The 461,373-nt window shown below is 54.7% G+C and carries 389 protein-coding genes, 10 tRNA genes, 1 other RNA gene, 9 pseudogenes, 2 riboswitches and 1 other annotated feature (2 of these 412 running past the window's edge); of the genes and pseudogenes, 254 read left to right on the top strand and 155 right to left on the bottom strand.

The annotated features are described in order from the left end of the window. From AC4PCC_RS19530 to AC4PCC_RS19515, 4 genes are all read right to left on the bottom strand, one after another. On the bottom strand, positions 1-1,850 hold the 5' portion of the coding sequence (locus AC4PCC_RS19530) for a peptidase domain-containing ABC transporter (protein WP_492125625.1). 277 nt of this gene lie to the left of the window's left edge; only the first 1,850 of its 2,127 coding nucleotides appear in the window; its start codon is at positions 1,848-1,850; its stop codon lies off the left edge, out of view. A 41-nt stretch (positions 1,851-1,891) separates the two neighbouring features. Continuing rightward, positions 1,892-2,947: an HlyD family secretion protein gene (locus AC4PCC_RS19525; protein ID WP_492125624.1), complete on the bottom strand. Its 1,056-nt coding sequence runs from the start codon at positions 2,945-2,947 to the stop codon at positions 1,892-1,894. 224 nt (positions 2,948-3,171) lie between these two features. After that, positions 3,172-4,401: a TolC family outer membrane protein gene (locus tag AC4PCC_RS19520; protein ID WP_492125623.1), complete on the bottom strand. Its 1,230-nt coding sequence runs from the start codon at positions 4,399-4,401 to the stop codon at positions 3,172-3,174. 91 nt (positions 4,402-4,492) lie between these two features. Beyond that, positions 4,493-5,149 (bottom strand): helix-turn-helix transcriptional regulator, encoded by a 657-nt coding sequence (locus tag AC4PCC_RS19515; RefSeq protein ID WP_492125622.1) that lies wholly within the window; start codon positions 5,147-5,149, stop codon positions 4,493-4,495. 727 nt (positions 5,150-5,876) lie between these two features. Here AC4PCC_RS19515 and AC4PCC_RS19510 point away from each other — a divergent pair. Further along, positions 5,877-6,626 carry a helix-turn-helix domain-containing protein gene (locus AC4PCC_RS19510; protein WP_492125621.1) on the top strand — a complete coding sequence of 250 codons (750 nt, stop codon included), beginning with the start codon at positions 5,877-5,879 and terminating at the stop codon, positions 6,624-6,626. Positions 6,627-6,730: 104 nt separating this feature from the next. On the opposite strand, the gene AC4PCC_RS19505 is transcribed toward AC4PCC_RS19510, so the two are convergent. Beyond that, entirely contained in the window at positions 6,731-7,699 is a 969-nt protein-coding gene (locus AC4PCC_RS19505) for a magnesium and cobalt transport protein CorA (RefSeq protein ID WP_492125620.1), read from the bottom strand. 192 nt (positions 7,700-7,891) lie between these two features. Between AC4PCC_RS19505 and AC4PCC_RS19500 the strand changes: the two genes are divergently transcribed. Then, positions 7,892-9,103 carry a diguanylate phosphodiesterase gene (locus AC4PCC_RS19500; protein ID WP_492125619.1) on the top strand — a complete coding sequence of 404 codons (1,212 nt, stop codon included), beginning with the start codon at positions 7,892-7,894 and terminating at the stop codon, positions 9,101-9,103. A gap of 31 nt (positions 9,104-9,134) precedes the next feature. Here the strand turns inward: AC4PCC_RS19500 and AC4PCC_RS19495 are convergent, their stop codons facing one another. The 13 genes from AC4PCC_RS19495 to aspA form a co-directional block, all read right to left on the bottom strand. Then, positions 9,135-9,827 carry an amino acid ABC transporter permease gene (locus tag AC4PCC_RS19495; protein WP_492125618.1) on the bottom strand — a complete coding sequence of 231 codons (693 nt, stop codon included), beginning with the start codon at positions 9,825-9,827 and terminating at the stop codon, positions 9,135-9,137. Positions 9,828-9,845: 18 nt separating this feature from the next. Next, positions 9,846-10,538, bottom strand: coding sequence for an amino acid ABC transporter permease (locus tag AC4PCC_RS19490; RefSeq protein ID WP_492127574.1), 693 nt, complete (start codon positions 10,536-10,538; stop codon positions 9,846-9,848). A gap of 84 nt (positions 10,539-10,622) precedes the next feature. Next, on the bottom strand, positions 10,623-11,441 hold the full coding sequence (locus tag AC4PCC_RS19485; RefSeq protein ID WP_492125617.1) for a transporter substrate-binding domain-containing protein: 819 nt from the start codon (positions 11,439-11,441) through the stop codon (positions 10,623-10,625). 18 nt (positions 11,442-11,459) lie between these two features. Further along, complete coding sequence (locus tag AC4PCC_RS19480; RefSeq protein ID WP_067704309.1) at positions 11,460-12,197, bottom strand: amino acid ABC transporter ATP-binding protein; 738 nt, start codon at positions 12,195-12,197, stop codon at positions 11,460-11,462. Between the two features lie 21 nt (positions 12,198-12,218). Beyond that, a complete protein-coding gene (locus AC4PCC_RS19475) occupies positions 12,219-12,782 on the bottom strand; it encodes a peroxidase-related enzyme (RefSeq protein WP_492125616.1) in 564 nt (187 codons plus the stop codon). After that, positions 12,779-13,261 (bottom strand): CMD domain-containing protein, encoded by a 483-nt coding sequence (locus AC4PCC_RS19470; RefSeq protein WP_492125615.1) that lies wholly within the window; start codon positions 13,259-13,261, stop codon positions 12,779-12,781. Before AC4PCC_RS19470 ends, AC4PCC_RS19475 begins: the two co-directional genes overlap by 4 nt. Further along, positions 13,258-14,727 (bottom strand): NAD(P)-binding domain-containing protein, encoded by a 1,470-nt coding sequence (locus tag AC4PCC_RS19465; RefSeq protein WP_492125614.1) that lies wholly within the window; start codon positions 14,725-14,727, stop codon positions 13,258-13,260. Before AC4PCC_RS19465 ends, AC4PCC_RS19470 begins: the two co-directional genes overlap by 4 nt. A gap of 329 nt (positions 14,728-15,056) precedes the next feature. Further along, positions 15,057-16,016, bottom strand: a complete 960-nt coding sequence (locus tag AC4PCC_RS19460) for a LysR family transcriptional regulator (protein ID WP_492125613.1) — start codon at positions 16,014-16,016, stop codon at positions 15,057-15,059. A gap of 197 nt (positions 16,017-16,213) precedes the next feature. Continuing rightward, positions 16,214-16,289: transfer RNA gene (locus tag AC4PCC_RS19455), tRNA-Phe, on the bottom strand. Between the two features lie 110 nt (positions 16,290-16,399). Then, positions 16,400-16,978 carry a transcriptional regulator gene (locus AC4PCC_RS19450; protein WP_067704289.1) on the bottom strand — a complete coding sequence of 193 codons (579 nt, stop codon included), beginning with the start codon at positions 16,976-16,978 and terminating at the stop codon, positions 16,400-16,402. A gap of 60 nt (positions 16,979-17,038) precedes the next feature. Next, positions 17,039-18,880, bottom strand: coding sequence for a protein-disulfide reductase DsbD (locus tag AC4PCC_RS19445; RefSeq protein ID WP_492125612.1), 1,842 nt, complete (start codon positions 18,878-18,880; stop codon positions 17,039-17,041). Between the two features lie 191 nt (positions 18,881-19,071). Then, complete coding sequence (locus tag AC4PCC_RS19440; RefSeq protein ID WP_345830090.1) at positions 19,072-20,373, bottom strand: anaerobic C4-dicarboxylate transporter; 1,302 nt, start codon at positions 20,371-20,373, stop codon at positions 19,072-19,074. Positions 20,374-20,376: 3 nt separating this feature from the next. Then, a complete protein-coding gene (gene aspA, locus AC4PCC_RS19435; protein ID WP_492125611.1) occupies positions 20,377-21,813 on the bottom strand; it encodes an aspartate ammonia-lyase in 1,437 nt (478 codons plus the stop codon). 364 nt (positions 21,814-22,177) lie between these two features. On the opposite strand from aspA, the gene AC4PCC_RS19430 reads away from it, so the two are divergent. The 4 genes from AC4PCC_RS19430 to AC4PCC_RS19415 all read left to right on the top strand — a co-directional run bounded on the left by AC4PCC_RS19430 (position 22,178) and on the right by AC4PCC_RS19415 (position 25,381). After that, positions 22,178-22,645 (top strand): FxsA family protein, encoded by a 468-nt coding sequence (locus tag AC4PCC_RS19430; protein WP_492125610.1) that lies wholly within the window; start codon positions 22,178-22,180, stop codon positions 22,643-22,645. 203 nt (positions 22,646-22,848) lie between these two features. Further along, a complete protein-coding gene (locus AC4PCC_RS19425; protein ID WP_067704283.1) occupies positions 22,849-23,142 on the top strand; it encodes a co-chaperone GroES in 294 nt (97 codons plus the stop codon). A gap of 47 nt (positions 23,143-23,189) precedes the next feature. Beyond that, complete coding sequence (gene groL, locus AC4PCC_RS19420; RefSeq protein ID WP_345830096.1) at positions 23,190-24,836, top strand: chaperonin GroEL; 1,647 nt, start codon at positions 23,190-23,192, stop codon at positions 24,834-24,836. Between the two features lie 197 nt (positions 24,837-25,033). Next, positions 25,034-25,381, top strand: a complete 348-nt coding sequence (locus AC4PCC_RS19415; protein WP_345830098.1) for a DUF4156 domain-containing protein — start codon at positions 25,034-25,036, stop codon at positions 25,379-25,381. Between the two features lie 176 nt (positions 25,382-25,557). On the opposite strand, the gene epmB is transcribed toward AC4PCC_RS19415, so the two are convergent. Then, on the bottom strand, positions 25,558-26,586 hold the full coding sequence (gene epmB, locus AC4PCC_RS19410) for an EF-P beta-lysylation protein EpmB (RefSeq protein WP_067704281.1): 1,029 nt from the start codon (positions 26,584-26,586) through the stop codon (positions 25,558-25,560). 41 nt (positions 26,587-26,627) lie between these two features. On the opposite strand from epmB, the gene efp reads away from it, so the two are divergent. The 3 genes from efp (at position 26,628) to AC4PCC_RS19395 (ending at position 27,629) form a co-directional block, all read left to right on the top strand. Continuing rightward, the gene (efp, locus tag AC4PCC_RS19405; protein ID WP_067704280.1) at positions 26,628-27,194 is read left to right on the top strand and encodes an elongation factor P; all 567 of its coding nucleotides are present in this window, start codon (positions 26,628-26,630) and stop codon (positions 27,192-27,194) included. A 60-nt stretch (positions 27,195-27,254) separates the two neighbouring features. Next, positions 27,255-27,386, top strand: a complete 132-nt coding sequence (locus tag AC4PCC_RS19400) for an entericidin A/B family lipoprotein (RefSeq protein WP_067704643.1) — start codon at positions 27,255-27,257, stop codon at positions 27,384-27,386. 108 nt (positions 27,387-27,494) lie between these two features. Next, entirely contained in the window at positions 27,495-27,629 is a 135-nt protein-coding gene (locus tag AC4PCC_RS19395; RefSeq protein WP_492125609.1) for an entericidin A/B family lipoprotein, read from the top strand. A 38-nt stretch (positions 27,630-27,667) separates the two neighbouring features. Here the strand turns inward: AC4PCC_RS19395 and AC4PCC_RS19390 are convergent, their stop codons facing one another. The 5 genes from AC4PCC_RS19390 to frdA form a co-directional block, all read right to left on the bottom strand. Then, positions 27,668-28,192: a lipocalin family protein gene (locus AC4PCC_RS19390; protein WP_492125608.1), complete on the bottom strand. Its 525-nt coding sequence runs from the start codon at positions 28,190-28,192 to the stop codon at positions 27,668-27,670. Between the two features lie 145 nt (positions 28,193-28,337). Next, the gene (gene frdD / locus AC4PCC_RS19385; protein WP_492125607.1) at positions 28,338-28,694 is read right to left on the bottom strand and encodes a fumarate reductase subunit FrdD; all 357 of its coding nucleotides are present in this window, start codon (positions 28,692-28,694) and stop codon (positions 28,338-28,340) included. A gap of 11 nt (positions 28,695-28,705) precedes the next feature. Next, on the bottom strand, positions 28,706-29,101 hold the full coding sequence (frdC, locus tag AC4PCC_RS19380) for a fumarate reductase subunit FrdC (RefSeq protein ID WP_067704269.1): 396 nt from the start codon (positions 29,099-29,101) through the stop codon (positions 28,706-28,708). A gap of 9 nt (positions 29,102-29,110) precedes the next feature. Next, a complete protein-coding gene (locus AC4PCC_RS19375) occupies positions 29,111-29,845 on the bottom strand; it encodes a succinate dehydrogenase/fumarate reductase iron-sulfur subunit (RefSeq protein ID WP_067704266.1) in 735 nt (244 codons plus the stop codon). Beyond that, positions 29,842-31,620 carry a fumarate reductase (quinol) flavoprotein subunit gene (gene frdA, locus AC4PCC_RS19370; RefSeq protein WP_492125606.1) on the bottom strand — a complete coding sequence of 593 codons (1,779 nt, stop codon included), beginning with the start codon at positions 31,618-31,620 and terminating at the stop codon, positions 29,842-29,844. Before frdA ends, AC4PCC_RS19375 begins: the two co-directional genes overlap by 4 nt. Positions 31,621-31,898: 278 nt before the next feature. Here frdA and epmA point away from each other — a divergent pair, with 278 nt between their 5' ends. Continuing rightward, positions 31,899-32,876, top strand: a complete 978-nt coding sequence (gene epmA / locus AC4PCC_RS19365; RefSeq protein ID WP_492125605.1) for an elongation factor P--(R)-beta-lysine ligase — start codon at positions 31,899-31,901, stop codon at positions 32,874-32,876. Between the two features lie 76 nt (positions 32,877-32,952). Here epmA and mscM read toward each other — a convergent pair whose 3' ends face one another. The 3 genes from mscM to rsgA form a co-directional block, all read right to left on the bottom strand. After that, positions 32,953-36,291: a miniconductance mechanosensitive channel MscM gene (gene mscM / locus AC4PCC_RS19360; RefSeq protein WP_492125604.1), complete on the bottom strand. Its 3,339-nt coding sequence runs from the start codon at positions 36,289-36,291 to the stop codon at positions 32,953-32,955. A gap of 9 nt (positions 36,292-36,300) precedes the next feature. Continuing rightward, complete coding sequence (asd, locus tag AC4PCC_RS19355) at positions 36,301-37,200, bottom strand: archaetidylserine decarboxylase (protein WP_492125603.1); 900 nt, start codon at positions 37,198-37,200, stop codon at positions 36,301-36,303. 107 nt (positions 37,201-37,307) lie between these two features. After that, the gene (rsgA, locus tag AC4PCC_RS19350; RefSeq protein WP_492125602.1) at positions 37,308-38,369 is read right to left on the bottom strand and encodes a small ribosomal subunit biogenesis GTPase RsgA; all 1,062 of its coding nucleotides are present in this window, start codon (positions 38,367-38,369) and stop codon (positions 37,308-37,310) included. A gap of 96 nt (positions 38,370-38,465) precedes the next feature. Here rsgA and orn point away from each other — a divergent pair, with 96 nt between their 5' ends. The 5 genes from orn (at position 38,466) to AC4PCC_RS19325 (ending at position 39,602) form a co-directional block, all read left to right on the top strand. Further along, the gene (orn, locus tag AC4PCC_RS19345) at positions 38,466-39,011 is read left to right on the top strand and encodes an oligoribonuclease (RefSeq protein ID WP_492125601.1); all 546 of its coding nucleotides are present in this window, start codon (positions 38,466-38,468) and stop codon (positions 39,009-39,011) included. A gap of 200 nt (positions 39,012-39,211) precedes the next feature. Further along, a tRNA-Gly gene (locus tag AC4PCC_RS19340) sits at positions 39,212-39,287 on the top strand. A gap of 29 nt (positions 39,288-39,316) precedes the next feature. Next, positions 39,317-39,392: transfer RNA gene (locus AC4PCC_RS19335), tRNA-Gly, on the top strand. A gap of 29 nt (positions 39,393-39,421) precedes the next feature. Beyond that, positions 39,422-39,497: transfer RNA gene (locus tag AC4PCC_RS19330), tRNA-Gly, on the top strand. Positions 39,498-39,526: 29 nt separating this feature from the next. After that, positions 39,527-39,602 (top strand) — tRNA-Gly (locus AC4PCC_RS19325). Positions 39,603-39,907: 305 nt separating this feature from the next. Here the strand turns inward: AC4PCC_RS19325 and AC4PCC_RS19320 are convergent. Further along, on the bottom strand, positions 39,908-40,384 hold the full coding sequence (locus AC4PCC_RS19320) for a winged helix-turn-helix domain-containing protein (RefSeq protein WP_492125600.1): 477 nt from the start codon (positions 40,382-40,384) through the stop codon (positions 39,908-39,910). 699 nt (positions 40,385-41,083) lie between these two features. On the opposite strand from AC4PCC_RS19320, the gene AC4PCC_RS19315 reads away from it, so the two are divergent. The 15 genes from AC4PCC_RS19315 to AC4PCC_RS19245 all read left to right on the top strand — a co-directional run bounded on the left by AC4PCC_RS19315 (position 41,084) and on the right by AC4PCC_RS19245 (position 55,098). Then, a complete protein-coding gene (locus tag AC4PCC_RS19315; protein ID WP_492125599.1) occupies positions 41,084-42,871 on the top strand; it encodes a glycosyl hydrolase family 18 protein in 1,788 nt (595 codons plus the stop codon). 106 nt (positions 42,872-42,977) lie between these two features. Then, positions 42,978-43,505 (top strand): type II secretion system protein N, encoded by a 528-nt coding sequence (locus AC4PCC_RS19310; protein WP_492125598.1) that lies wholly within the window; start codon positions 42,978-42,980, stop codon positions 43,503-43,505. A gap of 81 nt (positions 43,506-43,586) precedes the next feature. Continuing rightward, the gene (gspD, locus tag AC4PCC_RS19305) at positions 43,587-45,521 is read left to right on the top strand and encodes a type II secretion system secretin GspD (protein ID WP_492127573.1); all 1,935 of its coding nucleotides are present in this window, start codon (positions 43,587-43,589) and stop codon (positions 45,519-45,521) included. Next, on the top strand, positions 45,521-46,993 hold the full coding sequence (gspE, locus tag AC4PCC_RS19300; protein ID WP_492125597.1) for a type II secretion system ATPase GspE: 1,473 nt from the start codon (positions 45,521-45,523) through the stop codon (positions 46,991-46,993). The genes gspD and gspE (AC4PCC_RS19300) overlap by 1 nt, the downstream gene beginning before the upstream one ends. 1 nt (position 46,994) lies before the next feature. Next, positions 46,995-48,191: a type II secretion system inner membrane protein GspF gene (gene gspF, locus AC4PCC_RS19295; RefSeq protein ID WP_492125596.1), complete on the top strand. Its 1,197-nt coding sequence runs from the start codon at positions 46,995-46,997 to the stop codon at positions 48,189-48,191. 8 nt (positions 48,192-48,199) lie between these two features. Then, entirely contained in the window at positions 48,200-48,658 is a 459-nt protein-coding gene (gene gspG, locus AC4PCC_RS19290) for a type II secretion system major pseudopilin GspG (protein ID WP_492125595.1), read from the top strand. Between the two features lie 5 nt (positions 48,659-48,663). Beyond that, complete coding sequence (gspH, locus tag AC4PCC_RS19285) at positions 48,664-49,347, top strand: type II secretion system minor pseudopilin GspH (protein WP_492127572.1); 684 nt, start codon at positions 48,664-48,666, stop codon at positions 49,345-49,347. Continuing rightward, positions 49,235-49,606: a type II secretion system minor pseudopilin GspI gene (gene gspI / locus AC4PCC_RS19280; RefSeq protein ID WP_492125594.1), complete on the top strand. Its 372-nt coding sequence runs from the start codon at positions 49,235-49,237 to the stop codon at positions 49,604-49,606. Before gspH ends, gspI begins: the two co-directional genes overlap by 113 nt. Beyond that, on the top strand, positions 49,593-50,189 hold the full coding sequence (gene gspJ / locus AC4PCC_RS19275) for a type II secretion system minor pseudopilin GspJ (protein WP_492125593.1): 597 nt from the start codon (positions 49,593-49,595) through the stop codon (positions 50,187-50,189). The genes gspI and gspJ overlap by 14 nt, the downstream gene beginning before the upstream one ends. 9 nt (positions 50,190-50,198) lie before the next feature. Then, positions 50,199-51,296 carry a type II secretion system minor pseudopilin GspK gene (gspK, locus tag AC4PCC_RS19270; RefSeq protein ID WP_492125592.1) on the top strand — a complete coding sequence of 366 codons (1,098 nt, stop codon included), beginning with the start codon at positions 50,199-50,201 and terminating at the stop codon, positions 51,294-51,296. Positions 51,297-51,306: 10 nt separating this feature from the next. Continuing rightward, entirely contained in the window at positions 51,307-52,512 is a 1,206-nt protein-coding gene (gene gspL / locus AC4PCC_RS19265) for a type II secretion system protein GspL (protein WP_492125591.1), read from the top strand. Beyond that, positions 52,509-52,997: a type II secretion system protein M gene (locus AC4PCC_RS19260; RefSeq protein WP_492125590.1), complete on the top strand. Its 489-nt coding sequence runs from the start codon at positions 52,509-52,511 to the stop codon at positions 52,995-52,997. The genes gspL and AC4PCC_RS19260 overlap by 4 nt, the downstream gene beginning before the upstream one ends. 48 nt (positions 52,998-53,045) lie before the next feature. Then, positions 53,046-53,909, top strand: a complete 864-nt coding sequence (locus AC4PCC_RS19255) for a prepilin peptidase (protein WP_492125589.1) — start codon at positions 53,046-53,048, stop codon at positions 53,907-53,909. Between the two features lie 46 nt (positions 53,910-53,955). After that, entirely contained in the window at positions 53,956-54,354 is a 399-nt protein-coding gene (gene gspS / locus AC4PCC_RS19250; RefSeq protein WP_492125588.1) for a type II secretion system pilot lipoprotein GspS, read from the top strand. A 668-nt stretch (positions 54,355-55,022) separates the two neighbouring features. Beyond that, a tRNA-Gly gene (locus tag AC4PCC_RS19245) sits at positions 55,023-55,098 on the top strand. Positions 55,099-55,412: 314 nt separating this feature from the next. Here the strand turns inward: AC4PCC_RS19245 and queG are convergent. Next, entirely contained in the window at positions 55,413-56,552 is a 1,140-nt protein-coding gene (gene queG / locus AC4PCC_RS19240; protein WP_492125587.1) for a tRNA epoxyqueuosine(34) reductase QueG, read from the bottom strand. On the opposite strand from queG, the gene nnr reads away from it, so the two are divergent. The 14 genes from nnr to AC4PCC_RS19170 all read left to right on the top strand — a co-directional run bounded on the left by nnr (position 56,551) and on the right by AC4PCC_RS19170 (position 74,550). Next, positions 56,551-58,068 carry a bifunctional ADP-dependent NAD(P)H-hydrate dehydratase/NAD(P)H-hydrate epimerase gene (gene nnr / locus AC4PCC_RS19235; protein WP_492125586.1) on the top strand — a complete coding sequence of 506 codons (1,518 nt, stop codon included), beginning with the start codon at positions 56,551-56,553 and terminating at the stop codon, positions 58,066-58,068. The two genes, queG and nnr, sit on opposite strands and share 2 nt — an antisense overlap. 2 nt (positions 58,069-58,070) lie before the next feature. Then, positions 58,071-58,544 carry a tRNA (adenosine(37)-N6)-threonylcarbamoyltransferase complex ATPase subunit type 1 TsaE gene (gene tsaE / locus AC4PCC_RS19230; protein ID WP_492125585.1) on the top strand — a complete coding sequence of 158 codons (474 nt, stop codon included), beginning with the start codon at positions 58,071-58,073 and terminating at the stop codon, positions 58,542-58,544. After that, positions 58,544-60,217, top strand: coding sequence for an N-acetylmuramoyl-L-alanine amidase AmiB (amiB, locus tag AC4PCC_RS19225; protein WP_492125584.1), 1,674 nt, complete (start codon positions 58,544-58,546; stop codon positions 60,215-60,217). Before tsaE ends, amiB begins: the two co-directional genes overlap by 1 nt. 17 nt (positions 60,218-60,234) lie before the next feature. Beyond that, a complete protein-coding gene (gene mutL / locus AC4PCC_RS19220) occupies positions 60,235-62,289 on the top strand; it encodes a DNA mismatch repair endonuclease MutL (RefSeq protein WP_492125583.1) in 2,055 nt (684 codons plus the stop codon). Beyond that, positions 62,282-63,232 (top strand): tRNA (adenosine(37)-N6)-dimethylallyltransferase MiaA, encoded by a 951-nt coding sequence (miaA, locus tag AC4PCC_RS19215; RefSeq protein ID WP_492125582.1) that lies wholly within the window; start codon positions 62,282-62,284, stop codon positions 63,230-63,232. The genes mutL and miaA overlap by 8 nt, the downstream gene beginning before the upstream one ends. A gap of 103 nt (positions 63,233-63,335) precedes the next feature. Continuing rightward, the gene (gene hfq / locus AC4PCC_RS19210; RefSeq protein WP_067704169.1) at positions 63,336-63,647 is read left to right on the top strand and encodes an RNA chaperone Hfq; all 312 of its coding nucleotides are present in this window, start codon (positions 63,336-63,338) and stop codon (positions 63,645-63,647) included. 206 nt (positions 63,648-63,853) lie between these two features. After that, a complete protein-coding gene (hflX, locus tag AC4PCC_RS19205; protein WP_492125581.1) occupies positions 63,854-65,134 on the top strand; it encodes a ribosome rescue GTPase HflX in 1,281 nt (426 codons plus the stop codon). A gap of 69 nt (positions 65,135-65,203) precedes the next feature. Next, the gene (gene hflK, locus AC4PCC_RS19200) at positions 65,204-66,454 is read left to right on the top strand and encodes an FtsH protease activity modulator HflK (RefSeq protein ID WP_492125580.1); all 1,251 of its coding nucleotides are present in this window, start codon (positions 65,204-65,206) and stop codon (positions 66,452-66,454) included. A 3-nt stretch (positions 66,455-66,457) separates the two neighbouring features. Beyond that, a complete protein-coding gene (hflC, locus tag AC4PCC_RS19195; protein WP_067704160.1) occupies positions 66,458-67,462 on the top strand; it encodes a protease modulator HflC in 1,005 nt (334 codons plus the stop codon). 65 nt (positions 67,463-67,527) lie between these two features. Beyond that, entirely contained in the window at positions 67,528-67,734 is a 207-nt protein-coding gene (locus AC4PCC_RS19190) for a DUF2065 domain-containing protein (RefSeq protein WP_067704156.1), read from the top strand. Between the two features lie 193 nt (positions 67,735-67,927). Further along, the gene (locus AC4PCC_RS19185; protein ID WP_067704153.1) at positions 67,928-69,226 is read left to right on the top strand and encodes an adenylosuccinate synthase; all 1,299 of its coding nucleotides are present in this window, start codon (positions 67,928-67,930) and stop codon (positions 69,224-69,226) included. Between the two features lie 325 nt (positions 69,227-69,551). Continuing rightward, entirely contained in the window at positions 69,552-72,008 is a 2,457-nt protein-coding gene (gene rnr, locus AC4PCC_RS19180) for a ribonuclease R (RefSeq protein WP_067704150.1), read from the top strand. Positions 72,009-72,078: 70 nt separating this feature from the next. Beyond that, positions 72,079-72,816: a 23S rRNA (guanosine(2251)-2'-O)-methyltransferase RlmB gene (gene rlmB / locus AC4PCC_RS19175; RefSeq protein ID WP_492125579.1), complete on the top strand. Its 738-nt coding sequence runs from the start codon at positions 72,079-72,081 to the stop codon at positions 72,814-72,816. Positions 72,817-72,918: 102 nt separating this feature from the next. After that, positions 72,919-74,550, top strand: a complete 1,632-nt coding sequence (locus AC4PCC_RS19170; protein ID WP_492125578.1) for an isovaleryl-CoA dehydrogenase — start codon at positions 72,919-72,921, stop codon at positions 74,548-74,550. Here the strand turns inward: AC4PCC_RS19170 and bsmA are convergent. Continuing rightward, a complete protein-coding gene (gene bsmA, locus AC4PCC_RS19165) occupies positions 74,521-74,850 on the bottom strand; it encodes a biofilm peroxide resistance protein BsmA (RefSeq protein WP_492125577.1) in 330 nt (109 codons plus the stop codon). The two genes, AC4PCC_RS19170 and bsmA, sit on opposite strands and share 30 nt — an antisense overlap. A gap of 569 nt (positions 74,851-75,419) precedes the next feature. Further along, a complete protein-coding gene (locus AC4PCC_RS19160) occupies positions 75,420-77,354 on the bottom strand; it encodes a methyl-accepting chemotaxis protein (protein ID WP_492125576.1) in 1,935 nt (644 codons plus the stop codon). A gap of 176 nt (positions 77,355-77,530) precedes the next feature. Here AC4PCC_RS19160 and yjfP point away from each other — a divergent pair, with 176 nt between their 5' ends. From yjfP to rplI, 5 genes are all read left to right on the top strand, one after another. Beyond that, positions 77,531-78,280, top strand: coding sequence for an esterase (gene yjfP, locus AC4PCC_RS19155; protein WP_492125575.1), 750 nt, complete (start codon positions 77,531-77,533; stop codon positions 78,278-78,280). A 286-nt stretch (positions 78,281-78,566) separates the two neighbouring features. After that, positions 78,567-78,962: a 30S ribosomal protein S6 gene (gene rpsF, locus AC4PCC_RS19150; protein ID WP_067704133.1), complete on the top strand. Its 396-nt coding sequence runs from the start codon at positions 78,567-78,569 to the stop codon at positions 78,960-78,962. Positions 78,963-78,968: 6 nt separating this feature from the next. Further along, on the top strand, positions 78,969-79,286 hold the full coding sequence (gene priB, locus AC4PCC_RS19145) for a primosomal replication protein N (RefSeq protein WP_067704130.1): 318 nt from the start codon (positions 78,969-78,971) through the stop codon (positions 79,284-79,286). 4 nt (positions 79,287-79,290) lie between these two features. After that, the gene (gene rpsR, locus AC4PCC_RS19140) at positions 79,291-79,518 is read left to right on the top strand and encodes a 30S ribosomal protein S18 (protein ID WP_002210155.1); all 228 of its coding nucleotides are present in this window, start codon (positions 79,291-79,293) and stop codon (positions 79,516-79,518) included. Positions 79,519-79,556: 38 nt separating this feature from the next. Continuing rightward, positions 79,557-80,009, top strand: a complete 453-nt coding sequence (gene rplI, locus AC4PCC_RS19135) for a 50S ribosomal protein L9 (RefSeq protein WP_067704128.1) — start codon at positions 79,557-79,559, stop codon at positions 80,007-80,009. Between the two features lie 76 nt (positions 80,010-80,085). Here the strand turns inward: rplI and AC4PCC_RS19130 are convergent, their stop codons facing one another. Next, the gene (locus tag AC4PCC_RS19130) at positions 80,086-80,646 is read right to left on the bottom strand and encodes an OapA family protein (protein ID WP_492125574.1); all 561 of its coding nucleotides are present in this window, start codon (positions 80,644-80,646) and stop codon (positions 80,086-80,088) included. A 299-nt stretch (positions 80,647-80,945) separates the two neighbouring features. Between AC4PCC_RS19130 and bamJ the strand changes: the two genes are divergently transcribed. After that, on the top strand, positions 80,946-81,566 hold the full coding sequence (bamJ, locus tag AC4PCC_RS19125; RefSeq protein ID WP_067704123.1) for a BamJ family beta-barrel-assembly machinery protein: 621 nt from the start codon (positions 80,946-80,948) through the stop codon (positions 81,564-81,566). Between the two features lie 230 nt (positions 81,567-81,796). Further along, entirely contained in the window at positions 81,797-82,039 is a 243-nt protein-coding gene (locus tag AC4PCC_RS19120) for a hypothetical protein (RefSeq protein ID WP_492125573.1), read from the top strand. Positions 82,040-82,158: 119 nt separating this feature from the next. Here the strand turns inward: AC4PCC_RS19120 and AC4PCC_RS19115 are convergent, their stop codons facing one another. Next, on the bottom strand, positions 82,159-84,099 hold the full coding sequence (locus AC4PCC_RS19115) for a bifunctional 2',3'-cyclic-nucleotide 2'-phosphodiesterase/3'-nucleotidase (protein ID WP_492125572.1): 1,941 nt from the start codon (positions 84,097-84,099) through the stop codon (positions 82,159-82,161). 246 nt (positions 84,100-84,345) lie between these two features. On the opposite strand from AC4PCC_RS19115, the gene cysQ reads away from it, so the two are divergent. Further along, positions 84,346-85,086 carry a 3'(2'),5'-bisphosphate nucleotidase CysQ gene (gene cysQ, locus AC4PCC_RS19110; RefSeq protein WP_492125571.1) on the top strand — a complete coding sequence of 247 codons (741 nt, stop codon included), beginning with the start codon at positions 84,346-84,348 and terminating at the stop codon, positions 85,084-85,086. Between the two features lie 89 nt (positions 85,087-85,175). Here cysQ and AC4PCC_RS19105 read toward each other — a convergent pair whose 3' ends face one another. Beyond that, entirely contained in the window at positions 85,176-85,733 is a 558-nt protein-coding gene (locus AC4PCC_RS19105; RefSeq protein WP_492125570.1) for a YtfJ family protein, read from the bottom strand. 312 nt (positions 85,734-86,045) lie between these two features. On the opposite strand from AC4PCC_RS19105, the gene AC4PCC_RS19100 reads away from it, so the two are divergent. Continuing rightward, positions 86,046-86,252: a DUF1107 domain-containing protein gene (locus AC4PCC_RS19100; RefSeq protein ID WP_067704109.1), complete on the top strand. Its 207-nt coding sequence runs from the start codon at positions 86,046-86,048 to the stop codon at positions 86,250-86,252. 156 nt (positions 86,253-86,408) lie between these two features. Here the strand turns inward: AC4PCC_RS19100 and paeA are convergent, their stop codons facing one another. After that, the gene (gene paeA / locus AC4PCC_RS19095) at positions 86,409-87,734 is read right to left on the bottom strand and encodes a polyamine export protein PaeA (RefSeq protein WP_067704106.1); all 1,326 of its coding nucleotides are present in this window, start codon (positions 87,732-87,734) and stop codon (positions 86,409-86,411) included. 585 nt (positions 87,735-88,319) lie between these two features. On the opposite strand from paeA, the gene tamA reads away from it, so the two are divergent. From tamA to AC4PCC_RS19080, 3 genes are read left to right on the top strand one after another with little or no spacing between them, the layout of a single operon-like run. Further along, positions 88,320-90,035, top strand: coding sequence for an autotransporter assembly complex protein TamA (gene tamA / locus AC4PCC_RS19090; protein ID WP_197473306.1), 1,716 nt, complete (start codon positions 88,320-88,322; stop codon positions 90,033-90,035). Further along, the gene (gene tamB / locus AC4PCC_RS19085; protein WP_492125569.1) at positions 90,032-93,802 is read left to right on the top strand and encodes an autotransporter assembly complex protein TamB; all 3,771 of its coding nucleotides are present in this window, start codon (positions 90,032-90,034) and stop codon (positions 93,800-93,802) included. The genes tamA and tamB overlap by 4 nt, the downstream gene beginning before the upstream one ends. Positions 93,803-93,804: 2 nt before the next feature. Further along, positions 93,805-94,158 carry a gamma-glutamylcyclotransferase family protein gene (locus AC4PCC_RS19080; RefSeq protein ID WP_067704098.1) on the top strand — a complete coding sequence of 118 codons (354 nt, stop codon included), beginning with the start codon at positions 93,805-93,807 and terminating at the stop codon, positions 94,156-94,158. Between the two features lie 58 nt (positions 94,159-94,216). Here the strand turns inward: AC4PCC_RS19080 and ppa are convergent, their stop codons facing one another. Then, complete coding sequence (gene ppa / locus AC4PCC_RS19075; RefSeq protein WP_345830176.1) at positions 94,217-94,747, bottom strand: inorganic diphosphatase; 531 nt, start codon at positions 94,745-94,747, stop codon at positions 94,217-94,219. Between the two features lie 675 nt (positions 94,748-95,422). Between ppa and AC4PCC_RS19070 the strand changes: the two genes are divergently transcribed. Further along, positions 95,423-96,985: a methyl-accepting chemotaxis protein gene (locus tag AC4PCC_RS19070; protein WP_492125568.1), complete on the top strand. Its 1,563-nt coding sequence runs from the start codon at positions 95,423-95,425 to the stop codon at positions 96,983-96,985. Between the two features lie 271 nt (positions 96,986-97,256). Here the strand turns inward: AC4PCC_RS19070 and fbp are convergent, their stop codons facing one another. After that, positions 97,257-98,255: a class 1 fructose-bisphosphatase gene (fbp, locus tag AC4PCC_RS19065; protein ID WP_492125567.1), complete on the bottom strand. Its 999-nt coding sequence runs from the start codon at positions 98,253-98,255 to the stop codon at positions 97,257-97,259. Positions 98,256-98,423: 168 nt separating this feature from the next. Here fbp and mpl point away from each other — a divergent pair, with 168 nt between their 5' ends. Then, positions 98,424-99,779 carry a UDP-N-acetylmuramate:L-alanyl-gamma-D-glutamyl-meso-diaminopimelate ligase gene (gene mpl / locus AC4PCC_RS19060; protein WP_067704088.1) on the top strand — a complete coding sequence of 452 codons (1,356 nt, stop codon included), beginning with the start codon at positions 98,424-98,426 and terminating at the stop codon, positions 99,777-99,779. A gap of 141 nt (positions 99,780-99,920) precedes the next feature. Here mpl and yjgA read toward each other — a convergent pair whose 3' ends face one another. Further along, the gene (gene yjgA, locus AC4PCC_RS19055) at positions 99,921-100,466 is read right to left on the bottom strand and encodes a ribosome biogenesis factor YjgA (protein ID WP_492125566.1); all 546 of its coding nucleotides are present in this window, start codon (positions 100,464-100,466) and stop codon (positions 99,921-99,923) included. 163 nt (positions 100,467-100,629) lie between these two features. On the opposite strand from yjgA, the gene pmbA reads away from it, so the two are divergent. The 11 genes from pmbA (at position 100,630) to AC4PCC_RS19000 (ending at position 111,584) form a co-directional block, all read left to right on the top strand. Further along, entirely contained in the window at positions 100,630-101,970 is a 1,341-nt protein-coding gene (gene pmbA, locus AC4PCC_RS19050; RefSeq protein ID WP_492125565.1) for a metalloprotease PmbA, read from the top strand. 843 nt (positions 101,971-102,813) lie between these two features. Then, positions 102,814-103,089 (top strand): glycine dehydrogenase, encoded by a 276-nt coding sequence (locus tag AC4PCC_RS19045; RefSeq protein ID WP_231877596.1) that lies wholly within the window; start codon positions 102,814-102,816, stop codon positions 103,087-103,089. Positions 103,090-103,200: 111 nt separating this feature from the next. Further along, entirely contained in the window at positions 103,201-103,563 is a 363-nt protein-coding gene (locus AC4PCC_RS19040) for an SFCGS family glycine-rich protein (RefSeq protein WP_067704073.1), read from the top strand. 3 nt (positions 103,564-103,566) lie between these two features. Next, positions 103,567-103,863, top strand: a complete 297-nt coding sequence (locus AC4PCC_RS19035) for a DUF4312 family protein (protein ID WP_067704070.1) — start codon at positions 103,567-103,569, stop codon at positions 103,861-103,863. Positions 103,864-103,931: 68 nt separating this feature from the next. Then, positions 103,932-104,708: a DUF4311 domain-containing protein gene (locus AC4PCC_RS19030; RefSeq protein WP_067704067.1), complete on the top strand. Its 777-nt coding sequence runs from the start codon at positions 103,932-103,934 to the stop codon at positions 104,706-104,708. A 13-nt stretch (positions 104,709-104,721) separates the two neighbouring features. After that, positions 104,722-105,366: a DUF4310 family protein gene (locus tag AC4PCC_RS19025; protein ID WP_067704064.1), complete on the top strand. Its 645-nt coding sequence runs from the start codon at positions 104,722-104,724 to the stop codon at positions 105,364-105,366. A gap of 74 nt (positions 105,367-105,440) precedes the next feature. After that, a complete protein-coding gene (locus AC4PCC_RS19020) occupies positions 105,441-106,574 on the top strand; it encodes an amidohydrolase/deacetylase family metallohydrolase (RefSeq protein WP_492125564.1) in 1,134 nt (377 codons plus the stop codon). After that, positions 106,558-107,679: a DgaE family pyridoxal phosphate-dependent ammonia lyase gene (locus AC4PCC_RS19015; protein ID WP_492125563.1), complete on the top strand. Its 1,122-nt coding sequence runs from the start codon at positions 106,558-106,560 to the stop codon at positions 107,677-107,679. Before AC4PCC_RS19020 ends, AC4PCC_RS19015 begins: the two co-directional genes overlap by 17 nt. Beyond that, complete coding sequence (gene dagF, locus AC4PCC_RS19010) at positions 107,676-108,416, top strand: 2-dehydro-3-deoxy-phosphogluconate aldolase (RefSeq protein ID WP_492125562.1); 741 nt, start codon at positions 107,676-107,678, stop codon at positions 108,414-108,416. The genes AC4PCC_RS19015 and dagF overlap by 4 nt, the downstream gene beginning before the upstream one ends. Positions 108,417-108,475: 59 nt before the next feature. Further along, positions 108,476-109,618 carry a lactonase family protein gene (locus AC4PCC_RS19005; RefSeq protein WP_492125561.1) on the top strand — a complete coding sequence of 381 codons (1,143 nt, stop codon included), beginning with the start codon at positions 108,476-108,478 and terminating at the stop codon, positions 109,616-109,618. Between the two features lie 55 nt (positions 109,619-109,673). Next, complete coding sequence (locus tag AC4PCC_RS19000; protein ID WP_492125560.1) at positions 109,674-111,584, top strand: BglG family transcription antiterminator; 1,911 nt, start codon at positions 109,674-109,676, stop codon at positions 111,582-111,584. Positions 111,585-111,638: 54 nt separating this feature from the next. Here AC4PCC_RS19000 and dolP read toward each other — a convergent pair whose 3' ends face one another. From dolP to AC4PCC_RS18980, 4 genes are read right to left on the bottom strand one after another with little or no spacing between them, the layout of a single operon-like run. Further along, complete coding sequence (gene dolP / locus AC4PCC_RS18995) at positions 111,639-112,211, bottom strand: division/outer membrane stress-associated lipid-binding lipoprotein (protein WP_345830193.1); 573 nt, start codon at positions 112,209-112,211, stop codon at positions 111,639-111,641. A 10-nt stretch (positions 112,212-112,221) separates the two neighbouring features. Continuing rightward, positions 112,222-112,812 carry a DnaA initiator-associating protein DiaA gene (gene diaA / locus AC4PCC_RS18990; RefSeq protein ID WP_067704043.1) on the bottom strand — a complete coding sequence of 197 codons (591 nt, stop codon included), beginning with the start codon at positions 112,810-112,812 and terminating at the stop codon, positions 112,222-112,224. Between the two features lie 30 nt (positions 112,813-112,842). Next, the gene (locus AC4PCC_RS18985) at positions 112,843-113,235 is read right to left on the bottom strand and encodes a YraN family protein (protein WP_067704041.1); all 393 of its coding nucleotides are present in this window, start codon (positions 113,233-113,235) and stop codon (positions 112,843-112,845) included. Next, positions 113,193-115,313: a penicillin-binding protein activator gene (locus tag AC4PCC_RS18980; RefSeq protein ID WP_492125559.1), complete on the bottom strand. Its 2,121-nt coding sequence runs from the start codon at positions 115,311-115,313 to the stop codon at positions 113,193-113,195. Before AC4PCC_RS18980 ends, AC4PCC_RS18985 begins: the two co-directional genes overlap by 43 nt. A gap of 62 nt (positions 115,314-115,375) precedes the next feature. Here AC4PCC_RS18980 and rsmI point away from each other — a divergent pair, with 62 nt between their 5' ends. Together rsmI and rnpB are read left to right on the top strand one after the other, a co-directional pair. Beyond that, positions 115,376-116,239, top strand: coding sequence for a 16S rRNA (cytidine(1402)-2'-O)-methyltransferase (rsmI, locus tag AC4PCC_RS18975; protein WP_492125558.1), 864 nt, complete (start codon positions 115,376-115,378; stop codon positions 116,237-116,239). 32 nt (positions 116,240-116,271) lie between these two features. Further along, an RNA gene (rnpB, locus tag AC4PCC_RS18970) (RNase P RNA component class A) lies at positions 116,272-116,700 on the top strand. Positions 116,701-117,218: 518 nt separating this feature from the next. On the opposite strand, the gene cspE is transcribed toward rnpB, so the two are convergent. Then, positions 117,219-117,431: a transcription antiterminator/RNA stability regulator CspE gene (gene cspE, locus AC4PCC_RS18965; protein WP_067704033.1), complete on the bottom strand. Its 213-nt coding sequence runs from the start codon at positions 117,429-117,431 to the stop codon at positions 117,219-117,221. A 989-nt stretch (positions 117,432-118,420) separates the two neighbouring features. On the opposite strand from cspE, the gene AC4PCC_RS18960 reads away from it, so the two are divergent. After that, positions 118,421-118,582: a hypothetical protein gene (locus AC4PCC_RS18960; RefSeq protein ID WP_492125557.1), complete on the top strand. Its 162-nt coding sequence runs from the start codon at positions 118,421-118,423 to the stop codon at positions 118,580-118,582. A 152-nt stretch (positions 118,583-118,734) separates the two neighbouring features. Continuing rightward, on the top strand, positions 118,735-119,310 hold the full coding sequence (locus AC4PCC_RS18955; RefSeq protein ID WP_492125556.1) for a YecA/YgfB family protein: 576 nt from the start codon (positions 118,735-118,737) through the stop codon (positions 119,308-119,310). Positions 119,311-119,339: 29 nt separating this feature from the next. On the opposite strand, the gene AC4PCC_RS18950 is transcribed toward AC4PCC_RS18955, so the two are convergent. Further along, positions 119,340-120,044 carry a pirin family protein gene (locus tag AC4PCC_RS18950; protein ID WP_492125555.1) on the bottom strand — a complete coding sequence of 235 codons (705 nt, stop codon included), beginning with the start codon at positions 120,042-120,044 and terminating at the stop codon, positions 119,340-119,342. Between the two features lie 121 nt (positions 120,045-120,165). Here AC4PCC_RS18950 and AC4PCC_RS18945 point away from each other — a divergent pair, with 121 nt between their 5' ends. Continuing rightward, positions 120,166-121,068: a LysR family transcriptional regulator gene (locus tag AC4PCC_RS18945; protein ID WP_492125554.1), complete on the top strand. Its 903-nt coding sequence runs from the start codon at positions 120,166-120,168 to the stop codon at positions 121,066-121,068. A gap of 29 nt (positions 121,069-121,097) precedes the next feature. Here AC4PCC_RS18945 and AC4PCC_RS18940 read toward each other — a convergent pair whose 3' ends face one another. The 10 genes from AC4PCC_RS18940 to AC4PCC_RS18895 form a co-directional block, all read right to left on the bottom strand. Further along, positions 121,098-122,084, bottom strand: coding sequence for a glutathione S-transferase family protein (locus tag AC4PCC_RS18940; protein ID WP_492125553.1), 987 nt, complete (start codon positions 122,082-122,084; stop codon positions 121,098-121,100). Positions 122,085-122,186: 102 nt separating this feature from the next. Then, entirely contained in the window at positions 122,187-122,579 is a 393-nt protein-coding gene (locus tag AC4PCC_RS18935; RefSeq protein WP_492125552.1) for a DoxX family protein, read from the bottom strand. Between the two features lie 237 nt (positions 122,580-122,816). Beyond that, a complete protein-coding gene (locus AC4PCC_RS18930) occupies positions 122,817-123,104 on the bottom strand; it encodes a YqjK-like family protein (protein ID WP_067704012.1) in 288 nt (95 codons plus the stop codon). Then, positions 123,101-123,496, bottom strand: a complete 396-nt coding sequence (locus AC4PCC_RS18925; protein ID WP_067704009.1) for a phage holin family protein — start codon at positions 123,494-123,496, stop codon at positions 123,101-123,103. The genes AC4PCC_RS18930 and AC4PCC_RS18925 overlap by 4 nt, the downstream gene beginning before the upstream one ends. 1 nt (position 123,497) lies before the next feature. Beyond that, complete coding sequence (locus AC4PCC_RS18920) at positions 123,498-123,803, bottom strand: ElaB/YgaM/YqjD family protein (RefSeq protein WP_067704006.1); 306 nt, start codon at positions 123,801-123,803, stop codon at positions 123,498-123,500. A 41-nt stretch (positions 123,804-123,844) separates the two neighbouring features. Then, complete coding sequence (locus AC4PCC_RS18915) at positions 123,845-124,219, bottom strand: DUF1090 domain-containing protein (protein ID WP_067704003.1); 375 nt, start codon at positions 124,217-124,219, stop codon at positions 123,845-123,847. A 172-nt stretch (positions 124,220-124,391) separates the two neighbouring features. Next, on the bottom strand, positions 124,392-124,778 hold the full coding sequence (gene mzrA / locus AC4PCC_RS18910) for an EnvZ/OmpR regulon moderator MzrA (protein ID WP_492125551.1): 387 nt from the start codon (positions 124,776-124,778) through the stop codon (positions 124,392-124,394). A gap of 5 nt (positions 124,779-124,783) precedes the next feature. Then, complete coding sequence (locus tag AC4PCC_RS18905; protein ID WP_492125550.1) at positions 124,784-125,455, bottom strand: DedA family protein; 672 nt, start codon at positions 125,453-125,455, stop codon at positions 124,784-124,786. A 357-nt stretch (positions 125,456-125,812) separates the two neighbouring features. After that, positions 125,813-127,048: a serine/threonine transporter SstT gene (gene sstT, locus AC4PCC_RS18900; RefSeq protein ID WP_492127571.1), complete on the bottom strand. Its 1,236-nt coding sequence runs from the start codon at positions 127,046-127,048 to the stop codon at positions 125,813-125,815. A gap of 150 nt (positions 127,049-127,198) precedes the next feature. Beyond that, positions 127,199-128,164, bottom strand: a complete 966-nt coding sequence (locus tag AC4PCC_RS18895) for a TerC family protein (protein ID WP_492125549.1) — start codon at positions 128,162-128,164, stop codon at positions 127,199-127,201. A 366-nt stretch (positions 128,165-128,530) separates the two neighbouring features. Here AC4PCC_RS18895 and AC4PCC_RS18890 point away from each other — a divergent pair, with 366 nt between their 5' ends. Together AC4PCC_RS18890 and AC4PCC_RS18885 are read left to right on the top strand one after the other, a co-directional pair. Beyond that, positions 128,531-130,246: a chloride channel protein gene (locus tag AC4PCC_RS18890; RefSeq protein WP_492125548.1), complete on the top strand. Its 1,716-nt coding sequence runs from the start codon at positions 128,531-128,533 to the stop codon at positions 130,244-130,246. 247 nt (positions 130,247-130,493) lie between these two features. Beyond that, positions 130,494-131,267: a YdcF family protein gene (locus AC4PCC_RS18885; protein WP_492125547.1), complete on the top strand. Its 774-nt coding sequence runs from the start codon at positions 130,494-130,496 to the stop codon at positions 131,265-131,267. A gap of 110 nt (positions 131,268-131,377) precedes the next feature. Here AC4PCC_RS18885 and AC4PCC_RS18880 read toward each other — a convergent pair whose 3' ends face one another. Beyond that, a complete protein-coding gene (locus AC4PCC_RS18880) occupies positions 131,378-131,884 on the bottom strand; it encodes a ferritin-like domain-containing protein (RefSeq protein WP_345830218.1) in 507 nt (168 codons plus the stop codon). A gap of 538 nt (positions 131,885-132,422) precedes the next feature. Between AC4PCC_RS18880 and AC4PCC_RS18875 the strand changes: the two genes are divergently transcribed. Continuing rightward, positions 132,423-133,286, top strand: a complete 864-nt coding sequence (locus tag AC4PCC_RS18875; protein WP_492125546.1) for a glucose 1-dehydrogenase — start codon at positions 132,423-132,425, stop codon at positions 133,284-133,286. A 369-nt stretch (positions 133,287-133,655) separates the two neighbouring features. Here AC4PCC_RS18875 and AC4PCC_RS18870 read toward each other — a convergent pair whose 3' ends face one another. From AC4PCC_RS18870 to AC4PCC_RS18860, 3 genes are all read right to left on the bottom strand, one after another. Then, positions 133,656-134,504: a YsnF/AvaK domain-containing protein gene (locus AC4PCC_RS18870; protein WP_492125545.1), complete on the bottom strand. Its 849-nt coding sequence runs from the start codon at positions 134,502-134,504 to the stop codon at positions 133,656-133,658. A gap of 26 nt (positions 134,505-134,530) precedes the next feature. After that, complete coding sequence (locus AC4PCC_RS18865) at positions 134,531-134,938, bottom strand: YsnF/AvaK domain-containing protein (protein WP_492125544.1); 408 nt, start codon at positions 134,936-134,938, stop codon at positions 134,531-134,533. A gap of 578 nt (positions 134,939-135,516) precedes the next feature. Further along, positions 135,517-136,017 (bottom strand): M48 metallopeptidase family protein, encoded by a 501-nt coding sequence (locus AC4PCC_RS18860; protein ID WP_492125543.1) that lies wholly within the window; start codon positions 136,015-136,017, stop codon positions 135,517-135,519. Positions 136,018-136,098: 81 nt separating this feature from the next. Here AC4PCC_RS18860 and rlmG point away from each other — a divergent pair, with 81 nt between their 5' ends. Beyond that, positions 136,099-137,226 carry a 23S rRNA (guanine(1835)-N(2))-methyltransferase RlmG gene (rlmG, locus tag AC4PCC_RS18855; RefSeq protein WP_492125542.1) on the top strand — a complete coding sequence of 376 codons (1,128 nt, stop codon included), beginning with the start codon at positions 136,099-136,101 and terminating at the stop codon, positions 137,224-137,226. Here the strand turns inward: rlmG and AC4PCC_RS18850 are convergent. Further along, entirely contained in the window at positions 137,213-137,959 is a 747-nt protein-coding gene (locus AC4PCC_RS18850) for a purine nucleoside phosphorylase YfiH/LACC1 family protein (RefSeq protein ID WP_492125541.1), read from the bottom strand. The two genes, rlmG and AC4PCC_RS18850, sit on opposite strands and share 14 nt — an antisense overlap. Positions 137,960-138,082: 123 nt before the next feature. On the opposite strand from AC4PCC_RS18850, the gene AC4PCC_RS18845 reads away from it, so the two are divergent. Next, positions 138,083-138,895, top strand: a complete 813-nt coding sequence (locus AC4PCC_RS18845) for a 5'-nucleotidase, lipoprotein e(P4) family (RefSeq protein ID WP_492125540.1) — start codon at positions 138,083-138,085, stop codon at positions 138,893-138,895. Positions 138,896-138,978: 83 nt separating this feature from the next. Here the strand turns inward: AC4PCC_RS18845 and AC4PCC_RS18840 are convergent, their stop codons facing one another. After that, entirely contained in the window at positions 138,979-140,988 is a 2,010-nt protein-coding gene (locus tag AC4PCC_RS18840) for an oxidoreductase (RefSeq protein ID WP_492125539.1), read from the bottom strand. Between the two features lie 177 nt (positions 140,989-141,165). Between AC4PCC_RS18840 and AC4PCC_RS18835 the strand changes: the two genes are divergently transcribed. Further along, complete coding sequence (locus AC4PCC_RS18835) at positions 141,166-142,485, top strand: gluconate:H+ symporter (RefSeq protein ID WP_492125538.1); 1,320 nt, start codon at positions 141,166-141,168, stop codon at positions 142,483-142,485. A gap of 50 nt (positions 142,486-142,535) precedes the next feature. After that, on the top strand, positions 142,536-142,712 hold the full coding sequence (locus AC4PCC_RS18830; protein WP_492125537.1) for a hypothetical protein: 177 nt from the start codon (positions 142,536-142,538) through the stop codon (positions 142,710-142,712). Here the strand turns inward: AC4PCC_RS18830 and AC4PCC_RS18825 are convergent. From AC4PCC_RS18825 to galB, 8 genes are read right to left on the bottom strand one after another with little or no spacing between them, the layout of a single operon-like run. Then, the gene (locus AC4PCC_RS18825; RefSeq protein ID WP_492127570.1) at positions 142,690-143,988 is read right to left on the bottom strand and encodes a c-type cytochrome; all 1,299 of its coding nucleotides are present in this window, start codon (positions 143,986-143,988) and stop codon (positions 142,690-142,692) included. The two genes, AC4PCC_RS18830 and AC4PCC_RS18825, sit on opposite strands and share 23 nt — an antisense overlap. Before the next feature lie 23 nt (positions 143,989-144,011). Beyond that, positions 144,012-145,625 carry a GMC family oxidoreductase gene (locus AC4PCC_RS18820; RefSeq protein WP_492125536.1) on the bottom strand — a complete coding sequence of 538 codons (1,614 nt, stop codon included), beginning with the start codon at positions 145,623-145,625 and terminating at the stop codon, positions 144,012-144,014. Further along, on the bottom strand, positions 145,618-146,229 hold the full coding sequence (locus AC4PCC_RS18815) for a sugar dehydrogenase complex small subunit (RefSeq protein ID WP_492125535.1): 612 nt from the start codon (positions 146,227-146,229) through the stop codon (positions 145,618-145,620). Before AC4PCC_RS18815 ends, AC4PCC_RS18820 begins: the two co-directional genes overlap by 8 nt. A gap of 31 nt (positions 146,230-146,260) precedes the next feature. Then, on the bottom strand, positions 146,261-146,719 hold the full coding sequence (locus AC4PCC_RS18810) for a GlcG/HbpS family heme-binding protein (RefSeq protein ID WP_492125534.1): 459 nt from the start codon (positions 146,717-146,719) through the stop codon (positions 146,261-146,263). Between the two features lies 1 nt (position 146,720). After that, entirely contained in the window at positions 146,721-147,629 is a 909-nt protein-coding gene (locus AC4PCC_RS18805; RefSeq protein ID WP_492127569.1) for an NAD(P)-dependent oxidoreductase, read from the bottom strand. Beyond that, entirely contained in the window at positions 147,629-148,729 is a 1,101-nt protein-coding gene (locus AC4PCC_RS18800; RefSeq protein ID WP_492125533.1) for a 4-oxalomesaconate tautomerase, read from the bottom strand. The genes AC4PCC_RS18805 and AC4PCC_RS18800 overlap by 1 nt, the downstream gene beginning before the upstream one ends. Position 148,730: 1 nt before the next feature. Continuing rightward, positions 148,731-149,444, bottom strand: coding sequence for a 4-carboxy-4-hydroxy-2-oxoadipate aldolase/oxaloacetate decarboxylase (locus AC4PCC_RS18795; protein WP_492125532.1), 714 nt, complete (start codon positions 149,442-149,444; stop codon positions 148,731-148,733). After that, positions 149,441-150,181: a 4-oxalmesaconate hydratase gene (gene galB / locus AC4PCC_RS18790; RefSeq protein ID WP_345831540.1), complete on the bottom strand. Its 741-nt coding sequence runs from the start codon at positions 150,179-150,181 to the stop codon at positions 149,441-149,443. The genes AC4PCC_RS18795 and galB overlap by 4 nt, the downstream gene beginning before the upstream one ends. A gap of 127 nt (positions 150,182-150,308) precedes the next feature. Between galB and AC4PCC_RS18785 the strand changes: the two genes are divergently transcribed. Beyond that, the gene (locus AC4PCC_RS18785) at positions 150,309-151,544 is read left to right on the top strand and encodes a LysR family transcriptional regulator (protein ID WP_067703939.1); all 1,236 of its coding nucleotides are present in this window, start codon (positions 150,309-150,311) and stop codon (positions 151,542-151,544) included. A gap of 61 nt (positions 151,545-151,605) precedes the next feature. Here AC4PCC_RS18785 and aroQ read toward each other — a convergent pair whose 3' ends face one another. The 4 genes from aroQ to AC4PCC_RS18765 are packed head-to-tail and all read right to left on the bottom strand — an operon-like array spanning position 151,606 to position 155,533. Further along, complete coding sequence (aroQ, locus tag AC4PCC_RS18780; protein ID WP_067703936.1) at positions 151,606-152,040, bottom strand: type II 3-dehydroquinate dehydratase; 435 nt, start codon at positions 152,038-152,040, stop codon at positions 151,606-151,608. Positions 152,041-152,050: 10 nt separating this feature from the next. Further along, positions 152,051-152,875 (bottom strand): amidohydrolase family protein, encoded by an 825-nt coding sequence (locus tag AC4PCC_RS18775; RefSeq protein ID WP_067704629.1) that lies wholly within the window; start codon positions 152,873-152,875, stop codon positions 152,051-152,053. Next, positions 152,875-154,134 carry a gallate dioxygenase gene (locus tag AC4PCC_RS18770; protein WP_492125531.1) on the bottom strand — a complete coding sequence of 420 codons (1,260 nt, stop codon included), beginning with the start codon at positions 154,132-154,134 and terminating at the stop codon, positions 152,875-152,877. Before AC4PCC_RS18770 ends, AC4PCC_RS18775 begins: the two co-directional genes overlap by 1 nt. 19 nt (positions 154,135-154,153) lie before the next feature. After that, positions 154,154-155,533 (bottom strand): MFS transporter, encoded by a 1,380-nt coding sequence (locus AC4PCC_RS18765; protein WP_492125530.1) that lies wholly within the window; start codon positions 155,531-155,533, stop codon positions 154,154-154,156. 1,221 nt (positions 155,534-156,754) lie between these two features. Between AC4PCC_RS18765 and AC4PCC_RS18760 the strand changes: the two genes are divergently transcribed. Continuing rightward, positions 156,755-157,381 (top strand): carbonic anhydrase, encoded by a 627-nt coding sequence (locus AC4PCC_RS18760; RefSeq protein ID WP_492125529.1) that lies wholly within the window; start codon positions 156,755-156,757, stop codon positions 157,379-157,381. Next, on the top strand, positions 157,378-158,856 hold the full coding sequence (locus AC4PCC_RS18755; protein WP_492125528.1) for a SulP family inorganic anion transporter: 1,479 nt from the start codon (positions 157,378-157,380) through the stop codon (positions 158,854-158,856). The genes AC4PCC_RS18760 and AC4PCC_RS18755 overlap by 4 nt, the downstream gene beginning before the upstream one ends. A 154-nt stretch (positions 158,857-159,010) precedes the next feature. Here the strand turns inward: AC4PCC_RS18755 and AC4PCC_RS18750 are convergent, their stop codons facing one another. From AC4PCC_RS18750 to treR, 4 genes are all read right to left on the bottom strand, one after another. Beyond that, the gene (locus AC4PCC_RS18750; RefSeq protein WP_492125527.1) at positions 159,011-160,300 is read right to left on the bottom strand and encodes a maltoporin; all 1,290 of its coding nucleotides are present in this window, start codon (positions 160,298-160,300) and stop codon (positions 159,011-159,013) included. Positions 160,301-160,302: 2 nt separating this feature from the next. Beyond that, positions 160,303-161,961: an alpha,alpha-phosphotrehalase gene (locus tag AC4PCC_RS18745; protein ID WP_492125526.1), complete on the bottom strand. Its 1,659-nt coding sequence runs from the start codon at positions 161,959-161,961 to the stop codon at positions 160,303-160,305. Positions 161,962-161,997: 36 nt separating this feature from the next. After that, entirely contained in the window at positions 161,998-163,440 is a 1,443-nt protein-coding gene (gene treB, locus AC4PCC_RS18740) for a PTS trehalose transporter subunit IIBC (RefSeq protein WP_492125525.1), read from the bottom strand. Positions 163,441-163,618: 178 nt separating this feature from the next. Further along, positions 163,619-164,584, bottom strand: a complete 966-nt coding sequence (gene treR / locus AC4PCC_RS18735; protein ID WP_492125524.1) for a trehalose operon repressor TreR — start codon at positions 164,582-164,584, stop codon at positions 163,619-163,621. A gap of 135 nt (positions 164,585-164,719) precedes the next feature. On the opposite strand from treR, the gene AC4PCC_RS18730 reads away from it, so the two are divergent. Further along, entirely contained in the window at positions 164,720-165,844 is a 1,125-nt protein-coding gene (locus AC4PCC_RS18730; protein ID WP_345830253.1) for an AI-2E family transporter, read from the top strand. Between the two features lie 85 nt (positions 165,845-165,929). Here the strand turns inward: AC4PCC_RS18730 and AC4PCC_RS18725 are convergent, their stop codons facing one another. The 3 genes from AC4PCC_RS18725 to AC4PCC_RS18715 all read right to left on the bottom strand — a co-directional run bounded on the left by AC4PCC_RS18725 (position 165,930) and on the right by AC4PCC_RS18715 (position 168,120). Then, positions 165,930-166,907, bottom strand: a complete 978-nt coding sequence (locus tag AC4PCC_RS18725) for an alpha/beta hydrolase (RefSeq protein WP_492127568.1) — start codon at positions 166,905-166,907, stop codon at positions 165,930-165,932. Positions 166,908-167,297: 390 nt separating this feature from the next. Beyond that, positions 167,298-167,738 (bottom strand): hypothetical protein, encoded by a 441-nt coding sequence (locus AC4PCC_RS18720; protein ID WP_492125523.1) that lies wholly within the window; start codon positions 167,736-167,738, stop codon positions 167,298-167,300. Between the two features lie 238 nt (positions 167,739-167,976). Further along, positions 167,977-168,120, bottom strand: a complete 144-nt coding sequence (locus AC4PCC_RS18715; RefSeq protein ID WP_197473298.1) for a hypothetical protein — start codon at positions 168,118-168,120, stop codon at positions 167,977-167,979. Between the two features lie 116 nt (positions 168,121-168,236). Between AC4PCC_RS18715 and AC4PCC_RS18710 the strand changes: the two genes are divergently transcribed. The 5 genes and pseudogenes from AC4PCC_RS18710 to AC4PCC_RS18690 all read left to right on the top strand — a co-directional run bounded on the left by AC4PCC_RS18710 (position 168,237) and on the right by AC4PCC_RS18690 (position 171,347). Further along, positions 168,237-168,449 carry a DUF1493 family protein gene (locus AC4PCC_RS18710; RefSeq protein WP_492125522.1) on the top strand — a complete coding sequence of 71 codons (213 nt, stop codon included), beginning with the start codon at positions 168,237-168,239 and terminating at the stop codon, positions 168,447-168,449. Between the two features lie 359 nt (positions 168,450-168,808). Next, positions 168,809-169,624 (top strand): RNase A-like domain-containing protein, encoded by an 816-nt coding sequence (locus AC4PCC_RS18705; RefSeq protein WP_492125521.1) that lies wholly within the window; start codon positions 168,809-168,811, stop codon positions 169,622-169,624. A gap of 9 nt (positions 169,625-169,633) precedes the next feature. Next, positions 169,634-169,972 (top strand): contact-dependent growth inhibition system immunity protein, encoded by a 339-nt coding sequence (locus AC4PCC_RS18700; protein WP_492125520.1) that lies wholly within the window; start codon positions 169,634-169,636, stop codon positions 169,970-169,972. A gap of 37 nt (positions 169,973-170,009) precedes the next feature. Then, a pseudogene (locus tag AC4PCC_RS18695) lies at positions 170,010-170,728 on the top strand (tyrosine-type recombinase/integrase); the annotation flags it as partial. 4 nt (positions 170,729-170,732) lie between these two features. Beyond that, a complete protein-coding gene (locus AC4PCC_RS18690; protein ID WP_492125519.1) occupies positions 170,733-171,347 on the top strand; it encodes a Fic/DOC family protein in 615 nt (204 codons plus the stop codon). Here AC4PCC_RS18690 and AC4PCC_RS18685 read toward each other — a convergent pair. After that, positions 171,344-171,502 carry a hypothetical protein gene (locus tag AC4PCC_RS18685; RefSeq protein WP_492125518.1) on the bottom strand — a complete coding sequence of 53 codons (159 nt, stop codon included), beginning with the start codon at positions 171,500-171,502 and terminating at the stop codon, positions 171,344-171,346. The genes AC4PCC_RS18690 and AC4PCC_RS18685 overlap by 4 nt on opposite strands. A gap of 138 nt (positions 171,503-171,640) precedes the next feature. Then, a pseudogene (locus AC4PCC_RS18680) lies at positions 171,641-171,838 on the bottom strand (integrase core domain-containing protein); the annotation flags it as partial. Positions 171,839-171,975: 137 nt separating this feature from the next. Between AC4PCC_RS18680 and AC4PCC_RS18675 the strand changes: the two are divergent. The 3 genes and pseudogenes from AC4PCC_RS18675 to AC4PCC_RS18665 all read left to right on the top strand — a co-directional run bounded on the left by AC4PCC_RS18675 (position 171,976) and on the right by AC4PCC_RS18665 (position 172,891). Then, positions 171,976-172,265 (top strand): annotated as a pseudogene (locus AC4PCC_RS18675) (STM2901 family protein). After that, entirely contained in the window at positions 172,259-172,585 is a 327-nt protein-coding gene (locus AC4PCC_RS18670; RefSeq protein ID WP_492125517.1) for a DUF1493 family protein, read from the top strand. Before AC4PCC_RS18675 ends, AC4PCC_RS18670 begins: the two are co-directional and overlap by 7 nt. 114 nt (positions 172,586-172,699) lie before the next feature. Continuing rightward, positions 172,700-172,891, top strand: coding sequence for a hypothetical protein (locus AC4PCC_RS18665; protein ID WP_067703886.1), 192 nt, complete (start codon positions 172,700-172,702; stop codon positions 172,889-172,891). A 196-nt stretch (positions 172,892-173,087) separates the two neighbouring features. Here the strand turns inward: AC4PCC_RS18665 and AC4PCC_RS18660 are convergent, their stop codons facing one another. Then, complete coding sequence (locus AC4PCC_RS18660) at positions 173,088-173,798, bottom strand: hypothetical protein (RefSeq protein WP_067703883.1); 711 nt, start codon at positions 173,796-173,798, stop codon at positions 173,088-173,090. 707 nt (positions 173,799-174,505) lie between these two features. Here AC4PCC_RS18660 and AC4PCC_RS18655 point away from each other — a divergent pair. Both AC4PCC_RS18655 and AC4PCC_RS18650 read left to right on the top strand, forming a co-directional pair. After that, positions 174,506-174,955: an STM2901 family protein gene (locus AC4PCC_RS18655; RefSeq protein WP_492125516.1), complete on the top strand. Its 450-nt coding sequence runs from the start codon at positions 174,506-174,508 to the stop codon at positions 174,953-174,955. Beyond that, positions 174,946-175,293, top strand: coding sequence for a DUF1493 family protein (locus tag AC4PCC_RS18650; RefSeq protein ID WP_067703879.1), 348 nt, complete (start codon positions 174,946-174,948; stop codon positions 175,291-175,293). Before AC4PCC_RS18655 ends, AC4PCC_RS18650 begins: the two co-directional genes overlap by 10 nt. Positions 175,294-175,329: 36 nt before the next feature. Here AC4PCC_RS18650 and AC4PCC_RS18645 read toward each other — a convergent pair whose 3' ends face one another. After that, positions 175,330-175,674, bottom strand: a complete 345-nt coding sequence (locus AC4PCC_RS18645; protein ID WP_492127611.1) for a hypothetical protein — start codon at positions 175,672-175,674, stop codon at positions 175,330-175,332. A gap of 9 nt (positions 175,675-175,683) precedes the next feature. Here AC4PCC_RS18645 and AC4PCC_RS18640 point away from each other — a divergent pair, with 9 nt between their 5' ends. Genes AC4PCC_RS18640 through AC4PCC_RS18630 form a run of 3 tightly spaced genes read left to right on the top strand, consistent with a single transcriptional unit; the run spans position 175,684 to position 178,224 of the window. After that, positions 175,684-176,031, top strand: coding sequence for a hypothetical protein (locus AC4PCC_RS18640; RefSeq protein ID WP_067703872.1), 348 nt, complete (start codon positions 175,684-175,686; stop codon positions 176,029-176,031). A 25-nt stretch (positions 176,032-176,056) separates the two neighbouring features. Continuing rightward, complete coding sequence (locus tag AC4PCC_RS18635) at positions 176,057-176,542, top strand: baseplate complex protein (protein ID WP_492125515.1); 486 nt, start codon at positions 176,057-176,059, stop codon at positions 176,540-176,542. Between the two features lie 2 nt (positions 176,543-176,544). After that, entirely contained in the window at positions 176,545-178,224 is a 1,680-nt protein-coding gene (locus AC4PCC_RS18630; RefSeq protein ID WP_492125514.1) for a hypothetical protein, read from the top strand. A gap of 875 nt (positions 178,225-179,099) precedes the next feature. Here the strand turns inward: AC4PCC_RS18630 and AC4PCC_RS18625 are convergent. Further along, the gene (locus tag AC4PCC_RS18625) at positions 179,100-179,462 is read right to left on the bottom strand and encodes a hypothetical protein (RefSeq protein ID WP_492125513.1); all 363 of its coding nucleotides are present in this window, start codon (positions 179,460-179,462) and stop codon (positions 179,100-179,102) included. Positions 179,463-179,851: 389 nt separating this feature from the next. On the opposite strand from AC4PCC_RS18625, the gene AC4PCC_RS18620 reads away from it, so the two are divergent. Continuing rightward, positions 179,852-180,163 carry a hypothetical protein gene (locus AC4PCC_RS18620; RefSeq protein WP_492125512.1) on the top strand — a complete coding sequence of 104 codons (312 nt, stop codon included), beginning with the start codon at positions 179,852-179,854 and terminating at the stop codon, positions 180,161-180,163. A 151-nt stretch (positions 180,164-180,314) separates the two neighbouring features. On the opposite strand, the gene AC4PCC_RS18615 is transcribed toward AC4PCC_RS18620, so the two are convergent. After that, positions 180,315-180,391: transfer RNA gene (locus AC4PCC_RS18615), tRNA-Ile, on the bottom strand. A gap of 150 nt (positions 180,392-180,541) precedes the next feature. Beyond that, positions 180,542-180,691 (bottom strand): hypothetical protein, encoded by a 150-nt coding sequence (locus AC4PCC_RS18610; protein ID WP_345830266.1) that lies wholly within the window; start codon positions 180,689-180,691, stop codon positions 180,542-180,544. A 46-nt stretch (positions 180,692-180,737) separates the two neighbouring features. Between AC4PCC_RS18610 and AC4PCC_RS18605 the strand changes: the two genes are divergently transcribed. The 4 genes from AC4PCC_RS18605 to AC4PCC_RS18590 all read left to right on the top strand — a co-directional run bounded on the left by AC4PCC_RS18605 (position 180,738) and on the right by AC4PCC_RS18590 (position 185,108). Continuing rightward, positions 180,738-181,001 carry a LysR substrate-binding domain-containing protein gene (locus AC4PCC_RS18605; protein ID WP_492125511.1) on the top strand — a complete coding sequence of 88 codons (264 nt, stop codon included), beginning with the start codon at positions 180,738-180,740 and terminating at the stop codon, positions 180,999-181,001. Between the two features lie 628 nt (positions 181,002-181,629). After that, entirely contained in the window at positions 181,630-183,024 is a 1,395-nt protein-coding gene (locus AC4PCC_RS18600) for an MFS transporter (protein ID WP_067703861.1), read from the top strand. Between the two features lie 57 nt (positions 183,025-183,081). Beyond that, on the top strand, positions 183,082-184,134 hold the full coding sequence (locus AC4PCC_RS18595) for a LacI family DNA-binding transcriptional regulator (protein ID WP_067703858.1): 1,053 nt from the start codon (positions 183,082-183,084) through the stop codon (positions 184,132-184,134). After that, positions 184,131-185,108: a nucleoside hydrolase gene (locus AC4PCC_RS18590; RefSeq protein WP_492125510.1), complete on the top strand. Its 978-nt coding sequence runs from the start codon at positions 184,131-184,133 to the stop codon at positions 185,106-185,108. Before AC4PCC_RS18595 ends, AC4PCC_RS18590 begins: the two co-directional genes overlap by 4 nt. A 114-nt stretch (positions 185,109-185,222) precedes the next feature. Here the strand turns inward: AC4PCC_RS18590 and AC4PCC_RS18585 are convergent, their stop codons facing one another. Both AC4PCC_RS18585 and AC4PCC_RS18580 read right to left on the bottom strand, forming a co-directional pair. Further along, the gene (locus AC4PCC_RS18585) at positions 185,223-186,800 is read right to left on the bottom strand and encodes a PepSY-associated TM helix domain-containing protein (protein ID WP_492125509.1); all 1,578 of its coding nucleotides are present in this window, start codon (positions 186,798-186,800) and stop codon (positions 185,223-185,225) included. A 71-nt stretch (positions 186,801-186,871) separates the two neighbouring features. Then, positions 186,872-187,522, bottom strand: coding sequence for a DUF2946 domain-containing protein (locus AC4PCC_RS18580; protein WP_492125508.1), 651 nt, complete (start codon positions 187,520-187,522; stop codon positions 186,872-186,874). A gap of 324 nt (positions 187,523-187,846) precedes the next feature. Between AC4PCC_RS18580 and AC4PCC_RS18575 the strand changes: the two genes are divergently transcribed. Then, positions 187,847-189,079, top strand: coding sequence for an MFS transporter (locus AC4PCC_RS18575; RefSeq protein ID WP_492125507.1), 1,233 nt, complete (start codon positions 187,847-187,849; stop codon positions 189,077-189,079). 2,375 nt (positions 189,080-191,454) lie between these two features. Here AC4PCC_RS18575 and fhuF read toward each other — a convergent pair. Both fhuF and AC4PCC_RS18565 read right to left on the bottom strand, forming a co-directional pair. After that, positions 191,455-192,249, bottom strand: coding sequence for a siderophore-iron reductase FhuF (gene fhuF, locus AC4PCC_RS18570; RefSeq protein ID WP_492125506.1), 795 nt, complete (start codon positions 192,247-192,249; stop codon positions 191,455-191,457). Between the two features lie 499 nt (positions 192,250-192,748). Further along, positions 192,749-193,849, bottom strand: a complete 1,101-nt coding sequence (locus tag AC4PCC_RS18565) for a GGDEF domain-containing protein (protein ID WP_492125505.1) — start codon at positions 193,847-193,849, stop codon at positions 192,749-192,751. Positions 193,850-194,113: 264 nt separating this feature from the next. Here AC4PCC_RS18565 and AC4PCC_RS18560 point away from each other — a divergent pair, with 264 nt between their 5' ends. Beyond that, positions 194,114-194,398 carry a DUF1435 domain-containing protein gene (locus AC4PCC_RS18560; RefSeq protein WP_492125504.1) on the top strand — a complete coding sequence of 95 codons (285 nt, stop codon included), beginning with the start codon at positions 194,114-194,116 and terminating at the stop codon, positions 194,396-194,398. A gap of 42 nt (positions 194,399-194,440) precedes the next feature. Here AC4PCC_RS18560 and AC4PCC_RS18555 read toward each other — a convergent pair. The 4 genes from AC4PCC_RS18555 to rsmC form a co-directional block, all read right to left on the bottom strand. Then, positions 194,441-194,527, bottom strand: a tRNA-Leu gene (locus AC4PCC_RS18555). Between the two features lie 37 nt (positions 194,528-194,564). After that, positions 194,565-194,651, bottom strand: a tRNA-Leu gene (locus tag AC4PCC_RS18550). A gap of 31 nt (positions 194,652-194,682) precedes the next feature. Continuing rightward, a tRNA-Leu gene (locus tag AC4PCC_RS18545) sits at positions 194,683-194,769 on the bottom strand. Between the two features lie 184 nt (positions 194,770-194,953). After that, on the bottom strand, positions 194,954-195,988 hold the full coding sequence (gene rsmC, locus AC4PCC_RS18540; protein ID WP_492125503.1) for a 16S rRNA (guanine(1207)-N(2))-methyltransferase RsmC: 1,035 nt from the start codon (positions 195,986-195,988) through the stop codon (positions 194,954-194,956). Positions 195,989-196,119: 131 nt separating this feature from the next. On the opposite strand from rsmC, the gene AC4PCC_RS18535 reads away from it, so the two are divergent. The 41 genes from AC4PCC_RS18535 (at position 196,120) to AC4PCC_RS18335 (ending at position 243,524) form a co-directional block, all read left to right on the top strand. Further along, positions 196,120-196,539, top strand: coding sequence for a DNA polymerase III subunit psi (locus AC4PCC_RS18535; RefSeq protein ID WP_492127567.1), 420 nt, complete (start codon positions 196,120-196,122; stop codon positions 196,537-196,539). Then, positions 196,502-196,942, top strand: a complete 441-nt coding sequence (gene rimI / locus AC4PCC_RS18530; protein ID WP_492125502.1) for a ribosomal protein S18-alanine N-acetyltransferase — start codon at positions 196,502-196,504, stop codon at positions 196,940-196,942. Before AC4PCC_RS18535 ends, rimI begins: the two co-directional genes overlap by 38 nt. Positions 196,943-196,988: 46 nt before the next feature. Beyond that, entirely contained in the window at positions 196,989-197,669 is a 681-nt protein-coding gene (gene yjjG / locus AC4PCC_RS18525) for a pyrimidine 5'-nucleotidase (protein WP_492125501.1), read from the top strand. Positions 197,670-198,548: 879 nt separating this feature from the next. After that, the gene (locus AC4PCC_RS18520; RefSeq protein WP_067704611.1) at positions 198,549-199,046 is read left to right on the top strand and encodes a hypothetical protein; all 498 of its coding nucleotides are present in this window, start codon (positions 198,549-198,551) and stop codon (positions 199,044-199,046) included. 24 nt (positions 199,047-199,070) lie between these two features. Then, positions 199,071-199,577, top strand: a complete 507-nt coding sequence (tssJ, locus tag AC4PCC_RS18515) for a type VI secretion system lipoprotein TssJ (RefSeq protein ID WP_492125500.1) — start codon at positions 199,071-199,073, stop codon at positions 199,575-199,577. Between the two features lie 25 nt (positions 199,578-199,602). Further along, complete coding sequence (gene tssK / locus AC4PCC_RS18510; protein WP_492125499.1) at positions 199,603-200,946, top strand: type VI secretion system baseplate subunit TssK; 1,344 nt, start codon at positions 199,603-199,605, stop codon at positions 200,944-200,946. 17 nt (positions 200,947-200,963) lie between these two features. Beyond that, on the top strand, positions 200,964-202,202 hold the full coding sequence (locus AC4PCC_RS18505; protein ID WP_492125498.1) for a DotU family type VI secretion system protein: 1,239 nt from the start codon (positions 200,964-200,966) through the stop codon (positions 202,200-202,202). A 3-nt stretch (positions 202,203-202,205) separates the two neighbouring features. Beyond that, on the top strand, positions 202,206-205,823 hold the full coding sequence (gene tssM, locus AC4PCC_RS18500; RefSeq protein ID WP_492125497.1) for a type VI secretion system membrane subunit TssM: 3,618 nt from the start codon (positions 202,206-202,208) through the stop codon (positions 205,821-205,823). Between the two features lie 16 nt (positions 205,824-205,839). Further along, on the top strand, positions 205,840-206,550 hold the full coding sequence (tagF, locus tag AC4PCC_RS18495; RefSeq protein WP_067703818.1) for a type VI secretion system-associated protein TagF: 711 nt from the start codon (positions 205,840-205,842) through the stop codon (positions 206,548-206,550). A 16-nt stretch (positions 206,551-206,566) separates the two neighbouring features. Further along, the gene (gene tssA / locus AC4PCC_RS18490; RefSeq protein ID WP_492125496.1) at positions 206,567-207,586 is read left to right on the top strand and encodes a type VI secretion system protein TssA; all 1,020 of its coding nucleotides are present in this window, start codon (positions 206,567-206,569) and stop codon (positions 207,584-207,586) included. Between the two features lie 48 nt (positions 207,587-207,634). After that, entirely contained in the window at positions 207,635-208,165 is a 531-nt protein-coding gene (tssB, locus tag AC4PCC_RS18485; RefSeq protein WP_067703812.1) for a type VI secretion system contractile sheath small subunit, read from the top strand. Positions 208,166-208,168: 3 nt separating this feature from the next. Continuing rightward, positions 208,169-209,668 (top strand): type VI secretion system contractile sheath large subunit, encoded by a 1,500-nt coding sequence (tssC, locus tag AC4PCC_RS18480; protein ID WP_067703809.1) that lies wholly within the window; start codon positions 208,169-208,171, stop codon positions 209,666-209,668. 82 nt (positions 209,669-209,750) lie between these two features. After that, positions 209,751-209,975 carry a hypothetical protein gene (locus AC4PCC_RS18475; RefSeq protein WP_067703806.1) on the top strand — a complete coding sequence of 75 codons (225 nt, stop codon included), beginning with the start codon at positions 209,751-209,753 and terminating at the stop codon, positions 209,973-209,975. A 157-nt stretch (positions 209,976-210,132) separates the two neighbouring features. Next, entirely contained in the window at positions 210,133-210,615 is a 483-nt protein-coding gene (locus AC4PCC_RS18470; protein ID WP_416249622.1) for an Hcp family type VI secretion system effector, read from the top strand. A gap of 108 nt (positions 210,616-210,723) precedes the next feature. Beyond that, positions 210,724-211,593, top strand: a complete 870-nt coding sequence (locus AC4PCC_RS18465; protein ID WP_492125495.1) for a DUF8812 domain-containing protein — start codon at positions 210,724-210,726, stop codon at positions 211,591-211,593. Further along, the gene (locus tag AC4PCC_RS18460; protein WP_492125494.1) at positions 211,565-212,011 is read left to right on the top strand and encodes a lysozyme inhibitor LprI family protein; all 447 of its coding nucleotides are present in this window, start codon (positions 211,565-211,567) and stop codon (positions 212,009-212,011) included. Before AC4PCC_RS18465 ends, AC4PCC_RS18460 begins: the two co-directional genes overlap by 29 nt. 39 nt (positions 212,012-212,050) lie before the next feature. Continuing rightward, the gene (locus AC4PCC_RS18455; RefSeq protein WP_492125493.1) at positions 212,051-213,049 is read left to right on the top strand and encodes a hypothetical protein; all 999 of its coding nucleotides are present in this window, start codon (positions 212,051-212,053) and stop codon (positions 213,047-213,049) included. Then, positions 213,046-213,462 carry a hypothetical protein gene (locus tag AC4PCC_RS18450; RefSeq protein ID WP_067703786.1) on the top strand — a complete coding sequence of 139 codons (417 nt, stop codon included), beginning with the start codon at positions 213,046-213,048 and terminating at the stop codon, positions 213,460-213,462. Before AC4PCC_RS18455 ends, AC4PCC_RS18450 begins: the two co-directional genes overlap by 4 nt. Before the next feature lie 295 nt (positions 213,463-213,757). After that, positions 213,758-214,441: a lysozyme inhibitor LprI family protein gene (locus AC4PCC_RS18445; RefSeq protein WP_492125492.1), complete on the top strand. Its 684-nt coding sequence runs from the start codon at positions 213,758-213,760 to the stop codon at positions 214,439-214,441. A 62-nt stretch (positions 214,442-214,503) separates the two neighbouring features. Further along, the gene (locus AC4PCC_RS18440) at positions 214,504-215,058 is read left to right on the top strand and encodes a hypothetical protein (protein ID WP_492125491.1); all 555 of its coding nucleotides are present in this window, start codon (positions 214,504-214,506) and stop codon (positions 215,056-215,058) included. Between the two features lie 278 nt (positions 215,059-215,336). Continuing rightward, positions 215,337-216,161, top strand: coding sequence for a lysozyme inhibitor LprI family protein (locus AC4PCC_RS18435; protein WP_492125490.1), 825 nt, complete (start codon positions 215,337-215,339; stop codon positions 216,159-216,161). 68 nt (positions 216,162-216,229) lie between these two features. Then, positions 216,230-217,072: a hypothetical protein gene (locus AC4PCC_RS18430; RefSeq protein WP_492125489.1), complete on the top strand. Its 843-nt coding sequence runs from the start codon at positions 216,230-216,232 to the stop codon at positions 217,070-217,072. A gap of 211 nt (positions 217,073-217,283) precedes the next feature. Next, positions 217,284-219,341, top strand: a complete 2,058-nt coding sequence (gene tagH, locus AC4PCC_RS18425) for a type VI secretion system-associated FHA domain protein TagH (protein ID WP_492125488.1) — start codon at positions 217,284-217,286, stop codon at positions 219,339-219,341. After that, positions 219,341-220,135 carry a PP2C family protein-serine/threonine phosphatase gene (locus AC4PCC_RS18420; RefSeq protein WP_067704601.1) on the top strand — a complete coding sequence of 265 codons (795 nt, stop codon included), beginning with the start codon at positions 219,341-219,343 and terminating at the stop codon, positions 220,133-220,135. The genes tagH and AC4PCC_RS18420 overlap by 1 nt, the downstream gene beginning before the upstream one ends. A 22-nt stretch (positions 220,136-220,157) precedes the next feature. Beyond that, positions 220,158-221,279 carry a hypothetical protein gene (locus AC4PCC_RS18415; protein WP_492125487.1) on the top strand — a complete coding sequence of 374 codons (1,122 nt, stop codon included), beginning with the start codon at positions 220,158-220,160 and terminating at the stop codon, positions 221,277-221,279. A 24-nt stretch (positions 221,280-221,303) separates the two neighbouring features. Then, on the top strand, positions 221,304-222,131 hold the full coding sequence (locus AC4PCC_RS18410) for a type VI secretion system accessory protein TagJ (RefSeq protein ID WP_345830320.1): 828 nt from the start codon (positions 221,304-221,306) through the stop codon (positions 222,129-222,131). Next, entirely contained in the window at positions 222,128-222,706 is a 579-nt protein-coding gene (gene tssE, locus AC4PCC_RS18405) for a type VI secretion system baseplate subunit TssE (protein ID WP_067703759.1), read from the top strand. The genes AC4PCC_RS18410 and tssE overlap by 4 nt, the downstream gene beginning before the upstream one ends. 2 nt (positions 222,707-222,708) lie before the next feature. After that, a complete protein-coding gene (gene tssF, locus AC4PCC_RS18400) occupies positions 222,709-224,586 on the top strand; it encodes a type VI secretion system baseplate subunit TssF (protein ID WP_492125486.1) in 1,878 nt (625 codons plus the stop codon). Beyond that, positions 224,583-225,617: a type VI secretion system baseplate subunit TssG gene (tssG, locus tag AC4PCC_RS18395; protein WP_067703754.1), complete on the top strand. Its 1,035-nt coding sequence runs from the start codon at positions 224,583-224,585 to the stop codon at positions 225,615-225,617. Before tssF ends, tssG begins: the two co-directional genes overlap by 4 nt. A gap of 62 nt (positions 225,618-225,679) precedes the next feature. Further along, positions 225,680-228,295, top strand: coding sequence for a type VI secretion system ATPase TssH (gene tssH / locus AC4PCC_RS18390; protein WP_492125485.1), 2,616 nt, complete (start codon positions 225,680-225,682; stop codon positions 228,293-228,295). Positions 228,296-228,324: 29 nt separating this feature from the next. Next, positions 228,325-229,785 (top strand): serine/threonine protein kinase, encoded by a 1,461-nt coding sequence (locus tag AC4PCC_RS18385; RefSeq protein WP_492125484.1) that lies wholly within the window; start codon positions 228,325-228,327, stop codon positions 229,783-229,785. Between the two features lie 53 nt (positions 229,786-229,838). Further along, a complete protein-coding gene (locus AC4PCC_RS18380) occupies positions 229,839-231,803 on the top strand; it encodes a type VI secretion system Vgr family protein (protein WP_492125483.1) in 1,965 nt (654 codons plus the stop codon). Positions 231,804-231,828: 25 nt separating this feature from the next. Further along, positions 231,829-232,890, top strand: a complete 1,062-nt coding sequence (locus AC4PCC_RS18375) for a PAAR domain-containing protein (RefSeq protein ID WP_492125482.1) — start codon at positions 231,829-231,831, stop codon at positions 232,888-232,890. Between the two features lie 26 nt (positions 232,891-232,916). After that, complete coding sequence (locus AC4PCC_RS18370) at positions 232,917-233,351, top strand: hypothetical protein (RefSeq protein WP_492125481.1); 435 nt, start codon at positions 232,917-232,919, stop codon at positions 233,349-233,351. A gap of 23 nt (positions 233,352-233,374) precedes the next feature. After that, entirely contained in the window at positions 233,375-234,442 is a 1,068-nt protein-coding gene (locus AC4PCC_RS18365) for a hypothetical protein (protein ID WP_492125480.1), read from the top strand. A gap of 190 nt (positions 234,443-234,632) precedes the next feature. After that, complete coding sequence (locus AC4PCC_RS18360; RefSeq protein ID WP_492125479.1) at positions 234,633-236,558, top strand: type VI secretion system Vgr family protein; 1,926 nt, start codon at positions 234,633-234,635, stop codon at positions 236,556-236,558. Beyond that, positions 236,555-236,989, top strand: coding sequence for a DcrB-related protein (locus AC4PCC_RS18355; RefSeq protein ID WP_492125478.1), 435 nt, complete (start codon positions 236,555-236,557; stop codon positions 236,987-236,989). Before AC4PCC_RS18360 ends, AC4PCC_RS18355 begins: the two co-directional genes overlap by 4 nt. A gap of 3 nt (positions 236,990-236,992) precedes the next feature. Beyond that, a complete protein-coding gene (locus AC4PCC_RS18350; RefSeq protein ID WP_492125477.1) occupies positions 236,993-241,537 on the top strand; it encodes an RHS repeat-associated core domain-containing protein in 4,545 nt (1,514 codons plus the stop codon). Positions 241,538-241,550: 13 nt separating this feature from the next. Then, positions 241,551-242,171, top strand: a complete 621-nt coding sequence (locus AC4PCC_RS18345) for a DUF6707 family protein (protein ID WP_492125476.1) — start codon at positions 241,551-241,553, stop codon at positions 242,169-242,171. Positions 242,172-242,484: 313 nt separating this feature from the next. Continuing rightward, the gene (locus tag AC4PCC_RS18340) at positions 242,485-243,318 is read left to right on the top strand and encodes a pyocin-S2/colicin E7-DNase domain-containing protein (RefSeq protein WP_492125475.1); all 834 of its coding nucleotides are present in this window, start codon (positions 242,485-242,487) and stop codon (positions 243,316-243,318) included. A gap of 8 nt (positions 243,319-243,326) precedes the next feature. Further along, entirely contained in the window at positions 243,327-243,524 is a 198-nt protein-coding gene (locus AC4PCC_RS18335) for a hypothetical protein (RefSeq protein ID WP_067710477.1), read from the top strand. A gap of 46 nt (positions 243,525-243,570) precedes the next feature. On the opposite strand, the gene AC4PCC_RS18330 is transcribed toward AC4PCC_RS18335, so the two are convergent. Together AC4PCC_RS18330 and AC4PCC_RS18325 are read right to left on the bottom strand one after the other, a co-directional pair. Continuing rightward, the gene (locus AC4PCC_RS18330; RefSeq protein ID WP_492125474.1) at positions 243,571-243,825 is read right to left on the bottom strand and encodes a SymE family type I addiction module toxin; all 255 of its coding nucleotides are present in this window, start codon (positions 243,823-243,825) and stop codon (positions 243,571-243,573) included. A 100-nt stretch (positions 243,826-243,925) separates the two neighbouring features. After that, positions 243,926-244,966, bottom strand: a pseudogene (locus tag AC4PCC_RS18325) (IS630 family transposase). A gap of 365 nt (positions 244,967-245,331) precedes the next feature. On the opposite strand from AC4PCC_RS18325, the gene AC4PCC_RS18320 reads away from it, so the two are divergent. The 9 genes from AC4PCC_RS18320 to AC4PCC_RS18280 all read left to right on the top strand — a co-directional run bounded on the left by AC4PCC_RS18320 (position 245,332) and on the right by AC4PCC_RS18280 (position 259,557). Continuing rightward, the gene (locus AC4PCC_RS18320) at positions 245,332-246,321 is read left to right on the top strand and encodes an RHS repeat-associated core domain-containing protein (RefSeq protein WP_492125473.1); all 990 of its coding nucleotides are present in this window, start codon (positions 245,332-245,334) and stop codon (positions 246,319-246,321) included. Positions 246,322-246,325: 4 nt separating this feature from the next. Next, positions 246,326-246,871 (top strand): hypothetical protein, encoded by a 546-nt coding sequence (locus AC4PCC_RS18315; protein ID WP_492125472.1) that lies wholly within the window; start codon positions 246,326-246,328, stop codon positions 246,869-246,871. Between the two features lie 2,390 nt (positions 246,872-249,261). Beyond that, the gene (locus AC4PCC_RS18310; RefSeq protein ID WP_492125471.1) at positions 249,262-249,897 is read left to right on the top strand and encodes a DUF2726 domain-containing protein; all 636 of its coding nucleotides are present in this window, start codon (positions 249,262-249,264) and stop codon (positions 249,895-249,897) included. A gap of 137 nt (positions 249,898-250,034) precedes the next feature. Further along, entirely contained in the window at positions 250,035-252,584 is a 2,550-nt protein-coding gene (locus AC4PCC_RS18305; RefSeq protein WP_492125470.1) for a type VI secretion system Vgr family protein, read from the top strand. Continuing rightward, on the top strand, positions 252,559-253,077 hold the full coding sequence (locus tag AC4PCC_RS18300) for a hypothetical protein (RefSeq protein WP_492125469.1): 519 nt from the start codon (positions 252,559-252,561) through the stop codon (positions 253,075-253,077). Before AC4PCC_RS18305 ends, AC4PCC_RS18300 begins: the two co-directional genes overlap by 26 nt. Positions 253,078-253,256: 179 nt before the next feature. Next, positions 253,257-253,637: a VgrG-related protein gene (locus tag AC4PCC_RS18295; RefSeq protein ID WP_492127566.1), complete on the top strand. Its 381-nt coding sequence runs from the start codon at positions 253,257-253,259 to the stop codon at positions 253,635-253,637. A gap of 809 nt (positions 253,638-254,446) precedes the next feature. Next, a complete protein-coding gene (locus AC4PCC_RS18290; RefSeq protein ID WP_067710485.1) occupies positions 254,447-254,890 on the top strand; it encodes a DcrB-related protein in 444 nt (147 codons plus the stop codon). A gap of 3 nt (positions 254,891-254,893) precedes the next feature. Next, entirely contained in the window at positions 254,894-259,267 is a 4,374-nt protein-coding gene (locus AC4PCC_RS18285) for an RHS repeat-associated core domain-containing protein (protein ID WP_492125468.1), read from the top strand. Positions 259,268-259,269: 2 nt separating this feature from the next. Continuing rightward, positions 259,270-259,557: a hypothetical protein gene (locus AC4PCC_RS18280; protein ID WP_067710481.1), complete on the top strand. Its 288-nt coding sequence runs from the start codon at positions 259,270-259,272 to the stop codon at positions 259,555-259,557. A 45-nt stretch (positions 259,558-259,602) separates the two neighbouring features. Here AC4PCC_RS18280 and AC4PCC_RS18275 read toward each other — a convergent pair whose 3' ends face one another. Then, a complete protein-coding gene (locus AC4PCC_RS18275; protein ID WP_082804232.1) occupies positions 259,603-259,896 on the bottom strand; it encodes a SymE family type I addiction module toxin in 294 nt (97 codons plus the stop codon). A 327-nt stretch (positions 259,897-260,223) separates the two neighbouring features. Here AC4PCC_RS18275 and AC4PCC_RS18270 point away from each other — a divergent pair, with 327 nt between their 5' ends. Next, a complete protein-coding gene (locus AC4PCC_RS18270) occupies positions 260,224-260,421 on the top strand; it encodes a hypothetical protein (RefSeq protein WP_492125467.1) in 198 nt (65 codons plus the stop codon). Between the two features lie 118 nt (positions 260,422-260,539). Here the strand turns inward: AC4PCC_RS18270 and AC4PCC_RS18265 are convergent, their stop codons facing one another. After that, positions 260,540-260,620 carry a hypothetical protein gene (locus AC4PCC_RS18265; protein WP_231877699.1) on the bottom strand — a complete coding sequence of 27 codons (81 nt, stop codon included), beginning with the start codon at positions 260,618-260,620 and terminating at the stop codon, positions 260,540-260,542. On the opposite strand from AC4PCC_RS18265, the gene AC4PCC_RS18260 reads away from it, so the two are divergent. The 9 genes from AC4PCC_RS18260 to AC4PCC_RS18220 all read left to right on the top strand — a co-directional run bounded on the left by AC4PCC_RS18260 (position 260,589) and on the right by AC4PCC_RS18220 (position 273,809). Further along, complete coding sequence (locus AC4PCC_RS18260) at positions 260,589-261,503, top strand: RHS repeat domain-containing protein (RefSeq protein WP_492127565.1); 915 nt, start codon at positions 260,589-260,591, stop codon at positions 261,501-261,503. The genes AC4PCC_RS18265 and AC4PCC_RS18260 overlap by 32 nt on opposite strands. A gap of 147 nt (positions 261,504-261,650) precedes the next feature. Beyond that, positions 261,651-262,286: a DUF2726 domain-containing protein gene (locus AC4PCC_RS18255; RefSeq protein WP_492125466.1), complete on the top strand. Its 636-nt coding sequence runs from the start codon at positions 261,651-261,653 to the stop codon at positions 262,284-262,286. Positions 262,287-262,423: 137 nt separating this feature from the next. Next, positions 262,424-264,565 (top strand): type VI secretion system Vgr family protein, encoded by a 2,142-nt coding sequence (locus tag AC4PCC_RS18250; RefSeq protein ID WP_492125465.1) that lies wholly within the window; start codon positions 262,424-262,426, stop codon positions 264,563-264,565. 2 nt (positions 264,566-264,567) lie between these two features. Next, positions 264,568-265,722 carry a DUF2169 family type VI secretion system accessory protein gene (locus tag AC4PCC_RS18245; RefSeq protein WP_492125464.1) on the top strand — a complete coding sequence of 385 codons (1,155 nt, stop codon included), beginning with the start codon at positions 264,568-264,570 and terminating at the stop codon, positions 265,720-265,722. Then, a complete protein-coding gene (locus tag AC4PCC_RS18240) occupies positions 265,715-266,980 on the top strand; it encodes a DUF4150 domain-containing protein (RefSeq protein WP_067706878.1) in 1,266 nt (421 codons plus the stop codon). Before AC4PCC_RS18245 ends, AC4PCC_RS18240 begins: the two co-directional genes overlap by 8 nt. 8 nt (positions 266,981-266,988) lie before the next feature. Beyond that, a complete protein-coding gene (locus AC4PCC_RS18235) occupies positions 266,989-267,765 on the top strand; it encodes an ankyrin repeat domain-containing protein (protein ID WP_492125463.1) in 777 nt (258 codons plus the stop codon). Positions 267,766-268,575: 810 nt separating this feature from the next. After that, a complete protein-coding gene (locus AC4PCC_RS18230; protein ID WP_492125462.1) occupies positions 268,576-269,340 on the top strand; it encodes an ankyrin repeat domain-containing protein in 765 nt (254 codons plus the stop codon). Between the two features lie 387 nt (positions 269,341-269,727). Then, positions 269,728-273,582 (top strand): RHS repeat-associated core domain-containing protein, encoded by a 3,855-nt coding sequence (locus AC4PCC_RS18225; protein WP_492125461.1) that lies wholly within the window; start codon positions 269,728-269,730, stop codon positions 273,580-273,582. 14 nt (positions 273,583-273,596) lie between these two features. Then, positions 273,597-273,809: a hypothetical protein gene (locus AC4PCC_RS18220; RefSeq protein ID WP_492125460.1), complete on the top strand. Its 213-nt coding sequence runs from the start codon at positions 273,597-273,599 to the stop codon at positions 273,807-273,809. 46 nt (positions 273,810-273,855) lie between these two features. Here AC4PCC_RS18220 and AC4PCC_RS18215 read toward each other — a convergent pair. Next, positions 273,856-275,102: pseudogene (locus AC4PCC_RS18215) on the bottom strand (IS3 family transposase); the annotation flags it as partial. A gap of 127 nt (positions 275,103-275,229) precedes the next feature. Between AC4PCC_RS18215 and AC4PCC_RS18210 the strand changes: the two are divergent. From AC4PCC_RS18210 to AC4PCC_RS18195, 4 genes and pseudogenes are all read left to right on the top strand, one after another. Further along, positions 275,230-275,426: pseudogene (locus AC4PCC_RS18210) on the top strand (DUF4158 domain-containing protein); the annotation flags it as partial. A 118-nt stretch (positions 275,427-275,544) separates the two neighbouring features. Then, positions 275,545-277,539, top strand: coding sequence for a hypothetical protein (locus tag AC4PCC_RS18205; protein WP_492125459.1), 1,995 nt, complete (start codon positions 275,545-275,547; stop codon positions 277,537-277,539). A gap of 57 nt (positions 277,540-277,596) precedes the next feature. Continuing rightward, complete coding sequence (locus tag AC4PCC_RS18200) at positions 277,597-278,820, top strand: hypothetical protein (RefSeq protein ID WP_492125458.1); 1,224 nt, start codon at positions 277,597-277,599, stop codon at positions 278,818-278,820. A gap of 327 nt (positions 278,821-279,147) precedes the next feature. Beyond that, a pseudogene (locus AC4PCC_RS18195) lies at positions 279,148-279,267 on the top strand (oxidoreductase); the annotation flags it as partial. 78 nt (positions 279,268-279,345) lie between these two features. On the opposite strand, the gene yghU reads toward AC4PCC_RS18195, so the two are convergent. Beyond that, entirely contained in the window at positions 279,346-280,212 is an 867-nt protein-coding gene (gene yghU / locus AC4PCC_RS18190) for a glutathione-dependent disulfide-bond oxidoreductase (protein ID WP_492125457.1), read from the bottom strand. Between the two features lie 205 nt (positions 280,213-280,417). Between yghU and AC4PCC_RS18185 the strand changes: the two genes are divergently transcribed. The 11 genes from AC4PCC_RS18185 (at position 280,418) to deoD (ending at position 292,236) form a co-directional block, all read left to right on the top strand. After that, the gene (locus AC4PCC_RS18185; RefSeq protein WP_345830381.1) at positions 280,418-281,065 is read left to right on the top strand and encodes a DNA-3-methyladenine glycosylase I; all 648 of its coding nucleotides are present in this window, start codon (positions 280,418-280,420) and stop codon (positions 281,063-281,065) included. A gap of 131 nt (positions 281,066-281,196) precedes the next feature. Next, positions 281,197-282,786 (top strand): peptide chain release factor 3, encoded by a 1,590-nt coding sequence (gene prfC / locus AC4PCC_RS18180; RefSeq protein WP_067706855.1) that lies wholly within the window; start codon positions 281,197-281,199, stop codon positions 282,784-282,786. A 305-nt stretch (positions 282,787-283,091) separates the two neighbouring features. Beyond that, entirely contained in the window at positions 283,092-283,688 is a 597-nt protein-coding gene (gene osmY / locus AC4PCC_RS18175) for a molecular chaperone OsmY (RefSeq protein ID WP_067706851.1), read from the top strand. A gap of 133 nt (positions 283,689-283,821) precedes the next feature. After that, on the top strand, positions 283,822-283,983 hold the full coding sequence (locus AC4PCC_RS18170) for a DUF1328 domain-containing protein (protein ID WP_071995405.1): 162 nt from the start codon (positions 283,822-283,824) through the stop codon (positions 283,981-283,983). 155 nt (positions 283,984-284,138) lie between these two features. Next, positions 284,139-285,191, top strand: a complete 1,053-nt coding sequence (locus AC4PCC_RS18165; RefSeq protein WP_492125456.1) for a patatin-like phospholipase family protein — start codon at positions 284,139-284,141, stop codon at positions 285,189-285,191. A gap of 52 nt (positions 285,192-285,243) precedes the next feature. Continuing rightward, positions 285,244-286,017 carry a TatD family hydrolase gene (locus AC4PCC_RS18160; RefSeq protein ID WP_492125455.1) on the top strand — a complete coding sequence of 258 codons (774 nt, stop codon included), beginning with the start codon at positions 285,244-285,246 and terminating at the stop codon, positions 286,015-286,017. 1,026 nt (positions 286,018-287,043) lie between these two features. Next, complete coding sequence (locus AC4PCC_RS18155) at positions 287,044-287,277, top strand: hypothetical protein (RefSeq protein ID WP_492125454.1); 234 nt, start codon at positions 287,044-287,046, stop codon at positions 287,275-287,277. Positions 287,278-287,846: 569 nt separating this feature from the next. Further along, positions 287,847-288,626 carry a deoxyribose-phosphate aldolase gene (deoC, locus tag AC4PCC_RS18150; protein ID WP_067710393.1) on the top strand — a complete coding sequence of 260 codons (780 nt, stop codon included), beginning with the start codon at positions 287,847-287,849 and terminating at the stop codon, positions 288,624-288,626. Positions 288,627-288,845: 219 nt separating this feature from the next. Next, positions 288,846-290,168 (top strand): thymidine phosphorylase, encoded by a 1,323-nt coding sequence (gene deoA, locus AC4PCC_RS18145; RefSeq protein ID WP_492125453.1) that lies wholly within the window; start codon positions 288,846-288,848, stop codon positions 290,166-290,168. 62 nt (positions 290,169-290,230) lie between these two features. Further along, a complete protein-coding gene (deoB, locus tag AC4PCC_RS18140) occupies positions 290,231-291,454 on the top strand; it encodes a phosphopentomutase (protein WP_067710397.1) in 1,224 nt (407 codons plus the stop codon). Between the two features lie 62 nt (positions 291,455-291,516). Beyond that, positions 291,517-292,236, top strand: a complete 720-nt coding sequence (deoD, locus tag AC4PCC_RS18135; RefSeq protein ID WP_067710399.1) for a purine-nucleoside phosphorylase — start codon at positions 291,517-291,519, stop codon at positions 292,234-292,236. A 134-nt stretch (positions 292,237-292,370) separates the two neighbouring features. Here deoD and AC4PCC_RS18130 read toward each other — a convergent pair whose 3' ends face one another. The 5 genes from AC4PCC_RS18130 to AC4PCC_RS18110 all read right to left on the bottom strand — a co-directional run bounded on the left by AC4PCC_RS18130 (position 292,371) and on the right by AC4PCC_RS18110 (position 296,410). After that, positions 292,371-293,303 carry an ABC transporter substrate-binding protein gene (locus AC4PCC_RS18130; protein ID WP_492125452.1) on the bottom strand — a complete coding sequence of 311 codons (933 nt, stop codon included), beginning with the start codon at positions 293,301-293,303 and terminating at the stop codon, positions 292,371-292,373. Between the two features lie 17 nt (positions 293,304-293,320). Then, positions 293,321-294,055 (bottom strand): ABC transporter permease, encoded by a 735-nt coding sequence (locus AC4PCC_RS18125; RefSeq protein WP_492125451.1) that lies wholly within the window; start codon positions 294,053-294,055, stop codon positions 293,321-293,323. Beyond that, positions 294,052-294,789, bottom strand: coding sequence for an ABC transporter ATP-binding protein (locus AC4PCC_RS18120; RefSeq protein ID WP_492125450.1), 738 nt, complete (start codon positions 294,787-294,789; stop codon positions 294,052-294,054). The genes AC4PCC_RS18125 and AC4PCC_RS18120 overlap by 4 nt, the downstream gene beginning before the upstream one ends. Continuing rightward, on the bottom strand, positions 294,786-295,469 hold the full coding sequence (locus tag AC4PCC_RS18115) for a TenA family protein (protein ID WP_492127564.1): 684 nt from the start codon (positions 295,467-295,469) through the stop codon (positions 294,786-294,788). Before AC4PCC_RS18115 ends, AC4PCC_RS18120 begins: the two co-directional genes overlap by 4 nt. Before the next feature lie 69 nt (positions 295,470-295,538). Then, positions 295,539-295,641: riboswitch (TPP riboswitch) on the bottom strand. Between the two features lie 97 nt (positions 295,642-295,738). Beyond that, positions 295,739-296,410: a YtjB family periplasmic protein gene (locus AC4PCC_RS18110; RefSeq protein ID WP_492125449.1), complete on the bottom strand. Its 672-nt coding sequence runs from the start codon at positions 296,408-296,410 to the stop codon at positions 295,739-295,741. A gap of 115 nt (positions 296,411-296,525) precedes the next feature. Between AC4PCC_RS18110 and serB the strand changes: the two genes are divergently transcribed. The 3 genes from serB to nadR all read left to right on the top strand — a co-directional run bounded on the left by serB (position 296,526) and on the right by nadR (position 300,292). Beyond that, on the top strand, positions 296,526-297,503 hold the full coding sequence (serB, locus tag AC4PCC_RS18105; RefSeq protein WP_492125448.1) for a phosphoserine phosphatase: 978 nt from the start codon (positions 296,526-296,528) through the stop codon (positions 297,501-297,503). Between the two features lie 9 nt (positions 297,504-297,512). Then, positions 297,513-298,892 carry a DNA repair protein RadA gene (radA, locus tag AC4PCC_RS18100; RefSeq protein WP_492125447.1) on the top strand — a complete coding sequence of 460 codons (1,380 nt, stop codon included), beginning with the start codon at positions 297,513-297,515 and terminating at the stop codon, positions 298,890-298,892. 173 nt (positions 298,893-299,065) lie between these two features. Next, positions 299,066-300,292, top strand: coding sequence for a multifunctional transcriptional regulator/nicotinamide-nucleotide adenylyltransferase/ribosylnicotinamide kinase NadR (gene nadR, locus AC4PCC_RS18095; RefSeq protein WP_492125446.1), 1,227 nt, complete (start codon positions 299,066-299,068; stop codon positions 300,290-300,292). 75 nt (positions 300,293-300,367) lie between these two features. On the opposite strand, the gene AC4PCC_RS18090 is transcribed toward nadR, so the two are convergent. The 3 genes from AC4PCC_RS18090 to AC4PCC_RS18080 form a co-directional block, all read right to left on the bottom strand. Further along, positions 300,368-301,648, bottom strand: a complete 1,281-nt coding sequence (locus AC4PCC_RS18090; RefSeq protein ID WP_492125445.1) for an MFS transporter — start codon at positions 301,646-301,648, stop codon at positions 300,368-300,370. Beyond that, a complete protein-coding gene (locus tag AC4PCC_RS18085) occupies positions 301,641-302,795 on the bottom strand; it encodes a mandelate racemase/muconate lactonizing enzyme family protein (protein ID WP_492125444.1) in 1,155 nt (384 codons plus the stop codon). Before AC4PCC_RS18085 ends, AC4PCC_RS18090 begins: the two co-directional genes overlap by 8 nt. Before the next feature lie 319 nt (positions 302,796-303,114). Beyond that, positions 303,115-304,116 (bottom strand): zinc-binding alcohol dehydrogenase family protein, encoded by a 1,002-nt coding sequence (locus AC4PCC_RS18080; protein WP_492125443.1) that lies wholly within the window; start codon positions 304,114-304,116, stop codon positions 303,115-303,117. Between the two features lie 97 nt (positions 304,117-304,213). On the opposite strand from AC4PCC_RS18080, the gene AC4PCC_RS18075 reads away from it, so the two are divergent. Further along, a complete protein-coding gene (locus tag AC4PCC_RS18075; RefSeq protein WP_492127563.1) occupies positions 304,214-305,110 on the top strand; it encodes a LysR family transcriptional regulator in 897 nt (298 codons plus the stop codon). A gap of 2,537 nt (positions 305,111-307,647) precedes the next feature. On the opposite strand, the gene ettA is transcribed toward AC4PCC_RS18075, so the two are convergent. After that, a complete protein-coding gene (ettA, locus tag AC4PCC_RS18070) occupies positions 307,648-309,315 on the bottom strand; it encodes an energy-dependent translational throttle protein EttA (protein ID WP_073981043.1) in 1,668 nt (555 codons plus the stop codon). Positions 309,316-309,423: 108 nt separating this feature from the next. Next, positions 309,424-310,197: a DNA-binding transcriptional repressor DeoR gene (gene deoR, locus AC4PCC_RS18065; protein ID WP_492127562.1), complete on the bottom strand. Its 774-nt coding sequence runs from the start codon at positions 310,195-310,197 to the stop codon at positions 309,424-309,426. A gap of 472 nt (positions 310,198-310,669) precedes the next feature. Here deoR and rbsK point away from each other — a divergent pair, with 472 nt between their 5' ends. The 3 genes from rbsK to AC4PCC_RS18050 are packed head-to-tail and all read left to right on the top strand — an operon-like array spanning position 310,670 to position 313,978. Continuing rightward, the gene (gene rbsK, locus AC4PCC_RS18060; RefSeq protein WP_492127561.1) at positions 310,670-311,584 is read left to right on the top strand and encodes a ribokinase; all 915 of its coding nucleotides are present in this window, start codon (positions 310,670-310,672) and stop codon (positions 311,582-311,584) included. A gap of 13 nt (positions 311,585-311,597) precedes the next feature. Further along, the gene (gene fucP / locus AC4PCC_RS18055; RefSeq protein WP_492125442.1) at positions 311,598-312,923 is read left to right on the top strand and encodes an L-fucose:H+ symporter permease; all 1,326 of its coding nucleotides are present in this window, start codon (positions 311,598-311,600) and stop codon (positions 312,921-312,923) included. Continuing rightward, positions 312,920-313,978 carry an aldose 1-epimerase family protein gene (locus tag AC4PCC_RS18050; RefSeq protein ID WP_492125441.1) on the top strand — a complete coding sequence of 353 codons (1,059 nt, stop codon included), beginning with the start codon at positions 312,920-312,922 and terminating at the stop codon, positions 313,976-313,978. Before fucP ends, AC4PCC_RS18050 begins: the two co-directional genes overlap by 4 nt. An 8-nt stretch (positions 313,979-313,986) precedes the next feature. Here AC4PCC_RS18050 and AC4PCC_RS18045 read toward each other — a convergent pair whose 3' ends face one another. Next, a complete protein-coding gene (locus AC4PCC_RS18045; RefSeq protein ID WP_492125440.1) occupies positions 313,987-317,982 on the bottom strand; it encodes a non-ribosomal peptide synthetase in 3,996 nt (1,331 codons plus the stop codon). A 554-nt stretch (positions 317,983-318,536) separates the two neighbouring features. On the opposite strand from AC4PCC_RS18045, the gene sltY reads away from it, so the two are divergent. Further along, complete coding sequence (sltY, locus tag AC4PCC_RS18040) at positions 318,537-320,462, top strand: murein transglycosylase (protein WP_492125439.1); 1,926 nt, start codon at positions 318,537-318,539, stop codon at positions 320,460-320,462. A gap of 53 nt (positions 320,463-320,515) precedes the next feature. After that, complete coding sequence (trpR, locus tag AC4PCC_RS18035) at positions 320,516-320,845, top strand: trp operon repressor (protein ID WP_492125438.1); 330 nt, start codon at positions 320,516-320,518, stop codon at positions 320,843-320,845. An 85-nt stretch (positions 320,846-320,930) separates the two neighbouring features. Here trpR and yjjX read toward each other — a convergent pair whose 3' ends face one another. Further along, a complete protein-coding gene (gene yjjX / locus AC4PCC_RS18030) occupies positions 320,931-321,482 on the bottom strand; it encodes an inosine/xanthosine triphosphatase (protein ID WP_492125437.1) in 552 nt (183 codons plus the stop codon). Between the two features lie 50 nt (positions 321,483-321,532). Between yjjX and gpmB the strand changes: the two genes are divergently transcribed. After that, the gene (gene gpmB, locus AC4PCC_RS18025; RefSeq protein ID WP_067709154.1) at positions 321,533-322,180 is read left to right on the top strand and encodes a 2,3-diphosphoglycerate-dependent phosphoglycerate mutase GpmB; all 648 of its coding nucleotides are present in this window, start codon (positions 321,533-321,535) and stop codon (positions 322,178-322,180) included. Positions 322,181-322,229: 49 nt separating this feature from the next. Here the strand turns inward: gpmB and robA are convergent, their stop codons facing one another. Then, entirely contained in the window at positions 322,230-323,120 is an 891-nt protein-coding gene (gene robA, locus AC4PCC_RS18020) for an MDR efflux pump AcrAB transcriptional activator RobA (RefSeq protein ID WP_492125436.1), read from the bottom strand. Positions 323,121-323,314: 194 nt separating this feature from the next. On the opposite strand from robA, the gene creA reads away from it, so the two are divergent. Next, positions 323,315-323,788 (top strand): protein CreA, encoded by a 474-nt coding sequence (gene creA, locus AC4PCC_RS18015; RefSeq protein WP_492125435.1) that lies wholly within the window; start codon positions 323,315-323,317, stop codon positions 323,786-323,788. 56 nt (positions 323,789-323,844) lie between these two features. Here creA and arcA read toward each other — a convergent pair whose 3' ends face one another. After that, positions 323,845-324,561: a two-component system response regulator ArcA gene (gene arcA, locus AC4PCC_RS18010; RefSeq protein WP_492125434.1), complete on the bottom strand. Its 717-nt coding sequence runs from the start codon at positions 324,559-324,561 to the stop codon at positions 323,845-323,847. 619 nt (positions 324,562-325,180) lie between these two features. Between arcA and AC4PCC_RS18005 the strand changes: the two genes are divergently transcribed. The 5 genes from AC4PCC_RS18005 to thrC all read left to right on the top strand — a co-directional run bounded on the left by AC4PCC_RS18005 (position 325,181) and on the right by thrC (position 330,908). Further along, positions 325,181-325,879 carry a tRNA/rRNA methyltransferase gene (locus AC4PCC_RS18005; protein ID WP_492127560.1) on the top strand — a complete coding sequence of 233 codons (699 nt, stop codon included), beginning with the start codon at positions 325,181-325,183 and terminating at the stop codon, positions 325,877-325,879. Positions 325,880-326,071: 192 nt separating this feature from the next. Further along, the gene (gene thrL, locus AC4PCC_RS18000; RefSeq protein WP_073981044.1) at positions 326,072-326,143 is read left to right on the top strand and encodes a thr operon leader peptide; all 72 of its coding nucleotides are present in this window, start codon (positions 326,072-326,074) and stop codon (positions 326,141-326,143) included. Further along, positions 326,079-326,200, top strand: a sequence feature (Thr leader region). Its footprint overlaps the gene before it by 65 nt. A gap of 23 nt (positions 326,201-326,223) precedes the next feature. Next, positions 326,224-328,686, top strand: coding sequence for a bifunctional aspartate kinase/homoserine dehydrogenase I (gene thrA / locus AC4PCC_RS17995; RefSeq protein WP_492125433.1), 2,463 nt, complete (start codon positions 326,224-326,226; stop codon positions 328,684-328,686). A gap of 2 nt (positions 328,687-328,688) precedes the next feature. Next, positions 328,689-329,618: a homoserine kinase gene (thrB, locus tag AC4PCC_RS17990; RefSeq protein WP_492125432.1), complete on the top strand. Its 930-nt coding sequence runs from the start codon at positions 328,689-328,691 to the stop codon at positions 329,616-329,618. Positions 329,619-329,621: 3 nt separating this feature from the next. Then, positions 329,622-330,908 (top strand): threonine synthase, encoded by a 1,287-nt coding sequence (gene thrC / locus AC4PCC_RS17985; protein ID WP_492125431.1) that lies wholly within the window; start codon positions 329,622-329,624, stop codon positions 330,906-330,908. A gap of 189 nt (positions 330,909-331,097) precedes the next feature. Here the strand turns inward: thrC and AC4PCC_RS17980 are convergent, their stop codons facing one another. The 3 genes from AC4PCC_RS17980 to yaaA all read right to left on the bottom strand — a co-directional run bounded on the left by AC4PCC_RS17980 (position 331,098) and on the right by yaaA (position 334,588). Continuing rightward, positions 331,098-332,630 carry a hypothetical protein gene (locus AC4PCC_RS17980; RefSeq protein WP_492125430.1) on the bottom strand — a complete coding sequence of 511 codons (1,533 nt, stop codon included), beginning with the start codon at positions 332,628-332,630 and terminating at the stop codon, positions 331,098-331,100. Positions 332,631-332,646: 16 nt separating this feature from the next. Next, on the bottom strand, positions 332,647-333,645 hold the full coding sequence (locus AC4PCC_RS17975) for a type III secretion system chaperone (protein WP_492125429.1): 999 nt from the start codon (positions 333,643-333,645) through the stop codon (positions 332,647-332,649). 166 nt (positions 333,646-333,811) lie between these two features. Beyond that, a complete protein-coding gene (yaaA, locus tag AC4PCC_RS17970) occupies positions 333,812-334,588 on the bottom strand; it encodes a peroxide stress protein YaaA (RefSeq protein ID WP_492125428.1) in 777 nt (258 codons plus the stop codon). A gap of 244 nt (positions 334,589-334,832) precedes the next feature. Here yaaA and tal point away from each other — a divergent pair, with 244 nt between their 5' ends. The 3 genes from tal to AC4PCC_RS17955 all read left to right on the top strand — a co-directional run bounded on the left by tal (position 334,833) and on the right by AC4PCC_RS17955 (position 337,939). Further along, positions 334,833-335,786, top strand: a complete 954-nt coding sequence (gene tal, locus AC4PCC_RS17965) for a transaldolase (protein ID WP_067709128.1) — start codon at positions 334,833-334,835, stop codon at positions 335,784-335,786. A gap of 135 nt (positions 335,787-335,921) precedes the next feature. Next, complete coding sequence (mog, locus tag AC4PCC_RS17960) at positions 335,922-336,509, top strand: molybdopterin adenylyltransferase (RefSeq protein WP_492125427.1); 588 nt, start codon at positions 335,922-335,924, stop codon at positions 336,507-336,509. A gap of 128 nt (positions 336,510-336,637) precedes the next feature. After that, complete coding sequence (locus AC4PCC_RS17955) at positions 336,638-337,939, top strand: MFS transporter (RefSeq protein ID WP_492125426.1); 1,302 nt, start codon at positions 336,638-336,640, stop codon at positions 337,937-337,939. Between the two features lie 1,083 nt (positions 337,940-339,022). Here AC4PCC_RS17955 and satP read toward each other — a convergent pair. Further along, positions 339,023-339,625, bottom strand: coding sequence for an acetate uptake transporter (gene satP / locus AC4PCC_RS17950; protein WP_492125425.1), 603 nt, complete (start codon positions 339,623-339,625; stop codon positions 339,023-339,025). A gap of 33 nt (positions 339,626-339,658) precedes the next feature. Here satP and AC4PCC_RS17945 point away from each other — a divergent pair, with 33 nt between their 5' ends. The 5 genes from AC4PCC_RS17945 (at position 339,659) to AC4PCC_RS17925 (ending at position 346,095) form a co-directional block, all read left to right on the top strand. Continuing rightward, positions 339,659-339,889 carry a hypothetical protein gene (locus AC4PCC_RS17945; protein ID WP_492125424.1) on the top strand — a complete coding sequence of 77 codons (231 nt, stop codon included), beginning with the start codon at positions 339,659-339,661 and terminating at the stop codon, positions 339,887-339,889. A gap of 56 nt (positions 339,890-339,945) precedes the next feature. Beyond that, positions 339,946-341,862 carry a molecular chaperone DnaK gene (gene dnaK / locus AC4PCC_RS17940; protein ID WP_067709118.1) on the top strand — a complete coding sequence of 639 codons (1,917 nt, stop codon included), beginning with the start codon at positions 339,946-339,948 and terminating at the stop codon, positions 341,860-341,862. Positions 341,863-341,987: 125 nt separating this feature from the next. Then, complete coding sequence (gene dnaJ, locus AC4PCC_RS17935) at positions 341,988-343,127, top strand: molecular chaperone DnaJ (RefSeq protein WP_492125423.1); 1,140 nt, start codon at positions 341,988-341,990, stop codon at positions 343,125-343,127. A 151-nt stretch (positions 343,128-343,278) separates the two neighbouring features. Next, positions 343,279-344,439 carry a Na+/H+ antiporter NhaA gene (gene nhaA / locus AC4PCC_RS17930; RefSeq protein ID WP_492125422.1) on the top strand — a complete coding sequence of 387 codons (1,161 nt, stop codon included), beginning with the start codon at positions 343,279-343,281 and terminating at the stop codon, positions 344,437-344,439. Positions 344,440-344,739: 300 nt separating this feature from the next. Continuing rightward, positions 344,740-346,095 carry a ferredoxin reductase domain-containing protein gene (locus AC4PCC_RS17925; RefSeq protein ID WP_492125421.1) on the top strand — a complete coding sequence of 452 codons (1,356 nt, stop codon included), beginning with the start codon at positions 344,740-344,742 and terminating at the stop codon, positions 346,093-346,095. 76 nt (positions 346,096-346,171) lie between these two features. Here the strand turns inward: AC4PCC_RS17925 and rpsT are convergent, their stop codons facing one another. Next, positions 346,172-346,435: a 30S ribosomal protein S20 gene (gene rpsT / locus AC4PCC_RS17920; protein WP_067709112.1), complete on the bottom strand. Its 264-nt coding sequence runs from the start codon at positions 346,433-346,435 to the stop codon at positions 346,172-346,174. A 315-nt stretch (positions 346,436-346,750) separates the two neighbouring features. On the opposite strand from rpsT, the gene ribF reads away from it, so the two are divergent. From ribF to carB, 9 genes are all read left to right on the top strand, one after another. Continuing rightward, positions 346,751-347,689: a bifunctional riboflavin kinase/FAD synthetase gene (ribF, locus tag AC4PCC_RS17915; protein WP_067709111.1), complete on the top strand. Its 939-nt coding sequence runs from the start codon at positions 346,751-346,753 to the stop codon at positions 347,687-347,689. 30 nt (positions 347,690-347,719) lie between these two features. Beyond that, positions 347,720-350,536 carry an isoleucine--tRNA ligase gene (gene ileS, locus AC4PCC_RS17910; RefSeq protein ID WP_492125420.1) on the top strand — a complete coding sequence of 939 codons (2,817 nt, stop codon included), beginning with the start codon at positions 347,720-347,722 and terminating at the stop codon, positions 350,534-350,536. Beyond that, complete coding sequence (gene lspA / locus AC4PCC_RS17905) at positions 350,536-351,036, top strand: signal peptidase II (RefSeq protein WP_492125419.1); 501 nt, start codon at positions 350,536-350,538, stop codon at positions 351,034-351,036. The genes ileS and lspA overlap by 1 nt, the downstream gene beginning before the upstream one ends. 9 nt (positions 351,037-351,045) lie before the next feature. After that, complete coding sequence (gene fkpB / locus AC4PCC_RS17900) at positions 351,046-351,516, top strand: FKBP-type peptidyl-prolyl cis-trans isomerase (protein ID WP_067709107.1); 471 nt, start codon at positions 351,046-351,048, stop codon at positions 351,514-351,516. After that, positions 351,497-352,450 (top strand): 4-hydroxy-3-methylbut-2-enyl diphosphate reductase, encoded by a 954-nt coding sequence (gene ispH / locus AC4PCC_RS17895; protein WP_067709104.1) that lies wholly within the window; start codon positions 351,497-351,499, stop codon positions 352,448-352,450. Before fkpB ends, ispH begins: the two co-directional genes overlap by 20 nt. A 366-nt stretch (positions 352,451-352,816) precedes the next feature. Further along, complete coding sequence (locus tag AC4PCC_RS17890) at positions 352,817-353,095, top strand: hypothetical protein (RefSeq protein ID WP_492125418.1); 279 nt, start codon at positions 352,817-352,819, stop codon at positions 353,093-353,095. A gap of 240 nt (positions 353,096-353,335) precedes the next feature. Then, positions 353,336-354,154, top strand: a complete 819-nt coding sequence (gene dapB, locus AC4PCC_RS17885) for a 4-hydroxy-tetrahydrodipicolinate reductase (protein WP_492125417.1) — start codon at positions 353,336-353,338, stop codon at positions 354,152-354,154. A gap of 462 nt (positions 354,155-354,616) precedes the next feature. Further along, positions 354,617-355,762 carry a glutamine-hydrolyzing carbamoyl-phosphate synthase small subunit gene (gene carA / locus AC4PCC_RS17880; RefSeq protein ID WP_492125416.1) on the top strand — a complete coding sequence of 382 codons (1,146 nt, stop codon included), beginning with the start codon at positions 354,617-354,619 and terminating at the stop codon, positions 355,760-355,762. 14 nt (positions 355,763-355,776) lie between these two features. After that, positions 355,777-359,010, top strand: coding sequence for a carbamoyl-phosphate synthase large subunit (carB, locus tag AC4PCC_RS17875; protein WP_492125415.1), 3,234 nt, complete (start codon positions 355,777-355,779; stop codon positions 359,008-359,010). 78 nt (positions 359,011-359,088) lie between these two features. Here the strand turns inward: carB and AC4PCC_RS17870 are convergent, their stop codons facing one another. Together AC4PCC_RS17870 and AC4PCC_RS17865 are read right to left on the bottom strand one after the other, a co-directional pair. Beyond that, a complete protein-coding gene (locus AC4PCC_RS17870; protein WP_492125414.1) occupies positions 359,089-363,390 on the bottom strand; it encodes a SpvB/TcaC N-terminal domain-containing protein in 4,302 nt (1,433 codons plus the stop codon). A gap of 51 nt (positions 363,391-363,441) precedes the next feature. Then, a complete protein-coding gene (locus tag AC4PCC_RS17865) occupies positions 363,442-370,944 on the bottom strand; it encodes a Tc toxin subunit A-related protein (RefSeq protein WP_492125413.1) in 7,503 nt (2,500 codons plus the stop codon). A gap of 559 nt (positions 370,945-371,503) precedes the next feature. On the opposite strand from AC4PCC_RS17865, the gene AC4PCC_RS17860 reads away from it, so the two are divergent. Further along, positions 371,504-372,250: an acid phosphatase gene (locus tag AC4PCC_RS17860; protein ID WP_492125412.1), complete on the top strand. Its 747-nt coding sequence runs from the start codon at positions 371,504-371,506 to the stop codon at positions 372,248-372,250. Here AC4PCC_RS17860 and AC4PCC_RS17855 read toward each other — a convergent pair. Beyond that, positions 372,231-372,845, bottom strand: a complete 615-nt coding sequence (locus AC4PCC_RS17855; protein ID WP_492125411.1) for a LysE family translocator — start codon at positions 372,843-372,845, stop codon at positions 372,231-372,233. The two genes, AC4PCC_RS17860 and AC4PCC_RS17855, sit on opposite strands and share 20 nt — an antisense overlap. Before the next feature lie 187 nt (positions 372,846-373,032). Between AC4PCC_RS17855 and folA the strand changes: the two genes are divergently transcribed. Next, the gene (gene folA, locus AC4PCC_RS17850) at positions 373,033-373,512 is read left to right on the top strand and encodes a type 3 dihydrofolate reductase (protein WP_492125410.1); all 480 of its coding nucleotides are present in this window, start codon (positions 373,033-373,035) and stop codon (positions 373,510-373,512) included. 109 nt (positions 373,513-373,621) lie between these two features. Here folA and apaH read toward each other — a convergent pair whose 3' ends face one another. Next, positions 373,622-374,452 (bottom strand): bis(5'-nucleosyl)-tetraphosphatase (symmetrical) ApaH, encoded by an 831-nt coding sequence (gene apaH / locus AC4PCC_RS17845; protein ID WP_492125409.1) that lies wholly within the window; start codon positions 374,450-374,452, stop codon positions 373,622-373,624. Positions 374,453-374,497: 45 nt separating this feature from the next. On the opposite strand from apaH, the pseudogene AC4PCC_RS17840 reads away from it, so the two are divergent. Next, positions 374,498-374,557, top strand: a pseudogene (locus tag AC4PCC_RS17840) (hypothetical protein); the annotation flags it as partial. Here the strand turns inward: AC4PCC_RS17840 and apaG are convergent. From apaG to lptD, 5 genes are read right to left on the bottom strand one after another with little or no spacing between them, the layout of a single operon-like run. Further along, complete coding sequence (apaG, locus tag AC4PCC_RS17835) at positions 374,535-374,912, bottom strand: Co2+/Mg2+ efflux protein ApaG (protein ID WP_492125408.1); 378 nt, start codon at positions 374,910-374,912, stop codon at positions 374,535-374,537. The pseudogene AC4PCC_RS17840 and the gene apaG overlap by 23 nt on opposite strands. Positions 374,913-374,916: 4 nt before the next feature. After that, complete coding sequence (gene rsmA / locus AC4PCC_RS17830; RefSeq protein ID WP_067709082.1) at positions 374,917-375,741, bottom strand: 16S rRNA (adenine(1518)-N(6)/adenine(1519)-N(6))-dimethyltransferase RsmA; 825 nt, start codon at positions 375,739-375,741, stop codon at positions 374,917-374,919. Then, a complete protein-coding gene (pdxA, locus tag AC4PCC_RS17825) occupies positions 375,734-376,723 on the bottom strand; it encodes a 4-hydroxythreonine-4-phosphate dehydrogenase PdxA (protein ID WP_492125407.1) in 990 nt (329 codons plus the stop codon). The genes rsmA and pdxA overlap by 8 nt, the downstream gene beginning before the upstream one ends. Next, entirely contained in the window at positions 376,713-378,008 is a 1,296-nt protein-coding gene (gene surA / locus AC4PCC_RS17820; protein WP_345830467.1) for a peptidylprolyl isomerase SurA, read from the bottom strand. Before surA ends, pdxA begins: the two co-directional genes overlap by 11 nt. Before the next feature lie 54 nt (positions 378,009-378,062). Beyond that, positions 378,063-380,423 (bottom strand): LPS assembly protein LptD, encoded by a 2,361-nt coding sequence (gene lptD / locus AC4PCC_RS17815; RefSeq protein ID WP_492125406.1) that lies wholly within the window; start codon positions 380,421-380,423, stop codon positions 378,063-378,065. A 183-nt stretch (positions 380,424-380,606) separates the two neighbouring features. On the opposite strand from lptD, the gene djlA reads away from it, so the two are divergent. Beyond that, the gene (gene djlA, locus AC4PCC_RS17810) at positions 380,607-381,434 is read left to right on the top strand and encodes a co-chaperone DjlA (RefSeq protein WP_067709073.1); all 828 of its coding nucleotides are present in this window, start codon (positions 380,607-380,609) and stop codon (positions 381,432-381,434) included. Positions 381,435-381,465: 31 nt separating this feature from the next. Here djlA and rluA read toward each other — a convergent pair whose 3' ends face one another. The 3 genes from rluA to polB all read right to left on the bottom strand — a co-directional run bounded on the left by rluA (position 381,466) and on the right by polB (position 387,562). Continuing rightward, positions 381,466-382,119, bottom strand: a complete 654-nt coding sequence (gene rluA, locus AC4PCC_RS17805) for a bifunctional tRNA pseudouridine(32) synthase/23S rRNA pseudouridine(746) synthase RluA (protein WP_067709071.1) — start codon at positions 382,117-382,119, stop codon at positions 381,466-381,468. Positions 382,120-382,161: 42 nt separating this feature from the next. Beyond that, on the bottom strand, positions 382,162-385,068 hold the full coding sequence (gene rapA, locus AC4PCC_RS17800) for an RNA polymerase-associated protein RapA (RefSeq protein WP_492125405.1): 2,907 nt from the start codon (positions 385,066-385,068) through the stop codon (positions 382,162-382,164). Between the two features lie 133 nt (positions 385,069-385,201). Then, positions 385,202-387,562: a DNA polymerase II gene (gene polB, locus AC4PCC_RS17795; protein ID WP_492125404.1), complete on the bottom strand. Its 2,361-nt coding sequence runs from the start codon at positions 387,560-387,562 to the stop codon at positions 385,202-385,204. Positions 387,563-387,794: 232 nt separating this feature from the next. Between polB and AC4PCC_RS17790 the strand changes: the two genes are divergently transcribed. Both AC4PCC_RS17790 and AC4PCC_RS17785 read left to right on the top strand, forming a co-directional pair. After that, complete coding sequence (locus AC4PCC_RS17790) at positions 387,795-388,817, top strand: hypothetical protein (protein WP_492125403.1); 1,023 nt, start codon at positions 387,795-387,797, stop codon at positions 388,815-388,817. Between the two features lie 140 nt (positions 388,818-388,957). Further along, positions 388,958-389,725 carry a DedA family protein gene (locus tag AC4PCC_RS17785; RefSeq protein ID WP_492125402.1) on the top strand — a complete coding sequence of 256 codons (768 nt, stop codon included), beginning with the start codon at positions 388,958-388,960 and terminating at the stop codon, positions 389,723-389,725. Between the two features lie 65 nt (positions 389,726-389,790). Here the strand turns inward: AC4PCC_RS17785 and thiQ are convergent, their stop codons facing one another. From thiQ to sgrR, 4 genes are all read right to left on the bottom strand, one after another. Next, a complete protein-coding gene (gene thiQ / locus AC4PCC_RS17780; protein WP_492125401.1) occupies positions 389,791-390,492 on the bottom strand; it encodes a thiamine ABC transporter ATP-binding protein ThiQ in 702 nt (233 codons plus the stop codon). After that, positions 390,476-392,086: a thiamine/thiamine pyrophosphate ABC transporter permease ThiP gene (thiP, locus tag AC4PCC_RS17775; protein ID WP_492125400.1), complete on the bottom strand. Its 1,611-nt coding sequence runs from the start codon at positions 392,084-392,086 to the stop codon at positions 390,476-390,478. Before thiP ends, thiQ begins: the two co-directional genes overlap by 17 nt. Next, on the bottom strand, positions 392,062-393,048 hold the full coding sequence (thiB, locus tag AC4PCC_RS17770) for a thiamine ABC transporter substrate binding subunit (protein ID WP_067709056.1): 987 nt from the start codon (positions 393,046-393,048) through the stop codon (positions 392,062-392,064). Before thiB ends, thiP begins: the two co-directional genes overlap by 25 nt. Before the next feature lie 42 nt (positions 393,049-393,090). Then, a riboswitch (TPP riboswitch) is annotated at positions 393,091-393,220 on the bottom strand. A gap of 35 nt (positions 393,221-393,255) precedes the next feature. Then, on the bottom strand, positions 393,256-394,917 hold the full coding sequence (gene sgrR, locus AC4PCC_RS17765) for an HTH-type transcriptional regulator SgrR (protein WP_492125399.1): 1,662 nt from the start codon (positions 394,915-394,917) through the stop codon (positions 393,256-393,258). Positions 394,918-395,175: 258 nt separating this feature from the next. On the opposite strand from sgrR, the gene AC4PCC_RS17760 reads away from it, so the two are divergent. After that, on the top strand, positions 395,176-396,354 hold the full coding sequence (locus tag AC4PCC_RS17760) for a sugar efflux transporter (protein ID WP_492125398.1): 1,179 nt from the start codon (positions 395,176-395,178) through the stop codon (positions 396,352-396,354). Between the two features lie 58 nt (positions 396,355-396,412). Here AC4PCC_RS17760 and leuD read toward each other — a convergent pair whose 3' ends face one another. The 5 genes from leuD to AC4PCC_RS17735 all read right to left on the bottom strand — a co-directional run bounded on the left by leuD (position 396,413) and on the right by AC4PCC_RS17735 (position 401,889). Then, positions 396,413-397,018, bottom strand: a complete 606-nt coding sequence (gene leuD, locus AC4PCC_RS17755) for a 3-isopropylmalate dehydratase small subunit (protein ID WP_067709050.1) — start codon at positions 397,016-397,018, stop codon at positions 396,413-396,415. Between the two features lie 11 nt (positions 397,019-397,029). Continuing rightward, a complete protein-coding gene (gene leuC / locus AC4PCC_RS17750; protein ID WP_492125397.1) occupies positions 397,030-398,469 on the bottom strand; it encodes a 3-isopropylmalate dehydratase large subunit in 1,440 nt (479 codons plus the stop codon). Positions 398,470-398,471: 2 nt separating this feature from the next. Next, positions 398,472-399,560, bottom strand: coding sequence for a 3-isopropylmalate dehydrogenase (leuB, locus tag AC4PCC_RS17745; RefSeq protein WP_492125396.1), 1,089 nt, complete (start codon positions 399,558-399,560; stop codon positions 398,472-398,474). Beyond that, positions 399,560-401,128, bottom strand: coding sequence for a 2-isopropylmalate synthase (gene leuA, locus AC4PCC_RS17740; protein ID WP_067709044.1), 1,569 nt, complete (start codon positions 401,126-401,128; stop codon positions 399,560-399,562). The genes leuB and leuA overlap by 1 nt, the downstream gene beginning before the upstream one ends. A 434-nt stretch (positions 401,129-401,562) precedes the next feature. Continuing rightward, positions 401,563-401,889: a hypothetical protein gene (locus AC4PCC_RS17735; protein WP_492125395.1), complete on the bottom strand. Its 327-nt coding sequence runs from the start codon at positions 401,887-401,889 to the stop codon at positions 401,563-401,565. A 930-nt stretch (positions 401,890-402,819) separates the two neighbouring features. Here AC4PCC_RS17735 and ilvI point away from each other — a divergent pair. From ilvI to lpxC, 19 genes are all read left to right on the top strand, one after another. Next, complete coding sequence (gene ilvI / locus AC4PCC_RS17730) at positions 402,820-404,544, top strand: acetolactate synthase 3 large subunit (RefSeq protein WP_345830493.1); 1,725 nt, start codon at positions 402,820-402,822, stop codon at positions 404,542-404,544. Between the two features lie 2 nt (positions 404,545-404,546). Next, positions 404,547-405,038, top strand: coding sequence for an acetolactate synthase small subunit (ilvN, locus tag AC4PCC_RS17725; protein WP_067706835.1), 492 nt, complete (start codon positions 404,547-404,549; stop codon positions 405,036-405,038). A gap of 196 nt (positions 405,039-405,234) precedes the next feature. Next, positions 405,235-406,245, top strand: a complete 1,011-nt coding sequence (gene cra / locus AC4PCC_RS17720) for a catabolite repressor/activator (RefSeq protein ID WP_067706831.1) — start codon at positions 405,235-405,237, stop codon at positions 406,243-406,245. A gap of 545 nt (positions 406,246-406,790) precedes the next feature. Continuing rightward, positions 406,791-407,249: a division/cell wall cluster transcriptional repressor MraZ gene (gene mraZ / locus AC4PCC_RS17715; RefSeq protein ID WP_067706826.1), complete on the top strand. Its 459-nt coding sequence runs from the start codon at positions 406,791-406,793 to the stop codon at positions 407,247-407,249. Positions 407,250-407,251: 2 nt separating this feature from the next. After that, on the top strand, positions 407,252-408,193 hold the full coding sequence (rsmH, locus tag AC4PCC_RS17710) for a 16S rRNA (cytosine(1402)-N(4))-methyltransferase RsmH (RefSeq protein ID WP_492125394.1): 942 nt from the start codon (positions 407,252-407,254) through the stop codon (positions 408,191-408,193). Beyond that, the gene (ftsL, locus tag AC4PCC_RS17705; protein ID WP_067706819.1) at positions 408,190-408,510 is read left to right on the top strand and encodes a cell division protein FtsL; all 321 of its coding nucleotides are present in this window, start codon (positions 408,190-408,192) and stop codon (positions 408,508-408,510) included. The genes rsmH and ftsL overlap by 4 nt, the downstream gene beginning before the upstream one ends. 8 nt (positions 408,511-408,518) lie before the next feature. Further along, positions 408,519-410,294 carry a peptidoglycan glycosyltransferase FtsI gene (locus AC4PCC_RS17700; protein ID WP_492125393.1) on the top strand — a complete coding sequence of 592 codons (1,776 nt, stop codon included), beginning with the start codon at positions 408,519-408,521 and terminating at the stop codon, positions 410,292-410,294. Next, the gene (murE, locus tag AC4PCC_RS17695) at positions 410,281-411,768 is read left to right on the top strand and encodes a UDP-N-acetylmuramoyl-L-alanyl-D-glutamate--2,6-diaminopimelate ligase (protein ID WP_492125392.1); all 1,488 of its coding nucleotides are present in this window, start codon (positions 410,281-410,283) and stop codon (positions 411,766-411,768) included. The genes AC4PCC_RS17700 and murE overlap by 14 nt, the downstream gene beginning before the upstream one ends. Then, on the top strand, positions 411,765-413,126 hold the full coding sequence (gene murF, locus AC4PCC_RS17690; protein ID WP_492125391.1) for a UDP-N-acetylmuramoyl-tripeptide--D-alanyl-D-alanine ligase: 1,362 nt from the start codon (positions 411,765-411,767) through the stop codon (positions 413,124-413,126). Before murE ends, murF begins: the two co-directional genes overlap by 4 nt. After that, positions 413,120-414,202, top strand: coding sequence for a phospho-N-acetylmuramoyl-pentapeptide-transferase (gene mraY, locus AC4PCC_RS17685; RefSeq protein ID WP_067706809.1), 1,083 nt, complete (start codon positions 413,120-413,122; stop codon positions 414,200-414,202). The genes murF and mraY overlap by 7 nt, the downstream gene beginning before the upstream one ends. Positions 414,203-414,205: 3 nt before the next feature. Next, complete coding sequence (gene murD / locus AC4PCC_RS17680; protein ID WP_492125390.1) at positions 414,206-415,519, top strand: UDP-N-acetylmuramoyl-L-alanine--D-glutamate ligase; 1,314 nt, start codon at positions 414,206-414,208, stop codon at positions 415,517-415,519. Continuing rightward, a complete protein-coding gene (gene ftsW, locus AC4PCC_RS17675; protein ID WP_067706803.1) occupies positions 415,519-416,733 on the top strand; it encodes a cell division protein FtsW in 1,215 nt (404 codons plus the stop codon). Before murD ends, ftsW begins: the two co-directional genes overlap by 1 nt. After that, the gene (gene murG, locus AC4PCC_RS17670; RefSeq protein ID WP_492125389.1) at positions 416,730-417,788 is read left to right on the top strand and encodes an undecaprenyldiphospho-muramoylpentapeptide beta-N-acetylglucosaminyltransferase; all 1,059 of its coding nucleotides are present in this window, start codon (positions 416,730-416,732) and stop codon (positions 417,786-417,788) included. The genes ftsW and murG overlap by 4 nt, the downstream gene beginning before the upstream one ends. Positions 417,789-417,860: 72 nt before the next feature. Beyond that, a complete protein-coding gene (murC, locus tag AC4PCC_RS17665; protein WP_492125388.1) occupies positions 417,861-419,336 on the top strand; it encodes a UDP-N-acetylmuramate--L-alanine ligase in 1,476 nt (491 codons plus the stop codon). Then, complete coding sequence (locus AC4PCC_RS17660; RefSeq protein ID WP_492125387.1) at positions 419,329-420,249, top strand: D-alanine--D-alanine ligase; 921 nt, start codon at positions 419,329-419,331, stop codon at positions 420,247-420,249. Before murC ends, AC4PCC_RS17660 begins: the two co-directional genes overlap by 8 nt. Before the next feature lies 1 nt (position 420,250). Beyond that, a complete protein-coding gene (gene ftsQ, locus AC4PCC_RS17655; protein ID WP_492125386.1) occupies positions 420,251-421,087 on the top strand; it encodes a cell division protein FtsQ in 837 nt (278 codons plus the stop codon). Then, positions 421,084-422,340: a cell division protein FtsA gene (gene ftsA, locus AC4PCC_RS17650; RefSeq protein WP_067706788.1), complete on the top strand. Its 1,257-nt coding sequence runs from the start codon at positions 421,084-421,086 to the stop codon at positions 422,338-422,340. Before ftsQ ends, ftsA begins: the two co-directional genes overlap by 4 nt. 71 nt (positions 422,341-422,411) lie before the next feature. Further along, positions 422,412-423,569, top strand: a complete 1,158-nt coding sequence (gene ftsZ, locus AC4PCC_RS17645; protein WP_067706783.1) for a cell division protein FtsZ — start codon at positions 422,412-422,414, stop codon at positions 423,567-423,569. 102 nt (positions 423,570-423,671) lie between these two features. Further along, entirely contained in the window at positions 423,672-424,589 is a 918-nt protein-coding gene (gene lpxC, locus AC4PCC_RS17640) for a UDP-3-O-acyl-N-acetylglucosamine deacetylase (protein WP_067706779.1), read from the top strand. 7 nt (positions 424,590-424,596) lie between these two features. Here the strand turns inward: lpxC and AC4PCC_RS17635 are convergent, their stop codons facing one another. Next, positions 424,597-425,112 carry a DUF721 domain-containing protein gene (locus tag AC4PCC_RS17635; RefSeq protein WP_492125385.1) on the bottom strand — a complete coding sequence of 172 codons (516 nt, stop codon included), beginning with the start codon at positions 425,110-425,112 and terminating at the stop codon, positions 424,597-424,599. Between the two features lie 21 nt (positions 425,113-425,133). Between AC4PCC_RS17635 and secM the strand changes: the two genes are divergently transcribed. Both secM and secA read left to right on the top strand, forming a co-directional pair. After that, complete coding sequence (secM, locus tag AC4PCC_RS17630; protein WP_492125384.1) at positions 425,134-425,637, top strand: secA translation cis-regulator SecM; 504 nt, start codon at positions 425,134-425,136, stop codon at positions 425,635-425,637. 76 nt (positions 425,638-425,713) lie between these two features. Continuing rightward, positions 425,714-428,419 carry a preprotein translocase subunit SecA gene (gene secA, locus AC4PCC_RS17625; RefSeq protein ID WP_492125383.1) on the top strand — a complete coding sequence of 902 codons (2,706 nt, stop codon included), beginning with the start codon at positions 425,714-425,716 and terminating at the stop codon, positions 428,417-428,419. A gap of 73 nt (positions 428,420-428,492) precedes the next feature. On the opposite strand, the gene AC4PCC_RS17620 is transcribed toward secA, so the two are convergent. After that, the gene (locus AC4PCC_RS17620) at positions 428,493-430,169 is read right to left on the bottom strand and encodes an RICIN domain-containing protein (RefSeq protein ID WP_492125382.1); all 1,677 of its coding nucleotides are present in this window, start codon (positions 430,167-430,169) and stop codon (positions 428,493-428,495) included. Between the two features lie 357 nt (positions 430,170-430,526). On the opposite strand from AC4PCC_RS17620, the gene mutT reads away from it, so the two are divergent. Beyond that, positions 430,527-430,934 (top strand): 8-oxo-dGTP diphosphatase MutT, encoded by a 408-nt coding sequence (gene mutT / locus AC4PCC_RS17615; protein WP_492125381.1) that lies wholly within the window; start codon positions 430,527-430,529, stop codon positions 430,932-430,934. Between the two features lie 49 nt (positions 430,935-430,983). On the opposite strand, the gene yacG is transcribed toward mutT, so the two are convergent. The 3 genes from yacG to coaE are packed head-to-tail and all read right to left on the bottom strand — an operon-like array spanning position 430,984 to position 432,570. Further along, positions 430,984-431,199: a DNA gyrase inhibitor YacG gene (yacG, locus tag AC4PCC_RS17610; RefSeq protein ID WP_416249760.1), complete on the bottom strand. Its 216-nt coding sequence runs from the start codon at positions 431,197-431,199 to the stop codon at positions 430,984-430,986. An 11-nt stretch (positions 431,200-431,210) separates the two neighbouring features. Continuing rightward, the gene (zapD, locus tag AC4PCC_RS17605) at positions 431,211-431,954 is read right to left on the bottom strand and encodes a cell division protein ZapD (RefSeq protein ID WP_345830522.1); all 744 of its coding nucleotides are present in this window, start codon (positions 431,952-431,954) and stop codon (positions 431,211-431,213) included. Between the two features lie 4 nt (positions 431,955-431,958). Continuing rightward, a complete protein-coding gene (gene coaE, locus AC4PCC_RS17600; RefSeq protein ID WP_492125380.1) occupies positions 431,959-432,570 on the bottom strand; it encodes a dephospho-CoA kinase in 612 nt (203 codons plus the stop codon). Between the two features lie 242 nt (positions 432,571-432,812). On the opposite strand from coaE, the gene AC4PCC_RS17595 reads away from it, so the two are divergent. Then, positions 432,813-433,853: a GMP reductase gene (locus tag AC4PCC_RS17595; protein WP_067706752.1), complete on the top strand. Its 1,041-nt coding sequence runs from the start codon at positions 432,813-432,815 to the stop codon at positions 433,851-433,853. Positions 433,854-434,113: 260 nt separating this feature from the next. Here the strand turns inward: AC4PCC_RS17595 and hofC are convergent, their stop codons facing one another. From hofC to nadC, 4 genes are all read right to left on the bottom strand, one after another. Beyond that, the gene (gene hofC / locus AC4PCC_RS17590; RefSeq protein ID WP_492125379.1) at positions 434,114-435,313 is read right to left on the bottom strand and encodes a protein transport protein HofC; all 1,200 of its coding nucleotides are present in this window, start codon (positions 435,311-435,313) and stop codon (positions 434,114-434,116) included. Then, entirely contained in the window at positions 435,306-436,709 is a 1,404-nt protein-coding gene (gene gspE / locus AC4PCC_RS17585; protein ID WP_492125378.1) for a type II secretion system protein GspE, read from the bottom strand. The genes hofC and gspE (AC4PCC_RS17585) overlap by 8 nt, the downstream gene beginning before the upstream one ends. Next, positions 436,706-437,158 carry a prepilin peptidase-dependent pilin gene (gene ppdD, locus AC4PCC_RS17580; RefSeq protein WP_492125377.1) on the bottom strand — a complete coding sequence of 151 codons (453 nt, stop codon included), beginning with the start codon at positions 437,156-437,158 and terminating at the stop codon, positions 436,706-436,708. The genes gspE (AC4PCC_RS17585) and ppdD overlap by 4 nt, the downstream gene beginning before the upstream one ends. 207 nt (positions 437,159-437,365) lie before the next feature. After that, positions 437,366-438,256: a carboxylating nicotinate-nucleotide diphosphorylase gene (gene nadC / locus AC4PCC_RS17575; RefSeq protein WP_492125376.1), complete on the bottom strand. Its 891-nt coding sequence runs from the start codon at positions 438,254-438,256 to the stop codon at positions 437,366-437,368. A 205-nt stretch (positions 438,257-438,461) separates the two neighbouring features. Here nadC and ampD point away from each other — a divergent pair, with 205 nt between their 5' ends. Together ampD and ampE are read left to right on the top strand one after the other, a co-directional pair. Next, the gene (gene ampD, locus AC4PCC_RS17570; protein ID WP_492125375.1) at positions 438,462-439,031 is read left to right on the top strand and encodes a 1,6-anhydro-N-acetylmuramyl-L-alanine amidase AmpD; all 570 of its coding nucleotides are present in this window, start codon (positions 438,462-438,464) and stop codon (positions 439,029-439,031) included. A 5-nt stretch (positions 439,032-439,036) separates the two neighbouring features. Next, the gene (gene ampE, locus AC4PCC_RS17565; protein ID WP_492125374.1) at positions 439,037-439,891 is read left to right on the top strand and encodes a beta-lactamase regulator AmpE; all 855 of its coding nucleotides are present in this window, start codon (positions 439,037-439,039) and stop codon (positions 439,889-439,891) included. Here the strand turns inward: ampE and AC4PCC_RS17560 are convergent. From AC4PCC_RS17560 to aroP, 3 genes are all read right to left on the bottom strand, one after another. After that, positions 439,865-440,839: a glycoside hydrolase family 43 protein gene (locus AC4PCC_RS17560; protein WP_492125373.1), complete on the bottom strand. Its 975-nt coding sequence runs from the start codon at positions 440,837-440,839 to the stop codon at positions 439,865-439,867. The genes ampE and AC4PCC_RS17560 overlap by 27 nt on opposite strands. Next, on the bottom strand, positions 440,839-442,248 hold the full coding sequence (locus AC4PCC_RS17555; protein WP_067706725.1) for a glycoside-pentoside-hexuronide (GPH):cation symporter: 1,410 nt from the start codon (positions 442,246-442,248) through the stop codon (positions 440,839-440,841). Before AC4PCC_RS17555 ends, AC4PCC_RS17560 begins: the two co-directional genes overlap by 1 nt. Before the next feature lie 243 nt (positions 442,249-442,491). Further along, entirely contained in the window at positions 442,492-443,850 is a 1,359-nt protein-coding gene (aroP, locus tag AC4PCC_RS17550; protein WP_492125372.1) for an aromatic amino acid transporter AroP, read from the bottom strand. Positions 443,851-444,249: 399 nt separating this feature from the next. Between aroP and pdhR the strand changes: the two genes are divergently transcribed. The 8 genes and pseudogenes from pdhR (at position 444,250) to acnB (ending at position 458,719) form a co-directional block, all read left to right on the top strand. After that, a complete protein-coding gene (gene pdhR / locus AC4PCC_RS17545; RefSeq protein WP_492127559.1) occupies positions 444,250-445,014 on the top strand; it encodes a pyruvate dehydrogenase complex transcriptional repressor PdhR in 765 nt (254 codons plus the stop codon). A gap of 120 nt (positions 445,015-445,134) precedes the next feature. After that, positions 445,135-447,798 (top strand): pyruvate dehydrogenase (acetyl-transferring), homodimeric type, encoded by a 2,664-nt coding sequence (gene aceE, locus AC4PCC_RS17540; RefSeq protein WP_345830538.1) that lies wholly within the window; start codon positions 445,135-445,137, stop codon positions 447,796-447,798. A 13-nt stretch (positions 447,799-447,811) separates the two neighbouring features. Then, complete coding sequence (gene aceF, locus AC4PCC_RS17535; protein ID WP_492125371.1) at positions 447,812-449,716, top strand: pyruvate dehydrogenase complex dihydrolipoyllysine-residue acetyltransferase; 1,905 nt, start codon at positions 447,812-447,814, stop codon at positions 449,714-449,716. A gap of 175 nt (positions 449,717-449,891) precedes the next feature. Next, complete coding sequence (lpdA, locus tag AC4PCC_RS17530) at positions 449,892-451,316, top strand: dihydrolipoyl dehydrogenase (RefSeq protein WP_492127558.1); 1,425 nt, start codon at positions 449,892-449,894, stop codon at positions 451,314-451,316. Positions 451,317-451,410: 94 nt separating this feature from the next. Continuing rightward, positions 451,411-451,905, top strand: coding sequence for a hypothetical protein (locus AC4PCC_RS17525; protein WP_492125370.1), 495 nt, complete (start codon positions 451,411-451,413; stop codon positions 451,903-451,905). Between the two features lie 359 nt (positions 451,906-452,264). Next, positions 452,265-453,401, top strand: a pseudogene (locus AC4PCC_RS17520) (IS3 family transposase). A gap of 519 nt (positions 453,402-453,920) precedes the next feature. Next, positions 453,921-455,873, top strand: a complete 1,953-nt coding sequence (locus AC4PCC_RS17515) for a metallophosphoesterase (protein WP_492125369.1) — start codon at positions 453,921-453,923, stop codon at positions 455,871-455,873. A gap of 248 nt (positions 455,874-456,121) precedes the next feature. After that, complete coding sequence (gene acnB, locus AC4PCC_RS17510) at positions 456,122-458,719, top strand: bifunctional aconitate hydratase 2/2-methylisocitrate dehydratase (protein ID WP_492125368.1); 2,598 nt, start codon at positions 456,122-456,124, stop codon at positions 458,717-458,719. 66 nt (positions 458,720-458,785) lie between these two features. Here the strand turns inward: acnB and AC4PCC_RS17505 are convergent, their stop codons facing one another. Beyond that, a complete protein-coding gene (locus tag AC4PCC_RS17505; protein ID WP_492125367.1) occupies positions 458,786-459,175 on the bottom strand; it encodes a hypothetical protein in 390 nt (129 codons plus the stop codon). 701 nt (positions 459,176-459,876) lie between these two features. Between AC4PCC_RS17505 and yacL the strand changes: the two genes are divergently transcribed. Further along, positions 459,877-460,239, top strand: a complete 363-nt coding sequence (gene yacL, locus AC4PCC_RS17500; RefSeq protein ID WP_067706924.1) for a protein YacL — start codon at positions 459,877-459,879, stop codon at positions 460,237-460,239. 138 nt (positions 460,240-460,377) lie between these two features. Here the strand turns inward: yacL and speD are convergent, their stop codons facing one another. Further along, positions 460,378-461,187 carry an adenosylmethionine decarboxylase gene (gene speD / locus AC4PCC_RS17495; protein WP_492125366.1) on the bottom strand — a complete coding sequence of 270 codons (810 nt, stop codon included), beginning with the start codon at positions 461,185-461,187 and terminating at the stop codon, positions 460,378-460,380. A gap of 27 nt (positions 461,188-461,214) precedes the next feature. Beyond that, positions 461,215-461,373, bottom strand: the end of a protein-coding gene (speE, locus tag AC4PCC_RS17490; RefSeq protein WP_492125365.1) for a polyamine aminopropyltransferase. It continues 699 nt past the right edge of the window; the window shows 159 of its 858 coding nt (coding positions 700-858); its start codon lies beyond the right edge, outside the window; it ends in the stop codon at positions 461,215-461,217.

The raw sequence follows: 461,373 nt of genomic DNA, 5'->3' as shown, positions 1-461,373 counted from the left end.
AGACTGTTATACCCCATAGGCATGGCCAGAACATCTTCATGTATTCGGGCAATGTGAGCGGCTTCTATTGCTCTGTTTTCATCATATGTCGCATCGAAGAAACAAATGTTATCCATAATGGAGCCCGCAAACAAAATGTCATCCTGCATGACACTTCCAACAAGATTACGGAAGTATTTCATGCCCAATTTTTTAATATCCATATCATTAATCACAATCTCGCCCGACTCCGGGCGAAGAAGGCCTAACATCAGTTTTGCCAGCGTACTTTTTCCCTGTCCTGAGGGGCCGATAATAGCAATGGACTCACCCGCCGCTATCGTAAAGCTGCAATTTTTCAGAATGTAAGGCTCCGTCTCCGCATAGCGAAAATCGATGTTTTTAATCGCAACCGTGCAGGGCTCATCATCTTCAGGTAGCGCAGCCAGGTTCTCAGTATTCCTCTCGGTTTCTGTCAGAACGATATCAGCCAGGCGCTCGCCGTGCAGTCTGAGCATTGAAAACTCAATAACAGCATCAACTAAACCCGTCATGCGCGAGATGAACTGATCGGAAAAGCTGATAAAAGCGACCAGCATTCCGCCAGTGAAGTTTCCTTCCAGCACCTGAATAGCGGCCAGCCAGACGAGAATAATACGGCTTATCCCCGACGTTAACCCTTGTAACACGCTGAAAAGAATGGAAAGTCTTTGAATTTTTATGCCTTTATTCGTTACCTGGACTAACTCGCTGGCATAGCTGGATACGCGGATCTCTTCTTTATTATTGAGCTTTACGGCCTGCATGCCCCGAATGGATTCCAGCAGCTGAGACTGTGCTTTTGCAGAGGCTATCAGCTGATCTTCATTGGCCTGCCTGAACGGGCGGAAGGAAACCGCTCTGAGCAGGGTATAGATAGCGACGGTAGCCAATACGATCCAGGTGAGAGTACTGTTATAGCTAAAGAGCACAAAAAGGGTCACGACGGCCATCGCGCCATCAAGAATGGAGCTGATAAAGCGGGTGGTCAGCGTATTCTGTATCGTACCTATGGAGCCAAACCTCGAAACGATATCCCCGATATGTCTTTCATGAAAATAGGACATCGGCAGACCGAGTAAGTGGGAGCAAATATTACTGGACCACTGAACGCTTAGCAGACTGGAGAACCAGGTCGTCACCCAGGAACGCAATGCAGAAATGCCGGTTTGCAAAATAATGATGCAGATAAACGCGCATCCCAGCAGCGTCAGCAGATCCCTGTCGGCGGATACCAGTACCTGGTCCATCACCCACTGCATGTAAAAAGGGGAGAGCAAGCCAAATACTTCAAGCGCAATGGACAGCACCATAATATGAAAGAAAACGGTTCCAATGCCTGTAACGTTGCTAATTAAATTCAGCATCGACAGGCGGCTCTTTTCATTTTTTTGCTCGAAATTGCAGTTTGGATAGAGCTCAAGTGCAACGCCGGTAAAGGACTCTGAAGCCTGATCAAACGTCAGTTCACATTTACCGCGCGCCGGATCGTGCAGGGTAATCTTGTTTTTAGTGACCTTTTTAAGGACGACAAAATGATTCATGTCCCAGTGAAGAATACAGGGGAGCTGTAACTTATTTAATTCCTCCAGCTCAAGCCTGAGCGCCCGACCCGACATGCCCATATTATTAGCAATAAGCATCACATCTGCCAGCGTGGCTCCTTTGAGCGATGTCGCGTGGGCGCGACGCAGGGTGATCATATCGGTATTGTGGCCATAGTAACCTGCGATCATCCCTACACAGGTCAGCCCGCACTCTGCTGCCTGGGTCTGATGAAAGACCGGCAACTTTCTCCGCCAGGAAAACTGCAAATTTCTTAAAATTTTCATATGTGATAAACCTGAATATAAGGAGAATTAATAAGGGGAAATTAAACAGAGGATCGACGTCCGAGTGCATACAGGGGTTCAAGGACCCATTCGTAAAGGCGGCGCTTATCGATGATAAAATCAGCCTCTAAAGCACTTCCTGGCTGCAGCTTTACCCGTTGCCCATAGGCATTCATATGCTGTTTATCCAGCCTGACCCGAACCTGATAAAAGGCTTCGCGAACCTGAAGGTCACCCGTGATATGCGAAACTTCCTGTGGGGAAAGTGATACGCGTGAGACATCGCTGACGGTGCCAAACTGTTGACCAAATTTCTGATAGGGAAAAGCCTGATAGCGCAGTACCACCTGCTGGCCGGGTTTGATAAAACCGATGGCCCTGCTGCTTACCATGATACGGGCGATCAGGTGGCTATCTTCGGGCAATAAGGAGGCCACGGACTGTCCCGCACTGACTATCTGACCGGGTTTTACCAGAACGGAACCCACAAGCGCATTCTGAGGCGCTTCCAGCATAACGGAGCGACGTGATTCGTTTTCCACCCGCGACTGTCTGATACTGGAAAGTTGACGTTCAATTTCATGCTGCTTATTACGAAAATTCAGCGGCTGTTCCCGTCTTTGCTGTCGGGTCAGCGTCAGCTGCTGCTCAACATCCGTTTGCAGCCTTTCTACATCAAGAAGACGAGATTGGGCGTCAAGAAGAGCGGACTGCTGTTGCTCAACCTGAGAGTTCGAGGCGTAACCGTTTTCACGCATCAGAGAGATTTTTTTGAGTTGTTTCCGGGCAAGGACCACCTGGGAAAAACGCTGTGAATGCATAGATTTGTATTGTTCAATCTGCTGCTTAAGATGGCTCTCTTTTTCATTCAATCCCTGAAGCGTTTCCTTATTTAACTTCTCAAGATTTTGGAGTTCCTTTTCCAGCCCCAGCGTCTGTTGTAACAGCTGTTCGGCGACCCTCTCCCGGGTTTGCCCATATTTCGTGGCAATTTCAGAGGATAGGGTGGCAAGGTGATCCCCCTTTTTAACCTCCTTTCCCTCAAACATATTAAGATCGACAATGGTGCCATTATTGGCCGCCATGATATTCATCATACCTTCTGAGGGTATCAGCGAACCTGTGGCAGTTTCGCGTTTCGTATAATGACCAAAGAAACAAAATAAAACGATGGTAAGGGTAACAACCGCCACCAGGGCTATGTAAACCCATCGATAAGGGGGGCAGTAAATGGCTACCCTGCCAATCGCTTTTGAACGGTTAGCCTCTAAGGCCTCATCCCTGAATAATTGACTGTTCATAAATAATTTTACGCCCTGGATTAATGACAGATATAGTTTTTCAGCATCGAATAATCTAAATCACCCGTGGCAGCTGCCAGCTGGATTTTTTGCAGTATAAAGTTATTCTCAGCTTCGGTAAGATTCTGTATCGCCTTAAACAGTTCTTTCTCAGCATTAAATTCATCAACTAGCGTTCTTAGTCCCACCTCTTTTCCATATATTGTGGAGTCCAGCTTTTTCTTAGCAGACTGCCTGGCTTTTCGTAAGGCATAAACCTTTTGCAGGTTATTATTCACGCCGAGCCAGGCAACCTGAGTATTCTGTAGTATTTTCCGTCGGGTATCCTCCAGCAGTTGTTTAGCTCTGTCGTGACGGCTCACGGCCTCAAGCGTTTGGGAAATATTCCGCCCTCCGGCAAAAATGGGCACCGCTACATTAATACCAACATAAGTGTTTGTGGTTTTAGAGGTTGTTCCGAAGAATTCATCCAGCATATTCTCATTTTCTCCTCTGCTCCAGTTACCTCCATAGTTAGCGCTAAGGGTAACGACAGGCAGATGCGTCGATGATGCCGCATAGACGTCTGAACGCGATTCCTGAAGCTGATGCGAGGCAGCAATGATATTCAGGTTTTTGGCTGTTGCACGCGCCAGAACAGTATTCAAGTTTTCACGCATCGGCTTAAAAAGACACGCCGTTTCTGCTTCACTTATTCCCTGCGCGCTCAGGCCCGTTAAGCGCTGGAAATCAATATCAGCGTGATTGAGATCGTTTTCTGCAGAGAGCATATTGGCATCAGAAGTATCATAGCTGGCCTGTGCTTCATCAACATCCAGCTGAGTTCCATCACCGACCGCCAGCGCTCGCTGGGCTTTTCTTAACTGAAGTTCGTATGCTTTTTTCTCCTGTCTTGATGTAGTGAGTTGTTTTCTGGAAAAGATAACCGCAAACCATGCCTTACTGACGTTTTGTATTAATGTCTGCTGCGACAGCAAAAAATTAGCATCAGCAACATTGGCTGTGGCATTTGATCTTTGCCAGCTGGCGAAGCGGGCAAGGTCGAAAAGAGGCTGTGTCACATTAAGTGCATAATCGTGGCGTTTAACGCCCGCAGCATAGGCCGCCTTAGGTTGATCCTGCTTTGAATAATTACCGGTTAACGTTATTTCTGGCAGGAGACCGGCAAAGCCCTGATAGCGCTTTTGCTGCTCTGCCTGATGAAGACTGACGGCGGCCAGATACTCACTGTCATAGGTCGTCGCCACCATTACCGCCTGCTGTAGCGTTAAGGCCTGAGCGTGCTCCAGCCAGAGCAGCAGAAAAAACGTGCTGAGTGATATCTTAGAAAAATTCATTTACTTATAATATCCCATTAAAATAAGCATATTTAAGCAGTTCGCCATTGGTGCTCACACTCAGCTTTTTCATGGCATTATGCTTCTGAGTTGCTACAGTACTGATTGCCCTGTTTTTCTTCGCGGCTATTTCTGACAGAGAGTGGCCCTGAACAATGAGAAAGATAACCTCCCACTCTTTCAACGTTAGCGTATCAGACAGGGCCATCCGTTTTTTGTCATCCGTTACGCTTCGTAAGGCTTTAGATATGAACACCGCTTCGCGAGAAGAGGCCAGGTGTTGCAGCGCATTTTGAAAATCTTCTACATTATCCTGCGCGCTAATCAGCGCGTCATAGCCCGATTGTATTATCTTCCCTATTAATGGAGTCTTAGTATCCTGGAGAAACATCATGATTTTGACTTGATGATTATGACACTCATCTTTGAGGTATTTGTGCTCGCCCGTACTGCATTTTTTATAAAGAAAATAATATTCTGTCAGGAGAATGTCAACTTTGCCACCTGCTATCTGACGACAAAGAAATGTATATTCGTCACAGATGCTTATCTCAACAGGTATGTTTTTGGATTCTTTTTTAATAAAATCACATATCGCTTTCTCAAAAATATTGGTATTATAAAAAATAATAATTTTTAAGGGCTGTTTTTCATTCCTCATATGCTTTTCCTTGCATTATCCTGACGGAAGGTATTTGAGATGTCCATGTCATTGTCGATCGTTAATTTTTTTTAGCATTATCGCCGGTCCATTGTCGAAGTTACTCATCTGATACGACTTTATCTCGAAATAATTCGATGTGTCGCCCTGGAAAAGTTTACTCGCGTTAAGGAAGTCGCTCTAACCGCTTTCTCCTCATGACAGATCCTTTGTTTAGGATTCGGGTTCCTGCTGGCTTCTCCATAATTAACTCAGTAACCAATACGAGTAATAGATATCTGTCATGACCGATCGCTCAGGCCTGGGTTATAGAAATGGACGTGCCATTTAAATACCCCGGACCATAGAACTGCATTCTTCCATTAAGAATTTCACTTTTCAAGTATCGTTTTACAGCGATGAAGTAGATTATTATCCTGCCTAGGTGTCAATGCTAGCAAAAAACTTCCTTGTGAGAAAAATGACAGTAGTTAATGCTGTCATTACTTAATTATCGTCAAAATACCTGTAATGTTATGAAACTTATTATGTGTTTATTTTGGGTGTTAGATTGCTAATGTGTTACTTTCTGCTGATTATTCTCTTTCTTGTATAGTTCATCATTACATGTAATACTTTTTTACCGTTAAAAATGATGCCAGATTAGGGCGTTGGTGTAGATCAATGTGAATGAGATGGACGGAGCGCCACTCTTATAAATGACATAAAATTTATTCTGAGAGAATTTATGGATAAAAGCCTCAAAGAGATGAGTACCTCGGTCATTGGCGAAGGTCAGTCTCCAAAACAAACGCAGCCATTAACCTCATTTTTTCATGTGAAATCAGTTAGAGAGGGGGGGCCAATGCGACATAGTTCTGTTAATTACGGGCAGAATTATAATAAACCCTGTCAAAGTCACCAAAAAATAATCGATTTACTGTCATCTTTCTCTGTCATTTCCGAGCATGATGAAATCTCCCGTAAAAAAAGGCGTTATCGGTTCTTAAAGAACGCATTGCCAGTCGTTTACTTACTCAGTGAAGGAGATTATTTGTTGAATACACAGGGGGGTAATAAACTGCTCAATATAGTTTCCTCTCCCTATGTTGTCGGCATGATTCACAACAATGATGACATCCCGCTCTATTTGGAACGCATAGATTACGGGAAAATTAGCCATATTCCACTGGAAACATTCTGGCATCTCATCTGTAAAAAAAATCTTCTTGATGATGCTATGTTGTTGATATGCGAACATTTCTCAGATTTAACGGAGTACATCACACTGAATAAGAGCAACGCTTATGAAGAGGTGAAGTCGCTTAGCCATTACTGGGAAAAACTTCCCGCGCATCTGCTAAAACGTTATTCGGCCATGTACCTGATCGAAAACAGTTCATGGCTCTCAAAAAGTTCAATTAGCAGAGCGTTAAAAATAATGAAGGAGCGGGGGGAAATTACCCTTGAGAAGGGGCATATGGTCCGACCCGAGTGATCCCGGGCTGGCCCCTTAATGGCGTCATAGGTAGAGGGGACATTGCACCGTCATCTGGCGCGGGGATCCACCGCAGCCCCTCGCATGGCATGAAGCCTCTCGTGTTAAAGCCAGCCTGTTCGTCTTAGCTTCCACCACAGCAGGGTACAAAGCGAGAACGTGCAGGCTACGACAGCAGGATAGCCATAGTGCGTGTGCAACTCCGGCATGTGATCAAAATTCATGCCGTACATGCTAAACATCACCGTTGGAACAATCAGTATAGCTCCCCAACCCGCCAGCTTTTTCCCAACCTCATTCTGCTGAACGCTGACCAGGGCAAGGTTCATCTGCATCGCGGTGGTTAGCATCTCGCGCATATCTTCAGCATCGCTCACCACGTGGCTGGCATGATCTTCTACATCACGGATATAGGCTTTAAGGGGTTTGGGAATCAGCTCATCATGTAACCTGACCAGCTGATTGCAGATTTCGACTACCGGCATTGCTGAATTACGGAGTGCAAGCAGGTGGCGGCGCATAACATAGACCCTTTGCACCGCACTTTTGTCGAAATCACTGCGAAACATGGCATCTTCAATATCGGTAATTCTTCCACTTAGCGACATGGTCAGCTCGGCGTAATTATCGACAATGAAATCCAGAATGCAGTAGAGCGCATAACCGGGACCCATGGCCAGCATATTGGGGTTTTCTTCCGCCCGCGTGCGGCAGGGAGAATAACGGTCGGACGCACCGTGCCTGACGGTAATCAGAAAGTTTTTACCGATAAAAATATGTGTTTCACCAAAATGGATTGTGCCGTCTTTTGCATCGCGCGCCGTTTTGACCACGATAAACACAGAGTCACCATAGTGCTCAATCTTAGTGCGCTGATGAGCCGTCAGGGCATCCTCAATGGCCAGGTCATGTAGCCCAAACTCTTTTTGAATTCGGTGCATAAATTCGGCATCGGGATGCAACAGGCCCAGCCAGATAAAGGCATCCGGTTCTTTGAGAACCTCACTGATATTATCAATGTCCACGTCCTCACCATGCTTGCCGGCGTGGTAGACCCTGCTGTTCACTATCATTTCTTTGTCCTGTTTCGAATGCTGCTGAAGCTTAGCAGGGAAATAATCAAGGGGGAAAGTCTGTCGCTCAGGGTAAATCGTCACCGTTTGTGTAAACGACAGCGCCATCACGCATTCGATAAGAAATCTCGATCGCTGGTTAAATGCTTCTGGTAATGTATGCGGTACTCACGCACAAACCCGGAACGCAGCATGTTGTCAACGATCATCTACCGGAGCCATCTTTCTGATGATGTACCGGTGAAAACGCTGGAAAAGTTAGCTATCCAGGCCAACGGCAAGAATCAGTCATTCGATGTGACAGGCATTTTGCTGTTTAACGGCACCCACTTCCTGCAGCTTTTGGAAGGCCCGGAAGAGAAGGTCTGCGCGATTTACGATCGTATCTGCGCCGATACCCGCCATCATAATCTGGTTGAGCTTATGCGCGATTTTGGCCCTTCGCGGCGTTTCGGTAAGGTCGGCATGGAGCTTTTCGATCTGCGTAAATATGGCAGAGACTCTGTTCTTCAGGCGGTTTTGGACAAAGGCACATCAAAGTACCAGCTGACTTATAACGACAGGGCGCTGCAGTTTCTTCGTACCTTTGTTGAAGCACGGGAAAGAGAAAATTATTTTGAAATTCCTTCGGCCGATCTCTGGGATTTTATCCAGGAAGAGGGGGTGGAACCGGAGACCGTGCCGCTGAATGCCGGTACTGAAGCCTGGAGCTTTGCCTTTCAGCCAATTATTGACCCTTTTGCCCGCCAGATCGTTTCGTACGAAGCGCTGATCCGCACGGTTGAGGGCGGTTCACCCGATGACTATTTTGCTCCGCTACCCCGGGAGGAAGTCTATAAGGCAGATCTCAGATCTAAGGCATCGGCGTTTGCGCTGGCAAGAAAACTCAATATCCAGCAGCAAACGCTATCTATTAATTTGTTGCCTATGTCGCTGGTCTCAGAGCCTGATGCCGTTGAGTTTTTGCTCCAGCAGATCCTTGCAAACGGTTTGGTGCCAGAGCAGGTGGTGGTTGAAGTGACAGAAAATGACGATCTCTCTCGCGTGGAAGAGTTTGAAAGGGCCATCCGGAAGTTAAAAGCCGCCGGTATCTGCTTCGCGATTGATGATTTTGGGGCGGGTTTTGCCGGGCTGTCGCTTCTGTCCAGATTCCAGCCAGACCGCGTCAAAATCAATCGCGATATTATCAGCGACGTGCATAGAAATGGCCCAAAACAGGCCATTGTGCAGGGGATCATTAAGTCCTGCTCGTCGCTGGAAATCGCCGTCATCGCGGTGGGCGTTGAAAAGCCTGAAGAGTGGATGTGGCTGGAGGCAGCCGGAATTTCTCACTTCCAGGGCTTTCTGTTTGCCAAACCGCTGATAAATGGGCTACCCGCCGTTGCCTGGCCGGAGCCGCGCTAACAGACAAACGGCCCTCACCGGGCCGTTGGTCTCAGGTGCGGACTCGCAGGGTGGACTCAATTTTATCGGCCACCTTTGTGACGACCCACGCGATAACCATATAAAACACCACCGCAATGGCAAAAGCTTCCAGATAGTAGAAGTTCAGCGCGGCCGTAAGCTGGGCCTGGGCAAAGATATCGACCACCTCTATCGCAAAAGCGAGCGACAGCGCCTTCATGATAACCATAAAGGAATTAGCCAGGTCGGGGATGGCTGACACAATAATCTGGGGAAACAGTACCCGGCGGAAAAGCTGAGGGGTGGTGTAACCTAACGAGCGTGCGGCGTCTGACTGACCCGAATCAAACGCATTCAGCGCCCCTTTTACGACCTCCGCCTGAAAGGCTGAGACGCAGGCGGTGAGCGCGACGATGATAATGACTTCGTTGGGCAGGGAGTGGGCATCAGCGTTCATCCCCAGATGGCTTGCCACGTAGTGAACCGCCGGGGGGAGGCCATAATAAGCAAGGAAGATCACCACCACCATCGGCACCCCTTTGAATATCACTTTCCAGGCAATCACCAGCTGCCGCAGCACCGGTATCCGCCGGTGTTCCACGAAGGCGAACAGGCTGCCTGCCAGCGTCGAGCACAGGAAAATGGTTACCGCCATGGCAAGCGTCAGCGGCACAGCACCCAGAATGCTCCAGAAGTCCGGCAGTAATACATCAGGATCAAACATATGTCGTTAACTCCTTTGTCAGAGGCTGGGGGTGAAGGTTTTTTTCGCCGCGACCGTTTTCGAGCTGTACTTCGCATGGCGACGCTCAAAGAAGCGTACGATGAGCCAGGCAATCAGGCATAGCAGGGAGTAAATAACCGCCAGAACCAGGTAGGTGCCAAACTGATACTGGTTATAGTCCCGCTCCATGATCAGATGTGCCGTTGCCATTACGTCGGCTGCTCCGATATACATCACCAGCGCGACGTTATGGATCAGATAAATAATCGCATTGCCGTAGCCGGGCAGGGCAATATGCCCGGCCTGCGGAGCGACGATGCGCAGCATCTTTTGCCGAAAGCTGTATCCCAAACTGTCTGCTGCATCATGCTGGCCCCGCTCAACCGCCAGAAAGGCCGGGCGCATCACCTCCGAAAGATACCCACCGTGATAGAGGCTCAACCCAACCATTGACGCCGCCGCCGCTGAGAGAGAATCACTCATATCGAACAGGCCGGCCACCAGCGGAAGCCCGTAGAAGGCCACGAAAAGCTGGAGCACCACCGGGACACTCCGGGCGTAGGAGACGTACAGGTCGGCCAGCTGGCTGAGGAGGGGTATCCGCCGCACCCGCAATGTTGTCGCCACCAGCGCCAGGCAGAAGCCTGTAATAAGGGCGACAAAAATAATCGCGAGCGTTAGCGGCAAGGCTGAAAGTAGCTCGGGAATCATGGAAGTCAGATCCACGTTGGAATGCTCCTGAATACAATGTCTGCGTTAAACCCTGACCCGAGGCCCGGATGTGAGGCGATAAACTTATTTCATGTATTTACTGACGTTTTCGCCAAACCACTTTTGGGAAAGCTTATCCAGCGTACCGTCATCCTTAAGCGCTTTGAGGGCTTTATTCACGTCCTCACTCAGCGCTTTATTTTCCTCCGACTTATGGATCATCACGTAGGTGTTGTTGACCGCGACGGGCTCGCTGGTGGCAATACTCAGTTTCTGGTTATCAATGACGGTCTGTTCACCCAGGTTTGAAGGCAGGATCAATGCATCATATTTACCGCCCTGGATTTCCTTCAGGCGGTCCGGGTAGGGAACGCCGGCGCTGGATGCGCGAATAGTGACTTTCTCGCCAGGGTGCGTCTGCTGCCACTGGGTGACAAATTTGTAGACGCCGCCGCCCGCAGTGACCGGGACGATATTCTTGCCCACCAGGTCTTTCATCTCATTAATCGGGCTCTCTTTCCGACTGTAGATCTTCATCAGGCTGGCCCCTATCGGGCTGTCCGGGATCAGGAACTGTTTGAGACGTGCGGGCGCTTTATAGTAGCCGCCTGTCGCCATATCATATTTTCCGGTCGCCAGGCCCGTCTCCTGAGCAATGTCTGCGGCACCTTCCATTTTAAATTTGTACTGGGGCAGCTTAGCGTTTATGGCTTTCAGCACGTCCGGCTCATATCCCTGGGGTTCAACGCCGATGGCGCCCCATGAAAGCGGCTTGGATTCTGCCGCCGTAGCGATTTTGATGGTTCTTACATCGTCGGCGTAGCTGGTCCCGGCCGTGGAAAGCGCGAGGGCAAGCAGCGCCGGCGTGGTCAGACGCCGTAAAGCAGAGTTGAGTGCAGGCATAGAAATGTCCCTAAATTATCAGATGGCGCGTTCAGCGTTGAGAAACTGAGCAAGTCGGGGCAGAGCAGGGCGGTCGAAAATCTCATCCGGACGGCCTTCAGCCGCGACCACGCCCTGATCCATAAATACAATGCGATTTGAGACGCTCCTGGCGAACTGCATTTCATGGGTCACCAGCAGCGATGTGATACCTGAGGAGGTGACGTCTCTGATCACTTTAAGCACTTCACCCACCAGCTCCGGATCCAGCGACGACGTGGGTTCATCAAATAGAATCACATCGGGACGCACGGCCAGCGCGCGCGCGATCCCCGTACGCTGAAGCTGACCACCAGAGAGCTGGGAAGGATAATGATCCTGCTTTGCCGTCAGGCCCACGCGCTCAAGCTCGTGGAGAGCGATAGCGCGCGCCTCCTCTTTTGATTTGCGCTGCACCACCACCAGAGGATCCATGACGTTTTCAATGACCGTCATATTCTTAAAGACGTTGAACTGCTGGAATACCATGGCGGTACGTAAGCGGATCGCCTGAATGGCCTCCTTATCGGGTGCCTGATAATCCATGTGGATCCGATCAAAGCCGATCGTCCCGGAAGAGGGTTTCGCCAGATAGTTAATGCATCTGAGCAGCGTCGTTTTTCCGGTTCCGCTCGGACCGATAATGGATACGACGTCGCCGCGCTTCACTGAAAGCGAGACGCCTTTCAGGATCGGCGTCCGTCCGTAAGAGAGCGTAATATCATTGAGTTCAAGCATTGACTTTCTCTGTCCTTCTCATTATTCGACCCGGGCATGGCCGAGGACGTGCATCAGGCGATTGGCCCAGCCGAAGATCGCGATCGCATGGATCAGATCAATGATTTCGTGCTCTTTCAATCCCACGCTTTTTAGCGCGACGATATCTTCTGTCGTGGCTTCTGATGGCGTGACGGACAGGCGACAGGCAAAGCGGTAAATGGCTGCCTCGCGTGGGTTAAGCCTTTCGGGTCGGTTAAACCAGAGTGCGCTGACCAGGCTGGTGCTCTGGGTAAGCTGCGCATGGCGGCGTGCGTGGACAACCGCACAAAATTTGCAGCCATTAACGATCGATGCACCCAGTGCGCCAAGCTCGCGATCCGGGCGATCGAGCCCTCCTCCGACATACATAATGGCGTTAAACAGCAGCGTACGGGCAACGTAGCTTTCAGGGTCGTGTGCCAGCGTGCGCACGTAGTCTGAAACCTTTTTATTTGACGGGGTAATCTTCATCGCCTCACGCTGCTCTGCCGAGGCATCAATGAGTTCAACAGGCGCGATATAAGGATGCCAGGCTAATGGCTTGAGGGTAACCTGTGGGATCATGCTGACCTCAACAGGCGTAAACCCGCGACAACGCGCGTCTGGAAGTTGACGAAGGCAATCAGCTCAGAGAGCGCGACAATCTGTGGGTTATTCAGCCCGGCCTGCTCAAGCAGGGTAATATCGTTGGCTGTCGCCAAACCGGGCGTCAGCGTGATCAGATCGACATGCCGTGCAAGCGTCGCCAGCGGTTCATCCAGCGCCGTAGAGCCCTTTGCCAGGGCCATTAGCGGGCCAGTCGGCACCCGCGCCACCAGCTGGGCTTCATAGTCGGCGACCAGTTCCCGGGCCTGGTTCAGCGCCGCCATACGGTGCGCCAGAGCAAGCCGTAATCCGGCCTCCAGACCCTGGTCATTTGCTGGCTGTAACACCGACAGGCGGCACTGCTCCGCGCCCTCGACAAATTCCGGGCGAAGCCGACGCAGGTTATAATGCTCATCGCCCGGTGAAAGGCCGGCGGCATTGTCTATTGCATCACTCACAATGCGTTCTCCTGTTTTAATAAGGGTGTTGAATCAACCCACTCATCGCCCTGAAGCTCAGGCGTGTCGTAAGCGACCAGGCTCTGGAAGTGGGTTTCGACATCTTCAGCAAATAGCGAGGCCGCAATACCGCGTACCAGACGGTCGGCACCGGCACTGACCGCCGGAATATCGCCGGAAACCTTGCCGTGAGTCAGCATGGCAGCATCGTTAAAGCAGTGGATATGCGGCAGTATCGTGCAGGCACCGGGTGATCGTTCGCGAAACTCGAAGGCCGGGCCCAGATCGGGTGCTTCCAGCATACTGGCTCGTGGCGTGCCCATCTCGGGGGTATAGCGGCCCGCCGACCAGCTGCGGATATGAGGGGCGATGGCGGAAAACTCTGGCCGACCGGTAAAGTCGTTGGTAAAGCCGGTTGCGGCAATCAGGAAGTCATAACGCCGTGCGCCCGTAGTGGTGTCAACGATCAACCCCTCTGCCTCTTCCCTGACGGCCGTGATATCGCAGTCGAGAAAGAATCGGGCACCAGGATGGCGTGAAACGCGAAGCGTTGATGAGCGGGGAGGCGGCGTCTGCGTGGCGGCCGTATAGTCGACGAATTTCCACTTCCAGGCATCGGGCAGCTGATGCACGCCGTGGACCACGCCCTGGCTGCCAATGCCGGTCATTTTGTTGATGCGCGGCATCGCTTTACGGCGGATCAGCAGGTCAACCGATCCCGCGCCGGCCTCCAGTGCCGTTGCCGCGTTATCCATCGACGAGGCTCCGGCACCGATTACTGCAAGACGCTTGCCTTTAAGCGCCTCGAAATTGATCGCGTCAGCAGAGTGCGCCCAGTATTTGCGATCGATGCCGTTAAGAAAATCGGGAACGGCCAGGCCGCCCAAACCGGATCGCCCGGTTGCCAGCACCAGACGCCGGGTGAGCACGCGGCCCGTTTCTTCACCCTTAATATCAATAGCAATCAGGTCACCGACCGGCGTGATACCGGTCATACGCACGTTATTGCGTACGGGCAGGTTGAGAACGTGGCGATACCAGACAAGGTATTCCATCCACGTTTCCCGGGGGATCTTGTCCAGGGCGTGCCAGGCCTCTGCTCCCCACTGCGCCGTATACCAGGCGCGGAAGGTTAACTGCGGCAGGCCCAGCGCCGGACCGTGCAGAGATTTTGGCGATCGCAGCGTTTCCATTCGGGCAAAGGTAACCCAGGGGCCTTCATGTCCGGCCGGTGCGGCATCGTAGGTGATAACATTATTGATGCCGGTAAGCAGCAGTTTAGCCGTGGCTGCCAGTCCGCACATGCCCGCACCGATGACCACCACGTCACGCACTGCAACGCCGTCATGGGAGCGTTCAGGGACCCAGGGCTTTGCGGGTAACTCAAGAAGTTCAAGGTCTTGCTGAAGCCGGGCTTCCAGTGCTGAGATCCCCGTGGCGACGGGCGAAGCTGCAGGACAGGTCATGATCGTATTCCTAACATTCGTCCGGTGCCGGGACGCTGAGTGGTGGTCTGGGTCGGGTTTCAATCGGCGAGGCCATACTGTCTGCCTGAGAGGGCAACAGAGTAAGAATCGCGATATCGCTGCTGACTTCTACTATCCGTTTTATGCATCTTTAATCTTTAACTATTAGATATTCAAATAGTAAAAAACGAGGTTCTGAATATCCCTTTCCACCGAAAAAGAGTCAATAAGCATGCTGGTTTATCAACCAAACGTTTTCTTCTATGCTTTGCCGGAATTGATATAAGGTGGGGTGTCGGCGCAGCGGTTTGCCGCGCCGTCAACGTAGATTAGTTCTGATTGATCAGGCGCATGACCCGCTGATGTTCAGAGGGGGCCAGCCGCTGAAAGGCAGGAAGCAGATTTTCAGCCGCGGTTTCAAGGGCAGTAACCAGCGACTGCACCGCCGCCGACAGCTGGCGACCCTGCGGTGTTATCACGCCAAAAAAGTAGGGGATCTCTTCTTCCAGCGGTCGGATGACTACGCCCTCAAGCGGCAGACCCCAGGCCGTGACGGGTTCGAGTATCGCCACGCCAAGGCCCGCGCGGACGCAGGCGAGGATATTAGCGGAGGAGTTGGTTTCAATGGTTTCATGCGGCGCGACCCTGAGCTTTTTCAGCACTTTCTCAAGGCTCCCACGCAGGCGCAGCGGATTTAGCGGCGCGATTAAACGGCGTCCCGTCAGGCAGCTAAGCGTAACCTGCTGCGCCGTGGCCAGGGGATCCCCCTGAGGCAGCGCCACCACGCACCGCGACTGACCTATCCAGTGCAGCTCGACCGCGTGATGTTCAAGCGGGAGGCTGCACAGGCCGATATCCGCCTCAGCGGCAATAATCGCGTGCGTAGTCTGCTCTGCGGACTGGCTAATAATCTGGACTTTATTCTGCAGGTCCAGCGCGGCCAGTGCCTGCGGCAGCAGGCCGGCGGCCAGCGCGGGCGTCGCGGCGATTCTGACAGGACGGTGCTGCTGGTGGCCAATTTCCTGTGCGCGGTGGCGGACCTGTTGCAGCGATACCAGCGCTCTCTGTACATACTGATGCAGCTGGAGCGCCTCTTCGGTCGGGTGGAGTCGTGGCCCGTTGCGCATAAACAGCGGATAGCCCAACGACTGCTCCAGCTCCTGTATCAGGCGTGAAACCGTAGGCTGAGAGCGTTTGAGCGCTTTCGCCGCGGCGGTGACGCTGCCAGCAGAAATTACGCAGGCAAAGGCTTCCAGCTGTTTTATATCAAGGTCAAATAGAGTGGTCATCCTGCGCACTATCCCTAACTCGCTGATAATCCCCGACAAGCGCGTGGGAAACCTTTTAATCATAGAGAGACTGAGCGGAATAAGCTATCAGGAGTGCGGGGGAAGGTCATCGGAACACGTCAGGTCACCACGGAGAAGCTGATGCGCCACAGGGGCCAGAAAGCAAAAACCCCCGCATAAGCGAGGGTTTGGAATAGTGGTGCCCGGACTCGGAATCGAACCAAGGACACGGGGATTTTCAATCCCCTGCTCTACCGACTGAGCTATCCGGGCAACGGGGCGCATTAAACCGTAAAGGCCGTCCTTCGTCAACGGCTTTGTCACAAAAATCCGTTAAAACCCGTTTGAGTGACTGCTTTTCATCCAGCCTGGCAAAATATTGCTCAGGTGAGTGCGCCATTCTTACGGCATAGCGCGAAATTCAGCACATCTTCTGCAAGCAGGCGTGCAATCTCCACTTCCTGCACCTTACGCTTTACCAGCAGGCGGCTCAGGCACCCTTCGAGGATCAGTTCCATCTGATGGGCGACCAGCGTGGGATTATCCGTTTGTAGCTCACTCAGCAGATCGTGCGTGTACTGCCAGGATGCGCGCTTTTGCTGGTCAGCGACCTGATGAATAGGGTGTTCGGGCTGGGGATAAAAGCTACACGCGGCGATAAACAGGCAGCCGGGATAACGGTTATTGTTTACGGCTTCGGCCAGCATTTCATAGCGAGCCAGCAGCTTTTGCTCGGGTTTGAGCGTCTCATCCAGCAGCAGTTTGCGCCGCCAGGTATCAACCTGCTGGCTGTGATATCGCAGGGCGTCATACAGTAATGCCTCACGGTCCGGCCAGAAACGTTTGATATCCTGCTCCTGACACGCCACGGCTTCTGCCATCATGGCAAAGGAAGTGGTGGGGGCCAGGCCATTTTGCTCGAGTACACTCAGTGCATGCTCGAGTACCTGTTCACGTTGCAAGTGACTCTCCTCTTGTATGCATTTTTCCGGCTTCAGCCGGAAATCATTTCCCAGTGTCGTTTACTGCGTCAGTTTCTGCAAATGCTGCTGGAATGCCGGGGCATCCATATAGCCCGCAATGCGGGAATGCGGGATCTCATGGCCGTTGGCATCAAAAAACAGGATAGTCGGCAGGCCGCGTACCTGTAGATGCTCAAGCAGCTCACGCTCTTTGGGGCTGTTAGCCGTGACATCGGCCTGAAGCAGCTGTAATGCGCTCAGCCGGGTCTGCACCTGTGCATCGCGGAAAGTGTATTTCTCGAACTCTTTACAGGCAACACACCAATCGGCATAGAGGTCGAGCATGGTGATGCGCCCGTTAGCCTGCTGTAAAGACGCGTCGAGATCCTTTACATCATCAAGTTGCGTGAAGCTGAGATGCGCGGCCGTCTGAGGGGCAGTACCAGGCCCGAACGCCCAGTCCTGCAAGGGGCGGGCGACGATCAGCGCCGCCGCCAGCATCGCGATTTGTCCCACTCTCAGCCAGCCATGCGAAGATTTCAGGCTGATAAATGCCCAGGCAAAGAACGCAACGCCCAGCCCGCTCCACAGTCGTAGTCCCCAGGCGTCGCCGACGATGCGTTCGAGCAGAAAAACCGGCAGGGCGAGAATAACGAAACCAAAACCCTCTTTAACGGTCTGCATCCAGATACCGCTCTTAGGCAGCAGGCGGTTACCAAACAGCGTTACGGCAATCAGCGGCAGCCCCATGCCGAGCGCATAGAGATAGAGCGTCCCGGCACCGGCCAGCATATTGCCGCTCTGGGCGATATAAAGCAGGATCGCGCTGAGCGGCGCGGTGGTGCAGGGGGAGCAAATCAGCCCTGCCAGCGCGCCCATCAAAAAGACGCCGGGCAGCGAGCCGCCCTGCTGACGGTTACTCCACAGAGTCAGACGCGTCTGCACCGATGCGGGAACTTGCAGGGTAAACAGGCCAAACATTGACAGGGCCAGCAGGGTGAACAGTACCGCCAAAGCCATCAGTACGATCGGTGACTGCAACGCAGCCTGAAAGCGCAATCCCGCTGCGGCGACGATGACGCCCATCACCGTGTAGGTCAGCGCCATACCCTGTACGTAGGCCACGGCCAGCGCAAACAGGCGCAGCAGGGAGTACCGACGACTGCCGCCGAGGATGATCCCGGAGATAAGGGGATACATCGGCAGTACGCAGGGGGTAAACGCAACGCCAATGCCGATAAGCAGCGCCCACAGGGCGGAGAAAGGCAACGCGTTGGCACCAGCAGGTGAAGAAGGATGTGCAGCAGCATTAGCGGTAACGTGTACCGCATCAGCAGGCGAAGAGGGATCCGCCGTACTGTTAGCGTTAACGTTTTTCGTATCCGCAGGTGAAGAGGCAATCGCAGACGACTTTAGCGGCGCACTGGATGCCTGCGAGGCTGAGGGAGAGCCGCTGCCAGCTGCCAGCACCGGATTCAGGGGAACGGTGCGCGTCTCCGGCGGGTAACAAAACCCTGCCGCCGCACATCCCTGGTAGGTGACGGTAATCGTGGCGCCCTTATCGGCCCGCAGCAGCTGTAGCGGTAGAGTAAGGTTCTCGGGGTAGATCTCGGTTTTACCGTAGAACTCATCCTCATGCGCTTTTCCTGCTGGCAGTACCCAGTCGCTGAGGGTCGCGCCATGTGCAGTAATGCTGATCTGCTGACGATAGAGATAGTATCCGGGCTTAATCTGCCAGCTAAGGGTTAACGTGTTTGCCTGCTGAGAGAAATCAAAGCTAAACGCCTGATTAACCGTGCCAAAAAGCGTTTTAGCCGGACTGCTGAACAGCGACGCGTTAGCGACCGGGCTAAGCAGGATCGTTAACAGCAAAAAGAGTAATGTGGTAATACGCTGGGCCATAGGATGAAACCGCTCTTTCCATGTTTAATTAAATAACAACCGGCGTCCGGGCGTGGTTGTGGGCGCACGTTGGGTAATCCGTATACGGATGCAGCGCACTATATCATGACGTCGGGTCAGGAACATTTTCAGGATGTAACGCGGTTAAGCGGGAAAAAAAGAGGGCCAGAAAGTTCCGGCCCTGAAAGGCGCTACAAAAACAGATGGCCGAAGATAAAGCCAAACAGTACGGAAAGGCAGATAGCCAGCGTACCTGGGATGATAAAGGAGTGATTAAAAACGAATTTTCCAATGCGCGTGGAGCCGGTATCGTCCATTTCCACCGCAGCCAGCAGCGTGGGATAGGTGGGCAGAATAAACAGGGCCGACACGGCAGCAAAGGATGCCACGGCGGTTACGGGGGAGACCCCCAGCAGCAGCGCCGCAGGCATCAGCGCCTTGGTTGTGGCGGCCTGTGAATAAAGCAGCGTGGAAGCAAAAAAGAGGATCACCGCCAGCATCCAGGGGAACTCAACCAGCAGATCGCCAGCGACCTGTTGAATCTCTGACAGATGCGCCTTAACAAAGGTATCGCCCAGCCACGCCACGCCCATCACGCAAATACAGGCGCTCATGCCGGACTTAAAGGTGCTGGCAGAGAGAATACGCGTTGCATCCACCTTGCAGGTCAGACAGATTAACGCGCCCGTGGTCAGCATAAAGATGACGATGGCCTCATTGCGCGGTAATACCGGATTGGCGATTAGCCCGACGGTATCGCTAATGGCGGTCGCATAGAGCACCACGGCGATAATACCGACGATAAACAGCAGCACGGAAAGTTTCGCGCCTGGCTTTTCCTCCAGCACGCTGGCCCCGCGCTGGCTCACTTCGCCTTTTGCCAGGCGCTCCTGGTATACGGGATCGTCCTTAAGCTCTTTGCCGAGGAAGTTAGTCACTAACGCCGCCAGGAAAATGGCGATCATCGTCGAGGGAACAGCCACGGACAGCAAGCCCAGATAGCTGATGCCGACAGGTTCCAGTATCCCGGCCAGAAATACCACGGCGGCCGAAATGGGTGAGGCGGTAATGGCTATCTGCGAAGCGACGACGGCTATCGACAGCGGGCGGGAAGGGCGTACGCCCTGCTCTTTCGCCACTTCCGCAATAACCGGCAGGGTTGAGAACGCGGTATGTCCCGTGCCTGCCAGCATAGTCATAAACCAGGTCACCAGCGGCGCGAGAAAGGTGATGTAACGGGGATGCCTGCGCAACAGCCGTTCGGCCAGGCTCACCAGGTAATCCATGCCCCCGGCCACCTGCATTGCCGCAATCGCGGCAATCACGCCCATAATAATTTCAATCACATCAAAGGGAATGGCACCGGGCCGGATGTGGAATCCCAGCGTAAGAACCAACATCCCCACGCCGCCCGCCAGGCCGATACCTGGCCCGCCGAGGCGTGCGCCCAGATAAATCGCCATCAGGACGACAATTAACTCCGGCACGATCATGAACTACTCCTCATTTTCATCGGTATAGCGTTTCGCTTTGTATGCCGGGAACATCAGGTTCTGGGTGGAAAAAATATCATCCAGCTCTGCCTCGGTCAGCAGGCCGCGCTCCAGCACCACCTCGCGCACGCTTTTACCCGTTTCAGCACAAATTTTGCCAACAATGTCGCCGTTATGGTGACCAATGTAGGGATTCAGGTAGGTAACAATACCGATGGAATTAAACACGTAGGCTTCGCATACGGCTTTATTGGCCGTTATGCCGTTAACGCATTTCTCCAGCAGGTTTGAACAGGCGTTGGTCAGGATATGCACAGACTCAAACATCGCCTGCCCGATGACCGGTTCCATTACATTCAGCTGCAGCTGGCCCGCTTCTGCCGCCATCGTCACGGTCATATCGTTGCCAATCACCTTAAAGCACACCTGATTAACCACCTCGGGCACCACTGGATTCACCTTGGCTGGCATGATCGATGAGCCTGCCTGCAATTCGGGCAGGTTGATTTCATTCAGGCCCGCACGGGGTCCGGAGGAGAGCAGGCGCAAATCGTTACAGATTTTGGAGAGCTTAACGGCCAGGCGTTTCAGCGCACTGTGCACCATCACGTAGGCGCCACAGTCGGAGGTGGCTTCAATCAAATCCTCTGCCGGAATGCAGGGCAGACCGCTGATTTCGGCCAGCTTTTGCACCGCCAGCTGCTGGTAACCTTCCGGGGTGTTTAATCGCGTACCGATTGCCGTGGCACCCAGGTTAACCTCCAGCAGCAGTTCGGCGGTGCGCAGAATGCTTTTGATCTCTTCATTCAGCAGCACGTTAAAGGCGTGAAACTCCTGCCCGAGCGTCATTGGCACGGCGTCCTGTAGCTGAGTGCGCCCCATTTTGAGGATGGTATTAAACTCAGTGGCCTTACGCTCAAAGCCTGCGCTGAGCTGACCGAGTGCCTCCAGCAGCGTCAGAATGGAGGTATAAACCGCAATGCGAAAACCGGTGGGGTAGGCGTCGTTAGTTGACTGGCATTTATTGACGTGGTCGTTGGGATTAAGGAACTGGTACTCGCCCTTTTGGTGGCCCATCAGTTCCAGCCCGATATTCGCCAGGACTTCGTTTGTGTTCATATTAACTGAAGTGCCTGCGCCGCCCTGATAGACGTCAACCGGGAACTGATCCAGGCATTTGCCGTCGATGAGCACTTCATCACAGGCCTGAATAATTCTGTTCGCAATGTCACGAGGCAGGGTTTTCAGCTCTTTATTCGCCATCGCGGCTGCTTTCTTGACCATGACCATACCGCGCACAAACTCAGGGATATCACTAATTTTACTGTTACTGATGTAAAAATTTTCTATCGCCCGCAGAGTATGAATGCCGTAATAAGCTTCCGCCGGCACTTCACGCATACCTAACAGGTCTTCTTCGATACGAATCTTATCAGCCATGTGAACCTTCTTAACGTTGTGCGCACCTTTCAAATGCGTGATTTTCAGGTAGTTACCCATTCAATCATCATGATTGTCTGGCTGGGAACTCTTAGGGCAATATTTTATCCGTTTGCCCTGGGCGGAGCACGATCATATTCTGTTGGCGTGTGAAAGCCTGAACGCAGATCAAAAAAAATACGTTAATTTTCAACTGAGTCAGACGCAATGTGAGCTGTATCGCATATCGTCCATAACCCTTAACCGGGTGCGTTACGGTTGAAAAGGTCGCGCACAGCCCCCATTACACTGAACTACGATCGTTACGATCTCTATTTTGCCGCCGCGCAGTACGCGGGGCGGCCCTGACAAACAGGAGACTGCGGTGCGCTGGTTACCGTTTTTAGTTTTATTTGTTCTCGCCTGGATTGAGATAAGCATTTTCATTCAGGTGGCACACGTGCTGGGCGTACTGCTGACGCTGGTGCTGGTGGTATTCAGCTCGCTGATTGGTATCTCACTGGTTAAAAATCAGGGGATGAAAAACATTGTCCTGATGCAGCAGAAACTCCAGATGGGTGAAAGCCCGGCGGCGGAGATGATCAAAAGCGTCTCGCTGATCCTGGCGGGTTTTTTACTGCTGCTGCCCGGATTTTTCACCGATTTCCTGGGATTACTGCTGCTGCTGCCACCGGTGCAGAAGCGCCTGACGCTTAAGCTGATGCCTCATCTGCGGGTGTGGCGGGGGCAGGGCGGGGCGAACGACGGCGGCGTGACCGTTGACGGCGAGTATGAGCGTAAGGGGTCTACGCTTATCGAACACGATCGCGGTGACGGTGACCGTCGTAAATGAGGTGCAAGGCGGGAAACCGCCTTTCTCTTAGGGATCTTACGCTTACAAATTGTGCAATCGTTACGCAAAAGCAAAATTTTTATTTTTTTCCCCTTGAAAGCCTCCCTGCGCGTCCCTATCTCTTCCGTCACGAGGCCGGTGCCACTGAAGCCCGGCTTTCATCCCAAAAAAGACTGATTGGACTTCTCAAAGGAGAGCTATCAATGAAAATTCGTCCTCTGCACGACCGTGTTATCGTCAAGCGTAAAGAAGTGGAATCTAAATCAGCGGGCGGCATTGTGCTGACCGGCTCCGCGGCGGGTAAATCGACCCGTGGCGAAGTGCTTGCTGTCGGTAATGGCCGACTCCTTGACAACGGCGACGTAAAAGCGCTCGACGTGAAAGTGGGTGATGTCGTCATTTTTAATGAAGGCTACGGCGCCAAAACGGAAAAAATCGACAACGAAGATGTGCTGATCATCTCTGAAAGCGACATTCTGGCGATTGTTGAAGCGTAATTTTCCGCGAACCTCACTGAACGAAACGAATTTAAGGGATATTTAAGATGGCAGCTAAAGACGTAAAATTCGGTAATGACGCACGCGTAAAAATGCTCCGTGGCGTGAACGTACTGGCAGATGCAGTAAAAGTTACCCTGGGCCCGAAAGGCCGTAACGTGGTTCTGGATAAATCTTTTGGTGCACCGACCATCACTAAAGATGGTGTTTCTGTCGCACGTGAAATCGAACTGGAAGACAAGTTCGAAAACATGGGCGCGCAGATGGTGAAAGAAGTTGCTTCTAAAGCCAATGACGCTGCGGGCGACGGCACCACAACGGCAACTGTACTGGCTCAGTCTATCGTTAACGAAGGTCTGAAAGCCGTTGCTGCGGGCATGAACCCAATGGATCTGAAGCGCGGTATCGACAAAGCCGTTATCGCCGCCGTTGCTGAACTGAAAAACCTTTCCGTACCCTGCGCCGATTCTAAAGCGATCGCTCAGGTAGGGACGATCTCCGCTAACTCTGATGAAACCGTTGGTGAGCTGATTGCTCAGGCTATGGCGAAAGTCGGCAACGATGGCGTGATCACCGTTGAAGAAGGTACTGGCCTGGAAGACGAGCTGGTTGTAGTAGAAGGGATGCAGTTCGACCGCGGTTACCTCTCTCCTTACTTCATCAACAAGCCAGAAACGGGCGCTGTTGAGCTGGAATCACCTTACATCCTGCTGGCTGATAAGAAGATCTCTAACATCCGCGAAATGCTGCCCGTGCTGGAAGCCGTTGCTAAAGCCGGTAAGCCACTGCTGATTATCGCTGAAGATGTTGAAGGTGAAGCACTGGCAACGCTGGTGGTTAACACCATGCGCGGCATCGTTAAAGTTGCTGCGGTGAAAGCGCCTGGCTTCGGCGATCGTCGTAAAGCAATGCTGCAGGATATTGCCGTACTGACCGGTGGTACCGTTATCTCCGAAGAGATTGGTATGGAACTGGAAAAAGCGGCGCTGGAAGATCTGGGTCAGGCGAAACGCGTTGTGATCAACAAAGACACCACCACCATCATTGATGGCGTGGGTGAAAGAGAGAGCATCGATCGTCGTGCAGACCAGATCCGTCAGCAGAGCGAAGAAGCGACCTCTGATTACGATCGTGAGAAGCTGCAGGAGCGTATCGCTAAACTGGCAGGCGGCGTAGCCGTACTGAAAGTGGGCGCAGCGACTGAAGTTGAAATGAAAGAGAAAAAAGCCCGCGTTGAAGATGCCCTGAACGCCACTCGCGCAGCGGTAGAAGAAGGTGTGGTTGCCGGTGGTGGCGTTGCGCTGGTGCGCGTTGCTGCGATGCTGGCTGGCCTGACGGGTCAGAACGAAGACCAGAACGTAGGTATCAAGGTTGCTCTGCGCGCCATGGAATCTCCGCTGCGTCAGATCGTCTCTAACGCCGGTGAAGAGCCATCCGTGGTGGCTAACATGGTTAAAGCGGGCGAAGGTAACTACGGTTACAACGCGCAGACCGAAGAGTACGGCAACATGATCGACTTCGGTATTCTGGATCCAACCAAAGTGACCCGTTCTGCGCTGCAGTACGCGGCTTCTGTTGCTGGCCTGATGATCACCACCGAATGTATGGTGACTGACCTGCCTAAAGGCGACGCGCCTGATTTAGGTGCTGGCGGCGGCATGGGTGGTATGGGCGGCATGGGCGGAATGATGTAATTCCCCCCTCCGTTTGAAAAGAAACCCTCTGTCTTTGACAGGGGGTTTTTCTTTTGTGGGGGAAAATAGTAAAGTCATTGGCACCAGAACTAATCCGAACAACGGTTTATGGGTTGTTGGACAACGGGTGATCAAGAGCTTCAGCCGGTTTCACGGTATGCTCTGGAAAGACTCTGATGATAATAATGGGGATTAAAATGCGGATTAATGTCTTGCTGGGACTCTCTGTCGCGGCAGTGCTGCTGACAGGCTGTAGCAGTTCACACCAGCTGAGTGCTGGAGGCGAACGTGTCACCTTCACCGACCAACAGCCCGCGAGCGGATGCCAGCTACTGGGCAACCTGACGGGCTCACAGAGCAACTGGCTGAGCGGTGCAGGCGGCGAGAGCAGCTCACTGCGCGGCGCGGCAAATGATTTACGCAATCGTGCAGCAGCAATGGGCGGCAACGTTATTTATGGTGCCACCAGCCCAACGCAAAATATCTGGTCAAGCTTTGCGCCTCTGGACAGCAAAATGACCGGTCAGGTTTATAAGTGCCCCTGAATTAGCCCTGGCACCACATCGTCGAAGGGAGGATAGCTCTATCGCCTCCCATACTTTGCCCCGTCAGGCTTTCCGCCACCTCTCATGCTCCACACCCTGGCAAGCTTAGCCACAGCCTCTCACGCTTCAGACTCAGACTCAGACTCAGACCAAGCCACGTCCCTGGCTCACACCGGTCAATACTGACGTAGCTGTAAATCCAGCGGTGTTTTACTCGGTTCGCCGCCAATTTCTCTGGCGAGTTTAGGCACCATATAGCCCGACACCAGGGTTAACAGCTGACGCATAATGGCGCGCGCCTCTTCGTCAGAGACAAAGAAGTGAGCGGCACCCTGAACCTTATCCAGCACGTGAAGATAGTAAGGCAGGATCCCGGCATCGAAGAGTGCGTTGCTCAGCGCAGCCAGCGTAACCGCGCTATCATTGATATGGCGTAGCAGTACGCTCTGGTTAAGAAGGGTAACACCCGCACGTTTAAGCTGCTGCATGGCGTCGCGCAGGTCACTGTCAATCTCACGGGCGTGGTTAATATGCGTGACGAACAGCACCTGAAGGCGTGACTGTGCCAGCCGCTGACAAAAAGCAGCGGTGATCCGCGCAGGGATAACCACCGGTAAACGGCTGTGAAATCTGAGCCGTTTAATGTGAGGGATCCGCTCCAGTTCGCCGATCAGCCAGTCCAGCTCACTGTCTTTGGCCATCAGCGGATCGCCGCCGGAGAAAATAATCTCATCCAGTTCTGGCTGCTCTCGGATATACTCCAGGGCTTGCTGCCAGTTGCGCTTGTTGCCCTGGTTATCAGCATAGGGAAAATGGCGGCGGAAGCAGTAGCGACAGTTGACGGCGCAGCCGCCTTTGACCAACAGCAGCGCACGGTTTCGATATTTATGTAACAGACCCGGCACGACACTGCTCTGCTCATCCAGCGGATCGGTACTGTAGCCCGGAGCATCAACAAACTCCTGACTGGCGGTAATGACCTGCAGCAGGAGAGGATCTTGCGGATCGCCTTTTTGCATTCTGTTGGCAAAGGCCCGGGGGACGCGCAGGGCAAAAAGACGACGTGCATCAGTGCCCGCCGTCAGCGCCGGGTGCGAATCAAGGCCTAAAAGACGCAGTAATTCATGTGGATCGGTGATTACATCCGCAAGTTGATGCAACCATTCTTCTCGCGAAGGGGGGTTTAGGGTTACAATGTGTGCCATTTTTTTGGCTAAGTACCAGTATTAAATTGTAGAGGGCCTTTATGGCGACTTATTCTAGCAACGATTTCCGTCCCGGTCTTAAAATCATGTTCGAAAGCGAACCTTATGCTATCGAATCAAGCGAGTTCGTTAAACCCGGTAAGGGCCAGGCTTTTGCACGCGTGAAAATGCGTCGTCTGCTGACCGGTACCCGCGTTGAGAAAACGTTCAAATCTACCGATTCTGCCGAAGGCGCAGACGTAGTAGATACTAACCTGAACTATTTGTACAACGATGGTGAGTTCTACCACTTTATGCACCCTGAAACTTTTGAACAGCATCCTGTTGAAGAGAAAACGGTTGGGGATGCGTCAAAATGGCTGCTGGACAACGCCGAATGTATCGTTACGCTGTGGAACGGCAAGCCGATTCAGGTACTGCCGCCAAACTTTGTTGAGCTTGAAATCGTTGATACCGATCCAGGCCTGAAAGGCGATACCGCAGGTACTGGCGGCAAGCCCGCTACGCTGTCTACCGGTGCCGTAGTGAAAGTACCTCTGTTCGTGCAGATTGGTGAAGTTATCCGTGTTGATACCCGTTCTGGCGAATACGTCTCTCGCGTAAAATAAGTCGGGATAGTGGGGGTCTGCTCTGATGCAGGCCCTTATTTTTCAGGTGGTTGGATGCAGATGATGAAGTGGATAAAACGCATTGCTGTAACATTACTGATGACCTGCGCACTCAGCGCCTGTAATACCTTCCATGGTTTCGGCGAGGACGTTCAGCATCTTGGCGGTGCTATCTCTCGCGTAGCCAGCTAACTCAATACTCCTAAAGTTTCCTTTTCGCTACGCGGCTCTGAGGCGTGTGGCTAAATTACAGCTATGCTTAAAACGCTGTACTTTACTTCTACTTAAAAGGAAATTGTCATGTTAAAGAAAAGTATTGTTGCGATATTTTCGGTGCTGGTCCTTTCTTCCGTGCTCACAGCCTGTAACACCACGCGTGGCGTGGGAGAGGACGTGTCGGCTGGCGGTCAGGCCATCCAGCGTACCGCGCAGTAATTTGTGTGCCGGTGTTCATGCACCGGCCTCATACGCATCTACTTCTGCTTAACCCAAATCAGCTTCGATACGTCAAATCCCTCACGCTGTGCTTTTGCCAGCAGTGCTTCTTTCACCGATTCGGTGAGCGTTGGCGTGCGTGACAATATCCACAGATAATTCCTGTTCGGGCCGCAGATCAGCGCATGCTGATAGTCGTCGTCGAGGGCAATAACGTTATACCCGCCATAGAAGGGGCCGAAGAAAGAGACTTTCAGCGCGCCACGACGGGGGGAACCGGTGAAATAGGCCTTGCCAATGCTCTCCTGCCAGCGCTGCTTCTGCTCATTGTATCCGCGGTTTACCACCTTAAGGCCACCGTCTTCGCGCTTGCTGTAGCTGGCGGTTACCTGCTGCAAACCACGTTCAAAGCGGTGATCCAGCCGGGCGATTTCATACCAGCTACCAAGATAGTGATCGGTATTGAAGCCTTCAACGGGCGTGACGCCTTTCGGCGGGGTGGTATTACAGGCAACAGAGAGAAGGGCGGTGCCGCCGGCGATGAGCATTTTCCACAGAGACATAGATACGTATTCCATTAGCAATGAATATCGTCACCAGTATATACCCTTCATCTTTCAATTTGCAGGCGCGTTGGCCACCCGTGCTCACCCCGGTCACTTACCTGGTGTAAGCTCCCGGGGATTCACCCGCTTGCCGCCAGCGATCTCACACCGCGATAATGCCGATAAGCGTTACCACGGTCAGGATAGCGGCGAGGCCGTAAAGCAACCATTTACCGGCCGGAAGGATGACTTTCATATCATGAAGGCTGTGGTGTATCCGGTGCAGGCTGCACCAGAGCGGCAGTACGATAGCCAGCAGCAGAAACACCCTGCCGGGCAGGGACTGAGCAACGTGGAGGACCCGCTCATAGCTGAAGGCGTGTTCAGGCCCGGCACCCAGCGGCAGCAGCAGGCCCACCACCAGGACAATCACCGGCGAAAAGAGTGCAGCCCACATTCCTCCTGCGCCAAATAGGCCCCAGAATACCGGTTCGTCGGAGCGTACAGGTTGTGCTTTCATTTCATTCCTCCTTAAGGCCACAGCACCAGAAGCAACACCGCCAGGGTAATGACGATCGTGACACTCCATAGCCCAATGATGACCGGGCGGGGCGAAAGTTTTTTATCGCCCACAACAATAACCGAGGCTTTAGGTGCCAGTTCAAACCAGGTTTTGCTGTGTAAAAGGGCTGCTGCCAGCGTAATAAGATTCAGTAGCAGCACCACCGGATGCTGTAAAAACGCGATGAAACTGGCCCAGCTCTCTGCACCGTGCCGCAGGGCAAACAGCCCGGCAATCATCTCAAGGCTGAACCACAGCGCCGGAATAGCCGTCCCTTCGCGCAGCATATAAAAGCGATAAAAACCGGATTTCATCCACCAGCCGGTCTCCATCGGGCGGTGATAAGGTTTACGTTTAGTGATCATCATCCCTCCTTAACGTGGCCTGAGTGTGGCAATCAGAAAGTCTTTTGCACTTTCAACCTTGCTTTGCTGAATAGCTGCCGCAGGATCGACATGCTTAGGGCAGACCTCCGAGCAATAACCCACAAAGGTGCAGGGCCAGACGCCATTCTCGCCATTCAGCTGTGCCATACGCTGCTTTTTGCCTTTGTCGCGATTATCGAGATTGTAGCGATGCGCCAGCGTAATGGCCGCAGGGCCGATAAACTCCGGGTTAAGGCCAAACTGCGGGCAGGCGGCATAGCAGAGCCCACAGTTGATACAGCCGGAAAACTGGTGGTAACGCGCCATCTGGGCTGGCGTTTGCTGGCCTGGCCCCTCTGATGGCTCCCTGGTGTTACCGATCACATAGGGTTTGATCGCCTCGAGACTTTCAATAAAGTGGCTCATATCGACAACCAGGTCTCGCTCCACGGGGAAGTTAGCCAGTGGCGCAACGAGCATGCCCTTTGGATATTCACGCAGGAAGGTTTTGCATGCCAGCTTCGGCACGCCATCCACCATCATGCCGCAGGAGCCGCAAATCGCCATCCGGCAGGACCAGCGAAAGGAGAGATCGCAGGCGAGATTATCTTTAATAAAACCCAGCGCATCCAGCAGAGAGGTTTGTTCATCCCAGGGGACATCAAAGCTCTCATTGCGGGGCACCCGGTCGGTCTCGGGGTTATAGCGCTGGATAACAATTTTACAGCGCTTCAAATCGCTCATGCCTTGCCTCCTTTTACTTCAGATTCACCGCCATAAACACGTTTAGCAGGCGGCAAACGGGTAATGTTTACCGAATCCCAGGCGATTTCCGGTGCGCCGTGCGGCTTGTAAAAAGCGAGAGAGTGACTGAGGAAATGCGTATCGTCCCTTTGGGTGCAACCCTCATCCAGCCGCTGGTGAGCACCGCGGGACTCTTTGCGCTGGAAGGCCGCGTGGGCCATGCATTCTGCAACGTCCAGCCCGTGCCCCAGCTCAATGCTGTAAAGCAGCTGGGTATTAAATACGCTCGACATATCGCTGATATGCACGCGTTTAAAGCGCGCTTTCAGTTCGGCCAGCTTATCAATCGTCTTCTGCATCAGCTCGGGGGTGCGGTAGATGCCGCAGCCCTCTTCCATTGCCATACCCATTTCATCGCGCAGGGTTGACCAGCACTCATTGCCCTGCTGATTCACCAGCGCGTTGAGGCGGCGTTCGCAGTCGCTGGCCTGTGCCATCAGCGCCGCCGTGGAGGTTTTTTTGCTTTGCAGGGCGCGGGCAGCAGCCTGCTCACCTGCGACGCGTCCGAAGACCACCAGTTCGGCCAGAGAATTAGAACCCAGACGGTTAGCGCCGTGCAGGCCAACTGAAGAGCATTCACCCACGGCAAACAGCCCGCGAATACGGGTTTCGCACTGGGCATTAGTTTCAATTCCGCCCATGGTGTAGTGCGCCGTTGGCCGAACGGGGATAGGGGCGGAGACGGGATCAACGCCGACATAGGCTTTGCTGAGCTCGCAGATAAAGGGCAGCCGTTCGTGCAGTTTTTTCTCGCCCAGATGGCGAAGGTCAAGATGAACCACGTCACCGCGCGGCGTGGCGATGGTCCGGCCATTCTGCCATTCGTGCCAGAATGCCTGCGACACTTTGTCGCGCGGACCCAGCTCCATATATTTATTTTCCGGGTGGCCAAGCGGTGTTTCGGGGCCCATGCCGTAGTCCTGCAGATAGCGATAGCCATCTTTATTGACCAGAATACCGCCTTCACCCCGACAGCCCTCGGTCATCAGAATGCCTGAGCCGGGCAGGCCCGTAGGATGATACTGAACAAACTCCATATCCCGCAGCGGCACGCCATGGCGCAGCGCCATACCCATGCCGTCACCGGTTACAATGCCGCCGTTGGTATTATAACGATAAACCCGTCCGGCACCGCCGGTAGCCAGCACCACAGCATTCGCCTGAATATGAACCAGCGATCCCTCCATCATGTTCATCGCCACCACGCCGCGTACTTCGCCTTCATCCACCAGCATATCGAGAACAAAATGCTCATCGTAGCGGGTGATTTGTGGGTATTTGAGCGAGGTCTGGAACAGGGTGTGAAGCATATGAAAGCCGGTTTTATCCGCGGCAAACCAGGTACGCTCGATCTTCATACCGCCGAAGCGGCGTACGTTAACCGAGCCATCATCGCGTCGGCTCCAGGGGCAACCCCAGATTTCCAGCTGAGCCATTTCTCGCGGGCAGTGCTCGACAAAATAATCCACCACGTCCTGCTCGCACAGCCAGTCGCCGCCGGAAACGGTGTCCTGAAAATGAAGATCAAAGCTGTCGTGTGCCTGGGTGACGGCAGCCGAGCCGCCTTCAGCCGCGACGGTATGGCTGCGCATGGGGTAGACTTTGGAAATCAGCGCGATGGAAAGGGTTGGGTAGGCTTCGGCCGCGGCGATGGCGGCGCGTAGACCCGCTCCACCGGCACCGACAATGACCAGATCGGCAGTAACGTGTTGCACGGTATTCTCCCTGTCAGCTTGTCATATAGGAGGATGAGAGATGCCCCTCATTTGTCCATGGGTATTATAAAACGCTCCAGCCACGCTAAACTTGATATGTTCCGGTATTCAGGCGAAAAATTAAGCGCAAAAATGCGACGCGGCTGACGTTTTTATGCAAATTTTTTTGCCAGCGGCCCGGACTATCCCGCTGATGACCGAATGCGGCGGCGCAAATTTGTTTGTCTTCGCCCGCTCGGGTAGACTGCTTCACCCTGTCAGACTGAGGAGTCGAAAAGATGAGCGATACGGCCAGCTGGCTACCAAGTGCACCCATTGCCAATTTATTAAAAAGAGCGGCGATAATGGCAGAAATTCGGCGTTTTTTCGCCGATCGTGGCGTACTGGAAGTTGAAACCCCGGCCATGAGCCAGGCAACGGTGACCGATGTCCATCTGTTTCCTTTCCAGACGCGCTTTATTGGGCCGGGCGCTGCCGGAGGGCAGGATCTCTATTTAATGACCAGCCCGGAATACCATATGAAAAGGCTGCTGGCGGCGGGGAGTGGTCCCATTTTCCAGCTCTGCCGCAGCTTTCGTAATGAAGAATCGGGCCGTCACCACAATCCTGAATTCACCATGCTGGAGTGGTATCGGCCCCACTACGACATGTATCGTCTGATGAACGAAGTGGACGATCTTTTGCAACAGGTGCTGGAGTGCGCGCCGGCGGAAACGCTCTCTTACCAGCAGGCATTTATTCGTCATCTGGAGATCGATCCGCTCTCAGCCGATAAGACACAGCTGCGTGCGGCAGCAGAAAAGCTGGGGGAGGGCGAGCTGGCGAACCGGGAAGAGGATCGGGATACGCTGCTTCAGCTGCTGTTTATGCTGGGGGTGGAACCCCACATCGGTAAGGATAAGCCAGCTTTTGTGTATCATTTCCCGGCCTCACAGGCCGCGCTGGCGCAGATCAGTACCGAGGATCATCGCGTTGCTGAACGCTTCGAGGTCTACTTTAAGGGATTGGAGCTGGCTAATGGCTTCCATGAGCTGACGGACAGCCGTGAACAGCGTCAGCGGTTCGATCAGGATAACCGCAGGCGCGCCGCGCGCGGGCTGCCTCAGCACCCCATTGATACCAACCTGCTGGATGCGCTGACGCACGGCTTGCCAGACTGTTCAGGCGTGGCCCTGGGCGTGGATCGCATCGTAATGCTGGCGCTGAAAGTGGAAACGTTAAGCGAGGTGATCGCCTTTTCCGTCGACCGCTGCTGATTTGGTCGGAGGAGTCGACCGCTGCTGATGTTGTCGGGATAAAGGGCGTCATTACCGCCCTTTATCCCCAGCGAGTCTACAGGCCGCCCGACTTATAGGTACGCGTTGTCGGGGCCGTTCCGCTGCCCGGAGGGGTTTTACGCCCCAGCGTTTCCATTCTGACCTGGAAAGGTGGGAACGGCATTTCAAGACCGTGTTCCTGATAACCGCGTAGAATGTGCTGGTGCAGCTCGTGCCGCAGCGGCATACGGTGTCCCATCTCCGCCGCGTGAATACGCAGTTCAAACAGCTGGATCCCCTGCTGTAAATCCACCAGATAGGCTTCAGGCTGCGGCATCTCCAGTACGTACTGGCAGCGGTGCGCGGCGGCTAACAGTACGCCGGTAACTTCTTCACTGTTGGCTTCTGCCGCCGCTGGAATGGTCAACACCACGCGCGTCACCGAGTCAGAAAGCGACCAGTTAACGAACTGTTCAGTAATAAAAGCCTGATTGGGAACAATAATTTCTTTTCTGTCCCAGTCGGTAATGGTGGTCGCGCGGGTATTAATGCGCGTGATACTGCCGGTTAAATCCCGTATGGTCACCGTATCGCCGATGCGAATCGGCTTCTCAAACAGAATAATCAGGCCAGAGACAAAGTTGGCGAAAATCTGCTGTAAACCGAAACCCAGTCCTACCGTCAGACCCGCAACCAGCCACTGTAGCTTCGACCAGTCGATACCAATCATTGAAAAGCCCACCAGCCCGCCAATCAGTATCAGCAGATATTTGGTCAGCGTGGTGATGGCATAGCCGGTGCCGGGCGTGAGATTAAGATGCTGTAGCAGCGCCAGCTCCAGCAGGGCGGGCATGTTACGCACCAGCTGAGTGGTGATAATCAGCACCAGAATGGCGATCAGCACCGATCCGAGCGTAATGGGCTGGAGGCTTTCCACGCCCTGCACGGTGGTGCTGGCGTCCCACAGGCGAATGTTCTCCAGGAAGCCAAACGCCGAGTGGATTTCAGACCACAGCACGATCACCGACACCAGCGCAATCAGCGTCAGAATAGAGCGGACCAGCCGCAGCGACTGCGCACTGATGGCATCAAGATCGATAACTGGCTCTTCCACGTCCAGATTCTCAGAATTAGCCTGCTGTGTGCTTAACTCTTCTTCACCTTTGGCGCGCTGAGCCAGGATATCGGCGCGGCGGTTGCGGGCGCGATCGAACGCGATACGGCGGCGCTGGATTAGCATCCAGCGGCGAACAATATGGTAGATAACCAGCAACAGAAACCAGATGGCTACCGACGTCTCCAGCCGGGCCAGCAGCGCCTGCGCGGTAGCCAGATAGCCAATGCAGGAGGCCAGTGCGGCGATCAGCGGAATACAGATCATCAGATTCCACAGAACATTATTGACGAAGTTTTCGCCATTACCCTCTTTGTCCAGGTGCAGGGGGATCCCGGCGCGTTTCAGGCTGACGGTGACCAGGCTGAGCGCGCCGCAAATCAGGATAAAGCATACCCGCCCCAGCGTGGCCGAAAACTGCCGGTCGTCCAGATTATCCAGGCCGATCAGCAGCATAATCAGCGGCACGACCAGCCAGATACTTAGCGTATAGAAGCGCATGGCGCGCGCCACGCGCACTTTCGGCCAGCGGAAATGCACAATAAACAGGCCTTCCGGGCGGGCGAAAGCGGCGCTAATCATAAAGGCCCACAGCAGCGGCACGGTTGCCGTTACGCCATCCCCTGTGGCTACCGCAATCGGGTATGGCCAGGCGTGTTGCAGCCCGAAGCCCAGCGCCATCCACAGTACCGGCAGCGGCAGGGCGACCAGAATTGACCAGAAGACGGTACGCAGGGTCAGGCTAAAATGATCCAGCGTAACCTTGCCGACCTTGCCGGAGGCGCGAGTAAGAAAATCCCGATAGTGCCGACGGGAGCTCAGGCTGAAGCCCACCAGCAGCAGGGCACCCATAATCGGTAACAGGGTTTCCCGGCTGGTAAACATCATTACCATGGCACCGCCAAGCTGCCCCAGCGTATCCAGCGAGAGCAGGCTATTCATATCGCGGACCAGATTGATGGGAAAGTTGAGGTTTATCGCGCTGACGTCTGCGGTCCAGAACAGGTAGCGGTGCGTTGCCTCTTTCACTTCATTCAGCGCGTCCTCCAGCTGTCCGTTGGCGACCTTAAGCTTGGTCACCTCCAGAATCAGATTATCGCAGCCGGAAAGCAGCGAGCCGATCAGCTCCCGCTGGGTTTTAATCTGTGCCTCAAGAATACGATGCTGTTCGCTGGTTAACGGCGTGCCGTCATCCTGCTTCTGCTTTAACAGCTGCTCCTGATGTTCAAGCAGATCCTCGTAGTGCAGCCGCTGCACCCGCAGCTCGCCCATTTCGTTATCCAGCTGCTGCGGCTTCGGCATATCGGGCAGTCGGGCAACCTGAGCGCGAAGCGCTTCGCCCAGAACGTTCGAGATGCCCAGCCACTGCGACTGTTCGCGAATGGTGCTAAGCGCCTGGCGTACCTGAAGGGTTTGATTGGCTGCGGTACGCTGCTGCGAGGCGACCAGGTCCAGCCGCTGCGCCTGTTGATTAAGCGCTGCTGACAGTTCGCGGTTGATGCGAAACTGCCTGCTGATATTCTGCGGCAGTTCGCCGCTGTTTTCCGCCAGCTGCTCGGTACGCTCCAGCGCCTGCTCGGCTTCGCGCTGACGGCGGGCGTTAAGCTGATTGCGCAGATCCTGCAAATAGGTGTCAAGCTGGGCGGCTTTACGCTGATGAAGCTCGCTGCGCATGCGCGCCAGCTCCTGACGATTGTTGGCGGAAAGCTGCGCCAGCTCCAGCTCATCAACCCTCGTCTTCTGTGCGGCGGACTCCGCCTGGCGAGCGGCAAGCTGCGCCTGAGCCAGCTGCGTCACGGCGGAAGGCTGGCCCTGGAGCCGCCTTTCGACGTCATTTAATGCCCGACGCGCCTCTGATTGCTGTTGAGGGAGCTGCGCCAGCGAGTCACTGATTTCGCGGGCGCGATCCTGCTCCTGCTGAGCCTGACGGCTCTCTTCCAGCAGCTGACTGCTGACCTGTAGGATCTCCTGATCCAGTTCGGAAGCGGTCATGGAACTGCGAACGGTCTTAGGATTATCAATCAGCGAGGCGATGGACTGACGGAGGTCGCGAGCCATCTTTGGGAAGTCGTCAATTACCTGCTGATAGCTGGTGGCGTTAGAGACAGATTTTTGCTGCTCGTCCAGCCAGTTAAGCGTGGCCTGGAGCGCATCCATCGTTTCCGCCTGATTCGGCGTATTTTTGTCCGACCTGGCCTCATCAAGCTGCTGCCTGATTTGCGCGGCATCAGGGCCACTGGCAGCGCAGGCGGGCTGGAAAAGCATCCAGGTCAGTAAAATCGTCAGAATCAGGCGTAGCATGGGCATCAACTATGGATGGTGTAAAACGTCTTCTGCAGGGGTTTTCTGCAGGGCGATGGCCAGCGTCTGGCCCAGACGCGTCTTCGTTTCCGGCGTCAGGCTTTCCGCCAGTTTGATTCTGTTGGGAGCAAACAGGTTAATCACCGTCGAGCCAAGCTTGAAGCGGCCCATTTCCTGCCCTTTAAGCAGAACCACCGCGCCATCTTCGTCTGCGCCCGGCCAGCTCCAGCGCTTAATCACACCCTCTCTGGGCGGGGTCACCGTACCGGCCCAGACCGTTTCGATGCTGCCGACGATGGTGGCACCCACCAGAATCTGCGCCATTGGGCCAAACTCCGTATCAAACAGGCAGATAACCCGCTCGTTACGCGCAAACAGGTTCGGGATATTCTGCGCGGTCAGCGGATTGACGGAGTAGAGATCCCCGGGGACATAGATCATCTCACGCAGGATGCCGTTGCAGGGCATATGCACGCGATGATAATCACGGGGTGCCAGATAGGTGGTCACAAATTCTCCCTCGCGGAACAGATCGGCCATGGTGTTGTTACCGGCCAGCAGTGCCTCGAGTGAATAGGTGTGGCCCTTGGCCTGAAAAATGCGATCGCCTTCAATGTGGCCCAGCTGGCTGATTGCGCCGTCGGCAGGCAGGACCAGCAGGTTAGGATCGGTTTCAACAGGGCGAGCATCATCGCGCAGCGGGCGGACAAAAAAGTCGTTAAAGGAGCGGTAGCTGCCGGTATCCGGGTTCTGCGCCTCTTTCATATCAACCTTGTAAAACCAGACAAACACGTCGATAACGGCTTTGGTCAGCCAGCCAGCGCGCTTACCTGCGCCCCAGCCAGCAAGTTCGGTCAGGCCTTTTTTAGGTAAAACATTATTCAGGCCGAGTTTTATACGATCCAACACGATAGCCTCCAGGCTTGATCAGATAGCAAAGTAGAATGGGGGCGGATTGTAACAGTGCCCTGGCAATTAGGCTATTCCGCCCGGCCAGTTGCGCCAGGCGGGCAGGTTCAGTTGCTGCTGTCGGAGAAGTTACGACGCGTTTTAAGCTGCATATCTGACATGCTGTCCAGAATGCGGTGATAACTGTCGAAGCGCGCCGTATCGATCTCACCCTTTTCAACGGCCTCACGGATTGCGCAGCCGGGGTCGTTGTCATGCTTGCAGTCACGGAACTTACAGTGGCCTAAATACTCACGAAATTCGACAAACCCCTGGGTGATTTGTTCCGGTTCAAGGTGCCACAAACCAAATTCGCGCACGCCGGGGGAGTCGATCACATCACCGCCGTTGGGGAAGTGATAAAGCCTGGCAGCGGTGGTGGTGTGCTGGCCGAGGCCGGAAACGTCGGAAACGTCGTTGGTGAGGATTTCGCCCGCGCCCACTTCCAGACCCAACAGGGCGTTCAGCAGGCTCGACTTCCCAACGCCAGACTGGCCAGCGAAGATGCTGACGCGCCCGGTTAACGCCGTTTCAAGCTCTTCCAGCCCGCGCTTGTGATGGCTGGACACCATCAGTACGCGATAGCCGATGCGACGATAAATCTCCATCTGCTCATCGACAAACGCGCGGCCTTCGTCATCCAGCAGGTCGGTCTTATTCAGCACCAGCAGCGGTTCAACCTCCAGCGTTTCGCTGGCGATCAGGTATCGATCAATGATATTGAGCGACAGTTCCGGCAAAATGGCAGACACAATGACGATCTGATTGATATTAGCGGCAATAGGCTTAACACCGTCGTAGAAGTCAGGACGGGTCAGGACGGAGGTCCGTTCGTGGACCGCTTCAACGATGCCCTTAACGATTGCGCTGCCTTCCTGGCCTGGACGCCATACCACGCGATCGCCGGTGACCAGAGAGCGGATGGTGCGGCGAATATTGCAGCGGTGTTGGCTTCCGTCTGCATCTTCTACATCAACGTGCATACCAAAACGGCTGATGACCACGCCATCGCGCGCTTCCCCGAACAGGCTGTCATCGGGTTCCGGCTTATCGGCACGCTGCTTCAGGCGGCGGTCATGGTTGGCACTGACGCGACGTTGCTGGCCTTTGGACAGTTTGTTTTTAGTCACTCTTCCTCACAGGGGTTGGCAGGCTTCGCCCTAACGGGGCAAAACGTCTATGATACACCCTAACGTATAACGATATAAGCTACGGTGAGAAACCCTATGACCGCAAATGCCAGTAATCTGATTTGGATCGACCTGGAAATGACCGGATTAAACCCCGAACAGGATCGTATTATTGAAATTGCCACGCTGGTGACTGACGCCGAGCTCAACATCCTGGCCGAAGGGCCGGTATTTGCGGTTCATCAGTCTGACGCACAGCTGGCGCTGATGGATGACTGGAACGTGAAAACGCATACCAACAGCGGACTGGTGCAGCGCGTCAAAGCCAGCCAGTACAACGATCGGGATGCGGAGCGGGAAACCATTGCCTTTTTGCAGCAGTGGGTGCCAGCCAACAGTTCACCCATTTGCGGCAACAGCATAGGGCAGGATCGCCGTTTCCTGTTCAAATATATGCCTGAACTGGAAGCTTACTTCCATTATCGTTATCTTGACGTGAGTACGCTGAAAGAGCTGGCCCGCCGCTGGAAGCCCGAAATCCTGCCTGGCTTTAAGAAGCAGGGCACGCACCAGGCGATGGATGACATACGCGAATCGGTGGCGGAGCTGGCGTACTATCGCGAGCATTTTATCCAGCTATAACGAGGCCTCCCCCGCTCGCGTTTTTTTGTACGGGGCCTGGGCGGCGGTTTCGCGGCGGACTGTTGCCGATTAAACCCGCATTCTGCTGTTTTAATCGGCACTCAGGCGGCAACTGAAAAAAATTGCCACGAGAGACTTGCAGCCAAAAGGAATTCTCGTATAATTCGCACCCCGTACCAGGACAGATTTTGGTACCCAGAGCGGGAATAGCTCAGTTGGTAGAGCACGACCTTGCCAAGGTCGGGGTCGCGAGTTCGAGTCTCGTTTCCCGCTCCAAATTTTTGCATCACGATACCAGCATTACTGCGGGAATAGCTCAGTTGGTAGAGCACGACCTTGCCAAGGTCGGGGTCGCGAGTTCGAGTCTCGTTTCCCGCTCCAGATTTTTGCATCACGATACCAGCATTACTGCGGGAATAGCTCAGTTGGTAGAGCACGACCTTGCCAAGGTCGGGGTCGCGAGTTCGAGTCTCGTTTCCCGCTCCAGATTTTTGCATCACGATACCAGCATTATTGCGGGAATAGCTCAGTTGGTAGAGCACGACCTTGCCAAGGTCGGGGTCGCGAGTTCGAGTCTCGTTTCCCGCTCCAAATCTCATTTGCACCCGCTCAGGGTGAAACGTCTTCTTAGTGACCTGCACCCACGACTTGCCCATCCGTGAAAACCTCAACCTAATGACAGGTTGCTCGTTACAGCTAATACATTTCCCTGCATTATGCCGCGCGCCGTACGCGATCCTGGCAGACCTTTGACGCATCCCATTTTAATTCACAGATCCTCTGTAGGTCTGTAAGCCGCTGGTTCTATTAAGACGCGGCTTACATGCAATAATAATGAGGTGGCGTACACAAAGGTTTTAGCGTTGCGGCTCGTATGACGTTTCCTGTTACTGTGCTTATACTAACAAACGTGCAAATGCTTTTAACTTTTGGGTCAGTGAGATCCAGGCTGGCACTTTGGCGGGGGGCGCTTTTTCCTCTGAATTTAGATCCACATGCTGGCCAGAAAATCCACTGGAGATGTATTCTTCAATAACGACACTTTCCTGGTGTATAACCCAACCATGTCTCGGTACTGTATTAATAATATTGATTTCAATTCCGGCTTTGCCAAGCTGCCTGCGCAACTCTGATATGGTCTGATATAAAGTATTAGGGGTGACCTGTTTCCCATGCTCTTCCCAGCCAATTTTATAGAATTGCTGATGGCTGACAATGTTGCCATGGTTAACAATTAACAAAACTAAACAGCGAGAGGCCGTACTGAAAATCACATGCTCAGTGTTATTGTTACGTGAAACAAACAGGTTTTTATGTGGTAGGAATATTACCTTTTCATTAATTAAATAGCATGTGTCGCATTGATTAGCCATGATACATCGTCCTTAATATATTGAAGATTACGACTTAACTAGCGTAACGCAGCACCGAAAATGATAAGATATTTTAATTATCAATGATTGATTTCTATCGGTGCTTTCCTCTTATTCCTGGTGATAATGAAAGCATTTAATAACAAAAATAGCAACAGGATCAAAGTGTGTGGGCGTACTTTATAACTCACAGTAGTTCTCCTGCCACATAATGGTTTAATTACTATAAGCTACGGCTGGGGCTATTACGTTAATGATAAAATATTAGATTTAATGTGTTCTAAAGTTTCCTATAATCTGGCTGGCAAGGCTTTACGTCCCACGATGCACCTGACTTAAGATGATAGATTATTTGCTGGTAGGCTTATCTTTCTGAAAAAGATGAATTTAAGGGCGGCGGCATGCATTATCAGTTAATTCTTTGCGATTCCGCCCCTTAATGTGCTTATCAATCAGTATCGTTCTGGCCGGTTAAGCAAAAAAAACAGGAAAATTATCATTTTTGTGGCTATATTGCCCTGCTTTATTTGAGTGGGCATCCTGAAGGAGGGGTGGCTGCGGCCCGAATATAATCAGAAGAGCAAATATTTTGTTAACTGAAAGTTATAGCTGGCCGGTCGAAAGTTTCTCAGAGCCATCGTCTCACATTCAGCGATGTTAACTGTACTTTATTTTACGTTTTTATAAGGAAATACATAAATGTTTAAAAAGACGGCTGTTGCCACATTACTGGGTTGTACACTACTGGCTCAAATGATGCCTGCGGCTGCGGCAGAAAATCGCTATGTCAGCTATCTGACCTCCTGGGGCTTACCCGACGTTGATGCTCTCACTACTCAGCTGAAAAAATCTGAAATTGATATTTTTATGCTCTCTTTTGGGCAGTGGGATAGCGAAGGTAATATCACTGTTTCTGATGATATGCTAACCGTGCCTAAATATAATGGTTACTGGATGCCACAGGGTTATGTGGGATGGACACAGCTTAAGCGGGCCAATCCAAACAAAAAGGTTGTTGTGGCCTTTGGCGGTCAGACCTATGAAGGGATTTGGTCTGCAATCAGTACTCCGGCACAGCGTGATAAGGTGGCCAAAAATCTGGCAGAGCTGCTCAATACACGTTTCCCTGTCTACCAAAAAGGGTTGAAGGCTAATGAGACCGTGGGCAAATGTCTGGCGACAACCTGGGATGGCAAGTGTGACTACAGTCAATATCAGCTCGCGGGATATACTTATATCGACGGCATTGATTTTGATTTTGAAAAGGCAGCTCGCCTGACGCAGCAGGAAAACGACAACCTGGTGGATCTGGTTAAGCGTCTGCGTGCGCTGGTCGGTAAAGAACCTCTGCTGAGTCTGACCACATACCACGTTGGCGCGGATCCGCAAAACTGCGAGAATCCTTCCATCACTGAAAACTGTTCTTATATCGAAAACGATCGTTCAGCCCACCACGGTGAAGTCACCCAGCTACTGAAAGACAGCAAGGACCTTTTTGATTTCTTCAACGTAATGACCTATGACGCGGGCAAAAACTTTAAATATAAAGTTGCCATGCAGAACTACGCCAATGCGGTTGGAGATAAAAGTAAAATTCTGGTTGGAGCGACTATTAACAGTCAGTGGGGACCAGAAGGCAACTTTGTCGAAAGCAAAACTAACAACATGGAGCGTGCTGCGTGGCAGGCGGAAAATGGCTATGGCGGCTTCTTCGCCTGGACATTAGGTTCTTCAACTGAACAGACATCCTTCGCCAATCAGGTTTCATACCTGAACGATATGGTTAAACTGGCGAAAGAAACGCAGCCCGTTACACCCGTTGATCCTGTCCCACCGGTCGAGCCAGAACAGCCTGAAGCACCCCAGGTAGAACTGGCTGTGCCAGACGTTTCAGCCGGTCCCCAGATACGCTACGTTGATTACAACCAGGGGGGCGAGGTTAAGCTGTTTGTCTCTGATAAAACGTTAAAAACCGCTGCTTACCAGGTCAAACTAAATGGGGAATATATCTTCTCCATTTACTACGGTAAAAATTACTACTCTTACAAATCAGACCTTGGTGGAGATGTGGTACAGCTGGTTCAAGGTGTGAATGCTAAAGATGGCGATATCATCACCCTAAATGCGACCGGCAGTTCAACTATTATTCAAAAAATTGTGGTGAAAAAGGGCACTCGTTACATTGCCGATAAAGCTATTCAGTCTGTCACTGCCGAAAATGGCAAAGTCAGCGTGACCATGAATGCTAAAGAGTTTAATCAGCCTAATCGTTATGTCGTTTATCTGAATGGTCAATACATTATGGAGTCCTATGCTGGTAAAGTCTATTACTCATCGTTAAAAAAACAGGCAGATAAAGTGACAATCAGCAAGTCATGGTCTGTTAAATCAGGTGATAAAGTTGAGGTTCGACGCTTAAGTCATAATACAGGCGTAGAATTGTCAAGAGCTAGCTTCAGCACGATTTATTCTTATGTAGTTAAATAATTCGTGGACCCTGTCGCTTATCAGGGCAGGGTGTTAACTAGCTGAAAGGAGGGAACGTCTCTCCTTTCAGCTATTACAGGTCGGTTAGTTCAGGGAGATCTTTAACTTGCAGCATTTTGAGTTTCGACGTGCTTCGCCGCTAATGATTGGGATCAACTTCATTCTGTTGAGCCTGGCAGGTTACCTGCTTGCAACGACCTTTAACGATTCAACGCTTAAGGAAAAGGAGGTTAAAAGTATTATATTATCAGCTGAAGAGGGTGGGGGGGCGGACGTTTTTAAGAAAGATAGCGCTCCTGATACCGCCAGTAAATTTGAACAGTTAATAAGAATTCGTGCGACAGACAGCGTTAGAGATGGAAAAATTGCTGTCACTCAGCCGCTGCCAGACGATGCAGTGCTTATGCAGGCACCCGTCAGTGAATTGTCCGGCCGTTTAACCGGATTGTTTAGTAGCCATCATCGACATCAGGACCTGGCTATTATTGAATTTTCGGGCCAGCAAAAAAGTTATCGCCCCGGTGACCGGCTGGAAGAAGGGGGGACGGTCGTGCGAGTTTTACCCGACAGGGTGATATTTGAATTAAAGGGTTTTTATGTCGCTAAGCTGATGTTTCCGGAGCAAGAAAAGTAAGTAAAAGGGACTCATCATTCCCTTCACGGATTAAATGGTTTAGTAGCGTTTCAAGGAGTTGTGATTATGCAGGGATGTAGAATCGCTGATTGCCGGGCGTTTAAAACGGTATTGCTTATCGTATTGGCCCTGATATTCACCGCGCCCGCCAGGGCCGATAAATACAGCGCCAGCTTTCAGGATACCGATATTCGGGAATTTATTAATACGGTTAGTCAGGCATTAAATAAAACCGTTATCATTCAGCCGGCAGTTAGCGGCTCAGTAACCGTCAGGAGTTACCAACAGCTTGATGAAGAACAGTATTATCAGTTTTTCCTGAACGTATTGGATGTTTATGGGTTTAGCGTAATTGAAATGGACAATAATGTCCTGAAAGTCGTGCCCGCGGTACTTGCAGGCAGCAATGCCGCCATTGACGAGGGGATGACTCAGGGGGGTGACATGCTCGCCACCCGCGTTGTGGCCATAAAGAATATGCCCGCGCACGAGCTGGTTCCCGCACTGGAAAAATCGAATGCGGCCAGCGGGACGCTTATCAGCAGTTTTGAGGGCTCCAATAGCCTGTTGCTTACCGGGAAAAGCAGCGTAATTAACCGGTTGCTGGACATCATTAAGCGCATCGATCGCCGCGGTGATAGCCATATTGACGTCTATCCCCTCCAGCATGCTTCAGCTGGCGAGCTTATCCGCCTCGCGGAAGAGATGCTAAATGACAGCAAAAAATCCGCACGCCCGGGCGCGATGTCGCTGCAAATGGTGGCCGATGAGCGCACTAACAGTATTCTGATAATGGGAGAGCCTGACTCACGTCGGTTAGCAAGAGATCTTTTCCAGAAGCTCGATCTGGAGTACACAGCACAGGGAAAAACCAAAGTCATCTACCTGAAATATGCGCAGGCTGCCGGGTTAGTTGAAGTCCTGACCGGCATGAGTGCCAATATGGAAAATAATGGTCAGTCGGCTTCATCGGCGGCCAGCCCCGCACTGTTAAAAGGCACCAGCATCAAAGCGGATGAGCAGACCAATTCGCTTATCATTACCACTCAGCCAGGCATGATGTCCGAACTGGAAAGCGTCATTGCTAAATTAGATATCCGTCGCGCCCAGGTGTTGGTGGAAGCGGTGATTGTGGAGTTGCAGGACGCCGAAGGGTTGAATCTGGGCGTACAGTGGTTCAATAAAAATGGCGGTGGTACAAATTTCCCATCAAACAATGCATCAGCTATCGGCATTCTTGAGAGCGGATCGCTGACGGGTGCCGTTAAGAATGTGACGGGCCTGGGCGTGGGCTTTGGTCATAACAACTGGGCGGCTTTGCTCAGCGCGATTAAAAGTAATACCAATAACGATATTTTGGCTACGCCAAGCATTGTTACGCTGGATAACGTAGAAGCGGTTTTCAGCGTCGGTCAGGAGGTGCCGGTGCTTACTGGCTCACAAACTACCAACAGCGATAACATATTTAATACCGTTGAGCGTAAGAATGTCGGTATTAAACTGAAGGTTAAACCGCAGATTAATCAGGGCGATTCTGTATTTCTGAAAATCGAGCAGGAAGTTTCGAGCGTGGCGGAGAGTTCAACGACTGGCAGCGCCGAGCTTGGCGCGACGTTTAATACCCGTACGCTGAATAATTCGGTGCTGGTGGGAAGCGGGGAAACCGTCGTCGTGGGTGGGCTACTGGATACCACCCAGTCTGATGTGGTACAGAAAGTCCCGTTGCTGGGCGATATTCCCCTTATTGGGCATCTGTTTAGCGCCACGTCTAAGAAAACTATCAAGCGCAATCTAATCCTGTTTATCCGCCCGACAATTATTCGTGATGGCGAACAGTACCATCATCTCAGCTCGCGTAAGTTCAACGATCATCAGGATCTCCAGCCTGTGCGAGATGGCATACATAAATTGCCCAGCGAGCTGATAGCGCTGAAAGACTCTGACGTTAAGCGTGATCAGTTCAAACAGGTTACCGCGCTGATCGCAGCCTTTCAGCAGCACGAAGGGGCGAAATAGTGACAGGCAGGCAACGGGATCCGGTTCCATCACTGCCTTTCTCATGGGTGAAGCAGCACGGCGCATTAGTATCAGAGGTGCGGGGAAGCCTGCGCGTGGTCTGTCGGGAGAATGTGACAATCTCTGCACTGATGGAGATACAGCGCCTCTTTCCCGCCATCCTGGAGCTGGAAAGGGTCAGTCAGTCCCACTTTGAACATACCCTTGGGGAGGTTTATCAGAATAACGCTGGCGTGATGGCGAATATTGGCAGTGAAATTGATTTTTATGCGCTGGCAGAAGAGATCCCCAACCACATCGATCTGCTGGATAGCAATGATGACGCGCCTATTATCAGACTGATTAACGCCATGCTTGGGGAAGCGATTAAAGAAGCAGCATCAGATGTGCATATAGAACCCTTTGAAAAGCGCCTGCTGATCCGTTTCCGGGTGGACGGCATTTTACATAATGTTTTGGAGCCTCAGCGTCAGCTGGCTTCATTGCTGGTTTCCCGCATCAAGGTCATGGCGAAGCTGGATATTGCCGAAAAGCGCCTTCCTCAGGATGGGCGCATTGCCTTACGTATTGCGGGGCGTGCGGTAGATGTGCGCGTTTCGACGCTTCCCACGCAGTATGGTGAACGGGTGGTGATGCGCCTGCTCGATAAAAATAATGCCAGGCTGACGCTCTCTTATTCAGGGATGTCTGCCGCCTGCCGCGAAGGGCTGACGCAGCTGGTGCATCAGCCTCACGGATTGATTCTGGTCACCGGACCCACTGGATCGGGCAAAAGCACCACGCTCTATGCGGCGTTGAATGAGATCGACAGCGGCGTACGCAACGTCATGACCGTCGAGGACCCAATTGAATATGAGCTGGACGGGATTGGCCAAACCCAGGTGAACAGCAGGGTGGAGATGACCTTTGCCCGTGGACTCAGGGCGTTACTGCGTCAGGATCCGGACGTGGTATTAGTGGGTGAAATACGCGATGCGGAGACGGCACAGGTCGCCGTACAGGCTTCCATGACCGGACATCTGGTGCTCTCCACGCTTCACACCAATACCGCCGCCGGTGCCATTACCCGACTGCAGGATATGGGGATTGAACCCTTTCTGCTCGCCAATACGCTGGCCGGGGTGATGTCCCAGCGGCTGGTGCGTACCTTGTGTACTCACTGCAGCACACAAACAGCGGCCAGCCCGGAGGAGCAGCAACTTACAGGCTGTTCGCAACCGACATTGATGCTTTCTCGTGCAGTAGGGTGTGAGCATTGTAAGCAGACCGGCTATCGGGGACGAACCGGTATTCATGAGCTGATTATTCTTGATCAGGAGGTAAGGACGGCGCTGAGCCAGGGGAAAAGTGAGCAGGAGATTGAGGCGTTGGTCCATCAACGCACGGCTACGCTGCGGCAGGACGGTATAAGCAAGGTGCTGGCCGGATTAACAACCCTGGAAGAGGTCGCCCGCGTGACGAGGGAAGTCTGATATGGAAAAGTTTAGCTATCAGGCGCTGTCATCCCAGGGAGAAAAATGCCGGGGATACCTGCTGGCAGCCAGTCTCAGCGACGCCAGACAACAGTTAAGAGAGAAGGGACTGGCGGTTATTACGCTTAAAAGATCGATGAAAGTAGCGCTTCCACGGCGTTCCTCCCTCTCTGGCAGGGAGCTGGCGCTGGCGACCCGTCAACTGGCGACGTTGATTGCGGCGCATCTGCCGGTTGATGAAGCGGTACAGGCCGTTGCTCAGCAAAGCGAAAGAAAAACCGTCGTGAATATTTTTTCCCAGCTAAGAGGCATGATCCGTGAGGGACACTCGCTGGCGGTGGCGCTGGCGACCTTCCCAACGGTCTTTAGCCGGATGTACTGTGCGATGGTGGCGGCAGGTGAGGCCTCGGGGCATCTGCCATTAGTGCTTCAGCGGCTGGCGAGTAATGAAGAACAGAGCCAAAAGCTGAAAGGCAAAATTATGCAGGCAATGATTTATCCGATAGTGCTGACGCTGGTGGCCTTTGCTGTTGTGGCTATCCTGCTAACGGCCGTGGTGCCTGAAGTGATTGAACAGTTTATCACCATGAAGCAGGCGCTGCCGTTAACAACCAGAATGCTGATCGCCTGCAGCGATTTTTTGCGCGCCTACGGGGTCATGCTGCTCGGCGGGATGGCGGCGTTAGCGGTAGCGAATCTACTGTGGCTTCGTCACCCAGCGAGGCTGATTCAGCGGCACCGACAGCATCTTCGCTGGCCGCTGATTGGCCGACTCACCCGCAGTATCAGCACCGCACGCTATGCCCGCACCCTGAGCATTCTGAATGCCAGTGCCGTACCGCTGCTTGACGCGATGCGCATCAGCGCGTCTGTGGTAATGAATGAGTATGCCCGACAACAGCTGAACGACGCTGAAGCGAAAGTCAGAGAGGGCGGGAAATTTCATCAGTCTCTGAAAGCCACCGGACTTTTTTCACCGATGATGCTGCATATGGTGGCGTCAGGGGAACAAAGCGGTAGCCTGGATGAGATGCTGGAGCGATCGGCAGAGATACAGGAAGAACAGTTATCACATCAGATTACCCTGGCCCTGGCTCTGTTTGAGCCTGCGCTGGTGGTGACGATGGCGAGCATAGTGCTTTTCATCATTCTGGCTATTTTACAGCCCATATTGCAGCTCAATGAAATGATTGGATAAGGATATACATGATGACTTATGGAGAGAGGCGCATTCGGCGGCCTGACGGGCAGGGTGGTTTTACCCTGCTTGAGATTATGGTGGTGATTGTCATTCTGGGGCTGCTTGCCAGCCTGACCATACCCAGCCTGATGGGGAATAAAGAGAAAGCAGACAGGCAAAAAGCCAGAAGCGATATCGCCACGCTGGAAAATTCGCTGGATATGTACAGACTGGATAACCATCGTTACCCCACCACAGAACAGGGTCTGGAAGCGCTGGTAGAGAAGCCTGAGCTGTCACCCATCCCCAAAAATTACCCTGAACAGGGGTATATTCGCCGTCTGCCCAGGGACCCCTGGGGCAATGATTATCAGCTGCTCAACCCTGGCGAACACAGCGTGATTGATGTCTTCTCCTTTGGGCCAGAGGGCGAAGGTGCGCGCGAGCAATATATCGGTAACTGGGACGATGAGCGCAAGAAATAGCCGTGATGACGCGTAGTCAGGGGTTCACGCTGCTGGAGATGCTTTGCGTGTTGTTTTTGCTGGGGCTGATGGGGTCGCTGGTAACCGGCGCGTTTCCCTCTCCGCACCGTGAGGTGGCCAGAGAGCATGAAAAAATCCTTCTGGCGCTGCGCACTACGGCTGAGCGGGCCCAGCTTGAAGGTCGGGTTTACGGCCTGCAAATTCGCCCGGGTGGATGGGACATCAGGGTGTTAAGCCGTGATACCGAGCCTGCTGAGCCCCGGCAGTCGGGTGCTTTAATTGACGGCTACCACTGGCGGATAGCGAAACGCGGAAGTAAAACGTTGCAGTACCGCTTACCGCCACAGGTCGTGCTGAAAATTGAGGTTAACCGCGTGTCTTACTCCTCTGTCGGGGAAAAGGGGGGCGGTGACAAACCCCAGGTACTCTTCCTGCCTGGCGGGGAAGTCACCGACTTCGTTTTATCGACGTCGATGCGACAGGCCAGTGACGACAGGGACAGGCAAGCAAACGGTGCAGCCGCAGGCGGGTTTATCACCTCCAGCGCACAATTTTTGCTATCAGAGGGTGAAAGCTGTGAAAGAAAGCGGAATGGCACTGATGGAAGTGCTGGTGGCGATGCTTATTCTGGCTATCTCAGCGACTGCGGTGTTGAGAACCAACGGACAACAGGTAAAGGCTCTCACTAGCCTGCAACAGAAACAAACTGGGGCATGGCTGGCTGACTCGAAGCTGAACGAAATCATGCTCCATCCTGCCAGCACTTCTGAGCTGTGGCAGCAGGATTCTCAGGTGATGGGAGGCACGACGTGGCATCTTCGCTGGCGGCGAGTGCCCACTACCGTCCCGGAGATCGTGGCCGTGGAGGTTGAAGTCCGTCAAAACAGGAAGCAACAACCTGTGGCATCGCTAAGAACGTGGATGAGCGTTAAGAATGAACGGGCTTAAGCGACAGGCCGGCTTTACGCTGCTGGAAATGATTGTCGCTCTGGCGTTGACTGCGACAATCAGCGTGGTGGCGCTACAGCTATTTCAGGGGGTACTGCACAGTTCGGTGCTGTTACGTGAGAAATCTACCCGGCTGATGCAACAACAGTTTGCCTTCTCGGTGATGGAAAATGATTTTTCACATGCCCTGCTAAGCGTTGCTGGTAGCGAAGATAAAAGCTTTACCCCGAACAACGACCTGCCTGCGCCCGCTTCCGGGTCTGCAGTGCAGTTTTTACGGGGTAACTGGCTTAATCCCGGCGGGATGCTGCAGCGTACGCAAATTGAGGCGGTCAGCTATCGCCTGAGGCAGGGAGAGCTGCAAAAAGTCAGTGCCGTATGGCCTGCGGATTTATCGGGTCGCAAGCCGAAGGTGACTTCATTACTGACGGGGGTAGAGGCCTTTACACTCCGCTACTACAGCGATAATCAGTGGGTTGATGATCTCAATATGCTGAGCGTGTTACCGCAGGCCGTTGAAATAACGCTGGTGCTTACTGAATCCGGGAAATTCAGCCGGGTGTTTCTGCTGGCAGAAGAGTGAGGGAAGAGGATGTCAGATCAGAAAGGAAGCGCGTTGCTGATGGTATTGCTGATGATGGCCTTAATGCTCACCATAACCGTGTTGAGTAATGAGTACTGGCAGCACGTTATGACCAGAAGCCAGCACTCGGTCTGGCGGACGCAAATGAAGTGGGCGCTGCTGGGCAACGAGAAGATTGTCAGGAACCAGCTGCAAAAAGAGCCGAAGATCCTGCCCGTCAGGCGGGTTTCGGTGCTGGACGATGTGCATATCAGCTATGAAATTCGCGATAGAAGCGATTGTTTCAATCTGAACTCGCTGGTCAGCGCGGCCTCTTCTGACAAAAGCGATTTACCGGCGAGCACGGCAGAAAAAGAGGAGGCACCGGAAAACGAACCCTCTGTGGCGGGATCTCAAATCTCACCGCTGGATGGGTCGTCTGCGGTGGACACGTCATTGACTGCTAACGATCAGGGAACGGCGCAGAAAGCCGGGCATTATCCTGCGGCGGTCTTCACTCAGCTGCTGATCAATGTCACCGGGATGAACCCCATAGCAGCAAAAAGCGTCACTCAGTCAGCAGTGGAGTGGGCAAATCGGGCAGCAGACGATTCGGTAAATAATGTGCCGGGTCAGGAGGATAAAAAAGCAGACAGACAACGGTCTGTGGAGCGGCCTGCTACCTATGCGCCGATGCTTGATAGCCGCGAGCTGCGCAGGCTAAGCGGCGTTGACCAGAACGTCTGGGAGCAGCTGAATCCCTGGGTCTGCGTGCTGCCGGATAATAATTTGAACATAAATATCAACGCGTTGAGCCCGGGGCGGGGTGCAATGCTGGCGGCGTTGTTTACGGGCAGCTTGTCTGTTAGCAAGGCCAGCCGGTTATTAAGTGAAAGACCGCCGGAGGGCTGGACAGACAGTGCTTTATTAATGGCGGCAGCAACAGAGAAGGATATCGGGTTTAAGAAAGCGATAGGGAAAACGCTGGTGCTGAAAGGCCGCTATTTCTCGCTGTCTCAGTGGGTCACGGACGATGAAAATGAGTACGTTCTTCGCTCTCTGTTAAAAGACGAAAATAAAAAACTAACTGTCATCCAACGGCGTTATGGCATGAGCGAAGCTTACTGAGTAAGAGTCAATGAATAATATTAAGAAAAAAGCAGGTAAGCGTGCGGTGCTTTTTATCCGGCCTTCGCCCTCTTCCGACCAGCGGGTTGAATGGCTTTACTCCATTGATAAAGACATTCAGGCCGCAGGTGAACTCCCAGGTATGGCCAGCATTAACAGGCTGAAGGAATATGCTGCAGCAGGTGATGTCATATTGATCCTTCCCGGCGAGTTCGCAGTATTTCACACTGTTGATATACCCGGGGCAGGAAAAGTAAGAATGAGCCGCCAGCTGCAGAAAGCTCTGCCCTATTGGCTGGAGGATAAGATCCCAGGCGAAGTCGACGCACTGGAGTGGCTGCGGGTTAATGTTGAGCCTCCCGTCAGTATGCTCGGCGTGGATAAAGAGGTGTTGCAGGCATGGATCAGTTGGTTTACCGAAGCCGAATTACCGCTGCATCGCATCGTGCCGGATACGCTTTGCCTCCCGGTTCCCTGCGACGAGGAGTGGAGCTGTGTTCAGGATGGCGAGCGATGGGTTATCCGTCAGAATACGGGGAGCGGCATGGTGCTTCATCGTCAGTGGCTCTCCGCCCTGTCTGGCGATCTCCCTGTTGCAAAGGTGTACGGCGTCAATACCGGGATGGCGCTTCCGGCAGGATGGTATCCGGTTATAGCGGGCAATACGCTTGAGTGCCTGGCAGCTCACAGTAGCAGCACGACGGTGAATTTACTCAAGCAGCCGTTGGGTGCCAAAAAAGGCGTCCTGTTTAAGGGTTGGAAATATACGTTGCTACTGGCAGCCCTGGTTTTGGCAATGCTCTGCCTGTCGCTTTTTCTTCGCGGCTATCAGTATCAGCAGGCTGCAGAACGGATGGAGATGCAATCTCAGGAATTATATCGGGAGATCACACAAAGTAAGCGAAAAGTAAGCAATCCCAAATTCCGGCTGATGCAGATAGTTAAGAATAACGAGCAAAAGCAGCAGCAGAGTGGCGTGTTGCAGTTGCTGAATGTCCTGGCCGTCGCCAGTGAGGCCGAGGCTGAGATCGTTATTCATTCGATCTGTTATGACGGCAATCAGGGCGCATTATTTATTGAGGTACCGCGTGAGAATGCCGAAAAGCTGAGTGCCGGTCTGGAAGCTCTTTCATTAGTCGTTCGCACAGCAGGGCCGGAGCTGAAAGCACATAATGATCCCCAGACGGTGTGGCTGCAAATGGACAGACAGAAATGAAAGAGAAAATAATCGAGCGCTGGAAGGCATATTCCAGCAGCGAAAAAGGCGCCTGTCTGGGGGTGATAAGCGTTGCGGTTGTGCTGCTTATCACTTTAGGTGTCGTTAGCCCGTTGAAAGAGTACGCTGACAGCGCGAATAAAAGGATGATTAAGGCTGAAGAGGATTTGCAATGGATCGCTCAGCAAAAAAACCTTTTGCTTAAGCTAAGTGGACGCCGCGCCGCAAATAAAAGTCCTGACTCTTTATTAACCTCTGTTAACCAAACTATGATGAGAAACGGCATAACGGCCATCATTGATGATCACTCTCCGCAGGAGATAAAGTTGCAAATAGCGGCTATTCATTTTAGCCATTTAATCAGATTTATGAATGAATTACAGGAAGAGTCTGGGATTGAGGTTCTCCAGCTAAATACAGTGGCGCAAAGCGATAAGGATGATGTCGTGAGCGTAACTGAGTTGGTGTTAAAACATGGCCAATGATGGGTGCTTCAGGACGTCAGCGCACCGTTGAAAGAAAGGACACGTTAAATGGATTTATTCGCAGAAATTGCGCGGCACCTGCCGGTGCTCTGGTGGGCAGGACTGGCGATAGTGGGGCTCTGTGTCGGCAGTTTTTTAAACATGCTGATCTATCGTCTGCCGCTAATGATTTCCATCGCGGAACAGAGAGCCGAAGAAAGAATAGCCCCGTACTCTTTCGCTACTCAGCTGGATACGCGGCAGGAAAGGGGAGTATTTAACCTGTTAATACCGGCGTCACACTGTACCTCATGTCGCACCCCACTGGGCTGGAGGAATAATATTCCACTCTTAAGCTGGCTGTTGATCCGGGGAAGAAGCCGCTGCTGCAATAAACCTGTTAGCATTAGCTATCCGTTGGTGGAGTTAGTCACTATGGGTGTGACGCTGTTCTGCGCCTGGCTGTTCCCTCCAGGCCTTGCGTTAGTTGGAGTACTGCTTTTCAGCTGGTTACTGCTTGCACTGGCTGTTATCGACGGCATGACCTGGCTGCTGCCGGATGCCTTAACCTGGTCCCTGCTATGGATGGGGCTACTGTTTAATCTGAACGGTCAATTTGCACCGCTGGAGGATGCAGTTATAGGCGTGGTAGTCGGCTATGGTTTGCTGTGGTTATTTAACGCGGTGACATCATCCCTGGTGAAAAAAAATTGTATGGGAAACGGGGATTTCAAACTTACAGCCGCTCTCGCTGCGTGGAGTGGCTGGCAATGCCTGCCGCAGTTGCTATTACTGGCGGCGACGTTGGGAATCATCGCTATTTTGTTCTCGCGCTTGCTGTACAAAAAATCTCTCAGCTCAGCCATTCCTTTCGGGCCTGCTCTGGCCGTAGCTGGATGGCTGCAGGTAACGGGAGTCTTAACGACGGGATAGCAGGCCAGTTAATAACGGACAATGTTGTTTAAACTTAAGGAAAAGAATGATGATTCGCAAAAAATACTTATTTAATTTCTGTGCGGCATCTTTAATGTTGCTGACGGTAACGGGGTGCCAGCAAAGCGCCAAAAAGTTAAATATTACATCAGTGGCCGAAAAGTCTGAAATTGAGCAGCAGGTCCGGCAGCTGTCGGCCATTGTGGGGGGAGGGTATTATTTGAAAGCAAAATGCCATCGCAGTGACCTGCCTTCAGGGGAGAAGATGTTGTCCAGCATCCTTGAACTGGCTAAGCAGCGCAGCTGGCCGGTGGATGCCGCAGAGTATCAGCAGCTGGCTGAAAAGAGTGAGCACATCTATCAGGCCCTGCTCACTGACAGCACTCCCACAGAGCAGCAGTGTCAATATTTCAACCAAAAAATTAGCGGGTATTTTCACGGTTAATACTTCTGAAGAACTGCACCGCCCCTGGAGCACACCCCATTAGGGAATTTTATTGGTCATTTTGACGTAAGGCAGTGCACAACGTCTTCACGTGCGTCGTATACGCTGCGTTTTTTTGCCTGCAACCTAAAGTACCGGCTACAACTCCCGCTACTGGTGCAAAGGCCCCAGCAACTAATCCTGCCACCCCGACAGGCAGTAACGGTAAGTGGCCGACAGTGACGCCACCATCCGGTTATGTTGGTGGTCCGGGCAGTTCAAGCGGTGTAGGGGTTGGCCAGCCCAAGCCTGGTTCCACGCCATCCATTAAAACCAGCACTGAAAACTGGAAAACCCTGATGGATAATAAATCGATTACGTCTTCCCCTTCAGGCGGCAATAACAAGTAACAAGTAACACTTAAGCCCGGCTCGTAGACTGAGCGAGCCGGGCTTACTTCTCAACGTGTACAACCGGTATCCTCAGGCTGGTGATGTCACTGTTTTACCTATGACATCATGCCCACCGGGATCCTCCGATCGCTAAAAAGATCTTGTCATCACCAGGCATAACGTTCATAATCCCCTCCATTCCGAAACAGGGAATAGGGAGACCGTTTAAAATCAAAGAGTTAGCGCAGAGTTACTGATTTTTTCCACGGATAGTCTCTTTCACAATCCAGATCGTATGCGGGAATAGCTCAGTTGGTAGAGCACGACCTTGCCAAGGTCGGGGTCGCGAGTTCGAGTCTCGTTTCCCGCTCCAAAAAAATGACGAAAAGCCTGACAGACAGATGATTTATCCACAGCGGTAACTCAGCTGTGCTTCGCTTTTTTTGCCATTTATAAATACATCATTCACAGAGTTATCCACAGGTTAGCCGCCGCCCTGCATAGGTTCCCGGAAAGGCATCTTTTTTACATCTTTTGATAACCGTTTGAATTAATTACTATAAATAATATTTCAATTTGTTATCACGATCCCTTGTGCTTTCTGTGACAGTTGAATGACAACGACTTTTTATTTTTACTCACAGCATGTGGAAAACTGTTCCGGTGCCCTAAGCGACACCTTCGTTGTCAGGCATCACGTGGTAGTCCTTTCTCAATCGACCTGAGCAGGCGCTTATGACGCGCCGCCGTGATTTCTACTGCATTTTGCTCCCTGCTTTCTAACTGACGCTTAACCGCCCACTCAATATGCTCATCCAGCATCGCGTTCTCGCCCCGCCTGGCGACAAGCGCGTCAAGATTCTCCTGCGCCCAGGGGGCATTGCCCAGCGCAACGGCGATGTTACGCAGCCAGCGCAGATGGCCTATGCGCCGAATGGCCGAGCCTTCCGTTATGCGCAGAAATGTTGCCTCATCCCAGGCAAAGAGTTCGGTGAGTGGAGGCGCATGCAGCACCGCTCGCGGGCTAAAGTCTTCTTCATCCGTTAACTGACCGTAGCGATTCCATGGACAAATCAGCTGGCAGTCATCGCAGCCGTAAATTCGGTTGCCAATTAACGGCCTGAACGCTTCCGGGATCACGCCCTCTAACTCAATGGTCAGGTATGAGATACAGCGGCGCGCATCGACCTTATAGGGTTCAACGATGGCGCCTGTAGGGCAGGCAGTCATACAGGCAACGCAGCGACCGCATTGATCCTGCTGGGGGCTATCTACGGGAAGGGGAAGGTCAATCAGTAACTCGCCAAGAAAAAACCACGAGCCTGCTTCCCGGTTGAGGATCAGAGAGTGTTTACCGGTCCAGCCCAGTCCGGCCCTGGCCGCCAGCGGTCTTTCCAGCACCGGCGCAGAGTCAACGAAGGGGCGAAAATGCGCGTCAGTACAGTGCTCGCGGATCAATTCTCCAAGCTTTTTCAGTCGATTGCGCAATACTTTGTGATAATCACGGCCAAGTGCATAGCGGCTGACGTAGCCAAGCTGGGGGTTTTTTAGCGTACTGGCGAACGCAGCCTTCGCCGGAAGATAATTCATGCGCACGCTGATAACCCGCAGAGTGCCGGGAAGAAGTTCGTGAGGGCGCGCGCGCATCATGCCGTGGCGTGCCATCCAGCTCATCTCGCCGTGATACTGTTTGTCCAGCCAGGCCTGGAGGCGAGGCTCTTCCAGACTTAAATCGGTATCGCAAATGCCGACCTGTTGAAAACCGAGGGTCTGCCCCCAGTGCTTGATATCCTGGGCGAGTTGAATAAGATCAAGAGGATGTGACATGAGTAACCTGAACCAGCAAGAGAACATCGCCAGTTTACCCTATTCCGTCTGGCCTGTAGAGGCGCTATCCCACCTTGAGCAGCAGGGGGCGGAGGCGCTGGGGCTGACGCTGTTTGAACTGATGCAGCGCGCGGGAGAGGCCGCCTTTGCTAAAATCCGCAGCCTGTGGCCCGATGAGCAGCACTATTTAATCCTCTGCGGTCATGGCAATAACGGCGGTGATGGCTACATCATCGCCCGGCTGGCGCAGTCAGCGGGATTAACGGTCACGCTGATCGCCTGCGATGGCAGCAAACCGTTACCGGCGGAGGCCGGACAGGCGCGCGAGGCCTGGCTGGCGGCTGGCGGCATTGTTCACGATCCCGCGGTAGCCTGGCCTGAGAACGTCGGAGTGATTGTCGATGCGCTGTTAGGCACCGGCGGTAATCGTCCCCCTAAAGCCCCTTATGATGCGCTAATCCAAAACGCTAATGCCCACCCGGCACCGGTTTTCGCCGTCGATGTGCCGTCCGGGCTGGTCGCCGCGACGGGTACGGTTCCCGGTGAGGTTATCTTCGCGGCTCACACGCTGACGTTTATTGCACTAAAGCCCGGCCTGCTGACCGGCAAGGCACGCGATGTGGTGGGCACGCTGCATTTCCATGCGCTGAGCCTGGATCCCTGGCTGAATGAGCAGCCTGCGCCCATTTCGCGCTATGACGCCAGTGCACTTTCACGCTGGCTGAAACCGAGGCGGCCCACGTCGCATAAGGGCGATCACGGCAAGCTGGTGATTATTGGTGGCGATCGCGGGACGGCAGGTGCGATCCGCATGACCGGCGAGGCCGCATTACGCGCCGGAGCCGGCCTGGTGCGAGTGCTTACTCACAAAGATAATGTTTCCCCCTTACTGACCGCCCGTCCCGAGCTGATGGTGCATGAGCTTAGCAACCAGAGCATTGACGAAGCGCTGGAATGGGCCGATGTCATTGTGATTGGACCGGGCCTCGGGCAGGGCGAATGGGGCAAAAATGCCCTGAATAAGGTAGAAAACTCTCAGAAACCCATGCTTTGGGACGCGGATGCACTTAACCTGCTGGCAATCAGTCCGGATAAACGTCAAAATCGGATTATTACCCCTCATCCCGGCGAAGCGGCACGATTGCTGAATGTGAAGACCAGCGAAATTGAGAGTGACCGCTTACATTCCGCGACGCGTCTGGCAAAACGCTACGGTGGCGTGGTAGTACTAAAAGGTGCCGGTACGCTGATTGCCAGCGAAAAGGGCGAAATGGCCATTGCCGATGTAGGCAATGCGGGGATGGCCAGCGGCGGTATGGGTGACGTACTGTCGGGTATTATTGGCGGTTTGTTAGGACAGAAGCTCTCACCGTATGAGGCGGCCTGTGCAGGATGCGTTGCGCATGGCGCAGCCGCTGAAGCCGTGTCCAGACGCTATGGTACGCGGGGAATGCTAGCGACCGATCTGTTTTCCGAGCTCTATCTGTTTGTTAATCCTGAGATGTTGAATAAATAAGAATGAAGACCTGTGTAATCACATTGCCCGATGAGGCAGCAACTCTCGCCCTTGGCGCCAGCATGGCCCGATCCTGCACGGCTGCGGCCACCCTCTATCTGTATGGCGACCTCGGCGCGGGTAAAACCACGTTTAGCCGCGGTTTCCTCCAGGCGCTGGGGCATCAGGGTAATGTGAAAAGCCCAACCTATACCCTTGTTGAACCCTATATTCTGCCGAACCGCCGGGTGTATCACTTTGATCTCTATCGCCTTGCCGATCCGGAGGAGCTGGAGTTCATGGGCATCCGTGACTACTTTACCGGCGACAGCCTCTGCCTTGTCGAATGGCCGCAGCAGGGCGCTGGCGTGCTGCCGACGCCGGACATTGAACTTCATCTTCGCTATCAGGGCGACGCGCGTGAGGCTGAGATTACCGCCTGTTCCGCAACGGGTGATGAAATTGTGCGGCAGCTTGCCGCAGAGAAGGGCTGTTAATGATGTTGCGCATTAAGATGGGTCTGATACTGGCCCTGTTATTCAGTACATTCTCCACCCTGGCCGCGAATTTGTCGGATATCAACGTCTCGAACGGCAACAGCAAGGCGACGGTGACGCTCAATTTCAGCGGGCAGCCGATTTATGCTTTTTTCCCGCTGCACAATCCTGACAGGGTGGTGCTGGATATCCGTCAGAGCGGCGTGATCAAGGGATTACCCCTGACTTTTAGCGGCGAAAATATCGTTAAGCGCATTCGCTCCAGCAAGCCGGTAGATGGTCAGAGTATCCGGCTGGTGTTTGAGCTGAATCAGAAAGGAAAAACCCGCGCGATAACCCAGCGTAGCGGCAGCAGCTACAACGTAATATTTACCATTTCAGGTACGCAGCAGGCGCCGCCAGTCGGTCAACAGGCCGCGATAAGTCACGCTTCGCGCACCGCCTCCCCGAGCCGGGCGACCGCCGCTGAAAATCCGTTTAAGTCGAAGCCTGTCACGGTCGTCAGCAGCAGTAATACCGTCCTGCGGCCCGGTGCAAGTGCTACCGCGACCAATGACGCGGTGATCGTGGCCATTGACGCCGGGCACGGCGGACAGGACCCTGGCGCTATTGGCGCAGGCGGATTAAAAGAGAAGAATGTCACCATTGCTATCGCCCGCAAGCTGAAAGTCCTGCTGAATGAGGACCGGATGTTCAAAGGCGTAATGACCCGCGATGGCGACTACTTTATTTCGGTGATGGGCCGCTCCGACGTAGCGCGCAAGCAAAACGCTAATGTGCTGGTGTCTATCCACGCCGATGCGGCCCCGAATCGCAGCGCATCCGGGGCTTCCGTCTGGGTGCTGTCTAACCGACGTGCCAACAGCGAGATGGCGGGCTGGCTGGAACAGCATGAGAAACAGTCAGAGCTGCTGGGTGGCGCAGGTGACCTGCTGGCGAACAGCCAGGCCGACCCTTATCTGAGCCAGGCGGTGCTGGATTTGCAGTTTGGGCACTCCCAGCGCGTGGGCTATGACGTGGCGGTCAAAGTGATCGCTCAGCTACAGCGTGTGGGGTCGCTGCACAAGCGCCGTCCTGAACACGCGAGCCTGGGCGTACTGCGATCGCCGGATATTCCTTCCCTGCTGGTGGAAACCGGCTTTATCAGTAATCCTTCGGAGGAGCGACTGCTTGGCAGTAGCGCATACCAGCAGAAGATTGCCGAGTCGATTTACAAAGGACTCCGCAACTACTTCCTGGCGCACCCGCTACAATCGGTCCCAAAGGAGGAAAACCGACCGCTGCAGTCCGCAGCGGCGGTTAACGTCGAACCGATACCTGCCCCGGCAAATACGCAGTATTCTGGGCCCACTCAGCGCCATGTGGTAAAACGGGGCGAAACGCTTTCCGGCATTGCCGCGCAGTATGGCGTGAGTATGGCGACGCTGCGGACCCTGAATACGCTGAAAAGAGACGTGGTATGGGTGGGACAGCGCCTTAAGGTTCCGGCGGGCAGTCAGCTTACCCGCGCCAGCAAGCCGAAAAGGGTGATGCGCCACAAAGTGGTCCGCGGCGACTCACTGACCGCGATTGCTGCACGCTACGGCGTCAGCCCGGGCATCATCATGCAGGCCAACAAAATGAAGTCGCAGAATGTGATGCTGGGTCAGACGCTCAGGATCCCGACCTCGTAATTAACCAAGGAACCTTTATGCCCATTCAGGTGTTGCCTCCCCAACTTGCTAACCAGATTGCGGCCGGTGAAGTGGTGGAGCGTCCGGCGTCGGTGGTCAAAGAACTGGTTGAAAATAGCCTGGATGCGGGTGCCACGCGCATTGATGTCGAGATTGACCGGGGCGGTGCAAAGCTGATCCGCATCCGCGATAACGGCAGCGGTATCGGCAAGGACGAACTGGCGATGGCGCTGGCCCGCCATGCCACCAGCAAAATTACGTCACTCGACGACCTGGAGGCGATTGTCAGCCTCGGTTTTCGCGGTGAGGCGCTGGCCAGCATCAGCTCGGTTTCACGTCTGACGCTGACGTCGCGGACGGAAGCACAAACCGAAGCCTGGCAGGCCTACGCGGAAGGGCGTGATATGGCGGTGACGCTGAAACCGGCGGCGCATCCGGTTGGTACAACGCTGGAAGTGCTCGATCTCTTCTACAACACGCCCGCCAGGCGTAAATTTATGCGCACCGAGAAAACGGAATTTAACCACATTGATGAAATTATTCGCCGTATTGCGCTGGCGAGATTCGATGTGGCCTTCTCGCTGACGCACAACGGCAAGCTGATGCGGCAGTATCGTGCCGTGAGCGGCAGCGGCCAGCAGGAGCGACGCCTTGGTTCGATCTGCGGCCTGCCCTTCCTGAACCATGCCCTGGCGATAGCGTGGCAGCACGGCGACCTGAGCCTGCGCGGCTGGGTGGCCGATCCTGCCGGTTCGCGCACCCTGACCGACCTTCAATACTGCTATGTGAATGGACGGATGATGCGCGATCGGCTGATCAACCACGCGATTCGCCAGGCCTATCAGGATAAGCTTGGGGACGATCACCAGCCCGCCTACGTACTTTATCTGGAAATCGATCCGCATCAGGTCGATGTCAACGTGCATCCTGCCAAGCATGAGGTGCGTTTCCACCAGTCACGCCTGGTACATGATTTTATCTATCAGGGCGTGGTGAGCGTCCTGCAGGAGAGCGCACAGCCCGTACTGCCGGGTGCGGAAGGCGCATCTCCGGCGCGCTGGCAGCCGGAAAATCGTCAGGCTGCGGGCGGTAACCACTTCTCTACGCCTGCGGCGACGACATCAGCGGGTGACGATCACCTCTCTACACCTGCCACGGGTAAAGCCGTGGGCGGGAATGCGGCGCTATCGTTGGAGGCCGGACAACCGACATCCGGTGCCGGGCGTTCCTCTCAGGCGAGTGCAGATCGCGCAACATTCCCGTCAGACAGCGATTCATCTTCACCGACGGGCGGGTCGACACATTCAGCGGGCGGCGCCTCTGCTTCGTCGCAGGGAGGTGCGACACGTCCGAGCGGTGCGGGCGGCATGCCTCCCGCCTGGCAGCGACAGGAGCCGGTTTACCACAAAAAAGAGGGGGCGGTTTACCAGCAGCTATTGAATGTTCCTGGCGCCTCCCGCATCAATGAGCAGAATCCGGCACCAAAAATTCAGGTGGCCTCGCCGCTCGGTGGTCATAGCCAGAGCTTTGGCCGCGTACTGACCATTATCGGGGAAGATTGTGCGCTGGTTGAGGGGCACAACCAGCTGGCGCTGATCCTGCTGCCGGTGGCGGAACGCTGGCTAAAACAGGCCCAGCTAGAACCAGGCGAAGAGGGGCTTCGGCCACAGCCGCTGCTTATCCCCCTCAGGATGAAAATCGACCGGCCCGAGCGTGATGCCCATGCCCGCTACGTCAGCCTGCTGAATAAGATGGGGATTGACCTGCAAACCGACGGGCATCACATCCAGCTACGGGCGGTGCCTTTACCATTGCGCCAACAAAATTTACAAATCTTGATTCCAGAACTGTTAGGCTATCTGGCCCGGCAGCAGGATGTCAGCACAACGCAAATGGCGCAGTGGTTAGCGCGCCATGCGGTTGCTGAACACCCTCACTGGAATCACTCGCAGGCGATTGCACTGCTGGCCGATCTCGAACGGTTATGCCCGCAGCTGATTAAATTGCCACCTTCTGGATTATTGCAGCACATCGATATTGAACAGGCGATGAACGCCCTGAAGCATGAGTGAAACATCCAAGGCTGGCCGGCCAAAGGCACTATTTTTGATGGGCCCGACCGCGTCGGGTAAAACGGCGCTGGCAATTGCACTACGCCAGCATCTGCCAGTTGAGTTGATTAGCGTAGATTCTGCCCTGATTTATCGCGGTATGGACATTGGCACCGCCAAGCCCTCCGCAGAGGAGCAGCGTCTTGCTCCCCATCGTTTACTGGACATCCGCGATCCGGCAGAAGCCTATTCGGCAGCCGAGTTCCGTCGTGATGCGCTGGCTGAAATGGCGGAGATCACCCGGAGCGGTCGAATTCCGTTGCTTGTTGGTGGCACCATGCTCTATTACAAGGCTTTACTGGAAGGATTATCGCCGTTGCCCCCGGCCGATCCTGAGGTACGTCAGCGTATTGAGCAGAAGGCGAGTGAGTGTGGATGGGATGCACTTCACCGTCAGTTATGTGAAATAGATCCCATTGCTGCAAATCGTATTCATCCGAATGATCCCCAGAGACTCTCGCGAGCACTGGAAGTTTTTTTTATTTCGGGTAAAACTTTAACGGAACTGACTAAAATCTCAGGTGAAGCCCTGCCCTATGACGTTGTTCAGTTTGCGATAGCCCCTCAGGCGCGCGAACTGATTCACCAGCGTATTGAGCTGCGTTTTCGACAGATGTTGGCGTCAGGATTTGAAGCGGAGGCTCGGGCGCTTTTTGCACGAGGTGATTTGCATACGGATATGCCTTCCATTCGTTGTGTCGGGTATCGCCAGATGTGGTCATTTCTGACGGGTGAGATCGATTACGATGACATGGTTTATCGGGGAATTTGCGCGACCCGGCAGTTGGCCAAGCGCCAGATGACCTGGCTTCGTGGGTGGAAGGATGTTCACTGGCTGGATAGCGAACACCCTGAAGCCGCACGGGTGAAAGTGTTACAGGTTCTTGGTGCGAAGCATGGATGATTGTGTACAATTGGTACGTTATCTTGCGCAAATTTTTTACGCAGTATTTCAGAACCGCGAGGTTCTTAAGTAGCAAACAACAAGCATATAAGGAAAAGATAGAATGGCTAAGGGGCAATCATTGCAAGATCCGTTCTTGAACGCACTGCGTCGCGAACGTGTTCCGGTTTCGATTTATTTGGTTAATGGTATCAAACTTCAGGGTCAGATCGAGTCGTTTGATCAATTTGTGATTTTATTGAAAAACACGGTAAGCCAGATGGTGTATAAACACGCTATCTCCACCGTTGTTCCGTCCCGTCCGGTCTCCCACCACAACAATAACGCGGGTGGCGGAAGCAGCAACTATCACCACAGTGGCAGTACTCAGGGGGCTTCAACTCAGCCTCAGCAAGACGGTGACGACGCAGAGTAATCACAGGTCTTATATGACGGGGGGCGTTCTTTAGGTTCCCCGTCCAGGTAGGATAATGCCAGCCTGATTTGCCCGGGCAGATAAAGCCTGGGCCAAATTACGCAAATAAACGCCGTTTTCAACCGAAAGCGCGCACTGTAAATCTGATTTTAACGCTGTATGGCCATTGCGTAACAGGTTTCACAAGGTTCTGAGAGGTTTCAAGTTTGTTTGACCGTTATGATGCCGGTGAGCAGGCCGTACTGGTACACATCTATTTCTCCCAAGACAGAGATATGGAAGATTTACAGGAGTTTGAAACTCTTGTGTCTTCTGCGGGTGTTGAAGCCCTGCGAGTCGTAACCGGTAGCCGAAAAGCGCCACATCCTAAATATTTTGTTGGCGAAGGTAAGGCCGTTGAAATTGCTGAAGCGGTCAAATCCAGCGGTGCCTCAGTGGTGCTGTTCGATCACGCCCTTAGCCCGGCTCAGGAGCGTAATCTGGAAGCCCTGTGCCAGTGCCGGGTCCTTGACCGCACGGGCCTGATCCTGGATATTTTTGCCCAGCGCGCACGTACCCATGAAGGTAAATTGCAGGTGGAGCTGGCCCAGCTCCGCCATCTCGCCACGCGTCTGGTACGCGGCTGGACTCACCTTGAACGCCAGAAAGGCGGTATTGGCCTGCGTGGGCCGGGTGAAACTCAGCTGGAAACGGACCGCCGCCTGCTGCGTAATCGCATCACGCTGATCCTTTCGCGACTGCAGAAAGTTGAAAAGCAGCGTGAGCAGGGCAGGCAGGCCCGCAATAAAGCCGACGTGCCAACGGTTTCGCTGGTGGGGTATACCAACGCCGGTAAATCGACGCTGTTTAACTGTATTACCTCCGCAGAGGTGTATGTTGCAAACCAGCTGTTTGCGACCCTGGATCCAACGCTGCGTCGTGTTGACGTGATGGATGTAGGAGAAGTGGTGCTGGCGGATACGGTTGGATTTATCCGCCATCTGCCTCATGACCTGGTGGCTGCGTTTAAAGCCACACTACAGGAAACTCGCGAGGCAACGCTGCTGCTGCACGTCATTGACGCCAGCGATGCGCGCGTGGATGAAAATATTGAGGCGGTGAATGAGGTTCTGGAAGAGATCGAATCTGATGATATTCCCGCCCTGTTAGTGATGAACAAAATCGATATGCTGGAGGACTTTGTTCCGCGAATCGATCGTAATGAAGAAAATCTGCCGATCCGCGTCTGGCTTTCTGCACAAACGGGCGAAGGGATCCCGCTCCTGTTTCAGGCGCTGACTGAACGTCTGGCGGGCGAGATCGCGCAGTATGATTTACGTCTGCCGCCGGGAACGGGACGGTTGCGCAGCCGTTTTTATCAGCTCCAGGCGATAGAAAAAGAGTGGAATGAAGACGATGGTAGCGTAGGTTTGCAGGTGCGCATGCCCATCGTTGACTGGCGTCGTCTGTGCAAGCAGGAGCCGGCACTGGTGGATTACATTGTTTGACTGATTTTGCCTGACACGCGTATCCCGGCCCTGGGATACCACCGCACACACAATTAATGGAGTATAAACATGGCGTGGAATCAGCCCGGGAATAACGGACAGGACCGCGACCCGTGGGGAAGCAGCAATAATCAAGGCGGCAACTCTGGGGGAAATAAAGGAGGGCGCGATAAGGGGCCTCCTGATTTGGATGATATTTTTCGCAAGCTAAGCAAAAAGCTTGGTGGATTTGGCGGTGGTAAAAACGATAACAGCGGTAGCCAGAATACGCCAGGACGCGGCGGCCGGCTGGTCGGCATCGTGGTTGTGGCCGCGGTAGTTATCTGGGCGGGCAGCGGTTTCTATACCATCAAAGAGGCGGAACGGGGCGTGGTAACGCGCTTTGGTAAATTCAGCCATCTGGTTGAACCCGGCCTGAACTGGAAGCCAACCTTCGTTGATCAGGTTCGTGCGGTAAACGTTGAAGCCGTGCGTGAGCTGGCGGCGTCCGGCACCATGCTGACCTCTGACGAAAACGTCGTACGGGTTGAGATGAATGTGCAGTACCGCATCACCAATCCGGAACGCTATCTGTTTGCCGTTACCAGCGCCGATGACAGCCTGCGTCAGGCCACGGACAGCGCGCTGCGCGGCGTGATTGGGCGCTCGACGATGGATCGCATTCTGACCGAAGGTCGTACCGTGGTGCGTAGCGAAACGCAGCGCGAGCTGGAAGAGACTATCCGTCCTTACGATATGGGTATTACGCTGCTGGACGTCAACTTCCAGGCTGCTCGTCCGCCTGAAGAGGTGAAAGCCGCGTTTGATGATGCCATTGCCGCGCGTGAAAACCGCGAGCAGTACGTCCGCGAAGCAGAAGCTTATGCGAATGAGGTTCAGCCACGCGCTAATGGTCAGGCTCAGCGTATTCTCGAAGAGGCACGTGCTTATAAAACACGTACCGTGCTGGAAGCCCAGGGTGAAGTTGCCCGCTTTGCAAAAATTCTGCCTGAATATAAAGCCGCGCCGCAAATTACCCGCGAGCGTCTCTATATTGAAACCATGGAACGTGTACTGAGCCACACCCGCAAGGTGCTGGTTAACGATAAAGGCAACAACCTGATGGTGCTGCCGCTGGACCAGCTGATGCGGGGCCAGGGCGGTTCGTCCTCCAACGCAACGCAGGACAGCAGCAGCAACAGCCTGCTTCGTCTGCCACCGGCTTCAGGCAGCAGCAATGAACGCGCCAGCAGCAGTTCGTCGTTCAGCCCGGACGACATCATGGATCAGCGTCGGGTTAACGCCCAGCGCAACGATACCCAGCGCGAAGGGAGAGAATAAGCGATGCGTAAGCCATTAATCGTAGTGTTGATTGTTGTGCTGGTGGTGCTGTACGCGTCACTGTTTGTAGTGCAGGAGGGGCAGCGCGGTATCGTGATGCGCTTTGGTAAAGTGCTGCGCGACAGCGAGAATAAGCCGCTGGTCTATGCGCCCGGCCTGCATTTTAAGATCCCATTCCTGGAATCGGTCAAATCGCTTGATGCGCGTATTCAGACCATGGATAACCAGGCTGACCGCTTTGTCACCAAAGAGAAGAAAGATCTGATCGTCGACTCATACATCAAGTGGCGCATCAGCGATTTCAGCCGTTACTACCTGGCAACAGGCGGCGGTGATATTTCTCAGGCCGAAGTGCTGCTGAAGCGCAAGTTCAGTGACCGCCTGCGTTCCGAAATGGGACGTCTGGATGTGAAGGATATCGTTACTGACTCCCGTGGGCGCTTGACCACGGACGTGCGGGAAGCGCTGAATACGGGTACCGCAGGGCAGGATGATGAAATTGCCACGCCTGCTGCAGACGACGCCATCGCTTCCGCGGCGGCCCGCGTTGAACGTGAAACCACCAGCAAAGAGCCGGCGGTCAACCCGAACAGCATGGCTGCTCTGGGCATTCAGGTAGTCGACGTGCGCATCAAGCAGATCAATCTGCCAACGGAAGTGTCGGATGCGATCTACAACCGTATGCGCGCAGAGCGTGAAGCCGTCGCCCGTAGCCAGCGTTCACAGGGACAGGAAGAGGCCGAGAAGCTGCGTGCCGGTGCGGATTATGAAGTGACCCGCACGCTGGCAGAAGCGCAGCGTACCGCGCTAATGACCCGTGGTGAAGGGGATGCGGATGCGGCTAAGCTGTTCGCCGATGCGTTCAGTCAGGATCCGGATTTCTACGCCTTCATTCGTAGCCTGCGGGCCTACGATAACAGCTTCAAGAGCAACCAGGATATTATGGTACTCAGCCCGGACAGCGATTTCTTCCGCTTTATGAAGTCGCCTTCTAACGCCACACGCTAAGAATCTGTTATAAAACTGGGGCCGGATTATCCGGCCCCTTTTTTTTGTCTTATGCGGGTATAATAATGAACTCAACCATTTGGATGGCACTGGCTCTGGTGCTGGTTTTAGAAGGCCTAGGGCCCGTATTGCTGCCGCGCATCTGGCGCCGAATGATCCTGTCAATGGCGAACCTCCCTGACCAGCTGCTGCGCCGTTTTGGTGGCGGGCTGGTGGTGGCAGGTGCGGTAACCTACTACATGGTGAGCATTCATAATGGTGGTCAGGGCTGACCTGCTGTGGCAAGGGAGTGCCGAATCCCCCCGCTCTCGCATCCTCTCAACCTTCGGCGTCTCTGTCTGGCGTTTTACTTTACGCTGCACCGCTGATTTAGGGTAAAAAAGTACGCAATCGTATGCTAAAAGAGCTGAAAGACGGGTTTTACGATGGTAGAATCCATTTTTAAGCAATCGGTGATTTTGAGAAATGGGTAAGAACGTCGTCGTACTGGGCACCCAATGGGGTGACGAAGGTAAAGGTAAGATTGTTGACCTCCTGACTGAACGTGCAAAATACGTTGTACGCTATCAGGGCGGCCATAACGCTGGCCATACGCTAGTCATCAACGGTGAGAAAACCGTCCTCCACTTAATCCCTTCTGGCATTCTTCGCGAAAACGTCACCAGCATCATCGGCAACGGTGTGGTGCTGTCTCCGGCTGCGCTGATGAAAGAGATGAAGGGGCTGGAGGATCGCGGCTTCCCGGTACGTGAACGTCTGTTTATTTCTGAAGCCTGTCCGCTGATCCTCGAGTATCACGTTGCGCTGGACGTGGCGCGTGAGAAAGCGCGCGGTGCTAAAGCCATCGGCACCACCGGCCGCGGTATTGGTCCAGCCTACGAAGACAAAGTCGCACGTCGTGGCCTGCGCGTCGGCGATCTGTTTAATAAAGAAACCTTCGCCGCCAAGCTTAAAGACGTGATGGAATATCACAACTTCCAGCTGGTGAACTACTACAAAGAAGAGGCCGTTGACTACGACAAAGTGCTGAGCGATGTGATGGCGATTGCCGACATCCTGACGGGCATGGTGGTTGACGTTTCCGAACTGCTGGACGGCGCACGTAAGCGTGGCGATCTGATCATGTTTGAAGGCGCGCAGGGAACCCTGCTGGATATCGATCACGGCACTTATCCGTACGTGACCTCTTCAAACACCACCGCAGGCGGCGTGGCGACCGGCTCAGGCATTGGCCCGCGCTACGTGGACTACGTGCTGGGTATCGTGAAAGCCTACTCTACGCGCGTGGGAGCGGGTCCATTCCCGACCGAACTTTTCGATGAAACCGGCGAATTCCTGTGCACTAAAGGCAACGAGTTTGGTGCCACTACCGGTCGCCGCCGTCGTACCGGCTGGCTGGACGTGGTCGCCGTGCGCCGTGCCGTGCAGATTAACTCACTTTCTGGTTTCTGCATGACCAAGCTGGACGTGCTGGATGGCCTGAAAGAGGTGAAAATCTGCGTGGCCTATCGCATGCCAGACGGTCGTGAAGTGACCACCACGCCGCTGGCAGCCGAGGGCTGGGACGGTATTGAACCCATTTATGAAAGCCTGCCAGGCTGGAGTGAAAACACGTTTGGGGTTAAAACGCTGGAAGGTCTGCCGCAGGCAGCACGCGACTACATTAAGCGCGTGGAAGAGTTAACCGGCGTACCGGTAGATATCATCTCTACCGGCCCGGATCGCAGTGAGACCATGATTCTGCGCGATCCTTTTGACGCATAAAGCCGTCTCAGGCCGGGGATCCCCCGGCCTTTGTCCTTCCGTGTCATGCCCTGCCCAGTTTTCTCTTGCCACCGCGCTTAAATAAAATGGCCCTAAGTGTAAAGGGTGGTTTATCATCATTTACAATACACTCATTTATGAGCGGAACAGGGTAGCGCTTCGGGCCTGTTGCCTGAAAAGAGCCTGTACCCTGGGAGACAGCGCTTAGCTGCATCACCCGCACGTCAGCCGCTGGCTGACCGGGTTGATAACACCCATCCGCTCTACCCATTATTGCGCCGTGAACGATCTTCACGCTGTAATGAATGACAACGGAGGAACCGCAATGTCAAAAGATCCATTTAAGGAACGGGAAGCAGAGAAATACGAAAACCCCATTCCCAGCCGCGAATTTATCCTTGCTCATCTTGATAAACGCGAAAAACCGGCCAGCCGTGAAGAGCTGGCCGATGAACTTTCTATTACGGGCGAAGAGCAGACAGAAGCGCTGCGCCGCCGCCTGCGCGCCATGGAGCGCGACGGTCAGTTAGTCTTCACTCGCCGCCAGTGCTATGCGCTGCCGGAGCGTCTGGACCTGCTGCGCGGTAAAGTTATCGGCCACCGCGATGGCTTTGGCTTTCTGCGCATTGAAGGTAGCAAAGACGATCTCTACCTCTCTGCCGAACAGATGAAAATGTGCATGCACGGTGATGTGATCCTCGCGCAGGCGATGGGCGCAGACCGCAAAGGCCGCCGGGAAGCTCGCGTGGTGCGTGTACTCGAACCGCGCAACAATCAGATCGTTGGCCGCTACTTCACCGAAGCCGGGGTCGGCTTTGTGGTGCCGGATGACAGCCGCCTGAGCTTTGATATTCTGATCCCCGCCGAAGAGCTGATGGGGGCGCGCATGGGCTTTGTGGTGGTCGTGGAGCTGATGCAGCGCCCAACCCGCCGCAGCAAGGCCGTGGGTAAGGTCGTCGAAGTGCTTGGCGATAATATGGGCACCGGGATGGCCGTGGAAATGGCGCTGCGTACCCACGATATTCCCCATAGCTGGTCGCCTGAGCTTGAGCGACAGATCGCTAAACTGAAAGAAGAAGTGCCGGAAGAGGCGAAAGCGGGCCGTGTGGATCTGCGCGATCTGCCGCTGGTCACCATTGATGGCGAAGATGCCCGCGACTTTGATGATGCCGTATTCTGCGAAAGAAAACGCGGCGGCGGCTGGCGGCTGTGGGTAGCCATCGCCGACGTCAGCTACTACGTGCGTCCCGGTACGCCGCTCGACGACGAAGCGGTTAACCGTGGCACCTCGGTTTACTTCCCGTCGCAGGTTGTTCCCATGCTGCCGGAAGTGCTGTCCAACGGACTCTGTTCGCTTAACCCGCAGGTCGATCGCCTGTGTATGGTTTGCGAGATGACCATTTCCGCTACCGGTAAGCTGACCGGTTATAAGCACTATGAAGCGGTAATGAACTCCTGGGCGCGTCTGACCTATAACAAGGTCTGGAATATCCTTCAGGGCGACCAGGAGCTGCGCGAGCAGTATCAGCCGCTGGTCAAGGATCTGGAAGAGCTGCACCGCATGTATCTGGTGCTTGAGAAATCCCGCGAGCAGCGCGGCGGCATCTCTTTTGAGACGGACGAAGCTAAATTTGTTTTCAACGCCGATCGCCGTATTGAGCGCGTTGAGCAGGTATCGCGCAATGATGCGCACAAGCTGATCGAAGAGTGCATGATTCTGGCGAATATCGCCTCCGCGCGCTATGTCGAAAAGAACAATGAACCGGCGCTGTTCCGCGATCACGACCGCCCAAGCGAAGAGAATATCAAAAGCTTCCGTTCGGTACTTAACGAGCTGGGTCTGACGCTTGGCGGCGGCAATAAGCCTCATCCGCTGGACTATGCCGAACTGTTGACGCAAATTGCCAGCCGTCCCGATCATGAAATGCTGCAAACTATGCTGCTGCGCTCGATGAAACAGGCGGTGTACGATCCGGAAAACCGGGGTCACTTCGGGCTGGCGCTGGCGTCCTACGCGCACTTTACCTCGCCTATTCGTCGTTATCCCGACCTGCTGCTGCACCGCGCCATTAAGTATCTGGTGGCGAAAGAGAACGGCACGCTGCAGGGCAACACCACGCCGACGGGCGGCTACCATTACGATCTTCAGCAGATGTTGCAGCTGGGCCAGCACTGTTCGATGGCGGAGCGCCGGGCCGATGAAGCGACGCGTGACGTTGCCGACTGGCTGAAATGTGACTTTATGCAGGATCAGGTTGGCGAAACCTTTAGCGGCGTGATTTCCAGCGTCACGGGGTTTGGCTTCTTTGTGCGTCTGACCGATCTGTTTATTGACGGGCTGGTGCATGTTTCCTCGCTGGATAACGACTACTATCGCTTTGATGCCGTTGGCCAGCGTATGGTTGGCGAGTCCGGCGGCAAATCGTATCGACTGGGTGATACGGTAGAAGTGCGCGTGGACGCGGTGCACATGGAGGAGCGTAAAATCGACTTCGCGCTGATCTCAAGCCAGCGTAAGCCGCGCGGTGAAGGCAAAACCGAACGTGACCGCGCGAAGAAAAGCCCCTCGCAAAATAGCGGCAAGCGTCGTCGCGAGCAGAGCAAGCGGAAGAACTTTGAGCCAGACAGCGCATTCCGCGCCGCGAAGCCTAAAGAAGTCAGCGTTGACGACGGTGCCAGCAAAGAGAAAAAAGCTAAAAAACCGTCGGATAAAACCCGTAGAATCTCCGCTGCGACCCGTGCCAAACGTGCCGCTAAGAAAAAACCTGACACCACGGCGTGAGCCCGTCTGGTGCTGTGGGCGGGTAAGCTGCCGCCCGCAGCATTAAAATTTCATATTGAGTAACCGATTAATGAGTGAAATTGTTTTTGGTATCCACGCCGTGCAGGCGCTGCTGGAAAGCGATCCGCAGCGCTTTCAGGAAGTCTTTATTCTTAAAGGGCGCGACGATCGTCGTCTACAGCCGCTGATTCACGGCCTGGAAGCGCAGGGGATTGTTATACAGGTTGCCAACCGCCAGTGGCTGGACAGCCAGGTAGAAGGCGGGGTGCATCAGGGTATTGTTGCGCGGGTTAAGCCGGGCCGTCAGTATCAGGAAAATGATATTCCCGCGCTGCTGGAAAAGCTGGATTCCCCTTTCCTGCTGATCCTCGATGGCGTTACCGATCCGCATAACCTCGGTGCCTGCCTGCGCAGCGCCGATGCGGCAGGCGTACATGCGGTTATTGTCCCCCGCGACCGTTCAGCGCAGTTGAATGCCACGGCAAAAAAAGTGGCCAGCGGCGCGGCGGAGCATGTTCCCCTGATCCGCGTGACCAACCTGGCGCGTACCATGCGTATGCTACAGGAGGCTAACGTCTGGATTGTTGGCACGGCAGGTGAAGCCGATCACGATCTTTTCCAGAGCAAAATGACCGGTCCGATGGCGCTGGTGATGGGTGCGGAAGGCGAAGGTATGCGCCGTCTGACCCGCGAGCACTGTGATGAGCTGATCCGCATTCCCATGTCCGGAAGCGTCTCTTCGCTGAACGTCTCGGTCGCCACGGGTGTCTGCCTGTTTGAGGCCGTGCGTCAGCGCCGCAGTAAATAATCCTTCCGGGGCGTGACCTGCGCCCCGAAATTCACTCCCCTTTCTCCTGCATTTTTGTCCGTCTCTCATACTGACGTGAGCGTTGATGACAAAGGTGCCGTGATGGACTGGAAAACCCATACCGTATTCAATCAGCCCGATCCGCTGATTAACAGCAATCTGTTTCTTTCCGACACGCCGCTGCGCGAGGCGCTGGTCCGCGAGGGGGCAGGGTGGGACAGTGATTTTCTAACCGCCCTTGGCCAGCAGTTGGGCAGCGCGGACGCATTGGAACTCGCGCGCCTGGCCAATAGCCATCCTCCTGAACTGCTTGCCTATTCGCCACGCGGCGAACGGCTGGACGACGTCCGATTTCATTCCGCCTGGCACCAACTGATGCAGGGGCTGTGTACGAGCCGGGTACATAACCTTCCCTGGCTGGCCGATGCCTCCCCTTCGGCCTTTGTGGCGCGGACGGCCCGCTTTATTCTGCACGCGCAGGTTGAAGCCGGAACGCTTTGTCCGGTAACGATGACCTTCGGCGCGATCCCGCTGCTGCAGGCGCAGCTCCCCGTGGCTTTTCGGTCCTGGCTGCCAGGCCTGCTTTCGGACGCGTACGATCCTCAATTGCAGGATGGCGCGCAGAAGCGCGGCCTGCTGATTGGGATGGGAATGACGGAGAAGCAGGGGGGCACGGACGTCATGAGTAACACCACTCGCGCTGAGCCGGTAGCCTCGCGGGGCAGCGGCGAACGCTACCGGCTGACCGGCCATAAGTGGTTCTTTTCAGTGCCGCAAAGCGATGCGCATTTAGTGCTGGCGCAGGCAAAAGGCGGACTTTCCTGCTTCTTTCTCCCCCGTTTGCTGCCCGGTGGGGAGAGGAACGCGGTGCAGATTCAGCGGCTTAAAGAGAAGCTGGGAAACCGCTCAAATGCCAGTAGCGAGGTCGAATTTTTCGCTGCCAGCGGCTGGCTTATCGGGGAAGAGGGCCAGGGGGTGAGAATCATCCTTAAAATGGGCGGGCGGACGCGCTTTGACTGCGCGCTGGGCAGCCATAGCATGATGCGTCGTGCCTTTTCGATAGCGCTGCACCACGCACAGCAGCGACAGGTGATGGGTAAAAATCTGGCCGATCAGCCGCTGATGCGTCAGGTGTTGAGTACCCAGGCGCTGACGCTTGAGGGGCAGACGGCGATGCTGTTTCGTCTGGCACGGGCCTGGTCACAGGGTGAAGAGGAGGGCGCTCGCGCCTTTAGCCGACTGTTAACCCCGGCGGCGAAATACGTTATCTGTCAGCGCGGTATACGCTTTGTGGCGGAGGCGATGGAGGTGACCGGCGGTATTGGCTATTGCGAGGAGAGCGAGCTGCCCCGGCTTTATCGTGAAATGCCGGTTAACAGTATCTGGGAAGGTGCAGGTAACGTGATGTGTCTGGACGTTCTGCGGGTGCTGGCGAAGCAGCCAAAGAGTATTGCGTTGCTCACCGCTGAGTTTGATGCGGTCAGGGGGCAGAACAGGCATTTCGATCGCCGCTGGCAGCAGCTGAAACTGCGGCTTCGTGCGCCACAGGCAGCAGAGGCGCGGCTGTTATGTGAAGAACTTTTTACGCTTACCAGCGCCGTACAGGTGATAAGTCAGTTTGAGCCTTTGCTGGCGGACGCCTGGTGCCGCCAGATGTTGGATCCGCGTGGTAGAGCAATCCTGCCAGAAGCTGTCTGTCAGCGATTATTGCTGCGCGCCGCGGGCAGACGCTGAGGGGCCATATAAGATGGCCGTGGAGTACCATATTCCCGGCATTACCGTTTCGCTAACCAGCTGAATAACATAATAGGCGGCACCCGCCTGGTTTGCTTTCACGGCGATGGCCCGCTCGGCGTCATCGGGTGAACCCCGTTCCTGGACGCTGACGGTGCCCAGCCGCGTTAACGTTGTAGTCTGGGCGCGGGTAATTTCCTGCGCGTGCGCCGTTGCAGCCGGCGGCGATTCTGGAGCGGTTTGAAAGATTGCGCAGCTGGTCAGCAGCAGGGAGGCGAGCAGGACGGTTAACCGACGCATAGTAAGTTCTCACAGGTGGGATATTACTCAGTGTATACGTTAACCCGCTTTTTTTGGGTTTAGAGAGTCAATTTGCTGACCTGGTTCGTGGTATTGCGATCAGGTTTAACTCTGCTGTCCTGGTCAGGGAATGTAGCGTGAGTCTGATGTTCCGGCTGTAATACCTGCGATCCCGGTGGGCAATCCCAGCGGTTGCCGGGCGTCCTCACGCCAGGCTCTGCCTGGTGCCTTTGGCTCCGACGCCAGGCCGGGCGGCCCGGTCGCGAGCGGGCGTCCTGCCCGCCGCTCCCTGAGTGCAGCATCCCTGCTGCCCTCGCCTGGCCCTCCGTCTGCGCCGCAGCGCTGCGGATTGCCCGTCAATCGCAGGGATTGTCCACCTCTCGGGCTTCGGAGTTGCTTCAACCCACAGCCAGCACCATGCAAAGGGACCACACGTAGGCGACACCTCCAGCTTTTGCAGCACCGGGCCCCACCCATAGGCGACATCCCATACCTGTGCAGCACCGGCCCCCACTCCTTGGCGACACCCCAGTCCTGTGCAGCGCCGGGCCCCCCAGCGGCCGGTCAGACTACGTCCTTACGGTAAACACGCTGACTAAATTGTTCAAAGCATGCCCCTTACGACTCAAATCCTGAGTTGTTTGCCCGGAAGTGGTCACCAAATCGCTATTCTGCTGCGTTGCCTGCCCAATCTGATTCATGGCCAGATTCACCTGACCTATCCCCAGCGCCTGCTCCCTGGACGCGACGTCAATCTCACCCATCAGCACATTAACCTGACCAATGCGATCGATAATCTCCTCCATCGCCCCACGGGTCTGTTCAGACAGCGCGTGCCCCTGAACGATTTTATTCAGAGAGCTATCAATAAGGCCGTCAATTTCTTTTGCCGCCTGCGCGCTGCGCTGGGCCAGCGCCCGGACCTCCGCGGCAACTACGGCAAAACCCTTACCGTGCTCACCGGCGCGGGCCGCTTCAACGGCTGCATTCAGCGCCAGAATATTGGTCTGGAAAGCAATAGACTCAATGACGTGAGTTATCGCGGAAATACTCTGCGACGCGCTGTTAATCTCAGTCATGGTCACCACCGAACGCGAAACGGTATCGCCCCCCTTACTGATGACATGCGTGGTCTCGCCCACCAGCGTCAGTGCCTGCGAAACGTTAGCGGAGTTTTGCGCCACGGTAGCACTCAGCTGCTCCAGACTGGCCGAGGTCTCCTCGACGCTGCTGGCCTGGCGTGAAATCTGTTCGCTAATATTTTCGCCGCTAACGGCGATAGCATCGCTGCTGGTACTGATCTCCTGCGCCGCCTCACGCACCTGGGATACAATGCGATCCAGCCCGTTACCGATGCCGTTAATGGCGTTAATCAGCTGCCCTACCTCATCATCGCGGTTTGTCTCCAGCGTAGCCCGCAGATTGCCCCCCGCATAGTGGCGCGCCAGATCAATAACCTGCTTTAGCGGTTTGCTGAGCCAGCGACGGGTAATAAGCAAAAAGCACAGGGTAAACAGCAGCACCAGCGTCGCACCAATCAGTAAAAACAGATTACGGGTGTGATCGATGGGGGCCAGCATCAGGCTCTTATCCACCTCGCCAATAATGACCCAGTTCCAGCCCGGCAGTCTCTGCCAGGTTATCATCCGCGTTTTCCCATCCTCAGAGGTGAACTCTGCACTGCCGCTGGTCTGGCTTAGCAGCTGTTTTTGTAGTGCCTCACTCCACGCCGGGCGTTTGCCTTCCAGCGTGGGGTGAAAGAGAAACTGGCCCTGACTTTTTCCTTCGGCGCTGTTCAAAACGTAGAAGTGTCCACTTTCCCCCAATTTTTTACCCAGTACTTTATTGCGCATCAGCGCAAAGGGTTTGGTGATCTCCACCCCGACGAAAAGTATGCCGATGACCGTGCCATCGGTGTCTCTGACGGGCTGATACTGCGTAATATAGCGTTTACCAAACAGGATGCTGACGCCTTCATAGGATCCCCCCTGTAGCGCCTGCTTCCAGGCCGGGCTGCTGTGGTCGAGCCGTGTACCCATGGCACGTTCGCCATCTTCCTTACGCAGCGAAGTGGAAATGCGCAGAAAATCGTCACCCGTACGAACAAAAATCGTAGAAATAGCCCCGGTTCGCTGCTGAAAGTCGTCGACCAGCCCCTGGTCCAGATTTAGCGTCTTTACGCCGGCCCGCAGAGTTGGAGCCTGTTCGTTGCCAATGGTTACCCGCTGATTTTCATCCCGCGAAAAGCGCTTTGGCAGATAGTTTTGAAACAGGGCGCTGTAGTTAGCGACTTCTTCAGTCAGCGTTCCTTTAAACATGGTCGCCATATCTCCCATACCGCTCACCTGGTTTTCCATATTCTCTAATGTCAGATTCTCTATTTGACGGGAAGCGTTATGCGTCAGGGAAAGCGTCAGGGCAAGAAAAAGTAGGGTGACGGTGAGTGATGCCATTACTGATAATTTTGCGCCAAGGCTCCAGCGGCGCAATGAAAAAAGGATCATGGTTTAGCCTGTTGATGTATAAGGGTGTTACAACGGTTAACGGCAAACCTTAATCAATATTTAATATTTATTATTTAATGATATAAGCAGGCATACTGACTAAATCACTTTCTTCTCGCCGCGACGCCAGGGGCGTTTTGCGCCTGCCGAGCCGTCTTAAGGTAACGGGATAGCTTATGATTGAACTCAGTACTGACACCTTCGCCGGCATCGACTGCCTGCATGCGACCCCCTCAGGCCAGCAGAAGCAGCCGTTACCCACCGTGGTTTTTTATCATGGCTTTACCTCTTCTAAAGAGGTGTACGCGTACTTTGCCGTCGCGCTGGCGCAGGCGGGTTTTCGCGTAGTGATGCCCGATGCCTGTCAACACGGCGCGCGTTATGATGGTGACGCGCAGGCGCGGCTGGGCCATTTTTGGGATATTTTGAAAACGAACATTGATGAACTGCCCGCGCTGGAAACGGCGCTGCGCGAACAGGGGCTGATTGAAAAAGATCGCTTTGCCGTGGCGGGAGCGTCAATGGGCGGAATGACGGCGATCGGAGCCATGACGCGCTACCCGCATCTCTCCTGCGTCGCCTGCCTGATGGGGTCGGGCTATTTTATGTCACTGTCTCACCATCTGTTTCCCCCGCTGGTGGCCGATACTGAGTGGCAGAAAAGCGAAGTTGAGGCGCGAATGGCCCCGCTGGCCGCCTGTGATGTCAGCCACCAGTTAGAAAAAGTCGCCGACAGACCGCTGCTGGTATGGCACGGTGAAGCTGACGATCTGGTGCCTGTTGCTGAAAGCGTCAGGCTGGCCAGCGCGCTGCGCGAAGCAAAAATAGACTGTCATCTGACATTTATTATTGAGCAGGGCGTCGGTCATCGCATCACGCCACTGGCGCTGACGGAGACCGTGGCATTTTTCCGTAGTCATTTGTAAGTTACACGGGGTTGCCGCATCCACGGAGGGGGGCATTCGCCGGCGACCGACGCCTTTTTTATCGCCTCACCGCAGGTAATTTAACCGCTGGTGGCCTTTATCCTACGAAAACTCCCCCGCCCCTGAAAATAAGTGGCGTCCGCGGCGACTTTGCCTTGAGTTTTTCGCGGGCCGCCAGTATGATTACGCGTCAATTTTTCGGCCGCACACACATACACGTTCCTTGCTTCCATGGGCCGCGGCTGACCCTGACAGGAGGCTGAATAATCCGTAAGGAGCAAATTCGATGCGTCATTACGAAATCGTATTTATGGTTCACCCTGACCAAAGCGAACAGGTTCCTGGCATGATCGAGCGTTACACCGGTGCTATCACTGGTGCAGAAGGCACGATCCACCGTCTGGAAGACTGGGGCCGTCGTCAGCTGGCTTATCCGATCAACAAACTGCATAAAGCTCACTACGTTCTGCTGAACGTGGAAGCGCCGCAGGAAGCGATCGATGAGCTGGAAACTAACTTCCGCTTCAACGACGCCGTTATCCGCAGCATGGTTATGCGCGTTAAGCACGCGGTAACTGAAGCTTCTCCGATGGTTAAAGCGAAAGACGAGCGCCGCGAGCGTCGTGAAGATTTTGCTAACGAAACCTCTGATGATGCTGATGCTGGGGATTCTGAAGAGTAATCAACCATGACGGCTAATCAGCTGACGCTGTCTGGCACCGTGTGCAAGACGCCGATGCGAAAAGTCAGCCCGTCAGGTATTCCACACTGCCAGTTCGTGCTTGAGCACCGTTCAGAGCAGGTGGAAGCCGGTTTTACCCGGCAAGCCTGGTGTCGTATGCCGGTGGTAATCAGCGGCAAAGCCCATCAGGCCATTACTCAAAGTATAACGGTCGGTACGCATATCACCGTTTCAGGTTTCATTAGCTGCCATCAAGGGCGTAATGGACTGAACAAAACGGTGCTGCATGCCGAGCAGATTGAATTGATAGATTCTGGAGACTAGCCTAATGGCACGTTATTTCCGTCGTCGCAAGTTCTGCCGTTTCACCGCGGAAGGCGTTGTAGAGATTGATTACAAAGATATCGCTACGCTGAAAAACTACATTACCGAAAGTGGTAAAATTGTCCCGAGCCGTATCACCGGTACTCGCGCAAAATACCAGCGTCAGCTGGCTCGCTGCATCAAGCGTGCTCGCTACCTGTCCCTGTTGCCATATACCGATCGTCATCAGTAATCGGCAATCGTCTATAACGACTTTAAGAGGATAAGGTAATGCAAGTTATTCTGCTTGATAAAGTAGCAAACCTGGGCACCCTGGGCGATCAGGTTAATGTTAAAGCGGGCTACGCTCGTAACTTCCTGGTTCCACAGGGCAAAGCTGTTCCAGCGACTAAGAAAAACGTAGAGTTTTTCGAAGCTCGCCGCGCAGAACTGGAAGCCAAAATGGCTGACGTTCTGACCGCAGCTAATGCACGCGCTGAGAAAATCAACGCACTGGGCACCGTTACCCTCGCGTCTAAAGCAGGCGACGAAGGTAAACTGTTTGGTTCTGTGGGTGCTCGCGACATCGCTGACGCTGTTACTGCAGCTGGCGTTGAAGTGAACAAGAGCGAAGTTCGCCTGCCGAACGGCGTTCTGCGTACCACTGGCGACCACGAAGTGCATTTCGCTGTTCACAGCGAAGTTGTCGCTAAACTGGTTGTTAACATCGTTGCTCAAGCCTGATTGGTTTAAGTAGCGAATAAAAACGCCGGCCCTGTGCCGGCGTTTTTTTTTGCCTTTTATTCAGCCAACCAGACTACTACTGTGCGCGCAGAAATGTGCCGTCCGGCTGGCGGGTAAACAGCACCTGTCCGCTGCTGCCGTCGGCGGTCAGCCCGGTGATCACGCCCTGCGTATTCAGCCGAATCTTCACCGTTTGCCCTGTCTGTAGGTTACTCAGCGGCTTATCGTTTCCTTCCACCTGCGCCATCGCGAATACGTCGTTAACCGGCAGATTATTATCGCGGAAAAGCTGCGCCAGCGTCTGGCCTGAAGCAATCTGATAGCTGCGCCACTGCCCCTGTGAGTCTGGCGAGGCGACCGGTTGCTGGGCAGCAGGGGAGCTTTGGGCTGGCCTGTCTGTGATTTCTGCCTGTAGCGGCAGATCGGTGCCGCCCGTACTGCCGGTATTTACCGGACGCTGCTGTGGCTCCGGCGTGGGGGATGGCCAAAGAAACGCCAGCAGCACTACCGCGATGACAACAATAATGCCGCGGCGATGGAAGGGAGGGAGCGGATCCATCCAGCGTACGGAATCCGGCAGATGCCACAGCTGGCTGAAAAAATGGGGTAATCGTGTTCCTGAAGACGCTTTCGGCATGGCGTCGGCCTCCTGGCGCGAATGTCGCGCAAATAGTGAGCTTCTGGCTATCCGGTTGACAAGACCGTTTAGTGAAAGCGGCTGGCTTTTCCCTTGCCTGCGGGCAGAATAACCCATGTTAACCTCGACTCAAATATAGCTGATAACGCGTTGTGCGTGCGGAGTTTATTCCGTCATTGGGATCAAAGCATTGTTTCCTTTTCAACGGCAAAAGTCACCTTAAGAAGATGGGGTTTTACGGCGGTAGTACTGGCTGTTATGCTTCGTCTTCTGTTTTATCAATGATGAAAGGAAATTCCATGACAACCCCTTCTTTTGACAGCGTAGAAGCGCAAGCAAGCTACGGTATTGGTTTACAGGTTGGCCAGCAGCTGCTGGAGTCCGGACTACAGGGCCTGCAGCCAGAAGCCCTGCTGGCTGGTCTGCGCGACGCGCTGGAAGGGAATGCCCCGGCTGTACCTGTTGATGTTGTTCACCGTGCGCTGCGTGAAGTTCATGAACGTGCCGATGCCGTTCGGACTGAACGTCAGCAGGCGATGGCGGCTGAGGGGCAAAAATTCCTCGAAGAAAATGCTCAGCGTGAAGGGGTAAGTACCACCGAATCCGGCCTGCAATTCAGCGTGCTGACCCAGGGTGAAGGCGCGATCCCTTCCCGTCAGGATCGCGTCCGTGTGCACTACACCGGTAAGCTGATTGACGGCACCGTATTTGACAGCTCCGTACAGCGCGGCGAGCCGGCTGAGTTCCCGGTCAGCGGCGTTATTCCCGGCTGGATCGAAGCGCTTACGCTGATGCCGGTTGGTTCTAAATGGCAGCTGGTTATCCCTCAGAACCTGGCCTACGGCGAACGTGGTGCCGGTGCAACCATCCCGCCACTCAGTACGCTGGTATTTGAAGTGGAGCTGTTAGAAATTCTGTAATCCACGTATTTTGTCCAGTCGATAATAGAAAAAGAGAGAATGATCACCTCATCCTCTCTTTTTTATCGCCTTAAAATGGGTTTACTCTGGCCATTTTCTTTAGATAATATTCTATTTACCATGAACGCTTCTCCTTGTCGCTTATATACGATTGACTCATTAACATTGCTGTAGTTATTATCCCTCCTGCCCCAATGGTTGGGGATTATAAATATTATGGGAGATAAATAATGCGTGAACTAAATAAAAATGAAGTCTCTGCCGTATCCGGTGGTCTGATCTTTGATCGTATTGGCGAAGCGCTGGGTAAAGCTATAGGCTCCGCAGTCAGTTCAGCTGTGACCGATGCCGCAGGTATGCTGGGTAAGGGTATTGGCTGTATTTTTGAGCTGAATGTGATCGGTGCGGTACAAAATATGAGTCAGGGTATTCGCGGTATCGTAGAGTGGGCTAAGGGGAAAACCACAAACTAAGTTAATTACTGTCGAAATAAAGGCCAGCCCTGATAGGTTAATTAGGGCTGGCTTTCATTTATCTATTTACCCGCCCGTTCAGGACGTTTCATTTTATCGAAATTATTTTACACCCCGCACTATTCTTGCAAATTTATTTGATAGATAGCGAAGCCAGTTTCGTCCGTTCCTTTTAACTCAACAGGATACTGGGCATGCTGCTGAATAAACTGCCTGGCCTTTTCATCGGGTGATGTCTCAAAACGAATATCTAAGGGCGTTGAACTCTTAATCGTAGCCAGCTTCCAGTTATTATCCGCCTGGGGTTTAACTTCCCCCTGCGCGTTAGTTTGCGCGCGGATCCAGGCGGCGAGCACGCTACGGTTTTCATCCGGTGATGCAAAGGCGATATGTGACTCACCCGTACCGGCAAATTTCCCGCTGTAGGCCCGATAGTTATTGGTCGCCACCAGGAAAGTGGCTTTAGGATCGACAGGCTTGCCCTGCCAGGTCAGATGCTGAATGCGCGAGGCTTTATCATTAATCAGCTGGCACTCGGCGTCATAACGGGCAGGCTGGGTAACGTCGATGCGGTAGTCCACTCCGTCAATCACATCAAAATTATAGGTGCGGAAATTCCAGTTAATCAGCGACTGTGGCTGGCTGCTGTGTATATCAATCTGGTTAAACTGGCCTGCTGAGCACTCCAGCCACTCTTTTACCTCTGCGCCACTCACTTTCATCACTACCAGCGTATTGGGGTAAAGATAGAGATCGGCGGCGTTACGAAAGGTCAGTTCACCCTTCTCGACGGTGACATAGCTGCTGGGATCGTTTTTACGCCCACCCGCTTTAAAGGGGGCTGCTGCCGACAGCACCGGCAGGTTGGCCAGATCCGGGTCGCCCTGGATAAAGTGCTGCACATAATCGCGCTGAGCGTTATTAACGATCTGGACGGTCGGGTCGTCCTGCACCAGCGACAGGTAGCTGTACATCACATCGGCTGATTTACCCACCGGTTTGCCAACGAAAGCGCGGGTGGCCTTATGTTCCTCCTCCAGCACCTTCACCAGCGACGTATCTTCGGCCGCCAGGGATGTCTTTGAGGTATTGTCATATACCGGGCGCGCTTCAGCTTTTGCTTCGCTAACCTGCCAGCGTCCCGAATCGTTGTTTAACACCAGATCCACGACGCCGAGATGATCGCCCCACATGCCCGGCATCACGGCCGGAACACCATTCAGCGTACCTTTGCTGATATCAGCCCCCTTGATGGTCGCGAAATCTTTTCCGGGGAAGACGGCGTGAGCGTGTCCGAAAAGGATGGCATTAATACCGGGCACCTGGCTCAGATAGTAGGCGGAGTTTTCTGCCATCGCTTTATAAGGATCGCCGGACAGGCCGGAGTGGGGGATGGCGACAATGATATCAGCGCCCTGCGCACGCATGATGGGCACCCATTTCCTGGCCGTTTCGGTAATATCATCCACTTTAATTTTGCCGCTAAGATTGGTTTTATCCCACACCATGATCTGTGGCGGGACAAAGCCAATGTAGCCGACTTTCAACGGGTGGGATTTCCCTTCCCGATCGGTCACCTGTATCTCTTTGATAAGCCAGGGCGTGAACAGGGGCTTACTGGTTTTGAGATCGATAATATTGGCGTTGATATAGGGGAACCGGGCGCCGTCGATCGCTTTATGAAGATAATCGAGTCCATAGTTAAATTCATGGTTACCCAGGTTACCCACGGTATAATCCAGCTGGTTCATCGCTTTATATACCGGGTGCACCTCCCGCTGTTTTAGCCCTCTGGCGGCAATATAGTCGCCCAGCGGGCTACCCTGGATAATGTCACCGTTATCAACCAGTACGCTATTGGTCGCCTCCTTTCGTGCGGCCTTAATAAGCGTCGCGGTACGTACCAGACCAAATTTTTCAGTTGGCGTATCTTTGTAGTAATCAAAATCCATCATATTGCTGTGCAGATCGGTCGTCTCCAGCAGGCGGAAATCTACCGTTGCCGCATGGATGGTGGTGCTGACCAGCAGTGCCGCCAGCGTCAGGCAGGGTTTTATCATCGTTCTCTCCTTGTTTATTGCCGATACCCTCTGTTTTTCGGCTATCAACATCTCAGCTTTTAAAAAGAATGTTACCTGGTGTCTCACAGATATGTGATCTCACACAAATATTTACGTCTTATGACAGTGCGGTAATCGGATTTTATTCCTCTTAAGGGAGGAAACGACCATAAACCGCAGGTTCTGAGATGAATAATAAAGTATGCTTTTGATACCGGAAATAAGACGCAAATCAAGAGGTGAAGCATGTTAGAGAAAATTTGCCAGCTGTCGCGGGAAGCGGGAGACGCCATTATGCGGGTCTATGATGGGCAGGCACCGCTTGATATTTCTCATAAGCAGGACGACTCGCCCGTCACGGCTGCGGATATCGCCGCACACCGGGTGATCTTCGCCGGGCTTTCAGCATTATCACCGGAGATCCCGGTACTCTCTGAGGAAGATCCTCCTGCCTGGGATGTCCGTCAGGCCTGGCAGCGCTACTGGCTGGTTGATCCGCTGGATGGGACGAAAGAGTTCATCAAGCGCAACGGCGAATTCACCGTAAACATCGCCCTTATTGAGAACGGCAGGCCGGTTATGGGCGTGGTTTATGCACCAGTGTTGGGCGTGATGTACTCGGCAGCAGAGGGGAAAGCCTGGAAGGAAGAGGGCGGCCACCGGGAGCAGATTCAGGTGCGCGAGGCGCGGCCGCCGCTGGTCGTTGTCAGCCGTTCGCACAGCGATACCGAACTTGAGGACTATTTGAGCCAGCTGGGCGAGCACCAGACCATCGCCATTGGCTCGTCGCTTAAGTTTTGCCTGGTGGCAGAAGGGAAAGCACAGCTTTACCCCCGCTTTGGGCCGACGAATATCTGGGATACGGGGGCGGGCCATGCCGTCGCGGTAGCTGCCGGGGCGCATGTCCATGACTGGCAGGGCCGTACGCTCGATTATGCCCCACGCGAATCTTTTCTCAATCCCGGCTTTCGCGTATCAATATTCTGACCGCCTGGGCGAGGCGGCTTGCCTGCTGTCCGGACTGGCAGCGCCGCGACGCTTCACTTGCCCGACTGTTCGGATAGCTGACCCTCTGGCTATCCGACTAAAAGACGCACCAGCGCGAGCACCTGTTTCACCTCATCCTGAGTCAGTGCGCCATCCTTTGCGAAGCGCACTTTCCCCTCTTTATCCAGCACGATAATGGCAGACCCCCCATCCTGCAGCTGCCAGGCTTTTTTTGCCACGCCCCGGTCGTCAACGATGAACTGCGACCAGGGATACTGTTTTTTATTGTTTTCGATGCTGCTGCTGACAAACATGCCGGTACCGGGAATAGCATCATCAGTATTCACCAGGGTGGTGGTCTGGTAGCGATCGTGCGGCAGCCCTGCGGCCTTCACCGCTTCTATCAGTGCCGCATTCTTTTCTTTGGCAGATGAACGCCCTGCAATGTGCTGAATGATGCGCACTTTCCCCACCAGGTGGGCGCTGTTCCATTTCGCGTAGCTGAATCTGTTCTGCTGGTAGACAAGTTCACCCTTATCCGCAATACCGATGGGTGATACGCGCGCTCCCAGGACAAAATCATGCGCGCCTGCCTGCACCTCGAACAGTAAAGCAATGGGAATCAAAAACGCGCGAATGGGCGACATAGAGGCTCCTGGGATCTGATCCGACCAGATGGTCATGTTATTGCAATAGTAAACGGAGATGATGCTTATGTCGCATTGGTATAACATCTTTGCAACACACTGCACAAATCCGTGCGCTTTGAAGGTTTATACTCTTTGCACGCGTTGATATGACAGAGCGTACTGTCAGGATATGTAATAACAGTAAGAAAGTTTGATTTTAGGAATTCAGGAAGACGATCCTGGTCTATAGTAAATCCACTTTTCGCTGCAAAGCTTCGTACCAAGCCTGGACACGACGCAGCGAGCATCATTTTCAGGAGTTGAACCACAATGAAGATCTTTCAGCGATATAACCCGCTGCAGGTTGCTAAATACGTTAAAATTCTCTTTCGTGGCAGGCTGTATATAAAAGACGTAGGCGCTTTCGAGTTCGATAAGGGGAAAATTCTTCTCCCGCGTATCAAAGACAAACAGCACTACAGCGTGATGTCAGAAGTGAACCGCCAGGTCCTGCGTATGCAGACAGAATTTAACTAATTCTCCCTCCGCCTGCGCGAGGGGAAAAAGTAAGGCGCGAATTTCGCGCCTTACTTGTTTCTGACCGGTCAGGTTTACGGCAGACTATCCCTTCCATGCAGCTCCGCGTTTCAAGCAGGCCGCTCTCCACACAGACCTGAATTTCCAACAGACTGATTATTCTTCGACAGCGTCAGGCAGTACCGGAGCCGTCGGTGGGCGCGCAACGATGCGCGTAACCAGCAGCTGATCGATACGGTAGCTGTCAATATCGACCACTTCAAACTTGTAGCCGTGAAACTTAACGAAATCGGTACGTTTCGGGATTTTTCGCAGCATAAACATCATAAAGCCGCCGATGGTTTCATAGTTGCCAGACTGAGGAAACTCGTCAATATCCAGTACGCGCATGACGTCATCTATCGGCGTACCGCCCTCGACCAGCCATGAGTTTTCATCGCGGGCAACAATTTGCTCTTCCATTCCCTGACCGACCAGATCGCCCATCAGCGTGGTCATCACGTCATTGAGGGTAATGATCCCCACCACCAGCGCATACTCATTCATAATCACCGCAAAGTCTTCCCCGGCGGTCTTAAAACTTTCCAGCGCTTCCGATAGCGTCAGGGTATCCGGCACGATGAGCGCAGAGCGGATCTGTACGCCGCTGTTAAGCGCCATGCTCTGGTGCCCCAGTACGCGCAGCAGCAGCTCTTTAGAATCCACATAGCCTACGATATGGTCGATATCCTGATTACATACGAGGAACTTGGAGTGGGGATGGTTGGCGATTTTTTTCTTCAGGCTCTCTTCGTCTTCATGCAGATCAAACCACACCACATTTTCACGCGAGGTCATCGACGAGGGAACGGTGCGTGACTCCAGTTCGAACACGTTTTCAATCAGTTCATGTTCCTGCTTACGCAGCACGCCCGCCAGCGCACCGGCTTCCACCACCGCGTAAATATCGTCAGAGGTGATGTCGTCTTTACGCACCAGCGGGATTTTAAACAGGCGAAAAATAATGTTGGCTCCGCCGTTAAAGAACCATACCAGCGGGCGGAAAATAAACAGGCACAGCCGCATTGGGTTGATGATTTTGAGGGCAATGACCTCGGGGGCAATCATGCCCAAACGCTTAGGGAACAAATCGGCAAACAGAATAAACAGGCTGGTCACCAGGGTGAAGGAGCACACAAAACTCAGCTGCTCGGCACGCTCGGGGCTCACAATGCGGAGAAAAAGCGAGCGAAAGGCCGGAGAAAAGGCAGAGTCACCGACGATACCGCCGAGGATAGCGACCGCATTCAGCCCAATCTGCACCACGGTAAAGAACATCCCCGGGGTTTCCTGCATTTTTAGCACATGCTGGGCATTCACATTGCCGTCGTTAGCCAGCAGTTTCAGTTTGATTTTGCGTGCCGCCGCCAGCGAGATTTCTGAAAGAGAGAAAAATGAACTGACCGCAATCAGCAGTAAGATGACAAGCAAGCTGTCTAACATAGAACATCCATAATATGGCACGATTCAGTAGCAATCAGAGTGAAGCGCCTGAAACCTGGCCTTGGGTTAATCACCTGTCATTTTTGGCCTGGGCAGCGCATAAGGATCTGCGAACGTGAGATCCCGTTCAGTCAGGGTCGGCTGTCCGTGCCAAAAATGTCTGCACCGGGTAATAACGCCGGGGCAGAATTGTATCGACGGTCCGCATTGCGGTCCGTGCTGGGGATTATAGCCGTGGTGGCGAGTGCTTACAATTGCGGCGCTCGACAGACCCGCTTTCGTCCCTGCCGCGATCCCGTACGGCGAGCTTTACGAAGTGAGCGCTTCTTTGGTGAGCATCTCCCTTCCATAGCCGTCCGATTTACATTCGATCACGATCATATGTTGTATCATGTCAATTCTTTACGCACAATAAGTCAAAATTTTAGCTTTATCGGTTAAATAAGGGTGAAATCAGGCAAAACTTTGCCATGATTAACACCACCCTGAACATCAGGACGAGTTACCAGAAGACGTCATGCCCATCTGGACCAGGGGACGGCTATAAAACCAGGAGTAAGCGTGCCACGAATTCATCTTTACTGCATGATCTGTCTGATCGCTGCCGCACCTGCTGTAGAGGCGGCGACCGTGCGATTGCAGGTGACAGGGTTATCCGGGGAATTACAGAAAAACGTGCGGGCGAGGCTTTCGACCATCTCCAGCGATGAAATCTCCGCCGATGGGCGTTTTCGCGCGCGCGTAAGCGAGGCGGTCAAAGAGGGCCTGAAGGCGCTGGGCTACTATGAGCCTACCATCGAGTTTAGCCTGCTCCCGCCGCCGGCAGGCGGTAAAAGACCGCTGCTGGTGGCCAACGTCAAGCCGGGCAAGCCGGTTAAGCTGGCGGGCGAAACGGTGATTATTCGCGGTGAAGGCCGCACCGACGCTGACTATCAGGCTCTGGTGCAGGGCGGCAAAAGCAAAATTGGCAGCGTGCTCAATCACGGTGAATACGACAAATTTAAAAGCTCGCTCAGCAATATGGCCCTGCGCAAAGGGTACTTCGACGGCGACTTTACCAAAAGCCAGCTTGGCGTGTCGGTCGATCGTCACGAGGCGTTCTGGGATATTGATTATGACAGCGGCCAGCGGTATCGCTTTGGCAGCGTCAGCTTTGAAGGGTCGCAGATCCGGGAAGAGTACCTGCAGAATCTGGTGCCCTTTAAGAAAGGCGACTACTACAGCTCGCGCGATCTGGCCGAACTGAACCGCAGACTTTCTGCTACCGGCTGGTTTAATTCGGTCGTGGTCGCACCTGAATTCGACAAATCCCGTAAGACCAAAGTACTGCCGCTGCAGGGCGTGGTCACCCCACGGACCGAAAATACCATTGAAACCGGCGTGGGCTATTCTACCGACGTGGGCCCGCGCGTTAAGGCGACGTGGAAAAGGCCCTGGGTTAACTCTTACGGCCATAGCTTTACCACCAGCGCAAACATCTCCGCACCCGAACAGCAGCTGGATTTCAGCTACAAGATCCCGCTGCTGAAAAGCCCGATCGAACAGTATTACCTGTTGCAGGGCGGACTCAAGCGTACCGATCTGAATGACACCAAAGCAGACTCCTCGACCCTTGCGGCATCGCGCTACTGGGAGTCTTCCTCCGGCTGGCAGCGGGCCATAAACCTGCGCTGGAGCCTGGATCACTTTACCCAGGGTAACGTCACCAATACCACCATGCTTATCTACCCCGGCGTGAGCATCAACCGTACCCGTTCGCGCGGCGGGCTGATGCCGGTCTGGGGCGATTCCCAGCGCTACTCCCTGGACGTCTCCGATACCACATGGGGTTCGGATGTTGATTTCGCCGTGGTGCAGGCGCAGAACGTCTGGATCCGTACCCTGGGAGAAAAAAACCGCTTTGTCGTGCGTGGCAACCTTGGCTGGATTGAAACCAGCGATTTTGAGCGTGTTCCGCCCGATCTGCGCTTCTTTGCCGGGGGCGATCGCAGCATCCGTGGATACAAATATAAAGGCATCTCCCCGCGCGATGACGACGGTAAGCTAACCGGTGCCTCAAAGCTGGCAACCGGATCGCTGGAGTATCAGTACAACGTCACCGGCAAGTGGTGGGGGGCGGTGTTTATTGATTCCGGTGAAGCGGTAAACGACATCAAACAGAGTAACGTGAAAACGGGCGCGGGCTTTGGCGTGCGCTGGCAGTCGCCGGTGGGGCCAATCAAGCTGGATATCGCCCGCCCGGTGGGTGATGACGAAGATCGTGACATACAGTTTTATATCGGACTGGGGCCTGAACTATGAGTCGCTGGAAAAAGGTCCTGATCGGCATTCTGATTTTCATTATGCTGCTGCTGGGCACAATCGCCTTCCTGGTGGGCACTACAACCGGCCTGCATCTGGTGCTGAACGGCGCATCGCGCTGGGTGCCGGGATTGCAGATTAAACAGATCGACGGCGGCTGGCGAAACCTGACCCTCAAAGGCGTGCAGTATCAGATGCCGGGCGTGACGGTTAACGCCGGGGAGTTTCACCTGGCCTTGCAGCTGGGCTGTCTGAGGCACAGCGCATTCTGCGTTAACGACCTCTCCCTGAAAGACGTCAACGTGGCGGTTGATAGCAAAAAAATGACGCCCGCAGCAGAGACGCAGGATAAAGATACGTCGACGGGCGATCTGAGTACGCCTTACCCGATTACGCTTCGCCGCCTGGCGCTGCACAATATCACCGTTAAGGTGGATGATACGGCAATTTCACTGGCCGACTTCACCTCGGGTATGCACTGGCAGCAACGGGCACTGACCCTGATGCCGACCCATATTCAGGGGCTGCTGATTGCGCTGCCTGAGGCCGCGCAGGTGGCCGATAAGCAGGTGGTTCAGCCAAAGGTACAGCAGCCGAAAGCGGATGAGCAGCCGCTGGGTGAGACGCTAAAGGCGATGTTTGCTAAGCCTCTGCTGCCGGAGTTGCCCGACTTCAAAATGCCGCTGGACGTCGACGTACAGCAGCTGCTGGGTGAACAGCTGCGTATTACTGGCGATACCGACATTGCCATCAACCGCCTGCTGGTGAAGGCCAAAACGCAGGATCGCCAGCTACAGCTGGAGACGCTGGCGGTGGATTCGCCTCAGGGACGCCTCAACGCACAGGGAGAGGCTACGCTGGCGGGTAACTGGCCGGTCAGCTTCAGCCTCAACAGCGCGCTGAATTTTGATCCGGTCAAAGGTGAGAAGATCAAAATGACCGTCAGCGGCGGCCTGCGCGAGCAGCTAAACCTGGCGCTCAACCTTTCCGGCCCGCTGCGGGCGCAGCTGGATGCCGGTGCCAGGCTGGCCGAGACCGGGCTGCCTCTGTCGCTTGCGCTACAAAGCGCGCAGCTGCGCTGGCCGCTGAACGGGGAAACCCAGTACCAGGCGGATAACCTGAACTTCAGCTTTAAGGGTAAGGCGACGGATTACGTGATGTCGCTCAGAACCGCCCTGAAAGGGCAGGGCATTCCCCCCGCGACGCTCACCCTGAACGGCAAAGGCGACGTTGAACACTTCTCGCTGGACAAGCTCAGGCTGGCGGCGCTGGAGGGTAATACCGATCTGACGGCGCTGGTGGACTGGAGCAAAGCTATCAGCTGGCGCAGTGAGCTGACGCTCTCCGGGATTAATACTGCGAAGCAGTATCCGGACTGGCCGGCGAAGCTGGAAGGGAAAATCACCACCCGTGGCAGCCTCTATGGCGGCAGCTGGCAGGTGCGCGTGCCTGAGCTGAAGCTGCGCGGCAACGTGAAGCAGAATGCGGTGACCGCCGACGGCTCCCTGTATGGCAACAGCTACAACCAGTGGGATATACCCGGCCTGAAGCTGGTGTTGGGGCGTAATAATCTTGATGTTAAGGGTTCCCTCGGCGACAAGCTGGCGCTGGATGCCAATATAGATGCCGCACACCTCGATAACGCGCTTCCCGGTCTGGGCGGCGTGGTGAAAGGGACGATTAAAGCGCGTGGCGATCTGAAGGCGCCGCAGCTGCTGGCCGACGTGACTGCCGCCGGGCTGCGCTGGCAGGCGCTGAGTATTGCCCGGGCGACGCTAAAAGGCGACGTTAGCTCAGGGGATGAGATTAAAGGCAAGCTGGCGCTGCGCGTCGAGCGGATCAAACAGGATGCGCTCAACCTCTCTCTGGTTACGCTGGATGCCAGCGGCGATGAGAAGCAGCATCAGCTGAAGCTTAATATCAGCGGGCAGCCGGTTTCCGGACAGCTGGCGCTAAACGGCAGTTTTGATCGTCAGGCACAGCGCTGGACCGGGACGCTGAACAATACGCGCTTCGATACGCCGGTTGGGGAATGGCGCCTGACCCGCGCCATCGCACTGGATTATCTGAACGCGAAGCAGACGGTGAGCATTGGGCCGCACTGCTGGCAAAATCCGAATGCGCAGATCTGCGTCCCGCAAACCATTGAGGCAGGCCCATCCGGCCATGCCAAAGTGGTGCTGAACCGCTTCGATCTGGCGATGGCGAAACCCTTCCTCGGCGAAGAGACCGCACTCAGTGGCGTATTCAGCGGTGATGCCGACGTCACCTGGAAAGCTGACGGCGGTCTGCCACAGGGGCGCGTGACGCTGAAAGGTAACGGGGTGAAGGTGGTGCAGGACGTGCAGGGCAATAAACTGCCCATTGCGTTCGACCAGCTAAACCTTAACGCCGGGCTGCACGACGGTCGTGCTCAGCTCGACTGGCTGATCCGCATCGCGAACAACGGCCAGCTTAACGGCAACGTGCAGATTGCCGACCCGCAGGGTAAGCGCACCCTCTCCGGCAACGTTAATATTGCCAGCCTGTCGCTGGCGATGCTGAATCCGGCACTGATGAAGGGTGAGAAGGTCGCGGGCCTGCTTAACAGCAACCTGCGACTGGGCGGAAACCTGCAACAGCCCCAGGTATTTGGTCAGCTGGGCTTGAAGGACGTCGATGTGCAGGGTAGCTTTATGCCGGTCGAACTGACCTCAGCCAGCCTGAACATGGTCTTTAACGGCATGAGCTCAACGCTGGAAGGGCTGATTAAGACCTCCCACGGACAGATTGCGCTTAACGGTGATGCCGACTGGCGGCAGCTGGACGCCTGGCGTGCACGCGTGGCGGCGAAGGGCGATAAGGTCCGGGTTACCGTGCCGCCGATGGTGCGGATGGATGTCTCACCGGACCTGGTATTTGAAGCGACGCCGCAGATGTTCAATCTTGACGGGCGCGTGGATATTCCCTGGGCGCGTATCACCGTGCAGGAGGTGCCCGAAAGTGCGGTGGGCGTATCATCAGACGAAGTGCTGCTGGATAAAGACCTGAAGCCGGTGGCCCCGAAAACCGCGGCGATCCCGATTAACAGTAATCTGGTTATTCACGTCGGAGATGACGTGCGGCTCAGCGCATTCGGCCTGAAGGCCAGCCTGAACGGTGACCTGAAGCTGGTGCAGGATAAGCGCGGTCTGGGGCTGAACGGTCAGATCAATATTCCATCCGGTCGTTTCCACGCCTATGGACAGGATCTTATCGTGCGTAAGGGCGAGCTGCAGTTTGCCGGACCGCCGGATCAGCCTTATCTGAACATCGAGGCAATCCGTAATCCGGAGGCCACGGAAGACGACGTGACCGCAGGCGTTCGCGTAACCGGGCTGGCAGATGAGCCGAAGGCCGAAGTCTTCGCTGACCCCACCATGTCACAGCAGGAAGCGCTCTCTTATCTGCTTCGCGGACAGGGACTGGATGCGAGCGGTAGCGATAGCAGTGCAATAACCTCAGCGCTGGTAGGATTGGGGCTTGCACAAAGTGGTCAGGTTGTGGGTAAAATCGGGGAGACCTTCGGCGTGAGTAATCTGGCGCTGGATACGGCTGGCGTCGGTGACAGTCAGCAGGTCCAGGTTAGCGGCTATGTACTGCCGGGTCTGCAGGTAAAATACGGTGTTGGCATATTTGATTCACTGGCGACGCTAACCCTGCGTTATCGCCTGATGCCTAAACTCTATTTGGAAGCGGTGTCTGGTATCGATCAGGCGCTGGATTTACTTTATCAGTTTGAGTTTTAGCAATGCGAATAATTGTCTACGGCAGCTTGAGACGTAAGCAAGGTAACAGTCACTGGATGACTAACGGCCAGTGGCTGGGCGATCACCAGATTAGCGGCTATGCGCTATACAATCTTGGGCACTACCCCGGCGTAGTGGTGGGAGAGGGTCAGGTGTACTGCGAAGTCTACCGCATTGATGCCTCCACGCTGGGCGAGCTGGATGCGCTACGCACCCAGGGGGGAGAGTATAAGCGGGCGCTGGTGCAGACGCCTTACGGCAGCGCCTGGCTGTACGTCTATCAGCGATCGGTGATGGGAAAACAGCGTATCGACAGCGGCGACTGGCTGCTGCGCGATGCGCAAGGGCAGGCCTGATGGGCTGATAAACAAAAACACCGCTCAGTGAGCGGTGTTTTTTTTGCCCTGAAGAGGATTACTTCTTCGCGGCGCGTTCGAAAGAGGTGATGATTTCAGCTTTTGCTGCTGCTGCATTATCCCAGCCTTCAACTTTAACCCACTTGCCTTTTTCCAGCGCTTTATACTGCTCGAAGAAGTGGGTGATCTGCGCACGCAGCAGCTCAGGAAGGTCGTTCACATCTTTGATGTGATCGTACTCTTTGGTCAGCTTGGTGTGCGGGACAGCGACCAGTTTGGCATCTTCGCCAGACTCGTCGGTCATTTTCAGGACGCCCACCGGACGGCAGCGGATCACTGAGCCAGGCTGCAATGGATGCGGCGTTGGCACCAGCACGTCAACCGGGTCGCCGTCCAGAGACAGGGTGTGGTTGATGTAGCCGTAGTTGCACGGGTAGAACATGGCGGTAGACATAAAGCGGTCAACAAACAGCGCGCCGGAGTCTTTATCAACTTCGTATTTGATTGGATCGGCATTCGCCGGGATCTCAATAACCACATAAATATCTTCTGGCAGATCTTTACCTGCTGGAACCAGGTTCAAACTCATGGTCAATTCCTTCATTCAGTCTTAAATCATGTGTCGCTCATTATAGCCAACTGAATATGAAAGTATCCCCCCTTTTTGGCCTTTCAGAATGCTCCAGTTATGGCGTGATACGTAGGCAGACGTCAGGCAAAAGGTGAGCCAGTAAAGGGCTGCCTGAATGGCCGCCGGGTCAGGCGATAATGCCGCATGCAAATCGCGAGCGCTAAGTGTTGCCGCAGCGCCAGATGCGGCATATAGCCTGTGCCGACCTCACACCTCTTTGTCTGAACGAAAGAGCGCGAGAGTGCGTGATTTTGCTTAAAGTCAAAGTTCATTTTTACTGTTATATAGGCGGATTTTTAGTGGAATTAACTGCTTAACAGGCTTAGGTCTGTGTGAAATCACTGTTAAATTGCGTCAGGAGTGAAGATTTATTCCGCTATCGGCGTGTACGGCATTCTGCGCTTACGCGCCGTCATCACCGTTGAAAACCCCTGAATCCCCTGTTAATTAACTACTTATCACGAATGGATGCCTCCTCTCTCGTCAGCGGGGGAAAAAGTGATCCCTGTCAAAGCTGACGCTCTGTTTAGGTCTCCTTTCATCATCTTTACTAAAGAATGACCACCCGGCTGCCGATACCTTAATCTCTTTTTGGCTTTCAGGCATACCGTCTAATTTAAGGTCATTCAAACCATGCTAAGAAAAATTTCAATACGCACCGGCCTGATCGTGCTGCTTGCCCTGATGACGCTAATGCTGCTTAGCGTCAGCGTGATGGGTATTTTTGCCATTAATAAAGGGAATCGTTCACTTGATGTAGTTAACCGCATTCAGGGAGTGGAACTCAACAGCCTGTTTCTGGCTAATAACAGCCTGCTGCGCGCCAGAGCGAGCGCCGCGCTGGCGACCCGGAAAATGGAAATCGGTATGTTAGACGAATCCAGCGCCATCACCCTGCTGGTAAAAAATAATGTTGCTAACTCGCACGTTGAAATCAAGCGTTTCGTCGACGCCGGGACCGTCACCACTCACGGTAAGGCGCTGGCGGATGCCCTGATTGTCCGCTACAACCAGTATCTGAGCGAAGGGATCGTCCCGATGCAGCAAGCCCTGGAGAAGCAGGATCCTGACGGCTATTACACCCTGCTTGAGGAGAAGCTGGGCGCGCTAAATATTGCCTTTGCTAAAGCGGTGGACGATTTCAGTCTCTATGCCAACCAGGTCACCCAGGCTCAGCTGATGGAGGCGAAAAAAAATGAACGCATCCTCACCGTGCTGATCCTGTTGTGCGGCGTATTGACGATCATTCTGCTGGCGGCGGCCTGGATGCTGCTACGCGCTATCCTGCTCAAACCGCTGAATACCGCCATTGCACATCTTGAGTTTGTGGCTGCGGGTGACCTGACCCGCAGGCTACCTGAAAGCGGGGAGAATGAGCTGGGACGTCTGAATGCGGCCCTGACGGCGATGCAGTCTTCGCTCCAGCTTTCGGTCAGCCGCGTACGGGATGCCAGCCTGCAAATTGACGTGGGCAGCCGCGAACTGGCCTCTGGCAACCTGAATCTCTCACAGCGTACCGAAGAGTCTGCCGCATCGCTGGAGCAGACCGCCGCCAGCATGGAGCAGCTGACCGCTACGGTGAAGCTCAATGCCGACAATGCCAGCCAGGCGCATCAGCTGGCACGCTCAGTCTCAGACAGCGCCGATCGCGGCAGCGAAGTCGTTAGCTATGTGATGGAGAAAATGCAGCAGATTACCAACAGTTCAAAGCGCATCGGCGATATTCTTGGGGTAATCGACGATATCGCCTTCCAGACGAATATTCTGGCGCTGAATGCGGCCGTAGAGGCGGCGCGGGCCGGCGAGCAGGGGCGGGGGTTTGCGGTGGTAGCCGGAGAAGTTCGCAACTTGGCGCAGCGCAGCGCGACCTCCGCCACAGAGATCCGCTCGCTAATTACTGAATCTCAAAGCCGCGTCAGTGAAGGGGCGCAGATGGCGACCAGAGCGGGGGAAACCATGGACGAGATAGCCACGGAGGTGATGCGCGTCACGGAGCTGATGAAAGAGATCTCCAGCGCGTCGCAGGAACAGAGTCGGGGAATTGAACAGGTTAATCTGGCAGTAACGCAGATGGATGAAGTCGCCCAGCAGAACGCGGCTCTGGTAGAGCAGGCGACAGCGGCAACGCAGTCACTCGAAGAGCAGTCACAGCAGCTGGTTCAGTCGATGGCGGCATTCCGGGTGAGTCCAGCCTGATATTACCCCGTTATCCCCTTTAGCCACGGTGGTAAAATCCTGCCAGCGGACAGCGGCGGGCGGTAACCACGGAATAAAAAAACAGGCCGATCGTAAGATCGCCCTGTTTTTGACAACATCCGGCAGCAATGGCCAGGTTTACTGACGCATTCTCAGCTGGCTTCTGTCACCAGGTTTACTGACGCATTCTCAGCTGGCTTCTGTCACCAGGCTAGCTGAGGCATTATCCGCTGACTGCAACCGCCGGAATTGCTGGCGTTATGCCAGGTGCTCAGGCGTCAGGATACTCGCGCAGGAAGCGTTCGGTGTCTTCAACCATATCGGTATTGCCGACAAAGAACGGCGAGCGCTGGTGCAGGGTTTCCGGCACCAGGTCCAGAATACGCTGTGCGCCATCGCTGGCTTTACCACCGGCCTGCTCGGCAAGGAACGCCATCGGATTACACTCATACAGCAGCCGCAGCTTACCTTTCGGGTGGCTGGCGGTGCTCGGATAGAGGTAAATACCGCCTTTCAGCAGGTTACGATGGAAGTCTGCAACCAGTGATCCAATATAGCGGGAGGTATATGGACGATGGGTGGGCTGATCTTCTTCCTGACAGAACTTCAGGTATTTTTTCACGCCTTTCGGGAAACGAATATAGTTTCCTTCGTTGATCGAATAGGTATAACCCGTTTCCGGGAACGCCATTTTTTCCGCACTGAGGCAGAACACACCCAGTGAGGGATCGTAGGTAAAGGCATGCACGCCACAGCCGGTGGTGTAGACCAGCATGGTAGAAGAACCATACACCACGTAGCCAGCTGCAACCTGCTGACTACCGGGCTGCAGGAAGTCCTCTTCCGTCACCGGCGTACCCGGTGGGGTGATGCGGCGATAGATAGAGAAAATCGTACCGACCGAAACGTTAACGTCAATATTCGACGAGCCGTCCAGCGGGTCCATCAGAACAACGTATTTACCGTTCTCGACGCCTTCAAAAATGACAATCTCGTCTTCTTCTTCCGAAGCAATACCGGCCACAATGCCGCGCGCCTTTAGGGCCGCTTTGAGTTTTTCATTGGCAAACAGATCGAGCTTCATCTGCTGTTCGCCCTGAATATTTTCGGCACCGCTGGCGCCCAGAATATCGACCAGTCCGGCTTTATTGATATCGCGGTGAATGATTTTTGCGCCCAGCTTGATGGCGGAAATCAGTGCCGTCAGTTCACCTGTGGCGTGAGGAAAGTCGTGTTGCTTCTCGACGATGAATTCGCCTAACGTTTTCATAACACAATCCCTGAATCTGCGGTTGAGCAGCAGCCTGATTTACAAACTGCCAACGTATGCGTACGCAGTTTAGCCGAATGAAGACGAAAGAACATAGGGCAAATCCGTTTATTCCGTACGGTGAGGGCGTTACACTGTGCGCCGAACTTTCCTGTAAACGGACCTGTTATGCGCATTCATATCCTCGGTATCTGTGGCACTTTCATGGGGGGCCTGGCGACGCTTGCCCGCGCGCTCGGGCATGAAGTGACGGGCTCAGACGCCAACGTCTATCCGCCAATGAGCACGCTTTTAGAAAAGCAAGGCATTGATTTAATTCAGGGTTATGATGTTTCCCAGCTCGATCCCGCTCCCGACCTGGTAATTATTGGCAACGCCATGACCCGGGGCAATGCCTGCGTGGAGGCGGTGCTGGAACGCAATATTCCTTACCTCTCAGGCCCGCAGTGGCTGCATGATTTTGTCCTGCGCGATCGCTGGGTGATTGCGGTGGCCGGAACGCACGGTAAAACCACCACGGCGGGCATGGCAGCGTGGATTTTACAGGCCTGCGGGCTGGAACCGGGCTTTGTTATCGGCGGCGTACCCGGAAATTTCGATGTATCCGCCACTTTAGGAAAAAGCCCATTCTTCGTCATTGAAGCGGATGAGTACGATTGCGCCTTCTTTGATAAGCGCTCTAAGTTTGTTCACTACTGTCCACGCACGCTGATTCTCAACAATCTTGAGTTCGATCACGCCGATATTTTTGACGATCTGCGCGCTATTCAGCGTCAGTTCCATCATCTGGTGCGCATCGTGCCAGGCCAGGGAAAAATCCTGCTGCCAGAGCAGGACCATAACCTGAAACAGGTGATCGCCATGGGCTGCTGGAGCGAGCAGGAGAGTCTGGGCGATGGCGGGCGCTGGCAGGCGAAAAAGCGCGTGCCTGATGCCTCTCAGTGGGAAATCTGGCTGGATGGCGAATGTGTGGGGGAGGTTAACTGGGCGCTGGTCGGCGAGCATAATATGCATAATGGGCTGATGGCGGTCGCCGCTGCGCGTCATGTTGGCATCAGGCCGGAGGATGCCGGGCGGGCGCTGAATGACTTTATCAATGCGCGTCGACGTCTTGAACTGCGCGGCGAAGCGAACGGCATTAAGGTCTACGATGATTTTGCTCATCACCCAACGGCCATTCTCGCAACGCTGACCGCGCTGCGTAGCAAGGTCGGCGGTACGGCGCGTATTCTGGCCGTACTGGAACCCCGCTCCAACACCATGAAAATGGGGGTCAGTAAGGACGACCTGGCTCCGGCGCTGGCCCGTGCTGATGAAGTCTTCCTGCTGCAGCCGCACCATATTCCCTGGCAGGTTTCAGACGTCGCTGAGGCGTGCGTGCAGCCGGCGCACTGGAGTGCGGAGGTGGATACGCTGGTGGAAATGATCGTTAAAACCGCGCAGCCCGGCGATACCATCCTGGTGATGAGTAATGGGGGATTTGGCGGAATTCATCAGAAGCTGCTGGAAAAGCTGGCGCGCTGATTCAGCGGACTGAGCCGGAGCGACCTTTCCGGTGGGCAAAGCAGTCAAAGGGCAAAGCAGTTAAAGGGCAAAGCAGTTAAAGGGCAAAGCAGTTAAAGGGCGGAGGCGACTCCGCCCTTTTTTGTATCGGTGAGCGGCTGGCTAGCGGGACTCGGCAAGCTCGCGCAGATACTGGAAGATCTGGCGGCTGGACTTTGGCGGCTTCTCAGACGCTTTCTCTTTCTGCGCATTGCGGACCATCGAACGCAGCTGCTGGCGATCGGCATGCGGATAAAGCGTCAGCACGTCGGGGATCGCTTCGTCACCCTGTTCAATCAGGCGGTCGCGCAGCATCTCCAGCTTGTGGAAAAGCGCAACCTGCTGGTTGTGGCGATTCTTCAGCTTATCCAGCGCCAGGCGGATCGGCTCTTCGTCGCGCGAGCGCAGCATCTTGCCAATCAGCTGGATCTGGCGGCGGTAGCCCTCTTTTTTGATCTTCTTCGCCAGCTCAATGGCCGCACGAAGATCTTCATCCAGCGGGATCTTATCCAGCGAGTTTTTACTTAACTCGACCAGCTCTGAGCCCAGGCGCTTTAGCTCCTCGGCGTCACGTTTAATTTCACTTTTACTGACCCAGATAATCTCGTCGTCTTCTTCTTCTTCATTATCCGGTACATCATCGAGCCAGTCGTCGGGCTGTTTAGTCATGGGAGGCTCCCTAAAAAAGAGGCTAATGCTATCAGGTTAAGCGGCTACTGCGAAATTGTTCTCCGAGTCTGTTAGACTGAAATGAACCTTAATCACCAAAGAGTCTGGAAATCTGGCGCTTTTACGCGGTCAGAAAGCCCTCTGTTAATTATATGGTAGGTCGATGAAATTACTCTCCCAAGTTGCAGAACAGCGTAAAACCCTCGAACAGGCGGTAGCGACAGCACTCGAACTGGCGAAGGCCAGCACCGATGGAGCGGAAGTCGCCGTGACCAAAACCACCGGTATTGGCGTCAGTACGCGCTACGGTGAGGTGGAAAATGTAGAATTTAACAGCGATGGTGCCCTGGGTATCACCGTCTATCAGCAGAACCGTAAAGGCAGCGCGTCATCGACCGATCTTAGCCCGGACGCGATCAAACGCACCGTGCAGGCGGCCATTGATATTGCCCGCTACACCTCGCCGGATCCTTATGCGGGCCCAGCCGATCGCGAGCTGCTGGCCTTTGATGCGCCGGATCTCGATCTTTTTCACCCTTCCGATCTCGATCCGGACCGGGCGATCGAACTGGCTGCCCGCGCTGAGCAGGCGGCGCTAAAAAGCGATACGCGCATCACCAATACCGAGGGTGGCAGTTTTAACAGCCATGTCGGCATGAAGGTGTTTGGCAACAGTCACGGTATGATCCAGGGTTACAGCTCCAGCCGCCACTCGATCTCCTGTAGCGTGATAGCAGGCGCGGGCAGCGATATGGAGCGTGACTACGCCTACACCATCGGCCGCGCGATGGAGGATTTACAGTCGCCGGAGTGGGTGGGCGAAGAGTGCGCCCGTCGCACCCTGTCGCGTCTTTCACCGCGTAAGCTGTCGACCATGAAAGCCCCGGTCATTTTTGCCGCCGAAGTGGCGACCGGCCTGTTTGGCCACCTGGTGGGGGCCATCAGCGGTGGAAGCGTTTACCGTAAATCCACCTTCCTGCTGGATTCGATGGGCCAGCAGATCCTGCCTGAGTGGCTGACCATTCAGGAGCGGCCACACCTGTTGAAAGGTCTGGCTTCCACGCCGTTTGACAGCGAAGGCGTGCAGACCCGCGATCGCGACATTATTAAGGATGGCGTTCTCCAGACCTGGCTGATGACCAACTATTCGGCCCGCAAGCTTGGCCTGAAGAGCACCGGCCACGCGGGCGGTATTCATAACTGGCGTATCAACGGCCAGGGCGACAGCTTCGATCAGCTGCTGAAGAAGATGGGCACTGGCCTGGTGGTCACCGAATTGATGGGACAGGGCGTCAGCGGTATTACCGGCGACTATTCGCGCGGTGCGGCGGGATTCTGGGTGGAAAACGGTGAAATTCAGTATCCGGTCAGTGAAGTGACCATCGCCGGAAACCTGAAGGATATGTGGCGTAATATGGTCACCGTCGGTAGCGATATCGAAACCCGCAGCAATATTCAGTGTGGTTCCGTGCTGCTGCCAGAAATGAAAATAGCCGGGCAGTAATTTTCCGGCTGCGGTAATTTCTCAGTTATTGCGTACTATTATCAGGGTGGCCTTAGGGTCACCCTTTTTGCTGTTCTCTTTAATAAAAATAATGAAGGGTCTCCGTGCCGGGCTGGAGACGCTAACCCGCCAATCGATAGCAGCATTAAACATGTTGATGCGGGCGACCTCGCGGGTGCTAAGGCGGAGGCTAAAAAATTTGCCGTCACCCGTGATGCCAATCACAAAAAATTTCGCTAAAACGGCAAGGCTTTGCGGAGCCTTTTTTAGTGGCTGTTAAAAGGGATGCTTTTTTTCGGGCCATTAATATTAATTAAATAACGCTTCTATTTTTTATTTAACCTGGCACTAAAAATAAAATCCTAAAAAATAACATTATGTTAATAGCGGAAAATGATCTTATATTTTATATTATGGTCGTTACCCCTTATCATCGTTAGCGCTTATTATTTCCATAAAACCATCTGTAACTCGAGAACGATAAGTTTTTCCTCTGGGTACATGCGTGCGATTAGCACTTAACATCCTGTTTTGAATAATAATGCACGATGTTACCAAAATTTTGTGCAGACTGTGATATTCCTCCGACTGTATCCACCGATCGTGCACGAATTAGCGCTTTTGCGTACTCGATCGTATTTCGGCAGCATATTTCCACTTCGAAACGGAAAAAGTCGTTCTACACACCAGCAGGCAGGGGCGCTATTTTACGGACATCACAAATTCACCAAATTTCCTGGCCGGGAAGAAACGGAAAAAGAGGGACGTAAATTGGACAATGCAGCGGTATCGATTAATACGGCTAATGAAGATCGGGCTATTCAGGCGCTGGCGGAGAAGGTCATGGCGCAGATAGCAGATATTTTTACCGCCAAAAATATATATCCCAACCCGGTTCAGCAGCAAATGTTGACCTCACACGTGCGGGCAATGGCATTGCGTTCGATTACCGGTGAGCCGCTGCCTGAAGTAGAAGCCGATCTGTTTGAAGATATCTCCGCTACATCAATGGCACTGGCACAGCAGGTTGTTGATCTGTTCGGTAACCTGCCCGTGGAGGAAGCCTGGATGCTGTCGGTCCATTTTGAAGTGGCGAAAGAGAATACGGGTCCGGAGTGAAACTGGGGGGAGGACGGCGTCTTGATGGACGCGCAAACCGCTGCGTGGTCGCCACCCCGTCACGCATTTTGTAATTGATAACGACATCATTCATTGAATCAAGGAGCAGACATGTCACAGGTAATCGTGGTCATTGGTGACCGTTTAGGTAAAGGCCAGAAAGTTGCGGCAGGCGTTGAGAAAGCGGGGGGGAAAGCTATCGTCATCCCCGGCGTCGCGGCCGATATGAAGCTGGGTGACGTCATGAAAGCGGAAGGGGCATCCTTTGGCATCTCGTTCTGCGGCAGCGGCGGCGCAGGGTCGATCACCGCACAGAATAAACACGGCTATAAGGCAAAGTATGGGATGCGTTCCGTCGATGAAGGCGTTACCGCTATCAACGAAGGTGCCGTCGCGCTGGGTTTTGGCTTTATGGATAAAGAAGAATTGGGCGAACGTCTGGTTCAGGCATGGACAAAAAAACACGGTGGCTGACCGATGAAGGAGCAATTCACCACGACGGTAAACGTAAGCGGCAAAGGGGACAGTAAGTCCCGCGCCTTTGCTGACGCGTTAAGCCGGGTACAGAACACGCTACTTAAATCGACCAGCAAGGTACTGCTGCGTATTGAACCTCAGGATGTCAGGGTGGTCCGTGCACAGCAGAGCGTCAGAAAGGAGAAATTTTTGTTTTTCTTTCTGGCGAGAGAACGACGGAGTTACAGCGTTGAGCTGGATATTACCGTTAGCGTGACCGTCATCGACGCCGATAAGGTCGATTTCGTCACGAAATAAAGCACTGCCCCAGAGGCAGCAATAATCATGATTTAAAAACGTTGGCGCAAGCCTGAAAGGAAAGACTGATGTTTTTAATAATCTTATTTAAGTCACTCATCATCGGCGGTCTGGTTGGTGTCGGCGTAGGCGCAGGTGCTGCGCGTATGTTCCACGCACCCACCACGCAGGGAATGGGTGCATTTCGTACACTGGGTGAACTCAACTCCTGTGAAGGCGATCCGGCCTCTCACTTCTCTTTTGGTCTGGGTTTTTTCTTTAATGCCTGGGCCTCTTCCGTGGCGGCAGGTTCCTTCACTCAGGATGTCGATCACCGCATTATCCCCCACTGGGGTGCCGCTGCGCTGATGGTGAAAAACCGTAACGTCGCTGAAACCCTCCACGATCCGAAAAAAATGGCGATTGCCTGCGGCATCATCGGCATGATCGTGGTTGCCTTCCTTAATTCAACCGCCTCCGCCGTTCCGGCTGCGCTACAGGTTACCGCCGTTAAGGTACTGGTGCCTGCTGCGAATCTGCTGGTGAATACCGTGATGCCGGTGATCTTCTGGCTGGCTGCAATTGATGCCGGTAAGAAATCGGGATTCTGGGCCACGATTTTCGGCGGTCTTGCCCAGCTTATGATGGGGAATGCCGTACCGGGTCTGGTGCTGGGCATCCTGATTGGTAAAGGCGTTGAAGAGAGCGGCTGGAATAAAGTCACTAAGGTGATGATGGCTGCCATCGTTCTGCTTTTCGTGCTCAGCGGCTTCTTCCGCGGGTTTGACATGAAAATGCTGCAATCCTTCCAGCTGGGCGTGCCGGGCTGGCTGGAAATGATCCATAACGCCATGAGCGGTAAATAAGAGGACGATGACGATGGAAGAGTCAAAAAACGGTTTCTGGTATGCAGACTGGTCCTTTCCGATTTTTGTCGGCCTGCTGTCTGCCGGAGTATTCGCCGGGACGCACATGTACTACGTCTACGGGCTGGGCGCATTCAATGAAGTCGCCTTTGTCTCCATGCTGCGGTCGGGAATGGAAACCGGCGTCTACGGCGCAGTGGCAGCCTTTGGCGCCAGCTTTCTGTTTGCCCGCATCATTGAAGGTTCACTGGTCGGTATTCTGGATATTGGCGGCGCGATTCAGACCGGTATCGGGCTGGGCGTACCGGCGCTGCTGCTGGGGGCGGGAATTATCTATCCGGTGGCGAACTTTGCGGCCTCGCTGGTGACCGGGCTGGTGCTTGGGGTTGCGGTGGGTTACGTGATTATTCTGGCGCGCAGGTTCACCATCAATAACAGCGACTCCACCTACGGTGCAGACGTGATGATGGGGGCAGGGAACACCTCTGGTCGCTTTCTGGGGCCGTTGATTATTCTCTCTGCGATGACGGCTTCAATACCGATTGGCTTAGGCTCGCTGCTGGGGTCGCTGCTGTTTTATATGTGGAATAAGCCCATTACCGGCGGAGCCATTCTGGGGGCGATGTTACTGGGGGCGATTTTCCCGGTAGCCCTCTGATGTCATGACGGTTTGCCTGGAATGGGCAAACCGCGCTTTGGATGCTGCGGCATCCGGTATTAAAGGAGTCAGTCATGTTTGATCTTGTTATCCGCCGTGCGCGTCTGCCTGATGGCAGCCTGACCGACATCGCCATAAGCGACGGTAAAATTGCTGCGCTCGGCGAGGTGCACGGGGAAGCGGCCACTGAGAGGGATCTTGCCGGGCAGTGCTGGCTTAGCGCGGGCTGGATCGATTCGCACGTCCATTGCTACCCCAAATCGCCCATCTATCATGATGAGGCCGATCGCATCGGCGTGGCAACGGGCGTCACCACCGTCGTGGATGCAGGCAGCACCGGCGCGGACGATATCGACGATTTTTATCAGATCACCCTCGAGGCAGATACGCGGGTTCATGCTCTGCTCAATATCGCCCGCACCGGGATCGTGACGCAAAACGAGCTGGCGGATATGCGTCAGATCGATAAGGTGGGCATTTACGATGCCATTAAGCGGCTGCCGGGTTTTATTCTCGGCATTAAGGCGCGAATGAGCAGCAGCGTGGTGGGCGCAAACGGCATTCATCCGCTGGTGCGAGCCAAAGAGATCCAGCAGGAAAATGGCAATCTGCCGCTGATGGTGCATATCGGTAATAATCCCCCGGACCTTGACGAAATCGCCGACCTGCTCGGCAGCGGCGATATCATTACTCACTGCTATAACGGTAAGCCTAACCGTATTCTGACGCCCGCCGGAGAGCTTCGCGCCTCGGTTAAACGGGCCCTGGATCGTGGGGTACGCCTGGATGTGGGTCACGGTAGCGCCAGCTTTAGCTTTGAGGTCGCCCGCGTGGCCATCGCACAGGGCATTCTGCCGCACACCATCAGCTCAGATATCTACTGCCGCAACCGCATTAACGGCCCGGTACATTCGCTGGCTCACGTAATGTCGAAATTCTTCAGTGTGGGTATGACGCTGCCGCAGATTATTGACTGCGTGACGCTTCACGCTGCCCAGGGCCTGCGTTTGCGCGACAGGGGACGGCTTGAAGTGGGACTTGACGCCGACCTGACCCTTTTTGATCTCAAAGAAGAACCCTGCCTGTTTATCGACTCCGAAGGGCAGTCGGTTGCCGGTGAGAAACAGCTGATACCTCTGGCCGCCGTTGTGGGTGGCGAGTGGTTTATTACCGATGAAGGGAAAAAGCATCATGTCGTCAATTTATGAAAAATATGGCCTGAAGCAGGTCATTAACGCCTCAGGCCGCATGACCATTCTGGGCGTATCGACGCCGGGTGAAGAGGTGGTTGATACGGTCAAATACGGGCTGAATCACTACTTTGAAATGAAAGACCTGGTGAACAAGACCGGTGCGTATATCGCCGGGCTGCTCGGGGCGGAAGATGCGGTAGTGGTCTCCTGCGCGTCTGCGGGTATCGCTCAGGCCGTGGCCGGGATGATTGTGAAGGATAACGACTGGCTGCTGGAAAACCTCCACGCCGCGCCGCTAACCGTGCCACACGATATTGTGGTGCCTAAAGGCCATAACGTGAATTACGGCGCGCCGGTCGGAACGATGGTTACCCTGGGCGGGGGGCGTCTGGTAGAAGCGGGTTACGCTAACGAGTGCTCAGCCGATCAGCTCTCCGCGGCTATCACGCCGCAGACCGCGGCCATTCTCTATATTAAATCGCACCACTGCGTACAGAAAAGCCACCTCAACGTTGAGCAGGCGGCCACGGTAGCCCGCAAACACGGTGTCCCGCTGATCGTGGATGCCGCCGCAGAAGAAGATCTTAAGTGCTACTACCAGTACGGCGCAGACCTGGTGATTTACAGCGGTGCCAAGGCCATTGAAGGCCCTACCAGCGGTCTGGTCATGGGACGCAGGCAGCCTGTTGAGTGGGTAAAGCGGCAGTCAATGGGTATGGGTCGCGCCATGAAAGTGGGCAAAGAGGGCATTCTGGGGCTGACCCAGGCGATTGAAAGCTATCTGACCCAGGAGAAGGTCACTGGCGTGCAGATGGTCGAAAAAATGACTCCCTTTATCAGCAACCTGAACGGCCTGAATGGCATTACCGCCCGCGTGGTGTGGGACTCGGCGGGGCGCGACATTGCGCGAGCCGAGATAAAGCTGGATGAAAAGGCAATAGGTTATACCACCGGCGATGTGGTGCAGGCGCTGAAAACCGGTGAAATCGCCATCTACTTCCGCGGCTATAAAGCTAACGAAAGTATTATTGAGGTCGACGTGCGCAGCGTGTCGGTCGGGCAGTTAGATACCATCTATGCATGTATTAACGCGTTGTTAGCAGGAGAGAAAAAAGCATGACGCTGAACCCTAAATTTTATCAAGACCGCGTGTGTCTCAACGTGCTGGCTGGCTCAAAAGAGAATGCCCGTGAGATCTGGCAGGCCGCTGAAGGCCATGTGCTGGTGGGCGTCCTGTCGAAAAACTATGATAGCGTAGCGAGCGCCGTTGCCGACATGCGTGAATACGCTGCGCTTATCGACAATGCGCTCTCCGTCGGCCTTGGCGCAGGCGACCCTAACCAGTCGGCGATGGTGAGCGCCATCTCCGCTGAAATTCAGCCGCAGCACGTTAATCAGGTCTTTACCGGCGTGGCAACCAGCCGTGCGCTGCTGGGGCAGAACCAAACCGTCGTAAACGGTCTGATTTCGCCTACCGGCACGCCCGGCCTGGTAAAAATCTCCACCGGCCCGCTGAGCTCAAGGGCGGCTGATGCCATTGTGCCGGTGGCAACCGCTATTGCTATGCTGAAAGATATGGGTGGCAGTTCGGTGAAGTATTTCCCAATGGGCGGTCTGAAAGCCATTGATGAGTTCACCGCCGTGGCGAAGGCCTGCGCGGAGCAGGACTTCTGGCTTGAGCCAACCGGTGGAATCGATCTGGAAAACTATGAGGCGATTCTGCGAATTGCGCTGGATGCTGGCGTAAGCAAAATCATCCCGCATATCTACAGCTCCATCATTGATAAAGCCTCGGGCAATACGCGCCCTGCCGATGTCAGTGCGCTGCTGGCAATGACCAAAAAATGGGTTAAATAAGCTCGCCCGACCAGCCTCAGACCGAGGCTGGTCGGCCTCTCTTCTGAATGAGGATCACCATGCGCAACGGCCCGTTAATTACCGTCCTCTCATTATCCCTGATGGCCGCCACTTCGCTGGCGGCCCATGCACAGTATGCTTATGTCGGTACTTATAATCCCAACGGTGAGGGCGTCTACCGCTTTCAGGTTAGCCCACACGATGGTGCACTGAGCGATAAAACTCTGGTAAGTCATCAGGCAAATGCGGCGCAGCTTACCCTTGATGCCAAAGGGAAAACGCTCTACGTTGCCAGTGAGAGCGAGAAAGGCACGGTGGCCGCCTATACCATTAATGGGGATGGCAGCCTGACAAAGCTGAATGAGGTCAGTTCTCAGGGGGCCGGCCCGGTATACCTTTCCCTGACCCCGGACGGCAGATATTTGCTGGTGGCTAACTACGTCAGTGGGAGTAAAGCCGTTCTGCCGGTGCAGGCCGATGGCCGCCTGGGAGAAGCCAGCGATACGCAGCAGGACAGTGGGCCAGCCGGTGCCAGCCACCCAGCGGCGGCGGTCGAAGGGAGTTTTGCGGCAAGCGACCATAACGGTCCGCATGCGCATATGATCGCCAGCGATCCCAGCGGAAAATTTGTCTTCTCGACCGATTTGGGGCTGGACCGCATCTATCAGTATCGCCTGAACAACGCGGGCCAGCTACAGCCGAATACGCCCGCATGGATCCCGGCATCTTCTGCGGGCGCAGGCCCACGGCATTTCGTTTTCCAACCGGACGGCAGCGCGCTGTATCTGATCAATGAAGAGGCTTCAACGTTAACTCGCTATCGGCTTAACGCGAAAACCGGCGTCCTGACTGAGGGGGCTACGGTTTCTGCATTGCCCGACGGCTATAAAGGCACCAGCTTTGCCGCCGGGCTGGTCATTGATAAAGCGGGTAAGAATCTCTACGTGGCGAACCGGCTGCACAATAGCATTGCGCATTTTGCTATTGGATCCAGTGGTGCGCTGAGCCATAAAGATGACGTCTGGACGCGAGGTGACTACACGCGCACCCTTACGCTCTCTCACGATGGTAAGACGCTTTACGCCATCAATCAGCGCAGCGATAACATCACGCGCTTCCGGGTGGATAGCAGCGGCGCGCTCTCTTTTACCCAGGACTATACGGCCGTTGGCGCACCCTCACAGCTGGTGCTCACGCCTTAGCATTTTGTAACCCGAGTCGGACGCGCTGACCGGCTCAATAAAGACGGGAGAAATCGTGAGATTTCCTAACCAACGCCTTGCTCAGCTGTATGACCTGCTCCAAAACGAGACGTTGCCTCAGGATGAACTGGCGCGCCGCTTCAACGTTTCGACGCGCACCGTGCGCACCGATGTGACAGCCCTCAACGGGATGCTGGTGGATCACGGCGCGCGCTTTGTACTGAATCGCGGAGAAGGCTATCAGCTTAAGATCGACGATGCCGTCCGCTATAGCCTGCTACAGCAGCAGTCTCCTTCCCATCTGCGGGTTCCGCGTACCTCTGCCGCACGGGTACACTACCTGCTGACCCGTTTTCTCACCTCTGCTTTCTCCCTTAAGCTGGAGGACCTGGCGGACGAATGGTTTGTCAGCCGCGCCACGCTACAGAGCGATATGGCTGAGGTAAGAGAGTGGCTGGGACGCTACAAACTGTCGGTCGAAACCAAGCCGCGCTATGGAATGAAGCTGTTCGGCAGTGAAGTGGCGATTCGCACCTGTCTGACCGATTTGCTCTACCAGATCGCGCTGGAAGACAGCGATAACCCGCTGCTCAATCTCGAGGCGCTAAACAGCGGTATTCTCGACCAGCTACAGCCTCTGTTACAGCAGTGCTTCAGCCGCTTCCATATTCGTATGACTGACGACAGCGAGTTTTATCTGCGCCTCTACTGTGCGGTAGCGGTAAGGCGCATCAGCGAAGGTCACCCGCTCTCTGACTTTAGCGCGGAAGATGTGGATGAAGACGTACGGGATGCGGCCCGCCACATCGTCAACCTGCTGCGGCCTGTTACCGGCAAGGATATCTCGCCCTCCGAGGAGGCTTATCTGCGGGTGAACATTGCCGCAAGGCGAATTGAGGAGATTGCTCCCAGCGCCATCAGCCCGGACGATGGTGAATCGCTGGTTAACTACATTCTTAGCTATATCAATACCCAGTACAATTTCAATCTGCAAAACGATCCACAGCTTCGTGCAGACCTGCTGACGCATATCAAAACGATGATTACGCGGATGCGCTACCAGATTAATATTCCCAATCCGCTGCTGACCAATATCAAGCAGCACTACCCGCTGGCGTACGACGTGACGCTGGCGGCAGTATCAAGCTGGGGGAAATACACCCCCTATGTGATTAGCGAAAACGAGATTGGCTTTCTGGTTTTGCATATCGGTGTGGGGCTGGAACGGCATTACAACGTGGGCTATCAGCGGCATCCGCAGGTTTTACTGGTATGCGATACGGGTAACTCGACCGTGCGGATGATCCAGGCGATGCTAATGCGGAAATATCCGCAGATCGTGGTCAGTAATATTGTTTCGCTTCGACAGTATGAGCAGCAGGGTAGCGTTGAGGAGGATTTTGTTATCTCCACCGCTCGCCTGAGCGAAAAGGACAAGCCCGTTGTGGTGATGTCGCCTTTTCCCACCGACTATCAGCTGGAGCAGATTGGCAAGCTGGTGCTGGTCGATCGCACCCGGCCTTATATGCTGGAGAAGTTTTTTGACGCCAGCCACTTCCGCATCATCGACAGACCCATGACCCAGTCCGAACTGTTCAGAACGCTCTGCGATCAGCTGGAACAGGAAGGCGTGGTGGATGCAGCGTTCTTCCCCTCAGTGGAGGAGCGTGAGGCCATCGTCAGCACCATGCTGGGCGAGGGGATCGCCCTGCCGCACGCGTTAGGACTGTCAGCAAAGAAAACGGTGGTTTACACCGTGCTGGCTCCGCAGGGAATTAGCTGGGGGGATGAAACGGCCAGCGTGATTTTTCTGCTGGCGATCAGCAAGACGGAATATGAAGAGGCGATGGCCATTTACGATCTTTTTGTGACGTTTATGCGCGAAAGGGCGATGGTGCGGCTGCGGGACAGCACGGATTTCGACAGTTTCAAGGCGGTGGCAATGGACTGTTTAAGCCGGTTATAAAGCGCAGCGGCAGCGTGGCCGCCCGTGTAAAACGCCACACGGGCGGCTGTCAGGCTATTTAAGAATTGTAAAAGCCGTCGTGACGTGTTTGACGCCGCCCACGCGGCTGGCAATATCTGCTGCCGCTTTGGCTTCACTCTCGGTTACCAGACCCAGCAGGAAAACTTCGCCATTTTCGGTGGTCACCTTAACGTTAGAAGACTTCACCTGATCGCTCGACAGCAGCTGTGAACGCACTTTGGTGGTTATCCACGTATCCGAAGAGGCGGTGCCGAAGGTGGCTTTATCGCCGGTACGGATCTCGTTATAGACCTCCGTTGCTCCGTCTACGCCCATGGCGATCTGTTTGGCCCGGCTGGCAACGTCAGCAGTGGGTGCCTGGCCGCTCAGTAGAACCTTGCCCTGGTAAGCGGTAGCGGAAATATGCGCATCGTTTTTGATCTGCTGATCTTTGGATAGCGCGTTGCTTACGCGCAACTCTAAGGTGCCGTCATCCACCTGGGTGCCAACGGTGCGGGGGTCGGTCGCGGTTTTAGTTGCAACCGCTGCGCTGCCTACTACGGCGGCCACGCAGCCCTGAAGCATCAGCGCGGTAAGAATAACGGCAAGTGCAGAGAATGCCTTCATTTAAGCTCCTTTAAACGTCCTGCTGGGGAAAAAGCGTGTTATCGATTAAATCACACAGGCAATTTACGGTTAACATGTGCATTTCCTGGATCCTCGCGCTTCTGTGCGAGGGAATACGAATTTCTACATCCTGTGGCCCCAGTAACCCGGCCAGCTCGCCGCCGTCATAGCCGGTAAGCGCCACTATTGTCATATCCCGCGTGACGGCGGCCTCTACGGCTTTCACAATATCACGGCCGTTGCCGCGCGTTGAAATAGCCAGCAGGATATCGCCAGTGTGGCCCAACGCCCGAACCTGCTTGGCGTAAACTTCATCGTGCAGACGATCGTTACCGATAGCCGTCAGCAGGATATTATCAGCACTGAGTGCAATCGCGGGCAGGCTTGGACGTTCGGTTTCGAAACGGTTAATCATGCTGGCGGCAAAGTGCTGGGCGTTTGCGCTTGAGGTGCCATTGCCGCAGCTCAAAATTTTGTTGCCATTTAACAGCGACTGAACGATAGCCATAGCCGCGTGGGAGATCGCATCCGGCAGTGCTTCTGCTGCAGCAATCTGTGTTTGAATACTCTCGGTAAAACAGACTTTTATTCTTTCCAGCACTTCTTTCACCTGGCTCGTGTTGGCGGACAGCTACGCTGCCGTAAATGCATTGGGCAACCACTCGACCTGTGTCCCGGTCATCGCCACCACGTCAAAGCGGCAGTCAGTGGTATCGAGGCTGGCTCCATGCCCGCGTAGCCACAGCGCGGCAGTGCGCAGCAGCTTTTGCTGTTTGCTTCGCGTCACGCTTGCCGCTGCGCCGCCATACAGCGCGTTGCGACGGTAGCGTACTTCCACAAAAACCCACGTATGCGCATCCCGCATGATCAGGTCAATTTCCCCGCAGCGAAAGCGAACGTTGGCTGAAACAAAGGTTAATCCTGCATTCTCCAGCAGGCGGCGGGCCTGTTGTTCAAAGCCCGCCCCTGTCTGCTGGCGACTCAGGATGCCGGAACGATTTGCCCCTGGCGATACTGGTTCCATATCAACTTCCTGTTGATCACGCAGTCCTGTGACGCGTTCAGGCTACCGGTTTCTCCTTTGATCTGGAAGCCGGGCAGCTGACGCATCTCATTAAAATGGTTAGCCAGCGTCCAGGCATCAACGCCCATGGCATACAGGCGAACCAGCGAGTAGTCATTGTTAAATGTTTTCGCTGCCTGCTGCATTAGCGCCGGATTACTGCCTGAAAGCAGTGGCGCGTCGCTAAACTGCACACCCTCCATTTCAAGACGATAGTCCGGACCGGCACCGGCCTGGTTGCTGCGTGAGCTGGCATAGAGCTGTACCATGCTGCGGCTGCTGGTGCGCATTGAAATCATCGGCTTGATCAGCGCCATCTCCCCCTGCGTCGCGACGATATATACCGAATCTACGCTGCCGCCGTCGGCAGAAGAGGGCGAAGTATCCTGCACCGGGGCAGGAATGGTCAGACCGGCAATGGTCACGCCCTGCGGCTGCTGCGGCTGAGTCGTAATCGGCGTACCGCTCAGGCGCAGGCCTGCTCCGCTGTTAATACCCTGCTTCAGTTCTCCCGTTGAACCAAACTGCTGTTGCAGAACGGTGTTCCCGCCCAGCTTCTGCCATTCAGTTGCGAAGGCTTTGCTTACGCGGTCACCCAGCGAGCTGCGTGGCACCATCAATAGCGGAGCACGTTTGCCCTGGTCCCACATATGATGGGCGGCATCGCGGGCTTCGTCTTCAGGAGAAAGCGCAAAGTAACAGAGATTCGGATGGTTCTGGACAGACTCAGGTTCGTTCAGGGCGAGAATGTTCAGTGGAGTCTGCACGTTAGCTAACTGCTCTACGTTGCTTTTCAGCAGCGGACCGACCACCAGCGTTGCGCCATCCTGCTGGGCTTTTGCCAGGACCTGGTCAATGGGCTGAGAACTGGTGTCGTAAACCTGAACCTGCGTCGCGCTGGAAGGCGGAGCGGTCTGTGCGGCAAGGCTGCTCTGCTGAGCAGGCTGGCCCTGAGCAGCAGCATTGTCTGCATTTCCGGCTGGCGTCTGAACCGACGCACCCGACGGGTTGGCGGCTGGCTGATTAGCCTGAGCGGCAGAGGTACTGACAGCAGCCTGATTGGCTGGCGCTGATGTACCTGCGGCTGTCTGTACGGCAGGGGTATTGGCTGGCGCAGAGGAGGCTGACGGTGCCGCTGGCTGCGTTGAGGATTGATCAGGTGCCTGCGACTGCGACAGTACGCCATTTTTCGCGTCGTTGAAGCCGCGCTGAATGGCATTAGCGAACACCTGTGCCTGCCCGCTTAGCGGCAGGAGCAGGGCGATTTTACCGGTCGACGACTGCTGGAAATTCTGCACCTGGCTCAGGGGCGATGGTAGCATTTTAGCCGCCGGGTTATAGGGGTAGCGCTTCTGCCAGTCGCTGATGCCCGCTTTGAGCATATCCGGGTTGCTGCCGTTAGTCCGGTAAACGCTCAGCAGATCCAACCACCCCTGAAGAATATTTTCGTTAGCATTGATCACCATGTTGCTGAGCTGTTCTGGCGTGAGCTGTACCAGCGCCTGCCAGGTTGCATCAATATTTTTTTGCCTGTCGGCATTTGTCAGCAGCGGCTCCTGCGCGATTAAGGCGCGCAGCAGATCCAGCGATGGATGCCCCTGGGCCGCGGCAATTTGCAGTTGGTAGTAGCGAACCTGTTGGTCTTTTGACAATGAGCCCGCGTCAATCTGCTTCAGCAGCGCGCTGGCGCCGTTGGCGTCCTGCTGGGTTATTTGCAGTTCTGCCTGAAGCAGCAGGCTCTCCTGACGCTGCTTATCGCTGAGCTTTTGCGGCAGCTGGCCAATCTGGTCCTTAGCCTGGGGCAGCTTCCCTTCTTTCAACAACGCCCTGATTGCGAGTAATTGCCAGTCAACCTTGTTATCATCTGAGCTTTGCTGCATCTGCTGAAGGTAGTAGTCGGACGTGCCCTGGGCGCTGCCCTGCACGTTTGCCGTCGGTGATTGCGGCGCCTGACCGGTACATCCGGCAAAAATCAGGGCGGCCAGCAGAACAGGCATGCAGCGTCCTGCTTTGTTATGAATGACTTTCGAAGGAAGCATACTGTATCCAGTGATGTTTTTTTCAAGATGCTCAATATTAAATCGGCAATTCGGATCTCACAATGAAACAACACGATCGGGCAGATATTTCTGCCAGCACGCTCTATATTGTTCCCACACCGATCGGTAACCTGGGTGACATTACCCAGCGTGCCCTGATGGTACTCGCGGGCGTCGATCTGATCGCAGCGGAAGATACACGTCATACCGGGCTGTTGCTACAACATTTCGCCATCAATGCGCGCCTGTTCGCATTGCACGATCATAATGAACAGCACAAAGCAGAATCGCTGCTGGCTAAGCTGCGGGAAGGGCAGAGCATTGCACTGGTTTCCGACGCGGGTACGCCACTCATCAACGATCCGGGTTATCACCTGGTTCGCCTGTGCCGTGAAGCAGGCATTCGTGTTGTACCCCTGCCGGGTGCCTGCGCAGCCATTACAGCATTAAGCGCGGCCGGACTTCCGTCCGATCGATTCTGTTACGAGGGGTTTCTGCCCGCCAAAAGCAAAGGGCGCTGCGATACGCTTCGTGCTCTTGAGCAGGAGCCGCGCACGCTGATTTTTTACGAATCCACCCACCGCCTGCTGGAGAGTCTACAGGATATGGTGACGGTATGGGGGATGGATCGCTATGTGGTGCTGGCCCGTGAAATTACTAAAACATGGGAAAGCATTCACGGCGCGCCGGTAGGAGAACTGCTGGCGTGGGTGCGCGAGGATGAGAACCGGCGTAAGGGCGAGATGGTGCTGATCGTGGAAGGTTTTCACGCTAAAGAGGATGCGCTGCCGCCTGAAGCGCTCCGCACGCTGGGCCTGCTACAAAAAGAGCTGCCGCTGAAAAAAGCCGCGCAGCTGACCGCCGAAATTCACGGTGTTAAAAAGAATGCGCTCTATAAGTACGCACTGGATCAGCAAGAGGGGTGACAAACCGCGCCGAATGCCCTATTATCCGCGCCGAAGCTGACCAGACAGTCGCCGCTTTGTTGCCGTCCTCCTTCGGGGGAGACAGACAGAGGGGAGGAAAGTCCGGGCTCCATAGGGCAGGGTGCCAGGTAACGCCTGGGGGGCGCAAGCCCACGACCAGTGCAACAGAGAGCAAACCGCCGATGGCCCCCCCGGCAGATTTCAGGATGCAGCAATAGCCGCAGCTTGAAAGACAAAGGGGATTATGGGATCAGGTAAGGGTGAAAGGGTGCGGTAAGAGCGCACCGCGCGGCTGGCAACAGTTCGCGGCACGGTAAACTCCACCCGGAGCAAGGCCAAATAGGGGTTCACCAGGTACGGCCCGTACTGAACCCGGGTAGGCTGCTTGAGCCAGTGAGCGATTGCTGGCCTAGATGAATGACTGTCCACGACAGAACCCGGCTTACCGGTCAGCTTCAACTCATTCAGAAACAAGGCGCTGGTGTATTTCCGTCGCTCACATTAAATGTGAGGCTGGTAACGGGATGCATCAGCGGCTGTCTTTTACTTCCGCACATCGCTTTACGTTAGCCACTTCGACTTAAGACAGCCACCTCGACTTGCGATAGCCACTTCCGCTTACGTTAGCCACCTCGACTTGCGATAGCCACCTCGGCTGGCACTCGGGGCATCACGCTTTACCCTCCAACGCTCCACCCGTTCAATACGCTTTATTCACTCGGGTTTTGCTCCCCACGCTTTGGCAAAGCCATTGAGAAAGTAACGGATAGCGTAGGCGGAGACTGGAAGAGCAGTCAACGCTGTGGATGGCTGGAGCGGGGGTGATTCAGGCGTCAGTTATGACAAATGCAGGGGAGGCGATCCTTTACTCAAATTTCAGGCAAAAAAAAACCGCACAGGGCGGTTTTTTTATCACTAAATTTCAACTGCTCAGGCAGATGCCGTCATCGCTATCGTAATTTTTAGTGTGTTTCGCGAATTATAACGCGACAACGTTTACAGCTGATGGACCTTTAGCGCCGTTCTCGATAGAGAACTCAACTTTCTGGCCTTCATCTAAGGTTTTGAAATCGCTGCTCTGGATTGCAGAGAAATGTACGAATACATCTTTGCTGCCATCTTCTGGAGAGATGAAGCCGAAACCTTTATCAGCGTTAAACCATTTTACTAAACCAGTCATTTTGTTAGACATAGATATTTCCTATCATTTTTTGAGCCACTTACTGTGGCGAAGATGGTCTGCTTAGCAGAATTAAACTTATTGGGCACTTAGGAGGAGGCTCACGATGAAGGGTATCTAAGATAACACTTGAACTGAGGACTGCTTTACTAAAACTGCTTTCATAAGGTCTGTGTACCAAACCGATGACCAGATACTAGCCCCAATCGGGTTGATTAAGCAAGTGTTAATTTTTTTATTTTTCGAGCCGGAAAGCACGTCACGGAAGGTTGCTATATAGGTAGCTATAAAGGGAGGAAAACGATCGGGTCGCGCAACGGCCGGGTCAGGTACGCCACAATGATAAAAGCCCTGACAGAAACGGTCAGGGCTTTTAAGGTACTACAGAATCAAACTTTAACATTAATGGGCTTAATTACGTTTTTACTGCTATCGGTACTACTTTAAATGCACATGTTTATTAAAGATAATATTAGGGATTAAGAAATCCAGTGGAACCTCCCATATATTTACCGGTTAATAATAGCCTGCTAACCTTTTGAACCATGAGTCACGGCAGGTTAAACAAGTACACTCCCCTCGCGATATAGACTCTTTGATGCGTGGCTGTACTTTCATTGCGAAACAGGTAACCATAAAACATTGTTCGCAAAGATATTTACTTGGTAAATCATAGCCTTACATCATCGCGCTTATTTACACCCGTTGCGATTGGTGATGCTCACTGCATGGCCTGAAAGCATTGTCCTGTGAATGAAAAAAAATTCACAGCGACTAACCCATACAACTAACTTCGTGGCCTTTATCGCAATCTATTAAAAAATCCAACTTATTAACTCTTTCAACTTAACGGGCGAGAACTTTTCTCGTGCCGTTGAAATCCACTTTACGCATTATAAAATAAGAGTCAATACTGTTTTTAATGCCATGTGAATATTATCAGTATCGCGGTGATGACGATATGCCACAATATAAGGTGCGTGATTATTCACAATTGAATTTTGCAAGCGGATGACGAAGATGCGCCCGCCAGAAGCCAGAAGCCAGAAGCCAGAAGCCAGAAGCCAGAAGCCAGAAGCCAGAAGCCAGAAGCCAGAAGCCAGACGCCAGACGCCAGACGCCAGACGCCAGACGCACGCCAGTGGGCTAACCTGTTGGCATGACACAGTCAGTCGTCGGCACGGCATCCATCCATCCATCCAGCCAGCCAGCGGGCACTGTCGCCAGCATCTGTGTTGAACCCCTGGGTTTTTCATTTTTAAACGCGCTAAGATATAGCTTGATGATTTTGCTACATGCCACAGGAGACCGCAGCATGGAAAACGGACCGCTCTCAGAAGACGATCTGGAATGGCTGGATGATATCCTGCTTAAATATGGCCATGACGACTCCGTACTGGACGTCTCTGAACTGGACGGCATGATGACGGCCCTCCTGTCCGGCCCTGATGTCATTATGCCTTCCCAATGGATGCCAACGATATGGGGCGGTAATGAACACCTTCCCGAGTGGGCGTCTGAACAGGAGTTCACGCGCTTTACCGAGCTGACTTTCCAGCATATGAACGACATTGGAGAGCGGCTGCGCCATGCGCCCGAGCAGTTCGAGCCCCTGTTTGGCTTCAATGAAATTGAGGGGAAGGAGTATCTCGTTGTCGAGGAGTGGTGTATCGGCTATCTGCGTGGAGTCGCGCTGGGTGACTGGTCCGCACTGCCTGCAAGCCTGCAACCCGCGCTGGACGCCATTGCCCTGCACGGTGAGGACGATAATCTTTCGGTACTGGAGCAGATGACGCAGGAGGCGTATGACCACAGTCAGGCTGCCATTGGTCCCGCTGCGCTTGGTCTTTTTCAATACTGGTTTGCACAGCGAACGGACACATTACACTAACCTGTTCCGTTCCGGGCCCTGTGCCCGGTTCAGACCGGTAGATCAATGACCAGCGCCCGCAGCGGCGTGGCGGCGGTAAGCGTCACGCTCCCTTCCTGATGTATAAAGGCACCATCGCCACAAACCAGGTCTTCTCTGGCCCGCGAGCCCGTATCGGCATGCAGCGCGCCGTGAATGGACTGCAAATAGGCGCGGGGACCATTAAGCCGGACGGCGTGCGTTTCACCCGGTGCCAGATCCAGATGATGTATCCAGACCTGCTGACGAAGCTGAAGACTGCCCTCAGCGCCGTCCGGTGAGGCAAGCAGCTGCGTGCAGTCACCGTCGGAGAGGCTTAGGCGCTGAATCGGCGAAATCTCCCGGGACGGGCAGGCATCCAGCCAGAGCTGCATGCGCGTCAGCGCCGCCTCTTTACTGACGTTATGTTCGCTGTAGCTGATATGAGGCTGGGTCGCGAGCAGTAAGGCTTCCCCCGCTCGCGCGCGATGATGATTCCCCTCGCTATCACGATATTCCGCTTCACCCTGTAGGATCAGGTTTAAAACATCGACTTTCGGATAGGTTCTGGGCTGAAAAGCGGCCCCGGGCGTCAGCACCTCCTGATTAAGCACGCGTAGCGATGCGTATCCCAGCAGATCAGGATCGAAGTAGTGACCAAAAGAAAAGCTGTAGCGCGCCTGTAGCCAACCGTAATCTGCTTTGCCACAGGCTTTCGCTATGCGACGGGTAATCATGTGACTCTCCTCAACAGTCGGTCAGCAGCTCCGACAATGCCACTATGGTAAGTTTCTGGACGCCGGATTGTTAGCCAGTTAATCTGCTTACTACATTCAAAATTCCTGACAGAGAATTGAGATGGCTAAAGATCGCGCTCTGACGCTGGAAGCGTTACGAGTCATGGATGCTATCGATCGCCGGGGCAGTTTTGCGGCGGCGGCGGATGAGCTGGGCCGGGTGCCTTCTGCGCTCAGCTACACCATGCAAAAGCTGGAGGAGGAACTGGACGTGGTGCTGTTTGACCGCTCCGGACACCGCACAAAATTCACCAACGTGGGCCGTATGCTGCTGGAGCGGGGGCGGGTCTTGCTGGAGGCGGCCGATAAGCTTACCACCGATGCAGAGGCGCTGGCGCGGGGGTGGGAAACGCATCTGACTATCGTCAGTGAGGCGCTGGTTCCCTGTGAATCGCTCTTTCCCCTGATCGATAAGCTCGCCGCGAAAGCGAATACCCAAATATCGCTGATAACAGAAGTGCTGGCGGGGGCCTGGGAGCGGCTGGAGCAGGGCAGGGCAGACATCGTCATCGCGCCGGATATGCACTTTCGTGCCTCGTCGGAAATTAATACCCGCAAATTGTACAGCATGATTAGCGTGATTGTTGCCAGTCCCGACCATCCTGTTCATGACGAGCCTGAACCGCTCTCTGAGGTGACGCGGGTGAAGTATCGCGGTATCGCCGTGGCGGATACTGCCCGCGAGCGTCCGGTGCTCACCGTACAGCTGCTGGACAAGCAGCAGCGGCTGACCGTCAGCTCAATTGCGGATAAACACCGGGCGCTGCTGGCCGGGCTGGGCGTGGCTTCAATGCCCTATCCCCTGGTGGAAAAGGATATTGCCGAAGGACGCCTGCGGGTGGTCAGCCCGGAATATACCCGCGAAGTGGACATTATTATGGCATGGCGTCGCGACAGCATGGGCGAAGCGAAAGCCTGGTGCCTGCGGGAAATCCCTAAGCTGCTGGCGAAGCGGCAGGGGTAATCGGTCTGGGGAGCGGCGCATGTTAGCGATTAACGAAAGCGCTCATCACGTCCGTGCGGTTCATCCCAGTCAAAGGCCGGCCCCAGTGAAATGATCCCGCTGGGGTTGATGGTCTTGTGGCTGCAATAGTAATGATGACGAATGTGCGCCAGGTCTACCGTCTCGTCCAGGCCGGGCATCTGATAGATCTCACGCAGGAACCCATTCAGATTCAGACAGTCGCTGATGCGATACTTATCGCATTTGAAGTGGGTAACGTAAACGGGATCGAAGCGCACCAGGGTGGTCCACAGGCGCAGATCGGCCTCGGTCAGGCGGTCGCCCGTCAGATAACGGTGCTGCCCCAGCATCTGTTCAAGCCTCTCGAGGGAATTAAACAGAGCCGTTACGGCTTCGTCATAGGCGTCCTGCGTGGTGGCGAAGCCAGATTTATAAACGCCATTATTGACCGTGTCGTAAATCCAGCCGTTAACCTGGTTAATTTTATCCCGCAGGTCTGCAGGATAATAGTCTCCCGCCCGTGCGCCAGCGGCGTCAAAAGCGCTGTTTAACATCCGCAGAATATCGGCTGACTCATTGCTGACCAGGGTGTTTTGCTGTTTGTCCCACAGAACCGGGACGGTGACTCGTCCGGTGTAGGATCGATCGGCCTGGAGATAAAGCTGGTAGAGATAGTCGTGCTGGTAAAGATCATCGCCCGTGGCACCCGGAAAGGACTTATCAAAGGTCCAGCCGTTCTCCAGCATCAGAGGGTGGACCACAGAGACGGAAATCAGCGACTCCAGCCCTTTCAGCTTACGCATAATCAGGGTGCGGTGCGCCCAGGGGCAGGCAAGGGAGACATAGAGATGATAGCGGCCCGCTTCGGCGCGAAACCCTCCCTTCCCGGTTGGCCCGGCGTCACCGCTGGCGGTCACCCAGTTGCGAAAGGCAGACTCAGAGCGGCGAAAACGACCGCCCGTGGATGCCGTGTCATACCAGTTATCGTGCCAGACGCCATCTATCAGTTGGCCCATCGTGTCATCCCCCTTGCTGTAAATGCCTAAGAGTATAGCGCCTTACTGCGTGTCGGATCGTTATCTGCCCCTGCACTCAGGCGTCAGAGGCAGACAACGTTTTTACCACTTTTTGTTGAGCAGACGATCGAGGCTGTACGCGCCCGGACCTGTGATAAACAGCAGCAGATAGCCGCCGGATATAGACAGGTTTTTCATAAAGTTGATAGAACTGCCCGCTACTGACGCATCGTTATGGAAAATCACCGCGGTAATAATCGCAAAGATGGCGGTAATAATTGCGGTAAAACGGGTCAGGAAACCAAACAGAATGGCCAGACCACCCCCGAACTCCAGAAGGATAGTGAGCGGCAGCAGAAAGCCGGGTACGTGCATGTGTTCCATATATTGCTGCGTGGCGGAGTAGCCGTTAATTTTGCCCCAGCCCGCCACGATAAACAGCACTGGCATCAGGATCCGTGCCAGCAGAAAGCCAAAGTCTTCTAATTTTTTCATCAATCACCCCAACAGGAATTATCTCAACGAACACCGGTTCGCCGCATTAAGTTCAGGCCAGTCAGGAGATTAGCTCTGACCCACCTTTGTCACTGAAGATAATATTCGCCAGGCGAAACTATTGTAAGCGAGATAAATTGTCGGAGTTTATCAGTAAAATTGAATGTGACGCAGGCCCAGTGAAAACTGGGCCACAGACGTCAGAACGGCAGGATGAAACAGGGTGAAAGCGCAGACTCAGCGATTAGGAAGATAATTGCGTACGACGCGCCAGGTGCTCCATAAGCCCAGGCCGCGCTTTGCCCAGCGGGTAATGCGGCGGGGATGGCGTACGGACCAGATGGCCATCAGGCCACTGCCGACTACGGCAAAGCGACGCAGGCTGACCAGCTTAAGCCAGCCACGGTCGTAGCGAGCGGTGGCTTCCAGAAACAGCTTTTTTTCAGCGCTTAAATCGAGCCGCTGTTGCTGTACCAGACGCAGCAGCTCCGCTTTATGTTCGGCACGTTCCCGGCTGCTGCTCATTTTTCTTCCTCCAGCAGCTTACGATCGGATTTCAGCTCTTTACGAGTGGCATTCAGCAGCGTCGAGCGGCGTGATTTGGCCAGCGTCCACAGGCCGAAAATAACCGCCAGTCCAAAAAGTACGCCGGTAGTGATCGCCACAGCCATCAGTCGATACTGCGGGCTCACCGCCCAGATAATGAGGATCATCAGGCTCATCAGGCCAAATGCGGTAAAAAGCATGGTCAGGCCGGTCATCAGGAGCATTTGAATGAGATTCGCTTTCTCTTCTTCAAGCTCCACGACCGCCAGCCGGACGCGCGTTTCTACGAGGCCTACCAGCGTGGTGACCAGACGCTGCCCAATGTTAATGACCCCTTTGCCGGGGCCCTGGCTTTGCTGAAGATTCGCCATCTTAACGACGCGTCAGCAGGACACCGAGTACCACACCAATTGCGGCACCGATACCCACGCTGGTCCATGGATTTTCACGCACGTAAACGTCGGCCTGGTCGGCTACTTCACGTGAGGTTTGTGCAATACGCTCGCCGGAGTCGCCAAGACGTGCACGCGTATCTTTTAGCGCGCTCTGCGCTTTGCTGCGAAGCTTATCCAGTTCGGATTTTGATTTTTCGCCAGTGTGGCTCAGGACTTCTTCCAGCGTATCCGCCAGGGTTTTCAGTTCCGCACGCAGATGCTCAGATGTGGTGTCTTTAGACATAACAAACTCCTTTAAATTTTGTTGTGAGAGTCATGCAGCGCTTAATAGCGAGCCGCCTGAACTTCCTTTAATTCGCGCTTTGCTTCTGCCAGTTTCTGTTCACGCCGGGTGATTTTTTTACGGTCATCGCCATCCGCCTTTTCCTTGTCCAGCTCTTTCTGCCGCTCTTCCACTTTCTGCTGATGTTCTTTGATCTTCTCCTGATGGAGCGATTTCAGTTTCTCATCCGTGCAGCCAGCGCGGGCTTCAGTCAGAGCCCGTTCCAGTCCGTTAACGCGACGTTGATTGTCATGCTGGCGGGCCAGATCGATCTCATGCTGAATGGCCTGCTCTTTTTGCTGGCAAAGGGAAGCAGCCGCATGGGAGAAAGTGGTCAGAGTTAACAGGCTTAAGCCGAGAATCGTGCGGTATTTCATATCAGATTTTCCTTTCTAATTTTGGGGCCGCAGGAACGACACCCATGATCCTGTCATGGCTATCCGGGTTAGTCTGGCTTACTAAGCATAGTCAGAAATCCTGAAAAGCTCAAAAAGAGAGAATATTCTTAGAGATAGCCTGCAAAAAATTGCCGGAGACAGGGCGTAAATGTTAGCCAACGGCCTGTTTATTCTGGCTGAGGCGGTGCATCCACTCAATCGTGCCTGGCGCGTCTGGTCGGCCAATACTGAAACCATAGGGTAACAGCTCATGAAGCACCTTTTCCGCAGCGTTGCTCTGCTCAACGGAGTCAAACTTTATCAATAACGCGTTGTTATCCGGGGTAATACTTTTGATATGTATGCCCTCCGCATTGAGCCGCTGATAAACGTAGAAGCCATCGGGCAGCGAGATGCCCTGCCGTGAAGCGCGAATTTGCAGCGCACTTTCGCTGTGAAACAGCGTGGGCAGAAAAAAGATCGCCACCAGCGCAGCCGCGCCCAGTAAAAGCATCGAAAATATCCGCCTGGTAGCGCAGAACCTGAGAAATTTGCGCATCCGGATTATCCCTTATTAGCGTCAGAGGTATTTTTTTTCCGCCACAGCACGTACAGCGATCCCGCCAGTCCGAAAACCAGCAGCACCAGGGGCAGCAGCATCAGACAGAACATCAGCTGATCTTCGTATTTGAGAAAAAGTGGCGTTTTGCCGAGCGCGAAGCCCATAACGGTGAGGATTAAGACCCATAGCAGCCCGCTCATCCAGTTAAATAACTGAAAGCGCGCATTGCTCAGGCCGGACAGGCCGGCAATGGTGGGCAGTAGCGTACGGACAAAGGCAATAAAGCGCCCCACCAGCAGCGCGGAAAGACCGTGCCGATGAAACAGGCTGTGCGCGCGCTGATGGTACTGAGCAGGAAGATGCGACAGCCACTTTTGTACGGTCGCCGTATTGCCCAGCCACCGGCCCTGAATATAGCTTACCCAGCACCCCAGGCTGGCGGCAGTGGTCAGAATAAACAGCGTCATGGGGAAGGTCATGGTGCCCTTGGCGATCAGCACCCCGACCAGAATCAGCAGGCTGTCGCCCGGCAGGAATGCCGCGGGGAGCAGACCATTTTCGAGGAATAAAATCATAAACAGCACAGCGTAAATCGCCCATACCAGCGTCGGATCGGCCAGGGAATCATAATCCTGCTGCCAGAGAGCCTGTATCAGTGCTTTAAAAATATCCATAAGGTATTCCTGAACATCATTGTTAGCCGTGTTCGGGCGGTGTCCGTCACAACGAGTTTATTATTATAATATTGAGTGCAGAACTGCGCTGAACAAAGGCGTTAATCTCCGAAATCTGGCAAGGGGATGAGGTGTTGCGTTCATGCCTGACGGTAAGAAAATGCCGCTAAATGTAACAAAATCCCGACAGGTGAGACAGCAGAAACTCTCTGCCAGAATGTTTTACAGGGGCGGGCGGTGAGCGGAAAGGCGCTTTACACAGACTGACACTTAAGAAGAGTCTCTTACGTGGCTGCTGCTACGTTGACGCGAAAGACGTGAAGCGGTCGGGACAGATACCCGACCGCGCTGGCGAGATTAAAGGCTCTTTTGCTGTTCCCGACGATCTTCTGCCATACAGGCGGCGGCGGTAAACAGAATATCGGCGGAGGAGTTCAGCGCCGTTTCGGCAGAATCCTGTAGCACGCCAATAATGAAGCCGACGGCCACCACCTGCATGGCGACATCATTAGGAATACCGAACATATTGCAGGCCACCGGGATCAGCAGCAGAGACCCCCCCGCCACGCCGGATGCGCCACAGGCACAAATTGACGCGACCAGGCTAAGCAGAATAGCTGTTCCGCTATCAACGTGGATCCCCAGCGTATGGACCGCTGCCAGCGTCAGCACGGTAATGGTGATGGAGGCGCCAGCCATGCTGATATTCGCCCCAATGGGAATGGAAACGGAATAGGTGTCCTCATCCAGCTGTAGCCTTTTCGCCAGGGCCATATTCACCGGAATATTGGCCGCCGAGCTGCGGGTGAAGAATGCGGTCACGCCGCTTTCGCGCAGGCAGGTAAATACCAGAGGATAAGGATTGCGGCGGATTTTCCACCAGACCAGGAGCGGATTAAACACCAGCGCCATCAGTAGCATACAGCCCAGCAGCAGCGCCAGCAGGTGGGCGTAATCCCACAGTGCGGCAAAGCCGGTCGAGGCAAGGATCGAGGCCACCAGGCCAAAAATCCCCAGCGGCGCAAAACGGATAACGATACGCACCAGCCCGGTAACCGCTTCTGACGCATCGTTAAGAAAGGCGCGCGTGGTATCGCTGCTATGACGAAAGGCAAAGCCCAGACCGATGGCCCAGACCAGAATGCCGATATAGTTGGCGTGCATCAGTGCATCAATGGGATTAGCCACCATGCTCATCAGCAGGCTGTGCAGCACGGCAAGAATGCCGGAAGGCGGGGCGATGGTCTGTCCCTGGTCAGCCAGCGTGAGCGTCTGTGGAAACAGATGGCTAAAGACGACCGCCACGACGGCGGCGAAGAGAGTGCTCAGCAGATAAAGCACAATAATGGGGCGGATATTGGTTTTTTGCCCCTGCTGATGGTTCGCAATCGAGGCGATCACCAGCACCATCACCAGGATGGGGGCGACGGCCTTGAGTGCGCTAACGAACAGCTCGCCAAACAGACCCACGGCCAGCGCATTCTCCTTCGAAAACCACGCCAGCGCCATTCCAGCGAACAGGCCAATCATAATCTGTGTAACCAGGCTTCCCTGCATCAGGCGCTGGAGTAACCCCGCGCGTTCTTTTCCCATATTCATATTCAACAACCAGCTTAGTGTGTGATCCTGATGCGCGTCAGCGTCGTCTGCGCTGAACATAGCGGCATTCTCGTGTTTGCGCTGAGGAGTATAAGGAAATGTCATGGCAGGGGAAGCGAAAAGTGATCCTGCCACTCCGGGTGATTATCCAGCTTTGCGACGGTTGCGCTGGTTAACCCAGGCGTTGATCAGCAGCGTCACCGCCAGAATCCCGCCAACCGTCGCCAGCGAGGCCGCCACCGGAATGTGGTAGAAATCGACGATCAGCATTTTGATACCGATAAATACCAGCACTACCGCCAGGCCATATTTCAGCATGGAAAAGCGCTCCGCCACGCTTGCGAGCAGGAAATACATGGCACGGAGGCCCAGAATGGCGAAAAGGTTGGAGGTCAGCACGATAAAGGGGTCGGTAGTGACCGCGAAAATGGCCGGGATGCTGTCTGCGGCGAAGATCACATCGCTAATCTCAACCATGATTAATGCCAGCAGCAGCGGTGTGGCAAACAGTAACCCATTGCGACGGATAAAGAACTTCTCGCCCTCCAGCCCCTCCGTCATGCGCAGGTGGCCACGCAGCCAGCGAATCAGCGGCTTGTCTCCCGCCGGTTTTTCGTCCTCTCCACCCGGAATAGCCATCTTAACCCCGGTAAACAGCAGGAAGATGCCGAAGAGATACAGCACCCAGCTAAACTCGGTCACCAGCCAGCTTCCGGCGAAAATCATCAGGGTGCGCAGGACGATCGCGCCAAGCACCCCGTAAATCAACACTCGCCGCTGCAGTGCGGGGGGAATGGCGAAATAGCTGAACAGCATCAGCCAGACGAAGACGTTATCCACGGCCAGCGCTTTTTCCAGCACGTAACCGGTCAGAAAAGCCAGGGTCTGGCGATGTGCCACCTCAGGTCCTGCGGTGGCCTGCAGGTAGGCCCAAAGCGCGGCGCTGAATAACAGCGACACGGTCACCCAGATAAGTGACCAGACGGCTGCCTGTTTGAAGGTCATGGTTTGTGCGCCGCGTCGGCCCTGGAGGAACAGGTCGATGGCAAGCATAATCAATACGATGGCGGCAAAGCAGCCCCAGAGAAGCGGTGTACCCGTGGTGTGCATAGCGCGGTATCCTGTACAAAATAAAATGGCCAACGTTGGACGACGTCAGCCACAGTATTTTTGCTGTATGCAAACCTCGCCTTACGGCAAGGTCTCACTTACAACACAGGATGGGATCCTGGATGCCCGGTAACCGGGTGCTTACGCACCGTATTGACGATTAGCCGGCAATGAAGTTACTCCCCTTTGCTGAGGCAGACGATAAGGAAGCGCGACCGAAAGGTCAATACTCTTCAGTCATATTTAGACATATTTACAGAGCCAACGGCGGCGCTGGCAGGCGCAGCGATCCGATGAGAGTTTGATTTTTGTCGGCACCTCTCCCACGATAAGGGCTGAAAGCGGAGCCGGGGATAAACGAGACTCATGACGACGGGCAGCAGACATGCACTTAAGACGGGCAACAGACACGCTCTGAACTGGACCAGTATTCTGGTCGCCATCCCGGTGGGTTTTGCCGCCACGCTGGTGACGCTGGGCTTCAGGCTGGTCATTGAAATCATTAACTCGCTGCTGTTTGGCAGTAAACAGGATGTCACCCAGGCGATTGCCGTGTATCCGGCTTACTTCTGGCCGCTGATTGTGGGCGGCGGCGGCCTGATAGCCGGGTTCTTCCTGCGCTACGCCACGGCCATTGAGAAAAAAGAAACGGTGCGCACCGATTACCTGGAAGTGATCAATGCCAGGCTGGATGCCGTACCCACGAAAACGTCGCTGTTCCGCGCGCTCTCCTCGATAGCCAGCATCGGCAGCGGCGCCTCCATCGGTAAAGAGGGACCGATGGTTCAGCTCTCGGCGCTTATTGGCAGCCTGATGGGGCGCTTCTGCTTTCCGCGTCTGGCGTTAAGAAACAGTGACGTTGTGGCGATGGCCGCCGCCGCTGGCCTCTCTTCGGTTTATCATGCGCCGCTGGCGTCGGCTATTTTTGTGGCGGAGATCGCGTTTGGCATCTCGGCGCTACAGCGGCTTATCCCGCTGATCATCTCCTCCGGCGTGGCGGTACTCACGCTCTGGGCGCTGGGATACCGCTCCGCCATCTATCCTTTCTCCCACGCTCAGTTTGACCTGACGCCGGGGAATATGCTGCTGACCGTCGCGGTAGGCTTGCTGGCCGGGCTGGTGGGCGGCGGGATGATATGGCTGATCCAGCAGAGTCGACAGCGCTTCAGTCGGGTGACAAGCCTGCCGCTGCGGCTGGGGCTGGGCGGGCTGATTGTTGGGGCGATGGCGATAGCCACCCCGGCCATTCTCGGTAATGGCTATGAAGTGATTGTGGGAATCATGGCCGGTGGCTTTATGATCAAGGGGCTGATGATTTTGCTGGTGCTGAAGATGCTCGCAACTGCCATATCGGTCGGGTCTAACGCCGTGGGCGGTCTGTTTACCCCGTCGCTGCTAACGGGCGCGGTGCTTGGCGTACTGGTCGCGATGCTGGCGCGTCTGGCGGGTTTTCCGGTCAGCGATCCGGTGGTCTTTGCCGCCGTCGGCATGGGGGCGGTGCTGGCCTCAGTGAGTCAGGCTCCTCTGATGGCGATGCTGATGGTGCTGGAGATGACCCTCAACAGCAGTTTGCTGTTCCCGACGATGATCGCCTGCGTGCTGGCGACCATGACGGCTTACCGATTACAGGTCAATAGCACCTACCCGGTGGTTAAAAACCACTTCAGCCGTTCGGATGCGAAGTTCGATTTCGACAACGGCATTATTTCGCAGTTTATCGTCTCCGGCGCGGCGCTAAAGCCTGGAGATTCGGTGGGCAAAGCGCTGGCAGTCAGCACGCTAAAGCGCGAACGATTTGTCTATGTTATCAATGATAACGGGCAATTTATGGGGGCCGTCTCTATTCACGATATTTCCCATAAGGTTCTGGATAAAGAGATCACGCTGGAGTCACCGGTTAGCTGCGTAGTGGATGCCAGCTTTCCCACCGTTTATGAAAACCAGACCATTACCCAGGGATGGGAGGCGTTTGCCAGAGTGACGCTGGAACGGCTGCCTGTGCTGAATAATCCCCAGGAACGGAAATACCTCGGCGCGCTGACCAAAACCAGCCTGATCCAGAAGGCTGAGGCATTTCTTTAGGCCTGCTGATAACCGGTGGGGCAGGGGATCACTGTGGGCTTTCACAGGGAATGTGGGCCCTTTTTATTGCTTAAACAATCAACAGGGTTCTCGCACATCGGTGAAACAGGCTAAACTTTGCTGAAAAGAATGATCGCGCTCTCTTTCGGGAGGTGAATTTTTATCGTTACTTCATAAACAGTTGAAGGGGTCATCACTCCTGTACGCTCCGTCGTTTCCTGCATCGCTATAAAAAGAGGCTCTTCTTATGGGCGGTTTTGATTGTGTTTATGACGGCACCCTGGCGGTTGGCTATGCCAATGCGCTTTATTCACAACGGGGATATGAACTGTGCCATTCGCCCGATTTAACAGAAATGAGAAAAAAATTCCTGCAGGAAAAAATCGGATACTGTAAAAATAAAATATCGGAAATGGAAAAGCTGTTTAATGACTTTATCGAAAATTATAATGAAATAGGCGGTCGGCAGGCAGCGCCTCGTTACGATACTATGGTGATATTAGGCACGTTAAAATCACGCCTCGACTCAAGGCTTAATACGGCCATGGAATATGCCGAAAATAATAAGTTCTCGCGGATAGTGATTACCGGTGGATTTAACGGCAGCTTTTCAGAGAGTGGCTATATGGAAGAAAAACTTCTGGAGAGAGGTATTTCACCCTCACTCATCGTCGCGGAAAGCAGGGCGAGAGATACTCTGGGCAATGCGATCTTCTCCGCAGATATCTTCGCAGACCACAGCAACTCTGTTCTGGTGGTAACCTCTTGTTATCATGCTCCGCGCGCGCACTGTCTGTTTCGTAAGGTGCTTCCTCAGCATATTGGCCTCACCACTGCCATGAGCAAAAAGCCTGAGGAGATGCGCTTTCTTGAACAAAACCGGAGGTCAGTGATCAACGATGAGATGCGCGCCCTTAACAAAGCGATTCGCAACATTGTTGGCTACACTGAGCCTGGCGGAATGACGCTGCAGCACTTCCAGCGTAAGCTGTTGAGAGAGCATGATTTATATAAAGAATAAGCCGTTCGGGCGCGTAAAGATGCTTATCCATTGCGGCAGGCTCAATGCATACGCCTGCTCTATCGAATCAGGGCCGATGCCAGGCAAAGGCCCTGCCTCCATACAGCGGCTTATTTTTTAGCTTCAACGCCCGGTGCGGCTGAGCGAACCATAAACTGTTCGGTCACGTCCGGCAGATGCTTAAGCGCCCAGTCGGCCATGGCGACTTCTTCCTCGCGAATTTGTGCAAAAATACGTGCGCCTTCGCGATCGCCAACCAGTTCGGCGGCCGCAATAAGCGAGGTATAGCTGGCTATCTCAAGGTTTTCAAAAACATAGCCGCTGATCGCGCCCTTTACCACTTCATCATCGGCCAGCATGCCGCCCATTGCCTGGCCGAGTGCCGACAGCTTCCCGACCGCATCCTTAAGCGTCGAGTGGGAGGTGTCAAAGCGATCAATAACCGACTGCACCAGCACCTGCTGCTGCCGCGTCTCCTCGATATGCTGTTTAATGCGTGCCTTTAAATCCGGGTAGTGCTCCAGTCGTCCGGCCATTTTTTCAAGCATGCTTTCTGCCTGCTTCTCCATTGCATGGGCGTCTTTAACCCAGGCCAGGTAGTTTTCCTGATGTGTCATCTTGGACCTCTTAATGTGTCATGGCGCGTCAGAACGTACGTTTGCCATAGATGCGATTTAAAAAAAACCTTTCAGAGAAAAACGACTTTAAATATCTATTTAAAGGGTAGGCCATAACTGGAGCGCGCAGGGAAGAAATAAAAATAAATGCGATATTAAGACGACTTCTGTCGGCGTGAGTCAACAACAGGGTTAACCGTGCTTCCGGATAGCGCTACAGATTTGAGCCATGTGTTAAGCAGACCGTCGCATGCGTGGCTGCACGTAGCGAGGCGAAGGGATAAATTTATACCCTGTGTGCATCGCGTGACCTCCGGTGCAACTAATTGTAAGTAAGGGTTTGAATTCTGATGAATATAAACAGGAACTGCACCGCTTCGCTATTTTTGTACTACGATCATTCTTCGCTGTGAATACAAAAAGTCCGTATGACTCCCTGAAAACAGGGGCTATTTACAGCGTGATGATGAATAAAGCGAAAATATCGCTCAGTGGTTTATTAAAGACTGGCACTATGCCGGTTGCAGAGGAGAAAAGTATGTCTGGAACAGATCGCCCTCAACCCCCTCTACCAGAACAGCAGCAGTCATGGCCTGGCAGTACAAACAAGATGCAGCCCCGGCCCGACCATGGTGAAGAGTCTTACAAAGGCTCTGGCCGCCTGGCCGGGAAGAAAGCCATCATCACCGGCGGCGACTCGGGCATCGGTCGCGCCGTGGCTATTGCCTACGCTCGTGAGGGGGCCGATGTGCTTATCTCCTATCTTGATGAGCATGAGGATGCGCAGGATACGGCCCGCCTGATTGAAGAGGCAGGGCAAAAAGCGGTACTGGTTGCCGGGGATATTACGGATGCGGATCACTGTCGTGCCATCGTTAATAAAGCCGTTGCAGATTTCGGCGAGATAAACATTGTGGTGAACAATGCCGCATTTCAGATGACGCGTCACTCACTGGATGAGATCAGTGAGGAAGAGTTTGACCGTACCATGAAGACCAATATTTACGCGATGTTCCATATTTGCAAAGCGGCTGTCCCTCATATGCCACGCGGCGGATCAATTATTAACACCGCATCCATTAATGCAGACAGCCCGAAACCTAAGCTGATTGCTTATTCGGCTACCAAGGCGGCGATCATCAACTTCTCGGGTAGCCTCGCTGCGCTGCTGGCTGACAAGGGGATCCGCGCAAACGCGGTTGCGCCAGGTCCCATCTGGACGCCTCTGATCCCCACCACGATGCCAGCCGAACAGGTTGAGAGCTTTGGCAGTGAGGTTCCGCTTAAGCGTGCCGGTCAACCCGCTGAACTGGCCGCACCGTACGTGATGCTGGCCAGTGACGAAGCCAGCTATATTTCCGGCGCGACCATTGCCGTCACCGGCGGCGTCGCCGTTATCTGATAACGATCGTCATGGGGCTTGTGCCCCATGTACCCGCCCGGTAATCCCCGACGCTTCCCTAGCACGGGAAAATTTACACTTGCCTTTGATATGCCCGGCTACGGCGATGCAAGGCATATTAAAGGCTACGACGTTAATGCTATGACAGCACATCCCGACCAGAGCATACGGGCCCTGGCGCTGGCAAAACGCATGTTGAAATTTGCTGAGGCGTTATAACGGCAGGACAGGCTGTGGGCAGGGAACGCCCGCGGAAGCAGGGAGAGTGGGAGGGGAGTAAAATGCGTAACGGTGCGCGCTCCCAGACGGAAGCTGCGCACCGCGTTCATAAGTCTTCACTTCCCCGCAACGGACGCGGGGAAAGGCTGCTTAGAACTTCTTATCAACGGGCGGGGTGTTAAGACGCGTTTCTTTATCGTGCTCAACTTCCACTTCCTGACGACGTACGCTGTCCTTAACGGTTTCGGTACGGGCAGTTTCTTCGCCGCGAAGACCGACTTCCTCTTTCACACGCGTGGTCTTCTCGATGGTTGGGATCTCATGAGACTCTTCAACCTCGATGGTTTTATCGGACCAGTCAACGTCGTTCAGATAGGCAGGTTCATCGACTGCGCGACGGAAAACTTCAGCGTGCTGATCGTACAGTGAAACGTCTTCTGCCACTTCATCTTCTACCGTGTAACGGCGAAGGCGAACGGAACCATCGCTGACCTGACGCTTACCAATTGCCACTTCTTCTTCCGCAAGCTTCAGCGCATCGCGGTCGGTTTCAACACCTTTACCTGCTGGCGTGGCGACAGGGGTCTGAGCAGTGGTAGGGAGCGAGCCTGGGGTCGTACCAAGGTCATTAGTCTCTCCGGCAAATTCGCCGCCGGTCAGCGCGCCACGGTGGGTGGACAGCGAAGAGTAGTCGGCTGCAAAGGCGCTCAATTCATGTTCAATATGGTCGGCCTGGTCTTTAGGGACTTTTACCGTAAGCAGAACACCACCGGAACGCAGCGCTTTGCTGTACTCGGTTGCATAGTTATCATCGACATCGGTACCGAACAGACGCTGCCAGAAGCTTGGGTGGCGAATCTCTTTATCTTCGACCTGTAATCTTTTACCTGAAATAATATCGATATTTTTTTCAGCAATACCTTCGACGATCAATTTTTCTTTCGCCGCTTCTGCCTGTTGAAGTTGGTTGAACGCGGTTACGATTTTTTCATGTGACATAAATGGATCCTCGTAGATTAATTAAATCAGGTTTCTTCTTTCTCGATAGTGACTTCCTGATTACGCAGAGTAATGCTCTGCCTGAAACTTTCGGTTTTGCTGCGCTTGTGGATATGAATTTCTTCCTTAAGCACGTTTCGACGGACAATTTCTACCTGTTCCTCAATGACGGGAATAATAAGTACATCCCCTTCCTGACGAACCTGCGGTGAATCGTTTTCACCCAACACCTGATTAATGGTGACATGTCGAATATCGACTTCATCGTGCGAAAGCTCGGCTTCAAGTAACTCTTCATTGACGTGTGTCGTGCGATGTATGCGGTACCTCGCGTCGACGCTGCGTTCTTTAGAGATGTTAACCTGCTCTTCAGCCAGCTGCATTTTATCTACGCCTTCAGCGTATTCATCCAGCGGCTCGTTTTTATTTCCCATATGGTTAACCTTAGTGAGAATATTTAAAAATTTGCCATCGGGCTGAACGCGTATTTAATTCACCGCTTCGGTATAACGTCCTGCACGCTATTAACTTTAGCAAGGAATGCGCATGGCGCGAGTTTAATTGGCCTTTCAAATGTAACAACTTGTAATTGGTGTTAAATTAGCGCATCGCTTAGGAATACTCTTATTTTATGTCGCCTAACTGAATGATTCTGATAAATTAATGTCCCAAAGATAATTATGAAAATATTTATTTAACGTTATTTGATAAAGTGCTTTAGAGGGTTATATGCCGAAATTTTCATTTATTTATGAGCCTGGTAGTACCATATAATATAAGAGTTATCGCGTCGCGGGATGGCTTAAATGCAGGATTATCGGCGATCCGGGTAACGCGCGCTTGAAAAATAGCAGCACGCAATATCGCTCAACGCTGTAGTGTACCCCGGTTGCACCCTGCACAACGCCGTCACGGCGTGAATCCGTCCAGGGAGCCTCGGCTCGCGCAGCTATGCGCCCGACGGTCTGCTTAGCTGCATGGCTCCACCTGTAGCACTCTTTAGAACAGCTATTTAGCTCTCCCGGCCACGCAGCGCCTGTTCGGTAAGCCATAGCCGCGTGTCAAACTCCAGCTGGTGATACTGCGGCTCCATATGACAGCAGAGCTGGTAGAAACTCTTGTTATGATCCTTCTCTTTTATATGTGCCAGCTCGTGAACCACGATCATTCGCAGGAAAGCCTCAGGGGCCTGTTTAAAGAGGGTGGCGACGCGAATCTCGGCCTTAGCCTTTAACTTCCCGCCCTGAACCCGTGAAATGGCGGTATGCAGCCCAAGCGCATGCTTCATCACCTTTATTTTACTGTCGTAAATCACCTTATTGAGCGGGGGGGCGTTACGTAGCGCCTGCGTTTTTAGCGTCAGCGCATAGTCATAGAGCGCGCGATCGCTGGTGATATTGTGTCTCTCAGGATAGCGCTTGCGCAGCACGTCACCCAGCCGCTGCTCATCGATCAGCTGGCGAACCTGTGCCAGCAGCGACTCGGGATACCCCTGAAGATAAATCAATGACATGCCTGCTCCTGCAAGAAAAACGTTTACTGTCGGCCCGTTTTAGGGGATAAATCGCGGGAATTTTACCACGCCGGAGATCCCATGAGCCAACTCGAACTGAGCCACCGCACGCTGACGCTGCATCGTTTTCCCCAGATGCGCGAAGAGAGTCCGCTGCAGGCCTGGGACGCCGCAGATGAATATCTGCTGAAACACCTTGAAAACTCAGCGATTGGTGGCCCCACCATCCTGTTTAACGATACCTTCGGAACGCTGGCCTGCGCCCTGCAGGGCGCCGACCTGTACAGCGTCAGCGATTCTTATATCAGCCAGCAGGCGACGCGGCAAAATCTCTCACTGAACGGGATGGACGAAGGCGAAGTACGCCTGCTGGACAGTCTCTCCCCCCTGCCTGCCGCGCCCGCCCGCGTGCTGATTAAAATTCCCAGGACGCTGGCCCTGCTGGAGCAGCAGCTACGCGCCCTGCGCAGCGTGGTCACCCCTGACACGCAGGTGATTGCCGCAGCCAGAGCGAAGGATATTCACACCTCGACCCTACAGCTGTTTGAGCGCGTGCTGGGGCCAACCACCACCTCGCTGGCAGTGAAAAAAGCGCGGCTGGTCTTCTGTACGCCAGACCTGCCGCCGCTGGCCGAAGGGCCCGTGACCTACGTATGGCCGCTGGAGGGCACCGACTATCAGATTCACAACCACGCTAACGTCTTTGCCCGCAGCGGCCTGGACGTGGGTGCGCGTTTCTTTATGGCGCATTTGCCGGAAAACGTTGAGGGTGAGATGGTTGACCTCGGCTGCGGTAATGGTGTCATTGGCCTGACGGCGCTGGCGCAGAATCCGGCGGCTGAGATGCATTTTATTGATGAATCCTGTATGGCGGTCGCCTCAAGTCAGCTGAATGTCGCCACCAACCGCCCGGACGACCTGGCCCGCAGCCATTTTGCCGTCAATAATGCGCTGGCCGGATTCCCCTCCGACCGTCTGCATGCGGTGCTGTGCAATCCGCCGTTTCACCAGCAGAACACCCTGACCGATCACATTGCCTGGCAGATGTTTCGCGACGCCCGTCGCTGCCTGCAATACGGCGGTGAACTGCGCGTGGTCGGTAATCGTCACCTGGACTACTACCGCAAGATGAAAAAGCTGTTCGGCAACTGCACCACCGTCGCCTCACATCAGAAATTCGTCATACTGCGTTCGGTTAAGCTTCGCTAAATCCGGCGCTTCCATACGCCTGACGCCGTGAGATCCACGAAAATCGCTGCTCATAGCCATGATTAAAGTGGCTATTGCGGCGGTAGCTCGCCTGCTCTTCCGCCATACAGTAGGTGCAGATCCGACTTATCTCGATCTGCGCTTCCGGCACGCCTTCGCGCATCGCCATGCGTTTTGCCAGCAGCGGCAGGTCAAACCAGACTCCCTGGGTGGTCCCTGCGGCCTGAGCGCGCCGCGCGTGGGGGTTGGTGGGCTGCTGAGGGGAGAAGGGCAGCAGCGGCGCAAGCCCGTGCGGGTTTTCCTGCGCCGTGCGGGCAATCAGGTCTTCTCCCAGCTCATAGCAGCAGGGGCCGATGGCCGGGCCAATCGCTATAAACAGACTCTCGGGCGTGGCGCCCTGTTCACACAGGCGACGAAGCGTGTTGATCAGCACGCCCTTTAGCGCGCCGTTCAGGCCCGCGTGGACGGCAGCAACCTGGCGCTGGCGGGTATCGGCAATCAGAATGGGCAGGCAGTCGGCGGTGTAAACGGCCACCGGACGCGTTCCGGTGGCGATCAGCGCATCCGCTTCGCGGCTTTTTACCGGCAGCGCGTCGCTGTCGGGCACCACCACGGCGGTATGACGCTGGTGATTGTAGATGGCATCCGCGGGAGGCCGCTCTCCGGCGGGCAGGAAGGCGTGATCGAGCCAGCCGAAGGACGACAGCAGCGGTGAGTGCCAGACAGGGGTCATAGGGTTTCCTTATCGATAGCCAGCAGGAGAACAATCTCTTCACATTATGCGGGAAATGCGACATTTTAAGGCGTTATTTTACCCCTCCTTCTAAAACTTTCAGACAGGGAAACGCCAGTGAGAATGAAGATTAACAGAACAGGTTTAACCGGGGCCGCCGTGCTGGTCGCCCTGACGCTGTCCGGCTGCGCCAGCCACCAGCAGGATGCCGCCGATCGGCTTAATCAGCAGTCGGTGATGGCTTTGAACTGGTTCCAGCAGTCGGGAGAGTACCAGGCGCTGGCCTGGCAGGCGTTTAACTTTGCCACGCTCGCCTTTGACCATGCCGCTTCACTGACCGGTAAGCCAAAAGCGGTAATCGTCGATCTGGACGAAACGATGATTGATAACAGCGCCTACAGCGCCTGGCAGGTAAAGGCCAACCAGCCGTTTAGCGATAAAACCTGGTCTGCGTGGACTCAGGCGCGTCAGGCGACGGCGATACCGGGCGCGGTAGCGTTTGCCAACTACGTTAACAGCCACGGCGGCACCATGTTTTACGTCTCAAACCGCGACGGTCAGGACGCCGCTGCCACGGCAGATAATCTGAAGCGGCTGGGCTTTACCGGCGTAAATGACAAAACGCTAAGGCTGAAAACCGACAGCTCCAACAAGCAGGCGCGGTTTGACGCCATCCGGGCGGAAGGTTACAACGTGGTGCTTTATATCGGCGATAACCTTAACGACTACGGCGGCGCCACTTACCACCAGGGTAACGCCCAGCGCCGCGCCTTTGTGAATCAAAACCATCGCCTGTTTGGCACCCAGTTTATTATTCTGCCGAACCCACTTTACGGCGACTGGGAAAGCGGGCTGGGGCAGGGTTATAACCAACTGACGCCGCAGCAAAAGCTGCAAACGCGCGACGCAAACCTTAAGGCGTGGAGTGGGAAATAAAAGAGAGGGCCCGGGCCGCGTCCGGGCTTTATCACCCGCCGGTATACTTAGCCTCATCCCCCGGTAAACTCAGCCTAAACCGGCTATATACTCAGCGCCAGCGCGGTAGCCTGGGCAATCGCCCGGCGGGCATCCAGCTCCAGCGCCACGTCTGCCCCGCCAATCACGTGCAGCGTCTTCCCCTTCGCCCGCAGTTCGCTGGCCAGCGGCCGATAAGGCTCCTGTCCGGCACAGATCACTACGTTATCAACAGCCAGTACCTCGTGCTGTCCGTCACGCAGAATATGCAGACCATCGTCGTCAATTTTCAGGTACTGCACGCCGCCCCACATCGCTACGCCGTGCATATGCAGGGTCGCTTTATGGATCCAGCCGGTGGTTTTGCCCAGGGTTGCTCCCGGCCTGCCGGTTTTACGCTGCAACAGCCAGATCTGACGGCTGGAGGGGGAAGGGCGTGGCGCAGTCAGCCCGCCGGGCTGCTGTAGCGTCTGGTCGATCCCCCACTGCTGGCAGAAGGCCGCCACGTTCAGACTGACGGACTGGCCGTGCTGGCTCAGATACTCTGCGGTGTCAAAGCCAATTCCCCCCGCGCCGATAATAGCAACGCGCTGGCCTACCGGCGTTTTATCGCGCAGAACCTGCAAATAGCTCAGCACCGAAGGATGGTCAATACCGGGGATCTGCGGCGTGCGCGGTGCCACTCCGCTGGCCAGCACCACCTCATCAAAATCCGCCAGCATCCCGCTGGTCGCCGTCTGATTAAGGCACAGCGTGACGCCGGTGAGGGTCAGCTGACGCTGGTAGTAGCGTAGCGTTTCGGCAAATTCCTCTTTGCCGGGGATCTGTCTGGCAATATCGAACTGGCCGCCGATCACCGGCGCACTGTCGAACAGCGTTACCCGATGGCCGCGTACGGCGGCATTGACCGCAAAGGCCAGTCCCGCCGGGCCTGCGCCGACCACCGCCAGCGTTTTCACTCGCGTAGCCGACGTCACCGGCATATCGGTTTCGTGGCAGGCGCGGGGGTTCACCAGGCAGGAGGTGACGTTGCCTGCAAAAATCTGATCCAGACAGGCCTGGTTGCAGCCAATGCAGGTATTGATTTCATCGCTGCGACCCTGCTGCGCCTTACTGACCCACTGCGCGTCGGCCAGCAGTGGGCGCGCCATAGAAACCATATCGGCACAGTCGTCATCCAGCAGGGCCTGTGCCACGGCGGGATGATTAATGCGGTTGGTGGCAATCAGCGGCACGCTAACGTGCTGACGCAGCAGTTTGGTGACCCAGCCGAAAGCGGCGCGCGGAACCGACGTGGCGATGGTAGGAATACGGGCTTCATGCCAGCCGATACCGGTATTGATCATCGTGGCACCCGCTTTTTCAATCGCCTGGGCCAGCTGTACCGTCTGCGGCAGACTGTTACCGCCCTCCACCAGATCCAGCATCGACAGGCGATAAATAATAATAAATTCGCGTCCCGTCGCCTCGCGCACCGCGCGGACAATCTCGACGGCAAAGCGCATCCGGCGACGATTGTCACCGCCCCATTCATCGCTGCGCTGATTCGTCCGCGCCGCCAGGAACTGATTAATCAGGTAGCCCTCGGAGCCCATGATTTCAACGCCGTCGTAGCCCGCCTCCTTCGCCAGCGCGGCGCAGCGGGCAAAGTCACCTATCAACGCCAGAATATCATCATGATTCAGCGCCGCAGGCCGGAAGGGGTTGATAGGGGCCTGAAGGTCAGAAGGGGCCACCAGCGAAGGCTGATAGCTGTAGCGCCCGGCGTGCAGGATCTGTAGCGCAATTTTCCCCCCGGCACGGTGGACGGCCTCCGTGACCGGGCGGTGTTGCGCCAGCTGGTCAGCATGATTCAGGATCGCCGCACCCGGCATCACCACCCCTTCCGGTGAGGGGGCGATGCCGCCGGTGACGATCAGTGCCACGCCAGCGGCCGCGCGATCGGCATAAAATGCCGCCAGACGGCGCGGCCCATCCGCATGCTCTTCCAGTCCGGTATGCATGGACCCCATCAGAATGCGGTTTTTTAACTGGGTAAAGCCCAGATCCAGCGGAGAAAAGAGTGAAACGCTCACAGGCCCCCCTGAGAGTAAGTGGTCGGATGAGTCAACTCTAGCGGTGAAAAGGTTGTACGCAACAACCCGTTAACCGGAGTGTGATGCGCGCCCAACAATTCAACATGGAAGAGGGCAGACGAAGCCGCAGGAGACTACACCTTAACTATCTAATGCTCACTCTTTCAGGGAACTGCGATGCCCATTACCTTTATTGTGCTTGGTGTGATCCTGCTGCTGGTACTGATGATCGTTTTCAAAGTGAATGGCTTTATTGCACTCATTTTTGTTTCTGCCGTGGTCGGGGTGTTGGAGGGCATGACGCCGCTGGCGGTCATCGCCTCGATCCAGAAAGGTGTCGGGGGCACGCTCGGCAGTCTGGCATTAATTCTGGGGTTCGGTGCCATGCTCGGCAGGCTGGTATCGGACACCGGTGCCGCACAGCGCGTGGCCACGACGCTGATTGCTGCCTTCGGCAAAGCGCGCCTGCAGTGGGCGCTGGTGGTCACCGGGCTGATCGTTGGGCTGGCGATGTTTTATGAGGTGGGATTTGTGCTGCTGCTGCCGCTGGTGTTTACCATTGTGGCGGCCGCCCAGCTGCCGCTGCTCTACGTTGGCGTACCGATGGTGGCGGCGCTTTCGGTCACCCACTGCTTTCTGCCGCCGCATCCCGGCCCCACGGCTATCGCCACGATATTTGGTGCCAACATCGGCACCACGCTGCTGTACGGGCTGATCATAACGCTGCCGACGGTGATTATTGCCGGGCCGCTCTTCTCACGCTTTCTTAAAAGCTTTGAGCACAGCCCGCCGGAAGGGCTGTTTAACCCGAAAATCTTTGAAGAGCATGAAATGCCGGGCTTCTGGACCAGCATTTTTGCGGCGGTGATCCCGGTGATCCTGATGGCGCTGGCGGCTGTTTGCGAGCTGACGATGCCGAAAGAGAATGCGCTGCGGCAGTTCTTTGAGTTTGTCGGTAATCCGGCGGTGGCGCTGTTTATCTCGGTGGTGGTCGCCGTGCTGACGCTGGGGCTGCGCAACGGTCGTAAAATGGAGGAGGTGATGGATATCTGCGGCAGTTCGATCGCGGCCATCGCCATGATCGTGTTCATTATCGCCGGGGGCGGGGCCTTTAAGCAGGTGCTGGTGGACAGCGGCGTAGGCGACTACATTGCCAACCTGATGAAGGGGTCGTCGCTGTCGCCGCTGCTGATGTGCTGGACGGTCGCGGCGATGCTACGCGTGGCGCTGGGATCGGCGACGGTCGCGGCGATCACCACCGCCGGTATCGTTACGCCGATCGTGGCGATCACCCACACCGATCCGGCGCTGATGGTGCTGGCGGTGGGGTCCGGCAGCGTGATTGCCTCTCACGTCAACGATCCGGGCTTCTGGCTGTTTAAGGGCTATTTCAATCTTACCCTGGTCGAAACGCTAAAAACCTGGACGGTGATGGAAACATTGATCTCCTTCCTGGGTTTGGCTGGCGTACTGATTATTAATGCGATTGTTCATTAATGCCCTATATCGCACAACGCCCGGCATTCTCCAGCAGATCGTGCACATGGATGATGATTAATTTCGCACTCAACGTTCCTGATGAAGTCTGGCAATCCCGCCTGCACGCCTCTGATGCGGCGGGCTTGCCTGATTATTCAGCAGCGGATGAGCAGTTCAACCTGATAATGCATTATTTCACTGAGCCGGGCACAGACGAGGGCTTTAAGGTCGTTGGCTACGGTTAATCAGAGTACCCTCACTGTAAACCGGCGGCGCGGGCAGTTTTGATCCCTTACGGCAGGCGGCGACCTGCTTTTCGCTGACCTTTGCCGCTGCCGGATTGCCGAAGCGCAGGCTGACGTAGTTACTGATATCCGCTATCTGCCGATCGCTCAGCTCAGAGGCAAAGGCGGGCATCAGGATTTCACCCTGTGACGTATGCCGCCGCACGCCATTTAAGATCACCGATACGACATTCCGGCTGTCGGACGCGCCGGTGGTGGTGTGATGATAAAGCGAAGGGTAGGCTCCAAAGCCGCTGCCCGAACCGCTGCCCTGCGCGCCGTGGCAGCTGGCGCAGTTACCGGCATACAGCACTGCGCCCGGCTGCGCCAGGCGCTGCTGCTCGCTGGCCCCGCGCAGCCCCATCACCTGCCAGTCGGGCTGTCCCCACTCGCTGCGTGGCCGGGTTTGCGTCTTATCCCCCTCCGGTTTTACCGAGCGCAGATAGTCAGCGATATCGCGCAGATCCTGCTCCGGCAGATGCTGCATACTGTGCTCGATCGCCTCGGCCATCGGGCCAGACGCGCTGGCGCGGCCGGCCACATAGCCGGTTTTCAGATACTGAACCAGCTGATCCTCCGTCCAGTCACCGATGCCTGCATTGCGATCCGGCGTAATATTCCAGGCGATCCAGCCGCCGAGATCGCCGCCCGCCAGCGGACGATCGTTATCCATGCCTAAGGTGAGCGTTCGCGGGGTGTGACAGGTGCCGCAGTGTGCCAGCGCCTCCACCAGATAGCGGCCATTATTCCACGCTGCGCTCCGCGTCGGATCCGGCTGCAATTCACCGCGATCGAGGTTAAACCACTTCCAGACGCGCAGCCCCCAGCGCTGATTAAAAGGAAAGGGCAGATGCGTTTGCGGTGAGGGCTGGTGAACGCCGGGCTGCGAGAGGATCCAGGCGCGGATCGCCAGCACATCCTCGCGGCGCATTTTACGGAATGCATCATAGGGCATGGCCGGATACAGCTGTCGGCCGTTTGGCGCCACGCCCTCGCGGACCGCCGCGACAAACTGATCTTCGCTCCAGCCGCCAATGCCGTACTCCGGGTCTGAGGAGATATTGCTGCCGTATATCTGCCCAAACGGCGTACTCACCGCAAAGCCGCCACCCAGCGGCTTGCCGTGGGTCGCGGTATGGCAGGCCAGGCAGTCAGATGCGGTGGCCAGGTACGCCCCGCGCGTAATCTGCGCCTCGTCCGCCTGCGCCTGAAGGCTTAACAGCAGGGAGAAAAGCATAAGGAGAGGTAAAAAGGGCAATCTCATCCGGCACCTCTGAGCGTTTTCAACACGTTGTCCGCCATCATAAGCGCCAGCGCGGTGCCGGTCAGGGTAGAGTTGACCGTGGCGCAGGAGGGCATGATCCCGGTACCGGCAATAAACAGGTTGGGATGATCGTGCGCACGACACGCCGCATTGACCACCGAGTTCTCAGGATCGTTGCCCATGATCATCGTGCCGGTAATATGCTGGTTGTTGTCGTAAACGCCGCGCGGACTGAATGCGGCGTCGCGGCCACCCATCTGCGCCACGATGCGCTTAAAATCAGCGGCGGCCTGATCATAGCCGCGATGCACGTACTGCGGAAAGCGGTAGTAAACCTCCAGCTTTGGAATGCCCCAGGCATCTTTCTTCGTTTGACTGAGCGTGACGCGGTTGTCCGGTTCCGGCAGCATCTCCAGCAGCGACTTCAGCAGGACGAAGCGCTCTGCCTGCCAGCGCAGCTTCTCGTTCAGGGCTTTACCGTAGAAGCCCTGACGCACCAGACGCTCGGTCAGATAGCGCACCGGCGAGGTGTTCGCAAAGTCAATGCGCACTGCCGATCGCGTGCGGCGAAACGCGCCTTCGCGCAGGTTATTGATACTCCCCGGCCGCATCGGGCCGCGGCCAAACCAGACCGGCTCATCAGCATAGAACTCCACCGACGATCCGGGGTGATCCATCAGGTTGCGTCCGACCATGCCGGAGCGATTAGCAATGCCCTGCGGATGGTGCGAGCTGGTGGAGAGCAGCAGAATTTTCGGGCTTTCCAGGCCGTTAGCAGTCAGCACAAAGCACCGGCCGGTGACGCGGTGGCTCTCCCTGTTGCGGTCGAGATAATGCACCGCCTGGATCCGCCCCTGCGGATCGGATTCGATGCGGTACACCACCGCGTTGGCAACGACCCGCACGCCCGCATCAAGGGCTTTGCGCGCCGAGATGCCGCCGTGGTACTGCGCATCAATCGGGCAGATGGGCATACAGTTGTTATTGCCGCAGCAGGCGGGGCGGCCATCATAAGGCTGACTGTTGCGGGCCTGCGGGCCAATACCTACCTCATAACCCAACGGAGCGAGGCGCTGTTTGAGCCGCTCAAAGCCGTAGGGCAGCGGGATGCCGGGCAGCGGGTAGGGGCGCGAGCGCGGCGAGGAGAGATCTGCGTCACCGGAGACGCCCATCTGATATTCGGCCTCGCAGTACCAGGGCTCGAGCTGCTGATAGCTGATGGGCCAGTCGCGTCCCACGCCGTACAGCGAGTGCAGGCGCATGTCGTTCGGCAGCAGGCGAAACGCCTGTCCGGCCCAGTGCCAGGTGGTGCCGCCGATCCCGCGCAGATACTGCGCGCGATAGGGATCCGGACCTTTCTGGATCAGATACTCATTATCCACCGGGATAAACTTCGGCTGCGGCGCCCAGGGCTCGGGCGGATAAGGCTCGGTAAAGTCGCCTTTAAACGGGGAGTTGCGGAAGTACTCCACCGCCTGATCCCTTTTGATCTCAGGGCCGGACTCCAGCATCAGCACCGAAGCACCCGCCTTCACCATTTTCAGCGCCGCCAGCGAACCCGCGATACCGGCACCAATCACGACCACATCTGCGCTTAATGATTCATCCATGCAGACTCTCCTTTGTCATGTGCTGACGGGTAGCCGGGTAACCTTTATCGGCGACGATCGCCTGCGCTGGCGGATTACCATTGGCGGTGAGAGGCAGTCCGGCCACCTGGCCTCCTTCTGCCGGGGGCTGCGTCCAGAAATTGGGCGCGCCGGGGGCATAGCTGGGCGGAAGAAGGGTGTCCCTGACCAGCTGATAGCTGACAATATTTTCAAAGCCGATGCAGCGAGGGTGCTCACTCCCGACCACGCCGAGATACCAGCCGGAGATAATCATATGGGCCAGTGCCTGAAGATCAGGGGGAAGGGATGCGGGTAGCGTCTGCCCGTTCTCCTGCGCCAGCAGCGCGGAGAGGCGGTCAACGTTGTAGTCGAGGTCTTCAACCGTGGCATGTAGCCAGCGGTGAAGCCGCTGCGCCAGCAGCGGGTCGGGGCTGGTGGTCCCGGTTAGCTGCCGGGAAAGCAGGAGAAAATTATCCGGTAACAGAAAGGCCTGCGCCTGCGGGGCAGCAGCGTTAACGGCGCCGCCCGGTAACCACCGGGTCAGGACACCGGCAGCCAGCAGTCCCGCTGAGCTGGCCAGAAGTCGACGACGTGTAAGGGGCATGGGATGAGTCCTTAAGTACATGTTGTCCGGGTCAGTGCAGCGAACGGGCTGCGGATTCCGACGCCTGATTATCCAGTTCCTGTTGGGGTGTACTGACGCCAACGGCGCCGACAACATCACCTTTAAGAGAGAGGGGGTAACCGCCGCCAAGCGCCACCGCCTGCGGGATCGCCAGCACGGCGGTTTCCCCTTTTTGCAGACGCTGCATCATTTTCAGCGACGGCGTGTGATAAAGGGCCGAGGTGCGCGCCTTGCCCAGCGAGGCTTCAACGCAGCCGGGCGGTGCGCCATCGAGCCGCTGAAAGGCCAGCAGCAGGCCATCGCCATCAACCACGGCGACACAGCCGGTACTGTGCGCCGCTGCCAGCGTGGATTTCACCTGCGCGATCACCTGCCAGGCCCGGTCTGCATTAAGATCCGGTGCGGAGGCTGCCTGACTACCGCCCGCTGCTGCCATCAGCAGGGTGGCGGCAAGTAAATGCTTTTTCATCTCATCTGTCCTTAAATAATGTATCCAGGGTGTGCTGCCAGTTGAAGGGCGTAAGCTGCTGATAAGTCAGCTGACGCTGGCGCAGGGCATCCACCAGGCCCTGTTGCGTGGTGACAATCCCCTGACTCATGGCGGCATCCACACCGACATCTTCCAGCGTTTTTACCACTTCCCGCATCTCCTCTGCTCTGCGCTGGCCGTGCTCGGCGACGCGGCTAATCAGGTAGTCCGGCAGCGTATCGTTCCAGCCCAGCGAAGGAAAGCTGGCGTGCAGGGATGCCAGCACCGGCTGTTCAACACCATACCGACGGGCGGCGCTCAGACACTCGGTGGTCAGCGCCTCGAGGCCTTTAATCATCACGCTGCGGCACATCTTTATTGCCGAGGCTTCGCCCACCTGCTGACTCTGAAAGCGACTGTTCAGCCCGAGCGCCTCCAGTTTACGGGTTATTGCCTCGGCCTCCAGGCCTCCGATCAGCAGCGGTGTTGCCAGGCGCTTAGGGGGGACGGGCGACATCACGGCCACATCAATATAATCGGCACCGCTGGCCTGTACCCGTGCGGCAGCGGCCTGTTTGGTCGCCGGGGAAACAGAGTTCAGATCGAGAAATACCTGTCCGGGCTTCAGCAGCGCGGCGGCTTCGGTGGCGACCGCCAGCGCCTGGGAGGCGGTAACGGTGGAGAATACCAGCGTGGCATTGTCCAGCGCCTCCGCCAGCGATCCCGCCACCCGCACGCCCGCCCCGGCCGCTTTTTGTCGCAGCCTGGCCTGCTCGTCCGCCAGCGATTCGTCCTGTTCGGGCGCAGCGATAAACTTGCGATCCCAAACGGTGATTACGGCGCGAGCGGCCAGATCCGCTGCGAAGATGCCCCCGGCCTCGCCAAAGCCGATAAAGGTTATATTGATCATCATGGCGCTCCGTGAGTGTTTGTCGCTGGCCAGACCGCGTCCGGGATCAGCACCTCGCCGTCAAAGATCGACCTGGCCGTGCGCAGTAACCCTGCGCCGGTCAGCGTCATCTGCTCGTCGCGCTGCAAAATAACGCTAAATTCCCCGCTGGGATGCTCAACGCTCAGGCGCTGATCGCGTGCATCGCTGATACGCGCCAGACCCTCGGCCACGCTGCCCGGCAGCAGGCAGGCGCTGGCAATACTGACCGCGCCCAGCACCCCGACCGAGGCATGGCAGCGGTGAGGAATAAAGGTCCGGCTGCAAATCGCGCCGCCCTCGCGCGGCTCGGCCAGCAGGCTCATTTTGGGCACGGTTCGCTGGCTCACATCGCCCAGATTCATCAGCGGACCGGCCTGCAGGCGAATCGATTCCAGACGGCGCTTAAGCGTCTGGTCTGCATCCAGCTGCTCGCGTGTTTCATAGCCGCTCAGGCCGAAATCAGCCGCACGCAGGATAACCACCGGCATGCCGTTATCAATGCAGGTGATATCAATACCCTCAACCGTGTCGCGCACGTTGCCGGTGGGGAGCAGTGCGCCACAGCTGGAGCCCGCAATATCACTGAAGTTCAGGACAATTTCTGCCGCCGTTCCCGGCACGCCGTCAATTTTCAGGGTGCCGTCGTAGCAGACTTCACCGTCCGGCGTGGCGACCTGCGCTGTTGCTATCTGGCCGGTATTTTCCATAAAAATCCGCACGTCGGTGCTCTCGCCAGCCGCTTTCACCAGCCCCCGCTCCAGTGCAAAGGGGCCGATAGCCGCCAGCACATTGCCGCAGTTCTGCCCGTAATCGACGCTGGCGCGATCGACGTTAACCTGGGCAAAAAGATAATCCACGTCGGCATCTTCCCGCTGGGAAGCACGTACGATGGCGACTTTGCTGGTCAGCGGATCGCCGCCGCCCAGCCCGTTGATCTGCCTGATATCCGGCGATCCCATCACCGCCAGCAGTACGCGATCGCGAAGATCCCGCTCCTCTGGCAGATCGTCGGCAAGAAAACAGGCGGCTTTAGAGGTGCCCCCCCGAATTAGCAGGCAGGGCAGGCGGCGCTGGCGCATATCAGTTCTCCAGATCGTCCAGGGTGTCCACATAGCGCAGGCCTTTTTCGGCCAGGCGTGGGCGCATTTGATAGATATCCAGCCCCAGCTCGCCGGAAGCCATGCGCGCGCGCTTGCTCTCTTCCAGCGCTTCCCGCTTAGCGGCGCTTTCTGCGGTGCTGGCGGCCTCTGCCCGGCGCACCACCACCACACCGTCGTCGTCGGCGACGATCACATCACCGGGCCAGACCAGCTGGCCGGCGCAGACCACCGGCACGTTGACCGATCCCAGCGTCTCTTTTACCGTGCCCTGGGCGTAAATGGCGCGGGACCAGACGGCAAAGCCCATCTCACGCAGCGTTTTGCTGTCGCGGATGCCGTGGTCGGCAATCAGGCCCTGTACGCCGCGCGATTGCAGGGAGGTGGCGAGCAGATCGCCAAAGTAACCGTCAACGCAGGGGGAGGTTGGCACGGCCACCAGAATATCTCCTGGCTGGCACTGCTCGACCGCCACGTGAAACATCCAGTTGTCGCCGGGTGCCAGCAGGACGGTAACGGCGCTGCCCGCAATGCCCTTATTCTGCTGGATCGGGCGGATTGCCGGGTCCAGCAGTCCTTTGCGGCCCTGCGCTTCATGTACCGTCGCGACGCCATATCCGGCCAGCGCGGCAATATCATGCCCGGCCGCCCGTTCGATATGACGCACCACCACCCCTTTCTTACCGATTGCACTCATGCCAGATCCTCCGTCACGCGTGGGAAAATACTCTGGTAGCCTTCGCCGTAAATAATGTCGCGGGTTGAGGTGATGCCAACGTTGCGTTTCGCCTGTACGCCGCGCTGCTGCGCCACGCGGGTGTAGTATTCCCACAGGTGTTCCTGCCCGGCCATACACTGGATAGCGGCATATTTTTTATCCCAGACGCTGGTGATATCCAGCAACACATCCGGCTTCCAGCTGCACTGCTCTGGCTGATGAGGTTCAAAGCAGTAGACCGGTGGCGCACCGATAATTTTTTCGCCGGGGCGGTATCCCTCTGCCTGGGCGATGATGCGTGCCTCCTGCGCCAGGTTGTTGGCCAGTGGATGGTCATAGTTATAGGGATCGTGCAGGGAATGGGTCAGAACAAAGTGCGGCTGTACCCGACGGTAGACGTCTGCCAGGCGGAACAGGGCCTCTTTATCCGCACGCAGCGGATAATCACCCATATCAAAAAATTCTATGCTCGCACCGAGAATGTCTGCGGCGGCCAGCGCTTCGGCGCGGCGGGCCGTTTTAACTTTCTCTTCGGTCATGTTGCCTTTACGCCACAGCTTCGCGGATTCGCCGCGTTCGCCAAACGACAGGCAGACCACGTGTACCTGATAACCCTGCTGCTGATGCAGGGCGATGGCCCCGCCTGAGCGCCAGACGAAGTCGGCAGAGTGTGCGCTAACGACCAGAGCCGTTTTAGGAGAAGTGAGTTCAGTCATCATCGGGTTCCTTTACGTTTTTTTTAATGCTGTCACTCTGGGCGGGGACGGGATAATTCATTTGATTGCAGCAGGTATGCGTTTTATTTATAGTGACCCCATTCAGCCGGGCAAAAGAGGGCAGGGTATGGCGCCAAATATAACCGGGAATGAGCCAGTAAATCTGATGCAAATCAGAGCGTTTTGTCAGGTGGTTGCCCAGGGGAGCGTTTCGCGCGCGGCCGATGAGTTATTTCGCACCCAGTCGGCGGTCACGCGATCGATTCACGATCTGGAGCAGCGGCTTGCGGTACCGCTGTTCGAGCGCCATTCCGGCGGTATGATGCTGACTGACTTTGGCAAGTGTATCCTGCCGCGCGCGCGCCGGGCGATTGAGGAACTCCATTCTCTGCCGCGCCGACTGGCGAAACTGCTGAGCAGAAGCAGCCGCAATGAGTCTGAACCGCTGTGGTTATTCAACGTCCGCCGGCTGCAAATTTTTATCACCCTGTGTCAGACCAATCATATGCAGTCGGTGGCGCATCAGCTGGGTCTGAGCCAGCCCGCCGTCAGCGCGGCGCTAAAGGTGCTGGAGAACGGCGCGGGTATTCCCCTGCTGGAAAGAACGCCTCATGGTATGGTGCCTTCGCTGGCGGGGCGCGAGATTGAGCCCAATATTCGCCGCGCGCTGAATGAGCTGCGGCATATTCCCGCCGATATTGCCGCGCGCAAGGGCAATCTGGTCGGCACGGTGCGGGTTGGCGCCCTGCCGCTCGGACGCACCCGCCTGCTTCCGCAGGCGATTATCCGGCTGACCTCGCGCTATCCCGGTATTAAGGTCGTCACCAGCGAAAGTGCCTGGGGAATGCTGGCCGCAGAGATGCGCGCCGGTGAAATCGACTTTATTTTCGGTGCGCTGCGCAACAGTGAAGAGCAGCAGGATATGACCAGCGAAACGCTGTTTGATGAGGAGATGGTGCTGGTGGCCAGGCCCGATCATCCGCTGAGCCAGCATCCCTGCGACAGACGTGCGCTGCGTGAGGCGCGCTGGGTGCTGCCGCGTTCGCATACGCCTGCCCGGCGACTGCTGGATACCTGTTTTCACCGTATGGGGATCCCGGCGCCCGACCCGGTGGTGGAAAGCGGCGATCTGGCGCTGGTGCGCGGGCTGCTGCGCGACTCCGATATGCTGGCGGCGGTTTCCGCCCACCAGCTGGAAGTAGAGCTGGCCTCGGGCGAGCTGGCCGTGCTGCCGATAGCGCTACCGGCTACCGGCAGGGCTATCGGCCTCTGCTACCGTACCGGCTGCCTGCATTCGCCTGCCGCCGATGCGTTAATTAGCTGCCTGCGTGACGTCTGCGGGGACTATCCGTTAGACGCATAGCGCCGAATGAGCGGGCGCTATTCTGACCGTGCTGCCCGTTCGAAAGGCCAGGCGCTAATGCTTAGCCGTGCTGCCTGGCCGCTTCGATCAGGGCATAGCGGTAGCCGCGCAGTCCGTAGCCGCAAATCACCCCCTGCGCCACGTCCGAGAGATACGAGTGGTGGCGAAAGGGTTCGCGCTTATGCACGTTAGTGATATGCACCTCATAGAGCGGCAGGGCGACCGCCGTCACCGCATCGCGGATTGCCACCGAGGTGTGCGTCCAGGCCGCAGGATTAATCACCAGCGCCTGAGCATGGTGGCGCGCCTCCTGGATCCAGTCGATCATCTCTCCTTCATGGTTGGTCTGGCGAAACTCGACGGCGATATTCAGTTCTGCCGCCGTGGCGCGGCATAATGCCTCAATCGAAGCCAGCGTATCGGTGCCATAGGTGGCCGGTTCGCGGGTGCCCAGCAGGTTAAGGTTGGGGCCATTGAGGATATAAACGGTCTGCATAAATTTCTCCTTATTCGCCGAAGCCAAACAGGCGTTTTGGCGTATGCCACAGGATCTGACGCCGCGTCGCGTCGTCCGGGATCAGCTGCTCAAGCAGCAGTAACAATGCGCCTATATCCATCCGGCTTTTGGCCCGCAAAAACGGCCAGTCCGATCCCCACATACAGTTTTCGGCCCCGAAACGCTCCAGCAGCGCCAGCTGAAAAGCGTGGCCGTCGGCCCAGGGATAACCCTGCTTTGAGAACTGCGACAGCCCCGAGAGTTTGACGAAGGTACGCCCGTTTTCTGCCAGCGACAGCAGCGCCTGAAAGGCCGGCTGATCGAGGCCTGCACTGACGTCCGGCCTGCCGGCGTGATCAATCAGCAGCCGGGTTCGGGTACGCTTCAGCAGCGGCATCAGCGCCAGCAGCTGATCGTTTTGCACCTGGATCTGCGCATACATCTCTAACGCGGCCAGCCTTTCCATCAGGGCGTCCAGTTTAAGAAAGGGCTCGGTGCCGAGCATCGCGACGTTAAGGGCAATGCCCACCACGCCCCGATCGCGCAGGTCGCTGAGCGATGCGCTGTCCGCGTCGCGCGGGGTAACGGCAATCCCTTTAAACTTGCCCTCGCCGCGCTTAATGGTATCGAGCAGGCAGCGGTTATCGGTGTTGTAGGCCGATGTGGGGCCGACGATCAGCGAATGGCGAATGTTATACGCCGCCATCACCGTCTGATAATTATCGGGCGTTCCCAGCTCATGTCCCTCAGGACGGTAGGTACTGGCCGGATCGTAGGGGAAGCGCACCGGGTCAAAGACGTGATGATGGCAGTCAATAATGGGTTGCGGCGTCATCATGCTTTTTTTCCTGCCACCGAATAGAGCACCTGCTGATTACGGGTTTTCTGGAACTCTTCCAGCGTTTCCCCGCGCATGGCAGAGTAGATATGCAGATTGGAGACGCCGACCACCGCGCCCAGTTTTTCCAGCAGAAAGAAGCTTACGCCGTAGTGGATCATGCCGCGCCAGTCGAGCTGGGTCAGCAGCGTCTGCTCCTCGTCGGTCAGCTTTGCCTCGGCGTAAAGCCCCTGAGGGTCGCGCTTAAAGCGCTCGCGCCAGGCGGGCTGGATCATTTTATGCAGGAAGCGGTTAATCCGCAGCGCCTTCAGGCTGCGCGCCTGGGTGAAGGGATAGGTACCGGGCAGCTTTTCGACGCCTTTGAGCTGTAGCTCAATTTTGTCACGCTGGCGCTGATGAACGTCGGCTGGCGCCTCACGGGCCTGATTTTCCAGGATAAGCGTAGCAATACCGGTCATGGAGGGCAGGTAATAGGCCTGATGTAGCTTCTCAACGTTGGCCGACAGCGCCCCGCGCATAACCAGCCACATAATGATTTCCGCACCCTCCAGGCCGCCCAGGGTGGCATACTCCGCGAGGGTAATTTCGGTCAGGCGTTCAGGATCGTTGACCAGCATATCAACAAACTGTGCATCCCAGTCCGGGTTGTTAAAGCCGCAGCGTTCGCCGTGAACCTGGTGCGACACGCCTCCGGTCGCGACAATGGCGACCTTGAGATCTTCCGGGTAGCTTTCTACCGCGCGACGCAGGGCCTGGCCAAGCTTATAACAGCGTCTGGCGCTGGGAATAGGGAACTGCAGCACGCCCACCTGGAGCGGGACAATCTGCACCGGCCAGTCATTATCAAAGGGAAGCAGGGCCGACAGCGGGGAGAATAAACCGTGATCCAGCGGCTTATCCTGGAAAAAAGACATATCAAACTCATCGGCCATCAGGCTGGCCCCAATATGCTGCGACAGCGCGGCGTGACCCCGCACCGGGGGTAAATCACGCGGGCCACCCCCTTCATCTGCTACGGCGTACTGGTCATCAATCCCCAGAACAAAAGCGGAGTAGTGATCAAAGAAAAATGAGGTGACGTGATCGTTAAAGACGTAGAGCAGCACATCGGGTTTTTTCTCTTCCAGCCAGCGCTGCATGGGCGCGAAGCCATCAAAGATGGGTACCCAGGGCTCTTCTTTCTGTTTGTTATGGTCAACTGCGAAGCCGATTGTTGGCGTATGTGAAACCGCCAGACCGCCGATAATTTTAGCCATAATGATCCTCTTTCTTCACTTATCGGTTATTAATTGTGCGCGTCAGGCCAGGGATCGCCTCCGGTTCGGCACCTTTTAGCGTCCTTACGCCATGCGCATCTCTGTGTTGGGTAATGGCGAGTGCTGCCAGCAGGGCAGGAAGTGACAACACGATGAAAATACTGGTTTGTCCGGGAAAGACGCCCAGCAGCACGCCACCGAGCGAGGAGCTGAGAATGGCGCCGGTGCGGCCTATACCATGCATCCAGCAGACGCCGGTCGCGCGCATTTCCGTCGGATAAAAGGCAGGAGAAAAGGCCTGCAAACCGGTCTGTGCACCGTTGATACAGGCACCACTGATAAATACCAGCACCGCCAGCATAGTGGGACCAAATCCCCAGACGCCCTGCGCGAGCAGGCAGAAGCAGCCCAGCAGATAGAAACTGGCGATCACGTATTTGGCTTTCAGGCGGTCCATCAGCCCACCCACCAGCAGTCCGCCAAGCGTGCCACCCAGCTGAAAAAGCCCGGCAACAATCGCCGCGCGCTCAATGGTGACGCCGCCTGACCGCATAATGGTGGGCAGCCAGCCGTTAAGCAGATAGATAACGAAAAGGCCCATAAAATAGGTCAGCCAGAGAGAGAGGGTGCCGGCGGTATAGCCCGGTGAGAAGAGTTGCAGCACCTGAGACTTTTTGGGCACTACTGGCGTATTCAACACAAAGGTCACGCCGCTGTTAAACTGGCCGCCGAGGCGATTGAGCACCGCCGCGATCTTATGCTGACTGACTTTGCGAACGACCATATACAGAGCGGATTCGGGCAGCACCCACATCAGCAGAGGCAGCATCAGCAGGGGGACACCGCCGCCAAACAGCAGCACCGACTGCCAGCCAAAACGCGGGATCATCCCGGCCGCAATAAAGCCGCCGAGACCCGACCCGATATTAAAGCCGCTATACATCAGGGAGATCATCAGGCCCCGTCGGCGTTCGGGCATATATTCGGCGACCAGGGTGACGCAGTTCGGCATCACCGCTCCCAGTCCCAGACCGGTGATAAAGCGCAGCAGCGCCATCTCCAGTGGCGAGCGGGCAAAGGCGCTGGCCAGGCTGAAGCAGGCAAAACCGGCGACGGAAATCAGCAAAACGCGTTTACGGCCAAAGCGATCGGACCACGGCCCGACAAACAGCGCGCCGAGAGCAACACCTAACATCGCCGCGCCGAGGATGGGACCCATTTCCGAGCGGGCGATGCCCCAGTCTTCAATCAGGGCGGGGGCGATGAAACCCATCACGGCAGCATCATAGCCATCGAAGGTGATAATAAAGAAGCACAGCGCCAGGATTAGCCACTGCCTCCCGGAAATTGAGCGGCTGTCTATCCACTCCTTTACGTTAACCATGTCACGATTGCTCATAGGGTATGCTCTCTGTTTTTTTGCTAATCCGTAATCGGGTAAGAAAATGCCTGTATAACGGCGGCAATGGCCCTGTCGTCGCTGAGCGCACCGGGTGAGTTATCTTTATTTTTATTTTTAAAACAATCGTTTATATATCAGCGGATCTGATATGCCAATACCAACTTAGGATGAGGCGAGCGTTTTGTCTGCCATAAAATGATTAAAGAGCCATGATTTTTGTTTATCAATTGCGGGGCGGAATCAGATGCGGGCCTGAAATTCCGGTCTTAACGATGCGGGCTTTTCAGGCTGTGAGCCGCAACGCGTCCGGCAGCGGAGACTCAGCAGCCGAGAGCGCTCTCGCAGCATGAAACAGGTAAAAGCGAGTTTTGGAGCGAGGAGAACAGGGGGAAATGGCTGAAACACCTTTAATACGGCAGCAGTGACACAGAATGCTCTACAGGGTCTGTGAGAGCGGTGACAGTGTAGATTTTTCTCTTAGGCCAGGATATGTCCCGTTTTCCAGCTGAACACCGACTTTGAATCTCCAACAGGGAGCATGGTTAACCCGCAAGGGATGTAAATTAACTTAAATATTCCTCCAGAGGTTCTGACACTAATATATAAAATAAACGGTAATCCTGGAGGGCTTTCCACTTATGCGCGCGGTGGGAATCGTTATTATCACATCGAAATAATCCCTGCTGACGCCATGGATAAATCTAATTATATATGATGCCATAAAGCTTATTACATAGCAGTCTTATTATTCGCTTGTTATCCGATTCTCACCTGCCTGTAATCTGCCCTCAACCTGCCTTCCATCTGTCTTTGACCTGCTTTGCATTTGCTGTCGTTAGCGCTGTTAACCCCATTAACCCCATTAACCCCATTAACCCCATTAACCCCATTAACCCCATAAATAATACCCCTGTCTTATTTCCCAACCAGCTGTTTTATATATAATTTACTGTTAATTATTATGGCCGTCATATGAAAAACTTATATTTCACCGGGCTGTTATGCAAATAACGTAATGGAAATAAAGGTTATTTAAATAAAATTACAAAACGATATTAATTATTTAACCAGGATTATTCTTAATGAATGAATTAAGCATTAAGTGTTAGAACTTATTTCACCGAAAGCTGTGAAGCAATGCCTGAAACCCCTCGGGTATTTATCCGGCTTATTTGCCGTTCAGGTTTATTCCTGCCGTCCTGAAAGAGAGGCTTTATTTTGACGACTCTAAAACCCCTGTTAGCGAAAAACCGCAGTTGGGCCTTACAGCGCCGCCAACGCAATCCTCACTATTTTCGGCAAAATGTTCATTCCCAAACGCCACATTCGTTATGGATTGGCTGTTCAGACAGCCGGGTCCCCGCAGAGGTATTAACGGGTGCGCATCCGGGAGAGCTTTTTATGCACCGTAATATCGCCAATATGGTGGTTAACGGCGACGATAATTTTATGAGCGTTCTGCAATACGCGCTTGAATACCTCAAGGTCTCGCGCATTGTGCTCTGTGGTCACTACGGTTGCGGCGGCGTACAGGCGGCGATTTCACTGCCGGACATTCCGCTGGGCGATGAAAATTCCCCACTTGCCCGCCGGATCACCCAGCTGCGCGCCGCCATTGCGCCTGGCCTGGCAGAGACCAGCGAAGATGACGACGAAACCGAACGACTGAATGCGCTGGTGGAGGTCAACGTCCTGGCCCAGTTCAGGCACCTGGTGGCGGCAGAGCCGGTAAGGGCCGTCTGGCGGGCCGGCGCGGCGCTGGACGTGTTTGGCTGCGTATACGATCTGCGCTCCGGCCATCTGAAAGAGCTTATTCAGCAAAATGCAGAGGATAAAATGCTATGAACCTGAAAACGCTTCGTCAGGATATCCCGGCAGGCCTGGTCGTATTTCTGGTCGCGCTACCGCTCTGTCTGGGGATTGCGCAGGCCAGTGGTCTTCCGCCCTTTGTTGGACTGCTGACCGGCGTGATTGGCGGCCTGGTGGTCACCACCTTTAGCCCGTCAAAGTTTGCCGTAAGCGGGCCGGCTGCCGGTCTGGTCACTATCGTCACCGGCGCAATCGAAACTCTTGGCTCCTTTTCAGCCCTGCTGTTCGCGCTTATCGTCGCCGGTGTATTGCAGTTTTTGTTCGGCGTGCTGCGGGCCGGGCGATTTATTACGCTGGTGCCGGGTACGGTGATCAAAGGTATGCTGGCCGCTATCGGTATTTTGCTGATTATTCAGCAGATACCGGTCGCGCTGGGGGCCGCTGAAGAGAGCAAACTCAGTACGCTGGTCACCGGCGGGGCGTTCAGCGTCTCAATTCCGGCCATTGTCGTATCCGGTATTGGGCTGCTTATTCTGTGGTTTTGGTCGACGCGTACCCTTAAGAACATTAAGGCGCTGAGCTGGATGCCCGGTCCGCTGGTAGCCGTCCTGTTTGGCTGCCTGGCTACCCTGATCGGTGGCAGGCTGTTCCCCGAGATTATCAGCAATCTGCCGCGTATCTCACTGCCTGCTTTTGACAGTATTCAGGCGCTTACCGGCGAGCTCCAGCGCCCGGACTGGTCCGTCTGGCAAAATCCGATGGTCTATATGATCGCGGTGACGCTGGCGATTGTCGCCAGTCTGGAAACGCTGCTCAGCCAGGAGGCACTAAAAAAGCTTCGCCCACAAAATCCACCGCCCTCGCCGGATAAAGAGATGCGTGCTCAGGGGGTGGGTAACCTGCTTAGCGGCCTGCTCGGTGGACTGCCCATCACTGCCGTTATTGTTCGCAGCTCGGTTAACGTTAGCGCCGGGGCGCAGAGCAAGATCTCCATCCTGATCCACGGGTCATTGCTGCTGGTATGCGGCCTCTATTTCAGCGATCTGCTGAATGCTATTCCACTGGCCAGCCTGGCCGCCGTGCTGCTTTATACCGGTTACAAGCTTGCCACCCCACGGCTGTTTGTGGAGCAGTTCCGTCAGGGCGCCCAGCAGTATGTCCCCTTTCTGGCGACCATTGGCGGTATCCTGGTCTTTGGTATGCTGGCCGGGATTGGTATTGGCCTGGCCACGCAGATCCTGTTCAGCATTTATAAGAGTCATCACAACGCGATGCAGCTCACCCGCTATGACGACCATTTCGTGCTGCACTTTCAGCAGAACCTGACGTTTATGCATAACCCACGCCTCAAGGGGCTGCTGGCGCAGATCCCGGAAAACAGCGTAGTGATCGTCGATCATGATAATGCCGAGTACCTGGATCCGGACGTTAAGGCCGTGCTACAGGATTTCGGCGAGGAGGCCCCAAAGCGGGGGATCGTTCTGAATCAGTGGCCGGTCACGCTGGCGTAGCTACGTAACCACGTAACCACTTAAAAGGCTGGCTGGTATTCCCTGCTTTAGCAGGGAATACCAGCAGCACCATACACTTATCACCCAGCCTTCCAGAAGAAGGCTCTGGCTTCGCGTAATACCTTCATCAGACCGATCGCCTGTGCCTGGCTCGTTACCACCAGGCTTCAAACTGCGCACCGAAGCTCATTTCGTCATTACGTCCTCTGCTAAAGGTTTTCGCACTGCTATCACGGTAGGCGTTGCCGGCAACAAAGGCGAGGTCGTCGGCAGTGGCGTAGCCCCACTTTTCATTCCATTTGGCATAGGTTGCGAACAGGCGCAATGCGGGGCGCGCCCAGACGCTCTCCCCGGCCTGCCACTGCTGAGCCAGCGTCAGTTTGTACTGGCTATTACGATCGCCGGTCTGCTGAGATTTCACGCTGTCATAGCCAACCTCCAGCAGGGTACTGAGGATGGGCGTCCACTTATACATAGGGCGCAGGCCCGCAGAGTACCAGGCTGTTCCATTGCGGTTATCGCGGTTCACATCCTGATAGAGGGCAACCCAGGTCAGACCCCATGTGTCGTTTAAATCCATTGCGCCGTGGTCGATGACGCGAACCATTTTACCATTATTGTTAACGCTTCCTCCCTCGGGATGGCCGGTACGCAGCGAAGTCATCGCATCAGTGGCATACTGCATCACCAGTTTGTTGTAGCCGCTGTTCAGGGTTTGCGTGTGTTCGGCGCTTAGCATCCAGCCATCTTCAGATGCGCCTTCCGCCAGCTGAAAGCCTTTCTGAACCCGGGCGCGTCCGTAATCAAAACCGACCTCCAGCGCACCATTGGCGTTCACCGGAATTTCAGCCATCCGCAGATCGAAGGTATCGTTTATGGTCGGTACCCACTTCATCTGATTGTCGATAAAGCCCCAGGATCCCCCCGCTTCAGCGTTGCGGGTGGCGGCCAGTGAAAGCTTACCTGCCCCGAGATCAATCTGCTCTATCCCCGCTCCCGGACCGGAAATATCCCAGTAGTAAAAATCGATCATATGCACGTCATGACGCTGGTAGAGGCGCTTACCTGCCCAGAGCGTAGCACCGGGTAGCGCGTCAATCAGGTTTTTACCCTGTACGTTGGCCTCGCGGAAGTTAGGATCGACGCTCTCCACATCCGTACGCTGGGACACCGCATAGGCCAGGTTGGTATCGAAATAGAAACTTTTATTCTCCTCTTTCCACAGCTCCTGGCCCAGCTTCAACTCAGCGTAGGTTTCACATTCATTCCCCAGACGATATTTGCTGTTGGCCCCGGTCGCCTGGAAGCAGCGCTGCTCTCCGCCTTTGTTTGTCCAGCCAATGCCGGAACGCGCATAGCCGCCAAAATCAAGTGCGAAGGCGGAGCCAGCCATCGTCAGCGTCAGTAAGGGCAGTACAGTGAAGGTCTTCCTGAGTACTCGCATTATTATTCTCCTTGTTCCATCAACTGATAAAGACACTCATACGGACGCAGCAGATTGTTTACCGGCGCGTCGGAATAGTTACTGAGCAGCGTTTCACCCTTCACACAGGTGAGAGGGGAGGGCTGAGCAGATTCGCTAAGGTTGGCGATAACACGCAGCTGCTGGCGGCCTTTGGTGCGCGTGTAGCACCAGAGACCAGGATGCGTGGGCAGGCAATCCTGATAGTCACCGTCGGTAAATATGGCAAAGGTTTTACGCAGCGCTATTAGCCGCCGATAGAGGTGAAAAACGGAGTCAGGATCCTTTACTGCCTGCTCCACGTTGAGCAGGGGATAGGAGCGGCAGGGGGAAATCCAGGGTTCGCCGGAGGTGAAACCGGCGTTATCTGTCGCATCCCACTGCATTGGCGTACGGCTGTTATCGCGTGACTTGCGGGAAAGAATTGTCAGCAGAAGGGTCTCATCGCCGCCTGTTTTTTTCATCGCGTCATACCAGCGGAGGCTCTCCACATCACGGTACTGGCTGATGTGGCTAAAGCCCGGGTTGGTCATGCCAATCTCTTCTCCCTGATAGATAAAGGGGGTGCCCTGCATGCCGTGCAGCACCATCGCCAGCATTTTGGCGGCGGGCACGCGCAGAGGCCCCTCGCTGCCCAGGCGGGAGACGATACGTGGCTGATCGTGGTTACACCAAAACAGCGCATTCCAGGCATGACCATGCATTCCCTGCTGCCAGGTGCAGAACAGACGCTTCAGCAACAGCAGGTCGGGCGCGGCATCGCACCACTTTTCGCCGTCAGCATAGTCCACCTTAAGATGGTGAAAGTTGAAGGTCATGGACAGTTCGCTACCGTCAACGGCGGCATACTGTCGGCACGCCTCGAGCGAGGTAGAGGACATTTCGCCCACGGTCATCAGCCCCAGCGGGCGAAAAACTTCCCGGCTAAACTCCTGAAGATATTCATGAATGCGTGGACCATCGGTATAGAAACGGCGTCCATCACCCAGGGCATCCTCAGGATAGTCCGCGGTTTTGGATACCAGGTTAATGACGTCGAGCCTCAGCCCGTCCACGCCTTTCCCCGCCCAGAAGCGGCAGATAGCCTTAAGCGCCTCGCGTACGGGGGGGTGCTCCCAGTTAAGGTCGGCCTGCTGTGGGCTGAACAGATGCAGGTAGTACTGGCTGCTCTGTGGGTGCCACTGCCAGGCGCTGCCGCCAAATTTAGATTGCCAGTGATTGGGGGGCTGGCCCGCAACACCCTGCCGCCAGTGGTAAAAAGGTCGGAAGGGGCTGGCGGGGTTAAGCGACTGCTTAAACCAGCGATGCTCGGTCGAGGTATGGTTAAAAACCATATCCATCACGATACGCATACCGCGCTGATGTGCGCCTGCTACCAGCCGCTCGAAATCAGCAAAGGTGCCACAGGCGGGATCGATATTGCAGTAGTCCGCGACGTCATAGCCGTTATCCACCTGCGGGGAAACGGTAATCGGCGTCAGCCACAGGGCATCAACGCCCAGCTTTTGCAGATAGTCCAGCCGCTGGATGATGCCGTTAAGATCGCCCTGGCCACTGCCGGTTGTGTCCTGAAAGCTTTTTGGGTAAATCTGGTAAATCACCCCATTTTTCCACCAGGGGCAGGGATCAATGCTGTCAATCATGCTGTTTATCCTTAAACAGTCGAGAAGTGCTTATTTTTAGAGAGTCGAAGGTTGCTCGTTATCTTCCAACGGCATCCTGGCCTTAATAACCTGTCGTTTATGCAACAGCAGGGTCAGCAGGACAGGGACCACCAGGGCAACCAGCATGGCGAGTGAGAAGACTGGCCAGAATTGCGGCTTAATAGAGAGGATTCCCGGCAGGCCCCCGACGCCAATGCCGTTGGCCGTTACGCCATACAGCCCGCAAATCAGCGCGGCAAGCGCAGAGCCAATCATGGCGGAGAGCATGGGGAAGCGATATTTCATATTGATGCCATACATCGCAGGTTCGGTCACCCCGAGGAAGGCGGAGATGGCGGCAGGCACTGAGACTTCCCGCTCACTTTTCTTTTTACCGACCAGAATGATGCCCACGACGGCGGCACCCTGAGCAATATTGGAGAGGGCGATCAGCGGCCAGAGCGGCGTACCGCCGGTGCTTTGGATCATCTGCATATCAATCGCCAGCGTGGTCTGATGTACGCCAGTGATCACCAGCGGCGCGTAGAGGAAGCCAAACAGAGCTGCGCCGACGGGTGCAAAGCTGCCGGTCATTACGCCCTTCACTGCCCAGGCCACGCCATCGCCGATCATTCGGCCAAAGGGGCCAATCAGAGAGTGCGCCAGGAACACCGCCAGTATCAGCGAAATCACCGGGACAAAGACCAGATAGAGGTAAGCCGGGATCAGCTTCTTAAGACGATTTTCAATCAGCGCCAGCGCGATACCGGCCAGCATAGAAGGAATAACCTGGGCCTGGTAGCCGACCTTTTCGATGGTGAACCAGCCCAGATGCCAGACGTCAGGGATCTGCTGGCCCAGCCCGTAGGAGTTCATTAGCTGGGGGGAAACCAGGGTAATGCCCAGCACGATCCCGAGGATTTCTGTGCCGCCCATCTTTTTCACCGTTGACCAGCAGACGGCAACCGGCAGGAACATAAATATCGCCTCGCCCGGCAGCCACAGAAGATCGTACATCGCCTGCCAGAAGGAGGAGATCTGTGCCAGCGTTTTGCCGTCTGACAGCGGGATATCGCCAATAATGTTACGGAAGCCAAGTATCAGGCCACCGCTGATGAGGGCGGGGAGCAGCGGGAAGAAGATCTCGGCAAAGTGGGAGATCCCCCGCTCAAGGGCGGTCATATTCTGGCGGGCGGCAGTTTTCGTCTCTTCTTTACTCTCCTCGTTTTTTTCCGCCTGGGTAATCAAAGCCGCATAGTAGTCGCCCACCTCGGTACCGATCACCACCTGAAACTGGCCAGCGGAGGTAAAGCATCCCTTGACCATACTCAACTGTTCAATCTTTGTGGGTTCCGCCTTCATCGGGTCGTGAAGAACGAAACGTAAACGGGTAATACAGTGGCTTACCTTAGCAATATTGCTGGCTCCGCCGACCAGCGCGATCAGGCGCTCTACGTCCTTATGCAATTCCATGCTCATGTTGTGTCCTTACAGAGAAAGGTCAATCAGCAGTGCGCAAACCGCCGCTCCGCTGAGGTGTGCAGAGAATAACGGGATAGTCGGGATTTGTATGGGAACGTTCCCATATCTGTGCAGCATCTCGCAAAATTTCTTATAAGCCTGCTAAAGAGGGAGGCTTAACGCGTCGGTAGAGTGATCAGGGGACGAGTGGGTCAGAAATAAGCCTGGCCGGCAGGGTGATCTGCTGATGCGGCCCGCTGCCCGACAGCTGCGCAATCAGCTGTTTTGCCGCGGCTTCTCCGCTGCTGCTGTAGCCCAGGCTAACAAACAGGGTGGCGGGATAAAGGAAGTGTAAAAGGGGGTTGGTGCCGATGCAGCACACCTGCACGGCGTTGGGCTGCACCTGTTGCAGATATTTTTGCACGCCCAGAGTGATGGTATCGGACGCGCAAATCACCGCCTGCGTCTGTGGGTTGAGTACCTGGGGTAACAGGTCGTAACCGCTTTGATAGCCCAAATCACCCAGCGCCAGCGAAGGCAGCAGCTTATGCGCCTGGCACACTGCACGGTAGGCGTCGGACCGCTGTTTGCCGGTGGTGGTGTCCTCGGGCGTCACGCCAATAAAGCTGATATGGCGCAGCTGTCTCTTGATCAGTTCGTCCATCAGCAGAGCCACGGCGCCGGCATCGTCGTAGCAAACGGATGACAGGCCAGGCATTGGGCGGGCCATCATCACCAGCTTGTCCTGCCATGGCGTCAACATCTCACTTCCCAACCCGGTAAAGCCAAACAGCACGACGCCATCAATATTACGCTGCGCCAGCACCTGAAGATGCTCCTCAACCCGGGCCGGGTTGAACTGGCTTTCCAGCACGATAGGGTCGTACCCCTGCTGATAAAACAGCGGTAGCATCGATCTGACCGCCTGGTTTTCAGACGGAGAGTCCAGCCTTGAAACGATAATCGCGACGACCTTATCGCTCAGGCTACGCAGCGATCGCGCGGATTTCGACGGATGAAAGTTATGCTGTTCAATCACCTGGAGAATTCTGGCGCGCGTATCAGGATTCACGCCGCTTTCATTATTAATGACGCGGGAAACGGTCGATTTACCGACGCCGCTCAGGCGCGCGATATCTTTAATGGTCAGGCGATTTTGCATAGTGGGCGCTAAAGGGGCGTCGCGACATGGGATCAGATGTCGTTACGATACCATAAATTAGTTTTGCTACGCTGTTGCAAAAGCAGGCTGCCGTTCTATGATTCGGGGGCAAAATTGCGCTTCAGAGGGATTGTTATGAGATTTAAAGGCCTGACGAAAGGATTTTTTATTGTAATTCTTTTTATTGTGACGGTAGCGTTTCTGGATATCCTGGGGCCTTACTACTCATCCGTATTATGGGCGGCCATTCTGGCGATTATTTTCCATCCGTTGAAAACCCGGTTGCGTAAGCTTATCGGTGAGAAGAATGGGCTGGCCTCATTCTTAACCCTGTTGATTATCTGTTTAATCGTTTTCACCCCGCTGGTGGTTCTCGCGTCCTCCATGGCGATTGAATTCAACGTGGTCTATACCAAACTTCAGCACAACAACACGCAGCTGCCGACCGTTCTTGCGGATATCATGCAGCATCTTCCCGCCTGGGCAGGTAATTTCCTGGCGGAACATCATCTGGATACGGCGGCCAGCATCCAGCAGAAGCTTTCGCAGTTTGCGCTGCAGGGGAGCCAGTATCTGGCGGGCAGCGTTTTCCTGATAGGCAAGAGCACCTTCGGCTTTACGATAGGCTTCGGCATCATGCTCTATCTGCTGTTTTTCCTGCTAAAGGATGGTTCCTATCTGGTGAACCTGATCCTTGAAGCGCTGCCGCTTTCGAAGTATGCGAAGCATCATCTGTTTATGAAATTTGCTGCCGTATCGCGCGCGACGGTAAAGGGTACGGTGGTGGTAGCCGTCGTGCAGGGGGCGCTGGGTGGCCTGGCATTCTACTTTACCGGCATTGAAGGCAGCCTGCTGTGGGGCGCGCTTATTGCGCTGCTTTCACTGATACCGGCCGTGGGTTCAGCAATAATCTGGGTGCCTGCCGCCGTCTATTTCTTTGCCTCCGGCATGCTCTGGCAGGGCCTTTTCCTGGTCGGATTCTTTGTGGTGGTGATTGGGCTGGTTGATAATATTCTTCGCCCGCTACTGGTCGGCAAGGATACCAAAATGCCGGACTACCTGATTCTGATCGCCACGCTGGGCGGGATGGAAGTTTACGGCATCAATGGCTTCGTCATTGGTCCGCTTATCGCCGCGATGTTTATTGCCTGCTGGAACCTGCTTTCCGGTCGCGATAATCAGGCGAACAGCGATGAGATCGATGAAGATTTCATCGAAGAAGGTCAGAATCACGCCGATGCGGCGGAAGAAGCGAAGTAACGTTCGGATCATGTCGTCGGATGAGCCACTGCCGAATCAACGATCGGCAGTGGCGTATTAAGGCGAGGGTATCGCCAGCTAACGCTTACTTAAGATGTTCCTTAAGCAGTAAACCCGCCTGATCCAGCGCGACCTGAACCTCTGGCACGGTAGCCACGGCGTTCAGCAGGCCGTAATCATGGATCATACCGTTATAGCGAACCTGCACCACATCCACACCGGCAGCATTCAGCTTGCGGGCGTAGGCTTCACCTTCATCGCGTAGAACATCATTTTCAGCCGTCTGAACCAGTGCCGGAGGCAGCCCCTTAAGCTGGTCATCAGAGGCCCGCAGCGGCGAAGCGTAAATCTCTGCGCGCTGGCTGGCGCTGGTGGTGTAGTTATCCCAGAACCATTTCATCATATTGCGGGTCAGGAAGCGGCCTTCAGCGAACTGCTTGTAGGAGGCGGTATCAAATTTAGCATCCGTAACCGGCCAGAACAGCACCTGGTAGCGCAGCTTCGGCGTACCTTTATCTTTAGCCATCAGGCTGACCACCGTCGCCATATTACCGCCAACGCTGTTACCGGCAACGGCCAGACGGCTGCCGTCTACGTCGATATCGGCACCCTGTTCAGCAACCCATTTTGTCGCCGCGTAAGCCTGATTAATGGCAACCGGATAGTGTGCTTCCGGGCTTGGCGTGTAGTTAACGAACACCGCAACGGCACCTGAAGAGACGACCAGATCCCTGACCATACGCTGGTGAGTGGGGTAGTCACCCAGCACCCAGCCACCGCCGTGGAAGAACATAAACGCCGGTAGCGTACCTTTAACGTTTTCTGGCCGGACGATGGTTAATTCAAGAGGTTTTCCATCGACCTGAATGGTCTTGTTCGATACCGTCACCCCGGACAAATCCACCTTAACGCCCGACTGTGCGCCGGACAACACCGCACGTGCATCCTTAGGCGAGAGCTGTTCAATAGGTTTTCCGTTGCCGCTGTTCAGCGCATTAACAAAGGTCTGGACACCCTTATTCAGGTGCGGGTCGGTTTGTGAAGCAGCGTAAGCAGAGCCCATCGAAAGTATTAAACTGCCGCTAAGTAAATAACGAGCCAGTGGTTTCATATTCCATCCTCAGATTATCAAAAAAAATCAATGATTGGCGAAGTGGGTAGCCATTAAAAATAAGTGCCATTTAAGAATAGAAGAAATGAGAAAATATGCCTGCCTCGATTAAGCTCGTGATAAATAGGTTTATTTATGCGAGGGTAATGGTGGGTGAGTTAGGTTTTTTGTGGCGGTCAGGGATTGTTTACCCATGGTTAATTCGAGATTAGTTTAACTATTAGGGCGCTTTTTGTTCAGGGTTTGCGGAAAAGTCTTTTACCTGACTCTTGCCCATCAGGTACTTCGCTGAAACCTGAAGGGCGTTACGCTTAGTGGCATCGCCGGCCGGACGATCTCCGCTTAGTTATTGATACCGGTGATCAGCACCCTGGTGGTTTTACAGGCACTGTCCGGGCACACGCCGCTAAACCACAGCTGGCCCCCATCCCCAACCATAACGCCGAGATCCCGGGCGAAGAGATCCTCATATTTCTGGCGGGTTATCGCCCGGGAATAAACCGGCGTGAAAATAACGTCGTAATGCTTTTTAAAATCGCTGGCCGTGCGGATACGCGTTTTCTTCCCTTTAACGGAAACGGTAACAGGATAAGACACCATCGAGGCAAGCCTGTCTTTATCCTTATGCGCCACGGATGTCTGCAACCGATCGAAAAAGGCGTGATAAGGCTGATGCGCCCCGAACAGAGAGTCCAGCCGGTGATCCATATCCTCGACCGTTGCTGACATCGCGGTACTGATGCTTAAGGCAGAAATTAGCAAAGTTATAATCTTAGCGTTCATCGAGTTTCTCACTTAAGGACGGGGTGGCAGGTTAAGGTATTATCGCCGTGATGACAGTCAGAAGTGATTGTGCACGTGCGCTGGAGCGGGGTAAAGGCTTTGGTGCGGCCAGGGGACAATGCGGGCGCAGGCGTGATGGAGGATAGGGTGAGGATGATCAGAGCTTGTGAGAGCGGGTTTCATTGGTCGTCAGCATGATCGTTTAGCAAAAAAGCCGCATCTTTCGATGCGGCTTTTTTTATTTCTTATTCTGCTGGTTTGGATTCATTTGTTTTCCTCTATTTCCCTGAGCCTGGTCATGTTGTTTATTTGTCCCGTCAGATCCTTTGTTGGGGTTGGGGATATTGGATGAGTTGTCCTGGGGTTTGATTTTTTTGGTCATAATGAAGGGCTCCATTAATATTAGTAAAAACCCAGATTTTCTGGAGTATGTTTAAATATTGATTTTACAATGCCACATAATGGCGGCTTTGAAAATACCCTGTCCCGATATAAAAAGTGATCTTTGATACAAAAAGTGATTTTTTATATAAAAAGAGATCTCTGATACAAATCGAAATTTTGCTATATAGCAGGATCACATCATGCATCATCATTGATGAGTCCTTTTCATGGAATTCGTTTAAGAAAACTAAATCTTTACCTGTTGCAGATTTCACCGTTGGTATATTAATTTTTTCAGCAAAATCAGGTGAAGGGTTATACGACTAACCTGCACAGGAAAACGGTAAGTGAAGGCGAGACCTTGAATAACCGGCTGTCTACTCAAGCTGTGTAAGCGTCCCGCTAAAATGGTCATTCACTTTTAGAGAGCCTCCGACATACTGATTACGTCCCCTGAGAAGATCGCTATGCGTAAGATCCGATTCACTGAACACCATATCATCGCTGTACTGAAATCAGTCGAAGCTGGCAGGATTTTGGGGTAGGGTCAGGCAGCGTGAACTTTATTTATTCTGCCGGGGTTTTTATGTTCTTATAACGGCGTTAGTTGCAGAGATGGAGCATTGACCACACCAGGCGGGAAGAATAGCCTTAGCGAATATCTTATCTTGTTAAAGGGAATTAATATGAATGATGAAGAGGGCGTATCAATAGCCATTTCACCCGTGCAAATGGCAGCAATATTGCACAGAAAAACGGTGAGTGAAGGCGAGACCTGGAGTAATCGCCTTTGGGGCGGTCTGGGTTTAGTGGGTGGCGTAGTTGAATCATTTGGCGCTGGCGCGCTTTGCGTGGTGCCTGAGCCAACAATGCTGTCAAAAGCGGGATGCGTGGTCGTAGGGGCACACAGCCTTGATACCATCAGGACATCTTTAAACCAGGTGATTAGCGGGCGTGAGTCGCAAACCGCGACAGCGCAACTGGCGAAGTTAGCTGCCGAACAGCTTGGAGCCGATAGCGCAACGGCATATAAAGTCGGCGTTACGGTTGACCTGCTGGTTCCGCTTGCGTTTGCCAGCGCCGCAGGTGCGGCACGAGTTGCATCGGTGTATTCAGGTCGGATCAGGCTAGCGGAGCATGAAGGCGGGGCGCTGGGGCATACAATTGCACGCCACGTCGGCTTGTCTCCAGCGCAGTTAATCGCCCGATTTTCTGAGTCTCGCTCACCCAAAATCTCCAGCACGTTTAAAAACCTCAAGATGGCCGAGTTAGTCACTTCAGAGGTGCTTTTCTTAAAAAAATCCCAACTCGCTTTTGCGCTGAAGTATTCTCATGCCCGTACAACGCTTGTGTATGCTCACCGATTCTGGTTTCCAATTGGCACCTATGTTGAAAAAGGCAGTACGGTGGTCAAAAAAGCTTATGGGGTTCGCCTGGTAATACGTCCAACGACTTACGCTGGTAAGCTGTATTACATTGTCACTGCATTTCCAACACCTTAAGGAAAGATTATGGATGCCGATATGAGTAAATCTTGCGAGATGGATAATCTCGTCGTGGCTTATTTTGGACAGGATTGCGATATTTTCGACCCGGAAATGGATTTTGATAATCTACTGAATGAGTATCTGGCAACATCTCATCCTTTCAACCTGCGAATGCTGCTGGCTAACATTCAGGAGTTCGAGCAGAAACCTGACGGGCTGACGATTTTTTCAGAAAGGTATAAACACGATTTTTGGCCCGACCGCTGGAATATGACCGCCGAACAGTGGATCGGGATAGTCAAAGAAAGGGTGATTGAAAACCTGCATACTAACGGCCATTCCTCTGAGTTGTCCCACTTTTAAAGCACTTTACTCCCTTAGCAAGTCATGTATGCATCGGGTGCATGGCTACGTTAACAAGATGAAGCTCGACAAAAAGCGGACCTGGGCTGATGTATTGAAGCGCATGGAGCGAGAGTGCTACACCGTTATTCCTCGTGATACTAAAGCGGAGGACGTGACGCCTCTGCAGATCAAAATCATCCTCTCGGATATTATTCAGCGTGATGCGGCGGTCCATGCGAACCGAGTTCGTTCCAACCTGATGACGGCATTCAACCAGGGTCTTAAAGCCGCTAACGATCCGATGAATAATAGCGTGGGCTTTACGTTCGGGCTTGAAGTTAATCCGGTATCGGCCATACCGAAGCGGTCTCAGGCGGAAAAAGTAGGTGATACATTGTTAACGCTGGAAGAGTTGCGTGTTGTCATGGAGCAGTTCGCTCAGGCAACCAACGTTGGGCCGTTGATGCAGCATCTGATCCCGCTGACTGAATCGGCACTACAGGAATTAGCCTCAGTGAAAGAACTGACTAAGGAAAGTAACAGTCCCTATATCTTCCCACTGACCTGTAAAACGCTGATGGGGGAGGTGGGGATCAGCAAAGAGATCCGCGATAGTATCCAGAATCACGCTTTGAACGACGTCAGCTCGAAACACTGTGATCGCTATGAGTATCTGACAGAAAGCGCAGGGCGCTTGAGATCTGAGACGATCGGGTTGACAACTATCAGCGACAGCAGAAAAACATCGTTGTGAACTTGTTTGGGCGGAGGTGAGTACTTGTCAAAATATGAGCTTAATTCAGCGGAAGAGCGTTACCAGCCGGGCTCTGGAGACTTAGTGCTGGCTAATAAGCTGGGGATCACTGATGAAGAGGAAATGGAGGCGCTGGAATCTGGCCTACTGCTGATGCTTTATGAACAGCTATTTATCGAAGGCCAGCCGCCTGTAGCGCTAGCTTTTGAGCACGTCAGGGGATGGCATCGCCAATGGCTGGGGAATGTGTATGACTGGGCAGGGAGGTTACGCAATGCCAACCTGACTAAAGACGGTTTTCAGTTTGCCGCTGCCGACAGAATGCCGCTTCTTCTCGATGATTTCGAGAGGCAATTTCTTTCCAGGTCTGGTGAACTGAAATCCATGGCTCGTCCGGAGCTGGTTAGTTATTTGGCTGAATGCCATGTGGAGTTTATTTTGATCCATCCATTCAGAGAAGGTAACGGGCGTCTGTCGAGATTGCTTTGCGATGTGTTATCGGTTCTGGCGAGGAAGGGCTTACTGGATTACAGCCTGTGGGATAAGCACAAAGCATTTTACTTTAAGGCAATACAAGCAGGCGTATCAGGGAACTACAGCCCTATGAAGCAACTGGTGAGTGATATCTTGCCAGATTAACGGGCGAGGCCGACGGCTTTCGCCTGTACCTGATTTTGTTTGAGTTTCTGCTCAATTTTTTGTACAGAAACACCGGTTTCTATCGCGGTTGAGCTGGCAACTGAACGATAGATTTGAGTCCTGGTGATCTGAGTATGTACTGTTTTTTTTGTCATGGTAAAGCCTCGTTTTGTGGTTCTGATTCTAGTGTGAATAAGGGCTGCCCGCAAGGCTGGGATCACTTGGGAGAAGGTTACTGTCGCTTCGTTAAACCTGGGTAATCCTCCCATTTTTAACGGAGGTGATAAGTAGAATCAGATCGTGCGTTGTCTATGCTGCATCGGCGTGTAGCCATTCAGCGCCATATTCGGACGTTCGTGATTATAAAAACATTGCCATCGCGTGGCATAGCTCTGCAATTCATCCAGTGATGAAAAAAGGTGTTGTCCCAGCCAGTCATAACGCACCGTCCGGTTATATCGCTCAATATAAGCGTTTTGTTGAGGGTTACCAAACCGCGAACAGCTTGACGCGCTGATAGCCCATCTTCAGAAGTACCGGGACAAAATGCCCATGTAGAAGCCGGGCCTGTTTTAAAACGGGCCACTTTGGTTTAAGTTAAAGTCCTGACTAATGGCAAGGAGCAGGTATGGATACGATTGAAGAATTAAACGGAACATATTTCTATAATGGAATGAATAAATTGTCAGCTGGCGAGCTGTTTTTCTGGATATTCATTTGCCGTTCAGGCTCCCCACCATAACAAACAAAAGCATCAAACTTTTGAAACCCATGTATGTGAACAACCTTGGGGCGTTTGTTGGAAGAACGGTGCCCGTAGTCGGCTGGCTGCTACTGGCAAATGATTTTGCACAAATCACATTCAAAACAATGATCACTTATAATCGGATAGCTCGTGGTGGTGATAAAGTATGGTAACTGAAAATGATGTCCTCGCCTTTTTTCAGAATGAGTTGCCAATTTTAGGATGGCTTCCAACTAAAAGTAATGCCGTGGGGATGGATGATATTCTTCAGGAATACACGGAACAGGAAGACCTGTTTCCTGCAATTGAGAAGTTCGGGCATCAGTTCAGCGTCGATCTATCCGTAATGGATGTAAATCAATATTATCCCTGGACGACACCTTGGTTTTTCCGCAAGTGGTTTACCAGTCGACCTCTCAACCAAGAAAAGAAACCCCTGACGGTCAGAATGTTTACTGAATCAGCAAAAGCGGGCCGCTGGCTTTATGACTGAGCAACCAAATAAATAATTTTGTAAACCCATTGTAAGGTAAAAAAGCCTTTCACAATTTGTCAGAAAAAAATAAACTGTGTTTATGTACAGTGCTTTTGGGTTGGGAGGGTAAAAATGGCAGACGATTTACAAGAACGGGTGATGATTGAGCGCGTGGAGCTGATAGCGCGCCTGACTACGGAAGGTGTTTGTAAAGAGCGGGACAGAGAGATCGCGCTGAATTTAATCGCCGAAATCGCGGCTAATCACACGTTATCTGACAATCAATTTTCGGTCGCTTTTTCGACTGTCTCGTTTGAAAATTAAGCCTCACTGGTGCCAGAATATTATTAATACCATTTGTTATATTTAATATATATGAAAGAAACAACGATTATCCATGATAAGCTAAGAAGTGCTGCATAGCTCGGGATAAACCGTATAAAGAAATACACGCCTGCCACAATGACTGCGGCAGGTATCAAATAGAAAAATGACTGGATTAACCATAAAATTGCACGCTTCATTTACGTAAAATCTCATACAAAGCATCTGCAATTTTTTCTTCGTTATTATCTCCAGAATTCACCTGGTAAATTATTTCAGACATTTGGGGTTCAATAAGAAAGTAAAGCATTTCAAGGTTTTCTTTGCACAGAGCCTGATAGTATGAAGAATCCTGGAATTTAAGCCTGTTTGCAGCTGATGCGGCTACTTGTGCTTTGGCATAAAGTGTTGTTGCGTTCACAAACCATGTTGAGAAAGAATTAACAAGTTTGATATGGCTTTTTTGGAAGTCGGCGCTGCCAAGCACTAAGTTGGCAATTGTGAAGGATAGAGCCAGCTTACTGGCTTTAGCAGATGCATGCTCTGCCGCTTTGCCTAACAATTTTTGGATATGAGACACAAGATTATTGCTTCTTTCATCTCCAAGTCTTGTAAAGGTTTTACGGAAATAAATTTCGACCATATCCAGAGCGACATCATTTCTTCTATATATCTCACCCAAAGTAAGAACTAACCGTCGGTCCTCTCTCCACGTATCACGGCATGAACTACGATAATATTCATTCGGGACAAGGCATGAACCATAATTGATAAGCCGCTGCCCACCCAGCTTTACCTTTTCAATAGTAGATATATGATCTGCATGGATGTCATTAAGTGAATTTGTTAATGCAATAGCTAATTTCTTGTTGGCCTGCATCTTCAATTGCAAATAGGTTTGTGACATACCTTAAGTCCTTGTTGTATCATCTAACCAATTTTTGATCATGTTCGCCAACAAGGGCAAGAAAGAAGATGGAGAAAGCAAAAAAAACGCTAATTTATGTTCCGGTTGTTATTATTTTCTTTCTAATTATACCGGAGATCATTCTTCGTACATTGACGCCTGAGCAGCTCGCGAGGATGAGTGATTTTACGAGCTTAGGGGGAGTGATAAACCCTTTACTCTCGCTGATAATTTTTCTGGGCCTTTTCTCCGTCGTTTTGGCTGTTCTCACTGTCACCGCTGCGAGCAAAATCTGTCGATCAAGATCACGCTCTGATAGCTAGTGAAGACTGGCATTACCGATAATCAGCTTCATCAAAGCTATGCATGCATTGAGTGCATTATTCTGCATGCATTTCTGCCTCTCATTTTTGATGTTCCCGACTTGTTCTGACGCGGTTTCGATGGCTCGATGCAACTGCATTAAAAACGATGCACAAAGCGGGCAGCCGTGGCGGGGATAGCATTGCGCGCTGAGGGGGTAAACATATGCGCGACAGGCAGCGTCAGTGGCACAGAGGCCGGAGGCATAATGAGGTGTGGGTAATCGCGAGCGAAACGGGAGAGGCTCGCAGGATGCGTCTGATTGCGTCTGATGGAGTCTGGCCCTGACGGGAAATGATGTGGTAGTGTTTTAGGCGATAAAGTCACTTACTCAAGGGAATGATATGGATACTACAGAACAGCTGAATGGGACGTACTTCTACAAAGGGATGCATAACCTTACCGCCGGAGAGCTTTTTTTCTGGGTTTTTCTGGAGGAAGCCCAAAAACAGCTTGGGGTTAACGATGTGATAGCGCTGGCTCTTTTCATTCTTGGTCAGCCAATTAAATCTACAAGAGCAAAACCACGTGGGGCAACGAAGGGAACCAGTATCCTTAGTGAAAATCTGCGCCGCTGGATTAATATTGAAACACGCATGCAGTTACCAACCCTGACGAACGGTTCAATCAGAAGAAGAAAATTCAGTTACGTTACTAATTTAGGCGCTTTTGCCGGGCGCTGGATACCTATATTGGGCATCACATTTTTACTTAACGATGTAGCGACTATCGGCTGGAAAGCGACAACAACATATAACCATATTGCGCGCAAAGAGGATAAGTTTTGGAACTGAGCGACGAACTGGCCCGGAAGGTGTTTGGATGGTACGACAATAAATGGAATTTACCGACTCCCTTCAGTAAAAAGCGGCCACTGTCACTTGATACCAGTCTTTCTACCGGCGAATACCCGTGGGCCAGAGAAACCGGCGACGATATTATGAAAGAGTATTTTTCCCGCTTCAATGTTGATGATTCCAGCTTTGATTTCCTGAAATACTGGCCGGTCAGCAAAGGATTTATTCCTAACTTTATTCGACCGCGATCCATGCGTGTGGAAGAAAAGCGCGCTGAGCCATTAACCATCGCTATGCTGATTGAATCAGCTAAAGCGGGACGCTGGCTTTACTGATATGTAACAACACCTGCGAAAGCAGGCGCTTTATATTCAGTTTATCAACGTCGTTTCCAGTGAATAGGGCCGAAACGCGATCGCCTCCTCCCCCATCCACTCATTAATCTCCTTCAGCCTCTCCTGCAACGGCGTCAGCTCATTCCTCACAAATACCTGCGACGCCTTCACCGCATCCCCGAACCCGCCGGAGTTATCCGGGATAATCCCCATCATCTGCGGCGGCACGCGGTGCGCGCTTAACAGGTCGTCACAGCTGGCCTTCTTGATGTTAAAGAAATCATCTTTCGTCGCCACCTCGCTGAGCGGCAGAATTTTGATGCCGTCCGTCGCGTACATAAACAGGTGGTGGAAGTTGCCCAGGCCTTTTGTGTCGCGCATTGCCTGTCCGTGCCATCCAGCCGCGCCGCGTTTGCAGCCGCCGCCGTGAAGCAGGCCCAGAGCGAAGCAGGCGCAGCAGCCGGGCTTGACGGGCTGAAAGCGCTGCTGGCTGCATTTGGCCAGAAACGTGATGCCATGCTGACAGAGATTGCCGCAGGGCTGAGCGATCTGCAGGGCAAAAGCGCCCGGGCATGGGTGTTTACCGGCGGCGACGACGTGGTGACCACGCTCACGCAGCTGGAAAAAGATATTCCGCAGCCGTCCGCTGTGTATTCGGTGGCCATGATGCTGGTCGGTGACAATCTTGAAGGAATAAGAGGCATGATCCACGAGTACAAACCCGACGCTGGCGCTTAACGGTGAGGGCATCCCGCTTAAAAATATGCGGGTCACCGTATCAATGACTTTTCAGGACAAAGACCAGTCCGGGCAGACCAGTTCAACGGCTAAAGCAGAGCAGGGCATCAAGGGAAAAGAGCTGAGGATCAGCGGCGAAATCGGGTTCAGTGATATTGCGCTGCTGATACGCATTTTTGAGCTGGCGTCTGCAACTGATGCCAGTGGCCAGCGGCAGAAATACCATGTGGCGCATGAGGTGGCGCGCGCGGTGAGTTTTCGCGAGGCGATTTTCACCGGCAATGTGGACGCCCCGCAGCAGGAAGGGAAAATGTCCTGGCTGATAACGTTCACGCTAACCGAGCATGTAAGCGTTCAGGAAAAGCGCGAAGCACGCGCAAGCGGCAAAACCACGGCCAATAAACAGACCGGCAGCGGCAAAGGTGGGCCGCAGGCCGCAGGCGAGAGCGAAGAACAAATGACGTGGTTTGAGCGCAAAGTGCTTAAGCCGGTAAACGACGCACTGGAATAGCGATGAAACCTGTAACCCGACTTTACCTGTCAACGGATGAAGTGCATCTGACTGATGCCGCTCTGGTGTTGGAGCTTAGCAGCTGTGGCCGTGGCTTCATCACGGCAAAGACCAGCACTGATTACACCGGCAAAATGGTCCGCATTGATACCGGCTACCCTGACCGGCTGCTGCGCTGGTTTACCGGATACGTGGAGCGCTCGCAGCCTTCGGAAACCGGCTATCAGCGCCTTTTCATCCGGGAGCTGTGCGGCGTATTTGATCACGCATGGCCGTGCGCATTCCAGCACCCGACGCTTCGCCAGATTGCTGCCTGGCTGGAAGAACACAGCGGCCTGACCGTTACCGTGCCGCAGGCAGATTACAGCGACAGGCCGATCCCGCACTTCACGCACAGCGGCACAGGATTTCAGCTGCTGGCCAGTCTGGGGCGCGCCTTCGGGATTGCCGATTATCTCTGGTATCAGCTGCCTGATGGCAGCATGTATCTGGGCGGCGCTGAAAAGGCGCTGTTTGCCGGTAAGCCGGTGGACATTCCGCCGGAGTTCAGCCAGTCCACTGCCGGTGGCAATTCGATGACCGTACCTGTGATCCAGTCACTGCGTCCGGGCGTAGAGGTGAACGGCCAGCGCGTGACAAAGGTGCAGCTGAGCGGCGACACCATGACAATAACCTGGACGCCGCGAAACCGTATCACCGGCCAGCCGCTACAAAAAACACCGGTACAGCGGCAGGTTGAAAGCCATTACCCGGAGCTGGCCAGCGGCCTGCACCTGCCCAAAATGGCGCGCGTTGTTGCCCCGACTGAGGCGGTAAAAAGCGGAAACTTTGCTGACCCCTTCAGGCCGCGCTATGCCGTCGATCTGCAGCTGCTGGACGCTGACGGCAATCCGGACGGCAGTACGCCGGTTTATCCTGCTGTGCCGCTGCCCGTTCCGATGGCCGGTAATGATTCCGGCATGTTTCAGTTTCCGCCAGAGGGTACGCTCGTTGAGGTCGGTTTTACCGGCGGACGCCCGGACAAGCCGTTTGTGCGCCAGACCATGCCGGGCGGGACCAGCCTGCCGGACGTTAAGCCGGGCGAACAGCTGCAGCAGCAGCGCGCGGAAGTATCACAGCGGGTAACACAGGCGGGAGACTGGGAGCGCCAGACCGATCAGGCCATCCGTGAAACATCGATGACCCGTGAGGTTAAAGCCGATACGGAAACGCGTGAGCTGGTCAGCAGAGAAACGACAGTCAAAGCCACGGACAGGACCACTGTGCTCGGAACGGCGTCACTGATGGCCGGAGCAATTCAGCACGTAACTACCGGCAGTTACAGCGTGGCCGCACAAGAGAGTCAGCTGATTACAGTGGGCGGCAATGCGGAAACGGACGTCACCGGCAGCGCGGCGATAAATGTCGGTCAGGCGCTGACTGAAAAAATTGGTCAGCTGCGCCAGAGCATTGCCGGGACGCGTCAGGAGATTATCGCGCCGGTGGTGTGGATTGGTTCAGAGAAGATTAACGTGGCCCAGCTGATGCTCGATACCGTAGCGCTTGTGCAGCAGCTGGCTGACCAGCTGGCCAGCCATACACACCCGTCAACCGGCCAGCCCACGAACAGCAGCGCCATCGCACAGAGTGGCCAGCAGGCCGCTGCGCTCAGTACGAAATATTCCCCCGTCATCGGCAAGTAAGCCAGCACACTGACCCGCTATCACAGCGGGTTTTTTATTACCCGTCACCAGAACGCCTCAGACGCATGCTGCGCCTCGCACAGACGCTACCATCACGCATGATTAACCCTGACAGATCATTCGCAGAGCGTGGCACTGGCTGCGCGTCAGCCCCGGCAAAATAATCGCCGCGCAGACAAAATCGGCGCTACACCGCACCCGCCTGCAGGTTTTGGATCATAAAAATTTTTCAGTTTTATTTTTCTTCAAACCGGTATGTAAACACGCGCTGCCACTGGCTTTCTGCCGGAGTTAGCCAACTGAAAAGATTGAAAGGAATTTCAGTGCTTTTCAGTTTTGCGGATCTCGAATGGATCTCGATTAAAATTCAGGTCATTGAATATTAATGATATTAATTATTTTAGGTCATCTTCTGGATCTCAATCGGATCTCTATAAGAAGTTAGTGACCAATCACCAAACCCAGACAGGCCAAGGGCTGCAGAAGTGTTAGGTCATTTAGCAGGACTGAAAAACGCAGCAGGTAAAATGCTGTAATTATGTACAGTGTTGGGGGTGCAAAATGCGACGTTTTTCTATCAATGGCGGGCTATTTATGTTCTTTGAGCGTGGAGAAAAGCTAACTGACGATGCGATCTGGAATGACCGCTGGGGACCGGGTAACAGATACGTGCTATGGCCACGCGGGGAGCCCTGGGACGTCCGATTTAAGTAAATTAAAAATAATAAGCTGGAGTGGGTTCCTGTGGCAGATAAGTCATTTGTGAGTGAAAGTGAAGCCTGGCAAGCTGCTTATGCTGACTGGGAGCACAAACTTAAAAGAATAGAACCGTATAAGTAATATTCATCTCAATGCGGTTTTGGAGTACAAAGAAACTATTGTTTAGGTTGTGATTTTTTTTTCGTTTCGGCGAGGAACATGAGAAAGAAACTATATCCGTAAGCAATAATTGAACCTATGTAAGCCAACGCTATTGGGGCGGTAAATTCATTATAATCAGTCGAATACATTTTTAATTGTTCAGGTGAAAGGTTTAATTTGCTCACTGCATAACTGTGGCTTATGGATAAGCCAAGCCACAATGACCCTGAAAAAATAAATATGACACCAGCTAATGATGCAATTACTTTTTCAAGAAATCCCGTATAAAAATTAGGGTCAGAATATGCAACTTTTGTGAATACGGCCATTAGCACGAAGAATCCACCAATCAACCACATGTATACCGCTTCACTCATAACTACCCCAAAAATTTTCAACAGTTGAACAAAGTCAAAGGAGTTCTATCACTTACATGCCCGCCTGCGAAAACGAAGCTGGCTAAGCCATCAAAAATTAGTGAGGTACTTTTGCGCTCCTGCTGGGACTAAACCAGCTTTAAAGCGATTATGAGTAAAATTCCAATAAAACACTAGCAAAATCGCTGTCGCAATTTTGACAGTGTAAATTAAAATTTAAATAATTAATTGATTTCGCTTCTTTTTTTGCTGATTAAGTGAGTTTTAATACGTAAAATGAGAACTGCGTGGATTGTGTTATAAGTTATCTGAAAAATAAATAGACACATTGAATACCGACATGCTAAAAAATTATTTACTGTAAACGTAGCTGTGATTCAGGGGGCTATATGGCTAAAAAATTTAGTGACCAGATTGACCAACTCAAAAAGAACTTTGAAGCAGTTTCAGGAACGCAATCGATCCCTTTTAGCGAGCTTTTTAATAAGCAGTTTTTGGCTGAATGCTCCTCATTTACTTCTCTCGAAGATATGTTTCATAAATCGGGATTCAGCGTTGAAACAAAGGAGGATTTTGCCGCCATACCGGATCAAGCATGGGAAGATTTCATTACGCAAAACACTTCTTATAGCAGTTGGAAGGAAATGCAGGTTGATGCAGGTAGAAAGCACATAAAAAAATTGCTCAATAAGGGTATGTGATCTTCTGATCATGGCCCTCAGCTTTATGAAGTACCACAATCACACTGCTGGTAGGCTTCGCTAGGGGGACGAAAAGGGGACAGTTGCTAGTCAGATACAAAAAAGCCACTTTGATTAAGCGGCTTAACTGTTTGATTTAAAACATTAAATTTGGTGGCCCCTACTGGACTTGAACCAGTGACCAAGCGATTATGAGTCGCGTGCTCTAACCAACTGAGCTAAGGGGCCGAGGCGCAGGATTATAATGTAACTCAATGCTGCAATCCAGTAGAAAACAATCGCTTGTCGCTTTTTTAGACATAATATTAGTTCTCTAAAAAAGCTTACGGGGCCTCTATCCTTCCACACCCCCCGCCTGGCGCTGTAGTGCGGCCTTTATCAGCCGCTGATATCCGTCGAGATCGCCGTCGCCTTTTGCGCCTCGAGTGCGGTCAGTTTTTGCCGGAGCGCGGCCTGCACCAGCGTAAACGCATCGCTGCCTAAAAGCAGGCGACGAGGAGCAGGGGAGATATCGACAGAGGCAAGCATCTCGCGCACCATTTTTTTTACGTCGCTCCCACCGGGTACGCTGATATTGGATCATCTGGAACTGATGGCAGAGGCGGCCAGCAAAGGGCTGGGTATTGCTTACGTGCCGGATAGCGTGGCAGAACCCTGGCTTAAGCGAGGTGAACTTTGTGCCGTTCTGACAGAGTGGAGTCCGGTCTGTCCGGGTTTGGCGCTTTACTATCCGGGGCATCGTCACGTTCCCGCTGCGCTGCGTGCCTTTATCGATCTGCTAAAAGAGCAGGCGGCGGCAAAACCTGGCCCTGCCGGTACCCGGGAAGGAGCTCACTGATACAAGCCCGACTCAATATTCATCTGGTACTAACGCTGTGCTAAGGCGTGGACAGAATCCCGAAGCGGAGGCGCTCTTTCCTGTCGGGTCCGCAATGTTCCGGCTAATCCTGGGGTGTTTCGTCATCATTTTGTCATAAAACCCAGGTTAAGCTGCCAGCGGTCTGGGCCAGACATTTATCCGGCAGAAATTGCATTTTAGTGAAGACGCAGCACTGTATTCGTATGGATTTTATCCGCAATGAAAAAATATTTTTTAGCTAATATCATGTTATTTAAGGAAATGCAGGCTTTACCATCTTAATAAATGTGAAGCTGATCTAATTTATTTTCATTAATGTGTTGATTTATCTACGCGCGTAGATACAATGAAGGCGTTGTAAAAATTCACGGTGCTTGATGTAAGCCAGCTAAGTGAAGGTCTACATTGTTTCTCGTTAAAAATGATTGGTTAGTTAAAACCAACGGCCGGGAGACAAATGAAAACGATCCCCAACACCAGGGAACCTGTTACTGACCTTTGAACATGGCTCAGCAAAAGAACGTCCTCACTGGCGAATTGCATTCCGAATATCAGAACGGCCAGGGAAGGCGATAATAATCACTCCACACATCAGGGAATTTTTTTCATGTCCACATCGAAGAGCATTCGGCATGATGCTTCTCAGTCTGCCCATTCTGCGGCAGATGAACGACTGACAACCTCCGAAGGGCGCAAGGATTTCTGGCGGGCAACCGTCTCCTGCTGGCTGGGTACGGCAATGGAGTATGCGGATTTCGCACTCTACGGTCTGGCCGCTGGCATTATCTTTGGCGACGTTTTTTTCCCCGAAATCACCCCGCAAATGGCACTCCTTTCAAGTTTCGCAACCTGGTCAGTCGGTTTTATCGCCCGTCCAATCGGTGCGCTATTCTTTGGCTGGCTCGGTGACCGTAAAGGCCGCAAGGTAGTGATGGTCTCCACCATTATTCTGATGGGCGCATCAACCACGCTGATTGGCCTGATCCCCAGCTATGCTTCCATCGGCCTGTGGGCACCGGCCTGCCTGGTATTACTGCGTTTTAGTCAGGGGTTTGGCGCGGGCGCGGAGCTTTCCGGCGGAACGGTGATGCTGGGCGAATACGCGCCCGCGGAAAAGCGGGGCCTGGTCTCCTCCATTATCGCGCTGGGTTCCAACAGCGGAACGCTTGTCGCGTCGCTGGTGTGGCTGCTGGTGGTGCAGATGGATCAGCATGAGCTGCAAGCGTGGGGCTGGCGTATTCCCTTCCTGTGCAGTTCGCTGATTGCTCTGGTTGCGCTGTGGATCCGTCGCCATCTGAAAGAAACGCCGGTTTTTGAACGTAAAAAGGCCGATCTCGCCCTCCAGCGCCACAGTGCGCAGGTAGCCCAGCCGACCGCTGTCGATCACCGTGGCTTCTGGCGGCGCAGCCGCTCGTTCCTGGTGATGCTCGGCCTGCGCATTGGCGAAAATGGCCCGTCTTATCTTGCCCAGGGCTTTATGATTGGCTATGTGGTTAAAGTGCTGGCGGTAGACAAATCCGTCGCCACCACCGCCGTGTTTATTGCCTCACTGCTTGGCTTCCTGATTATTCCCTTTGCGGGCTGGCTTTCAGACCGCTTTGGCCGCCGCATTACCTATCGTTGGTTCTGCCTGCTGCTGATCCTCTACGCCTTCCCGGCCTTTATGCTGCTGGATTCCCGCGAACCAGTAATTGTCATCAGCACCATCGTGGTCGGGATGGCGCTTGCCTCGCTCGGTATTTTTGGCGTACAGGCGGCCTGGGGAGTAGAGATGTTCGGTGTAAATCACCGCTACACTAAAATGGCGACCGCGAAAGAACTCGGGTCGATCCTGTCCGGAGGAACAGCGCCGCTGGTGGCTGCTGCACTTCTCTCCTGGACCGGGCACTGGTGGCCGATTGCCGTCTATTTTGCGGGTATGGCGTCGATTGGCTTTCTTACCACGTTCGTTGCGCCGGAAACGCGCGGCCGCGATCTTAATGCTCCTGAAGATGCTATCTGATGGAGTGTCGCACCGACCGGCCTGCGGGCCGGTTAGTGATAATTACAGGGCAGCTTTTTGGCAAAGAATACACTCAATCGTGCCACGCGGTCCGATGTGGCGAAGGAGGCTGGCACCTCCGTTGCCGTAGTCAGTTATGTTATCAACAACGGGCCCAGGCCTGTTGCCGCTGCAACTCGCCTGCGTGTTCAGGAGGCGATCAGAAAAACCGGCTACCGACCTAACAGTCTGGCTCGTGCGCTGGCTTCCGGTACGACCAAAACCTATGGTCTGGTGGTGCCAAATATTGCCAATGCGTTTATTGCCTCTTTCGCTCACGCCCTCCAGCAGGAGGCGTTAAGCAACGGTATGGTAATGCTGCTCGGGGATGCAGGCGACAGCCGCATACGCGAGCTGGAACTGATCAATAACCTTCTCAGTCAACAGGTTGACGGGATTTTTTACAACAGCGTCGACCGCCATCCCTATATCGATGTGATTCAGGCCAGCGGTACGCCGTTTGTGATGCTGGATCGCGTTGACCCGGGTCTTAACGTCAATATTCTGCGGGTCGATGAGCAGGCGGCAGCGCATCAGGTGACGGCTCATCTGCTGAGTCACGGTTATCAGGATGTGGGGATCATCTGTGGGCCGCTGGAGATGCTCAATACGCAGGATCGTCTGGCAGGCTGGCGACAGGCGCTGGCCGAATACGGCGTGACCGAACGCCCGGAATGGATTTTTCCGGCGACCTATACCCGTGAGGGCGGCTATCAGGCAGCGCAGCAGATGATGCAGGGAACTGCCCTTCCCCGGGCGATTTTTGCATCGAATGAAACGCAGGCGATTGGCTGTATTCGGGCGCTGGCGGAAAACAATATTCCGGTTCCCTCGCAGGTGGCGCTGGTGTGCTTTAACGGCACCGAGCAGTCAGCCTTTCACGTTCCTTCACTGACGACCGTGCGTCAGCCGGTCAGTGAGATGGCGAAAAAGGCGCTGGAAATGCTGGCGGCGTCGGAGGGTAAAGTGCAGCTGAGTGAGTTTTTACATCGGCTTGAAATTGGTGAATCCTGCGGCTGTACGTTCGGCGAAGACCGGCACGGCAGTGCAGATACGATAATAAGAAAATGAAAAGACTGATTATTGATTGTGACCCAGGAAATGGCATCGTCGGTGCCAACGTAGATGACGGGCTGGCCTTAGCGATTGCGCTGGGATCGCCCCACCTCTCGTTAGAATTGATTACCACCGTGGCGGGGAATACGCCCGCTGAGGTGGGGTTTAACGTGGCGAAAGATCTCGTTGAGCGGCTGGGCGTCGCCGTGCCGGTTGTTAAGGGCGCGGTTCAGGCTCTGGCTGAACCCCCGGGGCCGTGGCGGGAAGCGCTGGATACGCGCGTTTATACCAGCAAACTGAGCCACCTCTGGCAGGATGTGCGGCAACCCGCGCATTATGCGCCACCGGAACAGGATGCTGCTGACGCCATTGGCCAGCTGATTTGCGCCAATCCGGGGAAAATCACCCTGGTTGCTATCGGTCCCCTGACCAATGTCGCGCGGGCGCTGACCCGCTACCCGGAGATGGCAGAGGCGGTGCAGGAGATCGCCATTATGGGCGGTGTCTTTGCGCTGGACGACTATATCAAGGACACCAATTTTGGCCTCGATCCTGAAGCCGCACATCAGGTGCTGACCAGCGGAGCCAACATCACGCTGGTGCCAATGGACGTCACGACTCAGACCATGATGACCCACAAGGATCTGGATCGCATTGCGGTCATCAATACGCCACTTGCCCGCTTTGTGACCGAAACCTTCCGTCCGTGGCTGGATTATTCGATCCATACCCGTCATTTGCCGGGCTGCTGGATCCACGACGCGCTGGTGGTTGCCTGGCTGTTAAATCAGCAGGTGGCGACGGCGGCGGACTATTTTGTCGACGTCGAGCTGCGGCCCGGACTGACGCGGGGTAAATCCTGGCGCTATCGCCAGCCGCTGCGGGTCAATGTCGGCATTGATGCGCCAACCGGCGGGCTGGTTCACGTGCTGCAAAAAGTGGATAACGCACGGCTGCTGTCGATGATTGAGCGTGCGCTGGCCAGATGAAAAGGGCGGCGACCCAGGCTTCCTGCCTTTCGGGAGGGCCGGGTTCGCCGCCGCATCCCTGCGGCATCCACGCGCTCTGATGATGCGGTGGCTGATGCTCTCCCTAATCTTCCGTTAACCCTGCGTCTTTACCGCCCGCTGCCAGATAGCAGCATCAATCAGCAACAGTATCACCAGACTTATGCCCATCACCGGCAGGCTTATTGCCAGCGTCAGCCCAATAGCCAGCAGGACGCATTTTGCACTCAGGTTGAGCTGCTGCCAGCAGTAGCGCAGAGTGTCAGCCGGATGCGGCCCCTTTCCGGCCTGCGGACGACGTAGCCACCACAGGCGATAGCCCAGCACAATCATTACGCAAAGCCCCAGGCCAAAGGCGGCCAGCAGCAGCTGATTAAGCAGGCCAAACAGCACCCCCATATGCGCATCCACACCCCAGCGCGTCAGCTTTGCCAGTAGCCCAAACCGGGCAAACTCAACCTTATCTACCACCCTGAAGCTATGAGGATCGACGGCAACGCTGTCAACCTGTGTTGGCCAGCTGCGATCGATTTCACTGACCGTCCAGGCTTTATTGATCTCACGGGCCGGACGAACTTCTATTTTGGCCGCGTCAATGCCAGCCGCCCGTGCCGCAGCCACCACCCTGTCAAACTGGGAGGCATTGATCTTCACCGCGAGCGCAGGATCGACAGGCATCGCTGTAATCCGGTGTTCAGCATGAGCGTCTTCAGCCATAGACATTGCATCATGTGCAGGCCCGGCTGCCATCCGATGTTCAGCATGATCGTTTTCAGCGGCGGGCATCTCAGATGCGGCATCATGCGCAGGCCTGTCTTCCATCCGGTGTTCAGCATGAGCGGCTTCAGCGGCTGGCATCGCAGATATGGCGTCCTGCGCAGGCGTAGTTGTCTGCGGCGGTAGCGCGGTATTAACCGATGGCGTTAGCCAGCCGAAATGGGCGCGCAGGGAGGCGATATTATCACCTGCCCAGCGTGACCAGGTCAGGCCGGTAGCAGAAAAGAACACCAGGCCCAGCAGCAGTATCAGGCCCGATGTGCTATGCCAGTGACGATGACGACGGATCTGTTGCCCGCGCTGACTTTCCCCTCTTTGCCGACGACGAGGCGCGCGCGAGGTGGCCCACAGCAGTACGCCACCGATAGCGGCAACCCAGAGCCAGCTGGCGGCCAGTTCGCTGTAGTTACGGCCCACGTCACCCAGCAGCAAGCTCCGGTGCAGATAATCCAGCCAGGTTCTCAGCGGCAGTACCCCGCTGGTGCCGTAAACCTTTAGCATGCCCCGAACCTCAAGCGTGACGGGATCGACAAACACGGCCATGCTCTCGGACGGCCCTGCATCAGCCGTTGCGAACATAATGCGGCTGGTTTCCCCCACCGCCGGTGCCGGGCGGACCGCCAGAATGCGCAGGTGACCGCCGGTAAAGTCCTGCGCCGTGCGTATCTGAGCGGACAGCGGTTCAGCAGGCCCGCGTGAGGAGGTATAAAGCTGATGCGCATAGAGCGCATTTTCCAGCTGGGGGGTCAGCACATACAGAGAGCCGGTCAGGGCCGCCATAAAAATAAAGGGGCCAACAAACAGGCCAATATAAAAATGCAGGCGACGTAGCAGCGGTAAAACCGCGCTACGGCTCTTTTCGGCGCGCGCAGGCACCGTCAGGTCTATTTTTGACATTATTATCCCATCCACCTGTTGCCAGGTATAAGCAGTAGGCCCGCCGGGTTAGGGCAGGCGCGGTGACTTAGTTATTCGCTCAACAAACGGAGCGATCGCGGCGGGGCGCGTGGATGGAAAAAAGAGGCGGCAGCGCGTGGAAAAATCGGCTGGAAGAGCGCGACCGTGGGTGCGCGGGCGGCCTGAAGAGCCGACCACAGCGGAGGTAAACTGGTGAGGTCCAGCGGCAGGTGCGCCAGTAGTACGCAGTAGCCGCAGGCGCTGTCATTCATCACTCCTCTGGCGTGGTGCGCTTTTTCTCCGGCAGTGTGTACCGCTGCGTTATCCCCCTCTATGCCGGGGCAATCGCTGGCGGGCATATCGGCCATTGGCTGATGCCGCGCGTCGCCTGCTGTCATGCCGGGCATATCGGCCATTGCCTGATGTCGCGCGTCATCTGCTGTCATGTCGGGCATTGGCTGATGCCGCGCGTCGCCTGCTGTCATGTCGGGCATATCGGCCATTGCCTGATGCTGCGCGTCATCTGCTGTCATGTCGGGCATATCCGTCATCGACGCCCTGGCGGCCGCGTCATGTTCGGGGAGCATCTCCCTTATCTGTCCGGCAGGAGAACCCGCCAGTGATTTAGAGATCACCGGGGCAATAAACAGCAGCAGTAGCGCAATCAGGGCCAGCCAGGCGGCAAGGCGGCTGGGGGCCTGATGCATCTGAATCAGCGACAAGCCGTTGAGACTCCTGGCAGTAATTAATGCGGTGCAGTGTAGCAAAAAATAATGCCTGTGAGAGTGATTAACATTCTTTCCCTTTCGTGCAGGGCTTCATGGCGGGATGGCCTGTCTGGCCGGGATGGGTGGGACGATCGGACTTATCAGGACTCCGTAGCCTGTGATCCACTTTATAACGCGAACAGAAACATTTTTTTACATGCAGAAGCGAAGACTGACAAATGACGCAGATAGTGTGGGTTGTCACATGCTATAAACAAATAGTTAACATCTCACCGACCCACTACCGGGACGCCAACTGCTGACAGACAGGATACCCCTATGTTCAACTGGACTTCGACCCAGCGCAATGTGGCGTTCGCCAGCTTTGCGAGCTGGACGCTGGATGCGTTCGACTTTTTTATACTGGTCTTCGTACTGAGTGATATTGCTGCAAATTTCCACACCGGCATTCCTACCGTATCCCTTTCCATTATGCTGACGCTGGCGGTGCGGCCCATAGGGGCGCTACTGTTTGGCCGACTGGCGGAAAAGTATGGCCGACGACCCATTTTGATGGTCAATATCGTCATGTTCTCCCTGTTTGAACTTCTGTCAGCCTGGTCGCCCTCGCTCGGTGCGTTCCTGCTGTTTCGGGTGATTTATGGGGTTGCCATGGGCGGTATCTGGGGCGTTGCTTCATCGCTGGCGATGGAGACCATTCCCGATCGTTCGCGTGGGATGATGTCCGGTATTTTCCAGGCAGGCTACCCCTGCGGTTATCTGCTGGCCTCGGTGGTCTTTGGCCTGTGCTATACGCTGGTTGGCTGGCGGGGAATGTTCCTGATTGGGGCGCTACCGATCCTGCTGCTGCCGTTTATCTATTTTAAAGTGCCGGAATCGCCGGTGTGGCTGGCGGCGAGAGCTCGCAAAGAGAGCGTCGCCCTGCTACCGGTGCTGCGCAGCCACTGGAAGCTGTGTGTCTATCTGGTGCTGCTGATGGCCTGCTTTAACTTTTTCAGCCACGGCACTCAGGATCTTTACCCGACGTTTCTGAAGGTGCAGCACGGTTTTGATCCGCACACCGTCAGTATCATTGCGATTTGCTATAACATCGCCGCCATGATGGGTGGGGTCTTTTTTGGCACGCTGTCGGAAAAAATAGGCCGTAAGAAAGCGATTATGATTGCGGCTTTTCTGGCGCTGCCGGTTCTGCCGCTGTGGGCGTTTTCAACCGGTTCGGTGATGATAGGGCTGGGCGCATTCCTGATGCAGTTTATGGTGCAGGGTGCCTGGGGCGTGGTACCCGGCTGGCTCACCGAGCTGGTGCCGGCCAATACCCGTGCGGTGCTGCCGGGTTTTGTTTACCAACTGGGGAACCTTGTTGCCTCGGTCAATGCCACGTTGCAGTCATCCGTGGCCGAGGCGCACGGCAATAATTACGGTCTGGCGATGGCTATTGTGGCGGGCATCGTTGCGGTACTGATCTGCATCCTGGTCTCCTTTGGTCGGGAAACGCGCGGCATTGAGATTTCCGCCGCCCCCGATGCACATACGGATAATCGTTTGAAATAGCTGTTCGCACTGATTCGCTGTTCCAAACAGCGTGAAGGTGAGCGGTTCTGTTTAGTGCTACAGCTGGCTGGCTCCTGTAACGTTTACTGTTGTTGCAGGGGCCAGGTGCAAAGCCCTGGCACCGGAGTGTGTATTGCCCTTATGGATTAGGCACCTGTGACGTTTACTGTTGTTGCGGGGCTGGGTGCAAAGCCCTGCGGGGACCGTTGTCACGCGGACACGCCGCAAGCACGTCCGTGTGGGCTCGGCTCGCGCATCCCTGCGCTCGACGGTCCGCTCAGCCAACGGTCCCCGCCTGGCCTCAGGCTACGTCGTCGCTGTTAAAAAGCTCTTCACGTTGTGCCTGACTTTGTGACGTTTGCTGTTATAGCGGTGATGCGGTGCAAAGCCCTGCGGGAACCGTTGTCACGCGGACACGCCGCAGGCACGTCCGTGTGGGCTCGGCTCGCGCATCCCTGCGCTCGACGGTCCGCTCAGCCAACGGTCCCCGCCTGGCCTCGGGCTTCGTCGTCGCTGTTAAAAACGTTCCCACGCCGAATTTTGGGCCCCGTAATTATCTTCAACTAATCATGTACCGACCAAAGGAGGAGCCATATTGCACGCTGCATCTGATGCGGGTTTGACCTTGATAGCCGTAAAGTCAGTGCCCCTGACGTAGGTTATTAGATCGCTCAGTGCCAGAATACTAACAGGCCACTCAGCGGCCAGAAGGCGGTGTTGCGGAGCAGATAAGCCGGGTCTCTGCCGCAGGGATGCGGCAGTGAAGCCCCCAGGGATGGGTTTACGGCGCCCCGGCGTTCTGACCCGCAACATAGCCTGATCACCGGAGCGGATTTTGACCTTAAGATCCACCCCAGATTGGGAACTGTGACTGGCATCTGTGATGTTTACTGTTGTTGCGGGGCCGGGTGCAAAGCCCTGCGGGGACCGTTGTCACGCGGACACGCCGCAAGCACGTCCGTGTGGGCTCGGCTCGCGCATCCCTGCGCTCGACGGTCCGCTCAGCCAACGGTCCCCGCCTGGCCGCTGGCTACGTCGTCGCTGTTAAAAAGCTCTTCACGTTGTGCCTGACTTTGTGACGTTTGCTGTTATAGCGGTGATGCGGTGCAAAGCCCTGCGGGAACCGTTGTCACGCGGACACGCCGCAGGCACGTCCGTGTGGGCTCGGCTCGCGCATCCCTGCGCTCAACGGTCCGCTCAGCCAACGGTCCCCGCCTGGCCTCGGGCTTCGTCGTCGCTGTTAAAAGCGTTCCCACGCCGAATTTTGGGTCCCGTAATTATCTTCAACTAATCATGTACCGACCAAAGGGGGAGCCATATTGCACGCTGCAACCCGACGCGAGCTCTGAGCTGACGGCCCATTACATAAGCATGCCCCTGACGTAGGTTCTGAGATCGCTCAGTGGCAGAACACTGGCAGGCTACTCAGCGGCCAGAAGGCGGTGTTGCGGAGCAGATAAGCCGGGTCTCTGCCGCAGGGATGCGGCAGTGAAGCCCCCAGGGATGGGTTTACGGCGCCCCGGCGTTCTGACCCGCAACATAGCCCTGTCACCGCAGCGGGTTTTGACCTGCTGGCATTTGTGATGTTTGCTGTTGTTGCGGTGATACGGTGCAAAGCCCTGCGGGGACCGTCGTCACGCGGACACGCCGCAGGCACGTCCGTGTGGGCTCGGCTCGCGCATCCCTGCGCTCGACGGTCCGCTAAGCCAACGGTCCCCGCCTGGCCGCTGGCTATACAGTCGCTGCAAAAAACCTCTCCACGTCCGGCTCGGGCCTACAAAATATTCGGCAGATAAGGCCGTCGTGATCGGATCAGGTTTTGACGTTCGCCACGGCCAGAGTACCAGCAGCCCACGCCGCAGCCAGAAGGCGGTGTTGCGGAGCAGATAAGCCGGGTCTCTGCCGCAGGGATGCGGCAGTGAAGCCTCCAGGGAAGGATTTACGGCGTCCCGGCGTTCTGACCCGCAACATAGCCCTGTCACCGCAGCGGGTTTTGACCTTCCTGCTAACAACATAACTGTGTCACCGGGCGGGTTTTGACCTTAGCCACTGCCAGAGTACCAGCAGCCCACGCCGCAGCCAGAAGGCGGTGTTGCGGAGCAGATAAGCCGGGTCTCTGCCGCAGGGATGCGGCAGTGAAGCCTCCAGGGAAGGATTTACGGCGTCCCGGCGTTCTGACCCGCAACATAGCCCTGTCGCCGGAGCCGGTTTTGACCTTCCTGCTAACAACATAACTGTGTCACCGGAGCAGGTTTTGACCTTAAGAACCACCCCAGATTGGCATCTGTGACGATTACTGTTGTTGCGGGGGCCGGGTGCAATGCCCTGCGGGGACCGTCGTCACGCGCATACGCCGAAGGCATGCCGGCGTGGGCTCAGACGGATTTTAGCGTGCAGTTTCCACAGCGCTGAACGTCCGGAAGCCGGTAGCGCTGACAGCAGGTGCGGCGCTGCATCTCACCCTCGCGCGGCAGCATCGTCCGGTAGAAAGGATTATCGGAACCGTCGAGCAGACTCTTGCTGAAAAACATGGCGTGCTCCAGTTCAGTACGCAGTTTTTCGCCCAGCATCGGCGTTAACTCATCCAGACAGCGGTAAAGCGAAAAGCCGGTATTACTCCAGATAAGCTTGCCATTAATATTACCGTGTCGCTCAATCCCTGCAACCACCGGCAGCAGGTGGCGCTGCACCAGCCTGTCCAGGCGACGGCGCGGGCTGAGGTGACGCGCATCCCGGTCTTCGTGCACGTCAAACCAAAATGTGGCCGGGCGACCGGTTTCATGGAAGGCAACATGGCAATAGGCTGGCGAACAGTCGAGGGCGCGGTCTTCAAGCAGCAGCGCCATCACCATCGGCGGCAGGATCAGTCCGAAATACCACTGCGCCCAAAGGGATTGCAGCGGCTTGTTTTCGCGCGCCAGATCGGGATGCTCACGGTAAATAAAGTCGCCGTAAATTTGATTCAGGTGGGCAAAATTGTCAGGCTCAGACCAGTGCGCAAGCGTCATGCTGGTAGCGGGTGGCGTCTCTCCCAGCCTTACGGTATCCAGAACATAATCCCGATGCTCGCTAAACAGCGCGCGCAACGATACCGCCAGCGGCTGGTTGCTCTGTAAAAAGATAGGCGGTAAGGAAACCCGCTCAGCTGCCTGACGAATACCAGGGGCCATGACCTGTCCTTTAAGATTTCTTGACTACGAATGATAATCGTTATTGATTGTATCTGAGCAAAAACGGACAAACAAGCATCATTTTTCTGCCGCCAGGCCAGCGGCACTCAGAGTGCAAAGGGAACACTTTTTGTAAGTGATTAAACGCAAATAATAACTCTTTATCCTTATTAATATAAGGGTAATAAAAGACGTTAAATGAGAATCCACCGCATTGTTGGTAAAGAATAATTCATGGGTAAATAATGAGATATGTAAAGGTAATTTCCCTTATGGGAAATAACGATGCACTTTTTCGGGGTAAAACGCGAAAGTGTGAACCGATTTTGCTCAACGGCAGAAAAGAATTTCCACCTGCGGATTCTTAATCTTCAGGCCTGTATTGTTGTTTATTATCACAGGTGAAATGATGCAGAGAGTCGATTGAGCCTGGGGTGAGAATTAATTTTTAGGTTTAAAACATGAATAATGTATTGGCCCGAATGTCGGGCCATTTGCGTTATTGCAGAGCATCGGCAGGCTGCGAAAGGGTGCTTCGGCCAACATCCTCATAGGAGAGGATCGTATTGCGTCCGCTATTTTTGGCCAGATAGAGCGCACGGTCAGCATTCGCCAGCGCGCCGTCAAAATCATTTTCAAAAAGCGGGGCGAAACCGGCGCTGAGGGTCACGTGGGTGGCGACCTGCTCGTTAAATCTGTGAGGGATCTCCAGATCCAGCACGTACTGGCGGATGCGATCGGAAAGCTTCATCGCAATGGATTCGTTCACGTTAGTCAGTAACACCAGGAACTCTTCGCCACCGAAGCGGGTCACGATATCGCGTGACCGTACCGCATCACGGATTGCTACGGAAACCCGCGCCAGCGCCTGATCGCCCATGGCGTGGCCGTAGTTATCGTTGTAAGCCTTGAAATGGTCAATATCCAGCAGCAGCACGTAGTGGCTGCCCGCATGGTTTTCAAGGATCACCTCCAGCCGGTTTTTCAGACCACGGCGATTATACAGGCCGGTTAGCGGGTCAAGCATACTCAGATCGCTGTAGGTCTCTTTCTCTACGTACAGCTGATGCATCAGACGACGGGTAAAGCGGTCACCCCGGCGCTGCATCAGGTGGTGCAGGGTAAAACCAATCAGCGGCAGGGCAATGGTAAACAGGATCAGCAGCGTATGCTGGCCATGATCCAGCACCAAAATAGCCAGCGAAGCGGGGCCGGTGTGCAGACAAAATGCCAGGAGGTGATCGCCGAGCGTAATGGTGCTGATAAAAAACACCCCCACCAGGCTTATAACTAAAAAACTGCCGTCAAAATAAAACACTAATGAATACTTAAGGACAATTTGCCACGTCCAGAGCAACCCCGTAATTAATGCCACCATATTTAATATCGGAAATTTGCCTGAGGGCTTTAATATCATCCAGAGCAATATAACTGGACCGATCGCCGCGATGATAACGGTGGGTAGCGTCAGTGCCAGGGGCATACTTTTCTCATTGCTGCATAAAAAAAAGAGAGAGGTTGCTGTGTTTAGAAAAAGAAATAGCATCAGCGACAGTCGATGCCTGCTGTGAAGCAATTCATCATAGCTTTGTAATTTCATTATTTTTCTACTCATGACTGCTTTGAAATAACAAACGTCGTTAACCGAAATTGACGGATTATTTCGATGCTGGAATAGTTTGTGGGCGTGACTATTTTAATTATCTTAATATTAATATCGCGTTAATTTAACATGCTGTGTGATGACTGTCACCCGCGACGGTGAAGTTTAGCGCACGACAGATGTAATTCTTGCTGCAAAGTGATAAGAGTTCTTATATGATATTGGTTATCATTATCATTTATAACGGTGCGGGTTACGACCATGGTAATAGCGATGATTGCGGCATGCGGGCTTTGGGGGATGAGTTTACTGCTGGGGAAACGGCTGGATAGTGCGTGGGGCGTATTGCTTCCCTGTGCGTTGATGCCGCTGATTGCACTGATGAATCTGACATTTTCCGGGTGGCGGATAGTGGTGGTCATCGCGCTGCTGTCGACCGTCGTGATGCTTTTTCACAAACGCCTGCGTCACTACCTGCTGCTGCCTTCATGTCTGGCGCTGGCGGGTGGAATGGCGGCAATTTCGCTTAATTTCGGGCTGATGTAATGCAATGGGGAAGAATAAAAGGAGGGGAAAACAGATTCAACGTGGTGCGAAGAGAGGGACTTGAACCCTCACGTCCGTTAAGACACTAACACCTGAAGCTAGCGCGTCTACCAATTCCGCCACCTTCGCATCTTTGTTGAATTTGTTTCTATTCATATCACCACACTGGTGCGAAGAGAGGGACTTGAACCCTCACGTCCGTTAAGACACTAACACCTGAAGCTAGCGCGTCTACCAATTCCGCCACCTTCGCGCATTGTGTGTTCTATGAATATCGTGGTTGTTGGTGCGAAGAGAGGGACTTGAACCCTCACGTCCGTTAAGACACTAACACCTGAAGCTAGCGCGTCTACCAATTCCGCCACCTTCGCATACCCGCAATACAACAATGCTGTATTGCAACCACGGAGGCGCATTCTAGAGATTTTCCAGGGGACGTCAACAGTTATTTGAGTCCCCTGCGGCATTTACCTGAAAAATTCCCTGCCTGCGGGCCTGTTGCGTATCAGCAACTTGCCGCTTTGCGGGCAGGGTGGGGCGCCAGTCTTCAGGCTATTAGCGTTTGGCCTTGCTGGGACGCGACAGCACGGCACGGTAGACCTTAAAGCGACCGTTCTGTACCAGAACCTCATGGCTGCCGAAAATCTCATCCAGCACCGCCGGGTAAGGCAGAAACGCATTAGCGACAATACGCAGCTCGCCGCCCATGTTGAGATGCTTTGCCGCACCGCGGATCAGCGTCTGGGCTGCATCCAGACTGGTTTGCATGCCATCATGAAACGGTGGGTTGGAGATGATCATGTCAAAACGGCCAGCGACGTCGGAGTAGACGTTACTGGCAAAGACCTCGCCTTCCAGACCGTTAGCCACCAGCGTTGCCCGGCTGGCCTCCACGGCGGCGGCATTCACGTCGGTCAGCGTCAGGCGGACTTTCGGTGAGAAGCTGGCCAGCATGGCGGACAGTACGCCCGCGCCACAGCCAACATCCAGTACCTTACCTTTGGTGTGCGGTTTTAGCGTGGAAAGCAGCAGATTGCTTCCCGCATCCAGACCGTCGCGGCTGAACACGCCCGGCAGCGTTTTCACCGTCAGATGCCCAAGGGGATACTCTTCCCACCACGCATCGGCATCAAACGCAGGCACGGCGTCAATCCGTCCATGATAGAGACCGCAGCGGCGGGCGCTGTCAATCTTGTTAAGCGTGACCCACGCTTCGACCATTTGCTCCGCGCTGCGCACGCCGCTGCGGTTCTCACCAACCACAAACAGCTCGCTGCCGACGGGCATCAGCGACAGTAAATTAGTCAGCTGGAACAGCGCCTCGGGCTTACTTTTTGGCCAGAAGTACACCAGCGTATCGCACTCTGCGGCCGACTCGGGCGTTGCCACCAGGCCGTAGCGGGCCTCTTCCCCCAGCACACGGCTAAGGATCTGCCAGTGATGATACTGTTGGGTATGTACCCGGCTCAGCGCGGTATCCAGTTGGGCGGGCAGGTCATCCTGCAGATCGCCAGCAAAGAGTACGCGGCGTTGAGAAAATTCATCACTGTGGCGCAGTATCACTTCACTGGCCGGGGTAAATGCAGACATCGGTGGCTCCTTACGAATCAGAGTGGCGATTATACGCAAATTTCAGGCAAGAAGGGGAGAGAGGTTTATTGGCGCAGCCCGGAGGGTTTGTTAGCATAGCGACGCAATCGGGCGACCAGACGGGAAAAATGATGTCTTCCAGACGTGACTGGTTATTACAGCAAATGGGCATAACGCAGTATACGCTGCGGCGTCCGCGCGCCCTGCATGGTGAGGTAGCCGTCTCTGTCAGACAGGAAACGCGCCTGCTGATCGTGGCCGCCGTCCCTCCGCCGCTGACCGACCCGCTGATTAGCGACGTACTCAGGGCGATGATGATGCACGAACATGAAGTGGTTGTGCTTACGCCCGACCAGAGTGCCATGCTGCCCGATGATACCCGCTGCGTTAGCTGGTCTCTTGGGCTGGATGCGCCAGCAGCCTGGGAAGGTTCACATATTGCTTCGCCCGCGCTTGCGGAGCTTTACGATAACGCCGGTGCAAAACGCGCCCTGTGGCAGCAGATCTCACACTATGAATCAGATTTCTTTATTGACCCCGACCGATCTTGAGCGGGCTTTTATTATTGAGCAGCGCGCCCATGCCTTTCCCTGGAGCGAAAAAACCTTTATCGCCAATCAGGGCGAACGCTATCTGAATTTCCGGCTGGATGTGGCAGGGCAGATGGCCGCCTTTGCCATTATCCAGGTGGTGCTGGACGAGGCGACGCTGTTCAACCTGGCGGTCGATCCCGATTTTCAGCGTCGGGGCCTGGGGCGCGAATTGCTCCAGCATGCGATCGCTGAACTGGAGTCGCGGGGAATTCAGACCCTGTGGCTGGAAGTTCGCGCATCCAATCGCCCGGCCCTTGCCCTCTATGCTTCACTGGACTTCAATGAAGTCTCGGTGCGCCGCAACTATTACCCCACGGCCGACGGCAAAGAAGATGCGATTATTATGGCGCTGACAATTTAGCGCCACTGCGTACCTGCCACATATTACCTCTTAAGGATTTATCACGATGTTGAAAGACTGGGACTGGATCTTATTTGACGCTGACGACACGCTGTTTCACTTTGACGCCCGGGCAGGATTAACGCACCTTTTTCGGCAGTATGGCGTTGCCTTTAGCGCCGACGACTACAGCGAATACCAGGCCGTCAATCAGCCACTGTGGGTGGATTACCAGAATGGCGCCATCAACGCGATCCAGCTTCAGCATCGGCGATTCCAGAGCTGGGCCGACAGGCTTAAGGTGACTCCGCACGATTTAAACAGCGGGTTTCTGCGTGCGATGGCCGAAATCTGCGTACCGCTGGAGGGCGCAGTCAGCCTGCTTAACAGCCTGCGCGGCAGGGTGAAACTGGGGATTATCACCAACGGTTTTACTGCGCTACAGGAGATCAGGCTTACGCATAATGGCATGCTGAACACCTTCGATCTGCTGGTGGTATCGGAGCAGGTGGGCTATGCCAAACCTCATCCGGGCATCTTTGATTATGCGCTCAGCCAGATGGGGGACCCGGCCCGTGAGCGGGTGATGATGGTGGGAGACAATCCTGACTCCGATATTCTGGGAGGGATCAACTCGGGCCTGGCAACCTGCTGGCTGAATGCCCACCAGCGTCCCTTGCCAGCAGAAATTGTACCGACCCTGGAGGTGAAAACGCTACGCGAACTGGAAGTGTTTCTAAATGCTTAAGTTTACTTTTTTACCTTTTTCATACATAAAGTAGGGCTTTATGCGGGATTAAGCTCTGCTTAATCCGCATTTAAAACGACATTTCGATACTTTATCCTGTAGACGCCAGTCTCTTTTTTTTATCCCATCTCATTCCCCCTCTCTCATACTCCTTTTGGGGTATCCATATATACGTATTGGTAATTAAAAATAGCGAAAATTTAGATAATTTAATCTAAAAAATTCTTTTCAAGCACTTTTGTTTAAGAATTCTCTGCCTTTTCAGGTCCAGTCTTAGAAAATTTAACTTATTTTTAACACTTAAGTATTTCTTAACTCACGCACCGTGAGACTTCAATGTTGAATAAATGCAAAGACGCTGTAAACTTGCCGAAAATTCTTAAATCAAATAATTCTTTAGTTAAGAGTCGCGACTGAACGCGCAGGCTCGTGCGGTAGCTATGCCAGAATTAAGCAGAAAACTTATTGATTTAACTACAATTAAGCGATTGGGTTATTTGTACGCCTGGTTGGGAATATAATGTTTTTAAAATGTGATAAGTTTCATTAAGGTTATTATCACTTAATATTATTGCGCGTTTCAGTAATTGGAATGGGTACAACGTACGCATTATTGTCGTTTTAGCTGGTTTTTTCCCAAAAAAAGGGTAAGGAGCTGGAATGGAAACGGTACTGCCTCCTCCGTTTTCCCGGCCTTCTGCCCCTTTATCTGTAGTTTACATTGGTAAGTATTTTTTATCGGGCTGTGAAACGTGCTTTCTCAGCTCGCCAGCGGCGTGCTTCTGCGTCGCTGCCGCGGACATACCCCCTTAATTCTGTTGATGGCGAAGCGCCAGACTGGACTCCGCCTTTTATTATCTAAACTTCATGAGGATCATGGTGAAAATTCGAATCGCGTTAAGTCTGCTGTTTATTTTGACCGTTGCAGGATGTAAGGCTCCACCGCCGCCCCTGACGGACGACACCCTCGTTTCAAGCACCGTTGACGGCGTAAAGCTGACCTACCGACACGCTGTGCAGCCGCCAGCCACCTTTACCCCGGTTAACGAAGAGTACCGCGCGCTGTATAACGCCTCGGTGATGACGCGTCCGGACTTTGGCGGCAAGCTGGTGAGCTATCTCGATAACGGCAAGCCTTACACCGTGCTGGGTACGGTGGAAAACAACTGGTTTGCCCTTGCCGAACAGGGTCAGGAGCAGCTGATTGGCTATGTGCCGTTACGCGCCGTGGTAAAAAGCGATCTCTACGATAAAACCGTAAAGGCCGATTCCCGTCGCAAACGCGCTCGCGCCCCCGCTAAAAAGACCTGTGTGGCCGTCGCTGGCGACAGCAAGGCCTGCCAGAACAGCAATGGCGGAACCTGGATCATCGACTGATAACGCGCTAATGGCCGCATCATTATGAACAGAATGGTATTTTTTCGCCTGGTCCTCCAGGCGTTTTTCCTGATGGCGCTAAGCGTCATAGCGGGCTGCTCCTCCTCTTCACACAGCGAACCTTCTCAATACAGCCTGCTTTTTCGGGCTAATCCGCAGATCAATGACCGCGCGCCGCTTAAAGTCCGCGTCATGCTGCTGAAATCGGACGCCGATTTTATGTCTGCCGATTTCTATTCGCTGCAAAACAATGCGCCCGCCCTGCTGGGTAATAACCTGCTTAACAGCGAGCAGTTCTTCCTGATGCCGGGACAACTCAATAAAAAAATCAGCGGGCAGAGCACGTCAGACGCGCGCTATATCGGCATTCTGGGCGAGTACCAGTCGCTGGACGGTAAAAAGTGGCGGATCTCACTACCGCTACCTACGCCCGGCAGCGGCAGCGCGTACAAATTCTGGCAGTCCTCGTCAGACGAACTGAAGGCCGACATCATTGCAGACGTAAGCGGGCTGCGCGCCGTCAGCGAATAAGCATTGACTGATAACGGAAGCCATTATGAATAAAATCGAAAAAGTGGTCTGGACCGAGGGCATGTTTCTGCGCCCGCATCATTTCCAGCAGTCAGAAAGCTATCAGCAAAGCACCCTGCGCAACTGGTCACTGACCCAGCGGCCTTATCTGTGGGGATTTCTTGATTTTGAGATCGATGAAGCCATGCTGCGTCAGGGCAAAATTGCGCTGGGCTCCGCCAGCGGGCTGCTGCCGGACGGCACCTTCTTCTCTTTTCGCGACGGACGCAACGGCCCGCCGCCGCTGGCAATCAGTGATAATCAGAGTGCAGAAAAAGTGGTGCTGGCACTGCCTGCCCGGCGCAACGGCCGTGAAGAGGTGATCTTCAGCGAAGCGGCAGACTCGCTGGCCCGCTACGTCAGTTTCGAGCAGGAGGTGGATGACTTCAACGCCCTGTCGGTAGGGTCGGCCACGGTACAGTTTGGTCAGCTTCGCCTGCGGCTGATGCTCGAAAGCGAGCTGACCGCCGAATGGACCGCCATGGCGGTGTTTCGCGTACTGGAAAAGCGCAGTGACAACCAGGTGCGGCTCGACAGCAGCTACATCCCGCCGATGCTCAACTGCATTGCCCATCAGCAGCTGTTCGACTACCTGAGCGATATGCTGGGTCTGTTAGAGCAGCGCAGCCAGCAGATAGGCCAGCGGCTGCAACAGCCTGGCCGTTTTAACACGGCTGAGATGGTCGACTTTATGCTGCTGGCGCTGGTGAATCATCATGTCGGCCACGTCAGCCATCTGAAAAACCTGCCGCTGCTGCACCCGGAACAGCTCTTTTCCACCTGGCTGGCCTTTGCCAGTGAACTGACCACCTACACGCCGCAGCGATCGCCGGATGCCGCCCTGCCGGTCTACAACCATGACGATCTGGCCTGGTCCTTTAGCAAGCTGATGCTGATGCTGCGCCAGGGGCTGTCGCTGGTGATGGAAGAGAACGCCATCCAGCTGCCGCTTACCGAACGCTCCCACGGCCTGAACGTGGCGACCGTACCGGATGCCGCCATGGTGCGCGATTTTGGTTTTGTGCTCGCCGTGCGCGCCAACGTGCCGGGCGAAGCGTTGCAGACCCATTTTCCGGCGCAGATGAAGGTGGCACCGGTGACCAAAATACGCGATCTGGTGCAGCTTCAGCTGCCGGGTATGGTGCTGCGTGCTATGCCCGTCGCGCCGCCGCAAATCCCCTGGCATGCAGGCTACAGCTACTTTGAGTTAGAGAAAGGCAGCGAGCTGTGGCAGGAGATGGAAAAGTCCGGCACCTTTGCGCTTCATCTGGCCGGTGATTTTCCCGGACTGGCGATGGAGTTCTGGGCCATTCGTAGTCAGTCAGCCTGACGCAGGGAGCAACAATCATGCACGAACGACAGGCTACCGCGCAGAACGATCTCTTTTCAGGCGCGAGCAGTAATAATCCGCTGGTGGCGGCGGCTAACGGGCTGCTTAACGCTATCCCACAAATACGGCACTCGGTCACGCATGCTGACCCCGCCGGGCTGCGCCAGCGGCTGATCGATGAGATGCGCCAGTTTGAAATGAACTGCCAGCGCGCCAGCTTACCCTATGAAGTGATTATCGGCGCGCGCTACTGCCTGTGCACCGCGCTGGATGAGGCCGCCGCGCTTACCCCGTGGGGAAGCCGCGGCGTGTGGCCGGGGCAGGGATTACTGGTCACATTCCACAATGAAACCTGGGGCGGCGAGAAGTTCTTCCAGCTGCTGGCCAGGCTCTCACAAAATCCGCGCGAGCAGATTGCGCTGCTGGAGCTGATCAACTACTGCCTGCAGCTGGGCTTCGAGGGGCGCTACCGGGTGCTGGATAATGGCCGCTCGCAGCTGGAAACCATCAAGCAGCGCCTGCTCCAGATGATCCGCTCGGTACGCGGCGGCTATGCACCGCCGCTCTCACCGCACCCCGAAGACCATCCGGTTACCCGGAAGCTCTGGCGTCCGGTGGTGCCGCTCTGGGCCTGCTGTGCGCTGGTCGGCTTTCTGGCCTGCCTGTTCTACATCCTGCTGAACTGGCGGCTGGGCGATGCCACCAGCCCGGTGCTGGCGGCGGTCTATCAGACGCCGCTGCCGGAAGTCACCATTCAAAATCCGGCCCCGCCGCCGCCTGCATCCCTGAATCTGAAGGCGTTTCTGCGTCCGGAGGTGGAGCAGGGACTGGTTGCGGTGAAGGATGAAGCCGATCGCAGCGTGGTTACCCTCAAGGGCGACGGGCTGTTCACCTCGGGCTCCACCGCCGTGCGCGGGCGCTATGAAGCGGTGCTGGATCGCATTGCTCAGGCGATGAATAACGTCAATGGCCGGATCCTGGTGGTGGGGTACAGCGATAACGTGCCTATCCGCAGCGCGCGCTTCGCCTCTAACTATGAGCTTTCTCTGACGCGGGCGCAGTCGGTGCAGACGCGACTGCAACAGCATCTGACCCAGCCGCAGCGCGTGAAGGCGGAAGGGCGTGGCGAAAGCAACCCGCTGGTGCCGAACACCAGCGCGGAGAACCGCGCGCGCAATCGCCGGGTGGACATCACGCTGTTGGTTTCACCCGATAACACCCGGGCAGAAATGAACGGTTTGCAGCAAGGAAATTAACGGATGCTGAATATTCTTTTTGCCATCATGACCAACCGGCTGATGTGGGGATTTATCGGTATCACCGCGCTCTCCTTCATCATCTGGGTGATTGGTCCGGTGTTTTCCATCGTCGACTCCAGGCCGCTGGAGCCGGAAGTTAACCGACAGATCAGTATTGCACTGCTGTATATCGCCTGGGGCCTGAGCAATCTGGTGCCGCGCCTGTACAACGCCTGGCTGAACCGCAAGCTGATGGGCAGCCTGAAAACCACCCCCGGCGACGAGAATGACCCCAACCGTCAGCGTCTGACCAGTGAGGATCGGGTGCTGGCCGAGCGCTTCTCTGAAGCCTCGGAGATGCTGAAAAAGGCGCATTTCAGCCGCAGCAGCAACCGCCGCTGGACCCAGCGCTTTAGCCGCCAGTATCTCTATCAGCTCCCCTGGTATGTGATCATTGGCGCACCCGGCGCGGGGAAAACCACCGCGCTGGTCAATTCAGGGCTGCAATTCCCGCTGGCGGATCGCTTCGGTAAAGCGGCGCTGCGCGGCATTGGCGGCACGCGTAACTGCGACTGGTGGTTTACCAACGATGCCGTGCTGCTGGATACGGCAGGCCGCTACACCACCCAGGAGAGCGAGCAGCAGCAGGACGCGGGCGAATGGAACAATTTCATCGGGCTGCTGCGTAAATACCGCGGACGTCAGCCGATCAACGGGGTGATTGTCACCGTCAGCGTTGCCGATCTGCTGACGCAGTCGGCAGAGGCGACCCGGCAGCAGGCGCTCTCTCTGCGCCAGCGGCTGACGGAGCTGCATGAACAGCTGGGGATTCGCTTCCCGGTCTATGTGATGGTCACCAAAACCGACCTGCTGAAGGGCTTTCGCGCCTATTTTGGCAACTTGGATAAGGCGCAGCGTGACCAGGTCTGGGGCTTTACCTTCCCGTGGGAGCATTCAAAACACGCCGACTTTGACCTGGCCGGCGCCTGCACCCAGGAGTATGCCCTGCTGCAACAGCGTCTGGATGCCGGACTGCCGGACAGGCTGCTACAGGAGAGCGATGGTAAAGCCCGCGCCGAAAGCTATCTGTTCCCGCAGGAGTTTGCCGCCCTGCGCCCGCTGCTGTTTGAGTATCTGGAAACGGTATTTGCCCGCTCCAATTTTGAAACGCAGTTTTCACCGCGCGGCATCTACTTTGCCAGCGGCACCCAGGAAGGGCTGCCGTTTGACCGGGTAATGGGTGAGCTTAACCGCGCGCTCCAGCTACCGCAGGAGGACGCGGGCACCAGCGGTGCCTGGGATAACGTCAACAAAGAGTCTCCTATCCCGGCGAACAAAGGGCAGAGCTTCTTCCTGAAAGACCTGCTGCAAAACGTCATTTTCCAGGAAGCCGGGCTGGCGGGCAGCAACCGCTGGTGGGAGCTGCGTAACCGGGCAGTACTCTGGTCGGGCTATCTGCTGCTGGTGGCCGCGCTGGTGATTGCCGGTCTGCTGTGGGCAACCAGCTTTAGCAACAATAAAGCCTATCTGAAAGAGGTGAACGCGAAGGTGCCGAAGGTGGTGGCGCAGAGCAAAAACCTCCAGGCCGGCGATTTGACTGACCTCTACGCGCTGCTGCCGTTCCTGAACGGCGTGCTGCACCTGCCGGACAGCGAATCCTTCGATCTGAATCATCCGCCGATCACCCGGCGAATGGGGCTGTATCGCGGCGTTGAGGTCAGCGATGCGACCCAGGCGCTCTATCAGAAATCGCTCCAGCAGCTGCTGCTACCTCAGGTCGCGCAGATGATCACCACCTGGCTGCGTAACGACAACGGCAGCGATGCCGACTACAGCTACGAGGCGCTGAAAGCCTACCAGATGCTCTACCAGCCGAAGCACTACGATGGCAAATTCCTGCATGCCTGGGTGATGCTGAATATCCAGCGTAACCAGCCGCAGAACGTCACGCGCGAGCAGATCAAACAGCTTGGCTGGCATCTGTCGCAGCTGCTGGAGACGCAGATACAGGCCTCGCCCTATGCGCGGGACGATGCACTGGTAAAGCGCGAGCAGGCGCTGATTAATCAGATGCCGCTGTCGCAGCGCGTCTATGGACGACTCCGGCGCCTGCTGGAAAAAAGCGACGGTCTGCCATCGGTATCGCTGGCCTCGCTGGGCGGTCCGCAAAGCGAGCTGGTGCTGTCGCGGAAAAGCGGTAAGGCGGTCAGCGAGGGCATACCCGGTCTGTATACGCCGGAGGGCTACTGGAACAGCTTCGATAAAAATATCGACAGCGTGACGGCGGCACTGCACGACGACGACCAGTGGGTGCTGGGTGGTCAGGTACAGGGAGAAACCAAAGCGCAGACCGACCTCGCGGTCCGTCAGCTCTATATGGCCGACTATATGCGGCAGTGGGATGGGCTGCTACAGGATATCCAGCTGAACAACAGCGCTGACCTCTCGCAGCGCATCAACGCCGCGCGGGTGCTCTCCGGCAACAATTCGCCGCTGCGTAAGCTGGTGATCAACCTCAGCCACTACCTGATGCTGGAGAAAGCCGCCCCGGCCGATGACAAAGCCCAGGCGGGCGAGGACAAGGGCAGCACCGCCCGCAACACGCTGGATGCGCTGTTCCGTTCGCGCGAGCAATCCACAGCCGCAAGCCAGCAGCAGCAAACGCCTGAGCAGTCAGTAACTGCTCACTTCGCACCCGTTATAGAGCTGGCACAGCCGCTGGAGAAAGGCGGTAAAACCATCGCCTTTGACGACTTCCTGAAGCAGATCGACGACCTCTATCGCTACCTGACGGCGGTGCAGGATGCGGCAAACAGCGGCATGCCGCCGCCCTCCGGTGATGCCATCAGCCATCTGCAGGCCAGCGCCGGTCGCCTGCCAGGATCGCTGCAAAATATGTTTACCAGCATGGCCGTCGGCGCCAGCAGCGACACCCAGCGCCGCGACCTCGACAACGTGCGCAAGCGCATTAACGTTGAGGTGGGCAGCTTCTGCCGCCAGGCGATTGCCGGGCGCTATCCCCTGTCGCGGTCGGGGCGTTCAGAAGTGACGCCGGACGATCTGGCACGGATGTTTGCGCCGGGCACCGGGCTGATGGACAGCTTCTTCCGCGATAACCTGGCGAACAAGGTCGATACCACCCAGGCGGCCTGGCGCTTCACCCCGGGCATTGATGGTAAAACGCTGCCGGGGGGCGAAGGGGTGCTGCGGCCTTTCCAGCAGGCGCAGAGCATTCGCGACGCCTTCTTTGCTAACGGCGCGACCACGCCGTCATTCCGCGTGACCGTGCGCACGGTGCGGATGGACAACGATATTCTGACCATGACGCTGGATGTCGACGGCCAGCAGCTGCGCTACAGCCACGGGCCGCAGGCGGTCCAGCTGATGAGCTGGCCAGGGCCGGGCGGCACCAGCCAGGTAAGAATGCAGCTCGGCCTGGCCGACGGCACCACCGCCACGCTGGTCACCAACGGTGCCTGGGCGCTAAACCGCTTCTTTGACCGCGCCGAGCGGTCAGGCGGCGGCAGCAGCCTTAGCAAACAGGCCGCTTTCAACGTCAATGGTCACCATATTACGCTGGAATTCACCCCCAACAGTATTCGCAACCCGTTTCAGCTTCCCGGGTTCTCATGCCCCTAACCGTCAGGAAATGATGATGAGCCAGACACCTGCGATTGGCTGGTACGGGAAATTGCCCAGTGCCGGAGACTTCTTAAAACGCCGCTTCCCCGATGCCATCTGGCAACAGTGGACCAACTGGTTCCAGGTGGGACTGCTTAACTGGCAGAAAAACGAAGAGCAGCGGCCCGAGGGCGAACGTAAGTTCAGTAGCGCGCCGGTGTGGAACTTTGTCGTGCCGCCGATGCTGGGTAGCCAGCTGGTGCAGATGGGCTGCCTGCTTCCAGCCTGCGACAGCGTGGGCCGCCAGTATCCGGTCTGCGCGCTGCTAACCTTTTCGCCGCAGAGCTGGTCACCGTCACAGCTGGCGATGGCCGGCGAATGGTATCAGCAGCTGGGGCGCGCGCTGCTTCATGCGGTGCGCAATGGCTATTCGGCTGAACAGCTCGACCGCTCGCTGCTGGCCATCCCCGCGCCGCCGCTGCCGACGGAAGAGGAACAGTCCGACATTCTGGACGTGATTGGCTACGCCGAACGGCCCACCACCCTGAGCTGGCGGCAGGTATCGGATTGCTTTGATCCGCAGCAGTACACCAGCTTCTGGTGGACCAACCAGACCGATGGCTACCCGCTCTACACCCAGGTGCACAGCGGCAACTTTACCGGCCAGCTATTTTCGATGCTGTTTGACCCGGCGGCAGGTGCCCGACCGGGACGCCACGGCCTTTATCCGCCGATGTTTGAGTAATGAGCAAGGGAGCACTATGAATATCGACGCGCTACTTACCCCGGTCAGCAGCGACCAGCCCTGCGGTGAGAACCTGGAATATGATGCCGACTTTATGGCGATGGACCAGGCCAGTGCGGGCAAAGCGGAACAGCAGTTTGGCGACACCATTATTCCTGCCGAACCGGCAGACTGGAACCGGGTTGAGCGGCTGGCCAGCGACCTGCTGACCCGCAGCAAGGATCTGCGCATTATGCTGGCGCTGACCCGCGCCTGGACCCAGCTAAAAGGCCTGACCGGCTACGCCAGTGGCCTGGCGCTGATCGAAAGATCGCTGGTGGCCTGGTGGGAGCCGCTGTGGCCGGTGCTGGAGGAGGACGGCGAACGCGATCCTTTCTACCGCATCAACGCGCTGGCGGCGTTAGGAGATAAGTCAGCACTTACTAGCGCTCTGCGTCAGGCACCGCTTCTGCGCAGCGCCTCCGATGAAATCTCCCTGCGCGACGCCTGTGCGCTGCTCGACGGCAGCAAAACCGAATGTCCCGACTACCCCGGCGGTCGCGCGCGGCTGATCGACGAGCTGGCGCGGGGTGGACAACCCGGCGTGGACGCCATTATTAAGATAAGTGAGCGTTTACAAACCATTCGCCAAACCCTGGTGCAGCACCTGGGTGAAACCGGCGTTCCCGAGATGGAGCAGCTAATAAAAACGGTCTCAACCGTGGCGCAGGCCTGCGAGGTGACCGACCTCTCAACGCTTATCCCTGCCGCATCCGCGCCAGGCGAGACCCCGCCCGTATCTGGAGCACCGGAAGTGAAAGCGGTCAGCGGCCACACCGACTGGCGCAGCGCACAGCCGGGTTCACGGGCCGATGCGCAGCTGATGCTGGAAAAAGTGAAGCAGTACTTTGTTCAGCACGAGCCCAGTCATCCGGCTCCGCTGATGATCGACCGCGTACAGCGGATGATCGAGATGGACTTTATGGACATCATTCGCGATCTGGCGCCCGACGGCGTCCATCAGCTGGAAAATATTTTCGGACGCCGCGACGGCTAAGTCGCCCGTTCATTTCTCTCTTTACCGCGCATACCAATGGAGAACACCATGGCAATCAGTAAATCCAGTGGGCAGAAATTCATCGCCCGTAACCGCGCGCCGCGCGTACAAATTGAGTACGACGTGGAGATCTATGGTGCGGAACGTAAAATCCAGCTGCCGTTTGTAATGGGCGTGATGGCTGACCTGGTCGGCAAGCCGGTTGAGGGCCTGCCGTCCGTGGACGAACGTAAGTTCCTTGAAATTGATATCGACAACTTCGACGAACGGATGAAATCGCTCAAGCCGCGCGTCGCCTTCCAGGCTGACAACACCCTGACCGGTGATGGCCGCCTGAATATCGATCTCACCTTCAATAGCATGGAAGACTTCTCGCCGGATGCGGTTGCCCGCAACGTTGAGCCGCTAAATCAGCTGCTGGATGCGCGGACACAGCTCTCTAACCTGCTGACCTATATGGACGGCAAAAACGGTGCGGAAGAGCTAATCTCGAAAATTTTGCAGGATCCAACGCTGCTGAAATCGCTGAGCCACCTGCCGAAGCAGGATGAATCAGCGGATAAAGGTCAGGAGGAGTAACCGATGAGCAATCCATCCCAACAGCAGCAGTCGCAGGAGCAGCAGGCCTGGAGCCAGGACGAGTTCAGCGCGCTGCTGAATAAAGAGTTCCGGCCAAAAACCGACTCGGCCCGCTCGGCGGTAGAGAGCGCGGTAAAAACCCTGGCGCAGCAGGCGCTGGAAAACACCGTCACCGTCTCCAGCGACGCCTACCGTACCATCCAGGCGCTGATTGCCGAGATCGACGAAAAGCTGTCGCAGCAGGTCAACCAGATTATTCACCATGAAGACTTCCAGAAGCTGGAAGGCGCGTGGCGCGGTCTGAGCTACCTGGTGAACAACACCGAAACCGACGAGATGCTGAAAATCCGCTTTATGAGCATCTCCAAACAGGAGCTGGGCCGCACCCTGAAGCGCTATAAAGGCGTGGGCTGGGACCAGAGTCCGATCTTTAAGAAGATCTATGAAGAAGAGTACGGCCAGTTCGGCGGCGAGCCGTTCGGCTGCCTGGTGGGCGATTACTATTTCGACCACAGCCCGCAGGACGTTGAACTGCTGAGCGAAATGGCGCGCATCGGCGCGGCCTCCCACTGCCCGTTTATCACCGGCACCGCGCCGGGCGTGATGCAGATGGAGTCCTGGCAGGAGCTGGCGAACCCGCGCGATCTGACCAAGATTTTCCAGAACAGCGAATACGCCGCCTGGCGCAGCCTGCGCGAGTCAGAAGATGCGCGCTACCTCGGCCTGGTGATGCCACGCTTCCTGGCGCGCCTGCCTTATGGCATTCGCAGCAACCCGGTCGACGCCTTTGATTTTGAGGAAGAGACCGAAGGGGCGAACCACGCCAACTACACCTGGACCAACGCCGCCTACGCGATGGCGGCCAACATCAACCGCTCATTTAAAGAGTACGGCTGGTGTACCTCTATTCGCGGCGTGGAGTCCGGCGGTGCGGTAGAAAACCTGCCGTGCCACACCTTCCCGAGCGATGACGGCGGCGTGGACATGAAGTGTCCAACCGAAATCGCCATCAGCGACCGTCGCGAAGCCGAGCTGGCGAAAAACGGCTTTATGCCGCTGGTTCACCGCAAAAACTCCGACTTTGCCGCCTTTATTGGCGCGCAGTCGCTACAGAAGCCTGCCGAATACCACGACGCTGACGCTACCGCCAACGCCCGTCTGGCCTCGCGCCTGCCGTACCTGTTCGCCTGCTGCCGCTTCGCGCACTACCTGAAGTGCATCGTGCGCGACAAAATCGGTTCATTCCGCGAGCGCGACGAAATGGAACGCTGGCTGAACGACTGGGTAATGAACTACGTCGACGGCGACCCGGCCAACTCCTCGCAGGAAACCAAATCCCGCAAGCCGCTGGCCTCTGCCGAGGTGCTGGTGGAAGAGATCGAGGACAACCCCGGCTACTACGCGGCTAAGTTCTTCCTGCGTCCGCACTACCAGCTGGAAGGCCTGACCGTTTCCCTGCGCCTGGTCTCCAAACTGCCGTCGCTGAAATCTAACGACGCCTGAGGCAATTCGCGGCGGTGAAGAGGGTTGTACGGGGCGGAGATGGCCCCGTGCACCAGACTCAATCAGTAGAGGAAGCCGAGTCATGCTGAAAAAAACAGGCTTAATCTTCCTGCGACTGGCCCTGACCTGGCTTGCAATGTTTATCTTTATTTGCTGCGTAGGTTATTACGGTCTGATCTTTAACTGGCATATCTCAGGCGCAGGCATTGCTGTTAACGCCGTAATAATTATTGTCGCTATTTCTGCGTCTGTTGTCATTTATGGCGTTGCAGAAAAAATGAAGAAAGTCATCAGTCCATTTACTTGATGTGAATGGCATTATTTATCTGAAAATCTCATGTAGCGATATTCAGAATAGAGGCAGAGGTAAAATATGGACTGTTTTATTCAGCCCCATGCTTTCCTGTTTGCCATATCAGTGCTTTATCTAAAGCAAATTTTTAACTAAACAAGAGTAGATAATCATGGCTATTGATATGTTTATGAAGGTTGATGGTGTCACCGGCGAGTCTAAAGACTCTAACCATACCGGCTGGACCGATATTACATCTTTCTCATGGGGCGCGACTCAGCCGGGCAATATGTCTGTTGGCGGCGGCGGCGGTGCGGGGAAAGTTAATTTTAATGACCTGCATGTAGAGGCTTTGATCGACAAGTCTACTACTGCGTTGCTTAAGAACAATGCCAGCGGTAAGCATATTGCTAAAGTTGAGCTTTCAGTGTGTAAAGCAGGTGGCACTCAGGTTGAGTACACCCGTATCACGCTGGAAGACGTTCTGGTCACATCAGTCCAATATAACGGCGCTGATAACGGAGATACCGTAGCAATGACCTATGGTTTCCAGGCTTCCAAAGTTAAACAGCAGTACTGGGAGCAGAGCTCATCCGGCGGCAAAGGTGCAGAAAGCAGCGCTGGCTGGAACATTAAAGAAAATAAAGAAGCGTAATTGGAACAAGCGATTTCCTTAACGGAGATTGCTTTTCTTTATTGATATTATCTGCAGGTAAGGTGTAAGTATGCCTGCAGATAATATATAGCAAAGAAGGGGGGGGGCATGAATATATCTGGGTCTGTGGGGCAGGGTGGTAAAAATAATCCTGCCGATGTAAAAGCGGTGCAAAAATTATTAAAACAAAACGGTTTTCCTCAGCTTCAGGATGATGGTGCTTATGGGCCAAAGACTCTTCAGGCAATTAAAAACTACCAGTCAAAATTCCTTAATAACCCAGATGGGTTGGTAGATCCAGGTGGCAGAACGTTTAGAAAACTAGCAGCAGGAAACTCGCAAGGTGCACCATCGGGCATTCCGCAGGAAAACAGACACCTGAACTCTGGTCGGTTAACGGTAAGTTTGGGTCAAGTTACATTTGATGCTGAAGGCAATGATAATCCTCACAGCCCTTCTTTCAGTCGCCACATTCACTGGCCTAAAGGTGTTTCAGGCGTCACTATTGGGCGTGGTTACGATATGGGGGGGCGTACACCGGATGCAATTTATCATGACTTGACCAGAGCGGGTGTTCCTTCAGATCAGGCTGAGCTGCTTTCCCATGCTACGAAACTAACAGGTACATCTGCCCAAAAGTGGGTCATTGAGCATAAAAATGAGTGCGGCCTTATAACTCGTGAAGCTCAGGCTAGACTGTTTGAACTTATTTATCCCGGTTACGCTTCAAGAGGAAAAGCAATCTATCTGAGTAAAACTGCAGAGTTTCCTGAGCGGACAGCCTGGGAAAATCTCAAAGCTCCGATCAGGGACATAGCTGTTGATTTTGTCTACCAGGGGCTCGGATTTGTTAGAACGATGAAGGCATGTATGAGTAATGATATTGACACGTTGATTCAGTTCATTGAACATAACGCTCAGGTACAGAGTTACGAAGGTGGGCGGCAACGTGCTAATTATCTTAGGAAAAATCGCTAAATTTAAGGTCAAAACGGAAATGAAAATTATATTACCCGCTATGGTAGCCTGTTCATTTTTCTTCATGTGCACAGCACAAGCAGCCGAAGATTGCTCAAAAAAAACAAGTGATCCTGAAGTATTTACCTGTGCTGAGCATAATCGAACCGTAGCTGAGAAAGCGCTAAATACAGAGTACTCTGCTGCTAAAAAAAGAATAGATGAAACATTTCCTGGTCAGGAAAGTGAAAGGAAAGACTATCTCGGGGTATTTCTAGATTCACAACGTGCCTGGTTAAAATATCGTGATGGTCAGTGCAAACTGTTTGCACATGTAGCAAATAAAAATAGTAATCCTTATATGGTTTTTACCAACAATTGTATCGCAAAACTTGATGAAGAAAGAACAAAGGAATTAAAGGAGATTCCGTACGATTAATTCACTTCCGCTAAAAGTAGATAAAATGGAGATAAGGTCATGGATAATCGCCAAAATTCGAATATTGACCCGGGCTTTTGTATTGCTCAGCACCCCGGGACTCTGGCATTTCAGACACAGCAGTTATTCCAGGGAAGGAATCAGGAGCTTGCGGATTTTTTTATGCACATTAATAATGGCACCCAATGGGTAAAACCTGGGCAAATGTTAATAATTGCGGACCCTAAAAATCAGAATCAATCTTATCAGTTAAAAAAACTCTACGATGCTAAAAAGAAGGTGGATAGTTCTCTTGCAACGGCAGATTTGTCGACGGCTACTTTCTTAAATGCTAACTATGGTACCATCGCAGCACTTACTTTTTTTATGGATAAAACAATTGGGATCGTTAGCGATGCGGCAGAAAGACATTTTTATCAGGTTGAAAAAACTTTGAAGCAAATAGAGTTAACTTATCAGAACCAGTTTAGAACACAAGGTTCTCTGATCAGTCAGCAGTTTTTCGCAGAACGAGCGAGGCTATTCAACATTTTAAATCAACACTTGGGGAAGATCTCAAAATTAGCTCTTAAAATGCGTCCGTATAACGATCTGAAAAAAGCTTTGAATCTGTCAAGTCGATCAATTGTACATGACTGGCAGTCATCCGGGGTAGGAGCTATTAAAGGTTATTCCTCTTACATAGATAGGGCTTCATCCGCAGCAAAGTATATGAAGCTGGGAGGATGGATCGCAATTGGCTTTTCGGGTCTGAATACAACAAATGAAGTTCATCATGCTTGTACTACTGGGCGGGAAAGCCAATGTAATAAGGTTGCGGTAAGAGAATACAGTAAGTTTGGAACCAGCACTGCTGCTAGTATTTATGGTGGAGCCCTTGGAGGATTAGGGGCAACTGCTTTATGTGTAGCAATTGGAGTACCCACGGGAGGATTAGGTACGCTTGCATGTGGTATAATCGGTGGAGTTGCTGTGGGAACAGCTTCAGGAGCTGTTGCTGAAAAAGGAACTGATTACCTTATGGATTTAATTTTATGAGTACAGAACATTTGTTTTTCTTCATAGTGCTGTTTCTTTTCTTAATTTCTATTTCTGCCACAATTGTTTCCTATTTTTCTTATAAAAAAAACTTAAGTAGATATGAGTTGTTTTTAGAGAATTATCAGCAGGCTGGCCTGTTTGTTGATACTGTAACCACTCTGGCGTCGAATCTTGGTTTTGTTTTCTTTTATTTTAAGATCGTCTTTTTTATTCGTCTGCTGCGCAGGAAAAAAATGTATTCTAAAAAAGGAGTGTTAGTAGATGAAAGGTGCTATCACTATATGCAGTCACTACCTAAGAATGAAATTGCATGGATGTGGGAATGGCGACGTAATTACTTCATACAAAGTTCATTTTTCATAATGGCAATGCTTATGGCTTATATTCATAGTGTTATATACCATTATTAATGATATGCAAAAATTGGAATGGAAAATTTAAGCAGGTGTGGGCTTTAATATTTACAATATCAAAATTTTAATCTCTCTTATAAATCTAATCATATTTTTAAAATTATTTATCGATTAACTCATAATAAAAATTTAGATTTAATATTTAACCTCTGGTTTTAGAGGTGTAATGCAAAAAGGTTCATTATGATAAAGTTTGTGCTGCTATTTTTTGCGTTGACTTCCTCTTTTATATGCTATCCAGCATCATCAGTTTCTACCATTATTTTTTAAGAGTAGCTGGGTTGTAAGCAAAGTGGATATCAACAATCTTACGGAAAGGACCTTAAGTTATCAATCCAATGATGATCGCTTAGTTGGTCGGTATATAAGTTTTGATACGAACTCCATCACATCAAATTTACCTGAAACAATTAATTGTCAACAGCCTCAGTATAAATCAACAATAAGTTCGATTGATAGTTTAATTCATGAAGCGATGGGGGGCGCTGACTCAGCCAGTGCCAAAGCTTATGACCTGGAGGTCGATGGCAAGAAAAATATTCCGGTCTTGAATCTCAGCTGTCATGTTGGTAGCTTTGGTGGAGGCGATACCGGAAAAAATTCATGGATTGGTTTCCCAGATAATAAAAAAATGCTGGTTAACTGGTTCGATGGGACCATTCTGACGCTTGTGCCGGTGAGTAGTAATGCAAAACCTGAACCATCATTCTCTTGCGCAAAAGCTTATACACCAACTGAAAAAACAATCTGTTCAGATTATAACCTTTCTTCCTTCGATAAAAGTGTCAATAAAGCATGGAAGTCTGCTCAGCATGGCGCCATTTCTGTTGGCGACCGGGCACTGGAGGAGAAAATCAAAAATTCTCAAAAAGCCTGGATAAAGACACGTAATTCTTGTGAGACAGATAAAGAATGTCTTAATAAAAGCATGGTTGAAAGGCTCAATGTTCTATTTTCAATAACAGACGGGCAGTAAAGTTAATGCCATTGTCTTCTTTATTGCGTTTAAAAATTATAACCGTACTCATGGTGTTTTTAATGAAAACGATCGCCTATCTGGTTTTATCTTTTTCTTTAATCAGTTCATCAGCTCTGGCAGATACAGTTCTAAAGATTTCAGGTGCCCCGGCTACCAGTAATGCTATAACAGAAAAAGCAGAGAGCAATGGACTTTCAAATGTTGAACTTGATTCAAAGCAGACTTTTGATGTCGTTAGTGATGGGTCTAAATTAGGGACTCTGGTGCAGGGAAGAGGCTGGATGAGAGATATTCATCCAGTTTGTTTTGTAGCCTGGTCAACCAATAATAAGGATGTTGATTTCTTTAAAACAACCATTGGAGTAGATGATTGGGAGACGGCTGACTGTGATAAGATTGACGCGGTTGGTTTAATATCTAAACCTGAAGAAAGTGATACGAAAATCGCAGTTGTCTATTCTGTTGATACCAGAGGGCAGGCATCGCATAACTATGTTATTTTCGGTTTAAGAAATAAAAATGAACTGTTTTATGACTTAAGAACAACAGCTCGCTTTGAAAACTCATACGTAAATACTATCTCTGAATTAAGGAAAAAATACCAGGTAGAATAAAGTTTCGTTCTTGGGATTAAAGTACGATAGCCTGCTTTTGATATATCATCTGGGTAGGCTGCTATAGTATTTTTGAAATCGAGACGGGCTTTTTTAAAGCTCTTAAAGTAATTATGGCTAATGTGGAAATAAATCTCAGGGCACTGGTGTTACATTGAGAAGTAGGCTTTGAATAAACTGTATTAGTAATCATTCTGCATAATGAATAAAAGAACATATACTTTGCTTTAGCCAGGGTTTATTTGTATAAGGATGATTTTTATAGTGAGATAAGGGTAATGAAAAATATTATAATTACTACAGCGCTTTTAGCTTTCATATTGGGCTGGTCCTCATTTTCGAGTGCAGATAATGTGTCAGTTTTCAATGGGAAAACCCTTCAGGGCGTATGGCAGATCCAGGAAGTACATATTAATAGCCTTCAGACGTACAGACCAGATATCATTACTAACGATCCTACATTGGTTGGAAGAACAATCGCCTTCACTAAGAATGATATATCTGGAGATATTTTAGTTTCCAGGGGGTGCGGAAAACCTGAATACGCCTATTCGAATGCGATGAAATTTGACGAGCTGATTAAGAAAACATCTGGCTCTGACGGCAGCAGCATAGATAAAATCAGTGCCAAAAGTTATGGTTTCTCGTTCGCCGGAGATACAGTCGTTCAACCTGTCACTGTGTCATGCAGTCAGGGAATATTAGGCCCCAGAGGTCACGCAGTTGATAACTGGCTTGTGGAAACTGATAACAATACGATGATTACTAACTGGGATAGCGACTCTTATCTCACATTGAAAAAACTATCAAATAATCCTCAACCTGACCCGGGTTTTACGTGTGCGAGTAACAACAACGATGCCGAAAGAGCAATATGTGCCTCATATGAACTTTCTTCGTGGGATCGCAGTGTCAGCGATGCGTATAAAACAGTCCTTAAGCAGATAATAAATATCGGCGATAATGTTGAGACAAATGTCAGTAAGTTAAAAGCCGCGCAATTATCCTGGCTCCATGAGCGAAACAGATGTGCATCAGACAGTCAATGTCTCAAAAGCACCATGCGCAAACGTACCGAGTCACTGGTTGATCAGGCCAAATAATCTCTGGCGAAGTAACGCGCCACCCACACATCAACCTAATATCAATCATAAAACCCCAGGCGTAGTAAATGAATAAATGGCTGCTGATAATCCTGATGGCGCTTTCCTTAAATGCCAGCGCACTCACTCTGCTAACGCCGGAAAACAGTAAACCTTACGCCAATGCCGTCCGTGAGGAAGCCGCTAAATATTCTGTTAGCAATGGCGTGCCGCTGGATAAACAAAGCTTTTCGATTACCTCAGAGGGGAAAAAGTTAGGCGTGTTTATTTCAGGCCATGGCCAAAGCGAACAGGGTGCAGGGATCTGTTTTGCAACCTGGCGTGCTCAGCAAGGCCGGTTAACCACGGTTATCCCCACTATAGGTAAAGAAAACTGGCAGGGGCAGACCTGCAAGCGAACCCTGGCGGTTGGCGTTCTTTCTGAGGAGAACCCTGCGGAGATTAAGATCGGCGTAATTTATGAGGTGATTGCCTCTGGCGCTAACGCCTTTGCATCAGCGATCTTTTCCGTTGATAAAGCGAAGAGAACATTAAGCCTTGATCGGGATCTAACGTCCGGGATCGGATCGCAACATATCGCCAACCTTGCAGGTCTTAAACAATGGTACCAGGGTCATAAGCCACCAGAAGCGACTGCGCGTTTTAACGTGGTGCAACAGGTACAAAAAGCAGTTGAAGAGCAGAAGCTGGTTAAGGACCCTGCCTGCGTTGAGTACCAGCAGGCCAAAGATGGCGAGCCCGGTTTAACGCTTGTTGATGTGATGGAAAAGCACGGCGGCCACTGCCCCGGTGACATTCAGATTAAGCACCGCCTCTTCAGCATTTATGTCGATAACGTAACCCATCAAATGCTCACAGATAAAGATGACCCGGAAGAAGGGACCTTCAGCCTGCTGCCCGATATAAAGTAGAACACCGAATGAATAAATTAGTGTGACTTCTGCTGGCAAATACGACCTTTACCTCTCCCCAACGCTAATCAAGGGAGAGTCTGTTAATCCGCTTTTAGCGTTCAAACTCCACCCGTTTTCTGCTGGCTGTTAAAACGGGCGCGGCTTGAACGCCGAACGTCCTTCATCCCTATGGATGCTATTGGGACTCCCTCTAACGCAGGAATCCGTTATGCGATTTACGATAATAGCGACCAAATCTGGTCAGCAGCCGCCGCAGAGCAGCTGTGACTTTCTGCCGCCCGGCGGCACTATTGGCCGCGGTGCCGATAATAATCTGGTACTGCCGGACGACGACCGCACGATTTCCCGCCTGCAGGCGATTGTGCATATCACCGCCGATGGCGAATGCCGCATTACTAATCGCGGCACCGTGACGCTGGTACACCTTAATGATATTCCGCTGGAGCGCGGGCGTCAGGTCGAGCTACAGGACGGCGATATCCTGATCATTGATGATTATCGCCTGCAGGTAAGTGACCTCAACAGCGGGGCGCAGCCGGTTGCCGCTGCGGCTGTTGCGCGTCCTGCCGCGTCGATGGCTCGTCCTGCTGACACGTCGTCGGCTCGTCCTGCCGCCGCGTCGTCGGATCGCCCTGCTGCGCCAGTGGCTCAGCCTGCGCCGCCCGCAGAGGCGAAAGAAAATTCCCCAGCCGCGATCCCCAGCGAGATTTGGGAGAGCCTGGCGCAGGAGTTTTCCATTACCGACAGCCTGTCTAATCGCAGCAAACCCGCGCGTAGCAGCGCTAACCCGCTGACGGAAGGGCCGGCGCCCGAACGTAACCCTGTCGATCCGCTTGCGCAGTTTGCCAGCGGATCGGATGCGCTGAACTTTGATCGTCGTAACCCGACGCCGGACTCACTGTTTAACAACGACGAGCTGTTTAAGCAGGAGAGCATTTTCAACGACAGCACGCCCAGCACATTGCTTCAGCAGCAGGCGACAAAGCCGACCCCGTCAGGAAAGGATAAGGATGAAGTGGATCCGCTGGCGCTATTCGGGGGGGGAAGCGCTGCCGCGAAGGTCAACAGCGACGATCCGCTGGGGCTGATGATGGGTAATGCCGTGCCGCTTACGCCGCTGGACGAGCAGCCTGGCGATGCAGCTTACGCTGATTCGCCGCTGTCTGATGATTCGCCGCGTCCTGCTGCTTACGCTGATTCGCCGCTGTTTGATGATTCGCCGCGTCCTGCTGCTTACGCTGATTCACCGCTGTTTGATGAGTCACCGCGTCCTGTTGCTTACGCTGATTCACCGCGCCCTGCTGCTTCGCCGTCCGGGCAGCCCAGTCTGGCGTCGGAACCAGCGGCTTCTCAGGCTGAACGCTCGTCCGCCGATCGACCGGCTGACCCGACTGATGAATCGCCGGAGAGCAATCCCTTATCCTCTTTCGATGCGCGGGAAGATGATCTCTCGCGACTCGCCAGCTCGCCGCTGTTTGACGACGAGCCTGCACAGGCCCCGACGCAGCCCGACTACGGCGGCATTACGCTGCCGACGCCGCAGGCCGTGGCGCGCAACACTACGCCGCCGCCGAAGGGACGACTGCGTATCGATCCGGTGTCGAATACGGCCTCATCCTCCAGCGCGGCGGGAACCGGCAGCGGCGAGCTGCTGGACGGCGAACTGATGGATGCGCTTATCAGCGGCATGGGGCTGAACGATCTGCAACCGACCCCGCGCTTCGATCGTGACGCCATGGAGGAGCTGGGGCAGATGCTCGGCATGTTCTCGCAGGGCACGGTGGCGCTGCTCTCTTCGCGCTCGATCCTCAAGCGCGGCGTGAAGGCCGAAATGACGGTGATCCTCGACGAGGCCAACAACCCGTTCAAGCTGCTGCCGTCGGGCAAGTCAGTATTGATGCAGATGTTTGGCAGCCGGATGCCGGGCTTTATGCCGCCAAAGCAGTCGGTGCGCGATGCGCTGGTTGATCTGCAGGCGCACCAGCTGGGGATGATCGCCGGGATCCGCGCGATCATCGCCTCAATGCTGCAATCCTTTAACCCGCAGCAGCTGGAGGAGGAGGCGCGTCGGGAAGGGGCCACCTCGCGCCTCTCGCTCCCCAGCAGTCGTAAAGCCGCGCTGTGGGAACACTTCACTAAGCGCTACGGCGAAACCGCCGGAGAAATCGAAGATGACTTCCATACCCTGTTCGGCGAAGCCTTTTTACACGCCTACGATATGGAAGTGAACCAGTACAAAGACTCTCAAATCAGATCGGAAGAATGATGAATATCACCCTTGCCTCCATGTCGAATCAGGGCGACCGCGAAAGCAATCAGGACCAGACCGGGGAGAGCATCGGCGAGCGTTCGGCCTGCTTTGTGGTCTGCGACGGCGTGGCCGGTCTGCCCGGCGGTGACGTCGCGGCTGAACTGGCCCGCAACACCATTCTCGAACGCTTTAACGGCGATGACCACCTCGACGCGCAGTGCATACGCCGCTACGTCAACGATGCCAACCGCGCCATCCGTGAACAGCAGCAGGCGCACAGCGAATATAAGCGCATGGGCACCACCATGGTCAGCCTGTTTATCGATCGCGACTTTGAGCTGGCCTACTGGGCGCATGCGGGCGACAGCCGCCTGTATCTCTTTCGTCGGGGCTATCTCTATCACGTCACCACCGATCACAGCCTGGTGCAGCAGATGAAAGATGCCGGGCACCAGACCGAAGGTATTAACGGCAACCTGCTCTATTTTGCCCTCGGCATGGGCGATAAAGAGCGTGATGCCAGCTACAGCGACGTGGTGCCGATTGAAGACGGCGACGCGTTTTTGCTCTGCACCGACGGTTTCTGGCACGGGCTGTCGCAGCAGCATATGCAGCAGTCGCTGCATATGGTTAACACGCCCGATGAGTGGCTGACGCTGATGCAGGAGGTTATCCGTAAGAATGACCAGGCGTCAGGGGCCAGTCAGGATAACTACAGCGCCGTCGCCGTCTGGGTTGGCGACCCGCAGGATACGACGCTGCTGCATTCGCTTTCGGAAGCAGCCCAGTTTCTTCCCCTTCGTGATTAAAATAAGGCCTTCAAGGACTCCTATGAAATATTGGCTATCAGGTGCGCTCTCCCTGCTTATCGCGTCCAGCGCCTGGGCGCAGGATTATCGCGTGGTCTCTTCCCCCTCGCTTAAGCTGGATATCTGGATCGACAACATCAAAAGCAACGCGCCCTCCAGCTGGTGCGCCAGCGAACTGCCGCTGCGCATTGTGGCAAACGGCGAGAAAAACCCCAGCGTTATGAATACGTTTCTGCCGCGCGTCGGCAGCCTGCTGGCCAATCAGTGCGCTAAGCTGAGCGTTATCCACTGGCAGATGAACGACAGCACCGGCAAATCGCTGGCGAAGGGCAGCGCCCTGAAAGCGCACCGCTGGGCAGTACAGGTTGATCCTGCCGCCACGGCCAGCGCTACCTCCGGCGGAACGGCAGCCAGCGCCACTCAGGCCGCGACGGCCGGCGGGGCGGCGGGCAACGCCAGTCAGGCAGTGACCACCGGCGGCGCAGCAACCGCGCCGACCAACACCCACCCCGGCAGCACGACGCCAGCGACGCAGACGCCCGAAGCGCCTGCCGCCCCCCCGGTGGTCGCCGCTGAGGATCTCTCCCCGCCTGCCGACACGACGCCCTGGGTGCAGTTCAGCCTGATGGACGGCTGCCACTTCCGTACCTGGTGGCGCAGCGGCCAGACCAGCGCGCTGTTTGTCCCGGCGAAAGGGGGCGTAACCTGCGGCAGCGACGGCTGGCTGAGCGGCGCGAGCGAGATTTCGCAAAGCGGCAGGGGCGGCCCCCGCACGCTGCATATGACTTTTCTACAGGGATTCCCGGTCGCCGGGCTGAACGCGAAAGCGCTGGGCCGCGACCTGCAAATCACCACCGTGAATAACGAGCGAATGGTGCTGAGCGATGAGAAATCTCCCCAGAGCTGGATGCTGGTGCCCTGGGCGCCGGAGCTGAACGGCTGGAAAGTGAACGGCACGGTGGTGGTGCAGATTACCCGGAGCGAAGCCGACGACGACAGCGCCCTGAAGGCGCGCCTTAACGAAGTGCGTAAGGTCTGGTCGCCCTACCTGAGTAACGGCGGCTCGCTGACTATCCGCCTGGTCACGGCGCTACACCCGCAGCTGAAGGATCCGGCCGCCGGTGCATTCCGCACGCTCAACTAGTTCCCGCCCGTCTGAGGAAAGAACATGAATTCTCTGCATCAACTGATGGCCGGACGCACGCTGGCCGAGACCCTGGCGCGCGTGGAAGCCGATATCAAAAGCCGCCCGGCCGACGCCGATCTGCGCGCCGCCTTTGTTCAGCTGCTTTGCCTGGCGGGTAACTGGTCACGCGCGCAGATCCAGCTGAAATCCTGGCGGGCGCTTAAGCCGCAGGCGCTGCCTACCGTCACCCTGCTGGAGCAGGCGGTAGCGGGCGAAATAACGCGTGCGGCGGTGTTTGCCGGGCAGGCAACGCCGCGTATGCCGGGGGAGGCGTTTGGCTGGGCCGCGCAGCTGCTGGCCGCTCTCCGGGCGGATGCCGCCGGGGAGACAGAGCAGGCGGCAACCCTGCGCGCCGGAGCCTTTGATGCCGCACAGGTAAACCCATGCAGCGTTCAGAAGGAGGGGGATGAGCAGGCGCAGGCGGTGGAGTGGCTGATCGACGGCGATGGCCGTCTGGGGCCGATCTGCGAGCTGATCGTCAAGGGGCACTACACCTGGCTGCCGTTCAGCGCCATCAGCGAACTGCGCTTCCAGGCACCGACCAGCGTTACCGATCTGGTCTGGCGGCACGTGCTGGTGCGCCTGAGTGACGGCAGCGAAGAGGTGTGTCAGATCCCGGTACGCTATCCCTTCGACAGCGCCGCCGCCGATGCCGTGCGGCTGGCCAGCGTCACCGAATGGCAGCCGCTGGACGCTGACGGCGAGCAGTTTATCGGCCACGGACAGAAAACCTGGCTGAGCGCCGACGCTGACTTTGCCCTGCTGGGGCTGGAGCTGATCGCCTTTAGCGCCGCTGACGAGGCGCTATGAGTAACGACTTCGACCTGAACGGACAGCAGGGTAGCGATGCGCTGCGCGGCGGCTACCGCTTTCGCAACCGGCAGGATGCGCTAAACGCCCGCGATAAAATGCAGCCTTCGCTGCTGGATCGGCTGACCGATGACGCCCCGGATAAGCAGCAGGAGGCGGCCAGCAGCACGGTTATCTCCCACAGCGCGCTGCGGCGCAACGTCCTGCGGGATCTGCAGTGGCTGTTTAACTGCATCAACAATGAGGCCCAGCAGGATCTGACCCCGTTCCCTCAGGTTCAGCGCTCCACCTGGAACTTCGGTGTTTCACCCCTGGCCGGGCAGCGCATGTCAGATATTGAGTGGGGCGACATTCAGCGCAAGCTGACCCGTTCCATCCTCGACTTCGAGCCGCGCATCCTGCCCGCCGGGCTCCAGGTACGCTGCGTGTCGGACACCCGTTCGCTGAATCTGCATAACGTGCTGTCGATTGAGATTAAAGGGCGGCTGTGGTGCGTGCCTTATCCGCTGGAGTTCCTGTTCCGCACCGATGTCGATCTGGAAAACGGTCATTTTGAGCTTAAAGACGTAGGGTAATCATGGACAGCAAACTGCTCGACTATTACAACCGTGAACTGGCTTATCTGCGCGAAATGGGCGCGGAGTTCGCCGAGCGCTACCCCAAGGTGGCTGGCCGCCTGGGAATGCGCGGCATTGAGGTGGCCGACCCCTATGTGGAGCGGCTGATGGAGGGCTTTGCCTTTCTCACCTCACGCGTGCAGCTCAAAATGGACGCCGAGTTCCCGCGCTTCTCGCAGCGTATGCTGGAGATGATTGCCCCTAACTTTCTTGCGCCGACGCCGTCCATGGCCATCGCTGAACTGCATCCCGACGGCAAAAAAGGCGACATCAGCGGCGGCTTCCGGGTGCCGCGCGGCACCATGATGGAGAGCCAGACGCTGAAAAAGAGCGGCGTGACCTGTAGCTACTCGACGGCCCATGAGGTGATGCTCCAGCCGCTGCGCATTGAGCGCGTCGAGCTGGGCGGCGTGCCGGCCGATATTCCGCTGGCGGCGATGGGCCTCAGTCAGCGCGGGGCGGTGAGTGCGCTGCGGATCCGCCTCTCCTGCTATAACCAGGTGGTGCTGAATCAGCTGAGCTTTGACGATCTGATGTTTTTTCTCAGCGGCCCGGATATTCAGGCCCAGCAGCTGCTGGAGCTGATTATGCAGCATACCGTGGGCAGCTTCTGCCAGACCGTAGAGGCGAAGCCAAAGCGCGTGGTGCTGGGGGATGATGCGCTAAAGCAGGAGGGCTTTGCGCCCGAGCAGGCGCTGCTGCCTGACGACCTGCGCAACTTCGACGGCTACCGGCTGCTCCAGGAGTACTTTGCCTTCCCCGCGCGCTTTCAGTTTATCAGCATCAGCCAGCTTAAACCGCTGCTGGCCGCCTGCGGCACGGGCGTCGGGGCGTTTGAAATCGTCCTGCTGCTGGATAAGGCCGACGCCTCGCTGGAGCGGGTGATTGATAAAAGCCATCTGGCGCTGCACTGCACCCCGGTCGTCAATCTGTTTCCCAAAACGGCCGAGCGGCAAAAAATCAGCGACAGCGTGCATGAGTATCATCTGGTGGTCGATAACATCCGCCCGCTGGACTATGAGATTTTCTCGGTGCAGAAGCTCTACGCCACCGGCGAGAAGCAGCGCGACGAACAGGTCTTTCGCCCGTTCTGGAGCACCTTTAGCCGCGATGAAGGCGACTATGGCGCCTACTTCTCGCTGCGGCGTGAACAGCGCACCCTGTCCGAGCACGCCCAGCGCTTCGGGACGCGCACCGGCTACGTCGGTTCCGAGGTGTTCTTGTCGCTGGTCGATGAGCGACATGCCCCCTGGCGTGATGCGCTGCGGCACCTGACCGCCGAGGTGATGTGCACCAGCCGCGATATCCCGCTGATGCTGCTGCAACAGGATCAGGGCAACTTTATGATGCCGGACTCGATCCCGGTGGGCCAGCTGACGCTGCGCAAGGGACCGACGCCGCCGCGCGCCGCGCTGGCGGAAGGCATGGCCACGTGGCGGCTGATCAGCCACCTGCAAATGAACTACCTCAGCCTGATGGACGGCGATGATGGCCAGGGCGCGTCGGCGCTGCGTCAGCTGCTGAGCCTCTATGCCAACCTGGCGGATGCGCCCGTGGCCCGCCAGATCGAGGGTATCCGCCACTGTCAGCTTAAACCCGCCTATCGGCGGGTGCCGGAGCCAGGCCCGATTGTCTTTATGCGCGGCATTGGCATTGAGCTGAGCGTGGACGAGCAGGCCTTCTCCGGCGCAAGCGCATGGCTGCTGGGTAGCGTGCTGGAGCGCGTCTTTTCGCGGCTGGTGGCGATGAACAGCTTTACCGAACTGACGCTGACCAGCCAGCAGCGTGGCGAAGTGGGCTACTGGGCGCCGCGCAGTGGCAAAAGGGCGCTGATATGATCCATTCACTCCAGCGCCTGCCGGATAACTTCTGGCAGAGGGTGACGCGCACCCCCTGGCGCTACGATCTGTTTCAACTCCTGCGCCGGATGGATGCGCAGGGCGGGGAGCGCTATCCGCTGGGCCGCGCGCCGCTGCCGCGCCATGAGCCGCTGCGCATCGGTCAGGAGCCGTCGCTGGCCTTTGCCCCTGCGACGCTGGCCAGCGCCGCGCCGCGCGAGAACAGCCCGCTGCACGACGTCTCCATCTTCAGCTTTGGCCTGTTTGGCCCGAACGGTCCGCTGCCGCTGCATCTGACCGAATATGCCCGCGAGCGCATCTATCACCATCAGGACCACAGCCTGTCGGCCTTTGCCGACCTGTTTCACCATCGCCTGACGCTGCTGTTTTATCGCGCCTGGGCGGATGCACAGCCCACCGTTTCGCTGGACCGCGCCGACGGCCGACACTTTGAGCGCTACCTGGCCAGCCTGATTGGCATGGGCCAGCCGGGGCAGTTAAGCAAAGGCAGCCTGAGCGAACATGCGCGCTATGCGGTGGCGGGCCACCTGACGCGCAACGGTCGCGATGCCGAGGGGCTGGTAAAAATTCTCCGTCACTACTTTAAGGTGCCGGTCACCCTGACTGAAAACGTGCCCCACTGGCTGCCCATCGGTCAGCGCGAACGCGCCAGGCTCAGCGCCGGACGCCATATGCCGCGACTCGGCGAGTCGGCCTTTCTCGGCGTGGCGGTACGCGATGTGCAGCATAAGTTCCGCCTGGCGCTGGGACCGATGTCGCTGGCGGTTTACAACCGCTTTCTGCCCGGTGAGCCCTGGGCAGAGCAGCTGCGCGACTGGGTCAGGCAGTACCTGGGCATCGAGTTTGTCTGGGACGTCCGTTTAATTTTGCAGGCTGAGGACGTCAAGGGGGTCACGCTGGGCGGACCGTCCCGGCTGGGGCTGAGCTGCTGGCTGGGCAAAGCCGCGGTTCCCCAGCCGCGCAGCGAACTGCTTTTCAGCCCGGAACCCGCAGAAAGCGCGGGCGTTTGATCGCGAATAACGCGCACTAAAGCCATTTATTCTGTCAGTCATCTAACTCACTGAGAAAAATCATGTCAGAAATCAGCCGCGCCGTACTGTTCGGCAAACTGGACACGCTGTTATTTACCTCCCTGGAAAGCGCCACCGCCTTTTGTAAACTGCGCGGTAACCCCTATGTTGAGCTGGTGCACTGGCTGCATCAGCTGATGCAGCATCAGGAGGGCGATATACAGCAGCTCATCCGTTACTTTTCACTGGACGAAGACGCGCTGACGCGTGACGTTGTGGCCGCTCTCGACCGCCTGCCGCGCGGGGCCAGCGCGGTCTCGGACCTGTCAGAACATATCGACAGCGCCGTTGAGCGCGCCTGGGTTTACGGTTCGCTGAAGTTTGGCGTACAGCAAATTCGCGGCGGCCACCTGATTATCGGCCTGTTGAAAACCTTCAACCTGGCAAACCTGCTGAAAGGCATCTCCCCGCAGTTTGGCCGCATCAGCGCCGATACGCTGCTGGAGCAGTTCGATACTATCTTCGCCAACAGCAAAGAGGCCCAGTTGGCGGCGGCGGCCCCGGCGGAGAGTGCCGGGGCGGTGCCGCCGCAGAAGGGCACCCTGGCGCAGTATGCGCAGGATCTCACCGCCCGGGCGCGCGAGGGCAAAATCGATCCGGTGGCCGGGCGAGACGAAGAGATCCGCCAGATGGTCGATATTCTGATGCGCCGTCGCCAGAACAATCCGCTGCTGACCGGCGAGGCGGGCGTGGGTAAAACGGCGGTAGTGGAAGGCCTGGCGCTGCGCATTGCCGCCGGCGACGTGCCCGCGCCGCTGCAGGAGGTGCAGCTGTGGCTGCTGGACATCGGTATGCTGCAGGCGGGCGCGGGCATGAAGGGCGAGTTTGAGGCGCGGCTACAGGCGCTGATTAATGAAGTGCAGTCCAGCCCGACGCCGATTGTGCTGTTTATTGACGAGATCCACACGCTGGTTGGCGCGGGCGGACAGCAGGGGACCGGCGATGCGGCTAACCTGCTGAAGCCCGCTCTGGCGCGCGGTCAGCTGCGCACCATCGGCGCGACCACCTGGGCCGAGTACAAAAAATATATCGAAAAGGACCCGGCCCTGACGCGCCGCTTCCAGACCGTGCAGGTGCATGAGCCGGACGAGCAGAAAGCGCTGCTGATGCTGCGCAGCACCGTCAGCGCGCTGGAGAAACACCATCGCGTCCTGCTGTTGGATGAGGCGGTGGCGGCAGCGGTCACGCTCTCCCATCGCTACATTCCCGCGCGTCAGCTGCCGGATAAGGCGGTCGCCCTGCTGGATACCGCCTGCGCCCGCGTCGCGGTCAGCCAGAGCGCGCAGCCGCCGCAGCTGGAAGACTGCGTGCACCGCATTCACGCGCTGGAAATTGAAAAAGAGATTGCCGGGCGCGAAGCCAGAGTGGCAATCGGCGATGCCACGCGCGTGACATCGCTGGATGCGCAGCTGGCGGAACTGGCGACGCAGCGCGACCAGCTGACCGCCCGCTGGCAGCAGGAGCAGGGGCTGGTGGATGAGATTATCGCGCTGCGCGCGCAGCTGCACGCGGACGAAGCGGAAGAGGTCGGGACGCTTCATCAGACGCTGGCCGAACGACAGCAGGCATTGAAGGCCCTGCAGGGAGAAGCGCCGCTGCTGTTTGCCGCCGTGGATGCCAACGTGGTTGCCACGGTGGTGTCGGACTGGACCGGCATTCCGCTGGGACGCATGGTGAAAAACGAAATTGAGGCCGTGCTCAACCTGGCCGATACCCTCAACGAGCGGGTTATCGGCCAGCGTCACGGTCTGGATCTGATTGCTAAACGCGTTCGCACCTCGCGCGCGCGGCTTGACGACCCGAACAAGCCCGTGGGCGTCTTTATGCTGTGCGGCCCGTCCGGCGTGGGTAAAACCGAAACTGCGCTGGCGCTGGCCGAGACGCTGTACGGCGGTGAACAGAACATTATCACCATCAATATGAGTGAGTTCCAGGAAGCTCATACCGTATCAACCCTGAAAGGCGCGCCTCCGGGCTACGTCGGCTACGGCGAAGGAGGGGTACTGACCGAGGCCGTGCGCCGCCGTCCCTACAGCGTGGTACTGCTCGATGAGATCGAAAAGGCGCACCCGGACGTGCATGAGATCTTTTTCCAGGTGTTCGACAAAGGCTGGATGGAGGATGGCGAAGGCCGCCATATCGACTTCCGCAATACCCTGATCATCCTGACCTCCAACGTCGGCACCCAGCTGATTAGCGCGATGTGTGCCGATCCGGAACTGATGCCCGAGCCGGATGCGCTGGCCGCCGCCCTGCGTCCGCCGCTGCTGGAGGTCTTCCCGCCCGCGCTGCTCGGTCGCCTGCTGGTGGTGCCTTACTATCCGCTAAGCGACGAGATGCTGGCCAGCATTGTGCGCCTGCAGCTGAAGCGCATTCAGCGCCGCCTGGAGCAGAATCACGGCATTGTCTCGGAGGTCGACGACAGCGTTATCGCGCAGATCGTCCAGCGCTGCACCGAGGTGGAGTCCGGCGGCCGCATGGTCGATGCCATCCTGACCAATACCCTCCTGCCGCAGATGAGCCAGATATTGCTCACCGCCAGCGCGCAGGACCAACAGTATCGCCATCTGCGCGTCACGCTGCAGCAGGGCGAATTCCAGTGCCAGTTTGAGGCTTAAGGCCCATCACACTCAGAGAGTTGTCCAATATGTCAGAACACGATAATCCGCACGCGGTACCCAACGCTTTGCCGGTGGGCTACCGCTTTAACGAGTTTGAAATCAAGGAAGTGATTGGCGGTGGCGGCTTTGGCATTGTCTACCGCGCCTGGGATCATCAGCTTGAACGCACCATCGCTATCAAGGAGTTTATGCCCGCCTCGCTGGCGGTGCGTAACGATGACCTGACGCTGGTTCTGCGCAGCGATCGCTTCAGCAAAACCTTCCACGCCGGCCTGAACAGCTTTATTCAGGAAGCCCGGCTGCTGGCCCGCTTCAACCATCCGAACCTGCTGCACGTCCTGCGTTTCTGGGTGCAGAACGACACCGCCTACATGGGCACCGCGTTCTATACCGGCACCACGCTCTCTCAGCTGCACAGCCGGCGGCCGGAGATGATCAGCGAAGCCTGGATCCGCAGCCTGCTGCCGCCGCTGTTCGGGGCGATCAATACCATTCATCAGGAGGGGTATCTGCACCGCGATATCTCGCTGGATAACATCCAGATCCAGGAGAATGGCGTACCGGTGCTGCTGGATTTCGGCTCGGCGCGTAAGGCGATCGGTAACCTGTCCGATGAAACGGAAACCATGCTCAAACCCGGCTTCGCGCCGATTGAACAGTACAGCGACGATAACGAAAGCGAGCAGGGTACCTGGACCGATATCTACGCGCTGGGCGCGGTGCTGCATACGCTGATCGTCGGCTCACCGCCGCCGGTGAGCGTGGTGCGCAGCATTGAGGACAGCTACCAGCCGCTGGTGAAGCTGCGTCCGGCGGGCTACTCCCTGCCGCTGCTGAACGCGATTGACCGTGCGCTGGCGCTACAGCCGGAAGATCGTCCGCAGACTGTGGATGCGCTGGCGGCGCTGATGGAGCTGTCACCTACCGATATCAATGAGATCCACGAGGTTAAAGTAAACGGCCCGGGCACCATGCTGGTGCCGGTCGAGGCAGCGGCGGAGGCCTCGCCGCAGGCGACCACGCTAAAACGCTTTATCGTACCGGGACTGATTGCTGCCGGGGTGCTGGTGGGGATCGGCGTGGGGGCGATGATGGCCGGGGGCGGGGGAAGCGATCGGCCGTCTCAGGCTGAGACCACTCAGGCGCAAACCGCGTCTTCTTCCGCCCAGGCGCCCGCTGCGACGCAGCAGCCGACGGAACTGGCAGGCAATGCGGCATCTGCTGAGCAGGCCAGCCAGCCTGCTGAAGCGCCGGTGGCACCGCCACCGCCGGAGCCCGTTGCCCAGGTTTACATTAAGCTGCTGCCGGGCGACAAGGTCGCGATGAACGGTAACCCTCAGGCGCTGGTCCCCTCGCCGAATGGCTTCGCCATGCTGCAACTGCCGCCGGGTGACTACCGTTTCAGCATCAGCAACGAGGGTAAAACCCGCGATCAGCGCATCAGCGTCGATCGTGCAGGCGTATGGCTGCTGGATCCGCAAAGCTAATCACTACCGCGCCCGCGCACCACTGGCGGGCGCGGCCAGTCAGGGAAATCACTATGTTTGATCGTATCACCGTACAGCTGCCCGTCGCGGGCCTGCTGTTCTGGAAACTGAGCGGCAGAGAGGCCCTCTCGCACGCCTTTGAGATAACCGTGGAGCTGCTGAGCACCGATGCGCGCATTGAGCGCAAGGCGCTGCTCGGCCAGCCGCTTACCGTCTCCATCCCCACCCGGGGGCTGACGGGCGGCACCCGCTATCTGAATGGCAAAATCACCCGCATGGCGGTCAGCAGCACCGAGCTGAGCGGCACCCGCTACGCGGTCTACCGCCTGACCATGGAGCCGGACCTGTGGCCGATGAAGCGCGACCGCAACCTGCGTATCTTCCAGAACCAGACCGCGCCGGAGAGCATCAAAACGCTGCTGCGCGAGTACGGTGTGAACGTCGAGGACCGGCTGACCGGCAGCTACCGGGTGTGGGAGTACAGCGTTCAGTATCAGGAGAGCAGCTTTAATTTTATCAGCCGCCTGATGGAGCTGGAGGGCATTTACTACTTCTTCCGCCACGAAGCGGACAAACATACCCTGGTGCTGATGGACAGCGCGCAGCAGCACCAGCCGTTTGCGGGCTACGGGGCCATTCCCTATCACGTCACGCCCTCCGGGGGCAGCACCAGTGAGGAGGGGATAAGCCAGTGGAGCCTGGAGGATAAGGTGACGCCGGGGCTGTACAGCATCGACGACTACGACTTCCGCAAGCCAAACGCGTGGATGTTTCAGGCGCGGCAGAACCCGGCCTCGCCGTCGCCGGGGCAGATAGACGTCTACGACTGGCCGGGACACTTTGTGGACCACGACCACGGCGAGTTCTACGCCCGCATCCGTCAGGAGGGGTGGCAGGTGGAGCACCAGCAGATCGCCGCCCGCGGCACCGCGCTGGGGCTGGCGCCGGGTAACACCTTCACCCTGCTGAACGCGCCCTTCTTCAGCGACAACGGCGAATACCTGACCACCGAAGCGATCTACACCTTTGAAGAGAACCGCTACGCCAGCGGCGACGACAGCAGCACCACCCACAGCATTGCGGTGCAGGTTATTCCGTCGGACATCACCTTCCGCGCTGAACCGCGCACGCCGTGGCCGCGCACCCACGGCCCGCAGACCGCGAAGGTGGTGGGGCCGCAGGGCGAGTCGATCTGGACCGATAAATATGGCCGCATCAAGGTGAAATTTCACTGGGACCGGCTGGCGAAAGGGGACGACACCAGCTCCTGCTGGGTGCGCGTCTCCAGCGCCTGGGCGGGACAGGGCTTCGGCGGGGTGCAGATCCCGCGGGTGGGCGACGAGGTGGTGATCGACTTTATCAACGGGGATCCGGACAGGCCGATTGTCACCGGCCGGGTGTACAACGAAGCGAGCATGCCGCCGTGGGCGCTGCCTGCGGCCGCAACGCAGATGGGTTTTTTGAGCCGGAGTAAGGATGGGCACAGAGAGAGTGCCAATGCATTCCGTTTTGAAGATAAAGCAGGTCATGAACAGGTGTGGATCCATGCGGAAAGAGATATGGATACCGAGATTGAAAATTGTGAAAAGCATAGTGTCGGCGTCGATCGCAGGAAAACCATTGGTCGGGATGAGAAGACAGCTATAAAACGCGATCGGCTGGTTAACGTTGGAGTGAACGCCACCCATAATACCGGAGCAAAACACGTAATTAACGTTGGTGAAAGTCAGACCATGCTGACGATGGATAAGGATGGCAATGCGCTGCTGGAGGCCGCAACCAGTATAAGATTGAAGGTTAAAAATAATTATATTCTTATTTCCCCCTCAGCCATTGAAATTCAGGTGATTGATGGAAATCTTCAGGCGGAAAGTACGGAGGAAGCGTTGTTTAAGGGCGCGGATATCACAAAACTGGGTGGCGGAACGAACGCTGAATTAAAAGCCAGTGACGCTGTAAGTATCACCGGCACCAATACAACAGATCTCAAGGGTGCACTGGTCAAAATAAACAGCTAACGCTTTACGATAAGGATATATCGGCATGGGTAAGCCAGCGGCCAGAGCATTAGTTGATAAGAGTGCTCATACCGGCCCAATACAGTCCGGAAGCCCCAATGTTGTCATTGGCGGTTTTCCCGCAGCCAGAAAGGGCGATCCTATTGGCTGTAGTGAACATGGCAGTGGCATTATCGTTGGTGGATCTGGCAGCGTGCTCGTAAATGGATTGCCGCTGGCCAGATTAGGGGATAACACCCAGTGTAACCCTCCGGGTTCACCTGCCACTCCAGCCTCTGTCGCTGCTCCGCCACAATACTGGGGCGCTTCATTAGCTAAAAAAGCGGGTGAAGACGGCACCCTGACGGGTGCGCTTTTCGACGCCCGTGTACTGGGACTCTACGCCAGTAAAGAAGATAAAGCAGGCGATGGGCGTTACAATACCGCATCTCTTGGGTTCGCCGTTGAAGATCTCACGATGGGGAATATGAAAAGTGACGATCTTTTCAGGGGGGAGCTTCGCAATAAGATAGCTGTTGCAAACGCAACGGGTACGCTTTATGACGGAAACAGCGATATACACGGACTGAATGCTAACGCGACGGGCACTGGCGTACAGTATGGTGGTACTGCCGCAGCCGGAAAACAGGGCACGCTGTATGGCAGTGTAATCGGCGACGTCACCATCGGGACTGCTGAAGCAAAAGCGGTTCTTGAGAGGTATAACGGCAGCAAAGGTCGTTATGGATTCAGTGTTGAGGGTGGTGCTGAAGCCGCAGCCGTGAAGGGAGAGGTGACTGGGAATGTTGATCTGTATGGCGTGATTGTGGCCGATGCTAAAGTTGGTGGAAGTCTGGGAGCGATTGGTGCATCTGCTGGTTTGAGTGCATTTTTAGATGGAAGTGATGATTCTGCAAATCTCAGAATTACTGGTGAGCTGGCAATTGTATTAGGGCTTAAGGGAGATGCAAGTATCAAAATTGCCTATAGACCTATTCATGATTTGTTTTTTAGTAAACGGCAGGAAATGTCCAAAAGTATTGATGGCAAGGATAAAGGAAACGGAAGTATTATGAATGGCTGTGTTACGGTTTTAGTTGGAGATTGATAAATTATGCGTAAGGTTCTAATGAAATGAAAATCATAGCTTTTGTTATTTTCTTGATTGTAACGATAATGTATGTATGGAATGGTCGTGATAATTTTGACAAAAAAATGTGGTTAAAATTTGGCGTAAAATTTGTTCTTTTATTATTTGGGGTTATTATACTAGGTTTCACTCTTAAGTTATTGGTGAGTTTATTCTCTGGTTTCACCAATGAGATGGCGGGAAGGTTGATGATGCAAATTGCACTTTCATTCACCTTTATATTAGGAATGAAATTCCTTGTCGTTATGGCCTGCACGATGTTCAGCCGCATGATGAGTATTCATAAAACCTATAATACCGAAAATTATGGTAAATTATCGTCCCTGTCTAACCGTTTTGCGCCTGGCCTTCTGCTGCTTGCGAAAGTTATTGTATCATTAGGTAGTGCATTGATTTTTTATGGTATCTGGCTGGCATAATCACCCGCGTTTGAGGTATTTCTATGGATTTTGACATTAATTATAGCTTCCCTGTGACCTCTGCGTTCACTAAAGACGAAGTGCAGCAGCATTTCTGGAAGTGTATCTATACCTCCGCAGACAGGGAAATGCTGCATTATTGGGTGGTTTTGCCTCAGAGAGTTCAGCCTGCCGAGCTGCTGCCAGTTGACTTCCCCGAGGTCAGACTGACAAACGTTGGTCGCTATATCACAACGGATACGTCTCCTTATCTGGAGGTCTGGGCAGCGTTTGAACACTGTACATGGGAGATGAATGCCTCTGACTGGCTGTTTAACCGGCTCTCTCTGATGGGAGAGAAGGTGCTCAATCAGCGTATTATTAATAATCCCAATGGAAGTGGCGACTTTGCAGATGTTTTAACAATTAAAAAACATGAGTCTGGTGATGAAGTTATTTCGCGTTATTCCGTTCAAAAGGATTACAACCCCAGGGATAGCGGTGGCAACTACTTCTTGCTGAAAGCCTCCTGTGCCTCCCGGGATTATGCCTCGCTGGCAAATGAAATTTATTTTGTGGTGGCAAGCTGGGACCTACTGCATCGCAGTAACTTAGCGACTGCTGAGCTTTTATCTACGGTAAATATTAAAGAAAATCTCATATTTAAGGTTCCGGCTTCATGGCACGCTAAAGTTATCGCAGAGAACCGGCTGATTATTGAGCATACTATTGACAATATTAATCATGGGGTCATCAATCTGTATTTTTATCCCAGGGATCTCTATAAGTCACCTAATGAAGTATATAATCACTCCGTAGCACGATTTCATCAGAATGATAATTCCGTAACGTTGAAGGCGGGTGAAATGGATATCATCCCCAATGAGATTAATGATGCTTCAGGTTATGTGCTTTATACCTGCACAGGTGAAGTTTATAGCGCCAATGAAAATATGCGCGCCTTCTATCAAATGTATATCTTTACGCAGTCTGATTTATGGTGCTATTTTGAACTGGTCGGAAAGCACAGAAATTATAAGGACTATTATTATGAAACAAACAAACGCTGTCTGGAGCTAGTCCTTTCCACCCTCAACGTCACCCGGTCTTAAAACCCTATTTATACCCGTACTGTTTTCATCTCTGATACTGCTCTCTTTATCTGAACCCGGGCCTGAACCCATTCGGCTCCTTTCACGATCGGCGCATCAGCGTCGATCGTGCAGGCGTATGGCTGCTGGATCCGCAAAGTTAATCACTACCGCGCCCGACCGGTGGGCGCGGCCAGTCAGGGAAATCACTATGTTTGATCGTATCACCGTCCAGCTGCCCGTCGCGGGCCTGCTGTTCTGGAAACTGAGCGGCAGAGAAGCTCTCTCGCACGCCTTCGAGATAACCGTGGAGCTGCTGAGCACCGATGCGCGCATTGAGCGCAAGGCGCTGCTCGGCCAGCCGCTTACCGTCTCCATCCCCACCGGGGGGCTGACGGGCGGCACCCGCTATCTGAATGGCAAAATCACCCGCATGGCGGTCAGCAGCACCGAGCTGAGCGGCACCCGCTACGCGGTCTACCGCCTGACCATGGAGCCGGACCTGTGGCCGATGAAGCGCGACCGCAACCTGCGTATCTTCCAGAACCAGACCGCGCCGGAGAGCATCAAAACGCTGCTGCGTGAGTACGGTGTGAACGTCGAGGACCGGCTGACCGGCAGCTACCGGGTGTGGGAGTACAGCGTTCAGTATCAGGAGAGCAGCTTTAATTTTATCAGCCGCCTGATGGAGCTGGAGGGCATTTACTACTTCTTCCGCCACGAAGCGGACAAACATACCCTGGTGCTGATGGACAGCGCGCAGCAGCACCAGCCGTTTGCGGGCTACGGGGCCATTCCCTATCACGTCACGCCCTCCGGGGGCAGCACCAGTGAGGAGGGGATCAGCCAGTGGAGCCTGGAGGATAAGGTGACGCCGGGGCTGTACAGCATCGACGACTACGACTTCCGCAAGCCAAACGCGTGGATGTTTCAGGCGCGGCAGAACCCGGCCTCGCCGTCGCCGGGGCAGATAGACGTCTACGACTGGCCGGGACACTTTGTGGACCACGACCACGGCGAGTTCTACGCCCGCATCCGTCAGGAGGGGTGGCAGGTGGAGCACCAGCAGATCGCCGCCCGCGGCACCGCGCTGGGGCTGGCGCCGGGTAACACCTTCACCCTGCTGAACGCGCCCTTCTTCAGCGACAACGGCGAATACCTGACCACCGAAGCGATCTACACCTTTGAAGAGAACCGCTACGCCAGCGGCGACGACAGCAGCACCACCCACAGCATTGCGGTGCAGGTGATCCCGTCGGACATCACCTTCCGCGCCGAACCGCGCACGCCGTGGCCGCGCACCCATGGCCCGCAGACCGCGAAGGTGGTGGGGCCGCAGGGCGAGTCGATCTGGACCGATAAATATGGCCGCATCAAGGTGAAATTCCACTGGGACCGGCTGGCGAAAGGGGACGACACCAGCTCCTGCTGGGTGCGCGTCTCCAGCGCCTGGGCGGGACAGGGCTTCGGCGGGGTGCAGATCCCGCGGGTGGGCGACGAGGTGGTGATCGACTTTATCAACGGAGATCCGGACAGGCCGATTGTCACGGGCCGGGTGTACAACGAAGCGAGCATGCCGCCGTGGGCGCTGCCTGCGGCTGCGACGCAGATGGGTTTTTTGAGCCGGAGTAAGGATGGCTCGCCGGACAACGCCAACGCCCTGCGCTTCGAGGATAAAGCGGGGGAGGAGCAGGTGTGGATCCAGGCGCAGAAGAATATGGATACCCAGGTGAAAAACGATGAAACCCATTCTGTAGGCGGTAACCAAAGCATCACCGTTCAGAACAAACTGACCAGCATGGTGTACGGAACCTATGACCAGAGTACGCAGTTTACGCGTAGCGAACTGGTCGGCAGCGACTACGTCATGAAAGCCCAGGGCGGGATAGCGCTGGCATCGGGAAATGGCATCAGCCTGATCTCCGGCGACAGCATGCTGACGCTTAATCCGAACGGCACTATCTCGTTGCAGTGCACTCAGTTTGAGATCAACGCCAGTGGAAAAGGGCAAATCAATACCGGCGGAACCCTGGATTTGAATATTACTCAGCCAGCGAAAACGGAAATTAAGCCCACGCCGTCAGACATCCAGAGCGAAGTAACGAAAAAATTTAATGATAACGGGAGCAGCTCATGAGCGAGCCAATACATTACAGCCTGTCAGAAGGTACGCTGCTGCTGCCCGAAGCGATTCAGGAACAGAGTATCACCCTGCTTAAATTGCCAGAATCCCGTGCGAGCCTGGTAATTACGCGCGCCTGGGACGTAAAACCTGGTCAGGAGGAAGAATATCTCAGGCAGCAGCTGGCAAAAGTGAAACGCGATATGAAAAAATTTTTGGCCGAAGACGCTACAGAAACTTTTTTCGGCGGATTACGCGCTCGTGAAGTGAATATGCGCTTCGAAAACCAGGGCGTACTGGTCATGCAAAAGCTGCTGGTGGTAATGACTGCAACCCATCTGATGGCGCTAACCTTCAGCCGCGCAGCCGGATTTGACCCGGCATCCCTGACCGTCTGGCAGAATATCAAAGAAGGCTTTATTCCAGTCGCAGGTGCGGGGGCGTGATTTATGTCTGATTTAAGCGCGGCCCGGCTTGGCGATCCTTTAGTACACAGCTCTTTACTGGCCGATTTTGCCAGCGGGCTGGTGGAAGGAGCTATATATGGCGGCATTCTGGTTGGCGCAGGTCTGCTATTCGCCGCCAACCCGGTGGCCGGGATTGCCGTAGGGGCCGCCGCGATGGTAGGTGCGATGGCGCTGGGCTTTCCCGAAATCTTCGGGAATAAAGCGGGTGAGGCGGTGGACGGGCTACTCGATATGCTGGGCATGCGGGGACCGCCGGACGCGCTGATTACCAGTGGTTCTGATAACGTCTTTATTAAGGGTAAACCAGCCGCACGTGCAGCGGGCACGGTCAGCCATGCCTGGCTGAACTCTCCGTCTGCGGGCAGTGAAGATGAGCCGGGGTTCGTGGACATTGCAGTGGCGATGGTCGCTGCGATTGCGTCTGCCGTCAGCCATCCCGGCCAGACCGCCAGCGCGATGCTGGACAGCGTCAGCCATATCAGTGGAGACGCGGTTAAGCACTGGCTGGGCAATATGTGGAACGAAATGGTGCAGCCCGTAGTGGCCAGCGCCAGTCCGTACGCCACACCCGCGGATCAGGATACCGTTGCCTGTAAGAAAGGACACCTGGTAGAGGGTAAGAATTTTCTCGCCGAGGGTTCAAAAAAAGTTCTGATTAACGGCCATCCAGCGGCCCGCAATGGAGACCGCAGCACCTGCGAAGCAAAAATCGAAGTCAGGGGCAACCCACGCGTGCAAATTGGGGGTGACAGCGTGGTGGTGCAGGATATCCGCAGCGGTAAAAATATACTGGCGTATTTTATCGGCGGTGTGGTGGGCGGTGTCGTTGGCAAAGTGGGGGCAGAGCTGGTTAAAGCGCTGTTCTCCAGATATATGATCCGCCGCGCCCTGCGCCAAATAGCCTGTACACTTGCCGGGGAGGCGTCCAGTCAGGTTGGAGGGGCAGTGGCGGCAGGTGCGATTGCTGCTGTTGCCATGCAAAGCTCCCACCCGGTAAATTACGCAACGGGTGCAAAGATTCTGGCCGGGCAGGAGGACCTGGATTTTGTGCTGGAAGGTCGTATCCCGCTTTACTGGCAGCGTATCTACCACAGCCGCAATCTGACAACCGGTCTGCTTGGCACAGGCTGGATGCTGCCGTTTGAAACACGACTGATCCGCTTCAGGCATGAAAATGGCTCCATGCAGTTTATCTGGCGTGATATGACGGGCCAGGATTTGGGGCTGGGCGACGTCTCGCCGGGCGATGTTATCCGTTTTGATGAAGAGGGGTTCACGCTTTACTGCACGCTGCAGGGCGTAATCATTATGCAGACGGCGCAGGGTGAGTTTCATCTTTACGAGCCGGATCCACAGCACGAAGGTGAATGGCGTATTGGACGCATTTACGATCGGCATGAAAACGCTCAGCACTTCCACTGGAATGAAGCAGGACAGCTGGACGCCATTACCAGTGATAACGGGGCGCTGGACGTCAGACTGAGCTATGAGCCGATAAATGGTCGCCTCGCCGCGATTCATCAGCAGGTGTCAGAGAAGCTTCTGCCGCTGGTACGCTACAGCTATAACCCGCAGGGTCAGCTGGTGGCGGTTTATGACGCCGATGATATTGAAACCCGCCGTTTCAGCTGGGATCGCGCGAGTGATTTGATGGCCTCCCACAGTTATGCCACCGGGCTTACCGTGGTGTATCAGTGGCAGCCTTCAGTCGATCCACGCTACTGGCGGGTATCTGAGTTTCAGGTACTGGATGAAACCGAAAGATGTCTTGAGCACTGGCTGATCGACGCGGATGAACAGGATCGCAGTGCAACTGTCACCTGTTTTTCGGGCGGTACCACACATCATCGCTGGGATGAACTCTGCAGGATAACGGACTATACCGACAGCTACGGCGCACACTGGTCCTATCGCTGGGCAGAACAGGGTGAGCTGCTGATAGCGACCTGTGCGCCAGGTAACCGGATTTGGGAATACGGTTATGATGAGCGTGCGAACCTGACGATGGTGCGGGATCCGCTGGGCAGAACGACCCTTACTCTGTGGCATCCCTCCTATGCTGTGCCTGTAAAGCAGGTACAGCCAGACGGCGCAGCATGGGATTACCAGTATAACGCGCTGGGTGATGTGGTTCAGATAACCGACCCGCTGGGTGGCGTTACCTGCTTTACCTGGAGTGTACAGGGGGATTTACTAACCCGTACTGATGCCCTGGAAAACGTTCATCGCTTTTGGTGGAACGAACGGGGTCAGATTGAGCGCGAAGAGGACTGCTCCGGAAACCAGAGTTACCGCACCTATGATGATGCCGGCATGCTGCACAGCAGCTGTGATGCGGAGGGCAACACCACGCGTTATCGGTGGAGTATGGCCGGACGACTGCGGTGCCTTATCCGCCCGGACGGCCGTGAGACAGAATATGAGTACGATCGCGCCGGGATGCTGACGGGCGAAAACATAGATGGTTTTTCTGAACGTAAAGTGACCCGCAACGCGCGCGGGCAAATTACCTGTGAAATCGATCCAGCCGGTCATCAGGTGCGTTACCAGTACGACAGATTCGGCCGTCTGATTGTGCTGACCAATCAAAACAATGACCGCTGGCAGTTTGAATATGACAACAGCCAGCATCTGCTGGCGCAGACGGACTACGCGGGGCGGCGAAAGACATACCGCTACGACGCGCTGGGACAGATTGCTGAAATTGCGCAGTATCCGCTGAATACGGATGGCCGGGAGCGAGTACCGCAGATCCTGCAATTTGAGTACGACAGGGTAAATCGCCTGACGGCCAAAATGACTGAGCAGCACCGCACGGAATATCACTACCGTTCCGGCAGGGTGGAAGTCAGGAAAATGCCGCTTGAGAAATGGCGTCAGGCCCGGGCAGAAGGGACGGAGGTCAGCGATGCGGAGATTCTGCTATTCACCAGCGATGCCGCCGGCAATCTGGTCAGCGAGCAGAACGATGGTGGGCTGTTTTCGCATGAGTACGACGCGCTCGGCAATCTCAGCAGCAGCACGCTACCGGATGGACGTACCCTCGGCTATTTACGTTATGGTACCGGTCATCTACTGCAAATGGATCTGACGCATAATGGCAGAAGGTTTGATATTGCAGGCTATCAGCGCGACCGGCTTCACCGTGAAACCGGCCGGACGCAGGGGCCGCTGATCCAGCAGACCGGGTACGATCCGGCAGGACGCATTGTGATGCGGCGCAGCCATTTTGAGGACGGTTCTGGGGCGGTATTTGAGCGCCGCTACGGCTGGGATCGACTGGATCAGGTTATCCAGCAGCGGGTGATGGACAGCGCCACACAGCAGAACGAGTGGGCGCAGGCGCAGCAGCGATCCGGCTATGATGCGGTAGGCCAGATTACGCACAATGTGCGTACATTCAGGGAAGAGCATTTTCACTGGGATGCGGCCGGTAACCAGACGGACAGACCCGGACAGACAGTCTGGCAGAACCTGCTCCAGAGGCTGAGAGGGGCACGCTGGCGCTACGATGGTTTTGGGCGACTAATCTGGCGTAAGCCCGTGAATGAGGATGTGGAGCAGTCCTTCAGCTATGACGATGAGGATCGCGTGGCTGAAGTGCGCTTCACAGGCCATAAAGCCTACAGCCGCGTTGAATATCGTTACGATCCGCTGGGCAGAAGAACGCAGAAAATCCTCCACCATCATAATAAGGCTGCGGAAACCGTCACTTTTCTGTGGAGCGGGCTGCGGATGGTGGGCGAAAGCAGCAGCGCCGCGCCGGAGCGTGACACGCAGTACCAGTACAGCGAAGGAAGCTGGGAGCCGATTGCCCGGGTTGATACCCTCGGTGAACAGTCGGATATTTTCTGGTACCACACGGAGCTGAACGGGCTGCCGGAGCGGATGACCAACGATCGTGGCGAAGTGGTGTGGCGCGGGCGCTTCTCGACGTGGGGGATAACGGAGCAGGAAAGCACCACAGGGTATCAGTCAGTCCAGCAGAACCTGCGCTTTCAGGGACAGTATCTGGACCGTGAAACCGGACTGCACTACAATCTGTTCCGGTATTACGATCCTGAGGGTGGACGGTTTACACAGCTGGACCCTATTGGGTTGGCGGGTGGGCTGAATACTTATGCCTATGTGGTAGATCCTTTAACATTTGTGGATGCACTGGGCTGGAAAGGTTGTAATGTGCGTGAAGGCGATGGTTTAACTCATGACATTGAGCTTGTACTAACGCATAAAGAATATAATCAGGCGTTTGGTCATATTAAAGATGTCATTATAAGTGAGCAAAAAGATATATTTACGATACAGCGCACAACAGCAGCGGCCAATAGATCTGCATCTCTTAAAGGCATACCTACTTTAAAAGGGTATGACAGAGACGAATTCCCAATGGCGATGTTCAAAGAGGGTGGAAAAGGTGCAAGCATACGGTATATAGATCCAAGCGATAATCGTGGTGCTGGTTCGTCTATTGCTAATGCTTTGAAGCCATTCCCTGATGGGACTAAAGTCAAAATTGTTGTCGAATAAATAAGAGGGGCAAATGAAATTCATAAGTATCCTTAATGATATTGAAAGTAAGAATAACTCAATTAAGTTTAAGGTTGGAGGTATTTCATACAAAAATAAAAAAACCGATAAGGCGATTATCGAATCTTTAACCAGGCTTGCTTTTATTTTCTACGTATTTGACGATATGAGAAATGCAGAGCTGGTTACTGATAAGCTAGCTTCAATTCCATTTGAAAATGATTATGATTATTGGACATGGATAGAGTATGCAATATCACTTCGTGCAGAAATTTCGCAACTTGATGGAGATTTAGGTAAATTTAATAATTCCATAAAAAAAATAACAGATGTCTTAGGTTCTGGCGAGGGATTGCAAAAAAAGATAAGAAACAATGTACATAATCGTTTTATGGCTGGTGAAGGTATTGAGCTCGATGAATCAGTTCTATCTGGAAAAAAAGAGAGTTTTACCGATGTTTTTGATTTTAGGTTGATATACTTAATGAAGTTAATGAAAATAAAAGTGATGGGTGGTTCGAAGGAGTATTCTACAAAGTTAGCGGAAGATAATATTATAAATAATGTTGCGGAAATGAAGTCACTTTTTTTTAATATGGGCGAGCCTTTGGATGAAATACGTCCTTTTAAATGAAGTCTTACGATGTATTTTGAGTTTTTTTTAGTGTATTTGAGTAATGCAATGAAAAAATAGAGTATGTCTTTCTGTGAACAGAATGAGTGAGAAAAATTAACGGTTTATTTGAGCTGGGAGATATCCCATTCATTATAGTATTAATTTAGTCGTCATAATGAGAAGCGGGTTCCAAAAATACGCTTTGAACGACAGCCGAAGTTCAGCCGGGTAGACCTGTCGGTATGACTCGCTGAGTCCCCGTACTCAAAAAATCCAGCATCGGCATGGCAAATAAACGGAAATCGTCACTTTTCTGTGGAGCGGGCTGCGGATGGTGGGCGAAAGCAGCAGCGCCGCGCCGGAGCGTGACACGCAGTACCTGTACAGCGAAGGAAGCTGGGAGCCGATTGCCCGGGTTGATACCCTCGGTGAACAGTCGGATATTTTCTGGTACCACACGGAGCTGAACGGGCTGCCGGAGCGGATGACCAACGATCGTGGCGAAGTGGTTTGGCGCGGGCGCTTCTCGACGTGGGGGATAACGGAGCAGGAAAGCACCACAGGGTATCAGTCAGTCCAGCAGAACCTGCGCTTTCAGGGACAGTATCTGGACCGTGAAACCGGACTGCACTACAATCTGTTCCGGTATTACGATCCTGTGGGTGGACGGTTTACACAGCTGGACCCTATTGGGTTGGCGGGTGGGCTAAATCTTTATCAGTATGCGCCGAATCCGCTGGGGTGGATTGATGCGCTGGGGCTGACGAGATGTAAGCCCGGAACTGCCTCGGGAAAAGGCAGTAATATTGAAGGGAAATGGTTAAGAGGTACTCATGGTAATGCTGGCTTATTCCCATCATCAATAGCTGATAAATTACGTGGCAGACAATTTAAATCTTTTGACGACTTCAGAGAAAATTTCTGGAAAGAGGTAGGAAATGATTCCCACCTTTCTCAGCAATTTAGCCGTTCAAATATTACCAGGATGAAAGATGGCAAAGCACCAATAGCTCACGATACTCAATGGAATGGGAAAAACAAATCCTATGTTCTTCATCATCGGACGCCTATTCAACATGGAGGCGGTGTCTATGATGTTGATAATATTATTGTTGTTACCCCAAGATATCACCTTGATGTGTTAGATAGGGCTTATCATTTTTGAGGTTGAATATGCAAAGAAAAGAGCTTATCGAGTTAATTGAGAAAATACAGCGCAGTGAAGGTACTGAGGAAGAAGCTGATAATGATATTGACTTGCTTTGTAGTAGCGTTGTTGATCCTCAGGCTGCAAATTATATCTTCCAGGAAGATCTTAGCGCTGAAGAAATAGCCGATAAAATAATGGACTATAAACCGATCACATTATAAAAATAAAGCATGAAGCGATCATCAAGATCCTTCCGGCTTTTTACTTTCAGCCGCCAGTCTGCTGCTCCACGGTGAGGATCAGCCGGCCTTCATCGATCCTCACCGTTACTGGACAGCCGGTCTCAAATCCCGCCTCCCTGAGCCAGTCACCCTTCAGATGGAGACTGGGGCTGCGCGAATAGTACGTGGCGGTAATATCCCGGCGGCTCTCATGATAACTTAATTTCAGGAATATAAGAGGAATATATGTATTCTGGAATGGCTGTGTATAATACTGAGAATATAGACGCAAAAACTGCATGCGAACTAGGTGAGAAGCTACTTATCGATATTGGCATGCCTATTACTGGTGCCGGATATTATAAGATGTTAAAAAATGGTGATCATCTAAATAACTGCGCTTAATACCGCTTCACTTTCGTTAGCCCGTGTTTGTTGCCAGGGAAAGGTGAAGCGACTTCCATAAATTGTCTGACATTATTCAATAATTGCCACATTGTTTTGCAGCGATGATTGCGCGTGACGGTTTCGTGCAAGGCCAACCATAAGAGCTCTATTTTGTTTATCCACGGAGAGTAAATTGGCTGATAAATAACAATAAATTTCGGATTATCCTTCAACCATTTCAACGTTTTTTTGCTCTTGTGAATGATGTAATTATCAACGATTAGCGTAATTGTTTTTGCACTGCGGTATGTGCTTTTCAACTTACGTAACATATTGATAAATAAACCTGAGTTCTTACTTGTCCCGCTGACGTAGTCCACCCGGCCTGTTCCCGCATGAAGGGCTCCTGCAAGGTAATGCTTTTCATTTTTTCCCGGCGTAGGTATACGTTTTTGCTGCCCTTTTTTCTGCCAGTCAGCGCCGATTTTGGGATTCAAATCGATATCCACTTCATCCTCGTAAAAGACCGGATGGTCAGCGCAGTTTTTTTCTAATGCTTCATCAATCGCTGCCAGTTTTTCCTCTTTGTGAGGATCGCGAATATGCAGTGTCGGAGCCGCTCTTCGCCAGACAATTCCCGCCCCGGGTAACCAACGGCGAACTAAGCCAGGATGCAACGTTGAGTTAAATAACTTATTAAGTTCAATCGTTAACATCTCAGTGCTCCACCGTGACCGCAGATACCCGAAGTCCTGAGGAGAGCGCTGAATCAGTAAATCAAGCATGCGCAACATCGCTTCCACTGGTCACTTTTTTTGACGTCCGGCCGGAAGACTTTTTAGACCTTCGATACCAAATAATGTGAACCAGTTAATCCAGCGACCGACAGAGGAACGCGCTGCACACAGGGTTTTAGCGACATAACTGAGCGATTCACCACGATGCAACATCAGCATGGCCATAAGGCGTCTGGAATGGTTTTTATCTGTTGTTTTATGGACAATTTTTTCCATCTGGCGTCTTTCATTATTGGGTATCGGTGCTATGATCGGCATAACTCAGTCCGGTTGTGATGATTTGTGATGTTTGGCGATTGATCAGATCGCTCAAACCGGATTGAGTTCCCTTCAGTGATCTATTATTAAGCGCAGTTATTTAGATGAGCTTTATAATCTTGGGTGAGTAATATTAAATCAAGCCTTAAAAAGCTGATATAAGTAATTAGAACCACCTGACTGTATCAGAGGTTATCTGGCATAACCTGTTACAACGTCTTAAGGGCGCACGCTGGTCTTACGATGGCTTTGGCCGGATGATCTGGCGCAAGAGCGGCCCGGATGCCACAGAACAGCGGTTCAGTTATGACGATGAGCAGCGGGTGTCAGAGGTACGCTTTGAACTACATCCTTAGTTCAGCCGGGTGGAGTATCGTTACGATCCGCTGGGCAGAAGAACGCAGAAAATCCTCCACCATCATAATAAGGCTGCGGAAACCGTCACTTTTCTGTGGACCGGGTTGCGGATGGTGGGCGAAAGCAGCAGCGCCGCGCCGGAGCGTGACACGCAGTACCAGTACAGCGAAGGAAGCTGGGAGCCGATTGCCCGGGTTGATACCCTCGGTGAACAGTCGGATATTTTCTGGTACCACACGGAGCTGAACGGGCTGCCGGAGCGGATGACCAACGATCGTGGCGAAGTGGTGTGGCGCGGGCGCTTCTCGACGTGGGGGATAACGGAGCAGGAAAGCACCACAGGGTATCAGTCAGTCCAGCAGAACCTGCGCTTTCAGGGACAGTATCTGGACCGTGAAACCGGACTGCACTACAATCTGTTCCGGTATTACGATCCTGAGGGTGGACGGTTTACACAGCTGGACCCTATTGGGTTGGCGGGTGGGCTGAATACTTATGCCTATGTGCCTGACCCGATGGTTTGGGTGGATCCGCTGGGATTGAGTGGTTGCTCCACCACCTTGGGGAAAAATATGATGGAGTCAATGGGACTGCCGCGTTCAACAACATGGAAAGGGTATCAAGCTCATCATATTATACCAAAAGAATTGGCTAATCATCCGGCACTTAAAAAGATTAATTATTATATTGATGATGCGTCTAATGGGATATTCCTTCGTAAGGCTGATGATGCAACAAGTACAATGGCAAGACATCAAGGTAATCACCATGGTTACACTGATGCAGTTAGAGATGCATTAGATAGAATTGATTTGAGACAGTCGGTAAATGATATATCTAAGCAAGTATCAGCCATTCAGCGTACTGCCAGTCGTGGGATGATGGATGGCATCCCTATAAGATCGAAGGATATGTATAACGCTGATATTTTTGGTCGGGATGTGGGGCAGGTTGGCAGGCAGCGAGTATATAATTTGTGGTCAGATATATTTAGGTGATAATATGAATATTCAAAAAGATTTCTACATGGAACCAATCGTCTTTATCAATGATGCTAGTTTTTTATCAGGTACGGGTGAATCAATGGGAGCTTTTGATTTAATCATTGATCCCAGTGAAGCTAAAAGATTGCTTTTTGAGCAGAACTTACCCGCACCTTATGCATGTTGGAATGACTTTTTTTCTGCATTAGTATCTAATATAATGCTTGATAAAGATTATAATAATTCTCAGAAAGATATTCTTGCTAACTCTAAGGGCTTGAAAGGCGATGCACTTAAAGAAAATATACGCAAACGTAAAGCGTTTTTACTTCGTAAAAAAAATGGGTTGTCTGAAAACAAATTTTATGATGATTTTGTGAATGATGTGAGTGATGAGGCTATTTATATGTTAAATATGGTAGCTACTCAGAGGTACCTGTACGGACTTGAGGATAACTCTGTGCTGGAAGAAATTTTTAAAATATATAAAAAAGGTTGTTTGCCATGTGGATTCAATAGAGATGAAAATATACTGGCGGTATTCAACCCAATTAGTTTGAAGTAAGGGTTTTAATTAATAAAGCAATCAAATATGCTGTGGCTTTTGCGGCGGCATATAGGTGAAAGATAAGTGAGAAAATAATTTTCTGGACCAACGTATCCAAAAATTTGGCATCGGCATAGTTAAGAGTAGGGGGCCATCTCATAACTGTAGAGCAGTCTACGGCTTAATAGCTGTGCCTAATATCGAAACACTTAGCCACATCATGATGACCGTGAGGAAAGGGGGTGAACGTGCCCGTGGGTGGTGATTTTTTTTATGCATTTGGTACATGGAACAGCAATGATGTTTCCGAGTAACTGTTACGTATAATAACTGCCGGAGGCGTTCAACAAAATTGCCCCAAAGCGTGTAAAACTGCTGGTGATTCCCTCTGATTTTTGGCTTATTTCAGCTAACACAGCATTGCACGACCCCTGTGAATGATTTTTTACCGATCGTGAGCGTGATACTTTTTGTCCGCAATTATGTCGCTTTCATATGCTATAAAGGCATTATATATATAATGCTAAACTCTTACTAATTTATCGCGAGCAGTTGACCCTAACGGTGCCACTATGCATAGCGCCAGTCAGATAATACTTTTCATTCTGGTTGGGTAGAGTTTAACACTTATAATTACGTTAACAACCCGATGAAATTGGCGGACCCATACGAGTTAGCTGCATGCCCAATATGTTAGGTTAAGGGGGGGGGTTATATTCGGTAAGTACAAAAAGGATAGAACCACTGGTCACGATCCCTCTCGGAAATTATAGCTGATAAGCATTTTATTTGTGGTAAGTCCAAAGGGCTGAATTGAAATATCTTATATGCCATTTGCTAATGGAAAGGGTATGTTCGGACGGCGATCTGATATTATGGCTATTGATCTGAATGTCAGAGTTCATAGTCTAAAATTGACATCTAAAAAGATGTGGGTAAAAAAATCCCAACACTTACTAGCCGTGATTATACTGCAATGAGTAAATTACCAATGAAGAAGAAAGGGGATGTTATTTTTCTTGAATATCTATACAATGCGCGAGATATTACGTCAGCGTTAGATAACTTAACCCCAGGCACCTAAGGGACATATATGAGTTAGGAAGTGACGGTATATAACACCAAGAATATAGACTCAAAAACTACGTTTTTACCAAGTGAGAAAGTCTTTATCGGATCTAACATTCCTATTAGTAATGCAGGATATTATAAGATAATAAAAAATGATGTTCATTCTGGCGATCACGATATGATAAGAATATCACTTACTAAATTATACAAAAAATAAACACTTAGACTTTTGCTTTTAGAGTGTATCCTGAGCAGGAAGCTGCGCGGATGTAGCATGCCTCTTCATGTTATATGTCTAATGATTTCGGTGGATTCAATTATATTAATGTAAAAAGCCCCCGTTTAGTTGATGAGTCTGATCTTATAGTTGAATTTCTAAATTCACTTTTTGATAAGATGTCAAATTTATATTTATTAAGGGGTTTTCGTGGCAAAACTATCGAAGAATTCTATTAATCCAGTAGTGGTAATATGCTTGATCTTAATCAATATGAAAGCGTGTATTTTTTAAAAGAGGGCGGATGGGTAGGTAGGGTAAAAGGCTGGGATCTTTTTAAAAAAATTATACCAGGGGTATTGTATCAGGTTAGTATTAATAATAATCATCATCTCTGTAATATTATCGTGAGTGTTTAGTTAAAAGCGTTAGTTTCGAGTCGTGCAAAGCATTCTTGCATTGAGTAAAAGCATTTACATAACCCCAGTTATTTATTTGAAGAATTAAATGGCTGTTTAAAATAAATATCAATTTTATTATACTGTGAAGGATTAAGAGTAATGATTAAATATTTATTTCAAAATTCATACTTTGTGGTATTAATGAGTAAATTTGACTTTTTAATAAAAATCTTTCCGTGAAATTGATTATGACATTTCGCAACGCTGTGGATGCCGCCTTGCATCCTCAACAGCGCAATTCTGTTTGGTGCCTATAACATGGCCACAGCCACAGCCACAGCCACAGCCATCTGAGCAATTTATTATTTATCGGTATTTAATCAGCCAGTAAATTTTCCCTATAAATTACTCTTTCCCTTATCAACTAACTATTATATCCCGTTACCCATACCCAGCGTGAATTTCTACTCATTAGCCGCTGGTTGGTTTCTTCTGGTGATGGTTAACGTAGTCCACAAGCCAGCTTTGCCTCTAACCATCTTCAATTGAGGCCGGCTATAAGGGTAGATGATATTTTTGTTAAGAACCGGAAAAGAAACACTGGATTTTCCATATGAATTATCCCGGGCAAGAGACTACTCTCTGAATATTCCCCCCACTATTGCTGAACATGAATTCTTTAACTAATTTTTTATTTTTTTCAGGAGGTATCAGGTAGTATGGATTTTTTCATAATATTTATTTTCGTCTTTCTTGTTGGTTTTTATACAGGCCGTAAGTCGGGAAGAAAAAAACCACCCGTCGTGCATAGTAATGCTAATTTCCCTTCAACATATCCCCCTCTGTCCCGGCCCTATACACCACCTAAAAAATTCAGACGCTCACGGTGGGAGGACAGGGATGAATTATTTTGGAATATGCTTAGGGAGGGGGTTTATTTAAAGCGAAAAAGAAGTGGTTTCTTGTTAAGTGAAGTGGAGAACATTTACCGTGAGCAACTTGAAGAGTGGTTTGGACAGTATTGCTATATTAATAGCCAGGTATCTTTGGGACAGCTGATTGATTTCCCTGAGCAGTCAGGTTTTTCAGAAGAGGAACGCAAGCGGTTTTTCTCTATTTTCAATGGAATGGCAATGGATTATGTATTGGTTTCAAAAAAAACTAACCGGATTGTATGTGTTATTGAACTGAATGATGCTTCGCATAATGAAGCTGGCAGAATTGAAAGGGATAAAAAGCTGGAGGCGCTGATGTCGACCTGCACAATACCTTTTATGCCGGTAAACATTCGGGATATACACAGAGAACCAAATATCTGGGAAGTAAGAGCTAATACATTAGCGGGATCTACCTGAATACGCATTGATAACATTCCTTTGATTTTTCGGCGCATCAGCGTCGATCGTGCAGGCGTATGGCTGCTGGATCCGCAAAGCTAATCACTACCGCGCCCGCGCACCACTGGCGGGCGTGGCCAGTCAGGGAAATCACTATGTTTGATCGTATCACCGTACAGCTGCCCGTCGCGGGCCTGCTGTTCTGGAAACTGAGCGGCAGAGAAGCTCTCTCGCACGCCTTTGAGATAACCGTGGAGCTGCTGAGCACCGATGCGCGCATTGAGCGCAAGGCGCTGCTCGGCCAGCCGCTTACCGTCTCCATCCCCACCCGGGGGCTGACGGGCGGCACCCGCTATCTGAATGGCAAAATCACCCGCATGGCGGTCAGCAGCACCGAGCTGAGCGGCACCCGCTACGCGGTCTACCGCCTGACCATGGAGCCGGACCTGTGGCCGATGAAGCGCGACCGCAACCTGCGTATCTTCCAGAACCAGACCGCGCCGGAGAGCATCAAAACGCTGCTGCGCGAGTACGGTGTGAACGTCGAGGACCGGCTGACCGGCAGCTACCGGGTGTGGGAGTACAGCGTTCAGTATCAGGAGAGCAGCTTTAATTTTATCAGCCGCCTGATGGAGCTGGAGGGCATTTACTACTTCTTCCGCCACGAAGCGGACAAACATACCCTGGTGCTGATGGACAGCGCGCAGCAGCACCAGCCGTTTGCGGGCTACGGGGCCATTCCCTATCACGTCACGCCCTCCGGGGGCAGCACCAGTGAGGAGGGGATCAGCCAGTGGAGCCTGGAGGATAAGGTGACGCCGGGGCTGTACAGCATCGACGACTACGACTTCCGCAAGCCAAACGCGTGGATGTTCCAGGCGCGGCAGAACCCGGCCTCGCCGTCGCCGGGGCAGATAGACGTCTACGACTGGCCGGGACACTTTGTGGACCACGACCACGGCGAGTTCTACGCCCGCATCCGTCAGGAGGGGTGGCAGGTGGAGCACCAGCAGATCGCCGCCTGCGGCACCGCGCTGGGGCTGGCGCCGGGCAACACCTTCACCCTGCTGAACGCGCCCTTCTTCAGCGACAACGGCGAATACCTGACCACCGAAGCGATCTACACCTTTGAAGAGAACCGCTACGCCAGCGGCGACGACAGCAGCACCACCCACAGCATTGCGGTGCAGGTGATCCCGTCGGACATCACCTTCCGCGCCGAACCGCGCACGCCGTGGCCGCGCACCCATGGCCCGCAGACCGCGAAGGTGGTGGGGCCGCAGGGCGAGTCGATCTGGACCGATAAATATGGCCGCATCAAGGTGAAATTCCACTGGGACCGGCTGGCGAAAGGGGACGACACCAGCTCCTGCTGGGTGCGCGTCTCCAGCGCCTGGGCGGGACAGGGCTTCGGCGGGGTGCAGATCCCGCGGGTGGGCGACGAGGTGGTGATCGACTTTATCAACGGGGATCCGGACAGGCCGATTGTCACGGGCCGGGTGTACAACGAAGCGAGCATGCCGCCGTGGGCGCTGCCTGCGGCTGCGACGCAGATGGGTTTTTTGAGCCGGAGTAAGGATGGCTCGCCGGACAACGCCAACGCCCTGCGCTTCGAGGATAAAGCGGGGGAGGAGCAGGTGTGGATCCAGGCGCAGAAGAATATGGATACCCAGGTGAAGAACGATGCTTCTCATAGCGTGGGGCAGAATCACTCTCACTATGTGGGGCGGGATGAATCGCACCGGGTGGAAGCGAACCGGACGCATAGCGTAAAAGTGAATGAAACCCTTCTGACCGGGAGCAAAAAAGAAGATGCGGTGGTGGAAGAATACGTTCTGGCGTCAGGGACTAAGTTACGCTTAGAATGCGGTGAGAGCGCTATTGAGCTGACGGCGGCGGGGCAGATCAATATGATCGGGAAAGGATTCAATATCTTTGTTAATGGTTCGGGCTATATCAACACCAGCGGCGGCAAGCTGAACCTGAATGACGGCACGGGAGCAGCCACTGTGGCACCCGGCGCTGGACACAAAGGGTATATCAAAAGCGCGGTGGAGGCGCAGTTCCCGGCAAAAAAGGGGAGTGAGGCGGTAGCGCCGTCTCCAAATCCGGCACAAGAGCATCAGGGTGCAACTAAAACGCCTGAAACGATGTTGACCCCTTTTGGCAAAGACGTAGACAATCTGGTCAATAAATCTCCAACTCTCAGCAAAGATCTTGAGACGCTTGATAAACAGAAATGGTCAATAAAAGAAGGTGCTGCCGGTAAGGGAACATTCGCCGATAGAAATAATAAAGTTATCAAGATCGACAGCAATAAAATTTCAAATCCTGAAAATGTTGTGCAGTCATTGTCTCATGAAACAGGTCATGCACTTTATACTCCCCGAACCGATCTCTCTTCGCGAGATGCTTACTTAAATAGTGCATTGAGTGACGAAGGAGCGGCCACATTAAAGAACATCGAAGTACAAAGGGAAATTCTGAAGAACGGAGGTAATGACATTGGCATAGCAGGAAACACTTCTAATCAGGCAAGCTACAATGAAATCTATGATCAGTTATCGGATAAGACCATCAGCAGAGTTACGGCAGAAGAGAAGATTGGAAGAATTTTTGGGAAAGGGGAAGTGACATCCACAACCAAAGAAAGTTATGAGGACTATTATGGAGGGTGGTATGATAAGAATTATCCGTCAAAGTAAGATGGTTTATGCAGCGTTTTTATGTATTTCATTCGTTAATGTGGCCTGGGGAGGGAATATGAAACATGTCAATTTTTGGACATTTGTTGATAACATGAAGGTTAACTTAATTAAAACTCAGGATGAGATAATGCGTTCCTTCAGTAATCCCTTATTACTTGAACATGAGACGGCACATACGCGTTTTTTCATCGGCGGGGGTTTTCCCCTACAAGATGGGATAAAAATTGATAGCGTAGATCTCAGAGTCAGTAAAGATACAGCGCCTACACCTGCTTTTCTCTCTTTTGAGGTCTCGGGAAAATGCATATCCAGAGAAGATGTGCATAAAAAGTATAAGGGATTAGTATTATCAGGCATGCCAACTGGCCGTTCTCTGGAAGAAACGACAAGTTTTTCATCTAATCCTGATGAAAAGGGGTTATTTGTAACTTTTAGCTTTTCTGAAGCGAAGCCTGACTGCCTTAAAAGAGTGATATTTGACTCTAAATAGACTAGTAATTTATAAATAAAATTTCAAAGAACGCCAGCAATGATCGATGCTACCTTTTCCCCCATAACATCACTGATTGCTCAAAAGTCATCATAAAATAAAACTGGTTTTTCCACTCTGCCCCTGCTGTCCGGCTTAGCCAGTCTCTATGCCAGTGCTGAGGGGCCATTTTCTGGTAGCTGGGAGGGCCAGAATTTGGCGGCGAATGGCGCCTTATTATCAACGCTGACCCTGAATATCCAGCTTTAGCTAAGGTACTAAAAACAACAGGGGTTGATTTATCATCAAGGAGTGCCGCAGTTCAGGATGCAGTATGGTCAACTTCGGTACAGCATGGTGGGGCGCCAAAGATCCTGGCAGACACTATTAACGATATAAAGTCGAAAACAAACGTGGATAGTCGCGACTTTGATCAGAAATTTATTTCTCAACCCTATAAAAACAGAACTGACTATGTAAATAATTTATCTTCCCTGGATGCCAATGGTAAGGCAGATTTGGCGGGAAGATATGTTAGTGAACAAAGTCGTGCGTTGGACATGTTATCCGGTGGGAAATGATATGAAATCGATTCACGAAGCATAGAAAACGGAGAGTAGTGAATTTTGGGTAAGAAGAGGTTTTTACCCGGCACATATTAAGCTTTCATTGACTTATCATAAATAAGACATATGCTCTGGTTCTGATTGTGATGAATCCATTCTAGCCCTTTAATAAATGTGAGTGAAACGCGATGGGATAGTGGCACCCATTTTTACTAAAGTAAAGTATATTTCAATATGCGCCTGCAATTATCGATGTTATATTTTTCCCCAATAACATAAATGATTACTTGAAGGTAATTATAAAATAAAAATGCTTTTTTCCTCCGAAGTGGTCAAAGCTCATCTTTACCTTAAAAAAAGCATGATATGGAAGCTTATTAAGGCACCTCAGCAGGAGAATGCTGTCGCCCCTGTCAGCTACGCGCTAAAACTGCATGAAAGCAATTAGGGGAAGTCACGAAAGATAGTCACTCCCAGCTTAATTATCACCATAATGAATAAATGTGGTAAATTTCTAGCCCCTGTAATTGCCTCTCCTGCCTCGCAATAAAGGAAAAAGACAATAGCGTCATGGCGCTGGAAAGGAAAAACACCCAGCATGATAATAAAGTAAGTGGTGCTATTTTTACGCAGGATAATATTACCTCTCCGGTTTCTTTTCACACGCCAGATATACGCGTAAGCCAGGGCAGTAAAGTTCAGGTTTAATAAAAAGGTGCGTGGATAGCAGACCAAAGACTATTTATTAACTGATAACCGTTGGCAATAAAAGCGCAATAAATATTTATTGCGCACCCTCATTATTTTTAAAGCGGACAATACCTATGCAATATCATCTGAATGAAGGATCTTTCTCGCTGCATGCCAGCGACTGGCTGGACAACAGTATGAACGTGCTGCGGGATGAGGCAAATGGCATCTCTGTGATCGTCAGCCGTGGGCCCGTTCCTGACGAAAGCGATTTTGAAAGGGAATTCCATCAGCAGTGGGATCGTATGCGCGCGCAGATGACCAGTCTGGTGCAGTCTGACTTTCGCCGGGTTAGCGTGGGGAGCGAGGGAAATATTCGCGGCGTGGAGGTGACCAGCCACTTTGAACGCAATGGCCAGCAACTTTACCAGCACCAGCTCGCCCTCCAGGCAAAGAACAATAATACGCTGATGGTCTTCACCTACTCTGCGCTGCGGCCTTTTACAGCAGAGGATGATATCCGCTGGAATACGCTGAAAAATACCCTGTCACTTACCCCTCCAGGACAGGATGCCTGAGTTATGAGTAATAAATCTGCTGCCCGGATAGGGGATGATCTCATCCACTCCAGCATCTTTGCGGATATCACCAGCATTGTGGTGGAAGGCGCTGCCTTCGCGGCCATTGGTTTTGCCGTTGGGGCCGCCCTCGTGGCCGCGGCCCCACTGGCTGGCGTGGCGGCTGTGAGCACTGCGGTAGCGGCGGTGGGCTCAAGCTGCGTGCTAACCGGGATTATTGGCGGCGCGCTGGCAAATGTGACGGGGGTCTCCGATAAGATCGCCCAGTTCGCCAGCGGCATGGGGGATTTCCTGTTCCCCCCTTCGGTCAGCGGCAAAATCACCAGCGGTTCCGAAAATGTTCTGACCAATAAAAAACTGGCTGCCCGAGCCGCCGCGAAGCTGCTTCCGCCCGCTTCGGTCGTACCCGAAAGCCAGTCTCCAATGAGCTTTATGGATTATGGCCGGGAACTGTTAGGGAGCGCAGGACAGATCGCTCACTCCCTCTGGCAACCCACGGTCGCCGGGCCCGTTGCCAATGCCGATCCCACTCAGCAGGACACCATCGGCTGTGATAAACACGCTGGCCCACAGTTTCTGGCAGAAGGATCCTCGTCGGTGCTGATTAACGGGCAGCCTGCCATCCGGGCGGGGGATCGTTCAACCTGCGAAGCAACGGTGGCAGACAACGTCTCGCCAGATGTGATTATCGGTGGGGAAAGCGTCATTGTCCGTGAGATAAAAAGTGGCAAAACGCCCGGGCTGGCGCTGGTTATGATGTTACTTCCCCTGCTGAGAGGGCGGCCCGGAGAAGTCATACGCAGTATGCCCTGTGTCGTTGCCAATGCGATTGGTGGTATGGCGGCTGATATGTTGATCAATGCCGTTTTTTCCTCCTCAAATCCGGTCCATGCTGCGACAGGCGCAAAGGTGCTTAATGACCAGACCGACCTGGATTTCACGCTGCCAGGACGCTTTCCCCTGCACTGGCAGCGTAACTACAACAGTCGCTCGGGACTCGAAGGCCTGTTCGGACGCGGCTGGACAACGATTTTCGATACCCGGCTTGAGGTAAATGGCAGCGACGGCCTGTGGTGGGATGAATTTGGTCGTGAATTACGTTTTTCCTTACCCCCTGAAAATGAGCCGCTCTACAGCCCCACCGATGGGTTGATCATCCGTCAGGGGCCGGGCGGGGAGCTGGCGATAGCGGATGATGACGGAAGCGTCTGGCGACTCTATCGTCCGCTGCGTGCCAACCCACAGCTGTTGCTGCTGGCCTCGCTCAGCGATGAGTACGGCAATATGCTGGAAATGGATTATGACGCAGAGGGCCGTCTGAACCGTATTTATGACGTACCCGGGGCTGTCGACCTTCATGTTCACTACGACGATATCCGTTTTGCTCAGCGGGTCACATCACTGTGCCATTTTGACGGCAGACAAAGCTGGCAGCTGATGACCTACACCTATGCGGACTCAGGCCAGCTGGCCACGGTGACCGATGCCGCCGGGGTTATTGCGCGAGAGTTCAGCTATAACGAACAGGGGCTGATGAGCGCGCATCGCCTGCCTGGCGGTATGCTCAGTGAATATCGCTGGCAGTACTTTGACGACTGGCGGGTAGTGGCAACGCGAACCAGCACCGGCGACAGCAGCGTCATGACCTATGACCTTGAGGCGGGCCTGACCTCGGTGGTTCACGCTGACGGTCGCGAGCACCGGCACTACTGGAACGAACAGGCGCTGGTTACCCGCTACATTGATGAAAGGGGGGAAAGCTGGCGCTTCGACTGGGATAAAAATCAGCAGCTGACTCGCACGGTGGATCCCCTCGGCAATGAGGTGAAGTTTCGCTATGACGAGGCGGGTAATCGGGTCGAAGAACAGGACGCGATCGGTAACGTTCGCACCACGCAGTGGCTGGAGACGCGTGCGCTGCCGACGGGCATTATTGAGGCCGACGGTTCAGGTACGCGTTTTATTTACGATGAACGCTACGGTCTGGCAAAGGTATTTTCTGCAGAAGGACTGAGCGAACAGCTGGAACGGGATGATTACGGCCAGGTTATCCGTCGCACCGATGCGCTCGGCGGTGTGAATCAGTATGCCTACAATGCTGCCGGTCAGGTTATATCGGTAATGGACTGCTCCGGTTTTACCACGCGCTATCTCTGGCACCCGCTAGGCTGGCTGATGACGGAGATCGCCGCAGACGGTGAAGAAACGCATTATCAATATGATGCCGCCGGTCGTCCCTTAGCACTCCAGCGCGCGGAGGGGTGGGAAGAGAAGCTGCGCTGGAGCAAACGGGGTTTACCCATCGCGCATCAGGCGGCAGATGGCCGCGAAAGCCAGTTCCGCTATGATGATGCAGGCAGGCTGATTGCCACACGCAACCCGCAGGGTGATGAAGTGGGTCGTGAATATGATGCCCGCAGTCGCCTGATCGGTCTGATTAATGAAAATGGTGAACGCTACGGTTTTAAGTGGGGAGCAGATTCCCTGCTGCTTGAAGAGCACGGGCTGGATGGCGTGGTTACACGCTATGGCTATGACGCCAGTGGCCGCGTGGCGGAGCGGACCTTCGCGGCGGATACCGCCCACGCATTTAGCCATCTGTTTCGTTACGATCCACGCGGGCTGGTTACCGGCAGACGTTCCCCGGACGGTGAAACACGCTTCAGCTATTCAAAGCCTGGGCAGCTGCTCCAGGCCTCATATCATCCGGCGCTGGATGATGAAAACGTCACCCACGAACCCGAGCAGGCGCTGGACTTCACCTGGGATAAGCTGGGGCGGCTGGTAAAAGAGACCGGTGAGCAGGGCATGGTGGAGTATGAGTGGGATGCGCTGGGCAACCGCACCAGCACCACGCTGCCCGACGGGCGCAGGCTGCGCAATCTCTACTACGGCAGCGGGCACCTGCTGAATATCGCGCTGGACAACCTGCCGATCACCAGCTTCCGGCGTGACAGCCTGCACCGTGAGACCCGTCGCGCCCAGGGCATGCTAAACAGCCATATCAGCTATGACCGGCTGGGGCGACTGCGTCAGCGAGACGTCTTTACCGATGGTCAGCAGCGCCCGGCACCGCGGCAGTGGTCGCGTCGCTGGGACTATGACTATCGTAATAACCTCGTGCGCGAAGAGCAGGACGATAACCCCTTTACCTGGCGTCAGTGGCAGTACGATGCTGCAGGCCGGCTGCTGAAACAGGACGGAAGCCTGCCGGACCACGAGCAGTGGCGCTGGGATGCCGCGTCGAATCCGCTGGATGCCGGGGCGAACAGGGTGTCGCATAACCGCGTCACCCACCTTAACGGCGCGACCTACCGCTATGATATCCACGGTCGCACGGTTGAAAAAATCCGCGATGGCGAGCGGTGGCGCTACCGCTATGACGGCGAGCACCGGCTCAGTGAGGTGATACGGGAAGGGCGGCACGGCACCCAGACGTACGTCAGCTTTCGTTACGATCCCCTCGGGCGTCGGATCGGCAAGACCAGCCGGACGGTGAAACAGGGAGAGCCAGCCGGTCAGCCCCGCACCACCGGGTTTGTCTGGGAAGGCCTGCGGCTGCTGCAGGAGATTCAGGACGACATCCCGCTGACCTACGTTTACGCGGATCAGGCCAGTTACGAACCGCTGGCGCGTATTGACGGCGTCAGCGATCCGGAGATTTACTGGTTTCACTGTCACCCCAACGGTACGCCGGAGAAACTGACGGACGAAGAGGGCGAAACGCGCTGGCAGGGTGATAACGGCGCATGGGGAAAACTGCTGCGTGAAGCGCGACTGAAAGCACCGGGCTTTGCGCAGAACCTGCGGATGCAGGGGCAGTATCTGGACAGGGAGACAGGGCTTCACTACAATCTGTTCCGTTATTACGATCCAGACTGTGGACGTTTTACGCAGCCTGACCCGATAGGGCTGGCGGGTGGGCTGAATCTTTATGCTTATGCGCCGAACCCGCTGAACTGGGTGGATCCGTTGGGGTTGAGTCGGTGTTCTTCAGATGCTTATAAGGGCGTTAAAGACGCTTCGGCTTATTTGAAGAAACAAGGTGTTCCCCGGAAATTCAGGAAGCAGATTTTAGAATCTTTTGAAATACATTCCCTTCGGGTTCGTAAAGCGACAGATTCAGAATATGGATTAAGATATTTCGATGGGGTAAATGCAAAGGCAAGAGGACGCTATATATTTGAAACATTCCCTGCGACAAGAGAAAGTCTGGCAGTAAAAACTGAATGGAATCAGATGACTAATTTTTCTCAATTTAAAGTTACGCCAGGTTCGGTCATTCTTGAAGGTAGAGCCTCAGCTCAAGGAGTAGGATTGTCGGGTGGCCAGATACAAAAATACATCTCTGACCTCAATAACTTAATAGATTTATAAATATGAATAATAAAGATAAAGCAATTTTTAAGTTGAAAAAAGCGATTGATGAACTGAACAAAGTTCTTGCTGGAAATAATATCAACGTTTTAGCTATAAGCTCACATCAACAAATAGGTGAGTTTATAAAAGTATTTGAAATTACTTTGCAGAAGGTATTATCGGATAGTATTCCCCCTAAAAATAAAAGGACACTTGGGATAGCACACTTAATCGCAGACCAATGGCCCTTTGACCTTGAGTTGGGAAGTATAATTATCGATGCAGAACAAGCCTATAAAGAATTATAGTTAAATAAGCCGGAAGCGATCCCGGTGATCCTTCCGGCTTTTATTTTAGCCGCCAGCCTGAGCCAGCAGCGCCAGCGCCTGTTGCCGGGTCTGCTCAATCTCCCGCCGCTGCTGCTCAAGCCGAGCCTGCTCCTGGCGCAGTCGCGTTTCCTTGCGGCTGTAGGGGATCAGCACCAGACAGCCGTCCAGTACCTTCAGGCTGACGCCGGTGCCCACCTCAAATCCCGCCTCGGCCAGCCACTTACCCGCAATGTTCACCTGCGGCGTGGTGCGGTCACCGCCCTTTGGACGGTAGCCCTCTTTGGAAGGATCGGTAATGGTGAATTTAAAAACTACGATCTAATTAAAGACTCTCCAGTATATATTGATGGGGTGCTAAAAAATGGTGGCTTCTAATATGATAAACTTTAATTCTGAAATAATATCTGGATGTTCGTTAGGTAATATTAGTATGAATGAAAATATATCTTCATTTATAGATGAAATGTATTCTTTTTTAAAGTTGAGGTTAAGGAGTACTATCTTCCTGATGGGAGTAAAAAGAATGCATATATAATTAATAAAACTATAACGATCGCCACTAATCATGAAGGTTTAATCTTCTCAATTGGTTGCAATCAAGAATATAAAGGGAAGTATAAAAACATATTACATACAGGGCAATCGATGAAAGAGGTTATTGCTTCAACTGAAAAGCAACGTATATTTAATGGCTCAGTCATTATTGACGATGATTTTGGCTTTTCACTTATATTGCCATCACCTTATGATGAAATCGGGGATGGCATGGAAAATATACCTGGTAATTTGATATTTAAAGAAATATATGTTTCTGATTTTTCTTCATGGCGATCAGGTTATTGAATGAGGCTGGATGTTAATCTCTTCGATACAGCTAGTCATTGAAAAGCACTGAGAAAACCACCATAAATAAAAGCCGTAAAAATCCTCTCTGGATCTTTACGGCTAATTTTATCAGTTGCTATTCCTGCATATTACCTCGTTGCACCTGAATCACCACCTTACCAGGCATCAAGCTGAGCGCTAGCGGTTGCCCGGTCAAGCCGCACTGTGTCAACCAGTCTCGTTTCAGGGAAGAGCATTTTCACTGGGATGCGGCCGGTAACCAGACGGACAGACCCGGACAGACAGTCTGGCAGAACCTGCTCCAGAGGCTGAGAGGGGCACGCTGGCGCTACGATGGTTTTGGGCGACTAATCTGGCGTAAGCCCGTGAATGAGGATGTGGAGCAGTCCTTCAGCTATGACGATGAGGATCGCGTGGCTGAAGTGCGCTTCACAGGCCATAAAGCCTACAGCCGCGTTGAATATCGTTACGATCCGCTGGGCAGAAGAACGCAGAAAATCCTCCACCATCATAATAAGGCTGCGGAAACCGTCACTTTTCTGTGGACCGGGTTGCGGATGGTGGGCGAAAGCAGCAGCGCCGCGCCGGAGCGTGACACGCAGTACCAGTACAGCGAAGGAAGCTGGGAGCCGATTGCCCGGGTTGATACCCTCGGTGAACAGTCGGATATTTTCTGGTACCACACGGAGCTGAACGGGCTGCCGGAGCGGATGACCAACGATCGTGGCGAAGTGGTGTGGCGCGGGCGCTTCTCGACGTGGGGGATAACGGAGCAGGAAAGCACCACAGGGTATCAGTCAGTCCAGCAGAACCTGCGCTTTCAGGGACAGTATCTGGACCGTGAAACCGGACTGCACTACAATCTGTTCCGGTATTACGATCCTGAGGGTGGACGGTTTACGCAGCTGGACCCTATTGGGTTGGCGGGTGGGCTGAATACTTATGCCTATGTGCCTGACCCGATGGTTTGGGTGGATCCGCTGGGATTGAGTGGTTGCTCCACTATTGGCGGGTACAATCACACAACTCAGCTTTGCCTCTATCCATCCTCAATTGAGGCCGGTTATAAGGGTAGATGATATTTTTGTTAAGAACCGGAAAAGAAACACTGGATTTTCCATATGAATTATCCCGGGCAAGAGACTACTCTCTGAATATTCCCCCCACTATTGCTGAACATGAATTCTTTAACTAATTTTTTATTTTTTCAGGAGGTATCAGGTAGTATGGATTTTTTCATAATATTTATTTTCGTCTTTCTTGTTGGTTTTTATACAGGCCGTAAGTCGGGAAGAAAAAAACCACCCGTCGTGCATAGTAATGCTAATTTCCCTTCAACATATCCCTCTCTGTCCCGGCCCTATACACCACCTAAAAAATTCAGACACTCACGGTGGGAGGACAGGGATGAATTATTTTGGAATATGCTTAGGGAGGGGGTTTATTTAAAGCGAAAAAGAAGTGGTTTCTTGTTAAGTGAAGTGGAGAACATTTACCGTGAGCAACTTGAAGAGTGGTTTGGACAGTATTGCTATATTAATAGCCAGGTATCTTTGGGACAGCTGATTGATTTCCCTGAGCAGTCAGGTTTTTCAGAAGAGGAACGCAAGCGGTTTTTCTCTATTTTCAATGGAATGGCAATGGATTATGTATTGGTTTCAAAAAAAACTAACCGGATTGTATGTGTTATTGAACTGAATGATGCTTCGCATAATGAAGCTGGCAGAATTGAAAGGGATAAAAAGCTGGAGGCGCTGATGTCGACCTGCACAATACCTTTTCTGCCGGTAAACATTCAGGATATACACAGAGAACCAAATATCTGGGAAGTAAGAGCTAATACATTAGCGGGATCTACCTGAATACGCATTGATAACATTCCTTTGATTTTTCGGCGCATCAGCGTCGATCGTGCAGGCGTATGGCTGCTGGATCCGCAAAGCTAATCACTACCGCGCCCGCGCACCACTGGCGGGCGCGGCCAGTCAGGGAAATCACTATGTTTGATCGTATCACCGTCCAGCTGCCCGCCGCGGGCCTGCTGTTCTGGAAACTGAGCGGCAGAGAGGCCCTCTCGCACGCCTTTGAGATAACCGTGGAGCTGCTGAGCACCGATGCGCGCATTGAGCGCAAGGCGCTGCTCGGCCAGCCGCTTACCGTCTCCATCCCCACCCGGGGGCTGACGGGCGGCACCCGCTATCTGAATGGCAAAATCACCCGCATGGCGGTCAGCAGCACCGAGCTGAGCGGCACCCGCTACGCGGTCTACCGCCTGACCATGGAGCCGGACCTGTGGCCGATGAAGCGCGACCGCAACCTGCGTATCTTCCAGAATCAGACCGCGCCGGAGAGCATCAAAACGCTGCTGCGCGAGTACGGTGTGAACGTCGAGGACCGGCTGACCGGCAGCTACCGGGTGTGGGAGTACAGCGTTCAGTATCAGGAGAGCAGCTTTAATTTTATCAGCCGCCTGATGGAGCTGGAGGGCATTTACTACTTCTTCCGCCACGAAGCGGACAAACATACCCTGGTGCTGATGGACAGCGCGCAGCAGCACCAGCCGTTTGCGGGCTACGGGGCCATTCCCTATCACGTCACGCCCTCCGGGGGCAGCACCAGTGAGGAGGGGATAAGCCAGTGGAGCCTGGAGGATAAGGTGACGCCGGGGCTGTACAGCATCGACGACTACGACTTCCGCAAGCCAAATGCGTGGATGTTCCAGGCGCGGCAGAACCCGGCCTCGCCGTCGCCGGGGCAGATAGACGTCTACGACTGGCCGGGACACTTTGTGGACCACGACCACGGCGAGTTCTACGCCCGCATCCGTCAGGAGGGGTGGCAGGTGGAGCACCAGCAGATCGCCGCCCGCGGCACCGCGCTGGGGCTGGCGCCGGGTAACACCTTCACCCTGCTGAACGCGCCCTTCTTCAGCGACAACGGCGAATACCTGACCACCGAAGCGATCTACACCTTTGAAGAGAACCGCTACGCCAGCGGCGACGACAGCAGCACCACCCACAGCATTGCGGTGCAGGTTATTCCGTCGGACATCACCTTCCGCGCCGAACCGCGCACGCCGTGGCCGCGCACCCACGGCCCGCAGACCGCGAAGGTGGTGGGACCGCAGGGCGAGTCGATCTGGACCGATAAATATGGCCGCATCAAGGTGAAATTTCACTGGGACCGGCTGGCGAAAGGGGACGACACCAGCTCCTGCTGGGTGCGCGTCTCCAGCGCCTGGGCGGGACAGGGCTTCGGCGGGGTGCAGATCCCGCGGGTGGGCGACGAGGTGGTGATCGACTTTATCAACGGGGATCCGGACAGGCCGATCGTCACGGGCCGGGTGTACAACGAAGCGAGCATGCCGCCGTGGGCGCTGCCTGCGGCCGCAACGCAGATGGGTTTTTTGAGCCGGAGTAAGGATGGCTCGCCGGACAACGCCAACGCCCTGCGCTTCGAGGATAAAGCGGGGGAGGAGCAGGTGTGGATGCACGCCGAGCGCAATATGGATACGGAAATCGAAAATGATGAGACAAGGTTCGTTGGCAGTAATCGAACCAAGACCATTTGTGGAAATGAAACCACTGAGGTTAAGAAAAACCGTACGGAAACGGTCGATCAAAATGAAACAATTACTGTTCATCAAAACCGCACCGAGACGGTGGATGGCAATGAAACCATTACCGTGCACAGTAATCGTACGGAAACAGTGGATATGAACGAAAATATTCGTATTGGCCAGAATCAGTCGGTCAATATTAATGGCAATCAGTCGCTGCAGATTGACCAGGGCAAGACGGAAACTATTGTCCTCGCATCTATGCTTAATGTTGGCCTGGCGCAAAATACCAATATCGGAGCGGCCTACGTACTTAACGTAGGTGCAGGCTGGATGACGAATACCGGCGCCATGCAGATGCACAACGTAGGTATGAAATATTCTGTTAATAGCGGCAGAGATATTAACCTTTCAGCGGGTACCACCGCTGATTACAGCGCAGAAGATAAGATTTCACTGGTTTGTGGCGAGGCGATGATTGTTCTGGAAAAGGATGGCACCATCACGATTAGCGGCACTAAACTCAAATTAGTCGGTGAAAAAGAAATCGACCTGGATGGCACAAAGATAGATATCAACTAATTATGGAAAACTTCAAGAATCTGACGGCATTCCCCGCCCTGATGTTTGACTCTTTAGATCCGCACGATCATGGCTTCTCCACCGTGGTGGCACGTCTCAGCTATGATATGGATATTCAGAGTGGTGGTCTGAAGCTATGCCAGGACCAGGGGGGACTGGTTGAGCAGGACTGCTACTTTGGAGAAATCGGGCGTAGCAGTACGCGCTTCGAAAGTGATTTGGCGCCTTTTAAACCTCGCCTGGACGTAATAATTAATGCTACCGCCTGGGCACCTGGTGATAAACCTGTAAAGACATTTACCGCTGGCATTCAGGTAGGAGACTTTACCCGACTGATTAAAATTACCGGGCCACGCGAGTGGCGAAAAATGATTACCAGCTGGCAGCTCAGTGATGCACAGCCTGTCGCTTCCCTTGATTTACGCTATGAATATGCTCCGGGAGGATTTTACCCTACAGAAGGTAAAGACGTTATTGCCTCCCCGGCTAATACGGTTGGTATGGGATGGTTTCCTCCTGAACTGCTAAAGAAGAGCAAAGCACAACAGCTGCCCGCTCCTCAAATTGAATGGGTTACTCATCCTGTCGAAAAGATTGATCGCGTGATGCAGCCCGCCGGATTTGGATTTTATGGGCGTGGATGGCAGGGGCGTATTGAATATGCCGGAAGCTACGACCTGAAATGGCAAAAGGAACGGCATCCTTTGTTACCAGATGATTTTACCTATGACTACTGGTGTGGCGCGCATCCATTTATGCAGTTCCCCTTTCCAGAACCACTCAAATCAGTACCGATCAGGCTTCGCTATCTGATTGCAGCCAGCGAAGTGGCTAATCAGCAAATCGACCTTAACGTAGCCGTAGAATCACTTTTTGTATTTGTCACAACAGAGAAGGGCGCTGGAGTGGCAAAAGATATGATTCTGGATACGCTGGTTATCGATCTGCCGTCACGAAAAGTGCACTGTAGCTACCGGGTGGTGATATCAGAACTTATGGCACCAGTAATAACCGAACTCCGGTTTATCGCATCCGATGAAAGGCAACAGCAACTGGTTACCGCAGCCCGGCTTAATAACGATCCTCACTCCAGCGAGTTTGTACCTTTACCGCCAGGCCTGACAGGCAAAATTAAGGAGGAAAAAACGCGTGGCTGAGAATTATGCTGCCCGTAAGGACGGGAGCTATAAAGTTGTGGGAATGGCACCGGATCTCTGTTTTACACCGGGTATACCAACTCCGGTTCCGTATCCGGTCACTACTACGCTTGCTCCTGCAAAAAGTACGGTGGATTCTGTGAGCTTCAATGGACACCCTGCTTTTGTTTATGATCAAAGCTTTATTCCCATCACAATAGGTGATGCGGCCGGAATCAACAAAGGTGTTGTTAGCGGCACGGTTGAAGGAGACTGCTGGCCAATAGAACACAGCCCGGATACCTGGATTGGTGGACATCCTTTAAATCGTGTTAGCGATCTTTTTGCCATGAATGGCAAAGCAACGGGTGGCCGTGGCGGGCCGCTGACAAAACATGAAGCATGGGAACGTCGTAGGGGGCTGATAGCGAAGGGAAAACAGAGCAGCGATCTAAAGATTCGTGCCGCTGCAGAACGCCTTGAGCTGAATAACACTGGGATTGAAAAAGCAAAACTTGCAGATTATGTCTATGAACCACGCGATTCATCAAAACCTATGCCACCTATCCCAGAAGGTTGGAGTGATGTTAGTGAAGATCCTAAGGCTTTAGCAAAATTTAATTTAACACCTGAAAACCTGCAGATAGAGGGGCAACCCGGTTTTAGATCAAGAGTCTATGTCCCTGATGAAAAAGTTTTCGATAAGGATATGTCAGCCTCAGTCGTTTTCCGCGGCACACGCATGGAAGAAGTGGTGGACTGGAAAAATAACCTGCAACAGGGAGTGGGCACAAAATCAGAATATTACAAGCAAGCTGTGAGGATAGGTAACAGGATAGAACGTTCTTCAGCACCTGTAGATACTGTGGGTCATTCGCTTGGAGGAGGCCTTGCTTCCGCTTCATCCAGAGCAAGTGGCAAACCTGGCTGGACTTATAATTCTGCGGGATTAAAATCAACTACAGTTGAAAAATACGGTGGGAAAATAATCACACCGAAGCAGGGGGAAAATATCATCGCATATCGCGTGAAAGGGGAAATACTCACTTCCATCCAGGAACCAGGGTTCTGGGGAGGTGCAGCAATTATTACTGGTTTGGGCGTTATGGGATTAGGCGCAATGGGGGTAGGGATAGTAACGTCGCCAAAATCGGTTGGTATCCGCCATGATATGGAGGGTGGGACGGGCAGTAAAATTGATATGCACGATGCTAAACAAGCTATTCACTGCATTGAGCTGGAAAAAAAATCGGATGAGACGCTATTGATTTCTCAATAAGGGTTATTATGCTTAAACAATTAACCGGCATATTGAAAAAAATAAAAAAAAATCAGGTGTTGAGCGCTTTAATAATGTTTTTCTTAGTTTCAGGATGTCATGCAATGAAAAAATATCCACCGGAAAATTTTTTCCATGGAACACAGCTAACACTTGCTCAGGATATATATGACAGTAATGTTGATGCGATAAAAAAAGATGTCGAACAAACAGATTTAAATAAACCCGGCAGGCAGGATATGACATTGCTTTTCTATGCTTTACAATCAGCATCAGATAAAGACGCTTCCCGGTTGAATATTATTTCAGAACTTGTGAGGTTAGGTGCTAATCCACTACAACGGGTCCCTGATGTGGGTAGTGTTGCTGGAGTGGCTGCACGTGCAGATAGTCCTGTATTTATGCAGGCCTTGCTAAAGGGCGGCATGAGCCCAAATGTGAAAATAATGAACACACCTGTTATTATGGTTGCTGCTGATGATGAAAGAATCCCCACAATGGATTTGTTGTTGAAAAATGGGGCTGATGTTAATCAAAGAGATTCTCTGGGAGCTACAGCTTTGATGGCTGCACTTGATGGTATCCAGCTTGATGCAGTTAGCTGGTTACTGGATAAGGGAGCCGATCCGCGATTGACTGAGACGAATAGCGGTTGGTCTTTCTCTAAACAGCTCCTGTCAGCACAAAAAAAGTTAGGCGGTGATAAAAAAGTGGATAAAAAAATTCAAGAAATTATTGATAAAGGTATTGCGCATGGTATGGAGTGGCCTCCGTCAGCCCACTGAATATGATAATTTTCAATCCAAACTATTCACTGTGTCGAACCAAATAATGCGTAGGGATAAGTAGTAATATGCTTTACAGGACCATTCTTACCCTCAATGGGTGTGGGGAGTTAATCTCTTGATATCTCTGCATCAGTCGGCGTTCGTTACTGGGGATTAGCACTATATCGGTATTGCTCAGTCTGTTGATGATGATGGTCAGTTTAGTGATTGATCAGATCGTACAATTCGGAGGTGAGGTAATTTGAAGGGATATACTGTTCCGAACAGTTATTTATCTTAATTAAGAAGAGATCTTGCGTGAATAAAACACCTTACTTTAAGAATTTTTCTATATCCGTTTAATTTATTTTGTGATTGGCTGTATAGCTGGATGCAATAAAATGAAAAAAGCAAATCAAAAAGGTATTTTAGCGTAAGCCGATTAATATATACTCAGCAAATTGAGAGTGCTAATTTAAATGGAGTTGAAGAGCATGAAAAAACAACCTAATTAAATAATCCGGGTATCGATAACATCATATTGCTCTTCTATTTTTTTACATGCAGCGGGTGACAAAGGTTCTAAAAAAATCGAGCAGATGCGTTTGTTAGCTACAAAGAAAGGCATGCAATGGCCTCCAGCTAAACGTTAAGGATTTTTATAATTAACCTCCTCTAATTTAGTAAGCATATTACTCGCCTCATTGATGTCAATACAATGGATGAGAAGTGCCTGTCTTTGAATGGAGTTCAATCAGGTTAGCGATCGGGGTTAAGGGTGGGATTGGTAAACTGATACGACTTGAAGATTAATTTTAAGAGGTGTTAATGGATTTAGTGATTATTATCAAGAGAATGATAACCTCCACGATTGTTATCTCATCATTGGTCTTTATACTGGCATGCAATAAAATGACGAATAACTCCCCTGAGAGCTACTTTAATGGGAATGCGCTGATATTGGCGCAAGAAATTCAGAAGGGCCACCTGGATAATGTCCAAAAAATCGCTCCCGGTACGGATCTGAACAAGCCAGGGAAACAGGATATGACATTGCTTTTTTATACGCTGCAAACAGCTTATGGAGAAAAACAAAATCAGCTTAAAATTCTCTCAGAAATGGTTAAGCTGGGGGCCAATCCGCTTCAACTCGTGCCGGATATGGGCAGCGTGGCTCAGGTTGTCGCCCGATCTGACAGCCCGGCTTATATGAATGCTTTGCTGGAGGGTGGAATGAGCCCGAATGCTGTTGTGGAAGATACACCGATCATATTTGATACGGCAACTGCCCATAGCTTTAACGTATTAAAACTGCTTGTATCCCGTGGAGCTGATATCAATAAGAAAGATAGTCTTGGGCAAAATGTCTTAATTGAGGCCTTAGCAAGTATGCAGTTAGATCAGGTTGAATGGTTATTGAACCACGGTGCCAATCCAACCCTGAAAACAGTCAATGGCTGGCGTTTTGGAAACATGCTTGAAAAATCAATAAAAAGTGAAGGCTCCGTACATTCAAAAACAGGCGCTAAACTTGAAGAGATAAAAGATCTCGCGATAAAAAAAGGCGTGAAGTGGCCCCCTGCCTCATATTAGATTTCGTCTGATTTTTCCTCTAAAGATGTTGGTATGCTCATCGGTTATATTACCGGTGAGTAATATTAATAAATAACTTATAATCCTGTTGCTTTCTTTATCAGTGAAAGAGAGGCTGGTTCTTATTTTTAACTGTGCGGTGTGATTTTATCACCTTATTGTTTGAGGTGTGCCGGATAAGTATAATCTTTAAGTTGATCTGCTCCATCTTTTCAGTATGAGGTTATTGTTTTACCTCAAATAAACTGCTTACAGACATCAATAGCACTGACTTCTATTTAAAATTTGAGTTTTTATTTCAGCATCTATTAATCATATTTTCTATGATCTTTATAAATCTGTCTTTCAACATTATTTAACTAAACTGCATCGTAGCAGGGATCTCATATGGCGACAGGAAATACCATTGGTAAACTACAGTATGCCCCGGCACCGCAAGGTAGCGTTGAGGCGGGCAGCGCAAATCCACCCCAAAAGAAAAGTTGGTGGAGCGACTATGGGGACTGGGTTCACACCGGACTGGACGTTCTGGGTGCCGTTCCTGTTATCGGGGCGGTAGCTGATGGCGCTAATGCGGCTATTTACACAGCTGAAGGTGATTACGGTAATGCGGCGCTTTCTGCTGCCTCTGCGGCAGCCAACTTTGTACCGGGCGGCGGGGCGGCATTTAAAGCCGGTAAGCTGGCGGCCAAAGCGGGTAAAGCGATGGACGTGGCTAAAGTTGGGAAAACCGCTGCAAAAGAAGGCGCCGGAATGACCGGGCGGGCTCTGGCTAAATCCGAAGCCAAAACCGTAAAAGCTGAAGCCTCCACAACAGGACGAAAAGCCAAAAGAGCCGGTAGTGAAAAAGGCGGGAGTGACACGGGTAAAGGAGGCTCACATAAAACAGGGCCCTGCAAGACAAGTTTTGTGGTCGCTAATCCCGTTAATCCCGTGCTCGGCATCAAACTTCTTTTCGGTGACGAGGATAAAGATTTTGAATTTCCAGCTGCGGTTCCCCTCTCATGGCAGCGTAGCTATTTTTCAGATGAGACTGGCAACGGCTGGCTGGGGCAGGGCTGGTCGCTGCCGTTTTCTGTCAGTATTGAAAAAAAAGGCCGACTTGTTCTCTTTAAGGATGAGCAGGGACGTGAAATCGACTTCCCTGACGTTCAGCCGGGTTATCCGGCCTATTTCCATCGTTATGAACAACTCTCTCTTTCACAACCGGAAACCGGAAAGTATCGCCTTTCCGAGGCGGATGGAAGCCGCCACTGGATTTTCGGCGAACAGGTTGACTCACAGCGCTGGCTACTCAGTGCTATTGAAGATAGACATGGTAATAGTCTCAGGCTGACCTATAACGCGGTACAGCAGCCTGTTGAGATTACAGACAGCGCCGGGCGGCGGTTTCTTATCACATTCAGCCCGATAACTTTGTCTTCCGGAGAAATTATCAGCCGCCTGACGGAGGTTGCCTGCTGCCATCCATCTGAGCCACACCGTTCAGACCCGCTCTGTCATTATGATTATTCAGATGAAGGCGATCTGATTGCCGTGCGCAATGACAGGGACGAGATCGTCCGCGACTTTCGCTATCGTAATCATATGATGGTTGCTCATCGGTTAGCAGGAGAACTGGCGTGTTTTTATCATTACGACCGCTTTGACCCAAAAGGAAAGGTTATTGCTCATCGTAACAGCCTGGGGGAGGAATGGCTGTTTGAGTATCACGCGGACTCTACGCAGGTTACGGATGGGATTGGGCGTAAAACCCACTATGAATTTGACGAAAACCACGATTTGACAGGATACAGGAATGCAACAGGCGGCTACACGCGCCTTAAGCTGAATAGTCGTGGGCAGCCGCTGGTGATTACCGATCCTGCCGGGCGACGCACACGCTACCGCTATGATGAGCGCGGTAACATCACGGCGATGACCGCCCCGGATGGGCAAATGACCCGGGTTGATTATCATCCAGTATGGAATCTTCCTGTACGTATTACAGATATGCTGGGTAATCTGCGCGAATTTACCTATGACGTGGCGGGTAACCTGATCCGCGAAATGGATGAACTTGGGCGTATTACTGAATATAACCACGACGATGCCGGTAACCTGGTTCGTATCCGGGATGCAGCCGCAGGTATACAGCGTCTGCAGTGGAATGATGCAGGATTCCTGATCGCACATACTGACTGCTCAGGGCGAACCACGGGTTATGCTTACGATAAATATGGCTGGCTGAAAGAGCGGACCGATGCGGCCGGAAATCTGACATATTATGAGCATAATCGGGACGGACAGCCCGTGCATATTACGAAGGCCGATGGCTCAAGTGAAGCATTTGAATATGACCGCTGGCGGCGTCTGACAGGCTTTAAGGATGCAGCGGGACAGACTACGCGGTGGGAGCTTGCTCCGGATGGTATGCCGGTGGCGCGGATTGATGCGGTCAAACATCGGATCGGCTATTGCTATGATCAGGCACGCCGCCTGTCTATCCTGACCAATGAGAATGGCGCTCAGTATCGTATGGAATACGACGACAGGGACAATCTGATTGCTGAGTACGGCTTTGATGGACGCATTACGCGTTATGATTATGATGCGAGTGACCGGGTGATCTCGCGGAAGGAATACGGGGATGGCAGTGATACAGTCAGTGAGATTCACACGCATTATCAGCGTGATGATGCTGGCAGGCTGCTGGAAAAACTGGTGATGAAAGGGGGAACTCAGCGCTGGCGGCGCACGCGCTTCCGTTATGACGGGCTTGGGAGGTTAATCGCAGGGATTAATCATGGTGGGCGGGTGGAACTTAATTACGACGCCGCCGGACAGCTGCTGGAGGAAAAAACCCTGACCCGGGGCAGGGAGCAGACGCTGCGGCATCAGTATGACGAGCTGGGCAATCGGACAGTGACCACTCTGCCGGATGGCCGTGAGCTGAGGAATTTCTACTATGGTAGTGGGCACCTTATCCAGATAAACCTGGATAAGCGGGTTATCAGCGAAATCACCCGGGATGCGCTTCACCAGGAAGTGAGCCGCAGCCAGGGGGCGCTGAATACTGAATTTGTACGGGATGAAATGGGGCGTCTTATCACCCAGCGTGCGGGCCGGGGCGGTAAGCTGAAGGTGGCGAGAGAGTACGGATGGCGGCAGGATGGTCAGCTTCAGCAGATGGTTGACTTATACAGCGGCGATCATCGTTATCAATACGATGCCATTGGACGCCTGACCGGGGCGGGGGAAGAGAGATTTGCATTCGACCCGGCTCACAACCTGCTGTCGAAGGACTCAGAATCGTCAGTGAATGATAACCGCATCCGGGTGTATGAGGATAAACGCTGGAAATATGATACACACGGCAACGTAACGGAAAAACGGACCGGACGGCATACGGAACAGCAATTCATCTGGAACGGCGAGCACCAGCTGGAAGAGGCCCGCAGCAAGCGGCAGGGAATAAGACAGACTACTACCTATGGCTATGATGCGTTTGGGCGCCGTAGCTGGAAGAAAGATGGATTTGGTATCACGCACTTTGTCTGGGATGGTAACCGGCTGCTAAGTGAAATTCGCGGTGTGCGCAGCTTAACCTGGTTATACGATGATAAAGAATTTGTGCCACTGGCGCAGATAAGCACAACGGCAGGGGATCCAGCCGATCGTGCAGAGATCCACTGGTATCACACGGATCAGGTGGGTATGCCGCGTGAACTAAGCGATATCAGCGGAGAAATCAGCTGGCGAGCTGATTACCGCGTCTGGGGAAACACACTTAAGGTGTCATATCCGGACATACAGGCGGGAGAGGAGCCGGTTTATCAGCCGCTGCGCTTTCAGGGACAGTATTATGATGCAGAAACAGGATTGCACTATAACCGTTTCAGGTACTATGATCCTGATGTAGGGCGGTTTATCAGTCAGGACCCGATAGGGCTGGCGGGCGGGCTAAATCTTTATCAGTATGCGCCTAACCCGCTTAGTTGGATCGACCCGTTGGGCCTTACTAAATGCAAACCGTCATCACCAGGTGCAATGCAAAAAGAAGTTGAACGCGGGCAAGCCCCAAGGGAAATAGAGCGCGTTGACAGAGGCCATATTCCTGGTCAGGAAGCTCATGTACATTATTCTGACGGAACTTCTTCTAATGTGAGTGGCGGTATCCATGATGCGCATCGTGGTATGCCAAACCCTACCAAAAAAGCTCGTAAATGGCTGATTAGTCACGGTTGGACACCACCAGACTAAACATGAGAGGTATTATGAAAATCTACGGATATGAGAATGAAGACAGTGATTTAGTATCTCTTCAGGAAATATCGTTACAAGTGACTATCGATGAGTTAAAGAAATTATCAAGTTTTATCGATAATACAATTAACATGATGGAAAAATACGGAAATGAATTTGGGCATGAACATTTTTTAGACTTTATAAAATCAAAAAAGTACCCAGATATTATCATCACTAAATAAATTTAAGCCGGAAGCGATCCTTCCGGCCGTTTACCTTCAGCCACCCTTCAAGCCAATGAGGTACACATTTCAGCGTAAGGAACAGTGACTCCACATATGCATTATCATTACTGACGCGTGGCCTGCTGTTTGACGGCGAGATATTCAGTTCTGCCAGTTTGACTTGCAGAGTCTGCGACTTCATCGCCGCCCCATTATCCGCATGCAGCACCAGCGGCTGGCGATAACACCGTTCCCGCAACACGCTGCGCTGGATTAGTGCGGCCGCCTGTTCTCCGCTTTCGCTCTCATGCACTTCGTAACCCGTGATTTTTCGGCTGTACAGGTCTTCGATAAGATACAGATAAAACCAGCGCCCTTTCACCCCTGAGGCGAGCCAGGTGATATCCCACATCCACACCTGATTCGGCTTCGTCGCTTTCCAGGTGGTGGCTGGCCGGGCTTTCTCTCCCGTCCGCTGCCGCCCCCGTCGATGCGCTTCGCCATGCCGCCGCAGCACCCGGTAAAACAAGGACTCGCTCGCCAGATATCTCCCCTCATCCGCCAGTCGTGGCACGATTTGCGACGGCGGCAGGCTGGCATATGCCGGCTGATGACACACCGCCAGTATCTGCTGCTCTTCCTCTGCCGTTAAGCGGTTGCCCGGCGCCGGCCTTATTGCCCCCGGCCGCCCGTCTTCCGCACTCTTGTGCCATCGCCGCCAGGTGCGTTCACTCAGGTTGATTTCCCGCAGAGCAACGGACAGTCGCGCACCATTTGTCATGGCTTCGCGAACATAACCACTTAATGCCGCCCGTTCCGGGACCGGCGTCAGTCGTCCCCGTCCGTTTCCCCGTAATAGTCCTGCAACCGCTTTCGCAGCACCAGTATCGCTGCCGCCTCCGCCAGGGCTTTCTCCTTACGGACCAGTTCGCGTTTGAGTTGCTTAATCTCTTTCTGGCTTTGCCTGAGTGCGGCTTTATCATCAGGTGAAGACATCTGCAAAAAGCCTTGTTTCCACTGACTTATCTGCTCAGGGTGGAGGCCTTTTTTACGGCAATATTGTGCAAGCTCCGTTTCAGTGAGCGTGGCGGTTTCAACAATGACAGCCAGACGGGCTTCCGCTGGCCATTGTTCTGTGGTTTTGTCTGCGCCGGGCACCGGTTTCCCCTCTGCTTTTGCCTGATTACGCCAGTTATAGAGGGTAGCTTCCGATATTCCTTCCAGTTGAGCAACCGCCGTGACGGTCATGTTGTAAGGTGGCAGTAATTTAGCCAGTGCTGCTGATTTTCGTTCGGGCGAAATGCGTTTCATGGTGTTTCCCCACCGCCCCATTAGAGTTTTTGATGGGGGTGACAACTATCCTGACAGAGGGGGCAGGGAAGCCATTATGCCTGTCAGTTTTCTGACCGTTAAGCAGGCTTAAAGCTATGGCCGCTTCATCGGCGAGCCGGATGAGCTTCAGCTGGCACGTTATTTCCATCTTGATGAGGCAGACAAAGAATTTATTGAAAAAGCAGAGGCGATCATAATCGTCTGGAAATTGCCCTGCAAATCGGGTACGTGCGTTCTCTGGCCACCTTTCTTACCGACATGAATCATACGCCTTCCGTAGTCCGGCGATTTCTGCCAGAGCAAACATAGGCGGGCTGTAGTCGTTGATGCTTCACAGTATGAAATAATCTTTTTTTTAAAGAAAAATAAAATTGTAATGAGATAAGCTGCCTATTTCCCTTGGACTTTTAAGTGAATCGGCATGCCTAATATTAGTAATACTCATCTGACACCAACCCATTATCCCTTCGCCGTTATCGAGGCAAAGACTGACAAAGGCAGTGAATGTTTTGTTATTGATAAAAACAAAGGGACCGTTTACCAGTTATCGAGGGTTAAAAACAATAATTTGAAACTACAACCGGTGGCTTTGCCTTCCCTGGAGGCAATGGGTATCAAATTTATAGATAAAATCACAAACTGCGACGCAATGGAATTGATAAAAAATCCTTGCTTGATCAATACCGTTCTTAGCCAGTATAGCTTTAGTACCACATTGCCTGGCCGATTTAAGGCCATTAACGATTTGAGTGAGGTTGAAAAGAGCCAATACAAACAGTTATCAGAAGCCGGTAAAACGGCTCAACTTCGTCAGGATCTCCTTTCGCTCGTAGATGACGATCTGAAAGAACCTTTCAACACACTGTTAAAAGAGTGGGGAACCTATGGTGTTTCCGCCAGCGAGGTCGAGAAGGGTACCTATGCCGATTTTAAACAATTCTATGATGAAAAAATGGCAAGCCATGCCGTAAAAAAAGACGATTACGCAAAACTTGATTTCTCCACCCAAAATATTAAATCGCAGATTACCGACCCACGTTGTTTGAACGCAAAACTGACACCACTGCAACTGTTTAAAGCCGCTTTTCAGTTAGGCGATATCCCGGGAGTTTCCAATTTCCGTTTTATGAATAACCCAGCCAGTAAAAACGATGGGAAATACCGGGAGTGGATGTATCACTTTGACAATAGTAATTATGCCGCAGAGTATAAACTCATTACCACACGTATCGCAGATACCGAGCTTGCCAACAACGAACAGTGCCTGGCCGCGTTCCCCTACGATACAGAAAAAACCATCCGTTTTACGCAAAATGAAGCGGCAACAAAATTCCCCACCATGGACGACTTGCAAAAAGAATTTAGCCATATACCGGGAGCCCGCTATGTGGTTATTCGTAACCCCGACAGCACAACACCGATTGAAACGGGTATTCGTACCGAAATGATCGTGCACCACCGATCTGCAAGCAGCAAAGATGAAACGCAATCGCGCGATGCCGAATTAATGACATTCCATGGTACTGGCCGGTGTCAGCCTTTCCTTACCACCCGGGAACTGAATCAAGCCCCGCATCTCACGACATTACAACGTTTCGTATTGGGTGAATTCCGTGATTCGAACCCCCAACAATTTATCGAGGCATTAAAAGAACAAAAAGAAACCCTTAATTCGCAAATAAGGCAAAAGCTGGCTGCCAACGCGCTTATACCACTAGAAAAAATAACCGTGGCAAAATTCAGTGAGCAGGGGGTACAAATTACCAACGAGGCGTTATTCAATAAACAGACGTCAACTTATGATAACCTACCTGAAATTCTGGACAAGATCCCAAAACTGGACCTTTCATCAGCAGACATTCATGAAAAGGTGCTCACTGCTGTGCCCCTGTTAATGAATTATGATCAGAATGCACAATTGAAGCCAGATTGTTCCGAGAATAAGGCATTTCCTGCCAGAACCCAATTGCGGGAACGCACTAAGGAACAATTCAGGAAACCGCTGGAACGTGATTTGCAAGAAATCCAAATCAGCAACAACCTCCAACACCTGCTGTCGAAAGAGAAACTGAATGAAATCACCGCGAGCCTTAAACGTTTTTACACTGATGGTACCGAATCTCTCAAAGCGTGCAATGCGTCTCCTGAACTGACGGCGTTATTCAACAGCCGGGCAGAGTTGGCCGAAGAATATAATAGTCAGTTCTTTGAACGTGCAAACCACCCCGAAACCCATCAGGTGCTATCCCTCTTCACCTACTACATGATAGACGATCTGAAGCAGGCTGTTACCCTCCTGCATGAACACGGGGCCAGGGTTGATAGCCAATTGGTTACCACGATTAAAAAGCAACAGACGCCACTACTACAGCACTTCATTACTCATCGTCTGTTAAACGATCAATTGGCAGCCTGAACCCGGCTCCCTGGGGCCATGATGGCCCCTTTCTTCCTAAACGAATAAATATCCAATATGGTTAATCATAATTATCGGACCATGATTGGCCAATTTATGCCGCTCCGGCGAGAAAGCAATGAACCCCGTACAGCAAGTCTGACCCAGGGCAGAGCAGCCGGCGAGTTCATCAAAATGGATGACGTACCGGGCGATAGCTACAGTAGCATTGAGAAAATGACTCACCCTCTGGCAGGGCGCTGTGATACAGGGGGCATGTCACCCTATATGATCGTTCTGCTTGGCGACCAAAGAGCGCTGGATTTTGCCGAGAAAGTGCTTCAGGCACCGAGAAAGCGCCTGTTAGATAAACTGGGTATCGATGATGGTAACAAAACCGATCGCCGCGCCAGGCTATATGCCGATCTGGAATGCCTCACCCGCTTTTACCCAAATGATCCCAAACTTGAACCCAAAAAGCTTACATTGAACGGCCAAACTTTTATAGAGCAGGAGCCTACCAAACCTTATTTTTCTGGACAGAGAGTCATCACTCCAGATTTTACCATGTACCGTGCTACGCAAGAACAGCAAAGAAATAATTTGTTATTATGTAAAACGCGTGATGATAGCGAGCTATATTTCAATCAAACGCCGATCACCGAGCTAAAAACGTATAACGATGATGTTTTTGCCGAAGAGTCAACGTTGCGTGCTGGCGACAATTTTTTAAATAAAACGCAATATTTCACCACTATGGTCGAGTATTTAACTGATTTCAGTCAGGCTGGGGATATTTTGGTACAAAACCCATTGGAAACCAGCACCGATAAAAATACGCCGCATTTACAGTTTATTCCTCGCGATGTCCCTTTACCCTTGTTCTTTCAAAACTCTCAGGTTTTCGCTGGTGGAGAATACCAACAGGTTGACTGGCATTTACCTACTCTGGCTATGACCGTGGATAGCAGACAACATGACTGGCAAGTCCGGACGGAACGGGTACAGACAGCGTGCCAGGAGTTACTGGCTAATCAACATATCAGCACTACCCCGGTTTTCAGAAATCTGGGGGATGGCCTGACAAAAATGTATTTGATTTTCAAACAGAACGGTAGCGAGCTGGCACCAGAAATTATGCAACAGGCTCCTGGTTGGCTGGAATCATGCGGTATTTTCATTGCCAATACGCCAAAAGCAGTTAGGTTCAACACATTGGGTGCAGATCAGTATTACGCCCCCTATGGGGTCAAGGATAAGAAACAACCGCTGACAAATCTGGTAGATCGTCTCAGCAACTGAGCACAAATGCCTGAAAAGGTATAGCCTGGCGCCACAGCTGCCGTAGATCTTTTTTATTATTCGTTCTTAACCAGCCGTCAGACCCGGTTAACTCCGCTCTGTAGCCCGCTATCGCTCAGGGCCAGATGGATCTTGCGATAGTCATAAACGCATCCCGATCCCAACCAGAACTGCGTGATCTGCCCGGTGAGTCTCAGATCAACATGGTGGCGTCGCGCAGGGGGACGAGTAGGAGCAGTTGGTCGATGTCAATATCAAAGGGGTGTTGTACGGCATTGCCGCCGTGCTTATGCAAAAGTATTATCAATAACGTGGCGGCGGAAGCGATATCGCGCCATTGCGCTTCAGCCCGCGGCAATTGCAAGAGCCGTGCGCTACGCGATTGAGCAGCCAGAGGAGGTGGATATCAGTGAGATCGTGGTGCGCCCCACGCGGGCGCAGGCATAACATCCGCGCCCTCAGCGGGCGGTATGAAACCCTTCACGCCCGAGTGATAAAACCCGCCACCGGCGGGTTTTAATCGGCTTACTGTGCCAGTTTGTCCTGGGTTTTCAGATCGAAATCCGAGGCATCGTGGCGTTCATGCAGCTGTTCTGACGGATCGCCGTGGGTGCGGTTAACGATGCGGCCGCGCTGTACCGCTGGACGCTGTGCCACTTCATCGGCCCAGCGCAGCAGATTTTTATAGGAACCGGCATCCAGGAACTCCGCCGCACCATAAAGCTGCCCCTTCACCAGTGCGCCGTACCACGGCCAGATGGCGATATCGGCGATGGTATATTCCTCGCCCGCAATATAGCGGTTTTCGGCCAGCTGACGATCCAGCACGTCGAGCTGGCGCTTCGCTTCCATAGTGAAGCGGTCGATAGCGTATTCAATTTTGACCGGTGCATAGCTGTAGAAATGCCCGAAGCCGCCGCCCAGATAAGGGGCCGAGCCCTGGAGCCAGAACAGCCAGTTCAGGGTCTCGGTGCGGGCGGCCGCGTCCTTCGGCAGGAAGTGACCAAATTTCTCTGCCAGATAGAGCAGAATCGCGCCGGACTCAAATACGCGGGTCGGGGGCAGGGTTGAAACATCCAGCAGCGCCGGGATCTTCGAGTTCGGGTTGACCGCCACAAATCCGGAGCAGAACTGGTCGCCTTCACCAATGCGGATCAGGTGCGCGTCATACTCGGCATCGTTAACGTTCAGCGCCAGCAGTTCCTCCAGCAGAATAGTGACCTTCTGACCGTTAGGCGTTCCCAGTGAATAAAGTTGCAGAGGATGCCTGCCGGTGGGCAGCGTAGCTTCACTGCGCGCACCCGCAGTGGGTCGGTTGATGCTGCCCCAGGTGCCGCCCGCTTCTTTCTTTTCTGACCAGACTTTGGCTGGTTGATAGTCGTTATTGCTCATAACCGAAAGGCCCTTTTTTGTTGAATAAATGAGGCGTTATGCGGTATAGCCCCCTGACATAACGCCGCCGATGGACTAAAACATAGCGTTGTTCCGTGCAAAAACCCAGGCGCGGTTGTTACACCGGATGTCAGATATAGCATCGGTACGCGGGCGGCGCTTATCCTGAAAGAGCAATTATTTCCGCACAACCAGAGAGTGATATATGGACGAGCATTATCTTGAGGATCTGAAACAGGCCGGTCTGACCCTGACAGACGACGGGCGCGTCTGCTGCTACTGGCAGCCCTCGATGCCTGATTATCATGATAATGAGTGGGGCAGCCCGGTCGTGGATGACCGACGGCTGTTTGAAAAAGTCTGTCTGGAAGGTTTTCACTCCGGGATGTCCTGGCAGCTGATTTATAATAAGCGCGAAAATTTTCGTCGGGCATTTCTCGATTTCGACTTCCATGCCGTGGCGCAGTTTACCGACGAAGACGTGGCCAGGCTGATGCAAGATCCCGGCATCGTGCGCAATCGCGCTAAAATCCTCTCCACCATTAACAACGCCCGGCGCGCGATTGAGCTGGTGGATGAGGCCGGATCGCTGGCCACCTGGTTCTGGCAGTTCGAGCCCCGCCCGGAGGAACGTCCGTTAACGGTCGACCTTGCCTGGTGGAAGAATGCCAAAACCTCTCCGGAATCAGTACGTATGTCGAAAGCGCTTAAAAAGCGCGGCTGGACGTGGGTTGGTCCGGTTACCACCTATTCGCTGATGCAGGCGCTGGGGCTGATTAACGACCATATTGAGGGATGCCAGTGCCGCGATAAATTCAGCGCGCAGCGGGAAATGCTGATACGACCCGGTTAATGGCGTGGTAAACGCATTGTTTATCACTGCCGGATCGGCGAAAATGCCGGCCATTGATGATTAATCGCCTGTGAAGCTGGCCTGGCGCGTTATGCGCGGCAGCAGCACGGCATCCAACCAGAAGAACTTCCATGTCGAATGCACCCTTTATGCAAGAGGTGGCCCGCCGCCGCACTTTTGCCATCATTTCTCACCCGGACGCCGGTAAAACCACCATCACCGAAAAGGTGTTGCTGTTCGGACAGGCGATCCAGACTGCCGGTACGGTGAAAGGCCGGGGTTCCAGCCAGCACGCGAAATCGGACTGGATGGAGATGGAAAAGCAGCGCGGTATCTCCATCACCACCTCGGTGATGCAGTTCCCCTACCGTGAATGCCTGGTGAACCTGCTGGATACCCCAGGTCACGAGGATTTCTCGGAAGATACCTACCGCACCCTGACGGCGGTTGACTGCTGTCTGATGGTGATTGACGCCGCGAAAGGCGTTGAGGATCGCACCCGTAAGCTGATGGAAGTCACGCGCCTGCGCGATACGCCGATCCTCACCTTTATGAACAAGCTGGACCGCGATATTCGCGATCCGATGGAGGTGCTGGATGAGGTGGAGAGCGAACTGAAAATCGCCTGCGCACCCATCACCTGGCCTATCGGCTGCGGTAAGCTGTTTAAAGGCGTGTATCACCTCTATAAAGACGAAACCTATCTCTACCAGTCGGGTAAAGGCCACACCATTCAGGAAGTTCGGATAGTGAAAGGGCTGGATAACCCGGCGCTGGACGAAGCCATTGGCGAAGATCTGGTGGCTCAGCTGCGGGAAGAGCTGGAGCTGGTGCAGGGTGCTTCGCATGAGTTTGAGAAAGACGCTTTCCTTGCAGGCAAGCTGACCCCGGTATTTTTTGGTACCGCGCTGGGGAACTTCGGCGTCGACCACATGCTGGACGGACTGATGGAGTGGGCACCGTCGCCGATGCCACGTGAAACCGATCTGCGTACCGTCACGGCAGTTGATGAGAAATTCACCGGCTTCGTCTTTAAAATCCAGGCCAATATGGACCCGAAACACCGAGACCGCGTGGCCTTTATGCGCGTGGTTTCCGGCAAATATGAAAAGGGCATGAAGCTGCGTCAGGTTCGCCTTGGCAAAGATGTGGTGATTGCCGATGCGCTGACCTTTATGGCCGGTGACCGCTCGCACGTTGAAGAAGCCTATCCCGGTGACATTATCGGCCTGCATAACCACGGGACGATCCAGATTGGTGACACCTTCACCCAGGGCGAGAACATGAAGTTCACCGGGATTCCGAACTTTGCGCCTGAACTGTTCCGTCGCATACGCCTGCGCGACCCGCTGAAGCAGAAGCAGCTGCTGAAGGGGCTGGTACAGCTGTCGGAAGAGGGGGCGGTTCAGGTATTCCGTCCGGTACACAATAACGATCTGATCGTTGGCGCGGTGGGTGTTCTGCAGTTTGACGTGGTCGTCGCCCGCCTGAAGAGCGAATACAACGTTGAAGCAATCTACGAAGCGATCAACGTCTCTACCGCCCGCTGGGTCGAATGCAGCGACGTGAAGAAGTTTGATGAGTTCCAGCGTAAGAACGAAGTTAACCTCGCGCTGGATGGCGGGAATAACCTGACTTATATCGCACCGACCATGGTAAACCTGAATATTACCCAGGAACGCTATCCCGACGTGACGTTCCGTAAAACCCGCGAACACTAAGATTCGCCTGCGTTTCAATTACGCTACTCCCGCTAAGCGATGCCATCGGCATCGCTTTTTTTTGGCCCTTTTTTCTCTCTTTTTCAGCAAAAGTTACAGACTCATCTTAAAAAATCTCTTTTTTGCGCATTTATCCATCATATCAACCACAAGCGGCGGTGAAATCCTGATTAGCGACTATATTGATTTCAACAGGACGTAAAACATGGCGGCGCGGTTGCTGCAACGTCTTACCACTCAGGCCACGCCGTTTGTGGCTGAAACCTCACAGTTGTGAGTGCAATAATATGAGAAGGAACAAATCGATGAACAAGACTAAGATTACTAAGACCCTGATGGCTGTACTGGTTGGTTCAGCGCTGGTAGGCGGTTCTGCGATGGCTGCGGATACCTCAACCTCTTCTGACAGCACGGGTTCCAAAATCGATAGCTCTATGAACAAAGTCGGTGGATACATGGATGACAGCGGCGTGACTGCTAAGGTGAAAGCCGCACTGGTAGACAACGACGCCATTAAAAGCACGGATATCTCGGTCAAAACGCATCACGGCGTGGTTACGCTGAGTGGTTTTGTCCCGTCGCAGGATCAGGCCGAAGTGGCCGTAGCGGCGGCGAAGAAAGTCGAGGGTGTTAAATCCGTCAGCGATAAACTACACGTTAAAGACAGCACAAAAGCAAGCGTAAGCGGTTATGCCGGTGATGCGGCAACGACCAGCGAAATTAAAGCTAAACTGTTAGCGGACGACATCATTCCGTCGCGCCACGTGAAAGTTGTTACCACCAACGGTGTGGTTGAGCTTTCCGGTACGGTGAAAACCCAGGCACAGTCTGAACGTGCTGAAGGCATTGCCAAGGCTATCGACGGTGTGAAAAGCGTTAAGAACGACCTGACTGTTAAATAATACTGGCGGCTCGCCTGCATCAGCAGGCGAGTCAGCAGGATGAAGCTGTAACACTATAAATGCGTCATGCCGCGTGCGGCTGGTATGAATAACACAAGCAGTTCGATTTTCAATATAGGGTAAGGAGAGGCTTATGTTTCGTTGGGGTATTATCTTTCTGGTAATCGCGCTCATTGCAGCCGCGTTAGGTTTTGGTGGTCTGGCTGGTACAGCCGCATGGGCAGCTAAAATTGTCTTTGTTGTCGGTATTATTATCTTCCTTATCAGCCTGTTTACTGGCCGCAAGAAGTTATAGACCGCACCACTACAGAGTACTACGCTTTATCAGAAGACCAGCTCAGGCTGGTCTTTGTCATTTCCTGCGCAAAAAACGTCTGTAGCAAAAACCGCCAAACGGTTGAAACGCACCCAGCGTATCCTGATAAAAAATAATTCTCAGAGGTTCGCAACGTGGGTAAACACATTCCTGTTACACTCGGTAGCATTGAACCGCTTGCCCTGGCACCCTTTCATCCGGGCAGGCTGGCCCTGGTCTGCGAGGGCGGCGGGCAGCGCGGAATTTTTACCGCAGGCGTGCTGGATGAATTCCAGCGGGCGAAGTTTAATCCTTTCGATTTGATGCTTGGCACCTCTGCCGGCGCGCAGAATCTTTCCGCCTATATCTGCGGCCAGCCGGGCTATGCCCGCAGAGTGATTACGCGCTACACCACCAGTAAACTCTTTTTTAACCCGCTGCGCTTCGTGCGCGGCGGGCATCTGATCGACCTTGACTGGCTGGTGGAGACCACCTCGCAGGAGTTTCCGCTGGCGATGGAAGCCGGGGAAAAGATGTTCTCTTCCGGACGTGAGTTTTATATGTGCGCCTGCCGCAGCGATGATTATTCACCGGGCTATTTTGCGCCCACCGCCGCCAACTGGCTGAATATTATCAAAGCCTCCAGCGCTATTCCGGGGATGTACCGTCCCGGCGTTGATCTTGACGGCGCGAGCTATCTTGATGGCGGCATCAGTGATGCGATCCCGGTTCGCGAAGCGGCGCGACGGGGAGCGGAGACCATAGTGGTGATCCGCACGGTCCCTTCACAAATGACCTATACACCGCAGTGGCTGAAGCGTGTCGAGCGCTGGCTGAGTGACGGTGCGCTGCAACCGCTGGTGAATATCATGCAGCTGCATGAGGAGAGCTATCGGCAGACCCAGCAGTTTATCAATAACCCGCCGGGCAAGGTAAATGTGATAGAGATATTCCCGCCACGCGCGCTCGCCAGCATGGCGCTGGGCAGCCGCGTGGCGTCGTTGAATCAGGATTATCATCTTGGCCGTCGCTGTGGTCGCTATTTTCTGGCGACGGTGGGGCAATGGCTGAAAGAGAGTGATACGCGCCTGAGTCCGACATCGGTGGTGCCTGCTGCACCTGTTGCCAATCAGCCCGATCGTCGGGAGATTATTCTCGATCCTCTGGCAGGAAATGATGCAGATTACGATAATGAATCGCTGGCTTAGCATTATTCTGCGTGCCGCAGGGTAATGCCTTTTTTAGTGCGGGAGCGCGGACATGGCATCATTCGTTGATACGCACTGTCATTTTGATTTCAGTCCCTTTTGCGGTGATGAGGAGGGAAGTCTTCAACGGGCGGCAGAGGCAGGGGTTGAGAAAATCATTGCGGTTGGCGTGTCGGCAGACCGGTTTGCCGGCGTCATTGATCTTGCCGATCGCTATGAGCCTCTTTACGCGGCGCTGGGGATCCACCCGATGGCGATTGGCCATTTTCAGGAGGCGCATCTGGCCCAGCTGGAAGGCTGGCTGCGGCTGCGCCCGAAGAAGCTGGTGGCGATCGGTGAGATAGGGTTGGATCTTTATATGGAGGATCCGCAGTTTGCGCGTCAGGAGGCGTTGCTGGAGTCGCAGCTGCGGCTGGCAAAGCAGTACGATCTGCCGGTTATCCTGCATTCACGGCGTACGCACGATAAGCTGGCGATGCATTTGAGGCGCATTGCTCTTCCCCGTCGCGGGGTGGTTCACGGTTTTGCCGGGAGTGAGCAACAGGCGCTGGCCTTTATTCGCGCCGGATATGCCATTGGCGTGGGTGGCACCATGACCTATGCGCGGGCGACCAGGACGCGTAATACTTTTTCCCGCCTGCCGCTTTCATCCCTGGTGCTGGAGACGGATTCTCCCGATATGCCGGTGCAGGGTTTTCAGGGGCAGCCCAACCGGCCGGAGCGAATTAAAAATGTCTGGCAGAGTCTGTGTGAAATTCGTGAGGAGTCTCCAGAGGAGATCGCCGATACCATCCGGGAGAATACCCGCGCGCTGTTTGCGCTTTGAGCGCAGGGCGATGTCTGGCGGGCAACATCGGCTTTGCCGGAGGACTGTTCCAGCGTGTGCCGGTGAGTGGTGTCGGTGGAAACCTTAGCGTGTGACGGTTAATTGTTTGGGCTGTCATAGCTGCGGTGTCGGTGGACAATCCCAGCGGTTGCTGGTCAGTTGTTTGGGCTGCAATATCTGCGGTGTCGGTGGATAATCCCAGCGTTTGCTGGTCAGTTGTTTGGGCTGCCATCGCTGTGGTGTCGGTGGATAATCCCAGCGTTTGCCGGGCGTCCTCACGCCACGCTTCGCGTGGTGCCTTTGGCTCCGACTTCAGGCCGGACGGCCCGGTCGCGAGCGGGCGTCCTGCCCGCCGCTCCCTGAGTGCAGCATCCCTGCTGCCCTCGCCTGGCCCTCCGTCTGCGCCGCAGCGCTGCGGATTGCCCGTCAACCGCAGGGATTGTCCACCTCTCGGGCTTCGGAGGCGCTTCAAGTCAGGCCCTGTAAACTCGCAGGCTTTGGAGCTGTATTAAGCTATCCAAACCGCTCTTTCCTGCACACCCAACGTCCCCGGGATGTGGTCACCTGGCTGCAAAAATTTATAGGGGAAAATCCCAACGCTTGTCGGTTGGTTGTGTCGGCTGCAATATCGGCTTTGCCGGTGGATAATCCCAGCGGTTGCCGGTTAATTGTTTGGGCAATACCTGCGATGCCGGTGGACAATCCCAGCGTTTGCCGGGCGTCCTCACGCCACGCGTTGCGTGGTGCCTTTGGCTCCGGATCTAGGCCGGACGGCCCGGTCGCGAGCGGGCGTCCTGCCCGCCGCTCCCTGAGTGCAGCATCCCTGCTGCTCTCGCCTGGCCCTCCGTCTGCGCCGCAGCGCTGCGGAATGCCCGTCAACCGCTGGGATTGTCCACCTCTCCAGCTTCTAAGTTGCCTTTACCCACAGCCAGCACAAAGCAAAAGGAGCAGGCGGGTGAGGGCCGGTGACAGGCATTCCGACCCCCTGCCTGTTGGCAGGCCGATCGTGCAGGTGTGATATCTGCGATGCCAGTGGATAATCCCAGCGTTTGCCGGGCGTCGCAGCTACAGGCTCTGCCTGGTGCCTTTGGCTCCGACGTCAGGCCGGACGGCCCGGTCGCGAGCGGGCGTCCTGCCCGCCGCTCCCTGAGTGCAGCATCCCTGCTGCCCTCGCCTGGCCTTCCGTCTGCGCCGCAGCGCTGCGGATTGCCCGTCAATCGCAGGGATTGTCCACCTCTCGGGCTTCTGCGCTGCTTTTAGTGAAACTGCTCTTACCCGCAGCCAGCACAATGCAAAAGGAGCAGGCGGGTGGGGCCCGGTGACAGGCATTCCGCAGCGCTGAGTGCAGTAAGGAAGACCCGGATGGGCCAGCAGGGATGCTGGCACAAGGGTATGCCGGGACAGGGATGTCCCGTCATGCCCGGTCCGAAAGGTCGACGAGCGGAGCGAAGGAACCGCGCCACGCGCGGCGCGAGGACCGCCAGGCACCGGGCCCCACTCGTTGGCGACCACACGGGCCTTTGCAGCATCGGCCCCCACCCGCAGACGATGCCCCCCAGACCTAAGCCGCACCGGGCCCTTTAGCATTAAGCAACAATAAATGTTATAATTATAACATTATGCGCAACCGCCTAAACCAGGAAGGACAATATCGTTCACTATGCCCCATAAGGGCAATTCACAAGGATTTTTATGTGATATCAGTCACGCATAATATAGAATTAATGCAATGGCATTTTCATGGGTGTGAATTACATCACGGAAAATACGCCTCTGTAAGTGTTATTATTTTAACATAAAGACCTGCGGGTTTCTCTCTGGAGACAAACATGACTGACGTAACTTCTGCTGCCGTTCGCGCACTGAAACTGATGGACCTCACTACCCTGAATGATGATGACACCGATGAGAAAGTGATTGCGCTCTGTCATCAGGCCAAATCCCCTGCGGGAAACACGGCGGCTATCTGCATCTATCCGCGCTTTATTCCCATCGCGCGCAAAACGCTGCGCGAACAGGGCACGCCTGATATCCGCATCGCTACCGTGACTAATTTCCCACACGGCAATGATGATATCGAGATTGCGCTGGCAGAAACCCATGCGGCAATTGCTTACGGCGCTGATGAGGTTGATGTGGTATTCCCTTACCGCGCACTAATGGCGGGTAACGAAGAGACAGGTTTTCAACTGGTAAGCGCCTGCAAAGAGGCCTGTGCCGACGCCGATGTGCTCCTGAAAGTCATTATCGAAACCGGCGAGCTGAAAGATGCCGCGCTGATCCGCAAAGCTTCTGAAATCGCCATTGATGCCGGTGCTGATTTCATTAAAACGTCTACCGGGAAAGTACCGGTCAACGCCACTCCTGAAGTCGCTGAAATCATGATGCGCGTGATTGCCGATAAAGGCGTTAAGCATAAGGTGGGTTTTAAACCAGCCGGCGGCGTTCGCACCGCCGACGATGCTGCAATCTATCTCAAGCTGGCCGATGACATTCTGGGTAGCGATTGGGCTACCCCACGTCACTTCCGCTTTGGCGCTTCAAGCCTGCTGGCCAGCCTGTTGAAAGCCGCAGGCTATGACAGCACTGCGCCTCAGTCAGGATACTAAGTCGGGCATACGTCAGCAACCCGGTCAGACCGGGGATCGCGGGCTACGTCCGCACCCGGTGAGATCAGAAATCGCGGGCCGGATAGCATACTGGCGAGGCGGTTAGTGTACTGAAGTCGATATATTCATCCGTGGGCCGCCTCGTGTCGGCCCGGATAGTCACGCTCATACTCTCAGCCGGGCGACTCCCCGCCCGGCTGCTTAACATCAGGGGGCAACGTGTTCCTGCCACAAGAAATCATCCGCAAAAAAAGAGACGGCCAGACGCTGAGTGAAGAGGAAATTCGTTTCTTTATCAACGGCGTTCGTGACAACTCCGTCTCTGAAGGGCAAATCGCCGCGCTGGCGATGACAATCTATTTTCATGACATGACGCTGCCAGAACGTGTGGCGCTGACCATGGCGATGCGTGATTCCGGCTCGGTACTCAACTGGCAGGCGCTAAACCTCAACGGGCCGGTGGTCGATAAGCATTCCACGGGTGGAGTAGGGGACGTGACCTCGCTGATGCTGGGGCCAATGGTCGCCGCCTGCGGTGGCTATGTACCCATGATTTCGGGCCGCGGACTGGGTCATACCGGCGGTACGCTGGATAAGCTGGAAGCCATTCCCGGCTTTGATATCTTCCCCGAGGATGAGGCCTTTCGCAGGATGATCAAAGAGGTGGGCGTGGCGATCATCGGTCAGACCCACTCACTTGCGCCAGCCGATAAGCGCTTCTACGCCACGCGGGACATCACCGCTACGGTAGACTCCATTCCGCTTATTACCGCGTCGATTCTGGCGAAAAAGCTGGCCGAAGGGCTGGATGCGCTGGTAATGGACGTTAAGGTAGGGTCCGGTGCCTTTATGCCGACCTTTGAACTCTCTGAACAGCTGGCGCAGTCGATCGTTGGCGTGGCAAACGGCGCGGGCTGTAAAACCACCGCGCTGCTGACCGATATGAATCAGTTGCTGGCGTCCAGCGCCGGTAACGCGCTTGAAGTGCGCGAGGCGGTGCAGTTCCTGACCGGCGACTATCGCAATCCACGCCTGCTGGAGGTGACGCTGGCGCTGAGTGCGGAAATGCTGGTATCGGGTGGGCTGGCCGCAAACGTTGATGAGGCGACCCGTAAGCTCCAGGCCGTGCTGGATAATGGCCGCGCGGCAGAGGTGTTCTCCCGCATGGTGGCGGCGCAGAAAGGGCCAGCCGATTTCATTGAGAATATTGATAACTATCTGCCCGCACCGATGCTCAGCAAAGCGGTATATGCCGATAGTGTCGGGGTGATCGGCGCAGTGGATACCCGCGCGCTGGGTATGGCGGTGGTCTCAATGGGCGGCGGACGCCGTCGCGCCAGCGACAGCATTGATTACAGCGTCGGCCTGAGTGAGGTTGCCCCCCTGGGTGCCGCCGTTGACAGCCAGCAGCCGCTGGCGGTGATCCACGCCAGCAGCGAAGCCAGCTGGCAGGAAGCGGCGGCGGCGGTCAAAGCGGCCATTACGCTCAGTGAGACGGCCCCGGCAGAAACGCCAGTTATCTATCGCAGAATCAGCGGATAAGCGTCATACTACTCTGATCGATAAAATTTAAGCTAAGCGCCTAACAGACGCAGGAGACCAGGATGAAACGTGCATTTATCATGGTGCTAGATTCCTTTGGGATCGGCTCCAGCAAAGACGCCCATAAATATGGCGACGAAGGCTCTGATACCCTCGGACATATTGCCGAGGCCTGTTTTAACGGGAAAGCTGACACGGGCAGAAAAGGCCCGCTGCACTTACCGAATCTGACCGCGCTTGGCCTAGGCAAAGCGGCGGAAGGGTCTACCGGCCGGTTCCCGCTGGGGCTGGATAAAGACGCTGAGATAACCGGCGCCTGGGCCTGGGCCAGTGAGCTCTCCTCCGGTAAGGACACGCCGTCGGGCCACTGGGAAATTGCCGGGGTGCCGGTGCTGTTTGACTGGGGCTACTTCTCCGACAAAGAGAACAGTTTTCCGCAGGCGCTATTAGACCTGCTGGTTGAGAAAGCCGATCTGCCGGGCTACCTGGGTAACTGCCACTCTTCCGGTACGGTTATCCTCGACCAGCTCGGCGAAGAGCATATGAAAACCGGTAAACCGATTTTCTACACCTCGGCAGACTCGGTATTTCAGATTGCCTGCCATGAAGAAACCTTTGGGCTGGAGCGCCTCTACAAGCTGTGCGAAATCGCCCGTGAGGCGCTGACGGAAGGCGGTTATAACATTGGCCGCGTTATCGCCCGTCCTTTTACCGGCGACAAGGCAGGCAACTTCCAGCGCACCGGTAACCGACACGATCTCGCCGTGGAACCACCGGCACCGACTATCCTGAAAAAGCTGGTTGAGGAGCAGAACGGTCAGGTGATCTCGGTTGGTAAAATTGCCGACATCTACGCCCACGTTGGCATTACCAAAAAGGTAAAGGCAACCGGTCTGGATGCGCTGTTTGACGCCACGATCGAAGAAATGAAAATCGCGCCGGACAACAGCATCGTGTTTACCAACTTCGTGGACTTCGATTCCACCTGGGGCCATCGTCGTGACGTGCCGGGCTACGCCGGTGGGCTGGAGCTGTTCGACCGCCGACTGCCGGAGCTGATGGCGCTGGTGCAGGAAGGTGACATTCTGATCCTCACCGCCGACCACGGCTGCGATCCTACCTGGGAAGGCACGGAACATACCCGCGAGCATATTCCGGTGCTACTCTACGGACCCGGTGTAAAACCTGGTTCGCTGGGATATCGCGACACCTTTGCCGATATCGGGCAAACCGTTGCACGCTATTTTGGCCTTTCCGATATGGAATATGGCAAAAGCATGCTGTAAAGCGACATATAACTGGCCGGCGCTGACGCCGGCAAGATGAATATTGAAGATAAGGATAAAAGATGGCAACGCCTCATATTAACGCTGAAATGGGCGACTTCGCTGATGTGGTTCTGATGCCTGGCGATCCGCTGCGTGCAAAACACATTGCGGAAACTTTTTTGCAGGACGCAGTGGAAGTGAACAACGTACGCGGCATGCTGGGCTACACCGGCACCTATAAAGGGCGCAAAATTTCGGTAATGGGCCACGGTATGGGTATCCCATCCTGCTCGATTTATGCTAAAGAGCTGATCACCGAGTTTGGCGTGAAAAAAATCATTCGCGTTGGATCCTGCGGTGCGGTGCGCGCCGATGTGAAACTGCGTGATGTGGTTATCGGTATGGGGGCGTCAACCGACTCCAAAGTGAACCGTATGCGCTTTAAGGATCACGACTTCGCGGCTATTGCTGATTTCGAGATGGTGCGTAATGCCGTCGATGCGGCAAAGGCGCTGGGCGTGGACGCGCGGGTGGGAAATATCTTCTCAGCCGACCTGTTCTATACCCCGGACCCGCAGATGTTTGACGTGATGGAGAAGTACGGCATTCTGGGCGTGGAGATGGAAGCGGCCGGGATCTACGGTGTGGCAGCGGAGTTTGGTGCTAAGGCACTGGCGATCTGTACCGTTTCTGACCATATCCGTACGCACGAACAGACCACGGCAGAAGAGCGCCAGACCACCTTCAGCGAGATGATCCAGATCGCGCTGGAGTCGGTGCTGCTGGGCGATAAAGCCTGATAACCCCGCACCAGCCGCCAGTCTGATAGATTCGCTGGCGGCGCACTGCGTTGCCCGGTCGTCGCTTTTGCGTCTCCCGGGCATTATTCAGCATGAAGGCCCGTCTCCACCGTCGTTAATCACCTTCTCCAACATCAATGGACTTCTACCGCGTAGTCCGCCACCGGCGTCATCTTCTTAATCAGCTTATTATCAAACAGAAACTGTTCGTATGCCTGGTAACGGGCGGCGTCCAGCTTTGCCGGGTCTTTCGCGAACAGGGGCAGAGAGTTTTGCCAGGCAAGCTGATTCAGCGGCGTATTTAATTCCGGGTGGGCTTTGGCAAACGCCAGCCAGCTCTCCTGCGGATGAGCCAGCAGATAATCGGTGCCTTTTTTCAGCGCGCTAAGAAATTTCTTTATCCGGGGATCGTTGACCGCATCGCGGTTGGCGACGATCACCAGTTCGTCATAGGCCGGAACGCCATAATCTTCCACGTTGAAGACCACCGGATCTTTCCCCTTTAGCTTCAGTTCCTGAGCTTCAATATTGCGGTAGCCGCCAATCACGGCGTCAACCTGACCGGCCAGCAGCGCACTGACCAGCTGGAAGTTCACGTTAATTAACCGCACATTATCAGCCCTGAGGTGTTCATGTTTCAGCATGGTGCTGAGGGTTGCCTGCTCAATGCCGCTCACCGAATAGCCTATTTTCTTCCCGGCCAGACCGGCAGGGGAGGTGATGTTTTTATCCAGAGTGATAACCGTATTCAGCGGCGAATTGATCAGCGTGCCAATGCGCACCAGCGGCAGGCCCTGATCCGCAAAGAAGTGCAGCTGGGGCTGATAGGTAATGGCCAGGTCTGCCTGTTTTGCGGCAACCAGGCGCGGCGGCAGGGCGGCATCGGAAGGCGCTACTATGTTCACATCCAGCCCCTCGGCCCGGAACGCGCCGATCTGCTCAGCCACCATAATGGGCGCATGGTCAGGATTGATATACCAGTCGAGCACCAGGGTCAGCTTTTCCGCTGCCAGCGCATGGCCGCTCAGTGCCGCGGTCAGCAGCAGTCCGCACAGGGTATTTTTCATCGTTAATGATTCCTTGATTAGCTATTTTCGGGCGCCCAACGGATCAGGCGGTGGAGCAACGCATCAACCGCTACCCAGAGTAATACGGTCATCAGCACCAGAATGAACAGCGCGGCAAAGCAGATATCGGTCTGCATTCGGGCGTTGGCGTTAAGCATTACGTACCCCAGCCCTTCTGCCGAACCGACCCATTCGCCAATAATCGCGCCGATGGGGGCGACGGCAGCGGCCATCCGCAGGCCGCTGCCGAAGGCGGGTAGCGCGGCCATCAGCCGGACATGCAGCAGCTGCGCCCGGCGCGTGGCCCCCATCGTTCGGGCAAGGTCAAGCCAGTCATTGTTAACCCGACGGAGGCCGTCATAGAACGCGGAGGTCACCGGAAAGAAGATCACCAGCACGGCCATCGCCACCTTAGCGCTCAGCCCGAAGCCGAACCACAGCACCAGCAGCGGCGCCAGCGCGAAAACGGGGATGGCCTGGCTGGTCAATACGACGGGCATCAGCCAGCGCTGGAGCCGGGGCGAAAAGGTCATACAGAGCGCCAGCAGCGTGCCCAGCAGGACACCGAGCACTAAGCCGCTTAGCACCTCTGAGGCGGTGATCAGACTGTGCCAGGCCAGATAGCTCAGGTTGTTCCAGAGTGCGCAGGCAACCGCCGCAGGCGAGGGCAGCAGGAACGCCGGAATATTGCATAAGGTTGCCAGCCACCACAGCAGGATCAAACCGCAAAAGATCACACTTCCCCGCATCATTCTGCGGCCCTCACCAGCTGTCGCATCAGTTCACCCTGACTGGTTAACAGATTGGGGTCGTCCGGCGCGCGCGGAGGCTGCCCGACCAGGGTATGACTGTCATCAATGCGGGCCGGGGAACCCGCCAGCACCAGCAGGCGATGGCTGAGGCGGCAGGCTTCCATGGGATCGTGGGTGATCAACAGCACGGTATTATCCACCAGCAGCTCGGCGGCCAGCGTCTGGATTTTGGCCCGCGTGAGCGTATCCAGCGCGGAGAAGGGTTCATCCATCAGCACGACCGGGCGACGTTCATACAGCGTGCGCGCAATGGCGGCGCGCTGGCGCATCCCACCGGAGAGTGCCGCAGGCAGCGTTTTCCCGTGACCGCTTAATCCCACCCGCTCCAGCAGATGAGTGGCCCATTCCCGATCGCCTTTTTCTCCCCGCAGACGTGCGCCCAGCATGATGTTATCCATCACCGTCAGCCAGGGATAGAGCAGATCTCTCTGGCCCATCCAGGCGATACGGCCCGCCAGGGGGAGCCCATCGCTGCCGCTGATCGTGCCTGCGTCAGGAGCCGCCAGGCCAGCGATGATTTTCAGCAGGCTGGTCTTACCGCTGCCGCTGGCACCGAGCAGCGCGACAAAGCTGCCGGGCGCAATATCAAAGCTGAGGTGCTGGAAAATGGTGCGCTGGCCAAAGCTCAGGCCAAGATCGCGACACGCAATGCCCGGTGGCCGTGCGCCGCTCACGTTTCTGACGCCGCGTTCAGCCCCATTTGCCAGAAGTTAGCTTCCAGCCGGGTGGCGGTAGTGAAAATTTCGGCGAGGCTGTTAAACCGGCACGCGGCACCATGCTGCTGACCGACACGCTCCAGCAGCGCCAGGGCCGCACCTACGCCGTTGAGATACTCCGCATTGCCATAGTTGCGTATCCATGAGGCCCAGGGATTTCCCTCCAGAAGGGTCTGCGTATTCTGGAGCAAACCCAGCCCGATTTCAGCATAGCCCGCTACACAGGGCATCAGCGCGGCCAGCAGATCCAGGGCGTCGCCTGAGTGGCCGATATCCAGCACGTAGCGGGTATAGTTCAGGGTTTCTGGCGCTTCGGTTTCATTCGCCATCTCCGTTTCATTCAGCCCCCACTGCTGGCAGTAGCTCACGTGGAGCGGGAGTTCACTGAGCAGGGTATTGAGAGACGTAGACGCCGCGCGCATCTCTGGCAGGGTGCGCAGTTTGCTGACCAGCAGGCCATAGGCACGGGCGAAGTGGATGAGGAACAGATAATCCTGCGTCAGATAACGGCGGAAAGCGGCATGGGGAAGCGTGCCGGAAGCCAGCTGTTGCAGGAAGGGGTGATTAACATAGTGTTGCCACTCTGCGCCCGCATGCTGGCGAAGACGACCATACAGGCCCTGGCTGAAATCAGGAATGGGTAGATGAGACACTGAACCTCCGAAAATAAGTGGAGATCCGGACACGCAGAAGTATGAACAGGCAATTGATCAGTGCCAACCCGTCCCTTCGCTGGCATGACCCAGATCAGGTTCAAAGGGTTCGGCTTGCGCCATCTCAGCCCATTACTGGACACCCCTCGGAGCAGACTGTTATACGATATTTTATTTTTGATTACAATGCTGTAACAAGGACAGTGACGCGGGGGTAACCTGTTAGTTAACGGCCCCGTACAGGCCCCATCTTGCTATTTTAGGTTCTCTGGCGGCGAGGAGCTTTCGCTGTTCTCATCCTCATCATCCTCTCTTACCGGATGGTTGGCGGTAAGCAGAAAGGGCGACTGCTGCCAGCGGGTGCGGCGGGTGCGCAGCAGCGTCCGGCTGAGAATAATGCCGATAGCCAGCGCCAGCAGCATCATCAGACGCAGAATATTGGTGGTGTTATCCACCTGACGGGATTCGGTGACCAGCACATGAGTGTCCAGCGTTACGCGCAGGAAGCCGCGCGGGCCATCGGGGGTATCCAGCGGCTGCACGATCTGATGATTGAAGTAGCTGCCCGCGCGATGGCCGTCCAGCGCCAGCCGATCGCGCACGTTAATGGTTTCCCCGCTGTGAGCCAGCAGCGCACCGTTATCGTCGTAGACCGAGGCATCAAGAATGCGGCTGTCCGTGGTCAGCAGCGCAATGGCCTCGGTAATTTTCTGCCGGTTATCATCGCTGTTTTCCATCAGCGGCGTCAGGCTCCAGGCTACCTGTCGCGTCAGCGTTCGGGCCAGCTCCTCAACCTGCGCTGAACGGGCCATCTGATGACCCAGACTGAACCATGAGGCCCCCTGCATCAGCATCACCAGCAGAGTGAGGCAGATCAGCACGATCGCCGTACGGTGTAGTCGGAATTTTAATCTGGCCTTTGCCATCTTCACCCTTCATATTTTTTCAACGAACGCCGTCCGCCTCTTCGCTTTATGTTGCCAGAACCGGGGCTGACAGGGTAGCCTCTTGCGTGGTTAATATGTCCCTACAGGAGCTGTAATGCCAAATAGTCTGACCTGGTGCGACCTGCCTTCCGATGTCTCTCTCTGGCCGGGGTTACCTCTCTCTCTTAGCGGTGATGAAGTCATGCCGCTGGATTACCGCGCTGGCCGCACCGGCTGGCTTCTGTACGGCCGCAAGCTTGATAAAGCCAGCCTTACGGCGCTCCAGCATCAGCTGGGTGCAGCGATGGTTATCGTCAGCGCCTGGTGCGTTGATCAGTATCAGGTCGTGCGCCTGGCGGGCTCACTGACTCCGCTCGCCACACGCCTGGCCTATGAAGCGGGCCTGGACGTCGCCCCGCTGGGAAAAATTCCGCACCTGAAAACGCCCGGACTGCTGGTAATGGACATGGACTCTACCGCGATAGAGGTGGAGTGTATTGATGAAATCGCTAAGCTGGCAGGCTGCGGTGAGCAGGTGGCGGAAGTGACCGAGCGGGCGATGCGCGGCGAACTTGATTTTGCTGCCAGCCTGCGCCAGCGCGTTGCGACGCTGAAAGATGCGGATGCCAACATCCTGGTTCAGGTGCGTGACCAGCTGCCGCTGATGCCGGGTCTGACGCAGCTGGTGGAAAAGCTCCAGGCGCTGGGCTGGCACGTGGCGATCGCCTCCGGCGGCTTTACCTTCTTTGCCGAATACCTGCGGGACAAACTCCATCTCTCTGCTATTGCCGCTAACGTGCTGGAAATCCGCGACGGCAGGCTGACGGGTGAGGTGCTGGGCGATATTGTGGATGCCCGCTACAAGGCCGATACGCTGCTTAAGCTGGCTGAACGCTTTGAAATCGCCGACGATCAGACCGTCGCCATCGGCGACGGGGCAAACGATCTGCTGATGATCAAGGCGTCGGCGCTGGGCATTGCCTATCACGCTAAACCGAAAGTTAATGAACAAACGGCGGTGACCATTCGTCACGCCGACCTGATGGGCGTGTTCTGTATTCTCAGCGGCAGCCTGATCTCTGATGAGCGTTAAGGAGGCGATTTGGCCAAAGCGGTGAAGCGCGCCTTTGTCTGTAACGAATGTGGCGCAGATTATCCACGCTGGCAGGGGCAGTGCAGCGCCTGCCAGGCGTGGAATACCATTACTGAAGTTCGCCTCTCTGCCTCGCCCACCGTGGCGCGTAATGAGCGCATGGGCTATGCGGGCAGCGCAGGCATCAGCCGCGTGCAGAAGCTGTCTGAGATCAGCCTTGAAGCGCTACCGCGCTTCAGCACCGGCTTCAAGGAATTTGACCGCGTACTGGGCGGCGGGGTAGTGCCGGGCAGCGCGATTCTCATCGGCGGTAACCCCGGCGCGGGCAAAAGTACGCTGCTGCTGCAAACGCTGTGCAAACTTTCTGAGGGAATGAAAACCCTCTACGTCACCGGCGAAGAGTCTCTTCAGCAGGTGGCGATGCGCGCCCACCGGCTGGGGCTGCCCACTGAAAACCTCAATATGCTGTCGGAAACCAGCATTGAGCAGATCTGCCAGATTGCCGATCAGGAGCAGCCGAGGCTGATGGTGATCGACTCCATTCAGGTGATGCATATGGCCGATATCCAGTCATCGCCAGGCAGCGTCGCCCAGGTGCGGGAAACGGCAGCCTATCTGACCCGCTTCGCCAAAACGCGCGGGGTGGCGATTGTGATGGTGGGCCATGTGACCAAAGATGGTTCTCTGGCGGGGCCAAAGGTGCTTGAGCACTGTATCGACTGCTCGGTACTGCTGGATGGCGATGCCGATTCACGCTTTCGTACGTTGCGCAGCCATAAAAACCGTTTCGGTGCGGTGAATGAGCTGGGCGTCTTCGCCATGACCGAGCAGGGGCTGCGTGAGGTAAGCAACCCGTCGGCTATTTTCCTGAGCCGCGGTGATGAAGTGACCTCCGGCAGTTCGGTCATGGTGCTGTGGGAAGGCACGCGCCCGCTGCTGGTGGAGATTCAGGCGCTGGTGGATCACTCGATGATGGGCAACCCCCGGCGCGTTGCCGTTGGCCTGGAGCAGAACCGACTGGCGATCCTGCTGGCGGTTTTGCACCGTCACGGCGGGCTACAGATGGCGGACCAGGACGTGTTTGTTAATGTAGTTGGTGGCGTTAAGGTCACCGAAACCAGTGCCGACCTGGCGCTGATGCTGTCGATGGTCTCCAGCCTGCGCGATCGTCCTTTACCTCATGACCTGGTGGTATTTGGCGAGGTCGGGCTGGCGGGCGAGATCCGGCCGGTGCCAAGCGGGCAGGAGCGTATCTCCGAGGCGGCGAAGCATGGCTTCCGGCGTGCGATTGTGCCCGCCGCTAACGTGCCGAAGAGGCCGCCGGAAAATATGAAAGTCTATGGCGTGAAAAAGCTCGCCGACGCGCTGGCGATACTGGACGACCTGTAACCGTTCGGGCCGGGATAATTCCCCCAGACGGCTGAACGTATTACTATCGGTCAGGCAGGTTCGCCTGGACAGTTGAACGTAATTGCGATCGGTGAGGCGGGTTCGCCCGGATAGCTGAACGTACTATCATCTGAGGGCGGAACTGATGCCGCCCTTTATGCAGGAGGCATTTGATGTCGTCATTTGATTATCTGAAAACCGCTATCCGTCAGCAGGGCAGCACGCTACAGCAGGTGGCCGATGCGAGCGGCATGACGAAGGGCTACCTCAGTCAGCTGCTGAACGCGAAAATAAAAAGCCCCAGCGCCCAAAAACTGGAAGCACTTCACCGTTATCTTGGGCTGGAATTCCCTCGTCGCGAAAAAACCGTCGGGGTGGTATTTGGCAAATTCTATCCGCTGCATACCGGGCATATCTATCTGATCCAGCGCGCCTGTAGTCAGGTCGATGAGCTGCATATCATCATGGGTTACGACGAGCCGCGCGATCTAAAGCTGTTTGAAGACAGCGCCATGTCCCAGCAGCCCACCGTCAGCGATCGCCTGCGCTGGCTGCTGCAAACCTTTAAGTATCAGAAAAATATTCGCATTCACTCTTTTAACGAAGAGGGGATGGAGCCATATCCGCACGGCTGGGATGTCTGGAGTCGCGGCATTACCGACTTTATGGAAAACCACGGCATCGTGCCAAATCGCGTATATACCAGCGAGGAACCGGACGCCTCGCAGTATCAGCAGCATCTGGGCATTGAAACCATTCTGATCGATCCGCAGCGATCCTTTATGAATATCAGCGGCGGGCAGATCCGCCAGGACCCGTTCCGCTACTGGGAGTATATTCCCACCGAAGTGAAGCCCTTTTTCGTGCGTACGGTGGCGATTCTGGGCGGTGAATCCAGCGGGAAATCGACGCTGGTGAACAAGCTGGCTAACATCTTCAATACCACCAGCGCCTGGGAATTTGGCCGCGACTACGTCTTTTCCCATCTCGGCGGCGATGAGATGGCCCTGCAATATTCCGACTACGACAAAATCGCGCTGGGCCAGGCGCAGTACATTGATTTCGCGGTAAAATATGCCAATAAAGTGGCCTTTATTGATACCGATTTTGTCACGACCCAGGCCTTCTGCAAGAAATATGAGGGACGCGAGCACCCCTTTGTTCAGGCACTGATCGACGAGTACCGTTTCGATCTGGTGATTCTGGTGGAGAACAATGTGCCCTGGGTGGCAGATGGTCTGCGCAGCCTGGGCAGTTCGGTAGATCGCAGGGAGTTCCAGCAGCTACTGATCTCAATGCTGGAGGAGAATAATATCCCATGGGTGCACGTCGAGCAGGATAACTACGACGAGCGGTTCCTGCGCTGCGTAGAGCTGGTGAAAGGGATGATGGGCGCCTGACGCGCCCGCTTTCAAAAGGCTGTGCCCTGCGCATAGCCTTTGCTGCGCGGGCCCCACCGGCAATGGGCTTCATTTTCAGGCCAGCGCGCGTAGGGCATTGACGCTTCGCTGGCGCACGAAAATCGCCAGCAGCAGCATGCCTGCCAGCGCCAGTACGCTGGCCAGCATAAAGGCCGAGGCGTATCCGCCGCCGTACTGAATTAAAAAGCCGGTTAACCCCGGTGAGAGTATCCCCGCCAGATTCGCCAGAAGGTGTACAAATCCGCCCGCAGTCCCAATCCGCTCTGCCGGAACAATGTCCTGCAGTAATGACCAACATGCCTGAGGCGTCATATACGCAAAGACGCTGGCAAGGGTAATCAGCGTGACCGCCATCGTCACGCTGCTGGCCCAGGCCGTCAGCATCACACAGAGTGCGGCGACGGCCAGCCCACAAAAAATGACCAGCTTGCGCGACTGCAAAAAGTTGCCGGTGCGGCGATACAGTGCATCTGACACCAGCCCCCCGCCGATAAACCCGATGGTCGCGCCCAGCCAGGGAAGGATGCCAATCAGGCTCATGCTTTTGATATCCAGATGCTGGAAGTCGGTGAGATAGCTTGGCAGCCAGGAGAGGAAAAAAAACTGGATGTAGTTAAAGCAGAAAAAAGCCGCCGCCACGCCCAGTACCGGCAGTGAAAAAACGTAGCGCCACAGCCGGACACTGGAAGGGGCACCTTTCTCCGTCAGCCGTGTCGCGGGACGTTCGGCGGTAATCAGCGTGCGCTCGGCTGCCGTAATGCGGGGATGCTGCTCGGGTTTGTCGCGAAACAGCCACAGCCAGAAGGCCAGCCAGACAAAACCCAGAATGGCGATAGCCACGAACGAGACCCGCCAGCCAAAATGTAGCCCGATAAGACCCACTATCGGCGCAGCGACCGCCGCGCCCAGCGGCTGGCCCGCATTGCTAAAACCGACCGCGCGACCCACCTCCCGACGGGGGAACCAGTTGGAAATCGATTTATTGGTGGTGGTTCCCATCGGCCCTTCGCCAATGCCGAACAGCACGCGCACAATAATCAGCTGGAAAAAGTTTCCTGCCAGCGCGGTGGCACCGCAGAACAGTGACCAGACGACGGCGGCCCAGCCAAAGACCTTACGCGGGCCGTAGCGGTCTGCCCCCCATCCGCCAAGAAAGCAGAACAGGCAGTAACCGATAAAAAAACAGCTAAACAGGATCCCCATCTGCGCATCATCAATATGCAGATCCTTTTTTACCAGGGGGGCCATAACCGATAGCGCGGCGCGATCGAGATAATTAAGCACACCGGCGAAGAACAGCAGCAGGGCGACGGTGCTACGCATATTTTTAAACATGGTGTACGCCCTCCGCATCAATTCGCCGATGGTAAAGGGTATGTTCTTTCATCACTGCGGCATCCGGTTCAAAGCCCAGCCCGGGGATATCAGGCAGGCTGAACTGCGGGGAGAGGTCGAGCTGTGGGTGAAGCCGCGCGGAGAAGTGAATAAAGGGGCATTCCAGCTGGACATCATCAGGCAGGGCGGCGACGAGATGCGCGGTAGCCAGCAGGCCCGCCCCGTAGTAAAAACAGTGGGGTACCACATCCACCTGATGCCGTCTGGCCTGTTCCGTTATCCGCAACACGGCGCTGATGCCGCCCACTTTTGCCACGCTGGGCTGTGCCACATCCACGGCCTGCTGGTTAAACAGGGCCGCAAACCCCTCTGCACCTGACGCGTTTTCACCGGCGGCGATCGGTGTGCCTTCTCGACGTACGCGCGCCAGCCCGGCTGCATCTTCCGGTGGCCACACTGGCTCTTCCAGCCAGGTCAGGTTCAGCGTCTTAAGCTCGCGCGCACGATGACAGGCCTCCTCTGGCGTCCAGGGACAGTTAACGTCCACCTTCAGCCGGGCCTCCGCTGGCAGCGCTGCGCGGGCGGCTGCAATGGCCTCAACGTGAGTTTCATGCAGCTTCAGCGAGCGAAATCCCGCCTGCCACGCCCTTTTCACCTGGCGCGCGACCTCGTCAGGCTGATTGTTATAGCTGACCAGGCTGGCGTAGCACGTAATATGCTGGCGTGTGGCACCCAGCAGCTGCCACAGCGGCTGTTCATGATGCTGCCCCAGTAAATCCCACAGGGCAATATCCATTGCAGACAGGGCAAAGCGCACCGGACCGTTTCCGCCAAAGGCATGGAGCGCTTTTTCTGCTCCCTCAACCAGAGTTGCCAGCGCTTCACGGCTGGCGGGGACGGTTTTACCCAGAAAGTAGGGGATCACCAGGTCCTGTAACGCCTGGGCGGTAACGGCATTGGACAGATGGCCGAATCCCTCCCCCCATCCCTGCCGTCCGCTGTCGGTGACGACCCGGATCAGTAGCGTTTCCATCTGCGTCAGCGCCGCTGATGCTGCGTTCCATGCCCGTTCGCCGCTCAGGGCCGGAGCGCGATCGCTGGCAAACGGGATGCTGAGGCGTATAACCTCCACATGACTGATTTTCATGCCATAAACCTCACAAAGTAGGGCGGCTGTACGCCTGTAATTAGCATAATGGGCGCGTATCAACCGGAGGAGATAAGAGGTGGATTGCTACATTCCCAGTATAAAAAGGGGCGCGGGGAGGTTCATCGTTCAGGCGCACAAGGATGCAGCCGGAACGGGCGGCAGATTTTGGCATTTGGATAAGGTGCAGCGGGGCGGGTCACAAAAGGAGAGAAAAGCGGCGGGCCAGAGTGCTCCCGCCGGAGACGGAGTTAGCGATAATTACGCTATAATCGCCGGATACTTAGCAAATGTTAATGACATTATGCTTGTCAGATATTCAGTAAGCGATAACCACTTTACCGCGCATATGACCTTCAAGTACCAGCCGGTGTGCCTCTGTCAGCGTCTCGACGCTCAGGCCCTGTAGCGTTTTGCTGAGGGTGGTGGTGATTTTTCCATCGTCGATAAGCTTAGCGGTCTCGTTAAGGATCTCTCCCTGACGGGCGATATCTGGCGTGGTGTACATGCTGCGGGTGTACATAAACTCAAAGTGTAGCGCCGCGCTTTTCAGCTTCAACTCGGTCATATCCAGCGGGGCTTCGTTTTCAACGATGGTACAGATCTGTCCCTGAGGCGCAATTAGCTTCGCCATTGTTGCCCAGTGACCGTCGGTATCGTTCAGGCAGAAAATATAATCCACCTGCTTCAGCCCCTGCTTTTCCAGCTCCGCAGGCATATCACGATAGTCGATGACCTTGTCGGCCCCGCGATCTTTACACCACTCTACCGAGTCAGGACGCGATGCCGTGGCGATGATAGTGACCTTGCTGTACAGCTTCGCGAACGGAATGGCCAGCGATCCCACGCCGCCCGCGCCGCCGACGATCAGCAGCGTTTTTCCCTCTTCCGCCTGGTCAATGTGCAGCCTGTCAAACAGACCTTCCCACGCGGTCAGCGCCGTCAACGGAAGCGCAGCGGATTCCGCCCAGTTCAGGGAAGCAGGCTTGTGACCAGTAATACGCGCATCGACCAGCTGGAAGGTGCTGTTGCTGCCTGGGCGGGTGATATCACCGGCGTAATAGACTTCGTCGCCCGGCTTAAAGCCGCTGACTTTGCCACCGACTTCACGCACTACGCCGCTGGCATCCCAGCCGAGAATACGCGGTACCTGAAGGCCATTTTTTTGCGCGCCTTTGTGGACTTTCGTATCCACCGGGTTAACGGAGGCGGCGTGAACTTCTACCAGCAGGTCGTATTCGCCCGGCGTGACTTTTTCCGGGTAAATTTCAATAAATTGCTGCGGATTTTCTGGATTAATCGCAATTGCCTGGATAGTCATGGTGCATCTCCTATAAGGTGTGACATTGAGTGTAGAAGCTAAGCACGCTGAAGATAAGTGGCACAATAACTAACTCAGCGTTCGTCTCAGGTGAACAATCATGTTTAAACAGCTCCAGGATATGGCGCTCTTTGCGCTGGTGGCCGAATGTGGCAGCTTTACTGCTGCCGCAACCCGAGCCAGATTACCGAAATCCAGCGTTAGTCAGCGGATCAGCCAGCTGGAACGTACTTTGGGCCTGCGCCTTATTAATCGTACTACACGGCAGCTTAATTTGACCTTTGCCGGGGAGCGCTATCTGGTCCACTGTCAGGAGATGCTGCTGGCCAGCGAGCGGGCAGGCCTGGCGATACAGCGCCTGCGGGATAATCCCAGCGGACGGTTAAGAATTACCTCGCCCGCGGGGATTGGCGCGACGCTGCTGGCGCGGTTCAACGCCGCCTTTCAGAATGAATATCCTGAGGTGATGCTGGATGTATCGGTATCCGATGAAATGAGCGATCTGGTGCAGGAGGGGGTTGATATTGCGCTGCGCACGGGGCAACCACACGATTCTTCGCTTATCGGGCGGCGGATAGGCTACTGCGAGCGCCTGCTGGTCGCTTCGCCCGCCTATCTGGCACGGAACAAGACGCTGCGGCATCCGGGTCAGATGGCTGATCACCGGTTCATCGCCCATCGCGCCTGGAGCGCGTGGTTGTTAAAGCGCGGCGAGGAGTATTTCCGCTGGCTGCTGCCGCCGGTCCATATGACGGATAATCTGGTTTATGCCCGGGAGTGCGTACTGGAAGGTGCGGGCATAACGCTTTTGCCGCGTTTTATGGCCGAAAGTTTCCTGGCGGAGGGATCGCTGGTCAGGGCGCTGCCGGAGTGGGAAGTCGAAGGTAATGAACTCTGGCTGGTTTACCCAAGCCGTAAGCTGAATTCGCCCGCGCTGGCGTGTTTTATTGATTTCGCGCTGCAATCGCCGATATTTAAAGAGTTTTATCGCTAAATTACCGTGCATATTATCGCGGTGTAGGCGGGTTTTGCCACGTACAATGCAGACCGGGCTGTACGGCGGGATTCAGGGTCAAAACCTGCTCCGGTGTCAGGGCTATGTTGCGGGATTCCAGGTCAAAACCTGCCCGGTGACGGGGCTGTTTCGCGGGATTCAAGGTCAAAACCGGCACCGGTGACAGGGCTATGTTGCGGGTCAGAACGCCGGGACGCCGTAAACCCCTCCCTGGGGGCTTCACTGCCGCATCCCTGCGGCAGAGACCCGGCTAATCTGCTCCGCAACACCGCCTTCTGGCTGCGGCGTGGTCTGTAAGTGGTCTGGCAGCGGCTAAGGTCAAAACCGGCTCCGGTGTCAGGGCTATGTTGCGGGTCAGAACGCCGGGACGCCGTAAATCCTTCCCTGGAGGCTTCACTGCCGCATCCCTGCGGCAGAGACCCGGCTTATCTGCTCCGCAACACCGCCTTCTGGCTGCAGCGTGGGTTGTAAGTGGTCTGGCAGCGGCTAAGGTCAAAACCGGCACCGGTGACAGGGCTGTGTTGCGGGATTCAAGGTCAAAACCGGCTCCGGTGTCAGGGCTATGTTGCGGGTCAGAACGCCGGGACGCCGTAAATCCTTCCCTGGAGGCTTCACTGCCGCATCCCTGCGGCAGAGACCCGGCTAATCTGCTCCGCAACACCGCCTTCTGGCTGCGGTGTGGATTGTAAGTGGTCTGGCCCTGAGCAATATCAGAACCTGCTTCAGTGGCACTGGCTTTATAGCAGGCCTCAAAACAATCATCTGCATCGGGATACGGTGAATAATAAGGTCAGAACCTGCTTCTGATCCTACCGGAATTATCTGTCGGTAGTTTTGAAAATTGATACTGAGGGTGAGAACGCTTTTAGCAGCGACAACAAAGCCAGAGGCCAGGCGGGGACCGTTGGCTTAGCGGACCGTCGAGCGCAGGGATGCGCGAGCCGAGCCCACACGGACGTGCTTGCGGCGTGTCCGCGTGACAACGGTCCCCGCAGGGCTTTGCACCTTATCATCGCAACGATAATAAACGTTACAGATGCCAGCCAGGTCAAAACCCGCCCAGTGACACGCCTGTATTATTTGCAGGAAGGTCAAAACCCGCTCCGGTGTCAGGGCTATGTTGCGGGTCAGAACGCCGGGACGCCGTAAACCCCTCCCTGGGGGCTTCACTGCCGCATCCCTGCGGCAGAGACCCGGCTAATCTGCTCCGCAACACCGCCTTCTGGCTGCGGAATGGTCTGTAAGTAGTCTGGCACTGAGCAATATCAGAACCTGCTTCAGTGACACTGGCTTTATAGCAGGCCTTAAAACAATCATCTGCATCGGGATACGGTGAATAATAAGGTCAGAACCTGCTTCTGATCCTACCGTAATTATCTGTCGGTAGTTTTGTAATCTGATACTGAGGGTGAGAACGCTTTTAGCAGCGACAACAGAGCCAGAGGCCAGGCGGGGAGCGTTGGCTTAGCGGACCGTCGAGCGCAGGGATGCGCGAGCCGAGCCCACACGGACGTGCTTGCGGCGTGTCCGCGTGACGACGGTCCCCGCAGGGCTTTGCACCTTATCATCGCAACGATAATAAAAGTTACAGATGCCAGCCAGGTCAAAACCCGCCCAGTGACACAGCTATGTTGTTTGCAGTAAGGTCAAAACCCGCTCCGGTGTCAGGGCTATGTTGCGGGTCAGAACGCCGGGGCGCCGTAAATCCCTCCCTGGAGGCTTCACTGCCGCATCCCTGCGGCAGTGACCCGGCTTATCTGCTCCGCAACACCGCATCCCTGCGGCAGAGACCCTGCTTATCTGCTCCGCAACACCGCCTTCTGGCTGTGGAATGGTCTGTAAGTAGTCTGGCCCTGAGCAATATCAGAACCTGCTTCAGTGGCACTGGCTTTATAGCAGGCCTCAAAACAATCATCTGCATCGGGATACGGTGAATAATAAGGTCAGAACCTGCTTCTGATCCTACCGGAATTATCTGTCGGCAGTTTTGAAAATTGATACTGAGGGTGAGAACGCTTTTAGCAGCGACAACAAAGCCAGAGGCCAGGCGGGGACCGTTGGCTTAGCGGACCGTCGAGCGCAGGGATGCGCGAGCCGAGCCCACACGGACGTGCTTGCGGCGTGTCCGCGTGACAACGGTCCCCGCAGGGCTTTGCACCGGGTCCCCGCAACAACAGCAAACGTCAAAATTGCCAGAACGTGCTTGCGGCGTGTCCGCGTGACAACGGTCCCCGCAGGGCTTTGCACCGGGTCCCCGCAACAACAGCAAACGTCAAAATTGCCAGAACGTGCCTGCGGCGTGTCCGCGTGGCAAGGGTTTCCGCAGGGCTATGCACCGGGCCCCCGCAACGACATAGGTGACGAAAAAACGGGTTTCGATGCAGCACAACAGTTGCACATCGTTCTTATTAAGAAAGAGAGTACGGCCTGGCAGGGAGAAATGTATGAATGGAAAACGCTATAAAAAATAAGGCGGCTTGCACCGCCTTATCATCACTTACTGGCTCGTACGCTTATTACTTACTCATACGCTTGTATTTGATGCGCTTTGGCTCCAGCGCGTCAGCGCCCAGCGTACGCTTCTTATACTCTTCGTATTCGGTGAAGTTACCTTCGAAGAATTCGATATTGCCTTCATCCTGATAATCCAGAATATGCGTGGCAATACGGTCCAGGAACCAGCGGTCATGCGAGATAACCATCGCGCAGCCTGGGAACTCCAGCAGGGCGTTTTCCAGCGCGCGCAGGGTTTCGATATCCAGGTCGTTTGTCGGTTCATCCAGCAGCAGCATGTTGCCGCCAACCTGCAGCAGCTTCGCCAGGTGCAGACGGCCACGCTCGCCGCCGGAGAGTTCACCCACGCGCTTGCCCTGATCCACGCCTTTAAAGTTAAAACGTCCGACATAGGCACGGCTCGGCATTTCCGTGGTGCCAATACGCATAATATCCTGACCGCCGGACACTTCTTCCCACACGGTTTTAGAATTATCCATGCTGTCGCGGAACTGATCGACCGAAGCCAGCTTCACGGTATCACCCAGCACAATGCTGCCGGAGTCAGGCTGCTCCTGACCGGACATCATGCGGAACAGGGTGGATTTACCGGCACCGTTGGGACCGATGATGCCAACAATGGCCCCCTTCGGCACTGAAAAGGTAAGATCATCGATCAGCAGGCGATCGCCATACGATTTGCGCAGGTTGCTCACCTCGACCACCTTATCGCCCAGGCGCGCGCCCGGTGGAATAAAGAGTTCGTTAGTTTCGTTACGCTTCTGATAGTCGGTGTTATTCAGCTCTTCAAAGCGCGCCAGACGGGCTTTGCCTTTGGACTGGCGGCCCTTTGCCCCCTGACGCACCCACTCCAGCTCTTTCTCAATCGACTTGCGACGAGCCGCTTCGCTTGATGCTTCCTGCGCCAGGCGCGCGTCTTTCTGCTCCAGCCAGGAAGAGTAGTTGCCTTCCCACGGGATACCTTCGCCGCGATCCAGCTCAAGGATCCAGCCCGCCACGTTATCAAGGAAGTAACGGTCATGGGTGATCGCCACCACGGTGCCTTCAAAGTCGTGCAGGAAGCGCTCCAGCCACGCCACGGATTCAGCATCCAGGTGGTTCGTTGGCTCATCCAGCAGCAGCATATCGGGTTTTTCCAGCAGCAGGCGGCACAGGGCGACGCGGCGACGCTCACCGCCGGAGAGGTTGGCGATTTTCGCATCCCAGTCCGGCAGGCGCAGCGCATCGGCAGCGCGCTCAAGCTGAGTATTCAGGTTGTGACCATCATGGGCCTGAATAATCTCTTCCAGGCGACCCTGCTCGGCAGCCAGCTTATCGAAGTCTGCATCTTCTTCAGCGTAGAGTGCGTAAACCTCATCAAGACGCTTAAGCGCGCCGACCACTTCCGCCAGCGCTTCCTCAACGGATTCGCGAACGCTGTGTTCCAGGTTCAGCTGCGGCTCCTGTGGCAGATAGCCGATTTTCAGGCCAGGCTGCGGACGCGCTTCCCCTTCGATATCTGTATCAATGCCGGCCATGATGCGCAGCAGGGTGGATTTACCTGCGCCGTTCAGACCGAGCACGCCAATTTTGGCACCCGGGAAAAAGCTCAGGGAGATGTTTTTAAGAATATGACGCTTCGGCGGAACCACTTTGCCGACGCGATGCATGCTATAGACGAATTGAGCCACGTAGGATGAGCCTCTTGGTGTCTGTGTTTGAATTGGGGCAGTATGCCGCCCGCTCAGACGGCAAGTTTAGCGGGTTTCCCGGGGTAATCACAGCCCGGGAGCCGGGGATTATCCCCCCTTGCCGTTCAGTATCACGATGCCCAGCTGTGCCAGCCGCTGATTCAGCCTCGCAGGCGGCGCTTCGTCGCTTACCAGCGTATCGAACGCGCTGAGTTCGCCAATGCGCGCAGGCAGCACTTTGCCAAACTTACTGCTGTCCGCCAGCAGGATTTTATGACTGGCCCGCTGTAACGCCTGATGCTTCATTGGCAGTTCATTCAGGTTATAGCAGGTGGCGCCCTGAACATCATCAATACCGGCGGCGGAGATAAAGGCCTTGCCCGGACAGAGACTGTCCATCACCGAACCCGAGCCAAGCGGCGTGAAGAGGGCGTTATCCGCGTGAAACTCCCCGCCGTTGAGGATCACCCGGCAGGCCGGTTTCTCCTTCAGCGCCAGGAAGGTGTTCATCGCGCAGCAGATGGCGGTAAAGGTCAGCTGGTTATCAATGGCGTCGACCACCCACGGCATGGTGGTGCCACAGTCGAAAAAGACCGTATCGCCCGGCTCAATCAGCGCGGCGGCCAGCTGTCCAAGACGCCGTTTCTTGTCGACATTTTGTGCCTGCTGATCGGAAACGAAGTAGTGGCCATGGTGACTTTTTGGATCGCTGACGATATAGCCGCCCAGCAGCACCACCATGGCGGAAGGTTCGCTGAGATCGCGCCGGACAGTCATCTCCGATACGCCCAGCAGCTGCGCTGCATCCTTAAGATGGATCTTGTCGGTCCGCTTTAGCGCCTGCGCCAGCCTGTTAATGCGCTCGTCACGCCGGGTTTCCATACTCATCACTCCTGGATCAATCAGTTAATGTCCTTCGCCACCGTGATGTGACCTTAAATGTTGCCACGCCGGAGCCGAAATCGGTGGAAGAGGACAAGAGCGCCCCTGAGATCGCGATAAATTTCCCATATTTTAAGGGGTTGCATCGCGTAGAGCAGACAGGCTGTCAATATTACCTTCAATGGGATCGCGCCGCAAACCTCACGAACTGACGACATTACCTTTTTTGAGACGAAAACGGGCCCGCAGGGGCAGGGTGGGCTGTGCGATCCCCGGCCCCTGGCCTGTCAGCTTGTTCAGATCGACGTATCAATTGTTAAAATAATAACATTTTCCCGACGACGGAAATGCCCATATTCTCAGTTTTATCCAGAATTTTCCGATGAGACGGGTGTCACATTTTTAACATATCTCGGTTGTTATTGTTAGTTTTACAACATTAAATGATCGTACTTTACAGGGGAGAAATGTGATGGATATTGCCGTCATCGGTTCAAATATGGTCGATCTGATTACCTATACCAATACGATGCCAAAAGCCGGTGAAACGCTTGAGGCCCCCGACTTCGCGCTGGGCTGCGGCGGGAAAGGGGCAAATCAGGCGGTTGCCGCTGCAAAGCTGGGGGCGAAAGTGATGATGGTCAGCAAGGTGGGCGAGGATCTTTTTGCTGAGAACACCATCAGAAATTTACAGCAGTATGGCGTGGATACGCAGCATGTCACCGTCGCACCCGCTACCTCCAGCGGCGTAGCGCCGATCTTTGTGGACGAGCAGTCGCAAAACCGCATTTTGATCATCAAAGGTGCCAACGATCGGCTAACACCCGCCGATATTGACGCCGCCGCAGAGGAACTTAAGGCCTGCCGCCTGCTGGTGCTCCAGCTGGAAATCCCGCTGCCGACGGTTTACTACGCCATTACCTTTGCGCGTCAGCACGGTATTCAGGTGATCCTTAACCCGGCACCCGCCGTGGCCGGACTGGATATTGACTACGCCTGTCAGTGCGATTTTTTTATGCCAAACGAGACGGAGCTGGAGATCCTCACCGGCATGCCGGTGAGCAGCGACGATGAGGTGCTGCGTGCCGGGCAGATGCTGCTTGGACGCGGGCTGAAGAACCTAATCATTACCCTTGGCAGCCGGGGATCGGTCTGGATGCAGGGTGACGAGGTTTATCGCGTTGCGCCGGTGCCCGTTCAGGCGGTCGACACCAGCGGGGCCGGTGACGCCTTTATTGGCTGCTTCGCGCACTTTCTGATCCAGCACGGCGATATTCCGCGCGCAATGCAGTCTGCATCGGCCTTCGCCGCCTGTAGCGTAACCGGTCGGGGCACGCAGCGGTCATACCCTGATGCCGACGCCTTCCACCGTTTTCTCACCGCTTAACTGAGGATTCGCCATGCACCAGAACATTGTCCAGCAGCCTGACGGCTACTTAAATAAAACGCCGCTGTTTCAGTTTATTCTGCTCTCCTGCCTGTTCCCGCTGTGGGGATGTGCTGCCAGCCTGAATGATATTTTGATTACCCAGTTCAAAAGCGTGTTCGCGCTGAGCGACTTTGCCAGCGCGCTGGTGCAGAGTGCCTTTTACGGCGGTTATTTCCTGATTGCGATACCAGCTTCGCTGGTGATCCGCAGCAGCAGCTATAAAGTCGCCATCCTGTTGGGACTGGCGCTCTATATTGCAGGTTGCGTGCTGTTTTATCCCGCCTCGCATATGGCGACCTATACCATGTTCCTGGCGGCCATCTTTGCCATCGCCATCGGGCTGAGCTTTCTGGAGACGGCAGCCAACACCTACAGCTCGATGATAGGCCATCGCGATCGCGCCACGCTGCGCCTTAACGTCAGCCAGACCTTTTATCCCGTTGGCGCGCTGATGGGCATTGTGCTGGGGAAATATCTGGTGTTTCAGGATGGCGACAGCCTGCACAGCCAGATGGCTGGCATGGACGCCGGGCAGCTGCATCAGTTCCGCCTGGCGATGCTGGAGCATACGCTGGCGCCTTACAAATATCTGGTAATGGTGCTGGTGGTAGTGATGGTGCTGTTTCTGCTGACGCGCTATCCGCACTGTAAACCGGCAAGCGTCGGCAGGGCGCGCCCCTCGCTGGAAGAAACCTTCCGCTATCTGGCGAACAATCGCCACTTTAAGCGCGGGATTATTACCCAGTTCCTCTATGTCGGCATGCAGGTGGCGGTGTGGTCGTTTACCATTCGCCTGGCGCTGAACCTGGGCGCAGCGAACGAACGTCATGCCTCTAACTTTATGATTTACAGCTTTATCTGCTTCTTTATCGGCAAGTTTGTCGCCAATTTTCTGATGACCCGCTTTCGCGCCGAGAAGGTGCTAATCGCCTATTCGGTGGTGGGCGTTGCCACGCTACTCTATGTGATGCTGGTGCCAAACTTTACCGCCGTTTATGCCGCCGTGTTTGTCAGCGTGCTGTTTGGTCCCTGCTGGGCGACGATTTACGCCGGTACGCTGGCGACGGTCGACAATAAATATACCGAGGTGGCCGGTGCCTTTATCGTGATGGCTATCGTGGGGGCGGCCTTCGTGCCCGCGCTACAGGGGCTGGTGTCCGATCGGCTGGGATCGATGCAGCTGGCTTTTGGCGTCTCGCTGCTGTGCTTTGCCTGGGTAGGCTTTTACTTCTGGGGTGAGCTGCGCTTCAAAAAACAGCCCGTTGCAGGCGGCGATCTGGCTAAGGGGGCGTTATGACCACACGTTTGCCGCTGACCCCCGCGCTGTTTTCCGCGACGCCGCGCGTGCTGTTGGAAAACCCCGCATTCACCGTTGAGCTGTTCCGCTTCCCCTCGGGAATTGAGGCGGTGAAGCTGGAAAACAGCCGGGGATCGCTTATCGTGCTGCCGTTTTATGGTCAGATGATTTGGGACGCGGTGTTTGACGGGCGCTCTCTGACCATGGGCAGCGGCTTTACGCAGCCGCTGCCGGGTAACAATATTATTGATACCTACGGCTGTTTTGCTTTCCATTCCGGCCTGCTGAGCAACGGCTGTCCGGCCCCGGAGGACCATCATCCCCTGCATGGCGAAATGGCCTGCGCGCGAATGGACAGCGCCTGGCTGGAGCTGGATGAGGAACGGTTAACGCTGCGGGGGGAGGTGGAGTATATCAAAGGGTTTGGACACCACTACCGCGCCGCTCCGGCGGTAACGCTGCTGGCCGGGAAGCCGCGCCTTGAGATAGCGATGAAGGTGACTAATCTCTCAGGCAACCCGATGCCGTTACAGTATATGTGTCATATGAACTATGCGTGGGTGGATAACGGCGTCTTTCGCCAGAGTATTCCGCAGGAGGCTTTTCAACTGAGAACCAGTATTCCGGGCCACGTTCACCCGACGGCCAGCTGGCTGGACTACACGCGACAGCTGGCGAGCGCGCCTGCGGAATTTGACGGGCTGAGCCGCCCCGAAATGTGCGATCCGGAGATAGTCTTCTTTGCCGATAATCTTGCGCAGTATGGCAAAAGCGCGGAGTTCAGCGTGCAATCGCCGCAGGGTTACGGCTTTAGCACGCGGTTTGCTACCGCGCAGTTTCCCCACGCGACGCGCTGGATATTGCATAACGCCGACCAGCAGGTAGCCGCCTTTGTGCTTCCCGCCACCTGTCGTCCCGAGGGGTTTCTGGCCGCGAAGCAGGCGGATACGCTTATTCTGCTGGCACCCGGCGAACAGCGGGACTTCAGGGTGGAAACCGGCATGATGGAGACGGCACCCCCCGCGATAAGTCTGCGCGCGCTTCACGTCTCGTAGCGCGCCGGTCAGCGCTGTCGTTTTTCACTGCCGGAAAGCGCCAGCGTCGGGCTGCCGTTCCGCGCCACCGCGTTAGTCGGAACGGTGATGCTTTGCGGCAGCGTTCCGAGCAATGCAGGGATAATCACGTCGTGGCGGTGAATCATCGAGTGATGGTTTTCCGCCAGCGGGATGACCCGTAGATGAGGGCAGACCTGGCCCAGACCGTTATCGCTGAGTGCCAGAACCTTACTGCCATCCGCCGTTCCCGATTCGCTGAGATCGACAAACTGGGTGGCTTTAAACAGCGTAACGCGGGTGGCGTTGAGGGGGCCGCTAAGTGCCTGAGCATTCATGTTTAACTCAGTCTCTTCCGCCTGAATCGCGCGTTTCACCGCCATCTCGTCCAGACCGATGGCCGAAAGTAAGGTCGCCAGCATACCGGGCGCAATCTGCTGATGTACATCGCAGCGATAAAGCGTATCCAGCAGGCAGACGTGAATATGGCGATAGCCGAGCTGTTCCAGCTGCACGGCCATCTCCAGCGCAATCAGGCCGCCCAGCGACCAGCCAAGCAGGTTTACCGGACGATCGACGGGCAGTCCCTGCTGCTGTATATGCTGTAAATAGTAACTGGCCAGTGCGGCCAGGGTAGGGATATGTGGCCGGTTAAACAGGTTGTAGTTGCTGACCCCGGTGACGTTCATCTCTCCCTCGAGGCGCGTAGCCAAATCCTGATAAATCTCGCAGCCGACGGCTGCCGGATGCACCGTCCACAGGGCATCCTTCGCCCGATGCTGATTCAGCGGCTGCAACAGGCTAAAGCCCGCTAAAGGCGGTGCGGGCTGCGGTGCGTAGTCATCGGCGCTGATGCCGCAGGCTTCCGGATCCTGCCCGTTCCGCGCCAGGAAAGCAGCCTGCGCGCGCAGGGTGGTATGGGCGTAAAGCGCTTTCATATCTATCTTCAGCCCCTGACGCTTAAGACGCATCATCAGCTGTATGCCATGCAAAGAGTGGCCGCCCAGCTCAAAGAAATCATCGTCAAGGCCGGGAGCGGGCACCTCCAGCAGATCGGCCCAGTGCACCGCGAGGATGCGCTCCTGTTCGGTGACGGCGGGCTGATAAACTTTTTTCTCCGCACCCGCGAGCGTGGGCGGGGGAAGCGCCCGGCGATCCAGCTTGCCGTTGGGTGAAAGCGGCAGCGCTGCCAGCGGAACAATGCAGGTCGGGATCATAAAGCCCGGTAGCGAGCGGCTCAGTTGCTCCCGCCACTGGCCTGGGTTCGCGGCTGCCGCCGTGGCCACCCAGGCCACCAGGCGCTTGTCGCCCTGGCGATCGTCACAAGCCAGCACCACCGCATCGTCAATGCCCTGACAGCCGCGCAGCGCCTGCTCGATCTCGCCCAGTTCGATGCGCAGCCCGTGAATTTTCACCTGAAAATCATTGCGCCCCAGGTACTCAATACTGCCATCCTCCAGCCAGCGTGCCAGGTCGCCGGTTTTATAGAGTCTTGCCCCGGCGGCGTCGCTAAACGGGTCGGGGATAAAGCGTTCCCGGCTGAGCGCTTCGCGGTTCAGGTAACCCCGTGCGACCTGGATACCGCCAATATGCAGCTCACCGCTGACGCCTGGCGGTACGGGCTGTAGCCGGGCATCCAGAATATAGAGGCGGGTATTGCCCACCGGTTTTCCTATTGGCACCCGTGCGCGGGGATCGTCTGACCGGCAGTGCCAGAAGGAGACGTCAACCGCCGCCTCGGTAGGCCCGTACAAATTGTGTAGCTCAGCCTGCGGCAGCTGATGATGAAAGCGCTTAACGGCAGCCAGCGGCAGCGCTTCCCCGCTACAGAAGACGCGTTGCAGTCGGGCGCACTCTGCCATCACACCGTGACGCAGAAACAGCTGGAGCATGGAGGGGACAAAATGCAGCGTGGTCACTCTGCACCGGGAAATTATGTCGCTCAGATACGCCGGATCCTGGTGGCCGCCCGGTTTGGCGATGGCCAGACGGGCACCCGCCATCAGCGGCCAGAAAAACTCCCACACTGAGACGTCAAAGCTGAAAGGGGTCTTTTGCAGCACGGTATCTTGCGACGTCAGGCGATAGGTCTCCTGCATCCATAGCAGCCGGTTCATGACCGCCAGATGCTCGTTCATCACGCCCTTTGGCTTGCCGGTCGAGCCGGAAGTATAGATAACATAGGCCAGCGATCGCTGCGAGTCCGGCAGGATATCGGGCAGGTTGGTCACCGATCTTCCCCGCCAGTTCTGTCTGTCTCTCTGCACATGCAGCGTCTTCAGGCTGCCATCCAGCAGACTGCTTAGCGCCCGTTGTCCGGCGTCGTCGATCAGCAGACATTTTGCGCCGCAGTCGGTCAGCATATGCTGGAGGCGATCCGCCGGATAATCGGGGTCGAGCGGGACGTAAGCGCCACCTGACTTCAGAATAGCCAGCAGCGCCACCACCATTTCTGTACTTCGCTCGACGCACAGCGCGACGCGATCGTCTGCCTTAATCCCGCTGTCGCGCAGGTATTCGGCCAGCTGGTTGGCGCGTTGGTTGAGGGCGGCGTAGCTTAGCGTTGCCACGTCTCCACAAAGTGCCACCGCCTGCGGCGTCAGTGCCGCCTGGCGTTCAAAATAGCGGTGAATACCCTGGGGAAAGTGCCACGGCTGCGCGGTGTCGTTCCACAGATTAAGAATGCTGTGCTGCTCCGACGGCAGCAGCAGGGGCAGCAGCGCCATGGGCTGCTCCGGCGGGGCATCCAGTATCGCCGCGATCAGGTGCAGCAGACGGTCGGCGATACGCTCACCTTCTTCCCGGCTGAACCAGGCCTCGTTAGCGTTGCACTCCAGCACCGGATCGTCACCGGGATGGTAGTGGCGTAGATAAACGGCCAGCGGCGTCTGCTCGTAGCCGTGTTGTAAGGCCTCGACCTTAAGTGGGCTACCATTCAGCTCGATGTCGGTGGGAAAGGTTTCCAGTGAAAAGCTCAAATCGTACAGCTGGCGCCGCCCCTGCTGACTCAGTCGCAGTTCGCGATTAAGCTCAGCGATCGGAAAACGCTGATGGCGATAGCTGCGCCGCAGTTCGCCTGCGACCTGCTTTACCAGCGTGGAAAAAGGATTAGCGGTGTTGGTATCCAGCCTTACCGGGATCATGGAGGAGAACATGCCCAGCGTCTGTTTGTGGCTGGCGCGGTTATGCACCGGCACGCCGAGCGTCACCGCATCCGTTTGCCACTGGCGCGAAAACCAGCAGGCGATCAGCGCACTGAGAAAGTGCATCGGCGAGGCGCCATACCGGTGTGCATACTCCGTCAACTGCTGATAACGTGCCAGGGGGAGTCGGCGGGTGATCTGCGCGCTCGGCCAGGCGTTGTTTTCCTCAAAGCCGCTACGGCGTTCCAACAGCGAGGGTGGAGCATTGTTAAAGCGAGTCAGCCACCATTCACGGTCACGCGCGTAGCGGGAGGAGGTGAGATAGGCGCCATCTTCAATAATAAATTGGGCATAATTTTTTGAATCATCTGCAAAAGAGGATTCCCCCCTTAGCAGCGCCTTATAGCGGGCAATAATTTTTTTGCTCAGCAGAGAAACCGACGTGCCATCCGCTATTATGTGATGGGTGTTAATAGACCATATAAATCCTGTGGTATTGGTTTTAATTAAACTCATTCGCCAGAGGCGTTGCTCATAAAGAGAAAAGGGTTTAATAAACGTTGCCTGCGTGAGCGACCATGCTACCTCTTCAGGATTATCATCCTGACTGACGTCATGGTATTCCAGATAAGAGGCGTCATTATGAATAAAGGTTTGGGTAACGCCGCTTTCACTTTCCTTAAGCGTAATTTGTAACGCATCATGCTGTTCTGCTACCTCCATTATTGCTTTACATAATAATGGGATATCCAGCTTGCCCTCAATAAGCCACCGGGCACCGATGTTGTAGCAGGGCGTATCGGATGTAAGCAGCTGATCCAACCATACAGCCTGCTGCACGGAAGTTAAAGGATAGTAAGACATAAGCGAACCTCCATTTAAGGATAGTAAAATAAAAGTGGTTACCGGCAGGCCAGTATATAAATACCTGGAAACTATAATACACATTTATAGGTATTTCGTTATGCGTTTATTTTAATTACTTTTAGGTATTATAACTTTTGTCTTGAGATAGTAATCTTAATATCTAAAACCCGCCTCCTGAATGGGGTTTTATTTTTTCATCTGCGGTCAGTATTTGTTTCTATTTAGAGATTGGCGTTCTTTTAAGAGATGGTAATTTAATTATCCCTGATAATTAACTTTTATTGTGTTAATTCATCTGTAAGGGCGATTTTATCCAATGAAATATCCGGGACAATTTGGGCAGTCCTCCGTCCGCACGACGGGGGGATCTTGCAGTCAGAAGGACCAGCTCTTCCTGAACTGGCCCCTTCTGCACCTGGTACACCAGACGCCCGCAGAAATGAGTAGCGTAAATTTTTCTGCATTACATAGCGGGACGGCTCCAGCCTGGTTAGCATGAAGGGAGCGATTCAGTGTTCAGGACAAAGAGAGGCGTAAACGTGAGGAAAGTCATGGTCGACAAATGGAAGTTTTGGATAGTAGGCGCCTGTTTAACCGCTATCACCGGCACGGCACAGGCGGATTCGCTGGATGCGCAGCGCAGCCGCTACCAGCAAATTAAGCAGGCCTGGGACAGCAAACAGATGGACAGAGTGGCGGAGCTGATGCCAACGCTGCGCGATTATCCGCTCTATCCCTATCTGGAGTACCGTGAACTGACGCAGAACCTGGACCAGCAAAGCGGCTTCGTCGTCGACGCGTTTATCAAAAAATATCCCACGCTGCCGCCGGTGCGTTCGCTTTCCGCCCGCTTCATCAACGAGCTGGCATATCGTCAGGACTGGCGAGGCCTGCTGGTGTTCAGTCCCGACGAGCCAAAACCGGTAGCGGCGCGCTGTAACTGGTACTACGCCAAATGGGCGACAGGCCAGCAGCAGGTGGCCTGGCAGGGGGCGAAATCTATCTGGCTGCGGGGAACCTCGTTGCCCTCCGCCTGCGACAAACTTTTTAGCGCCTGGCAGGCCGCAGGTGAGCAAACGCCGATTACCACCCTGGCGCGCATCCGCCTGGCGATGAAAGAGGGCAATACCAGCCTGGTGAACACCCTGGCGAAGCAGCTGCCTGGCGATTATCAGACCATGGCGAACGCCGTTATGGATCTGCAAAATAATCCTGCCAGCGTGGAAAGTTTTGCCCGGACGGTGGGTCCCACTGACTTTACCCGCCAGGCAACGGCCATTGCCTTTGCTCGCGTGGCGCGTGAGGATGCTGAAAACGCCCGGGCGATGATCCCCTCGCTGGTGCGCCTGCAAAAAATGAGCGAGAGCGATGAGCAGGATCTTAACGAGGCGGTTGCCTGGCGTCTGATGGGTAATGACACCACCTCTGAGCAGGCTCGCTGGCGGGACAATGTGGTGATGCGCAGCGAGTCTACCTCCCTGATTGAGCGGCGGGTCAGAATGTCGCTGGGCAATAACGACCGACGCGGTATGAATACCTGGATTGCCCGCCTGCCGCTGGAAGCGAAGCAAAAAGATGAGTGGCAGTACTGGCAGGCCGATCTGCTGCTGGAGCAGGGGCGGAAAGAAGAAGCGGAAACAATCCTGCATGGACTGATGAAGGCGCGCGGATTCTATCCGATGGTGGCCGCGCAAAGGCTGGGTGAACCCTACCCGCTGCAGATTGATCAGGCCGCCTCACCGGACGCTGCCCTGACCACAGGAACAGAAATTTCCCGCGTAAGGGAGCTGATGTACTGGGGGATGGATAACCTGGCCCGAACGGAGTGGAGCTATCTGGTGGCCAGCAAAAACAGCGGCCAGCAGCAGCAGCAGCTGGCCCGCTTTGCGCGCGAGCAAAACTGGTGGGATCTGAGCGTTCAGGCGACCATTACCGGCAAGCTGTGGAACAGCTTACAGGAGCGTTTCCCGCTGGCTTATCAGGAGCAGTTCCAGCGCTATGGGGTCGGCAAAGCGCTACCTATCAGCTATGCAATGGCGATTGCCCGCCAGGAGAGCGCGTGGAATCCTAAGGCTCACTCCCCGGTCGGCGCCGCAGGTCTGATGCAGGTTATGCCCGCGACCGCACAGCATACGGTGAAAAGCTACAGCCTGCCCGGCTACAGCAACAGTAGCCAGCTGCTGGATCCTGAAACCAGTATTCAGATCGGCATGCAGTATCTGGAGTCGGTGTATCAGCAGTTTGGTGAGAACCGGATATTTTCGTCGGCGGCCTATAATGCAGGCCCGTCCCGCGTCAGAACCTGGCTGGGGAACAGTGCAGGGCGGCTGGATGCGGTAGCATTTATTGAGACGATACCCTTTTCTGAAACCCGGGGTTATGTCAAAAATGTGCTGGCCTACGATGCTTACTATCGGCATTTGATGAGCAAGCCAGATAAAATCCTGTCGGACGCGGAGTGGCAGCGGCGCTACTGATCTGTAAAGGGGTATGTTATGCTGCTGTACTAGTTTATGAGTATGGGCCTGACATGACCGATTCTTCTGTTCCCGTTACGGCGGAGCCACATAACGAAGAGTGGCAGCGTTTCGTCGCGCTGCTACAGCGCGCCTTCAACCAAAATCTGCATTTGCCGCTTCTGCAGCTGATGCTGACGCCCGACGAGCGTGAGTCACTCGGCACGCGCCTGCGCATTATTGAAGAGCTGATGCGGGGTGAACTGAGCCAGCGTGAGTTGAAAAACGATCTGGGCGTCGGTATCGCGACGATAACGCGGGGATCTAACAGCCTGAAAAGCGCGCCCCCTGCGCTGAAGGGCTGGCTGGAGGCAGAACTGCTATCGGACTCAGATAAGCCCTGAGTCGGCATCTTCAGATGAGTTCTGGATTGGCATTTTCAGATAAGCCCTGAGTCGGCATCTTCAGATGAGTTCTGAATCGGCATTTTCAGATGATCTCTGAATCGGCATCGTCGGCGGGCTTCATTTGATAGACGTCGTTATGAAAAGGGCATAATGCCAGAATCAACGCCTGATGGTAGACGCTGGTTCTGCTCAGCAGTCCGGCGGTAAAAGCGCCAATCGCGCCGCCTTTTTGTTTGATATTATCAATACCCGTCAGACGGGCCATCTCCTCACCCAGTTCGCGACCCTGCGCAATCCCTTTCAGTACCACTGCTGGCAGGGTAAAGCTGGCTGAACGCGATTCGCCACGAAGCTTATGGTTTTCAATCACCATCCACGCGAAAGCGCTGTCGTCTTCTATTCCGGCCTCAATAGCGACCCAAAAATCGGCTTCAGGTCTGACCTGGCGGGCATTCATCACGCGATGACGTGCGCCAGTTCTCGTTTCAGCATTTGTAAGCGGCTGGGCAGCCACGCCGCTGTCGACCTCTACCCCTTCAATATGGCAGGATCCTTCACCGTAGATATCGCTGAATGCCTGAGAAATTGCCTTAATTTTTGCTGGATTAATGGTAGCGGCGACAACATGGTACATAATTGATTGAACCCTTTACGTAATTTTTTTGCAGTATAACGGAAAATAGCATGCTACAGGTTTATCTTGTTCGTCACGGAGAAACGCTATGGAATGCGGCGCGCCGCATTCAGGGACAGTCAGACAGCGCGCTGACGGATAAGGGAGAGTATCAGGCCCGCCAGGTGGGCGAGCGCGTCAAACACGTCGGCATCACCCATGTTATCGCCAGCGATTTAGGTCGTACTCAGCGCACCGCTGAAATTATTGCCCACGCCTGCGGCTGCGACGTTACGCTCGATCCGCGCCTGCGTGAGCTGAATATGGGCGTACTGGAGCAGCGCCCTATCGACCATCTGACGGAAGAGGAGGAGGGCTGGCGTAAAGCGCTGGTCAATGGCACCGTAAATGGCCGTATCCCCCAGGGGGAATCTATGGCGGAGATGGCGGCTCGAATGCATGACGCGCTTAATGCCTGTCTTGAACTGCCCGCCGGCAGTCGCCCCCTGCTGGTCAGTCACGGTATGGCACTCGGCGTGCTGGTCAGCACCATCCTCGGGCTGCCCGCGCATGCGGAGCGTCGGCTGAGGCTGCGTAACTGTTCAATCTCACGTGTCGATCATCAGCAAAGCGACTGGCTGGCATCGGGCTGGATTGTGGAAACCGCAGGGGATATTTCACACCTGGATGCGCCCGCGCTGGATGAGTTACAGCGCTGATTGATGGCGTGCGGTCAAAGATAACAGGGCGAATTATTTCGCCCTTATGCTATGCCGTTTGGGTTTCAGTGTGCGAACGGATAGGAATTAAGTATTCACAGCGTATATTTTTGGGCGGTTCTGACAGCTTCTTCCCGCCGTGGGTATAAAAGCGTTCGATATCCTGGCCGTGTCGGCGGGTAAGCTGTAGCGTAGGCATACAGGTACCGTAAATTAACAGGATAAACTCCTGTAAATTGCTGCGCGGGCCGTCGTAGGTAAACTGCACATATTCACCTGCTTCCAGCTGAACCTTTTGCGTAGACTGTAGCGGCTGCGACAGCTTGTCTGACGGCACCGCCGTGGTATAGAAGATCTCCTGCTCGTCATCCTTTTCAATACTCGGTCGCACCCTATGTAGCCCGTACAGGACCGGCGGCACCCTATCCGTTTCGGCCAGGAACTGACGCCAGAAGTGCGCGCGCATTTCGTCACGGTAGAAGGAAATTTGCTCCAGCGTACAGGTATAGCTCTGCGTCTGGCCGATAAGCTCTATGTCCGGCAGGGTAACGAAAGCGGCCTCAGGCAGGACAAAGTCGCCCAGCCGGATAGGCGGACGGAGGCCGAAAGCGTTCCAGTCTGCTGAACGGCGATACCAGGCTGGGGTCTGGTTAAACTGCTTTTTAAATGCGCGAGTGAATGTCTGCTGGGAGTCAAAGCGGTACTGAAGGGCAATATCCAGGATTGGCCGACTGGTCAGCCGCAGGGCAACTGCGGCTTTTGACAGACGCCGTGCCCGGATATACGCACCAATAGCGTGATCGGTAACGTCCTTGAACATTCTTTGCAGATGCCATTTCGAATAGCCTGCCTTAGCTGCAACATTGTCCAGCGACAGTGGCTGATCAAGGTGGCTTTCAAGCCAGACGAGCAAATCGCGAATGATACCGGCCTGATCCATATAAACGTCCTCATCCTGGTTCGGAGTAGTACTAAAGAAATGATGCGTTATGCCGCTGTTGACGCGCTATGCGTTGTTAATCGCTGCGGATATGCTATACCAGAGCGCGTCAGGTTTTGTGGGCTGTCCCAGGCAGGTAATTGCCTGAGCTGATAACTTACAATGTCATCTATTTTCAACGCAATGGTAACGTTATGACAATGAGAAAATTGTTAATTATCACGTCTGTGATTTTTTCATCCTTCGCCGCACAGGCGGAAGAAGTCGGGTCAGTGGATACGGTGTTTAAGATATTAGGCCCGGATCATAAAATCGTGGTCGAAGCTTTCGATGACCCGGATGTAAAAAATGTAACCTGTTATATCAGCCGGGCTAAAACCGGGGGCATTAAGGGCGGGCTGGGGCTGGCAGAAGATACCTCAGACGCGGCCATTTCCTGTCAGCAGGTGGGGCCCGTAGAACTCAGTGACAGCATTGCCCAGAATAAAGCCGAGGGCGAGGTGGTGTTCCGTAAACGAACGTCGCTGGTGTTCAAAAAATTACAGGTGGTGCGCTTTTATGACAAAAAGCGTAATACCCTGATTTATCTGAGCTATTCCGACAAGATCGTGAATGGTTCACCTAAAAATGCCCTGAGCGCCGTGCCTATTATGCCGTGGAACAAATGATCTGCAACAAAAAAAGGGCCGGATAACCGGCCCTGTTCATCGCTAAAAGGGGGGATTCAGTCCTGAAGATCGCCGCAGAAACGATAGCCTTCACCGTGGATGGTGGCAATGATTTCTGGTGTATCCGGCGTGGGTTCGAAGTGCTTACGAATACGACGAATGGTGACGTCAACGGTACGATCGTGAGGCTTCAGCTCGCGGCCGGTCATTTTCTTCAGCAGATCGGCGCGGGTCTGGATTTTGCCCGGGTTTTCGCAGAAGTGCAGCATGGCGCGGAATTCACTGCGCGGCAGCTTGTACTGCTCTCCCTGCGGGCCAACCAGTGAGCGGCTATTGATGTCCAGCTCCCAGCCGTTAAAGCGATAGCTTTCGACCAGCTTGCGCTCTTCACTCTGCGGCGCAAGATTCATGGTACGCGATAGCAGGTTGCGGGCGCGTATGGTCAGCTCACGCGGGTTAAACGGTTTGGTGATGTAGTCATCCGCACCAATTTCCAGACCAAGGATTTTATCGACTTCGTTATCCCTTCCGGTCAGGAACATCAGTGCCACGTTAGCCTGTTCGCGCAGTTCACGCGCTAACAGCAGGCCATTTTTCCCGGGGAGATTGATATCCATAATCACCAGGTTGATGTCGTTCTCGGTCAATATGTGGTGCATTTCAGCACCATCCGTAGCTTCATGAACCATGTAGCCTTCGGCCTCAAAAATACTTTTGAGAGTATTACGAGTAACTAATTCGTCTTCAACGATAAGTATGTGCGGGGTCTGCATGTGTTCGCTACCTAAAATTGCCAACAAAATCGAAACAGGGCATACAGCAGTTACACCGATCTGGATGTCGCACTCACGCTATCCGATGCATAACCTCAGCTGTACAGAATGATGTGCAGGATATACTCATCCTCATCAGCATCGACCGGTTCCGCTGCCCCAGTAAGATGTCAGACCCTGCCGTAGCGGGGTCTGAAAAGGCGTATATCCTAACTGCATTAACAGTAACATAACAGTACTGGCCACTAACAATATGTAATAAAACAACGCTTAGTTGACTTATATCAAACCAAGTGTAGCACGTTAACCCTTTTGTGAAAAACTCTTACCAGAATGCCAGCTTAGCTCACAATTATGCCTGTTTTTTCCTGATATCGGCGGCGGTGGCATCAGTCTGGCCCAATGACGTTTTAACATTTGCTATTACTTTGATTTATAAGAATTTATTACAATCTAACGTAGATTTATATATAAGAGTGGAACTAATTTAAGGCAGAACTGAGTTTGTTCCCTCACACGCATGCCTGCGGATGTTGTTGGCTTGTTATTTATCATCGCCTTTTATTTTAATGCGATCCTGTCACACTACTATTCCTGTTGGATGAACATTAAGGCCATTATGCATTTCCCTCTGATCCTTGTTTCCCCGGCCCGGGCTGAGAACGTTGGCGCTGCGGCGCGCGCCATGAAAACGATGGGTTTTGATACGCTGCGTATTGTTAATAGCGAGGCGCATCTGGACCCCGCGGCGCGCAGGGTGGCCCACGGTGCGGGAGATATTCTGGATAATGCCACCCACTGGGATTCGCTGGCGGCTGCGCTGCATGACATCGACTTTAGCGTGGCGACAACGGCCCGGAGCCGTGCACGATTCCACTATTACGCCACGCCTCAGCAGCTGCTGCCGCTGCTTGAGGAGAAGCAGCAGTGGATTAACAGCATGGCGCTGGTGTTTGGCCGCGAGGATACCGGCCTGACCAACGAAGAGCTGGCGCTGGTCGATGTGCTGACCGGTATTCCGATGGCAGCAGATTATCCCTCTTTAAACCTGGGCCAGGCGGTTATGGTTTACTGCTACCAGCTTTCCACGCTGCGTCAGGTCAGCGCCCGGCCAGAGATCGCGGCGGACGTGCATCAGCTGGCGGCGCTGCGGCAGCGCTGTGACGTGCTGCTTGAGCGGCTGGCGGTGAGCGACGATCGCAAACTTGCCGACTGGCTGACGCAGCGCCTTGGCCTGCTGGCCCAGCGCGACAGTGCCATGCTGCATCGTCTGCTGCATGACATTGAAAAAAATCTTACAGATAAAAACGCTGATTAATTTTGCATTACCAGAAGGTGCTGCTGATTTTTCCGTGCGGGTTGAAAGATAAGCGCTGAGCCTGGGGCAAATCCCTGTGGCCTCCTCTCGTTGGCTGGGATGAGGGAAAGATAAAAAAATTGACTTAGCAAGGCGATTGCTTTACTTCTGAAAGCCGACAGATTTTATAAACAGACAGATGATAAATCTATAATGCGTAACCACAGCCTGATGACAACAATCATTATTACCACCACCATTACCACGAGTAACGGTGCGGGCTGACGCATACAGGAAAAAATAAAAACAAGCCCGCACCTAAACAGTGCGGGCTTTTTTTTCGGCAAAAATTCAGGAGAGTTAGAATGCGAGTGCTGAAATTCGGTGGAACCTCAGTAGCTAACGCGGAACGGTTTCTGCGCGTGGCTGATATTCTGGAAAGTAATGCGAAGCAGGGACAGGTTGCCACCGTATTGTCCGCGCCAGCGAAGATCACGAATCATCTGGTCGCGATGATCGAAAAAACCATCGGCAATCAGGATACGCTACCGAATATGAGCGACGCAGAAGGCATTTTCGCCGCGCTAATCGAGGGGCTGGCCAAATCACAGCCCGGCTTCGATGACGAGGGCGTTACCCGTCTGGTCGCACAGGAATTTGCACAGCTGAAGCAGGTATTGCACGGCATCAGCCTGCTGGGGCAGTGCCCGGACAGCGTCAACGCGGCCATTATCTGCCGGGGTGAAAAGCTGTCGATAGCCATTATGGCCGCTTTGCTTCAGGCGCGCGGTTACGGTGTTAGCGTTATCGATCCGGTCGAGAAACTACTGGCCGTGGGGCACTATCTTGAATCAACCGTGGATATCGCGGAGTCGACCCGCCGGATTGCCGCCAGTCAGATCCCACCTGAAAATATGATCCTGATGGCAGGGTTCACCGCCGGTAACGATAAAGGCGAACTGGTGGTACTGGGACGTAACGGCTCGGATTACTCTGCGGCCGTACTGGCCGCCTGTCTGCGCGCCGACTGCTGTGAAATCTGGACGGATGTCGATGGCGTTTATACCTGCGATCCGCGCCAGGTTCCCGATGCCCGGCTGCTGAAATCTATGTCATACCGGGAAGCGATGGAGCTTTCCTACTTCGGCGCAAAAGTGTTGCACCCGCGCACCATCGCCCCGATTGCCCAGTTTCATATTCCCTGCCTGATTAAAAATACCGCTAATCCGCAGGCGCCCGGCACGCTGATTGGCGGCGACGGCACTGATGATGAAAATCCAGTGAAGGGCATCACTAACCTTAATAATATGGCGATGTTCAACATCTCCGGCCCGGGCATGAAGGGTATGGTCGGTATGGCCGCCCGGGTCTTTGCCACCATGTCGCGCAGCGGCATCTCCGTGGTGCTGATCACCCAATCCTCATCAGAATACAGCATCAGTTTCTGCGTACCGCAAAGCGACCAGGCTCGTGCGCGGCGGGTGCTGGAGGAGGAGTTTTATCTTGAGTTGAAGGATGGCCTGCTGGAGCCGCTGGACGTGATGGAAAAGCTGGCGGTGATTTCGGTGGTAGGGGATGGCATGCGTACCCTGCGCGGGATCTCAGCCAAATTTTTCTCTGCGCTGGCCCGCGCGAATATCAATATTATCGCCATTGCTCAGGGATCGTCAGAACGCTCTATCTCCGTCGTGGTCAATAATGACGATGCGACTACCGGCGTTCGCGTGGTGCATCAAATGCTGTTTGCTACCGATCAGGTGATTGAAGTGTTTGTTGTTGGCGTGGGGGGGGTGGGTGCTGCGCTGATTGAACAGCTGCACCGTCAGCAGGCCTGGCTTAAAAATAAGCATATTGACCTGCGGGTGTGCGGTATCGCCAACTCCAGCGCGCTGCTGACCAACGTACACGGCATCCCGCTGGATAACTGGCAGGATGCACTCAAGGAGGCGAAGGAGCCGTTTAACCTCGGGCGTCTGATCCGCCTGGTGAAAGAGTATCATCTGCTGAATCCGGTGATCGTCGACTGTACCTCAAGCCAGGCGGTAGCGGACCAGTACGCCGACTTCCTGGGCGAGGGTTTCCACGTGGTGACGCCGAATAAAAAGGCCAACACTTCATCATGGAATTATTATCAGCAGATGCGCGCGGCAGCGGCTAAATCGCGCCGTAAATTCCTGTATGACACCAACGTGGGCGCGGGCCTGCCGGTCATTGAAAACCTGCAAAACCTGCTGAATGCCGGGGACGAGCTGATTCGCTTTTCCGGTATTCTTTCCGGTTCCCTGTCGTTTATTTTCGGCAAGCTGGATGAGGGCGTCTCCCTCTCTGCCGCGACGAAAATGGCGCGTGAGCTGGGCTTTACCGAACCGGATCCGCGTGACGATCTGTCAGGCATGGACGTGGCGCGTAAGCTGCTGATCCTCGCCCGCGAGGCGGGATACCAGCTGGAGCTGAGCGATATTGAAATTGAAGCCATATTGCCAGCATCCCTTACCTCGCTGGCAGATGCGGACGCATTTATGGCGCGTTTGCCGGAGCTGGATGACGCCTTTACTGCGCGCGTCGCGGCGGCACGCGATGAGAATAAGGTCCTGCGCTTCGTGGGGGCCATTGAAGAAGGGGGGCGCTGCCGGGTGAAAATTGACGCCGTCGACGGTAACGACCCGCTGTATAAGGTAAAAAATGGCGAGAATGCGCTGGCCTTTTATAGCCGCTATTATCAGCCTATTCCGCTAGTGCTGCGCGGATACGGCGCGGGTAACGATGTCACGGCCGCCGGCGTGTTTGCCGATCTGCTGCGTACCCTGTCATGGAAGTTAGGAGTTTAACGATGGTTAAAATTTATGCCCCGGCCTCAATCGGCAACGTCAGCGTGGGCTTCGACGTGCTGGGTGCGGCGGTTTCGCCAATTGATGGTACGCTGCTGGGCGACTGCGTGAGCGTGGAGGCAGCCAGTGAGTTCAGCCTGCACAATGGGGGCCGTTTTGTCAGCAAGCTGCCCGCCGATCCGCAGGACAACATCGTCTGGCACTGCTGGGATCGCTTCTGTGAGGCCATTGGCAAGCGGGTGCCGGTCAGGATGACGCTGGAAAAAAATATGCCTATCGGTTCAGGTCTGGGATCCAGCGCCTGCTCGGTGGTAGCTGGCCTGGTGGCAATGAATGAACACTGTGGCAAACCGCTTGGCGATACTGAACTGCTGGCGCTGATGGGGGAGCTGGAAGGGCGTATATCCGGCAGCGTCCATTATGACAACGTCGCGCCCTGCTTTCTTGGCGGTATCCAGCTGATGCTGGAAGCAAACGGCATTATCAGCCAGCCAGTACCGAGCTTTGACGACTGGCTGTGGGTGATGGCCTACCCTGGTATTAAAGTCTCGACCGCAGAAGCGCGGGCGATCCTTCCCGCGCAGTATCGCAAAGAGGATATTATTCAACACGGCCGTTATCTGGGGGGCTTCGTTCATGCCTGTCACACCCAGCAGCCGGAGCTGGCAGCGAAGCTGATGTGTGACGTGATAGCCGAGCCTTACCGCACTAAACTGTTACCAGGCTTTGCCCTGGCGCGGCAGGAACTTAAGAGTATTGGCGCACTGGCGTGTGGCATTTCCGGTTCCGGCCCCACGCTGTTTGCCGTCAGCAACCAGCTGGAAACGGCTCAGCGTATGGCTGACTGGCTCAGCCAGCACTATCTGCAAAATGATGAAGGCTTCGTTCATATCTGTCGTATTGATACGGCAGGCGCACGTAAACTGGGATAACGTATGAAACTCTATAATCTTAAGGACCATAACGAGCAGGTAAGCTTTTCACAGGCGGTCAGGCAGGGCCTGGGCAAGCAGCAGGGGCTTTTTTTCCCGCTTGAACTGCCTGAGTTTGAGCTGACCGATATCGACGAGATGCTGGAGATGGATTTCGTTACCCGCAGCAGCAAAATCCTGTCGGCCTTTATTGGCGATGAGATCCCCGCGCATCAGCTAAAAGAGCGCCTGGCAACCGCCTTTGCCTTTCCTGCACCGGTGGCAAAGGTCACCGACGATATCGCTTCGCTGGAGCTGTTTCACGGCCCAACGCTGGCGTTTAAAGACTTCGGCGGCCGCTTTATGGCGCAGATGCTCTCATATGTGAGCGGAACGGATGAAAAAATCACCATTCTTACCGCCACCTCGGGCGATACCGGCGCCGCCGTTGCCCATGCTTTCTACGGCATGGAAAACGTTCGCGTGGTGATCCTCTACCCTCAGGGCAAAATCAGCCCGCTACAGGAGAAGCTGTTTTGTACCCTGGGCGGCAACATTCAGACCATCGCCATCGACGGAGATTTCGATGTCTGTCAGTCGCTGGTTAAGCAGGCATTTGATGATGAGCCGCTGCGCAAAGCCATTGGCCTTAACTCGGCCAACTCCATCAATATCAGCCGTCTGCTGGCACAGATTTGTTACTACTTTGAGGCGGTCGCTCAGCTGCCGCAGGAAAAACGTAATCAGTTAGTTATCTCCGTGCCAAGCGGCAACTTTGGCGACCTGACGGCGGGGCTGCTGGCGAAATCCCTGGGGCTGCCGGTGAAGCGCTTTATTGCCGCGACCAACGCCAACGACACCGTTCCGCGCTTCCTGACCGGCGGCGAGTGGCAGCCTAACGTGACCGTTTCCACGCTGTCTAACGCCATGGATGTCAGCCAGCCTAACAACTGGCCGCGCGTCGAGGAGATCTTCCGCCGTAAAACCTGGCGCCTGACCGATCTCGGCTATGGTGCGGTGGATGATGAAACCACTAAGGCAACCATGCGCGAGCTGGCGGAACTGGGCTATATCTCTGAACCTCATGCCGCGATCGCATATCGCCTGCTGCGCGATCAGCTGCAGGAAGGGGAGTACGGTTTGTTCCTGAGCACGGCGCATCCGGCTAAGTTTATCGAAAGCGTGGAAGCGGTACTCGAGCGTAAGCTGCCGCTGCCAGAGGCGCTGGCCGAACGGGCCGCACTGCCGCTGCTGTCCCACAAGATGGCGGCGGACTTCTCCGCGCTACGCGAATTCCTGCTGCATAAATAACGCCTGCGGCCCCACTCCTTGCGGCCTTTCGCTGTGGCCCTTACTTCGGTAAGGGCCTTTTTGATTAACTCTCTTCTCCTTTCCTCCTTTCCTCCTCTTCATCCCCCACCCCGAGTTCCCTGTTCCCCCTTTCCCGGCGTGCCATCAGACGAACGCAGTCCGGCCACGGCGGGTTGCGCTGGCCGGGTGTTACTGGCGGCTTGCGATATCGGTGATTATGCTGGCCTGGGGATCACGGGTGCTAACCGGTGCCGGTGATTCTGCGGGTGCTGCTGTTGTCGATGGGGGGGCCGGTGATTCTGCGGGCGCTGCTGCAATAGCCCCGCGAACCTTACTGTGCGCCTGATAAATCTGGTTCACCATTTTATAGGTGAGGCCAAAGGCGGCCGCGGTCCCGGCGTTGTTGAACAGGCTGGAGAGTACCGGGGAGATAGGGCCTTTCGTTAGCGCCGTCAGTATCTGTTGCGAGGCCAGCGTGCTGCTGTTGGCAAAATTATTCCAGCTCAGTCGGGCGATGGAGTGATCGAGCAGACGGGCGTAATCCTTCATCGGCAGGGAAGGGGAGAATTTCTGCGTGTCACCCACCTGCTTGCTGTCGTAGTGCTTGCCGAGAAAAGCATCACCGGTTTCGATAAAGGCGTTACAGGCCGATCGCAGAGCCGATACAATAGCACCCATTTCATGCAGCGCTTTACCGGTCAGGCGCTGGCCTGCCGCATCGCGGATTTCCGGGCCGGAAACGCTATAGCCTTTTGGCAGCGCCTTCTGGATCAGCCCATCCTGTAGCATTCCCATTGCCAGCGTGTTTAACGTATACCAGGCCGCATTGGTACTCATATTGTCGTCATTAACGCCATAGCCTGGCGTGCCTTTACGTGAGGCCACCAGGCTTCCCGTCGCCTGCAACGACTCCCTGGCTCCCGCATAGATAACGTTGCGCAGCTGTGTACTCATTACGCGCGCTGTCAGGGCCGGATTCCCGCTGAGTACGCCCGCCAGCGACATGCCCACATTCAGCATTTCAGCCATAACCTGCTGACCGGAAACGCGCTTTGAATCTTTTACCGTTTGCTGACTCAGGCGAGCCCATTCAGCGGGTTTGTCGCGCTTTATCACGTTGGCCTGGTCTGGACTGAGACCAAACTGACCGCGCACGGCCACCTCATCGGGCTGTACGGTACCAGACTGAGGCTGCGCGTCCGGTTCCGTCTGCCGCATAAGACGAGGCTCACGAAGATGATGCTGTAGAGCAACGTTGGCAAGAGAGATAACGGCCTGTAGAGTCACGGCGACGGCAGGATGTTTTTCCACCAGATGGGGGAGCAGCTGGTTATAGGCCTCAATAAAGGCTTCTTCACGGGCCATTGTCGGCAGCCCGCAGGTGATCATTTGCTGGAGGGCATGACCACTTAGCGCCCCCCAGGCTTTGTTTTGCAGGGGAGCCAGCGTAAATTTCCCTAAATCGGCGGCGGAAGCTGCCGTCTCCTGCCACCCCAGCTTACCTGCGGTTTTGCTGCCGTCCCATAGTTTGCCTCCGCCCGTTTTTGTGCTCTTCCAGGCACTCTCACTGAGCGTTGAGAAAAACTGCCCCGCGCTGGCGGCTGCCCGGGCTGCGCGTCCCGGCGCAGCATCGGGGCGCGGCCCGCTCTCTTCATCGCCGCGCCCGCCCAGCCTGGGTATTTCATACTGGCCGGAAGCCGGCCGGATGGTATCGCTCATCATTATGCTCCGATTCAGGCTACGGTTTGTTCGCGACGGTCATGGCGACGCTGAGCGTCATAAGGTCGGCAAGCCAACTGGCGAGATCGGAACCGTCCAGCCCCAGAGTGTCCCAGCGGCAGACCAGGCACAGCGTTTCACCGCACAGCGCCAGCGAGCAGTTGGTCAGTACCATTAGCTCGCTGTTAGCCTGTAACAGGCGTTGCTGCGCGGAGCCGGGTGTGACATCCAGTGACAGGGGCGTTGAGATCAGGAGGTGGCGTCGATCGCCATCGGCAAGCACGGTGAACTGCCTTTCAGGGAAGTTAAGGATGCAGCAACAGCCCTCCAGCCGATAGCGGGAGGGGGGGAGGTCAAGCAGGGTGAGGGCCTGATGCAGCAGCGAATAATGCCAGCGATGGCTGATGGCCTGTTCGACAAGCTCATCCAGTCGCAACGACGCTGTTTGCCGCCACTCTGTCACCCAATCTTCAACGGGTGCAACAGCGTGGGTATTCGTGGAGGGCGGCTGCTCGCCTGCGGAAGAGAGCAGTAAGTCTGTCAGGCTTGAGGCCAGCGAATGGAGGTCGTTTAATCTCTCTGCCAGGGCTTCTGCGTCCTGCCATATATCAAAAGACAGCCGCAGTGTTAGCCGTGTCTGGCCCTTCTCATCCAGCGAAAGGGCGATGCCGCTCAGGCCCATGGCGACATCGCTCGCTCTGAGCAGCGCCTCCTGCCAGACCTCGGGATGGAGTGCAGCAGGGGGTTGCAGGAAGCCAACCACCAGCCACAGGGGTACAGGAGCTTCCCGCTGGCAAATGGCTACCACGTCCAGCGCATCCAGCCTCAGGCGTCCGGAGGCAGCAAACTGCTGCCGATCGACTTTTTTGACGCCGAGGTGTTTTGCCGCCGCGCAGAGCCAGGGCTTCGCGGCCGTCGGTACAGGATTGTCGAACGTGGCCTGAGTATTATCCGGCTGAAGATGCGTGGCCTGCCAGACCCGATCGCTTAGGTTTTTGCGCAGTGCGTGCTGATCCATACCTACCTCCCAATGGCTGATTTGCTGCAACAGGCCTTGGGTGGGCAATAAAGGATCGCGCGTTCGGTTTCTGTCACCGGTTATAACTAAAGGGTATGGAGAGGCAGGGAAGGGGGAAGAAAATACGGCTTTAGACTCGCAAAAGCCGCGTACGCATCATTTAAGGTTATGGATTCTCGCGGCGCTTAAAGACCAGATCGCTGTCATTGCTCTCTTCCGCTGCGAAGAAGTAGCCATCGACATCGAATTTTTTAAGCTGCTCCGGCTGGCTCAGACGATGCTGGATGATGTAGCGGCTCATCAGCCCGCGTGCTTTCTTAGCGTAAAAGCTGATGACCTTAAACCTGCCGTTTTTCTCATCAAGAAAGACCGGTTTAATGATGCGACCCGCCAGTTTTTTAGGTTTCACCGCCCTGAAATATTCGTCCGAGGCCAGATTAATCAGGATATCGTCGCCCTGTTCGGCCAGCGCGGCATTCAGCGCGTCGGTCAGTCGGTCGCCCCAAAAGGTGTAGAGATCTTTCCCGGCCGGGTTTTCCAGCTTGATGCCCATTTCCAGACGGTAGGGCTGCATCAGATCCAGGGGTCGCAGCACGCCGTACAGCCCGGAGAGCATACGCAAATGCTGCTGGGCAAAATCGAAGTCCTTTTCATGAAAGGTTTCGGCCTGTAACCCGGTATACACATCGCCTTTAAAGGCCAGAATCGCCTGACGGGCATTATCGGGGCTGAAAGGCGGGTGCCAGTCGTTGAAGCGTTCGGCGTTGAGGTGGGCCAGCTTGTCGCTGATGCTCATCAGCGTGCCGATCTGTGCGGGCGTCAGCCGGCGGGCTATTTCGATCAGTTTTTGTGAATCATCCAGCAGGGCAGGTTGGGTAAAACGACGGGTAGCCAGCGGGCTTTCAAAATCCAGCGTCTTAGCCGGAGAGATAACCATCAACATGCCTGTATCCTTATGTGAAACTGCCCTGACCGGGCGAAATAAACGAGACCGTTACTTTAGCAAAAAAGCGACGAGAAAGCGCAAATCACTGCCATAGCCGTCTCGCCTCTTACCCTTCTTATTAACACTTTTAGCACTACGTGGCCTGACGGAAACCTTACCTTGCATGGCCTGGTACGCGTGATATGATCGACGTAAACACGATTAACATCCCGATAACGCTACTCTGACGAGAATGACAATCATGACGGACAAACTGAGTTCCCTGCGTCAACTGACTACCGTTGTTGCCGATACCGGCGACATTGCGGCGATGAAGCTGTACAAGCCACAGGATGCTACCACCAACCCCTCGCTGATCCTCAGCGCGGCGCAAATTCCCGAGTACCGCAGGCTGATTGATGATGCAGTAAGCTGGGCACGCGATCGCAGCAGCAACAAGGATGAGCAGATCCAGCATGCGGCAGACAAGCTGAATGTGAATATTGGTCTGGAGATCCTGAAGCTGGTTCCTGGTCGTATCTCTACCGAAGTTGATGCACGCCTGTCCTACGACACGGAAGGCAGCATCAATAAGGCACGTACGCTGATCAAGCTTTATAACGATGCCGGGATCGGCAATGACCGTATCCTGATTAAGCTGGCTTCAACCTGGCAGGGTATCCGCGCCGCGGAGATCCTGGAAAAAGAGGGCATCAACTGTAACCTGACCCTGCTGTTCTCCTTTGCTCAGGCGCGTGCCTGTGCCGAAGCCGGTGCCTATCTGATTTCGCCATTTGTGGGTCGTATTCTGGACTGGTACAAAGCCAATACCGACAAGAAAGAGTATGCGGCGAACGAAGACCCAGGCGTCATTTCAGTGACTGAAATCTACGAATACTACAAGCAGCATGGCTACGAAACCGTAGTTATGGGTGCCAGCTTCCGTAATATCGGTGAAATCACCGAGCTGGCAGGCTGTGACCGCCTGACTATCTCTCCGGGCCTGCTGAAAGAGCTGGCTGAGAGCGAAGGAACACTGGAGCGTAAACTTTCGTACAGCGGCGAAGTGAAAGCGCGTCCGGCAAAAATGACGGAATCCGAGTTCCTGTGGCAGCACAATCAGGATCCGATGGCGGTTGATAAACTGGCTCAGGGCATCCGCAACTTTGCGCTTGACCAGGGCAAGCTGGATAAAATGATTGCCGATCTGCTGTAATGCATGCTCGCGGCCACTCACCTGGCCGCGTTTTTCCCCCGGCTGTACTTCCCGCCCTGCAATGTTTATTCTTCCCGCAAATGAACTTTAACCTGCGTCCGCGCTTTACGCCGTGGGCATTACGGTGACAACACGATGAACACACTACGTATAGGATTGATCTCGGTTTCCGATCGCGCCGCAAACGGCATCTATCAGGATGAGGGGCTGCCCGCGCTGGAGGCCTGGCTGACGCAGGCTCTGAGCACGCCTTTTAGCATTGAAAAGCGCCTGGTGCCCGATGAACAGTCGATGATCGAACAGACCCTCTGTGAGCTGGTGGATGAGCGATTTTGCCATCTGGTACTCACCACGGGCGGAACCGGGCCAGCGCGACGGGACGTGACCCCGGATGCCACGCTGGCGGTAGCAGACCGGGAGATGCCGGGCTTTGGTGAGCAGATGCGGCAGATCAGCCTCAACTTCGTCCCGACGGCCATTCTGTCACGGCAGGTGGCGGTTATTCGTAAGCAGTCGCTGATTGTGAATTTGCCGGGCCAGCCTAAGTCGATTAAAGAGACGCTTGAGGGGGTAAAAGCGCCTGATGGGACGGTGAAGGTGCAGGGCCTGTTTGCCAGCGTTCCCTACTGTATTCAACTGCTGGAAGGGCCGTGGGTCGATACCCATCAGGCGGTGGTAGCAGCATTTCGCCCCAAAAGCGCCCGGCGTGGGACAAACAGCTAAAAAATAATCTGATTCAGGCATAAACTCCAGGGCAGCTGGCGTAGCGGGAAATGGACGGTATAGTAAGGTTAGCTTTACAGCCATTACCTTACATTTTCCCCTCTACTTCTGGATGTTCGCTAATATTTATGCCTCCTCAAAGCCTGGGCCGCCTGAATCGGCGGGATTACAAAACACTGACTCTGGCCGCGCTGGGCGGCGCGCTGGAGTTTTATGATTTCATTATTTTCGTCTTTTTCGCCTCAGTAATAGGCGATCTTTTCTTCCCCCCCGATATTCCCGACTGGCTCCGTCAGCTGCAAACTTTTGCTATCTTCGCTGCGGGTTATCTGGCGCGCCCGCTGGGTGGCATTGTGATGGCCCATTTTGGCGACAGTCGCGGGCGCAAAAAAATGTTCAGTCTCAGTATTCTGTTGATGGCGCTGCCGACATTAGCGATGGGGCTGTTGCCCACCTACGCGACGTTGGGCATAACGGCACCCATTTTGTTACTGCTGCTGCGGATGTTGCAGGGCGCCGCGGTGGGAGGTGAAGTGCCTGGGGCCTGGGTGTTTGTTGCCGAGCACGTTCCGCAGACGCGTACCGGCTTCGCCTGCGGCATGCTGACGGCGGGGCTGACCGCGGGGATCCTGGTCGGTTCGGTGGTGGCAACGCTGATTAATCGGGCGTTTGGTATCGAAGGCATTATTGCGGGCGGCTGGCGCATTCCTTTCCTGCTCGGCGGCTTTTTCGGTTTTGTTGCGCTTTATCTGCGTCGCTGGCTACATGAAACTCCGGTCTTTAAGGCGCTTGAGGCACGTAAGACGCTGGCGGCGGAGCTGCCGTTAAAGGCCGTGGTGATGAATTATAAAAAAGAGGTCGCCGTCTGTATGTTGCTGACCTGGCTGCTTTCGGCGGGCGTGGTCGTGGTGATTTTAATGACGCCGACCTGGCTGCAAAAAAGCTATGGCATTGCGGCGGCAGAGGCATTGCAGGCTAACAGTCTGGCGACCCTTACCCTGATAGCAGGATGTATTAGCGCAGGCCTGGCCGCCGATCGCTTTGGCGCCAGCAAAACCTTTATTTTCGGCAGCCTGCTGTTAGCGGCGTGTAGCTGGATTTTTTATCAGGCTCCTGCCGCTTATCCTGAATGGCTTTTTGCCTGTTACGCACTGGTGGGTTACAGCGTGGGCGTCGTGGGGGCGGTGCCTTATGTGATGGTGCGGGCATTTCCGGCAGAGGTGCGTTTTACCGGTATTTCGTTTTCCTATAATGTCGCATATGCCTTTTTTGGCGGGTTAACGCCGATTCTGGTGACGCTGATGATGTCCATAACGCCGCTGGCTCCGGCTTATTATGTGCTGGCGCTTTCCGCCATGGGTTTACTGCTGGGGGTTTATCTCAGCCGCGATCTTTATTATCGCGATGCTGTCGTGCATGCCGATTTGTAGAGGTTGAATTCCGGGAGTCAGTGCATTGTTGCCCTTTGGCGTGGGGGTGAGCCCGGTTAGTTGTTTGGGCGGCCATCGCTGCGGTTTCGGAGGACAATCCTGGTGGTTGTCGGTTGGTTGTTTGGGCTGCCATCGCTGCGGTTTCGTTGGATAATCCTGGTGGTTGTCGGTTAGTTGTTTGGGCTGCCATAGCTGCGGTGTCGGTGGACAATCCCAGCGGTTGCCGGTTAGTTGTTTGGGCTGCCATCGCTGCGGTGTCGGTGGACAATCCCAGCGTTTGCCGGGCGTCCTCACGCCACGCTCCGCGTGGTGCCTTTGGCTCCGACGCCAGGCCGGACGGCCCGGTCACGAGCGGGCATCCCTGCCCGCCGCTCCCTGAGTGCAGCATCCCTGCTGCCCTCGCCTGGCCCTCCGTCTGCGCCGCAGCGCTGCGGAATGCCCGTCAACCGCAGGGATTGTCCCCCTCTCGGGCTTCTGAGTGGCTTTCAGTGAAACCTTTTGAATTTCCTAAGTATTTTTAGCTGCTTCTTAGCAAACCGTTTTCATATTTGCCTGGCCGGGTTCTTTTTCAGACCTACTGAAGAGTTTCCTGTAACACCTGAAAAAGCTTTTACCCGCAGCCAGCACAATGCAATAAGCAGGCGGGTGGGGCCCGGTGACAGGCATTCCGCAGCGCTGAGCGCAGGGAGGAAGACCCGGATGGGCCAGCAGGGATGCTGGCACAAGGGCATGCCGGGACAGGGATGTCCCGTCATGCCCGGTCCGAAAGGTCGACGAGCGGAGCGAAGGAACCGCGCCACGCGCGGCGCGAGGACCGCCAGGCACCGGGCCCCACCCGCAGGCGTCACCTCCAGCCTGTGCAGCACCGGGCTCCACCGCAGGCGACACCCCCAGGCCTTTGCCGCACAAGTCCCCACCCGCAGGCGACCCCCCAGGTCTTTGCCGCACCGGTCCTCACCCGCAGGCGACCCCCCATGCCTTTGCCGCACAAGTCCCCACCCGCAGGCGACACCTCCAGCCTTTGCAGCACCAGTCCCCACCCGCAGGCGACACCCCATGCCTGTGCCGCACCGGGCCTCCGGGCTACGCCTGACTCAACGCGCTGGCCAGCACCGACGCGCGGCGTGGTTCACCAGTGGGAAGCACCTGACGGTCCAGCTGCGCATTGATCACCTCTGCCATCGCCAGATAAATCGCACTGGCACCGCAAACTACACCCTCATAACCCGCGAACAACAACACGGCAGCATTGCCGGTAATATGGCCGTAGGCCAGCAGCGCAAACAGCAGCGTCAGGCTGGCAAACACAAATTGCAGGGCGCGGTTGGCGCGCAGCGTGCCAAAAAACATAAACAGCGTGAAAATACCCCACAGCGCCAGATAAATGCCCAGCGTAGTGGCGTCGGTTGGCTCGGCCAGCCCCAGCCTTGGCAGCAACCAAATGCCCACCAGGCTCAGCCAGAAAGCACCGTAAGAGGTAAAGGCGGTCAGGCCAAAGGTATTGCCCTTTTTATACTCCAGCAAACCCGCAATAATCTGCGCCATCCCGCCGAAAAAAATCCCCATGCTGATAATGACCGAGGTCAGAGGGAAAAAACCTGCATTGTGCAGATTGAGTAAAACAGTGGTCATTCCAAACCCCATCAGCCCCAAAGGACCGGGATTCGCCAGTGTATTGTTATGCATAAATCCTCAGTGATAGTAGAAATAATCATAATAATGAAACCATTAGTAAACGGGCCTCCACGGGAAAAAGACACCAGCGCGATCGGTCCGGACGGCATGGTAATGAGTCGGGGGCGAGGAAACATTGATCCTGACAGCGGTAAAATTGAAATTTTTTTGCTTACCCCCCTTGATGCCGTTGGCGATGGCCCCATCTTATTTGGCATCCGAGGTTATGGGCCTGGAAAAAAAGCGCGGTACTGGCAGTTGAAATGGCCAAAATAGCCCGCATTAAGTGTGCATAACCTGATTTGAAACAAATTTAAGTGGGAGACGTTTAGATGGGTAAGATTATTGGTATTGACCTGGGTACGACTAACTCTTGTGTCGCTATTATGGATGGCGGCAAGGCTCGCGTACTGGAGAATGCGGAAGGCGATCGCACCACGCCTTCTATCATCGCTTATACCCAGGACGGTGAGATTCTGGTCGGTCAGCCGGCTAAGCGCCAGGCGGTGACTAACCCACAGAATACCCTGTTTGCGATCAAGCGCCTGATTGGCCGTCGCTTCCAGGACGAAGAAGTGCAGCGTGATATTAAAATCATGCCCTACAAAATTGCCGGTTCAGACAACGGTGATGCCTGGATCGACGTAAAAGGTCAGAAACTGGCACCACCGCAGATTTCAGCAGAAGTGCTGAAAAAAATGAAAAAAACTGCCGAAGACTACCTGGGCGAAGCGGTAACTGAAGCCGTTATCACTGTACCCGCTTATTTTAACGATGCGCAGCGTCAGGCAACGAAAGATGCAGGCCGCATCGCGGGTCTGGACGTTAAGCGTATTATCAACGAACCTACCGCTGCCGCGCTGGCATACGGTATGGATAAAGGCCAGGGCAACCGCACTATCGCGGTTTATGACCTGGGCGGCGGTACCTTCGATATCTCAATCATCGAAATCGATGAAGTGGATGGCGAAAAAACCTTCGAAGTTCTGGCTACCAACGGTGATACCCACCTGGGTGGTGAAGACTTTGACAGCCGCATGATCAACTACCTCGTCGCGGAATTTAAGAAAGATCAGGGTATCGATCTGCACAACGATCCGCTGGCGATGCAGCGTCTGAAAGAAGCCGCAGAGAAAGCGAAAATCGAACTCTCTTCTGCGCAGCAGACCGACGTTAACCTGCCGTACATCACGGCTGATGCGACAGGTCCTAAGCACCTGAACATCAAAGTGACCCGTGCAAAACTGGAATCACTGGTTGAAGACCTGGTCGCACGCTCTATTGATCCACTGAAAGTGGCTCTGCAGGATGCGGGTCTGTCCGTTTCTGACATCAACGACGTTATCCTGGTCGGTGGTCAGACGCGTATGCCAATGGTTCAGGCTAAAGTGGCTGAGTTCTTTGGTAAAGAGCCACGTAAAGACGTGAACCCGGACGAAGCGGTTGCTGTAGGTGCTGCCGTGCAGGGTGGCGTACTGGCGGGCGACGTGAAAGACGTACTGCTGCTGGACGTGACGCCTCTGTCTCTGGGTATCGAAACCATGGGCGGCGTGATGACTGCGCTTATCACCAAGAACACTACCATTCCAACCAAGCACAGCCAGGTGTTCTCTACCGCTGAAGACAACCAGTCTGCGGTGACCATCCACGTTGTGCAGGGTGAGCGTAAGCGCGCAGCGGATAACAAATCTCTCGGCCAGTTTAACCTTGATGGGATCCAGGGCGCACCGCGCGGCATGCCGCAGATCGAAGTCACCTTTGACATCGACGCCGATGGTATTCTGCACGTGTCTGCTAAAGACAAAAACAGCGGTAAAGAGCAGAAGATCACCATCAAGGCCTCTTCTGGTCTGAACGATGATGAAATCGAAAAAATGGTTCGTGATGCGGAAGCTAACGCCGACTCTGACCGTAAGTTCGAGGAACTGGTGCAGGTTCGTAACCAGGCCGATCATCTGTCCCATAGCACCCGTAAGCAGCTGGACGAAGCCGGTGACAAACTGCCAGCGGACGACAAGGCGCCAATTGAAGCGGCCCTGACCGACCTGAACACCGCGCTGAAAGGCGAAGATAAAGCTGAAATCGAAGCCAAAATGCAGGCGCTGATGGAAGTCTCCAGCAAGCTGATGGAATTTGCTCAGCAGCAGCAGGCTGCTGGTGGCGCTGCGGATGCCGCTGATGCTTCAGCGAAGAAAGAAGACGACGTTGTTGATGCTGAATTTGAAGAAGTAAAAGACAACAAAAAATAATCGCCCTTGAGCGGGCACGGTGGCCTGTAGCTTCAGGCAAAACAATTCAGGCCACTGCATAATCCCACGGGCGTAGGAGTTAATCTCCACGCCCGTGCATGCATATTAAGGGCAGGACCAGCAGAATGGCGAAAAAAGACTATTACGAGATTTTAGGCGTTCCCCAGTCGGCGGATGAGCGTGAAATCAAAAAGGCCTACAAACGCCTGGCGATGAAACACCATCCTGACCGCAATCCAGGTGATAAAGAGTCCGAAGCTAAATTTAAAGAAGTTAAGGAAGCGTACGAGATCCTGACCGATGCGCAGAAGCGTGCCGCTTACGATCAGTACGGTCATGCAGCCTTTGAACAGGGCGGCATGGGCGGTGGCGGCGGCTTTGGCGGCGGCGGCGGTGCAGACTTCAGCGATATCTTTGGCGACGTGTTCGGCGATATTTTCGGTGGGGGACGCCGTCAGCAGCGCGCCGCTCGCGGGGCCGATTTACGCTACAACATGGAGCTGACGCTTGAAGAAGCCGTCCGCGGCGTGTCCAAAGAGATCCGTATTCCTGCGCTGGAAGAGTGTGACGTCTGTCATGGCAGCGGCGCGAAGGTTGGAACGAAACCTCAAACCTGTTCGACCTGTCACGGTCAGGGTCAGGTGCAGATGCGCCAGGGCTTCTTTACCGTGCAGCAGGCGTGTCCGACCTGTCACGGGCGCGGCTCGGTTATCAAAGATCCCTGTAATGCCTGTCACGGGCACGGTCGCGTTGAGAAATCTAAAACGCTGTCGGTTAAAATTCCGGCGGGCGTGGATACCGGCGATCGCATTCGCCTGACGGGTGAAGGTGAAGCCGGGGAGCAGGGCGCGCCAGCGGGCGATCTCTACGTTCAGGTGCAGGTGCGCAAGCACAACATTTTTGAGCGTGAAGAGAATAACCTCTACTGCGAAGTGCCCATCAACTTTGTAATGGCCGCGCTGGGGGGGGAAATTGAAGTGCCCACGCTGGATGGTCGGGTCAAGCTCAAGGTGCCTGCGGAAACGCAGACCGGTAAGCTGTTCCGCATGCGTGGCAAGGGCGTTAAATCGGTACGCGGCGGCGCGCAGGGCGATCTGCTGTGTCGCGTAGTTGTTGAAACGCCAGTCAGCCTCAGCGATAAGCAGAAGTCGCTGCTGCGCGAACTGGAAGAGAGCTTTGGTGGACCGAGCGGTGAAAAAAACAGCCCGCGTTCAAAAAGCTTCTTCGACGGCGTTAAGAAATTTTTCGATGATTTAACCCGCTAGCTTCACGCGGCAGAGAAATAAAGGGCAGCCTGCGGGCTGCCTTTTTTTTCGCCGCAGGGAGGTAAAGGAGCGTATAAAGGCTTCTTTAGCAGCAGCCGGAGCGGTTATGCTTGGGCTACGTCAGTCAAATTTGTAATCAGGAATGGAATCAATGAAATCAGCGCTTACGCGGCTACTGAAAAATGAAGCAACCGGCGGGGTAATACTGATTATCGCTGCGGCGGTGGCGATGTTTCTGGCCAATAATGCCGGAACCCAGCAGGCTTATCAGTCTATCCTCTCCATGCCGGTGGCGTTTCGTTTTGGCGCGCTGGATATCAGTAAAGATCTGCTGCTGTGGATCAATGATGCGCTCATGGCGCTCTTCTTCTTAATGATCGGGCTGGAGGTGAAACACGAGCTGCACTCCGGTTCACTGGCAACGCGTGAACGGGCGATGTTTCCGCTGATCGCGGCCATTGGCGGGATGATTGCGCCAGGTGCCATCTTTGCGCTGTTTAATCATAGCAATCCCCTGGCTATTCACGGCTGGGCAATCCCAACCGCAACGGATATTGCCTTCGCTCTGGGGATCCTGGCGCTGCTGGGCAGCCGCGTGCCGCCCGCACTCAAAATGTTCCTGATGGCGCTGGCGGTGATTGATGACCTCGGCGCCATTCTGATTATCGCTTTCTTCTATACCCAGGATCTGTCGGTAGCCTCGCTGTGCGTGGCTGGCGGTGCAATTGCGGTGCTGGCACTGCTCAACCGTTTTGGCGTGCGTAACCTGTCCGTCTATATGCTGGTAGGAATGGTGCTCTGGGTGGCGGTGCTGAAATCGGGCGTTCATGCCACGCTGGCAGGCGTTATTCTGGGCTTCTTTATCCCGTTGGAGAAACAGAACGGCCACTCCCCGGCTATCCATCTGGCCCATAGCCTGGCACCCTGGGTAAGCTGGCTTATCCTGCCGCTGTTTGCCTTCGCCAATGCGGGCGTCTCATTAACCGGCATATCGCTGAACGGCGTGTTTTCCTCCGTGCCGCTGGGCATCATTCTGGGTCTGTTTATCGGTAAACCGCTGGGGATCACGCTTATCTGCTGGCTGGCCGTCAAGCTTCGTATCGCCGCACTGCCGGAGAGTACGCGGATGCGGGACATCTCTGCCATCGGCGTTTTGTGTGGTATCGGCTTTACCATGTCGATATTTATTGCTTCGCTGGCTTTCGATGCGGCGCATCAGGAGATGGTGACGCTGGCAAAGATCGGTATTCTCTTTGGATCCGTCATTTCGGCGGTAGTCGGTTATATTCTACTGCGTATTAAACTGCGTTAGCATCAGATTATATTCCGGACTCCATTTTGCCTGGTGAATAATCTGATAATGATTAGCAGGCTATTTTTTATTTAATGCCAGTTATTCCTGTAATATCTGGCTTTATTATTTCTCCCTCCGCCGTAAAGTAATAGCGAAATTCTCAAAAAAAATGCGGCTATTTACTGTCACCTGAACCTCTCATACGCTGTCAGCTGAAGCCTCCTGAGGCTGCGTTCTTTCTAATCAATATGACTGAATGACTCTACTGATTCGTGTCACGAATGAGCAGTTAATAGTATTTATTTTTAGGGTAGTATATTGAAAATCAACAATAAAAGTATAGTAAGGGAGAGCGGTGCTGCGCTGGCTCCCTCTTACCCGAACCTGCGTTTATCCCTGCGATGGACCCCACTGAGTTATTACCAGCGGCTATTTCTGTTGGTCACGCTGGTCAATACCTTTTTTTTAATTTACGGGCTGACCTCAGGTCACTGGTGGTCTGAAAAAGGGATACAGCTGGTCGATATCAGTAATATGGTATTGGTTAATCTGGCCATCGCCGTATTGATCCGTCAGCAATATATTATCAATTTTCTCTTTCGTCTGGTGTGGCAGGTTCCGCTGAACTGGCCGTTATTTGTCCGGCGTCGGCTGGCTAAAGTATATCATTTTGGTGGCCTGCATTCCGGCTGTGCACTCTTTGCCTGTCTGTGGCTTATCGTATTCAGTGCTGCGGTTTATTATCATCATTGCCACGCCTTGCCCAATGTCTCTTCTGCGCTGGTAACGATCAATGCCCTGCTGGCCGCGCTGCTGGCAATCATTACAATAATGGCGCATCCGGCGATCCGCAGGCGATACCACAATCTGTTTGAGCACGTACACCGGTATGTCGGCTGGGCCGCGCTGCTGCTCTCCTGGGGGCAGGCGGCCTGTTTTACCCGCGACTGCAACGGCGGCCTGTGGTCATTACTGACGCTTGCGAAAACGCCGGCCTTCTGGACGCTTTTGGCGATTACCGGCAGTATTATTTTGCCGTGGCTGCGCCTGAGAAAAGTGCCGGTCACCATTGAGCGCCCGTCAGAACATGCCGCGATTGTGAGCTTTGATTTGCCGCGGGATCCTTTTGCCGGATCCTCTTTTGCCATCAGTCGCTCCCCGCTATCGGAGTGGCACGCTTTTGCTAATATCCCGTTCAGCGATCGTAGCGGCTGTCGTATGCTGGTATCGCGGGCCGGAGACTGGACCAGCCGCTTTATTGACTCGCCTCCTTCCCATGTCTGGTTTAAAGGCCTCCCCACCCCGGGGGTCGGCAGCGTCGGGAAAATTTTTCATTCGGTAATTTATGTCGCCACCGGTAGCGGCATCGGACCCCTGTTGCCCCACCTGATGACGTTAAACCGACCCCGGCGCTTAATCTGGTCGACGCGCAACCCGCGACTGACCTATGGCGACGAAATGGTGGACGAAATCATCCGGCTACAACCCGATGTGTTGATCTGGGATACCGATGCGCACGGCAAGCCGGATTTATTACAGCTGGCATTACAACTGGCAGACGAGAGCGGGGCGGAAGCGGTGATTTGCATCGCCAACCGTAAGTTAACCGATTATGTGGTAGAGGGATGTGAAGCGCATGGCGTAGCGGCCTATGGCGCAATCTGGGATTCCTGAACGGCTCACCAGATGACAGGCAAAAAAAAACCGGCTAAGCCGGTTTTTTTTTCAAAGCCAGATAACAGCGTGGCGATTAAGCCAGTTTGTTGATCTGTGCAGCCAGGTTTGCTTTATGACGTGCAGCTTTGTTTTTGTGGATCAGGCCTTTAGCTGCCTGACGGTCCACAAGAGGCTGCATTTCATTAAATGCATTCTGCGCAGCTGCTTTATCGCCAGTAGCGATAGCCGCGTATACTTTCTTAATAAAAGTACGCATCATTGAACGACGGCTAGCGTTGTGCTTACGACGCTTCTCAGACGTTACAGCGCGTTTCTTAGCTGATTTGATATTAGCCAAGGTCCAACTCCCAAATAGTTCTATGAGGACAATTCAAAGGCCGAGGAATATGCCTCTTTCGCCCATGGTTGTCAATGGATTTGTGCAAATAAGCGCCGCTAAAAAAACGACGCCTGGTTACGTTTCGATGGCGCAAGATTCTACCAGCTTCGGCCAGATGAATACAGCTTAATCACAATAAAAATAAGAATGCCGGGCGCAGGCCGCTTTAGGCAGGGAAAATGGCGGTAAGAAAGCGCTAAAGGGGCATTACCGGGTTAACCTTCATCGCTGTACAAGGTATAATCCGCCGATTTCCACCCATTTGAGTCAGCCATGAAGTTTATCCGCGGCATACATAACCTCAGGGAGCAGCATCGCGGCTGCGTACTGACTATCGGTAACTTCGATGGCGTACACCGGGGACATCAGGCATTGCTGGCACGACTCTGTGAAGAGGGGCGTCAGCGTCATCTGCCGGTGGTGGTCATGTTGTTTGAACCGCAGCCCCTGGAGCTGTTTGCGCCCGATAAAGCCCCGGCTCGCCTGACCCGACTGCGCGAGAAGCTTCGCTATCTCAGTGAGGCGGGCGTAGACGCCGTACTGTGCGTGCGCTTCGACCCTTTGTTTGCGGGGCTGACGGCGCAGAGTTTCGTTGCCGATCTGCTGGTGAAAAAGCTCGGTGTTAAATTTCTGGCGGTCGGGGATGATTTCCGCTTTGGCGCTGGTCGCCGGGGGGATTTCCTGTTATTACAGAAAGCGGGTGTCGACTATGGCTTCGATGTTGTCGGTACGCAGACATTTTGTGATAACGGCAGGCGAATCAGCAGCACCGCCGTTCGACAGGCGCTGGCAGAGGATAATCTGCCGCTTGCAGCCTCACTATTGGGACATCCCTTCAGTATTTCAGGCCGGGTGGTGCACGGTGATGCGCTGGGCCGGACGATAGGCTTCCCCACGGCTAACCTGCCTCTCCGACGCTTTGTGTCGCCGGTCAAAGGGGTGTATGCCGTTGAGGTCCATGGCATCAGCGAACGACCGTTGCCTGGCGTGGCGAATATCGGCACGCGGCCCACGGTGGCGGGAGTGCGTCAGCAGCTGGAAGTTCACCTGCTGGACGTTGCAATCGACCTGTACGGGCGCCATATAGATGTGGTGCTGTGCGAAAAAATACGTAACGAGCAGCGTTTTGCTTCACTTGACGCGCTGAAAGAGCAAATTGCTAACGATGTGGTGAGCGCCCGAAGGTTTTTTGGGCTGAAAACACCGGATTAACCAGAACCGAAACACGGAACCGAGAATCTGATGAGTGACTATAAATCTACCCTGAACTTGCCGGAAACGGGGTTCCCGATGCGTGGCGATCTGGCCAAACGCGAACCGGGAATGCTGCAACGCTGGTATGATGATAATTTGTACGGCATCATCCGCGAAGCCAAAAAAGGGAAAAAAACCTTTATTCTGCACGACGGCCCTCCCTACGCGAACGGCAGCATTCATATTGGTCACTCAGTCAACAAGATTCTGAAAGACATTATCGTGAAGTCCAAAGGCCTGGCGGGTTTTGATGCGCCCTACGTGCCGGGCTGGGACTGCCATGGCCTGCCCATCGAGCATAAAGTCGAGCAGATGATCGGCAAGCCCGGCGAGAAAGTTACCGCCGCGGAGTTTCGTGCTGCCTGTCGGCAGTATGCCGCTGAGCAGGTAGAAGGGCAGAAAAAAGACTTTATCCGCCTGGGCGTGCTGGGAGACTGGGATCGCCCCTATCTGACGATGGACTTCAAAACCGAAGCAAACATCATCCGTGCGCTGGGCAAAATCATTGGTAATGGCCATCTGCACAAAGGTGCGAAGCCGGTGCACTGGTGTATGGATTGCCGCTCCGCACTGGCTGAGGCTGAAGTTGAATATTACGATAAAACCTCACCTTCCATCGACGTGCTGTTTAACGCCGTGGATGCCGAGGCGGTGCAGGCCAAATTTGGTGTTAGCAGCGTAGCCGGTCCCGTCTCGCTGGTTATCTGGACCACCACCCCCTGGACCCTGCCTGCTAACCGCGCGATCTCTCTGCACCCTGAGTTTGACTATCAGCTGGTGCAGATCGAAGGCCGTGCGCTGATTCTGGCGAAAGAGCTGGTTGAAAGCGTCATGAAACGCATTGGCGTAGCAGAGTGGCAGGTGTTAGGCGAAGTTAAAGGTGCGGCGCTGGAGCTGATGACTTTCCAGCATCCCTTCCTGGCGTTAACGTCGCCTGTGATTCTGGGTGAGCACGTGACGGTCGAAGCCGGTACCGGTGCGGTGCATACTGCCCCAGGCCACGGGCCAGATGACTATGTAATCGGCCAGAAATACGGTATCGACGTCGCTAACCCGGTCGGTCCGGATGGGCGCTACCTGCCGGGCACTTACCCTGGGCTGGACGGTGTTAACGTCTTCAAAGCCAACGATCTGGTGGTCGAGCTGCTGCGCGAAAAGGGCGCACTGCTGCACGTTGAAAAACTGCTGCACAGCTATCCGCACTGCTGGCGTCACAAAACGCCGATCATCTTCCGTGCAACGCCGCAGTGGTTTATCAGCATGGATCAGAAAGGCCTGCGCGCGCAGTCACTGTCTGAGATTAAAGATGTGCAGTGGATCCCTGACTGGGGCCAGGCGCGTATCGAATCCATGGTGGCGAACCGCCCGGACTGGTGTATTTCACGTCAGCGTACCTGGGGCGTGCCGATGGCGCTGTTTGTGCATAAAGATACCGAACAGCTACACCCTGACACCCTCGCGCTGATGGAGAAAGTGGCTGAACGCGTTGAGCAGGATGGCATTCAGGCCTGGTGGGATTTGGATGCGCACGAGCTGATGGGCGCAGACGCCGACAGCTACGTAAAGGTGCCTGATACGCTCGACGTCTGGTTTGACTCAGGATCGACCAGCTACTCCGTTGTTGATGCGCGTCCGGAATTTGAGGGGCATTCGCCTGACCTCTATCTGGAGGGATCGGATCAGCATCGCGGCTGGTTTATGTCCTCGCTGATGATCTCGACGGCGATGAAGGGCAAGGCGCCTTACCGTCAGGTACTGACTCACGGCTTTACTGTGGATGGTCAGGGCCGCAAAATGTCGAAATCCATCGGTAATACCGTGTCGCCCCAGGATGTCATGAACAAGCTGGGCGGCGATATTCTGCGCCTGTGGGTCGCCTCCACCGATTATTCCGGTGAGATGGCGGTATCCGATGAGATCCTGAAACGCTCTGCGGATTCCTATCGCCGTATCCGTAACACCGCTCGCTTCCTGTTGGCCAACCTTAACGGCTTCAACCCCGAGACCGATCGCGTTGAGCCGGAAGAGATGGTGGTACTGGATCGCTGGGCTGTGGGACGCGCCAGAGCGGCACAGGAGGACATTATCGCCTCTTACGCGCGCTATGACTTCCACGAGGTGGTCCAGCGTCTGATGCAGTTCTGCTCCATCGAGATGGGGTCCTTCTATCTGGACATCATCAAGGACCGTCAGTATACCGCCCGGGCGGATGGCCTGGCACGTCGCAGCTGTCAGACCGCGCTGTACTATATTGCGGAGGCACTGGTGCGCTGGATGGCGCCAATCATGTCCTTTACCGCTGACGAAATCTGGAATGAGCTGCCGGGCAAGCGTGAAAAGTATGTCTTCACCGGCGAGTGGTTCAGCGGGCTGTTTGGCCTTGCGGACAATGAGTCAATGAACGATAGCTTCTGGGCTGAGCTGCTGAAAGTGCGCGGCGAAGTGAACAAAGTTATCGAACAGGCGCGTGCCGACAAGCGGGTAGGCGGGTCGCTGGAGGCGAGCGTTACGCTCTATGCCGATGCGGCGCTGGCTGAAAAACTGCTGAGTCTGGAGACGGAGCTGCGCTTTGTGTTACTGACCTCCTCGGTACAGGTAGCCGATTACGCGCTGGCACCTGAAGAGGCTCAGCAGAGCGATCTGGTAAAAGGTCTTAAAATTACTCTGCATAAGGCGGAAGGTGAGAAATGTCAGCGCTGCTGGCACTACACTACCGATGTTGGACAACATGCTGCCTGGCCGGAATTCTGCGGGCGCTGCGTCACTAACGTAGCCGGTGACGGCGAACAGCGTAAGTTTGCATAATGCATAAATCAATTTTCTCGACCGGACTGCGCTGGCTGTGGCTGGTGGTAGTCGTTATCGCCATCGATTTTGCCAGTAAGCAGTGGATTATGAATACGCTGATGCTGCATGAGTCGATGCATGTGATGCCATTCTTCAACTTTTTCTATGCGCATAACTACGGGGCGGCCTTTAGCTTCCTGGCCGACAAAGGGGGCTGGCAGCGCTGGTTCTTTGCCGGTATCGCTACGGCGATTGTTATTGCGCTGCTGGTGATGATGTACCGTACCGCAGCCAGTAATAAGCTGAATAATATCGCTTATGCACTGATTATTGGCGGTGCGGCAGGCAATTTGTTTGACCGCGCGTATCACGGCTTTGTGGTGGATTTTATCGACTTTTATGTTGGCGACTGGCACTTTGCGACCTTCAACATTGCCGACTCCGCTATCTGTATCGGTGCCGTACTGATCGTACTGGAGGGTTTTTTCAGCCCGGCCAGCAAACGTGCTAAAAGCTAAGGGCAGGGCATGACTGATTCTGTACAGCGTGATAGCGCGGTGCTGGTGCATTTCACGTTAAAACTCGCCGACGGTTCCACCGCGGAATCCACGCGGGATAACGGAAAACCGGCGCTGTTTAGTCTGGGAGACGGTAGCCTGTCAGAGCAGCTTGAAGATGAGCTGCTCGGCCTGCACCCGGGTGATAAAAAAGCGTTCTCGCTGCAGCCTGAGGCCGCCTTTGGCTCCGCCAGTCCGGATTTAATTCAGTACTTCTCCCGCCGGGATTTTACCCAGGCGGGAGAGCCTGAAGTGGGGGCGATTATGCTGTTCAGCGGGATGGACGGGAATGAGATGCCGGGTGTTATCCGCGAAATTTCCGGCGACTCGATTACCGTGGACTTTAACCATCCATTAGCCGGGCAGGTCATCCATTTTGATGTTGAAGTGCTGGAGATCAATCCGGTACGGGAGGCGACAAATGCAAATCCTGTTGGCTAATCCTCGTGGATTCTGTGCGGGCGTTGACCGCGCGATCAGTATTGTGGAGCGCGCGCTGGAGATGTATGGCGCGCCTATTTACGTGCGGCATGAGGTAGTACACAACCGCTACGTGGTGAATAGCCTGCGCGAGCGCGGGGCTATTTTCATTGAGGAGATCGGGGAAGTGCCGGACGGTTCGATTCTGATCTTCTCTGCCCATGGCGTATCCCAGGCCGTTCGCGCAGAAGCCAGAGCGCGCAGCCTGACCATGCTGTTTGACGCCACCTGTCCGCTGGTCACAAAAGTGCATATGGAAGTGGCGCGCGCCAGCCGTAAGGGGACGGAGGCGATACTGATTGGTCATGCCGGCCACCCTGAGGTGGAAGGCACGATGGGTCAGTACAGCAACCCTGAGGGCGGGATGTATCTTGTGGAATCTCCGGCGGATGTTCTGAAGCTTGAGGTGAAGAACGATCAGAATCTGTGCTTTATGACCCAGACGACGCTGTCAGTTGATGATACGTCAGAGGTGATTGATGCACTCCGCGCACGTTTTCCGAAAATCATCGGGCCGCGTAAAGATGATATTTGCTATGCCACCACCAACCGGCAGGAAGCGGTACGCACGCTGGCAAAGGATGCCGAAGTGGTGCTGGTGGTTGGGTCCCGCAACTCCTCCAACTCTAATCGTCTGGCCGAACTGGCACAGCGGGCGGGCAAGCTCGCCCGTCTTATTGATTCTGCCGATGATATTCAGGAAGAGTGGATTAAAGGCGTGAGCTGCGTTGGCGTGACGGCGGGTGCTTCGGCACCGGATATTCTGGTGCAGGAAGTGATTCAGCGTCTGCGCGAGTTTGGTGGCGAAGCCGCCATTGAGCTGATTGGCCGCGAAGAAAATATTGTTTTCGAGGTGCCAAAAGAGCTGCGCGTAGATATTCGGGAAGTTAACTAATGTCGAACAGGCCGCTTTAATTCGCAACGTCTGAATTATTCAACTGGAATCTGGAATAGCGGTAACGTTATCTCTCCTTGTTTGTTCACTGGCGGCTCCAGGTACGACTACAGGGGGCGCCAGGGTGATAAACAGACTGGCGGGCGCAGGGACGCGCGCGCCTGGGGGATCCTTCTTATAACTCTAGAAATATATTTAAATTAGGGCGTGGCTATTATAAAAGCGTTTCACTTTATTGAAGTGTCGTGTTGGTTGCGTTATGGTTATTCTGTTCCCGACAGGGGAACGGGAAATTATTAAATACACGCTTCTTTAAGGTGATTAATAACCACAGGATGTTTTAAATAAATTTAAATGGAGTTAATAATGAGAGAACTCACGCTTTCGGAACTCAATAACGTTGGGGGAGGGGCATTAAGCGGCCCTGAGTTGCTGGGTATAGGCGGTGCTGGCCTGGTCGTAGGTATACCCATCATCGTCGGCGGGGCCATTCTGGGCGTACCCACTCTGGGATTGGGCTTTATAGGAATGACCGCGGGCATTGTGCTGACGGCCCTGTCCGGCGCAATGATGATTGTAGGCATCGTTAAGACTGCCATCAGTTGGAAGCATGGCCCGTTCAATCCCGATCCTGCTACTTTCTAACCCCAACCTAAGCTTATAAAGTTTATGGCGCGCTATAACACTGATATAGCGCGCGACGTCTTATAGGGTTTTCACCCTGATCCTGCCAGTGAAATACCCGTGTGCCTGTCTTTCACCCTGTCGTCCGTTTTCACGCCCTGATATTCTGATTATGCCGTTTCGGCTCTGGCTTCTGCCCCGGAGGCTGGTTAATCTGAAAGAGAGTTCAACGAATCAACCTTCGTCAGGAATGAAAAAATTATGAGTAGTGATATTCGCATTGCCGTTGTCGGCGCATCGGGACGCATGGGGCGTCAGCTGATCCAGGCCGTGCATGAGGCTGAGGGCGCCTCCCTGGGCGCCGCACTGGTACGCAAAGGTTCATCGCTGGTAGGGAGTGACGCCGGTGAAATGGCGGGCGCAGGCACGCTGGGCGTCACTATAGCCGACGATCTTACGGCGGTAGTGGATGACTTTGACATCCTAATCGATTTCACCCGACCAGAAGCCACGCTGGAGTATCTGAAATTTTGTCGCGAGCAGCATAAGGCGATAGTGATCGGCACCACCGGATTTGACCAGGCGGGTAAGGCAGCCATCAGCGAGGCGGCTCAGGATATTGGCATTGTGTTTGCCGCCAACTTTAGCGTTGGCGTTAACCTGGTCTTAAAGCTGCTGGAAAAGGCGGCAAAAGTGATGGGCGACTATGCCGACATCGAGATCGTGGAAGCCCACCACCGGCACAAAGTGGATGCCCCATCAGGGACAGCGCTGGCGATGGGTGAGGCGATCGCCGATGCCATGAAGTGGGAGTTGGACCAGCACGCCGTTTATGCCCGCGAGGGTCACACCGGAGAACGTAAGGCTCAAACGATTGGCTTCGCCACCGTACGCGCCGGTGACATCGTGGGCGAGCATACGGCAATGTTTGCCGATATCGGCGAGCGCGTGGAGATAACCCATAAGGCTTCAAGCCGCATGACCTTTGCTAAAGGCGCAGTACGCGCTGCTATCTGGCTCAATGCTCAGGATGATGGGCTTTATGATATGAGAAATGTGCTTAATCTTGAGGATCTCTGAAAGTGTAGTTCTCATTTTTCCAGGTTAATGATCGTAAATAATTGATATAAAGGAGGTAATAATGCCTCCTTTTTTTTAATGTGAAAACAGTGTTTTTAACCTGATTATGTCTTTAGTTGACTGTTTATCTATTTTAACTCGTTTTTATCCCCCTCTGTAATGCTATTTTTGACCATTTGGTCCACTTTTTAGTACAGCTAAGAGCATTATGACCCTTTCCCTCGCAGGCAATCGGTTTTCCAGCCTGGATATCTGCTCTTTTCAGGCGTAACTAACGCTTTTACCCATCAGTCGAATAAAAAACCATGAAAAATCGGGTTCCAGGGTGGACAATGGCCGGGGCGATCATTAGAATGCGCGCAATTTGCCAAAATCGGACGGTCAGACGGTTTTGCATTGATTTTAAGGTTCGTAATGAATTAATATGCAAATAATATGACTGTTTATTCCCTGGAGGGTGTTTTGATTAAGTCAGCGCTATTGGTTCTCGAAGACGGAACCCAATTCCATGGTCGTGCCATCGGGGCCACAGGATCGGCTGTGGGAGAAGTCGTTTTCAACACCTCGATGACCGGTTATCAAGAAATCCTCACTGATCCTTCCTACTCCCGCCAGATTGTTACCCTTACCTATCCTCATATCGGCAATGTCGGCACTAATGCCGCGGATGAAGAGTCCTCTAAGGTTCAGGCGCAGGGGCTGGTAATTCGCGATTTGCCGCTGATAGCGAGCAACTTTCGTAATGAAGAAGGTCTCTCTGCATACCTGAAGCGTCATAACATTGTCGCTATTGCCGATATTGATACGCGTAAGCTAACGCGGTTGCTGCGCGAGAAAGGTGCACAGAATGGCTGCATCATCGCCGGTGATGCACCGGATGCGGTGCTGGCGCTGCAAAAAGCGCAGGCGTTTCCCGGTCTGAAAGGCATGGACCTGGCGAAAGAGGTCTCTACAGCTGAAACCTATAGCTGGCAGCAGGGCAGCTGGACGCTCGACGGCCTGCCAGCGGCGAAAAGCGGTGACGAACTGCCGTTCCACGTGGTGGCCTGTGACTACGGCGTTAAGCGCAGCATCCTGCGGATGCTGGTCGATCGCGGCTGTCGGCTGACGGTCGTCCCGGCCCAGACCTCTGCGGAAGAGGTGTTAAAGCTCAATCCGGACGGTATTTTCCTGGCTAACGGCCCTGGCGATCCGGAGCCATGCGATTACGCCATCGCGGCGATTAATCGCTTTCTGGAAACTGACGTGCCGGTATTCGGCATCTGTCTGGGTCACCAGCTGCTGGCGCTGGCGAGCGGGGCAAAAACGGTCAAAATGAAGCTGGGCCATCACGGTGGCAATCATCCGGTAAAAGACCTGGACAACAACAGGGTGATGATCACCGCGCAAAACCATGGTTTTGCCGTCGATGGCAGCAACCTGCCGGATAACCTGCGCGTGACCCATACCTCGCTTTTTGACCACACGGTGCAGGGGATTCATCGTACGGACAAAGCGGCCTTTAGTTTCCAGGGACACCCTGAAGCCAGCCCGGGTCCGCATGATGCCGCCCCGCTGTTCGATCACTTTATCGAACTGATCGAAGCCTACCGTTCAAACGCGAAATAATCAGGAGCGAGAAAATGCCAAAACGTACCGACATAAAAAGTATCCTGATCCTTGGCGCAGGTCCGATCGTCATCGGACAGGCCTGTGAATTCGACTACTCAGGCGCTCAGGCCTGTAAAGCCCTGCGGGAAGAGGGCTATCGCGTTATTCTGGTCAACTCCAACCCGGCGACCATCATGACCGACCCGGATATGGCTGACGCGACCTATATTGAGCCGATCCACTGGGAAGTGGTGCGCAAAATCATTGAAAAAGAGCGCCCGGATGCGGTGCTGCCCACCATGGGTGGCCAGACGGCGCTGAACTGCGCGCTGGAGCTGGAGCGTCAGGGCGTGCTGGCTGAATTCGGCGTGACCATGATTGGCGCCACCGCCGATGCCATTGATAAGGCGGAAGATCGTCAGCGCTTCGATAAAGCAATGAAGAAGATTGGCCTTGATACGGCGCGTTCCGGCATTGCGCACACCATGGACGAGGCCCTCAGGGTAGCTGACGAGCTGGGCTTCCCGTGCATTATCCGCCCCTCGTTCACCATGGGTGGCACCGGCGGCGGTATCGCCTATAACCGTGAAGAGTTTGAAGAAATTTGCGAGCGCGGGCTGGATCTCTCTCCCACCAATGAGCTGCTGATTGATGAATCACTGATCGGCTGGAAAGAGTATGAAATGGAGGTGGTGCGCGATAAGAACGATAACTGCATTATCGTCTGCTCCATTGAAAATTTCGACGCGATGGGCATCCACACCGGCGATTCGATTACCGTCGCGCCTGCCCAGACGCTGACCGACAAAGAGTATCAAATCATGCGTAACGCCTCGATGGCGGTACTGCGTGAAATCGGCGTTGAAACCGGCGGTTCTAACGTGCAGTTCTCGGTGAACCCGGAAAATGGCCGCCTGATCATTATCGAAATGAATCCGCGCGTGTCGCGCTCCTCTGCGCTGGCCTCGAAGGCGACCGGCTTCCCGATTGCGAAAGTTGCTGCCAGGCTGGCCGTCGGCTACACGCTGGACGAGCTGATGAACGATATCACCGGCGGCCTGACTCCGGCATCGTTTGAGCCGTCCATCGATTATGTCGTCACCAAAATTCCCCGCTTCAACTTTGAGAAATTCGCCGGGGCGAACGATCGCCTGACCACCCAGATGAAATCCGTCGGGGAAGTGATGGCCATTGGCCGCACCTTCCAGGAGTCGATGCAGAAAGCGCTGCGCGGGCTGGAAGTGGGTGCCAGCGGATTCGATCCTAAAGTTAGCCTCAACGATCCCGAAGCCCTGACCCACGTTCGCCGTGAGCTGAAAGATGCCGGTTCGGATCGCATCTGGTATATCGCCGACGCGTTCCGTGCCGGAATGTCCGTTGATGGCGTTTTTAACCTGACCAATATCGATCGCTGGTTCCTGGTACAGATAGAAGAGCTGGTGCGCCTGGAAGAGAAGGTTGCCCGTGAAGGGATCAACGGCCTGACGAAAGAGTTCCTGCGGGATCTGAAGCGTAAAGGCTTTGCCGATGCGCGTCTTTGTGCGCTGGCTGGCGTAGCGGAAAGCGAGATACGCAAGCTGCGTGAGCGCTACAATCTGCACCCGGTCTACAAACGCGTGGATACCTGCGCCGCCGAGTTCTCAACGGACACCGCCTATATGTACTCCACTTACGAGGAGGAGTGCGAAGCGAACCCGTCTCAGGATCGTGAAAAAATCATGGTGCTGGGCGGCGGGCCAAACCGCATCGGGCAGGGCATTGAATTTGACTACTGCTGCGTTCATGCCTCGCTGGCGCTGCGGGAAGACGGTTACGAAACCATTATGGTTAACTGTAACCCGGAAACCGTTTCAACCGATTATGACACCTCCGATCGCCTCTATTTCGAACCGGTGACGCTGGAAGACGTGCTGGAAATTGTGCGCATCGAGAAGCCGAAAGGGGTGATTGTACAGTACGGTGGTCAGACGCCGCTGAAGCTGGCGCGTGAGCTGGAAGCCGCAGGCGTACCGGTTATTGGCACCAGTCCGGACGCAATTGACCGGGCGGAAGACCGCGAACGCTTCCAGCAGGCCGTGGATCGTCTGGGCCTGAAGCAGCCCGCCAATGCCACCGTGACCGCCCTGGAACAGGCCGTCGAAAAAGCGGCGCAGCTGGGTTATCCGCTGGTGGTTCGTCCCTCTTACGTGCTCGGCGGCCGGGCGATGGAAATCGTCTACGACGAGGTCGATCTTAAACGCTACTTCCAGACGGCGGTTTCCGTCTCCAACGATGCGCCGGTGCTGCTGGATCGCTTCCTTGATGATGCGGTTGAAGTGGATATTGATGCCATCTGCGACGGTGAGCGGGTGCTGATTGGCGGCATTATGGAGCACATCGAGCAGGCGGGCGTCCACTCCGGTGACTCTGCCTGTTCGCTGCCCGCCTACACGCTGAGCAAAGAGATCCAGAACGTAATGCGTCAGCAGGTAGAGAAGCTGGCCTTCGAGCTTAGCGTTCGCGGTCTGATGAACGTGCAGTTTGCGGTTAAGGATAACGAAGTCTACCTGATTGAAGTGAATCCGCGCGCCGCCCGTACCGTTCCCTTTGTGTCGAAAGCCACCGGCGTGCCGCTGGCGAAGGTCGCCGCACGGGTGATGGCGGGTAAAACGCTGGCCGAACAGGGCATAACCGAAGAGGTGATTCCGCCTTACTACTCGGTGAAAGAGGTGGTGCTGCCGTTTAACAAATTCCAGGGCGTTGACCCGATCCTCGGCCCGGAAATGCGCTCTACCGGTGAGGTGATGGGCGTGGGACGTACCTTTGCCGAGGCGTTTTCAAAGGCGATGCTGGGGGCGCAAAGTAATATGAAGAAAACCGGACGCGCCCTGCTGTCGGTGCGCGAAGGGGACAAAAAGCGCATCGTCGACCTGGCCGCTAAGCTGCAAAAGCTCGGTTTTGAACTGGATGCGACGCACGGCACCGCCGTGGTGCTGGGTGAGGCGGGGATCAACCCGCGTCTGGTGAACAAGGTGCACGAAGGCCGCCCGCATATTCAGGATCGTTTGAAGAACGGCGAGTATGCCTATATTGTGAATACCACCGAAGGGCGCCAGGCCATCGAGGACTCCAAACTGCTGCGTCGCAGTGCGCTTCAGTACAAGGTGCACTATGACACCACGCTGAACGGCGGATTTGCCACGGCGATGTCCCTGAACTCTGACCCCTGCGAGCAGGTGATCTCGGTGCAGGAGATGCACGCGCAGATCAACGCTCACCAGGCGTAGTGCCCTGTTGCCGCTGAGGGAGCCTACCCTCAGCGGCAGTTTTGGATCTGAATCCGTCCACGCCAGCCGGTATCTCCGCTAAAGGTTCCCGGTCACCTCTGCCGCCGTATCATTTTCATCCTCGCTGACCATAAACCAGGGCGTGAACAGCGTACGACGCAGCCAGCCTTTCGCCGTTTTTACCTGCCATTCACGGCCAGTCGGATCGTAGTAATGGGTATCGGCATAGAGATCCTTACGTGCGCTCACGTCGCTGACGTACTTCCAGTCATTCAGAAACCAGGGTTGAAAGGTGCGGATGGCCTGACCTTTGTTGTCATACTCGGTGCGGCCGGTTACCGCCCAGCGGAAGCGCGTTTCGGCCGCGATGGGCGCACCCTTTTTATCTACCACAAGCACACCATCGTCGGTTCGCTGCAAGGCTTCACCGTTTGCCTGACGGGCTGCGGCCTGGAGCACACGACCAAAACCATCGCTAAACACCACCTGCTGGCGGATCTGCTGTTCCGCATCGTTGTCATAACGGTCGGTCGTCAGGGTGACCACGTGCGGAGGTAATATCTCGGCGGTTTCTTCTGTCTCAGTCTTCCAACTGTCGGCGACGTAAATCATGCACTGCGCGACGGGAAGGGGCGCTTGCAGGGCAAACGCCGCTTCAGCACTCTCCGGCGGGGTAAAGGGGGCGTCACTGTAACCAGCGGGTTGTCCGTTTTCCGTGCCGCTAAATCGCACGGTGGTGACGCGCCCCAGCGCATCCAGCGTGACAGAGCGCACGTTGTCATTGGGATCGGTGACCTGCATCGGGGTCAGGAAGCGCCAGTCATACTCTGCCGTCGTGGTCAGGCCAGCCGCGTCCCGCTGTTGCACAATGACACAGTCCCAGGGATCCCAGGTGAAGCTGGCTGCGCCGGTCAGCAGGGTTTCACGCCAGGTCTGGGGCCGCCAGTAGTGCGCGGCGGAGGCGTAAGTCGCGTAACCCTGTCGCGCCGTCCACAGTTTTTTCCCGGATTCCCCCCTGCGGGCGAACAGATATCCGGCAGACAGATAGCCCGCCTCAGCCAGATGGGCGGGAGTGATGTCGGCCTTCAATGCACTGACTATCTCCTCATCCATAATGGCGGTTTCCATAAAGGCGACCCTGGGCGGCAGGGCGGGTGCATTGGTTGTCGCCCGGTTTTGACTATCGAGGTACCAGCACTGCTGTTGCCCACCAAAGATGTAAGGCTGGCTGTCCGCGATGGGGCCGCCCGCCTGTCGCAACCCTTCCAGCGTCAGCCCGTCTGAGGGGATGACATCGGCGGAGTGAATAGAGTGATCGGTCCGGGTGGCGTCGGCAATACCTAAGAGCCAGTTGCCCTCTGCCAGTGAGGTCACAACGTGCAGGCGGCTTTGCTGCAGGTCGAGGCGCAGCACCTTTTGCTGATCGTCATAGCTGCTGGCAAAGAGCGTGTCCGGCAGGGTATCCGGCCAGGGACTTTGTGCCGGCTGGCTGCGGCGCGGATAGCTGATATTCACCTGACGCAGAGGCTGTCCGTACTCATCGCTGGTCAGCAGAACCTGCTGGCTGCACTGCGGGTCGCTGCTGACCCGCTCGTAAGTATATGTACGGCTTTCCGCCAGGGCAGACCAGACCACCGGATAGCGTCCCGCTGGCTCGACCAGCCGCACCTGAGGACGGTTTTCCTCGACGCTATAGGGGATCCCGGCCTGGCTGCTGCCGTCTGCGCCATAAAGCTCACTGCGCAGCAGCAGGCCTTTTAGCCCCCGGTTCAGCCAGAAGGCGGTTTCATCCTGTGGCCTGGAGGCTTGTTCATCTTCGCCGCTTCCGGTGGTGAAACGGGGCGTGAAGCCGGGCCAGGCGGCTTTGTCGCCCTGCCAGAACTCTTCTGCAAGGCGGTTATCCACGGCGGGCAGACCGGTGGCATACCAGCTGCGGCCGATCGCAGGTATACCGATCTCTGCTGCTGTTCCCTGACTGGTCGAGGTGTCAGAGTCCGTCACTTCAACAAAGCCAAAGCCACGAAACTCGCGCTCCTGCCCGTCCCATACGCCGTGCCGATAGTTTATTTTGCTGGCCAGCCGGTTACCGGTGATCTCATCGGTTACCTCTGTGCGCCAGAGCGTATGCAGCGCAAAGGGCAGATAGCAGGGCAGGGCAGGGTTACCCGTCGCCGCCTTTTCATCCAGCCAGAACTGTGCCGAACTGCGGTAATGAAGTTCGTGCCGTGCGCCGAGGTGGTTGTCCATTTGGCTCAGTAGCCAGGGTTTCTCGGATGAGAGGTGGCACACCCAGTGCTGCGGTACCGGGTGGGTGAGGGTAAGGATCAGGCTGGCGATGCCCAGCCCCTGGATATCTGCCACCTGCAGGCTACAGGTGTGGTCAAAACGCACCCCCTGCGGTAGCGGTATGTTTAGCGGTTCAGCAAAGCGGTTACCACTCTGATTAAGGTAAAGCTCCAGGCGGTCACTGTGGGCATAGATCAGATCGCCAGTTCCCGATCCATCCGTATCTGCCAGGAAGAGCTGGTTCGGATTAAAGGTGGCGGCAGGCTGGCTGAAGCCGGGCAGGCCGATCGGGTGACCAAAGCGACCGTGGCCCAGATTTGGCCAGTAGCGAACCCCGCTGGCCTGCACCTCAACCAGATGCTGTTGCCCGCTGCCGGGCAGATCGCTGAAGGCGACCAGCACGCGTGCATCCGCGTCGGGCACGGCAAGGGTAATGTCCTCTGCCTGCCACACCGTCCGTGCTTTCTCCCACCCTTTACCGTTCCCGCTGTACAGGCGTACGCTGCGCGGACCAATTAGCACGAGGTCGGTCATGCCAGCACCGATAATATCGGTCAGCTGCGCACGTGGATGGGCATATTCCACCGGCAGCGCTGAGAGCGGCGTAAAATGCTGCCAGTTACCCTGCGGCGTGCGCTGATAGCTGCCTGCCACGCCGGGCGCCGTCACGACCCATTCCAGCTGACCATCCCCATTCAGATCGATCAACAGACCACCGCGCTGCAGCGAGGGGATCTGCGGTAGCGGCCTGGGCGCTCCCCATGTTATCGCGTCGATATCCGCCCCTGGCTGGCGTTCCGGCTGACGATACCACCAGGCTCCCAGGTCCTGATAGAGGATCCCGCACAGCCCCTCACCATTAAGATCGATAAGCTGGTAGGGCTGCAGCAGGTTAAAGCTGGCCATATCCTCCCGCCGCTGCCAGTTGAACGGCGTAAGCGAAGAGGGGGTAAAGGTTTGCCATTCAAATTCCAGCGGCGGTGCCAGGGAAAGACTTTTTCCGCCAGGCTCATAGGCGAGATGCCGGACGTTTTTCAGCATACTGAGTGAGGGCGTCTGGTCATAGTTTAGCTGCATACGAGCGATAAGCGTGGGCGCTTCACTCTCCTCCTGTGCCCCTGCCAGGGTACGCAGCCGGTGAAACAGCAGCACCTGGCGACAGAGGCGTCGGGTGCGCAGGTCGAATCCGTAAGCGAAGTCGGAAAAACAGTCCGGGCGGCAGGACCAGCTCCCCGTGCCGGGCATCTGCCAGCTGGGAATATCATAATCACCCTGCGCGCGTTCACCGTAGTCCAGCGTCACCGCAAACAGCCACGCATAGTCGGGCGGCGCAGTGGCCAGGGCGGGAAGGGTACGCCCGGGGTTTTTGTTGCCATAGCGTATCGCGACCAGATAACGCTGTGCGCCGCTGGACGGATGCGCCGCGCGTTCCATTTGATCGCAGCCCGTGTCATCTTCGCCCCGGTACTGGTAGTAAATCTGCTCCCCGGTGAGCGTCACCGACGATTCCAGCAGCCATACTGCCGTATGGGCTGGGTTTTCCGGGTGGCTGATGCGGGCCTGTGCATTTCTGCCTAATAGAAGGACTTCGCCATTTGGGCTGTACAGCACCCAGAAATCACTTTCGCTGGCCTGATCCGGTTGCCAGCGTTCCAGGCGACTGAAACTGCTTTCGCTACGTGAGCGGTAAGTGTGGACGCTGAAATTTCCGCCTGGCGCGACGCCCAACAGGCGACTGGCCCGCCGCGTTTCTGGCGCACCTGCGGCTGACAGTACCGGTACCAGCACCTCACCGTCCGGGCCAGTGAATTCATCCGTCTCATCCCAGGCGGGGACACCTTTACGGGTACGCCGCTGTACCCCAGGCAGATTGAGGTTCCAGCCCATACCAAACGGGCTGTTTCCACTCCGACTGTGGTAGCTGAGTGCAATAGTGGGGGCATAACCGCGCCCGGCGCTGACCGGCAGAGGGATGCTGAGCGTAGCGGCCCCGTCAGGGCCGGCCGCAGGCATATCACCTTTTAAACCGTTAATCGTCCCACCCCCGCTGGGCAGAGAGGGCGGCGACAGCTGCAGTTGTTCATTGGATTGCATGATAAGTCTCCCTGACAGGCTCCCGCAGGGAGCCTGAAACAGTTAAAGGTGTTAACCGGTGATGGTGTAGCGGATATGCAAAATAATGTCGCTCAGACTGAGTAACAGCGCTTTCTGCCTGCTGTTTGCATCCGGGAAGCTCAGGGTTAGCGTCCCGGCATCACTGACCGGAATCCCCTCAAACGGCAGCCAGCGGCCGTCATTAAAGTCCAGCTGGAACTGACCGCTGTCATTCATCCCATGGGAGACTGCCAGCGTTTTACACCCCTGCGGCATGGCCAGGCTGCCGCTATAGTTGAGTACGGCCCTGACATCCTGGTAGGGGCCAATCAGTGCGGGAAGCGTCACGCTGATTTGATTGATCCGCCGCAGACTGCCCAGCGACTCCGGATAATCTTTCTCTATGGCCAGGTCGGAGAGCTTGATCGTCGCCTGAAGCTGTTGACGGGTGACTTTAATGCCATTTTCATCCGTCCCCGCGCTGCCTTTCGCGGCTGTCACCAGTTCAGTCACTTTTTCCGCCAGCGCGAAAGCGCTTCCTTTGAGGCTTGCATAGAACTCAGAGAGACAGACCGTGCGCGTGACCTCCCTTCTCCGCTGATCGTGTTTCAGGTAGCTGTGCTCCATGCGGGCCAGATTAAGCTGCAGCGTTTCTCCAGCCATCATTCCCCCCCAGGAACCCTGCCAGGCGCCGGGCTTAATAAAGTTAGCGGCGCGCTCATTACGTTCATATTTATAGGCCTCCTGCGCCATCAGGCAGCGGGAGACGGCGAGGTCATAAAACTGGTAGTAGATCGCTGCCAGCTTGCCGCGCAGCCAGTTGTAAAGCGCCTTATTACTGAATTTGTTCTGCAGAAAGGTGATTTGTGCCTGCGTCTGGAGCTGCTGAGTTTGCAGGTAATTTTTTTGCAGCACCGCCGCTTCATGGCGTATGGCGTAGGTTTCCAGCTGGGCCGTTATTTGATTAACGTCGGATTCGGCGGCATTACGCTGGATGGCCCACTCTTCACGACGGCGACGATAGGATTCGGAGAGGCTTATCCGGTCAGCAGCAGTGCGGGTGCTGCCCGCCGCGATCTCAATGCCATAACCGACGGCCCGGGCGATGCTGCCGTAGTGTGCGCCGCCGACCGCCATACCGTAAATGTTGGGCACGGCATCCAGTGCGGCGCCGGTCATATAAGAGGCGTAGGCCGTGTTGGAGAGTACCGACGCGGAGAGATAGAGGTCCATGGCCTGGCCTTCACCGGTATTTATACCCTCATCATACAGGCGGCTGTAGCTGCTCAGGCGCGACTGTGCACCGTTCAGGCTCTGCTGCAGCGCCTGGCGATCCGCGGCAATTTCAGCAATGCTGGCATCCTGCAGGGCAATACTCTGCCGTACCAGCTCCACGCCCTGGGTCTGAAGCAGTCCTGAGAGCGCCTCTGCATCCTGACGCTCACTGATGCTGAGCAGGGTGCTGCCAAACTGACTGAGCTGGCTGACCATGCTACGGGCGCTTTCCAGCATGACTGGGAAACGGTACACCGGCATCTCAGCCACGGGCAGACGACTGCCGCCCTGAGAGGCATTGACGGCGGCACTGAGCAGGGCGGCCGGATCGGCCGGCGGCGCATAAATCGGCAGGGAGAGTGGCTGACCGTCAATGGAGAGATGATGACGCAGGTTATAGAGGCGCTGCGTCAGCGTCTGCCTGTAGGCCTGGAGCTTCTCGTTCTGCTGCGGCAGGAACAACGCGGTCAGGGAGTTTGCAGTGCGAGGCTCTCCCTTATCTGGAGCGGGTTCCTGCTCCGGGTTTTCCCGGACGGTCTGCTGTCGCACGGCCTGCATGGCCTGGCGGGTGCGAACCAGCCGGGTTTTATCGGCGGCAGCATCCAGCCGCGGTGCGGACCAGTTCGCCTCCGGCAGCCAGGCTTCCTCACCCAGGGTGGTTAACGCCTGCAGATACCACATTTTCGCTTCGTTAAGCGTATCCCGCTCCAGCAGCCGGTAAGCCGTATCGCCCCGGGCGATGAGCAGATCCAGCATCGCCATAAAAGTGGCGACTTTGTAATGCATCGGGTCGGCCTGCGCCACCGCGTCCGGATCCAGCGTATCCAGTGGGTTGGCATTCCAGGCGGTGTCCTCCTCCAGCGGTCGCACGTTCCACTGCCACGAGGCCGGCTGGCCATTTACCAGATACCCTTCCGGACTCCAGATATATTTTATCCAGCGCGTCGCGTCATCAAACTTCTGTTCCTGTAGCAGACGGCGGAATACCATCATGGGAACGTAGTAAAACATCTCCCAGAAATAGAGCGCATTGGCACCGTTAAAGTCCATGGGTTCGGTATAATCTTGCAGAATAACCAGGGTAAATGCAGGTTTTGGCGTTGGGATAAAATGGCTAAGGCTAATGCCACTGACAGAGTAATTAACCATAAGCGTACCTGCCTTCAGCCTGCCATTATCACAGGTCAGGTAAACGTCAAGGCCCGACGTAGTTGAATAAGGAAAGTTGATAATGTCATAGAAAGGCTTTTCCTCCCTGCTCAGGGGCACAAACAGCGTCACCGTCTGTTCAGTATCGGTTAGCGAACCCTGCCAGAAATCGAAGTAATCCTGATCCCGACCACGATAAAGGGTAATCCTCGCCCCTCGTGAACCCCCATGAACCACCGCATCATAGCGGGGCAGAACCACCTGAATATAGCCGCCCTGTCCCATCGCGGGTTCGGGAAGAAACTGGGAGTCCATGGATAATACGCTGCTCAGTCCCTGATTCGCGCGTGCTACCAACTGCTGGGCAAAGAGTGTGTTAACCCTGATTCGGTAAGGACCATATTGCAGATACTGGGCGTTATCCGCGCTGTGCTTAAGGGAGATCAGCGGAAGATTGCTGCTAACGACCCGGGTTACTATTGTACGGAGGGTTTCACTGCCCAGGAAGCGGCCATCAGGGGCAGAGGCCTGAAAAGTAAATTCCAGGGAAAGTTTATTATTGGTAAAAGCCTCAGGCGGAAGCGCTATTTCTTTATCACCGAAAGAAAAGGTTGATTCAGCAAGCGTATATTTACTGCACGAAGAGGCAATTCCTAAGTCCAGAGTGGAGTGGCTTCCCAACGCGACAGAAAGCTTTACGTGCCTTAGATTGACTGCGGTGTCTATATAAAGCTCATTCGCAAAAACAGTTGAATAAAAGTGTTGGTTTTCCCTTCCTGCTAGGTAATATTCTATATTTAGATCGTTAATGTCTTTTATAAAGTAATAAATATCATCCTTAAGGCGGCTTAATATAAAATCAAACGACGATAAGGGCATTGTTATTCCACGCATCAGTATATTTGTGTAGGGTGTTTTAACGAAGAAATGAGTAAACCTTTCTATTCTTTGTATAAATTCAACTTCTCTTATGCCGACATAAACATCCTTTCTCCGGTAGATGTTGAATTTATGATTTATCACTCCGCACTTTCGAATCAGATCCATTATTTCGTTAGCTCTTGTTCCCAATTTACCGTAACACTGAATATTGGCCACCGGTGTACATCGTAAGATCGCCTCATCTGAGGCGTCAGAAATACTGATATTCGAAACTGCGCTTAGATATAAATTTGTTAAATCCTCGACACCCCACACCTCCTTAACGCGTATCGGGGATGACGCTGAATACGTCGTACTGCCGCCCCCATATGGCGTGTTGAGTTTAAGTTCGGTTGGCGAATCCGCCTGCTTAGCAATATAATTAAACTGCGTAGTTGCCAGCGAGGGTTTTATTTCTTCCATGCTGCCATCGGCGCGTATCTGTACGCCGGATAGGCCTGTGTAACTTGCAGGGTAATCCTGACTTTTCTTATAGAATAAAACTTCGATCTGTTCAGTGCTGATATTCCGTGCGCAGTACATGCCCATATCAGTAATATCGCTCCCGGCGGGAGGGAATGTACCGCTTTGCCGGGTAAATGAGAGCGGAACGCTCCATGAACCATTGTGTAAAATATGCGCATATTTTAGCAGGTATTCCGTGGCTTCGCGGGTGCTGCTCTCGCCAATTTTTTCCGCTACCTGACGGCTTTCTGTCCAGACCAGGTAGAGTCTTGACTGGAAGATCACCGGGCGAACCAGATTGGTCACCGCAGCAATGGGTGCCGTGATTTTTTGCCATTCACTCCAGGCGTTGGCGGGCAGTTTTCCGGTGGAGATTTTGCCAATATCTGCCGTCCGCCAGTAGTACTCTCCGCTGGCCGACCGTCCTAAGAGATAAGTGGTGCCCTGTTTCTCGCTCACGTCATCATGATAACCGCTAACGATTTCCAGGTTGGCGATCTCCTCAAAGCGGGTCATATAGGTTTTGAAGGCGTCCTCAACCGTGTCACTGGTCAACTGGCTTTGGCTGAGGGATTGCAGCATCTCATTCATCATTCCGGTCTGACCGATCCGCAGGGTGGGATCAAGGTAGTTTTCCGGGTAGTAAACCAGCTGCGAAACGCCGGCCCAGCTGCTGTAGCGTTTGTTATACCTGTCCCAGTCGGTAAAGAACGCACGTGCTTTTACAGCGCTGTCCTCACCCTGTTCCTGGCTGCTGAGCGTCCGATTGACGTACAGCTGAATGCTGGTAATTGCCTCCGCCAGCCGGGTGGTTTTGACCTCAGCGGAAACCTTATTATCAATCAGCAGCCAGCTGTAGAGTGCCTCACGATCGCTGACCCACGCAGGGGTGATATTTTCTATAATAAAGGTGCTGACGGCGGCGCTGGTCCTTTCATCAAGATACGCCTGCAGGCATGCAGCCTGACGGCTGTCCAGCCCGGCCTGTAATGACGCGCTGACTGCTACCCACTCGCGGTAGGAGGGGGTATTATCAGTATGCGTATAATCCAGCGTTATTAGCGCGGCGACGCCCGCAGGGGTGATACCGAGCGTGGTGGCCATGTCCACCCACTGTAAGGTGGCATCTACCGCTGACCAGCTGCTGAACGTTGTGGTATCGCTGCTTTGGGCCAGCCCCTGAACCACCATCTGTTCATCCAAATCCAGCGCCAGCGCCAGCTGGGCCGGGGTAAGAGTCTGTTCGCCCAGCGCCTGCAGTATCCCGCTCGCGGCGGTGCCGCACTGCTGCAGAAAGCGATGAAAACGTGCCAGTCCGAACAGGGTGGTGATATTCTGTGGTAATGCTGTTACGTCACTCTGGAAAGCCTGCGGCTGCGCCACCGCCAGCGACAGTTCGCCGGCAGTCAGTGCCAGCTTCTGTGCAATCAGCACCAGCTGCCCCAGCACCTGACAGTAGATAACCAGCTTTTTTGTCTCCGTATCGGTAAGGTCATCTCTGGCAGCCAGCGTCAGAAAGGCTTTCACCGTCATTCCCTGCGGTTTTAACTGCTCCAGCCACATAAGAATGGCCAGGGCGAGTTCCCCGGATTCAAGCTGGGTCGCGGCGGCGATAAGCGGCGCGGTATCGCTCAGCAACCTGTCGTCATTATCACCCTGACTGGCGAGGCCATTATTCAGGGTCTCAATCAGGCTGGCGATTTCCGGCGTCATGCTGTCGCTGACCTGCGGGGTGGTCATCAGGAACAGCTCACCCGGGGTTAAATCCTGCGAATTCATCCACTCCGCGTAGCGTTCGACGAAGCTGACCAGCTCAGTAAACTCGCTGGCAGCGAGCTCACCGGGTTTACGACCGGACCAGGGCGAAACGGCTATCAGCGTGGCCAGCCCGCTCACGCTCAGGCCATTCACCCCGGCCAGCAGCGCTATCCGATAGAGCAGGGACACATTCTCAATTGTGCAGGTGAAGGTGGGGGGCGCGGCGCTGCCGCTGGCCAGCGACCACAGCTGATAAAGACCGCTATCGTTAACCTGGAAGGCACGTTTCATTACGCCAGTGCGAAAGGCATCGCTGCTATTGGCGGGGGAAAGATTGACCTCGCTGCCGTCGGCACTAAACAGCTGGCCGTTTAGCGGAGGGGTATTAAACAGCGTCGTAAAGGCACTGGGCCTGTTGCCTGAATCTTCCTGACTGACGGTGCCGCCGGAAAGTACCAGCGCCTCAGAAAGGGTGATGGCATAGCGTTGCATCGTATCCTGCGCCCAGAAAAGTTTGCCCAGCGTCTGTGGCGTTACGCCCTGATAGACACCTGACTTTTCACTGACTGAATAAATTTCAGTCGGGGTAAACCCGGTGGCCTTGCTCAGGCGGATCAGTTTGTTAAGTTCCAGCAGCAGGGGAGCGAAACCTGTATTTTCTGAAAGGGTGAAATCTGCATAACATATTACCGGACTGTAAGATGTAAGATAGGAGTAGGCATTAAGCCTAAACGTGCCTTTTAGGTCATTATCTTTCAGAGTGAAAGGAGTCGATCTATAATCCATACCAGGCGTAAGTTCATTATAATCTGCTAAATTACGAGCTTTGGGAAATTCTATTTTCAGGCTCGATTTTATAAAGCGGGTTTTGGTATTGAGATGCGCATAAAAAATGTTTTTATCTGTTCTTCTCAGATCAAGATAATTAATATTATCATGATAACCATATTCGCTGGCAGGTGCTCTGCGAAGCGTATATGTCTTAATGGCACCATCTGTGATACTAAAACCCGTTGTAATATGGTTTGTGTAGGGCCTTTCCTTCAGCACGCTGATAAACTCATCCAGCTCATCAGGTTTCAAATCATAAAAGGATGCGAGCTGGCTCAGGTTTTTAAATTTTTCGATATCCGTTGTACCAAAATTCCTCTCTATCAGCTTATCAGCGTTACTTTCGGTAATCTCCTCGGTAAGCAGGCTATATAACTCTGGCGAGATATCGGATTTTATCCCGAGCAGTGAGGCGGGATCGATGCGTTTTGCCACCTCCGGAATGCGCCGAAAGGCTGAAAAATCCTCATCCTGCAGAATAATGGCCTGACGGGCCGCTTCATAAGGCCGATGATAAGGCCCAGCACTGCCAGCGCGATAGGTGGAAAGCCGTTCAAATACCCCGTCCTCATCTTTACCTAACCAGGATCCAATCTTATCCAGAATGATTGCATTAGAGAGGGACAGGGTGGAGATCTCGTCGTCCATGTTTTCCTGTGACAGGCTGAGAGAGGCCAAATCGCCGCGGCGCTTAGCCAGATTGAAATCAGAATTAGCGGGATGGAGATCCCTGGCTTCGCGGTACAGTTCCGTCAGGTAGCCTGCCGGAGAGAACATGGAGGCAACCGCTCCCGGTTTAACGAACTGGCTGGCGCGATTGCCAAAGAGATCGTTATAGCTCCTCTGCTGCGCAGACTGACGGATACCCAGACGAATGGCATTTGCCAACTGGGGGTTTGCCCGGGTCAGAATGCGCGCTTCCTCCAGCTTGTTCTCTTTTAGCTCTTGATCGGCCTGCTGATGCAGGAACTCCATCTCACCCCATGTCAGCGTATTCCCGGACAGATTACGTATTTCAGGTAATGAGCGGCCCATCATATCAGCCAGGGTCCAGGGCGCGCTCTGAATACGTTTGGATTCAATTTCAGACTCATCTTTTTCAGACGTGTCGTCAAAAGTGTTCAGTTTTTTCAGAATATTATCAGTACTGTACATGCAGCTCTACCTCTTATTAACTGGAAATGATGGCTGACAGCCAACGCAGCGCAGTAAGCCCTGTGTGTATTATTTTGGAACGGGAAGTGCCTTTGCTAAATATTGAAGTTCATCAGTAACGGCTAAGCGGCCTGTTACTGATGTGAGTTCTGAAAGAATAATTGTGGTCGTAGCTGTTTTTCAGGTTTCAGGCTAATTAGCATTTTTCTTTAGCATAGTTCAATGTTAAGAACGGGTGAGTGAAGGTTAAGAAAAGGGAGGTGACTACAGTACGGATTAGGTATAACTCATTATATTTCAGTTGGGTGGATTTGTTTTTTTTTATGAATTATACTGATTTTTTTTGATTCACTTATTATTTGATGACTAATCGTCAATATAAGATTTCATTAATAAAATATTAATGCTCAAAAAAATGTAATATTTCCAGCGCGGTGTGATTTCTGTGAAGCGTTTACCAGAACCAAATTCTTACCTTCTGTATTCTCGCTTATCAGATAAGCCTGCCGCAGATAGGCGGCAGATAATGACGTACTGTCGAGTGATTCAGGGAGATAAGATGAAGAGAGTTCTGCTAGCCACGCTGATTTGTGCCGCCACTATACCCGCCACTATACCCGCCACTTTTGCTGCAAAGGATGTGACCACCCAACCCGATGTGTACTTTCTGAAAGAGGCACTGTCCCCTGATAGCCTGGCCTTACTGCCTCCTCCTCCGGCGATGGACAGCATTGATTTTCTCAATGACAAGGCGCAGTACGATGTGGGAAAAATGCTGAGAAATACCCCGCGGGGTAAACAGGCATGGCAGGATGCACACGTCTCAGGCGATGGTGTCCCCGAGGCGCTGTCGCCCGCTTTTGGCGAGCCCATTACCAAAGAAAAAACGCCTGAGCTGTTCCGGCTGGTTATGAAAATGCGTGAGGATGCGGGCGATCTGGCAACGCGCAGCGCGAAAGAACACTATATGCGCATCCGACCTTTTGCCTTTTACAACGAACCGACCTGCCGCGCGGATGAAGAGAGCACGCTCTCTAAAAATGGCTCTTATCCCTCCGGGCATACCACGATTGGCTGGGCAACGGCATTGGTACTGGCCGAGGTCAATCCGGCCCGGCAGGGGGAGATTCTTAAAAGGGGCTATGAGATGGGGCAGAGTCGGGTGATCTGCGGATACCACTGGCAGAGCGATGTCACCGCTGCCCGGATCGTTGCTGCCGCCATTGTTGCGCGGCTGCATGCCGATCCGGCCTTTAGCCAGCAGTTACAGAAGGCTAAAGACGAATTTAAGAAAGCGCGACCTTAATACCCAGCGCAATCAGTACGCCGCCCAGCAGTTTGTCGATAAGCTTCTGGGCTTTCGCCAGTGCACGCCGCACCGGGGCGCTCTGGATAATCACCACCAGCAGCGGCCACCACAGGGATGAGAGCATCAGGATAATGCTGGCGTACCAGATTTTCTCACCAAAGCTGGAGTGAACGTTAAGCACCTGCGTAAATATCGACAGGAAGAACAGCGTTGCTTTCGGGTTGAGCAGGTTGCAGAGATAGCCCTGAAGAAAGGCTTTCCTCAGCGAGGTGGTCTCCGGGGTCACATTGCTGAGGTCCATTTTGCTGCTGCCGCTTGACAGTAGCGCCTGGACACCGATAAAGATCAGGTATGCCGCACCAACGTATTTCAGCAGCATAAACAGCCAGGGGGTGGTAGTGATCACCACGGCCAGCCCGGCCACGCAGTAAATCATATGTGTGGCGACTGCGCAGTTCACCCCGAGCGCGGTAAACATCGCTGCCATTCGCGGATAGCGGGCGGCATTTTTGATAATAAGGAAGAAGTCAGGACCGGGGGAAAGCATTCCCAGGGCCGCAATAGTGAAGATAATCAGGCTGGTTTCTAACATGGTCGTATCCTGGAGTTGGGGCACAGATTTTAGCACGATCACCGACCTTTTGAGCAATCAGCCTGTGGCCTTTCAGGGTAAATATCACCCTTAAAAACCTTTACGTAAAACCCACCCGTTGGGTATCGACGAAAGTTTCACCTTTCCGTATGATGGCGCCAAATTTACTGCCTGTTGAGTGTCAATAATGATAAGCCTGATTGCGGCCATGGCGGCCGACCGCGTAATTGGAATGGAAAACGCCATGCCGTGGCATATTCCAGCCGATCTGGCGTGGTTTAAACGTAATACGCTGGGTAAGCCGGTTATCATGGGGCGCCGGACCTGGGAATCGATCGGGCGTCCGCTGCCGGGCCGTTTAAACATAGTTATCAGCCGCCAGCCCGGCAATGCAGAAGGTGCCACCTGGGTAACCTCTATTGAGGAAGCGCTTAAGGCTGCTGGCGACGCAGAAGAAGTGATGGTGATTGGCGGCGGTAAGATTTACGAGCAGCTACTGGCCCGCGCAGACCGACTCTACCTGACCCATATTGATGCCGAAGTGGAAGGGGATACGACTTTCCCGGACTACGAGCCGGATCAGTGGCAGTCGACGTTTAGCGAATTCCACGACGCCGATGAAAATAACTCCCACAGCTACTGCTGGGAAATTCTCGATCGTCGTTAACGAAGCGCGCCCCACAGCGTGGGGCGCACAGGCAGAAAATACCGTTACGGCATTCAGGGCGCGCTTAGGGGCATAAATACCGTCAGGCTACCGGGATGCGCTTGCGGTTTCAGGCCTCTGCTGCCCGCTTCCGGTTAGAGGGTTGCACGAACACCGCCTTATCCTCCCAGCGCAGCATCGTCATTACGCCCCCCCAGCAGCAGCCGGTATCCAGACCGATAATCCCTTCCGGGGTGCCCTGACCCTCCAGCGAAGCCCAGTGGCCAAACACAATGGTATAGGCTTTAGATACCGGTCCCGGGATGGTGAACCAGGGCTTCAACGGCGGTGGAGCGGATTCAGGCGTGTCTTTACAGATCATATCCAGCTGGCCGTTGGGAAAGCAGAAACGCATTCGCGTCAGCGCATTGGTGGTGAAACGCAGCCGGGCAAGGCCGGTAAGCTCCGGTGACCAGTTGTTCGGCATATCGCCATACATCGCATCCAGGAACAGTGGATAGGTATCGCTGGAGAGTACTGCCTCCACCTCTCTGGCGCAGGCCTTCGCCGTGTCGATATCCCACTGCGGCGTAATACCCGCATGTCCCATAACCAGCTTTTTCTCTTCATCGACCTGTAGCAGCGGCTGGCGTCGCAGCCAGTTAATCAGCGTGTCGGCATCCTCTGCTTCCAGTAACGCGGCCAGCCGATCCTTAGGCTTATTGCGACTGATCCCGGCATAGACGGCAAGCAGATGCAGATCGTGATTACCCAATACCAGACGCGCGGCATCCCCCAGCGATCGGACAAACCGCAGTACGTCGAGTGAGCCAGGACCGCGAGCCACCAGGTCGCCGGTCAGCCAGAGCGTATCCTGAGCAGGATCGAAGCTGACCTGCTGTAGCAGGGATTGAAGTTCATCATAGCAACCGTGAACGTCACCAATTAGATAAGTGCTCATTAAATCGCCCCAGGCGTTTACGATGAAGGTCACCGGCACCGATTATTGCTGCCCGTTAAGGGCGCACGGTGCCGGGCGGAAATTAGTGGATCTGCGTGGGAATGGCCAGCCGGAACACCGGGATTTCAACGCGAAAGGCATCGCCCCCTGCGTCAACCATCTCATAGTGTCCCTGCATGGTGCCTGGCGGCGTCTCCAGGACTGCACCGCTGGTATACTGAAATTCGCCCCCGGCCGCGATAACCGGCTGTTCGCCGATCACGCCTTCGCCCTGTACTTCGGTTTCATGACCGTTGCCATTGGTGATAAGCCAGTAGCGTCCGAGCAGCTGCACGGCGGCATGGCCCAGATTACGAAGGGTGATGGTATAAGCGAAAACGTAGCGTTCCTCCTCAGGCATGGACTGCGAAGGAATATACACACTCTGCACCTGGACGCTGACGCGGGGCCGTTCAGTCATAGAATCAGTTCTCCTGCGGCGCCTGTGGATGCGCAGTCAGCCAGTTAGCCAGCTGGCAGTACTGTGCTACAGAAATGTTTTCCGCCCGCAGCGTGGGGTCAATATTCATCTCCTGCAACACCTCTAACGAAAACAGATGACCCAGGCTGTTGCGCAGGGTTTTACGCCGCTTACCAAATGCTTCGGTGGTGATTCTGCTTAACGCGCGAATATCCTCCACCGGGTAGGGGATTTTCGCATAGGGCACCAGCCGTACCACGGCTGAGTCCACTTTAGGCGCCGGGGTAAAGGATTCCGGCGGCACTTCCAGTACCGGGATCACCTGGCAATAGTACTGCGCCATCACGGTAAGACGGCCATAGGCTTTGCTGCCAGGCCCGGCAACCAAACGGTTGACCACCTCTTTTTGCAGCATAAAGTGCATATCCCGAATCGCATCAGTATAGCTGAAGAGATGGAACATCAGCGGCGTAGAGATGTTGTAGGGCAGGTTACCAAATACGCGCAGGGACTGGCCCTGTTGACGCGCATAGTCGGCGAAGTCAAAGGCCATCGCATCCTGCTGGAAAATAGTCAGCTTCGGGCCAAGGAATGGATGGGTTTGCAGACGGGCCGCCAGATCGCGGTCAAGCTCAATCACCGTCATGGCATCCAGCCGTTCGCCAACTGGCTCGGTTAATGCGCCCAGCCCCGGGCCTATCTCAACGACGGCCTCACCTGGCATTGGGTGGATAGCGGAGACAATGCTGTCGATAATATAAGGATCGTTCAGGAAGTTCTGTCCGAAACGTTTGCGGGCGAAATGGCCCTGATGGACGCGATTATTCATTACTGCTCTTAATCATGGTGATGGCGAGGTTAAGCGCCGTAACAAAGCTGCCCGCATCGGCGCTTCCCTGGCCTGCCAGTTCAAGGGCGGTACCATGGTCAACGGACGTGCGGATAAAGGGCAGGCCGAGGGTGATATTCACCGCTCTCCCAAATCCCTGGAATTTTAGCACCGGCAGGCCCTGGTCGTGATACATCGCCAGAACCGCATCGGCATGCTGTAGGTATTTCGGCTGGAACAGCGTATCCGCCGGCAGTGGCCCGGTCAGCTGGATACCCTGCTGGCGCAGCGCATCCAGGGCAGGAACAATCACATCGATCTCTTCCCGTCCCATATGACCGCCTTCGCCCGCGTGGGGATTCAGCCCGCAAACAAAGATATGCGGTGAGGCAATGCCAAACTTTTTTTGTAGATCAGCATGCAGGATGTGGATCACCTCATGCAGACTTTCACGCGTGATAGCGGCAGAGACGTCCTTAAGCGGCAGATGCGTTGTGGCCAGCGCCACGCGGAGCTCTTCAGTCGCCAGCATCATCACCACGCGTGCGCAGCGGGCGCGTTCGGCAAAGAACTCGGTATGCCCGCTGAACGGGATCCCGGCGTCGTTGATCGCGCCTTTGTGTACCGGGCCGGTAACCAGCGCGGCGAATTCACCGCTCAGGCAGCCGTCGCAGGCGCGGGCAAGCGTCTCAAGGACGTAGTGGCTGTTATCGGTGCAAAGTTCTCCCGCCTTGACCGGCTGCGCGGCGTGTACCGGCAGTACGGTCAGCGTACCCGCCCGCTGAGGCACGGGCTGGCCCGGCTGGTATTCCCGCAGGATCAGCGGCAGCCCCAGCGTGGCGGCACGCTGGCGCAGCAGGTGCGGGTCGGCACAGACCACCAGCTCAACCGGCCAGTCGCGCTGGGCCAGCTGAAGGGTGACGTCAGGGCCAATCCCGGCGGGTTCGCCGGGAGTGATAACCACGCGGCTGTTACTGAGCATTAGCATCCAGAATTTTTACGTAGGCCGAAGCACGCTGTTCCTGCATCCAGGTCTGTGCTTCTTCCGCAAACTTGCGGTTGAACAGCAGGCGGTAGGCACGCTCTTTCTGCGCCGCATCGGTTTTATCAACCTGGCGGGTATCAAGCAGCTGGATCAGGTGCCAGCCAAAGGAGGAGTGCACCGGGGCGCTCATCTGGCCTTTTTTCAGCTTCAGCAGCGCGTCGCGGAACGCCGGGTCATACATCTCCGGCGAGCTCCAGCCGAGATCGCCACCCTGGTTGGCTGAGCCTGGATCCTGTGAAAGCTGCTTAGCCGCATCGGCAAAGGTGGTTTTGCCGCTGTGAATATCGGCAGCAACCTGGGTCAGCTTCTCACGAGCCTGCGCGTCGGTCATAATTGGCGAAGGCTTAAGCAGGATATGGCGGGCATGCACTTCGGTCACGGAAACGTTCTGCTTGTCGCCGCGAACGTCGTTAACCTTCAGGATGTGAAAGCCAACGCCTGAGCGGATTGGGCCGATGATATCGCCTTTTTTCGCGGTTGCCAGCGCCTGGGCAAACAGGGAAGGGAGCTCCTGAATCCGGCCCCAGCCCATGTTACCGCCTTTCAGCGCCTGAGGGTCGGCTGAATAGGTGATGGCCAGCTTGCCAAAATCGCCGCCGTTTTTGCTTTCGCTAACCAGCTGCTTCGCCAGCGTTTCCTGATCGTCAACCTGTTGCTGCGTCGGATTCTCCGGCAGCGGCAGCAGGATGTGGCTGAGGTTCAGCTCGGTCCCGGCATCGTTGGTGGTAGCAACCTGCTTCGCCAGCGAGTCGACTTCCTGCGGCAGAATGGTCACGCGACGACGCACTTCATTATTGCGTACTTCCGCAATGGTCATCTCTTTGCGGATCTGCTCGCGGTAGGTGGCGTAGTTCATGCCATCATAGGCCAGGCGGCTGCGCAGCTGATCGAGACTCATTTTGTTTTGCGCGGCAATATTGCCAATGGCCTGATCCAGCTGCGCGTCTGAGATCTGGATCCCAGCCTGTTTACCCATCTGCAGCAGGATGTTGTCCATAACCAGACGCTCAACGATCTGATGGCGCAGGGTTTTATCATCAGGCAACTGCTGACCCGCCTGCTGGGCCTGACCTTTCACCGACTGCATCATACCGTCGACGTCACTTTCCAGTACCACGCCGTTATTCACAACGGCGGCAACTTTATCAACAACCTGCGGGGCTGCAAACGCGGTGCTGGCTGACAGCGCTGCACCGAGGATCAGCATTCTCCAGTTCTTCATACTTTTTCCATTCTTCTATCCGCACTGCGGGTTGGCATAGTAATTATTACAACATCAGAAAGAGCGCTGATAAGGCAGTATGCCCTGACGCAGCATTTGACCGGTGCCCAGACTATACGAAGGACTCAGGCCACGAAGCTCAATGTTGAATGAGATTTTATTGTCGTACTTACTGCTGTCGTTTTCCCAACTGGTAATTTTACGCTCGTAGCCCAGACGGATTGCATAGCAGCAGGAGCTGTACTGCACGCCCAGCAGCTGATCGGCAGGCTGGCGGGCTTTAGTATCGTAATACCATGCGCCTACCACTGACCAGGCATCGGCCACCGGCCAGCTGGCCGTTGCCCCAACCTGCGATATCCCCTGCTGATAACCCGGGTTGGTTATCTGACTCAGCGTCTGCTCAATGTATTCCGGGCTGGTGTAGCGATAGTTCAGCTGCACCATCCGGTCTGCATCCTGGCGGTACTCCAGCACGGCGTTCCCCTGGGAAACGTTATCGAGGTGGGTGTCATACTGCACGCCACCGCGCGCGCCCCAGCGGTCGCTGATCTTCCAGTAGGTGTCACCTGCCCAGACCAGACTGCCGCGATCGTCGCTGTCCGCCGTCTCAAGACCGGTACGAGATGGGGTAAACGAGTAAATTTGACCTATCGAAGCGTTAAAACGTTCAACCAAATCGTTATCAAAAATTCGCGTGGTAACGCCGCTGGTCATTTGGTTGGCAGACGCGATGCGATCCAGGCCGCTGTAGGTGCGGTCACGGAACAGGCCGGTATAGTCACTTTGCAGCAGCGTGGAGTCGTAGGCGCGAATGTCGCTCTGGTCGCGGTACGGGATGTAGAGGTACTGAAGGCGCGGTTCCAGGGTCTGGGTATAGCCCGGCGACCAGTCCATATCGCGATCGAATACCATTTTGCCGTCAACCTTGAACTGCGGCATGGTGCGATTGACGCTGCTTTTAAGCTGGTTGACTTTGGTGGTATCAACATTCTTGTTGTAGTAGTCAATGCCATCCTGCTCGTAGTGGGTCGCCAGCAGTTTCGCTTCGGTATTCAGGCTGCCCCAACCGTTCGACAGCGGCAGGTTGATCGTTGGTTCAAGGTGCAGACGCGTAGCGTCAGGGTAGTTTTCGTTGACGTTAGTGAACTTCACCGCCTGGGCGTAGAGATGCGTATCGAACGGGCCGACATCGTTCTGATAATAGTTGTAGTCGAACTGCGGTTCAGCGCGATAGACATCGTTATTAGCGTTGGTGGAGAAGATCTGGAACTGTTTGGTCGACAGGGTGGCATCCCAGTTTTTCTCGGCGTAGCCGACGCTAAACTTCTGCGTCACGTAGCCGTCGGTGGAGCTACCGTAGGTCGAATCCAGATCGGTAAAGTAGTAGGGATCGCTAACCTTGGTGTAGTCAACGTTAAAGCGCCAGTTCTGATCGTAAACGCCGGAGTGCTTCCAGAAGAAGAGCCAGCGGTTAGAGTCTTTATCATCAGAGATATTGCGCGATGCGGCATCCCGGTTGTACTGGTCATCGGTGGGCAGGTAGTCGAACTCCATCAGGCCTGCACCGGCTTTGGTCAGATAGCGGAACTCATTCTGCCACTGCATGCCACGCTTGCTCATATAGTGCGGCGTGATGGTCGCATCCGCCTGGGGCGCGATGTTCCAGTAGTAGGGGAGAATAAATTCAAAGCCGTTTGAACTGCCGTACTTCGCATTAGGGATCAGGAAGCCGGAGCGGCGGCGGTCACCAATAGGCAGTTGCAGATAGGGGCTATAGAGTACCGGCACTGCGCCAATTTTGAAGCGGGCGTTCCAGATCTCCGCCACCTGTTCTTCGCGATCCTCAATCACCTCGGTTCCCGCTACGCTCCAGCTGTTATCGCCGGGCAGACAGGAGGTGAAGGTGCCGTTTTCAAGGATGGTATAGCGGTTTTGTCCGCGAAGCTTCATCTGATCGCCGCTGCCGCGGCCCTGACGACCCACCATCTGATAGGTCCCATTCCAGACGTTGGTGTCTTTGGTATTCAGGTTGGACCAGGCTTTCGGACCTTTCAGGATGACCTGATTGTCGTCGTAGTGCACATTACCCAGTGCGTCCACGGTGCGAACGGGCGTCGGCTGGCCCGGCTGCGGTTTCTGATGCAGCTGTACCTCGTCAGACAGCATGCGGCTATTGCCCTGCCTGATGTCAACATTGCCGTTGAATACCGCGTTATCCGGGTAGTTACCTTTCGCGTTGTCCGCGTTGATGGTGACCGGCAGCGCGTTGGTATCCTTCCCCTGCACCAGCGGGCGGTTGTAGCTGGGCACGCCCAGCATACACTGGGAAGCGAGGTCATCGGCCAGGCCTTGCTGGCTGTAAAGCGCTGTGCCGATTAGCGTGGCCAGCAAAGTAGGTAGTCGTTTTTTCATACGCGGTATCAAAATTCCGTGATAGCTGACATCTTGCCGAAAAACGCTCAGAGACTAACGTACTCAACTGCGTTGCGCTAGTGTTAATCCTGGTTGTTTGACCGCGTTGCCGTTAGGCTCTTGAGTAAATGACGGGTATGATAATGCAATTTTTAACCTTCGGCATGGCGAATTGAGGAGTATATGCGCTATTGGGGAAAAGTAATGGGTCTTGTGCTGGGTTTGTTAAGCGGCACCGGCTTTTGGGGACTGGCAATCGGACTGCTTATCGGCCACCTGGTCGATAAAGTACGAAGTGTACAGGGGCAGGGCTACTTCACCAATCAGCAGACCCGGCAGACGCTGTTTTTCCGTACCACCTTTCAGGTGATGGGGCATTTGACCAAATCCAAAGGGCGCGTCACCGATGCGGATATCCAGATGGCCTCGCTGCTGATGGACAGAATGCAGCTGCACGGCGAGGCGCGAACCTCGGCCCAGCGCGCGTTTCGCGAAGGCAAAGAGGGCAACTACCCTTTGCGGGATAAGCTCCGCGAGCTGCGCAGCGCCTGCTTCGGCCGTTTTGATCTCATCAGGATGTTCCTTGAAATCCAGATTCAGGCCGCCTTTGCCGATGGGTCACTGCATCCGAACGAGCGTCAGGTGCTGTACGTCATCGCCGAAGAGCTGGGGATTTCCCGCAGCCAGTTCGATCAGTTCCTGCGCATGATGGCCGGTGGACAGCAGTTTGGCGGCGGCAGCTATTCTGCCGGGGGCGCGGGTGCTCAGGGTGGTTTCAATCCCGGGCAGCGCGGGCCGACGCTGGAAGATGCCTGTAGCGTGCTGGGTGTAAAAAGCAGCGACGATGCCGCCACCATTAAGCGCGCCTACCGTAAGCAGATGAGCGAACACCATCCGGATAAGCTGGTCGCGAAGGGGCTGCCGCCGCAGATGATGGAGATGGCCAAACAGAAAGCGCAGGAAATTCAGGCCGCTTACGACCTGATTAAACGGGAAAAGGGCTTCCGCTAACCCTTCCGATCAGATTTCACGCCTGCTGCGCTTAAAAATCAGCGGGCTGCCGGAAGGTCATAGGCGAAAGGTATTTAGGGTGAGTGATGGTCAGCATTTCCGCATGCAGCTGCAGGCGCGAGGCCATCGCTCTCGCCTCGTCATGGGCGTAAAAATTATCCCCTAAAATCGGGTGGCCCAGCGCCAGCATATGGACCCGCAGCTGGTGAGAGCGGCCGGTGACCGGTTTCAGCTGCACCCGGGCGCTGTTATCCGCCGCGTACTCCAACACCTGGTACAGGGTTTGCGCCGCCTTCCCGGTCTCAAAACAGACCTTCTGCTTAGGGCGGTTTGGCCAGTCGCAGATCAGCGGTAAATCAACCACGCCTTCTTCCGGCTGCGGATGCCCCCAGACGCGCGCCACATAGGTTTTCTGCGGCTCACGCTCGCGAAACTGCCTTTTCAGCTCACGTTCGGCCTGCTTGGTCATGGCCACCACCATTACGCCGCTGGTGGCCATATCCAGCCGGTGGACCGACTCTGCCGACGGATAATCACGCTGAATACGCGTCATGATGCTGTCACGGTGTTCCGGCTGGCGACCCGGCACGGAGAGCAGTCCGCTGGGCTTGTTGACCACCATAATAAAGTCATCCTGATACAGGACGTGTAGCCAGGGCTCTTGCGGGGGATTGTAGGGTTCCATTCTGCTGCCTTAGCGGGGCGACCTGCGCCGCCCCATGCGTAATTACTGATGCGTGACGACGATCAGGCGCAGCGCATCCAGGCGCCAGCCTGCTTCACTCAGCGCCGACAGAACCTGCTCGCGGTTGCTCTCCAGCGCGTCAATCTCATCCTGACGGATGTTAGGATTGACGGCGCGCAGGGCATCCAGGCGCGACAGCTCCGCACTCAGCTTCTCGTCGGCTTCCCGGCGGGCAATATCAATCAGCGCGCGGGCTTCTGCGGCCGCCTGATCTTCCGCCAGCTTGAGGATCGCATGCACATCCTGCTGTACCGCATTAACCAGCTTGCTGCCGTTATGACGGTTGATGGCGTTCAGCTGGCGGTTAAAGCTTTCAAACTCCACCTTGCCCGCCAGGTTGGTGCCTTTACGGTCAACCAGCATGCGTACCGGCGTCGGCGGCAGGAAGCGGGTCAGTTGCAGATGCTTCGGCGCCTGCGCTTCCACCACGTAAATCAGCTCAACCAGCAGCGTTCCCACCGGCAGCGCCTTATTTTTCAGCAGCGACAGCGCGCAGCTGCCGGTGTCACCAGAGAGGATCAAATCCAGACCGTTGCGCACGATTGGATGCTCCCAGGTCACGTACTGCGCATCCTCACGCGACAGCGCCTGATTGCGATCGAAGGTGATAGTGCAGCCATCCTCCGGCAGCCCAGGGAAATCCGGCACCAGCATATGGTCGCCCGGCGTCAGGACGATCAGATTATCACTGCGATCTTCCTGATTGATGCCGACGATATCGAACAGATTGAGTGCAAAGTTAACCAGCTCAATATCATCATCCTGCGCGCTGATCGCCCCGGCCAGCGCCTGAGCCTGCTCGCCGCCGTTGGAGTTCAGCTCCAGCAGGCGGTCGCGGCCCTGTTCCAGCTGGGATTTCAGCGCATCGTGCTGGCTGCGGCAGTCGGCGATAAACGCATCCAGCCCTTCGGTGTTATCCGGCGTGGCAAGAAATTCGATCAGCCGTGAATAGACGCTGTCATAGATGGCGCGGCCGGTCGGGCAGGTGTGTTCGAACGCATCCAGCCCTTCGTTGTACCAGCGCACCAGCACCGCCTGAGCGGTTTTTTCCAGCCACGGCACGTGGATCTGAATATCATGAGCCTGCCCGATACGGTCCAGGCGGCCAATACGCTGCTCCAGAAGGTCCGGGTTAAACGGCAGATCGAACATCACCATCTGGCTGGCAAACTGGAAGTTACGTCCTTCAGAGCCAATCTCCGAGCAGAGAAGCACCTGCGCACCCTCTTCCTCAGAGGCAAACCACGCGGCGGCGCGGTCGCGCTCAATGATTGACAGCCCCTCATGGAATACCGCCGCCTTAATGCCTTCGCGCTCGCGTAGTACCTGCTCAAGCTGAAGCGCCGTGGCGGCCTTGGCACAGATCACCAGCACTTTGTGCTCGCGATGGCTGGTCAGGAAGCCCATCAGCCACTCCACGCGCGGATCGAAATTCCACCAGGTGCCGCTGTCGCCCTCGAACTCCTGATAAATTTGCTCGGGGTAGAGCATATCGCGAGCGCGTTCATCGGCCGTTTTCCGCGCGGCCATAATGCCGGAAACCTTGATGGCGGTCTGATACTGCGTCGGCAGCGGCAGACGGATCTGATGCAGCTCGCGCTTCGGAAAGCCTTTCACCCCGTTACGGGTGTTACGGAATAGCACGCGGCTGGTACCGTGGCGATCCATCAGCATGGTGATCAGCTCTTTGCGCGCCTCCAGCTTGCCTTTGCTGTCGCTGTTGGCGGTTTGCAGCAGCGGCTCGATATCCTGTTCGCCCATCAGATCGTTCAGCATGTTCATCTCCTGCTGGCTGATGGACTTATCGGCCAGCAGGCCGGTCACCGCGTCGGCGATGGGGCGGAAATGCTGCTGCTCCTCAACGAAGGCGTCAAAGTCGTGGAAGCGATCGGGGTCCAGCAGGCGCAGGCGGGCAAAGTGGCTTTCCATACCCAGCTGCTCTGGCGTGGCGGTCAGCAGCAGCACGCCGGGGATCTGCTCGGCAAGCTGCTCGATCACCTGATATTCACGGCTCGGCTGTCCGTCTTCCCAGGCCAGGTGGTGGGCCTCATCGACAATCAGCAAATCCCACTCGGCGTCTGCCAGCATCGCCAGACGCTGTTTATTGCGGCGCACGAAGTCGAGCGAGCAGATCACCAGCTGTTCGGTTTCAAAGGCGTTGTCGCTGTCCTGCTGGGCCTGGGTGTAGCGTTCGTCGTCAAACAGGGCAAAGCGCAGATTGAAGCGACGGAGCATCTCCACCAGCCACTGGTGTTGCAGCGTTTCCGGCACCACGATTAACACGCGCTCGGCGCGGCCCGCCAGCAGCTGCTGGTGAATAATCATCCCGGCTTCGATGGTCTTGCCGAGTCCTACCTCATCCGCCAGCAGCACGCGTGGTGCATGGCGTCGGCCCACGTCGTGAGCGATGTGTAACTGGTGAGGGATCAGGCTGGTGCGCATACCGCGCAGGCCGCTGACCGGCAGGCGGTACTGCTCGCTCTGATATTTACGGGCGCGAAAGCGCAGGGCAAAACGATCCATGCGGTCGAGCTGGCCGGCAAACAGGCGATCCTGCGGCTTGCTGAACACCAGCTTGCTGTCGAGCATCACCTCGCGCAGCAACACGCCGGTTTCGCCCGTGTCCAGCCGCGTCCCGATATAGTCCATCAGCCCGTTTTCGCTGAGGACTTCTTCCACCTCAAGCTGCCAGCCTTCATGGCTGGTAATGGTGTCACCCGGATTAAACATCACGCGGGTGATAGGAGAATCATTTTTTGCATAAAGACGGTTTTCACCGGTGGCGGAGAAAAGCACAGTCACCATGCGCGTATCGACCGCGACGATAGTTCCCAGTCCCAGTTCGCTTTCCGTATCGCTGATCCAGCGTTGACCAAGTGTAAAAGGCATAGATATTCGGCTCGATTCTCGTAGTGATAATTTCAGGCAATAGCACGACCGCCCGGCAGAGTCTGCCCGGCAGAAAAATTCAGATAATCAGGAAGGGCGCTATGGTACTGGAAGGTGGCGCGTTCGTCACCTGTCAAAACAAACCCAACTGACCTGTTACCAGTGTAGCAAAGTCATCCTGAAGGAAAGGAAGGATGCCGTCGGCAACCGGCTGTAGTTGACGGGAGAGATAGTGCTCATAGTCCAGCGGCGTGATACGGGCTTCCAGCGGCTCGGGGCCGGAGGTCGCCATCACGTAGCGGATGCGTCCACCGTTCTGATAGAGCAGCGGCCGACCCAGCTTCTGATTCTGCTCATCGGCGATCCGCGCCGCGCGCACGTGGGGCGGGACGTTGCGCTGGTAATCGTTAAGCGGGCGACGCAGGCGCTTGCTGTAGGTGAGCTGGTCATCCAGCTCGCCCTCCAGCAGCTGGCGAACGGTTTCGCGGATATAATCCTGATAGGGTTCACCCTTGAAAATTTTCAGATAAAGCGCCTGCTGAAAGCGCTGAGCCAGCGGCGTCCAGTCGGTGCGGACCGTTTCCAGCCCCTTAAAGACCATGCGCTCTTCCCGATCGTTGCGGATCAGCCCGGCATAGCGCTTTTTGCTCCCCTGTTCGGCCCCGCGAATGGTCGGCATCAGGAAGCGGCTGAAGTGCGTCTCATATTCCAGCTCCAGCGCGCTGTCCAGATTGAACGTCTGCCGCAGATGGTCGCGCCACCAGCCGTTGATATTCTCCACCAGGCGCTGACCAATGGCGGCGGCGCTGGCTTCATCATGGGGCGTTTTCAGCCAGACGAAAGTCGAGTCGGTATCGCCATAAATTACGGTGTAGCCTTCGGCCTCCACCCGCTCCCGGGTCAGACGCATAATTTCGTGGCCGCGCAGGGTGATCGACGAGGCGAGGCGGGGGTCGAAAAATCGGCAGGCGCTGGTGCCGAGTACGCCATAGAAGGCATTCATAATGATTTTTAGCGCCTGCGAAAGCGGTTTGTTACCCGCTTTTTTAGCGGCTTCACGCCCCAGCCAGATCTGCCTGACGATCTCCGGCAGGCAGTGGTTGGTGCGCGAAAAGCGCGCCTCGCGAAAGCCGCTCACCGAGTCTGCCTCATCGGGATGCGCCAGGCCCTCTACCAGCCCCACCGGATCGATCAGGAAGGTGCGGATAATCGACGGGTACAGGCTCTTGTAATCCAGCACCAGCACCGAGTCATACAGACCCGGACGGGAGTCCATCACGTAGCCGCCAGGGCTGGCTTCCGGCGCTACCTCGCCCATGCCGGGGGCAACAAAGCCCGCCCGGTGCATGCGGGGCAGGTAGAGATGGCTGAAGGCGGCCACGGAGCCGCCGTGCCTGTCTACCGGCAGACCGTTGACGGTGGCGCGTTCCAGCAGGAACGGCATCAGCTCGGTATGCTGGAAGATGCGCGTGACCAGTTCGCAGTCCTTCAGGTTATAGTGCGCCAGCGCAGGTTTATCCTCGGCAAAACGACGGTTGATCTCCTGCATCCGGTCCCAGGGATTATCAATCGCTTTGCCTTCTCCCAGCAGCTCGCGGGAAACGGACTCCAGGCTGAATGAGCTGAAGTTCCAGAAGGCGGATTTCAGCGCGTCAATTCCGTCGATCACCAGCCGTCCGCTCATCTGCGCAAAAAATATCCCCGGCTTAAAGCCGTGCTCGCGCCACTCCAGCGCCTCGCCGTTGCGCCCCAGCCGCAGGGGAATGCCGTAGCGCTCGGCGTGTTTTTGCAGCACGCGGAGATCGAACTGCACCACGTTCCAGCCGATCAGCACGTCCGGGTCGTGCCGGGCAAACCACGCATTGAGCTTTTCCAACAGCTGAGGGCGGCTGGAGACGTATTCCAGCGTAAAGTCCAGCGCGCTGGCATCGCCATTTTCTGGCCCCAGCATATAGACAACCCGCTCGCCGCAGCCCTCCAGGCCGATGCAGTACAGCTCGCCCTGGCGGGTGGTTTCAATATCCAGCGAAACCCATTTAAGCGGCGGACGGTAGTCAGGGTGCGGCTTAAGGCGGGCGTTCACCAGGCTGTCGCCAGCCGGTTCGCCGCTAAACCAGACCGGGGAGGTAATAAAGCGCTCCATTAAAAAGCGTTCGGGCGGGCGAATATCCGCCTCATACAGGGTGATGCCGTTTTCACGCAGCAGCTTTTCCAGCCTCTGAAGCTGACGATACTGTGTGCAATAGAGCCCGAAAACCGGGCGCTGGTGAAAATCTTTTAGCGTCAGTGAGGCCAGCCGAAAATGTCGCTCCTGCTTGAGCAGGGTTTCAACCCGCGAGCGGTATTCCAGCGGAATAAAGGCGACCGATTCCTGTGGCGGTAGCACCACGCGCTGCGGACCCTCGTCCGTGGCCAGCCAAAATACCACCTCCGTACCGGCCGACGTATCCCGCCAGTGGCGGGTGAGCAAGAAACCTGCGCGTGCGTTGTTCACCGGAACCCTTATTATTGCTTTGATGGCTAATAATAGCATGTTCAGGCATCACAACAGAGAGTCAGTCCGGGTTAACGGGCGGGGAGAGTCCGCGAACGCTTGCGGCTAAAGTAAAGGCTGGTAGGTCCGTAAATTACTAATACGTAAATAAAAAATAAATTTTGATAACTCTGTAATAATCATAATGCCTGCGCCTAAATATGTCTCACCCGCCTCTCTCAGGAGAATCACCATGAAGATGAGTCCCCGCTACTTATTCATGCTGTTTGCTTTCTCGCCGGGCGCTTTTGCCCATGTGAAATGGTTTGTGCAGTTTGATACCACTAAAGAGCCTGAGTCGATTATTGCCCTGCTCAGCGAACCGCAGATAGGGGTGCTGTTGTTACTGTCGGTGGCGGCAATTTTTGTCACTTCCTGGCTGGATCGCCGCTGGCCGTCGCCGGTTGACGTCCCTCGCTGGCAAAACCGACTCACGGCGCTGGAAAGGATGGCGCCCTATATCATGCGTTACGGTACCGGCCTTTTCTTTCTGACGCTGACGCTGCTGTTCCCCTACATTATGCTGACGCCAGAGTTGGTGACGGATAATCCGGCGCTGCGCTACGTGCATTTTCTTATCGCGCTCACCGCCTTTCACCGCAGAACCAGTATTATTGCCGGTGTGGGTATACTTTTTCTCTACAGCTATGCCGTGCAGCTGTACGGGACGTTCCACATGCTGGATTATCTGGTGTTCGTTGGAACGGCGGTCTACCTGATTATGCAGAGTTTTCGTCAGCCCGGTCAGCAGGGGGGAGAAATTGAGCTGCTGCGTCTGACGCTCTGTTACTCCTTCCTGTGGGGGGCCATAGAAAAGTTTATGCAGCCCGCGCTGTTCGACCAGTTGCTTACCGGACACCCCTATCTGACCATGGGTATCGACTGGGAATTTTTTGTTCGCGCCGCCGGATTCGTGGAGTTCTGTCTGGCCTGGCATATCCTGACCGGCAGGCTGGCGGGTTATATTTCGCTGGGCGCACTGGCCGTGCTGGTGCTGGCCGCTATCATCCCGTTTGGTACGGTTGATTTTATCGGGCATTTTTTGTTTGTCGTGCCGCTGATAGCCGTTGCCTTTACCCCCAGACGGCAGCCGGTATTTGCCACACCCCTGACCAATACCCTCGGATTCCTGGCCACGCTGGTGGTGCTGTTCGCCTTTGCCTATATAAGCTATTACATCCTCCATTACTCTCTGCATCCGCATCTGTTCCATTAAGCGTCTCCGATGGGGGGCCACCATGCCGACGGGCGAAGGGGCCCCGCCCGCCGGCATCCGCATTCGCATACAAAACAGCTCTTGACGGATCGGGAGAGGCTCAGGACAATCCGTCCTCAATTAAACAGAACGTGAGTTGTATGGAAGCCTGGCTGCAACACCTTGTTACGCAATCACTGGCCTTTTCGCTACTGGCTATTGGGGTGATCACCTTTTTCGAGTCGCTGGCGCTGGTCGGCCTGCTGCTACCCGGCACGGTCCTGATGGCTTCCTTTGGCGCGCTGATTGGCAGCGGGCAGATTGGGCTGTATCCCGCCTGGGCAGTCGGCACGTTGGGCTGCCTGATTGGCGACTGGATTTCGTATCTGATTGGCTGGCAGTTTAAGGGGCCGCTGCATCGCTGGTCGTTTATCAAAAGGCATCAGAAAATGATGGATAAAACCGAACATGCGCTGCATCAGCACAGCATGTTCACCATCATTGTGGGGCGCTTCGTGGGGCCGACGCGGCCGCTGATCCCGCTGGTGGCCGGCATGCTTGAACTGCCGGTTAAGAAGTTTATCCCGCCGAATATCATTGGCTGCGTGCTGTGGCCGCCGCTCTATCTGCTGCCGGGTATTCTCGCGGGGGTGGCGATTGACGTTCCTAAAGACACCAGCAGCGGCAGCTTTAAATGGCTGCTGCTGGCGGTTGCAGTGGTGGTCTGGCTGGGCTGCTGGCTGGGATGGCGCTGGCTGCGATCGAAAAAGCAGTCCGACTGGGCAACGCCCTGGCTGCCCGCATCCCGCCTGCGCTGGCTGGCACCGCTGATGCTGCTGCTTGCCGTCGCCAGCTTTACCGCTATCCAGTTCCACCCGATGATGCCGGTTTTCCGCCATCTGCTGTGGCACGTGTTTACCGACAACTGAGTGTGATACCGCTGCGGCAGGGAGTATTAGTGGCTGAGGGATTTGTCGGCTTTTCCGGCATCCCGTCAGCGCAGAGCAATACCTAATACCGCCGCCTCGGCGACCTCGCCGTTGAGCAGCGCACGGGTGCTGCCATCCCAGTAGATTTTCCCGTCCACCACCAGCACGCTGCGGGGGGCGATGCGCGCGGCGTCCCCGACGCTGTGCGACACCATCAGCAGGGTAATATTACGCTCAAGGCAAACCTCGTCCACCAGCTGGAGCATCTCTTTGCGCAGCGCCGGATCCAGCGCTGAAAAAGGCTCATCCAGCAGCAGCACCGGCTGCTGACGCACCAGGCACCGCGCCAGCGCCGCACGCTGACGCTGACCGCCGGAAAGCTCGCCGGGCAGACGTTGCAAATAATCCTGCAAACCGACGCGCTGCGCGATGTTGCGCAGCGCCTGCTTTTGCTGCTCATTCAGCCTCAGCCCCGGATGCAGCCCCAGCCCGATATTCTGCGCCACCGTCAGGTGGGGAAACAGATTATTTTCCTGAAACAGCATCGAAACCGGGCGTTTCGCGGGGGGCGCAAGGCGCTGTTCCTCGCCGTTAATCAGCAGGCTGCCACCGTCCACCTTAAGAAAACCGGCGATCAGGCTGAGCAGGGTACTTTTGCCCGCGCCACTGGGGCCAAGCACCGCCAGCCTTTCGCCCGCTTTCATACTGAACGTGAAGCGCATCGGCAGGTGGTCATAGAGATAGGTCAAATCAGTCAGCGTCAGCATGGCGTCCCGGCAGTTTTTCAATCAGGGTGAACAGCAAAAAGCACAGCATCAGCAGGAGCAGGGCGGTAACCGCGCCGTCTGCGCTACGGTAAGCGCCAATTTGCTGATAGAGGTAGAACGGCAGGGTGCGGAAATCGTCGTTGCCGAACAGCGCCACCACGCCAAAATCACCGACGGAGAGTACGCAGGCAAAGGCCAGAGCCTGCGCCAGCGGCACCCTGAGCGCGCGCAGCTCAATGAGCCGCAGACGATTCCAGCCGCGAATATCCAGCGACAGGCACAGACGGTTATAGCGTTCAGCGATATCGCGCAGCGGGTTTTCCAACACCTTCATCGCATAGGGGATCGCCATTAGCGCGTTAGTGAAGATAATAATGCCGTCAGCCTGCTGGGGCAGCCCGACCGTTTGGTTCAGCAGCAGAAAAAAGCCGGTCGCCAGCACGATCCCCGGCATAGCCAGAATCAGCATTCCGCTCAGTTCGAGTGACTCGCCCCATCCCGGATGCTGACGCAGGCGTAGCTCGCGGCTGCTCCACAGCAGCATCACCGTCAGGATCACGCTAAGCATGCCCGCGCCCAGCGCAATACGTACCGAGGTCAGGGTTGCCAGCCACAGCGGCTTTTGCCGGAGCACGGTCAGCAGGCCGCCGTTCAGCCCGTCCGCCACGATCGCCAGCAGCGGCGGAAGCAGCAGCAGCAGCGCCAGCCCGATAGCCAGCCCGTCACCCAGCTTTGCCAGCAGGCTGTCCTCGGGGTTGCGCCAGCCCGCAATGTTGTTGCTGCCGGAGGGCAGAGCTTTGCTCAACCGCTGGCTGAGTATCACCAGCCCCAGGCAGCAGACCATCTGAATCATCGCCAGCAGCGCCGCCCGGCCAGGATCGTAATCGAAGCTCAGCGCCTGAAAGATTGCCAGCTCGATGGTGGTCGCTTTTGGCCCGCCGCCCAGCGACAGTACGGTGGCAAAGCTGGCGAAGCAGAGCATAAAAATCAGCGCACCCGCAGGAAGGATCTGCCGACGCAGCCAGTACCACTCCACGCGATAAAAATGGTTCCAGCCGCGCAACCCAAGCTGTGCCGCGAGCTGCCGCTGCTCGCCGGGGATAAGCTCCAGCGTTTGTAAAAACAGACGGGCCGCCAGCGGCAGGTTGAAGAAGACGTGCGCCAGCAGGATGCCCTGCAGGCCATAGGGGGAGAAGTGGTAATTAACGCCAAGCAGGGCGCAGAGCTGGGCCAGCCAGCCCGTTCTGCCGTAGACGCTGAGAATGCCAAATACCGCGACCAGGACAGGCAGAACCAGCGTCATGGCGCAAAGGCGCAGCAGCGTACGTCTGCCGGTAAAGCGGCGGCGGTAAAGCGCACGGGCAAGGGGGATGGCGGGGATAACCGACAGCGCCGCCGACAGCAGCGCCTGCCCGAAGGAGAAGCGCAGGACGTGCCAGAGATAGTCATCATCCCAGATGTCACGCCAGTTTATCGCCGGAGCATTCTGCCAGAGCGCGGTAAAGGCCAGCAGCGCCGCTGCAACCAGCAGCGTGGCGGCCACACCGCCAGGCAGCAGCCAGCCGGTAATCAGCGGCTGACGGCGCGTTGCCATTCACTTATCCACTGGCTGCGCTGGCTGGCGACCTCTTCCGGCGTGAACGTCAGGGTCTTCGCCGGGATGGTCAGCGTATCAAAGCCGGCGGGCAGGGCGGTTTTCACCACCGGATACATCCAGTTGCCGGTGGGAATGCTCTGCTGGAAGGGTTTATCCAGCATAAACTGCATAAATTTCTGCGCCAGTTCTGGCTGTCTGCTCGACTTTAGCTGCCCGGCCACTTCGACCTGAAGGTAGTGCCCCTCCTGGAAGTTCGCCGCCGCGTACTGGCTCTTTTTCTCTTCGATCAGATGATAAGCCGGGGAGGTGGTGTAGCTCAGCACCATATCGCCCTCTCCCTTCAGGAACAGGCCATAGGCTTCGCTCCAGCCTTTGGTGACGGTGACGGTTTTTTGCGCCAGTTTCTGCCATGCCTGCGGCGCGCTGTCGCCATAGACCTTTTTCATCCACAGCAGCAGCCCGAGGCCCGGCGTACTGGTGCGCGGATCTTCATAGATGACCCTGAGCGGACGATCGCTGTCGACCAGTTCCCTGAGGCTTTTCGGGGGGTTTTGCAGCCGGGTCTTGTCATACACGAAGGCAAACCAGCCGTAGTCGTAGGGCACAAAAGTGCTGTTATGCCAGCCGCCAGGCAGGGTTATGCTATGGGTATCGACCCTGGCGGGCGCAAACAGGCCGGTTTTCTGTGCGGCATCCAGCAGGTTGTTATCCAGCCCGAGCACCACGTCGGCCTTGCTGTTTTTGCCTTCCATCCGCAGTCGGTTGAGCAGCGAGACGCCATCTTCCAGCGCAACATATTTCAGTTCGCAGCCGCAGCGCGCTTCGAAGGCTTTTTTAATCGCCGGGCCAGGGCCCCATTCGGCGGAAAAAGAGTCGTAGGTATAGACCGTTAGCTGGGGCTTTGCCGCAAGCGCAGGGAGGGAGATCAGGACCAGCAGGGGCAGCACTTTTTTTAACACTTTGCGTTCCTTAACAGGTTAGGGGGTCGCAAAGGATCTGAGCGGGAGAATACTCTCAAATCCCTACGCCGGTACAAGCCGGATCAGGTTCGACGGGTCTGTCTCAGCGAAAAAAAACGGCTGCGCGAGCAGCGTGATAATAGCGTGGTTTTTCGCACCCCGTTGAGAACGGACTATTCTAGTGATTTCCCCGCCCGGGCGAAAGCGTCATGATTCCGGCGGTGCAAACCAGGCAGACTTGAAGTCGAACCAGCCCAGCGTATTCATCCGTACGCCGCGCATACTGCGCTGGCCTTCCAGCAGCAGCCAGTGGTGAAAAAGGGGGTGCAAATAAGCGCTTGCAAGCAGCTGCTGGCTCCATTCGGCCAGCGGCAGGCTGTTTTCCCGCCAGCGCCGTACATCCTGCTGCCAGTTAAGGGGGATGCAGTGGTGCACCAGCGGGATCTCATACAGCAGGGCGAAGACCGAGAACGCCAGCGGCAGGGTGAAATTAGCACTGCCCAGCCAGATGTCGCTTTCGGCGTCTCCCCGGTGCCAGATGTCGTAATCGACCTGGCGGGTCAGCAGTTCAACGCCCTGTGCTGCCAGCAGCGGGGCCAGCGTGTTAGCGATGCCCTGGTGCTCAATGTGATCGTTGTACCAGGTGAGCGTCAGTGAGGTCAGCCCATCGGGCTTTGCCAGTGGTGCCATGTCGCGGCGATGATGCCAGCGTGGCAGCAGGCCGTAAGCCGGAAACCAGTAGCGCTGGTAGCCCGGTTCCGATCCGTTGAGCAGGGCGATCGGGTTTAACACACTGCTCACCCAGCGACGGATCTGCTCATCGCGGCCGTTCGCTGAACGCTGATCGAACAGCAGGAAGTAGCAGCCCTCCTCGAGGCGGCTCTCCTCAGATTTTTCGTCAAGCGTCGAACCCTGTAGCTTGACCCCTGAGTAGACCAGATCCTCGCTGATTTCCGGCAGTACCCAGATACTGACTTCATCAATCAGCGCCCGGTAGCCAAAGTAGTCGTCAAAGGCCTTAATGCGCAGCCGGGTCTGCTGATTGCCCACCACGGCATAGGGGCCGGTGCCGACCGGCTGGCGGGAAAAATGGGGCAGGGTGGGCCACTCGTTCGGCAGGATCATGGTACTGACGCTGCCCAGCAGCCAGGGGAGCCAGCTGTCGGGATAGGCCAGATGGAGATCGAGCGTCCAGGGCGTAGAGGATTCAATCCGCAGGATATGCGCGTAGAGCGGCTGCGGCTGTACCCGTTGCAGGGTGCCGATCACGTCCGCCATCTCCAGTTCCCGTCCGTGATGAAAGCGGATGGCGGGACGCAGGAAGAAGCGCCAGTGGGTTGGTGATACCTGCTGCCAGTGATGGGCGATATCCGGTTCGATTTCCCCATTTTCCTCATTTATCCGCGTCAGGCTGCTGAAGATCTGCCTTGCAAGGTGCGTTTCAGAACGACGCAGCGGCGTACCCGGCAATAAATTCAGCAGGGAGCGGTAATAGAGCACGCGCAGGATGTGTTTTCCCTGACGAAAGCTGCGGCCAAGGTGGGAGACAAGCATCTGACGCACGGTGTCTTTGTCGCCAACCAGCTGGACAAGCTGGTCGATACGATCCTGCTCCAGCAGCTCTTCTGCCCGCTGCCGCTGAAGCATCAGGCCGGTATAGAGAAAACTCAGGCGGGCGCGTTTTCCCCGTCCCGGCTCCGCCTGCCAGGCCAGCCAGCCCGCCTGCTGCATTGCATTCAGCAGGTTACGCATATGCCGGCGTGAACAGCTCAGCTGCTCCGCCAGTTCGCCGAGGGTGGTCGACTGCGGCTGTCCATCGCAGCTCTGCCACAGACGAATAAACTGCTGCTGTAAGCGGGGTGAAGACATAAAAGGGGAACTCTTGCCTGAAAGTTGTCTGTTTTTCGTGCCCTATATTAAAGCGATCATGGTTAAAGATGGAAGAGCGGGAGGCATTCTCTGAATGGCGCTCGACCATCTGTGAAATTTGAATCTGAGTATGGTGCAATTTCACCAGCCAGCGGGCTTTTAAAGCCGCTGGCTTTTTTCATTAGTGCCACTTTTAACCTATGCTTCCTGTTTGTCTGACGCGTGCCGCGTCGATCTTTAGTTGTTGAAGGACCAGGTATGAAATCGCTTCTCACGCGTCGTCGCGGTGTTAACCCCGTTTATCTCGCCTTTATGGCCGTCTCTTTTATGGTGGGGGTGGCGGGCGCGCTACAGGCACCGACGCTCAGCCTGTTTCTCAGTCGGGAAGTCCACGTCAGCCCGCTGTGGGTTGGCCTGTTTTATACCATCAATGCCGTGGCCGGTATTGCCGTCAGCCTGCTGCTGGCGAAACGCTCGGACAATCGCGGCGATCGGCGCAGGCTAATTATGTTCTGCTGCCTCATGGCGGTGGGGAACGCGCTGCTGTTCGCGTTTAACCGCCACTATCTGACGCTGGTCACCTGCGGCGTGCTGCTGTCGGCGATCGCCAGCGTCTCGATGCCGCAGATTTTTGCTCTCGCCCGCGAGTACGCTGATAGTTCGGCGCGGGAAGTGGTGATGTTCAGCTCGGTAATGCGTGCGCAGCTGTCGCTGGCATGGGTCGTTGGGCCGCCGCTCTCCTTTGCCCTGGCGCTTAACTATGGCTTTACCACCATGTTTATCATCGCCGCCGGGCTGTTTGTGCTTTGCCTGGCACTGATCGCATTTACGCTGCCCTCCGTCCCACGCGTTGAGCAGCCCGCAGAGGTGCCGATCACCCAAACTGGCGGCTGGAAGAATCTGGATATCAGGCTGTTGTTTATCGCCTCGCTGCTGATGTGGACCAGCAACACGATGTATATCATTGATATGCCGCTTTATATCAGCAGCATGCTGGGGCTGCCGGATCGCCTTGCGGGACTGCTGATGGGCGTCGCGGCCGGGCTGGAGATCCCGGCGATGCTGCTGGCGGGATATTACGTTAAGCGCTTCGGTAAGCGGAAGATGATGCTGTTTGCGCTGGTGGCCGGCATTGTTTTTTATGGCGGCATGGTGCTGTTTCAGTCGCGCACGGCGCTGCTGGTATTACAGCTGTTCAACGCGATATTTATTGGCATCGTGGCCGGGATAGGCATGCTCTGGTTCCAGGACCTGATGCCCGGCAGGCCGGGTGCCGCAACCACGCTGTTTACCAACAGTATCTCTACCGGGGTGATTATGGCCGGGGTGCTCCAGGGCGTCATGGCCGAAAACTTTGGCCACTACTCGGTCTACTGGGCGGCGCTTGCCCTGCTGCTGGCGTCGCTGGTGATGTCTGCCAGGGTGAAAGACGTGTAGCGCGGCCGGGCGCGCAGAAGCGTACCCGGCTGCATCATGCGCCAGTGAGTACGGCTATTTAGCGCAGAAAGGCCGGCTGCTGAGCTTCGTAAGCTGAAATTTCCGCGTCGTGCTGTAGCGTCAGGCCAATATTATCCAGCCCGTTGAGCAGGCAGTGGCGGCGGAAGCCGTCAATGCTGAAGGCATACTGCTGCTCCCCGGCAACCACCTGCTGCCGTTCAAGGTCAACGGTAAAGCGGATGCCGGGCTGAGCGGCAACCTGCTGGAACAGCGCGTCAACCTCTTCTTCCCTGAGCGAAACCAGCAGTAGCTGATTGTTAAAGGCGTTATTAGCGAAAATGTCCGCGAAGTCGCTGCCGATAATCGCCCGAATGCCATAGTCCGCCAGCGCCCAGGGGGCGTGTTCCCGCGACGAGCCGCAGCCAAAGTTTTCACGGGTTAGCATAATACTGGCACCGGCAAACTCGGGCTTGTTCAGCACGAAGTCCGGATTGGGGATCTGCCCGGCGGCATCCGTATAGCGCCAGTCGTAGAAAAGATTACGCCCAAACCCGGTCCGGGTGACCATTTGCAGAAATTGCTTAGGGATAATGGCATCAGTATCGACATTGGCGATATCGATCGGCACCACGACGCCGGTATGCCGGGTAAATTGAGTGGCCACTGTGCTTCTCCTTAAGGTAATAACTGCATTGGGATGGGCGCGGTTGCCGCAGAGCCGGGCAGGTCGCGAATATCGGCAAAGTGACCCGCTACCGCCGCCGCCGCCGCCATGGCCGGACTCAGAAGATGCGTCCGCCCCCCGCGGCCCTGACGCCCTTCGAAGTTACGATTGCTGGTAGAGGCGCAGCGTTCGCCGGGGCTGAGGCGGTCGTTATTCATCGCCAGACACATCGAGCAGCCGGGCAGGCGCCACTCGAAACCGGCAGCCAGAAAAATTTTATCCAGTCCCTCGGCCTCGGCCCGTTCCTTCACCGGTCCGGATCCGGGGACGACATAGCCCTGTACGCCCGGCGCAATTTTATGGCCTTTCACCACCGCGGCCGCCGCGCGCAGATCCTCAATACGAGAATTGGTGCAGGAACCGATAAAAACCTTATCAATACGCACGTCGCTCAGGCGGATGCCGGGCTTGAGGTCCATATAGGCCAGCGCTTTTTCCGCCGATGCGCGCTCGATGGGATCGCTAAACGTCGCCGGATCCGGGATGCATTCATTTACGGCAATCACCTGGCCCGGATTGGTTCCCCATGTTACCTGGGGGGCGATATCCGCCGCGTTGATCGTGACCACCTTGTCGAACGCCACGCCCGGGTCGCTTTTCAGCGTGCGCCAGTAGCTGACGGCCGCGTCCCACTGCTGTTCATCCGGCGCAAACTGGCGCCCTTTGACGTAGCGAAAGGTGGTTTCATCCGGTGCGACCAGGCCTGCTTTAGCCCCCAGCTCAATAGCCATATTACACAGCGTCATACGGCCTTCCATGCTGAGCCGCTCAACCGCCTCACCGCAGAACTCCACCACGTGTCCGTTACCGCCGCCGCTGCCGGTTTTGCCAATAATGGCCAGCGCAATATCCTTCGCGGTAATGCCCGGCGGCGTCTCACCGATCACTTCAATTTTCATTGTCCTGGCGCGCGCCTGCTTCAGCGTTTGCGTCGCCAGTACATGCTCGACTTCCGAGGTGCCAATGCCAAATGCCAGCGCGCCAAAGGCCCCGTGCGTCGAGGTGTGCGAGTCACCGCAGACAATGGTCATACCCGGCAGAGACATGCCCTGTTCAGGCCCGATAACGTGAACGATGCCCTGGAAGGGGTGATTCAGATCGTACAGCCGGACGCCAAATTCATTACAGTTTTTGACCAGCATCGACATCTGAATACGGGCCATTTCGCCGCTGGCATTAATGTCCCGCGTCTGGGTGGAGACATTATGATCCATTGTCGCAAACGTTTTTGTTGGCTGGCGGACGGGCCGGCCATGGGCGCGCAGCCCATCAAAGGCCTGCGCGGACGTCACCTCATGCACAAGATGGCGATCAATATAGAGCAGCGGCGTTTCATCAGGCGCGTCGTACACAACGTGCGCATCAAACAGCTTTTCATAGAGTGTTTTCATCGTCAGGTTCCGCTGATAAACCGGGCAATAAGGGTGCCCATTTCATCGGTGCCAATCGAATCGCCGTTCCCGGCTAAGTCTCCGGTGCGATAGCCTTCTGCCAGCGCGTGGCTTACCGCCTGTTCAATCGCATCCGCCGCGTCCCCGGCGTCCAGGCTGTAGCGCAGCAGCAGTGCCAGCGACAAAATCTGCGCAACAGGGTTGGCGATATTTTTACCGGCGATATCCGGGGCCGAACCGCCTGCCGGTTCAAACAGGCCAAAACCCTTTTCATTAAGGCTGGCCGACGGCAGCATCCCCATCGAACCGGTTATCATGGCGCATTCGTCGGAGAGAATGTCACCAAACAGATTTGAACAGAGCACCACATCAAACTGCGACGGTGCTTTAATCAGCTGCATAGTCGCGTTGTCGATATACATGTGGCTGAGCGCAACGTCCGGGTAATCCTTCGCCACGTCGCTGACAACTTCCCGCCAGAGGATAGAGGATTGCAGCACGTTGGCCTTGTCGATCGAGGTCACTTTATGACGACGCTTGCGGGCAGACTCAAAGGCGATGCGGGCGATGCGCTCAATTTCAAAGCGGTGATAGACTTCGGTATCCCAGGCCTTTTCGTGCGGCCCCTGTCCTTCGCGTCCTTTAGGCTGGCCGAAGTAGATGCCGCCGGTAAGTTCGCGCACTACCAGAATATCAAAGCCCTGGGCGGCGATATCGGCACGCAGCGGGCAAAAGGCTTCCAGACCGCTGTGCAGGCTGGCCGGACGCAGATTGCTAAACAGTCTGAAATGCTTACGCAGGGGCAGCAGCGCGCCGCGCTCCGGCTGTTCAGCGGGAGGTAAATGCTCCCACTTAGGGCCGCCCACCGATCCAAACAGGATCGCATCCGCCTGTTCGCAGCCGGTCACCGTGACCTGCGGAAGCGGCTCGCCGTGACGATCAATCGCAATGCCGCCGACGTCATATTCGCTGGTGGTAATGCGCATCCCGAAGCGCTGGCGAACGGCGTCCAGCACCTTTGATGCCTGCGCCATCACTTCCGGGCCGATGCCATCACCGGGCAGAACTGCAATATGGTAGCTCCTGGACATTACACCGCTTCCTTCTGGTCGTTAGTTTGAGATTTACGCAGCAGTTCCTGCTCCACCTGACGTGAGCGCCAGATATTGTTCAGCGCGTTGATCATCGCTTTGGCAGAGGATTCGACGATATCCGTTGCCAGCCCGATGCCGTGGAATTTCCGTCCGTTGTAGTTGACGACGATATCCACCTGGCCCAGCGCATCTTTACCGTGACCCTGCGCGGTGAGCTGGTAGTTGACCAGTTCTGCGTCAAACTCGGTAATACGGTTGATGGCCTGGTAGACCGCATCGACCGGACCGTTTCCGGTCGCGGCTTCGGTTTTCTGCTGGTCACCGCAGCGCAGCTGGACGGTCGCCGTGGCAATCACGCTGGATCCTGACTGAACGTTAAAGGTATCCAGTGAAAAGTATTCCGGCTCCTCTGACTGTTTATTGATAAACGCCAGGGCTTCCAGGTCGTAATCAAATACCTGGCCTTTTTTGTCTGCCAGGGCTTTGAATGCCTCGTACAGCGAGTCCATGTTGTAATCGGTATCGGCGTAGCCCATCTCTTCCATACGGTGCTTCACGGCCGCGCGACCGGAGCGGGAGGTCAGATTCAGCTGCACCTGCTTCAGCCCGATGGATTCCGGGGTCAGAATTTCGTAGTTTTCGCGATTCTTCAGCACGCCATCCTGATGGATGCCAGAGGAGTGCGCGAACGCGTTAGAACCGATAATCGCTTTGTGCGCCGGGATGGGCATATTGCAGATTTTACTGACGGTCTGGCAGGTACGGTAGATTTCCTGATGATTGATGCGGGTGTGAACATTCATCAGCTGGCTACGGGTTTTAATCGCCATAATGGTCTCTTCCAGCGCGCAGTTACCGGCACGCTCGCCCAGACCATTCATTGCGCCTTCAATCTGACGGGCGCCCGCATTGACCGCGGCCAGTGCATTGCCGACTGCCATACCCAGGTCGTCATGGGTATGTACCGACAGGATAGCTTTATCAATATTGGGGACGCGCTCGCGCAGTGCGCTGAAGATGCTGGCGTATTCCCACGGCAGGGTGTAGCCCACGGTGTCCGGGATGTTGATAGTGGTTGCGCCGGCGTTAATCGCCGCCTCAACTACCCGGCACAGGTCGTCAACCGGCGTACGCCCGCCGTCCTCGCAGGAGAATTCGACATCGTCGGTGTAGTTACGCGCCCGCCTGACCATTTTCACTGCACGTTCAATCACCTCGGGCAGGGTGCTGCGCAGTTTGGTGGCGATATGCATGGGCGAAGTGGCCAGGAAGGTATGAATACGAAAGGCGTCGGCTACGCGCAGGGCTTCGTAAGCGGCATCAATATCCTTTTCCACGCAGCGGGCCAGTGCGCAAACGCGGCTGTTTTTGATCTGACGGGCGATGGTTTGAACGGATTCAAAGTCGCCCGGTGAAGAGACAGGAAAACCGACTTCCATGACGTCAACGCCCATTTTTTCCAGCGCCAGGGCAATTTGCAATTTTTCTTTCACACTCAGGCTGGCCTGTAATGCCTGTTCGCCATCGCGCAGAGTGGTATCGAAAATAATGACTTGTTGGCTCATCGGATAATTCCTTGTCGAATTTGTTTTGCCGTTACTGCGGGCATAAAAAAACCCGCGCTGCGGCGCGGGTTTTTTAAGTCTGAAGTGTGAATCAGTGATTGATTCCGCCCACCAGGCTACCGCGCAATAAGGATGCGTTTAGTAGTAGACCGAGTAGGCGGGTAGAATAAATCATTGAATCAGACCTCAATAAATTGTGCTGTTGCTTTATTGATACTTGATCGGCGGGGGAGATGTCAACCCGGGATCTGAAATAACAGCGTAAAGGCTGGGGGGGAATATTCTGTCTGCGAGGATATTCGCAGAATAAATGGCAAACTGGTGAAACGCGGTATCTGCGGTGTTGGTGGGCAATCCTGGTGGTTGTCGGTTGGTTGTTAGGGCTGCCATAGCTGCGGTGTCGGAGGATAATCCCAGCGTTTGCCGGTTAGTTGTTAGGGCTGCCATATCTGCGGTGGCGGTGGATAATTCCAGCGGTGACGGTGGGTTGTGCTGGCTGCAATTTCTGCTGTGCCGGTGGAAAATCCCAGCGTTTGCCGGGCGTCGCAGCTACAGGCTCTGCCTGGTGCCTTTGGCTCCGACTCCGGACCTGTTGGCAGGCCGGTCGTGCAGGCGGCAATAGCTGCGGTGTCGGTGGACAATCCCAGCGTTTGCCGGGCGTCCTCACGCCACGCGTTGCGTGGTACCTTTGGCTCAGACTTCAGGCCGGACGGCCCGGTCACGAGCGGGCATCCCTGCCCGCCGCTCCCTGAGTGCAGCATCCCTGCTGCCCTCGCCTGGCCCTCCGTCTGCGCCGCAGCGCTGCGGAATGCCCGTCAACCGCAGGGATTGTCCACCTCTCGGGCTTTTGAGTGGCTTTTACCCGCAGCCAACACAATGCAATAAGCAGGCGGGTGGGGCCCGGTGACAGGCATTCCGCAGCGCTGAGCGCAGGGAGGAAGACCCGGATGGGCCAGCAGGGATGCTGGCACAAGGGCATGTCGGGACAGGGATGTCCCGTCATGCCCGGTCCGAAAGGTCGACGAGCGGAGCGAAGGCACCGCGCTACGCGCGGCGCGAGGACCGCCAGGCACCGGGCCCCACCCGCAGGCGACACCCCATACCTGTGCCGCACCGACCCCCACCCGCAGACGACGCCCCCGGCCTTTGCCGCACCGGGCCCCACATTTTACATAGAGCGATAAACCCGTACTAAAGGAATAACTTATGGTTAAGGTGCAGTGAAAATAACTACCTTTCAGGTGGAATATTTTGTAGAAATAAAATTAAAAAGCAGATAAAACTATAAAGAACGGAGGGTTTGAACAAGACGGCTTTTATTTCGCAACGATTGCAGATAACAACAAAACGATCGCTCTGAAATTAAAGTCATCAGCAGCGTAAACCACTTTCTTTTAACCCTCACTCCGGTTTAATTAACGTTAGCAACCGCCTGAAAGCAGTGGGCCAGGGGGAAGATATCCCCTCCGTAATTGGCGTGCTATTTGCCTGCTTACTTTTCTACGGTTATGGTACTTCAACCAATTTAAAGCAAAATAATAAGGGCTTCGCCCTGTACCCTGGATTTTGGAAATGCATTCCAATGTCTGAGCATAAACACAGGTATTGAGCTTATCCGGCAGGAATGTGAAGTATTACCGCTCACGCATTCAGCCTGCCGCAAGCTCAGCACCTTAAGCCTGGAGGCAAAAATGGAGATGTTGTCAGGAGCCGAGATGGTCGTTCGATCGCTGATCGACCAGGGCGTTAAGCATGTTTTCGGCTATCCCGGCGGCGCGGTGCTGGATATCTATGATGCGCTGCAAACCGTGGGTGGCATTGACCATATCCTGGTTCGCCACGAACAGGGCGCGGTGCATATGGCCGACGGCTACGCCCGCTCAACCGGGGAAGTTGGCGTGGTGCTGGTTACCTCCGGCCCCGGCGCAACGAATGCGATAACCGGTATCGCCACCGCCTATATGGACTCGATCCCGATGGTGGTGCTCTCGGGCCAGGTCCCTTCTTCCCTGATCGGCTATGACGCCTTCCAGGAGTGCGACATGGTCGGTATCTCCCGCCCGGTGGTCAAACACAGCTTTATGGTTAAGCGCGCCGAAGATATTCCCACGGTGATGAAAAAAGCCTTCTGGCTGGCAGCCAGCGGACGCCCGGGCCCGGTGGTCGTCGATCTGCCAAAAGATATGATGAGTCCGGCCAATAAGCTGCCCTATGCCTGGCCTGACGCCGTCAGCATGCGATCATACAGTCCGACTACGCAGGGTCATAAGGGGCAGATCAAACGCGCCCTGCAAACGCTGCTGGCCGCTAAGCAACCGGTCATTTATGCCGGTGGTGGCGTAATCAACGCTGAATGTCATGATGAACTCAGGCAAATAGCGGAAACGCTCAACCTGCCGGTTACCGCGTCGCTGATGGGCCTGGGGGCGTTCCCCGGCACCCATCGCCAGAGCCTGGGCATGCTGGGCATGCACGGTACCTATGAAGCGAACATGACTATGCACAACGCTGACGTTATTTTCGCCGTCGGCGTGCGCTTTGACGATCGCACCACCAATAACCTGGCTAAATATTGCCCGAATGCCACCGTGCTGCATATTGATATCGATCCGACGTCAATTTCCAAGACCGTGGCGGCAGATGTGCCGATCGTCGGCGATGCGAAGCAGGTTCTGGCGCAGATCATCGAGCTGCTAAACGCCGGTGACAACAGCCAAAACTTTGACAGCCTGCGCGACTGGTGGCAGAAAATTGACCAGTGGCGTGCCCGCCAGTGTCTTGAGTTTGATCGCAGCAGCCCGGCCATCAAACCGCAGGCGGTTATCGAAACCATCTGGAAGCTGACGCGAGGCGAGGCCTATGTCACCTCTGACGTGGGTCAGCACCAGATGTTTGCCGCGCTCTACTATCCGTTTGACAAACCCCGCCGCTGGATCAACTCCGGTGGTCTGGGCACGATGGGCTTTGGCCTGCCTGCCGCGTTGGGCGTCAAGCTGGCGCTGCCGCAGGAAACGGTTATCTGCGTCACCGGCGATGGCAGTATCCAGATGAACATTCAGGAGTTATCCACCGCGCTACAGTACGATCTGCCGGTGCTGGTGCTCAGCCTGAACAACCGCTTCCTGGGAATGGTTAAACAGTGGCAGGACATGGTCTATTCCGGTCGCCACTCGCAGTCCTATATGCAATCGCTGCCCGACTTTGTGCGCCTGGCTGAGGCCTATGGCCACGTTGGCATTGGCATTGAGCATCCTGAGGAGCTGGAGTCAAAACTGACCGAGGCGCTGGAGCAGGTCGGGAAAGGTCGCCTGGTCTTTGTGGACGTCAAAATAGATGATACCGAACACGTTTACCCGATGCATATTCGCGGCGGTGGGATGGATGAAATGTGGCTGAGCAAAACGGAGAGGACATAATTATGCGTCGTGTATTATCGGTACTGCTGGAAAACGAGTCCGGCGCATTATCCCGCGTGGTAGGGCTTTTTTCTCAGCGCGGTTATAACATCGAAAGTCTGACGGTCGCCCCGACGGACGATCCCACGCTGTCGCGCATGACCATTCAAACGGTCGGCGATGAAAAGGTTCTGGAGCAGATTGAAAAGCAGCTCCACAAGCTGGTGGATGTACTGCGGGTCAGCGAACTGGGGCAGGGCGCCTTCGTTGAGCGCGAAATCATGCTGGTGAAACTTCAGGCCACCGGCTACGGGCGTGAAGAGGTGAGACGCAGCGCGGAGATATTTCGTGGGCAGATCGTTGACGTGACGCCCTCGCTTTATACGGTTCAGCTGGCGGGAACCAGCGAAAAGCTGGATGCCTTTCTCAGCGCGGTACGCGACGTAGCGGAAATTGTTGAAGTGGTGCGTTCCGGCGTCGTTGGCGTGGCGCGCGGCGAGCGGATTATGCGTTAATTTTTCTGCGAGCAGAGTGAAAATCGAGCTAACCCGGCGTAACGCCGGGTTTTTTATTTTGTCTGAAAGCGATTGTCTGAGGCTAAAAGCGGTTGCTCGCTGAACTATTCTGCTGTTAGATGTAACAAAGTTATAATCCATAGCTGCGATGTGGCTATTATCTGCGCCCTCCCGGTGCCTGAAGTGTGGAGTTATTGTGAAACTGGATGAAATTGCGCGCCTGGCTGGTGTTTCCCGGACGACGGCCAGCTACGTTATTAACGGTAAAGCGAAGCAGTATCGTGTCAGTGATAAAACCGTTGAGAAGGTTATGGCGGTAGTACGAGAGCATAATTACCACCCGAATGCCGTTGCGGCAGGCCTGCGCGCCGGAAGGACGCGCTCCATTGGGCTGGTGATCCCCGATCTGGAAAACACCAGCTACACCCGCATCGCGAACTATCTTGAACGCCAGGCGCGTCAGCGCGGCTATCAGCTGCTGATTGCCTGTTCTGAGGATCAGCCGGATAACGAAATGCGCTGCGTTGAACATCTGCTTCAACGCCAGGTCGATGCCATTATCGTCTCCACCTCGTTACCGCCCGAGCACCCCTTCTATCAGCGCTGGAAAAACGACCCGCTGCCGATTATTGCGCTGGATCGTGCGCTGGATCGTGAGCATTTCACCAGCGTGGTAGGGGCCGATCAGGATGATGCGGAAATGCTGGCGGCTGAACTGCGTAAGCAGCCGGTAGAGAAGGTGCTATATCTGGGCGCGCTGCCAGAGCTGTCGGTCAGTTTTCTGCGTGAACTGGGCTTTCGTGATGCCTGGGAAGGAGACGCACGTCAGCCGGACTTTATCTACGCCAACAGTTTTGAACGCAGCGCGGCGGCCGCGCTGTTTGAAAACTGGCTGGAAACGCACCCGATGCCGGATGCGCTGTTCACGACCTCGTTTGGGCTGTTACAGGGCGTGATGGATGTCACCCTCAAGCGTGAAGGTCGCCTGCCGACGGATTTAGTGATCGCCACCTTTGGCGATCACGAGCTGCTGGACTTCCTTGAGTGTCCGGTACTGGCGGTCGCTCAGCGGCATCGGGACGTGGCAGAGCGCGTACTGGAGCTGGTGCTGGCAAGCCTGGATGAACCCCGTAAACCGAAGCCGGGACTGACCCGTATACGCCGGAATCTTTATCGCCGCGGACGTCTGAGCCGTAACCTGGTTTAGTATTTGCGTAAAAGGGCAGCGACGCTGCCCTTTTTTAATGCCACAGCGAACCCGTTCAGATTTAACCAGGTGTTCGCACTCAATACGTATATAAAATGCGGGTATTCGCCTTTGGGTAGCCTGATGTAAATAAAGGTAAAGAAGAGGCGCTGGCGCTTTTCGTTTAACTTGAGATTTTTCACTGGCGATAAATTACGCTTACCTCCCGTCAGGCCCGCTGGGGCTGGCAGGACAAATTTTAAGAAATACCTTAAAATGCCGCCTGTGTCGCAAACTGATGGATCCCTTAAGCGGGCCTTTCATCAGACATATTTTTGAGCAAATTAAATTGCGGCAGGAAATTTATGACAATATTCATTGGTTTATTTTTGAATTGTGTAAATATCCACGATATTTTAACTCTTACCGCGTTTTTTCCCTCTAATAAATAATCTCAATCGGCGTCTGCTGCGGCTTGACAATGTTTTCCTCCGCTCCGTAAACTCCTTTGGTGGGAATTTGTGGTGTAAAGTGGTGATGAGGGGTAACTGGGGAGTGAGACTGGCATGTTCCGTGGAGCAACGTTAGTCAATCTCGACAGCAAGGGGCGGCTTGCCGTGCCGACGCGCTATCGCGAAACGCTGATCGGGGAATCACAGGGGCAAATGGTTTGTACCATTGACCTTCACCAGCCATGCCTGCTGCTTTATACCCTGCCCGAATGGGAAATTATTGAACGTAAGCTGGCCCGCTTATCGAGTATGAACCCCGCAGAGCGTCGCGTTCAGCGTCTGCTCCTGGGGCATGCCAGCGAATGCCAGATGGATAATGCAGGGCGACTGCTGGTGGCAACGACGCTTCGCCAGCATGCGAACCTGACCAAAGAAGTGATGCTGGTTGGACAGTTCAATAAATTTGAACTGTGGGATGAACAGACCTGGTATCAACAAGTCAGGGAGGATATTGACGCAGAGCAGTCGACTCAGGAACCGCTTTCTGAGCGCCTGCAGGATTTGTCGCTATAGCTATGCAGGAAAATTACAATCATACAACGGTACTGTTGGACGAGGCGGTGAAAGGTCTCAATATCGATCCCAACGGTATCTACATTGATGGCACCTTCGGACGAGGTGGCCATTCACGACTGATTCTCTCTCAACTGGGCGAGCATGGACGTCTCTACGCCATCGATCGCGATCCGCAGGCTATTGCCGCCGCAGCCGCGATTACCGATACACGTTTTAACATTATTTATGGTCCCTTTTCCGCGCTGGCAGAGTACGCCGAGGCGCGGGGGCTGACCGGTAAAATCAATGGCATCCTGCTGGATTTGGGCGTCTCCTCCCCGCAGCTCGATGATGCCGAGCGGGGATTTTCCTTTATGCGTGACGGGCCGCTGGATATGCGCATGGACCCGGATAAAGGGCTTTCTGCTGCCGAGTGGCTGATGAAAGCGGGGGAGAGCGATATTGCTTTTGTCCTGAAAACCTTTGGCGAAGAGCGCTTTGCCAAACGTATTGCCCGCGCCATCGTTGAACGTAATCGTGAGCAGCCGATGACGCGCACGAAAGAGCTGGCCGACGTAATTTACGCCGCCACCCCGGTTAAAGATAAATTCAAGCACCCTGCTACCCGCAGTTTCCAGGCGATCCGTATCTGGGTAAACAGCGAGCTGGAGGAGATTGAGCAGGCGCTTAAGGGGGCACTCACCGCGCTGGCCCCAGAGGGCAGGCTTTCTGTTATCAGCTTCCACTCGCTGGAAGATCGCATTGTTAAGCGTTTTATGCGTGAAAACAGCCGCGGTCCCCAGGTGCCAGCGGGCCTGCCCATGACTGAAGAGCAGCTGAGCAAGCTGGGCGGACGCCAGCTTAAGGCGTTGGGAAAAATGATGCCGGGCGAAGCTGAAGTGGCAGAAAACCCCAGAGCCCGCAGTTCGGTACTGCGTATTGCGGAAAGATCGGCTTCATGATCGGTAACGAACGGCACAGTCTGCCGGGCGTGATTGCTGGCGATCTTCTCCGCCACGGTAAGATCCCGGTGATTCTGGCCGTCGCCGTGGTGGTGTCCGCGATACTGGTGGTGACCACGGCGCATAAAACCCGTCTGCTCACCGCCCAGCGTGAACAGCTGGTGCTGGAGCGCGACGCGTTAGATATCGAATGGCGTAACCTGATCCTGGAAGAGAACGCTCTCGGCGATCACAGCCGGGTAGAAAGAACGGCAACGGAAAAGCTGCAAATGCAGCATGTTGACCCATCGCAGGAAAACATTGTGGTACAGCCATAAGGGACTGAATGAAACCGGCAACCAAGACGCTGAAGTTAAAACGCCCGCACGATCAGGCCAGCTTTGTAAGCTGGCGTTTTGTGTTGCTGTGTGGCTGTATTCTTCTCGCGCTGCTGGGTTTGATCGCGCGGATGGCCTGGCTACAGGTCATTAACCCCGATCGGCTGGTGCGCGAAGGCGATATGCGTTCGCTGCGCGTACAGGCGGTGCCCACCGCGCGCGGCATGATTACCGACCGCGCCGGTCGTCCTCTGGCCGTCAGCGTGCCGGTTAATGCCATCTGGGCCGATCCGAAAGTCCTTAACGAAAAGGGCGGCATCACGACTGACAGCCGCTGGAAGGCGCTCTCCGAGGCGCTGTCCATCCCCCTTGACCAGCTCTCCGCTCGCGTTAACGTTAATCCTAAAGGGCGCTTTGTTTACCTTGCCCGCCAGGTGAATCCCGCCATCGGCGACTACATCAAAAAGCTCAAGCTGCCCGGCATCTTCCTCCGTGAAGAGTCGCGCCGCTACTACCCGGCAGGGCAGGTGACCTCGCATCTGATCGGTTTCACCAATATTGACGGTCAGGGCATTGAAGGCGTTGAAAAAAGCTTTGATAAGTGGCTGACCGGGCAGCCGGGCGAGCGCACCGTGCGTAAAGATCGCTATGGTCGGGTGATTGAAGATATCTCCTCCGTCGACAGCCGTGCCGCGCATAATCTGGCGCTGAGCATCGATGAGCGGCTACAGGCGCTGGTTTATCGCGAGTTAAACAATGCCGTGGCGTTCAACAAGGCGGAGTCAGGAACGGCGGTGCTGGTGGATGTGGGCACCGGCGAAGTGCTGGCGATGGCAAACAGTCCCGCCTATAACCCGAATAATCTGACCGGCGTAACCAAAGATGTAATGCGCAACCGCGCCATTACCGATATTTTTGAGCCGGGGTCAACGGTCAAGCCCATGGTGGTCATGACGGCACTGCAGCGCGGCGTGGTGAAAGAGAACTCCGTCCTCAACACCGTTCCCTATCGCGTAAATGGCCACGAAATCAAAGATGTGGCGCGCTATAACGAGCTGACCCTGACCGGAGTTTTACAGAAATCGAGTAACGTTGGTGTATCAAAGCTGGCGTTAGCGATGCCATCCTCCGCGCTGGTAGAGACTTACGCGCGCTTTGGACTGGGAAAGGCGACCAATTTGGGGTTGGTCGGAGAAAGCAGTGGCTTATATCCTCAAAAACAACGGTGGTCTGACATAGAGAGGGCCACCTTCTCTTTCGGCTACGGGCTAATGGTAACGCCGTTACAGTTAGCGCGAGTCTATGCAACGATTGGCAGCTACGGCATTTATCGCCCGCTGTCGATCACCAAAGTTGACCCGCCGGTAGGCGGGCAGCGTATCTTCCCTGAACCGCTGGTGCGCACCGTGATGCATATGATGGAAAGCGTTGCGCTGCCCGGCGGGGGCGGCGTTAAGGCGGCGATCAGAGGCTACCGCATTGCCATCAAGACCGGGACGGCTAAAAAGGTTGGGCCGGATGGGAAGTACGTTAACAAATATATCGCCTATACCGCTGGCGTGGCACCAGCCAGTCATCCTCGTTTTGCCCTGGTCGTGTTGATTAACGACCCGCAGGCCGGGAAATACTATGGTGGAGCCATTTCTGCACCCGTCTTTGGCGCGATCATGGGCGGCGTATTGCGCACCATGAATATCGAGCCCGATGCGCTTCCTTCAGCGGTTCCAGCGGAAAAAAACGAGATGGTAGATAACAGAAGTGAGGGATCGAGTGACCGATCGTAATCTGTCCGACCTGCTGGCTCCCTGGGTGCCTGGTGCACCTTCGCTGCCGCTACATGAAATGATTCTGGACAGCCGCATGGCGGCGTCCGGCGACCTGTTTGTGGCCATTAAAGGTCACGAGATGGATGGCCGCCGTTTTATCCCGCAGGCCATCGCGCAGGGCGTGGCGGCCGTCATTGCTGACGCCGACGGCGAAGCGGAAGATGGGCACATCACCGTAATGCACGGCGTACCGGTTATTTACCTTGCGCAGCTTTCACAGCGGCTCTCTGCCCTGGCGGGCCGTTTTTATCAGCAGCCGGGCGAGAAGCTTAAGCTGACAGGCGTAACCGGCACCAATGGCAAAACCACCACCACGCAGCTGCTGGCGCAGTGGGCGAACCTGCTGGGCGAAACCGGTGCCGTAATGGGCACCGTGGGTAATGGCCTCTATGGTCAGCTTGCGCCGACGGAAAACACCACTGGCTCAGCGGTTGACGTGCAGCAAACGCTGCACACGCTGGTTGAGAAAGGCGCGACGTTTGCCGCAATGGAAATTTCGTCACACGGACTGGTGCAGCATCGCGTGGCGGCGCTGCCGTTTGCCGCCGCTGCCTTTACCAATCTGAGCCGTGACCATCTGGACTATCACGGTGACATGACCCGCTACGAAGCGGCCAAATGGCTGCTCTTTTCCGAACATCTGGTGGGTCAGACGATTGTTAACGCCGACGATGAGGTGGGGCGCCGCTGGCTGGCGAAGCTGCCGGATGCGGTGGCGGTTACCATGGATAACAATTTGCAGCCGGGATGCCGGGGCCGCTGGCTCAGCGCAACCCGCGTGGACTACCACGATAATGGCGCCCGCGTCAGCTTCGATTCAAGCTGGGGGCCGGGCGAAATTGAAAGCCGCCTGATGGGCGCGTTTAACGTCAGTAACCTGCTGGTTGCCCTGGCTACGCTGCTGGCGCTGGGCTATCCGCTGGCCGAACTGGTTACCGCGGGCCACCAGCTGCAACCGGTGGCAGGGCGTATGGAAGTCTTTTCCGCGCCGGACAAACCCACGGTGGTGGTTGATTATGCTCATACCCCCGATGCGCTGGAAAAAGCGCTCCAGGCCGCGCGGCTCCACTGCACTGGACAGCTCTGGTGCGTGTTCGGCTGCGGCGGCGATCGCGATAAAGGTAAGCGCCCACTTATGGGAGCGATTGCCGAGCAGTTCTCTGATGTGGTGGTCATTACCGACGACAATCCGCGCAGTGAAGATCCCGGTGCCATCGTCGCCGATATTCTGAGCGGGCTGCTTGATGCCGGACGCGCGCGCGTGATGCCGGGACGTGCGCAAGCGGTCACTAACGCCGTTATGCAGGCGAAAGCGGGCGATATAGTGCTGATTGCCGGTAAAGGCCATGAAGATTATCAGATTGTCGGCAACCGTCGGCTGGACTACTCGGACCGTATCACCGTCGCGCAGCTACTGGGAGTGATGGCATGATCCCTCTCTCTCTTCAGACGCTGGCAGAAGTCACCAACGGAACGCTGGTAGGCGGCGATCTTACCTTTTCTGAGGCCGTCACCGACACGCGGAAAGTGAGCGCGGGCTGCCTGTTTATTGCCCTGCGGGGTGAGCGCTTTGATGCTCATGACTTCGTCGGTGAAGCGATTTCAGCCGGTTCGGCAGCTCTGTTGGTGAGTAAGCACTTACCAGTAGCGGTTCCCCAGGTGGTGGTAGCCGATACGCGTATCGCACTCGGCCTGCTGGCCGGATGGGTTCGCCAGCAGGCAACGGCGCGCATTGTTGCGCTCACCGGCTCCTCGGGCAAAACCTCGGTCAAAGAGATGACCGCCGCCATTCTCCGCCAGTGCGGTGAAACGCTCTATACCGCAGGCAATCTGAACAACGATATCGGCGTCCCCCTTACGCTGCTGCGCCTGACCGAACAGCATCACTATGCGGTTATTGAGCTGGGCGCAAACCATCAGGGTGAAATTGCCTGGACTACCGGCATCGTTCGTCCCGAAAGCGCGCTGGTGAATAACCTGGCCGCCGCCCATCTTGAGGGATTTGGATCGCTTGCGGGCGTGGCAAAAGCCAAAGGCGAAATCTTCCAGGGGCTGGCAGCCGGAGGCACGGCCATTCTTAATGCCGACAGCAACGACTGGCCTCACTGGCAGACGGCCCTGGACGGTAAAACCGTCTGGCGTTTCTCGGTCGAGGCACAGGCGGACAGCGATTTTACTGCCTCGGACGTCACGGTTTCTTCCACCGGTACGCGCTTTGTAATGTCCACGCCCGCCGGCGACGTAGCCGTCGAACTGCCCCTGCCTGGGCGTCACAATATTGCTAACGCGCTGGCCGCTGCGGCGCTGGCACTCTCCGTCGGTGCGCCACTCAGCGCCGTCAGTCAGGGTTTATCAACGCTTAAGGCGGTGCCGGGCCGACTTTTCCCACTGCTGCTGAGCGAGGGTAAGCTGGTGCTGGATGACAGCTACAACGCTAACGTCGGCTCTATGACCGCCGCTGCGCAGGTTCTGGCCGAGATGCCGGGCTATCGCGTGATGGTGGTCGGCGACATGGCGGAAATGGGTGAGGAGGCCGAGGCGCGCCACCGTGAGGTGGGGCAGGCCGCGCGCCAGGCGGGCATTGATAAAGTGCTCAGCGTCGGCACCTTAAGCAAACTGATTAGCGACGCCAGCGAAAGCGGCGAACATTTTACCGATAAGAGTGCCGCTACAACACGCCTGCGGGCGCTGCTGTCGGAGCATCCTCATATCACCATCTTAGTTAAAGGTTCACGTAGTGCCGCCATGGAGCAGGTAGTGCAGAGCTTACAGGAGAAAGGAACATGCTAGTCTGGCTGGCCGAACATCTGGTCACTTTTTATTCTGGCTTTAACGTCTTCTCGTATCTGACGTTTCGCGCCATTGTCAGCCTGCTGACGGCCCTGTTTATCTCTCTGTGGATGGGGCCGCGTATGATTGCGCGCCTGCAGGAAATGTCATTTGGTCAGGTCGTACGTAATGACGGCCCTGAATCGCACTTTAGCAAGCGTGGTACGCCGACCATGGGCGGCATCATGATCCTGTTCTCGATTACCGTTTCGGTACTGATGTGGGCTTATCCATCCAACCCTTACGTCTGGTGCGTCCTGTTCGTGCTGGTGGGCTATGGGATCGTCGGCTTTATTGATGACTACCGCAAAGTGGTGCGCAAAGATACCAAAGGGCTGATTGCCCGCTGGAAATATTTCTGGCAGTCGGTCATTGCGCTGGCGGTAGCCTTTGTAATGTACGCCGTTGGCAAGGATACGCCCGCGACCGAGCTGGTGGTGCCTTTCTTCAAGGACATCATGCCGCAGCTTGGGCTGCTCTACATTCTGCTGAGCTACTTCGTTATCGTCGGTACCAGCAATGCGGTGAATCTGACCGATGGTCTGGACGGGCTGGCGATTATGCCGACGGTATTTGTCGCGGCGGGCTTTGCGCTGGTGGCCTGGGCGACCGGCAACATGAACTTTGCTAACTATCTGCATATCCCCTATCTGCGCCATGCCGGTGAGCTGGTGATTGTCTGCACCGCCATTGTCGGGGCAGGGCTGGGCTTCCTGTGGTTTAACACCTATCCGGCCCAGGTCTTTATGGGCGATGTGGGATCGCTGGCACTGGGCGGCGCGCTGGGCACCATTGCCGTGCTGCTGCGCCAGGAGTTCCTGCTGCTGATTATGGGCGGTGTCTTTGTGGTGGAAACGCTGTCGGTGATTTTGCAGGTAGGCTCGTTCAAACTGCGTGGACAGCGCATCTTCCGTATGGCGCCGATCCATCACCATTACGAACTGAAAGGCTGGCCGGAACCGCGCGTGATCGTGCGCTTCTGGATTATTTCGCTGATGCTGGTGCTGATTGGCCTGGCAACGCTGAAGGTACGCTAAAAAATGGCAGACTATCTGGGTAAGAAAGTGGTCATTATCGGGCTGGGCCTCACCGGCCAGTCCTGTGTTGATTTCTTTTTAGCGCGTGGCGTAACGCCGCGCGTGATGGATACCCGTGTCGCGCCGGCCGGCCTCAACAAGCTGCCGGAAACGGTGGCGTGCTGGCTGGGTTCGCTTAACGACGAGTGGCTGCTCGATGCCGATTTGATCGTTGCCAGCCCGGGAATGCCGCTTGCGCACCCGTCTCTGGTCGCGGCAGCGGACGCCGGTGTGGAGATCGTTGGCGATATTGAACTGTTCTGCCGGGAAGCGCAGGCACCGATTGTGGCGATTACCGGCTCCAATGGCAAAAGCACCGTCACCTCGCTGGTCGGGGAAATGGCGCAGGCCGCGGGCTGGCAGGTCGGCGTGGGCGGCAATATCGGCCTGCCTGCGCTGATGCTGCTTAATCAGCCTGCACAGCTTTATGTGCTTGAGCTGTCGAGCTTTCAGCTTGAAACCACCCACAGCCTGAAGGCCGCCGCCGCGACCGTGCTTAACGTGACGGAAGATCATATGGATCGCTATCCGTTCGGCCTTCAGCAGTATCGTGCGGCTAAGCTGCGCGTTTACGAGCAGGCCAGCGTCTGCGTGGTTAACGCAGACGATGCGATGACCATGCCGGTACGCGGTGCCGATAAGCGCTGCGTCAGTTTTGGCGCGGACGTGGGCGATTATCACCTCAACCGCCAGCAGGGGAGCATCTGGCTGCGGGTGAAGGGAGAGAAAGTGCTCAACACCGATGAAATGTTGCTTACCGGGCAGCATAACTATACCAACGCGCTGGCAGCACTGGCGCTGGCCGATGCGGTTGGCCTGCCGCGCGCCACCAGCCTGAAGGCGTTAACCACCTTTGGCGGGCTGGCGCACCGGTTTCAGCTGGCCCACAGGCATAACGGCGTGAGCTGGATTAACGACTCGAAAGCGACCAACGTTGGCAGTACCGAGGCTGCGTTAAACGGACTTAAGCCCGCGGGCACGCTCTGGCTGCTGCTGGGCGGGGATGGCAAGGCCGCCGATTTCAGCCCGCTGACGCGCTACCTGACCGATAACGTCCGCATCTGCTGCTTTGGCCGCGATCGCGCTGCCCTGGCTGCCCTGCGCCCTGAGAGCGCCATGCAGATGGAAACCCTGGCTGAGGCGATGGGATATATCGCCGGACAGGTGAAGCCGGGGGATATCGTTCTGCTGTCGCCCGCCTGCGCCAGCCTCGACCAGTTTAAAAACTTTGAGCAGCGCGGTGATGCGTTTACGCAACTGGCTAAGGAGCTTGGCTGATGAATATTCGCGGCTTTGGCCTTGCCACCTTCTTTTCTAATCGCCTGAAAGAGTGGGTGATGGGCGCGCGCGAAAGCGACGCCAGCTCGATGGTCCTTTACGATCGTACGCTGCTGTGGCTGACCATTGGTATGGCGATCGTTGGCTTTGTTATGGTGACCTCGGCGTCTATGCCGGTGGGTCAGCGTCTCTCAGACGATCCCTTCTTCTTCGCCAAGCGCGACGCTTTCTATCTGGCGCTGGCGTTTGGTATGGCGCTGGTCACGCTGCGGGTGCCGATGGATTTCTGGCAGCGCTACAGCAACATCATGCTGCTGGTGACGGTGGTGATGCTGCTGGTTGTGCTGGTGGTGGGCAGTTCGGTAAACGGTGCCTCGCGCTGGATCGCGCTGGGACCGCTGCGTATACAGCCAGCAGAGCTGTCCAAACTGTCACTGTTTTGCTACCTGGCCAGCTATCTGGTGCGCAAGGTCGATGAGGTTCGCAATAACTTCTGGGGCTTCTGTAAGCCGATGGGCGTGATGGTGGTGCTGGCGGTGTTACTGCTGGCCCAGCCGGACCTCGGTACGGTAGTGGTACTGTTCGTTACCACCCTGGCGATGCTGTTTCTGGCCGGGGCGAAAATGTGGCAATTTCTGGCAATTATCGGCTCGGGCGTCTTTGCCGTTTGCCTGCTGATTATTGCTGAACCCTATCGTATGCGCCGCGTGACCTCCTTCTGGAATCCGTGGGAAGATCCGTTCGGCAGCGGCTACCAGCTGACCCAGTCGCTGATGGCGTTCGGCCGCGGTGAATTCTGGGGGCAGGGCCTGGGCAACTCGGTGCAAAAACTGGAGTATTTGCCGGAAGCGCATACCGATTTTATCTTCTCGATTATCGGGGAAGAGCTGGGTTATATCGGTGTGGTTTTGGCCCTGTTAATGGTATTCTTCGTCGCTTTTCGCGCGATGTCGATTGGACGCCGTGCGCTGGAGCTGGATCAGCGTTTTTCCGGCTTCCTCGGCTGTTCGATTGGCGTCTGGTTTAGCTTCCAGGCGCTGGTTAACGTCGGAGCCGCCGCGGGCATGTTACCGACCAAAGGGCTAACGCTGCCGCTGATCAGCTACGGGGGGTCAAGTTTGATTATTATGTCGACCGCCATCGTATTTTTGTTACGTATTGATTATGAAACACGTCTGGCCAGAGCCCAGGCGTTTACGCGAGGTAGTCGATGAAAGGGAAGCGACTGATGGTGATGGCTGGCGGAACCGGTGGGCACGTTTTCCCCGGGCTGGCGGTTGCGCATCATCTGATGGCTCAGGGCTGGCAGGTTCGCTGGCTGGGCACCGCCGACCGTATGGAGGCCGATTTAGTGCCGAAGCACGGGATTGAAATCGACTTTATCCGCATCAGCGGCCTGCGGGGCAAGGGCCTGAAGGCTCAGCTTAGCGCGCCGCTGCGTATCTTTACCGCCGTGCGCCAGGCCAGGGCAATCATGAAGGCTTACCGCCCGGATGTGGTGCTGGGAATGGGCGGCTATGTTTCCGGGCCGGGTGGCCTGGCGGCATGGAGCTGCGGCATTCCGGTCGTGCTGCATGAACAAAACGGCATTGCCGGGCTGACCAACAAATGGCTGGCGAAAATCGCGAAGAAGGTGATGCAGGCGTTCCCCGGCGCATTCCCACACGCGGATGTGGTCGGTAACCCGGTCAGAACCGACGTGCTGGCGCTGCCTCTGCCTGAGACGCGTCTGGCTAACCGCACCGGTCCGATTCGCGTGCTGGTGATTGGCGGCAGTCAGGGCGCGCGGGTGCTGAATCAGACCATGCCGCAGGTGGCGGCGAAGGCTGGCGATACTATCACGCTGTGGCATCAGGTCGGGAAAGGGGCGCTGGAGAGCGTGAATCAGGCTTATCAGCAGGTCAATCAGACGCAGCACCGGGTGACTGAGTTTATTGATGATATGGCTGAAGCCTATGCCTGGGCTGACGTGGTGGTGTGCCGTTCCGGCGCGCTGACGGTCAGTGAAGTGGCCGCAGCAGGTCTGCCGGCCATCTTTGTTCCCTTTCAGCATAAAGATCGTCAGCAGTACTGGAACGCGCTGCCGCTTGAGCAGGCGGGCGCGGCAAAAATTTATGAGCAGCCGCAGTTTACTGCGGATGCGGTAGCGGAAACGCTGGGTCAGTGGGATCGCCCTGAGCTTTTAAAAATGGCGATAAACGCGCGCAGCGTGGCAATCCCGGATGCGACCGAACGCGTTGCGGCAGAAGTCAGCGCCGCAGCGTTATAAAACACGATTTTCAGGGGCAGGACGACTCGGCCCGCAACATAAGGTGCGGTGACGTACCGACAGGCAAAAGAGATGAATATACAACAACTGGCAAAACTGCGTTCTATCGTGCCCGAGATGCGTCGCGTCCGGCACATCCACTTTGTTGGCATCGGCGGTGCTGGCATGGGCGGTATTGCCGAAGTGTTGGCCAATGAAGGTTATGAAATCAGCGGCTCGGACCTGGCGCCGAACGCAGTAACCCAGCATTTGAGCAAGCTGGGCGCAACTATTTATTTTAACCATCGCCCGGAAAACGTCAGCGATGCCAGCGTGGTGGTGGTCTCTACCGCCGTATCGCAGGACAACCCGGAGCTGGTTGCCGCGCGTGAAGCGCGCATCCCGGTTATCCGCCGCGCGGAGATGCTGGCTGAACTGATGCGCTTCCGCCACGGGATTGCCGTTGCAGGCACCCACGGTAAAACCACCACCACGGCGATGGTGTCCAGCATTTATGCCGAAGGCGGACTGGATCCTACTTTCGTTAACGGTGGCCTGGTGAAAGCGGCAGGCACCCATGCGCGACTGGGCAGCAGCCGCTACCTGATTGCGGAGGCGGATGAGAGCGATGCGTCATTCCTCCACCTTCAGCCAATGGTGGCGATTGTCACCAATATCGAAGCCGACCATATGGATACCTACCAGGGCGACTTTGAAAACCTGAAGCAGACGTTTATTAACTTTCTGCACAACCTGCCGTTCTACGGCCGTGCGGTACTCTGCGTGGACGATCCGGTGATTCGCGAACTGATCCCGCGCGTGGGCCGCCAGATAACCACCTACGGCTTCAGTGAAGATGCCGACGTGCACATCGCCAGCTACGAGCAGCACGGTGCGCAGGGGCATTTCACCCTTGCCCGGCTGGATAAGCCGCTGATGCGGGTGACGCTTAACGCGCCTGGCCGGCATAACGCACTCAACGCCGCTGCGGCGGTGGCCGTAGCGACGGAAGAGGGTATTGAGGACGAAGAGATCCTCAGCGCCCTGGAGAGTTTCCAGGGAACCGGTCGCCGTTTCGACTCGCTGGGGGAATTCCCCATTATTGCCGCAGACGGTACAGCAGGCACGGCGATGCTGGTGGATGACTATGGTCATCACCCGACGGAGGTTGATGCGACCATTAAAGCCGCCCGTGCGGGCTGGCCGGATAAGCAGCTGGTGATGATTTTCCAGCCGCATCGCTATACGCGCACCCGCGATCTGTACGACGATTTTGCTAACGTCCTGTCGCAGGTTGACGTGCTGCTGATGCTCGATGTCTATTCCGCGGGCGAGACGGCCATTCCGGGCGCTGACAGCCGCTCCCTGTGCCGAACCATTCGCGGTCGCGGCAAGGTTGACCCTATTCTGATCGCGGACCATGACGCAGTGCTGGAAATGCTGGCACCTAAACTCTCCGGCAACGATCTGATCCTGGTACAGGGTGCCGGGAACGTCGGGCGCATTGCGCGTCATCTGGCCGATCAAAAGTTACAACTACAGAATAAAGAAGGTGTTCATCATGGCTGAGAAAGTCGCCGTATTACTGGGTGGCACGTCGGCAGAGCGTGAAGTGTCGTTGATGTCCGGTCGCGCCGTTCTGGACGGGCTGAAAGAGGCCGGTATAGATGCCCATGCCGTTGATATCCGTGACTTCCCGGTGATGCGCCTGAAAGAAGAGGGCTTCGACAAAGCCTTTATCGCCCTGCACGGTCGCGGCGGTGAAGACGGCACGCTGCAGGGCGTACTGGAATTTCTCTCTATTCCCTACACCGGCAGCGGCGTAATGGCGTCGGCCATTACCATGGATAAGCTGAGAACCAAATTTCTCTGGCAGGGCTGCGGCCTGCCCATTGCCCCTTACGTGGCGATTACCCGTCGGGAGCAAGAAGCTGGCCTGACGCCGGAAACGGAAGCGCGCATCGCGGCGCTGGGCCTGCCGGTTTTCGTCAAACCCAGCTGTGAAGGGTCGAGCGTCGGCATCAGCCGGGTGAACGAAGTGGAGGCGCTACAGACTGCGCTGGATGAGGCTTTCCGTCACGATGATGATGTGCTGGTCGAGGCCTTTCTGAGCGGCCCAGAGTATACCGTGGCGGTTATCGGCGATGAGATCCTGCCTTCGATCCGCATCCAGGTCAGGTCGGAATTTTACGACTATGACGCGAAATACTTCTCTGACGAAACGGAATATTTCTGCCCAAGCGGGCTGTCGGTCACACAGGAAGCGGAGCTGAGCGAGATCGTCATCAAGGCCTGGCGCGCACTGGGCTGCAGCGGCTGGGGACGCGTGGACGTGATGATGGGCGGTGACGGTCGTTTTTATCTGCTGGAGGTCAACACCTCACCGGGTATGACCGGGCACAGCCTGGTTCCGATGGCGGCGAAGCAGGCTGGGATGAGCTTCTCTCAGCTGGTCGCCCGTATTCTGGAGCTTGCCGACTGATATGTCCCAGGCGGCTCTGAATGTTCGTAACCGTGAAGCGCAGGAGAAGGCGCGGTCCGGCCGCAGTAATGGTTCGCGGCTGGCCGGCATAATTTTTTTGCTGATGGTGCTTGGCGTGATAGTGGCCGCTGGGTTCGTGGTGGTGAAGTGGATGAACGATGCTTCTCGCCAGCCGCTTTCAAGGTTGGTGGTGACCGGCCAGACCCATTACACCACCCATGACGATATACGCCAGGCGATTTTATCGCTGGGCGCGCCGGGGACCTTTATGTCCCAGGATGTGGATGTGATTCAACAGCAGATTGAGCGTCTGCCGTGGATCCAGCAGGTGAGCGTACGCAAGCAGTGGCCTGATGAGTTAAAAATTCATCTGGTGGAGTATGTTCCGGTCGCGCGCTGGAACGATCTGCATATGGTGGACGCCACGGGTAAGTCGTTTAGCGTGCCGGCCAGCCACCTCGGTAAAGAGGTGATGCCGATGCTGTACGGCCCGGAGGGCAGCGAGTCAGAAGTGCTGACCGGCTACCACCAAATGAGCGATGTGCTGGCTGCCAGCAAATTTAAGTTGAAAGTGGCTTCGATGACCGCCCGGCGGTCCTGGCAACTGGTGTTGGACGATGATATTCGGCTTGAGTTAGGGCGCAATGAGGATATGAAACGGCTTCAGCGCTTTATCCAGCTTTACCCAACGCTACAGCAGCAGGCGCAGGCGGGAAACAAACGTATCAGCTATGTCGATCTGCGATATGACTCTGGCGCGGCAGTAGGATGGGCACCGGCGGTTGAGAGCACTGACAGTAAACAGCAACAGAATCAGGCACAGGTTAAACAACAATGATCAAAGCGACGGACAGAAAACTGGTAGTTGGACTTGAAATCGGCACCGCTAAGGTCGCCGCTTTGGTAGGTGAAATTCTGCCCGACGGCATGGTTAACATCATCGGCGTCGGTAGCTGCCCTTCCCGGGGTATGGATAAAGGCGGCGTAAACGATCTTGAATCCGTCGTGAAATGCGTCCAGCGCGCCATTGATCAGGCTGAGCTGATGGCAGACTGCCAGATTTCCTCTGTTTACCTTGCATTATCGGGTAAACATATCAGCTGCCAGAACGAAATAGGGATGGTTCCTATTTCCGAAGAGGAAGTGACTCAGGAAGATGTGGAAAATGTGGTACATACCGCTAAATCGGTTCGCGTTCGGGATGAACACCGCATCCTCCATGTGATCCCGCAGGAGTACGCCATCGACTACCAGGAAGGGATCAAAAACCCGGTGGGACTGTCTGGCGTACGTATGCAGGCAAAAGTGCATTTGATTACCTGCCACAACGATATGGCGAAAAACATTGTTAAAGCCGTTGAACGTTGTGGACTGAAAGTTGACCAACTGATCTTCGCCGGGCTGGCTTCCAGCTTTGCCGTGCTCACCGAAGATGAGCGTGAGCTTGGCGTGTGCGTCGTGGATGTCGGCGGCGGCACGATGGATATTGCGGTTTATACCGGTGGTGCACTGCGCCACACCAAGGTTATTCCCTATGCGGGCAACGTGGTGACCAGCGATATCGCCTACGCGTTTGGTACGCCGCCAACCGATGCCGAAGCCATTAAAGTGCGCCACGGCTGCGCGCTGGGCTCCATCGTCGGCAAGGATGAGAATGTTGAGGTGCCGAGCGTGGGCGGACGTCCACCCCGTAGCCTGCAGCGCCAGACGCTGGCAGAGGTGATCGAACCGCGTTATACCGAGCTGCTGAATCTGGTTAACGACGAGATCCTGCAATTGCAGGAACAGCTGCGCCAGCAGGGCGTGAAGCATCACCTGGCAGCAGGCATCGTCCTGACCGGCGGTGCAGCACAGATTGAGGGATTAGCGGCCTGCGCCCAGCGCGTTTTCCACACGCAGGTGCGTATTGGACAGCCGTTAAACATAACGGGATTAACGGATTACGCGCAGGAGCCATACTACTCTACGGCAGTCGGCTTACTGCACTACGGAAAAGAGTCTCATCTTAACGGTGAGGCAGATGTAGAAAAAAGAGCCTCGGTGGGCAACTGGTTTAAACGAATCAACAGCTGGCTGAGAAAAGAGTTTTAATTTTGATAAAAGGGGATCATGCTAGACTTATTTATGATCTCCAGGCAACAGGCACATAACGGAGAGAAATTATGTTTGAACCAATGGAATTAACCAATGACGCGGTGATTAAAGTCATCGGCGTCGGCGGCGGCGGCGGTAACGCCGTAGAACATATGGTGCGTGAGCGCATCGAAGGTGTCGAGTTCTTTGCCGTTAACACTGATGCACAGGCGTTGCGTAAAACGGCTGTCGGTCAGACTATCCAGATCGGTAATGGTATTACTAAAGGTCTGGGTGCAGGGGCGAACCCGGAAGTGGGTCGTAACTCTGCTGAAGAAGATCGCGAAGCGCTGCGTCAGGCACTGGAAGGTGCAGACATGGTGTTTATCGCCGCAGGTATGGGCGGTGGGACCGGAACAGGTGCAGCACCGGTTGTGGCCGAAGTGGCAAAAGACCTGGGTATCCTGACGGTAGCCGTGGTCACCAAGCCTTTTAATTTTGAAGGCAAAAAACGCATGGCATTTGCCGAGCAGGGTATCGCTGAGCTGTCTAAGCACGTCGATTCTCTGATCACCATTCCTAACGACAAGCTGTTGAAAGTGCTGGGTCGCGGTATCTCCCTGCTGGACGCATTTGGCGCGGCTAACGACGTGCTGAAAGGCGCAGTACAGGGCATTGCTGAACTGATCACCCGTCCTGGCCTGATGAACGTCGACTTTGCTGATGTGCGCACCGTGATGTCCGAAATGGGCTATGCGATGATGGGTTCTGGCGTGGCGTGCGGTGAAGACCGAGCGGAAGAAGCTGCGGAAATGGCGATCTCCAGCCCACTGCTGGAAGATATCGACCTTTCCGGTGCGCGTGGCGTGCTGGTCAACATTACGGCGGGCTTTGACCTGCGTCTGGACGAGTTTGAAACGGTGGGTAACACCATCCGCGCCTTCGCTTCCGACAATGCGACCGTGGTTATCGGTACGTCACTGGATCCTGAAATGAACGACGAACTGCGTGTGACCGTTGTCGCCACAGGTATCGGCATGGATAAGCGTCCGGAGATTACCCTGGTCACTAACCAGAAGCAGCAGACGCAGCCTGTGATGGATCACCGCTACCAGCAGCACGGCATGGCTCCACTGCCTCAGGAGCAGAAACCTGCGGCGAAAGTGGTCAACGATCCGACTGCGCAAACTAACAAAGAGCCCGACTATCTCGATATTCCTGCCTTCCTGCGTAAGCAGGCAGACTAGGAATAACCTGAGAATTGGGATTCTCCGCTCTTTGTGCTAAAGTATTCGCCCGTCAGTAATTTATACTGGCGGTCGGATGAGTAATTTTTGCGAGATAAAGCGATGATCAAACAACGGACATTAAAACGTATCGTTCAGGCGACGGGTGTTGGTTTACATACCGGCAAGAAAGTCACCCTGACGTTACGCCCTGCGCCGGCCAATACCGGGGTCATCTATCGCCGCACTGACTTGAATCCACCGGTTGATTTCCCGGCTGATGCTAAATCCGTGCGTGATACCATGCTCTGTACTTGCCTGGTTAATGAGCATGACGTACGTATTTCAACGGTCGAGCACCTTAATGCCGCACTGGCTGGCCTGGGTATTGATAACATCGTGGTGGAAGTGAACGCGCCTGAAATTCCTATTATGGATGGCAGCGCCGCCCCCTTTGTTTATCTGCTGATGGACGCTGGCATTGAAGAGCTGAACAGTGCGAAGAAATTCGTGCGTATCAGACAGCCTGTCCGGGTTGAAGATGGCGACAAGTGGGCCGAATTCAGGCCACACAATGGTTTCACGTTGGATTTCACTATCGACTTTAACCATCCGGCGATCGATTCCAGCTCACAGCGCTACAGCATGGACTTCTCTGCTGAAGCCTTTGCCCGTCAAATCAGTCGCGCGCGTACCTTCGGATTTATGCGCGACATTGAAGCATTGCAGTCCCGTGGCCTGTGCCTGGGCGGCAGCTTTGACTGTGCCATCGTGGTGGATGACTACCGCGTACTGAACGAAGACGGCTTACGCTTTGAGGACGAATTTGTGCGTCATAAAATGCTGGACGCCATCGGCGACCTGTATATGTGTGGTCACAACATTATCGGCGCGTTTACCGCCTTCAAATCGGGCCATGCGCTGAACAACAAGCTGCTGCAGGCCGTTCTGGCTAAGCAGGAAGCCTGGGAATGGGCCACCTTTGAAGATGAAGCCGAACTGCCGGTAACCTTCAGAGCGCCAAACCTGGTTCTGGCCTAGCGCCAGGCTACTTATTACGACTGGTTGAGCTGGTACTCTCTCCGGCTAGTGAGGCCAGTCGTTCTATAATCCTTTTCAGTTTCTCCGGGCTACGGCTCGCCACCCCCCTTAAGATTTCTGCGCTCTGTTGACTCAGCTCACGCCCACCCGTTTTTTCTTCTTTTACCGCCCGACTGCTGTTTTCCTGTACGCTTTCCTGTCCTTTTGCCGCCAGTGATGGATTTATCCTGATGTCGATTGCGGTCAATGATGGTAATATTTGCGCACGTAAAGCTGACAGCAGGCTGGATTGTTCATAGCGAAGACGCATCATCCAGCTGGCGTTAGCCGTTTCGAGCACCAGAATGCCCTGGCGAAAGTTCGCCACGCGGCACCAGGGATGAAGCTGAGCGGGAAGAACACCCCGTACTGCGCTATTCAGTTTGTTCAGGGCGATAGCACGCTGCTGAATGGATTGCAGCACCCCCTGACCTTCGGTGGCATCGAGTAAATGTTCAATTGATTGCGGGCGACTATCACGCATAGCGGGCTCCGGCGGAAAACAGTGATCGGTATTTTAAATTGTTGGCGACAATTTGGCAGACGTTACTTCTGGCCGCATCTCCTGTTGGGGATGGTCGCGGCAAGCCTTGGCCTGCCTCACGCGTCAGCCTGCGATCGTACAACTTTATCAGAATCCTCTTCCAGAAGCCTGAATATCAGCAACGGGGTGCGCGGTAACCCTCTCGCGCTGCTCCAGGAGAGCGTTCGCCGCACAAATTTTAACGTCGACTACTGGCATCAGCACGCCATTCGTACCGTTATTCGCCATCTCTCCTTCACGCTGACGCCAGCCAGTCTCCCTGCTACCGAGCAGGTATTGCCGCTTGAGGTCCACAAGCTGGCGCTGCTGGATACGCTTAATGCGCTACTGACGCATGAGGCCCGGCCACCGGTTATTATCCGGCAGATGGCGCGGCCAGTCCTGCCCTCCGCGCCCGGCTATCATCCCGGCCTCTGGCTGTCGCGCGTACAGGGTATTCGTGCCGGACCCGCTTCTCTCGCCTGATATCTGACGCATACCCATTACATTAAAAGCTAAATGCTAAACCGCAGATCGCGGTGGCTGAGAGAAATTATTTATTATGTTAATCAAATTATTGACCAAGGTTTTTGGTAGCAGCAACGATCGTACCCTGCGCCGCATGCGTAAAGTCGTTGAGCAAATCAGCAAAATGGAGCCTGATTTCGAAAAGCTGTCTGACGACGAGCTGAAAGCGAAAACCGTTGAGTTCCGGGCCCGTCTGGCAAAGGGCGAAGTGCTGGAGAATCTGATCCCGGAAGCCTTCGCCACCGTGCGTGAGGCCAGTAAGCGCGTGTTTGGCATGCGTCACTTTGACGTCCAGCTGCTGGGCGGCATGGTGCTGAACAATCGCTGCATCGCTGAAATGCGTACCGGTGAGGGTAAAACCCTGACAGCAACGCTGCCGGCTTACCTCAATGCCCTGGGCGGTGAAGGCGTACACGTGGTCACCGTGAACGACTATCTGGCCCAGCGTGACGCCGAAAATAACCGTGCGCTGTTTGAATTCCTCGGTCTGAGCATCGGCATCAACCTGCCGGGTATGCCTGCACCCGCCAAGCGTGAAGCCTATGCGGCCGATATCACCTACGGCACCAATAACGAATACGGCTTTGACTATCTGCGCGACAACATGGCGTTCAGCCCCGAAGACCGCGTACAGCGTAAGCTGAACTATGCGCTGGTGGATGAGGTTGACTCCATCCTGATCGATGAAGCGCGTACGCCGCTGATCATCTCCGGACCGGCAGAGGACAGCTCTGAGCTTTACATCAGAGTGAATAAAATTATTCCTAACCTGATCCGTCAGGAAAAAGAGGATTCAGACAGCTTCCAGGGTGAAGGTCACTTCTCGGTGGACGAGAAATCCCGCCAGGTGCATCTCACCGAGCGCGGTCTGGTGGCGATTGAAGAGCTGATGGTCAGCGAAGGCATCATGCAGGAGGGCGAATCGCTTTATTCGCCGGGCAATATCATGATGATGCACCACGTAACGGCTGCGCTGCGCGCGCACGTACTGTTTACCCGCGACGTGGATTACATTGTAAAAGATGGCGAAGTCATCATTGTCGATGAACATACTGGTCGTACGATGCAGGGCCGCCGCTGGTCCGATGGGCTTCATCAGGCTATCGAAGCGAAAGAAAGCGTCGACATCCAGAATGAGAACCAGACGCTGGCCTCGATCACCTTCCAGAACTACTTCCGTCTGTATAACAAGCTGGCCGGTATGACCGGTACGGCAGATACCGAAGCCTTCGAGTTCAGCTCGATCTATAAGCTGGAAACCATCGTCGTTCCAACCAACCGTCCGATGGTACGTAAGGATCTGCCGGATCTGGTCTATATGACCGAGAAAGAGAAAATTGATGCCATCATCGAGGATATCCGTGAGCGTACCGCTAACGGCCAGCCGGTGCTGGTCGGTACCATTTCTATCGAAAAATCAGAAGTGGTGTCGGAGGAACTGTCGCGGGCCGGTATTCAACATGCCGTTCTGAACGCCAAATTCCACGCCCGCGAGGCAGATATCGTGGCGCAGGCCGGGCAGCCGGGTGCGGTGACGATTGCAACCAACATGGCAGGCCGTGGTACGGATATCGTGCTGGGCGGCAGCTGGCAGGCCGAGATTGCTGAACTGACCGATCCCACCGCCGAACAGATTGACGCGATCAAATCTGCCTGGAAGATCCGTCACGATGCGGTGCTGGCCTCCGGCGGTCTGCATATTATCGGTACCGAGCGCCACGAATCGCGCCGTATTGATAATCAGCTACGCGGTCGTTCAGGTCGTCAGGGGGACAACGGTTCGTCCCGCTTCTATCTGTCCATGGAAGATGCGCTGATGCGTATTTTCGCCTCGGATCGCGTAACGAATATGATGCGTAAGCTGGGTATGAAGCCTGGTGAAGCGATTGAACATCCCTGGGTAACCAAAGCGATTGCTAATGCCCAGCGCAAGGTGGAAAGCCGCAACTTCGACATCCGTAAGCAGCTGCTGGAATATGATGATGTCGCCAACGATCAGCGTCGGGCTATCTACAGCCAGCGTAACGAACTGCTGGACGTGTCCGACGTGTCTGAAACCATCGCCAGCATCCGTGACGATGTCTTTAAAACCACCATCGACACCTTTATTCCCCCTCAGTCGCTTGAAGAGATGTGGGACGTTACCGGTCTGGAAGAGCGTCTGAAAAATGACTTCGACCTGCATATGCCGGTGGCAGAGTGGCTGGATAAAGAGCCTGAGCTGCATGAAGAGACCCTGCGCGAACGGATCATGGAACAGGCTAAAGCGCAGTACCTGCTGAAAGAAGAGGTTGTCGGTCTTGAAATGATGCGCAGCTTTGAAAAAGGGGTGATGTTGCAGACGCTGGATTCCCTGTGGAAAGAGCATCTGGCCGCGATGGACTATCTGCGTCAGGGTATTCATCTGCGTGGCTACGCCCAGAAGGATCCTAAGCAGGAGTACAAGCGCGAATCCTTTGCGATGTTTGCCGCGATGCTGGAGTCACTGAAATATGAAGTGATCAGCACCCTCTGCAAGGTTCAGGTACGCATGCCAGAGGAAGTGGAAGCGATGGAGGAGCAGCGCCGTGAAGAAGCTGAGCGTCTTGCTCAGCAGCAGCAGTTAAGCCACGTTGAAACCGAAACCGAGGCTGCGATTGAACTGGCCGATCAGACCGGTGACCGCAAAGTAGGGCGTAACGATCTTTGCCCGTGCGGATCGGGTAAAAAATACAAACAGTGTCATGGCCGTCTTGCCTGATCCTGAGTGAATAAAGTGGCACCCAGCCTTCAGGTGGGTGCCATTTTTTTCTTTTATACACCGGCCTGGGCAGCTACATGCAGGGAGCCGCTTCCGTTAATGAACGTTCGCCAACATATGTCCAGTAACTGTTACTTTGTTTACCACTAGGGAAATTTTTATTGCTCCACGAATCACTCCTCGCTGCCTTGAAGTAGCGTACGTTTTCCAGAAAATTGCCTCTGTCATCGGTTATCTGCCAGGTCTGGTAACTATTCTGCAAATCCAAAGGACGGTATGATCCGTTTACTTTTCGTGAGCGATTTGCATCTAACATTTTCCCGGTACCCATACTGACTAACTGAACTTTACTGCCATTGTCGAATTTGTCTATCCGCCAGTACTGATAGGCTCCCTGGTTCCACCATTTAGTATAGATGTCGCCATTTGCTGAGCCATCTAAAATTCTTCCAGTTTTATGATGAATAATCCTGAAATAGTGATCCCCGGTCTGATCTATATAGAGACGTTCTATCCGCCAGCGTTGCCATGGATTAAAGGTTTCCAGTGAATTGGTGTATACCTCGCCCTTAGCATTAGCGTCCAGTGCATTACCTGTAGCAAGCTGTTTCAGATAATAGACTTTAGTTTTATCGCCGAGAAAAGTGGTTTTAACAATTTTACCTACGGGCACTTTTTGGCTCGGGAAATAACATTTTTCAGGCGCTGCAGGTACGGCCATTTTTTGACGCTTAACGTATTCTTTAGCTACTCTGTTTTCTACTTTATAGGAGGTAACCTGAAACTCTGTACGTGATGCGTTAAGCACATCGAAATAGCCTGCATATAATGCGCCCGTAGTATAAACAGGGATATCGCCAAAAACGCTGTGCTTTTGAACTTTGGGGGAATGCGTATGGCCGACAAATATGGCAGAAACCTTATATTCCTTCATCATGGCTTTTAGCATCGCTTTTTCATGATTAGAAGCCTTATCAATCCACTCCAGCGCATGGAAATTGATAAATATATTGTCTACGCCACGGTTCCGGGCCAGCTCCAAATCACGACGTAGCCAGGTAAAAGATTTAGTAACGTTAATAACATTTGTATTGAATAAATCGTTTAGCCAGATGCCATAGTTTGGTGCGAGATGGAGCTGGACGAAATGGTTAAGGGTCCTGGAGTTGCCACTTGAGTCCCATGAGTAGGCAAGACTGCCATAAGTGGTTAAGCTGTCAAAATTTACAAGATCCCGGCTAAAATTTTTCAGTTTTTTGGTGTAATTATCCTGTTCACGTTTTATGGTATCCGCCATAAAGTGAGCACACTCATTAGGATTAAGCCACGCGTCACTCGGCCCACGGCAGTCATTATAATTCCTTTCATAATCATGATTCCCCAGACCAAGATAAAAGGGGAATCCTAAGCGATTATAAACCTTGCGAAAGGAGCTAAGCTGGTTCTTACGACCAAACTCTGTAATGTCACCATTGATGATTCCGAATTCAGGCCTTACCGTTGCCGATAGCGTATTAATACCATAAACAACATTGTGATTAAAGTTTTCCCACGTTGGTGCTGTATTTGAACTATTAGGATCGGGGGAGCCGGAACCCTGGCCCATTCGCCATGCCTGTGGGTCGGCCATAATAATATAATTTGATTCTTTTATCTCGCTCGTTCCAAAACTTGCGTGGGCACTCATATGAGATGAGGTTGCTGATATAAATATAGCTAATATCATTTTTCGTGATTTAATTAAATGCATACAGACATATCCAGAGATTAAATTTAAAGAAATTTGAAGTGCTGTTTAGGAATTTATACAACGACAGATTGCTGGTTGAAGAAGCAGGATCAGGGCTGTAGTATTCATTGACTCTTTTTTTTAAACTTGATGCAGAAATATTTTTACTTTTTTTAATGATGCCTGGCAATGATAATCGCCTTAAGCTTTACTTAAGCTACCCTGTGAAGCATCTTGAATAATTTTTTTTCGAAGGATATTGAGAGGTTAAGTAAGGATTTCAATCTATTTTCTTAATTGAGCAGAATGTTAAGAAGTGGTGGTGATGAAAGTAATGGGTTATCCTTTATGTATGAGTTAAATTGAGGGGGAGTGAAGATGAAATATTTACAGGTTGTTGTTGGAATTATTAAAGATAAGGCCGGCATGATATTTATTGCTCAGCGTTCAGCGGATTCACACATGGCCAATATGTGGGAGTTTCCTGGAGGGAAAATAGAGGTGGGCGAGACGCCTGAACAGGCACTAAGTCGTGAACTGCAGGAAGAAACGGGTATCTGCGTGGAAAATGCTACTGCCTATGATACTGCCGTTCATGCGGACAACAATCTGCATGTCACTCTGCATTTTTATATTGTCGAGCGGTGGCAGGGAACCCCTTATGGCCGTGAAGGACAACCTTTCCGCTGGCTGGCAGCAGAGGAATTACAGGCAGATGAATTTCCGCCTGCCAATAAACCCATTGTTGCCCGCCTGCAGGCGGAGGCTATTCAGCAGGCTGAATAATCTCGTCGGTAATCACGTGCCTTAAGAGAAAACTTTGGGTTTTCGGCCCTTAATGCTCATACGGTGGAAGCGAGTCTTCGCTCCAGTCTTCACTTTCGGAGATACCACCGCCGCTGGCGATACGTTTCTCTTCTGCCGCCCATTCACCCAGATCAATGAGCTGGCAGCGCTTGCTGCAGAAGGGGCGCCACGGGCTTAATTCGTCCCAGATCACCTCTTTGGCACAGGTTGGGCAGTTAACGCTGATAACTTCATCTTTATTCATTTGTCAGAACCTCAACAACAGGCGAGTTCAAAATCGAGCCGTGCCGGGACTTCGCCATTTTCACTGTCGAGCGGCAGGAAGCGGATGGCGAAACGACTTTTATGGCCGGAAACCTGAGGATAGAGCGACTCCTCTAACGCCAGCTGCAGGCGCAGCAGTTCAGCGCCTTCCGCGTTATCCTGGTAAAAACCGTTCAGGCTGGTTTGATTACGGAAACTTCCCGACTGACGAATCAGATCGAGTATGAGCATGAGCGCATCGCGGATCGGACTCAGCGACGCCATCCATATCCCGACCTGAGCATCACGTACAGGTTGTTCCAGGTGCAGCCAGATATGCAGAGTAGGAAGATCGAAGCTACAGCAGCCGCCCGGTATGCTCTGGCGTTGGCGAATCAAACCGATAAGCCGGTCGTCGCGCAGCAGCTGGCCCATCCGCGGCGCAGCCATCAGCACGGTTGACCGCATCTTCAGACGCTCGCGCAGCGCATTAACCCGCTCCATATCAACGCCGGGAACGTCGGCCCAGGCCTGTAGCTTTTGCTGCTGCTTTTCCAGCTCCTTGATGATTTCGGTGCGCAGCTCTCCGCGCTCAAAGACGTCCAGCAGCTCCGACGCATTGCGAAAGAACGTCAGCGCGCCATGATGATCGGTAATGGTCTGGCTTTGCTCCAGCTGCTGGATGAGAAACTCTATACGCAGCCACGTGCGCATTTTTTCGTTTAACGGATACTCAAATAAAACGGTTGTGCTCATACTGTTAATCCTGGTGTGTTGCCTGTGCCAGCTGCCTGTAGCGCCGATCGAGAAGGGCAACGCGGGCGGCCACTGCATCGGGCGAACCGCCGTTATCTATAATGTCATCTGCCACGGCAAGCCGCATTTCGCGAGTCGCCTGAGCAGCAAGAATATGTTCAGCCTGTTCACGGGTAATCCCGTCTCTGTGTATGGTGCGTGCAAGCTGAGTGTCGCGATCGACGTCCACAACCAGCACCCGGTTTGCCAGGTGCTGCAAATTATTTTCGACCAGAAGCGGTACCACCCACAGGCACCATTCTGACTGAACCTCACCAAGCTGGCGGCGGGTCTCAGCCTGAATAAGCGGGTGCAGCAGCGCGTTAAGCCAGGCTTTATCACCGGGTGTGCTGAAAATACGTTCGCGCAGCGCGGCACGGTTAAGTGAACCGTCCCCCTGAATCACTTCACCACCAAATTTCTGCTGGATGGCCCCCAGTGCTGCCTGTCCGGGTTCGACGACCTGCCGGGCAATGACGTCGGCATCCACGATATCCACTCCCCTGGCGGCAAACGCATTGGCAACGGTCGATTTGCCACTGCCAATCCCACCGGTAAGGGCAACAGTATAGCGCATAAGGCTTACCTCTCATGGCTTCAGCGACGCGGGTTGCTAATGCGTTAGACATTCCACGCGACGCCGGGCCAAAACTGCGGCACGGATCACATGACGGGGTTTTGGATAAATTTAGGGGATTGTAGCGTAAATAAAGCTGTTTTCGCAGTCTTGTCGTGGCGTTTTTAGCGCGTATGATAGCGTCACTGGAGCTGGTAGCAGCACCCAATCGACAGATTGCGCCATCAACCAGGAAACATCTCATGCGTATTGAAGAAGATATCAAGTTAGGCTTTAAGGATGTGCTGATCCGTCCTAAACGTTCCACCCTCAAAAGCCGCTCTCAGGTCGAGCTAACCCGTCAGTTTACCTTTAAACATTCCGGTGTTGCCTGGTCAGGCGTGCCGATCATCGCTGCGAATATGGATACCGTTGGCACCTTCAGCATGGCGGAAGCGCTGGCATCCTTTGACGTTCTGACCGCGGTTCATAAGCATTATAGCGTGGAGCAGTGGCAGGCGTTTGTCTCTCGCGTGCCTGATAACGTACTGCGCCATGTGATGGTATCAACAGGCACCTCTGATGCGGATTTCCTCAAGCTACAGCAGATTCTGGCGCTTTCACCGCTGCTGAACTTTATCTGTATTGATGTCGCGAACGGCTACTCAGAACATTTTGTTGAGTTCCTGAAGCGTGCGCGTGAAGCCTGTCCGGACAAAACTATCTGTGCGGGTAACGTCGTCACCGGTGAAATGGTTGAGGAGCTTATCCTCTCCGGTGCGGATATCGTCAAGGTGGGCATCGGGCCGGGGTCCGTCTGTACCACGCGGGTCAAAACGGGTGTGGGTTATCCTCAACTCTCCGCCGTGATTGAGTGTGCGGATGCAGCACACGGCCTGGGTGGCCAGATCGTCAGCGATGGCGGCTGTTCCGTTCCTGGAGACGTCGCTAAGGCGTTTGGCGGCGGAGCCGATTTTGTGATGCTCGGTGGCATGCTGGCCGCGCACGATGAGTGCGAAGGCACGGTTGTCGAAGAGAATGGCGAGCAGTTTATGCTGTTCTACGGCATGAGCTCCGAGTCGGCGATGAAACGCCACGTTGGCGGCGTGGCGGGTTACCGCGCAGCAGAGGGTAAAACCGTCAGGCTCCCGGTGCGAGGCCCGGTTGAGTACACCGCCCGGGATATCCTGGGGGGGCTGCGCTCCGCCTGTACCTATGTAGGGGCTGAACGTCTGAAGGAGCTGACTAAGCGCACGACCTTTATCCGCGTCGCCGAGCAGGAAAACCAGGTGTTTAACCGCTAAATCTGGTGGGCAATCCAGCCACTGCTGATATAGCCGTTACCTCTGGCCTGTCTGACATTCCCGCCACCGACGGCGGCGGGAATGTGCCTTATCTGCTTGCTTTAGCCGTATTTTACGTTCACTCTCCTCATGCCTCATGCCTCATGCCTCATGCCTCATGCCTCATGCCTCATGCCTCATGCCTCATGCTCCATGCCTTACACCCCACAGTATATGCCTCACTCCAGACGCTCCACACCCACACTTATTCAGGCTCTGTACTATCCCAACGCATCCCCGAGATTAAACACGGGCAGATACATGGCAATAACCAGCGTTCCTACTATCGCGCCGGTTACGATCATCATCAGGGGTTCAAGTGAAGCAGCCAGCGTATCTGCCAGCTCCTGAGTCGACTGTTCATGAAAATCCGCCAGCCGGGTCAACAGGCTGTCCAGCGATCCTGCTTCTTCGCCTACCTTAATAAGCTGGTAACAGAGCGGAGTGAAGAGAGCGTGCTGCTGTAATGCCTGATTGAGCGGCAGCCCTGAGGAGATATGCTGTTGGATGCCGATGATAGCCTCGCGCCAGAGGCGGTGATTCAGGGAGTGTTCCACCGCCTGCAGGCTTTGCAGTAGCGTCAGACCAGCCTGCTGGGTGAGCGACAGGATGGTAAATATTTTGCTGAGCTGGCCGCCCCGATAGAGCCTGCCGGTCAGCGGAATTTTCAGGAGGATCCGCTGAAAGCCCGTCTGCAAGGCAGGCGAGCGGCGGTTGTACCACTTCCAGCAAGCCGCGCCTGACAGGGGCAGGGGAATAAACAGCGCCCCAAAACGTCGGAGCCAGTCCGAAAGCGCGATTACCGCAGCGGTGAACCCCGGCAGCGGCGCATCAAATGCCTGGTAGACGGAGACGAACTCAGGCAGTACCCACACCAGCATTCCCAGGCTGACCAGCAGCGCAACGGCAAGAATAAACAGCGGATAGCGCAGTGCCTTAGCCACCTTTTTTTGCAGCTGCTGTTGCCTCTCCTGTTGCAGTGCCAGCTGGAGACAACACTCGTCCAGCTGGCCGGTCATCTCTCCCACTTTCATCAGGGCAGGGCAGAGCGCGGGAAACACGTCCGGCCAGAGCGCCAGTACGTCCGAAAAGGGCATCCCTTCTGATACGCGCTGCCGTATATGGACGAGCAGCGCGCACCACCCGGCCTCGGCATGGCCGTCCGCAATCAGATTCAGGCTGTCCGACAGCGTCAGCCCTGCTTTCAGCAGCGTAGCAAGCTGCCGGTAAAAGCTGGTTTTATGCTGCCACTTCCAGTCTCTGGCACGATAACGACGCCCGGAGGAGAGCCAGAACGGCTGATAGTTTTTTGCGACCAGCAAGTCCATCACCTCCTGTCTGGAGTGACAGAAGAAAGCGCCGCGCGTCATTTTTCCCTCTTCATCCAGTGCCTGCCAGCGAAACAGCTGTCGATCAGCCATTTTCCGGCCCTACCACGCGGTTAAGCTCCTCCAGGGTGGTTTCTCCACGATTAACGCAGTGTAATCCTTCCACAAACAGCGAGTTCATCCCCTGTTGTGTTGCTATGGCAGCCAGCTCGTCAGGTCCCTGCTCATTTGCGATCGCGTTCTGCAGGCGGGCTGAAACAGGCAGAAGCTCAAACAGCGCAAGGCGACCATAGAAGCCGGAGCAACAGTGTTCGCACCCGACTGCCCGCCAGTTTCGCACCGTACCCGGCCATATGGCCGGAGGGAAATGCCCTACGGCTTCGGCGGGTTCCCGGCAGTGAGGGCAGAGACGGCGCACCAGCCGTTGTGCGATAACCAGCTTGAGGGCGGAGGCCACCAAATAGCCCGGAATGCCCATTTGACCAAGCCGCGTCAGCGTTTCCGTTGTTGAGTTCGTGTGCAGCGTCGACAACACCAGATGGCCCGTCTGAGCTGCCTTAATAGCAATTTCTGCCGTTTCAGCGTCGCGTATTTCTCCGAGCATAATAACGTCAGGATCCTGGCGCAGCAGGGCGCGCAAAATACGGCCAAAATCGAGGCCAGCCCTGGGGTGGATCTGCGTCTGATTAACGCCGGACAGCGGGATTTCGATAGGATCTTCTACGCTGCATAAATTCCGCTGAGGGTGGTTAAGCCAGCTCAGGCCACTGTAAAGCGTGAAGGTCTTGCCGCTTCCGGTCGGGCCGGTAACCAGAATCAGCCCCTGCGGGCGCGAGAGTATTTCGCGAAAACGCCGCAGGGATGCTGCGGGCATACCGAGATTTTCCAGCATCACGGACTGATGGCTCCCCTGGAGCAGTCTGATCACGGCTTTTTCACCATATCGCGTAGGCAGGGTCGAGAGCCTGAATGACTCGGCACTGTCATTCAGGTCAAGGGTAAACTGCCCGTCCTGAGGCATGCGACGCTCGGCGATATCCAGACCGGCAAGGATCTTCAGGCGCGCGATTAGCGATGCACCCACATCCGTCGGGTGGGTGGGGAGACTTTGCAGCACGCCATCGACCCTGAGGCGAATGCGGATTTGGTGCGACTGTGGCTCAATGTGAATATCGGATGCCCGCCGCTGAATCGCCAGCTGCAGGAGCTGATCGATACGTTCCGGGGCGGCATCAGCAGGGCCAGCCTGCGCCGATTTTTCATCCTGCATCCCGGACTCCTGCGCCTGAACATATTGGTCCAGCCGCGCAGGAGGCCAGCTTTCAACCTCAATAGCGGCATGGGTGGCAAAACGCAGGGCTTCCATCATCTCCACCGAAGGATTTTCGGCGACGGCGATGTGCAGGCGTTCGGCGCTCAGCGCTAAAATGACCGCCTGATGCTGGCGACAGAGGGCTTCAATGGCGCTGCGGGAAGAGAGCGCCGTCATTTCAGCTCTCCCGCATCCTCATCATGGAAGCGGAACAGGCTTTCACAGGCTTCTTTGAGGGCTGACTGCTGACTGGTGCAGCTGCGACGCCAGTTCATCAGCCCTTCGGACTCCAGCCACTGTGGGCTCATTACCACGTTCAGACTGGAAAGGCTCTCCTGTCCGGTAAGGGTGATTGTACCCGCCTGAACCGCAACTTTAGCAACATAGCGCGAGCCTTTACCCGCGGGCACGCCATTAACGCCCTCCGAACAGTTAACGGGCCCGCCATGTTCAAGCGCACACAGCTCGACGGCGGTTTTATAAGGCATGGCGGTTTGCAGCATGTCGGTTAGCGCGGCTTTTTGCAGGTAGTTCTGATAAGCCGGTATGCCGATGGCACTTAAAATAGCGACGATAGCGATGACAATCATCAATTCTATCAGAGTAAATCCTTGTTGCTGTTCCATTGCATCTCTCCTTCGGTGGTGTGGAGGGAAGCGTAATCCCTGCAAAAAAGACTGACTACCTGAAGGTCCTGGATTCTGAAAGCGGGTCTGGATATGTTTTCGACGTTACATGAGGGTTCAAAAAAAAGGGAAGGCAGCGCGCAAAGCGGAGATTAAACAGGGCGCTCCCCTCTTCGGCGGCCCGAAGAGGGGTAGAATGCAGGGGTATTAACGAAAACGCATTGAGAGGTCGAGGGAGCGGATATGCTTGGTCAGTGCGCCAACCGAAATGAAATCCACGCCGGTATCGGCAAAGGCTTTAAGCGTTTCATCGGTGACGTTGCCGGACACCTCCAGCAGCGTCCGGCCGTCCGCCAGCTTAACCGCTTCACGCATTTGGTCGACGGTGAAATTATCGAGCATTACGATGTCCGCACCGGCCGCAATCGCCTGGTTCAGCTCATCGATTGACTCAACTTCAACCTCAACAGGGACGTCAGGATGCAGCCAAAACGCTTTTTCAATCGCCTCGCGAATCGAGCCGGTGGCGATAATATGGTTCTCTTTAATCAGGAAGGCATCGGACAGCCCCAGCCGGTGGTTCGATCCGCCCCCGCACTGTACCGCATACTTCTGTGCGGTTCGCAGGCCGGGCAGCGTTTTACGGGTGTCCAATAGCTGGGTGCGCGAGCCCTTAAGAATAGCCACGTAGCGGCTCACCTCTGTGGCGACGCCAGAGAGCGTCTGCACAAAATTGAGCGCGGTGCGCTCAGCGGTCAGGATCAGCGCCGAAGGGCCGGTGACCTCGAACAGCGTCTGGTTTGCCTGAATCGCATCGCCATCTGCTACATGCCAGATGATTTGGGTTTGATTACCAAGCTGAATAAAGACTTCTTCTACCCAGCGTTTGCCGCAGAAGATACCCGGCTCGCGGGTGATCACCACGGCGTGGGACTGGGCAGCGGCCGGCAGTAAACCGGCGGTGATATCTCTGCCAGGATCCACTTCACCGCCCAAATCTTCGCGCAGGGCTTGCGCAACAACGGGGGGAATATCATCCTCAATGCGGTTTAACAGCTCGGCTCGGCGGCTGTCAGGATCGTAGCGACGGGTCGTCATGATAAATCTCCGAAGATGCAGGGGGGAAGTCGTGCTCATGCTAGCCTGTTTGTTACAGGCTTGCCAGCCACCACCAGGCAGAGGTTTGCCATACATTGAGAGAGTCAGTCTCAGTTCAAGCCGGTTGTGCGCGGTGTCGGAAGGTTGGTTTTCGCAAAAAGAATCATGCTAATCTGGGCGTTACTGGATTAAAGGAGAGTCAGGTATGCAGCTGCAAGCGGGCTGGATCGCCGGAGTGAAGCGGGTTCCCTCGCCACATTTCAATGAACGGCCAGACCAGGAGGCGCCAACGCTGCTGGTTATCCATAATATCAGCCTGCCGCCGGGGGAATTCGGTGGCCCGTGGATAGATGCCTTATTTACCGGTACGCTTGATGCGGATGCACATCCTTATTTTGCCGGGATTGCCGCACTGAAGGTGTCGGCACACTGCCTGATCCGACGGGACGGTGAGATCGTGCAGTACGTTCCCTTTCACCTTCGCGCCTGGCATGCAGGGGTCTCATGCTATCAGGGACGGGAGGCCTGCAATGATTTCTCCATTGGCATTGAACTGGAAGGAACTGACGTGCAGCCCTATACCGACGCACAGTATGCGTCACTGCAGGCCGTGACGGCGCTGCTAACTGAACGCTACCCGGCCATTGCTGAAAATATTACCGGGCACAGCGATATCGCACCCGAGCGCAAAACCGATCCCGGTCCTGCGTTTGACTGGGCCAGATTCCATGCGACGCAGGTTAAGCGTTCCAGACATTTCCCTGTGGAGGAGTAACGGGCATGACGCTGTTTAGTTTGCTGTTGGTGCTGGGATGGGAGCGCATTTTCAAGATGGGCGAACACTGGCAGCTGGATCATTATCTTGCGGCGCTGTTCCGCGGGCGGCAGCGTTTTTCTCTGCTGCGAACGCTGCTGATGACCGTGGTTGCAATGGCGATTACCGCCGTCTGTTTACTGGGGCTGAAGGGGCTGTTTTTTGGCGTGCCGCAGCTGCTGTTCTGGATAGCGGTGGGGCTGCTCTGCATTGGTGCCGGTTCGGTGCGTCTGCATTATCATGCTTACCTCAAAGCCGCCAGCCGCAATGACACCACCGCACATAACGCGATGGCCGAAGAGCTGACGCTCATTCACGGTATCCCGATTGATTGTGACGAACGCGAATATCTGCGCGAGCTACAGAACGCGCTGCTGTGGATTAACTTTCGCTATTATCTGGCCCCGCTGTTCTGGTTTGTAGTAGGCGGCCCCTGGGGGCCGGTGCTGCTGGTCGGCTATGCGTTTCTCCGCGCCTGGCAAAGCTGGCTGGCCCGCCACCATTCGCCGCTGGAGCGATCCCAGTCGGGCGTAGATGCCATTCTCCACGTTGTTGACTGGCTACCGGTTCGCCTGGCCGGGGTCGCCTATGCGCTGTTAGGACATGGGGAGCGCGCGCTACCTGCCTGGTTTGCCTCCCTGACCGACAGGCATACGTCCCAGTACCAGGTACTGACGCGGCTGGCGCAGTTCTCCCTTTCCCGCGATCCGCACAATGATAAGGTCGAAACGCCTCGCGTAGCGGTATCCCTCGCCAAAAAGGTATCGCTGGTGGTGGTGGTGGTCGTGGCGCTGCTAACGATTTACGGCACGCTGGTTTGACGTGTCATCCGCAGGGGGAATGCCAAATACCGGCAGCCCGTTCTCCCAGCCGAAGCTTTTGATGCGCGTATGGCGGTTGGGATCGTAAAGCGGGTCGCCTTCAATTTCCGTATAGTTACGTGCGTGATAAACCAGCAGATCCTCGCCTGTTTCGGAAACGGTAAAGCTGTTGTGGCCTGGCCCGTACTGCTGGTTTTCCCAGCTGGTGGTGAAAACCGGAATGGGCGATTTCTGCCAGTTAGCGGCTATCAGGGGATCGGCCTCCGCGTCGATCCACAGCAGACCCATACAGTAATTTTCATCGGTGGCGCTGGCGGAGTAACTGACAAATAGCCGGTTGCCATGACGAATGGCCGCCGGTCCTTCGTTTACGCTGAAGCCTCTGCACTCCCAGTCATACTCCGGCTTGCTCAGCATGACCGGCTCGCCTTTGATTGACCAGGGGGAATCCAGCTCCGCCAGATAGAGGTTAGAGTTGCCGGGAATATGCGGATCTTTCTGTGCCCACAGATACCAGTTTTTCCCCTGATAAACGAAATGGGTGGCATCCAGCGCAAAGCTGTCGATCGGGACCCTGATCTGACCGCATTCGCGCCATTCCCCGCTGAGCGGATCCTCTGACGTACAGGCCAGAGCGAACATCCGGTGCTGAAACAGCCCGTCCTTAATCGTGCGGGTCGGTGCAGCCGCGAAGTAGATAATCCAGGTGCCATCAATTCGGTGCAACTCAGGTGCCCAGATCAACTCGCTCATTGGACCCTGAGAATGTTTGCGCCATACCACAACCGGTTCGGCGTCGGCCAGCCCGGTCAGCGTGCTGGCGCGGCGGATCTCCAGCCGGTCATACTCGGGAACCGAGGCGATAAAGTACCAGGTGTTATCGACATGCAGAATAAAAGGGTCGGCGCGCTGTTCTATCAGCGGGTTTGGCCAGCGGTTTAGCGTCATTATGCAGTTCCTTCCGGTTTAATCGTGGCTTTACCGTCGCGGTAATCGTTGAGTTCCTGAAAATTATGGCGGCGTTTTTCCAGCTCAAGCTGGATACGCTGCATCATTTTCCTGTCAACCTTCAATAACCTGACCACGCCAGCAGTAATAAGGTAGCCCACGCCTGGGATCACCGTGAAGAGCAGTACGATGCCGTTGAGCGCTTCCGGGCTTTGGGCTTTGGCGCCAGCGCTGTAGCCGTACCATGAAAGAAGGAAACCGACCATTGCACCGGCCACGGCCAGGCCAACCTTAAGAAAGAACAGGTTTCCCGAAAAGCTGATGCCGGTAATGCGCTTGCCGGTTTTCCATTCGCCATAATCATCCACGTCAGCCATCAGCGACCAGTGCAGTGGGGAAGGGATTTGATGCAGGATGTTCAGTACAAAGTACATCACCACCACCAGCAGGGTAGCCTGCGGATCGAGGAAGTAGAATCCGCTGGAGAAAATCGCCAGCACGATGTTGGTCCAGAAAAAAACCTTAAGCTTGCACCAGCGGTCCGTAAGGACTTTAGCCAGCGTGCTGCCGATCATCATGCCGATTACCCCGAGGCTGATAAACAGCGTAGCAAAGTGCGTACTCTGTCCCATAACCCAGGTGACGTAATACATGGTGGCCGCCATGCGGATAAAGCCGGGGCAGACGTTGCAAAAGGTCAGCAGCAGAATGCGAACCCACTGGTCGTTTTTCCAAACGTCCCTCAGGTCGGCCCGCAGATCGTCGTTGCTCGGCACTGCCGGGCGAATGCGCTCGCGTACCGTCGCGAAACAGAATAAGAACATGCACAGGCCAATGAGCGCCAGCACGCTCATCGCCATCTGATAGCCACGCGCTTTATCTTCGCCGCCAAACCATTCGGCCATCGGCAGCAGCGTCAGGGAGAGGATCAGGGTCGCCACGCCGACCATCACAAATCGCCACGACTGGCAGGAGACGCGTTCACCAGGATCGTTGGTGATGACGCCGCCAAGGGAGCAGTAGGGGATATTGATGGCGGTATAGGTGAGCGACATCAGGAAATAGGTGGCGAAAGCGTAAATAACCTTATTGTCATAGGTCCAGTCCGGCGTGGTGAACATCAGCACGCTGAACAGCACGTAGGGAAGCGATATCCACAGTAGCCAGGGGCGAAAGCGACCCCAGCGGCTTTGCGTACGGTCGGCAATAGCGCCCATTATGGGATCGGTGACCGCATCCACCACCCTGACCGACAGCAGTAATACCCCGACCAGCGCCGGTGCCAGCCCGAAAACATCCGTATAGAAATAGTTAAGAAACAGCATGATTGCGCCGCCGATCATATTACAGCCAGCATCGCCCATCCCGTATCCCAGTTTCTCTTTGATTGAAAGCGCCGTGCCATTCATGGATATTTCTCCGTCTGAATCTTAGCAGGCATTATTTATGCAATAGCACAGACTTACGCTGGCTGAATGCGTCACAGACATGGACGAAAAGGCTGTGGGCAGGAAAGTGTGAGAAGGATAACACTTAGCCGGGCGGGCGGTTCGCGAAGGGGATATTGATAAGCAGGGCAGGATAAAGAGCGGGAAATCAGCGTGCCGACGGGCGGTGTGAATCGCCGGGCCCGTCGGCCCGGCCGTGTTATATCATCCGGCTTTTTGCAGGCGGTTTTTCAGCATGAAACCTACCGCCAGAATAGCGATCCAGACCGGGATCAGCCAGACGGAAATCGCCATGCCGGGCGTTACCGCCATAATGACCAGAATTGCCGCCATAAATAGCAGGCAGATCCAGTTTCCTACGGGATAAAACAGCGCTTTAAAGCGGGTCTTAACGCCCTGTGCATCCTTCCTGCGGCGGAACTTAAGATGTGCCAGGCTGATCATCGCCCAGTTAATCACCAGGGCTGAGACCACCAGCGCCATCAGCAGACCAAAAGCTTCCCCCGGCATCAGGTAGTTAATCAGTACGCAAATGGCGGTTGCCGCCGCGGAAACGCCGATGGCGACAAACGGCACGCCGCGACGGTCTAACTTCATCAACGCCTTAGGGCCATTGCCCTGCTGCGCCAGTCCGAAAAGCATACGGCTGTTGCAATAGACGCAGCTGTTATAGACCGAAAGGGCCGCGGTCAGAATCACGACGTTAAGCGCATTGGCGACCAGGGAATCACCCAGGTCGTGGAAAATCATCACAAACGGGCTGGCACCACCAATCACTTTGGTCCAGGGATAGAGCGACAGTAACACCGTCAGCGAGCCAATATAGAAAATCAGGATGCGGTACAGCACCTGATTGGTGGCTTTGGGGATACTTTTTTCAGGATCGTCCGCTTCCGCGGCGGTAATGCCCACCAGCTCAAGCCCGCCGAAAGAGAACATAATTACCGCCATCGCCATTACCATGCCGGTGATGCCGTTCGGGAAGAAGCCGCCCCGATCCCAGAGGTTGGAAACGGAGGCATCAGGCCCGGCGTGACCGCCAAACAGCAGCCAGGCACCAAAGACGATCATGCCGATTACCGCTGCCACCTTGATGATGGAAAACCAGAACTCCATTTCGCCGTAGACTTTCACGTTAGTCAGGTTAATGGCATTGATGATAAAGAAGAATACCAGCGCGGAGATCCAGGTCGGGATCTCCGGCCACCAGTACTGGATGTATTTACCTACGGCGGTCAGTTCCGCCATGGCAACCAGTACATAGAGGATCCAGTAGTTCCAGCCGGAGGCGAAGCCTGCGAAATTGCCCCAGTATTTATAAGCAAAATGGCTGAAGGAACCGGCAACCGGCTCCTCCACGACCATTTCACCCAGCTGGCGCATGATCATAAAGGCGATAAAGCCGCCGATGGCATAGCCCAAAAGCACCGAGGGGCCAGCCATTCTGATCGTGTCTGCAATTCCCAGAAAAAGGCCTGTCCCGACGGCCCCGCCCAATGCGATAAGCTGGATGTGCCGGTTTTTAAGCCCGCGCTTCAGCGTCTCGCCCTGCTGTTGTTCCATAGTAAACCTCGTTATCCGTTATTTTGTTAACCTAAAGGCTAACTCTGTAATCCGTTGCTTACAGAGAGCGTATTTAAATTGATACAGTCTCATTCAAATTAAAATCAGCCTGATGCTACCGTGGCGACAAGAATAATGATAAGCAGCCGCCAATGCACTCGCTTTCTTTTGCGGTGAGAAGAAAGATCGCATCGAGAGCAGGCTCAGTCCCTTCGTTTCTGCCATAAACGGATCGAAATAACGAATAGCATTCCCTTATGGTCGATGAGGAAAACGAGACCAGGGTCCGATTTCGGGTGGATGCTATATGGACATCACGTGAATACTTTGTTACTTTACGAACACCTTTTTGCAATTGGTATTACCAATTTACTCCGGCAAATAGCAGATGAAGGGATGATGGCTTACAGCAAAATCCGCCAACCAAAGCTTTCCGATGCTATCGAGCAACAGCTTGAGTCCCTCATTATGGAGGGGACGCTGCGTCCGGGCGAAAAATTGCTCCCGGAGCGCGAGCTCGCTAAACAGTTCGATGTTTCCCGACCTTCTCTGCGTGAGGCCATTCAGCGTCTGGAAGCGAAAGGCCTGCTGCTGCGCCGACAGGGCGGCGGCACCTTCGTCCAGACCCACCTGTGGCAAAGCCTTAGCGATCCGCTTGTTGAGCTTCTGGCCGGTCATCCTGAATCTCAATTTGACCTGCTGGAAACGCGCCACGCGCTGGAAGGGATTGCCGCGTACTATGCTGCCCTGCGCGGCACGGAAGAGGATTTAGTGCGCATCCGCCACTGTCACGTGCAGATTCAGTCTGCTCAGGCCAGCGGCGATCTGGACGCGGAAGCCGATGCGGTGATGCAGTACCAAATTGCTGTAACAGAAGCCGCCCATAATGTGGTGTTGCTGCATCTGTTACGCAGTATGGGGCCAATGCTGGAACAGAACGTGCGACAGAATTTTGAACTGCTCTACTCCCGCCGCGAAATGCTGGCGAAAGTGAGCGGTCATCGCGCCAGAATTTTCGAGGCGATTGTGGCCCGCGAGCCCGAAAAGGCGCGCGAAGCTTCACATCGCCATCTGGCGTTTATTGAGGAAATATTGCTGGACAGAAGTCGGGAGCAGAGTCGAAGAGAGCGCTCCTTGCGACGTTTACAGCAACGTAAGGAATAACGCGTAAACATAACGCGGCACATAAAACGACGGACCTGTCTCCCTGTGCTTTGAAAACAGAGCACAGAGAGACAGGCTCCAGACAATTCAACGTATTAGACACAGATAAGGAATACCCCCATGTCAGAACGTTTACACAATGACGTGGATCCGATCGAAACCCGCGACTGGCTACAGGCGATCGAATCGGTCATCCGTGAAGAAGGTGTTGAGCGCGCACAGTTCCTGATCGATCAGGTAATGAGCGAAGCACGCAAAGGTGGCGTGAAAGTGGCTGCGGGCGCTGGAGCCAGCAACTATGTTAACTCTATTGCCGTAGAAGACGAGCCGGACTATCCGGGCAATACGTCGCTTGAGCGCCGCATCCGTTCGGCGATCCGCTGGAACGCGATTATGACCGTTCTTCGCGCCTCGAAAAAAGACCTGGAGCTGGGCGGACATATGTCCTCTTTCCAGTCTTCTGCGACTATTTATGAAGTGTGCTTTAACCACTTCTTCCGTGCGCGCAGCGAAAAAGACGGCGGCGATCTGGTCTATTTCCAGGGACATATCTCCCCCGGCGTTTATGCACGTGCCTTCCTTGAAGGACGCCTGACGGAAGACCAGATGAATAACTTTCGCCAGGAAGTTCACGGTAAGGGTCTTTCCTCTTATCCGCATCCTAAACTGATGCCTGATTTCTGGCAGTTCCCGACCGTATCAATGGGCCTTGGCCCGATTGGCGCGATCTACCAGGCTAAATTCCTGAAGTATCTTGAGCACCGCGGTCTGAAAGATACGGCCGAACAAACCGTCTATGCCTTCCTGGGCGATGGTGAGATGGATGAGCCAGAATCAAAGGGCGCCATTACCATCGCCACCCGTGAGAAGCTGGATAACCTGGTATTTATCATCAACTGTAACCTCCAGCGTCTGGATGGCCCGGTCACCGGTAACGGCAAGATCATCAACGAACTGGCCGGGATCTTTGGCGGCGCCGGTTGGGAAGTGATCAAGGTTATCTGGGGCGGTCGCTGGGATGAACTGCTGCGTAAAGATACCAGCGGCAAGCTTATCCAGCTGATGAACGAAACCGTTGACGGCGACTATCAGACCTTTAAATCCCGCGATGGCGCTTACGTGCGCGAGCACTTCTTCGGTAAATATCCGGAGACGGCAGAGCTGGTTAAAGATATGTCTGACACCGAGATTTGGGCGCTGAACCGTGGCGGTCACGATCCGAAGAAAATCTATGCAGCGCTGAAAAAAGCCCAGGATACCAAAGGCAAGCCGGTGGTGATTCTGGCGCATACCATCAAAGGCTATGGTATGGGTGATACTGCCGAAGGTAAAAACATCGCGCACCAGGTGAAGAAGATGAACATGGATGGCGTTCGCTACATCCGCGATCGCTTCAACGTGCCGGTGGACGATGCGGGCGTTGAAAAACTGCCGTACATTACCTTCGAGAAAGGCTCCGAAGAGTATAACTATCTGCACGGCCAGCGCGAGAAGCTGGGCGGCTACCTGCCAAGCCGTCAGCCTAACTTCAGCGAGAAGCTGGAGATGCCGACGCTGGAAGATTTCCGCTCGCTGCTGGAGGAGCAGAATAAAGAGATCTCCACCACCATCGCGTTTGTTCGTGCACTGAACGTGATGCTGAAGAACAAATCGATCAAAGATCGCCTGGTGCCGATCATTGCGGATGAAGCGCGTACTTTCGGCATGGAAGGTCTGTTCCGTCAGATTGGTATCTACAGCCCGAACGGCCAGCAGTACACGCCGCAGGACCGTGAGCAGGTTGCTTACTACAAAGAAGACGAGAAAGGCCAGATCCTTCAGGAAGGGATCAATGAACTGGGCGCAGGCGCATCCTGGCTGGCGGCGGCAACGTCTTACAGCACCAACAACCTGCCTATGATCCCGTTCTACATTTACTACTCCATGTTCGGTTTCCAGCGTATTGGCGACCTGTGCTGGGCGGCTGGCGATCAGCAGGCTCGCGGCTTCCTGATTGGCGGTACCTCTGGCCGTACCACGCTGAACGGCGAAGGGCTACAGCATGAAGATGGTCACAGCCACATTCAGTCGCTGACCATTCCAAACTGTATCTCTTACGATCCGGCCTATGCCTATGAAGTTGCGGTCATTATGCATGACGGCCTGGTACGCATGTACGGCGAAGCGCAGGAAAACGTCTACTACTACATCACCACGCTGAATGAAAACTACCACATGCCTGCCATGCCGCAGGGTGCGGAAGAGGGTATCCGTAAGGGTATCTACAAGCTGGAAACGGTAGAAGGGAACAAAGGTAAAGTCCAGCTGCTGGGCTCCGGCTCTATTCTGCGTCACGTCCGTGAAGCGGCACAGATTCTGGCAAACGACTACGGTGTGGGTTCTGACGTTTATAGCGTGACCTCGTTCACCGAGCTGGCCCGCGACGGTCAGGACTGCGAGCGCTGGAACATGCTGCATCCGACCGAGGCGCCACGCGTGCCTTACGTTGCCCAGATCATGAGCGATGCACCGGCCGTGGCTTCAACCGACTATATGAAACTGTTTGCCGAGCAGATCCGTACCTTTATGCCGGCCAGCGATTATCGCGTGCTGGGCACCGACGGTTTCGGACGTTCTGACAGTCGTGAAAACCTGCGTCACCACTTTGAAGTGGATGCATCTTACGTGGTGGTGGCGGCGCTGGGTGAACTGGCTAAACGCGGTGAAATTGATAAGCGCGTGGTGGCAGAAGCGATCACCAAATTCAATATTGATGCCGATAAAGTCAACCCGCGTCTGGCATAAGAGGTAAAGATTAATGGCTATCGAAATTAAGGTACCGGATATCGGTGCAGACGAAGTTGAAGTTACCGAGATCCTGGTCAGGGTGGGTGACAAGGTTGAGGTTGAGCAGTCGCTGATCGTCGTCGAGGGTGATAAAGCCTCGATGGAAGTGCCTTCTCCGCAGGCAGGCGTGGTAAAAGAGATCAAAGTGGCGACCGGCGATACCGTTGCCACCGGCAAGCTGATTATGATTTTTGACGCCGCCGAAGGCGCTGCTGATGCGGCGCCAGCACAGGCGGAAGAGAAAAAAGAGGAAGCGAAACCCGCCGCCGCCGCTGAGTCAAAAGCAGAAAGCAAAGAGGTCAATGTTCCCGATATCGGTTCTGACGAAGTAGAAGTCACCGAGATTCTGGTCAAAGTGGGCGATTCGGTCGAGGCCGAGCAGTCGCTGATCGTTGTCGAAGGCGATAAAGCGTCAATGGAAGTGCCTGCGCCTTTCGCCGGTAAGGTGAAAGAGATCAAAATCAGCACCGGCGATAAAATTAGCACCGGCTCCCTGATTATGGTCTTCGAAACGGCGGGTTCTGCTGCTGCCCCTGTCGAAGCGAAGCCTGAAGTGAAAGAAGAAGCGGCCGCTGCACCTGCTACGGCCAGCGGTTCAAAAGACGTTGCCGTACCGGATATCGGCGGCGATGACGTTGAAGTGACGGAAATACTGGTCAAAGTGGGCGATAACGTTGCCGCTGAGCAGTCGCTGATCGTGGTCGAGGGTGATAAAGCCTCAATGGAAGTGCCTGCACCCTTTGCCGGTACCGTCAAAGAGATCAAAATCAGCACCGGCGACCGGGTGAAAACCGGTTCGCCGCTGATGGTGTTTGAGGTGGAAGGCGCTGCACCGGCAGCGGCACCTGCGGCGAAGAAAGAGGACGCAGCACCGGCAGCCGCTAAGCAGGAAGCACCGGCGGCTCCTGCCCCGGCGAAGAGTGAAGCGAAAGGTGAATTTGCCGAAAACGACGCTTACGTTCATGCGACCCCGGTTATCCGTCGCCTGGCGCGCGAGTTCGGCGTTAACCTGGCGAAGGTGAAAGGCTCGGGCCGCAAAGGCCGCATCCTGAAAGAAGACGTTCAGGCGTACGTGAAGGACGCGGTAAAACGCGCCGAGTCTGCCCCAGTCGCTGCGGCCTCTGGCGGCCTGCCGGGCATGCTGCCGTGGCCGAAAGTGGATTTCAGCAAGTTCGGTGAGATTGAAGAAGTCGAGCTGGGCCGTATCCAGAAAATCTCCGGTGCTAACCTGAGCCGTAACTGGGTGGTTATTCCACACGTTACGCAGCATGACAAGGCGGATATCACCGAGGTTGAAGCCTTCCGTAAGCAGCAGAATGACGAAGCGGCGAAGAAGAAGCTGGATCTGAAGATCACGCCGCTGGTGTTTATCATGAAGGCAGCGGCGAAAGCGCTGGAGGAGTTCCCTCGCTTCAACAGCTCGCTGTCTGAAGATGCCCAGAAGCTGACGCTGAAAAAATACATCAACATCGGCGTGGCGGTTGATACGCCAAATGGTCTGGTTGTGCCGGTCTTTAAAGATGTTAACAAAAAGGGCATTGTCGAGCTGTCTCGCGAACTTTCTGTTATTTCTAAAAAGGCCCGCGACGGCAAGCTGACCGCATCCGATATGCAGGGTGGCTGCTTCACCATCTCCAGCCTGGGCGGTATTGGCGGCACGGCATTTACGCCGATTGTTAACGCGCCGGAAGTGGCAATCCTCGGGGTGTCTAAATCCGCAATGGAGCCGGTCTGGAATGGGAAGGAGTTTATTCCCCGCCTGATGCTGCCGCTGTCGCTCTCCTTCGACCATCGGGTGATTGATGGTGCGGCGGGCGCACGGTTCGCTGCCTATATCGCCACCATCATGGCGGATATCCGCCGTCTGGTGATGTAAGGAATTAAGGCCGGCTTTTGCCGGCCTTCTCATAGCCGACTTTCGATGCCATAAGTCGACAAGGTAGTTGAAGACGTATCGGGCAGGTTGTTTGCACTCTGTTAACAATTCTGTAAACTCTTGCCCTGAATACGAACCGGCGGATGAACATCCCCCAGTTAACTAAGAGGTCATGATGAGTACAGAAATTAAAACTCAGGTCGTGGTACTTGGGGCAGGCCCTGCGGGTTACTCCGCAGCCTTCCGTTGCGCTGATTTAGGTCTGGAGACCGTCATCGTTGAACGTTTCAGCACCCTCGGCGGCGTTTGCCTGAACGTAGGGTGTATTCCCTCCAAGGCGCTGCTGCACGTTGCTAAAGTGATTGAAGAAGCGAAGGCGCTGGAAGAGCACGGCATTGTGTTCGGCAAGCCGCAGACGGATATCAACAAGATCCGCAGCTGGAAAGAGAAAGTGATCACCCAGCTGACCGGTGGTCTGTCGGGTATGGCGAAGGGCCGTAAAGTGAAGGTGGTTACCGGTCTGGGTAAATTTACCGGCGCGAATACGCTGGTGGTTGAAGGGGAAAATGGGGCAACGACCATTAACTTCGATAACGCTATTATCGCTGCGGGCTCGCGTCCTATTCAGCTTCCCTTTATTCCTCATGACGACGCGCGCGTATGGGATTCCACCGACGCGCTGGAGCTGAAAGAAGTTCCTGAGCGCCTGCTGGTAATGGGCGGCGGTATCATCGGTCTGGAAATGGCGACCGTATACCATGCACTCGGCTCACAGATCGACGTGGTCGAAATGTTTGATCAGGTTATTCCCGCTGCCGATAAAGACGTGGTGAAAGTCTTCACCAAGCGCATCAGCAAGCAGTTCAACCTGATTCTGGAAACGAAAGTGACCGCCGTTGAAGCGAAAGACGACGGTATCTACGTTTCCATGGAAGGTAAAAAAGCGCCGACTGAACCTCAGCGCTATGATGCGGTACTGGTGGCTATTGGTCGCGTACCTAACGGTAAAGGCCTTGATGCCGGTCAGGCGGGCGTGGAAGTGGACGATCGTGGCTTTATTCGCGTTGATAAGCAGATGCGCACCAACGTGCCGCATATCTACGCCATTGGCGATATCGTTGGTCAGCCGATGCTGGCGCACAAAGGCGTCCATGAAGGCCACGTAGCGGCCGAAGTGATTGCCGGTAAGAAGCACTACTTCGATCCGAAGGTGATCCCTTCGATCGCTTATACCGAGCCAGAGGTTGCCTGGGTTGGTCTGACCGAGAAAGAAGCGAAAGAAAAAGGCATCAGCTACGAGACGTCGATTTTCCCATGGGCGGCCTCGGGACGCGCTATCGCTTCCGACTGTGCAGACGGTATGACCAAGCTGATTTTCGATAAAGAGACGCATCGCGTCATCGGCGGCGCCATTGTCGGCACTAACGGCGGCGAGCTGCTGGGCGAGATTGGCCTGGCTATCGAAATGGGCTGTGACGCCGAAGATATCGCGCTGACTATCCATGCGCACCCGACGCTGCATGAGTCCGTAGGCCTGGCGGCTGAAATCTTCGAAGGTAGCATCACCGACCTGCCTAACCCGAAAGCGAAGAAGAAGTAAGCCTCTTTGCTAATAAAAAAGCTCCGGATGGGGGCTTTTTTTGGCTGCGGGGTGGTGACTCGTCTCGCACACAGACAGTTACCTTCGAAATAAAGTGTTGGTAGCTCTAAACTCCGGCAAACAAACCACCGTTGGTAGCGGTGGTTTTTTGTTTGCGATGCGAGAGAGATTACGCGCTGATAAAAAAGATCTCAAGGATCATTTTAAACTTCGATATAACAACTCTTCTATTTGTTGTTATATCGACCTGTTAAAATTAAGGCATTTCTATTATTGTGATAATAATCACATTAATAGAAATGCCTTAATTTTAATATCCAAATGCCAACCATCAACAATAAGGAAATTGTCTATGCATAAGCTTAGTTTTCACGAAATAGATTTAGTATCTGGCGCTGGACTTGAAAACTGCAATATAAAAGATATGTCTAAGGAAGTTATTAGTGGTGCTATTACAGGAGGCGTCGGTGGAATGGCAGCAGGTAGTGTTGTTGTTCCGGGTTTAGGATCAATCCCCGGCTGGTTAGCTGGAGCCATTAGCGGTGGTAGCATAGGCGGACTTATCTATGGGGGAGCCTGTTGGTGGTAAACGTGGTGTCAAATAAGTTACTAAGAATAATAATCGGCTCAGCCATATTTTCCATTATTATATCTATAACAACTTATTATACCAGTTCAACATACCAGAATGGAAAGACATTCCTCGCTTTTCTTTCTGGAATTGTATTTTTTTATTTTTTCTATAAATTCAGAAAATAAAAAAATTCCTCATCCTAATTTTAGGATGAGGAATCAATATTAAAAAGTGAAAACTGGCATCATCAATAATATTAAATTCAATACAAAAACTGGACTGACCCCACCCCGCCAGACGATCCTGCCCTATAGTTGGACTGACCCCACCCCGGTAGTCGATCCTGCCCTATAGTTGGAGCATAGGAGGAACGTATGGGCAAACCACGATTTACACCTGAATTTAAGGAAGAAGCCGTCCGTCAGATAACGGAGCGCGGCTATTCCGTAGCCTGAAGTTTCTGACCGGCTGGGCGTTTCTGCACACAGTCTCTACAAGTGGTTACGGGCGATTAAACCCGATAACAGCGAGCAGCATGCCCGTGATTTACTGGAAGCAAAAAGTGAGATCCTGAAGCTTAGAGCGCAGCTAAAGCGCACTGAAGAAGAACGGGATATTCTGAAAAAGGCCGCGCGGTACTTTGCAAGGGAGCCCGACTGAAGTACCGCTTTATCAATGAACACCGCTCTGTATGGGGTGTCATGACGATGTGTCGGGTACTGTGTGTCGCCCGGGCCGGGTTCTATGCGTGGCTGCATAACCCGGTCTCTGCGCGGGATAAAGATAATCAGCGCCTGCTGGCTCTCATCCGTGACTCTTATTCACTGAGCGGGGGCGTGTACGGCTATCGCCGGGTTCATGGCGATCTGAATGAAATCGGGGAGCCATGCGGTAAAAACCGGGTTAGCCGTATTATGCAGTTGAACCGGATCAAAGCCGTGCGCGGCTATAAAGCGCCACGTCGTATCGCTGGCAGACCTTCAGTCGTTGCCCCGAATCGCGTGCAGCGGCAGTTTACCGTCGTACGGGCTAATCAGGTCTGGGTGATCGATATCACCGACATCCGCACCTGGCAGGGCTGGCTGTATCTGGCGGTGGTTATAGATTTGTTCGCACGTAACGTAGTGGGCTGGTCGATGAAACCGACACTCTCACGTGAGCTGGCGCTGGATGCGCTAATGATGGCCGTCTGGCGGCGAAAACCCGACGGCGAGGTTATCGTGCACTCAGACCAGGGCAGTCAGTACGGCAGTGACGACTGGCAGCGCTTCTGCCGGGCCAATAACCTGGCCCCGAGTATGAGCCGGCGTGGCAACTGCTGGGATAATGCGGTGGCCGAATCGTTCTTCAGTTCGCTGAAAAAAGAGCGTATCAGAAAACGTATCTATAAAACCCTGGATCTGGCCCGGGCGGATATCTTCGATTACATTGAAGTGTTCTACAACCGGGCGCGGCGTCACAGCCACCTCGGTGGCGTCAGTCCGGAGGCCTTTGAACAGGCCTCGTCGTGAGGACAGGATTTGTCTACTGATGTGGGGGCAGTCCAGTTTTTTGTGTTGGGGCAGTCAAACTCAGGTATATAAATCAGGATATATAAGGCCAGTTAACACGATTAATACTGAGCGGGATGCCTTAAAACCTGTTGATGACCTATTGGTTACGCTCAATGGCACTGTTATATCACTAATGTTATTGGTAAGTGTTATTAAATATTTTTAAAAATACCAGGTGAAGAATCGGAACAATATATTGGTAAAGATTCTCATCACAGTTGTGCGTCGGCATTTATCAACTGATGAGTTTTTCACTTAAGACAAAGTTTAATTAATTTCCTTGTTTAAGGTTGAATTTATTTATAACCTTACTGTAGTAAAAGGTCACATCAATGCCACGCGTTTCGACAATGCGTGCAGCGGGTCCTTTTTCGTTTTTTTTAGAATCCTTTAAGAGTTTGGGTTTTGATAATCAATCATAGCGAAGTTAAATTATAGTTTTTGCTATTTAACGGACTAACATAAGGGGGTTGTAAATTGAAATTATTTTTTTATTTTCTGCTGTTGATTGCCGGGGCTACCTCATCTTCATCCTATGCGCATGACTTCCGGGATGTAACCTCTAAAAAATGCTTAAGTTATGTTGAGCCCATGACTTATGCAAGTCGTGATATGAATTCAAGAATAACTATTTACGGCACTCCATGGGCCAGGATGCTATTTTGTAATAATAGTGAAGAGCAAAATCTTTTATATGATAATAACAAAATTAAACGTGCTGCTTTTCCTGGGGTCTGTCTAAAAGTTGACGTGAAAGCTATGGGTACATCGCGGATCAATGGGGTGTATTTTGGGCGCTGTAATGGCGAGAAGAATGAGTCTTTCACTGTATCAAATGGCTCTATCTATTCTGATGCGGCGCCTGGTTTTTGTCTTAATACTGATAAGAGTGGTGAACTTAGTTTGAGTCAATGCATCAGGTCTGATGCCCAGAAATTCAATATACCCAGGGTGTGTTTGTATCGAGATGTCTCGTACAAAAATAAAATGATATGTTCTAATGACAGTCTGCCTTTTCTTAAAGAACACAATGACATGATGTCTTCTTTAAGCGTCGTTAACTCAACAGCGATTGTATACGAACATGCATCCTATCAGGGTTGGCGTAAAAGGTATAATAAGAATATTTCATTCGTTGGTCACGAATATAACGATAAGGCATCAAGTCTGACTGTTCCAAATAAAAGAACCTTTCTGATTACATCAGACCCTCAGGTTTGGTGCGGCACCGGAAATTGCGGTGTAAATGATAAAACCTCCGAAGAAAATATTAAAGCACAATATAAAGGTTTTATTAGTGATTATCCAGCTGCCGAGGCAGTGATCATCAATGGCGACCTTACGGCCTTTGGACATAGAGACGAGTGGAATGCTTTTAACTCATTATTGAAAAACTTTGACACTAAAGGTGTCAGTCTACCTTATCATTATGGTTTAGGTAATCATGATATAGCGAATAATCTGGATGATTGTCATGAGAATAACTGTACAATCAGAAGTTTTATGAATTATTACGACCACGTTAGCAATAGCCAGAATATTCGTTCTTTTGATGCAGTTAAATCTGGTGGTTATGAATTTCCGTCAGTGAGAGTGAAACTCTTCGGAAGTCTGGCATACTCTGCTGACTATGGAGATGTATTGCTGATACAGATGAACTTCAGTACGTCAAAATATAACCCGTTGTCTCTGGTCAACTATAGCAGTGGAATGCATGGTCTGGGTGCGCAGACATATGACATAAATATGTATCAGGAGCCAGATTATCAATGGCTAGAGCATGAGCTTTATCAGGCCAGAAAAAAAGGGCAGGTTATTGTATTTAACCAGCATGCGTCCAACCTGTCACCGGATAAGTTATATGAATTATTAGATCGCTATGATGTTAAGCTTAGATTTTCTGGGCATTATCATTATCAAGTCGGTAAAGCCAGTAACGGATTTTATCAATCGGGTGCAAGCGCCAGAGGTGACTATCTAAAGCTGGAGGTGGACCCAGCGAATCAGAAGGCAAAGATATACGCTTTTGATAAGGTAAAAGGAAACTCTGAACCCTGGTTGATAGATGAACTCGATTTAAATTTAACCTACACGGGCCCAGATGTTGCTCCGATGGGGCCGCCAATTTCAATTTTGGTTAAAAATGAGGGCGGCTACGTTTCATATGTGAAATTAACTTATTATATTAAAGATAACGGTAAACCTAAGCTAATTACAGTCAACCCGGGGGGGCTGGCGCTGGGTAATGTTTTTAACCACATTGTTCCGGGGAACGCCACGCAGATTAACGTTGATGTTGAAAATTCGACGGGACTCGTCTGGGAACCGTTTAGGCGAATATTCAGGCTCACAGGTATAACCAAAAATCTCTGTACTAAAACATGGGGTACCACCTTAAATTCTAAATGGGACTATATTTCATGTAATTAGAGTCGTTTCCGTCAGGTTTTAGATAGTGATGTAAGAAGGAGAGCTGCTTTGGCAGCCCTCCTTCTTTTGCTCAAAAGACATTGATTTAATATGTTGCTTTTTTGTAAACGGATTAACATGTCATTGAAATCCTGCTATGCTGCCCCTCGCGGAACCGGGCACCATACCCTACACATGGACAGTCGTCACGTTACGGTGAACCTTCAGGGCGCCCGGTAAGCCATAACAATGTGAGCGAGGAGAACGTCGTGCTAGAAGAATACCGTAAGCACGTTGCCGAGCGTGCTGCCCAGGGGATCGTTCCAAAACCTTTAGATGCTTCCCAAATGGCCGCGCTGGTTGAACTGCTGAAAAACCCGCCAGCGGGTGAAGAAGAATTCCTGTCCGATCTGCTAATTAATCGAGTCCCGCCGGGCGTTGATGAAGCGGCCTACGTGAAAGCCGGTTTCCTGGCGGCGGTCGCCAAAGGTGAAGCGACTTCTCCTCTGGTTACGCCTGAAAAAGCGGTCCAGTTACTGGGCACCATGCAGGGTGGCTACAACATTCATCCGCTGATTGACGCGCTGGACAATGAGAAGCTGGCGCCAGGTGCCGCCAAAGCCCTGTCCCATACGCTGCTGATGTTTGACAGCTTCTACGACGTAGAAGAAAAAGCCAAAGCCGGTAACCCTCACGCTAAACAAATCATGCACTCCTGGGCCGATGCGGAATGGTATCTCTCCCGTCCGGAGCTGGCTGAAAAAATTACCGTTACCGTCTTCAAAGTCACCGGTGAAACCAACACGGACGATCTCTCTCCCGCGCCGGATGCCTGGTCCCGTCCTGATATTCCTCTGCACGCGTTAGCCATGCTAAAAAATGCCCGTGAAGGCATTGAGCCGGACGAGGCGGGTAACGTTGGCCCCATCAAACAGATTGAAGCGCTACAGGCGAAGGGGTTCCCTCTTGCCTACGTTGGCGACGTCGTAGGAACAGGCTCCTCCCGTAAATCGGCGACCAACTCGGTGCTGTGGTTTATGGGTGATGACCTGCCCTTCGTGCCAAACAAGAAAGGCGGCGGTGTGGTGCTGGGCGGCAAAATCGCCCCTATCTTCTTTAACACCATGGAAGATGCCGGTGCGCTGCCGATCGAAGTCGATGTGGATAACCTGAATACGGGCGATGTGATTGACATCTGGCCTTATAAAGGCGAAGTCAGAGATCACCTTACCGGTGAAGTGCTGGCGACCTTTGCGCTGAAAACCGACGTGCTGCTGGACGAAGTGCGCGCCGGTGGCCGTATTCCGCTGATTATCGGACGCGGTCTGACCACCAGGGCGCGTGAAGCGCTGGGTCTGCCGCACAGCACCGTATTCCGTCAGGCCAGAGACGTGGCGGCCAGTACCCGTGGATTCTCGCTGGCGCAGAAAATGGTAGGTCGCGCCTGCGGCACCGACGGCGTACGTCCGGGAGCCTATTGTGAACCGAAAATGACCTCAGTCGGTTCGCAGGATACTACCGGACCAATGACTCGCGATGAGCTGAAAGATCTCGCCTGTCTGGGCTTTTCCGCCGACCTGGTGATGCAGTCCTTCTGCCACACGGCGGCCTATCCGAAACCGGTAGACGTCTCGACTCACCATACGCTGCCTGACTTTATTATGAATCGCGGCGGCGTCTCCCTGCGTCCGGGCGACGGTATTATCCACAGCTGGCTGAACCGTATGCTGCTGCCGGATACCGTTGGCACCGGTGGTGATTCCCACACCCGCTTCCCGATCGGGATCTCTTTCCCTGCGGGTTCAGGCCTGGTCGCGTTTGCTGCCGCCACCGGCGTTATGCCGCTGGATATGCCGGAATCGGTGCTGGTGCGCTTCAAAGGGAAAATGGAGCCGGGGATCACCCTGCGCGATCTGGTGCATGCTATTCCGCTGTATGCCATCAGGCAGGGGCTGCTGACCGTAGAGAAGAAAGGGAAGAAAAACATCTTCTCTGGCCGCATTCTGGAAATCGAAGGTCTGCCGGACCTGAAAGTGGAGCAGGCGTTTGAGCTTTCCGATGCGTCGGCCGAGCGCTCAGCCGCGGGCTGTACCATCAAGCTGGGTAAAGATCCGATCATTGAGTATCTGAACTCCAACATTGTCCTGCTGAAGTGGATGATCGCTGAAGGCTACGGCGATCGTCGTACGCTGGAACGCCGTATCCAGGGTATGGAAAAATGGCTGGCGGATCCGCAGCTGCTGGAAGGCGATGCTGACGCAGAGTATGCGGCGGTGATTGAGATCGATCTGGCCGAGATTAAAGAGCCAATCCTGTGCGCGCCTAACGATCCTGATGATGCGCGTCTGCTGTCTGACGTGCAGGGTGAGAAGATCGATGAGGTCTTTATTGGCTCCTGCATGACCAACATCGGTCACTTCCGCGCGGCCGGTAAGCTGCTGGATAGCCACAAGGGCCAGTTGCCAACGCGTCTGTGGGTGGCTCCGCCAACCAAAATGGATGCTGCGCAGCTGACCGAAGAGGGGTACTACAGCGTATTTGGTAAAAGCGGTGCGCGCATTGAGATCCCCGGCTGTTCACTCTGTATGGGGAACCAGGCGCGGGTTGCAGACGGCGCGACGGTGGTTTCCACTTCTACCCGTAACTTCCCGAACCGTCTTGGCACCGGGGCTAACGTTTATCTGGCTTCTGCGGAGCTGGCTGCGGTTGCTTCCCTGCTGGGCCGACTGCCTGCGCCGGATGAGTATCAGCAGTTTATGGATCAGGTTGATAAGACGGCGGTGGATACCTATCGCTATCTGAACTTTGACCAGCTGAGCCAGTACACGGACAAAGCCGACGGCGTGATCTTCCAGACCGCCGTATAAAGGGGAAGTTACCCAGGCGCTGAAGTTGACCACCAAACCGGGGATGAGAAATCATCTCCGGTTTTTTTAGAAACTCACGGTTATTCCTGCCGCAATCCCCCAGTCGTCGATACCCTCTTTTTGCAGGTACTTCTGATAGTTCATCTGACCGGAGAGTTCAGTGTTTTCTACCAGCGGAATGCTTGCGTCCGTTTTGAGCGGAAAACTGTTGCCCCTCTGGCCGGATCTAAAGCCGGTGCTCGCGCTGCCATCCTTGAAAATACGCTTATGGAGGGCATATGCACTTAGCGTAAGCGGCGGCCGTTCAGAGAGCTGCCAGCTGGAGGGAGTGCTGAGGGGACGATAAGGCAGGGCTTCTTTCTCCCCGTTGTCACCCATCCCGTCAGAGCGATCGTCCTCAGCGGGTGCAGCCGGTTCATTACTGGAGAGCGGCCATATATGAGTCCCATCGCCCATTAACGTTTCTGCGGAAATATGATGGCTATTCCACCCTGGAAAATAATGGCCATTATTTTTAGAAATTTTATTATTTAAGGTACCGATCACTGATGGAGCCTGATTTATAACGCTATCCGCACCTGAATAATGGCCTGGCGGCATTTCAGAAAACGGTATATTTAACAGGTTGTCCGGGGTGTTTAATTCGGTCCGGTTATCCAGACTGACCCGATTGTAATGCAATGCCTCAGGTGGAGCGATGCGTTCAGACGAGGTAACCGGCGCACTATCAGCCCTTATCAGGGCAGCAGAGAGAAATAAGAGCAACGCCAGGGGGCAAAGCAGGACGGATTTATGGGTTAGGTTCATTGATCGTCATCCTTGATCATATACCAATGCATCATGCATTTCTTGCGGGAATTTTATCCTAAGGCGTTCGTTTTTACAAACGTCGTCTAATTAAGTTCCATACTTGATTTTTTATTTTGCGAACCAGGTTCATAATATGTTTTCACTTCACTTAAAGCGGTGAGGCTTTACAATTTTTTAAGTGCACGCGTAACGTGATGCAGATGAAGAGGACAATATTTTGCGGCCTCCTGGCGGCTCCCTCAATCGCAGTCGGCAATGATTTAACGTGGTAATGTAACCGGATCCTGTCAGAATGAGAGCATGGCTGAAGCATCAACTTCAACAGCTGCATGTATAAGGGTATTACCGTGGAATATGAGTTTTTACGCGACATCACCGGCGGCGTGAAGGTCCGCATGTCAATGGGCCATGAGGCCGTCGGTCACTGGTTTAATGAAGAGGTAGAGGGGAACCTGACGCTGCTGGATGAGGTCGAGGCCGCCGTACAGGAGGTGAAGGGCAGCGAGCGCCAGTGGCAGCGCATCGGGCATGAGTATACGCTGTGGCTGGATGAAGAAGAGGTGATCATCCGCGCGAATCTGCTCAGCTTTGAGGGGGATGAGATTGAAGAGGGAATGAACTACTACGATGAAGAGAGCCTGTGCTTCTGCGGCGTGGAGGATTTCCTTGCGGTGATTGCCGCCTACCGGGCCTTTTTGCAGGGGCGATAATCGGTCTGCACAGGTAAGATGGGCGTCATCGGCTGGCGGTCTCACGCTGTAGATAGCCCAGCTATGTCAGACCCGCCACTGCTGCTGAAACAAAACGGGCGGCACAGAGGCCGCCCGTATTTCGTCAACGGCAACAGGTTACGGTGTTTTCAGTCCAACGGACGGAATGTTGCGTCCGTAATAGATCTCACGCATCTCTTTCCACAGCAGATCGGTTATACGCTTGTGCTCATGCGGACTAAGATCTTCCGGTTTGGTGTTAAACAGGTAGTGTTTCAGATCGAACTCTTTCAGCATCATCTTGGTGTGAAACATATTTTCCTGATAGACGTTCACATCCATCATGTCGTACATCGACTTCATGCTGTCAGACATAAAATTCTGAATAGAATTGATCTGGTGGTCGATGTAGTGCTTCACGCCATTCACGTCACGGGTGAAACCCCTGACGCGGTAGTCGATGGTGACAATATCTGATTCAAGCTGGTGTATCAGGTAGTTAAGCGCCTTCAGCGGTGAAATCACTCCGCAGGTCGAGACTTCAATATCGGCACGGAAGGTGCAAAGGCCGCCCTGCGGGTGGCTCTCTGGATAGGTATGCACGCAGATATGGCTTTTATCCAGGTGCGCGACCACCGACTCCGGCAGCGGGCCAGGGTGCTCGGAATTATCAATATCCTTAGGATCAACCGGTTCCTCACTCACGAGGATGGTGACGCTGGCGCCCTGTGGCTCATAGTCCTGTCGGGCGATATTCAGCACGTTAGCGCCGATAATCGAACAGGTTTCGCTCAGGATTTCCGTCAGGCGGTTGGCATTATACTGTTCATCAATGTACGCAATGTATCCGTCACGCTCTGCATCTGTATTCGCGTAACAGATATCGTAGATACAAAAACTCAGGCTTTTGGTCAGGTTGTTGAAGCCATGTAGTTTAAGCTTTTGCAATTTCGTTCACCCCCTTAAAATACACCGTCAGTTAGCCAGCGCATTCAACAGATATTGCGGCAGGGCAAAGCTGCCGGTATGGATTGCCGGATTGTAATAGCGGCAATTCAGGTTGGCCGCATCAAAGCGCGCCTGTAGCGTGGCCGTATCAAGCTGGCGCAGCGCTGGATTATTACTCGCCCAGGC

The organism is Erwinia sp. L03-1 (assembly GCF_058686115.1).
This window is presented reverse-complemented; position numbering and strand designations above follow the sequence as displayed.

Coding starts and splice junctions, on each gene's coding strand:
- zapD (WP_345830522.1), bottom strand. CDS start 431,954: ATGAGCACAACCGTTTTATTTGAGTATCCGTTAAACGAAAAAATGCGC.
- AC4PCC_RS18985 (WP_067704041.1), bottom strand. CDS start 113,235: ATGGAACCAGTATCGCCAGGGGCAAATCGTTCCGGCATCCTGAGTCGC.
- AC4PCC_RS18080 (WP_492125443.1), bottom strand. CDS start 304,116: ATGACTATCCAGGCAATTGCGATTAATCCAGAAAATCCGCAGCAATTT.
- tssG (WP_067703754.1), top strand. CDS start 224,583: ATGATCCATTCACTCCAGCGCCTGCCGGATAACTTCTGGCAGAGGGTG.
- rsmI (WP_492125558.1), top strand. CDS start 115,376: ATGAAACAACACGATCGGGCAGATATTTCTGCCAGCACGCTCTATATT.
- dagF (WP_492125562.1), top strand. CDS start 107,676: ATGACGCTGAACCCTAAATTTTATCAAGACCGCGTGTGTCTCAACGTG.
- AC4PCC_RS18915 (WP_067704003.1), bottom strand. CDS start 124,219: ATGAAATACCGCACGATTCTCGGCTTAAGCCTGTTAACTCTGACCACT.
- AC4PCC_RS18755 (WP_492125528.1), top strand. CDS start 157,378: ATGAACCTGAAAACGCTTCGTCAGGATATCCCGGCAGGCCTGGTCGTA.
- AC4PCC_RS18825 (WP_492127570.1), bottom strand. CDS start 143,988: ATGCTTTTCTCCCTGCTGTTAAGCCTTCAGGCGCAGGCGGACGAGGCG.
- aceE (WP_345830538.1), top strand. CDS start 445,135: ATGTCAGAACGTTTACACAATGACGTGGATCCGATCGAAACCCGCGAC.
- AC4PCC_RS18370 (WP_492125481.1), top strand. CDS start 232,917: ATGAAAATCATAGCTTTTGTTATTTTCTTGATTGTAACGATAATGTAT.
- AC4PCC_RS18340 (WP_492125475.1), top strand. CDS start 242,485: ATGGTGGGCGAAAGCAGCAGCGCCGCGCCGGAGCGTGACACGCAGTAC.
- apaG (WP_492125408.1), bottom strand. CDS start 374,912: ATGACTGAACGGCCCCGCGTCAGCGTCCAGGTGCAGAGTGTGTATATT.
- AC4PCC_RS18860 (WP_492125543.1), bottom strand. CDS start 136,017: ATGTCATTGATTTATCTTCAGGGGTATCCCGAGTCGCTGCTGGCACAG.
- AC4PCC_RS18865 (WP_492125544.1), bottom strand. CDS start 134,938: ATGGGAAATAAAAACGAGCCGCTGGATGAATACGCTGAAGGCGTAGAT.
- AC4PCC_RS17975 (WP_492125429.1), bottom strand. CDS start 333,645: ATGGATCAGCACGCACTGCGCAAAAACCTAAGCGATCGGGTCTGGCAG.
- AC4PCC_RS18795 (WP_492125532.1), bottom strand. CDS start 149,444: ATGAGTGCAATCGGTAAGAAAGGGGTGGTGGTGCGTCATATCGAACGG.
- hflC (WP_067704160.1), top strand. CDS start 66,458: ATGCGTAAGCCATTAATCGTAGTGTTGATTGTTGTGCTGGTGGTGCTG.
- AC4PCC_RS18870 (WP_492125545.1), bottom strand. CDS start 134,504: ATGTCACATGAAAAAATCGTAACCGCGTTCAACCAACTTCAACAGGCA.
- pdxA (WP_492125407.1), bottom strand. CDS start 376,723: ATGCTCAGTAACAGCCGCGTGGTTATCACTCCCGGCGAACCCGCCGGG.
- AC4PCC_RS19390 (WP_492125608.1), bottom strand. CDS start 28,192: ATGTCTCTGTGGAAAATGCTCATCGCCGGCGGCACCGCCCTTCTCTCT.
- fbp (WP_492125567.1), bottom strand. CDS start 98,255: ATGAAAACGTTAGGCGAATTCATCGTCGAGAAGCAACACGACTTTCCT.
- AC4PCC_RS18610 (WP_345830266.1), bottom strand. CDS start 180,691: ATGCTTGCCTCTGTCGATATCTCCCCTGCTCCTCGTCGCCTGCTTTTA.
- osmY (WP_067706851.1), top strand. CDS start 283,092: ATGAACAAGACTAAGATTACTAAGACCCTGATGGCTGTACTGGTTGGT.
- AC4PCC_RS18705 (WP_492125521.1), top strand. CDS start 168,809: ATGAATGATGAAGAGGGCGTATCAATAGCCATTTCACCCGTGCAAATG.
- tagH (WP_492125488.1), top strand. CDS start 217,284: ATGCGATTTACGATAATAGCGACCAAATCTGGTCAGCAGCCGCCGCAG.
- AC4PCC_RS18665 (WP_067703886.1), top strand. CDS start 172,700: ATGGCAGACGATTTACAAGAACGGGTGATGATTGAGCGCGTGGAGCTG.
- murC (WP_492125388.1), top strand. CDS start 417,861: ATGAATATACAACAACTGGCAAAACTGCGTTCTATCGTGCCCGAGATG.
- ampD (WP_492125375.1), top strand. CDS start 438,462: ATGCAGCTGCAAGCGGGCTGGATCGCCGGAGTGAAGCGGGTTCCCTCG.
- AC4PCC_RS18110 (WP_492125449.1), bottom strand. CDS start 296,410: ATGGCAAAGGCCAGATTAAAATTCCGACTACACCGTACGGCGATCGTG.
- gspL (WP_492125591.1), top strand. CDS start 51,307: ATGAATAATATTAAGAAAAAAGCAGGTAAGCGTGCGGTGCTTTTTATC.
- AC4PCC_RS18230 (WP_492125462.1), top strand. CDS start 268,576: ATGGATTTAGTGATTATTATCAAGAGAATGATAACCTCCACGATTGTT.
- AC4PCC_RS19415 (WP_345830098.1), top strand. CDS start 25,034: ATGCGGATTAATGTCTTGCTGGGACTCTCTGTCGCGGCAGTGCTGCTG.
- AC4PCC_RS19520 (WP_492125623.1), bottom strand. CDS start 4,401: ATGGTGGCGACGACCTATGACAGTGAGTATCTGGCCGCCGTCAGTCTT.
- deoD (WP_067710399.1), top strand. CDS start 291,517: ATGGCAACGCCTCATATTAACGCTGAAATGGGCGACTTCGCTGATGTG.
- ribF (WP_067709111.1), top strand. CDS start 346,751: ATGAAGTTTATCCGCGGCATACATAACCTCAGGGAGCAGCATCGCGGC.
- thrC (WP_492125431.1), top strand. CDS start 329,622: ATGAAACTCTATAATCTTAAGGACCATAACGAGCAGGTAAGCTTTTCA.
- AC4PCC_RS18505 (WP_492125498.1), top strand. CDS start 200,964: ATGCACGAACGACAGGCTACCGCGCAGAACGATCTCTTTTCAGGCGCG.
- sstT (WP_492127571.1), bottom strand. CDS start 127,048: ATGGGAAAAGAACGCGCGGGGTTACTCCAGCGCCTGATGCAGGGAAGC.
- gspE (WP_492125378.1), bottom strand. CDS start 436,709: ATGACGGCGCTCTCTTCCCGCAGCGCCATTGAAGCCCTCTGTCGCCAG.
- AC4PCC_RS18725 (WP_492127568.1), bottom strand. CDS start 166,907: ATGGGCTCTGCTTACGCTGCTTCACAAACCGACCCGCACCTGAATAAG.
- AC4PCC_RS18330 (WP_492125474.1), bottom strand. CDS start 243,825: ATGCAGTTTTTGCGTCTATATTCTCAGTATTATACACAGCCATTCCAG.
- ppa (WP_345830176.1), bottom strand. CDS start 94,747: ATGAGTTTGAACCTGGTTCCAGCAGGTAAAGATCTGCCAGAAGATATT.
- gspS (WP_492125588.1), top strand. CDS start 53,956: ATGATGATTCGCAAAAAATACTTATTTAATTTCTGTGCGGCATCTTTA.
- AC4PCC_RS19170 (WP_492125578.1), top strand. CDS start 72,919: ATGGACTGGAAAACCCATACCGTATTCAATCAGCCCGATCCGCTGATT.
- AC4PCC_RS17945 (WP_492125424.1), top strand. CDS start 339,659: ATGAAACCATTAGTAAACGGGCCTCCACGGGAAAAAGACACCAGCGCG.
- AC4PCC_RS17560 (WP_492125373.1), bottom strand. CDS start 440,839: ATGACGCTAAACCGCTGGCCAAACCCGCTGATAGAACAGCGCGCCGAC.
- AC4PCC_RS17735 (WP_492125395.1), bottom strand. CDS start 401,889: ATGCTGCACTCAGGGAGCGGCGGGCAGGGATGCCCGCTCGTGACCGGG.
- AC4PCC_RS18925 (WP_067704009.1), bottom strand. CDS start 123,496: ATGGCGAATCTTCAGCAAAGCCAGGGCCCCGGCAAAGGGGTCATTAAC.
- AC4PCC_RS18625 (WP_492125513.1), bottom strand. CDS start 179,462: ATGAGTGAAGCGGTATACATGTGGTTGATTGGTGGATTCTTCGTGCTA.
- AC4PCC_RS17635 (WP_492125385.1), bottom strand. CDS start 425,112: ATGCGTGATAGTCGCCCGCAATCAATTGAACATTTACTCGATGCCACC.
- AC4PCC_RS18720 (WP_492125523.1), bottom strand. CDS start 167,738: ATGAACGCTAAGATTATAACTTTGCTAATTTCTGCCTTAAGCATCAGT.
- epmB (WP_067704281.1), bottom strand. CDS start 26,586: ATGGCACACATTGTAACCCTAAACCCCCCTTCGCGAGAAGAATGGTTG.
- lptD (WP_492125406.1), bottom strand. CDS start 380,423: ATGAAAAAACGACTACCTACTTTGCTGGCCACGCTAATCGGCACAGCG.
- mutT (WP_492125381.1), top strand. CDS start 430,527: ATGAAATATTTACAGGTTGTTGTTGGAATTATTAAAGATAAGGCCGGC.
- AC4PCC_RS18125 (WP_492125451.1), bottom strand. CDS start 294,055: ATGATGCGGGGAAGTGTGATCTTTTGCGGTTTGATCCTGCTGTGGTGG.
- tamB (WP_492125569.1), top strand. CDS start 90,032: ATGAGTCGCTGGAAAAAGGTCCTGATCGGCATTCTGATTTTCATTATG.
- AC4PCC_RS18245 (WP_492125464.1), top strand. CDS start 264,568: ATGGAAAACTTCAAGAATCTGACGGCATTCCCCGCCCTGATGTTTGAC.
- bsmA (WP_492125577.1), bottom strand. CDS start 74,850: ATGCGTCGGTTAACCGTCCTGCTCGCCTCCCTGCTGCTGACCAGCTGC.
- ilvN (WP_067706835.1), top strand. CDS start 404,547: ATGCGTCGTGTATTATCGGTACTGCTGGAAAACGAGTCCGGCGCATTA.
- leuA (WP_067709044.1), bottom strand. CDS start 401,128: ATGAGCCAACAAGTCATTATTTTCGATACCACTCTGCGCGATGGCGAA.
- tssC (WP_067703809.1), top strand. CDS start 208,169: ATGAGCAATCCATCCCAACAGCAGCAGTCGCAGGAGCAGCAGGCCTGG.
- AC4PCC_RS18660 (WP_067703883.1), bottom strand. CDS start 173,798: ATGTCACAAACCTATTTGCAATTGAAGATGCAGGCCAACAAGAAATTA.
- AC4PCC_RS18410 (WP_345830320.1), top strand. CDS start 221,304: ATGAATTCTCTGCATCAACTGATGGCCGGACGCACGCTGGCCGAGACC.
- AC4PCC_RS19105 (WP_492125570.1), bottom strand. CDS start 85,733: ATGTCGCCCATTCGCGCGTTTTTGATTCCCATTGCTTTACTGTTCGAG.
- nadR (WP_492125446.1), top strand. CDS start 299,066: ATGTCGTCATTTGATTATCTGAAAACCGCTATCCGTCAGCAGGGCAGC.
- AC4PCC_RS19005 (WP_492125561.1), top strand. CDS start 108,476: ATGCGCAACGGCCCGTTAATTACCGTCCTCTCATTATCCCTGATGGCC.
- treR (WP_492125524.1), bottom strand. CDS start 164,584: ATGCAAAATCGCCTGACCATTAAAGATATCGCGCGCCTGAGCGGCGTC.
- AC4PCC_RS19515 (WP_492125622.1), bottom strand. CDS start 5,149: ATGAGGAATGAAAAACAGCCCTTAAAAATTATTATTTTTTATAATACC.
- AC4PCC_RS17595 (WP_067706752.1), top strand. CDS start 432,813: ATGCGTATTGAAGAAGATATCAAGTTAGGCTTTAAGGATGTGCTGATC.
- mraZ (WP_067706826.1), top strand. CDS start 406,791: ATGTTCCGTGGAGCAACGTTAGTCAATCTCGACAGCAAGGGGCGGCTT.
- yjgA (WP_492125566.1), bottom strand. CDS start 100,466: ATGACTAAACAGCCCGACGACTGGCTCGATGATGTACCGGATAATGAA.
- galB (WP_345831540.1), bottom strand. CDS start 150,181: ATGACTGAACTCACTTCTCCTAAAACGGCTCTGGTCGTTAGCGCACAC.
- lpxC (WP_067706779.1), top strand. CDS start 423,672: ATGATCAAACAACGGACATTAAAACGTATCGTTCAGGCGACGGGTGTT.
- AC4PCC_RS19100 (WP_067704109.1), top strand. CDS start 86,046: ATGAAGATCTTTCAGCGATATAACCCGCTGCAGGTTGCTAAATACGTT.
- rlmG (WP_492125542.1), top strand. CDS start 136,099: ATGAGCCAACTCGAACTGAGCCACCGCACGCTGACGCTGCATCGTTTT.
- AC4PCC_RS18765 (WP_492125530.1), bottom strand. CDS start 155,533: ATGAGCAATCGTGACATGGTTAACGTAAAGGAGTGGATAGACAGCCGC.
- AC4PCC_RS18880 (WP_345830218.1), bottom strand. CDS start 131,884: ATGACACATCAGGAAAACTACCTGGCCTGGGTTAAAGACGCCCATGCA.
- dnaJ (WP_492125423.1), top strand. CDS start 341,988: ATGGCGAAAAAAGACTATTACGAGATTTTAGGCGTTCCCCAGTCGGCG.
- rimI (WP_492125502.1), top strand. CDS start 196,502: ATGAATCAGATTTCTTTATTGACCCCGACCGATCTTGAGCGGGCTTTT.
- deoC (WP_067710393.1), top strand. CDS start 287,847: ATGACTGACGTAACTTCTGCTGCCGTTCGCGCACTGAAACTGATGGAC.
- bamJ (WP_067704123.1), top strand. CDS start 80,946: ATGACAACCCCTTCTTTTGACAGCGTAGAAGCGCAAGCAAGCTACGGT.
- AC4PCC_RS19505 (WP_492125620.1), bottom strand. CDS start 7,699: ATGATAGTGAACAGCAGGGTCTACCACGCCGGCAAGCATGGTGAGGAC.
- mzrA (WP_492125551.1), bottom strand. CDS start 124,778: ATGCGCAAATTTCTCAGGTTCTGCGCTACCAGGCGGATATTTTCGATG.
- epmA (WP_492125605.1), top strand. CDS start 31,899: ATGAGCGATACGGCCAGCTGGCTACCAAGTGCACCCATTGCCAATTTA.
- AC4PCC_RS18830 (WP_492125537.1), top strand. CDS start 142,536: ATGATGATTAATTTCGCACTCAACGTTCCTGATGAAGTCTGGCAATCC.
- tssF (WP_492125486.1), top strand. CDS start 222,709: ATGGACAGCAAACTGCTCGACTATTACAACCGTGAACTGGCTTATCTG.
- aceF (WP_492125371.1), top strand. CDS start 447,812: ATGGCTATCGAAATTAAGGTACCGGATATCGGTGCAGACGAAGTTGAA.
- AC4PCC_RS18225 (WP_492125461.1), top strand. CDS start 269,728: ATGGCGACAGGAAATACCATTGGTAAACTACAGTATGCCCCGGCACCG.
- AC4PCC_RS18280 (WP_067710481.1), top strand. CDS start 259,270: ATGAATAATAAAGATAAAGCAATTTTTAAGTTGAAAAAAGCGATTGAT.
- AC4PCC_RS18200 (WP_492125458.1), top strand. CDS start 277,597: ATGGTTAATCATAATTATCGGACCATGATTGGCCAATTTATGCCGCTC.
- frdC (WP_067704269.1), bottom strand. CDS start 29,101: ATGATCACTAAACGTAAACCTTATCACCGCCCGATGGAGACCGGCTGG.
- AC4PCC_RS18620 (WP_492125512.1), top strand. CDS start 179,852: ATGGCTAAAAAATTTAGTGACCAGATTGACCAACTCAAAAAGAACTTT.
- gspF (WP_492125596.1), top strand. CDS start 46,995: ATGGAAAAGTTTAGCTATCAGGCGCTGTCATCCCAGGGAGAAAAATGC.
- AC4PCC_RS18130 (WP_492125452.1), bottom strand. CDS start 293,303: ATGAAAAATACCCTGTGCGGACTGCTGCTGACCGCGGCACTGAGCGGC.
- ampE (WP_492125374.1), top strand. CDS start 439,037: ATGACGCTGTTTAGTTTGCTGTTGGTGCTGGGATGGGAGCGCATTTTC.
- AC4PCC_RS18050 (WP_492125441.1), top strand. CDS start 312,920: ATGACCACACGTTTGCCGCTGACCCCCGCGCTGTTTTCCGCGACGCCG.
- AC4PCC_RS18350 (WP_492125477.1), top strand. CDS start 236,993: ATGTCTGATTTAAGCGCGGCCCGGCTTGGCGATCCTTTAGTACACAGC.
- mpl (WP_067704088.1), top strand. CDS start 98,424: ATGCGCATTCATATCCTCGGTATCTGTGGCACTTTCATGGGGGGCCTG.
- mscM (WP_492125604.1), bottom strand. CDS start 36,291: ATGCTACGCCTGATTCTGACGATTTTACTGACCTGGATGCTTTTCCAG.
- rpsF (WP_067704133.1), top strand. CDS start 78,567: ATGCGTCATTACGAAATCGTATTTATGGTTCACCCTGACCAAAGCGAA.
- secA (WP_492125383.1), top strand. CDS start 425,714: ATGTTAATCAAATTATTGACCAAGGTTTTTGGTAGCAGCAACGATCGT.
- thiP (WP_492125400.1), bottom strand. CDS start 392,086: ATGGCAACGCGCCGTCAGCCGCTGATTACCGGCTGGCTGCTGCCTGGC.
- AC4PCC_RS17700 (WP_492125393.1), top strand. CDS start 408,519: ATGAAACCGGCAACCAAGACGCTGAAGTTAAAACGCCCGCACGATCAG.
- AC4PCC_RS18455 (WP_492125493.1), top strand. CDS start 212,051: ATGGATAATCGCCAAAATTCGAATATTGACCCGGGCTTTTGTATTGCT.
- rapA (WP_492125405.1), bottom strand. CDS start 385,068: ATGCCTTTTACACTTGGTCAACGCTGGATCAGCGATACGGAAAGCGAA.
- AC4PCC_RS18470 (WP_416249622.1), top strand. CDS start 210,133: ATGGCTATTGATATGTTTATGAAGGTTGATGGTGTCACCGGCGAGTCT.
- AC4PCC_RS18440 (WP_492125491.1), top strand. CDS start 214,504: ATGAAAACGATCGCCTATCTGGTTTTATCTTTTTCTTTAATCAGTTCA.
- AC4PCC_RS18600 (WP_067703861.1), top strand. CDS start 181,630: ATGTCCACATCGAAGAGCATTCGGCATGATGCTTCTCAGTCTGCCCAT.
- AC4PCC_RS19025 (WP_067704064.1), top strand. CDS start 104,722: ATGGAAGAGTCAAAAAACGGTTTCTGGTATGCAGACTGGTCCTTTCCG.
- AC4PCC_RS19080 (WP_067704098.1), top strand. CDS start 93,805: ATGCGAATAATTGTCTACGGCAGCTTGAGACGTAAGCAAGGTAACAGT.
- nhaA (WP_492125422.1), top strand. CDS start 343,279: ATGAAATCAGCGCTTACGCGGCTACTGAAAAATGAAGCAACCGGCGGG.
- fucP (WP_492125442.1), top strand. CDS start 311,598: ATGCACCAGAACATTGTCCAGCAGCCTGACGGCTACTTAAATAAAACG.
- priB (WP_067704130.1), top strand. CDS start 78,969: ATGACGGCTAATCAGCTGACGCTGTCTGGCACCGTGTGCAAGACGCCG.
- AC4PCC_RS18560 (WP_492125504.1), top strand. CDS start 194,114: ATGGTAATAGCGATGATTGCGGCATGCGGGCTTTGGGGGATGAGTTTA.
- AC4PCC_RS18980 (WP_492125559.1), bottom strand. CDS start 115,313: ATGCTTCCTTCGAAAGTCATTCATAACAAAGCAGGACGCTGCATGCCT.
- AC4PCC_RS18435 (WP_492125490.1), top strand. CDS start 215,337: ATGAAAAATATTATAATTACTACAGCGCTTTTAGCTTTCATATTGGGC.
- mraY (WP_067706809.1), top strand. CDS start 413,120: ATGCTAGTCTGGCTGGCCGAACATCTGGTCACTTTTTATTCTGGCTTT.
- fhuF (WP_492125506.1), bottom strand. CDS start 192,249: ATGGCCCCTGGTATTCGTCAGGCAGCTGAGCGGGTTTCCTTACCGCCT.
- AC4PCC_RS19315 (WP_492125599.1), top strand. CDS start 41,084: ATGTTTAAAAAGACGGCTGTTGCCACATTACTGGGTTGTACACTACTG.
- hflK (WP_492125580.1), top strand. CDS start 65,204: ATGGCGTGGAATCAGCCCGGGAATAACGGACAGGACCGCGACCCGTGG.
- AC4PCC_RS18930 (WP_067704012.1), bottom strand. CDS start 123,104: ATGAGCAGCAGCCGGGAACGTGCCGAACATAAAGCGGAGCTGCTGCGT.
- AC4PCC_RS19495 (WP_492125618.1), bottom strand. CDS start 9,827: ATGTTTGATCCTGATGTATTACTGCCGGACTTCTGGAGCATTCTGGGT.
- tagF (WP_067703818.1), top strand. CDS start 205,840: ATGAGCCAGACACCTGCGATTGGCTGGTACGGGAAATTGCCCAGTGCC.
- rsmA (WP_067709082.1), bottom strand. CDS start 375,741: ATGAATAATCGCGTCCATCAGGGCCATTTCGCCCGCAAACGTTTCGGA.
- cspE (WP_067704033.1), bottom strand. CDS start 117,431: ATGTCTAACAAAATGACTGGTTTAGTAAAATGGTTTAACGCTGATAAA.
- yjfP (WP_492125575.1), top strand. CDS start 77,531: ATGATTGAACTCAGTACTGACACCTTCGCCGGCATCGACTGCCTGCAT.
- mog (WP_492125427.1), top strand. CDS start 335,922: ATGAACACACTACGTATAGGATTGATCTCGGTTTCCGATCGCGCCGCA.
- satP (WP_492125425.1), bottom strand. CDS start 339,625: ATGCATAACAATACACTGGCGAATCCCGGTCCTTTGGGGCTGATGGGG.
- serB (WP_492125448.1), top strand. CDS start 296,526: ATGCCAAATAGTCTGACCTGGTGCGACCTGCCTTCCGATGTCTCTCTC.
- AC4PCC_RS19260 (WP_492125590.1), top strand. CDS start 52,509: ATGAAAGAGAAAATAATCGAGCGCTGGAAGGCATATTCCAGCAGCGAA.
- AC4PCC_RS18800 (WP_492125533.1), bottom strand. CDS start 148,729: ATGCGCCAGCGCCGCCTGCCCTGCCTGCTAATTCGGGGGGGCACCTCT.
- AC4PCC_RS19040 (WP_067704073.1), top strand. CDS start 103,201: ATGTCACAGGTAATCGTGGTCATTGGTGACCGTTTAGGTAAAGGCCAG.
- AC4PCC_RS18635 (WP_492125515.1), top strand. CDS start 176,057: ATGCGGGTCACCGTATCAATGACTTTTCAGGACAAAGACCAGTCCGGG.
- AC4PCC_RS18315 (WP_492125472.1), top strand. CDS start 246,326: ATGAATATTCAAAAAGATTTCTACATGGAACCAATCGTCTTTATCAAT.
- AC4PCC_RS19130 (WP_492125574.1), bottom strand. CDS start 80,646: ATGCCGAAAGCGTCTTCAGGAACACGATTACCCCATTTTTTCAGCCAG.
- AC4PCC_RS17785 (WP_492125402.1), top strand. CDS start 388,958: ATGGAAGCCTGGCTGCAACACCTTGTTACGCAATCACTGGCCTTTTCG.
- leuB (WP_492125396.1), bottom strand. CDS start 399,560: ATGTCCAGGAGCTACCATATTGCAGTTCTGCCCGGTGATGGCATCGGC.
- rsmC (WP_492125503.1), bottom strand. CDS start 195,988: ATGTCTGCATTTACCCCGGCCAGTGAAGTGATACTGCGCCACAGTGAT.
- AC4PCC_RS18085 (WP_492125444.1), bottom strand. CDS start 302,795: ATGAAAATCAGTCATGTGGAGGTTATACGCCTCAGCATCCCGTTTGCC.
- AC4PCC_RS18940 (WP_492125553.1), bottom strand. CDS start 122,084: ATGGGCCAACTGATAGATGGCGTCTGGCACGATAACTGGTATGACACG.
- AC4PCC_RS18920 (WP_067704006.1), bottom strand. CDS start 123,803: ATGTCTAAAGACACCACATCTGAGCATCTGCGTGCGGAACTGAAAACC.
- aroP (WP_492125372.1), bottom strand. CDS start 443,850: ATGGAACAACAGCAGGGCGAGACGCTGAAGCGCGGGCTTAAAAACCGG.
- rlmB (WP_492125579.1), top strand. CDS start 72,079: ATGAGTGAAATTGTTTTTGGTATCCACGCCGTGCAGGCGCTGCTGGAA.
- folA (WP_492125410.1), top strand. CDS start 373,033: ATGATAAGCCTGATTGCGGCCATGGCGGCCGACCGCGTAATTGGAATG.
- AC4PCC_RS18955 (WP_492125556.1), top strand. CDS start 118,735: ATGGAAAACGGACCGCTCTCAGAAGACGATCTGGAATGGCTGGATGAT.
- AC4PCC_RS18415 (WP_492125487.1), top strand. CDS start 220,158: ATGAAATATTGGCTATCAGGTGCGCTCTCCCTGCTTATCGCGTCCAGC.
- AC4PCC_RS17660 (WP_492125387.1), top strand. CDS start 419,329: ATGGCTGAGAAAGTCGCCGTATTACTGGGTGGCACGTCGGCAGAGCGT.
- AC4PCC_RS18770 (WP_492125531.1), bottom strand. CDS start 154,134: ATGGCTAAAATTATCGGCGGTCTGGCGGTTTCACATACGCCAACAATC.
- AC4PCC_RS18355 (WP_492125478.1), top strand. CDS start 236,555: ATGAGCGAGCCAATACATTACAGCCTGTCAGAAGGTACGCTGCTGCTG.
- AC4PCC_RS18890 (WP_492125548.1), top strand. CDS start 128,531: ATGACGACGGGCAGCAGACATGCACTTAAGACGGGCAACAGACACGCT.
- deoB (WP_067710397.1), top strand. CDS start 290,231: ATGAAACGTGCATTTATCATGGTGCTAGATTCCTTTGGGATCGGCTCC.
- rsmH (WP_492125394.1), top strand. CDS start 407,252: ATGCAGGAAAATTACAATCATACAACGGTACTGTTGGACGAGGCGGTG.
- rpsR (WP_002210155.1), top strand. CDS start 79,291: ATGGCACGTTATTTCCGTCGTCGCAAGTTCTGCCGTTTCACCGCGGAA.
- AC4PCC_RS18875 (WP_492125546.1), top strand. CDS start 132,423: ATGTCTGGAACAGATCGCCCTCAACCCCCTCTACCAGAACAGCAGCAG.
- paeA (WP_067704106.1), bottom strand. CDS start 87,734: ATGTTAGACAGCTTGCTTGTCATCTTACTGCTGATTGCGGTCAGTTCA.
- ftsW (WP_067706803.1), top strand. CDS start 415,519: ATGAATATTCGCGGCTTTGGCCTTGCCACCTTCTTTTCTAATCGCCTG.
- AC4PCC_RS18670 (WP_492125517.1), top strand. CDS start 172,259: ATGGTAACTGAAAATGATGTCCTCGCCTTTTTTCAGAATGAGTTGCCA.
- ftsL (WP_067706819.1), top strand. CDS start 408,190: ATGATCGGTAACGAACGGCACAGTCTGCCGGGCGTGATTGCTGGCGAT.
- AC4PCC_RS18585 (WP_492125509.1), bottom strand. CDS start 186,800: ATGTCAAAAATAGACCTGACGGTGCCTGCGCGCGCCGAAAAGAGCCGT.
- AC4PCC_RS18645 (WP_492127611.1), bottom strand. CDS start 175,674: ATGCGCGACACAAAAGGCCTGGGCAACTTCCACCACCTGTTTATGTAC.
- gspK (WP_492125592.1), top strand. CDS start 50,199: ATGTCAGATCAGAAAGGAAGCGCGTTGCTGATGGTATTGCTGATGATG.
- gspJ (WP_492125593.1), top strand. CDS start 49,593: ATGAACGGGCTTAAGCGACAGGCCGGCTTTACGCTGCTGGAAATGATT.
- AC4PCC_RS18270 (WP_492125467.1), top strand. CDS start 260,224: ATGAAAGAGGTTATTGCTTCAACTGAAAAGCAACGTATATTTAATGGC.
- AC4PCC_RS17870 (WP_492125414.1), bottom strand. CDS start 363,390: ATGCAATCCAATGAACAACTGCAGCTGTCGCCGCCCTCTCTGCCCAGC.
- hfq (WP_067704169.1), top strand. CDS start 63,336: ATGGCTAAGGGGCAATCATTGCAAGATCCGTTCTTGAACGCACTGCGT.
- thrA (WP_492125433.1), top strand. CDS start 326,224: ATGCGAGTGCTGAAATTCGGTGGAACCTCAGTAGCTAACGCGGAACGG.
- AC4PCC_RS17855 (WP_492125411.1), bottom strand. CDS start 372,845: ATGTTAGAAACCAGCCTGATTATCTTCACTATTGCGGCCCTGGGAATG.
- thrB (WP_492125432.1), top strand. CDS start 328,689: ATGGTTAAAATTTATGCCCCGGCCTCAATCGGCAACGTCAGCGTGGGC.
- AC4PCC_RS18450 (WP_067703786.1), top strand. CDS start 213,046: ATGAGTACAGAACATTTGTTTTTCTTCATAGTGCTGTTTCTTTTCTTA.
- AC4PCC_RS18820 (WP_492125536.1), bottom strand. CDS start 145,625: ATGGATGAATCATTAAGCGCAGATGTGGTCGTGATTGGTGCCGGTATC.
- nnr (WP_492125586.1), top strand. CDS start 56,551: ATGAGTAACCTGAACCAGCAAGAGAACATCGCCAGTTTACCCTATTCC.
- AC4PCC_RS18950 (WP_492125555.1), bottom strand. CDS start 120,044: ATGATTACCCGTCGCATAGCGAAAGCCTGTGGCAAAGCAGATTACGGT.
- AC4PCC_RS19120 (WP_492125573.1), top strand. CDS start 81,797: ATGCGTGAACTAAATAAAAATGAAGTCTCTGCCGTATCCGGTGGTCTG.
- ftsQ (WP_492125386.1), top strand. CDS start 420,251: ATGTCCCAGGCGGCTCTGAATGTTCGTAACCGTGAAGCGCAGGAGAAG.
- AC4PCC_RS19375 (WP_067704266.1), bottom strand. CDS start 29,845: ATGAGCGATTTGAAGCGCTGTAAAATTGTTATCCAGCGCTATAACCCC.
- AC4PCC_RS18655 (WP_492125516.1), top strand. CDS start 174,506: ATGGATACTACAGAACAGCTGAATGGGACGTACTTCTACAAAGGGATG.
- AC4PCC_RS18430 (WP_492125489.1), top strand. CDS start 216,230: ATGAATAAATGGCTGCTGATAATCCTGATGGCGCTTTCCTTAAATGCC.
- AC4PCC_RS18835 (WP_492125538.1), top strand. CDS start 141,166: ATGCCCATTACCTTTATTGTGCTTGGTGTGATCCTGCTGCTGGTACTG.
- tssH (WP_492125485.1), top strand. CDS start 225,680: ATGTCAGAAATCAGCCGCGCCGTACTGTTCGGCAAACTGGACACGCTG.
- dapB (WP_492125417.1), top strand. CDS start 353,336: ATGAGTAGTGATATTCGCATTGCCGTTGTCGGCGCATCGGGACGCATG.
- AC4PCC_RS17890 (WP_492125418.1), top strand. CDS start 352,817: ATGAGAGAACTCACGCTTTCGGAACTCAATAACGTTGGGGGAGGGGCA.
- amiB (WP_492125584.1), top strand. CDS start 58,544: ATGATGTTGCGCATTAAGATGGGTCTGATACTGGCCCTGTTATTCAGT.
- AC4PCC_RS19045 (WP_231877596.1), top strand. CDS start 102,814: ATGGCGCAGATAGCAGATATTTTTACCGCCAAAAATATATATCCCAAC.
- carB (WP_492125415.1), top strand. CDS start 355,777: ATGCCAAAACGTACCGACATAAAAAGTATCCTGATCCTTGGCGCAGGT.
- ileS (WP_492125420.1), top strand. CDS start 347,720: ATGAGTGACTATAAATCTACCCTGAACTTGCCGGAAACGGGGTTCCCG.
- AC4PCC_RS18815 (WP_492125535.1), bottom strand. CDS start 146,229: ATGCCCCTTACACGTCGTCGACTTCTGGCCAGCTCAGCGGGACTGCTG.
- AC4PCC_RS18220 (WP_492125460.1), top strand. CDS start 273,597: ATGAAAATCTACGGATATGAGAATGAAGACAGTGATTTAGTATCTCTT.
- AC4PCC_RS18885 (WP_492125547.1), top strand. CDS start 130,494: ATGGGCGGTTTTGATTGTGTTTATGACGGCACCCTGGCGGTTGGCTAT.
- AC4PCC_RS18045 (WP_492125440.1), bottom strand. CDS start 317,982: ATGTCTTACTATCCTTTAACTTCCGTGCAGCAGGCTGTATGGTTGGAT.
- lpdA (WP_492127558.1), top strand. CDS start 449,892: ATGAGTACAGAAATTAAAACTCAGGTCGTGGTACTTGGGGCAGGCCCT.
- AC4PCC_RS18250 (WP_492125465.1), top strand. CDS start 262,424: ATGTTTGATCGTATCACCGTCCAGCTGCCCGCCGCGGGCCTGCTGTTC.
- coaE (WP_492125380.1), bottom strand. CDS start 432,570: ATGCGCTATACTGTTGCCCTTACCGGTGGGATTGGCAGTGGCAAATCG.
- rnr (WP_067704150.1), top strand. CDS start 69,552: ATGTCAAAAGATCCATTTAAGGAACGGGAAGCAGAGAAATACGAAAAC.
- dolP (WP_345830193.1), bottom strand. CDS start 112,211: ATGAAGGCATTCTCTGCACTTGCCGTTATTCTTACCGCGCTGATGCTT.
- AC4PCC_RS18685 (WP_492125518.1), bottom strand. CDS start 171,502: ATGACAAAAAAAACAGTACATACTCAGATCACCAGGACTCAAATCTAT.
- AC4PCC_RS18895 (WP_492125549.1), bottom strand. CDS start 128,164: ATGCACACCACGGGTACACCGCTTCTCTGGGGCTGCTTTGCCGCCATC.
- AC4PCC_RS18805 (WP_492127569.1), bottom strand. CDS start 147,629: ATGATCAATATAACCTTTATCGGCTTTGGCGAGGCCGGGGGCATCTTC.
- AC4PCC_RS18700 (WP_492125520.1), top strand. CDS start 169,634: ATGGATGCCGATATGAGTAAATCTTGCGAGATGGATAATCTCGTCGTG.
- AC4PCC_RS17620 (WP_492125382.1), bottom strand. CDS start 430,169: ATGCATTTAATTAAATCACGAAAAATGATATTAGCTATATTTATATCA.
- AC4PCC_RS18365 (WP_492125480.1), top strand. CDS start 233,375: ATGGATTTTGACATTAATTATAGCTTCCCTGTGACCTCTGCGTTCACT.
- sgrR (WP_492125399.1), bottom strand. CDS start 394,917: ATGTCTTCACCCCGCTTACAGCAGCAGTTTATTCGTCTGTGGCAGAGC.
- AC4PCC_RS18715 (WP_197473298.1), bottom strand. CDS start 168,120: ATGACCAAAAAAATCAAACCCCAGGACAACTCATCCAATATCCCCAAC.
- AC4PCC_RS18160 (WP_492125455.1), top strand. CDS start 285,244: ATGGCATCATTCGTTGATACGCACTGTCATTTTGATTTCAGTCCCTTT.
- gspG (WP_492125595.1), top strand. CDS start 48,200: ATGATGACTTATGGAGAGAGGCGCATTCGGCGGCCTGACGGGCAGGGT.
- AC4PCC_RS18360 (WP_492125479.1), top strand. CDS start 234,633: ATGTTTGATCGTATCACCGTCCAGCTGCCCGTCGCGGGCCTGCTGTTC.
- AC4PCC_RS18380 (WP_492125483.1), top strand. CDS start 229,839: ATGTTTGATCGTATCACCGTACAGCTGCCCGTCGCGGGCCTGCTGTTC.
- AC4PCC_RS19185 (WP_067704153.1), top strand. CDS start 67,928: ATGGGTAAGAACGTCGTCGTACTGGGCACCCAATGGGGTGACGAAGGT.
- lspA (WP_492125419.1), top strand. CDS start 350,536: ATGCATAAATCAATTTTCTCGACCGGACTGCGCTGGCTGTGGCTGGTG.
- yjjG (WP_492125501.1), top strand. CDS start 196,989: ATGTTGAAAGACTGGGACTGGATCTTATTTGACGCTGACGACACGCTG.
- frdD (WP_492125607.1), bottom strand. CDS start 28,694: ATGAAAGCACAACCTGTACGCTCCGACGAACCGGTATTCTGGGGCCTA.
- AC4PCC_RS18630 (WP_492125514.1), top strand. CDS start 176,545: ATGAAACCTGTAACCCGACTTTACCTGTCAACGGATGAAGTGCATCTG.
- AC4PCC_RS18535 (WP_492127567.1), top strand. CDS start 196,120: ATGTCTTCCAGACGTGACTGGTTATTACAGCAAATGGGCATAACGCAG.
- AC4PCC_RS17790 (WP_492125403.1), top strand. CDS start 387,795: ATGAAGATGAGTCCCCGCTACTTATTCATGCTGTTTGCTTTCTCGCCG.
- mutL (WP_492125583.1), top strand. CDS start 60,235: ATGCCCATTCAGGTGTTGCCTCCCCAACTTGCTAACCAGATTGCGGCC.
- efp (WP_067704280.1), top strand. CDS start 26,628: ATGGCGACTTATTCTAGCAACGATTTCCGTCCCGGTCTTAAAATCATG.
- AC4PCC_RS19480 (WP_067704309.1), bottom strand. CDS start 12,197: ATGCTTGAACTCAATGATATTACGCTCTCTTACGGACGGACGCCGATC.
- AC4PCC_RS18155 (WP_492125454.1), top strand. CDS start 287,044: ATGCCAGTGGATAATCCCAGCGTTTGCCGGGCGTCGCAGCTACAGGCT.
- AC4PCC_RS19030 (WP_067704067.1), top strand. CDS start 103,932: ATGTTTTTAATAATCTTATTTAAGTCACTCATCATCGGCGGTCTGGTT.
- AC4PCC_RS19460 (WP_492125613.1), bottom strand. CDS start 16,016: ATGACCACTCTATTTGACCTTGATATAAAACAGCTGGAAGCCTTTGCC.
- ispH (WP_067709104.1), top strand. CDS start 351,497: ATGCAAATCCTGTTGGCTAATCCTCGTGGATTCTGTGCGGGCGTTGAC.
- yjjX (WP_492125437.1), bottom strand. CDS start 321,482: ATGTACCATGTTGTCGCCGCTACCATTAATCCAGCAAAAATTAAGGCA.
- deoR (WP_492127562.1), bottom strand. CDS start 310,197: ATGGAAACCCGGCGTGACGAGCGCATTAACAGGCTGGCGCAGGCGCTA.
- murF (WP_492125391.1), top strand. CDS start 411,765: ATGATCCCTCTCTCTCTTCAGACGCTGGCAGAAGTCACCAACGGAACG.
- nadC (WP_492125376.1), bottom strand. CDS start 438,256: ATGACGACCCGTCGCTACGATCCTGACAGCCGCCGAGCCGAGCTGTTA.
- AC4PCC_RS18905 (WP_492125550.1), bottom strand. CDS start 125,455: ATGGATATTTTTAAAGCACTGATACAGGCTCTCTGGCAGCAGGATTAT.
- AC4PCC_RS19020 (WP_492125564.1), top strand. CDS start 105,441: ATGTTTGATCTTGTTATCCGCCGTGCGCGTCTGCCTGATGGCAGCCTG.
- robA (WP_492125436.1), bottom strand. CDS start 323,120: ATGGATCAGGCCGGTATCATTCGCGATTTGCTCGTCTGGCTTGAAAGC.
- arcA (WP_492125434.1), bottom strand. CDS start 324,561: ATGCAGACCCCGCACATACTTATCGTTGAAGACGAATTAGTTACTCGT.
- pdhR (WP_492127559.1), top strand. CDS start 444,250: ATGGCTTACAGCAAAATCCGCCAACCAAAGCTTTCCGATGCTATCGAG.
- orn (WP_492125601.1), top strand. CDS start 38,466: ATGACCGCAAATGCCAGTAATCTGATTTGGATCGACCTGGAAATGACC.
- AC4PCC_RS18745 (WP_492125526.1), bottom strand. CDS start 161,961: ATGATTGACAGCATTGATCCCTGCCCCTGGTGGAAAAATGGGGTGATT.
- tamA (WP_197473306.1), top strand. CDS start 88,320: ATGATCTGTCTGATCGCTGCCGCACCTGCTGTAGAGGCGGCGACCGTG.
- AC4PCC_RS19510 (WP_492125621.1), top strand. CDS start 5,877: ATGGATAAAAGCCTCAAAGAGATGAGTACCTCGGTCATTGGCGAAGGT.
- ppdD (WP_492125377.1), bottom strand. CDS start 437,158: ATGGAACAGCAACAAGGATTTACTCTGATAGAATTGATGATTGTCATC.
- AC4PCC_RS17555 (WP_067706725.1), bottom strand. CDS start 442,248: ATGAATGGCACGGCGCTTTCAATCAAAGAGAAACTGGGATACGGGATG.
- AC4PCC_RS17865 (WP_492125413.1), bottom strand. CDS start 370,944: ATGTACAGTACTGATAATATTCTGAAAAAACTGAACACTTTTGACGAC.
- AC4PCC_RS19465 (WP_492125614.1), bottom strand. CDS start 14,727: ATGACCTGTCCTGCAGCTTCGCCCGTCGCCACGGGGATCTCAGCACTG.
- AC4PCC_RS19395 (WP_492125609.1), top strand. CDS start 27,495: ATGTTAAAGAAAAGTATTGTTGCGATATTTTCGGTGCTGGTCCTTTCT.
- AC4PCC_RS18170 (WP_071995405.1), top strand. CDS start 283,822: ATGTTTCGTTGGGGTATTATCTTTCTGGTAATCGCGCTCATTGCAGCC.
- AC4PCC_RS19070 (WP_492125568.1), top strand. CDS start 95,423: ATGCTAAGAAAAATTTCAATACGCACCGGCCTGATCGTGCTGCTTGCC.
- AC4PCC_RS17955 (WP_492125426.1), top strand. CDS start 336,638: ATGCCTCCTCAAAGCCTGGGCCGCCTGAATCGGCGGGATTACAAAACA.
- AC4PCC_RS18335 (WP_067710477.1), top strand. CDS start 243,327: ATGCAAAGAAAAGAGCTTATCGAGTTAATTGAGAAAATACAGCGCAGT.
- AC4PCC_RS18785 (WP_067703939.1), top strand. CDS start 150,309: ATGGCGCCAAATATAACCGGGAATGAGCCAGTAAATCTGATGCAAATC.
- AC4PCC_RS19320 (WP_492125600.1), bottom strand. CDS start 40,384: ATGGCTAATCAATGCGACACATGCTATTTAATTAATGAAAAGGTAATA.
- thiQ (WP_492125401.1), bottom strand. CDS start 390,492: ATGCTGACGCTGACTGATTTGACCTATCTCTATGACCACCTGCCGATG.
- gspH (WP_492127572.1), top strand. CDS start 48,664: ATGACGCGTAGTCAGGGGTTCACGCTGCTGGAGATGCTTTGCGTGTTG.
- AC4PCC_RS19190 (WP_067704156.1), top strand. CDS start 67,528: ATGAACTCAACCATTTGGATGGCACTGGCTCTGGTGCTGGTTTTAGAA.
- aspA (WP_492125611.1), bottom strand. CDS start 21,813: ATGGCTGATAAGATTCGTATCGAAGAAGACCTGTTAGGTATGCGTGAA.
- murG (WP_492125389.1), top strand. CDS start 416,730: ATGAAAGGGAAGCGACTGATGGTGATGGCTGGCGGAACCGGTGGGCAC.
- cysQ (WP_492125571.1), top strand. CDS start 84,346: ATGTTAGAGAAAATTTGCCAGCTGTCGCGGGAAGCGGGAGACGCCATT.
- AC4PCC_RS18590 (WP_492125510.1), top strand. CDS start 184,131: ATGAAAAGACTGATTATTGATTGTGACCCAGGAAATGGCATCGTCGGT.
- groL (WP_345830096.1), top strand. CDS start 23,190: ATGGCAGCTAAAGACGTAAAATTCGGTAATGACGCACGCGTAAAAATG.
- AC4PCC_RS19425 (WP_067704283.1), top strand. CDS start 22,849: ATGAAAATTCGTCCTCTGCACGACCGTGTTATCGTCAAGCGTAAAGAA.
- queG (WP_492125587.1), bottom strand. CDS start 56,552: ATGTCACATCCTCTTGATCTTATTCAACTCGCCCAGGATATCAAGCAC.
- AC4PCC_RS18345 (WP_492125476.1), top strand. CDS start 241,551: ATGAAATTCATAAGTATCCTTAATGATATTGAAAGTAAGAATAACTCA.
- AC4PCC_RS18185 (WP_345830381.1), top strand. CDS start 280,418: ATGGACGAGCATTATCTTGAGGATCTGAAACAGGCCGGTCTGACCCTG.
- tssJ (WP_492125500.1), top strand. CDS start 199,071: ATGAACAGAATGGTATTTTTTCGCCTGGTCCTCCAGGCGTTTTTCCTG.
- AC4PCC_RS18005 (WP_492127560.1), top strand. CDS start 325,181: ATGCATTTCCCTCTGATCCTTGTTTCCCCGGCCCGGGCTGAGAACGTT.
- yghU (WP_492125457.1), bottom strand. CDS start 280,212: ATGAGCAATAACGACTATCAACCAGCCAAAGTCTGGTCAGAAAAGAAA.
- AC4PCC_RS18850 (WP_492125541.1), bottom strand. CDS start 137,959: ATGACCCCTGTCTGGCACTCACCGCTGCTGTCGTCCTTCGGCTGGCTC.
- AC4PCC_RS18285 (WP_492125468.1), top strand. CDS start 254,894: ATGAGTAATAAATCTGCTGCCCGGATAGGGGATGATCTCATCCACTCC.
- tssB (WP_067703812.1), top strand. CDS start 207,635: ATGGCAATCAGTAAATCCAGTGGGCAGAAATTCATCGCCCGTAACCGC.
- hofC (WP_492125379.1), bottom strand. CDS start 435,313: ATGGCTGATCGACAGCTGTTTCGCTGGCAGGCACTGGATGAAGAGGGA.
- AC4PCC_RS17505 (WP_492125367.1), bottom strand. CDS start 459,175: ATGGGCGATGGGACTCATATATGGCCGCTCTCCAGTAATGAACCGGCT.
- miaA (WP_492125582.1), top strand. CDS start 62,282: ATGAGTGAAACATCCAAGGCTGGCCGGCCAAAGGCACTATTTTTGATG.
- rluA (WP_067709071.1), bottom strand. CDS start 382,119: ATGGAACCCTACAATCCCCCGCAAGAGCCCTGGCTACACGTCCTGTAT.
- ftsZ (WP_067706783.1), top strand. CDS start 422,412: ATGTTTGAACCAATGGAATTAACCAATGACGCGGTGATTAAAGTCATC.
- AC4PCC_RS18575 (WP_492125507.1), top strand. CDS start 187,847: ATGTTCAACTGGACTTCGACCCAGCGCAATGTGGCGTTCGCCAGCTTT.
- AC4PCC_RS18305 (WP_492125470.1), top strand. CDS start 250,035: ATGTTTGATCGTATCACCGTACAGCTGCCCGTCGCGGGCCTGCTGTTC.
- AC4PCC_RS18730 (WP_345830253.1), top strand. CDS start 164,720: ATGAGATTTAAAGGCCTGACGAAAGGATTTTTTATTGTAATTCTTTTT.
- AC4PCC_RS18300 (WP_492125469.1), top strand. CDS start 252,559: ATGATAAGAATTATCCGTCAAAGTAAGATGGTTTATGCAGCGTTTTTA.
- AC4PCC_RS18935 (WP_492125552.1), bottom strand. CDS start 122,579: ATGAAAAAATTAGAAGACTTTGGCTTTCTGCTGGCACGGATCCTGATG.
- tssE (WP_067703759.1), top strand. CDS start 222,128: ATGAGTAACGACTTCGACCTGAACGGACAGCAGGGTAGCGATGCGCTG.
- dnaK (WP_067709118.1), top strand. CDS start 339,946: ATGGGTAAGATTATTGGTATTGACCTGGGTACGACTAACTCTTGTGTC.
- AC4PCC_RS18945 (WP_492125554.1), top strand. CDS start 120,166: ATGGCTAAAGATCGCGCTCTGACGCTGGAAGCGTTACGAGTCATGGAT.
- leuC (WP_492125397.1), bottom strand. CDS start 398,469: ATGAAAACACTCTATGAAAAGCTGTTTGATGCGCACGTTGTGTACGAC.
- ftsA (WP_067706788.1), top strand. CDS start 421,084: ATGATCAAAGCGACGGACAGAAAACTGGTAGTTGGACTTGAAATCGGC.
- tssA (WP_492125496.1), top strand. CDS start 206,567: ATGAATATCGACGCGCTACTTACCCCGGTCAGCAGCGACCAGCCCTGC.
- tsaE (WP_492125585.1), top strand. CDS start 58,071: ATGAAGACCTGTGTAATCACATTGCCCGATGAGGCAGCAACTCTCGCC.
- pmbA (WP_492125565.1), top strand. CDS start 100,630: ATGAAATTACTCTCCCAAGTTGCAGAACAGCGTAAAACCCTCGAACAG.
- tssM (WP_492125497.1), top strand. CDS start 202,206: ATGCTGAATATTCTTTTTGCCATCATGACCAACCGGCTGATGTGGGGA.
- AC4PCC_RS18775 (WP_067704629.1), bottom strand. CDS start 152,875: ATGACGCCGCAACCCATTATTGACTGCCATCATCACGTCTTTGACCCG.
- trpR (WP_492125438.1), top strand. CDS start 320,516: ATGACCGATTCTTCTGTTCCCGTTACGGCGGAGCCACATAACGAAGAG.
- AC4PCC_RS19490 (WP_492127574.1), bottom strand. CDS start 10,538: ATGATTCCCGAGCTACTTTCAGCCTTGCCGCTAACGCTCGCGATTATT.
- AC4PCC_RS18420 (WP_067704601.1), top strand. CDS start 219,341: ATGAATATCACCCTTGCCTCCATGTCGAATCAGGGCGACCGCGAAAGC.
- tssK (WP_492125499.1), top strand. CDS start 199,603: ATGAATAAAATCGAAAAAGTGGTCTGGACCGAGGGCATGTTTCTGCGC.
- fkpB (WP_067709107.1), top strand. CDS start 351,046: ATGACTGATTCTGTACAGCGTGATAGCGCGGTGCTGGTGCATTTCACG.
- AC4PCC_RS18090 (WP_492125445.1), bottom strand. CDS start 301,648: ATGTTTAAAAATATGCGTAGCACCGTCGCCCTGCTGCTGTTCTTCGCC.
- sltY (WP_492125439.1), top strand. CDS start 318,537: ATGGTCGACAAATGGAAGTTTTGGATAGTAGGCGCCTGTTTAACCGCT.
- AC4PCC_RS17760 (WP_492125398.1), top strand. CDS start 395,176: ATGAAATCGCTTCTCACGCGTCGTCGCGGTGTTAACCCCGTTTATCTC.
- djlA (WP_067709073.1), top strand. CDS start 380,607: ATGCGCTATTGGGGAAAAGTAATGGGTCTTGTGCTGGGTTTGTTAAGC.
- AC4PCC_RS18465 (WP_492125495.1), top strand. CDS start 210,724: ATGAATATATCTGGGTCTGTGGGGCAGGGTGGTAAAAATAATCCTGCC.
- AC4PCC_RS18845 (WP_492125540.1), top strand. CDS start 138,083: ATGAAGATTAACAGAACAGGTTTAACCGGGGCCGCCGTGCTGGTCGCC.
- AC4PCC_RS19500 (WP_492125619.1), top strand. CDS start 7,892: ATGTTGTCAACGATCATCTACCGGAGCCATCTTTCTGATGATGTACCG.
- AC4PCC_RS19485 (WP_492125617.1), bottom strand. CDS start 11,441: ATGCCTGCACTCAACTCTGCTTTACGGCGTCTGACCACGCCGGCGCTG.
- yaaA (WP_492125428.1), bottom strand. CDS start 334,588: ATGTTGATGGTTATCTCTCCGGCTAAGACGCTGGATTTTGAAAGCCCG.
- AC4PCC_RS18255 (WP_492125466.1), top strand. CDS start 261,651: ATGGATTTTTTCATAATATTTATTTTCGTCTTTCTTGTTGGTTTTTAT.
- apaH (WP_492125409.1), bottom strand. CDS start 374,452: ATGAGCACTTATCTAATTGGTGACGTTCACGGTTGCTATGATGAACTT.
- AC4PCC_RS18475 (WP_067703806.1), top strand. CDS start 209,751: ATGCTGAAAAAAACAGGCTTAATCTTCCTGCGACTGGCCCTGACCTGG.
- AC4PCC_RS17980 (WP_492125430.1), bottom strand. CDS start 332,630: ATGATGAGCGATACCATCCGGCCGGCTTCCGGCCAGTATGAAATACCC.
- gpmB (WP_067709154.1), top strand. CDS start 321,533: ATGCTACAGGTTTATCTTGTTCGTCACGGAGAAACGCTATGGAATGCG.
- rbsK (WP_492127561.1), top strand. CDS start 310,670: ATGGATATTGCCGTCATCGGTTCAAATATGGTCGATCTGATTACCTAT.
- AC4PCC_RS19440 (WP_345830090.1), bottom strand. CDS start 20,373: ATGATCGTGCCGGAGTTAATTGTCGTCCTGATGGCGATTTATCTGGGC.
- AC4PCC_RS18205 (WP_492125459.1), top strand. CDS start 275,545: ATGCCTAATATTAGTAATACTCATCTGACACCAACCCATTATCCCTTC.
- AC4PCC_RS19475 (WP_492125616.1), bottom strand. CDS start 12,782: ATGATCCCACAGGTTACCCTCAAGCCATTAGCCTGGCATCCTTATATC.
- creA (WP_492125435.1), top strand. CDS start 323,315: ATGACAATGAGAAAATTGTTAATTATCACGTCTGTGATTTTTTCATCC.
- AC4PCC_RS19035 (WP_067704070.1), top strand. CDS start 103,567: ATGAAGGAGCAATTCACCACGACGGTAAACGTAAGCGGCAAAGGGGAC.
- surA (WP_345830467.1), bottom strand. CDS start 378,008: ATGAAGAACTGGAGAATGCTGATCCTCGGTGCAGCGCTGTCAGCCAGC.
- AC4PCC_RS19015 (WP_492125563.1), top strand. CDS start 106,558: ATGTCGTCAATTTATGAAAAATATGGCCTGAAGCAGGTCATTAACGCC.
- AC4PCC_RS18310 (WP_492125471.1), top strand. CDS start 249,262: ATGGATTTTTTCATAATATTTATTTTCGTCTTTCTTGTTGGTTTTTAT.
- AC4PCC_RS18290 (WP_067710485.1), top strand. CDS start 254,447: ATGCAATATCATCTGAATGAAGGATCTTTCTCGCTGCATGCCAGCGAC.
- murD (WP_492125390.1), top strand. CDS start 414,206: ATGGCAGACTATCTGGGTAAGAAAGTGGTCATTATCGGGCTGGGCCTC.
- AC4PCC_RS18235 (WP_492125463.1), top strand. CDS start 266,989: ATGCTTAAACAATTAACCGGCATATTGAAAAAAATAAAAAAAAATCAG.
- AC4PCC_RS18385 (WP_492125484.1), top strand. CDS start 228,325: ATGTCAGAACACGATAATCCGCACGCGGTACCCAACGCTTTGCCGGTG.
- prfC (WP_067706855.1), top strand. CDS start 281,197: ATGTCGAATGCACCCTTTATGCAAGAGGTGGCCCGCCGCCGCACTTTT.
- AC4PCC_RS18750 (WP_492125527.1), bottom strand. CDS start 160,300: ATGCGAGTACTCAGGAAGACCTTCACTGTACTGCCCTTACTGACGCTG.
- AC4PCC_RS17860 (WP_492125412.1), top strand. CDS start 371,504: ATGAAGAGAGTTCTGCTAGCCACGCTGATTTGTGCCGCCACTATACCC.
- AC4PCC_RS19160 (WP_492125576.1), bottom strand. CDS start 77,354: ATGATCCTTTTTTCATTGCGCCGCTGGAGCCTTGGCGCAAAATTATCA.
- AC4PCC_RS19525 (WP_492125624.1), bottom strand. CDS start 2,947: ATGATGAATATCATGGCGGCCAATAATGGCACCATTGTCGATCTTAAT.
- rplI (WP_067704128.1), top strand. CDS start 79,557: ATGCAAGTTATTCTGCTTGATAAAGTAGCAAACCTGGGCACCCTGGGC.
- AC4PCC_RS19115 (WP_492125572.1), bottom strand. CDS start 84,099: ATGATAAAACCCTGCCTGACGCTGGCGGCACTGCTGGTCAGCACCACC.
- AC4PCC_RS19400 (WP_067704643.1), top strand. CDS start 27,255: ATGATGAAGTGGATAAAACGCATTGCTGTAACATTACTGATGACCTGC.
- treB (WP_492125525.1), bottom strand. CDS start 163,440: ATGAGCATGGAATTGCATAAGGACGTAGAGCGCCTGATCGCGCTGGTC.
- aroQ (WP_067703936.1), bottom strand. CDS start 152,040: ATGCAGACCGTTTATATCCTCAATGGCCCCAACCTTAACCTGCTGGGC.
- AC4PCC_RS18810 (WP_492125534.1), bottom strand. CDS start 146,719: ATGAAAAAGCATTTACTTGCCGCCACCCTGCTGATGGCAGCAGCGGGC.
- AC4PCC_RS19255 (WP_492125589.1), top strand. CDS start 53,046: ATGGATTTATTCGCAGAAATTGCGCGGCACCTGCCGGTGCTCTGGTGG.
- yacG (WP_416249760.1), bottom strand. CDS start 431,199: ATGAATAAAGATGAAGTTATCAGCGTTAACTGCCCAACCTGTGCCAAA.
- AC4PCC_RS18375 (WP_492125482.1), top strand. CDS start 231,829: ATGGGTAAGCCAGCGGCCAGAGCATTAGTTGATAAGAGTGCTCATACC.
- tal (WP_067709128.1), top strand. CDS start 334,833: ATGACGGACAAACTGAGTTCCCTGCGTCAACTGACTACCGTTGTTGCC.
- ilvI (WP_345830493.1), top strand. CDS start 402,820: ATGGAGATGTTGTCAGGAGCCGAGATGGTCGTTCGATCGCTGATCGAC.
- AC4PCC_RS18565 (WP_492125505.1), bottom strand. CDS start 193,849: ATGAAATTACAAAGCTATGATGAATTGCTTCACAGCAGGCATCGACTG.
- AC4PCC_RS19445 (WP_492125612.1), bottom strand. CDS start 18,880: ATGGCCCAGCGTATTACCACATTACTCTTTTTGCTGTTAACGATCCTG.